Consider the following 447,267-nt stretch of genomic DNA (forward strand, 5'->3'; position numbering starts at 1 on the left):
GGCCGGGGAGCACGCCAAGCAGGCGGGCCGCGACGTCAAGGACGCCTTCAACAAGTGAGTACGCGAAACGGCGGGCCACCTCTTGCAGAGGTGGCCCGCCGTCGTGGGTCTGGCGGCCGAGGTCAGTCGTCGCGGTGCGCCAGCCACCAGGCCTGGCCGGCCTCGGGCAGCGTGTCGATCGGGTCGTAGTAGGCGTAGCGCTTGTTCAGCGCCTCCAGGTCGGCCGACTCGATCGAGGTGCGGTAGTTCTTCGTCCAGTACGAGATGCCGCGCTCACGGTCGTAGTCGGTGAGCATGTGCACCCAGCGCTTGCCGACGAACGGCACGTCGCAGACGATCCGCGGGGTGGCGTAGCCGGGCAGGTAGCCCATGATGTCGTGCTGGAGCTGCTGGGCGTGCCAGACCGGGACGCGCCAGTGCTCGGCGTTGGGGATCATGTCGCACATGTAGAAGTAGTACGGCAGGATGCCCGCCTCGCCCTGGAGCGCGAAGCAGAGGTCCAGCAGGTCGGCGCTGGTGGCGTTGACGCCGCGCATGAGCACGCCCTGGTTGCGGACGTCGCGGACGCCGACGTCGAGCGCGGTCTGTGCGGCCTTGGCGACCAGCGGGGTCAGCGACTGGGCGTGGTTGACGTGGGTGTGGATGGCCAGGTTGACGCCGCGGCGGGCGGCGGTGCGGGCGACGCGTTCGAGGCCCTCGACCACGTCGGGCTGGAGCCAGTGCTGGGGCAGGCCCATGAGTGCCTTGGTGGCGAGCCGGATGTCGCGGATCGTCTCGATCTCCAGCAGGCGCATCAGGTACGACTCGAGGTTGCGCCACGGCACGTTGGCGACGTCGCCGCCGGAGACGACAACGTCACGCACACCGGGGTGGGCCTTGAGGTAGGTGATGTGGGCGTCGTAGCGGTCGACCGGCTTGAGGGTGAGCTTGAGCTTGTCGACGGCGGGGGTGGAGTTGCCGACGAGGTCCATGCGGGTGCAGTGGCCGCAGTACTGCGGACAGGTGGAGAGCAGCTCGGCGAGGACCTTTGTGGGGTAGCGGTGGGTGAGACCCTCGGCGACCCACATGTCGTGCTCGTGGAGGCTGTCGCGGCTGGCGTACGGGTGGGACGGCCAGTCGGTGCGCCGGTCGGAGGCGACCGGGATCATGTAGCGGCGGATCGGGTCGGCGAGCAGCGCCTCGGTGCTCATCGGCTCAAACGGCACCATGGTGTTGAGCATCTGCGGCGGCACCAGCATGGACATGGTGGCCAGCGCCTTCTGGTCGGCCTCCAGGTCGGCGTAGAAGGTCTCGTCGACGGTGTCGCCGAGGACGGCGCGCAACTGCTTGATGTTCTTGACGCAGTTGACCCGTTGCCACTGGGCGCTCTCCCACTGTTCGCGGGTGATGTGGCGCCAGCCGGGGAAGCGGGTCCAGTCGGGTTCGACGAGGGGCGCGCGGCGGTATTCGTAGGGCTGTCCGGCGGTCGGGACGGCGACCGGCGCGGGGCGGGGCGTCGGGATGGTCTCCACCGGTTGGGTCTGGGTCACGGCCCCTCCTCGTCAGCGTGCGGGTTGATCAACGGATGCGTAGGCTACTGGAAAATCTGCGGTGAAGAAATTAGTCTGCCGGAAGTTTTCCCGCGACGCGACCCCTGGCCGGGGGTTCGGGCGGCTGGACATAGGGGGTCGGCGTGACGTCACCGGTGGGTCTGCACCGAGTCGTGGAACCGGTGGGTGTGCTCCCGCAGGCGGCCTGGCGGCTGGACCCGGACCCGCGGATCGCGGCGAACGAGGTGCGGATCCGGGTCGAGCGGCTGAACCTGGACGCGGCGAGTTTCCGGCAGTTGGCGGAGAAGCACGGCGGCGACGGGGAGAAGGTCCGCGCCGAGGTGCTGGAGATCGTGTCGGCCCGGGGGAAGATGCAGAACCCGGTGACCGGTTCCGGCGGCATGCTGATCGGCACCGTCGAGGAGGCGGGCCGCCGCTCGCCGCTGGGGCTGAAGGCGGGTGACCGGGTGGCGACGCTCGTGTCGCTGACGCTGACGCCGCTGACGATCACCGACGGGCTGGCCCGCTGGGACGGGCGCAGCGAGCAGGTGCCGTGCGACGGGTACGCGATCCTGTTCGCCCGGTCGATCGCGGCGGTGCTGCCGCCGGACCTGCACCCCGAGCTGTCCCTGGCGGTGCTGGACGTGTGCGGGGCGCCGGCGTTGACGGCGCGGGTGGTGGCCGAGCAGGTGGCGCGGCGCTCGCGTGAGGGTGATCCGCGTCCGGTGTCGGTGGCGGTGATCGGTGGGGCCGGCAAGAGCGGGTCGTTGTCTCTCGCGGCGGCGCGGCGGGCGGGTGCCGCCCGTACCGTCGGGGTGGTTCCGGTGGACTCGGAGCGGGACGCGCTGACGGCGGTCGGGCTGGCCGACGTGGTGGCGCTGGCGGACGCGCGGGATCCGGTGGGGCTGTCGACGGCGGTGACGACGGCGCTGGGTGTGCCGGCAGACGTGACTGTGGTGTGCGTGGACGTGCCGGGGTGTGAGCACGGCGCGGTGCTGGCCACGGCGGACGGCGGTACGGTGATCTTCTTCTCGATGGCGACGAGCTTCGCGGCGGCGGCGCTTGGTGCGGAGGGCCTGGCGGCGGACGTGACGATGCTGGTGGGCAACGGGTACGTGCCGGGACACGCGGCGCTGGCGCTGGATCTGTTGCGGGCCGAGCCGGGGGTGCGCGGCCTGTTCGAGGCGCGTCTGACGGCAGACTGAGACCATGACGAACCCCTCGACGCTGTATCGCGGCGGAGTGCTGCACTGTCCGGCCGACCCGAGCGCGACGGCGCTGCTGGTACGGGACGGGCGGATCGCCTGGTTGGGAACCGACGCGGAGGCGCCGCGGGCGGACCGGGTGGTGGAGCTGGGCGGTGCGTTGGTGACGCCGGCGTTCGTTGACGCGCACGTGCACGCGACCGACACCGGGTTGGCGTTGTCGGGGCTGGATCTGTCGGCGGTGCGGTCGGCGGATGGGCTGCTGGAGGCGGTGTCGGCGTTCGCGGCGGGCCTGCCGGGTGACGCGGTGGTGCTGGGGCACGGCTGGGACGAGTCGGGCTGGGCGGACGCGACGTTGCCGGACGCCGCGGCGCTGGACCGGGCGGCCGGTGGGCGGCGGGTGTATCTGTCGCAGGCGTCGATCCATTCGGCGCTGGTGTCGGCGGCGCTGCTGGCTGCGTGCCCGCAGGTGGTGTCGGCGGCCGGGTACGAGGCGTCGGGGTGGCTGCGGCGCGACGCGCATCACGTGGTGCGGGCGGCGGCGTTCGCGTCGGTGACGCGGGCGCAGCGGGTGGCGGCGCAGCGGCGGGCCCTGGAGCACGCGGCGTCGCTGGGTATCGCGGCGGTGCACGAGTGCGGTGGTCCGGACATCTCCGACGAGGAGGACTTCACCGGGCTGCTGGCGATCTCGGGGGCGGGGGTGCCGGAGGTGTACGGGTACTGGGGTGAGCTACTGGGTGCGGCGAAGGCCCGGGAGTTGGGCGCGGTGGGCGCGGGTGGTGACCTGTTCGCCGACGGGGCGCTGGGGTCGCGGACGGCGCACGTGTCGGCGGCGTACCTGGACGGTGAGGCGGGGGCGTGCGGGCACGGGTACGTGTCGGCGGAGCAGGTGCGTGATCATCTGCTTGATTGTGCGGCGCACGGGTTGCAGGGCGGGTTCCACGCGATCGGGGACGCGGCGATCGGGACGGTGCTCGCGGGGTTCGGTCTGGCGGCGCGGTCGCTGGGTGTGGACCGGTTGCGGGCGGCCCGGCACCGGGTGGAGCACGCGGAGATCATGAGCAAGGCGTTGATCGCCGGGTTCGTGGAGTACGGGATCGTGGCGTCGATGCAGCCGGCGTTCGACAGGTTGTGGGGCGGCGCGGGCCGGATGTACGAGTCGCGGCTGGGGTTGGCGCGGTCGCTGGAGTCGAATCCGATGGGTGCGATGCACGGCGTCGGGGTGGCGCTTGCGTTCGGGTCGGATGCGCCGGTGACGCCGCTGGATCCGTGGGGGTCGGTGCGGGCGGCGGCGGCGCATCACAACCCGGCGCAGCGGATGAGTGTGCGGGCGGCGTTCGCGGCGCACACGCGCGGCGGGTGGCGGGCGGTGCACCTGGACAACGAGGGTGTGCTGGCGTTGGGGGCGCCGGCGACGTTCGCGGTGTGGGACACCCCGGCGGGCGTGGAGCGGGGGCTGCCGGTGGTGCTGGCCGAGGATCCGGAGTTGCGGGGCGCGGACGATCCGACGCCGCTGCCGGTGTGCCGGGCCACTGTGTTGCGCGGTGACGTGATCTATCAGGAAGGGTCTTCGTGACAGGGAAGCTTGGGCTGGATCCGGCGCTGGTGGCGCGGGCGCGGGAGTTGGCGCGCCGCGCCGGGCAGCCGGTGGTGGATCTGGCGCGTAGTCACACCACGGTGTCGGTGGAGCGGGCGGTGCTGCGGCTGGCCGGGGTGACCGGCGCGGACCCGGACGGTATTCCGTGGGTGAACCGGCTCGTGGACGCGGTGGTCGCGGACGTGGGGCTGGGGCACGGGGTGGCGGCGCCGGTGTTCGACGCGCTGGCGCGTGAGGGCATCACGGATGTGACGTTGCTGGCGCAGAAGGCGGCGGCCGGGTCGGTGCGGTTCGCGCAGCCGTCGGGGAAGGCGGCGACGGCTGCGCGGCGGGCGTCGCGTAAGGCGGTCGCGGCGGGGATCCGCAGTATCGACCGGCGGCGCGCGGAGCGGGACCGCCTCGTCAAGCGGTTCGGGGATCCGGCGCGGCGGCCGTGGATCTACCTGATCGTGGCGACGGGTGACATCTATGAGGACATTCCGCAGGCGCAGGCGGCGGCGCGGGCCGGCGCGGACGTGATCGCGGTGATCCGGTCGACGGGGCAGTCGCTGCTGGACTACGTGCCGGAGGGGGCGACCCGGGAGGGGTTCGCCGGCACGTACGCGACGCAGGAGAACTTCCGGTTGATGCGGGCGGCGCTGGACGAGTCGTCGCGGGAACTGGGCCGGTACGTGCGGCTGACGAACTACGCGTCGGGTCTGTGCATGCCGGAGATGGCGACGCTGGCCGGGTTGGAGCGTCTGGACATGATGCTCAACGACTCGATGTACGGGATCCTGTTCCGTGACATCAACCCGATCCGTACGTTCGTGGACCAGCGGTTCTCGCGGCAGGTGCACGCGCGGGCGGGGATCATCATCAACACCGGTGAGGACAACTACCTGACCACCGCTGATGCGGTGGACGAGGCGCACACGGTGACGGTGTCGCAGTTGCTGAACGAGTTCTTCGCGCACGAGGCGGGGCTGGCGGACTGGCAGCTGGGGCTGGGGCACGCGTTCGAGATCAACCCGGATGTGCCGGAGTCGTTCCGGTTGGAGCTGGCGCACGCGTTGCTGGCGCGGGAGTTGTTCCCGGACGCGCCGTTGAAGTGGATGCCGCCGACGAAGCACATGACCGGGGACGTGTTCCGGGGCAACCTGCTGGACGGGTTCTTCAACCTGGTGGGCACGATGACCGGGCAGGGGATTCTGCTGGTGGGGATGATGACCGAGGCGGTGGTGACGCCGTGGTTGTCGGACCGGGACATCGCCCTGCAGAACGTGCGGTACGTGCTGGGCGCGGCGGGCGGGTTGCACGAGGACTTCGTGCCGGCGCCGGGCGGGTTCATCCAGGAGCGGGCGCACCGGGTGCTCGGTGAGGCGGTGGACCTGCTGGAGCGCATCGGGGACCAGTCGTTGCTGACGGCGATCGCCGAGGGCACGTTCGGGATCATGAAGCGGCCGGCGGACCGCGGGAAGGGCCTGTCCGGGGTGGCGCGGCACGAGGCGGACTACTACAACCCGGCCACGGAGATCCTGGAGCAACCCTCATGAGCGAGAAGACGGTCGTGCGGCCGTACGGGGACACCACCGGTGACGGCATGGTGCAGGTGTCGTTCACGTTGCCGGTGCCGCACGACAAGCGGGCCGAGGGCGCGGCGGTGCAGCTGGCAAACAAGATGGGCATGGACCCGGCGATGCTGGTGCACGCCAAGCCGATCGGTGACGGGTTCACGTTCTTCGTGGTGTACGGGCGGGTGAACCACCTGGTGGACCTGGCGAAGGTGCAGGTGGTGGAGCGCGACTATCCGCTGCTGTCGGCCAAGGAGGTCAACGCGGTGGTGAAGCGGCAGTTGCGCCGCAAGCTGTCGGTGGTGGGCGCCTGCATCGGCACCGACGCGCACACCGTGGGCATCGACGCGATCCTCAACGTCAAGGGCATCGCCGGCGAGAAGGGCCTGGAGTACTACCGGGAGCTGAAGGTCACGAATCTGGGCGCGCAGGTGAGCGTGCCGGAGCTGGTCGAGGCGGCCCGGCGGGAACGCGCCGACGCGGTGCTCGTGTCGCAGGTGGTGACGCAGCGCGACGCGCACCTGCACAACACGCGGGAGATGTCGGCGGCGTTCCGGGAGGCGATGCCGGCCGGGCGGCGGCCGCTGCTGATCGTCGGCGGGCCGCGGTTCGACGAGACGATGACCGGTGAGCTGGGCGTGGACCGGATCTTCGGCCGTGGCACCACCCCGGGTGAGGTCGCCAGTTACCTCGTCCACGCTTTGATCACCTCCAGGAAGGCGAACGTCGCATGAGCGATCCGCGTGTCGGTCTGACAGTCACCCACCGCCGGTATGTGCCGTACTCCCACGCCCACTACGCGGGCAACCTGGTCGACGGGGCGTACGCGCTGGGGTTGTTCGGGGACGTGGCGACCGAGGTGTGCATCCGCACCGACGGCGACGAGGGGTTGTTCGCCTCGTACGCCGACGTGCAGTTCCGGGCGCCGATGAGGGCCGGTGACGTGCTGGAGGTGACGGCGACGGTGACCCGGGTGGGCACCCGCAGCCGCACCATCGACTTCGCCGCGACCGTGGTGTGCCGGGGCCGCCCGGACAGGGGCGAGTCGGCCGCCGAGGTGCTCGACGAGCCGATCGTGGCGGTCACCGCGACCGGCACGGTGGTCGTACCCCAGCAACCGTGAGCGCCGTCGTCTGCGCGGACGTCGGGTCGACGTACACGAAGGCCGCGGTGGTGGACCTCGACGGCGGGCGGCTGGTCGCGGCGGCGTCGGCGCCCACCACGGTGGGCACTGACGTCCTGCACGGCCTGGACGCCGCGGTCGGCGCGGCCACCGCGTCGGCCGGGGTCGCTGAGGTTCCCTGGTACGTGTGTTCGTCGGCCGGGGGTGGGCTGCGCCTGGCGGTGGTGGGTTACGAGCCGCTCGTGACCGCTCAGGCGGGCCGGCGGGTCGGTCTGTCGGCGGGCGCGAACGTGGTGCACGTGGCCGCGGGTCGGCTCGCCGGGGCGGACGTGGCGGCGTTGCGGGCGGCCCGCCCGGACGTGGTGCTGCTGGTGGGCGGCACCGACGGCGGCGACGCCGAGACGGTGACGCACAACGCGATGCGGCTGGGGAAGGCCCGCTTGCGGGTGCCGGTGGTCCTGGCGGGCAACGCCGACGTGCGCGACGAGCTGCACGCGCTGCTGGCCGGTGCGGGGGTGCCGGTGACGGTGGCGGACAACGTGCTGCCCCGCATCGGGGTGCTGGAGCCGACGTCGGCGCGGGCGGCGATCCGGGAGGTGTTCCTGCGGCACGTCATCGGCGGCAAGAAGCTGTCCCGGGGTACCCGGTTCGCGCGGCTGGTCCGCGCCGCCACCCCCGACGCGGTGCTCACCGGCGTGGAGGTCCTCGCCGGCACGCTCGGCGGTGACCTCGCGGTGGTGGACGTGGGTGGGGCGACCACCGACGTGTACTCGGTGCTCACGCCCGACGAGCGGGACAGCGGCCCCAGTCAGGAGGTCGCCGGGACGCTGTGGCGGGCCCGCACCGTCGAGGGGGATCTGGGCATGCGGTGGAGCGCGCCGGGTGTGGTGCGCGCCGCGGCCGAGGAGCGGCTGCTGGACGCGGCCGAGGAGGCGCAGCTGACGGTCGCGGCGGCGGTACGGGCCGCCGACCCGGGGTTCCTGCCCGCCGGTGACGGTGAGCGGGCCGTGGACCGGCGCATCGCGGCCCTCGCCGCGACTGTGGCGTTGCGGCGGCACGCGCGTGGTGCGGCGACGGGGGAGCGGGCCGGGCGGGACCTGCGGGAGGTGAAGCTGCTCGTCGGTTCCGGCGGGGTGCTGCGGCACGCCGACCCGGGCGACGCGGCGGCGGTGCTCGACGCGGTGCTCACCGACCACGCCGGCGGGTGGGCGTTGCCGCGGGCGGCCCGCCCGGTCGTCGACGTGGACTACGTGCTGGCCGCCGCGGGGCTGCTCGCCGACGACCATCCGGGTGCGGCGGCGGCCATGCTGCGGCACCACCTCGGCGCCTGAACCGGCCTCACGAATCGAGACGCGCCGACGCGACACGCCGTGTCGCAACACACGACAGGCCCGGGTGGGTTGACAGCGGCGGGGGTCTACGCCGTACCGTCTTTGAGTCCTACCACGGGAAGCGGCTGTTGTTCGCTTCGTCCCTTCGTCCGCTGGCCGAGCGACCGGAAGGTTGCGGCGGCCAGGTCCAGCGGGCGGGGGTCGGCGGGGCGGCGCGAACCGGCCGCGGTTACCGGTGTACGGGCAGGATGAGAGGCACGGCCAGTAGACAACGGCCAGGCGGGGGCAGCCAGTCCACGTCGGGTCGGTCCGAAGGTCGGCGCCGATCGTCTTCGCCCCACCGGCCGGGAAGGGCCTGGGAGCATCGGGGCGCGGCTTCGGCCGCGCCCCGATTTCATCCCCCCGATGGTCCCCGTGTCAGCGGCCCAGCCGCCGGTAGCGGCGCACCGCCGCGGGGGCGGCCACCGCGATCAGCGCCAGCGGCCAGGCGATCGCCAGTTCCAGCGCGTGCCGGGCCGGCCATGAGTCGCCGCTCAGGCCCGGGTTGCCGAACAGGTCCCGGGCCGCCGCCACCGTGGCCGACAGCGGGTTCCAGGCGGCGATCGCGCCCAACCAGTCCGGCATCAGCTCCGGCGCGACGAACACGTTGGACAGGGCGGTCAGCGGGAACGCCAGCGGGAACACCACCACCGCTACCGTGTCCGGGTTCGGCACGAGCAGCCCGAACAGGATGCCCACCCAGGTCATCGCGACGCGCAGCAGCAGGATCAGCGCCACCGCGGCCAGTGCCGGGCCGGCGCCCTCGCGCCACTGCCAGCCGACCAGCAGCCCGCACACCACCAGCGTGGTCATCTCCAGGCAGGCCCGTACCAGGTCGGCGCCGGCGCGGCCGGACAGCAGCGCCGAACGGGCCATCGGCAGGGACCGGAACCGGTCCACCACGCCCCGGCCGGCGTCGGCCGCGATCGCCGACGCGGTCGCGCCGAGCCCGTACAGCATCGTCATGACGAACACGCCCGGCAGCAGGAACTCCCGGTAGCTGCCGTCGCCCGGCACGGACATGCCGCTGCCGAACACGTAGCCGAACACCAGCACGAACATGATCGGCAGGCTGAAGTAGATGATGATCTCCTCGGGGGCGCGGACCACGTGCCGCATGTTCCGCCCGGCCATCAGCCACCCGTCGGTCAGCGCCCTCACGACGCCACCCCCACCCGCTGTGCGTCTGCGTGGCCGCCGGTGAGCCGCAGGAACGCCTCGTCCAGTGTGGGACGGCGGACCAGGACGTCGTCCACGGCGATCCCGGCGTCGTCGAGGGCCCGCAGCACGGCGGTGAGCACGGCGATCCGGTCGGCCACCGGCGCGTCCACGCGCCGCAGCTCGACGTCAACAGTCGCGGTCGTGCCGGTGGCGCGTTCCACGACGGCTGCCGCCGCGGGCAGGTCCGCCGCGTCGCGGACCACCAGTTCCAGCCGGTCGGCGCCGATGCGGGCCTTCAGCCGCTCCGGGGTGCCCTCGGCCACGACCCGGCCGGAGTCGATGACGCACACCCGGTCGGCGAGATGGTCGGCCTCCTGCAGGTACTGGGTGGTCAGCAGCACGGTGGTGCCGTCGTCGACCAGTTCCCGCACCGCCGTCCACAGGCCGTTGCGGCTGCGCGGGTCCAGGCCGGTGGTCGGCTCGTCGAGGAACAGCACCCGCGGCGGCACCACCAGGCTGGCCGCCAGGTCCAGGCGGCGGCGCATCCCACCGGAGTAGCCGCCGGCCGACCGGTCGGCGGCCTCGGTCAGGCCGAACCGGTCCAGCAGCTCGTCGGCGCGGCCGCGGGCCCGGCGCGCGGACAGCCGGCGCAGCCGCCCGAACAGCACCAGGTTCTGCCGTCCGCTGAGCACCTCGTCGACCGCCGCGTACTGCCCGGTCAGGCTGATCGCCTCACGAACCCGGTCCGGTTCGGCGGCGACGTCATGCCCGGCCACCCGGGCCCGGCCGGCGTCGAAACGCAGCAGCGTGGTGAGGATCCGCACCGCCGTGGTCTTGCCCGCCCCGTTCGGGCCGAGCACGCCGTACACGGTGCCGGCCGGCACGGCCAGGTCGAAGCCGTCCAGCGCGGTGGTGCGTCCGTACGTTTTTCGTATCCCGTCGGCCAGTACGGCCGTCGCGTCGTCGGTCATGGCGGTCAGCGTCACCGGCGGCGCTGACCGGGCGCGTACCGCGCGCGCACCGGGCGGCGCCGCGCCGGTCAGCGCCCGTCGACCAGTGCCAGCGCCCGCTGCCGGGGCAGGTCCGCACCCCGGGCGTACGCGGTGGCGAACGCCGCCTCACCCAGGTGTTCCCGCAGCTCGGCGGCGGTGGGTGTGCCGGCCGGGGCGTCGGCCGCGCCGGTGCCGGCCAGCAGCGCCGCCGCCGCGCCCAGCAGCCGGGCCGCCGACTCGGGATCGCCGTCGCGCAGCAGCGGCCCGGCCAGCCCGTCCGCGGCGGCGGCCACCACCGGCACGTCCCACACCCCGACACCGGCGGTGAGGACCTGCCGGTAGTGGGCGCGGGCCCCGGCCGGGTCGCCGGTGGCGTCGGCGAGCTGCCCGAGCGTCACCAGCGCCGCGAGCCGCACCACATCGGCGCCGAACCAGCCCGACGGGCACTCCGCGACCGCCCGCTCGCACAACGTCCGTGCCCGCTGCGGGTCGCCGTCACGGCGGGCGATCTCGCCGAGCCCCAGGTACGCGGCGGCGACCAGCTCCGGCGCGCCGGCCGGCCCGGCGATGCGCCGCACCCGCCGGAAGTCCTCGGCCGCGCCGGTCAGGTCACCGGCGGCGAGCCGCCCGTCGGCGCGGGTCCGCAGCAGTTCCGCCAGGTCCAGCGTGGAGCCGAGCTGCTCGGCCAGCTCCAGCGCCTCCGCCATCGGCGCGGCCGCCGACGCGACGTCACCGGTGCGGTAGGCGGCCTCGGCGTGGGTGGACAGCGTCACGATCATGCCCCAGCGGTCGTCGAGGGCCCGGAAACCGGCGAGCGCGCCGTCCAGGTCGGCGTGGGCCTGGGCGTGACGGCCGTGCAGCAGACTGACCATCGCGGTGCCCAGGCGGCCCAGCGCCCGGCTCCACGGGTCGGTGCCGAGCAGCCGGTCCCGGACGGCCTGCTCGTGCAGCGCCGCCGCGTCCTGCGGCGACGGCGGGCCGCTGGCCATGCCGGACAGGTAGAGCAGGAACGGATGCCGGGGCGGCCGGGCCAGGGTCCACAGGATCCGCGACGCGGCGTCCACGTCGCCGCGCTCGCCGCCGCCGGCGAGCGTGGCGACCAGCAGGGCCAGCGCGTACTCCTCGGCCAGGCCGTCGGGCGGGCCGCCGAGCCGGTCGACCAGCCGCCGGGCCAGCGCCGCGCCCTCCCCGCGCAGGCCCCGCAGCCACCAGTAGAACGCCAGCGCCGCGACCAGCCGCAACCCGGTCGCGGTGTCCGCGTGTCGCAGCGCCGCGTGCAGGTCGTCGCGGGCGGCGTCGAGGCGGCGCAGCCACCGCTCCTGACCACCGCCGCGCAGCGCCGCGTCGCCGGCCTGTGCCAGATCCAGGAAGTACGCGGCATGCGCGTCGCGTACCCGCCCGGTGTCGCCGTGCTCGGCCAGCCGGGCCGCCGCGAACTCGCGGATCGTCTCCAGCATCCGGTAGCGCCCGCCGGTGGCCTCCACCAGCGACTTGTCCACCAGGCCGGTCAGCACGTCCAGGACGTCACCGGCGTCCGGCGCGCACACCGCCTGCACGGCGGCCAGGTCGGCGGCGCCGGCGAACACGCTCATCCGGGCGGCCAGCCGCCGCTCCGGCTCGTCGAGCAGGTCCCAGCTCCACCCGACGACCGCCTCCAGTGTGCGGTGGCGGGGCGCCGCGGTGCGGTCGCCTCGGCGCAGCAGCCGGAACCGGTCGTCGAGCCGGGCCGCGACCTGCGTCACCGGCAGGGCCCGCAGCCGCGCCGCGGCCAGTTCCAGGGCCAGCGGCAGCCCGTCGAGGGTACGGCAGATCCGCAGCACCGCCGGGGTGGTGGCGTCGTCGAGGGTGAACCCGGGCGACACGTCGGCGGCGCGGTCGGTGAACAGCCGCACCGCCGGGTACGCGGCAGCCGCCTGCGGCGCGGCCGGCCCGTCCGGGGCGGGCAGCCCACCGACCGGGCACAACGCCTCGCCGGTGAGGCCCAGCGGTTCCCGGCTGGTGGCGAGCACCCGCAGTCCGGGCGCGGCGGCGAGCAGCCGGCCGGCCAGCCGGGCCGCGTCGTCGATCACGTGCTCGCAGTTGTCCAGCACCAGCAGCAGCCGCCGGTCGGCCAGCGCCGCCACCAGCCGGCCGGTCAGGTCGGCGGGGCCGCCGGGGGTGCGCAGGGCGGCGTCGCGCAGGTCCAGCGCGGCCAGCACCGCGGGCGCGACCGGCGCGCCGGTGGCCACGGCGGCCAGCTCCACCAGGCACACCGGCCCGTCGCGGCCGGACGCGACGGTGGTGGCCAGGCGGGTCTTGCCGGCGCCGCCCGGGCCGTGCAGGGTGACCAGCCGCGCCGCGCCGAGCAGTTCGTGCACCCGCCGTAGCTCCGGTTCCCGGCCGACGAAGCTGGTGAGCGGGCTGGGCAGCCGGACGGCCGGCGCGGGCTCGTCGCGCAGCAGCGCCGTGTGCAGGGCGGCCAGTTCCGCCGACGGGTCGGTGCCCAGTTCCTCGGCCAGCACCCGGCGGGCATCGGCGTAGACGGCGAGTGCCTCGGCGCGGCGGCCGGCACCGTGCAGGGCCCGCATCAGCTGCCCGTACAGCCGTTCCCGCAGCGGATGCGCCGCCACCAGGTCCCGCAGCTCGGCGATCAGCGGCGCCCCGGCCGGCGCCAGCGCCAGCTCCGCCTCCACGCGGTCCTCGACCGCGGCCAGCCGCGCCTGCCGCAGCCGGGCCGCCTCGGCGTCGGCGAACGGCGCGCCGGTCACGTCCGCGAGGGGTTCGCCGCGCCACAGCCCGAGCGCGTCACGCAGCAGAGCCGCCGCGCCGGCCGGATCACCGGCGGCGAGCGCCGCCCGCCCGGCCGCGGCCAGCCCGGTGAACCGGTGCACGTCGACGCGCTGCGGGTCGACCGCCAGCCGGTAGCCGGCCGGACCGAACTCGATGTGCGCGTCCGGCAGCAGCCGCCGCAGCCGCGACACCTGCGACTGGAGGGCGTTCGCGGCCTGTTCGGGCGGCCGGTCGCCGTACACGCCGTCGACGAGGCGCTGCGGCGCCACGGTGCGGTCCGCGTCGAGCAGCAGCAGCACCAGCAGCGCGCGCAGCCGCCCACCGGCGACGGGCAGCACGCTGCCGTCGGCCGCGTACGCCTGGGTCGCGCCGAGCACACCGAACCGCATGCGCCCGATTGTCGCCTGTTCCCGCCGCGCCGGTGGCACGCCCCACACCGGTTCGGCCGCCCGCCGGTACGGGCGGGTAGCCTTCGGCCCGTGATCGTGGGGAGAAGCCGGTGACGACGCTGGAGCAGGAGCAGTCGCGCACCATCGCCGAGGGGGCGCGTCCCCTGCCGCTGACGCTCGCCGTGCCGGCCGCCGTGCTGGCCGGGCTGGCGCTGCTGCTGGCGTTCCCACCGTACGGGATGTGGCCGCTCGCGCCGGTCGGGGTGGCGTTGCTGGCCGCCGCGGCGCACCGGCGCCGGCTGCGCGCCGGCGCGGGACTGGGCTTCCTGACCGGGGTGGCGCTGTTCGCGCCGCTGCTGGAGTGGACGAACCTGCACACCGGCTACCTGCCGTGGGCTCTGCTGTCGCTGCTGCAGGCCGCCTATCTGGCGCTGCTGGGCGCCGCCACCGCCTGGGTGTCGCCGCTGGCCGACCGGCACCGGGCGTCGTGGCCGCTGCTCACCGGTGTGCTGTGGGTGGGGCAGGAGGCGCTGCGTGACCGCACCCCGTTCGGCGGGTTCCCGTGGGGCCGGCTCGCGTTCAGCCAGGACACGTCGCCGCTGCTGAAACTCGCCGCGCTCGGCGGCGCTCCGCTGGTCACGTTCGCCGTCGCGGTCGCCGGTGGGCTGCTGGTCACCGCCGCGTGGCGGGACTGGCGGCGTGCGCCCGGGCAGTGGCGGCCGGTCGCCGGGCTCACCGCCGCGCTGGTGGCGCTGCTCGCCGCCGGCACGGCCGTGCCGACCGGGGTACGCGGCGCGGGCGACACCGTCACCGTCGCGATCGTGCAGGGCAACGTGCCGCGCCTCGGGCTGGACTTCAACGCCCAGCGGCAGGCGGTGCTGAACAACCACGTCGACGCGACGCTGGAGCTGGCGCGGCGGGTCGCCGAGGGCGGCCAGGACCGTCCGGACGTGGTGGTGTGGCCGGAGAACTCCAGCGACATCGACCCGCTGCGCAACCCGGGCGCGGGGGAGCGGATCTCCCAGGCCGCCGACGCGATCGGCGCGCCGATCCTGGTCGGCGCGGTGCTGGTCGGGCCCGGGCCGGGTGAGGTGCGCAACGCGGGGCTGCTGTGGCGGCCGGGCACCGGCCCGGATCTGGACCAGGTGTACACGAAGCGGCATCCGGTGCCGTTCGCCGAGTACGTGCCGCTGCGCTCCATCGCCCGCAAGGTCAGCTCCCAGGTCGACCGGGTCCGGTCCGATTTCGTAGCCGGTGACCGTCCCGGCGTGCTGAACACCGGCCCGGCCGTGCTCGGCGACGTGATCTGCTTCGAGGTCGCCTACGACGGCATCGTCCGGGACACCGTCACCGGCGGCGCGCAGCTGCTGGTGGTGCAGACGAACAACGCCACGTTCGACGTGGCCGAGGCCCGCCAGCAGCTGGCGATGGTGCGGCTGCGGGCCGTGGAGCACGGCCGGGCCGCGTTGATGGCATCCACTGTCGGTGTGTCCGGGTTCGTTTCCCCGGACGGGCGGGTAGACGGTGCGACCGGGTTCAACACCGCCGCGGTGGTGGTGCGGCAGATGGAACTCGGTGACGGGCGTACCCCGGCGACCACGGCCGGGGTGTGGCCGGAGGTGGCGCTGACGGCGCTGGCGGTCGCGGCCCTGGCCGGCGCGGCCGTGCTGCGCCGCCGCCGGGAGGTCGCTCCCGGCTGAGCCGACGAGAGGCGGTGCGACGGTGGGCGTGGCAGCCGACAGGCGGACGGTCGGCCATCCCGGGGTGGGGCGGGTCCTGGTGGTCATCCCCACCTACAACGAGGCCGACAACGTCGGGCGCATCGTCGCCCGGGTACGCGAGGCGGCACCGGCGGTGGACGTCCTCGTCGCCGACGACAACAGCCCCGACGGCACCGGCGCGATCGCCGACACGATCGCCGACGGCGACCCCGGGGTGCACGTGCTGCACCGGGCCGGCAAGGAAGGACTCGGCGCGGCCTACCTGGCCGGGTTCGCCTGGGCGCGCTCCCGCGGCTACGACGCGGTGGTGGAGATGGACGCCGACGGCTCGCACGCCCCGGAGGATCTGCCGGCGCTGCTGCACGCCGCCCGCGACGCCGACGTGGTGATCGGCTCCCGGTGGACGCGCGGCGCGCGGGTGCTGAACTGGCCGTGGCGGCGGCTGCTGCTGTCCCGGGTCGGCAACCTGTACGCGCGGCTGGCGCTGGGCATGCCGGTCAGCGACGCCACCGGCGGCTACCGGGTGTACCGGTCCAGTGCGCTGGACGCGATCGACCTGGATTCGGTGCGGTCTCAGGGGTACGCGTTCCAGGTGGAGCTGTCGCGGCTGGCGCACCGCGCCGGGGTCCGGATCGTGGAGGTGCCGATCACGTTCGCCGAGCGGGAACACGGCGACAGCAAGATGAGCCCGCTGATCGTGGCGGAGGCGTTGTGGCGGGTCACCCGCTGGGGGGTGCGGGACCGCCTGGCGACCGCTCCTGCCCGCCCGGACGCGCTCGCGCGCTGGCCTTGAGCGAGGGCGTGTCATGCTTGAGGGGCGTGATGACCCCGGGCTGATGAGGTGAGATGCGCCGAGGACTGAAGTACGTACCACCGGCCCTGCTGCTGTTCGCGCTGCTGGAGCTGACCGTTTTCGTGCTGGTCGGCCGGGCCGTCGGGTTCGGCGCGGCGGTGCTGCTGGTGTTCGGGGCGTCCCTGCTGGGGCTGGTGCTGCTGCGCCGCGAGGGCATGCGGGCGTGGCGCGGTTTCCGCGCGGCGGCGCAGGCCGGCCGGCCGCCGGGTGCCGAGGTGACAGACGGCCTCGTCGGTCTGCTGGGTGCGCTGCTGCTGGCTATGCCGGGCCTGGTCAGCGGCGTGGTGGGCCTGCTGTTGCTGGTCCCGCCGCTGCGCCGGCTGGCCGGTGGCGGGGTGCGCCGGGCCACCGAGCGGCGGGTGTCGTCGATGGTCGCCGGTGACCTGTTCGGGCCGCGCCGGGTGCGTGTGTACCGGGGTGCGCCGCAGCCGACCCCGGAGCCCGCTCCGGCCCCGTCGCCTGGTCCCGTGCCGTCGCCGCAGCCGGTCACCGACCCGGGCAAGGCCATCGAGGGCGAGATCGTCGACCGCTGACGCCCGCCCCGCCACGCCGCTCGCTTGATCGACACCAGTTCGGGGAGGTGGCGGCATCAGAGCGCGTGCGATACCGCCACCTCCCCGAACTGGCGGGGCTTCGCCCGGGCAACGACAACGCCCCCGGGTGATCCCGGGGGCGTTTCGGCGCGTTACGGACGGTCAGGCACGACCGCGGCGGGTCCGGACCTCCTGGAGCCGCTCGGCGAGGATGTCCTCCAGCTCGGCGATCGAGCGCCGCTCCAGCAGCATGTCCCAGTGGGTACGCGGCGGCTTGGCCTTCTTCTGCTCCGGCTCGGTGCCGTCGACCAGGCGGGCGACGCTGCCGTCGAACTTGCACTCCCAGGTCGTCGGGACCTCGGCGTCGACGGCGAACGGCACCTCGAACTGGTGGCCCTTGGCGCAGAGGTACTCGCGGGTCTGGCGCGGCGCGAGCTCCGTGTTGCGGTCGGACTCGTAGCTGACCGCTCCCAGCCGGCTACCGCGCAGCATGCGCTCGCCCATGATCGACTTCCCCTCGTTCGTGGTGCTGGTCTTCAGGTGTAACGGCCGGTCACCGCTCGCCCATTCCCGGCCCACGCGGCAGGGCCGTACGCGGGTCGGGAGTGTCAAGGGTAACCGGCCATGACAGCTGCCCGGCGGGGTCGTCCCCGGCCGGGCCGAATCGGTGGAGTGTTTCGCCTGTCAACGGGGATGTTACCCACCTGTTTGCGTGCCGGAGGTGACGATGAGCAGTGACGCGCCGGTCGGGGCCCGACCACCAGCCGGGAAGACCTTCTTCGGTCACCCCCGCGCGCTGTCCACGCTCTTCCTCACCGAGATGTGGGAGCGGTTCAGCTTCTACGGCATGCGGGCGATCCTCGTGCTGTACCTGACCGCTGCGGTCGCCGACGGCGGACTGGACCTCGGCGAGTCCAGCGCCAACGCGGTGTACGGCACCTACAACGCCATGGTCTACCTGATGGCGCTGCCCGGCGGCTGGGTCGCCGACCGGCTGATCGGCGCGCGGCGCAGCGTGCTGTGGGGCGGCGTGGTGATCGCCGCCGGTCACTACGTGATGGCGATCCCTGCCGGGTGGAGCGTGTTCGCCGGCATGGCGCTGATCGTGCTCGGCACCGGCCTGCTCAAACCGAACATCTCCACCATGGTCGGTGACCTGTACGAACGGGACTCGCCGCGCCGCGACGCCGGGTTCTCCATCTTCTACATGGGCATCAACCTGGGCGCGTTCATCGCGCCACTGATCACCGGCTTCCTCGGCGAGAAGATCAACTGGCATCTGGGGTTCGGCGCCGCCGCGGTCGGCATGACCTTCGGCGTGCTCCAGTACGTGCTGGGCCGCCGCAACCTCGGTGACGCCGGCGCGCGTCCGGCGGACCCGCTGCTGGGCGCCGACCGGCGGCGCGCGCTGACCCGCATCGGCGTGGCATCGGTGGTGGTGCTCGCCGTCCTGCTGGTGCTGCTGGTGGCCGGCTGGTTCACCGTCGACACGGTGGTCAACCTGCTCACAGTGGTGACGGTGCTGGTCACCGTCGGCTACTTCGCGCGGATCCTCACCGACCGGGAGATCAGCGACACCGAACGCAGCCGGATGAAGGCGTACGTGTGGCTGTTCCTGTTCGCCGCCTCGTTCTGGCTCATCTACGACCAGGCCGGGTCGGTGCTGAACATCTTCGCCGCCGACCAGACCGACAGGTCGGTGGGCGGGTTCACGTTCCCGGCGTCCTGGTTGCAGTCGGTGAATCCGATCCTCATCATCATCGGCGCGCCGCTGGCCGCCGCGCTGTGGCTCAAACTCGGCCACCGGGTGTCCACGCCCACGAAGTTCGCCGTCGGCCTGGTACTCAACGGCCTGTCGTTCGTACTGATGGCCGCCGCCGCGCAGGCCGCCGTCGGCGGCGACCTGGTCTCACCGCTGTGGCTCGTCGCGGTGTACGCGGTCCAGGTCGCCGGTGAGCTGTCCCTGAGCCCGGTCGGCCTGTCCGCCACCACGAAACTCGCCCCGGTGAAGTACGCGAGCCAGATGCTGGGCCTGTGGTTCCTCGCCACCGCCGTCGGCGACGCCATCGGCGGCCAGGTGGCCCGGCTGGCCGGCACGTGGTCCCAGCCGGTGTACTTCCTGACCTTCGGGCTGGCCTCGGTGGTGCTGGGCCTGGCCGCGGTGATGTTCACCCGCCAGATCCGGCACCTGATGGCCGGCATCCACTGACCGCGCTCAGCCCGCCGGGGTCGGCGGCAGCGGCAGCGGCAGGCCGGGCAGCCCGTCGATGCTGGTGGCGACGTGGTCCTTGCCGGCGAAGTATGCGCTCAGCGACGCGTCGTCCTCCCGGGAGAACCGCCGTTCGTGCAGGTCACGGTCGGCGTCGTAGGTCATGAACGGCACCGCGTAGCCGCAGGTGTCGCGGACCAGCTCGGCGCGCACCACGATGATGGCCCGCAGGCCGTGCGGGCCCGGGTCGATGTCCGGGAAGCGGGTCAGCAGGCCGGGCCAGCGCGGGTCGTCGCGGAACACCGGCTCGCCTCGGCCGTGCACCCGCACGATGTTCGGCGGGCCGGCGAACGCGCACCACATCAGCGTGATCCGGCCGTTCTCCCGCAGGTGGGCGATGGTCTCGGCGTTGCTGCCGGCGAAGTCGAGGTACGCCACGGTGTGCTCGTCGAGCACCGCGAAGCAGCCGCGCAGCCCCTTCGGGGACAGGTTGACGGTGCCGTCACCGGACAGCGGGGCGGTGGCCACGAAGAACATCGGCTGCGCCTCGATGAAGTCCCGCAGCCGGCCGTCGATGCGCTCGTACGTCTTTCCCATGCCCCGATCCTCGCCGCCGGCCCGGGTGTGGCGCTGCCCCGTTCCCAGCCCGTGGCGGCATCAGCCGGTACGCGTACCGAGTCGCGCCAGCGCCGTCGCCAGATCGCTGACCTGGTCGGCGAGTTGCCCGGCCCGGCGCTGCGCGGCGTCCCGGTCGGCCTCGATCACCGCCGTCCGCGCGGCCAGGTCGGCCGCCCGGGCCTCCGCGGCGCTCGCCGCCCGCCGCGCGTCGGCCAGCTCCGCGGCCAGCGCGTCCCGTTCGGCGGTACGGGCGGCAGCCTGCTCGACGGCGGCGGCCACGTCGGCACGGGCGCGCTCGACGGAACCGGCAGCCTCGGCGTGGGCTCGTTCCAGTGCCGCCTCGGCGTCGGCGCGTGCCGCGTCGGCGCGGTCCCGCTCGGCGACTGCTTGCCGCGCGGCGGCGGCCTCGGCGTCGGCACGTTCGGCGGCGGCCCGGGCCGCGCGTTCCGCCTCGCCGGCCCGGGCCTGGGCGGCCTGCGCCTCGGCGCGGGACTGTTCGGCCCGGTCCAGGGCCTCGGTGGCGGAGCGGGTGGCCCGCTCGGCGTCGGCCCGGGCGGCGTCCCGTTCGGCGGTCAGCTCGGCCGCGCGGCGGCGTTCGGCGTCGCGTTCGGTGCGTACCGTGCGCAATTCGTGCCGGGCGGCGTCGCGGTCGCGTTCGGCCTGCACCCGCAGCGCCTGCGCGGCACCCGCCTCGGCGCGCGCGGCGTCGCGGGCTTCCTCCGCGGCGGCGGCCCGCTCGGCGGCGGCGGACGCGGTGGCCTGCGCCCGTTCGGCGCGGTCGGCGGCGGCGTCGCGGTCGGCGTATGCGGCGTGGGTCTGCTGCCGGTCGCGGGCCGCCGCGGCGGTCGCGTCCTCGGCCTCACGGCGGGCCTCGTCGCGTTCGGCGTGCGCGGCGGCGACCTGCGCGGCGGTCTCCGCGCGCAGGTCGGCGAGCTGCCGCTCCACACCGGCAGGGGACAGTTCGGCGTGCAGCGCCTCGGTGAGCGTCTCCACGATCTGGTCGAGCCGGTCCACCGCCTCCCAGGTGCGCGCCACCTGCCCGGGCAGGCCGGGGGAGTTGCGGTGACGCATCCGCGAGTTGCGGGCGGCCCGCTGGCAGGCGCCGTCGTTGTCCCGGCAGTAGCGGAACGGGCGGCCCGCGCCGACGCGCTGCGGGACGTCGCGTCCGCAGTGGGCGCAGGGTCGGGTGTCGGTGGCGGGCTCGGCGTCCATCGGGGGCGAAGTCTAGTGGGCCGCGTCCGCGCGGGCCGCGCCGTCGAGGGTGTAGCGGCGTTGCAGCAGCACCGCGACCACCATCACGGCGGCGGGCAGCAACCCGAAGCCGTAGCGCAGCGCGTCCAGCGCGGCCGGGGACTGGGTCACGCTCTGCCCGGCGGTCGAGGCCACGAACCCGCCGGCGGCGAGGCACAGCGCGTACGCGTAGGGACCCAGCGCCGCACCGGTGGCCTCGGTGGCGGTCCACACCCCGGTGTACGTGCCGGCCCGCTCGGTGCCGCCGGCCGCGCGGATCACGTCGGGCAGCATCGAGAATGGCAGCAGTTGCATGCCGGCGAACGCCACCCCGAGCACCGCCACGGCGGCCACCAGCACCGGCAGCCCGGCGGGGCGGCCGATCGCCAGCACCAGCGACCCGGCGGCGAACGCGGCCTGCGCGGCGAGCAGGGCGCGTTGCTTGCCGATCCGCCGCGCCACCGCCAGCCAGCCCGGCGTGACGAGCAGCGCCGGTGCGACGAACCCGGCCACCAGCACCGTCGTGAGCCCGGGGCGGCCCAGCTCGTACTCGGCGTAGTAGGGCACCCCGGCGAGCACCAGGTGGGTGGTGGTGGACATGGCCAGGTACGCGCCGACCAGCCAGCGGAACTGCCGGTCCCGCAGGCTCGCCGCCAGCGCCCGCCACCCGCCCGGGCCGTGCGGCGGGGCCGTGTCGGCGGCGGTACGGCGCAACCGGCCGATCCCGGCGACGCCGACCAGCATCGCGGCGAGCATCCCGGCCGCCAGCACCACGCCCATCCGCAGGTAACCGTCGCGTGTGGCGTCGTCGCCGCCGGCCAGCAGCGGCGCGAGCAGTCCGGAGACCAGGATGCCGAGCGTCAGCACCACCATCCGGAACGCCATCAGCCGGGTCCGCTCGTGGTAGCCGATCCGCAGGTCCGCCGGGGTCGCCAGGTAGGGCACCTGGTACGCGGCGAACAGCAGGTTGCCGGCGACGAAGAACACCGCCACCCAGCCGGCCGCGGCGGCGCCGGTGAGGCCGCCGGGCACCGCGAACAGCGCGGCGAACGCCAGCGGCAGCACACATCCGGCCAGCAGCAGCCGGCGGCGGTGGCCCCGGCGGGCCTGCTCGACGTCGCAGCGGTGCCCGATCCACGGGTGCAGCAGCACGTCGGCGATCTTCGGCAGCAGCAGCGTGAGCCCGGCGAGCCACGGCGCGACGGCCAGCACGTCGGTCAGGAAGTAGAGCAGCAGCAGCCCCGGCACGGTGACCCAGACGCCCATGCCGAGCGAGCCGGTGGCGAACCCGACGAGCGGGCCGCGCGGCAGGGTGACCGCGTCGGAGCGCTGATCCAGCCCGGTCATGGCGGTCTCCTGTCCTCGGGGCACGCCGTCCCCAATCCAACGGTTGCTGGATTGTAGGGGGAACAATGGCCGGATGACCATGCCCCGCCGCCGGCCCGGTCGGCCCCGCCGCGACGACCAGCGGCCGACCCGTGACCTGGTGCTCGCCGCCGCCACCGCGTTGTTCGCCGAGCGGGGCTTCGACGCGGTGAGCGTCCGCGACGTCGCCGCCGCCGCGGGCGTGGACGCGGCCACCGTCGTGCACCACACCGGCACCAAGGCGCAGCTCTACGACGCCTGCTTCGCCCGGGTGTTCAGCGCCGAGCGGCAGGTCGTCGAGGCGGCGGGGGAACGCGCCCGGGCGGCCCTGGCGGCGGGCCCGCAGGACGCGCTGCGCGCGCTGCACGACCTGCTGGACGTGTTCGTCGACTTCCTGGAGGACCGGCCGGAGACGACAGCGCTGTGGCTGCGCCGCTGGCTGGAGCCGCAGCGGCACGGCGAACTGGACCGCCGCTACGCCGCCCCGCTGTACGGGCTGGTCGAGGAGCTGCTGGTGGCGGCGTCCGGAGCGGGCGCCCTGACCGAACCGACCCCGCACGTGACGGTGCGTTCCCTGGTCTGGGCGGTGCACGGGCACGTGGTGGCGCTCGCCGCCGGGACCGGCTCGGATGCGCGGGAGCGGCGGGAGTTCCGGGCGTTCGTGCACCGGTTCCTCGACGCGCTGTACGCCGGCGGCGCGGGAGGCACCCGCCCTTGACGCCGGCCCGCGCTCCGGGGATTATCCATCGGTCGTTGGATTAAGGAGGCGGGCATGGCCGCACCCAGGGTCGCTGTCGTCGGCGCCGGAGCCGCCGGCCTGGCCACACTCAAGGCGCTCGCCGACGCCGGTGTCCCGGCCGTCGCGTTCGAGACGGCCGACACGCTCGGCGGCCTCTGGGTGTACGGCGCACCCGGCTCGCCCGCGTACCGCACGCTGCACCTGAACACCAGCAGGGGACGCACCGAGTTCGCCGACCACCCGATGCCCGCCGACTGGCCGGACTACCCCGACCACACCCGGATCGCGGGCTACCTCGGCGACTACGCCGACCGGTTCGGGCTGCGCGAGGCGGTACGGCTGCGGCACACCGTCGACCGGGTCACCCGCACCGGCGACGGCTGGCGGGTGCGGGCCACCGGACCGGACGGCCCGGTCGCTGTCGACGTCGAGGCGGTGGTGGTCGCCAACGGGCACAACCGGGTGCCGAAGCGGCCCGAGCCGTACCCGGGCGAGTGCACCGCCGAGCAGATGCACAGCCACGACTACCGCGGCCCGGAACAGCTCGCCGGCCGCCGTGTCCTCGTGGTCGGCGGCGGCAACTCCGCCATGGACATCGCCGTCGACGCCTCGTACGCCGCCGCGCGGACGCTGCTGTCGCTGCGCCGCGGCGTCTGGGTGGTACCCAAGTACCTGCTCGGCCGCCCGTCGGACACGCTCAACGGCGCGCTGGCCCGCCGGCTGCCGTGGCGGCTGCGCCAGCGGATCAGCCAGACCATGATCACCACAGCGGTCGGGCCGCCCACCCGGTACGGGCTACCAGCACCGGCGCACGGCTTCCTCCAGGACCACCCGACGCTGTCCGACGCGCTGCTGTCCCGGCTCACCCACGGCGACATCCAGGCCCGGCCCGGCATCGCCCGCTTCGACGGCGACCGGGTCGAGTTCACCGACGGCCGCCACGACGACGTCGACCTGGTCGTCTGGTGCACCGGCTACCGGGTCGAGATGCCGTTCCTCGACCCGGCGCTGCTCGGCGACGGCGCCGACCGGCTGCCGCTGTACCGGCACGTGTTCCACCTGGACGCCCCTGGCCTGGCGTTCGTCGGGCTCATGCAGTCCACCGGCGCGGCGTTCCCCCTGGTCGAGGCGCAGGCCCGGCTGGTGGCCGCGCGCCTGGCCGGCACCTGGGCGCCACCGGACCCGGCCCGGCAGGCCGCCGCCTGCCGCGACGAGCTGCGCGCCGCCACCGCCCGGTGGGGGCAGCGCCGCCCGCACATGCGCGTCGACTTCGACGTCTACCTGGCCGAGCTAAGCCGCGAACTGGCCGCCGGTCGGCGCCGCGCGGGAGCGGGACGATGAGCGCGGCAGGCAAGGGGCGGGCCGGAGTGGACGCGTCGGTCCGTGGCAGCGGGCTGGCCGGACGGCGGGTGCTGGTCACCGGCGCCCGGGGCACGTTCGGGCAGCACCTGGGCGCGGCGCTGACCGCCGCCGGCGCGCAGGTGGTCGGGCTGGACCTGCACGCCGACCTCGACGCCACGCCGCCGGTGCTCGGCGTCGACCTGACCGACCCGGCCGCGACGCCACCGGCGGTGGCTGCAGCGGTCGACCGGCTCGGCGGGCTGGACCTGCTGATCAACAACGCCGGGGTGGGCGGGCCCGCGCCCGCCGAGCTGCCGCCGGACGAGGTGGTACGCCGCCAGATCGAGGTGAACCTGCTCGCCTCCTGGCGCACCACCGCCGCCGCGATGCCCGCCCTGGAGGCGGCCCGCGGCCGGGTGATCTTCGTGGCCAGCCGGATGGCGGTGCTGCCGCTGCCCCTCGCAGCCGCGTACGGCGTCAGCAAGCGGGCGCTCGTCGCGTACGCCGACGCGTTGCGCCACGAGGTAGGCACCCACGTCGGCGTCAGCGTCGTCTACCCGAGCATGGTCGCCTCCCCGATCCACGACAGCACGGTGGCGGCCGGACTGTCGCTGAGCGGGGTGTCCCGCCCGGAGCCGGTCGAGGGGGTGGTGGCGGCGATCCTGCGCGCCGCCACCGCCCGGCGCGCGCCACGGGACGTGGCCACCACCCGGCGCGGCCGGATCGAACTGGCGCTGGCCCGCCACGCTCCGGCCCTCGCGGACCGGATGGTGCGCCGTACCGTCGCCACCCGGCTGGCCGCCGGTGACCTGGACGGTGCGGCGCTGGCCGAGGGCATGGTCCGGCGGCACCGGCAGGACCGCCGGTAGCCTGCTCGGCATGGCCGTCTCGCCCTACATCGCCCGGCTGCGCCGCCACGTCGGCCACGACCTGCTCATGCTGTACGGCGTCAGCGGCGTGGTCACCGACGACGCGGGACGGGTGCTGCTGGCCCGCCGGGGCGACAACGGCCGCTGGTCCGTGCCGGCGGGCACCGTCGACCCGGGCGAGCAGCCGGCCGACGCGCTGGTGCGCGAGGTCCACGAGGAGACCGGCGTCAAGGTGGCGATCGACCGGCTCGCCGGCGTCGCCACCCACCCGGTGGTCTACCCCAACGGCGACGCCTGCGAATACCTGAACATCTGGTTCCGCTGCCGGGCGGTCGGCGGCGCGCCGACCGCCGACGGCGACGAGTCGCTGGCGGTGGCCTGGTTCGCCCCGGACGCACTGCCCGACCTGGACGACTGGGCACGGCTGCGGATCGGCACCGCGCTGACCGACGACGCCCCGCCCTGGTACGCCGCGCCGGGCCAGAGCCACCCGGCGCTGCACCAGCCCGACAACCTCTAGGCGAACAGCACCTCGTACGGCCGGTCCGGGGCCAGATCCACCGCACAGTGGCCGCCGGGCGCGTGCACCACCACGCGCTGCGCCACCGGCGACACCAGCCGCGCCCGGATCCGGCCCGGCGCCCAGGTCAGCTCCTCGACGGTGACCCGGCCCCGGCAGGTGATGCCGCGCAGCGTCCCGGCGGGCAGATCCGGCAGCGGCGCCGGCAGCAGCCGCAGCGTTCCCGGGCGCGACTGCACCAGCGACTCGATCAGCACCGCCGGCAGCGCGTGCGCGGCGTCGGCGTTGTACGTGGTCCGGCCCGGGTTGTGCGCGCTCATCAGCGACCGGAAGAACATGTCCGCGCCGACGATCTTGCGCAGGTTCGCCGCGACCAGGTCGCCGTCACGCAGCCGTGCCGCCGCCAGCGCCCGGTGCAGGCTGCCGTGCGCGGACCGGTTCTCGTCGCCGCGCAGCGTCAGTGCCCGGTGCGCGGCGACGGCCAGCTCCGGGGTGTCGTCCCTGTCGATCTCGTGCAGCGGCCACACCGGGTACAGGTGGCTGACGTGCCGGTGGTCCTCGTCGCCGGTGCTGCCGGGCCACGCCCACTCGGCGAGCGCGCCGCGCCCGTCCACCAGGTAGTCCGGCGGCCGTATCCCGGCCCACCGGTCGTCGCCTGTGACCTCGGCGGCCAGCCGCAGCGCGTGCCGGGCCGCCGCGACGTCCATCGTGGCGTTCACCGCGACCGGCGCGGTCCGGCCGGTGTCGTCGTACGGGCCGGTCTCCGGCGAGTACGACGGCACCAGCACCGGCCGCCCGTCCACAGCGGTCAGCACGTCCGCGAAGAAGTCCGCCACCTCGGCCAGCCAGCCGGCCACCTCGCCCAGCGGCTCACCGGTGACCAGCTGATGTTCGTGCAGCGGATGCAGCAGCCAGTCCGCGCCGGCCAGCCACGCGGTGAACGGCCAGTCCGGGTGGACGTGGAACAGGTGCCCGTGCTCACCGTCGGTGCGGCTGGGCGCCAGCAACCCGCGTGCCCCGTACACGGCCCGCGCGTTGGCACGCCAGTGGTCCACCTGGGCGACGACCAGCCGGGCGTGCGCGGCTGTCACCTCCGGCAGCGCGCCCACGTTCGCACCGGCCAGTTGCAGGTTGAGGTTCGCGTCGGTGGTGAAGTCGCCGGCCCACGCCGCGTCCCACGAGCCCAGCCACAGCCCGGTCAGCCGGGGCGGCAGCACCCCGCTGGCGCTGAACAGCAGGTACCGGCCGGCGTGGAACAACCGTTCCAGCAGCGCCGGGTCCAGCCGGTCCGGCGCGTCGGCCTGCCGGGCCAGCAGCTCACCCACTGGTAGCGCCCGGTCGGCATCCGGCACGCCGAGGTCCAGGCCGACCCGGGTGTACGGACCACGATGGCGCGGTACGTGCCGGGCCAGCAGCGTGCCGTAGTCCCCGGCCAGCGCGGCGAGCCGTCGCTCCGCAACCCGGGTCCGCCACGGCGGCGCGTCGGGCCGGTCCACGAGCGTGGTGAGCAGCGCCGGTCGGCGTACCCGCACCCGGTCGCCGTCGACGCTCACGTCGCCACGCAGCAACGTCAGTCCTTCGAACCCGTACGCGCCGCCGGCGTGCGGGTAGCGGGCGCGTATCCGCAGGAACACCAGCCCGTCGCGGCGGTACGCGGCGCGCTCGTAGACCACGTCGGCCGGTCGGCCGGGCAGCTCACCGGTCGCCCCCACCACGCAGTCGCCCTGGTCGAGGTGCAGCACCGCGACACCGTCGGCGCGGGAGGCGAAGCAGCGCCGCCGCCCGCCCGACCACTCGACGGTCACCTCGCCGGTGGTGAAGTCGGTGTCGCGCCGGTAGTCGCGCACCGGTCCGGGCGCGGCATCGACGGTGAGCGCGTACCCGGGGTGGAACGACTGGGTCCACTCCAGCTCACGGCCGCCGGTGAGCAGCCGGGCGGCCTCGGCACGGCGTCCGGCGAGCACCAGTGCGCGGATGTGCGGCATCCGGCCGGCCAGCTCCGGCGCACGCGCGTGCCGGGTGCCGTTGGGCAGGACGAGCCGGTGGTGGTTCACCACGATCCGTTCCGCGTGCGGCCGCCCGTGGACCATGAGTCCCAGCTCGCCGTTGCCGGTGAGGAAGGCGTCCGTCCAGTCGCCTGCCGGCGCGGTGTCGTGGATGCGGTGCGCAGTCACTGGCCGGCGCTGGTGTCCCGCACGGTGAGGTGCGGTTCCAGCAACGTCACCTCCGGCACTCCCTCGCCGCTCAACCGCCGCATCAGCAGCGCCACCGCCTGGCGGCCGACCTCCTCGGCGGGCACCGGTACGCAGGTGAGCCCGGACTGCTCGGCCAGCTCGTCCGGGCAGATCGCGACCACCGACACGTCGCGGGGCACCCGGCGGCCCAGCAGGGGCAGCGTGGCGAGCACCGGCCCGACCGCCGACTCGTTCTGCACGACCAGCCCGGTGACGTCCGGGTGGTCGGCGAGCAGCGCCTCCAGATTGCGGCGCACCGCGGCCGGTCCCTCCTCGCAGGGCCGGGTCACCGCGTCGACGCCGAGCCGCTCGGCGGCGGCGCGTACCCCGGCGCGGGTGCGGTGGGCGAACCCGGTGCCCCGGTCGTAGACCGCGGCGGGCGCGCCGAGCAGCGCGATGCGCCGGTGCCCGGCGGCGGCCAGGTGTTCCACGCACAGCTCACCGGCGCGCCGGAAGTCGAGGTCCACGCAGGCCAGTCCGGTGCTGTCGGCGGGGTGCCCGATCAGGACACCCGGCAGCGCCAGGTCCCGCAGCAGCGGCACCCGGGAGTCCTCCAGCTCCACGTCCATCAGCAGCACGCCGTCGACGAGTGCGCTGCCGGCGATGCGGTGCAGCCCGGCCGGTCCCTCGTCGGCGGTGACCAGCAGCACGTCGTGGTCGTAGCTGCGGGCGGTGGTGACCACTGCGGTGGCGAAACGCATCACCACCGGCACCTGCATGCCGGTACGCAGCGGCAGCACCAGCGCGATCACGTTCGCCTTACGGCTGGCCAGCGCGCGGGCCCCGGCGTGCGGGTGGTAGCCCAGCGCGCGGACACTGGCGAGCACCCGGCCGCGGGTGGTGGCCGAGATGGTGCGTTTGCCGCTGAGCACGTACGACACCGTGCTGGCGGCCACCCCGGCGTGCCGGGCCACGTCGGCGATGGTGACCTGCTCACCCGGGGTGCGCCCGCTCACCGGGCCGCTCCGATGCGGGAGTCCGCCGGCTCGGCCGTGGCGTCGCCGCCGGTAACGGTCAGCGTGCCGGCCAGCCGGATGTCGCGCGCGGACCGGCCGACGAGCACGGAGTGGACGGCGTCCTCCACCACCATCGCGGCGCGGGTCTCGTCCCACCAGGCCAGATCGGCGGTACGCAGCCGCAGCGTCACCCGGGCGGCGCAGCCCGGGTCGAGCGTGACGCGGGCGAAGTCGCGCAACTGCCGCAGCGGCTGCTTGACCCGGGAGCGCCGCTGCCGGGTGTAGAGCTGCACGACCTCGGTGCCCGGGCGGCGGCCCGTGTTGGTGACCTCGACGCTCACCTCCACCTCCTCGCCGGCACGCGCCGTGGCGGTGCTCAACCGGAGGTCAGCGTAGTCGAACGTGGCGTAGCTGAGCCCGTGCCCGAACGGGTACAGCGGCTCACCCCGGTGGTACAGGTAGGTGGCGTCGGCGCCGATGACGTCGTAGTCGAGCAGGTCGGGCAGTTCGGCGGCGTCGGCGTACCAGGTCTGGGTGAGCCGCCCGCCCGGGTCGGCCGCCCCGAGCAGCACGTCGGCGAGCCCGTTGCCGTGTTCCTGTCCACCGTGGGCGCTCCACAGCACCGCCGGCACGTGTTCCTGTGCCCAGCCCGCCGCGTACGGGTAGCTGCTGGTCAGCGCCAGCACGGTACGCGGGTTCGCGGCGTGCACGGCCCGCAGCAGTTCGGCCTGGCCGGTGGGCAGCGCCAGGTCGGCCCGGTCCTCGGTCTCCCGGCCGTTGACCATCGGGTGGTTGCCGAGCACCACCACGGCCACGTCGGCGGCGGCGGCGAGCGCGGCGGCAGCGGCAGCTCCGTCGACGAGCAGCGTCACGGTGAACACGGCCGGGTCGCCGGTGGCGACGCTCAGCCGCCCGTCAGGTGCGACGCCGACGTGCCGCCCGGTGGCCAGGTGGTGCAGCAGCGCGGTGCCGTCGGGCCGGTGGTGCAGGCGGAACGTCTCGCGTACCACCCAGCCGCCGGGCCCGTCGCGGTCGGCGACGAGCGCCCCGGTGTCGTCGGCGCCGACGTACCGGCCGGTGTCCGCGGCGCGCAGCGCCACCACGTCCTGCCCCCAGTCGACCACGTCGAACTCGGCCGGGCTGTCGCCGAGCGCCAGCGGGCCCTCGTCGTCGTGGCGTACCGCCCGGTCGCCGACGTGCAGGGTGATCCGGTCGGTGCCGGGGTGGGTGGTCACAGCGGGCAGCCGCCCGAGCAGCCCGCCGTACGGGCTGATCGCGTACGGCGGGGTGCCGCTGTACCAGTCGGTGAGCACGGTGTCGGCGAGCGGGCCGAGCACGGCGACCCGGGTGCCGGGGCGCAGCGGCAGCAGGCCGTCGTTGCGCAGCAGCACCACCGACTGGCGGGCGGCCTCGCGGGCGAGTTCCCGGTGGGCGAGGCTGTCGAGCGTGTCCGGCGGCACGTCGTCGTGCGGGTCCGGGGCCAGGTCGCCGAGCCGCGACCGGACGGACAGGATCCGCCGCACCGCCCGGTCCACGTGGGAGGGCTCGATCAGCCCGCGCGCCAGCGCCTCGGTGAGCCGTTCCACTGTGGGGGCGCTGTCCTCGTCGTCCTCGGTGAAACTGTCGATGCCGGCGCGCAGCGCAGCGGCGAAGCCGGCCACGTGGTCGGGCAGGTACTCCTGCACGCCGGCGATGTTGCCGACCGCCCCGGCGTCACCGACCACCATGATCTCGTCGTCGGCGTAGCCGCGCAGCTCACCCTCGATCAGTGGGCTCAGGTGCGCCGGTACGCCGTCGACCAGGTTGTACGACGCCATCACCGCCACCGCCGCGCCCGCCGCCAGGGGAGCGCGGAACGCGGGCAGCTCGTACTCGTGCAGCACCCGCGGCGGCAGGTCGCTGGAGGTGGTGGCCCGGTCGGTCTCGTTGTTGTAGCCGAGGAAGTGCTTGAGCGTCGGCGCGGTCCGCAGCCGGATCGGGTGGTCGCCGCGCAACCCCAGCGCGTACGCGGTGGCGAGCCGGCCGGTCAGCCACGGGTCCTCGGACCAGCCCTCCTCGTTGCGCCCCCACCGGGGGTCGCGCAGCGGGTTGACCACCGGCGCCCACACGTTGAGGCCGACGCGGTCCGGGTCGGCCCGGTGCTTGACCCGCACCTCGTCGCCGACGGCGGACCCGACCGCCCGGATCAGGTCCGGGTTCCAGCTCGCGGCGAGGCCGATCGCCTGCGGGAAGACGGTGGCGGTGCCGAGCCACGCGACGCCGTGCAGCGCCTCGGTGCCGGTGCGGAACGCGCGCAGGCCGAGCCGGGGCACCGGCGCCTGCCACTGGTGCAGCAGGCCGAGCTTCTCCGGCAGCGTGAGCCGGGCCAGCAGGTCGTCGAGACGGTGGGGGACGAGGTCGGTCATGTTGGGCGCCTCCGGTCGGCGTTCGGGCCGCCGCTCGTTCGTCGAAGCGCTTCGACGAACGAGCCGGTGATGCGGCGGCGCGTACGCGAGAAAGGGGTGGTGGGGGTCGGCGGCGTCGGCCCGGAGCGGTGGTGAAGCGCTTCGACAACCGCCGAAAAACACGCCGCTTCGCAGGTTGCCCCGGTCCCGGAACGCGGCGCTACCGAGGTTGACACCTTCCGGCGGGTGCGGTCAAGGGGTCATCCGGCGGGCAGGCGTCCCGCCTCCACGGTGGCCAGCGCGGCGGTGGCCCCACCCAGCGCGCCGGCCGCGGACCCGAGCGTGCTGACCTCCAGCCGTACGCCGGGCGGGACGGGTGTGCGGGCGGCGAGTTCGGCGTGGGCGGCCGGCAGCAGCCACGGCGCGAGCGCCGCCAGGTGGCCGCCGACCACCACCACCTCCGGGTCGAGCAGCCCGGACAGCACCGACACCGCCTGCCCGAGCAGCCGGCCGATCTCGGTGAGCCCGGTCCGTACCGGCTCGTCCCCGGCGCGGGCCAGGGCCTGGATCCGCTCGATCTCCGGCAGGTGGTCGGTGACCGGCCCGGCGTCCGGCAGCAGCCGGCCGATCACCGCGTCCACGCCGAGGAGCGCGGTGAGGCAGCCGCGCCGCCCGCAGTCGCAGGGCGGGCCGTCGGCGGCCAGCGGCAGGTGCCCGATGTCGCCGGCGAAGCCGCGGCCGCCGCGCAGCAGCCGGCCGCCGCTGATCAGGCCCGCGCCGATCGTCGGGCCGCCGGTGAGGTGCACCAGGTCGGTGGTGGCGGCGTACGGGCCGTGCCGCCGCTCGGCCAGCACGGCGAGGTTGGCCTCGGTGTCGACGGTGACGGGGAAGCCCCTGTCGCGCAGCGCGCGGCGCACCGACGCGGCAAGCGGCACACCGCGCCAGCCCAGCGCCGGGGCGGCCGGCACGTCGCCGTCCGGATCGACCAGCCCTGGTACGGCAACGGTCAGGCCGAGCACGGTGCGGTCGGCGCCGATGCGGGTGACGGCCCGCCGGACCAGGGCGGCGAGCGCCTTCACCGTCTCCTCCGGGCCGGCGGTGGCGGCGGGGAACGCGCGCCGCCAGGTGAGCACCGGGTCGCCGCCCAGCCCGGCGGCGACCGCCACCAGTTCGTCCGCGCCGACGCGCAGGCCGAGCCCGGCGTAGCGGGAGCCGTCGAGCACGAGCATGGTGGCCGGGCGGCCGACCCGGTTCTCGGTCAGCCCGGTCTCGCGCAGCAGGCCGTGCTCGATCAGTTCGGCGACCAGGCTGGAGACGGTGGCCTTGTTCAGCCCGGTGCGCGCGGCGACGTCGGCCCGGGAGCAGGGGGCGTGCCGGCGGACGTGCCGGAGCACCGCGGCCCGGTTGGTCACCCGCACGTCGCCGAGATCGGCCGTCGGCCGGTCGATGCTGATCACGTACTGCCCGCCTCCTGCGCCCGGCCCGAGTTCGGCTACAGCTTAAACTAAATGGGCGAGATTCCGGCCGGCCGGTCTCCGCCGCCGAACCACGGCGCGAACGGCGTCACCGGGACCGGCTCGCCGCCGAGCACCACCCGGCGCGGCGGATCCTCCCCGACCACGCTGACCCGCCGCACGTCCAGCGGCCCGTCCACGCGTACACGCAGCGTGTCCCCGTCGCGTGCGGCGGTGATCGTGGTGTCGCCGTCGGGGTCCCGCACCACGCCCACGCCGTCGCCGCCGCCCCAGGCCACCAGCGTGACGTCCCGGAACGGGCCGGTACCGACCGTCGCCGCGGGCGCCACCGTGGGGATCAGCGCGCCGTGCCGCACGTACAGCGGCAGCCGGTCGATGGGTACGCGCACCCGCAGGTGCCGGCCGCCGGGGTGCCGCTGCCCGGTGTACGCGTCCAGCCAGTCGTCGCCCGCCGGCAGGTACACGGCGCGTTCGCCGGACGGGTCGAGCACCGGCGCCACCAGCAGGTCGGGGCCGAGGCGGTACTGGAGGTCGGCGGTCCAGGCGGCCGGGTCGTCCGGGGTGTCGACGAGCAGCGCCCGCATCATCGGGCCGCCGGTACGGGCGCTCGCCACCGCCGCCGACCAGAGGTACGGCAGCAGCCGGTAGCGCAGCCGCAGCGCGTCCACCGCGTGCCGTTCCGCCTCGGGCGGGAACTCCCACGGCAGGCGGCTGGTGGTGCCGTGCAGCCGTACCAGCGGGGAGAGCGCGCCGAACTGGGTCCAGCGCACGTACAGGTCCGGTTCGGGGGTGCCGTGGAAGCCGCCGGTGTCGTGGCTCCAGAACGGCACGCCGGACAGCCCGTGGGACAGGCCGCCGCGCAGCGTGCTGGCCATGCCGGGCCAGGTGGCGTTGACGTCGCCGCTCCACTGGGCGCTGTGCCGCTGCCCGCCCAGGTACGACGAGCGCGCCCACACGGTACGGTGCCCGGCCACCTCCTCGGTGACGTCGGCGACCGCGTCGTTGAACAGCAGCGCGTAGACGTTGTGCAGTTCCACACCGGTCATGCCGTTGTGGGCGACCGCGTCGGCGGGTACGCCCTCGGCGAAGTCGGTCTTGAACACCGCGACGCCCTGCGCCAGCAGTGGCCGCAGCAGGCCCTGGAACCAGCGCACCGCGGCCGGGTTCGTGAGGTCCACGACGGCGCCAGCCGGGTAGCTGCCGTGCCAGGTGTCGGCGACGTACGTGCCGCCGTCGGGATGGCGCAGGAAGTACCCGGCGGCCTCGGCCTCGGCGTAGAGCGGGCTGCCGGTCATCAGGTACGGGTTCATCCACAGGCACACCCGGAAGCCCTGCTCGGTGAGGTCCTTGAGCATGCCGTCCGGGTCGGGGAAGGCGTCGGCGTCCCAGCGCAGGTCCGACCAGTGCCCGGCGACCTGCCAGTAGCAGTCCAGGTGCAGCACGTCGCAGGGGACGTCCCGCTCGCGGAGGCGCCGGGCCCGCTCCAGCACCCGCTGCTGGCTGTCCGGGAAGAAGCCGGACGAGATCCACGCGCCGAACGCCCACCGCGGCGGCAGGTACGGCCGCCCGGTCAGCGAGTCGAGCCGGTCGAGCACCCGCTCCGGGGTGGGCCCGGCCAGCACGTAGTAGTCGAGCAGGTCGTCCGGGACGAGGATCTGCACGCTGCTGTGGGTGCTCGCGCACACGTCGAACTGCACCGGCAGCCCGCTGTCGACGAGGACGCCGTAGCCGCGGTCGGACAGGTAGAACGGCACGTTCTTGTGCGAGCGGTCGGACTCGCCGCCGAAGGCGTCGAAGTTCCACATCAGCGGTCGCTGGCCGCGCTTGTCCAGCGGCGTGAACTTCTCGCCGAAGCCGACGAACCGTTCGTCGCCGGGTGCCACGAAGCTCTCGTGCCAGGCGACCGGCTCGCCGTCGACTGTGGAGCGGCCGAGCGGCAGCGTGCGGCGGCGGCCGCTGATGTCCCGCGTACCACCGTCGGAGGCCAGTAGCAGCCGCCCGTCGGAGGCGAGGAAGCGCAGCCCCCACGGGTCCAGGCGCACCTCGGCGACCACGCCGCCGGCGCCCACCCGGACGTGCCCGTCGGCCACGGTCACCGTCGCCGGGTGCGGCTGCGGGTGGACCAGCGTCAGCGCGGCCGCGGACCGGCTGCGGACGGAGAGGTCGTCGGCGAGGCGTACCCGGATGATCCCGTCTCCGGCGGCCTCGACGCGCGCGACCAGCGTGCGGCCGGACGCGCAGGTCGCGGTGAGCGTGACGCCGTGCGCGTCGGTCGCGGCGACCTCGGCCCGCAGCACGTCGTCGGCGCCCTCCTCGCCGGGGGCGCGGACCGGCAGGTCGGGCGGGTCGGCCACGAACGTCTCGTACGGGACCAGCGGCGGGCGGTACGGCATGGGCGTCTCCTCGCGGCGTCCACGGGCGGTCCCGCCAGTTTCTTTGGAAGCCCAACTAACTGTCAATGATCGACGGCATTGACTTTCCTTCTCACCTGTTCCTATTTTGGCCGGGATGCCAACTAAAACGCCGTGGGACGACGGCCGGCTCTGCTACGGCGGGGACTGGAACCCGGAACAGTGGCCGCCCGAGGTGTGGCGCGAGGACGTCGCCCTGATGCGCGCGGCCGGGGTCGACCTGGTCACCGTCGGCGTGTTCGCCTGGTCCCGGCTGGAACCCGAACCCGGCCGCTACACGCTCGGCTGGCTCGACGACGTCCTGGACCTGCTGCACGCGGCCGGCATCCGGGCCGCCCTGGCCACCCCCACCGCGTCGCCGCCACCCTGGTTCTCGCTGCGCCACCCGGACGCGCTGCCGGTCACCGCCGACGGCGTCCGCCTGACCCACGGCAGCCGGGACACCTACTGCGCCGCCGCGCCCGCGTACCGGCACGCCGCCCGCAGCATCGCCGAGGTGCTGGCCGCCCGCTACGCGCACCACCCGGCGCTCGCGCTGTGGCATGTGCACAACGAGTACGGCACCACCTGCCACTGCCCGCACATCGAGGCGGCGTTCCGCCGCTGGCTCACCACTCGCTACGGCGACCTCGACGCGCTGAACGACGCCTGGGTCACCAGCTTCTGGAGCCAGCACTACTCCGACTGGGCTCAGGTCGGCACACCCCGCGCCACCCAGTACCTCGCCAACCCCGGCCAGCTGCTCGACTTCCGCCGCTTCTGGTCCGACACGTTGCTGTCCGCGTACATCGAGCAGCGTGACCTGCTCCGCGTGGCCAACCCGGCGGTGCCTGTCACCACCAACTACGTGCTCGGCGACTGGGTGCCGGTCGACCACGCCCGCTGGGCGCGCGAGGTCGACCTGGTCGCGATCGACCACTACCCGTCCGCGACCGGCATGGGCGCCGAGGAGCAGACCGCGTTCGCCGCCGACGTGGCCCGCGGCTGGGCCCGTCACGGTGCCGGCCGTCCGGTGCCGTGGCTGCTGATGGAGAGCGCGCCCAACCAGATCCACACCGCCGGGCGGATGCACACCAAGGAACCCGGCCGGATGACCCGGCACAGCCTCGCCCACGTGGCACGCGGTTCCGCCGGGGTGATGTTCTTCCAGTGGCGGGCCCCGGCCGGCGGGGCGGAACGCTTCCACTCGGCTGTGGTGTCGCACGCCGGGGCGGATACCCGCGTGTTCCGCGAGGCCGCCGACCTGGGCGCCGCGCTGGGCCGCCTCGCCGGAACCGTGGCGGGCCGCGTCCGGGCGGCGGTGGCCATCGCGTACGACGCGGCGAGCGGCTGGGCGCTGCGGCACCCGGGGATGCCCCGCGACGCACTCGACCACCCCGGCGAGGCCGCCGCCGCGCACCGGGCCCTGTGGCACGCGGGCGTCACCGCCGACGTGGTGCCGCCCGGCACCCCGCTCGACGGTTGCCGGCTGCTCGTGCTACCCGCCCTCTACCTGGCCTCGGACGCCACAGTCGACTGGGTACGCCGGCACGTTCACGACGGTGGGCACCTGCTGGTGACCTGGCTCAGCGGCGTCGCCGACGAGCACGCCCGGGTACGCCTCGGCGGCTACCCGGGCGCGTACCGGGATCTGCTCGGCGTGCGGGTGGAGGAGTTCCACCCGCTCGCCGACGACGATCACGTGCCGCTGAGCGGGGGCGGGACCGGCCGGATCTGGTCGGAGACGGTGCACCCGGCCGGCGCGGAGACGGTGCGCGCCTACGCCGGGGGAGTGCTGGACGGGCGGCCCGCGATCACCCGGCACCGGGTCGGTGACGCGTACGCCTGGTACGTCTCCACCCGCCCCGACGACGACACCTACCGGCGGCTGCTCACCAAGGCAGCAGGGCTCGCCGGTGTGACCCCGGCCTGTCCCGGCGCGCCCGAGGGCGTCGAGGCGGTACGCCGCCACGACGGCCTGCTCTACCTGCTCAACCACACCGACCGGCCGCAGCGGGTGCCGACTGCCGGGTTCGAGCTGCTGACCGGCGCGACCGTCGACGGCGAGTTGACGGTGGCGCCCGGTGGCGTGGCGGTGGTACGCGAGGAGACCCCGTGACGCGCTCCGGCGGAGGGACTGCGGCGGGCGCTGACGCGCGTACCCCGGGTCAGGGGGTGGCGACGGCGGCGCGGGAGCGGTCGGCGGCGATCCGCACCGCGAGCGCCGCCAGCACCGTGCCCATCACCCACCGCTGCACGCGCGCCCAGCCCGGACGGCGGGTGAGGAACGCCGACACCGAGCCGGCGCTCAGCACGATGAGCGCGTTCACGGTCAGCGCCACGGCGATCTGGGTCAGGCCGAGCAGCAGACTCTGCACCGCCACGTGCCCCCGCGCCGGGTCGACGAACTGCGGCAGCAGCGACACGTACAGGATGGCGATCTTCGGGTTGAGCAGGTTGGTGACCAGGCCCATGATGAACAGGCGCCGGGGCCGGTCCGGCGGCAGCGGCGCCGGGGTGAACGCCGACGTGCCACCGGGGCGCAGCGTCCGCCAGGCCAGCCACAGCAGGTACGCCGCGCCGGCCAGCTTCACCGCCGTGTACAGCGGCGGGACCAGCACGAACACGGTGGCGATGCCGGCCACCGCGGCGGCCAGGTAGACCAGGAAGCCGACCGCCACGCCGAGCAGCGACACCAGCCCGGCCCGCCGCCCCTGCGTCACCGACCGGGACACCAGGTAGACCATGTTCGGCCCGGGCGTGAGCACCAGACCGAGCGCCACCAGGGCGATTCCCATGACCGCGCCGACAGTGACCACGTCGCCTCCCCGTTGCCGCCTACCCGGACCCTACGCCCACCCGCCGCCCCGCACTGTCCCCGCCCGCCCTCACTGCGTCGATCATGAAGTTGACTGCCGGCGGTGCCCGATTTGTCGCCGCCAACCTCATGATCGCCGGGGCGGGGGGCGGTGGTGCCGGTGCTGCGGCGGTGATACTTGCCGCATGTCGATCGTGCTGTCCGCACCGGCCACCCCGACCGCTCCCGCCCTGCTGCTGCGCCCGTGGCGCGACGGTGACGCCGACGCGCTGATCGAGGCGTACCGGGATCCGGTGCTGCGCGCCTGGACCAGGCATCCGGTGACCGGACCGGCGCAGGCGCAGGTGTTCCTGCGGCGCAGCCACCAGGGCTGGGCGGCCGGGCACCGGTTCATGTTCGCGGTGCTGGAGGAGGACCGGGTGGCGGCCTGCGTGGTGCTCAAGGACGTCCGTCCGGGACGCCCGTCCGCCGAGATCGGCTACTGGACCGCCGCGCCGGCACGCGGCCGCGGCGTCGCGCCACGGGCGGTCGAGGCGGTCACCGCATGGGCGTTCGCCCGGTTCGCCGCCGCCGGCCTGACCCACCTGGAGCTGCTGCACCAGGTCGACAACCCGGCCTCCTGCCGGGTGGCGGAGAAGAGCGGGTACGTCTTCACCGAGGTGCTGCCGGCCCGCGCGCCGTTCCCCCGGGACGGCCACCGCCACGTCCGCCGCCTGCCCTGACGGCGGCCCGGTCTCAGCGGCCGAGCAGGCGCAGCAGCAGCCTTGGCTCGCCCGGCCACGCGTCGAGCAGCACCTGCCGGGGCATCTGCCGGGCGGCGTAGCGCAACGCGAGCGCGACCACCACGATGTCGTCGAGCGGGCCGATCACCGGCAGGAACTCCGGGATCAGGTCGATCGGGCTGGCCACCCAGATTCCGGCGACCACGATCGCGACGCGGGCGCGGCGCGGCACCCGCGGGTCGCGGCGCAGCCGTCGTACCGCTGTCACGCAGTCGGGCACGAACGCGGCCAGATCACGCAGGATCCCCGGTGGCAGGCGCCGGGCCAGCAGCACCAGCACCGCCCAGCTCCCGACCAGGCAGGCCGCCGCCACCGCGAGTCCGATGAGCCAGTCGCGCACGCCGCCACCCCTTTCGGTACCCGGTGGCACGCTACGCGGCGGACCCGGCCGGCGCGCGGGAACAGCCCGGCCCCGCGCGACGCTGACTCTTGTCGGACGGTGGCGGTTACCGTGGGTACGGGAGGTGACGGCGGTGACGACAGGCTGGGAGGCCGCGGTCGAGGCGCAGATCCGCTCGGCCCAGGAGCGTGGCGAGTTCGACAACCTGCCGGGCGCGGGCAAGCCCATCCCGGGGCGCGACATGCCCTACGACGAGGGCTGGTGGATCCGCAGCTTCATGGAGCGCGAACAGATCCCGTCCGACCTGCTGCTGCCCACACCGCTGCAGCTGCGCCGCCGCATCGAACAGCTTCCGGCCGAGCTGCGCGACCTGCCCACCGAGGACGCCGTCCGCTCGTACGTGGCGGCGCTCAACACCGAGGTGGTGGCCTGGCTGCGTACCCCGACCGGGCCGCGCGTGGTGGTCCGCCCGGTGAACGTCGAGGAGGCGGTGCACCGCTGGCGCACTGATCGGGAACGTGCCGCGCCGGTCGTCGCGGCACCGGAGCCGCAGCACGCCACCTCGGCCCGCCCGCGCCGTCGGTGGCGCTGGTGGCGTCGCTGAGAGCGTTCAGGGACGTGCGGCCTGCCAGGTCCACGCGGTCCGCCGCGGCCTGCCGCCGAGCGGCGCGCGGCCGGTCAGCCACAGCAGCACCGGCGCCGGGTCGCCGTCCGGCGCGTCGGGGAACAACCGGCGCACCACCCGCGCGCACAGCCCGGCGGGCGGCGACCAGTTCAGGTCGAGCCCTCGGGTCAGGTCGTGCGTGTGCAGCAGGATCTCGGCCACGCCCATCGCGGCGAACCCAGCCGGATCGCACGGGCCGAAGTGCCATGCCCGGTCGTCCGGGCTCGCCTCGTCGATGGTGGCGGCGAGCATCCCGGCCGCGGCCGCCGCGACGGTGAGCACCTCGGCGGGCGCGGCGTCGGCGCGTACCCGCAGGTCGAAGGGGAGGTAGCCGCCGTCGGGCCGGCCGGACACCTGACCGGCGTACGCGACCAGGTCGTGCGCGATGTGCGCGGCCGTGGTCCAGCAGGACCAGTCCAGGTCGCCCGCGCGTACCGTCCAGTCCCGGTCGGCGGCGGGCCGCAGCACGGCGGTCATCGCGTCAGCGGCGGCGCGGACGTCGCCACCGTTCACCTGCGCCGTACCCGCAGTACGCAGGTGAGCATCGGCAGCGTGAACTCCCCGTCGGCCGTCTCCGGCCGGCTCGCCAGGTACGCGCGGATGCGGTCGAGCGTCTCGGTGCGTTCCCGTTCCGGCATGACGAGCATCCCGGCCCGGGTGGCGAGCGTCGCCACGAGCGAATCGGCGGTGCGGCGCTGCCCGTGCGGGAACTCCGCCTGCTCCGGCGAGCCGAACCGGGCCTCGCCGCTCTTCGGCAGGTGCATGGCCGCCGTCGCGGCGCGCCAGCTCGCGGGCGTGTCCCGGGGGCCGATGGCGGCGCTGCCGCTGACCGCCGCGAGCCCGGCGACCCAGTCGACCCGGTCGTCCACGACGTTCCACAGTCCGGCCAGGACACCGCCGGGGGAGAGGACGCGGGCGATCTCCGGCCCGGCCACGGACATGTCGAACCAGTGCATGGCGTTGCCGGCGACCACGGCGTCGACGGAGGCGTCCGGCAGCGGGATCGCCTCGGCGCTGCCGGACAGCGCACGTACGCCAGGCAGGGTGCGGCGGAGTTCGGCGAGCATCGCCGGGTCCGGCTCCACGGCCGCGACGTCGTCGCTCACCTCGGCCAGCGTGGCGGTGAGCTTGCCGGTGCCCGCGCCGAGGTCGAGAACCCGCGCACCGGGTGCGCCGTCGAGCGCCCACCGCAGGGCGGCCCGCGCGTAGTCAGGGCGGTGTTCGGCGTACGCGGTGGCCGCCGCGCCGAACGAGGTGGAGTGCCGAAGTCGTGCGTCTTCGTCCATCCGGTCACCCTAGCGACGGCCCGGACTCCTTGACGTGCGAACACCACTTCGTGAATACTGGATCGTAGTTCGAGGGGGAGTACCCGACGTACCACGCACCGCCGTCAGTACGGGCCCGGCCCATCCGGATCCCGGCGGTGCAGCCACCGCCGTCAGTGGCCCGGGGAGACCTTCGTCCAGCAGCGCCGGCACCCGCCGGCCCGGGCGAGAGGTCTCCTTCGGTATGTCCGTGTCCTGGTGGATCTGGGCAGTACTCATGCTGGCGATCGCGGCGATGCTCGCCGTGGACCTGTTCCTGCACCGCGACAACCACGTCATCGACTTCCGTGAGGCAGCGGTCTGGTCCGGTATCTGGATCGCGGCCGGCCTGCTCTTCGGCGTCGTCCTGTGGGTCTGGCAGGGCGGCGACGTGGCGGGCACCTACTACGCCGGCTACCTGATCGAGAAGGCGCTGTCGATCGACAACGTCTTCGTCTTCGCGCTGATCTTCACATCCTTCGCCGTGCCCGCCGCGTTCCAGCACAAGGTGCTGTTCTGGGGGGTCATCGGCGCCCTGGTGTTCCGGCTGGTGTTCATCTTCGTCGGTGCCGAGCTGCTGGAGACGTTCTTCTGGACCGCGTACGTGTTCGGCGCGTTCCTCGTCTACACCGGCTACAAGATGGCGTTCCGCCACGGCGAGCAGACCCCGCCGGACCGTAACCCGGTCGTCCGGCTGGTCCGCCGGATCGTTCCGACCGACCCGGCCTTCCACGGTGACAGGTTTTTCACCCGGGTCGACGGGAAGCGGGTCGCGACCCTGCTGTTCGTGGTCCTGATCGCGGTGGAGGCCACCGACCTGATCTTCGCCGTCGACAGTGTCGCCGCGATCCTGGCGATCACCACCAGCACGTTCATCGTCTGGACCGCAAACGCCTTCGCCATCCTCGGCCTGCGCAGCCTCTACTTCTGCCTCGCCGGGCTGCTGCGCCGCTTCGTGCACCTGCACTACGGCCTGGCCGTTCTGCTCGCCTTCGCCGGCGTGAAGTTGATCCTCTCGGAGACGCCCGTCGGCAAGCTGCCCATCCCGGTCACCCTCGGCGTGATCGTGGTGACGATCGCGGTGTCGATCGTGTGGAGCCTGCGCAGCACCCGCGGCACCGCGCCGGACGGCAGCTGACGCGAGGACGGGCGCACTACCATCTGCGCATGGGCTCGGGCGGGGCGTCTGTCGAAGCCGTCTTCTTCGGCACCTCGACCGTCCACGTGTCCGACGGCAGCTCCGGAATCCTGATCGACGGTTTCCTGAGCCGGCCCTCACTGCTGCGCGTCGCGCTGGGCCGCGTGGCCCCCGACCTCGGGCGGATCACCGCCGCGCTCTCCCGGGCCGGCGTGACTCGTGTCGACGCGCTCTTCGTCTCCCACTCCCACTACGACCACGTCATGGACGCCCCCGAGGTGGTGAAGCACCTCGGGGGACGTCTGTTCGGCTCCGAGTCCACTCTCAACGTGGGACGCGGCGCGGGCCTCGACGAGCAGTCGATGACGCGCATCGCCGACGGCGACGAGTACCCCGTCGGCGCGTTCACCGTGCGCGTGTTCGTCGGCGACCACAGCCCGGGCAACAGGTTCCCGGGTGTGATCGAGGCGCCGCTCGTCCCGCCGGTCAGGGCGAGCAGATACCGCGACGGCGGGTGCTTCTCGTTCCTCGTCACCCACCCCGGCGGTTCGCTGCTGATCCACCCGAGCGCCAACTACGTGCCGCACCGGTTCGACGGGCTCGACGTCGACGTCCTCTACCTCGCGATCGGCGCCCTGGGGGTGCAGCCGCAGCAGTTCCAGAGCGACTACTGGCGGCACGTGGTGGACGCGACCCGGCCCGGCCTGATCGTACCGATCCACTGGGACGACTTCTTCGTCTCCCTGGACCGCGGGCTGCGGCCGCTGCCGAGGTTCTTCGACAGGTTCGCCGTGGCCAGGGCGTTCCTCGACCGCAAGAGCCGGGAGAGTGGCATCGCCGTACGGTTCCCGAAGCCCTTCGAGGTCGTCAGGCCGTTCGTACGCTAGGTGCTCTCGTCGCACGCGGCGCCGATCGCGAGTCGCACCTCGACCTGCCGTCCGGGCGACTTGATCACCAGCGGTACGCACGCCGGGCCCGCCACCCACGTGCCGCCGGTGTAGACCGACCATGCGGTCGACGCGCTCGCGGCCGGGCACGCCTCGACCTGCACAGTGGTCGCCGGGACGGCGCCCGGGCCCCACCCGATGCGGGCGCGGTCCTCCCAGCCGGGCGCCACCCGCACCTCCACGGCCGCTCCGGCCCGTACGAGCAGGCCCCATTTGGCGAAGAGCCGCGTCGGCCCTCGGTCATCGGACGACCCGGTCGGTTGCACCACAGTCGACGACACCGCCACGGCGTCAGCCACGACGCGGTACCCCTCACCCGGTTCCGGTGTCGTGGCGATCGAATCGGCGCACCGCAGGCGCTGCCCGCCCTCGGGCAGTGGTGGCAGCGGCGCGGCCTGCGCGCCGGGAGAGGAGGGGTCCGGCGCGGCCGGTGCAGGTCGCTCCGCATCGTCCTCGCTCGTACAACCTGCGGCTGCGAGCAGCAGGCAGGTGGTCAGGGCGACGTGCCCCCATCTCCGGTTCGCGGCGCGCACGCCTCGATCCTCCCAAACCTCGCCTTCGAGGCAAGCCCACGCGGGGATCTGTTTAACGGATTACCGGTAACAGCAATCCGATAAATCATGTGGTCAAACAGGACGAATCGACACCGCACCATAATGACAGTTATGTGCGCGCGGGTTCAGGAGGCCGCTGTCGGCGTACGATCAGGCCACCGCAGCCGACCCCAGAAAGCAGGCGATGGTGTTCGACGCGACGCTGACCCGGATCAACGACGGCGTGCAGATGCACCACCAGCACGGCCGACGGGAGGACGCCCGCGACCTGTTCGCCCGGATCTGGGACGAGATCGGCGGGGAACAGGGCGACCCCCTGCACGTCTGCGTCCTCGCCCACGCGATGGCCGACGTGCAGGACGACGCACGTCAGGAGCTTGCCTGGGACCGGCGGGCGCTCGCGGCGGCCGACCTGCTCACCGATGCCCGGGTCGCACAGGCCGGGGTGCCGATGTCGGTCGCCGGGCTGTACCCGTCGCTGCATCTGAACCTGGCGGAGTGCCACCGCAAGCTCGGCGAACTCGACCAGGCCCGGGACCACCTCCAGCGGGCCCGGGAGGGGATCGGCGCGCTCGGCGACGACGGCTACGGAAAGCTGATAAGGGCTGGACTCGATCGGCTGTCGCAGGAACTGGCCGCCGGATAGGCCGCAGACGACTGGCTAGCCGCTGGTGCGCGCTGACGGGGTGACGGCGGCGACGACCAGGTCGACGATGCCGTCGGCGTAGTCGTCGGTCAGTGGGCCGTTGCGCAGCAGCCAGCGGTGGTAGAGCGGGCCGAACAGCAACTCCACCACCTGGTCCAGGGCGGCGTCGGGGCGCACCTGGCCGGCCTCGCGGGCGGCCTCCAGGCGGGCGCGGACCGCGTTCAGCTGGGGACGGAGCAGCCGGTCGCGCGCCTGGCCGCCCAGGTCCTCGTCGGCGAGTGTCTCGATGGTGACGGCGCGGGTGGTGGCGGACAGCCGTGGATCGGCGAACTCGGCGACGGTGGCCCGGAGCACCTGGCGCAGATCGGCCCGCAGGTCACCGGTGTCGGGAAGGGTGATGACCTCCGGCATGTCGTCGGCGAGCGCGTCCAGGATGACCGCGCCCTTGCCGCGCCACCAGCGGTAGATGGTCTGCTTGCCGACCCCGGCACGGGCGGCGATCGCCTCGACGGTCAGGGCCTGGTAGCCGGTCTCGGTCAGCAGCTCCAGCGCGGCGGCGAGGATCGCGCGGCGGGACTGCTCGTTGCGGCGGGTGGGCTGCGGGGTCACAGCGAGAGCCTACAACGAGACGAGACGTATCGTCTTGACGGCCACGTCGAGCTGTGCTCTGCTTTGGCAAGCGAGACGGGACGTCTCGTCTCAACAGAGATCAGGAGATCACGTGCCGCACATCGCAATGGTCAGCATTCCGTTCCACGGCCACGTCAACCCGAGCCTGGAGATCATCAGTACCCTCGCGCGGCGCGGTCACCGGGTCACCTACGCCAACGATCCCGCCTTCGCCGAGGTCATCCGGGCCACCGGCGCCGAGTTGAAGCCGTACACGTCGACGCTGCCCGCCGACGGCGGCGCCGGCATCGACGACCCGATCGCGCAGCTCACGCCCTTCCTCGACGATGCGATCGCCATGCTGCCGCAGCTGCGGGCCGCCTACGCCGACGACCGGCCGGACCTGTTCCTCTACGACATCGCCGGCGCGCCGGCCCGGCTGCTCGGCGAACAGTGGGGGATCCCGGCCGTCCAGCTCTCCTCGACGTTCGTCGCCTGGGACGGCTACGAACAGGAGATGGCGCCCGCCGTGGAGGCGATGCGGGCCGATCCGCGCGGCGCCGACTACTACCGGCGGTTCACTGAATGGCTGACCGCCGAGGGTTCCTCGGTCACCGACAGCATGGCGTTCCAGGGGCGGCCGGTGCGCAGTCTCGTCCTGCCACCGGAGGCGCTCCAGCCGAACGCCGACCGGGTGGACCGGTCGGTCTACAGCTTCGTCGGCCCGGTGCTGGGCGACCGCTCCGGCCAGGGTTCCTGGGTACGACCGGAGCGCGCCGAGAAGGTCCTGCTCGTCTCGCTCGGCTCTGCCTTCACCCGGCAGCCCGAGTTCTACCGCCGCTGTGTCGCCGCGTTCGGTGACCTGCCCGGCTGGCACACCGTTCTCCAGATCGGCAAGCACGTCGAACCCGCCGAACTCGGTCCCGTCCCGGACAGCGTCGAGGTGCACCGGTGGGTGCCGCAGCTGGCCGTACTGGAGCAGGCGGACGCCTTCGTCACCCACGCCGGCATGGGCGGCAGCAGCGAGGGTCTCTACTGCGGGACGCCGATGATCGCCGTACCGCAGGCGGCCGACCAGTTCGCGAACGCCGAGCAGCTGGCCGCGCTCGGCGTCGCCCGGGTCGCCGACTCGGCCGGCGTCACCGCCGCGGAACTGCGCGAGACGCTGCTCGCCCTCACCTCGGACCCCGTCGTGGCCGCCCGCAGCGCGGAACTCAAGCGGCAGGCCCGCGCCGCCGGCGGCGCCGACCGGGCCGCCGACCTGATCGAAGCCGAACTCGCCGCGGTACGGGGCGGCGCCGCGAGCGGCGGGTGAGGCGTGGTCGCGGCGGCACCCGGCCGCCGCGACCACGCCCCGGTCAGTCCTCCGCCAGCACCGTGAAGGTGAAGGCGGAGCTCGTCGGACGCTTCAGCGGAATGTCGCACTTGACCCGGCGCAGCACCTCGGACCGGGTGAGCCCGAACCGGCGGGCGATGAGCCGGTCCGGGCGTACCGGCACCGGGTCGGCGAAGGTGACGTCCACCTGGACGGGCCACCGGTCCAGCGGCACCGTGGGCGCATCGAGCGTCCACGCGTCCGTCCAGTCCAGGGTGAAGCGGCAGCGCCGGGCGAACGCCGGATCCAGCAGTGTGGCAGCCACCAGGGCGGGGTCGTTGAGCTGGTGGCCGTGCAGCTCGGTGGGATCGAACGAACTGACGGTCGCCCGCTCCCGGACGGTGAGCTTGACGGTGCGGTCGCAGGACACGCACCGGACGAGCAGCCACACGTCCAGCAGCTTGCCGTTGGCGTTGACGCGGAACCGGCCCTTGGCGGCGGTGGCCGACTCGGCCCGGCAGACGGCGCAGCGCAGCGACAGCAGCGGAAGGCGGGTCCGGCGCACGACCCAGGGCAGCACGATATGCGGTTGGGATGACATGGAGACCTGATCTCTGAAGACCTGACGCGAGGCCGATTACGCGCGGCCTCGGACGCTGTGGCCGGGCGCGCGAGGGCAGCCCGGGGAGCCGGCGCGCAACGGCCGGCTACAGGCGTGGGGAACGTGTCAGGTTCTAGAGAGCAGGAGGGGTCACGCGAAATCGTCCTTCTTCGCTGCGGCAGGAGTGCGGGAAACGTACGGGACGTCCGGAACCGCTCTCAACCCGTTTTCCGGCGCCGCTGCCATGCGGCGCCCGTCACTTCACTCACTAAAAGTTTGCACTGTCTGCAAGATCACTCGTAGAGTCGGCGCGTGACCCCGGATCAGAGCCGCCCCGGCCTGCGTGACCGCAAGAAGCGCCAGACCCGCGCCGCCCTCAGCGCCGCCGCGCTGCGCCTGGTCGCCGAACGCGGCCTGGACCAGGTGACGGTGGAGGAGATCAGCGAGGCCGCCGACGTGTCGGCCCGCACCTTCTTCAACTACTTCCCCAGCAAGGACGAGGCGCTGCTCGGCGACCAGCCGACCGACCGCGAGGTGCTTGCCGCCCGCATCGTCGCCGCCCCGCCGGAGCTGTCCGCGTTCGACGCGCTGCGGCAGGCCTTCGACGACGTGGTCGAGGCCATCGAGGCAGATCGGGACGTGTGGCTGCTGCGCCTGCGGGTGATCGCGGCGAACCCGTCGCTTCTTCCGCGCCTGATCAGCGGCAACGCCGAGACCGAGCAGGTGATCGTCGCGGCGGTGGCCACCCGGCTGGGGCTCGGCCCGTGCCACGGCCACCCGACGCTCGTCACCACAGTCGCCGGCGCGGTCTTCCGCACGGCCCTCATGCAGTGGGTCGAGCGACCCGGCACGGCGACGCTGCGCGAACTGACCGCCGAGGCGTTCGCCGCCGTCGCCGCCGGCCTGCCCGACCCGTACTGACCCCTCCCGCCCGCGCACGGCCGCTCGCCTGCGCACACGACAAGGAGTTCGATGACCACCGCCACTGTTCCGCCCGCCGAGACGGGTACGCGGATGTCGCGCCGGGAGGTCCTCCAGGCGTTGTCCGGCCTGATGGTCGGCATGTTCGTGGCGATCCTCGCCTCGACGGTGGTGGCGAACGCGCTGCCCCGGATCATCGCCGACCTCGACGGCAGTCAGACCGTCTACACCTGGATCGTCACCAGCGAGCTGCTGGCGATGACCGCGACGGTGCCGCTGTGGGGCAAGATGGCCGACCTCTACAGCAAGAAGCTGCTGATCCAGTTGTCTCTCGGCCTGTTCGTGGTCGGCTCGCTGGTCGCCGGCTTCACCCCGAACGTCGAGGTGCTGCTGTTCAGCCGGGTCATCCAGGGCATTGGCGCGGGCGGCATGACCGCGCTCGCCACGATCGTCATGGCGGCCATGATTCCGCCGCGTGAGCTGGGCCGGTACGCCGGAATCTTCGGCGCCGTCTTCGGTGTCGGCACCATCGCCGGCCCGCTGATCGGTGGCGTCCTGGTCGACACGTCCTGGCTCGGGTGGCGCTGGTGCTTCCTGATCGGCGTGCCGTTCAGCCTGCTGTCCATCGCGCTGCTGCAGAAGACGCTGCACCTGCCTGTGGTACGCCGCAAGGTCCGCATCGACTGGCTCGGCGCCCTGCTGATCACCTCGGGCGTGTCCACGCTGCTGATCTGGTCGTCGCTGGCCGGCAACAAGTTCGACTGGGCGTCCGGCTGGACCGCGCTGCTGGTCGGCGGCGGGCTGGCGCTGCTCGCGCTCGCCGTGTTCGTCGAGTCCCGCACCGAGGAGCCGATCATCCCGCTCGGCATCTTCCGCAACCGCACCGTCAGCCTCACCACGATCGCGAGCATCCTCGTGGGCGTGGCGATGTTCGGCGGCACCGTCTTCCTGTCGCAGTACTTCCAGACCTCGCTCGGCAAGTCGCCGACGGCGGCCGGCCTGATGAGCCTGCCGATGGTCCTTGGCCTGCTGGTCTCCTCGACGGTGGCCGGCCAGCTGATCACCAAGTACGGCCGATGGAAGATGTTCCTGGTCGCCGGCGCCGCGGTGATGACGGTCGGCATGCTGCTGCTGAGCACCATCGACGCGAACACGAGCGTGCCGATGCTGTCGGTGTACATGGCGGTGCTGGGTGTCGGCGTCGGCATGCTCCTGCAGAACCTGGTGCTGGCCGCGCAGAACGACGTACCGGCCGCGGAACTCGGCGCGGCCACCTCGGTGCTGACGTTCTTCCGCAGCATGGGCGGCGCGGTCGGCGTGAGCGCGCTCGGCGCGGTCCTGGCGAACCGGGTGACCTCGCTGACCGTCGAGCGGCTGGGCCCGATCGCGGCCGGCGGCGGATCGGCCGAGGTGCCGGACCTGTCCGCCCTGCCGGAACCGGTGCTGCGGATCGTGCAGGACGTCTACGGCATCGCCACGTCGGAGATGTTCCTCATCGGCGCGCCGTTCGCGCTGCTCGCCCTGATCGTCGTGCTGTTCATCAAGGAGAAGCCGCTGAACACGCTCAGCGGAGACGAGCGCCGGGCCCGCGAGGAGGCGGCAGCAGCCGGCATGCACTGACCACGTCCGGTCGAGCGTGACGGACCGCCCCCGGCCACACCGGGGGCGGCCCTTCCTCGCGTACGGTCAGCGTTCGGTGCGGTCGTTGATCTCGGTGCCGGACTCGCCGGGCATGGCGCCGATCGCCTCCTCGGCGGCCCGGCCGCCGGTGCTCTCGTCGCCCTGCGTCAGCGAGCTGCGGGGCAGCCCGGCCAGGTGCGCCGGGTCCTCGATCGGCTGGGGCGGCCACTGGTCCTGCGTACCGTTCGTCACCCCGGCGCGGCGTAGCGCCTCGACCAGTTGGTCCGGCGACAGGCGGTCGACCTCCTGTATGCCGGCCCCGCGCGCAATCGCCTGCAGTGTCTTCAGGTCTTCGCTCACGAATGTCTCGGCCATGCCCGAGCCTTCCCGGCCCCCAAGACAAGGAAACCGGCGGGCCCGCCCCGTCCGGATCGATCATGAAGTTGTACCGGACAAACCGGGCGCCGGACACCGTCAACCTCATGATCGACGCGAAATGGGGGGTTCGGTCAGCGGCGGGCGGGTTTGCGGTCGGGGCGAGGACGGTCCCGTTCCGGGTCGACGCCCACCTGCACGGCGAACGCCGGGTCCACCGCGAGCAGGGGACGGGGGCCGAACAGGGCCATTCCGGTGAGGAGCGTGTCGGTGTCCCGGCCCTGCCAGACCGGGCGGCGCTCGGGGTCGAGGTCGGCGTGCTCGCGGCGCAGCCGTCGCAGCAGCGCGCGGGCGGCGGCGCCGGTCTCCGGCACCTCGGTCAGCCACCAGCCACCGAGCGCGGTGGCCAGGCAGCACAACAGCAGCCCGGCGACCGACGCCGGACCGCCCGCCGAGCGCCCCTCGACAGCGCTGTCCACGAGCCGGGTCAAACCGACCGCGGCGACCGCGAACAGCGGCACCGTGCCCAGCGCGATCCGCCGTCGCTGCGCGCGGGTGAGCAGCCACCCGTCGCGGACCAGCCGCCCGACCGTACGGCGCAGCGCCCGGCCCACGGCCGGGTCGGCGAGCACCGCCGCCCAGGTCTGCGGGCGGCGCAGCGCGGTGTGCAGGGCCCGCACCAGCGCGGGCGAGCCGGACGGGGGCGGCCCCTGCGCGTGCAGGGTGGAGTTCGCCGACGTCGACCCCGCCCGCGCGGCGCAGCGTGGCCACCCCGACCTGGCAGGCCAGCAGCGCCCGGTCGGTCAGGTACGCCAGCTCGACCCGGTCGGGTGTCGCACCCCGGGTACGGCGGCCGGTCAGTTCCCGTACCGCCACGGCGATCACGACTGCTACGGCGACCGCGCCGAGGTAGTCGAGGAGGAAGACCGGCCCGCTGACTCCCCAGAGCATGGCGGCAAGTATCTCAGGAGCCGTGGCGTACCTCGGTGTCCCAGATCTGTGACCACGGACGCCGCAGTCCCCGCGCGACGAAGATCGGCTCGCCGTTCTCGTCGTTGTCGACGTCGACCCGCTGGTCGACCCGGCCCGCCTCGGTGACCTCGGTGAACCAGGCACGCAGCGGCTCCGGGCGGGACCAGCCGACGACGATCACCACGTCGGCGTCGTCGGGCGGCCGGCCGAACGTGGCCATGCTGTTGTGCCCGGAGTAGGCGTGGGGCAGTCCCCGGGCCGGCCCGTAGCGGGCCAGCGCGCCGGCCTCGCCGTAGTTGCCGGCCAGCACCACCGCCCGGTCGCGCTCGGCCGGGGGCAGTGCGCGGTGCACGGCGGCCACCGAGTCGGCGAACTCGGGCCAGCCGATGGTCTCGCCCGCGTCGTAGTTGGCCGCGACCACGAACCCGGGCAGCCGGTCGGCCGGCAGCGTGGGCAGCAGCAGCACCGCGCTGCTCGCGGCCATCAGCGCGACGGCGGCGACCAGCAGCGCCTGCCGGGCCCGGGCCGCACCGCGCCGCGCCCACTCGACGGCCGGTACCACGCCGGCGGCGGTGAGCACCAGCAGCAGCGGCGCGTCGTAGTAGCCCTTGCCGCCGGCCACCACCACGATCGCGACCACCACCAGCCACGCCCAGGCCAGCGACCGGTACGCCGCCCAGGCCGGCCGGCGCAGCAGCGCCACCAGCCCGGCGACCCACACCGGAACAGCGAACGGGCTGATGATCAGGAACTGGAGCACCACCGCGTCGATCCGGCCGCTGTAGGAGCTGTCCCCGTCGGCGATCGACGCGGCGACGTCGAGCTGCGGGAAGCCGTGCGCGGCCTGCCACGCCGCGTACGGCACGGCGAGCAGCGCGGCGACGCCCGCACCGGCGAGCACCCACCGGTCCCGCAGCAGCCCGCGCGGCCCGGCCATCAGCAACCCGGCGACCAGGCCGACGCCGAGCAGCGCGGGCAGCGGCTTGTTGAGCAGGCCGACACCGAGCGCGAGCCCGGCGCCGAGCGCCCACCGGGTGTCGCCGGTGCGCAGCATCCGTACCACGCACAGCGTGGCGGCCAGCCACACCAGCAGGTCGACGCTCGTGGTGCTGAGCAGATGGCCGCCGGCCAGCACGATGCCCGAGGCGGCGGCGAGCACCGACGCGGCCGTCCGGGCGGCGCGGCCGGCGCCGAACTGCCGGGCGGTCGCGGCGACCAGGACCACCGCCGCGCCGCCGATGAACGCCGACGGGGTACGCAGCACCACCAGGTTGCCCGGCGCGATCGTGTCGGCCAGCCGGGCCAGGGCCGGCACGAGGGGCCCCTGGTCGACGTAGCCCCAGTCGAGGTGCCGGCCGCACAGCAGGAAGTACAGCTCGTCGCGGTGGTAGCCGTAGCGGCCGGCCAGCGACAGCAGCACGACAGTGAGGACCGCGCCCACCACCAGGGACGCGGCGGTACGCGGACCGGCGGGCGGCGGGCCGCCGGGTGCGGCGGCCTCGCTCCGATCGATGTCGGCGACTGATTCGGCCACCCGTCCATGATGGCCCCGGCCGGTGGTCCGTCGATGCCCCGCCACCCTCGGCCGGGTGGACGGAAACCGGTGGCCGGACGGCCGGGGCGGCGGCTAGCGTGCGCGCCGATGCTGATTCGTGACTACACAGACGCCGACTGGGCCCCGGTCCGGCCGATCCTCGCCGACGTCATCACCGCCGCCGACACGTTCCCGTACGACCCGGACTGGCCGCCGGAGACGTTGCGGGAGGTGTGGGTGGAGCGCCCGCCGGGGCGTACCTCGGTCGCGGTGGACCACGACGGCGCGGTGTGCGGCACCGCGAAGATGGGCCCGAACCGGCCCGGGCCGGGGTCGCACGTGGCGACGGCGAGCTTCATGGTCGCGGCGGACGCCCGCGGCCGGGGTGTGGGCCGGGCGCTGTGCGAGGAGGCGCTGGACTGGGCCCGGCGGCAGGGTTTCGCCGCGATGCAGTTCAACGCCGTGGTGGAGACCAACGCGGCAGCCGTGGAGCTGTACCGGCGGCTCGGCTTCACCGTCATCGGCACCGTGCCGGAGGCGTTCGCGCACCCGACGCTGGGACGGGTCGGGCTGCACGTGATGCACCGGCGGCTGTGAGCCCGGCGGCCGGAAAACGCCTCGCCGGATCCGGCGGGTTGCTGACAGGCTGCCCGCCATGACCGCTCAAGCCCTCGCCGGGGCGCTCGCCGACGAGCGCCGCCGGACCGTGTTCGCCGCGATCGTGCTCGGCGCCCGGGACGTGCCGGCCGTGGTGGCCCGTACCGGCCTGCCCGCCCGCGACGCCGCAGTGGCCGTCCGCCGTCTCACCGACGCCGGGGTGCTCGCCGACGACGGCGGCCTGCGGGTCGACGCCGAGCGGCTGCGCGAGTTCGCGCGGGCCGGTGCGGCGGCTTCGGCGGCGCCGGCCGCGAACCCGCGCGAGACGATCCTGCGCACGTTCCTGCGCGACGGCGCGCTGACCCGGCTGCCGGCGCAGCGGGGGCGCCGCCGCGTGCTGCTGGAGCACATCACCGAACGCACCTTCGAACCCGGGCGGCGCTACCCGGAGCGGGAGGTGGACGACGCGCTGCGCCGGTGGTGCGAGGGCGGCGAGGCCGACCACGTGACGCTGCGCCGCTACCTGATCGACGACATGCTGCTCACCCGCGAGCAGGGCGTCTACTGGCGGACCGGCCCGTGACCGGCTGGAGCACGCGGGTCGTGCACCCGGACGAGCCGGACGCGGCGCTGCTGCTGCGCGAGTACATGGCGGAGATGGTGCGCCGCTGGTACGGCCGTCCGGAGCGGCCCGCTGAGGTGGACGCCGCGCTGGCCGAGGACCCGAGCGACGACCTGGTCCCGCCGGCCGGGCTGCTGGTGCTGGTCCGGCGCGACGGCCGCCTCGCCGGGTGCGCCGGGCTGCGATGGCAGCCGGACTGGGCCGAGCTGACCCGGGTGTACGTGCGCCCGGAGCACCGGGGTGCCGGGGGTGGGGCGGCGCTGATCGCCGCGATCGAGGCGTACGCGACCGCCGGCGGGGCGACGCGGATCCGGCTGGACACCCGCTCCGACCTGGTCGAGGCGCGTGCCCTGTATGCCCGGCACGGTTACCGGGAGATCCCCGCCTTCACCAGCGGACCGTACGCGCAGCACTGGTTCGAGAAGACGCTTGCGGGACGAGTTGACGAGGCGGCGCAGGCGCGCTAAAACAGAACCAGGAACTTGAGTCACTTAGACTCAACTTGAGACCTTGGGCCAGGAGAACCGAGGAGGCAAGAGCCATGTTGATGCGTACCGACCCGTTCCGCGAGATCGACCGGATCGCCGAGCAGTTCTTCGGCACCACCGCCCGGCCCGCCGTGATGCACCTCGACGCGTACCGCGACGGCGACCACTTCTACGCGGCGTTCGACCTGCCCGGTGTGGACCCGGACAGCATCGACTGCACCGTCGAGCGCAACGTGCTGACCGTCCGCGCCGAGCGCCGCCGTCCCACCGGCGAGAACGTCGAGCTGGTCGCCGCCGAGCGTCCGATGGGCACGTTCACCCGGCAGCTGTTCCTGGGCGACACGCTCGACACCGACCGGCTTGAGGCCGGCTACGACAACGGGGTGCTGACGCTGCGCATCCCGATCGCCGAGCGCGCCAAGCCGCGCCGGATCACGGTGAGCACGCCCGCCGAGAGCAACGGCCACCGTCAGCTCACCACCGCCTGAGCACGTCACGCCGACGCGGGGGAGGCCGGAGCACCGGCCGACCCCGCGTCGCCGTAGAGCCGGGCCAACGCATGCGCGGTCGCGATGAACCGTTCGCGCAGGTCGGCCGGGGTCAGCACCTCGACCTCCGCGCCGAGCTTCAGCAATTCGGCGTGGGCGTGCCGGACCGACTCGATCGGCACCGTGGTCTCCAGCCATCCGTCCGGGCCGGGCTCACCGGCCGCGGCCCGGGCGGCGCGGCTCATCTCCGGCGGGAACACGTACGGCATGAACTCCAGCGCCGCCACGGTGAGCCGGATGCGGGCCTGGTCGCGGTATACGTCGCGTTCGTAGCGGGCGGTCCACTCCCGCCAGTACGCGGCCAGGTCGAAGTCGTCGGACCGCGCGTACGGCTCGTCGGTGACCTCGACGTCGAGCACCGCACCGACCCGGTAGGTGCGTACCTGTTCCTCGCAGCGGCCCACCAGATACCAGCGGCCGGCCTTGAGCACCACGCCCAGCGGGGCGACGAGCCGGGTCACCTCCCGCGGCGCGCGCCAGCGCCGGTAGCGCAGCCGCACGAGCCGGTCCCGCCAGACCGCGCCGGCCAGCGCCTCCAGGTGCGGGGTGGCTTCGGGGTGCCGGAACCAGCCGGGTGCGTCCAGATGGAATCGTTGCCGGATCCGGCCGCTGCGGTCGGCCAGCTCACCGGGGAGCGCAGCGCGCACCTTCAACTCGGCGGCGGCCACCACCGACGCCAGTCCCAGTTCGGCGGCCGGGCCGGGCAGACCGGCGAGGAACAGCGCCTCGACCTCCGGGCCGGTCATCCCGGTGAGCCGGGTCCGGTAGCCCTCCAGCAGTCGGTATCCGCCGGCCGGCCCCCGATCGGCGTACACCGGCACACCGGCGGCGCCGAGCGACTCGACGTCGCGGTAGACGGTTCGCACCGACACCTCCAGGGCGTCGGCGAGTTCCGGGGCTGTCATCCGCCCCCGGGTCTGCAGGAGTAGCAGCAGGGAGACCAGCCGGCTGGCACGCACCCGGTGACGGTAACCCGGCCCGGGCGGCCGGGAACGGGCGCGCCTCGTCGCCAAACCCCCCACTTACTGAGAACCTTTCTCACATGCTTCGCCCCGAGGTGCTGCCCCGCGCCCGCCCCGCCGCCCTGCCCGCCGGCCCGGCCGACGTCACCGAGGCGTGGCTGCGCAACCGGCGGCTGTCCGAGCACACCCGCGACGCGTACCGCCGCGACGTCACCGGCTGGCTGAGCTGGTGCGCCGAACACGGCGTGGATCCGCTGCGGGCGACCTTCCTCGACGTCAACACCTACGGCCGCGAACTGGAGACCACACCCCGCGGCCGGGCCGGCCGCCCGCTCACCCCGGCCACCGTCGCGCGCCGGCTGTCCGCGCTGTCGAGCTGGTACGACTTCCTGGTCAAGCTGGGCGCGGTGCCGGCCAACCCGGTGTCGGCGGCGGATCGTCCGCGCGTGGACCGGGACCACTCCGCCACCGTCGGCCTGACCCCCGAGGAGGTCGACGCGCTGATCGCCGCCGCCGAGGCCGACACCGGCCCGGCCGCCGCCCGGAACCGGGCCGCCGTCGCACTGCTGGCCGACCTGGGCCTGCGGGTCGGGGAGTTGGTCGCGCTGGACGTGTCCGACCTGGGCACGGAGCGCGGTCACCGCAGCGTCCGCTTCGTCGGCAAGGGCGGCAAGGTACGCCGGCGCGCACTCACCCCCGGCACCGCGTACGCGGTCGACGCCTACCTGGCCGTGCGGGCCGCCGCGCAGGTTGTCACGGTGCCGGAGCTGACCGGTCCGCTGCTGGTCACCTCCACCGGCGGCCGGCTGGACCGGCACGCCGTGTTCCGGCTGGTGCGCCGCCTCGCACAACGTGCCGGGATCGCCGCGTGGGCGAAGCTGTCGCCGCACTCGCTGCGCCACGCGTTCGCCACCACGGCCCGCTCCGAGGGGGTTCCGCTGGAGGACGTGCAGGACGCGATGGGGCACGCCGACCCGCGTACCACCCGCCGCTACGACCGGGACCGGCACAACCTGGACCGCGATCCGGCGTACGCGATCTGGGCCGCGCGGGCCCGCCGGCGCGGCTGAGCCCGTCGTAGCCCCGCCGTAGGGTGCCGGCATGCGACACGGACTGGAGATCGCCTGCGGCGGGGCGGCACTGACGGTTACCGACCTGGTGGCCCTCGGTGAGCTGGCCGAGCGGGTCGGCTGGGACGGGATCTTCCTGGAGGACTACCTCGTCCACCACTCCGGCGACGACCCACCCACCTGGGATCCGTGGCTGGTGCTGGCCGCGATCGCCGGGCGCACCGAACGGGTACGGCTCGGCACCACTGTCACCGCGCTGCCGCGGCGCCGACCGGCCAAGCTGGCGCGCGAGGTGCTCACCCTCGACCACCTCTCCGGGGGCCGGGCCGGCGTCGCGGTCGGAGTCGGCGACCCCGCTGACCCGGGTCTGGCCGCGTTCGGCGAGCCCACCGACCCAAGACCCGCGCCGCGATGCTCGACGAGGGCCTCGACCTGCTGGTCGGGCTCCTCGGCGGCAAACCGGTCACGCACCGCGGCGTCCACTACCGGGCCGAGGGCGTGGCGTTGCGTCCGGCGCCGGTGCAGTCGCCCCGGGTGCCGGTCTGGGTGGGCGGCAGCACCCAGGCGAAGGCGGTGCTGCGGCGCGCCGCCCGGGCGGACGGGATCGTGCCCTACAAGCTGACCGACACCGAGGGGTGGTCCGACTTCACGCCCGACGAGGTGGCCGAACTGGTCGCCGCACTGCCGGCCCGCCGGGCGGACGGCCAGGCATTCGACGTGGCCCTCGGCGGCCGGCGGCGGCGTCCCGACGAGCGGGCCGAGCGGGCCTACCTGGCGCAGGTAACGCAGGCGGGCGCCACCTGGTGGCTGGAGTACGTCCCGGCCGCCGATCCGGCCGCGATGCGGGCCGCGGTGCTCCGCGGCCCGCTGCGCTGACCGGTCAGCCCTGCGGGCGGGGGCAGAGGCAGAACGGCTGGCCGATCGGGTCGAGCAGCACGGTCCACCGCTCACCGCCGGGCTGGAACCCGGGCCGGGTCGCGCCGGCCGCCACCAGGTCCTTCTCCGCGACCGTCACGTCGTCGACGTAGAGGTCGAGGTGGTACCGCTTGCCGCCGCTCTCGTCCGGCCAGGCCGGCGGCGCGTAGCCGGGCACCAGGCCGAAGCCGATCGACGTGCCGTCCTTGACGATCATCGCGTACTCGGCCTGACTGTGGGTGATCTCCCAACCGAGCGCGTGGGCGTAGAAGGCCGCGTGTGCGGCGGGGTCGGAGCTGTCCAGGTTGATCATGGCGATGTCTGCGTGAGTGGTCATACCGGGAGTCTGCCGCTCGTACCTGCCACCTGTTGTCAGGTACGAGCGCGAGGCCGGCTCGGCCGGAGCACCGCAAGTGCCTGCGCGCCGCTGCCCGGTTGCCTACCGTCGTCGGTGATGGGCAGGCAACGGGAGTGGCAGCACCCGGCCCGGCGTCGCCGCCCGCTACGCGCGGGCGTGCTGATCGCCGGTCTCGGCGTGGGCACCTGCCTGATCGGGGTGGCCGGTCTGGCGGCGTGGAACGCGCAGGTGGTGCTCCAGGCCGACGGGCCGGTGCGGGAGACCGCCGACGGGTTCTTCCGCGACGTCGCCTCCGGGGACACCGACGCGGCGTACGAGCGGCTGTGCGCCGAGGCCCGGGGCAAGTGGAGCAAGTCGGGCTTCGGCAGTTGGGTCCGTACGCCACCGCAGGTCAGCGGCTACGAGATCGTCGACGTGTCGGTGGCGACCCGGTCCGGCAAACCGACGGGGACGGTGATCGTGCGGATCAACCGCGACGGCGGCGGCAGCGAGGAGCGGGAGCTGCCCGTGGTGCCGGAGGGCGGCGGCTGGCGGGTGTGCGGAGACCCGTTCTGACGTTCAGCCGCGCGGGCCGAGGTCGCCGGAGCGGTAGTGGCGCCGGCACAGCACCTGGTAGCGCACGTCGGCGGTGTCGACGGTGTCGCCGATGACGACCTGCGCGCCCTCGCGCACCACCCGGCCGTCCACCACGCGGGCGTTGAGCAGCCCTTCCCGGCCGCACCAGCAGAGCACCTCGACCTGGATGCGGGCCACCTCGTCGGCCAGCTCGAACAGCCGCTGCGCGGCCGGGAACAGACAGGAGCGGAAGTCGGTGGCCAGGCCGAAGGCGTAGACATCGACGTCGAACCGGTCGACCAGCTCGGCCATCTGCTCGATGTGTTCGAGGTTGTAGAACGACGCCTCGTCGCAGATCAGGTAGTCCACGCGTACCCCCTCGGCCCACGCGTCGCGGACCAGGGCGCGCAGGTCGAGGTCATCGGTGACCTCGACCGCCTCGTGGGCCAGGCCGATGCGGGTGGTGACCTGCGGGCCCAGCGAGCGGTCGATACGGGTGGTGACCAGGCCGCGGCGGCCCTGCCGGGCGTGGTTGTGGTTCATCTGCAACGCCATGGTGGACTTGCCGCAGTCCATCGGCCCCCAGAAGAACTTCAGCGCGGCGGCGTGCAGCGGCCGGCCGTCGACGCCGCGGGCGGCGGCGCAGCCGGCGGCCCGGTCGTCGCCGGGCCCCGGCAGGGGGCGGGCCAGGCAGGTCTGGGCGGCGTCGTCGGTCACGTCGGGGCAGCCTAGTCCATCGACACCACCCGATCAGGCCCCCGATGATCGACGGGCACGGCGGGTCAGAGCACCCGGGGCGGGGTGTTGCCGGCGGCGATGATGGCCCGGCGCATCGGCACGGCGGCCAGCAGCGCGAAGCCGACCACGAAGAAGATCAGCAGAGACACCAGGCCCACCCGGTATGACGAGGTCAGCTGGAAGACCAGGCCGAACGCCAGCGGGCCGAGCCAGCTGGTGCCCTTGTCGCTGATCTCGTAGAAGCCGTAGTACTCGCCCTCCTTGCCGGCCGGGATGAGCTGACTGAACAGTGAGCGGCTCAGCGCCTGGCTGCCGCCGAGCACCAGGCCGATGCAGCCGCCGAGGATCATGAACGGCACCGGCGCCTCGGCGGGCAGCCGGAACGCGGCGATGATCACACCGGTCCAGAGCACCAGCGACAGCAGCACGGTCTTCCAGGCGCCGATGCGCTTGGCGAGCGAGCCGAGGGCGAGGGCGCCGCCGAAGGCGAGGAACTGCACCAGCAGGATGGTCACGATCAGGGTGCTCTGCTCCAGCCGCAGTTCCTCGGTGCCGTACTGGCTGGCGAGCGTGATGACGGTCTGGATGCCGTCGTTGAAGACCAGGAACGCGAGCAGGAAGAACAGCGTCAGCGGGTACGTCTTCAGTTCCCGCAGGGTGCGCCCGAGCTGCCGGAACCCGTCGGTGAGCACGTTGCCGCCCGCCTGCAGGGCTGCGGCGGTGGGGTGTTCGCGCAGCCAGCGCAGCGGGACCAGGGTGAACGCGGCCCACCACACGCCTGCCGACACGATCGACCAGCGGGCCAGGTCCAGCGTGCGCTGGGCGTTGCCCTCCTCGCTGAGCATCGTGACCGCGACCAGGTTCAGCGCGAGCAGCAGGCCGCCGCCGAGGTAGCCGATGGCCCAGCCGCGGCTGGAGATGCCGTCGCGTTCGTCCGGGCCGCCCAGTTGCGGCAGGAACGAGTTGTAGACGACCACGGCGGCGCCGAAGGAGATGTTCGCGATCAGGAACAGCGCGCCGCCGAGCAGGTAGCGCTCGCCGGTGACGAACGCGAACGCGATGGTCGCGCCGGCGCCGGTGAACGCCGCGGCGGCGAGCAGCCGCTTCTTGTGCGCCGACCGGTCGGCGATCGCGCCGATCACCGGCAGCACGAACACGGTGAGGAAGACCGACAGCGAGATCAGGTACGGGTAGAACGAGCCGGCGGCGACCTTGATGCCCAGCGGGTACACCGCGCCGTCGCAGCTGTCCGCGCCCAGTTCGCACCCGGCGGCGAGTTCGGTGACCGTGGTGAGGAACGGCCCGAGGAAGACCGTGATGACAGTGGTCTGGAACGCCGAGTTCGCCCAGTCGTAGAAGTACCAGCCGGTGCGCTCGCGGCGGGTGCTGCCCGGTCCGGCGGGGTCGGCGACGGCGGGGGTGACCGTATCGGCCATCGGGGGTCGTCCTCGGGGGCTCAGGCGGCCCAGTGGCCGCGACTGCGATAGACGTCACGGAGCACGCTGACGTGATCGGTCATGATGCCATCCACACCAAGATCAAGTAAGTGGTGCATCTGGGTGGGATCGTCGATCGTCCAGACGTGCACCTGCAACCCGAGCCGGTGGCAGTACGCGAGGAACCGCCGGTCGGCCACCGGCACCCGTCCGAAGGCGACCGGCACCTGCGCGGCCACCACCGACGGGGGCAGCCGTAGCGGCCGTCCGTGCAGCGAGGCCAGCCGCAGCCGGGCCACGCCGCGCATGCCGAGGCTGGTGGCGACCTTCGGCCCGGCCAGCGCCCGCAGCCGGGCCAGCCGGGCGTCACTGAACGAGGCGAGCAGCACCCGCTCACCGGCGCCGGTCCGGGTGACCGTGGCGACGGTGGGCGCCACGCCGCCGTCGGACTTCACGTCGATGTTGAAGCGCACCTGCGGCCAGGCGCCGAGCACCTCGTCCAGGCGTGGCACCAGGGCGGCACCGCCGACCCGTACCGAGGACAGGTCGGCCCAGCGCAGGTCCGCGATGCGGCCCGGCTCGCCCGTGACGCGGCGCAGCGTCGGGTCGTGGAACACCACCGGTACGCCGTCGGCGGTGGCGTGCACGTCGGTCTCCACGTACCGGTAGCCCAGGGCGACGGCACGGGCGAACGCGGTGGCGGTGTTCTCGTCGCCGTCGGCCGCGCCGCCGCGGTGGGCGAACGCCAGCGGCGCGGGCGCGTCGAGGTAGCCGTGACGGGGCTGCACGCGGGCAGTATGCCCGGCCCGGGTGACGCGCACATGGCCAGGCAGTGAAATTACCTATCGTTCCCTATCTTCGCTAATATAGGGTGCGATGAGTAACGACATGTATTCGGTGGAGCAGGTTGCTGACCTGCTCGGCCTGCACGTGCGCACGGTGCGCGGCTACATCCGCTCGGGCCGGCTGCGGGCCACGCGGATCGGCAAGCAGTACCGGATCGCCCGCGCGGACCTGGACGCGCTGACCGGCCGGCCCACGGCGGCTGCTCCGGCGCCGGGGGCGGAGGTGTCCAGCGTCGTTCGCCTCGACGGCGTCGACCGGGCCGCCGTCGACCGGCTCGCCACGCTGGTGCTGGCGGGCGTGAACACCCACCACGACCCGGACCGCCCGCTGCGCGTGCAGACGGTCCACGACGAGGAGCGGCACCGCATGACCATCGTGATCCTGGGCGATCTCACCGCCACCGCCGACCTGCTGCGCCTGCTCGACGGCGTGCTCGACGGCGGCAACGGCCTGCTCGGCGGGGAACGCCGCGATGGCTGACCTGATGCAGGAGCGCGCCGGCGTGCCGGTGCTGGTCTGCGGCCCGGACGGCCCGCCGATCGCCACCGAGGCCGACGCGCTGGACCTGATCGGCGCGGCGTTCCTCGGTGCGACCGTGGTGGCGGTGCCGGCCGAACGGCTCGACCCCGGCTTCTTCACGCTCGGCACCCGCTTCGCCGGTGAGGTGATGCAGAAGTTCGTCAACTACCGGCTGCGCCTGGCGATCGTCGGTGACATCTCCGCGCACCTGGAGCGCAGCGGCGCGCTGCGCGCGCTGGTGGCCGAGTCGAACCGGCACGACCAGGTGTGGTTCGTGCCCGACCTGACCGCCCTCGACGAACGTCTGCGCGCTACCCCCTGACCCACCCTGCCCACCCCCGCCTCGCCGATCCTGCACTTGCGGCCCTCGTCGAGGGCGGTTGGCCGGATTTGCCGGGGCGCCAACTGCAAGATCTGTGAAGGTTGCTGTCAAGTGGTGGCTTCGAGGGTGCGCCAGATTTGGCGGGCTATGTAGCGTTTGAGGCTGCGGGTGATCTCGGCTGGGGTGCGGCCTTCGGTGGTGCGGCGGTTGATGTAGTCCTTGGTGGGCTGGTGGCATCGTTGGCGGGTTTTGGCGATGGTGTGCAGGGCGGCGTTGAGGGTGCGGTCGCCGCCTCGGTTGAGGCGGTGGCGGGTGATGCGCCCTGAGCTGGCGGGGACGGGGCTGACGCCGGCGAGTGAGGCGAAGGCGGCTTCGTTGCGGAACCGGCCGGGGTGTGACCAGGCGGTCAGCGCGATCGCGGCGGTGACGGGGCCGATGCCGGGTTGGTCGAGCAGGGTGGGGCAGAGTTTGTCGACCAGGGTGCGGATTTCGGTGAGGTTGGCTTTCAGGAGCCGGTCGAGGGTCTGGATCTGCTCGGCGAGGGTTGCCAGGTGAGTGCGGCGCAGCCGGTCGAGACCGCTGCCGCTGGTGGTGGTGAGGGTGGTGGCGTGCTGGACCTGTCGCAGGGTGCTCAGTCCTCGCATCTGTGTGCGGAGGTCGTCGTCGGCGGTGAGGATCACCGATTTGAACAGGTTGATGGTGGCGGTGCGGGTGTCGCTGTAGTGGCGGCGGCAGACGTGCAGCAGGCGCAGGGCTTCCCGGTCGCCGTCGGTGCGGGGTGAGGCGACGTGGTCGGCGGCCAGGACGCCACGAGCGGCGTGCGCGGCGTCCAGCGCGTCGGACTTGCCGCCTCGACGGCAGCGCCCGGCAGCGGGTTTGGGTGCTTCCAGGACGTACTCACCCGCGGCGCGCAGGACGCGCAGCAGACCGACACCGTGACAACGAGCGCCGTCCAGGGCCCAGGCCCGCCGGCCCGTTCCCAGCACGGCCGTCTGCCGGCCGGCCCAGGCCAGCAGGACAGCGGCGCCGTCGTCGGTGGCCGGCACGGTGATCTCCGCCAGCACGGTGCCGACCGCGGTGAGCACCGCGGCGGTGTGCGTATCGGTATGGGTGTCCACACCGACGACCGCGTCGACACGCTCGGCCAGACGTTCTGCCAGGATGGGAAACACGGACGGTTCTCCCTTGCACGGGACGACGTTCGGACGGCGTCGGCCCGGGAGCGATCACCCAGCGGCACATCTGTGATGAGTCACGCGACACGGGCTGCACACCCCTTCGCGGACAGGCTTCTGATCAGGCCAACAAGGTGGGCCGGGCCGACGCCGGCAACCCACGAGGACAAGTCGACGCCACGGCACACCAACTGACAGCGGCCAGATCTTGCATGAGTCACCCATAGATCACCAACGTCGAACCCTACCGATACCAACCTCCCGGAACCGGCCCACCTATAGAAGCGTCGACCGCGGCGGACGCGGCCAGCCGGAGTGGGTAGGGGGCGTCGGGTCAGCCGGGCCGGCTGCTGGGGCCGGTGGCCGCGTTGCGGGTTCCGGGGGGCGGGTAGGGGCTCTCCGCGAGCAGCCGGGCCAGGTGGGCGCTGTTGAGCGCCAGCGCGGCGGTGGTGCGGCCGGTCGTGTCGGGCTTGGGGCGGGCGTCGATGTAGTCGGTCTTGTGCAGCGCCTCCCCGACCCAGTAGGTGGCCCCGGCGGCCGGGCAGGTGAACCCCACCTCGTTGAGGGCCTGCTGCACCTCGGCGATGGTGTGGTGCGCGCCGTCCTCGTTGCCGACCACTGCCACCCCGCCGACCTTGCCGTAGGTGCACAGGCGGCCCTGGTCGTCGGTCTCGGACAGCTCGGCGTCCAACCGTTCGAGGACCATCTTGGTCACCGACGAGGGCTGACCGAGCCAGATCGGCGTGGCGATGATCAGGATCTGGGCGGCGAGCAGCTTGGCGCGGATGGCGGGCCAGCCGTCGCCGTCGCCCTCGTCGACGGAGACCCCGAAGCGCACGTCGTGGTCGACCACCCGGACGATCTCGCCGTCGACGCCCTGCTCGGCCAGCGCGTCGAGCACCTCCTGGCCGAGCACCTGTGAACTGGACGTCGCCGGGGAGTGCTTCAGGGTGCAGTTGAGAACGAGTGCTCGAACAGCGGTCATGACCGGGTCCTCTCCGCGTACGGGATGCGCGGCTTGATACCCGCCACCGCGCCCACGATGCGTCAGCCGGTACGGCGGCGGTGCGCGCGGCTGTCGTCCACCGGGCGGCCGGGGTCGACGTGCCGGGGCCGATCGGGCTCGTCGGGACGCAGCGGCACGAGGTCCTCGGTGATCGCGTCGATGATCCGGTCGGTGGCCTGCCGGGCCGCGCCGGGGGAGCCCGGCCGCAGGTCGTCCAGCGGCACCGGGGCGCCGAAGTGCACCCGGATGGCCGGTCGGCGCACGATCGCCCGGGCCACCGCACGCAGCATCCCCTTGGGCGCCCGGTAGGGCAGCACCTCGTGCGAGCCCCATTGGGCCACCGGTACGACGGCGGCGCCGCTGGCGAACGCGAGGCGGGCCGCGCCGGTCTTGCCCCGCTCGGGCCACATGCCCGGGTCGAGCCCGATGCGTCCCTCCGGGTAGACGAGCACCACCGACCCGCCGGCCACGGCCTGGGCGGCGACCTCCAGCGAGCGGTGCACCGCGGCGGTGCCCCGGTCGACGCGGATGTGCCCGGCGTGGCGCATCAGCGAGCCGATCAGCGGGGCGCGGAACAGCCCGCCGGTGGCCATGATCCGGGGTGCGACGCGCCGGACCTGGCAGGCGGCGGCGAGCACCACGGGGTCGAACGGGCTGATGTGGTTGGCGGCCAGGATCAGCGGGCCGTGGCGCAGCGCGTCGGGCACGTCGCCGGTGACCTCCAGCCGGCCGACCAGCCCGACGACGGCGCGGGCGAGCGTCTGCGCGCCCCGCCACAGCAGCGGCGCACGCCAGGGGGTGCTGTTCATCAGTGCTGGATGGTCGCACGTGCGGGCACGGGCCGGGGAGCCGGTGGGGGTCCTCCGGCAGGGGTGATCCCGGGACCGCAGGTCCTCCGGCAAGGGTGATCAGGGTCATTGGTCCCGGGCCGGGTGGGGCCCTGCGGCCCTGCTGCTTTCGCTACGACGCCGAGTAGTATCTACTACGTCTCGTAGTATGCACAGCTGGGGGTTTTCTGGTGGACGCGTTGGACGTCGCCCGCTGGCAGTTCGGTGTCACCACCGTCTACCACTTCTTGTTCGTGCCGTTGACCATCGGCCTGTCCGTGCTGGTGGCGATCCTCCAGACCATGTGGCACCGCACCGGCAACGAGCGGTACCTCAAACTCACCAAGTTCTACGGCAAGCTCTTTCTGATCAACTTCGCGATGGGTGTGGTCACCGGCATCGTGCAGGAGTTCCAGTTCGGCATGAACTGGAGCGACTACTCCCGCTTCGTCGGTGACATCTTCGGGGCGCCGCTGGCCATCGAGGCCCTGGTGGCGTTCTTCCTGGAGTCCACGTTCATCGGCCTGTGGATCTTCGGCTGGGACCGGCTGCCCAAGCGCCTGCACCTGGCCTCGATCTGGGCCGCCGCGATCGGCACCAACCTGTCGGCGTACTTCATCCTCGCCGCGAACTCGTTCATGCAGAACCCGGTCGGCTTCCGGATCAACCCGGAGAGCGGCCGCGCCGAGCTGACCGATTTCGTCGCCGTGCTCACCAACAAGGTCGCCCTGGTGACCTTCCCGCACACCCTGGCCGGCGCGTTCCTGGTCGCCGGGTCGCTGATGGTGACCGTGGGCCTGTGGCACGTGATGCGCAACCGCGACAGCGCCGACACCGGCGCGTACCGCTTCGCCACCAAGCTCGGCTCCTGGACGGTCCTGGTCTCCTCGGCGCTGGTGATCCTCACCGGCGACATCCAGGGCAAGATCATGACCGAGGTGCAGCCGATGAAGATGGCGGCCGCGGAGGGCCTCTACACCACCGAGAGCCCCGCCTCGTTCTCCGTGCTCACCGTCGGCAGCCTGGACGGCAGCCGCGAGCTGTTCGCCGTCAAGATCCCGTACCTGCTGTCGTTCCTCGGCACCGGCGACCCCAACGGCACCGTGCAGGGCATCAACGACCTGCAGGCCCAGTACGCCAGCCAGTACGGCCCCGGCAACTACGCCCCGATCATCCCGGTCACCTACTGGAGCTTCCGGTTCATGATCGCCTTCGGGCTGGCCGCCGCCGCGATCGCGCTGCTGGTGCTGTGGAGCCAGCGCAAGGGCCGCACCCCCACCAGCAAGTGGCTGCTGCGCGCCGGCCTGGTCATGCCCGTGCTGCCACTGCTGGCCAACTCCTTCGGCTGGATCTTCACCGAGATGGGCCGTCAGCCGTGGATCGTCTTCGGCGAGATGCTCACCCGTGACGGTGTGTCCCGCAGCGTCTCCCTGACCGAGGTGCTCACCTCGTTCACCGCGTTCACCCTCATCTACGCCGTCCTCGCGGTGGTCGAGTTCAAACTGCTGGTCCGCTACGCCCGCGCCGGCGTACCGGACGTCACCCCGCAGACCGACGACGACGACACCGACGACGCCGAGCGCCCGCTGGCGTTCGCCTACTGACACCCCGGAGCCCAACCGTGGAACTGACGACCGTCTGGTTTCTCCTCGTAGCGGTGCTCTTCACCGGCTACTTCATCCTCGAAGGCTTCGACTTCGGCGTCGGGATGCTGCTGCCGGTGCTCGGCCGCGACGACAGGCAGCGCCGCGTCCTGATCAACACCATCGGCCCGGTCTGGGACGGCAACGAGGTGTGGCTGATCACCGCCGGCGGCGCCATGTTCGCCGCCTTCCCCGAGTGGTACGCCACCCTGTTCTCCGGGTTCTACCTGCCGCTGCTGCTGATCCTGCTGGCCCTGATCGCCCGCGGTGTCGCCTTCGAGTACCGCCACAAGCGGCCCGAGGCGTCCTGGAAGCGCCGCTGGGACCAGGCCATCTTCTGGGGCTCCGCGATCCCGGCGGTGCTGTGGGGCGTGGCGTTCGCGAACATCTTCCGCGGCGTGCCGCTGGACGCCGACCACGAGTACGTCGGCGGCCTGCTCGACCTGCTCAACCCGTACGCGCTGCTCGGCGGCCTGACCACGCTGGGGCTGTTCCTCACCCACGGCGCGGTGTTCCTGGCGCTCAAGACCACCGGTGACATCCGGGAGCGCGCCGGCGCCCTCGCCGTCAAGCTCGGTGTCGGCACCGCCGTGGCCGCCGTGGCGTTCCTGAGCTGGTCGCTGAGCATCCGCTCCAGCGCCGCCGCCGTCGTGCTCGCCGTCGGTGCCGCCCTCGCCCTGCTCGGCGGTCTGGCCGCGGCCAAGGTACGCCGGGAGGGCTGGGCGTTCACCGGTACGGCGGTGGCCATCGCCCTGGCCGTGGCGACGCTGTTCGCCGCGCTGTTCCCGAACGTCATGCCGTCCACCCTCGACGCGGCCGGCACGCTGACCGCCACCAACGCCGCGTCCACCCCGTACACCTTGAAGATCATGACCTGGGTCGCAGTGGTGTTCACGCCGATCGTGCTGGCGTACCAGGGTTGGACGTACTGGGTGTTCCGCCGCCGGATCGGGGTACAGAACATTCCGCAACACTGATCGACCTGTGGGCGCAGGGGCGCGGGGCCGGTGCGAGGGGGTCGCACCGGCCCCGCGGGGCGTTCCGGGGTCAGCGCGCCTCGCGCAGTTCCGCCAGCCGCGCCTCGATCTCGGCCAGCTCGGCGCGCAGCTTCTCCGCCTGCTGTTCGGCCTCGGCCCGCTCGGCGGCCAGGATCTGCTCCACCGCCTCCTGCACCCCCGGCACGTCGACAAGCGCCACCATCCGCAGCGCCTCGGCCGGCTTCACCACGTACGGCCGGGCCAGCGCCTTCGTGCCCTGCTGCGCGGCCACCGTCCACTCGCCCTCGGCGTACGCGAGGGTGACGGTCAGCCCCGGCGGCGTCTTCGGCTTCGCGGCCTTCACCGCCCGCTTCGCCGGCTTCGGCTCCGCCGCCGGCTGCTCGGCCTTCGGCTCCTCCCGCCGCGGCGCCGGCACCCGCGGCGTGTCCAGCACGAACTCCGGCTCCGGCGGGGCCGCCGGTGGCTGCTCCGGTTCCGGCTTCGCCTCGGCGGCCGGACGCCGCCCGGCGCCCTTGGGGGCGATCGCCACGTCGGCGGGGGAGAAGGGCAGCTCGTCGCGGCCGAACCGCACCACCACGAACTCCTCCGACGCCGCCGGGTCGGTCAGCTCCACCACCTGCCCGAGCTGCCCGGCCATCTGCCCGGCCGCCTCGGTGAACACCACCCGGGGCTTGCGGCCCGCCGCAAGGGCCTCCCGGATTCCCTGAACCTCGTCAGTGGACAAACCCTGACCCGCCATCACGCCCTCTTCCGTACACCTGTTTGACGCAGCCTTGATACCAGCCGGCTGCGACACCGCGATGATCAGCCCCCGAGGGCCCGCAACGCCGCGTCGGCGTGCTCGTTCATGTTCAGCTCGTTGTGCACCACGGCGAGGACCCGCCGGTCGGTGCCGATCACGAACGTCATCCGCCGGGTGCTCAGCGCGCCCAGCGGCAACCGCCGCCGCACCCCGAACGCCCGCGCCACCGTCCCGTCGGCGTCGGACAGCAGCGGATAGTCGAACCCGTGCCGGCGGGCGAACTCGGCCTGCCGCTGCACCGGATCCCGGCTGATCCCCACCCGAGACGCGCCCACCGCCGCGAACTCCGCCGCCAGGTCCCGGAAGTGGCAGCTCTGCGCCGTGCAGCCCCGCGTCATCGCCGCCGGATAGAAGAACAGCACCACCGGACCGGCGGCCAGGAACTCCGACAGCCGCCGTGGCGTACCCGTCTCGTCCGGCAGCGTGAAATCCTCGACCAGGTCACCGACACCAACCGCGTCACTCATGACGCGAGGATATGTAGACATCGGCGATCCCGCTCCGTCGTACCGGGCGAGCGGCGGGGAGGCACCGCCGCACGACGCGAAGGACCGACAGTGAAGTACGTGATCATGATCCACTCCAACCCGGAGCCGTGGGGCCACCCCACCTCCGAATACCTCGCCGCCCACCAGGAGCTTCCCGCCGAGGTACGCGACCGGCTCAACGCCGACTTCGAGCAGGTGATGACCGAGCTGCACGCCAACGGGGAACTGGTCGTCGGCGAGGCGCTCGCCGACCCCCGCACCGCCCGGCTCTACCGGTGGCGCGACGGCGCACCGCTGGCCACCGACGGCCCGTACTCCGAGGCCAAGGAACACCTCGCCGGTTTCTTCCTCATCGACGTCGAGGACCAGGCCCGCGCCGAGGCCGTCGCCGCGAAGTTCGCCGGCCCGGGCGAGACCGTCGAGCTGCGGCCCCTGATGTGGCCGGGCGGCTCCGATCAGTGACGCCACGCCCCTCGCGGACGTGTGGCGCCGGGAGGCGCCGCACGTCCGCGCCGCGCTGCTGCGCCGCTACGGGCACCCCGACGCCTGCGAGGACGCCCTCCAGGACGCGGCGGAAGCCGCAGCCGCGCGGTGGCCGCTCACCGGCGTCCCCGACGAACCCCGCGCCTGGCTCATCCAGGTCGCCTCGCGGCGGCTGATCGACCGGATGCGCGCCGAGGCGGCCCGAACCCGCCGCGAGCGGCTCGACGCGGGCCGGCAACCCGGCGCCGGCGTGGTACCGCCCGTCGACGACGACACGCCCGTGACCGGCGCCGACGACACGTTGCGGCTGCTGTTCCTGTGCTGCCACCCGGCGCTGAGCCGCCCCTCCCAGGTCGCGCTGACCCTGCGCGCCGTGGCGGGACTGCGGGTGGAGCAGATCGCCGCGGCCTACCTGGTTCCGGCCCGGACCATGACGCAGCGGCTGAGCCGCGCCCGCGCGACACTGCGCGAGGCCGGCGCCCGGTTCACCATGCCGCCACCGGACGCGCTGCCCGACCGGGTGGCCGCCGTGCTGGACGTGTGTCACCTGGTGTTCAGCGAGGGCTACACCCGCACCTCCGGCGACCAGCTCCTGGACGTCGAACTCGCCGAGGAGGCGATCCGGCTCACCCGGCAGGTCCACGCCGCCCTGCCCGGCCACCACGAGGTCACCGGCGCGCTGGCGCTGATGCTGCTCACCCACGCCCGGTCGGCGGCCCGTACCGACGCCGCCGGTGACCTCGTACCGCTGGCCGACCAGGACCGCTCCCGCTGGCGCGGCGACCTCATCGACGAGGGCGTAACGCTGCTCGGCCGGGCCCTGCCCCACGGCCCGGTGGGCCGCTACCAGCTCCAGGCGGCCATCGCCGCCGTGCACGCCGAGGCGCCGGCCTTCGGCGACACCGACTGGCTGCAGATCAGCGTCCTCTACGACATGCTGAGCCGGGTCGCCCCCAGCCCGTTCGTCACGCTCAACCAGGCCGTCGCGGTGGCCATGGCGCACGGCCCCGCCGTCGGGCTGGCCCTGCTCGACCCGCTGCTGGCCGACCCGGCGATGCGCGGCCACCACCGGCTGCACGCCGTGCGCGCGCACCTGCTGGAACTCCGCGGCGACCCGCAGGCCGCCGCCGAGCACTACCGGCTGGCCGCCCGGCTCACCGGCAGCCTGCCCGAACAGCGCTACCTCAACCGGCGGCTGGCGCGCCTGATCAGCGGCTCCTGATCGCGGTCACCGCCACACCCCGGCCACCTCGGCGGCCACCGCGTCGGCCTGCGCGAACCCGGCCCGCGCCGACGCCGCCCGCCGCGCCGGGTCCAGCACGTTACGGCCGATCGCCGTCCGCGCCGCCCGGTCCGGCGACACCACCGCCACCCGCGCCCCCGCCTCCCGCAACGCCGCCACCTGCGCCGCCAGCCGAGGCATCGGCCCCACCGCCGCGCGCGTCGGCGCCAGCACCACCACCCGATCGCACCCGGCCGCCAGATCCGCGTTCACCGGCGAGCGGACCCCACCGTCGACGTAGCGCCGGCCGCCGACAGTCACCGGCGGCCACACCCCCGGCACCGCGCAACTCGCGCCGACGGCGTCCACCAGCGGCACCCCGCCGTCCGCGTCGAACACCACGAACTCGCCGGAGGCCGCGTCCACGGCGGTGACCAGCAACCGCGCCGCCGGCCACTGCGGTGACGGCAACCGGGCCGCGATCACCGCCCGCCGCGACTGCTCCGACGGGGTACGCGCCGACAACGCCATCGCGCCGATACGCGCCCGGGCCCGCGCCGCGTCCCGGCCCCGCCCACCGGCCCACGCCCAGCGCAACAGCACGCCCGTCCCGAGCCGCGCCGGCACCTCCTCGCGGGGCGGCCGCAGCTGCGCCTCGTACAACTCCGCCAGAGGCGTACCCGAACGCACCTGCGCCCCGACCACCGACCCGGCCGACGTGCCCACCACCAGGTCCGCCTCGTCCAGCCGCAGGCCGTGCCCGGCGAGCCCGGCCAGCAGACCCAGCTCCCAGGCCACCCCGGTCACCCCGCCGCCACCCAGCACCAACGCGCGCCCCATGTGACAGTCCTCTCCACCCCGGATGGTCCCGCCCACGGTAACGTCGCCCCCACCGCACGACAGGGGAGAAGGGCATTGACCTCCGTCACCATCGTCACCGGGGGAGGACGCGGCATCGGCGCGGCCACCGCCCGCCGGCTCGCCACCGAGGGCCACGACCTGGTCATCGGCTACCGCGCTGACCACGCCGCCGCCGAATCCGTGGCCGCCGACGTGCGCGCCGCCGGCCGCCGCGCGGTCACCGTCGCCGCCGACACATGCGACCCCGACCAGGTACGCCGCATCTTCGACGCCGCCGACCGGCTCGGCCCGCTCACCGGCCTGGTCAACAACGCCGGCGTCACCAGCCCGATCGGCCCGTTCACCGACCTGCGCGTCGAGGACCTGCGCGAGGTCGTCGACGTCAACCTCATCGGGTACGTGCTGTGCGCCCAGCAGGCGGCCCGGCGGCTCACCCGCGGCGGCGCCATCGTCAACGTCTCCTCCGTCGCCGCCACGCTCGGCTCGCCCGGCGAGTACATCCACTACGCCGCAGTCAAGGCCGCCACCGACACCCTCACCGTCGGGCTCGCCAAGGAACTCGCGCCGCACGGCATCCGCGTCAACGCCGTCGCCCCCGGGATCATCCGCACCACGATCCACGCCCGCTCCGGCGTGCCCGACCGCCCGGACAGCGCCGCCGGGCGGATCCCGATGGGCCGCGCCGGCGAACCCGGGGAGGTCGCCGGCGCGATCGCGCACCTGCTCGGCCCGGACGCCTCGTACACCACGGGCGCGGTCCTGCGCGTCGGCGGCGGTCTCTGACCCGGCGGCGGCCCGGGGGTTTCCCGCCCCCAGGCCGCCGCGTCGCGTCTCCTACCGGGTGAACAGCTTCGCCGCCGTGATCAGCGTCTGCACCACCCCGTAGCCCAGCAGCACCGACACCACCAGCCACGACACCACCAGGCGGACCTGCTGCCCGCCTCCGCTGCGCTCGTTCACGATCCGCTCCTCTCCGTGGTCCCCTGCACCGTCTCGTCCCGCCCCGACGCGGGCTCGTGGTAGCGCTGCGGCACCGGCCGCACCAGCAGGTTCGCCACCAGACCCACCGCCAGCACCCCGACCATCGTGAACAGCGCCGGCCGGTACGCCGCCGCCGTCAGCGTGCCCGGCTCGCCCTGCGCGTCGAGGAACGCGTTGACGATCAGCGGCCCGGCCACGCCCGCCGCCGACCACGCGGTCAGCAGCCGGCCGTGGATCGCGCCGACCTCGAACGTGCCGAACATGTCCCGCAGGTACGCCGGAATGGTCGCGAACCCGCCACCGTAGAACGACAGGATCACGGCTGCCAGCAGCACGAACAACGCCGTCGAGGTCTGCCCCACCAGCGCCAGCAGCAGGTACAGCACCATGCCCACACCCAGGTACACCACGTAGATCGGCTTGCGGCCGATCAGATCCGACGTGGACGACCACACGAACCGGCCCGCCATGTTGAACAGCGACAGCACTCCCACGAACCCGCCGGCCGCCGCCACCGACACCGCCGAGGTCCCGTTGTCGCGGAAGAAGTCCTGGATCATCGGGCTGGCCTGCTCCAGGATGCCGATACCCGCCGTCACGTTGCAGAACAGCACCACCCACAGCAGCCAGAACGACCGCGTCCTCACCGCGTTGGCCGCCGACACGTTGGCGGTCGTCACCAGCGGCTTCTCCGCCACCGTCGCCGGGTCGAAACCGGCCGGCCGCCAGCCCGGCGCCGGGACCCGCACGTTGAACACCCCGAACATCATGATCACGAAGTAGCCGACGCCGAGCGTGACGAACAGCCACACCAGTGCCGAACCCGACGCCGTGGAACCGCTGTTCGACGGGTCGTAACCCGAGTCGAAGAACGACAGCAGCTGCCGGGACAGGGGAGAGGCCACCATCGCCCCACCACCGAATCCCATGATCGCGAGCCCGGTCGCCAGACCCGGCCGGTCCGGAAACCACTTGATCAACGTGGAGACGGGGGAGATGTACCCGATTCCCAGACCGATCCCGCCCAGCACCCCGTACCCCAGATACAGCAGCCACAGCTGCCCGGTCGCGATGCCCAGCGCCCCGACCAGGAACCCCGCCGCCCAGAAACACGCCGAGACGAACATCGCCTTACGCGGCCCGTTCGCCTCCACCCACGTACCGGCCACCGCGGCCGACAACCCCAGCATCACGATCGCGATGCTGAAGATCACCCCGATCGCCGTCTGACTCGTGTCGAAATGCGCAATCAGGGAGTTCTTGTACACGCTCGTCGCGTACACCTGCCCGATGCACAGATGGATCGCCAGCGCCGCCGGAGGTATCAGCCAGCGGCTGTACCCCGGCGGCGCGACGGTGTGCCGACGATCGAGTGCGGAAAGCATCAACGCTTCCTCCGTCCAGAAGGCGAGAACACCGGAGTTCATGCCCCCACCGCACGCTGCGCCCAAACCCGCCCCGCGCCCGGCGGTCGAAACCCTGAGCCGAACGGTCACCGCCGTCCCGGCCCGTCATCACCCCACCACCAGCGGTCACGCCCGTCCGGAGATGCGACGATGACCAGGTGAAGATCCTGTCCATCCAGTCGTCGGTCGCCTACGGCCACGTCGGCAACTCCGCCGCCGTGTTCCCACTGCAACGCCTCCGACACGAGGTCTGGCCGGTCCTGACCGTGCACTTCTCCAACCACACCGGCTACGGCGCCTGGCGCGGCCCCCTGCTCGCCCCCACCGACGTCGCCGACGTCATCGCCGGTATCGCCGACCGCGGCGTACTGGGCACCGCCGACGCCGTCCTCTCCGGCTACCAGGGCGACCCCGCCGTCGGCGCCGTCATCCTCGACGCCGTCGCCCAGGTCAAGGCCGCCAACCCGGCCGCCCTCTACTGCTGCGACCCGGTCATGGGCGACGTCGGCCGCGGCATGTTCGTCCGCCCCGGCATCCCCGAATACCTCCGCGACACCGTCGTCCCGCGCGCCGACATCGTCACCCCCAACCAGTTCGAGCTGGAGTTCCTCGCCGGCCGCACCACAGACACCATCGACGACCTGCTCGCCGCCGTCGACGCCGTCCGCGCCACCGGCCCCCGGCACGTCCTGGTCACCAGCGTCCTGCACGGCGACCTGCCCGCCGGCCACCTGGAAGTCGTCGCCGTCTCCGACGACGGCGCCTGGGCCGTCACCACCCCGCTGCTGCCGATCGCACCCAACGGCGGCGGCGACGTCACCGCCGCCCTCTACCTCGCCCACCTCGCCACCACCGGCTCACCACAGACCGCCCTGGAACGCACCACCAACTCGATCTACGCCGTACTCGAGGCCACACTCGAAGCCGGCACCCGCGAACTGCAGATCGTCGCCACCCAGGACGCCATCGCCGACCCACCCACCCGCTTCACCGCTCGCCGGCTGCGCTGACCGACAGCGCGGGTGCACCCGCCGCCCGGGTGCACCCCGGCGGCGACTCGCCGCTCGAACAGGTGGACGACCCCACCGCCCACCAGGCAGGATGCGGACGTGCCACCGCACCCGGCAACCGACGACCCCGCGTTCGCCCAGCGCCTGCGCGACCTCACCCGGCTACGCCGCGTCCGCGACCGCATCGACCGCGAATACGCCAAACCCCTCGACGTCGAAGCCCTCGCCCGCGGCGAACACATGTCCGCCGGCCACCTCAGCCGCCAGTTCCGCCAGACCTACGGCGAATCCCCGTACGCATACCTCATGACCCGCCGCATCGAACGCGCCATGGCCCTGCTGCGCCGCGGCGACCTCAGCGTCACCGACGTCTGCTTCGCCGTCGGCTGCCAGTCCCTGGGCACCTTCAGCACCCGCTTCACCGAACTCGTCGGCGAACCACCCAGCGCCTACCGCGCCCGCCACGCCCCCGACACCGCCGAACCACCACCCTGCCTCACCAAACAAGCCACCCGACCGATCAGGAATCGAGAAGCCCGCACCGGCCGACCACCACTAGCGTGACCACCATGACGATCACCATTCACTACGCATTCCTGCCCCACACCGACGCCGACACCGCCATCGCCTTCTACCGCGACACCCTCGGCTTCGAACTCCGCAACGACGTCGGCCAGGGCGACACCATGCGCTGGCTCACCGTCGGCCCACCCAACCAGCCCGAGACCGGCATCGTCCTGCACCCACCGGCCGTCGACCCCGGCATCAGCGACGACGAACGCCGCACCATCCTCGAACTCATCGCCAAGGGCAGCTACGGCGCACTCACCCTCGCCACCGACGACCTCGACGGCCTGTTCGACCGCCTCCAGGCAAGCGGCGCCGACGTCGTCCAGGAACCCACCGAACAGCCCTACGGCGTCCGCGACTGCGCCTTCCGCGACCCCACCGGCAACCTCATCCGCATCAACGAGCAGCGCTGACCCGTGACCGACGCGCCCCGCCCCCGCGCCCAGCGGCGCCACGACACCACCCACCGCCTCGACCACGACGTCGACTGCTGGGTCGCCACCGCCGGCCCCGACGGCACCCCGTACCTCGTGCCCCTGTCCTTCGACTGGGACGGCCACACCCTGCTCGTCGCCACCCCGGCCGACAGCCCCACCGGCCGCAACCTCGCCGGCGGCCACGCCCGCGTCGGCCTCGGCCCCACCCGCGACGTCACCATGATCGACGGCCACGTTGAAACCCTCACCATCGACGCCCTGCCCACCGACCGAGGTGACCGCTTCGCCACCCGAACCGGCTTCGACCCCCGTACCCTGACCACGCCCTACCACTGGTACCGCATCACCCCACACCGCATCCAGGCCTGGCGCGAAGCCGACGAACTACCCGGCCGCACCCTGATGCGCGACGGCCGCTGGCTCGACTGACACCCGCACCACCGGACGGAGAGCACAATGAGCAAGGCCACCACCGGCCTGCACCACGCCGACAGCCACGACATCATCCGCGTCCACGGCGCCCGCGAGAACAACCTGCGCAACGTCGACGTCGAGATACCCAAACGCCGCCTCACCGTCTTCACCGGCGTCTCCGGCTCCGGCAAGAGCTCACTGGTCTTCGGCACCATTGCCGCCGAGTCCCAGCGCCTCATCAACGAGACCTACAGCGCCTTCGTCCAGGGCTTCATGCCTACCCTGTCCCGCCCCGAAGTCGACGTCCTCGAAGGCCTCACCACCGCCATCATCGTCGACCAGGAACGCATGGGCGCCGACCCCCGCTCCACCGTCGGCACCGCCACCGACGTCAACGCCATGCTCCGCATCCTGTTCAGCCGCCTCGGCGACCCCCACATCGGCCCACCCAACGCCTACTCCTTCAACGTCCCCTCCGTCCGCGCCGCCGGCGCCATCACCGTCGACCGCGGCCCCGGCAGGACCCAGACCAAGAAGGGCACCTTCAACCGCCTCGGCGGCATGTGCCCCCGCTGCGAGGGCCGCGGCGCCGTCACCGACTTCGACCTCACCGTCCTCTACGACGAGAAGCTCTCCCTCAACGAGGGCGCCATCACCATCCCCGGCTACAGCATGGACGGCTGGTACGGCCGCATCTTCCGCTCCAGCGGCCTGTTCGACCCCGAAAAGCCCATCCGCGACTACACCAAACGCGAGCTGAGCGACCTGCTCCACAAGGAACCCACAAAGATCAAAGTCGACGGCATCAACGTCACCTACACCGGTCTCATCCCCGCCATCAGCAAGTCGATGCTCGCCAAGGACGTCGACGCCATGCAGCCGCACATCCGCGCCTTCGTCGAACGCGCCATCACGTTCACCACCTGCCCCGACTGCGACGGCACCCGCCTGGCCCCCGAAGCCCGCTCCTCGAAGATCAACGGCATCAACATCGCCGACGCCTGCGCCATGCAGATCAGCGACCTCGCCACCTGGGTACGCGACCTCCACGAACCCTCCGTCGGCCCGCTGCTCAAAGCACTGGGGGACACCCTCGACTCCTTCGTCGAGATCGGCCTCGGCTACCTCAGCCTCGACCGCCCCGCCGGCACCCTCTCCGGCGGCGAGGCCCAGCGCACCAAGATGATCCGCCACCTCGGCTCGTCCCTCACCGACGTCACCTACGTCTTCGACGAACCCACCATCGGCCTGCACCCGCACGACATCGCCCGCATGAACAACCTCCTGCTCCAACTCCGCGACAAGGGCAACACCGTCCTCGTCGTCGAACACAAACCCGAGACCATCGCCATCGCCGACCACGTCGTCGACCTCGGCCCCGGCGCCGGCACCGCCGGCGGCACCATCTGCTACGAAGGCACAGTCGCCGGCCTGCGCGAAAGCGGCACCACCACCGGCCGCCACCTCGACGACCGCGCCACCCTCAAGGACAAGCTGCGTACGCCCACCGGCGCCCTGCCGATCCGCGGCGCCCGCACCCACAACCTGCGCGACGTCGACGTCGACATCCCCCTCGGCGTCCTGGTCGTCGTCACCGGCGTCGCCGGCTCCGGCAAGAGCAGCCTCATCCACGGCTCACTGGCCAAACGCGAGGACGTCGTCAGCATCGACCAGACCGCCATCCGCGGCTCCCGCCGCAGCAACCCCGCCACCTACACCGGCCTGCTCGACCCCATCCGCAAAGCCTTCGCCAAGGCCAACGGCGTCAAACCCGCCCTGTTCAGCGCCAACTCCGAAGGCGCCTGTCCGACCTGCAACGGCGCCGGCGTCATCTACACCGACCTCGGCATGATGGCCGGCGTCGCCAGCACCTGCGAGGACTGCGAAGGCAAGCGCTTCCAGCCCGCCGTCCTCGACTACCACCTCGGCGGACGCGACATCAGCGAGGTCCTCGCCATGTCCGTCGACGAAGCCGAGACGTTCTTCAGCGACGGCGACGCCCGCACCCCGGCCGCACACACCATCCTCGACCGGCTCGCCGACGTCGGCCTCGGCTACCTCACGCTCGGTCAACCCCTGACCACGCTGTCCGGCGGCGAACGGCAACGCCTCAAGCTCGCCACCCGGATGGGGGACAAGGGCGGCGTGTACGTCCTGGACGAACCCACCACCGGCCTGCACCTGGCCGACGTCGCCCAACTGCTCGGCCTGCTCGACCGGCTCGTCGACGCCGGGAAGTCCGTCATCGTGATCGAGCACCACCAGGCCGTCATGGCACACGCCGACTGGATCATCGACCTCGGCCCGGGCGCCGGTCACGACGGCGGCCGGATCGTGTACGAGGGCACCCCGGCGGATCTCGTGGCGGCCCGGTCCACACTCACCGGCGAACACCTGGCCGACTACGTCGGCGCCTGACCGCCGTACCAGGAGCAGGGGAGAGGCACCGACAACCCTCAGCGGAGGACCCCACGACGAGGACGCGCGGGCACACCTCCGTTCAGGGCTCGAGCTGGATGTTCACCGGATCGACGAACTCGACCCGCAGCCGATCATCGGACAGGATGTCGACAACCCGCTGCCAGTGCGCGGCACGCCGGCTGCAGACCGCGCGCAGGTGCTCGACGCCCGGCCGGTCTCCTTCCGCATCGACCCGCCTCAAGGTCGCCAGGCCGAACTCTGCGGTGGCGGCGCTCAGCTTCGCGGTCACGCGGCCCACCTGCTGGACGACCTCGTCCACGTGCCGGGTCAGCTCATCCACCCGGGCTTCGACGGATTCGTCGCGTCGAGACAGCGACTCCAGGCCGTCCGGCTTCTCGATGACCAACTCGTCGAACACCGGCACGGGTGGCGGGAAGCGGAGATCCGCGACGTACACAAGCTCCACCGCCTCGGTGACGAGGCGACAGAACTCCGCCCGGTGCAGCCAGTACCAAGCGCGGTCCTCCGCCATCCTCGCCAGCAGGCGCCATGTCCGGTCGTCCACGTCGAGCCACTTGATCAGATCGTGGACATCCCCTGGCCACGGTGGCTCACAGCGCTGGTGCCAGTTTTGCTCCAGCAGCGCCGCCCCGTCGTGGAGCAGCTTCTTGACGTACGCCGCGATCCGGATACGGGTGACGTTCTCGGGGCGACGCAGGACCGATCGCATCGGCTGGTACAGGTCCAGTTGAAGGAACCGGAACTCGTCACTGCCGCGGAGGCGACCGAAGTCCGGGTCACTGCTGGCGATCCAACTGCGCAGCCGTGAGGCCACACCGGTCTGCGTGGTGGCCTGCAGCGAGACCTGCCCGGCTACCTTGCTTCCAGCGCTGGCCAGAGCGGCCTGGAGTTCGATCACCGCGTACTCGGTCAGCAGGTGCTGACGCCGGTCCTCGCCGAGATCGCCGGGAGGAATCGGAGCCACCTCCGCCTCCGGGCTCGGTGGGGGAACAGGGAGATAGCCGTACAGGCCGTAGGCATAGGCAGTCGCCGCCTGGTAGTAGTCCAGGTAGCCAAGCCGTCCCGGGCCGAGCCGATGACGACGCTGCGCGCGGGCGACTGCGTCGCGAAGCAACACCGGCTGGACGGGCCAACTCCCCACCATCGTCTCGACTCGCCGGTACAGGCGTCGTGGCCACCAGGGTCGCAGGTTCCGCATCGCGACCAGCCTCTGCTCGGCGAACCAGCCGACCTCGACACCCGCAACAGTGAGCTGGTCCTGGGCCAGATCATGTACGGCGCGGGCGAGCCGGAGCGGCGCCCACACGTCCCGCGCGAAGCGAAGCGCGCCCCTGGTCACCTCGGAGCGGGTACCGGGGACCAACCACGCCAGCAATGCGTCCTCGTGCAGCCGGTGAAACTCCTGGAGCGCGGCCAGGTTGAGCAGCACCCGAGCGGTGGCCGGAGTGCCCAGCATCTCCTTGACCTGCCGCTGCGCCTCGGCACGGTCCGCTGCATCGCGAAAGGAAGACAACAACGGCCAGTACCGACCCACGAAGGCCGCGATCAACCGATCCTTGATCTGGTCACGGAGAACCTTCCGCTCGCCGACGGCATCGGTGGCGAACCAGTCCTCCACGGTGCGTTCCGAGTACGCCAGAGTCTTCGCGTACTGATAGCTGTCGGCTCCGCCTGAAAACTGACCCCGTGGTTCCGGCTGAATTTTGACCCCTTCCGGAAGCATCGGGAGGTGCTGAGCGTGGAGGACTGGGCGGAGATCCGTCGGTTGTACCGGGCGGAGCGGATGGCGATCAAGGCCATCTGCCGTCGGCTGGGGGTCTCGCGGAACACGGTGCGTAAGGCTTTGGCCAGTCATGAGCCGCCTCGCTATCAGCGGGCGGCGAAGGGTTCGATCGTGGACGCGGTGGAGCCGCAGATCAGGGCGTTGTTGGCGGAGTTCCCGGACATGCCGACGACGGTGATCATGGAGCGGGTCGGGTGGACTCGCGGCAAGACGGTGTTCTCTGATCGGGTGCAGCAGCTGCGGCCGTTGTTCCGCCGGCCGGATCCGGCTCAGCGGACGGAGTATCTGCCGGGTGAGCTGGCGCAGTGTGATCTGTGGTTCCCGCCGGCGGACGTGCCGTTGGGCTTCGGGCAGGTCGGTCGGCCGCCGGTGCTGGTGATGGTGTCGGGGTATTCGCGGTGGCTGTCTGCGGTGATGATCCCGTCGCGGCAGTCGCCGGACCTGCTGGTCGGACACTGGACGCTGATCTCCGGCTGGGGGCGGGTGCCCAAGGCGTTGGTGTGGGACAACGAGTCCGCCGTCGGGCAGTGGCGGGCCGGCAGGCCGCAGCTGACCGAGGCGATGAACGCCTTCCGCGGCACCCTCGGCATCAAGGTGATCCAGTGCCGGCCGGCGGACCCGGAATCGAAGGGCCTGGTCGAACGGGCCAACGGCTATCTGGAGACCTCGTTCCTGCCCGGACGCCGGTTCGGTTCACCCGGCGACTTCAACGCTCAGCTGTCCGAGTGGTTGGTGCGGGCGAACAACCGCCAGCACCGGATGCTGGGCTGCCGCCCGGCGGAGCGGTGGGACGCCGACCGGCAGGTGATGCTGCCGCTGCCGCCGGTCGCGCCGGTGGTCGGGTGGCGGCAGGCCACCCGGCTGCCCCGCGATCACTACGTCCGCTTGGACGGCAACGACTACTCGGTGCACCCGTCAGTGGTCGGCCGGCGGGTCGAGGTCACCGCCGACTGCGACCACGTGACGGTGCTCTGCGACGGCCGACCGGTGGCCCGGCACGACCGTTGCTGGGCCAAGCATCAGAGCATCACCGACCCCGCCCACCGCCAAGCCGCCGCCGATCTGCGCATCGCCGCCCAACGCACCCCGACGGCCGCCGTCGACGCCCAAGTCGAACGCCGGCCGTTGAGCGACTACGACCGGATGTTCGGCCTGGACGAGGTGGCTGCGTGATGGCCGCCAAGACCAGCCGCAACGTCGCATCCGAGATCGCGTTCCTCACCCGTGCCCTGAAGGCGCCGTCCCTGGCCGCGTCGGTGGAGCGCCTGGCGGAGCGGGCCCGGGCAGAGTCGTGGACGCATGAGGAGTTCCTCGCCGCCTGCCTGCAACGCGAGGTCGCCGCCCGCGAAGCCCACGGCGGAGAAGGACGCATCCGGGCAGCCAGGTTTCCGGCCCGCAAGAGCCTGGAGGAGTTCGACTTCGACCACCAACGGTCGTTGAAGCGGGAGACCATCGCCCATCTGGGAACCCTCGACTTCATCACCGGCCGAGAGAACGTCGTCTTCCTGGGCCCGCCCGGCACCGGCAAAACCCACCTGTCCATCGGCCTCGGGATCCGGGCCTGCCAGGCAGGACACCGGGTCGCGTTCGCCACCGCCGCCCAGTGGGTGTCCCGCCTGGCTGATGCCCACCACGCCGGCCGCCTGCAAGACGAACTGGTCAAACTCGGCCGGATCCCGCTGCTGATCGTCGACGAGGTCGGCTACATCCCCTTCGAAGCCGAAGCCGCGAACCTGTTCTTCCAGCTCGTCTCCAACCGCTACGAACGAGCCACCCTGATCGTCACCAGCAACAAGCCCTTCGGCCGCTGGGGCGAAGTGTTCGGCGACGATGTCGTCGCCGCAGCCATGATCGACCGCCTCGTTCACCACGCCGAGGTGATCTCGATGAAGGGCGACAGCTACCGACTCAAAGACCGCGACCTCGGCCGCGTCCCCGCAGCCACCAAGACCAACGACTGAACATCAACAACCAACGAGGGGGTCAAAATTCGGCCGGAACAGAGGGGTCAAAGTTCAGCCGGCGTTGACAATAGCGCAGGCGAATGAGTTCCCGGCGCCGACGGATGGCCCACAGCATCGAGATGGGGTAGCGGAACGGGTGCCTCCACCGATCTCGTCTGCGGGTCCAGAGTGAGGCGGTGTAGCGGCTCTCCAACTCACCGAGGCAGAGCGCGCCGTGGTACGTGTCCAGGGCGGCGAGGAACAGACCCAGGTCCTCCTGAACGCTGGCCACCATCATGCGGATATCGGAGTTGAAGGGGTCCAGGCGAAGGGCTTCCCGATACCACCAGAGCGCGTCGTCGAGACGCCGCTCGTCGTGCCGCTTCTTGGCCTCGTTGTACGCCTCGAAGAGTCCGGTCGGCAGGTCCCGGAGCCGCCACGTCCGCCACGGCGCCTCATCAGCCAGGCGGGTCACTGGCAGGATCTTGGCCATCGTCCAGTAGGCCGCCTTACAGGTTGCGTCTTCCCATGTCATGCCCCACTCGGTAGTCGTCGCACTGCCTGTGGCACCCGCGAACGACGTGACCGTGACCGAGACGCCGCAACAGGGCTCCTGCTTCCGCTCCTGGAGAGTTGCCCTGATCATGTAACCCGTCCGAGGCCAGAGCCGTGCCATGAACTTGGGCAGGACCGCCAACGGGTTCGTCAACGTTCCCGGCTCCTCGCCGAGGACATCGAGGAAGTTCTGCGCAGGGAGAGTCGTCGGGCCCGCATATGGCGGGTAGATGCTGGTGGTGGCGAGCTGACGGCAGAACCGGCTCTTCAGGTACGCCGCCCGGCCGGTGTCTTTCGCGTCCGCGGCATTCTCGAAGTCACGCACGTCGACCGCCCCGGGGCGGTGTGCGAGCCACTCACGGCGAAAGTTGCGCCACGCGACGAAGGCCGCCAGGAACAGGATCAGGATCCCGAGCCGTTGCCACAGCTCAGTGGGCGGGTTGCCGAAGGCACGAGCCACGCCGATCAGAAGAAGGCGGAACGGCTCCAGGAACCCCCAACCACTGTGATCCGCCGGGACGGCAGCGGACCGCGCAAGGCCACCGAGTGCCAGAAGCAGCGTCACCGTGCTGAGAGTTCCGAGGACCAGCCAGGGCACTGGTTTCGGGATCGGCAGGGGCGAGGGCGCGACTCGGGCTTTGCTGAAGATCCGATGCGGGGACCGGACCTTCCAGGACTCGGGGCGTGGGTCCCGCTGCTCGGCGTCATCGTGCCGGTTGTCCATCGAAACGCTCCTGACGACCGCCCGGGACTGCGGTTTCAGGCTAAGTGGTCGGCTAGCGAGCAACTGGAATTCGGCGGGATCGGTGTCGTGCCCGAACCTGACCTCACTGTTCGATAATGCACATTATGTCAAGTACAGCTGAGGCGGGAGCTCCCCGAGCGCCCGCGCGAGGCAGGTGACCGCCTTTGCGGGCTTTCGGGGGCGCCGGAGTGTCACGCAGTCACCCCCTGTCGTGCCGCCGGGCCGCGTGCTCAATTTGGCGCGCGTTGGCAGCGGCAGCGAGCTCGCCGCGAGCCGGCTCACGCCTCCAGACACGATGTCGCCGCCGTTGCGTCCAGGCACCGGTCATCGGGCCGGCCCATCCACCGGCCGACCCGAGCGCCCCCGCCGAATCCCACCTCACTCCACCCGCCGTCCGCCGATCATGAAGCTAGCGGCGACACATCAGACAGCACTTCCGGTCAACCTCATGATCGCTGGCGCGGCGCCAGTTCGCCGATGTGGCTGCATCGGAGCACTGGGGTTACCGCCATCTCGGCGAGATGGAGTTGATCATGGCGTTGGTCGCCCCCGCTCCCCTGATGTGGACTCCTGGCGGGAACGCGAGAATCATGCATAATATCCCTTATGCATGACAAACCGGACGAAACGTTGGAGGCCCTGATCAAGGAGTTCCTGACCGCCCGGGCAACCCGTAAGCCCTCCCCCCACACCCTGTCCGCGTACCGCAGGGATCTGACCACGGTGGCCGAGCTGGTCGCCACCGACGGCGACACCTCTCCCCTGCACGTACCCGTCAGCGCCCTCTCCCCCAAGGTGATGCGCGCGGCGTTCGCGCGGTTCGCTGCTCCCCGGGCCGCCGCCTCGGTCCACCGTGCCTGGTCGACATGGAACAGCTTCTTCACGTTCCTGGTGGCCGAGGGTGTCGTACCGGGAAATCCGATGCCGGCGGTGGGGCGGCCCCGCACGCCGCTCCCCCGGCCCAAGCCGCTGCGCGGCGAGGACACCCCGGAGGAGCTGCTGTCGGCGGTGGCGCGCGCGGAGGGCCGGCAGCGCGATCCGTGGCCGGAGCGCGACCTGGCGGTGCTGGCGCTGGCGTTGTGCGCGGGATTGCGGCTGTCGGAGCTGCTGGCGCTGCGGGTGTCGTCGGTGGCCGGGCGCGACGGCGAGCGGCGGGTGGACGTGGCGGGTAAGGGTGGGCGGCCGCGTACGGTGCCGATCGAGGACGGCGTCGACCGGGTGCTCGCGGGTTACCTGGACAGCCGGCGGCTCCGGTTCGGGTCGCGCAGCGTGCGGCCGGATTCGCCGTTGCTGGTGGATCGTCAGGGTGAGGCGTTGCGGCGGGGCGGTCTGCAGTACCTGGTGGAGTCGTGTTACCGGCGGGCGGGCATCGGTGACCGGGTGCCGCGGGGTGCGCGGTTGCACGCGTTGCGGCACACGTTCGCGACGCGGTTGGCGGAGGACGGGGCGAGCGCGGCGGAGATCATGCGGTTGCTGGGGCATGCGTCGTTGGCGTCGTCGCAGACGTACATCGAGGTGACGGCGGGTCAGCAGCGGGCGGCGGTGGCGGCGAACCGTACCAACAGGGCGTTGTCGGGGTTGGTCAAGCGATAGCTGTCAGGCCGAGTTGGTCGGCGACGTACGACAGGTGGTGTGACGTTGCCCAGGCGATCCATTGGGTGGCGGTGCCGGGGCCGGCGTGGCGGGCGGCGCGCAGGGCGATCTGCTCGTCGCCCCAGGAGAAGTGACGCCCGGTGGGCGGCCAGTGGTCGGCGGATACGAGGGCCTGGCAGATGTCGTAGATGCCGGTGTTGCCGCTGTCCATGCCGTCGCTGGGCGCACGGTAGGTCCACCAGGTGTCCTGGTGGGTGTAGCGGATGTTGGGTGCTGGCCCTCGGCGTCCCGATCCGGCGCCGGGGTGAGTGACGCCGTAGTCGGCGAACTGGATGTCATGGTCCTTGAGCCGCTGCCAGAGGTCGAAGTCCCGCCTGCGGAGCGGGATGGCGGTGCCGGCTGGTACGTGGGAGATCGTGGCGGGCATGGCTCCGGCGGCGACGACGACCGCCTTCCAGGGGTGGCGTCCGGCCCACACGAGGTGTTTGCGAACGAGGGGTTCGGCTGTCGTGAGGTGCCGGTCGGATGCCACCTCGGCGACGTCGATGACGAGGGTGCAGTTCTCGGGTCGCAGTTCGGTGGCGGATAGGACTTGGCTCAGTCGTGCGTCGGTTTCGGCGTCGTCCGGTTCGGTGTGGTGGGCGGCGAGCCGGAGAACGCCACCGTAGGGCGCGGCGGCGTAACGGACGTCGGCCAGTTGTGCGGGGGTGTCGTTCAGGTGGGCGACGGGCAGCGCGGGGATCCCCCACGGGTGCAGGTCGTCGGCGATGTCGCGGAGTGGCCGGCGGGTGCCGGTGGTGGGTTCGGGGAGGTGGCGCACGTCGACGGCGATGGCCATGTCACGCGGGATGCTGTCCTGTGCGCGTTGACTGAAGGTGCATGCGTCGGTGATCGGACCGTGCTTGGAGGGTGGCAGGTCGAAGATCGGGAGGATGTGTGGTGCGAGTTCGTCGGGGACGTGGCTGACGGCCTGGAGTTCGGCTTGGCGTCCTTTGAGGATCGGGTGGTAGCCCGTCATTCGCATCGCCCCACACGATTTCGACGACAGTCACTTACGTCGATATTCCACGTTCTGTGCCCGATCGACAACCGTACGTATCCAGAATGGGGTCTGTCGGTGCGCTGCCGGGCTGGCAGGATCGGGCGGATGCGGGTGGATACGGCGCGTGCGGTGGCGGTCGAGTGGGTGCGGGAGCGGATGCGGGCGGATCCGTCGATCGAGGGGGCGTTGTTCAGCGGGTCGACTGTGGGGTTGCCGGACGACGCGGTGCTGCCTGTGTGGTCGGACGTGGACGTGTTGCTGGTGCGCCGGGAGCCCGGTGTGAAGGTGGGCAAGTTCGTGCACCGGGGGGTGTTGCTGGAGGTCAGCACTGTCACGTGGGCGGAGTTGGGTGGCCCGGAGAATGTGCTGGGGTCGTGGGTGTTCGCGCCGATGTTCCGTACCGATGGGGTGATCGCGGATCCGTCGGGGCGGCTGGCGGCGGTGCGGGAGCGGGTGGCGGCCGGGTTCGCGGATCCGGTGTGGGTGCGGGCGCGGTGCGCCGGGGTGCGGCGGCGGATCGAGGGCGGGCTGCGGGCGGTGGGCGGTTCGGCGCCGGCGCCGGTGGCGGAGCAGGTGCTGGCGTGGGTGTTTCCGACGTCGTTGCTGGCGGTGTGGCCGGCGGTGGCGGGGCTGGCGGATCCGACGGTGCGGCGGCGGTATGTGCGGGCGGAGCGGGTGTTGTCGCGGTTCGGGTTCGCGGATCGGTACGCGGGCCTGCTGGACACGCTCGACGGCGGCGGTGTGGACGCGTCGCGGGTGCGGGAGCATCTGGCCGGGTTGGCGGTGGTGTTCGACGAGGCGTCGCGGCTGCCGCGGGACGGGTTCGCGTTCGGGGCGGATCTGGGTCCGGCGGGTCGGCCGGTGGTGTTCGACGGTGCGGCTGAGCTGATCGAGGCGGGGCGGCATCGGGAGGCGATGTTCTGGGTGCTGGTGACGTACGCGCGGTGTCATGTGGTGTTGGGTGCGGTGGCGCCGGAGCGGGAGCGGGCGTTCGGGGCGGCGCTGGCGGATCTGGGGGTGGCGTCGGCGGCGGATCGGCGGCGGCGGGCGGACGGTCTGCTGGCGGCGTTGCCGGGGTGGCAGGCGGTGGTGGATGCGGTGGCGGCGGAGGCTGTGGCAGGCTGAGGGGAACGCGACTGGCGGCACGGGGATGGGTGAACCATCGGGGAGCTCGTCGCGGGGGTCGACCGCCTGGGCCTCCGCGGGCGAGGTGTCGTATGTCTTCTGCGCGGTTGCTGCCGGGTGCTCCGGTGGCGGAGCGGGTGTTGTCGGAGGTCGCCGCGTCGGTGGCGGAGCTGTGTGCGGCGGGGGTGACGCCGGCGCTGGCGACGGTGCTGGTGGGTGACGACGACGCGAGCGCGGGTTATATCCGGATCAAGCAGCGTCAGGCGGCGGAGCTGGGTTTCGTGTCGCCGCACGTGCATCTGCCGGCGTCGGCGTCGCAGGTGGATCTGCACGCGGTGCTGGCGGATTTCAACGCGGACAAGACGGTGCACGGGGTGCTGGTGCAGTATCCGATTCCGGGTCATCTGGACTACGACCGGGCGTTGGCGGAGCTGGATCCGGACAAGGACGTGGACGGGATGCATCCGGTGAACATGGGCCGGCTGGCGTTGGGGTTGCCGGGTCCGTTGCCGTGTACGCCGGCGGGGATCGAGGCGTTGCTGGCGTTCCACGGTGTGCCGGTGGCGGGCCGGGAGGTGGTGGTCCTGGGCCGGGGTGCGACGTTGGGGCGGCCGCTTGCGATGTTGCTGGCGCAGAAGCGGCCGACGGCGAACGCGGCGGTGACCGTGGTGCACACGGGTGTGGCGGACTGGCCGCGGTACGCGCGGCGGGCGGAGATCCTGATCGCGGCGGCGGGGGTGCCGGGGATCGTGCAGCCGGAGCATGTGCGGCCGGGCGCGGTGGTGGTCGGTGGTGGGGTGCGGTACGAGGGACGGCGGTTGCTGCCGGACGTGGACGAGTCGTGTGCCGCGGTGGCGGGTGCGATCACGCCGCGTGTGGGCGGGGTGGGTCCGACGACTGTGGCGATGTTGTTCCGTAACGCGGTGGACGCGGCGCGGCGGCAGAGTGGGCTGGGCTGAGCGTCAGCCGAGGTCGACGACGAGGGGCCGGTGGTCGGAGATGGTGGCCAGCGGTGTGTGGACGGCGGTGACGGGCGGGAGCCGGTCGAGGCCGTGGCGGTCGGCGAGGATGTGGTCGAGTTGGACGCGGGGTTGCCCGGCCGGGTAGGTGGGGCGCCTCGCGAGGGGCCGCCAGCGGGTGAGTGCGGCGGCGGGTCCGGCGGGCAGGTTGAGGTCGCCGAGCAGGACCCGGGGCGCGGGCAGGGTGCGCAGGACGCGGACGACGCGGCGTAGCTGCCAGACGTTCCAGCCGGGGACGAAGGACAGGTGGGTGGCGGCGACGGTGAGGGGGCCGTGGGGGGTGTCGAGGACGGCGGCGAGCACGACGCGGGGTTCGTCGCGGAGCAGGACGAGTCCGCCGCCGGGGCCGGGTGCGTAGATGGGTGAGCGGACGGGGGCGGCGCGCAGGCGGGTGACCTGCCAGGAGCGGACGGGGTGGCGGCTGATCAGGCCGATGCCGTAGAGGGGTTCGCCGTGGCCGTCGTCGTCGTGGGTGAGGGGACGGAACTGTTCGCCGGGGGTGCCGACGACGGCGGCGGCGAAGCGGTGGTGGTCGGCGTGCAGGGCGCGGGCGGCCACGGCGGTGAGGTCGAGTTTGCCGCTGCGCGTCTGGTCGCGGTCGACTTCCTGGAGGGCGAGGACGTCGGCGTCGAGGTCGGTGACGGCGGCGGTGAGCCGGTCGGGGTCGACGAGCCCGTCGGTGAGGGATCGGCCGTGCAGCAGGTTGAAGGTGGCCAGGCGCACCTGGACACCCTACGTCGTCGTGGGAGTCTTGCCGGGTGCTGAAACTGTTGTGCTGTTCGATGCTGGTGTTCGTGGCGGTGGGGTCGGTGGGGGTGTGGTTGCGGCGTCGCCGGGGGCGGTGAGGCTGGCCACAGGGGGCCTTGTCGCTGGTGGTGGCGTGGGCAGAATGCGGCGGTGGATGCGCTGTCGTTGACGACGTTGCTGACTGCTGCCCTGCTGGCCGGGTGGGTGGACGCGGTGGTGGGTGGCGGTGGTCTGTTGTTGTTGCCGGCGTTGCTGGTGGCGGCGCCGGGTGTGCCGGTGGCGACGGCGTTGGGCACGAACAAGCTGGCGGCGATCTTCGGTACGTCGACGGCGGCGGTGACGTATGCGCGGCGGACGAAGCTGGACTGGGCGGTGGCGGGTCCGGCGGCCGGGTTGGCGGTGCTGACGGCGGGGCTGGGTGCGGCGTTGGCGGGTGCGGTGCCGGGTAGCGCGTACCGGCCGGTGGTGCTCGTGGTGCTGGTGGCGGTGGCGGTGTTCGTGCTGGCGCGGCCGTCGCTGGGTGTGGTGGCGTCACCGCAGCGACGGACCCCTCGGCGGGTGGTGGTGGCGGTGGCGGTGGCCGGTGTGGGCATCGCCCTCTACGACGGGTTGATCGGGCCGGGTACGGGGACGTTCCTGGTGCTGGCGTTCACGGCGATTCTGGGTTCGGATTTCGTGCACGCCTCGGCGATGGCGAAGGTGGTGAACGCGGGCACGAATCTGGGTGCGCTCGTGGTGTTCGGGTTGACCGGGCACGTGTGGTGGGCGTTGGGTGCGGCGATGGCGGTGTGCAACGTGGTGGGGGCGGCGGTGGGCGCGCGGATGGCGTTGCGGCGGGGTGCCGGGTTCGTGCGGGTGGTGCTGCTGGTGGTGGTGCTGGCGCTGGTGGCCCGGCTGGGTTACGACCAGTGGATGGCGGGCTGATCGCGGTGGCGGTGCGGGCGGAGCACGACCGGGCGGTGCTGGCGGGTCTGCTGGGCCGGGATCCGGTGTTGCACGCGTACCAGTTGGGTGATCTGGACGATTTCTTCTGGCCGTACACGTCGTGGTTCCGGCGTGGCGACCAGGTGGTGTTGCTGTATCACGGGGTCGAGTTGCCGACGTTGCTGGCGTTCGCGGCGCCGGATCGGGTGCCGGACCTGGCGGGGTTGCTGGCGGAGGCGGCGCCGGTGTTGCCGGCGCGGATGTGGGCGCACCTGTCCCCCGGTCTGGAGGCGGTGGTGTCGCGCTGGTTCGTGGTGTCGGAGGCGGCGGCGCATCACCGGATGGCGTTGACGGATCCGGGCCGGCTGGCGGCGGTGCCGGCGGTGGGTGAGCCGTTGGGGCCGGCGGACGCGGCGGAGCTGGCCGGGTTGTACGCGGTGGCGTATCCGGGGAACTGGTTCGACGCGCGGATGCTGGAGACGGGCCAGTACGTGGGGGTTCGGGAGCGTGGCCGGCTGGTGGCGGTGGCGGGGGTGCACGTGTTCTCGCCGCGGTGGCGGGTGGCGGCGCTGGGGAACGTGACGACGCATCCGGACGTGCGGGGGCGGGGTCTGGGTGCGGGTGTGGTGGCGGCGTTGTGCGCCCGGCTGCGCGCGTCGGTGGATCACGTGACGTTGAACGTGCGGGCGGACAACGCGGCGGCGGTGCGGCTGTACGAGCGGCTGGGGTTCTCCCGGGTGGCCGGGTTCACCGAGTGCGCGTTGACGTCAGCGGCCGCGGCTGGGTGAGTCGAACCGGCCGGCGCGGATCTCGCGCAGGGCGCGGCGGCGGGTGTCGCCGCGCAGCGTGTCGACGTAGAGGCGTCCGCGCAGGTGGTCGGTCTCGTGTTGCAGGGCGCGGGCGAGGAAGCCGCTGCCGGTGACGGTGAGCGGTTCGCCGTGCTGGTCGTAGCCGTGTGCGGTGGCGTGCAGCGCGCGGGGGGTCGGGAAGTACAGGCCGGGGATGGACAGGCAGCCTTCCTCGTCGTCCTGGAGTTCGTCGGACACCTCCAGGGTGGGGTTGACCATGTGGCCGCGGTGGCCGTCGGCGTCGTAGACGAACACCTGGGCGTTGACGCCGATCTGGGGTGCGGCGACGCCGGCGCGGCCGGGTGCGCCGAGCAGCGTGTCCATGAGGTCGGTGACGAGGGCGCGCAGTTCGGCGTCGAAGCTGGTGACGGGTTCGCTGGGGGTGCGCAGCACGGGGTCGCCGATGATCCGGATCGGGCGCATAGTCATGTCCGGAAGGCTATCCGTTGCTTACCGTTCGCGGGTGTCCGGTGGGGTGTCCAGCAGCCCGGTGTCGGCGATGCGGTCGCGCAGGGGCCGGCGGCGCAGGGCGGCGAGGACCGCGTGCAGCTCGTCGGCGAGTGGTACCGGCAGTTCGGTGTCGAGGTGGCGTACGGCGGCGGTGGTGGCGGCCCATTCGGCTTCGACGGCCGGCAGCAGGGCGCGGGCGCGGTCGGTCAGGGTGACGATGCGGTGGCGGGCGTCGGCGCCGGGGCTCAGGTCGACGAGGCCGGCGCGGCGCATCTGGGCGACGGTCTGGCTGGCGGCGGAGTGGGTGACGCCGACGCGGGCGGCGAGGTCGCGGATGGACAGCGGGCCGTCGGCGACGAGCGCGCGGACGGCCGGCGAGTAGCGGGGCCGGTAGTCGGTGAGGCCGAGCCGCTGGTGGACGGCGGCGACGTCGCCGTCGAGGACGTCCAGGACGTGGCGCAGCAGGGTGCCGAGGGCGTCGCGGTCGGGGGCGGTCACGTCCACTAATGTAACAGCGCTGTTGTATCTGATCCGGGGAGGCCACTGATGTATCCACCGATCGAGCCGTACGCCCACGGCATGCTGGACGCCGGGGACGGGCAGCGCGTGTACTGGGAGACGTGCGGTAATCCGGACGGCCGGCCGGCGCTGGTGGTGCACGGCGGGCCGGGTTCGGGCGCGGGCGCGTCCTGGCGGCGGCTGTTCGACCCGGCCGCGTACCGGATCGTGCTGTTCGACCAGCGTGGCTGCGGGCGCAGCACTCCCCCGGCGTCGGATCCGTCCACCGACCTGTCGGTGAACACCACCGGGCATCTGCTGGCCGACATGGAGGCGCTGCGGGCGCACCTGGGGATCGACAGGTGGCTGCTGTGCGGCGCGTCGTGGGGGTCGTCCCTTGCCCTGGCGTACGCGCAGCGGCACCCGGGTCGGGTGAGCGCGCTGGTGCTGTTCAGCGTGGTCGCCAACACGAACCGGGAGATCGAGTGGGTGACCCGGGACATGGGGCGGGTGTTCCCGCAGGAGTGGGCGCGGTTCCGTGACGGGGTGCCGGAGGCCGACCGTGACGGTGACCTGTCGGCGGCGTACGCGCGGCTGGTGAACGACCCGGACCCGGCGGTGCGGGACAAGGCGGTGCGGGACTGGTGCGGCTGGGAGGACGTGCACGTGTCCCTCGCCGGCGGGTACGCGCCGAGTCCCCGGTTCGCCGACCCGGTGTTCCGGTACGGGTTCGCCCGGCTGGTGACGCACTACTTCGCGAACCGGGGTTTCCAGCCGGATGGGCAGGTGCTGCGCGACGCGGGCCGGCTGGCCGGCATTCCGGGGGTGCTGGTGCAGGGGCGGCTGGACGTCAGCGGCCCGCCGGACATCGCCTGGCAGCTGACCCAGGGCTGGCCGGACGCTCGGCTGGAGATCGTGGAGTCCGGCGGGCACGGTGGCGGGCACGGTATCGGCGAGCGGGTCGTCGCCGCCCTGGACGCGTTCGCCGCCGGCCAGAGCCCCGCCGACGGCTAGAGCCGCCGCCCGGGGCCGGGCAGCCGGGGCGGCGGACAGCCTGTCAGCCGGCGAGCAGGGCGCGGATCGGGGCGGCCTTGGCGGCGGCCTCGGCGACCTCGGCGGCGGGGTCGCTGTCCCAGGTGATGCCTCCCCCGGCCCACAGGTGCAGCAGGTTCCCGTCGGCGGCGGCGGTGCGGATGGTCAGGCCCAGGTCGAGGCAGTCGGGTCCGACCCAGCCGAGCGCGCCCATGCTCGCGCCGCGACCGACCGGCTCCAGCGCGGCGACCTGCGCCAGGGCGGCGTGTTTGGGTGCGCCGGTGACCGAGCCGCCGGGGCAGACGGCGCGCAGCAGGTCGGCCAGGCCGAGGCCGTCGGCGGGCGCCGCCGACACCGTGGACTCCGCCTGCCACAGGTCACACCAGCGGCGTACGGCGAACAGCTCGTCGACGCGCACCGACCCGGTGCGGGCGACGCGGGCCAGGTCGTTGCGTTCCAGGTCGACGATCATGACGTGTTCGGCGCGTTCCTTGGCCGAGGCGAGCAGGTCGCGGCGTCCGGCGGGGGTGGCGGGGCGGGTGCCCTTGATGGGGCGGGTGACCAGCCGGCCGTGCTCGACGGCGATGAGGGTCTCCGGGGAGGCGCAGCCGAGCGTCCAGCCGGGGCCGTGCAGGGTGCCGCCGTAGCGGGCGCCGGGCAGCGCGGCGAGGCGGGCCAGCGCGGGGCGCGGGTCGCCGGTGTAGCCGGCGGCGGCGTGGCCGACGATGTTGACCTGGTAGACGTCGCCGCGGGCGATGGCGGCGCGGACCGCGCCGACGGCGTCGGCGTGCGCGGCCTTGGTCCAGCTGTCGCGCCAGGGCCCGAGCCGCCACGGTGCCGGGGCCGGTGGCCGGGGTGCCGCCGGGCGGTCGGTGTGGTGGTAGACGACCACGACCAGGTCGGGCAGCGCCGGCGCGGGACTCGGCGCGCCGGGCGACACGCCGATGGCGTACGCGCCGGCGGCGGCGGACAAATACAGCGCGGCGCCGCACACCGCGGCGCCGGGGTCGTGCCGGCCGGGCCGGGCGAGGTCGCTGCGGTCGATGCCGTGTGCGGCGAGGAAGCGTTGTGCCAGGTCGGCGGGGTCGCCGCCGTCGCCGATCGACCAGTGCAGCCGGGCGGTCTCGACGAGCCAGCGGCGACATCCGGGCGGCGCGCCGGGTGCATCGACCTCCACCTGTGGGAGCGCTTCCACGACGTCCGGGCCGTTACGGGTCATCCGTTCAGCCCATTCTGGGTGAACAAGACGCATCCTTGCTCGTTGCCGCTCAGTTTTCCTTGGTACTGTGCGTCACTGGTCATGTGAACCATGACACAGTGCCCCCACAGTCCGGAGAACCCGATGTGTCAGCACCAGCCCACCTGCCCCTCCGCCGACGCAACCGACCGAGAGGCCGCCCGCGTCCTCGCCTGCTTCCCTGAGCAGGGCTGGAGCCTGCTCTGCAACGGTGTCATCGTCTTCGAGGACACCGGTGAGCTGCTCCCCGACGGGCGCACCATCGCCCCGCACCGGGGTCCGGCCCGCCACGCCCTCGTCGCCTGAGCGATCACGCAGCGTCAGTGAGCGTACGCGCCGGTCATGACCGGCGCGCGCACCGGCCGGGGCGGCGACAGCCCACCGCCCCGGCGTCAGCCGCTCAGTCCTCGAACGCCTCCGGCGCGGGGCACGAGCAGACCAGGTTCCGGTCGCCGTACGCGCCGTCGATGCGCCGCACCGGAGGCCAGTACCGGCCCGCCCGGTCCACACCCGCCGGGTAGGCGCCCACCGACCGCGGGTACGGGTGCGGCCACTCGTCGGCCGACACCATCGCCGCCGTGTGCGGCGCGTTTGACAGCGGGTTGTCCCCCGCCGGCCACTCCCCCGAGCCGACCTTGTCGATCTCCGCCCGGATCGCGATCATCGCGTCGCAGAAGCGGTCCAGCTCGGTCAGGTCCTCGCTCTCGGTCGGCTCCACCATCAGCGTCCCGGCCACCGGGAACGACATCGTCGGCGCGTGGAAGCCGTAGTCGATCAGCCGCTTCGCCACGTCGTCGACGCTCACGCCGGTGGCCTTGGTCAGCGGACGCAGATCCAGGATGCACTCGTGCGCGACCAGGCCCTTGTTGCCGGCGTACAGCACCGGGAAGTGGTTGCGCAGCCGCGCCGCCACGTAGTTCGCCGCCAGGACCGCCACGCCGGTGGCGCGGGCCAGCCCGTCGGCGCCCATCATCCGCAGGTACGCCCACGGGATCGGCAGGATCCCCGCCGACCCGTGGTTGGCCGCCGAGATCGCCGGCCGCCGGTCGGCGCGCGCACCGAGCGGGTCACCGGGCAGGAACGGCGCCAGGTGCGAACGCACCGCCACCGGCCCGACGCCGGGGCCACCGCCGCCGTGCGGAATGCAGAACGTCTTGTGCAGGTTCAGGTGCGACACGTCCGCCCCGAACCGGCCCGGCTTGGCGAACCCGACAAGCGCGTTGAGGTTCGCGCCGTCGACGTACACCTGACCGCCCGCGTCGTGGACCCTCGCGCACAGCTGGGCGATGCCGGTCTCGTACACGCCGTGCGTCGACGGGTACGTCACCATGATCGCGGCGAGCGCGTCCCGGTGCTTGTCGATCTTCGCGTCGAGGTCGACCAGGTCGACGTTGCCGTCGGCGTCGCAGCCGACCACCACGACCCGCATGCCGGCCATGACGGCGGACGCGGCGTTGGTGCCGTGCGCCGACGACGGGATCAGGCACACGTCCCGGTGGGCCTCGCCGCGCTCCCGGTGGTAGCCGCGGATCGCCAGCAGCCCGGCCAGCTCGCCCTGCGATCCGGCGTTGGGTTGCACGCTGACCGCGTCGTAGCCGGTGACCTCGGCCAGCCAGCCCTCCAGCTGCGCGATCAGCTCCCGGTACCCGGCGGTCTGCGCGTCCGGCGCGAACGGGTGCAGGTGCGCGAACTCCGGCCAGGTGATCGGTTCCATCTCGGTGGTGGCGTTGAGCTTCATCGTGCACGAACCCAGCGGGATCATGCCGCGGTCCAGCGCGTAGTCGAAGTCGGCCAGGCGGCGCAGGTAGCGCAGCATCGCCGTCTCCGAGTGGTGGCTGTGGAACACCGGGTGGGTGAGGAAGTCCGACGTGCGGGCCAGCCCGTCGGGCAGGGCCGCGTCCACCTCCCCGTCGAACCCGTCGACGCCGAACGCCGCCCACACCGCGGCGAGGTGCGCGGGCGTGGTGGTCTCGTCGCAGGAGATGCCGACCCGGTCGGCGTCGACCAGCCGCAGGTTCACGTTGCGCTCGGCGGCGGCGGCGACCACCTGCGCGGCCCGGCCCGGCACGGTCGCGGTGACGGTGTCGAAGAACGCGACGTCCGCGACCCGCACGCCCCCGGCGCGCAGCCCGGCCGCGAGCCGAGCCGCCGCCTCGTGGGTACGCCGGGCGATGGCGCGCAGCCCGTCCGGGCCGTGGTAGACGGCGTACATGCCGGCCATCACCGCGAGGAGCACCTGGGCGGTGCAGATGTTGCTGGTGGCCTTCTCCCGGCGGATGTGCTGCTCGCGGGTCTGCAACGCCAGCCGGTACGCCGGGTTGCCGTCGGCGTCGCGGGACACCCCGACCAGCCGGCCCGGCAGCATCCGCTCCAGGCCCGAGCGCACCGCCAGGTAACCGGCGTGCGGACCGCCGAAGCCCATCGGTACGCCGAAGCGCTGTGTGGTGCCGGCGGCGATGTCGGCGCCGATCTCGCCCGGCGGGCGCAGCAGCGTCAACGCCAGCAGGTCCGCCGCCACGGTCACCAGCGCGCCCACGCCGTGCGCCGCGTCGACCAGCGCACGGTGGTCGCGGACCGCCCCGGACGCGCCCGGGTACTGCAGGTGCAGGCCGAAGAACTCCGCCGGCAGGTCGTCGCGCTCCACGTCGACCACGCGCACCTCGATGCCGAGCGGCTCGGCGCGGCTGGCGATCACCGCGACGGTCTGCGGCAACGCGTCGGCGTCGACCACGTACACCGGGCTCTTGCTCTTGGACGCGCGGCGGGCGAGCGTCATCGCCTCGGCCGCGGCGGTGCCCTCGTCGAGCATCGACGCGTTCGCGACTGGTAGCGCAGTGAGGCCGGACACCATGCTTTGGAAGTTCAGCAGCGCCTCCAGCCGGCCCTGGCTGATCTCCGGCTGGTACGGCGTGTACGCGGTGTACCAGGCGGGGTTCTCCAGCACGTTGCGGCGGATCACCGCCGGGGTGTGCGTGCCGTGGTACCCGAGGCCGATCATGGACACGGCGACGGTGTTGCGCGACGCGAGGGCACGCAGCTCGGCGATGGCCTCCCGCTCACCGGCCGGGGCGGGCAGGTCGAGGGTGCCGTGCCAGCGGATCACCTCGGGGATCGCCGCGTCCATCAGCTCGTCGACGGAGCCGTAACCGACGGTGTCCAGCATCCGGCGTTCGTCGTCGCGGCCGGGACCGATGTGCCGGTCGGCGAACTGCTCTGCGGTCATGCGCTGCGCTCCTTGGTGGGGCGAGGTCGACGGGTCGGCCTCCCCCTGAGTCGCGCTGACGCGCTCCACAGCGCCTGCCCACGTGGTCCTTTTGCCTGAGAGGTTCCGGGGAGAATCTGCCCCTTCGGCGCCGTCGGGTCGACGGTCTCTCCCACGTGGGTGGTACCGGCACCCCCAACGCTACCAGCGGGCGTGTTTCCGGCTCATGTCCCGGGGTTGGTCACACCGGCGCCGGAGCCGCCGCCACCCGGTCGGCCAGCGCGCACAGGGTGGCGCCCAGCGGCGCGTCCAAACGCAGCGCCGCGTAGGGGTCGCCGCGGGTGACGCCCTGGTTGACGATCGCCACCGGGATGCCGTGGCGGGCCGCCCGCAGCACGAACCGCCGGCCCGACATCACCGTCAACGACGACCCGAGCACCAGCAGCGCCCGGGCCCGCTCGACCAGCGCGAAACAGTCCGCGACACGCGGCGCGGGGACCGTCTCGCCGAAGAACACCACGTCCGGTTTCAGCGTGCCGGTGCCGCACAGCGCGCAGTCGACGGTGCGGAACCCGGTCACCGCCTCGTCGGGCAGGTCCACGTCACCGTCGGGGTTGACACGCGCCACCCGGGCGTCGAAACCCGGATTCGCCTCCGACAGGCGCCGGTGCAGCTCGTCGCGGCCGGTGGCGTTGCCGCAGTCCAGGCACGTCACCTCGTCGAGGCGGCCGTGCAGCTCGATCACGCCGGTGGCGCCGGCGGCGGTGTGCAGCCCGTCGACGTTCTGCGTGATGATCCCGCCGAGCAGCCCGGCCGCCTGCAGCCGCGCCACCGCCCGGTGCCCGTCGTTGGGCGCCGCCCGGGCGATGGTCCGCCAGCCCAGATGGCTGCGCGCCCAGTACCGCCGCCGGGCCAGCGGATCCCGGGTGAACTCCTGGTACGTCATCGGGGTGTGCCGGCGCGCCGCGCCGCTGGGCCCCCGGTAGTCCGGGATGCCCGACTCGGTGGACAGGCCCGCACCGCTGAGCACCACCACGTCCCCGGCCGTCACCAGCCGCGCCAGTTCCTCGAACGCCTCACTCACCCGTCCATCGTCCCTCGCCGGCCCCGCACCTCCCACCCGCTCACCCGACCGATGCCGTCGATCATGAAGTTGGCGGTGGTCCGGCCCGGCGTGTCGCACCGCCAACCTCATGATCGACGAGGCCGGTCACCCGGCGGGGCCGCCGGGTCCGGGCTAGGTTGAGCCCATGCGCGTCGTCATCGCCGGAGGGCACGGAAAGATCGCCAAGCTGCTGGAGCGGGAACTGGCCGGACGCGGAGACACCGCGCTCGGGCTGATCCGCAACCCCGACCACGCCGCCGCGCTGCGCGCCGCCGGCGCCGAACCAGTCGTGTGCGACCTGGAACACACCGACGCCGGCACCCTCGCCGCCCACCTGGCCGGCGCCGACGCTGTCGTGTTCGCCGCCGGCGCCGGACCCGGCAGCGGCGCCGGCCGCAAGGACACCGTCGACCGGGGCGCCGCCGTGCTCCTCGCCGACGCCGCCACCCGCGCCGGCGTACGCCGCTACCTGCTGGTCTCCTCCATGGGCGTGGACGCCGCGCCGTCCGAGGGCACCGACGACGTGTGGGCGGCGTACCTGCGGGCCAAGAAGGCCGCCGAGGACGACGTCACCGCCCGGGACCTCGACGTGACGGTGCTGCGGCCCGGCCGCCTCACCGACGACGAACCCGAAGGCCGGATCACCCTGGCCCGGCACGTCGAAGCCGGCGCGATCAGCCGCGCCGACGTGGCCCGGGTCCTGCTCGCCCTGCTGTACGCCCCCGCCACCGCCGGGCACACCCTGGAACTCGTCGGCGGAGACACCCCCATCGCCGACGCGATCACCGCCGTCACCGCCTGACACCCGCCCGCGCGTCCCGGCCCGCGATCACGCGCGGGCCGGGACACCGCTCAACGCTGGTGCCGCGACAACGCCGGCTGCGGCGCTCCCCCGCCCTGCGGCAACTCCCGGGCGATCCGCTCCATCGTGCGCGACAACTGCTCACTGCCGTCGTCGAGGTGCCGGGCCGCCGCCTGCATGTGCGAGATCATCATCTCGCCGAAGATCCGCAACGCCTCACGCGTCGCCACCGAGTCGTCGAAGCCGCTCCCGGCCGCGCTGCGGTACTCCGTCACCGCCCGCTCGGCCTCCCGCTTCGCCTCCTCCGCCGCCGCCCGCATGTAACTCTCATACTGGGTACGGGCGTACTCGGCGACCCGGCGCGCGTAGTCGTGGGCCTGCGCGATGATCTGCTCGGCCTCCCGCTGCGCCGCCGACAACAGGTTGACCTCCTTCGCCGCCGGCGCCCCCGCCGCCTCCGTGCTCGGGATCACCCCGTGCCGGTGCAGCTCCAGATGATCGTTGAGCCGCTCGTTCTCCGCCCGCAGGTTCGCCACCTGCGCCGCCAGCAGATCCAGCTCGTCGGCCACCTGCAACCGGAAGCGGTCCACATCGGTCTGGTCGTAGCCGCGGCGGGTGAACGCCGCCGACCCGAACTCCCACCGCCGCACCCGGTCCGAGGTCAACCGCACCTGCACCGGACCGGACACCTGCTGCGCGTCGTAACTGCTGATCGGACCCGCGCTCACCGGCACACCTCCGTTCGCGACTGCGGGGCTCGCAACACCGGCTCACTCCTCGCGCTCACCGGCTCACCTCCGTCGTTCCCGGCCCGTCCGCGCCGGTCATCGTCCGCCACGCCGGGCCGTACCAGTGCTTGCCGTAACCCTCGTGATGCACCTGACCCGGCTGGAACCCGGCGCCGGTCAACGCCGCCACCGAATGACCCACCATCTCGTCCGAGCCGCACACGTACACGTGCCGCGACCGCCAGTCCCCGTCGGCCAGCGCCCGGTCGGCGATACGCACCGACTCACCCGGCCGGGCCGGATCCGCACCGGCCACGTACGACACCCGCAGCCACGGATGCGTCGCCGCCAGCTTGTCGATCGCCTCGCTGTCGTAGAACTCCGTCCGCGACCGGGCACCCACGTACAGGTCCACCCGCCGCCCCGAACCCTCCGCCGCGACCTGCTCCACCAGCGCCTTCACCGGCGCCCAGCCGGTACCACCGGCCAGCAGCAACAGATCCGACGCCCCGGCCTGCCACAACGTCAACCGGTCACCCACCGGCGACGCCAGGTGGATCTGGTCACCGGCCGCGCACCCGTAGACCAGACGCGACGACACCACACCACCCGGCGCGGCCCGCACGTGCAACTCCACCGTGCCGTCCGGACGGGGCGCGTTCGCCGGCGAGTAGTACCGCCACGACCGCACCGCCGGATGCGACACCCCGATCGACTGGCCGGGCGTGAACGGCAGCAGATACTGCGGACGTACGGTCAGCACCGCCACGTCGAACGTGCGCTGCTCATGTGTCAGCACCTCCGCCACCCACCACGGCGGCGACTTCGACTCCGCGGCCTGCGCGCCCTCGGTCATCACCTGCGCCACCAGCCCGTACGCGGCGGCCCAGTCGGCGGCCAGCTCCTCGGTCCACGCGTCGCCGCAGAAGTGCCGCAACGTCGCCAGCAGCGCCTCACCGACCGCCGGGTAGTGCTCGGCGCGCACCGCGAACTTCCGGTGATCCGCGCCGAGGTCCCGCAGGAACCCGACCAGCCGGTCCACCTGGTCCACGTGGGACACCACATGCCCCAGCGCGGCCACCAGACGGTCCCGCTGCCCGGCCATGTTCGTGGGGAACATCTGCCGGGTCTCCGGATGCGCCAGGAACAGCGTCGAATAGAAGTAGAGCGGCACCTGGTCGCCGTGCGCGGCGACCAGGGACCAGCTCTGCTTGAGCCGTGCGACGTCCACGCTCAGGCGTCCCCCGCCGACACGACCTGCTCCCGCACCTGCCCGAGCACGACCTGCACGTCGGCGATCACGTCCGCCGGCACACCCAGCTCCACCAGCGTCGCGGTCAGGTGCTCACCGACCTTCGCGTAGTGCTCACCGGTGATGTTCAGCGGCTGGTGCGCCTCGTCCAGCCCACGGCCCGCGTACTCGTTGGGGCCGCCGAGCACCACCGCCAGCATGAGCGCCAGGTGCCGCCGCTGCTCCACCATGTCCACGTCGGCGAAGTAGCCCGCCAGATCCGGATCGGCCAGCACCTTGTCGTAGAACAGCTCCACCGCGGCCTTCACCGCGGCCGCGCCGCCGATGCGCTCGTAGTGGGAGATCGGGGTGGTCTCGCTCGTCACCGTCATGCTCGGTCCTTCCACCAGGGGTCCGCGGGCAGCGCCGCGGCAGGGGCTCGCCGTCCGGCGCGGGCGTCACACAGCGTTCCACCGTGACGTCGACACGCCGACGACCGGAACGGACCATAGCGCGCCCGCCGGCACACTTCACGACCACCCTGTGCCGATCCCGAGAACTGTCAATCACGGACAGTGAACGACACCGCGCCAATCGATGGACGCACCGCAGCCAGGCGGACACGCAACGTCAACGTGGACGACACACCGTCCTTTTCGGACATCCCGCACGCACGGGCCGTGACCTGCGACGACTCACACCCGCCCCGGCCCGCGCCGTCCACCCGCCCCGGCACGCCAGAAAGGACCACACCCCGTCACCAAAACACGAATCGCGCCACACCCTTTTCGGGCGCGGCGCGATCCCGTCACCGAGACGCGACGCAGGTCACCCGGCCCGGCGCCGCGCCCGCCGCGCCGCCAGCTCGTCACCCACCGAGTCCGACTCCGGCTCCGCCGCCGGCACGGCCGGCTCCTGCCCACCCACCGGCTCCGCCGGCAGATGCGACAACGAACCCTGGATCTCCTTGAACGCACCACCGATCGCGATGCCGAACACGCCCTGGCCGCCCTGCAACAGGTCGACCACCTCCTCCGGCGACCGGCACTCGTACACAGTCGTCCCGTCGGAGATCAACGTGATGCCCGCCAGATCGTCCACCCCACGCGACCTCAACGCCTCGATCGCCTTACGGATGTTCTGCAACGACACCCCGGCGTCCAGCAGCCGCTTCACGACCTTCAACACCACCAGGTCGCGGAACGAGTACAACCGCGACGTCCCCGAACCCGACGCGTCACGCACACTCGGCACCACCAGCGCCGTACGCGCCCAGTAGTCGAGCTGCCGGTAACTGATCCCCACCGCCGAACACGCGGTCACACCCCGGTAGCCGACCTCGCCGTCACCAGCCGGATCGAGCCCCACACCCGCCTGCTGTTCCACACCCGGACCAGGATCCCGCGGCTCGTGCATCGGACCAACCTCCCCGCGCCCGTGGCGGTGCCGCGTCGATTCCCGTACGCGCACCACTCGACACGGCAACCCTAACGCCGCCCCCCGCACTTCACCCGCAGGAGACACCGCGACACGCCGCGCCACCACCCGGGCGGGACACCTCAACCCGCGAAGTCCTCCGGACGCACCTGCTCCAGGAACTCCCGGAACTTCTCGACCTCGTCCTCCTGCTCGTCCGGAATCACGATCCCCGCCTCGCTGAGGACCTGCTCCGCACAACGAATCGGAGCACCCACCCGCAACGCCAACGCGATGGAGTCACTCGGCCGCGCCGACACCCGCACACCGTCACCGAGGAGCAGATCCGCGTAGAACACGTTCTCCTTCAACTCGGTGATCTCCACCGCCCGCAACGGCGCCTGCAACGCCGTCAGCACATCCCGCAGAAGATCGTGCGTCAACGGCCGGGCCGGCTTGACCCCCTGCTGCTCGTAAGCGATCGCCGTCGCCTCGACCGCGCCGATCCAGATCGGCAGATAGCGGTCCCCCTCGACCTCCCGCAGCAGGACGATCGGCTGGTTGCTGGGCAACTCCACCCGAACTCCGACCACGCTCAGCTCGCGCACCGCCGCCTCCGTGTCGTCGTCACCTTGCACCGCGCCCTTCCCTGCACGGTACACGGACCAGGACACGGGAGTCCCACGCGCTACGTGCACCACGCCTCGCCGGACGGGCATACCCCGGCAAGCCTACGACACGCTCCGCGGACCAGATCTTTCCGCGCCCACACACGACGAAGGGCCGGGCGCACACCGCACCCGGCCCCTCGCACCGACCTCACCGGCCCAACGTCGACCGCAGCCCCACCCGCACCAACGCCGCGTGCAACCGCTGCGACAACGCCACCAACTCCCGCGCCGTCTCCGCCGCCCGAGCCCGCGCCGCCGGATCACTCTGCCGCGCCAGCGGCGCCACAAGCTGCGCGAACAACCCGACCTCACGATCCGCCGCCGACCGGTACGCCCGCAGATGCCGAGGCTCCAGCCCGTACGCCGCCAGACCCGCCACCGCACTCGCGATGATCAACGCATCCGCGTCGTACCACCCCGGCGGGTCCGACACCAGCACACCCAGCCGCTCCAACTCCGCGAGCGTCGACTCCTCCACACCACTACGGGCGATCAGACCCGCCCGGTCCAGCCGCACCTCCGACGACTCGACCGACTCCACCGGCTCCCGGCCCGGAACCTCACCGCCCGGACCCACAGCCACCAGATTCGGCCGCCCCCGCCCCGGCGACGGACCAGACCCGTCCCACTGGGCCAACTGCTCCCGGATCACCCGCAACGGCAGGTACTGATCCCGCTGCGCGGTCAACACGAACCGCAACCGCGCCACATCGTCCCAGCCGTACTTCCGATAACCCGCCGGCGTCCGCTGCGGCTCCACCAGGCCCTCGGCCTCCAGAAACCGCAACTTCGAGATCGTGACGTCCGGGAACTCCGGCCGCAACTGCGCCAGCACCTCGCCGATACTCATCAGCGCAGGCGCCCGCGCCGCCCCGGACGGCGTCGAAGCCGCAGGCTCGTTCACCCCCGGCCGGCCTCCTCCTCCGGGCGCGGACCGGCGATGAACACCACCCGGAACTTGCCGATCTGCACCTCGTCACCGTTGCTCAGCGTCGCCGCCTCGACCCGCTCACGATTCACGTACGTGCCGTTCAGGCTGCCCACATCCCGCACCGTGAACGTCCCGGCGTCACGGTGGAACTCCGCGTGCCGCCGCGACACCGTCACGTCGTCCAGGAAGATGTCACTGTCCGGGTGCCGCCCACTCGTCGTCACATCGTGGTCCAACAGGAACCGGGCACCCGCATTCGGACCCCGGCGAACCACCAGCAACGCCATACCCGGCGGCAACGAACCGGACATCCGGCTCGGCACCACATCGGTGTCCGGGCCCTCCAGCACTTCGTCGAGCGAGCCGAGATTGAGCGTCGAAGTGACGTCGAGCGGGGGGAACTCGTCGTCTGGGCGCGTCATGGGACCACCTCACGGATCTGTTCGGTCGGCGTCAGGGAATGGCGGGTCTGGCCGCCGGGCAACACCACACCCGGCGGCTGGCTCCCCGTGCCCGGGAAGGCGCATTCCGCAACGCTCAAACTATTGGTTCTCGGTCGACTGGGCGAGCCTAGCCAGCGCCGAAATGCAGGGCAACCGGACGCGCGGAACCTCGCCGCCGCCCGGACAAGCACGAACTCAGCTCTCGGTGAGCTCGCGGTACGCATCGGCGGTCAGCAGACCCTCGACCGCCGCCGGATCGTCCGGAGTGATCTCCACCAACCACCCCGCACCGTACGGATCCGTGTTGATCACCTCAGGGGTGTCGGCCAGCGCCTCGTTGCGCGCCGTCACCGTGCCACTCAGCGGCGCGTAGATCTCCGACACGCTCTTCGTCGACTCGATCTCGCCCAGCGACTCACCAGCCGCCACCACCGCACCGGCGTCCGGCAGCTGCACGAACACGATGTCACCCAGGGCGTCCTGCGCGAAGTGCGTGATACCGACGCGGACGACACCACCGTCACCACCGACCACCCACTCGTGCTCGGCGGTGTACCGCAGATCCTCAGGAATCACCAACTGCGTCCTTCGTCATCGGTGCACCGGAGAAACCGGCGCGGCCGCGACCGGTCACGAGACCGGCCGGGCGTGGTCCAGCTTGATCGGCGCGTGCAGCTGCGAAACCTCCACAACCTCACGATCCTCGGAGGTCACGTTACCGCCGGCCTTCCCCACCGATGCGACCACCCCGCCGGGAATGTTCAACGCCGTACGCATCGTCGCCGGGTCACCGATCACCATGATCGTGAACGGACCCGTCAACCGCCGCCCGTCCACCACCAGCGCACCGTCCGGCCCGTCCACGAAATACGTCGACGCGATGATCCGCGCCGCCGTACCGTCCGCACCCTGGATCTGCATCGCCTCCGCGCCCGCACCCCGCAGCTCCTGCACCGCATCCAGGATCCCGGCCGACGACACCGCCTCGGCCGGCCCCGAGAACCGCACCTCAAGACCCGGACCCACCGCCGGCAACGTCCCCGCCAGAATGCCCAGCTCGTCCGCCCGCCGCGTCGCCTCCTCCAGCGCCGCCTGCCGGCCCTGCTCACCCGACCGCAGCTGCCGCTGGCTCTCCTCCAGCAACTCGATCTCCTGGCGCAGTCGCCGCTCCCGCGAATCCAGATCCGACGAGATCCGCACCAGGTCCTCCTCCCGCGCTGCCGCGAGCGTCGGATCCGTCGACGTCGTCTTGAACTGCACCACAAGCGTGAAACCCAGCAACGCCAGCAACACCGCGATCATCGCGCCCGCCGACGAGAACCGCCGCGCCAACGACGGCGCACCCGCGGCCGCACCCGGCTCCGGCTCGGACTCCGGCACCGCCTCCCGCTCCGCGGGCTCCACCGCCTCGTCCGGCACCGGCTCCGCCGGCGCCAACGGGCTCAACTCGTCCGGATCGGGCGCATCCGGGCGCGGATCCGGCTCACCCGCCGGACCCGACGGCCGCGCCGGCTCCCCCGGCCGCGGCCACCCGGTACCCGTCTCCCTGTGTTCCTCGCTCATCGCCACAAACCTACGCCCGGAACAGGTGCCGGCGGATCGCCGCCACGTTTCCGAAGATGCGCACCCCGAGCACGACCACCACACCCGTGGACAACTGACCGCCCACGCCCAACTGGTCACCCAGATACACGATCAGACCCGCCACCAGCACGTTCGAGATGAACGACACCACGAACTGCTTGTCGTCGAAGATCCGGTCCAGCTTCGCCCGCACCCCACCGAACACCGCGTCCAACGCGGCCACCACAGCGATCGGCAGATACGGCTGCAACGCCGCCGGCACCGTGGGGTCCAGATACACCCCGAGCACCACACCGGCGAGCAACGCCAGCACCGCGATCATCGGCCACCTCCCGAAGGGCTGGAAGAACCACCCGGGCCGGACGACCCGGGACTCGACGAACCGGCGGCACCCGAACCCGACGGGCGCGCACCCGCACTCGCACTCGCACTCGCGCTCGGACCCGGGGTCGCCGGAGGCTCGGCGTAGCGTAGCCGCGGCTGCGGCGCCGCCGGCAGGGTGAGGTCACCGACCCGCTTCACCCCGAACGACAGACCCGTCTTCCGCGCCACCTCACGCATCAACGCAGCCGCCCGGCTCTCGTCGAACCGGTCCCGCATCGACCGCGGCCCGATCGCCTGCACCTCGTACGGACCCGTCACCGGCCGGTAGTCCACCAGGATCGCCTCACCCGCCGACCGGATCGTCGACGTCGCCGTCAACCGCTGGCCGTTCACCGCCACCGCCTCGGCACCCGCCGCCCACAACGCGTTCGCGACCTTCTGCAGATCCGAATACAGCACCCGTGACGGACCCGCGTCCCCGTTCGTCACACCGTCCTGGTCCGCCGCCGCGTCGGCCAGCCGCACCACCACGCCGTCCCCGCGCACCCGGGCCAGGCCGGTACCCGCCTCCAGCGTGCGCAGCCGGGACGCCTGCGAACCGCTCAACGTCGCGTCCCGCTGCCGGCTGACATCCTCGCGCAACTGCTCGGCCCGCTCGGTCAACCGGTCGGTCTCCGCCTCGCGCCCCTTGATCTCCGCGACCAGGCCCGCCCGCGCCGTCGCGCGGCTCGGCTCCTCCGCCATCGTCTCCCGGTACGCCACCGCGAACAGGAACCCGATCAGCGCCAGCACCAGCAGGCTCACCGGCCGGCCGAGCACCTCCCGCACCCGCGACATCGAGCCCGTCGCCCGACGCGCGGCCGCGTCCCCGTATCCCGGGTCCAGCGGATTGCGGAACAGCTCGGTCAGGAAGTCCGGCGCGTACACCCGGTTCGAGGGGTCGCGCTCGTTCTGAGCGTCCCGCGGCGGCGACGTGGTCATGCCGGTGCCTCCGTACGCCGAGCCCGCATGGCCCGCACGAGACGGCTCGCCTGCACCACGTACATCGCGCCGGCGACCCAGTAGAGGACCAGGCCCCACCAGGCCAGCCCCCAGCCGATCGCGCCGGCCGCGGTGCCGGCGTCCGGCACCGCGTCTGCGAGCAGCAGGATCGGGAACGCCGCGAGCAGCAGGAACGTCGCGGTCTTGCCGACGTAGTGCACCGGCGGCGGGCCGTAGCCGTAGCGGCGCAGCGCACCGAGGGACACCAGCAGCAGCAGTTCCCGGGCCAGCAGCGCCCCGGTGAACTGCCAGGGCACCACCTCGCGGGCGGTGAAGGCGAGCAGCGTGGCGAGGATGTAGAGGCGGTCGGCAAGCGGGTCGAGCAGCTCACCGAGCCGGCTCACCTGGCCCAGACGGCGGGCGATCCAGCCGTCCACCCAGTCGCTGGTGCCGCCCACGGCGAGCACCGCGATGGCGGCGACGTCGGCCCGGACCACGAGGAACAGGTAGAGGAAGATCGGCACGCCGACGAGCCGGACGAAGCTGATCAGGTTGGGCAGCGTGAGGACGCGGTCTCCCACGACCGTGGCGGTCCCGGAATCCGGTTCCTCCGCTGGAGCCGGCCGACGCGACACCGAACCCTCCCTTCGCAGCACGGTCCGGCAGCCGGATGAGCGGCCGCTGGAGGGACGTGCGCGTTGCCGGCCGGTCAGACGCCGGCGCCCTCTGTGATCCCGGGCTGGGACCTCCCCGACGCGGCCCGTCCTCGTGGTGATCACGGGCCGCCCAGTTGCGCTGCCACTATATCGGGCTCGCTGTTCTCGCCCGGATGCCCGCTGCGTGGTTGCTCAGTGGTGTCACGGTGTCGACCGTCACAACCGCTAAGGCATCCTAGGACACTAGTTGAGCAGTGGAAGGAAGGCCGGACGACGGTGCGAGTGGTCAGGCGGTACGGGCGGTCGAGTCCGAGCCGGCCTGCGGGGCGGTGGCCGTCGCAGCCTGGCTGAACGCCACCAGCGCCAGCAGCAGCTCGTGCTGCACCCGGTTCGGCATCCGGTCGAGCACGGCCTGCACCGCCCGGTGCCGTCTCTCCTGGAGGTCGCGCAGCAGCGTGTCGGCGGCAGCGGTCGGGATCAGCCGCACCTCCCGCCGGTCGCGCGGGTCGGCCACCCGGCGCAGCAGGCCGACCGCCTCCAGGCGGTCGCAGAGCCGGCTCGCCGACGACGGGACCACGTCCAGCAGCTCGGCCAGCCGGTTCACGTTGGTGTCCGGATGCGACACGATCAGCGACAGCACCCGCAACTGGGTGGGCGAAACGCTGACGGTGTGCCGGGAGGTCGCGGAGTCGAGCACACCGATGAGCGCCTCCGCAGCCGATTCGATGGCCGCGGCAAGATTCGGAGGTCGCTCCACTCGCTGTCCCCTGCGATCGTCCCGCTCGTGTCCGCTCCGCCGCCCCCGTCACTGCCCCGTCACGTCGTCGGACCGGCTGGAGCCGCGCCAGTCCAGGCAGACGACGACCGCGTCGTCACGGAGATCCGCGTCGGCATGGTACGCATGCAGTTCGCGCATCACCGTACCAACTGCCTCGGTCGCCGGCTGCAGCCGAGTCGACCGCATCGCGCGCGCCATCGCCCGGACACCGTACGGCTCCTGCTCGTCGGGCTCCGCCGCGTACACGCCGTCGCTGACCACGAAGAGGCGATCGCCCGGCTCCAGAGTGAACTCCTGCACGTCGTAGCGGGTCTCGGCGAACATGCCCAGCGGCAGTTGCTGCTCCAGCGCGATCGGTGTGACACGGCCCCCGCGCAGCCGCAGCAGTTGCGGCGACCCGGCGTCCACCGCGCGCATCACGCCCCGCCGGCTGTCCAGCTCCAGCAGCAGCGTGGCCACGTGCCGGCTCCCCCGGTGCTGGTAGTAGATGGTGTCCGAGGCCAGCTCCGCCTGTTCCACCAGGCTGCCGCCCGAACGCCGGGCGTTGCGCATGGCGTTCACCGTCATCGCCGTGAGCATCGACGCGGCCAGCCCGCTGCCGGTGCCGTTGAGCACGGTGAGGGTGAGGCGGTCGCCGTCCACCGACCAGTCGAAGTGGTCACCGCCCACGGTGTACGCCGGTTCGAGCTGCCCGGCGAGCAGCGCGTCACCGAGCCGTACGCTGCGCCCCGGCAACAGGTCCCACTGCATCTCGGCGGCCATGCTCAGCCGCTCCCGCCGCCGGGCGCGCCGGTAGCGGTCGGTCTCCCGGTCGGCCGCGCGGATCGCCACGGCCAGCTCACCGGCGGCGTCGCGGGCGGCCTCCACAGTGGCGGCGTCCGGGTCGCCGGGCAGCTCCACCATCAGCACGCCGAGCCGCTCCCCCCACACCGACAGCGGCAGGTAGGCGCGGCAGCGGCCCTCCTCGACGATGTCCAGCACCGGCTCCTGACTGCTGAAACAGCGCTGCGCGACGCTGTGGGCCAGCAGCGGGCCGCCGTCGGGCACGTCCGGGTCGAGCACCGGCCAGAGCCCGCTGGCGCGGTAGTCGGCGACGAACACCTCCGCCCGCGCGGCCCCGAGCGTCTGGCGCAGCACCGCGTCCGCGGTCTCCGCCAGCTGGTCGGGTGGCGCCGTGCGCAGGGCACGCGACACCGATCCGGACGCCTCCGGCATGCTCATCCTCCGATGACGACTATTGCTACAGGGCAAACATCATACGAAGGCCGCCCGACGGCGAACGCCCCGCCTCGGCCGGGCGTGACGGGGACCGGCTCAGCCGGCCGGGCGCACCGCCAGCGCACCGTGGAACGCGTCCGGCACCGGCTCGGGCTCACCGGCCGGCCGCCACCGCGCCACGGCCACGATGCCGTCGCCGGTCGGCTGCCAGCGGCCCAGCAGCGGCGCGAACCGCTCCGGCGCCCGCATCCGGAACGCCGGACCCATCATGGCCAGCGCCTCCGGGCGCCCGGCCAGTTCCTCGGTGTCGAAGTCGATCGCCAGCCGGCTGCCCGGCGCCACCGCCTGGTACAGCTCGTCGAGCGTACGGGCGAGCGTGTCGTCGTCAAGGAACGCCGCCAACCCGAGGAAGACCACCCCCACCGGCCGTCTCCCCCAGCCCGGCACGAACCGGTGCAGCAGCGCCCGGTCGACGGTCCCGATGTCGGTGGCGTCGCCGTAGCCGTACCCGGCCCGGTCGCTGCCGTCGAGCAGGCTCCGGCCCAGCCGGACCGTCTCCGGGTCCACGTCGGTGTAGAGCACGGTCGCCTCCGGCGCGACCTCGTGCACGTTGCCGCAGGTGGGCACGCCCGCGCCGAAGACCAGGAAGCCGTCGATCCCGTCGGCCGTCATGGCCCGCACGGTGCGGCCGAGGAATCCGCGCAGCGACCGGAAGATCGCCGCGCAGGGCCCGTACGCCGCCTCGAACGCGGCGGCCGCGGCGACGTCCACCGGGCGGTGGTGCCGGCCGCCGAGCCAGTAGTCGATCATGCGGGCGGTGCTCGGTCCGTCCGGCTGATCCATCGACGGGGCTCCCTCCCCTGGGCGCTGCACGCCAGCGTACCCACCGGGCGACCCCGGGCGGTATCGCCCCGGGCCGCCGTCCGGGCCGCGATACTGGCCGCGGGAGCGCCGCCACGAGGAGGTACTGGTGAACTCGGCGAACGGGGCCGCGGTGGTGGTCGGGGTGGACGGCTCCGAACCGGCCACCCGGGCGGTCCGCCTGGCGGCCCGGGAGGCGCGGCTGCGCAACCGCCCGCTGCGGGTCGTGCACGGGTTCATCTGGCCGCTGCTGCGCGTACCGGTCTCCGCGCCGGCCGGCTCACCACCCGGCGCCGGGCTGCGCAACCAGGCCGAGCAACTGGTCACCGACGCGGTGGCGGTGGCCGAGGCCGAGTCGCCGGGGCTGCGCATCACCGGCGAGATCATCGACGGGGAGGCGGCAGCGGTGCTGCTCGGCGAGTCCCCCACCGCCGCTCTGGTCGTGCTCGGCGATCGGGGCCTGGGTGGCTTCGCCGCGCTCGTGATCGGGTCGGTGGCGGTGCAGGTCGCCTCGTACGCCGACTGCCCGGTACTGATCGCGCGCGGCACCGCCCACGACGGCGGCCCGGTCGTGGCCGGCCTGGACGGCTCGACGCCGTCACGCGCCGCTGTCGAGTTCGCCGCCGAGACCGCGTCCGCGCGCGGCGCCGCGCTGCGCGCGGTGCACGCCCGCCCGCACGGCCGGGACGACGCCGAGGCGGAGCGGGTGCTCACCGAGGCGCTCGCCGGGATCGGCGAACGGTGGCCGGACCTGCCGGTGCACGCCGAGGCGGTACGCGCCAAACCGGTCGCGGCGCTGACCGCCGCGTCGGCCGAGGCCCAGCTGGTCGTGGTGGGCCGGCAGGGCCGGGGCGAGCTGGGCGGGCTGCTGCTCGGCTCGGTGAGCCAGGGGATCCTGCACCGCTCCGCCTGCCCGGTGGCTGTGGTCCGCGCGGCCGGCTGAGCGGCGGCCCGCGCGCCCCGGCTGAGCGGCGCCCGACCGCCCGACCGGCCTGGCGGGGATCCGCCCGGCAACGGTTGGTCCCGGCCCGGGCGGGTAGACGCCTACGGTCAGCCGACAGCGATCCGCAGGAGGCAGAGATGCCAGGACCACGGCCGGGCAGCAACGCGTACGACAAGCAGCGAGCACGCCTTCGCGACCTCGTCGAGCAGTCCGGACGGGCGTCCGACAAGGAGGCGAACCAGGTCGCCAACCGGATCCTCCAGGACGACAGGGGCCAACGCGGTGTGGTCCGGGGCGAACGGACCTACGGCCCCAAGGGGAACCGGGAACCGGGTGACCCGAAGTGAGGACGGCAGCGGTTGTCGACGGCGTCATCGCGGGCGCCGTCGGCAGCGCCGTCCTCAACGCGGTCTCGTACCTCGACATGGCGCTGCGGGCCCGGCCGGCCAGCAGCACCCCCGAATCGGTCGCCGGACGGCTGGCCGACGTCACGCACGTCGATCTGGGCCCCGGCGACGAGGCGGCGAACCGCCGCTCCGGTCTGGGGCCGTTGCTCGGCTACGCCACCGGCATCGCCGCGGGCGCAGCGTTCGGCCTGCTCGCCGCACGGCGGCGGATGCCGTTGCCGCTGGCCACGGTGCTGCTCGGCGGTGGGGTGATGGCCACCTCGGACGGCTCGATGACAGCGCTCGGCGTGACCGACCCACGCACCTGGCGGCGCAGCGACTGGATCTCGGACCTGATCCCGCACCTGGCGTACGGGCTGTCGGCCGCAGCCACCTGGCGGCGGCTGCGGCCGACGTCGGCTCGCGGTTAGCTCTCGTCGTCGGCCACCGGCTCACCGGCCGGGCCGTACGGCGACACCTGTCCCCTGGGGACCGGGCGTCCCGCGTCGGCGTTCGACGTGCCCCGGCTGCGCGAACGGCCGCCCGCCTGGGTGGCCGTCTTGCGGCTGTCCTGGCTGGTGGCACCGAGATCGTTCCGGCGCAGTTCCTCCTGCTGCGGCTTGACCACGGGTCTCTCCTTCCCGGTGGGGCGCACGGCCGTCGACCGCGCACCCGGCCCGCGTACCCGTCGCCGCCCGGCGCATTCCGGATCGGCTCGGGGGTCTGGCCCGGGCCGGGGCGGGTAACCCGGGTGGATGCCAGACGATCGCAACGTCGCACGGGCCCTGCTGGACCGGCAGTCCCGCACGTACGCGGAGGAGGCCGGCATCGCCCTCGCGGACCGGCCCGGCCCGCTCTACCAGCTGCTGGTGCTCACCACGCTGCTGAGCACCCGGATCCGGGCCTCGGTGGCGGTGGCCGCCGCCCGGGAGCTGTTCACGGCGGGCTACCGCACCCCGCAGGCGATGGAGGCGGCGACCTGGCAGGACCGGGTCGACGCGCTGGGCCGGGGCCACTACCGGCGCTACGACGAGCGGACCGCGACCATGCTCGGCACCGGCGCCCGGCTGTGCCTGGGCCGCTGGCACGGCGACCTGCGCCGGCTGCACAAGGAGGCCGGCGCGGACCGGGCCGTGCTGCGCCGGCTGCTCACCGAGTTCCCCGGCATCGGCCCCACCGGTGCGGACATCTTCCTGCGCGAGGCGCAGTCGGTGTGGCCGGACGTACGCCCGTACGCCGACCGGCGCACGCTCGCCGGGGCGAAACGGCTGGGCCTGCCCGCGAGCCCTGGTGAGCTGGTCGGGCTGGTCGGCGAGGCCGACTTCGGCCGGCTCGCGTCGGCGCTGGTGCGGGTCGCCCTGGGCGAGGAGTCGGCGGGCGAGGTGAGCCGCAGCGCCGCCACGGCCCACTGAGGGCTACTTGGCCGGGCCGGGTTTGGTCAGGTTCCAGGCCAGCAGCGAGGCGAGCAGCGCGAGCAGCACCACGCCGCCGGAGACGCCGCCCTCCCCGCCACTGTCGCGGCTTCCGGTGAAGCCGAAGTAGATCACGGCCAGCCCGGCGAGCACGGTGATGAACGTCCGCATTCCTCGGTCCTTCACGCCCGCACCGTACGATCGGCGGCCGGGCGCGGGACGGGGATCGGGCGGTTGTCCCCCGTCCGGGTGTCAGTCCGGGCTGCGGCCGACGGCGGGGCCGCGCAGCCGGACCCGGCGGATCGCCCGTCCGGCCACCTCGACCACCTCGACGGTGAGGCCGGGCAGCCGCACCCGCTCCCCCGGGCCCTCGGGCAGCCGGCCCAGCCCGGCCAGCACCAGCCCGGCCACCGTGGTGTACTCCCGCGACAGCGGGAACGTCACGCGGACGCCCACGTCGGGCAGGTCGTGCAGCGGGAAGTCGCCCGGCAGCAGCAGCGCGCCGTCCGGCTCCCGCACGGCGCGGCGCACGTCCCGGTCGGTCTCGTCGTACAGCTCGCCGACGACCTCCTCGAGCAGGTCCTCCATGGTGACCAGGCCGTCCACGCCGCCGTACTCGTCGACCACCAGCGCGAGCTGCTCGTGCCGCTGGCGCAGCTGCCGCATCGCGTCGGCCACCGGCAGCGTGCCCGGCAGGAGCACCGGCGGGCGGGCCCGGTCGCCGACGCGCGCCCCGTCGGCGTCCACCAGGTCGCGGATGTGCACGGTGCCGCGGACGTCGTCGAGCCCGCCGGGTCCGATCACCGGCGCCCGGGACCGGCCGGTGGCCGCGAGGCGGCGCATCGCCTCGGCCGCCGGCAGGTCGGCGGGCAGCGTGGTCACGTCGCGGCGCGCGACCAGGATCTCCCGCAGCGTACGGCCGGCGATGTCGAACGCCCCGGCGAGGATCTCCCGCTGCTGGGCGGACAGGCCACGCTGGCTGACCAGCATCTCCCGCAATTCCTCCTCGGTCACCTCCTCCCGGCTGGCGCGCGGGTCGCCGCCGGCGAGCCGGACCAGCAGGTCGGTGGAGCGGCCGAGCAGCCACACCGCCGGCCGGGACAGCCGGGCCAGCAGGTCCAGCGGCGCGGCGCTGATCAGCGCCCACCGTTCCGCCGTCTGCATGGCCAGCCGTTTGGGCGCCAGCTCGCCCACCACGAGCGTGAGGAACGTCAGCAGCAGCGTCACCAGGAACACCGCGACCGGGCGGGCGGCCCCGCCGAGGAAGCCCAGCGGGCCGACGAGCGGCTCGGCGAGCGTGACCGCGGCGGCGGCCGAGGCGAGGAACCCGGCGAGCGTGATGCCGAGCTGGATGGTGGCCAGGTAGCGGTTCGGTTCGCGGGTTAGGCGGCTCAGTCGCGCCCCGGCCCGCCCGGAGCGCGACAGCCGGCGCAGCTGCCCCTCCCGCAGGCTCACCAGCGCCATCTCGCTGCCGGACAGAGCGGCGTTCACGAGGATCAGCACCAGCACCAGCGCGACCTGGACACCCATCAGTCCGTCTCCAGGTCGTCCAGTGAGATCGCGTGGGTCATCAGCCAGCGGGCCAGCGCGGCCATCCCGAACAGCCACAACGGCGCCGACTCGGTGGGGCCGTTCGTGGCGTAGATGGCGAAACGCAGGTCCGGTGCCCGGTACGCCTCGATCCGCCACTTGTGGTTCTTGTCCCGCCAGACCGCGGAAGGGTCCATGGCGCCACGGTAGGTGACCGGGGCGGGCGGGCGACGCCTGTTGGCTCACCCGGGCGGGTGGACCACCTCGCGGGCGTCGCCGGGCAGCCGGCGGGTGGCGCCGCGCCGGTCCAGCAGCTCCAGCAGCGGCACCGCAACCCGGCGGGTGGTGCCGAGCGCCTGCCGGGCGGCGCTGAGCGTGAACGGCTGCGGCAGCCCGGCGAGTACGCGCACCGCGTCGTCCGGGGCGCCGGGCAGCAGCACCACGTTCTCGGCGAGCTTCAGCAGCGCGCCGGCGCGTACCGCGGCGCCGATCTCGCGGGGACCCAGCCCGAGGTCGGCCAGGTGGTGCGCCTCGGGGGCCTGGAACGGGCGGTCGCCGTACTCGGCCCGGACCCGGTCCACCGCCCGGGCCACCGGGTCCGGCAGCGTGCCCTGCGGGGCGGCGGTGACCAGGCCGTCGCGCAGCCGCAGCGGCGGGCGCAGCAGCGCCGTCACCAGGGCACGGTCGGGCAGGTCGAGCCGGTGCCGCAGCACGTCGACGGGTACGCCCGCGGCGAGCGGATGCTCGGCGGCGTACCGGGTCACCTCCTCGGTGAGGCGGCGGCCCAGGTCCCGCCAGTGCTCCGGGTCGGCAAGCCACTGCCCGGCCACCGGCGTCGCGACCGGCGCCACGCCCATCCGGGTCAGGTCCCCGGCCCGGATCAGCCGCCGTCGCCGCAGCTCGCCGGGCAGGTCCGGCCGCCCGTCCAGCCCGGCCAGCACCGCCGCGCGGGCGGCGGCCGCGCCCCGCCGGCGCAGCGGCGGCGGGTCCACGTCCAGCACCGTCACGCCGCCCGCGACGTGGTGCCGCCCGGGGTCGCGCAGCAGCGCCCGGTCGCCGATCAGCAGCGGCAGCGGACGGGCCAGGCGCAGCCGTACCGTGTCCGGGCCCAGCGGCCGGACCCGGGCGGGCACCGCCGCCGCGCCCACGTGCAGCGTGAGCGTGGCCGGCAGGTCGGCGGCCGGGTCGCCGGACAGCCGCACGTCGAGCAGGTCGGTACGCCCGAACCGGCCGGGGCTGAGCAGCGCGTCGCCGCGCCCGACCCGGTCCCGGGGCAGGCCGCGCAGGTTCACCGCGACCCGGGCCACCGCGTCGACCTCGGTATGCGCGACACCGAGGGAGTGCAGTCCGCGTACCCGCACCGCCTCGCCGGTGGCGGCCAGCTCCAGCTCGTCGCCCACACGCAGCCGGCCACCGCCGAGCGTGCCGGTGACCACCGTGCCGCTGCCGCGCACGGTGAACGCGCGGTCCACCCAGAGCCGCACCGGGGCGTCCCGGGCCGGGTCGGGCAGCCGGGCGGTCAGGCGATCGAGCGCGGCGCGCAGCTCGGGCAGCCCGGCCCCGGTGACCGCGGAGACCGGCACCGCCTCCACAGCGCCCAGCGATGTCGCTGCGATCTCCGTGCGGGCCCGCGCCGCCGCCGGCCCGGGATCGGCCAGGTCGGCGCGGGTCACCGCGAGCAGCCCGTACGACACGCCCAGCGCGTCCAGCGCGGCCAGATGCTCGGCGGACTGCGGCATCCAGCCCTCGTCGGCGGCCACCACGATCAGCGCGGCCGGGACCGGGCCGACCCCGGCGAGCATGTTCGGCACGAACCGCTCGTGCCCGGGTACGTCGACGAAGGCGATCGTGCCGCCGGACGGCAGTGTGGTCCAGGCGAAGCCGAGGTCGATGGTCATGCCGCGGCGGCGTTCCTCCGCCCACCGGTCCGGTTCCATCCCGGTCAGCGCCCGCACCAGCGTCGACTTGCCGTGGTCGACGTGCCCGGCGGTCGTCACCACCCACATGCCGGTCAGTCCTCCACGCTCAGCACAGCCGCGCGGACCTGGTCGTCGGCGCCGTCCGGCACGGCGCGCAGGTCCAGCAGCAGCCGGCCCTGCAGCACCCGCCCGAGGACCGCCGGCTCGCCGGTGCGCAGCGGCTCGGCGTACCGCTCGGGCAGGCTCAGCGCCCACGAGTCCAGCTCCACGCCGGGCGCCCCGCCGCCGCCGACCACCGCGGCGCTGGGCACCACCTCGGCCTTGCAGCCGTCCTCACCGAGCCGGTCCCGCAGCCGCTCCAGCCGCTCCCGCAGCCGGGCCGGGTCGGCGTGCAGCGCGTCGCGGGTGGGCGTGGACGGCGCGTACAGGGTGGCGGCGAGCGCGGCGAGGGTGAGCTTGTCGACCCGCAGCGCCCGGGCGAGGGGGTGCCGGCGCAGCCGCTGCACCAGGTCGGCGTCGCCGAGCAGCAGACCGGCCTGCGGGCCGCCGAGGAGCTTGTCGCCGCTGGCGGTGACGAGGTGCGCGCCCGCGCGCAGCGTGGTGGTCGCGTCCGGCTCGTCGGGCAGCAGCGGGTCCGGTGCGAGCAGCCCCGACCCGATGTCGGCCACCACCGGCACGCCGAGCGTGGCCAGCTCGGCCACCGGCACCGCCGAGGTGAAGCCGGTGACCACGAAGTTCGACGGGTGCACCTTGAGCACGAAGCCGGTGCGCTCGCCGATCGCCGCCTCGTAGTCGGCGCGCGTGGTGCGGTTGGTCGTGCCCACCTCGCGCAGCCGCGCGCCGGTGCTGGCCAGCAGGTCGGGCAGGCGGAACCCGTCACCGATCTCGACCAGCTCACCGCGGCTCACCACGATCTCCCGGCCGGCGGCCAGCGCGGTCGCGGCCAGCACCAGCGCCGCCGCGCCGTTGTTCACCACGTGCACCGCCCCCGCGTCGGGCACCGCAGCGGCGAGCGCGTCCAGCGCCTCCCGGCCGCGCCGCGCCCGCCGGCCGGTACGCAGGTCCAGCTCCACGTCGGTGTGCCCGGCGGCGGCGACCAGCGCGTCCACCGCGGACGGGGCGAGCGGGGCTCGCCCCAGGTTGGTGTGCAGCACGACGCCGGTGGCGTTGAGCACCGCGCGGGGCGTACGGCCGGGCAGGTCCGCCAGCGCCGCGTCGCGTACCTGATCGGGGGTCAGCTCGCCGCGCCGCGCGCGGTCCTGCGCGCGGACGATCGCGGCCTTGACCCGGTCGCGGCCGAGCGTCGCGGCGGCGGCGGCCAGCGCGGGATCGGCGAGCAGCGCGTCGGTGCGCGGCACCCGCCGTCGCGGGTCGACCTCACGCATCGGCGCACTCCCGGGAACGGTACTTGGCGGAGACGGACGGGAATCGAACCCGCCTGGCCCGGGTCCCGGACCACACCGGTTTTGAAGACCGGGAGGGGCACCAGCCGCCTGAACGCCTCCACGCAGCAGTCAACCACAGCGCGGCGCGGACCGCCCGGGGAGGTGTCAGACCTGGTCGGCGGCCCGCCGGTCGGCGCGTTCGCGCTGCGGCACGACCGTGTACCGCGGGTCGCGCGCCGACGCGACCCCACCGTGGAAGATCCCGAACCGGGTGCACACCGACGCGGCGATCAGCGCACCGCCGGACAGCGCGGACAGCATCCGGCTGCGCCGGCCGACCAGCGCGCCGACGACACCGGCGGCGGTAAGCGCCCGGCCCGCGCGCAACAGCTTGCCGGGCGTGCCCTGCGTGTAGGGCTCGCTGAGCAGGCCGAGCCGGTTCTCCACCCGGTGCGAACCCCACAGCTCCATCGCCGCGCCCGCGACCGCGAGACGCCGGGCCGGGCCGGCCTGCGCGCAGGGCGCGGCCACCAGCCCGACACCGGCGCCGCTGGCCAGGGCGCTGCCCGCGAAGATGGCGGGCAGTTCCGGGTACGCCTCGTGCCACGACGGCACCGCCGTGTCCGCCAGCAGCACCCCGGTGTACGTGGCCAGCGCCGGCGCGGTGACGGCGGCGACCACACCGGCGGCGTGCCCGGCCGGGGGTAGCAGCCGGCGGCCGAGCCCCAGCACGCCACGCTCGGGCAGCAGCGGGGCCACCTCGGCGACCGCGGCGGCCCCGGCGGCCGGGCCGAACACGCTGAGGATCCAGGTGCCCACCGACATCGGCGAGGTCACCTTCGCCACCCGCAGCATGTGGTGGAAGCGCGACGGCCGGCCCAGGTCGTTGATCAGGAAGTAGGTGCTCGCGCCGACCCCGGCCAGCGCGGCGACCCGGCCGCCGCGGCGCAGCGCCGGGCGGCCGGTGAGCTGCCCGCCCGCGGCCAGCAGCGACGAGCCGGCGGCGAGACCGCCGGTGAACAGGTACGCGGCGATGTCCCACCGCCACACCGGCGGCTTGAGGACGGGCCGGCCGTAGTAGGAGGTGAACTCGGCCGGCGGGACGTTGAGCTGCTCCCCGCCGCCCTTGCCGCCCCGGCGGCGGCGTGGTGCCGCGTCGCGGGGCGGGTGCGGGGCCAGGCCGGCGTCGCGGGAGCCCGCGTCGGTGCGGCCCACCCCGGGACCGGCCGCGGTGGCCCGGCTGCCGTTCTCGCGCTCGGCGGCGGTGCCGTTCTCGCGTTCCGCGGACAGGCGCTCGCGGAAGCGGCGGAACAGGTCACCGACCGGGCGGTCCGGGCTCACGACGATCCTCCGACGAACGCGGCGACGGCAGCCGCCGCCATGGCCAGGGCGGCGAACCCGGCCCGCTTCCACATCTTCGGCAGGTCCCGGGTGGTGACCACCGGGTCCGGCGGCAGCCCGTACACCTCGGGCTCGTCCAGCAGCAGGAAGAACGCGCCGTCGCCGCCCACCCCGTCGGTCGGGTCGTGGCCGTACAGGCGCGCCTCCGGCACGCCGCGCTCGTGCAGCGCGGCGACCCGCGTGGCGGCCCGTTCCCGCAGCTCGTCGAGCGGGCCGTACTGGATCGACTCGGTCGGGCACGCCTGCGCGCAGGCGGGCGTCATGCCCGCGCCGATCCGGTCGTAGCACAGCGTGCACTTCCACGCCCGGCCGTCGCCCTTGCGCTGGTCGATCACGCCGTACGGGCAGGCGGAGATGCAGTAGCCGCAGCCGTTGCAGATGTCCTCCTGCACCACCACCGTGCCGAACTCGGTGCGGAACAGCGAACCGGTCGGGCACACGTCCAGGCAGGCCGCGTGCGTGCAGTGCTTGCACACGTCGGACATCATCAGCCAGCGGAAGTCGGTGCGGGACTCCGGGCCGGTGGCCCGCCCGGGCGGCTGGGTGCCGGGCATGCCGAGGAACTCCGGACCGGCCGCCATCCGCGCCGCCGCCTCCGGCTGCCCCGGCGGCAGCCCTGGATTCGTACCCGTGTCGGGTGCCGTGCCCGCCCCGGCCGCCGCCGACGCCGGGCTGATCGCCGGGCCGGTCGGGTCGCCGGCGAACGGCGGCGTGCGGTGCCCGGCCGGGCGGGGCTGCTCGATGAACGCGACGTGCCGCCACGAGTTCGCGGTGAGCGCGCCGGTGTTGTCGTACGACATGCCGAGCAGGTCGAAACCCGAGTCCGGGACGCCGTTCCACTCCTTGCAGGCCACCTCGCACGCCTTGCAGCCGATGCAGACGCTGGTGTCGGTGAAGAAACCCATCCGGGGCGGCGCGTCGACCCAGCCCGCGTCCGGGGCCGGATCGAGCGGGCCGTACAGGCTGTTGGCGTCAGGCATCCCGATCCCCGTCCTGGTGCGCGGCGGCCGACTGCTCGTCGGTGCTGCCGGCGGCGTCGTCCCCGCCTACGGCGTCGGTGGTCACCACCGGGATCTTCCGATCCGGCGTCATCCCGGCCCGCCGCTGGTAGTCGCCGACCAGGTCCAGCAGCGGCGGACCGGTGGGACGACGGCCGGGCCGGATGTCGCAGGTGCCGACCTTGCTCTCCTGGATGAGCACGTTCGGGTCCAGCGTGATGCCGAACAGGTCGTTCGCCGAGTCGCCGGTGACCAGGCCCTCGGTGCCGAAGTGGTACGGCAACCAGACCTGGTGGATGATCCGGCCGTCCACCCGCAGCGGGGTGAGCCGGTCGGTGACCAGTACCCGCGCCTCGATCACCGCGCGGCCGCTGATCAGATGCGCCCAGCCCAGGTGGGCCAGCCCGAGCTCGCCAGCCAGCTCCGGGGACACCTCGACGAACATCTCCGGTTGCAGCTCCGCCAGGCGCGGCACGGTACGGCTCATCCCACCGGCCGTGTGGTGCTCGGTGAGGCGGCTGACCGTGAACACGTACGGGAAGACCTGGCTGTGCGGCTCCGGCGGACTCGGGTTCATCCGGTTGATCGGATGCTCGTAGATCTTGCGGGTCGGGTTGGCCTGCTGACCGTAGAGCGGGTTGCGCATCGGCGACTCGGCCGGCTCGTAGTGCGTCGGTAGCGGGCCGTCCAGGACGCCGCTCGGCGCGTACAGCCACGCCTTGCCGTCGCCCTGCATGACGAACGGGTCGTCACCGGCGAGCGCGGCCGGGCCGGAGGCGCCCTCGGGCGGCCGGTACGACGGCGGCTTCGTCTTCTCGAAGTCCGGCACGTCGTACCCGGTCCACTCGCCGGCGTCCGGATCCCACCAGACGTACTTCTTCCGCTCGCTCCACGGCCGGCCCTCCGGGTCGGCGGAGGCGCGGTTGTAGAGCGTGCGGCGGTTCGCCGGCCACGCCCAGCCCCACTCGGCGGCCACCCAGTCCTGCTCGTGGCGGGACCGGCGGCGGGCCGCCTGGTTCACGCCGTCGGCGTAGACGCCGGAGTAGATCCAGCAGCCGATCGCCGTGGAGCCGTCGTCGCGGGCCTCGCCGAACGCGTTCAGCAGGCGGCCGGTCGCCACCTCGTACCCGTTGATCTCCCTGAGCACCGCCTCGGCGCTCGGCTCCGCGTGCGGACCGTGCGTGGGGTAGTCCCAGGCCAGGTCCAGCAGCGCCCGGTCGCGGCGCGCGGTGGAACCGGCCAGCTTCTCCCGCAGCACCCGGCCGAGGTGGTAGAAGAACCACAGCTCGGAGCGGGCGTCGCCCGGCGGGTCGACGGCCTTCTCCCGCCACTGCAGCAGCCGCTGCGTCTGGGTAAAGGTGCCCTCCTTCTCCACGTGCGAGGCCGCCGGCAGGAAGAACACCTCGGTCCGGCACTCCTCCGGCACGATCTCGCCGGTGGCGACCTCCGGGCCGTTCTTCCAGAACGTGGCGCTCTCGATCATGAACAGGTCGCGGACGACGAGCCAGTCCAGGTTGGCCATGCCCAGACGCTGGGCCCGGCCGTGCGCGGAGCCGACAGCCGGGTTCTGGCCGAGCAGGAAGTAGCCCTTCACCTTGCCGTCGATCATGTTCAGGACCTGCTGGTACGTGCCGTGGTCGCCGGTCATCCGGGGCATGTACCCGTAGCAGAAGTCGTTCTCCGGCGTCGCCGCGTCACCCCAGTACGCCTTGAGCAGGCTCGCCGCGAACGCCCGCGAGTTGCCCCAGAAGCCCTTCTGGCCCGGGTGCCGGATGCTGTCCACCCACTTGTCGAACGTCGGGTGGTCGGCGTGGTGCGGCATCGGCAGGTAGCCGGGCAGCAGGTTGAACAGCGTCGGGATGTCGGTGGAGCCCTGGATGCTGGCGTGCCCGCGCAGCGCCAGGATGCCGCCGCCCGGGCGGCCCATGTTGCCCAGCAGCGTCTGGATGATCGAGCCGGTCCGGATGTACTGCACGCCCACGCTGTGCTGCGTCCAGCCGACCGAGTAGACGAGCGCGCCGGTGCGTTCCCGGCCCGAGTTCTCCGTCCAGGCGCGCGCCAGCTCGAGGAACTTCTCCTCCGGGATGCCGCACACGCGCGCCACCATCTCCGGGGTGTAGCGGGCGAAGTGCCGCTTCAGGATCTGGTAGACGCAGCGCGGGTGCTGCAACGTCTCGTCCCGCGGGGCCTGCGCCGGCACCGGCTCGCCGTGCGACTCGTGCTCCAGCCCGGAGGCCGAGTCACGTTCCTTGCCGGTGCCCCGGGCCTTGGCATTGTCCTCCTGGCCCTCGTACTGCCAGCTCGCGTGGTCGTACGAGCCGGTGTCCGGGTTGTAGCCGGAGAACAGGCCGTCCAGGTCCTCGGTGTCGGCGAACTGCTCGCTGACGATGTTCGCCGCGTTGGTGTACGCCAGCACGTACTCCCGGAAGTCCAGCTCGTTCTCCAGGATGTAGCGCACCACGCCGCCGAGCAGCGCGATGTCCGTGCCCGCGCGGATCGGCAGGTACGTGTCGGCGAGCGCGCTGGTACGTGTGAACCGCGGGTCGACGTGGAAGACCTTCGCGCCGCGCTTCTTCGCCTCCATCACCCACTGGAAGCCCACCGGGTGGGCCTCGGCCATGTTCGAGCCCTGGATGATGATGACGTCAGCGTTGGCGAGATCCTGCTGGAAGTCCGTCGCGCCGCCGCGACCGAAGCTGGTCCCCAGACCGGGGACGGTGGCGGAGTGTCAAATACGGGCCTGGTTCTCGATCTGGAGTGCCCCCATCGCGGTGAACAGCTTCTTGATGAGGTAGTTCTCCTCGTTGTCCAGCGTCGCGCCGCCGAGGCTGGAGATGCCCAGCGTCCGGTTCAGCGGGCGGCCCTCGTCGTCGACGTCCTCCCAGGTGTCCGCGCGGGCGGCGAGGATCCGGTCGGCGATCATGTCGAGCGCGACGTCGAGGTCCAGGTCTTCCCACTCGGTCGCGTACGGCCGGCGGTAGCGGACAGTGGTCTGGCGCAGCGGGCTGGTCACCAGGCTCTTGCTGGCCGAGCCCTTCGGGCAGAGCCGGCCGCGCGAGATCGGGCTGTCCGGGTCGCCCTCGATCTGGGTGACCTTGCCGCCGGAGTGGAAGACGCGCTGCCCGCAGCCGACCGCGCAGTACGGGCAGACCGAGCGGGCCATGCCGTCGGCGGTCTCGGTGCGAGGGCTCAGCTCCGCGGAGCGGGCCGACTGGGCGGCGGCGCCGCGACCGAGCGGGTCGGTGCCGGTGAGTTGCCGGTAGACCGGCCACCCCTGGATGAACGTCTTGAAACCCATCCGCGCACCCCCTCTCCGTCGAGAACGGCTCACCTCTGCCTGTAACCCTAGGCCAGCGACCAGGGGCGTGCGACTCGAGCCCACAGACAGAGCCGCCCCGGCCGGATGGCCGGGGCGGCTCTGGGCGTCGGTGTGCATGTCGCCTCTCGGCGAGTGGCGCGACGCGGCTCCAGCCGAACGGTATTCCGCGAAGGCAATTTAGGTGAGGCCCGGGGACACTGGACACACCGACGCTCTGCACAACGGTACCGGGGTCACGGTTCTTCCGCTCGCTCGTCGTGACCCCGGTCACCGCCGGGTCAGCTGTTCCAGTGCTGGGCGACCAGGTCGGCGGCCTGCTGTTCCCACTGGGCGTAGTGGTCGGGGTAGGCCGACACCTGGACGGTCTGGGCGGCGGCGGTCAGCGGCATGTCGCGCCAGCCGTCGACCTGCTTCAGACCCTTCAGGAAGGCGGTGGTGGAGTACTCGGGGTCGGTGATCTGCTCGACCGTGCCCCAACCACTGGAGGGGCGCTGCTGGAACAGGCCCTGCGAGTCGTGGTCGTTGCGGTCACCGAGGTGGCCGAGGTTCTCCAGCTTCGACTCCTGCAGGGCGGTGGCGATGGAGACGACCGCGGCACGCTCGTCCATGCCGGCCTTCTTCGTCGCCGCGATGATCGCCTTGACGTTGGCGGTCTGCTCGTCGTTCAGGTCGATGTGGGACTGGGCGCCCTGAACACCGTGCGGGATGAGCGCGGCGCTGTCCAGCTTGCCGGCGGCCTGCGTCGTGGTGACCGCGGCGTCCCGGGCGGTGGGGGTGCTGGTGTCGTGGTTGAGCGGGCCGGCGGCGAGGCCACCGGCGACGGTCAGACCGGCGATACCGAGGATGCTCTTACGCAGGATGCTGTTCATGGTGGGCTCCGTTCGGGGGTCGACGCACCCGGGGGTGGATGCGTGGGCACCGTCAGGCGCTCAAGGAAGTCTTCGGGGGGATCCGGCGCCTTGCTCTCACGCGGCCCGCGGACGCCGGGGGTGGCGTGCGGGGCGCACTGGTCGCGCCGGAGACATGTCCAACGACCGCCGGCCCGGGATCATTCCCGGACGCTGCCGCCCGCGTACTCGGGGTGCGGGGGCCGCTGCTGCGGTCGTTCACCAGGTATAACGCCCCGGCCCCGCCGCCGATTCCGCCGCCCGGGTGTCCCCGACCACCCCGAAACGGACACCGGACTCACCCCGGACACCGCCCTCGACCCGCCCGCTCCCCCACTCCGCCGACGCACACTCCCGCCGTCCGCCGCCTGCTCCCGCCCCCACTCACGTCGCGCCCGACCCCCCGCCCCGGCTCACGTTGCGCCCGTCCCCGCCCGCTAGCCGACTCGCGTCGCGCCCGCTCACGTCGCGCCCGCTCGGCCGCCCCTGCCGCGTCGATCATGAGGTTGGCGGCACATGATGTCCGATCTTGGAAGGAAACGGCCCTCATGGGGGCCGAAATCCTCCAAGATCTCCGGCGGAGAGCCGCGCGAGGTGAACAAGCTGAAGGCACGACGGGCGATCATGAAGTTGGCGGCACGAGCTGACCGGTTTGTCCGGTCCAACTTCATGATCGACGGGGCGAGGCGGGACAGGGCGGGGCGAGGCCGGGGGCGGCGGGGCGGCGTGGGGCGGGGCAGAGTGAGGCGGGCGGGGAGCGGGTGGCGGGCGGTCAGGCGGGGCGGGGCGGGTGCTGTGGGGGAGCTACGCGGGAACGATGGGGGGAAAGGGGCCGGGTTGGGGTTACCCTGATGCCATGTCGGTCACCGCGCACGCGTACCTCGCCCGCCCCGGGCGACCCGCCGTGGTGGCGCGCACCCTGGACGAGCTGACCGGCCCCACCACCGGCATCGTCGAGCTGCCGGTACGCCTGATGTGGAGCAGCGAACGCGCGTTCGACCTGGGCGACCCGGACGAGTTGCTCTGGATGTACGAGAACGTGCTGCGCGAGACGACCCGGGTGGAGGATCTGCGCGAGCTGATCCACGCGGGCACGTTGCGCCGGTTGTGGCCGCTGCTCAACCTGCCCCGGGGCGTACGCCTGGCCTGGGAGGGCCGGCACCGGAGCCTGCGCGCCGCGTGACCCATCCGCACGACTTCTACCGGCAGGTGGCCCGGGTGGCGCTTGCCGCGGCCGGCCCGCACCGTTTCGTGCTCGGCGGCGGCGTGGCGTGGGCCGTGCACGGCCTGGTCACCCGCCCCACCGAGGACGTCGACCTGTTCGCCGACGTGGAGGGCGCCGCCGCGGCGGCGGCCGACGGTGTACGTGCGGCGCTGGAACGGGCCGGTTACCGGGTGGCCGAGGTTGACCCGGGCGGGCTGGGTGAGGTGTTCGACGGCTTCGACCGGGACCTGCGCGACTTCGTGGTGAGCCGGGACGGCCGGCAGATCCGGCTCAGCCTGGCCCGCCTGGACCGGCACCGCAGCCCGGTGGTGATGGACCTCGGCCCGGTGATGGACGTACGGGACCTGATCGCCAACAAGACCGCCGCGCTGGTCAACCGGCGGGAGGTACGCGACTACATCGACGTCTCCGCCGCGCTGGACCGGTACACGGTCGCGGAGCTGCTGGAACTGGCCCGGCAGGTCGACCCGGCGCTTGATGACGAGGACGTGCGCGCGGCGGGCCGCTACCTCGACGGGCTGGCCGACCGCCGGTTCACCCGCTACGGCCTGGACGCGTCGCGGATCGCCGAGGTCCGCCGCCGGATGGCCACCTGGCCCCGCTGAGCAGCGGAACCAGGCGGCCGAGGGCGGGACCAGAAGGCCACGACGGCACCAGCCGGGGCGGCTCACTTCGTCGGGCGGCCACCCGTGACGCCGAGGATCTCGCCGGTGACGTAGCTGGACTCCTGGGAGGCGAAGTAGACGTACGCGGGCGCCAGCTCGGCCGGCTGGCCGGGACGGCCCAGCGGCGTGTCGGTACCGAACTGCTTCACCTTCTCCTCCGGCATGGTGGCCGGGATCAGCGGCGTCCAGATCGGGCCGGGCGCGACCGCGTTGACCCGGATGCCGCGCTCGGCGAGGTTCTGCGCGAGCGCCTTGGTGAAGTTGGCGATGGCGGCCTTTGTGGTGGCGTAGTCGAGCAGCTGCGGCGACGGGTCGAACGCCTGGATCGACGACGTGTTGATGATCGTCGAGCCTTCCTTCATGTGTGGCACCGCGAACTTGCAGAGCCAGAACATGGCGTACACGTTGGTCTTGAAGACCCGGTCGAACTGCTCGGTGGTGATGTCGAGCAGGCCGTTGTCCTGCGACATCTGGTACGCCGCGTTGTTGACCAGGATGTCGACGCCGCCGAGGTCGCGCAGCGCCTGGTCGACGAGGGCGCGGCAGTTGTCCTCCTCGCGCAGGTCGCACCGGACCGCGACGCCGGTGCGCCCGGCCTGCTCGATCAGGGCGACCGTCTCCCGGGCGTCCTTCTCCTCCTCGTCGGCGAGGTAGGTGACGAGCACGTCGGCGCCCTCGCGGGCGAAGGCGATCGCCACGGCCCGGCCGATGCCGGAGTCGCCGCCGGTGATGATCGCGCGCTTGCCGGTGAGCCGGTCGCTGCCCCGGTACGACTCCTCGCCGTGGTCGGGCTTCGGCCCCATCTCCTGCTCGTTGCCGGGCGGCGTCTGCTGTTGCGACGGCTGGCCGTCGCGCTGTCCGTACTGCTCGGCCGGGTGCTGCTGGGTGAACTGGTCCTCGCTCATGGATGCGCCCCTACCCCGGTGGCTGCCGGGAAAACAGCAGCGCGTGACCGGAAGGGAAACAATTCGGGCCGGTGTGGCGCACGCGACATGTGGTGGTTATGGTGCGCAACGGCGCCCACGAGGCGCGTACCCCCATTCGGAAAGGCACCTCATGACCTCCTCCTCCGGCGCCTCCCGGCGCCAGGTGCTGGCCGTCGCGGCCGCCGCCGCGACCGCTCCCCTGCTGGCCGGCGCGCCCGCCGAGGCGAAGCCGAAGCAGCCGAAGACCTGGGACCTGACGATCCTCGGCACGTCGGACACCCACGGCAACGTCTACAACTGGGACTACTACAAGGACGCCGAGTTCGACGACAGCAAGCACAACGACGTCGGCGTCGCGAAGCTCGCCACCCTGGTCAACCAGATCCGCGCCGAGCGCAAGGGCAGGGCCACGCTGGTCCTCGACGCCGGTGACACGATCCAGGGCACGCCGCTGGCCACGTACTACGCCAAGCAGGAGCCGATCACCAGCACCGGTGAGACGCACCCGATGGCCCGCGCCATGAACATCCTCAGGTACGACGCGGTGACGCTCGGCAACCACGAGTTCAACTACGGCCTGCCGCTGCTGGCCACCTGGATCGAGCAGCTCGGCTTCCCGGCCCTGGCCGCGAACGCGCTCAACGCGAAGACCGGCAAGCCGGCGTTCCTCCCGTACGTGATCAAGGAGGTCAAGCTCGGCGGGCACGGCGCGCCGAAGCTGCGCGTGGGCATCCTCGGCCTGACCAACCCCGGCGTGGCCATCTGGGACAAGGGCAACGTCGAGGGCCGCCTGGTCTTCGCCGACATGGTCGCCACCGCCACGAAGTGGGTGCCGGAGATGCGCCGCCGCGGCGCCGACCTGGTCGTCATCTCCGCCCACGGCGGGGACAGCGGCACCTCCAGCTACGGCCCGGAGCTGCCGAACGAGAACCCGACCGCGCTGATCGCCGAGCAGGTGCCCGGCATCGACGCGATCCTGTTCGGCCACGCGCACAACGAGGTGCCGGAGAAGTTCGTCACCAACCTCACCACCGGCGAGCGCGTCCTCACCTCGGAGCCGTCGAAGTGGGGCCAGCGGCTGACCCGGATGGACTTCACGCTGACCCGGGAGAAGGGCCGCTGGACGGTGACCGCCAAGTCGGCCACCACCCTGAACACCAACACCGTGGTCGAGGACCCGGCGGTGCTCGCGGCCGTGCGCGGCCAGCACGCCACGACCGTCGAGTACGTCAACCGGGTCGTCGCGCAGTCGAGCGTGGAGCTGTCGGCCGCCGAGTCGCGGTACAAGGACACGCCGATCCTCGACTTCATCAACCACGTCCAGACCGAGGTGGTCACCGAGGCACTCGCGGGCGGCGAGTACGCGGGCCTGCCGGTGCTGTCCATCGCCGCGCCGTTCAGCCGTACCGCGGTGTTCCCGCAGGGCGACGTGCGGATCCGCGACGTGGCGGGCCTCTACGTGTACGACAACACGCTGGAGGCGGTCGTGCTGACCGGCGCCGAGGTGAAGGCGTACCTGGAGTACTCGGCGAAGTACTTCGTCACGCTGCCGGCGGGCGCGCCGGTGAACCCGGAGACGATCAGCGATCCGGCGGTGCCGGACTACAACTACGACGTGTTCTCCGGCGTCGACTACGACATCGACATCGCCAGGCCGGTCGGGCAGCGGATCACCCGCCTGGTGCTGGCCGGCACGGACACGCCGGTGGCGGCGGACGCCCGCTTCGTGGTGGCGGTGAACAACTACCGGCGCAGCGGCGGCGGCAACTTCCCGGGCATCGTGAAGACCCAGGTCTACAACGCCCAGCAGGAGATCCGCCAGCTGCTCATCGACTGGGCACAGGCCAAGGGCGTCATCGACCCGGCCGACTTCTTCGTGCCCAACTGGAAGCTGGTCCGCGACGGCGTGCCGGTCTTCTGATCGTCCGGGCGGCGGGGTCCGGGCAGGTGCCCGGGCCCCGTCAGCCGCCCGCGCGCAGGTGCCACTCCGACTCCCCGCCGGCCGGGTCCGGCCGGTCCGGCGGGAACTCGGTCTCGGCGGCCTCGATCCGCTCCTCCGGGCGCACCCGGGCCGGCAGTTCGCCGAAGCGGACGTGCCGCAGGAACGCGTACTCCTCGTCGGTGAACGACTCGGCCGGCTCGCTCATGACCGCATTGTGCGCCCGCCCGTCCCGTCTCCGCATCAACCGCTACGGCAGGGGTATGCCGCCGCGACGACCGTGGGCGACGAGGTGGAGGAGACATGCGCGCAGTACGGATGACCGCACCCGGTGTGCTGGAGCACACCGAGGTGCCCACGCCGCAGGCCGGCCCGGGTGAGGTGCTGGTGCGCGTCGGCGCGGTCGGCGCCTGCCACTCCGACCTGCACATCCTCGACGCGCCGGCCGGGGTGTTCCCGATGCCGATGACGCTCGGGCACGAGATCGCCGGCACCGTCGACAGGGTCGGCGCCGGGGTGGACGGCTGGTCGCCCGGCGACCGGACCGCGGTCTACGGCATCATCGGCTGCGGCTACTGCCGGGCCTGCCTGCGAGGCGAGGAGAACCGGTGCCGGATCACCCCGGTCGGCGGTATCGGGCTCAGCCGCGACGGCGGGCTGGCCGATTACGTGGTGGTGCCCGCGTCCCGGCTGCTGCCGGTCGGCGACATGGACCTGACCCAGGCGGCGCCGCTGACCGACGCCGGGCTGACCCCGTACCACGCGGTGGACCTGGCGCGGCCCCGGCTGCGGCCCGGCACCACCTGCGTGGTGATCGGCATCGGCGGCCTGGGGCACATGGGGTTGCAGATCCTGCTCGCCACCACCGCGGTACGGATCATCGCGGTCGACACGAACACCGCCGCGCTGGACCTGGCCGGGCGCCTCGGCGCCCACCACACGGTGCAGGCCGGCCCGGACGCGGTGGACAGGATCCGCGAACTGGTCGGGCCGGCGCCGGACGGCGCGGACGTGGTGCTCGACTTCGTCGGCGCGCAACCCACGCTGGACACCGCCCGGCAGGTGGTCGCCACCGGCGGCCAGATCCTGCTGGTGGGCCTGGCCGGCGGCACGCTACCGGTGCGGCCGGTCGCCGACGAGCCGCCGCCGGTGCCGCTGGAGACCGGCGTGGTGGTGCCGTTCTGGGGCACCCGATCCGAACTGCACGAGGTGATCGCGCTGGCCCGCGACGGCCGGCTGCACGCCGACGTGCACACGTTCCCCCTCGCGGAGGCGCCGCAGGCGTACGAGGCGCTGCGCCGGGGCGAGGTACGGGGGCGGGCGGTCATCGTCCCCTGAGCGGGGGCAGCCGGTCGAGCAGCGCCAGACCGGCCCGTACCGGCCGCCGGTCGAGCACCTCGGCGAAGCTCGCCCGCCCCTGGCAGAACCGGACGAACATCCGCCAGCCGAGCGGGCTCGCCAGCATCGCGTGGAACACGTCGGGCCGCCGCTCGAACACCTCCAGCAGCCGGTGCCCGGCGCGCATCTCCGGCGTCAGCCGCCGGTCGACCTCCCGGGCGTACGCGTCGAGGTCACCGGCGGCCACCGCCTCACCGGCCAGCCGGCCCGAGCGCAGCGCGTAGCTGATCCCCTCCCGGCTCCACGGCTCCAGCAGCCCGGCGGCGTCCCCGGCGACCAGCACCCGGCCGTGCCGCAGCGGGGAGTCCCCGGTGCGGCAGCGGGTCAGGTGGCCGGAGTCGTGCTCCGGCCTCACCCCGGACAGGCCGAGCCGATCGGTGAAGTCGCGCAGGTAGGCGCGGGTCCGGTCGCCGTCGCCGCGGGCGGATATGACACCGACGGTGAGACGGTCGCCCTTGGGGAACACCCACGCGTACGAGCCGGGTAGCGGCCCCCAGTCGAGCAGCACCCGGCCACGCCAGCGGTCCCGCTCGGTGGCGTCCACCGGCAGTTCCAGTTCCAGGCCGAGATCGACCTGCCGGAAGCGCACCCCGACGTGGCGTGCCGTCACGCCGGAGGAGCCGTCCGCGCCGATGACGGTACGGGCGCGTACCGTCTCACCGCCGGCCAGGCGCAGGCGTACCTCGTCGGGGTCCTGCTCGATCGCGCGGACCGCGACGCCCTCGCGGACCTGCGCCCCGGCGGCTACGGCGGCGGCGCGCAGCCGGTCGTCGAACTCCTCCCGGCGGATCATGGTGACCAGCGGTGCGGGGTGCCGGCGGGTGAACGCGCGTCGCCCGTCCCGGGTGAACGTGATCCGGTCGACCCGGTCGTGGGCGGGCACCTCGAAACGCTCGGCGACCTCGGCGAGCGAGGTGCCGATCAGGCCGCCGCCGCACGTCTTGTACCGGGGGTGGGTGGCCCGTTCCACCACGAGCGTGCGGACGCCGGCCCGGGCCGCGGCGTGCGCGGCGGAGAGTCCGGCGGGCCCGCCGCCGACCACGACGAGATCCATGATCACGGGTGCAGCCTAGGGCACCGCCGTGCCGCGCCGCCCGGTACGACAGTCGAACGGGTGAGCATCATCGGGGCCCGTCCGGGTAAGCGCCGGTCGCCGGCCGTCCGCGGGTCGGGCGGTCCACGCCGAGGAGGGAAGCGATGCCTCAGGTCCAGCTGTCTGCGGTCGAGGAACGGGTCTACCAGGCGGTGTCCGCGCTGGAGGTGCAGGGACACGTCCCCTACCCGGACCTGATCGCCCAGGAGACCGGGATGACCGAGGAGGAGCTGCGCGAGCCGCTGCACTCGCTCACCGAGCGAGGGCTGCTGCACCGCGAGGACTCCCCGATGTCCGGCCTGGACTTCGGACCCCGGTGGTGCGCGCGCCAGATGGCGTGATCGAGTCGTTTGCCCCACCGGGCACCGGGTAGCGATCGGAGTCGGGTGATCGACGGTCAGCGGGGGGCACGATGAGCGAGGGCCGGTCGTCGACGCCGGTGCAGGACACCGGGTACGACGGCCGGCGTCGCTGGCGCGCGCTGAGCGTCGGCCTGATCGCGGCGTTCATGACGCTGCTGGACGTCAGCATCGTCAACGTCGCGGTGCCGTCGATCGATCGTGCGCTGCACGCCACGCCGAGCGACCTGCAGTGGGTGCTGTCCGGGTACGCGCTGACGTTCGGCCTGGTGCTGGTGCCGGCCGGGCGGTTCGGCGACGCGCGCGGGCGGCGTACCGCGTTCGTGGTCGGCGTCGGCCTGTTCACGCTGACCAGCGCGCTGGCCGGGCTGGCCCGCTCGCCGGAGTGGCTGGTCGTCGCCCGGCTCGTCCAGGGTGCCGCCGCCGGTGTGGTGAACCCCCAGGTCAGCGGCATGATTCAGGAGCTGTTCCGGGGCTCCGACCGGGGCCGGGCGTTCGGGCTTCTGGGCGCGACGATCGGTATCTCCACCGCCGTGGGTCCGCTGCTCGGCGGTCTGCTCATCCAGCTCGGCGGCGCCGAGCACGGCTGGCGGTGGGTGTTCTTCGTGAACATCCCGGTCGGGATCGTGGCGATGCTGCTCGGCTGGCGGCTGATGCCGTCCCGGCCGACGAATCCGGCCGGACGGGGCCGGCTCGATCCGCTCGGGGTCCTGCTGCTCGGCGCCGGGGTGACGGTGATCCTGCTGCCGCTGGTGCAGCGGGAGCAGTGGCGGGGCCCGGGCAAGTGGCTGCTGATCCCCGTCGGCCTGCTGCTGCTCGCCGGATTCGCGCTCTGGGAGCACCGGTACGGCCGGCGCGCCCAGCCGCTGTTCGACCTGCGGCTGTTCACGGTGCGCTCGTACACGCTCGGCGCGCTGATCGGCCTGATCTACTTCGCCGGGTTCACCGCGATCTTCTTCATCTTCACGCTCTACCTCCAGATGGGGCTCGGCTACAGCGCGCTCGTGGCCGGTCTGGCGATCACGCCGTTCGCGCTCGGTTCGGCGCTCGCCTCCGCGCTCGGCGGCCGGGTGGTCACCCGGTACGGCCGTCCGCTGGTGGCGATCGGGCTGGTGGCCGTGGTGGCCGGGCTGATCGCCACCGACCTGGTGCTGGCCGGCGGGCCGCACGAGAACGTGCCGCTGCGGACCGCGCTGCCGTTGCTCGTCGCCGGGCTGGGCAGCGGCCTGGTGATCGCGCCGAACCAGACGCTCACGCTGTCCGAGGTGCCGGTGCCGATGGCCGGCAGCGGCGCGGGCATGCTCCAGACCGGGCAGCGCATCGGGTCGGCCGCGGGCATCGCCGCGGTGGGCGCGCTGTTCTTCTCGACGCTGGCGCAGGACCGCGGCGACTGGGGTGCGGCGTTCCGCCACTCACTGCTGCTCGCCGCCGGGATAATCGTGCTGGCGCTCGGCGCCGCCGTGGCGGACATCGCGCTCGGTCACCGGCGCTCCGCGGGCCGCTCCTGATCGGCGGCGGGCAGCAGCACTGTGGTGAGCAGCCGCCGGGTGCGGCCGGGCCCGGGGCCGCGCGCCGCGTACTCGGCGAACAGTTCGCGGAACCGGGTGACGAACTCGGCGGTCTCGGCGTCGGTGGCGTGGAACGCGTTCTGCCGGTAGCCGGCCACGTCGCGGGCCAGGTCGGGGTCGCCGCGGTCGAGGTAGACGTCGAAGTCGGCGAGCAGGCCCGCGACGAAGGTGAGGAACGCCTGCCGGTGCCGTTGCGGGCTCATGGCCCGGGCCTCGTCCGGGTCCACCGACGCGGCTGCCTCGACAAGCCGGTAGCTGCGCTCGGTCGCGCCGCGGGCCCGCCGCTCCCCCACCGTGTGCAGCACGCCGTGGTCGGCGAGCGTGGCGACCTGCCGGTAGAGCGTGGCCGGTGGCACGTCGCTCAGCGCGGCGCGCAGGTCGGTGGTGGTGAGCGTTCGGCCGCCCAGGAACGCCTGGACGATGCGCAGCCGGACCGGGTGCAGCAGCAGCTCCACGGTGTCGAGTGCCACAGCGGCTCCCCTTTTTGTTATCGCCTCCGGTAATGTTCTCACTGACGATAACAGAAGCGAGGAGTCCGCCGATGGCCACCATCGACATCACCGCCGACCGCATCGACGTCCGGCTCACCACCGCCGAGAAGATCTGGGCCCTGCGCGGTGACCTGTCGTTCCCCCGATCCGCCGTCAGCGGCGCCGTCGTCGTACCGGACGGTGCCCGCGCCACCCGCGGCATCCGGGCGCCCGGCCTCGGCGTGCCCCGCACGCGCAACGTCGGCACCTGGCGCGGCAGGGCCGGCAAGGAGTTCGTCAGCGTCCGCGGCGGGCAGCCGGCCGTCCGCATCACCCTCACCGGCCAGGCGTACGACTCCCTGCTCATCGGCACCGACGACGCCGACGCCCTGGCCGCGGCGGTGCTGCCGTGACGATCGACAGTCCGCTCGCCGTCGAGTCGGCCGGGCAGCGGCTGTCCGGCACGCTCACGCTGCCCGACGGCGCCGGTCCGCACCCGGCGGCGCTGCTGCTGCCCGGCTCCGGGCCGATCAACCGCGACGGCGACCACCGCCGCCTGCCGCTCGGCATCCAGCGGCACCTGGCCGCCGCGCTGAGCGGGGCCGGGATCGCTGTCGCCCGGTACGACAGGCGGGGCGTCGGCGAGAGCAGCGGCGAGTTCCTGCGTACCGGCTTCCACGACAACGTCGACGACGCGGCAGCGGTGTTCGCGGCGCTGCGCGACGACCCGGCCGTGGACGCCGGGCGGATGTTCCTGGTCGGGCACAGCGAGGGCGCGCTCACCGCTGTCGCGCTCGCCGCGCGTGGCGTACCGGTGGCCGGTCTGGTCCTGCTCTCCGCGCCCGGGCGTACCGGCGCCGAGGTGCTGCGCCGGCAGGCCGGGCGGCTGCTGCCCACCCTGCCCGCGCCGGTACGCCTGGTGTTCCGGCTCACCCGCACCGACCTGGTGGCGAAGGTGGCCCGCAACCACGAGAAGATCCTCGCCACCGACAAGGACGTGGCGTGGGTCGGCGGGCAGCGGCTCAACGCCCGCTGGTTCCGGGAGTTCCTGCGCTACGACCCCCGCCCGGACCTGGCCCGGATCGACGCCCCGATCCTCGCGCTCACCGGCGACAAGGACCTCCAGACCGACCCGGCCGACCTGCCGGTCATCGCCGCCCACGCCGGCGGGCCGGTGCAGACCGGGGTCCTGCCGGACGTCACCCACGTGCTGCGCCGCCAACCAGGTCCGCCGTCGCTGCGGGCGTACCGGGAGGAGGCGAAGCAGCCGCTGGACCCGTCGGTGGTCGAGCCGGTGCTGTCGTGGCTCGCCGCGCACAGCGGCTGAGAGCACGCGAAAGGCCGGCACCCGGGTCGGGTACCGGCCTTTCGTCGGGTCTTACTTGTTCCAGTGCTCGGCGACGATCTCGGCGGCCTGCTTCTCCCACTGCGCGTACGCGTCGGGGTAGGCGCTGACCTGCACGGTCTGCGCGGCCTCGGTCAGCGGCATGTCCTGCCAGCCGTCGACCTGCTTGAGGCCCTTGAGGAACGCCAGCGTCGAGTACTCGGGGTCGGTGATCTGCTCCGGCGTACCCCAGCCGCTGGACGGCCGCTGCTGGAACAGGCCCAGCGAGTCGTGGTCGTTGCGGTCACCCAGGTGACCCAGGTTCTCCAGCTTCGACTCCTGCAGCGCGGTGGCGATCGAGACGACCGCGGCGCGCTCGGGCATGCCCGCCTTCTTGGTGGCCGCGATGATGGCCTTGGCGTTGGCGAGCTGCTCGTCGTTGAGGTCCACGTGCGACTGCTCGCCCTGCGGGCTCACGCCCCGGACCGCGACGGCGGCCGGCTTGGTGGTCTCCGCCGCGTGGGCGGCGACCGGGCCGGCGAACACGCCACCGGTGAAGGCGAGACCGGCGATACCGAGGATGCTCTTGCGCAGGATCGTGTTCATGGTGGGCTCCGTTCGGGGGTCGACGCATCCGGGGGCGGATGCGTGGGCACCGTCAGGCGCTCAAGGGGATCTCGGGGGTTCGGCAGCGCGGGGCGTGCCGGGTGCATCTGCAACGACCGGCCACCCGGGGTTGTTCCCCCGGGGGCGCTCGGCGGCGCCGCTGCGGTCGCGTACCGGGTTACAACGCCACCCACCCGCCCCCGATTCCGCACGCGCGGTGCCGCCCACCACACCCGAACCGGACACCGCCACCCACCGGCCCGCCCGCCCCGCCCTCGCCCCGGCTCTGCCCCCTCGATCTTGGAGTTGCGGCGCCCAGGATGTCCCGTATCCGAGGTATGCGAGGCACCACAACTCCAAGATCGGCGGGGAGGTCGTTCCCACGCGAGAACGGCCGGCCCCACGAAAGGGCCGGCCGTTCTTCTACGGGTGTCGGGTCACCAGACCTGCTGGACGATGTCCGCGGCCTGCTCCTCCCACTGCGCGTACGCGTACGGGTAGGCGGACACCTGGACGGTCTGCGCGGCGGTGGTCAGCGGCAGCTCGTGCCAGCCGCCGACGTTCTTCAGCGCGTTGAAGAACGCCTTGCTGGAGTACTCCGGGTCGGTGATCTGCTCGGACGTGCCCCAACCGGACGACGGGCGCTGCTGGAACAGGCCCTCCGAGTCGTGGTCGTTGTACGCGCCGAGGTGACCCAGGTTGTACAGCTTCGACTCCTGCAGCGAGGTCGCGACGCCGATCACGGCGCCCCGCTCCCCCACGCCGGTCTCCTTGGCCGCCTCGACGATGGCCTTGGCGTTGTCGAGCTGCGCGTCGTCGAGCGGGATGCGCGACTGCGCGCCCTCGACGCCGTGTGGCACGAGCTTCTCCTTGGCCGGCCGGTCGGCCCGGGTCGGCACCTTGTCCAGGCCGGTGGTCTGGCCGGGCTTGACCGCCTCGGTGGAGGTCTTCTTGCCGGTCGCCAGGTCGATGGCGGCCTTGGCGCCGGCGTGCGGCCCGCTGGTCACCGGCGCGGCCACTGCGACGGGGCCGACGGCCAGCCCGCCCAGAACTGCCACACCCGCCACGCTCAGCGCGGCACGGCGGTTACGGGTGACAGCGGCGGTCTTCGCGACGGCGGTCTTCGCGATGGCGGGGAGCCATCGAGTGAAGTGCTGCTTCACGATGGTTGCCCTTTCGATCGTTACGACGCGCTCCGGGGTGAGCGCCCCTCGAGGGACTACCGCCGGGTAGGTGTTTGGGTTCCGGCGGTACGGGGGACACAACGAGCCCGCCGTGTCGGTCATTCCGGAAATGCCGGGCACGGCGAAGGCTGCGGTCCACGTCACCCGCGATTCCGGACAAGCACGCCGTTCAGCAGGCAGAGCGGGATGATCAGGCCGGACCGCCGAACCGGACCAACACGTGCCAGAGCTGTTTCAGGTGCTGCAGCGTCACCGCGGCCGGTCCCCGGTCGGCCAAGCGCTGCGGCTCGCGTACCACCGAGGCTGCGGCCCGGCCGACGAGCGCCGCGTGCAGCGGCTCCCCCGGGCGGGCGAACTCGGCGTGCACGCGCGCGGCGAGCGGCGGGATGTCCGGGCCCCGGAACTCGGCGTCCACGGCGTCGACCGGCAGCACGAAGCCGGGGTGGAACCGCAGCGCCAGGCCGTGCCGAGCGGCGATCCCCGCCAGGCGCCGTCCGGAGTCGCTGCCCCGGAACGACGGGTCGACCACGAGCGCCTCGACGTCGCGGGCCAGGCTGATCTCGCCGTGCACCTGCGCCTCGATGTAGTCGTCGAGCGCCCGGCCGACCCGCCCGGACTCCCGTTCCCGGCGGCGCAGCAGCGTCCGCAGCAGTGTGCCGGTGTCCATGCCCGCCACGCCCAGGGCGACGCCGGTGCCGGCGGTGGCGGTCAGAAGCGCCGCGAACACCGGCTCGAAGACGTCGACGGTGCCGAACTCGGTGGGCTCGAGGTGGCTGTCACCGAAGCTGAACGTGGCCCGGGCCAGCACCTCCGGGCGCAGCCGCAGATGGCAGGACCCGAAGCGGGGGCACGCGCCGTCGGCGTGGTCGAGCAGGTTCAGGCCGCCGTACTTCGGGCGCTGCGCCGGCGGCACGCCGGGACGCTGGTACGCGCCGCCGAACATCGCCTGCTCCCACACGTCCCGGTCGCCACCCGGGTACGCGGTCAGGCCGCCGTTGGAGATGCCGGTCTCGAACTGGCTGCGGTAGACGCCCTCCTCCTCGAGGGCCTCGACCACTGTGCGGCCGTCGCGCAGGACCCGGTCGGGGTGGAAGTTCAGCGTCAGGCGCCCGTACCCGGTGATCGCGGCGACGACCTCCTCGTACCGGTAGGTGGTGCCGGAGGCGGCGAGGTGGCGGGCGATGACGGCGAGCGCGGCGGGGCGGTCGCGCAGCGCGACGTCGCGGACGTGGCGCAGCGCGGCGGACTGGGCGTCGGTGAGGGTGGCGACGGGCACGGGCCCGAGTATCACGGGTCGCGCCGCCGCGCGGCCACACGGTTTCCGGGCCGGGCCGGGACGCGCGAGCGGGCCCGGACCGGATCACTCCGGCCGGGCCCGCTCGGGCGTACGGTCCTCAGTGGCCCCGGGCGATCCACTCGTCCAGGTGCGGCGCCTCGGCCCCGATCGTGGTGTCGTCGCCGTGCCCGGTGTGCACCACCGTCTCCGGCGGCAGCGTGAGCAGCCGGGTACGGATCGACTCGACGATGGTGCCGAAGTCGCTGTACGACCGACCGGTGGCGCCCGGTCCCCCGGCGAACAGGGTGTCGCCGGTGAAGACCGCGCCCAGGTCGGGGGCGTGGAGGCTGCAAGCGCCGGGGCTGTGACCGGGCGTGTGCAGCACCCGCAGCGTGGTGCCTCCGACGCTGATCGTCTGCCCGTCGGTCAGCTCGCCGTCCGGTGCCGTGTCCGGGTGCACCATGTCCCACAGCACCCGGTCGGCCGGGTGCAGCAGCACCGGCGCGCCGGTGGCCCGGGCCAGCTCGGGCGCGACCCGGACGTGGTCGTCGTGGGCGTGGGTGGCCACGATCGCGACCACCCGCCGGTCGCCGATCACCTCACGGATGGCGGCCACGTCGTGCGGCGCGTCGAGGACGACGCACTCGGCGTCGTCACCGACCACCCAGACGTTGTTGTCCACGTCGAACGTCTGGCCGTCCAGCGAGAACGTGCCGGAGGTGACGGCGTGATCGACGCGGGCGGTCACGGGAAGACCACCACCGAGCGCAGCACGTCGCCGTGGTGCATCCGGGCGAATGCCTCCTCGACCTGGTCGAGGGCGATCTCCTCGGTGACGAACGCGTCCAGGTCCAGCCGGCCCTGCCGGTACAGCTCGGTCAGCATCGGGAAGTCGCGGCTGGGCAGGCAGTCGCCGTACCAGCTGGACTTGAGCGCGCCGCCGCGGCCGAAGACGTCCAGCAGCGGCAGGTCGACTGTCATCTCCGGGGTCGGCACGCCGACCAGCACGACGGTGCCGGCCAGGTCGCGCGCGTAGAACGCCTGCTTCCAGGTCTCCGGGCGGCCGACCGCGTCGATCACCACGTCGGCGCCGAAGCCGCCGGTGGCCGCGCGGATGGCCTCCACCGCGTCGTCCTCGGAGGCGTTGACGGTGTGGGTGGCGCCGAACTTGCGCGCCCAGTCGAGCTTGCGGGAGTCGGTGTCCACCGCGATGATCGTGGTCGCGCCGGCCAGGGCCGCGCCGGCCACCGCCGCGTCACCGACACCACCGCAGCCGATCACCGCGACCGAGTCGCCCCGGGTCACGTTGCCGGTGTTCATGGCCGCGCCGAGACCGGCCATCACGCCGCAGCCGAGCAGGCCGACCGCCGCCGGCCGGGCCGACGGGTCGACCTTCGTGCACTGCCCGGCGTGGACGAGCGTCTTCTCGGCGAAGGCGCCGATGCCGAGCGCCGGGGTCAGCTCGGTGCCGTCGGTGAGCGTCATCTTCTGCTTCGCGTTGTGGGTGGCGAAGCAGTACCACGGTCGGCCGCGCCGGCAGGCCCGGCACTGCCCGCAGACCGCGCGCCAGTTGAGCACCACGAAGTCGCCGGGCGCCACGTCGGTGACGCCGTCACCCACCTGCTCCACGATGCCGGCGGCCTCGTGGCCGAGCAGGAACGGGTAGTCGTCGTTGATGCCGCCCTCGCGGTAGTGCAGGTCGGTGTGGCAGACGCCGCACGACTGGATGCGGACCACCGCCTCGCCCGGCCCCGGGTCCGGCACCACGATGGTGGTGACCTCCACGGGCGCGCCCTTGCGCCGCGACACGACTCCCCGGACTTCCTGGCTCACAGTGCCTCCCTTGTTGCGTGCTTCTGCACCCCGAACCTACCGCTGATCATGACCCGCGAACCAATGAAGCCCGGCGGATTGTCCTGGTCATGACCGGGTACCCGGTGTGCCGGTTCTACCAGGTGGGACGGGAGTGATCATGAGGCTGTCGCATGCGCCGCTGCGGGTCGCCATCGGCGCGTACATCCTGAACTCCGGGCTGGGCAAGCGGGGCCTGGAGGGTGAGGCCGCCGCGGGCATGCACGGCATGGCGGCCGGCGCGATGCCGCAGTTGCGGCAGATCCCGCCGGACCGGTTCGCGGTGCTGCTGTCGCGGGGCGAGGTCGCGCTCGGCGCGGCGCTGCTCGCCCCGTTCGTGCCTTCGCTGCTGGCCGGGGCCGCGCTCACCGCGTTCGGCGCCGGCCTGGTGCAGCTCTACCTGAAGACGCCGGGTATGCGTGAGGGCAGCAGCCTCCGGCCGAGTCAGGAGGGCATCGGCCTGGCCAAGGACGTGTGGCTGGTCGGCGCGGGGCTGACCCTGGTGCTCGACTCGCTGGTGCGGCACCGGCCCTGAGCGGCCGCGCCGACGCCGCGCCCGGCTGCCCGCGTACTCAGGCCGCCGCCGGCACCGCGGCGGCGGCCCGCTCGTCGGCGAGCCGGCGACGGGCGGCGTTGCGGTAGCGCAGCACCTGCGCCGCGCCGAGCGCCCAGAGCAGGAACTGGACGGCGAACGCCCAGCGGAACGCGGACAGCGGCGGCGCGTCGTACCCAGCGGGGGTGGCCAAGTCGAGCACCACGCCGACGCCCAGGATCAGCACGATCGAGGCGACGAAACCGCCGACGTTGACGATGCCGGTGGCACTGCCGATGCGGTGCACCGGGTTGAACGACCGGGCGTAGTCGAACCCGATCATCGAACCGGGGCCGTTCACCGCCAGCACCACCACGAGCGCCACCAGCAGCCAGTGCGGCGCGCGGCCGGGCCAGGCGAGCACCACCGCCCACATCCCGGCGGTGGCGGCGGTGATCGCGAAGACCAGCACCGAGCGGTGGAACGGGTAGCGGCCGCACAGGTGCGCGAGCACCGGCCCGCACACGAGCGTCACCATCGTCATCACGGTGAGCAGCCCGGCCGCCGCGGTGGGCGAGAAGCCCTGTCCCTGCACCAGGAACGGGTAGCCCCACAGCAGCGCGAACACCGCGCCGGAGAACTGCGTGACGAAGTGCGTCCACAGGCCCAGCCGGGTGCCCGGCTCGGCCCAGGCCTCGGCGAGCCGGCGGCGTACGGTGGCCAGGTCGGGGGCGAGCGCGGTGGCGTGCTCGGCGTGCGGGGTGTCGCGGACCGCGACGAGGACCAGCAGCACCACCGTCGCGCCGAGCGCGGCGGCGGTCAGGAACGCCGGGGTCCAGCCCGCGCGGTGCAGCAGCAGCACCAGGGGTACCGCGCCGAGCACCGCACCGAGCTGGCCGACGGTGCCGGTGAGCTGCACCAGCAGCGGGTTGCGGCGGCCGGGGAACCAGAACGCGACGATGCGCAGCACGCTGATGAAGGTCATGGCGTCACCGAGGCCGACCAGCACCCGCGCGGCGACCGCGGCCGGTACGTCGGTGGCGACGGCGAACAGGAGCTGTCCGGCCACCATCAGCGCGCCGCCGGCCAGCAGCAGCCGGCGCGAGCCGTAGCGGTCCAGCAGCACGCCGACCGGCACCTGCATGGCGGCGTAGACGGCGAGCTGGGCGACGGAGAACGTGGCGAGCGCCGCGGCGTTGATGTGGAAGCGGTCCGCCGCGTCGACCCCCGTCACGCCGAGGGAGCTGCGGTGGAACACAGCCGTCAGATAGGCGGTGACGGCCACCGCGTACACCAGGGCGGCGGGGCGGCGACCCGCGTTCACCGCAGCGTCCCGAGCATCCGCGCGGCGGTGTCGATGTGCGCGGCGACCGCGTCGTGCCACGCCTGCGGGTCGTCGCCGTCGAGCGCGGCGAGCTGACCGGCGTGCTCGGCGAGGGCGACCTCGGCCCAGCCTGGCGAGAGCCGGAAGCTGGCCTCACCCATCCGCAGCTGCCTGTCGCGCAGCCGGTGGTACAGCTCCGCCAGGATCTCGTTGCCGGCCGCCTCGACCACCGCGGCGTGGAACGAGCGGTCGGCGGCCATCAGGGTGGTGATGTCACCGGCGGCGTGCGCGCGGCGCATCTCGTCCAGCCAGCGGGCCAGGTCGGCGCGCAGCTCGGCGCGGCGCGGCCAGACCCGGTCGGCGGCGTGCAGTTCGACCAGGCGGCGGGCCTCGATGACGTCGGCGATCTCCCGGGCCGACACCGGCCGGATCAGCGCGCCGCGTTTCGGGTAGAGCCGGACCAGCCCTTCGGTCTCCAGCCGCAGCAGCGCCTCCCGGACCGGGGTGCGGGACACCCCAGTCGCCTCGGCGATCTCGCCCTCGCTGACGAGCTGGCCACCCGGGTAGACCTGTTCGAGGATCGCCTGCTTGAGGTGCCGGTACGCCCGCTCGGCGGCGGACGGCGCGATCCGGCTGGGATGCGTCATGTATCTAAGCTTGCTCCCCGGGCTCCCCGGGCGGTCCGGCGCGGGCCGGGACAGTGGCGCGGGCCACGGTCAGGCCCACAGCTCCCGCAGCAGCGCCTCCACCTCGGCAGTCCGCTCGATCTGCGGCATGTGCCCGGTGTCGCGGAACAGGTGGCTGCGCGCGTGCGGCAGCCGGGTGCGGGCGTACGCCAGGTGCGCGGCGGGAAGGATGAGGTCGCGCTCGCCCCAGACGAGCAGGGTGGGCAAGTCGAGCGCGGCCACCGCGTCGAGCAGGTCGGTGCGCCACTGCGGGCGTACCCCACGCCAGGTGCCCAGGTCGCGGACCAGCTCCAGCATCACCCGGGCCGCGTGCGGCTGCCCGGCCACCGCGAGCGCGACGGCGAGCCGCTCCTCGGTGACGTACGCCGGGTCGTGGAAGATGGCCCGCTCGGTCCGTCGGATGATCCTCGGATCGGGGCGCAGCAGCAGCCGGGCCAGCGGGCGTACCGCCAGCAGCCGCAGCGCCACAGTCACCTCGCGGCCGAAGCCGGCGCTGTTGAGCAACGCCAGGCTGGCGACGCGCTGCGGCGCGTCGGCGGCCAGCCGCATCGCCACCGCCCCGCCGAGGGAGTTGCCGACCAGGTGCGCCGGGCCGGTCACCCCGGCTGAGTCCAGGAAGCCGGCCACCGCGGCGGCCAGCGCCGGAAGCGTGTGCGGGCCGTCCAGCGGCGCGGAGCCGCCGTGCCCGGGCAGGTCCACCGCGAGCACCAGGTGGTCGCGCGCCAGCGCCGTGTGCAGGGCGGTGAAGTCGTCGAGGGTACGGCCGATGCCGTGCAGCAGCACCACGGGCGGCCCGTCGCCGCTGATCCGGCAGCGCACGCGCCGGCCGTCGACGGTGCGCTCGCCGGCCGGGGGCAGGACGAGCGTCACGCCCGGCGTCCGGGCTCCGGCGCGGTCTCCTCGACGGTCCGGGGAGACGGAACCGGCACGGCGGCGTCGGGCGCCCCGGCGGCGGGCCGGGCCGGGACGGCGGGCGGCGTTTGGGGTGCGGCGCCGGGGCGGGCGGGGCGCTGCCGCATGCCCAGGGCCAGCACCCTGCCGTATCCGGCCGGCGCGACGCGGGCGAGCAGGTCGGGCAGCTTCGCCGACCAGCCGATCAGCACCCGGCCGCGGCGTCGCTGCGCGCCGCGCAGGATCACCTCGGCGGCGGTGGCCGGGTCGATGGTGAGCAGCTTCTCGAACTGCTTGCGCCCGGCCTCGTACTCCTCCCGGGAGACGCCGCTGCCCACGCGGGCGCTGGCCGCGATCCGGGTGCGGATGCCGCCCGGGTGCACCGAGGTGACACCGATGCCGTCGTCGACGAGTTCGTGCCGTAGCGCCTCGGTGAAGCCGCGTACGGCGAACTTGCTCGCCGCGTACGCGGCCTGCCCGGCGGGGGCGATCAGCCCGAACAGGCTGGACACGTTCACCAGGTGGGCGCCGGGTTCGGCCTTGAGCGCGGGCAGCAGCGCGTGGGTCAGGCGGACCACCGCCCGGAAGTTGATCTCGATGACCCAGAGGAACTCCTCCACTGTGACCTGGTCGAAGCGCCCGCCCAGCGCCACACCGGCGTTGTTGATCAGCAGCCGGATCCGGGGGTGCGCGCGGTGGATCTCGGCGGCGACCCGGTCGGTGGCGTCGGCGTCGGCCAGGTCGACCACGTGGGTCTCCACCCGCCGGTCCGGATACGCGGCCCGGATCGCGGCGACGGTGGCGGCCAGGCCGTCGGCGTCCCGGTCGAGCAGCACCAGGTCGGCGCCGCGCCGGGCCAGCCCGCGGGCCAGCGCCGCGCCGATGCCGCTCGCCGCGCCGGTGAGCACCGCCGTGCCGCCGGGGAGGACGAGGTCACGCATCGGTTCCTCCCGAGGTGGTGGCCGCGGTGGCGGGTACGCCGGCGCGGTCGAACCGGACGCCGTCGGTGAGCGGGCCGTGCCGCATCAGGCGTACGTCGCGGGGATAGTTCTGGTGCAGCCGCCACGGCGCCTGCGGTCCCTGCTTGGGCAGCTGGTCGACGGCGCGGAGCACGTAGCCGGACTGCAGGTCGATGATCGGCACCAGGTCGTCGGTGTCCGGGGCGAGCGGTGTGACGATCTGCCGGCCGGTGTCGTCGAGGTGGCGCAGCAGCCGGCAGACGTACGTGGCGACGAGGTCGGCCTTCAGCGTCCAGGAGGCGTTCGTGTAGCCGATGGTCATGGCGAAGTTCGGCACGCCGGACAGCATCATGCCCTTGTAGGCCACCGTCGAGGCGAGGTCGACCTCGGCGCCGTCCACGGCGAGGGTCATGCCGCCGAGCGCGAGCAGGTTGAGACCGGTGGCGGTGACCACCACGTCGGCGGGCAGTTCCTCGCCGGAGGCGAGCCGGATGCCCCGCTCGGTGAACGTGTCGATGGTGTCGGTGACCACCGACGCACGCCCGGCGCTCAGCGCGGCGAACAGGTCCCCGTCCGGCACCACGCAGAGCCGCTGGTCCCACGGGTTGTAGCGGGGTGAGAAGTGCCTGTCGACGTCGTACCCGGACGGGAGCCGGCCCTTCGCGGCCCGGCGCAGGAACCGCTTCACCACGCCGGGGGCGCGACGGCTGAGCTGGAAGTTCGCCACGCCGAGCGTGACGTTCTTCCACCGGGCCACCGCGTACGCGGCCTTCGGGGGCAGCCAGCGCCGCGCGGCGTCGGCGAACGGGTCGCGCGAGGGCAGCGCGATCACGTACGTGGGTGAGCGCTGGAGCATGGTGACGTGGGCGGCCCGCTCGGCCATGGCCGGGACCAGCGTGACAGCCGTGGCGCCGCTGCCGATCACCACGACCCGCTTGCCGGTGTAGTCCAGGTGCTCGGGCCAGTGCTGCGGGTGCACGAGCGTGCCGGCGTACTTCTCGATGCCGGGGAACCGCGGCGTGTAGCCGGAGTCGTAGCGGTAGTAGCCGGAGTTGGTGAACAGGAACCCGCAGGTGAGGGTGACGTCCTCGCCGGTGTCGTCGCGGTGGGCGTGCACCGTCCAGCGCGCGGTGGCGCTGTCCCACTCGGCGCGCACCGCCCGGTGGTGGAAGCGGATGTGCCGTTCCACGTCGTACTCCCGGGCGGTCTGGCGCACGTACGCCCGGATGGAGTCGCCGTCGGCGATGGCCTTCGGGTCGGTCCACGGCTTGAACGAGTAGCCGAGGGTGTACATGTCGGAGTCGGAGCGGATGCCCGGGTAGCGGAACAGGTCCCAGGTGCCGCCGATGGCGCCCCGGGCCTCCAGTACCGCGTAGGTCTTGCCGGGGCATTCGCGTCCGAGGTGGACGGCGGCGCCGATGCCGGACAGGCCGGCCCCGACGATGAGGACGTCGACGTGGTCTGCGGCCATCGGTTTCTCCCGTTCGCACCGGCGGTGGACCGGACACTATCCATCGCCGTCGACCGCAGTCAACACCGTGTCGAGTCGAATCGACACGGTGTCGAGCGGGTGTAGCATCTGCCGACATGACTACCGCCCGTACGCCGACCGGCGCCGCGCCGACGCGCGGGCGGCGGGCCGGCCGGTCCACCGGCGACGACCGGGAGACCGCGATCCTGGCCACGGCCGAGCGGTTGCTGGCCGAGCGTCCCTTCGCCGACATCTCCATCGACGACCTGGCGCGTGGCGCGGGGATCTCCCGGCCCACGTTCTACTTCTACTTCCCGTCCAAGGACGCGGTGCTGCTCACGCTGCTCGACCGGGTCACCGAAGAGGCCGACGCCGCCGCCGGTGGCGTGTTCGAGCGGCTCGCCGAGGATCCACGCGCCCACTGGCGGGAGCTGATCGCCCGGTTCCACGCCACGTTCGGCGGGCACCGTGACGTGGTGCTGGCCTGCGCCCAGGTGCGCGGCACCAACGCCGAGGTGCGGCGGCTCTGGGCCGAGGTGCTGGAACGCTGGGTCCGCGCGGTGCAGGCCGCGATCGAGACCGAACGCGCCCGCGGCGCGGCCCCGGACGGGCTGCCCGCCCGGGACCTCGCCATCGCGCTGAACTCGATGAACGAGCGCGTCTGGTACGCCACGTTCGCCGGGGACGGCCCGGCGGTGGCCGAGCGGGACGTGGTGGACGTGCTGCTCGACGTGTGGCTCACCGCGATCTACCGGACCACCACGCCGCCGGTCATGCCGTCCGGCGGAACTCCATGATCCAGTTGGTCTCCCAGGTGCGCTCCCCGTCGGTGGAGAACGCCTGTTCCCAGCGGCAGGAGCCGGCGGTGATCGCCGACCAGAGGAACCGGCAGCGCACCGGCCGCCCCTCGTCGGTGTCGTCGGCGTGGAACTCGCCGATGCCGTCGGTGAACCGGCCCACCACCGGCGGCTGCTCCAGCACGCCCCGCGCGCTGTGCATCCAGTAGATCGACCACAGCCCGGTCGACGGGTTCAGGATGCGTACCGAGGAGCCGGAGAAGCCCCGGCTGGGGCAGCGCATCTCGTCGAAGCTGCCGGCGCCGTCGAAGAACGAGTGGGCCTCGCTGACACCGGCGAACTCGTCCCAGTCGTCGCCGCCGACGTGGCGCTGCCGCAGGCGCCGGTTTGTCACGTCCCAGGTGCCGACGAGGAAGTCGAAGTCGCCCATCAGAATCCCACCGGCCCTTCGGGCCTGGCGTCGGCCAGGTAGCCGGCCAGGTCCGGCCGGTCCGGCGCGAGCACGTGCCGGATCCAGGCGGTGCGCTCGTGTTCCAGCACGCCCAGTTCCCAGACGCATCCGACGCCGGGGCGGGTCAGGTCGACGAAGTGCGCCGGGTCGTCGTCCGGGCAGTCCAGCGCGGGCTGCCCGGCGATCGCGATGCGGCACTCGACCACGTTGTCGAAGAACCAGCTGTACGCCAGCAGGTACGCGCCGCTGTCCGCGCCCCGGTGCAGCACCACCCAGCTCGCCGGCGGGGTGGCGCCGTCGGGACCGGGCAGCAGCTTGGGAAGGTACGCGTACGCGGCGTCGACCACCCGCGGTTCGAGGCGGCGGTCCGGCTGGTCCATGTGGTAGCGCTTGACGTGCCGGCCGGCCACCTCGACGGCCCCCGGCACTGTGAGCTCCTTGTCGTGAAAAGCCATGTGGGCACGCTAGGACCGCTCCCCTGACAGCTAGTGTCAGTGGAATGCGGGCCAGTCGACTTCTGTCCATCCTCCTGCTCCTCCAGGCGCACGGCCGGCTCACCGCCGCCGACCTGGCCGCCCGCCTCCAGGTGTCGGCGCGCACCGTCTACCGGGACGTCGAGGCGCTGCACGCCGCGGGCATCCCGCTGTACGGCGAGGCCGGACACGACGGCGGCTACCGGCTCGTGGAGGGCTGGCGGACCCGGCTGACCGGGCTGACCGCCGAGGAGGCCGACCGGCTGCTCTTCGCCGGGCTCCCCGGACCGGCGGCCGAGCTGGGCTACCAGTCGGTCGTCACCGCCGTCCAGCTCAAGCTGCGCGCCGCGCTACCAGCGCCGCTGGCCGACCGGGCGGCCCGGCTGGAGCAGCGGTTCCACCTGGACACGCCGGGCTGGTACTCCGACGGCGACCCGTCGCCGTACCTGGCCGAGGCCGCCGAGGCGGTGTGGCGGCAGCACCGGGTCCGGGTGCGCTACCGGGGCTGGCGGGGCGAGACGACCCGGGTCCTCGAACCGTACGGGCTGGTGCTCAAGGGCGGCCGCTGGTACCTGGTCGCCGCCCGGCCGGACCGCGCCGACCCGGCCACCTACCGGGTCAACCAGATCCTCGACCTGACCCCGCTGGACGAGCCGTTCGAGCGGCCCGAGTTCGACCTGCCGGCCTGGTGGCGGGCGCACGTGGTGGAGTTCCGGGCCGGGCTGCACCGCGACGAGGCGCGCATCCGGCTGTCGCCGCGCGGCTTCGCCCGGCTGCGCGAGGTCGGCAGCGACGTGGTGGTGGCCGCCGCCGAGGCGAGCGCCGGCCCGCCCGACGCCACCGGCTGGGTGCACGCGGTCATCCCGATCGAGTCGCTCACCCACGCACACGGCGACCTGCTCCGGCTCGGCGCCGACGTGGAGGTCCTCTCCCCCGCGCCGCTGCGCGCCCGCCTGGCCGAGACCGCCACCGTCCTGGCCACCCTCTACCACCCGCCCACCCCGCCCCTCCGTTGATGATCAAGGACTTCGTGTCCTTCGAGGAGATCGACTCGGACACGAACTCCTTGATCACCGGGGCGGGGTGAGGGTGCGGAGGGCCTCGGCCACCGTGGAGAGGGCTCGGTCGAGGTCGAAGGGCGGGGTCGCCGCGTAGCCGAGGACCAGGCCGGGTGGCTGCGGGCGCTGGCCGTGCCAGGACAGCGGGTGGACCTTCACGCCGCGGCGCAGCGCCGCCGCCGCGAGCGCCCGGTCGTCGACGTCGCCGGACAGGGTGACCATCAGGTGCAGCCCGGCCGCCGCGCCGTGCACCACCGCCCCGGGCAGGTACGCGCGAACCGCGCGGATCATCGCGTCCCGGCGGCGTACGTGCCGGTGCCGCAGCAGCCGCAGGTGCCGTTCCAGCGCCCCGGACTCCATCAGCTCGGCCAGCACGAGCTGCGCCAGCGCCGCGTTGCCGAGGTCGGCCGCCCGCTTCGCGGCCACCGTGTCGGCGTGCAGCGCGGGCGGCACCAGCAGCCACCCGATCCGCAGCGCCGGCGCGAGCAGCTTCGAGATGCTGCCGACGTAGCAGACCCGGTCCGGCGCCATGCCGCGCAGCGCCGGCACCGGCGGACGGTCGTAGCGGTGCTCGGCGTCGTAGTCGTCCTCCACCACCAGGCCGCCGTCGCGCGCCCACCGCAGCAGCCGCCGGCGCCGGTCGCCGTCGAGCACCACCCCGGTCGGGAACTGGTGCGCCGGGGTGAGCAGCACGGCGGGCGCGCCGGACCGCTCCAGCTCGTCGACGCGCAGGCCCCTGTCGTCCACCGGGACCGGCGGTGTCGCCAGCCCGGAATAGGCCAGGTGCTGCCGTACGCCGAGCGAGCCCGGGTCCTCCACCGCGACGGTGTGCGTACCCCGATCGCGCAGCACCCGCGCGAGCAGGCCGAGCGCCTGGGACACCCCGGCCACGATCACCACCTCGGCCGGGTCGGCGCGGACGCCCCGGCTGCGGGCCAGCCAGTTCGCCACCGCCGACCGCAGCGCGGGCGCGCCCGCCGGGTCGCCGTAGGCGAGCGCGGCGGGCGTCATCCGGTGCAGCACGGCCCGTTCGGCCCGCAGCCAGGCCGCGCGGGGAAAGGCCGCCAGATCGGGTACGCCGGGAGTCAGGTCCACCTCGGCGGGTACGGCGCGCAGCTCGTCGAAGGCGTCGAGTCCGGGCCGGCCGGCGAACACCTCCGCCGCTCTCCTGGGCCGGGGCGGCCGGGTGACCACGGCGGCCGGTGAGGCGACCACCACCGTGCCGGCCCGGCCGCGCCCGGCCACCTGCCCGTCCTCGGCCAGCCGCTGGTACGCCTCGGTCACCACGCCCCGGGAGACACCCAGCTCGGCGGCGAGCACCCGGCTGGCCGGCAGGCGGGTGCCCACCGGCGCCCGGCCGTCGGCGATGGCCGATCGCAGCCGGGCGGCCAGCCAGTCCGCGCGGCCGCCTGGGGGCGCCTCGCCGACGTCGAGCTGGAGGAAGTCCGCACCGGCCGTTTTGGACTTCTCGATGACGACAGCTTTGGCCCTGTCCATCGGACCATTATGGTCACAGGCTGGACCTTATGACAGTCGCCTTCCTGCTGACCTCGCTCGTCGTCGCGATCACGCCGGGCACCGGGGTGATGCACACGCTCGCCAACGCCGTGACCGGCGGACGCCGGGCCGGGCTGGCCGCTGCCGCCGGCGGCACGCTCAGCCTCGTCCCGCACGTGATCGCCGCGGTGACCGGCCTGGCCGCCCTGCTGCGCACCGGCACGCCCGCGTTCCGCGTGGTGACCTGGCTGGGTGTGGCGTACCTGCTCTGGATGGCCTGGTCGGCGCTGCGCGACCGGGGCACGCTCACCGTCGGCGGCGACCGGCCCCCACGTCCGACGTCAGCGGTGTTCCGGGACGGGGTGCTGCTGAACCTGCTGAACCCGAAGGTGACGGTGTTCTTCGTGGCGCTGCTGCCGCAGTTCGTACCGCCGGACGCGCCCGCCGCCACCGTGCGCATGCTCGCCTGCGGCCTGGTGTTCATGGCTGTCACGCTGCTGGTGTTCGCCGGGTACGCCCTCCTGGCCGGCGCGCTGCGCCGCCGGGTGCTGTCCCGGCCCCGGCTGACCGGGCTGCTGCGGCACGCCTTCGCCGGCAGCTTCCTCGTCCTGGGCCTCGGCCTCGCGTTCACCGCCTGACCCGTACTCGCTCGCCCGTAGAAGGAGTCTTTCCCGTGCGCTTCCGGCACTCCCCCGAGATCTGGTCGGCCTATCCGGAGCTGACCTGCGGCGTCCTGCACGCCGGCGGCGTCACGCCGGACGTCGACGTCACACCACTGTCCGCCGGGCATCTCGGCGCCGCCCGGGACCGGCTCGCCGCCGGGCCGGAGGGTGGCTTCCCGGAGATCCAGGCGTGGCGCCGCGCGTTCGCCCGGATGGGTTGCCCGCCGACCCGCTACCGCTGCGCGGCCGAGTCACTGCTGCGCCGGTTGCGGCGCGACGGCGACCTGCCCCGGCTGCACCCGCTCGTGGACCTCGGCAACGCGCTCTCGGTCCGGTACGCGGTCCCGGTCGCCGTGCTCGACCTGGCCGGGATCGACGGCGACCTGACCGTCCGCGCGGCCGACGGCACCGAGTCCTACCTGGGCCTCGGCGGGGAGTCCGAGCAGCCCGCGTCCGGCGAGGTGATCTTCGCCGACCAGGGCGGGAACGCGCACGCCCGGCGCTGGTGCCACCGGCAGAGCGGCACGTCGGCGGTACGGGCCGGCACCGCCGAGGTGCTTATCGTGGTCGAGGCGATGCACGACGGGGCGGCGCCGACCGTACGCCTGATGCTGGACGAGCTGGCGGCGGCCCTGGACGAGCTGTGGCGCGTGCCGTCGCGGACGGCGCTGCTCACCGCTGACGCGCCCGAGTTGGCCGTGCCGGTCCGGACGGGCTGACCCGCCCTCGTAAGCGACGGCCGGTCGCGCGGCGTGCCGCCGGTGCGCAGGTTCCGGGCGTCCGGCGACGACGCCGGCAGGTGCCCGGCTCGTCGTCAGGCGTCGGGGGCGTCGGTGCGGTCGCGCGCCATCAGCTCGTCGAACTCGGCCGGGGTGATCTCGCCGGTGCGCAGCCGCCGGGCGTTGGCGGCGAACCGGGCGATCGCCGCGCCGCGCGGATCCGGCTCGGTCAGCACACCGGCGTCGGCGGTCAGGGCGCTCGCGGCACCCGCCACGTCGTGCGGATCGGCCAGGTCGACCGGCTCGCCGTGCAGCTCGCGCAGCGCGTCGGCGAGGCGCGCGTCGGCGGCGTCGCCGGTGCCCCACCAACGCCGGGCGAGATCGGCGGTGCGGCCGAGCGAATCCTCGCCCACCCGTTCGGCGCCCATCTCGGCACGCATCATGCGCAGGAAGCGGACTGTCACGGCATCGGAGTCATCGGCGATCACGCCCGTACCCTAGCGAGCGGGTCCGACGAAACCGCCGGGTGAGCCGGGGTCGTCCGGCCGGTTGAGGTGGCCGCCCGCGGGTAGTGCGCGGACATGCCCGAACGATACGAGGACTACGACCGCGTCGCGATCGTCACCGGCGCGGACTCCGGCATCGGCAAGGCGTGCGCGGTGGCGCTCGCCGAGACCGGTTACGACATCGGCGTCACCTGGTACGGCGACGCCGCGGGCGCCGGCCGCACCGCCACCGAGGTGCGTGCCACCGGCCGCCGTTGCGAGACCGTCGAGCTGGACCTGACCCGGCTCCCCGAGGCGGCGGCGGTCGTCGACGAGCTGGCCGACCGGCTCGGCGGCCTGGGCGTGCTCGTCAACAACGCCGGTACCGGCCTGTCCGAGCCGTTCGTGGACGTGAGCTGGGCGAAGTGGCGCGAGGTGCTGGCGGTCGACCTGGACGGCCCGTTCCTGTGCTCGCAGCGGGCCGCCCGGCGCATGCGCGCGGCCGGACGGGGCGGCCGGATCATCAACATCACCAGCGTGCACGAGCACGCGCCCCGGGTCGGCTCGTCGGCGTACTGCGCGGCGAAGGGCGGGCTCGGCCTGCTCACGAAGGTGATGGCGCAGGAACTGGCGGCCGACGGGATCACCGTCAACGCGGTCGCGCCGGGTGAGATCGCCACGCCGATGACCGGGCAGGAGGACGTCGACCCGTTCACGCAGGACCGGCCCGGCGTGCCGGTGGGACGTCCCGGTGACGCCCGGGAGGTGGCGGCGGTGGTGGCGATGCTCGCCTCGCCGGCTGCGGCGTACGTGACGGGCGCGTCGTGGGCGGTGGACGGTGGGATGCTGGTGATGGGGCCGCAGGCGTCTGCGCTGCCTTCTGATTCGTGGCGTTCCGTCTAGGCGGTCAGCCCGGCGCGGGGGCAGCGGGCGGCCCGGCCCGTCACTACGGTGCGGAGGATGCAAAGTTCCGATCCGCTGGTGGCCGGCGTCGTGCACAAGGCGCCCGGCTCGACCGTACGACTGCGCCCGGTGGCCGAGGACGACCTGGCGATGCTGCGCCGTTTCGCTGTCGAACCCGGGCTGATCGGGCTCGACTGGGCCGGCTTCCGGGACGCCGCCGCTCCGGCCCGCCGCTTCGCCGAGGACGGCTATCTCGGCGAGCAGGTGGGCGGCCTGATCGTCCAGGTCGAGCCCCCCGACGTCGCGGCCGGATTCCTCAGCTATCGCCAGGGCCAGCACGGCGGGCGGGCACCGTACTGGGAGATCGGCATCGTGCTGCTGCCCGAATGGCGCGGCCGGGGTCTCGGCTGGCGGGCCCAGGCGCTGCTCTGCGACTACCTGTTCAGCCACACCCCGGCGCAGCGCATCCAGGCCGGCACCCACCCCGAGAACCTTGCCGAGCAGCGATCGCTGGAGAAGGCCGGCTTCCAACTGGAGGGGGTCTTGCGGGCCTGTGAGTTCCGGGCCGGCGCCTGGCGTGACGGGTGGCTCTACAGCCGGCTGCGCGACGACCCGTCACCGCTGTGACCGCTCGGCGTCCCCTGGCCAACGTGCGGGCTCGGCTCCCATGACCGCATCGAATGGCGTGTGCCTCTCCGGGTAGTGGCAGGCGGTGAGCTGCCCGCCGCCGTCCCGCGTGGTGAGTGCGGGTTCTTCGGTGGCGCAGTGGTCGGTGGCTTTCCAGCAGCGGGTCCGGAAGCGGCAGCCCGATGGTGGGTTGAGTGGGGTGGGCACGTCGCCGGTGAGGCGGATGCGGCCGGCGGGTCCGAGGGTGGTGACGTCGGGGATGGCGGACAGCAGTGCCCGGGTGTAGGGGTGTTGTGGGTGGGTGTAGATGGTGTCGCGGTCGCCGATCTCGACGATCTTGCCGAGGTACATGACGGCGACGCGGTGGCAGAAGTGCCGGACCACGGCCAGGTCGTGGGCGATGAACACGAACGCCAGGTCCAGGTCGCGTTGCAGGCTGCGCAGCAGGTTGATGACCTGCGCCTGGATCGACACGTCCAGCGCCGAGACGGGTTCGTCGGCCACGATCAGTTTCGGCTTCAACGCCAGAGCGCGGGCGATGCCGATGCGCTGGCGTTGCCCGCCGGAGAACTCGTGCGGATACCTGTTGTAGTGCTCCGGGTTCAACCCGACGAGTTCGAGGAGTTCCTGGACGCGGTGTTTGACGCCGCCGGGTGGGGTGATCCGATTGACCTGCAACGGCATCGCCACGATCCGCCCGACCGTGTGGCGCGGGTTCAGCGACGCGTACGGGTCCTGGAAGATGATCTGCAGGTCCTGCCGCAGCCCGCGCAACTCACCACGTTTCGCATGCGTGATGTCCCGCCCCGCGAACGCGATGCTGCCTGCGGTCGGCTCGAGCAGGCGGACCAGCATCCGCCCGGTCGTGGTCTTCCCACACCCCGACTCCCCCACCAGCCCGAGCGTCTCGCCCGGCCGCACGTCGAAGTCCAACCCGTCCACCGCCCGCACCGCACCCGTGCTGCGCAGGCCCTGCCGGACGGGGAAGTGCTTCGTCAGACCGCGCACCGACAGCAGCGGCTCGGCCGCGAGCCGGGCTGCGTCGCCCGGGCCGCTTACCGCCCCCGAGGCGCCCACCACCGGCGCCTGTCCGTTCGCCACCACGTTCATCGGGCCACCCCCACCTGTGCGACCTCGTCGCGGTAGATCCGCTCCCGCGCGGCGACCGGCAGGTGACACGCCACCAGATGCCCGGCCGTGCCCGCCGAGACCAGCTCGGGCACCTCGGTACGGGACCGGTCGCCGTTGACGTCGGCCCACCGGCACCGCGGATGAAACGCACACCCCGACGGCAGATTGATCAGACTGGGCGGGTTACCCGGGATCGGCACCAGGTCCGCATCCGCGTCACCGTGCAACGACGGCACACTCGACAACAACCCCCACGTGTACGGATGCTGCGGCGCCCGCAACACCCGCTCCACACTCCCGTGCTCCACCCCCCGACCCGCATACATCACCAACACGTCATCAGCCACCTGACTGACCACACCCAGATCGTGAGTGATCAACACGATCGCCGACCGGAACTCCTCCTGCAAATCCGCCAACAGATCCAGGATCTGCGCCTGCACCGTCACATCCAACGCCGTCGTCGGCTCATCCGCGATCAACAAATCCGGATCGTTCACCAGCGCCATCGCGATCATCGCCCGCTGCCGCATCCCACCCGAGAACTCATGCGGATACTGCTCGAACCGCTTCGCGGGCTGCGGGATACCGACCCGCCCCAGCATGTCCACCGCCCGGCTGCGGGCCTCCCGCTTCCCGGCCCTCGGATGATGCACCCGATACGCCTCCGCGATCTGCCTACCCACCGAGTAGTACGGATGCAACGCCGACAACGGATCCTGGAAGACCATCGCCATGTCCCGGCCCCGCAGCCGCCGCACCTCCTCCTCACCCAACCCCACCAGCTGCCGCCCACCCACCCAGATCTCCCCCGAAATGGCCGTGCGCTTCGCGTTGTGCAAACCGAGGATCGCCAGCGAGGTGACGCTCTTACCGGAACCGGACTCACCCACGATCCCCAACGTGCGACCCCGCTCCACAGCGAACGACACCCCGTCCACCGCCCGCACCACACCGTCCTCGGTGTCGAACCGCACCCGCAGATCCTCGACCCGCAGGTACGGGCCCTCGCCGCGACGCGGCGCCGGAAGCTCCACCATGTCCGTCTCCTCCTCCTCAGCCCAGCCGGACCCGTGGGTCGATCACCGCGTACAGCACGTCGACGACGATGTTGGCGACCACGATGAACACCGCCGCCAGCAGCACCGTCGCCATCACCACCGGCAGGTTGAGGAACTGCACCGCCTCCACAGTCGCCTTCCCGAGACCCTGGAGGCCGAAGATGGTCTCGGTGATGAACGTGCCGCCGAGGCTGGTGCCGATGTCCAGCCCGGCGATCGTGACGATCGGTGTGATCGCCGCCCGCAGCGCGTGCCGGGTGTGCACCGTCCGGGCGGGTAGGCCCTTCGCCCGGGCGGTACGGACGAAGTCCTCCGACAACGTCTCCAGCATCTGGGCCCGGGACAGCCGGGCGTACAGCGCGGAGTTGAGGAAACCGAGCGTCATCCAGGGCAGCAGCAGTCCGGCCGCCCAGCGCAGCGGACTCTCGGTCAGCGGCGTGTAGCTGGGGAACGGCAGCAGGCCGGTGGAGTAGACGAGCAGGTAGAGCAGGATCAGACCGAAGAAGTAGACCTGCATCGACGCCCCGGCCAGGGTGACGCCGATGGCGGCGCGGTCGAACGCCGTACCCCGGCGCAGTGCCGACACCATGCCCAGCGAGATACCGAGGCCGAGCCAGAGCACGGCGCCGCCGAGGACGATGCTGAACGTCACCGGGGCGCGCTGGGCGACGATCTCGGTGACCGGCTGGTTGTTGCGGAACGAGTAGCCGAGGCAGGGCGCCGGGCAGTCCTGCCGGAAGTCGCCCTCGCCGTAGGTCCGGCCGGCGAAGACGCCGCCGACGAAATCGGCGTACTGCCGGGGCAGCGGCTGGTCGATGCCGAGGCGGCGCTCGACCTGGGCGATGTCCTCGGCCGTGCAGTTCTTGCCACACATCACCTTCGCCGGGCTGCTCGGCACCGCGAAGAACAGGCCGAACGTGACAAGGCTGATGACGACCAGGGTCAGGGCGGCGACGAGCAGCCGCCGTACGACGAAACGGAGCACGGGAGCACCTCCCCCGGGGTGGGCGCGGGAGCGGCCGCCGTGACAGCCGCCCCCGCGCGGCTGTCACTTCTTCACGTAGATGCCGTTGAGCGAGATGATCCCGAACGCGTCGCTGAGGAAGGCGTTGCCGACCTTCGAGCCGTGCAGCTCGTAGGTGGCGTCGTAGTAGCAGGGCACTACAGGCGCGTACTTCTCCATGATCATGCGGTCGAGCGCCATCCAGCCGGCGTCCTGCTCGGCGGCCGGCAGGTCGCGGACCCGGTCGATCTCCGCGCTCACAGACGGTTCATTGAGGTACGACAGGTTCTGGTTGCCCTCGGCCACGATCTCCCGTCCGTCGTAGACCGGCGGGATGACAGTCGAGCCGGTGGGCCAGTCCGAGCCCCAGCCGGTGAGGTACATGTCGTACGGGTTGTCCTTGCGGCCGACCTCGTCGTAGTAGCTGCTGTTGTCGATCGGCTTCATCACGATGTCGAAGCCCATGTCGGTGAGGTTCTTGCGCAGTGCCTCGGCCTGCTGGGTGCGCAGCTCCAGGTTGGAGTGGGCGAGGACCAGCTTCGGCCGCTTGCCGGCGAGCAGCTCGGCGGTCTTGGCCTTGTCGCCGGTGACCGGGGCGTTGAACAGGTCGTAGGGGACGAAACCGGCGGTGGTGGGTGACATGAGCGTGGTCGCCGGCGAGCCGGCGGCCTGCCCGCCGAGCACCTTGAGCAGGGCGTCCTTGTCGACCGCGTAGTTCAGCGCCCGCCGTACGCTCAGGTCGGTGACCCGCTGGGTGTTGATGCTCAGCACCCAGTTGTACTGCGTCGGACCGCGCACCACCCGGTCGGCGACGCCGGATCCGGTGGTGCGGGGCAGCACCGACGGCGGCACGTCCGACCAGCTCAGCGCCGCCTGGTCGGCCGGCCCGTCGGCGACCAGGCGCTCGGCGATCTGGGCCTGCTCCAGGCCGAACGTCATCCGGATCGCGTCCGGGTACGCGTTGCGGATCGGGTCGGTCGCCGGATCCCAGTTCGGGTTGCGTTCCAGCTCCAGCGACACGTCGCGCTGGTAGGTCTTCACCCGGTACGGCCCGGACGAGAACGGCCGCAGGTCGTAGTTGGCGCGGGTGTCCTTCGCCGCGGGCACGGGCGCGCTGGTGGGCAGCGCCGCGGCGTACGGCAGGTCGCAGTGCGGCTGCGGGAAGGTGAACCGGATGGTCCGGTCGTCGGGGGTGGCGACGCCGTCGGGCACCGGCTTGCCACCGTCGTACGGTCCCTTGTAGGTCGCGTTGTACGCCCCGCCCGGGTAGAGCCACTGCTGGATGTAGTGCGGGCCCTCGTTGAGGTTCGCCGCGAACGACCTGGCGATGCCGTGGGCGACGTCCTTGCTGGACACGGGCGTGCCGTCCTCGTACTTCACGCCGTCGCGGAGGGTGAACTCCCAGACCTTGCAGTCGCCGTTGACGTCCTTGCCGGGGTTGGTGGCCAGGTCGCCGACGAGCAGCAGCTTGCCGGTGCCGTCCTCCTTGTAGCCGTTGAGCGAGCGGTAGAGCAGCCCACCGGCGACCTGCTGCACGTTGACGTAGTTGCGGGCCGGATCGAGGTGCTCGAAGTCGGCCGGCTGCATCACGGTGAGGGTGCCGCCGCGGGTCGCCCCGGCGACGTCCTTCGCCGGGCCCTGGTTGTCGGCGGCCTCGTACGAGATCGATCCGCTCTGGGTCTTGGTCTTCTGGTCGTCGCCGCCCCCGCCGTCGTCGGTGGTGGGGCTGCAGCCGGCGGCGGCCAGCGCCGCCGCGGCGAGGACACCTGTCAGTGTCCGGGTTCGTGCGCGCACGGTGTGCTCCTTCCTGCCCGGCGGCCCCCGCCGGCCGGGCACTGATGGCCGTGGGGACTACCGGGTGGAGCGGGGGTCCAGCGAGTCGCGCAGCGCGTCGCCGAGCAGGTTGAACGCCAGGACCAGCAGGAAGACCGTCAACCCGGGGAACAGGGTGTACCAGGGGTCGCTCGCGACGTAGCCGATGCTGTTGAAGATCATGCGGCCCAGGTCGGGCGTGGGTTCGGTGACGCCGATGTTGACGAACGCCAGCGCCGCCTCGATGGCGATGAACTGCGGCACCATCAGCGAGACGGTGACCAGGATCGGCGCCCAGATGTTCGGCAGCAGCTGCCGCAGCATGATGTGCGCGGTGCCGGCGCCGGCGGCCCGGGCCGCCTCGACGAACTCCCGCTCGCGCAGCGAGATCACCTGACCGCGGACCAGCCGCGCGGTGTACGTCCAGCTGAACAGGCCGAAGGTGGCGACGATCAGGGCCACCCGGAAGGCCGGCGACGGTGCCTCCCGGTCGGAGTAGAAGCGGTCCTGGAGGATCGGGATGACCGCGAGGGCGAAGATGAGGAACGGGAACGCCAGCGTGAGGTCGATCAGCCAGTTGACGACGCTGTCCAGCCAGCCTCTGGCCCACCCGGCCAGCACACCCACGGCGACACCGATGCCGGATGCCAGCAGCGCCGAGGCGAACGCGATGAACAGGGACGTCCGCAGGCCGTAGACCAGTTGCATCAGGATGTCCCGCCCGCTGCCCGGTTCGAGCCCGAGCCAATGGTCGGCGCTGATTCCACCGGCATACCCGATCGGCATTCCGAAATCGTTCAGGCGGTCGGCGAACTTGTCGGTCGGGTCGATTCCGGTGAGCCGTTCCAGCAGTGGCGCGCCGAGCGCGACAAGGGCGGCGACGGCGAGCGTGACGGCGCTGGCGCGGGCCGTACGGTCGCGTTTGAGCCGCAGCCAGGCGAGCCGGCCGGGTGACCGGCCGACGAATTCGCCGGGCCGGCCGGCAGGGCCAGGAACGGCCTCGACATCGGGGCCGGGAGCGGCCGGTGAGTACGACAGTTCGCTCATGAGCAGTCCTCCCGACGGGGACGAAAACGGCCTGCCACCCGACGGTAATGCGCTATGACGCACTGGAAAGAATCGTTCCGGTAACGGCCGTTCCGGTTGTCGTGCATTGACAACGATCCGGCGTACGGAATGCATCGGCGCAATAACGGCTCGATTCGGTTGTCAGCCTTTCAGGTGGCCGTTCCACGAATTCGGAATGCGTTGCCGCAAGGCACTCGGGCGGTTGTCAGCCGTTCGGGCATTCCCGTACGCCGATGTCACACCAGCCGGGCGGCAGCGTCGACCGGTGTAACACTTCGTGACTCTTCGCGTTCACACCGTCCACCTAGGGTTCTCGGCGGTCCGGTTCGCACGACGTGCCGGGCCGTCCACCGGCCCTCACCCGGGGCCCCGACGGAAGGACCACCCATGCCCTTCGCCCGACGTACCGCCGCTGCGGCCCTGGCCGCCGTGCTCGGCGGCCTCGCCGCGCCGGCCTCCCCCGCGCAGGCCGCGCCGCGCCCCGGCCCGGAGACCCCCTCGGTGCTGCTGCTCACCGTCGACGACGGCGCCGGCCCGCGCGCCACGGTGCTGACCTGCGGGCCCACCGGCGGCCTGCACCCCGACCCGATCACCGCCTGCCGGCTCGTCGCCCGCGTCGACGGCGACCTGGACGCGCTCGACGTGCACGGCGCGCCCTGCACGTCCCAGTACGCCCCGGTCGTCGCGCGTGCCGTGGGCATCTGGCAGACCCGCCCGATCTCCTACACCCGGACGTTCGGCAACGCCTGCCTGATGCAGCGCACCACCGCCTCCCTCTTCACCTTCTGACCCCCTCCTTGTCGCGTTGATCATGAGGTTGGCGGCGGTTCCGGTCCGATTTGTCGCCGTCAACCTCATGATCGACGGGGTGGGTCGGGAGGTGGGCCGGTGGAGTGGGGAGAATGGGTGCCGTGCCGGGAGGAGGACGGGTGGGTGACGGGCGGGAGTTGCGGGCGGACTGCTCGCGCTGCGCCGGAGTGTGCTGCGTCGCTCCCGCGTTCACCGCGTCGGCCGACTTCGCCATCGACAAGCCCGCCGGGCGGCCCTGCCCGAACCTGGGCGCCGACTTCCGCTGCGGCATCCACACCGAGCTGCGGCAACGCGGCTTCCCTGGATGCACCGTGTTCGACTGCTTCGGCGCCGGTCAGCACCTCACGCAGCACACGTTCGCCGGCCGCGACTGGCGCGCCGACCCGGCTACCGCACAGCGCATGTTCGGCAGCTTCGCCGTGCTGCGGCCGCTGCACGAGCTGCTGTGGTACCTGACCGAGGCGGTACGCCTGACCCCGCCCGGCCCGCTGCGCGACGAGCTGACCACCGCGCTCGACGAGACCGGCCGGCTCACCGACGGCACCCCCGACGACCTGCTCGCGCTCGACGTCGACGCGCACCGGGACCGGGCCAACCGGCTGCTGTCCCGTGCCGCCGAACAGGCCCGCGCCGGGAAGGCCGGGCCGGACCGCCGGGGCGCGATGCTGATCGGGGTGGACCTGCGCCGTACCCCGCTGGCCGGGGCGAACCTGCGCGGCGCCTGCCTGATCGGCGCCGACCTGCGGGGCGTACGCCTCGGCGCCGCCGACCTGACCGGCGCGGACCTGCGCGGAGCCGACCTGCGCGGCGCGGACCTGGGCGAGTGCCTGTTCACGCACCAGTCGCAGCTCGACGCCGCACGCGGCGACCACCGCACGGTCCTGCCGCCGGGCCTACGCCGCCCGTCCCACTGGTCCCTGACCCTGACCCCGACAAACCCCCAGCCCCGCCACCCCCACCCCCGCTCCCGACCCCGACCTCGGCGTTGATCAAGGAGTTCGTGTCCGGTTCGGGGCCGGATCGGAACACGAACTCCTCGATCACGGCGTGATGGGGCGGGGGCGGTTTGGTGGGGGTGGGGTGGGGAAGGCGGTGCGGACGAGTGTTGCCGACGGGAGGGGCCCCCGGTGGGATATCGGGCACGCGACGGTGAGGAGCCGGTCGACCCGGCGCACGCCGAGGACGAGGCCGGGCAGGTGCCCCTGGTGCAGACGGCCGCGGACACCGACGTGCCGGCGCCCGCTCCCGGTGCGCCGAAACCGGACGAGGTGACCGAGGACGACGGATCCGGAATGGCTGGCGGCGCCTCCGGCAGCAGCTCGGGCGGCTCCTCGATGCCGACCCACCCGGACGCGGCCCGCGGACGGGACGCCGCCCGCTGAACGTTTGCCGTCACCCGCTGCGGGCAGGAGTGCGACATGACCAGTGAAGAGTCCTTCGGCCGCGCGGCCGGCGACGAACCCGACGGCGCGACCGCGTACGAGGCGTCCCTGCGCCCACCGGGCGAATCCCTGCACACCACCGACGACACCGGTGACGACTTCGCCGATCTGCCCGCCGAGGACCGGCGCTCTGCACGCGAGGTCAGCCGGGCCGGTTACGACGTCGACGCGGTCTCCGGCACCGGCGACCCGTCCGAGGAGCCGGAGGAGATCGAGGAGGGCCGGCCGCTGCGCTGACGCGCACGCGGGGTGGCGGCCGGGCCGGCGCCCCGCGCCTCGGTCATGCCCCGGTTCGCCAGCGCGTCCGCGCGCTCGTTCTCCGGGTGCCCGTTGTGGCCCTTCACCCACAGCCACGTCACGTCGTGCCGGGCGCAGGCCGCCTCCAGCGCCTGCCACAGGTCGGCGTTCTTCACCGGCTGCTTCGCGGCGGTCAGCCAGCCGTTGCGCTTCCAGGCGTTCAGCCAGCCGGTGATGCCGTTGCGCACGTACGTGCTGTCGGTGTGCAGCCGTACCGTGACCGGGCGGGTCAGGCTCTCCAGCGCCCGGATCGCGGCGGTCAGCTCCATCCGGTTGTTGGTGGTCGGGGTGGCCTCGCCGCCGCACAGCTCCCGCTCGTGCCCGCCCCAGCGCAGCACCGCACCCCACCCGCCCGGCCCGGGATTGCCGCTGCACGCGCCGTCGGTCCAGATCTCCACGATCCGGCCGGTCTCCGCCTCCGCCATGCCCGGCAACCTACCGGGTGCGCGGGCGCGCGGGACCACCCGACCCGCCGCGCCCGGCTAGCGTGCGAGCATGACCACTCCCCCGGACTTCGCCACGCTCTGCAACTTCCGTGACCTCGGTGGCTGGCGGACCGGGGACGGCCGCGCCGTCGCCCGGGGCCGCCTATACCGCTCCGACTCGCTGGCCAAGCTCGCCGGTGCCGATCTGGAACGGTTCGCGGCGCTCGGCGTGCGCACCGTGATCGACCTGCGGTACCCGTGGGAGATCGCCGACCGCGGCCGGGCCCCGGAGAGCCTCGGCGTCACCTGGCACAACCTGAGCATCGAGCACCGGCCGTACGTGCAGGCCGACATCGACCCCGACGTGGACCCGTGGCGCTACCTGGCCGACCGGTACGCCGAGGTGGCCGAGGACGGCGTGGCCGAGCTACGGCAGGCGATCGAGGTGATCGCGGACGGCGAGCACCCGCTGGTGTTCCACTGCGCGTCCGGCAAGGACCGCACCGGGCTGCTCGCCGCGCTGGTGCTGTCAGTGCTCGGCGTGGACGACGACCAGATCGCTGCGGACTTCGCGCTCACCGAGCACGCCACCGACCGTCTGGTGGCCGAGTGGCGGGACCGCAACGGCGGCGCGACGCCGGGCTGGCCGGCGTACGGGCGGGCACCGGCCGAGATCATCCGGCTGGTGCTGGCCGAGCTGCGGGCCGCGCACGGTTCGGTGCACGGGTACGTGACCGGCCGGCTCGGTGTCGGCGAGGAGACGATCGACGCGCTGCGCGCCCGGCTGCTCACCGGTGACTCCATCCCGCTGCCCACCCAGGGCACCACCGGCAGTACGCCGACGCCGGCCGCCCGGTAGAGCACCTCCGGCCGCCGATACCGGGCGCCGTCGCCGTTCCCACGAAAAGCAGACGACGCCGCTGCCACGGTCTGGCACGCTGCGGGATCGTGGACACGCGGTGGGACGGCCTGCGGGCCGAGGTACGGGCGACGCTCGACGAGCTGGTCTCCTCCGGCCGGGAGACCGGTGTGCAGGTGGCCGCGTACCTGGGCGGGGTCGCGATCGTCGCCGAGCAGGCCGGGCTCGCCGACACCACCACCGGCCGGCCGATGACCGCCGACACGCCCGTGCACGCGGTCTCCACCGGCAAGGGCCTCACCGCCACAGTGGTGCACGTGCTGGCCGAGCGGGGACGGCTCGACTACGACCTGCCGCTGGCCGCCGTGTGGCCGGAGTTCGCCCGGCACGGCAAGGACGGCATCACGCTGCGGCACGTGCTCACCCACACCGCCGGCCTGCCAGCGCTGCCCGCCGACGTCACACCCGAGGACTTCACCGACTGGACGCGCATGTGCGACCTGCTCGCCGGCGCACGGCCGCTGTGGGCACCCGGCGAGCGGCTGGCGTACCACGCCTGGACGTGGGGCTGGCTGGTCGGCGAGGTGGTGCGGCGGGTCACCGGCGCCCCGGTGTCGCGGGTGCTCGCCGAGGAGGTGTCCGGGCCGCTCGGCGTGGACCGGGAACTGTTCCTCGGCGTACCGGAGGCGGACCTGCCCCGGCTGGCGCGGCTGGAGGACGCCGGCCTGTCCGCGCTGATGACCTGGGCCGGGGCCAACCTGCCGCACTTCGACGCGGTCGCGCCACCCGGCGTACGGCCGGACACCGTCATCGGCTCCCGCCCCGACGTGCTACGCGCCGACGTGCCGTCGGTCGGCACGATGAGCGCCCGCGCGGTGGCCCGGATGTACGCGGCACTGCTCGGCCCGGTCGACGGGGTCCGGCTGATCTCCGCCGGGCGGATGCGGGACGTGTCCGCCCCGGCGGTCCGCGCACCGGAGTGGGTGTTCGGGCAGGAGAGCACGTTCGGGCTCGGGTACGCGGTCGACGACGGATCGTTCGGCACCGCGGGTAGCGGCGGGAGCCTCGCGTTCGCGTACCCGAACCTGGGGTTGACGGTGGCGGCGGTGCGCAACCGGCTCGGCGCGGGCGACGGCGACCCGATGGAGAGGCTGCGGACGCTGGTACGCGACCGCGTCGCCGAGGCGACCGGCCACCGAGGCTAGCGGCGCAGGCGGGCCCGCAGCCGCCCGGCCGCGTCGCCGAGCACCGCGCCGGTCATCGGCAGCAGCGGGCTGGACCGCATCACCGCCAGGTCCTCGGCCGGGCTGGTCACGCCGTCGAGGAAGCGCAGCACCCGCTCCGGCGGGTTGCGGTCGAACAGCCGCTCGAAGAACTCCACCCCGCCGACGTGCCCCCGGTCCAGCGCGCGCAGCGCCACCGCGTCCATCCACAGGTGCCGTCCCGGGTACGCGGGCGCCGGCACCGGCGGGCGGCCGGCGGCGAGCGCCAGTGCCACCTGGTCGGCCTGGCGCAGCATCGCGGAGAACGTGAATCCGGTGGACGGGCGGGTCGCCCCACCCGCGGTGCCCAGCCGCGCCACTCGAGGGCTGGGACGGGACTCGAACGGTCCGTCGGTCATCGGGATCACACCGTCCTCGACCTCCCGCACCCGCAGCGCGGTCAGGTCCAGGCCGAGCAGGTCGGCGTACCCGCGCAGCGCCGCGTCGTAGCCCGCGTCGTCGAGCAGTTCCGGCCCGAACTCGGTGTACTCGACCAGCGCGAACCGGTCGTCGACAGGCAACACGTACCCGAAGGAGACGCCACGCTGCGGCTGCGGCGTGCGGAAGTCCATCAGCACTGCCCGCTGCGGATCGAACGTCGACCGGTCGGCGGCCAGCCACCAGCCCCGGAAGTGCTGCAACCAGCTGGTCCGCCCCGGCCGCCGGGGCCGCCGGGGCCGCGAGTCGAGCACCCACCCGGCCCGCACCAGGTCTCGCCCGTCCGGGTCACGGACCGTGACCCGCTCACCGTCGTCGTGCAACTCCCCCGCCGGGACGCTGATCCGGACCGCGTCCAGCCGCCGCTCGGCCCCGGCAGCCCGGTCGTAGACCGGGGCGGAGCGGAGCATGGCGTACCGCAGGGGGTCGAGCGTGAGGACGCGGCGGCCAGCCGGCGTGACCACGTCGACCCGCGACCAGCTCGCGCTCAGCAGTGGGTCGAGGTCGTCGCCGGGCAGACCCCAGAACGCCCAGGTGCGGTCCTGGCCGCGCTTGTGCACCGGGTCGACCACCGCGACCCGCAGCCCGGTCACGCCGTGGCGGTCCAGCGCGGCCAGGACCAGGGATGCGGCGCCGCCGCCGCCGACCAGCGCGAGGTCGACGTCGACCGGGAAGGAAGCGTGCATCCGGCCACGCTGCCACATCGGCGCATGCGGTCACCGGCCGACCCGCGCTCAGGCCACCGGCGCGGGCTTCTGCGGGGCCGGGTCGGCATAGGCGGCGGCCACCGTCGCCCGGTCGAAGACCCGCCACGTCGCGGCGATCACCGCGACCGCCACCGCGAAACCCACCCAGTACGGCGCGGTGATGCCGAACCGGGCCGCCACCACGCCACCGAGCAGCGCGCCGACACAGTTGCCACCAGCCGCGACGAACAACGTGGTGCTGCCGACCCGGCCCATCAGCTCCGGCGGGGTGAGCCGCTGCCGCAGCGAGTTCGCCACGATGTTCCACAACGCGCTGTGCGCCCCGAACGCGAACAACGCGAACCCGACCACGGCCGCACTGCGGGACGCGGCGAGCGCCAGGTGCAGTCCCGCCTCGACCAGCAGCCCGGTCCGCACCGTCCAGGTGGGCGTGATCGCGGCGATCAGCCGGTCCCCCACCAGCGAGCCGAGCACCCCGCCGACCGCCATGCAGGTGAACAACGCGCCGTAGCCGACCGAGCCGAGGCCCAGCCGCTCGGTGGCGAGCAGCACCAGCACCGCCACGGCGGCGGTGAGCGTGACGTTGAGCAGGCCGATCAGCACGGTCATGGTGCGCAGCAGCCGCTGCCGCCACAGCCAGCGGAACCCCTCCGCGACCTCCGCCCGCACCGACCGCCGCCCGTCCGGCGCCGGCCCGCCGCGGTACGTCCCGGCGAGCAGCCCGACCAGCACGGCGCTCAGCGCGTACGTGCCGGCGTTGAGGGCGAACGGCAGCGACGCCGCCAGCACGAACAGGAACCCGCCGAGTGGGCCGGCGATCATGTTCTGCATCACCTGGGTGCCGCCGCCCAGCCAGCCGTTCGCGCGTTCCAGCAGGGAGCGCGGCACCACCGCCGGCAGCACCGCCTGCGCGGCGGTCCGGAACACCACCTCACCGGTGTTAACCACGAACAGCACCGCGTAGAGCAGCGCGATCCCGGCCCGGTCGGCGAGCATCGCCGCGGCGAGCACCGCGAGCGCGCCGACGCGTACCCAGTCGATGAGCACCATCAGCCGCCGCCGGTCCACCCGGTCGGCCAGCACGCCACCGGGCAGCGCGAACAGCAGCCACGGCAGCCACGACACCGCCGCCCCGGCCGACACCACAAGCGGATCGTCGGTGATCGACGCCACGTACAACGGCGCCGCCACCGTCGCCGTCCCACTCCCCAGCGCGGACAGCGTGCTCGCCGTCCACAGTCGGGCGAAGCGCCCGCCGAGCCGTTCCCCCGTCACGGCGAGGCAACCTACCAGCGGCGATGAACCCTGCCGACCGGTTTTACGCCCGCCAGGCGAGCACCACCGGCGCGAGCGGGTCGGCCACGTCGAGCACCACGTCCGCGTGCCGCGCCGGGTTCGCCTCGGCCCGGTACCGCGCCTGCCCCAGCAGGTAGCGCGCCCGGTACCGGCGGCGCACCTCCTCGGCCGAGCCGAACACCTCCAGGTCGCGGATCAGTGCCCGGCGCAGCGTCTCGGCCGGCTCCACGTGCAGGTAGACCGTCACGTCCCAGTGCGACCGCAACTCCGGCCGGAGCAGGAACACCCCGTCGAGGAGCAGCACCGCGTCCGCCGGCGCGGTCACCCGCGCCGCGGGAACCGGCTTCTCGGCGCGCAGGTCGTACGCCACCCGCAGGTACCGCCGGTCACCGCCGGGTCCGAGCGGGCGCAGCACCCGCTCCACCAGCGTCTCGTGGTCGAACGCGTCCCGGTAGTAGCCCTCCGGCGACAGCGGCCCCCGCGCCCGGCGGACCGCGGCGGGCCGGTGGAAGCCGTCGACGCTCACCCGGAGCACCGGCCTCCGCTGCCCCAGCACCTCGGCCAGGTCATCGGCCAGCCGGGTCTTGCCCGCCGCATCAGGGCCGTCGACGGCCACCCGCAGCGGGTGCGGCGGACGGCGCGCGGCGAGGTCGTCGGCGAGCCGGGCCAGCACCCGCCCCCGCGTCCCGGTCATCCGTCGGCCCGCGCCGGGCGGCGGCTGTTGAGGCGGGCCGCCTGCCGGTTCAGGTGGTCGCGTTCGGCCAGGCTGGACGCCCGGCGGGCCGCCTCCGCGTACAGCGCGGCCGCCCGGTCCGGGTCGCCGTCGCGTTCGTGCAGGTAAGCGGCCACCGCCGTGTACCGGGGCAGCGTGTCGTCCAGCGCCGCGAGCGCCGCCAGCCCGGCGCGCGGGCCGTCCGCCTCGCCCACCGCCACCGCCCGGTTGAGCCGGGCGATCGGGCTGCCGGTCAGGCGGACCAGTTCGTCGTACCACTCGACGATCTGCACCCAGTCGGTCTCCGCCGCGGTGGGCGCGTCGGCGTGCAGCGCCGCGACGGCGGCCTGGGCCTGGAACTCGCCCAGCCGATCCCGGGACAGGGCGGTCTGGAGGATGCCCACACCCTCGGCGATCAGCGTCGTGTCCCACCGGCCGCGGTCCTGCTCGGCCAGCGGCACCAGGCTGCCGTCGGGCGCGGTCCGCCCGGCCCGGCGGGCGTGGTGCAGCAGCATGAGCGCGAGCAGCCCGGCCACCTCCGGATGGTCGATCGCGGCGGCGAGCTGCCGGGTGAGCCGGATCGCCTCGGCCGCCAGGTCCACGTCGCCGGAGTAGCCCTCGTTGAACACCAGGTACAGCACCCGCAGCACGGTGGCGACGTCACCGGGCTGGTCGAACCGGACCCCGGAGACGGTGCGCTTGGCGCGGCTGATCCGCTGCGCCGTGGTGGCCTCCGGCACCAGGTACGCCTGCGCGATCTGCCGGGTGGTGAGCCCGCCGACGGCACGCAGCGTCAACGCGACGGCCGACGACGGGCTCAGCGACGGATGCGCGCAGAGGAAGTAGAGCCGCAGCGTGTCGTCCACCGCCGGCACCGGGCCGGGTGGCGGCTCCTCGTCCACGAGGTCCTCACGCCGGCGCCGGGCGGCGTCGGCGCGGACCACGTCGAGGAACCGCCGCCACGCCACTGTGACCAGCCAGCCGCGCGGATCGCGGGGCGTGTCGGCCGGCCAGACGCGCAGCGCCTCGATCAGCGCGTCCTGCACGGCGTCCTCGGCCGCCGCGAAGTCGGCTCCGCGGCGGACGAGGACACCGAGCACGCCCGGGATGAGGCTGCGGAGCGCGACCTCGTCCATCGGACGGATCACTCGGTGATGGTCGGCGGCGCGGTCAGGAACGGGCGCAGCTCCAGCCACTCGTGGATCGGCTTGCCGCCCTGCCCCGGCGCGGCCGACAGCTCACCGGCCAGTTCGAGCGCGCGCTCGTAGCTGTCCACGTCGATCACCATCCAGCCGGCGATGAGGTCCTTCGTCTCGGCGAACGGGCCGTCGGTGACCGGCGGGCGTCCCTCGCCGTCGTAGCGGACGAACGTGCCCTCCGGGGCGAGCGCCTGGCCGTCGATGTACTCGCCGCTCTCCTGGAGCCGCGCCGCGAACTCCTGCATGTAGTTCACGTGCGCGGAGATCTCCTCCGGCGTCCACTTGTCGATCATCGGCATGTCGGTGACCGGAGTCGGGCCGCCGCGGTAGTGCTTCAGGAGCAGGTACTTCATGAGTGTCTCCTCGTGGAGTCGTGCGGCCCATTCTGGCCGCGTTCACTCCGGGGACGAAGCTGCCCGTCCGTTCTCGACATCGGTGGCGGAGGAATTTCGGGCGTCACCTCGTGTAGGGCATCCTAGGAGGCTGGTTCTGGTGGTCCGAGCCGCCCGCCCCCGTCGCGGCGGCCCGGACCCGTCAGCGGATCGCCCGGCCGTCAGCGGGCGGCGGTCCGGCGCAGGCCGGTGATCAGCACCGCGCCCGCGACCAGGTGCAGCGCCACCAGCGTCAGCGTCGCCGCGCCCCCCACTCCCCCGCCCAGCGGCCCGAGCAGCGACACCAGCAGCACCAGGCCCGCGACCACCGTCCAGGCCGTCCGGGCGCGGGCGGTGAGCCGCTCCAGCAGGGCCAGCAGCGCCCAGCCGGCCAGCCCGGCTAGCAGCGTGCTCACCACCACCGCCACCGGCGTCACCCGCTGGTCGGCGGAGCCGCTGCGCGTTATCAGCTCCACCCCGGCGACCGGTACCGCGACCACCCATCCCAGCAGCGCGGCGACGGTCGCCGCGAACACCGCGAGCAGACGGTCCCGGCGGCGGTTCGGGCGGGCGGCGACGGTCGGGATCGTGGTCTCCATCGGTGACTCCTCCACATCGGGACGACTGCCGGAAACGCTAGGTCCGGCCTGCCGCCGCGCGGATCGGGCCACGGAGCGGTTCCCGGCTCCGCCGCCGGACCGACCACCGGCCCGGATCTCCGTCCGGCGACCGATGAGAAGCGGTGGACCGGCGGCCTAGCATCCGGACATGAGGTGCGCGTCCCGGTCCCGGTTCCTGCTGCTGTTCGACGGCGGCATCGCCACCGCGAGCCTCGCCGTGTGCCTGCTCGCGCTACTGGCCTCCGACGCCGGCCCGGACACGCCCGGCGCGACCGCCGTCGCGGTCGGCCTCGCCGTCGCGCAGGCGAGTTGTCTGCTGTGGATCCGGCGCCACCCGGGGTACGCCGCCGGCGTCGCCGCGCTCGCGGGCGTCGGCCTGGAGGCGCTCTGCCCGCAGCTCGGCTGGCTCGGCCTGGTCGCCATCCCGATGGCGTACGTGGCCCGGCTGCGCCCGCCCCGGTACTCGCTCGTCGCACTCGGACTGCTGCTGGCGCCCACACCGTGGAAGCTGGTCACCGGCGGCTGGCGGGACCTGCTGCTGGCGGTGACCGCGCTGGCCCTGAGCTGGACGCTCGGCGAACTGCAACGGGGCCAGGCGCAACGGCGCTGCGCGTGGGAACGGCAGGTGCTGGCGGCCGAGCGGGAACGCATCTCCCGGGAACTGCACGACGTGGTGGCGCACCACGTCGCGGTCATCGCGGTGCAGGCCGGCGCCGCCGAGGACGTGTTCGACGAGCACCCGGCGCAGGCCCGGGCCGCGCTCGCCGCGATCGACACGGCGGCCCGGTCGGCGCTGACCGAACTACGGTCCATGCTGCACGCGCTCGCCGTCGACGACGGGTCCGAGCAGGGCGGGCCACAGCCGGGGCTGGCGCAGCTCGACGCGCTCGCCGACGCGGTACGGGCGGTCGGTCTGCCGGTGACGCTGCACCGGGAGGGCGACGGCGAGGCGCTACCCGGCGGGGTGCAGCTGTCGGCGTACCGGATCGTGCAGGAGTCACTGACGAACGCGCTGCGCCACGGGCACGCCACCCGCGCCGACGTGGACGTCCACTACCGCGACGGCGTACTGCGGCTGGAGGTCGTCAACGACGGCCCGGCGCCCGCCCGCCGGCCCGGTACGCCCACCGGGCGCGGCATCGTCGGCATGCGGGAGCGGGCCCGGCTGCTCGGCGGCACGCTGGACGCCGGCCCGCTGCCGGCCGGCGGGTTCCGGGTCCACGCGCGACTGCCGGTCGGAGCGGGCCGGTGACCGTGCGGGTGGTGGTCGCCGACGACCAGGAGCTGATCCGCGCCGGGCTGCGCACAGTCCTCGACGCGCGGCCCGACCTGAGCGTGGTCGGCGAGGCCGCCGACGGCGTCGAGGCGGTCGCGGTGGCGACGCGGACGAGGCCGGACGTGGTGCTGATGGACGTGCGGATGCCCCGGCGCGACGGCATCGCGGCCACCCGGGACCTGGTGGCCGCCGGCAACCCGGCCCGGGTGGTCATGCTGACCACGTTCGACCTGGACGAACACGTCTACGCCGCGCTGCGCGCCGGGGCGAGCGCGTTCCTGCTCAAGGACACCCGCCCGGCCGACCTCGTCGAGGCGGTACGCGTGGTGGCGCGCGGCGAGGCCCTGCTCGCGCCCACAGTGACCCGGCGGCTGCTGGACCGGTACGCCGAACGCCTGCCCGCGCCCGCGCCCACCGGCGACGTGCTCGCCGTGCTGACCGCGCGCGAGCGGGAGGTGCTGACGCTCACCGCGCGGGCACTGTCCAATGCGGAGATCGCCGCCCGGCTGCACCTGAGCACCGCCACCGTGAAGACCCACGTCTCGGCGATCCTCACCAAGCTGGGCCTGCGCGACCGGATCCAGGCGGTGGTGCTCGCGTACGACACCGGACTGGTCCGGCCGGAGCCGCCGGTCCGGTAGGCAACCGAACCGGACAGCGGACCCAGACGTACCGAACCGGGACGGCTCGCCGTCCGGCCTGGCCCGGCATGTCCGCCGTCTCGTGGCGGCAGGGAGCACACCGGACGGCAACGAAGATTTCTCAATTACCCCCAGTGACCGCCGCAACCCTCCTAGTGTTGGCCACACCGGTGCTCGTCACGGAGTTGGCCACCCGAACGACGTCCCACGCCTACAGCGGACGAAAAGTGAGGGAAGACGCGGATGAAGGCACAGTCATTTCTCGGATCGGCGGCGTTCGGCGTGGGCCTCGGCGCACTGCTGCTCCCGGCCGCCGCGCTGGCGGACACCAGAGTCTCACCCGCCACCACCCCGGTCGGCGGCACCGTCGTGCTGACCACCACGTGCAACCCGAACGCCGGTGACGCGATCTTCCGGGTCACCGGCCCGGACCGGGACCAGAACGTCCGGTCCACCACTGCGGCCGCGGGCGGTGGCCTGAGCGCCGAACTGTTCACCGCCGGGTTCACGCTCGGCACGTACACCGTGGCCACCACCTGCGGCGACGGCAGCGACGGCGGCAGCGCCACGTTCACCGTCACGCCGATCGGTGGTGCGCAGGCCGGTGGCGGCGGGCGCGACGGCGACACCGGAGTGCTGATCGCCGGTGGCGTGCTGGCCGCCGGGGCGCTCGCCGGTGGCGCGTACGCGGTCATCCGCCGGCGCCGCGCGGACGCCGTAGCCTGACCGGCTCGCCGGGCGGTCCGCCCGCGCCGGATGCTCCGGCGCGGGCGCCGCGTCCCCGTCGAACGGAGGTGGGATGCTGTCGGAGTCGCAGCGCCGGTCGCGCCTGCACACCGCCGTCCTGGTCACCGCCGTCACCGTCGCCGCCGCCACCGGCACCGGCCTGGTCTCGGCCGGGCTCGGCACCACATCGGCGTCACCACCGCAGCCCGGCGTCTCCGCCGCGCCCGCCACCGAACGGCCGGGTACGGCAGGTCCGGCGCTCCCCCGGTCCACGCCGGTCCGGGTCACCGTCCCGCGCATCGGCGTCGACGCCGAGATCGTCCCGGTCGCCACCGACGCGGACGGCGCGCTCGAGGTGCCACCGCTGGACCGCCCGGAGGTCACCGGCTGGTACCACCCCGGTCCCGCCCCCGGCCAGGCCGGCAACGCGGTGCTGGTCGGGCACGTCGACTCGCAGCACGGCCCGGCGGTCTTCTTCGACCTCGGGCGGCTGCGCGGCGGCGACACGATCCGGGTGCTGCGGGCCGACGGCCGGACCGCGACGTTCACTGTGGACGGCGTCGGGGCGTACCCGAAGGAGCGCTTCCCCACCGCGCGGGTCTACGGCGGCGACGCGGCGGCGCGGCTCCGGTTGATCACGTGCGGCGGGCGGTTCGACCCGCGCACCGGCAGCTACCCGGACAACATCGTCGTCTTCGCCACCGCGACCCGGTGACGCTCAGTCCGCCAGGTCGGCCAGCTCCGCGCCGAGGAGTTCCGCCAGCAGCTCCACCCGGCCCGGGTCGTTGTCGGCGGTGATGTTCCGGCTGGGCATCTCGACGGTCATCAGCAGGTAGAGGTAGAGCCGGTAGAGCCCGAGCCGCCGCCGCGCCCCGGCGTCGAGCGGGAACGGCGCCGCCGCCCGGTAGGCGCGCACCAGCGGGTCGTCCGGCTCGTCCTCGGCGCGGCGGAACAGCAGCGGCGACACCAGGTCCATCAGCGGGTCACCCCACAGGTACCGCTCGCCGTCGACCAGGCCGCTCAGGCGCGGCGTGCCGTCCGGCCCGTCGACGGCGAGCACGTTCCCGGCCCAGCCGTCGAAGTGCAGCAGCGCCGGGCGGTCGACCGCGTCGAGCACCGCCGCGTGCCGCGCCACCAGCTCCCGGATCCGGGAGGCGGGCACCGGCAGCGGCACCGCCCAATCCGCGGCATCGGCGAGCATGTCGTCCACCATCGCCGTGTACGCGTCCCGCCACGTCGCGCCGGAGGCCCGGTCGCCGTCGTAGCCGTACCGCTCGCCGGTGACCGTGTGCAGCGCGGCGAGCGCGCGGCCGAACTCGGCGCGCAGCGGACCGACGTCCGCGCCGGCCTGGCTCAGGTCCCAGAGGGTACGCCCCGGTAGCCGCGCCATGAGCAGCCAGTCGCCCAGCTCGGGGTCGGTTCCGTGCCGCAGCAGCGCCGGCGTCGGCACCCCCGGTGCGCGGTCGGCCACCAGGCGCAGGTAGTGCGCCTCCGCGCCGATCATGTCCCGCTCGTAGCGCAGCAACGGCACGTGCGGCGGCGGACCGACCTTGAGCACCACCTCGCGGCCGTCGGTGAGGCGTACCCACCAGACGGCGGCGAAGCCGCCACCGGTCAGCGGCCCGCAGTCGGCCACCTCGGCGCCGGATCCGAGCGAGGCGGTGAGGTAGCGGCGGACCTGCGCGGGGTCGAGAGCACGCTGAGTAGGACTCACGCTCATGGTCCGGGGAGCCTAGTGCGTCGAGGTGCCGGGAAGGGCCCCTGCTGGGCACCGCCCCGGCGCTTGGGAGAATCGTGGCATGGCGAAACGGGGTCAAAGTCCGGCGGTGTGCCCGTGCGGCACCGGCCGGCCGTACGCGGACTGCTGCGCCCCGGTCCACCGGGGCGAGGCGACGGCGGCGACCGCGGAGGCGCTGATGCGGTCCCGGTTCAGCGCGTTCGCGCTCGGCGACGCCGCGTACCTGCGGCACAGCTGGCACTCCAGCACCCGCCCCGAGCGGCTGGAGCTGGACCCGGGCACCCGCTGGACCCGGCTGGAGATCGTGGAGACCGGGCAGGGCGGCCTGTTCGACAGCGCCGGTACGGTCCGGTTCCGGGCGCACTACCGCGAGAGTGGCCGGGCGGGCGTGCTGGCCGAGCACAGCCGCTTCGCCCGCGAGGACGGCCGCTGGGTCTATCTGGACGCACTGCCCGAGTGACGGTCAGGCCGGGCGCGGTCAGGCCGGGCGGGGGGTGGGCTGGGCAAGCTCGGCGATCTCGCGGGGTAGCTGGGACAGCGCGCGGTTGAACTGGGCCGGCCCGATCACCCGGTGCAGCGCCTGCAACACCGCCCGCGCGCCGCGCTCGGCGTCGGACGGGGTCGCGCCGGAGCGCTCGGCGACCCGGCGCAGGAACTCGTCGTACCCGAAGACCTCCGGGTCCTCGACCCGGGCGCGGGCCAGCAGCGGACGCAGCTCGTGCGCGAGGTGCGCGGACAGGTCGTCGGCCTCGCCGCCGCTGATCCGTTCGGCGAGCGTGCGCAGCGTCGCCTCGGTCAGCGCGCGGGCCGTCTCGACCGGCACGCCGGCGCGGGCGGACACCCGCGCGTAGAACTCCGGTTCGGCCATCGTCCGTCCTCCCGTCGCAACGGCAGCGTGGCTACCCGCCGCCGGCCGCCGCAAACACCGCCGGCCCCGGCGAACAGGCGCTCAGGCCAGGGCCCGCGCCGCCGAGACGATCGCGCCGACGCCGATACCGGCCCGGTCGAACTGCTGGGCAGGGGTGCCGGAACCGGGCAGCCCGCGTACCGCCAGGTGGTTGACCCGGGCCGGTTCGCCCAGGTCGGCGAGCGCCTCCAGCACCGCGGAGCCCAACCCACCTTCCGGGTAGTGGTCCTCGACCACTACCAGCCGCCCGCCGGTCTCCACGACGGTCTCGGCCAGGCGTTGCCGGTCCACCGGCTTGATCGAGTACATGTCGATCACCCGGGCGTCGATGCCCTCGCGGGTCAGTTCGTCGGCGGCGGCGAGGCACAGGTGCACCGTCACGCCGGTGCCGAGCAGCGCCACGTCGCCGCCGTCGCGCACCATCCGGCTGCCGCCGATCGGGAACGGCTCGGCGTCGTCGTAGAGCACCGGGTACTTGCCACGCGTGGTGCGCAGGTAGGTGATGCCCGGGTGGTCGGGCATCTGGGCGACGAGGGCCGCGCAGGAGACCGCGTCGGCCGGGCAGAGCACCGTGGAGCCGGGCACGGCCCGCAGCGCGGCGATGTCCTCCAGCCCCATCTGGGACGGGCCGTCCGCGCCGATCTCCACCCCGGCGTGCGACCCGACCAGCGCGATGTCGGCCCGGGACACCCCGGCCATCCGGATGAAGTCGTAGGCCCGGGACCAGAACGCGGCGAACGTCGCCGCGAACGGCCGGTAGCCGCGCACCGCCAGGCCCACCGCCGCGGCGGTGAGCTGCTGTTCGGCGATGAACATCTGGAAGAACCGATCCGGGTACGCGGTGGCGAAGCGCTCCGCCCGGGTGGAGTCGCTGACCTCGCCGTCGAGCGCGACCACGTCGGGCCGGGCGGCGCCGAGGGCGCGCAGCGCGTCACCGTACGCGTCCCGCGTGGCGACCTTCGCGCCACGCTCGTATCGCGGCAGCTCCGGCTGCCCGTGCTCGGCCGGGGCGGTGCGCGGCGCGGCCGGTGGTTTCGGTCCGGCGACCCGGATGCGCCGGGGCCCGCCGAGCGCCCGGACGGCCCGATCGGCCAGCTCCGGGTCGAACGGCTTGCCGTGCCAGGACGGGTCGTTCTCCACCGCGGGTACGCCCTTGCCCTTGACCGTACGGGCCAGGACCACTGTCGGCCCGGTCGCGTCGCGGGCCTGCCCGTACGCCTCGTCGATCGCGCCCAGGTCGTGACCGTCGACGACTATCGCCTGGCAGCCGAACGCCTCGACGCGCCGCCGGTAGGTGTCCAGGTCCCACTCCAGTTCGGTGGGGCCGCGCTGGCCGAACCGGTTGACGTCCACGATCGTGGTGAGGTTGCGCAGACCGTAGTGGCCGGCCTTGTCCAGCGCCTCCCACACCGACCCTTCGGCGGTCTCGCTGTCGCCGCAGAGCACCCAGACGTGTGCTGGTGACCGGTCGAGGTACTGGGCGGCGAGCGCCACCCCGACGCCGACCGGCAGGCCCTGCCCGAGCGAGCCGGTGGCGACGTCCACCCAGGGCAGCACCGGCGTGGGGTGGCCCTGCAGGCGCGACCCGGATCGCCGGTACGTCTCCAGCAGCTCCTGCTCGCTGATCGCGCCGGTGGCGCGGAACACCGCGTACAACAGTGGGGAGGCGTGTCCCTTGGAGAAGATCAGGTGGTCGTTGCCGGGGTTGCCCGGGTAGGACCAGTCGTAGCGCAGGTGCCGGGCGACGAGCACGGCGAGCAGGTCGGCGGCGGACAGGCTGGACGTGGGATGCCCGGAGCCGGCCATCGTGCTGCACCTGATCGCGTCCACCCGTAGCTGGGCGGCCAGGTCCGCCAGCCCGGTCAGCTCCTCGTCGCGCAGCGTGCGCTCTGCTTCCAACGTCACCGCGATCGTCTCCCGGGGTCGCCGAATTCCCGGACCAACGCTAGGCCGCGCACGCGACCATTGGTCCCCTTTCTGGCGATTCATGCTCGACCGGTGAGCAGCCAGAGCGCCACCAGCAGGTACGGCAGCACCGCGACCGCGAAGGCAGCCGGGTTCCCCACCGCGCCGGCGAGCAGCCCGTACCCGGCGTAGAAGGCGACGATGGTCAGGTCGGTGGCCATTCCGGCGGCCGAGGTGACGGTGGTCCGGGCCGATCCGGTGATCCGGGCCTGGAGCCGCACGTCGGCGAGCACGGTGGCCAGTTGGAACGCGGCGAACGCCGCCGCCAGCAGCACGAACCCCGCCGGGTGCCGCAGCAGCGCCCCGGCAGCGGTCGCCGCGGCCGCGAACACCAGCAGACCGGCGTACCCGCGGTGGGACAGCCGCTCGCCCAGCGGCGCGAGCAGCCCGCCCACAGTCATCCCGGCCCACACCAGCAGGAGCAGCAGCGGTACGCCCACCTCGGCCATGCCGGTGTCGGCGGCCAGCAGGCCGGTGTACTCGTCGAGCCCGCCCCAGATCGCGGTGACCGCCGCGACCAGCAGCACGGCGGCGCGGACGCGGCGGTCGGCCCGCACCTCGCGCAGGCCCACGCGCAGGCTGTCCAGCCAGCCGGGCTCATCGTCGTCCACCGCCGGGACCGGAGCGGCCGGCGGCCGGCGGTGTTCCGGGAAGCGGGCCGCGACAGCAGCCGCCAGCAGGCACGCCGCCACGCTCGCCGCGCCGACGGCGAGGTAGCCGCCGAGCGCGAACACCGGCCCGGCGAGCACCCCCGAGCCGACCGCGCCGAGCACCTCGGCGGTGCGGGTCCGGCCGATCAGCCGGGCATACCTGTCGGCCGCGCCGAGGCGTTGCAGCTCGGTGAAGACGAGCGCCTCCAGCGCGCCGGAGCGCAGCGCGCCCCCGGCGCCCCAGAGCAGGAAGCCGGCGGCGAACGCCGGATAGGACGGCAGCAGCACCCAGAGTGCGAACCCGGCGGCGGCCAGCAGCGGCGCCAGGCAGAGCAGCAGGCGGCGCGACACCGCGTCGGCCCACACGCCGGAGGGCACCTCCAGCACGATGCCGGCGGCCGCCCAGAGCACGAACAGCGAGGAGATCTGCCCGACCGACAACCCGGTGTCGGCGAACAGCAGCACGTAGAGCGGGTAGAGCAGGACGAGGTCGGTGAGGAACGCGTACCCGTAGAGCGTCGCCGCCAGACGGCGGGTCGCGGGCACGCGGGCAGGAGCGACGAGCATGGAACCTTCCCACGGGACGTGACGGACACCGGTCGGAATGCACGGCGTCCGCGGCGGCCCGCGGCCTCGTCGCTCAGGAAGGCATCAACATCGCCAGGTCATGCCGGGATCCTATCCGCCGAGAGGCGGTCGGGTGGTCCCGGCGGGCACGCGATCGGGGCGGGACCGTGCGGTCCCGCCCCGATTCGTCGCCGCTGTCGGGTCAGCGGCGGAACTTGTCCACGTCGGCCTGCGGAATGACCATGGTGGCCTCGCTGTCCGCGGCCTGCTCGGCCGTCGGCTGGCGTGGCGTGGTCGGCTGGGTGCGCTCGGAGTCCGCGTACGCGGGGATGTGCTGCGTGGCCTCCACGCCCGCCTGCGACGGCACCGGCCCGGTGGCGTCCGCGGCGGCGGCCGACTGGGTGCCCGGGTACGCCGGGACCGGCTGGGTGCGGTCCGCCTCGGCGTCGCGGCTCACCGGCTGGGTCAGCTCGGAATCCGCGTACGGGCCGGTGGCGGCCAGGCGGGCCTCGACGTCACGCCGACCGGCCTGGTAGGCGCGGGCGTGCGTGGCGATGGTGCGCGACTCCTCCTCGGCCCGGGTCAGCCAGTTCTCCCAGCGGCTCTGCATCGGCCGGACCAGCCCGCCGCCGACACCGACGACCAGGATGCCGCCGACGGTGGCGAGCACCGCGATCAGCACCGGGGTGGTGACGGTGGTGGCGACGCCGATCTGGTTGAGCGCGGCGATGACACCGAGGCCCAGGATGAACACCGAGGCGAGGTTCGCCAGCACCCGGCCGTACGAGAGGCCGCCGAGCGCGCTGGAGATGATGTCCTTCACCGCGCGGGCGATGGCCGCGGCGACCACCACGATGACGATGGCGACGAACGCCCGGGGCAGCCAGGCGATCACGCCGGCGATCAGGTCGGAGATGGGGTTCGGGCCCCAGATGCCGAACGCGAGCTGGAGCGTGACCAGCAGAACGCCGTAGTAGGCCAGCTTCGCGACGATGTCGCTGGCGTCGTACTTCGAGCGGGCCAGCGCGGTCTTGATCCCGCCGCGCTCCACGGCCCGGTCGAAGTGGACCCGCTCCAGCACCTTGTCGACGAGCTTCAGCACGGCCTTGGCGATCAGCCAGCCGACGACCAGGATCGCGACGAACGCGACCGCCTTGGGCAGGAACAGCATCACCGAACGGAACGCGTCGCCCACCGCGTCCCCGAAGTTGTCTCTCATCGAAGGGCCTCCACGTGCGTGGTCCAGGTTTGTTCGGGTGGGGCTACCCCGACGCGCGTGCGGGGAAACGCGGTCAGCCTCCGGGGCAGCGGTAGACGACGCGCGTGCCGGCCTGCGCCGTCGTCGGTTCGATGATGTTGACGGTGGCGATGCCGGTGGTCGTCCCGACCCCGGTGAACGTCCACTTGAGGGTGAGGGCCGTGGTGTGCTGCCCGCTGCCGACCCGCTCGGTGAGAACGGCACCGGGTGGCGCGTCGGAGCGGAACCACTGGTACCTGATCGTCCCGCCGCGCCCGTTGGTGCGCACGGTGGCCACCACGTCGACTGTCACGTCGCAGGCGACACCCGCAGGCCGGGGCACCGCGACGGTGACCCCCTCGACCTCCAGCGGGCGCAGCCGCTGCCACAGATAGAGGCCGACAGTCAGCAGCAGCACCACGGTGAGCAGCGTGGACAGCACCGAGACGACGCGACGCCAGACCGGGCGCCGGCGGATCGGAGGCGCGGTGGGCCAGGGCGGCGCGGGCGGCGGCGTCGCCGGCACGCCCGGCCCGAAGCGCAGCTCACCGCCGGGGGCCGGCACGCCACTCGCCGCCCGCGTGTGGCCGCTCCGATCCGGGTACGCCCCGGCGCCCGTCGCCGCCGTCCCTGTGGTGTGACAGTGATGCGGTACGCCGGTGGGCTGCCAGGAGGCGGTGGGCTGCCACGCTGCGGTCGGTTCCGCGCCGGGGCGCTGGGCCGTTTCCGCGCTCGGACGCGGGTAGACGGTGGCCTGCCCCGCCCCGCTGTCCGAAGCGGCCGGAAGATGAACGGTCGCCTCGCCCGCGTCGTCTGCCCGGCCTGGGCGCAGGTGCACAGTCGGTTCGGCATCCGGCGGTGTCGGCGTGGCCGAGGCGGCGAGGTCTGCGGTGCGGTCGTCCCCGCCGGGGATCGCGGCCAGGTGGACCGTGGGTTCGGCGGCGTCCGCCTCGCCGGTGATCGGCAGGGCGCGGGTGGGCAGCGCCTCGGTGGGCTCGTCGGGGCGGGTCACGCCGACCGTCCCCGGGACGGGCTGCGGTGCGGGGCAGCGGGCACTGTCGTACTCCTAGCCGGGGGTGCAGTCGTGGTAGAGCGTCACGTACACCGGTGACGTCGAGGTGGTCGTGTTGCCGGCGGCGTCGGCGGCGGTGACCCGGACGGGGATGCGGGCGCTGCGCTTGGGCGTGGACAGCGGGCCGAGCGTGCCGGTGAACAGCCCACGCCCGGTGGCGGCCATCCGGATCGTGCCGGTGGCGCCATCGACTGTGTAGCCGAAGGTGACTGTGAGCGCGGCCGGGCCGCTGCGGTCGTCGGTGACGGTGGCGGTGACGGTGCTGCTCTTGGCGCCGTAGGGGCAGCCCTTCGGGTCCAGCTCGCCCGGGTCGGCGCTGACGCCGTCCACGACCGGCGCGGTCACGTCCGGTGGCGGCGGGCTGGTGGTGCGTGACGCGCTGGGGGTGGGTGTGCCGGTGCGGGTCGGCGTGCCGGTCGGGTCGGGGGTGGCCGACGGCGCGGGTGGTGGCGGCGCGGCGGACACGGTGGACGGGCCGGGTGTCGGTGACGGGCTGGGCGTCTCGGCGCCGGTCGGGTCCGGTACGGGTGCGCCGGTGGTGACGGGGGCGGCGCTCGCGGAGCCGGTCGGACCCGCGGCGGACGTGTCGTCGTGGGCGGCGTAGCTGTAGCCGGCGCCCCCGGCCAGGACGGCGGCGACCAGGGCGCCCGCCGCCAGGGCGGTACGGGTGCGGCCCTTGCGGAACCGTCCGCCCCGGCCGGTGGTGGTCGTGCCGAGTTCGGTGTGCGCGACGGCGGTGCCGCCCTCGGCCCGCTCCGGGAACGGCCACAGCGCGGCCAGCAGCACTGCCCGCCGGGCCAGCTCGCGCAGCCCGCGTTCCTCCCATTCCGGGCCGTAGCCGGTGCCGGCGACCCGTTCCAGCAGTTCCAAGAACGCCTCGGCGGACGGCGGGCGCTCGTCGGGGCGTTTGGCCATGCCGTGGCGCAGCAGTTCGTGCACCGGCGGGGGTGCCGCCTCGGCGGGGATCGGCGCGCTGGCGTGCTGGTCGCGCAGGGAGAGCAGGTCCGGTCCCTGGTACGGGGGACGGCCGGTGAGGCACTCGAAGAACGTGGCGGTGGCGGCGTAGACGTCGCACGCGGGGCTTGCCGGGGCACCGGTCCACTGCTCGGGGGCCATGTAGCGGGGCGTGCCGGACACCGTGGTGTCGGAGCCCTGGCCGATCGGCATGGCGATGCCGAAGTCGGCGAGCTTGCTCAGCCCGGCACCGGTGACCAGCACGTTCTCCGGTTTGTAGTCGCGGTGCACGACACCGTGGCCGTGCGCGGCGGCCAGGCCGGCGAGTGAGCCCTTGAGGACGCAGAGCGCGGCCTCGGGTGTGGTCGGGCCGTGTTCGCGCAGCATCTGGCGCAGTGAGACACCGTCGACCAGTTCCATCACGATGGCCGCGCCGTGCGGGCTCTCCACGTACTCGTAGAGGCGGCTGACGTGCGGGTCGTCGATCTCGCCGAGGAGCCGGGCCTCGGTGCGGAACGCGCTCCGGAACGCCGAGTCCTCGCCCAGGTCGCGGATCAGGTACTTGATCGCGACGGGGGTGCCGGTCGCGTCGTGGGTGGCGAGCACGACGCTGCCCGACGCGCCGGCGCCGAGCCGGCGGACCGGGGTGTATCCGGACAGTTCCCAGCCGCTCATGCGACAGACTCCACGGCGTCCCACGGGCGGATGTCGGACGCCGCCTCGCTCGTCATTCTCACCGTGGCGCAGCCACGGGCCATCGCCGCAACGGCTGCTTCCGGGCGCCGTCCGGCGCCCGGGCGCTCGGGCGGCACGGCGCGGCACGACAGGTGGTCGGTATCGGACACACCGCCACGACTACCAGACCCCGGCAACCACAGTCAGCTCGTCGATCATGAAGTTGACAGGAACAAAAAGGACAGACATCGCCGCCAACTTCATGATCGGCGGAGAGGTAGCGGGGCGCGGGTCAGCGGCGGCGGGGTGGGGGGATTCCTGCGGGTGGAGGGGTGCGGAGCAGCCAGAGCGGGTTGCTCGCGCCGACGATCTCGCCGTCGCGGTCGCGGACCTGGGTGCGGACGTACGTGCCGGCGCCGACGCGCACCGGCAGGTCGTACCAGCCCTGCCGCAACTGCCGCCAGGGCACCTGATCGACCCGGACCGCCGGTGTCGGGTCCGCGACACCGGCCCGGTCGACCTCACCGGTGACCGTCTCCAGCGTGGCCCCGGCGGGCAGGTCGGTGGCGCGCAGCCGCACCGTGACGGTGTCCTCGGTGAGCACGGCGAGCGCGCCCATCGCGCTGCGGCCGCCCAGTTCCAGGTCCAGCGCGCCCCGGTAGCCGGCCAGGTCGGCGAACCACGCCTGCCCGGCGCGCAGCGCCGCGACCAGGTCGTCCCGGCCGGTCGAGGCCGCCCACACCGACGTGACGTTGCGGTCCCGGCCGGCCCGCCAGTCGGTGCCGTCGTGGTCGTCGGTGACCCCCACGGCGGTGAGCGGGATCGCGTTGCGGGCCGCCACGTCGTACGCCCAGAGGTGGTCCTCGACCGGCCGGCGTCCGATCTCGATCAGGTCGACGCCGAGCGCGTCGCGGCTGACCAGCAGGCGGGCCAGGGACTCGCGCCGCTCCACGTCCAGCGGGTGGTTCCAGCACACCACGCCGCCGTGCGCGTGCAGGAACTCCACCATCCGCTCGGTGGCGTCGACGTCGTTGTCCCGGTACGGCGGGGACGGGAAGCGCGGCAGCGTGCCGTCGCCGCCGAACCAGTTGAGGTGCCGCACCATCGACACCTCGTACGCCCGGTGGTGGGTGACGCCGGGGTACGCGCCGTCGTAGCCGCGCAGCACCTCGGCGCGCATCTCCTCGCCCGCCTGGCCGGCGCGGCGGGCGCGGTCGAAGACGAGCCGGTCCACCAGGTAGGCGCCGCGCCCGCCACCGGCCACCGTCACGCCGAGGCGCAGTCCGCGCAGCGAGTTGTCCCCGGCGACGATGTCGGGCCAGAGCCGCCGTACGTCGGCGAGCAGGCCGAACGTGTGCCGCCGCCACGCGCCGGGCGGGGCGGGCAGCTCGACGGTGCCGTGCCGGCCGTCCACCGTGTGCCGGACCATGTCGACGCCACCGAGGCGGTAGCGCAGCACGAGCTGCCCGGCGGGCCGCCCGGGTCCGGCCGGGTGGTGCGACAGTGCGAGTTCCACGGTGAGCGTGGCGTCCCGGCCGGCGGCTTCGGGGCGTACGTCGAGGTGCAGTGTGGTGTCGGAGATGTTTGAGGTGTGCGTCCAGTTCCACGCCTTGCCCGCGTACCAGTGGGTGCCGGAACCGGCGGCGGTCAGGCGCAGCGCGCGGCCCGGGCCGTCGGGGGCGTCCGGCGCGTCCACGAAGTCGGCGGCCGAGCCGGTCAGCCGTCCCTCGGTGGCGGGCTGCCAGGTCCAGGCCAGGCCGCCCTCGCGTTCCTCCGGGCCGTCGAAGTGGACGACCCGGCGGTGGTCGTGGGCGGCGACCCGGAAGTCGTGGTCGGTCCACCACAGCACGTCGACGCCGTTGCGCCGGGCCTGGTCGAGGTGGGCGGCGTAGCTGGCCACGCCCTCGCTGAACGAGGCGTGCAGGTGCATCGCCATGCTGACCGGCCGCCGGCCGCGCGGCGGGGGCGGCGGCCTGTCGTTCGTGGCGGCCAGCCCGACCGGCACGCCGATCCCGGCGACCACCAGCCCGCCCGCGGCGACGAGCACGCTGCGCCGGTCCAGCCGCCCGCGACCCGCCATGCCACTCCCCCCGTCCGCCCGGGGCCAGCGTACGGGCGGAACCTCAGCGCGGGGGCACCGCCACCCGGGCGGCGAGCGGGCGCCCGGCCAGCCGCCGGATCGTCAGGTACGCCTCGCAGCCGAGGCAGAGCCCGAACGCGGCGTTGAGGAACGCGGCGGCCAGCGCCGCGCCGGTGGCGGCCAGGCCGAGCGCGGGCAGCCCGGCGAACCAGCCGGCCGCGCCGACGACACTGAAGGCCAGGCCGACGACCTGGGCGAAGCGAACCGGCGCGACCGGCTCCAGCTCCGCCGGCGGGTCCAGCCGGGGCGCCACCAGGGCGCGGAACAGCAGGCCGTACGGGCCGACGCGCGGGTTGACGGCGGTGAGCGCGAACACCAGGGCCTGGGCGAGCAGGAGCAGCCCGGAGCCGGTGACGAGGACGATCGCGAGGACGACTGTGGTGAGGACGGCGGCGAAGCGCGGTCCCCGGGGGTCGAGCAGCATGGGATGGGTCCGTTCGTGCGGGGCGGGTCGGTCAGGCGGGATGCGCCGCCGCACAGAGGCTCGTGGCGAGCCGGCCGTGGTCCACCACCCGGCGGCGGGTCAGCCGTACGCCGGTCATCGCGCCGCCCCGGCCGTGAGCGCGGCGATCAGGTCGTCGCGGTCGGGCACGCCGGCGGCCCGGCGCACCACGCGACCGGCGGCGTCCACCACCAGCACCGTCGGGGTACGCCACACGTCCAGTTCCCGGGCCGCGTCGAGGTGTTCGTCCACGCCCACCTCCCGCACCGCGACCCCGTCGAGGCGGGCGGCGACCTCGGCGAGCACCCGGCGGGCGGCCCGGCAGGGCGCGCAGACCGGTGCGGAGAACTGCACCAGCGTGACCTCGCCGGGGCGTACCCCGAGGGCGGTGAGGGTGGCGAGGTGCGGCGCGTCGGCGGCCGATGGGCGCTTCCGGACGGCGCGCAGCCGCCCGTCGTGGCGGCGGCGCCACCAGCCGAACGCGGTGGCGGCCGCGAGCACCGCGACGAGCACGAGGATCCCGGTCGGGCTGGGCGACTGCACCGGCCCAGGCTGCCACGGCGGGTCGCGGAAGACGATGGTCCGTCCCGGTCAGCGGACGTGAGATCGCCTACTCCGGCGGTAGGAGCAACCGGCTCACCGGCCGGCGAACGTCGCTTTTGTCCTCTGGCGCGCCGCGCGAGCTTGGCAATATTCTCCACCACGCGCGCAGTCGTTGCAGTTCCTTTACATCGCCCGGCGCCGGCCGGGCCATCGAGGAGGCGAGATGCACTTCGACCACCCCGAGCTGGACCGCCGTACGCTGCTGCGGGCCGGCCTCGGCGCCGCAGCGGTCGCGGTCGTCGGCAGTGAGCTCGCCCGGCCGGCCGCCGCGCAGGCCGCGCCGGGCGCGGACCTCGACTGGATCATCAGCTGTGACGAGTGGGCCGCCCGCCCGCCGGCCGACCCGCTGTCGGTGAGCGCGATCCCGACCAACAAGATCATCGTGCACCACATGGCGTTCCCGAACGTCACGGACTACTCCGAGGAGCACGCCAAGCAGCTCGCCCGCGACTGCCAGGACCTGCACATGGACGGCAACGGCTGGTCCGACACCGGGCAGCACTTCACGGTGAGCCGCGGCGGTCACGTCCTGGAGGGACGCCACGGCAGCCTGGACCGGCTGCGGGCCGGCGACCGGCAGATGATCGCCGCGCACTGCCCGGGCGAGAACGGGCGGGCCATCGGCATCGAGAACGAGGGCACCTACGTCACCGAGACGCCGCCGGAGGAGCTGCTCGACTCCCTCGCCCGGCTGTGCACCGCGATCTGCCGGCAGTACGGGCTGCACGCGCACGACATCTTCGGTCACTGGGACTTCCGCGCCACGCTCTGCCCCGGCGCGATGTTCTACCGGGAGTTCCCGGCGCTGCGCCGCGCGGTCTTCCAGAAGCTGGGCACGAAGCTGGGCGACGTGCCGGCCCGTCGCTGGCCGGACATCTGGCGTTTCGTCGGCGGCCCGGTGGTCCAGGTCGCGCAGTACCTGCTCACGTTCCGCGGCTACGCCGTGCCGGTGAACGGCGTGTTCGACGCGGCCACGGTCGCCGCGGTGCAGGACTGGCAGGCGCGCAACGGCATCCCGGTCGACGTCGACGCCACGCTCACGGCGCCGACCTGGGAGACCCTGGCCCCGGAGCTGGACCAGAAGTCGTCGGGCGTCCCGGTGGTGGCCGCGCAGTCCATGCTCGCCTCCAAGGGCTACGCCGAGGTCACCCCGACCGGCGAGTACGACCACGCGACCCGCACGGCGGTGAAGGACCTCCAGCGCCTGCACGGACTACCGCCCAACGGCAAGATCAGCACCACTACCTGGTGCGCGCTGGTGGGGGGTGTGGTGCGCCAGTCGTTCCACAAGCACTGACGGCGCACCGGCGGGGAGAGCGGTGGGGGTGGCAACGGCGCCACCCCCACCGCGTCGTTGCGGGACGGATCGCGGCGAAACGTCGGCATTGACGACTGGTGAACGACGGCTATCCCGGACGGCTGTGGTGCGCCGATCATTGCCCGCAGATAGATATGAGTCATTCTCACCTCCGGGCAGAACGCCCGGGCACGGAGGCCGAGACGCCGTCAGCCGGGCGTACCGAACGGCCCTACTCCGCGTCCCCGGAGGATCGCCATGCCATTACCCGCCATCCGTGCCCGCCTCGCGGCGCTCACCGCCGCCGCCCTCACCGCGAGCGTCCTGACGGTCATCCCGCCGTCACCGGCGCTCGCCGCCACCACGTTCACCCCCGACGACTACTGCCTCGGTCAGTGCGCCGACATCCTGCCCCCCGGGCAGAACGGCAACGCCACGCTGGCCGGCATCCTGGCCCACCAGGCGCTCGGCACCCGCCCCGCGCACTCAAGCGACCAGCTCGACGAGTACGCCAACCTGGTCTACAACTACGCCGGGTTGACCGACGAGCAGATCGCCCACTTCTACAACGACGCCTCGTTCGGCGTCCCCGATGCGCAGGTCGAGAGCAGGATCTCGCCGCGTTCGGACGTCACCATCGTGCGGGACAAGGCCACCGGCGTCCCGCACGTCACCGGCACCACCCGCTCCGGCACCATGTTCGGCGCCGGGTACGCCGGAGCCCAGGACCGGCTCTGGGTGATGGACCTGCTGCGGCACGTCGGCCGCGGCAACGTCAGCTCGTTCGCCGGCGGCGCGCCGGGCAACCGCGAGCTGGAGCAGAGCGTCTGGGCCAACTCGCCCTACACCGAGGCGGACCTCCAGGCCCAGGTGGACGCGCTGCGCCTCAAGGGCACCCGGGGCCAGCAGCTCTACACCGACGTCGTCGACTACATCGCCGGCATCAACGCCTACATCGACAAGTCGATCGCCGACGACAACTACCCCGGCGAGTACGTGCTCACCGGCGCCGGGAAGCCGAAGCACTTCACCATGACCGACCTGATCGCCACCGCCGGTGTCATCGGCGGGCTGTTCGGCGGGGGCGGCGGCAGCGAGGTGCAGTCCGCGCTGGTGCGGGTGGCCGCCCGGGCCAAGTACGGCCCGACCGAGGGCGACCGGGTCTGGGCGGCGTTCCGCTCCCAGAACGACCCGGAGACCGTGCTGACGCTGCACGACGGGCAGAGCTTCCCGTACGGCGCGACACCGCCCGGTGCCACCAGCGCGGTGCTGCCCGACGCCGGCACCGTGGTCGCCGAGCCGCTCGCGTACGACGCCACCGGCGGGGCCGCCGCCCGCACCGGCACCAGCGCCGCCACCAAGGACCTGGTCGGCGGCCTGTCCAACCTGCGGGCGCACGGCATGTCCAACGCCGTGGTGGTCTCCGGCCGGCACACCACCACCGGCAACCCGGTGGCCGTGTTCGGCCCGCAGACCGGCTACTTCGCTCCGCAGCTGCTCATGCTCCAGGAACTCCAGGGGCCGGGGATCAGCGCCCGCGGCGCGGCGTTCGCCGGGCTGAACCTCTACGTGCTGCTCGGCCGCGGCCAGGACTACGCGTGGAGCGCCACCTCCGCCTCGCAGGACCTGACCGACACGTACGCGGTGCCGCTGTGCACCACCGACGGCAGCGCGCCGACGCTGCGCTCCAACCGCTACCTCTTCCGCGGCCAGTGCGTCGCGATGGAGGTGCTGGAGAAGCGCAACTCCTGGTCTCCGACGCTCGCCGACTCCACCCCGGCCGGCGCGTACACGCTGCGCGCGCTGCGCACCAAGTACGGACTGGTGTCCTACCGGGGCCTGGTGAACGGGCAGCCCACCGCGTTCACCAAGCTGCGCTCCACCTACCGGCACGAGGCCGACTCGGCGATCGGCTTCCAGGCGTACAACGACCCGGCGGCGATGGGCAGCGCGGCGGCGTTCCAGGCGTCCGCGGCCAGCGTCGGGTACGCGTTCAACTGGTTCTACGTCAACTCGACCGAGGCGGCGTACTACAACTCCGGCTCGAACCCGGTGCGCTCCTCCACCTCCGACCCGAACCTGCCGATGAAGGCGGAGCCGGCGTACGAGTGGGCCGGCTGGAACCCGGACACCAACGACGCCACGTACGCCCCGGCGTCGGCCCACCCGCAGTCGGTCAACCAGGACTACTACGTCAGCTGGAACAACAAGCAGGCGCGTGACTTCGGCGCGGCCGACGGCAACTTCAGCTACGGCGCGGTGCACCGGGGTCAGCTGCTCGACGGTCCGGTGAAGGCGGCCATCGCCCAGCGCAAGGTAGGCCGCGCCGACATCGTGCGGATCACCGCCGAGGCGGCGGTGACCGACCTGCGCGGCCAGCAGGTGCTCGGCGAACTGCTACGGGTGCTCGACAGCACGCCGGTCACCGACCCGACACTGGCCGCCGCGGTGACAAAGCTGCGGGCCTGGCAGCAGGCCGGGTCGCGGCGGGTGGAGACGTCACCCGGGTCGAAGGTCTACCAGCACGCCGAGGCGATCCGGATCTTCGACGCCTGGTGGCCGCTGCTCGCCGCGGCGCAGTTCCGCCCCGGCCTCGGCCCCGACCTGTACGGCGCGCTCGTCGGCGCCCTCCAGGTCAACGAGGCGCCCTCGGGCGGCCAGAACGGCGCCCGCGACGGCACCGTGAGCTGGGCGGCGCAGGGCCAGGCGCACAAGGGCTCGGCGTTCCAGTACGGCTGGTGGGGTTACGTCGACAAGGACCTGCGGGCCGTGCTCGGCGACCCGGTGGCCGGCGGCCTCGGGCGCACGTACTGCGGCAACGGCAACCTGGGCGCGTGCCGGCAGGCGCTGCTCGACACGCTCGGCCAGGCCGCGGCGGCGCCGGCGACCACCGTCTACCCGGGCGACTCGTCGTGCGGTGCCGGCGACCAGTGGTGCGCCGACTCGATCGCCCAGTCCGGGCTCGGCGGCATCACCCACCCGCTGATCGCCTGGCAGAACCGGCCCACATACCAGCAGGTCGTCTCGTTCCCGGCGCGCCGGGGCGACGCGGTGACCAACCTGGCGCAGGGCCGTACCGCCACCGCGTCCAGCACGCAGTTCCTGACCAGCAACACCCCGGCGAAGGCGGTCGACGGCAGCCTCGGCACCCGGTGGGCCAGCAGCTACAACGACAACCAGTGGCTGCGGGTGGACCTCGGCTCGGCCCGGACGATCAGCCGGGCGGTGCTGCGGTGGGAGGCCGCGTACGCCACCGGCTACCGGATCGAGGTCTCCGCCGACGGCAACTCCTGGCAGCCGGTGTTCAGCACCACCACCGGCAACGGCGGCGTCGACAACGTGACGTTCGCCCCGGTCAGCGCACGATACGTGCGGATGTACGGCGTCACCCGGGCCACCTCGTACGGCTTCTCGCTCTACGAGTTCGAGGTCTACGGACGGTGAGGCGCACGCGACCGGCCGGCGGGTGCTCCCGTCGGCCGGTCGCGTGTATCCAGGCAGGTCAGCCGCGCTCATTCGAACATGTGTGCGAGTATGGCGGGGTGTCGAGCGAGGCCACCATCCTGCACGCCGACCTGGACGCGTTCTACGCCTCGGTCGAGCAGCGCGACGACCCCCGGCTGCGCGGCCGGCCGGTGATCGTCGGCGGCGGCGTGGTGCTCGCGTGCAGCTACGAGGCCAAGGCCCGGGGCGTGCGCAGCGCGATGGGCGGCCGGCAGGCGCGGCGGCTCTGCCCGGACGCCGTCGTGGTGCCGCCCCGGATGGCCGCGTACACGGCCGCCAGCCGGGCGGTGTTCGAGATCTTCCGGCACACCACCCCGCTCGTCGAAGGGCTCAGCATCGACGAGGCGTTCCTCGACGTGGGTGGGCTGCGGCGGCTCGCCGGAACGCCGGCCGCCGTCGCGGCCACGCTGCGGGAGCGGGTACGCCGAGAGGTCGGCCTGCCGATCACCGTCGGCGTGGCCCGGACGAAGTTCCTGGCGAAGGTCGCAAGCGGCGTGGCGAAGCCGGACGGGCTGCTGGTCGTGGAGCCGGACCGGGAACTGGCGTTCCTGCACCCGCTGCCTGTCGAACGGCTGTGGGGCGTCGGCCCGGTCACCGCCGCGCGGCTGCGCGACCGCGGCATCCGTACCGTCGGGCAGGTGGCCCGGCTGGACGAGCCGGCGCTGGTGTCGCTGCTCGGCGCGGGCGCCGGCCGGCACCTGCACGCGCTGGCCCACAACCGCGACCCACGGGCGGTTCAGGTGGGCCGCCGCCGCTCCTCGATGGGCGCGCAGCACGCGCTGGGACGCGGCCCGCACTCCCCCGCCGACCTGGACGCGGTGCTGGCCGGGCTGGTCGACCGGGTCACCGGCCGGATGCGCGCCGCCCGCCGCACCGGCCGCACGGTGACGCTGCGGCTGCGCTTCGCCGACTACACCCGCGCCACCCGGTCGCACACGCTCGACGAGCCGACCGCGCAGACCGGGCCGCTGCGGGCCGCCGCCCGTGACCTGCTGCGCGCCGCGCTGCCGCAGATCGCGGAGCGGGGCGTCACGCTGCTCGGCGTCTCGGTGGGCAACCTCGGTGCCGGGCACACGCAGCTCACCCTGCCGTTCACCGCCGAACCCGGCCCGGCGCTGGACGCCGCCGTCGACGCGGTGCGGGACCGCTTCGGCTCGCGGGCGCTGACCCGCGGGGTGCTGCTCGGCCGCGACCCGGGCGTCGAGATGCCCCGGCTGCCGGACTGACCGTCCGGCCTCCTCCCCGGGTAGGAGACGCCCTCCGACCCGTGGCCGCGAACGCGGCCTGCGGGCGGGCGCGATCGGCCCGGTCCGTCACGAGCATCTAGAGGCATGACTACCGTACGGAACCGGGCGGCCGGATGGCACCGCCCCCTGATGCTCCTCGTGTCCGCGATGGCGGTGCTCACCGTCGTCGCCGCGGTCGGCGTCGTGGCCGACCCGCGCGTGTTGACCGGCGCGCCGATCTGGCTCAAGCCGCTGAAGTTCGCGATCTCGTTCGTCCTCTACGGCGTCACGCTGGCCTGGATGCTGTCCCTGCTGCCCCGCCGCAGCCGGGCGGCCGAGCGGGCCGCCACCGTGATCGTGGCCATGTCCGTGGTGGAGATGGTCGTCATCGTGGGTCAGGTGCTCCGGGGCACCACCAGTCACTACAACGAAACCACCACGCTGGACGCGGCGCTGTTCAGCGTCATGGGCGCAGCGATCACCGTCCTGTTCGCCGCCCAGCTCGTGCTGGCGGTCGTGCTGTCCCGCCGGTCCCTCGCCGACCGGGCCGGCGGCTACGCGGTCCGGCTCGGCCTCGCCGTGTCCCTGCTCGGCATGCTCGTCGCGTTCCCGATGGTGGCGCAGCAGCCGGCCGGCGCGCCCGCCGGGATCAGCGGAGCGCACAGCGTCGGTGTACCGGACGGCGGCCCGGGGCTACCGCTGGTCGGCTGGAGCACCACCGGCGGCGACCTGCGCGTCGGGCACTTCGTCGGCATGCACGCGTTGCAGGCGCTGCCGCTGCTGGCGATCCTGCTCGACCGGTTCCTCGGCAGGCGGCTGGACGAGCTGACCCGGGCCCGGCTGGTGCTCGTCGGCGGGGCCGCGTACGCGGCACTGACGCTGCTGGTGACCGCCCAGGCCCTGCGCGGGCAGCCGCTGCTCGCGCCGGACGGGCTCACGCTCGCCGCGGCGGCCGCGCTGGTCGTGGCCACGGCGGCGGCCACCGCGCTGGTGCTGGCCCGCCGGGCCCGCCGTACCGAGGTGGTGCTGGTCGGATGAGCACCGCGCTGTTCAGTCTGACGTTCGCGCTCGCGGCCCCGTTCTGGGCGCTGATGATCCTGGTGCCGCGCTGGTCCTGGACCGGCCGGATCGTCGGCTCGCCGCTGATCGTGGCGCCGGTGCTGCTCGTCTACGCGGCCCTGGTGCTCCCCGCGCTCGGCACGGTGCTGCCGGTGGTGACCGCGCCCACGCTCGACGGCCTGCGGGACCTGCTCGGCACCGCCGACGGCGCGGCGGCAGCCTGGGCCCACATGATCGCCTTCGACCTGTTCGTCGGCAGGTGGATCTGGCAGGACGCGCGGGAGCGAGGGCTGCCGGCCCTGCTCACCGCCCCGGTGCTGCTGCTCACCGTCCTGCTCGGCCCGATCGGGCTGGCCGTCCACCTCGGACTGCGCTCCGCGTGGCGGCGGCCGGCGAACGCGGTGGCTGCGGCCGCACCGGTTGCCTAGGCTGACGCGGTGAGCTGGGCCGGTCGGTTGTTCGACGCGCGGGACACGTTCGCGCGTGTCCTGCTGCTGGATCTCAGCGGCATCGGCTACCTGGTCTTCGGTCCGCACGGGAACTCGGCCGCCACCGGTACGCAGTGGGCGCTGGCGGTCCCGGCGTTCCTGCTGGCCCTGCTGTGCCACCGCCGGCCGCTGCTCAACCTGCTGCTCCAGTCGGCGCTGCTGGTCGCCGCGCTCGTGCTGGTCGACGACGTGGTGATCAACCAGGTCGGTGCGAGCTGGGCGCTGCTGGAGCTGACCATGCGGGCCACCCGGCCACGCACGATCTGGCTCGGCGCCGGGCTGCTCGCCGCCGTCGACCTTACCGACCTGATCGGGCTACCGGTCCGCGCGGCGTTCACCGGCCTGTTCGGGCTGGCCGTCACCGTCGGCCTGCCGCTGCTGCTCGGACTGGTCGTGCGGACCACCCGGGAACTCGGGCGGCAGGCCGAGGAGCGGGCCGAGGCGGAGCGGCGCCGGCGCGAGTCGGAGAGCCGGGCGGCCCGCGCCGACGAGCGCGGCGCCATCGCCCGCGAGCTGCACGACGTGCTCGCGCACCACGTCGCGTCGATGGTGCTGCGGGTCGGGGTGGCCCGGCACGTCCTGCCCGACCTGGATCCCCGGGTCGGCGAGGTGTTCGACGACGTGCACGCCACCGGCACGGCCGCGCTGACCGACCTGCGGCGGCTGGTGGCGGTGCTGCGCGACCCGGACGGCGTCCGCGGCGACGCCGCGCTGACCGCGATCGAGCCGTCGGCGCTGCCAGCCGCGCTCGGCGCGGCGGTCGACCGGGCCCGGCAGGCCGGCGTCGTCGTCGAGGCCGACATCGACCCGGCCGTCGGCACCCTCGACGCGGTACGCGGCCAGGCGGTGCTGCGACTGACCCAGGAGGCGTTGACGAACGTGGCGAAGCACGCCGGCGCGGCGGCCCGCGCACACCTGAGCGTGTCGGTCGAGGACGACGCGGTGCACTGGGCGGTCACCGACGACGGCCGGGGCGCCGCGCCGGCCGGGGTGCCCGCAGGCGGCGGCCACGGCATCGTCGGCATGCGGGAACGGGTCGAGGTGCTCGGCGGGCGGCTGGAGGCCGGGCCCACCGGGTCCGGCTGGCGGGTCCGTACCGTGCTGCCGGCGGCCGGGCCCGCCCGCCAGGCGCCCCGGCCCCGCGCGGGCACGCCGGAGCCGGCGTGATCCGGGTGCTGCTGGTCGACGACCAGCACCTCATCCGGGCCGGCCTGCGGATGCTCTGCGACGCCCAGCCCGACCTCGAGGTGGTCGGTGAGGCCGACAACGGCCGGGACGCGGTCGCCCTGGCCGCCCGGCTACGCCCCGACGTGGTGGTGATGGACCTGCGGATGCCCGGCGTCGACGGGATCACCGCGACCAGCCGGATCCTCGCCGACCGGCCCGTCACCCGGATCATGGTGCTCACCACGTTCGGCGACGACGACCACCTCTATCCCGCGCTGACCGCCGGCGCCTGCGGGTTCCTGCTCAAGGACGCGCCCCCGGCCGACCTGCTCGACGGCGTCCGCCGCGCCGCCGCCGGCGACAGCCCGTTCAGCCCGGACGTGCTGCGCCGGCTGGTCGACCGCGCGGTGCACGCCCGCGCCGGCGCGCCCCGGCGGACGGCCGACCTGACCGCCCGCGAGCGGGACGTGCTGGACCTGGTCGCCGACGGCCTGTCGAACACCGAGATCGCCGAACGGCTGCACATCGGGGTGACCACAGTGAAGACGCACATCACCAGCCTGATGACCAAGACCGGCAGCGCCAACCGGGTACGCCTGGCGCTGTGGGCGCGCGGCGGCTGACCGGGTCACTCCTCGATCGCGCCGCCCACCGCCCGCAGGTGCGCCCGGAACGTCAGCGCCGGATCCGCCTCCCGGGCCGCCAGGTAGGCGGCGAAGCCGACCTGCGACCGCAGCGACTCGCCGGCCCGGATCCGGTCCGCCTGCCGCCGCTCGGTGTCCCGGATGGACTCGGCCAGGTCGAACAGCTCCCCGGCCCGGTCGGCGGGTACGAACAGCACACCGTCGTCGTCGGCCAGCGCCAGATCCCCCGGGCCGACGGTGAACGGCCCGACCCGGGCGTGCGCCAGCGCCCCGTCCGGGCGCGGGTCCAGCTCCAACGGCCCGCTCGGGGTGGCGCCGAGGCTGAACACCGGCAGCCCGACCGCGACCAGGTCCGCGGTGTCCCGGTGCGCGCCCCACACCACCAGCCCGGCCAGGCCGGCGGCCCGCGCCTCCAGCACCACCAGGTCGCCGACGCAGGCCCGATCGGTGCGCCCGCCGTCGTCGACGACGAGCACGTCCCCCTCGGCGGCCTGCTCGATCGCCTCCAGGAAGACGTCCACGCTGCCGACGTGCCGGGCCGGGCGCACCCGGCCGGCCAGGCGCCGCCCGGGCAGCACCGGGACGACGGCGGCCGGGGCGCAGCGGACGGGGACACCGGCGCGCAGGCAGGCGTCGGCGACGTGGGCGGTGCTCAGCGCGGCGAAGCGCGCGGCCGGCGCGTCGTGACGGATGTCCATACGCCGACGCTAGCCAGCCGGACCGGCCCGGGCAGGTGCCAGTTGACGCCCGGTGGCCTTCGGCCGGTGCCGGACGCCGGACCGGCGCGGGACCGGCCGGCTCATCCGGGCGCGGGCCGGCGGGCGCGCCTCCGACTCCCCCGCGCCGGCGGCCCGGCGCACACTGCCGTTTGCGTCCTCGGGCCGGCAGCCGGTGGCCCGCAGCAGCTCGCTCTGCGCGGTCCGCAGGTCGCTGATCATCGCCTCGCCGAACGCGCGAACGCCCTGCGACCAGGCTCGCCCGGCCAGCTCGGCGCCGGACCGGACCAGTTCCCGGGTGCGTTCCAGGTTCGCACCGGACTTGCAGGCCCGCTTCATCTCCCGTACCGCCTGGCCGAGGCGGGCCACCGCGTCGGGCAGCGCGGGCGGAACCGGCTCGTCATACTGCAGCGCGGTGGCGGAGCGGCGGGCGATCGAGCGGGCGTACAGCACCAGGCGTTCGAGGTGCCGGGTCGCTTCGGCGTACCTGTGGAACTGGGCGCGGCGGTGCCAGCGGGCCGGCGCGATGGTGACCACCTCCTCGGCCCCGCTGAGCGCGTCGTTGAGCCGCCCGATGTCCGGTTCGATCCCGCGCAGGTCCTCCAGGGCGCGCTGGGCCGCGTCGGCGTCGCGGCGGGTCAGCGCGTGGGCGACGGCGTCGAGCCGCTCGGTGAGCCGGGCGACCACCGGTTCCACCGCCCGGTCCAGCACCCGGATCGGGTTGACCGGCAGCAGCAGCGCCACCACGAACAGGCCGACCAGGCCGCCGACCAGCGCGTCGAAGATACGGGGCAGCTCCAGGCCGGGCTGCACCGGCGCGAGCGTGGCGATCAGCACCGCCGTACCGCCGGCCTGGCCGACGAGCGCGCCGCCGCGCCCGGCCACCAGCAGCGCGGTGGCGATGGCCAGCGTGACCACCAGGCCGGTCTGCCAGGATCCGCTGCCCAGCAGCGCGCGCAGCAGGTCACCGACCAGGATGCCGAGGCCGACGCCGATGAGCAGCTCGAACGTGCGCCGGGCACGCTGGCCGATGGCGGTGGCGATGGTGCCGACCGCGGCCGCGGGGGCGAAGACGTGCGCGCCGGAGCCGAGCAGCTCGTCGGCGAGCAGCGCGGCGAGCGCCGCGGCCAGCCCGGCCTGCACGGAGATCACCACGGTGATCTCCAACTGGCGCAGCCGGTTGCGGCCGGCCGCGCCACTCTCGGCCCGGGCCCGGGACAGCGCGAGACCGCCCCGCTCGACCGCCCGGTCCAGGGGCGAGCGGACGGTGTCGGCGCGGCGGTCGGCCATGACGGCGGTTACCCGCCTCCGGGCCGGTGAATCGTCCGCCGTGCTCCCGCGCGCCTTGTGCGGGTCAGCTGCGGAACGTGCGGTCGAGCAGGTCGAACAGCGCCGTCCAGTGCCGCTTCGTGGCCTGCTCGTCGTACATCGGGGTGTCCGACTGGGTGTAGCCGTGGCGGGCACCGGCGTACACCTCGGAGCGGTACGTCACCCCGGCCGCGTCGAGCGTCTTCTCCAGCGTGGCGATCTGCTCGGCGGTCATCGACGGGTCGGCGTCGGCGTGCCCGAAGTAGAGCTCACCGGTCACCGCGCCGAGCGCCAGGTGCGGGCTGTCCGGGGCGTCGGTGACCACCCGGCCGGCGTGGAACGCTGCTACCGCGGCGATCCGGTCCGGCAGCGCCTCGATCGCGCGCAGCGCGTTCGTGCCGCCCATGCAGTAGCCGGTGATCACCGCCGGTCCCGGCGCGACGTCCGGCCGGGCGGCCAGGAAGTCCAGGTAGGCAGCGGTGTCGCGGGCCACCGCGTCCGGCGTCAACGCGGCCATCATCGGCCCGATGCTCTCGAACAGGGCGCCGCGGCGGCTGTCGTCGGCGAGCGCGCCGAGGTCGATCAGCGGGGCCCGGCCGGCGCGGTGGAACAGGTTGGGGGCGAGCACCACGTACCCGCGCTCGGCGATCGTGGCGGCCATCTCCGCGACCCGGGGCCGCAGCCCGAACGCGTCCATGAACAGCAGGACGGCCGGGAAGGGCCCGCCGGCCTCCGGCACGGCCAGGTAGGCGTCAGCGGTTCCGTCGGGGGTGGGCACGTCCACGGTCGTCGGCTGCACTGTCGGGGCCTCCTCGCTGCGGGTTCCGCGCTGCAGGCTACCCCCCGGCCCGGCGGCCGTTTGCGGAGGTCCAGCGTGGGAATCCGGCGATCCCGGCGGAGGAAGGCGGCGAGATGGACCAGGATCAGTTCATCGGCGCGGTGGCCCAGCGGTGCGGCGCGTCCGCGGAGCAGGCCACCGCGATCACCCGGGCGACCTTGACCACGCTGGCCGAGCGGATCGACGGCGGGGAGGCCCGTGACCTCGCCGATCGGCTGCCGGAGGCGCTGCGGGCGTACGCGTTCGGCCCGGCCGAGGACGCCGAACCGTTCGGGCTCGACGTGTTCGTGGAGCGGGTGAGCGGACGCGCCGACGTCGACGTGGACGCCGCCCGGGACGGCATCACCGCCGTGTTCGACGTGCTGCGCGACGCCGTCGATCCGGCCGCCTACGCTCAGGTCGTCACGCAGCTCCCGGCCGAGTACGGCGAGGTGGCCGACCAGAGCGCGCCGTACGTGCGGCGTACGGCGTGACGGGCGCGCGATGAGCGAGGACGCGCTGCGCCGGCCGCCCGCGGCCGACGCGCAGGAGCAGCGGCAGGACGAGACGCTCGTCGGCCCACCCGACACGGTCGACGCGGCGGTGCCCGAGGCGAGCGAGGCGGACCTGGCCGAGCAGGGTGTGCTGCGCGCGCCGAGCGACCGGGCGGGCCTGGGCGAGTCGGTGCGCGACGACCTCACCGCCGCCGACGCGGTGGAGCAGAACACGGAGATCCCGCTGCCCGACGAGGAGCACTGGGCCTGACCGCCTCAGTGGTCCGGGCTGTCGGAGCGGGCCATCAGCCGCAACGCGTTCGGATCCAGGCCGATGCGGACCGGCGTCTGCCCGTACGGCTCGCCGTCGACCTCGATGCGGGCCGGCCGGTCGGTGTCCAGCCACAGCTGACGGACCGCCAGGAACGGCTCGTCGCCGAGGGTGCGGCGGTGGCCGGCCGCCGCGTTGCGCGCCGTCTCGCGCAGCAGCCCGCGCCGGGTCGGCCCACCCACCGGGTACGCCACCAGCAGCCGGTCGTCGGCGGTGGCGTCGGCGGTGATCGGCCGGCCGGCGTGGAAACCGCCGTTCGCCACGTACACCTGGTGCGTGGTGAACGTGTGCTCGCGGCCCTCGGCGCGGACCGTCACGGCCAGCGGCCGGTGCCGGGCCAGCAGCCCCAGCCCGGTCATCGGGTACGCGAGCCGCCCGACGACCCGCTTCAGCCCCGGCGGAGCGGCCTGCATGATGTCGGCGGACAGCCCGATCCCGACGTGGTTGGTGAACCGGGTGTCACCGATCAGGCCCAGGTCGACGTCGATCACCTTGCCGCCGGTGAGCACCGCGATCGCGGCGTCGAGATCGAGCGGGACGCCGACCGTACGGGCGAAGTTGTTAGTGGTGCCCAGCGGCAGCAGGCCCATCGCGATGTCCCGGTGGGCTAGCAGCCGGGCCGCCGCGCCGACGGTGCCGTCACCGCCGCCGGTCACCAGCAGGTCCGGGCCCAGGTCGGCGGCCTCGGCGAGCACCCGGTCCAGCTCGCCGGGCCGGTCGACCGGGTACGCGCCGAGCAGCACGAAACCGGCCGCCCGCAGGCGTTCGTGGACGGTGTCGTAGAGCCGCCGGCCCCGGCGGGAGTGGGCGTTGACCACCAGCGCCGCGCGCCGTCGTTCCCGGATCGCCGTCGACAGCTCCTGCTTGGTCCGCACGGTTGCGACCCTATCCGGCGGCGCCGGGTCGCCGGTCGGCCGCCGCGCGCTGGTGGACGGCATCGGTTATCGTCGCGACGGCCGTGATCGTCGATCTTCGAGGGTGGATGTCCCGATGAACCAGCCGGCCGCGCCGCAGGTGACAGCGTCAGTGCCCCCGCTCACGCCGCCGACCCGTCCGGGGAGGGCCCTGGTCGGGCTGGCGCTGATCGTCCCGGCGGTGATCGTCTGGGTCTGGTCGTACGTCCTGCCCACGCTGTCCACTGTGTCCCGCAGCTTCCAGGCCGACGGGCCGCGCCGCTCGGGTGAGTCGGCCGGTACGGCGAACTACGAGGCCGCCTTCACCTCCGGGTTCGCCGGGCAGGTCGGGTTCGCGGTGCTGCTCGCCCTGATCCCGCTGGCGGTGGCGCTGCTCGCCGCGCCGCTGCTCGCGGTCCTCGCCGACCGGGCCGGCCGGGTCACCCGCCTGGTCACCCGGGGCGTGCTCGCGCTGCCGCTGGCCGCGTACGCACCGGTCGCGGTGTACCTCGGCCGGCGCGCCGAGGGCATCGAGAACGGCACTCTCACCCAGGATCTGCAGTCCCCCCGGGCGTTCCTCGTCTCGGCGCTGGCCCAGGTGACGTTCGGACTGGTCGTCGCGGTGGCCGCGACGCTGTACCTGAGCGCCCTGCGCCGCCGCGAGCCCGACCAGCGGCCCGCGCCCGCGATGCTGGCTGCCGGCGGGCTGCTCGGCCTGGGCGTCCTCGCCGCCGGCCTGCAGAACTACACCGCCCCGTCCATCCTGACCGGCGGCGGGCCGCGCGGCGACTACACGGCGACGCCGGTGTTCACCGCCGTGCAGACCTCGTTCCGGACGTTGCGCCTGGGCGTCGGATCGGCCACGTCGACGCTGCTGCTGGTGCTGCTCGGGCTGCTCGGGCTGGCCGCGGTGGCGCTCATCCTGGCCACCCGGCTGCGCATCGAGTTCGACGGCTGGCGGGACGGCCCGGCCGCCCGGGAGGCGGAGTCCTTCACCGGCCGCCGGCCGCTGCTCGTCGGGTCGACCGTCGCCGCGCTCGTCGTGGTCGTCGGCGTGACCGTCTGGGCGTCGCTGCCGTGGCTGCGGAACTTCTCCGCCGACACCGGGCCCCTGCCGCGGGGGGTCGAGACCTCGAACCTGTTCGCCAACACCTGGGTGCCGCCGCTGCTGTCCACACTCGTCGCGGTGACGCTCGCCGCGCTGGCCGGATTCGGGATCGGCGCGCTGCGGCCGCTCGGACGCTGGAGCGAACTGCTGCTGGTGCCGTTCGCGCCGTGGTTGTTCGTCGGTGCCGGCCCGCTGGCCATCGCCAATTTCGAACGCACGATGGAACGCGAACAGCTGGGCCTGTTCCTCGGCCTGGTGCCGCCCACCTGGCTGTCGGTGCCCGCGCTGTTCGCGTTCACGCTGCTGTTCCGGGGCCAGCACGAGCGGTGGCGCTCCGGCGGCGGCATCGGCCGTACGCTGCTGCTGCCGGCGCTGCCGATGCTGGCCGTGACCGCGTTGCCGACCTGGCTGGCACACGCCCAGTCGCCACTGTGGGCCACGCTGGTGGGCCGGGGCCCGGACAGCCTCACCGCGCCCGCGCTGGTGACGATGATCGCGAACCGTGCTTTCGGCGGCGGCGGTGAGCTTCCGCTGGGCCTGATCCTGCCGCTGCCGATGCTGATCCTGTTCGTGGTGCTGTTCGTCGCGCTCCTGGTCGGCTACGTGGAGCGGCTCGCCATCCGGGTGGGACGGCGCAGCGGCACGGACGCGCCGCCCGCCGGGGCGGACGAGCCGGTTCGCAAGGTCATCGCATAGGGAAACCCCCGATTACGCGCGGTGACGACGCGCCTAGCGTCAGGGGCATGGCATCTGACGCGCTCACACCGGTCCGGACCGCCCGTTCCCGCCGCGACGGCGGGCTCCCGCTGGGGCTGATCCTGCCCCTGCTCCTGCTCGCCCTGCTCGCGCCGGCCGGGTGCGACTCCGGCGGCGGCGGGATCGTCGACGCCGGGTCGGCCGACACCGCGGCGGACGGGGACGGCGGCGACCCGGACGCGGGCGCGGTGGACGACGTGCGGCCGCCGTGCCCGTTCACCGCCGCCCAGGTCTCCGAACTGGTCGACCGGAAGCTGCGCGACGAGGGCAACTGCTCGTTCGGCGACGGCGTCGCCCAGCTGGCGGTCACCACCGCCTCGGCGACCGCCGGCAAGGCCACCTACGACTACCAGTACGACCAGGCCGGCCAGCAGTACGAGAAGGTCGTCGACCTGGACCGGGGCGAGCGGGGCTACCTCGCGGTCAAGGACGTGCGCGGCGAGGCGGTGCTGATCGACGGCAAGGGCACGTACACGGTGACCATCAGCAGCTTCGAAGGCGGCACCGCAGGTAACGAGCAGATCCTGCGCCGCACGCTCGACGCGATCCCGGCCTGAGCGGGGGCCGGCATGCGAACCCGCCGACTGGTCGCGCTCGCGCTCGCGCTGGCCGCGGCCCTGCTCACCGCGTCCGCCGGTTGCGGCGGCGACGAACCGCCCGCCGCCGGTGGCGCCGTACCCGGTGCGGGCACGCCGGTCGCGGACCCGACCGGGGAGGCGCCGGCCGAGCCGAGCGCCGGACCGGTGGACGACGCCGCCGATGCGCCGCAGGCGTGCACGCTGGTGTCGAAGGACGACGCCGAGCGCCTCGCCGGCACGCCGCTGGAGGAACCGGTGGCGGCCGGGCAGTCCTGCACCTACACCGGCCCGGTGAGCGGGCCGACCGCCCAGGTCGAGGTGTTCGTGGGTGACGGCGCCAAGAAGTACCTCGACATCGAGCGGCAGCTCGGGCACGAGATCCGGGAGCTGACCGGCACGGCAGACGAGGCCCTGCTCACCTACGAGGCGTTCTTCCTGCGCAAGGGCGAGCTGTGGGTCGCGGTGCGGCTGATGCGGCTCAACGACCCGCAGGAGAACCGGGCGCCGCTGGAACGGCTCGCCCGTACCGTCGCCGGCCGGATGTGAGGCGGCCGGTGCGCGGCCGGCGGCTGCTCACGGCCGGCTTGGTGGTGCTGCTCGTGGTGACCGGCTGCGGCGGCCCCAGACCAGGCCCGGCCGACGCGGGCGACGGGGAGCCCCGGTACGGGCAGGCGCCGGTCCCGGGCAAGGACGTCACGCTGCAACCGGACGTGGTGCTCGTCGGCGGGGGCAGCCGCACCGTGCGGTCGGTGAGCCCGGACGGGCTGATCTGGCGGCTCGACCCCGGTGCCCGCGACGCCGACCGGCTCGCGCCCGGCCGGGTCATGTTCCTCACCGGACGCGGCGTGGGACGCGTGCTCGACCTGGCCGAGGAAGGCGGCGACCTTGTCGTCACGATCGGCCCGGTCACGCTCACCGAGGTGATCCGTGACGGCACGTTCGGCGGGGACGACGTCACGCTCGACCGCCCGACCGTCTACGTGGCCGGCGAGCCGTCGTGGACCCGGGACGCCGCGGCGGCCGGCGGCACGCTCGGCCGGGCCCGCCCGCTCGCCGTCGCGCCCGCGCAGCCGCCACCCGCGCCGGGCGGGCAGGCCGCCGCGAGCGCCCACGGCTACCGGGTCCGGACGTTCTGCTGCGCCGGTGGCGTCGGCACGCACTTCACGTACGACGACGGCGGCCTCCGGCTGGCCGGCACCGTGACGCTGACCGTGGGCCGACCGGCCGCGTCGTTCCACCTGGCCATCGGCGCCGGCAAGGTGACCCGGGCCGAACTGGAGATCGGTGGCGGCTTCGGCATCAAGGTGGACTTCACCGCCGGGATCGACGGCGGGCAGAACCACCGCCGGACGTTCCCGGTCCCGGTCGACATCGCGTTCCCGATCGGGCTGGTCGCCGGCCTGCCGCTGTCGTTCACGGTGAGCCAGACGCTTGAGGTGGCCACCGCGTTCGGCGCGAAACTGGGCACGTTCCGCGGCTCCGGCGAGTACGCCCTCGCCGGCAAGCTCGGGTTCGGCTACGCGGGCGGCCAGGTGGGCTCGCGCGTGACCGAGGGCTTCGCCCGCCGGGTGAGCCTGCTCGACTCGCTCACCGGTGTGCCGGTCGGCGTGATGGGGCTTGTCGTCCGGCACGGCGTGCGGTTCACCTTGGGCATCAGCGCGTTCCTGTTCACCGCCGGGATCTGGTTCGAGCTGGTCACCTCGTACGGCGCCACCATCGGGTCCGCGCTCGGCGCTCCGTACGCGCTGTGCCGGGGCGTCGGGCTCGGCGTGCGGGCGCGGTTCGGGATCGGCTACCGGATCCTGGAACCCGTCGTCCAGGTGATCAACAAGTTCCTCAGCCTGCTCAGCCCGTCCCGGGCCCCGCGGATACCGCCGATCGTGGCGTCCGCCGGACCGAGCTGGAGCGCCGACGTCTACCGCAACCAGGAGGTGATCCCGCCCGTCTCGATATGCGGACAGGTTCCCGGCTAGGCCGCGCCGACGCTGGGTCCACGGGCGCCGCTGTGCCACCATCCCGCCATGGACGCCGCACTGGTCGGCCGCGACGCGGTCGTCGAGCGGGTGTGGCGTGCCCTGACCGCCGGTGCGCCGGTGCTCCTCGACGGCCCGAGCGGCATCGGCAAGACCGCGCTCTGGCGGGCGGTGGTCGCCCACGCCGGGCGGACCGGCTGGCGGGTGCTGTCCGCCGCACCCACCGAGGCCGAGAGCGCGCTGCCGTACGCGGCACTCGCCGACGTGCTGCGCCCGCTCGCGGACGCGCTGCCGGGGCTGCCCGCACCGCAGCGGGCCGCGGCCGACATGGTGCTGCTGACCGGTGAGCACGACGGCGCGGTGGACGAACGGGCGGTGGGCGCGGCCACATACACGCTGCTCGACGCGGCGGTCACCGGCGCGCCCCGGGTCCTGCTCGCGGTCGACGATCCGCAGTGGCTGGACCCGCCGAGCGCCCGGGCACTGCGGTTCGCGCTGCGCCGGCTGAACCGGTGGCCCGCCGTCCTGGCCACGCACCGCACCGGGGACGACCCGCCGTTTCCGGTGCCGCTCGGGCTGGACGACGACCCGGCCGGACGGCACCGGCTGCTACGCGCCGACGTACCGCCGCTGGCCCCGGCGGACCTGCACCGCGTCCTGGCGGCCCGGCTCGGCGGCACGCTCAGCCGGCCGCTCACCGACCGGCTGGCCCGCGACGCCGACGGCAACCCGCTGCTCGCCATCGAGCTGGCCCGGGCGGTGCTGCGGCTGCCCCGCCCGCCCGCGCACGACGAGGACCTGCCCGTACCGTCGTCGCTGCGCCTGCTGCTCGCCGAGACGCTGCGGGCGCTGCCCGGCCCGAGCCGCGACGCGGTGCGGCTGGCCGCGCTGCTGACCGTGCCGACGGTGCGCGACCTGGCGTCGGCGGACGTGCCGGCCGGGGCGCTGGACGCGGCCGAGGACGCCGGGCTGGTCGCGGTCACGGCGAGCCGGATCGATTTCGCGCACCCCCGGTACGCGGCGGCGGTGCGCGAGAGCATCCCGCCGGGAGCCCGGCGGCGGCTGCACGCGCTGCTCGCCGGCGCGGTCGCCGACCCGGACGAGCGGGCCCGGCACCTGTCCCGGTGCACCGTCGCGCCGGACGCCGCCGTCGCGGCCGACCTGGCCGCGGCGGCGGCCCGGCAGCGGATGCGCGGCGCGTCCGCGCTCGCCGCCGACTGGTACGCCCGGGCCGCCGAGCTGACCCCGCCGTCGGCTGCCGCCGAGCGGAACCGGCGCCGCCTCGACGCGGTGCAGTGCCGCATCGACAGCGGCGACTACGCGGCGGCCGGGCGGGCTGCCGAGGTGGCGGCGGGTGAGCTGACCGGCGCCGAGCGGGGCGAGGCGCTGCTGTTGCGCGCGCTCGTCGCCTGGTGCGCCGACGACCTGGTCACCGCCGTCCGCGTCGCCGAGCAGGCGCTCGCCGCCGCCGGGCCGGACGGCGACCTGGCCGGGCGGATCCACACCCACCTGACCATGTTCCACGACCAGCCGGAGCCCGCCCGCCGGCACGCGCGGGCCGCGATCGCCCGCCTGTCCGACCGCGACGAGCACCGCCCGCTGCTCACCGCCGCGCTGCTGCTGCTGTTCTTCCACGAGGTACGCGCCGGCGGCCCGGCGTCCACCGAGCTGCTGGACCGGGCGCTGGCGCTGGAGGGCGGTGAACCGTCCTTCCTGGCCGGTTCGGTACCGGCGATCTGGTGGAAGTCGGTCGACGACCACGACCGGGCGCGGGCCCGGCTGCACCTGATGCTGGACCTGGCGGTGGCGCGCGGCGACGATCCGCTGCGGCACGAGGTGCTCACCCACCTCGGCGAGACGGAACTGCTGGCGGGACGCTTCGCCGAGGCCGGGACGCACATCGCCGCGGCCCGTGACCTGGGTGAGCAGCTGGGCACCGGGCTGGTGGGCGAGAGCTGGCTGGGCGGCGTGCTCGACGCGCACCGGGGACGGCTGGCTCAGGCCGGCGCGGCAGCGGCCGGGCTGCGCCGCGACGACGACCTCGGCGACGCCTGGAGCCGCCGGCTGCACCACCAGCTCACCGGGCTGGTGGCGCTTGCGTCCGGGGAGTGGGCCGCCGCCGCGGCGGCGTACGGCGCGCTCGCCGCCGACCTGGACGGATCGGGCATCGCCGAACCGCTGGGGCAGCGCTTCGAGCCGGACTGGATCGAAGCGTGCGTGGGCGCCGGTGACCTGGACACCGCGCACGCCGCGCTGGACCGGCTGGCCCGGCGCCACAGCCGGCTGCCGCGTCCGTGGACGACGCTGGGTCTGGCCCGCAGCCGGGTGCTGCTGGCCGGGGCCACCGGGACGGATCCGGGCACGGCGCTGGACGCGCTGACGCAGGCCCGGGCCGCGGTGCCGGAGGCGGTGCTGCCGCTGGACCGGGCCCGCTGCCTCCTCGCCGCCGGGCGCGCGTACCGGCGGGTGCGGCGACGCCGGGAGGCGCGGGAGGCGCTGGACGCGGCAGTGGCCGAGTTCGACGCGCTCGGCGCGTCCGCGTTCGCCGACCGGGCGCGGGCGGAGCTGGGCCGCATCGGCGCCCGCACCCCGGCGCCGACGACGCTCACCGCGACCGAGGAGCGGGTGGCCCGGCTCGCCGCGCGGGGGCAGACGAACCGGCTCATCGCCGACGCGCTCTACATCAGCCCGAAGACGGTCGAGGCCAACCTGGCCCGGGTCTACCGCAAGCTGGGCATCACCAGCCGCGCCGAGCTGGGCGCGGCGATGGGCCGGCCGCCCGGCGACTGAGACGGTCAGGACGCGGCGAGCGCGTCCAGGTGCGCGCCGAGCAGTTCCCGGGCGCGCCGGGGCGGCATCCGGTCGGGGTGCAGCAGCGCGTGCAGCGCGAGCCCGTCGAGCACCGCGTGCAGCCCCGCGACCGCCTCGGGGTCGGCGGCCGGTTCCCCGGTGAGCAGCGTGACGGCGAACTCGACGGCGCGTCGGATGCCGTCGTCCGCCTCGGCCGTCCGGGCGCGGGCGGCCGGGTCGGTCGGGGCGCGCGCGGCGAGCAGCAGCCACACCTCGGCCTCGCGGACGCGCTGGCGGTCGAGCGGCAGCAGTTGTTCCAGGATCCGCTGGGCGACCTCGCGCGGGCTGCCGCTGCGGTCGCCTCCGGTGATCCGCGAGGCCGCCTCGGCCTGCACGTGCTCCATGGCGAACACCAGCAGCTCGGTCTGGGTGGCGAAGTAGTGCCGCAGTGCGCTCGGTGACCAGCCCGCCTCGGCCGCGATGCTGCGGACGGTGGCGGCGCCGACGCCGTCGCGGTAGACGACCCGCCACATCGCCCGCGCCAGTTCGGCACGTCGCGCGTCGTGGTCGACGATCTTGGGCACGGGCCCCTCCGGAACCTGGTCGACGAGCGCTGTTACGGTTATCGCACAGCGTACTAAAAAAGGAGACCGCATGCTCGTGGCAGTGATCGTCGGATGCGAGGTGGCGTTCTGGGTGGTGCTGCTCGCCGGACTGATCGCCCGGTACCCGCTGCGCCGGCCCCGCCTCGGCGCCGCACTGCTGATCGCCGTGCCGGTCGTCGACCTGGTGCTGCTGGCCGCCACGATGATCGACCTGCGCCGGGGCGCGACAGCCACGTTCGCCCACGGCCTCGCCGCCGCGTACCTCGGGTTCTCGGTGGCGTTCGGGCACAGCATGGTGCGCTGGGCCGACCAGCGGTTCGCGCACCGGTTCGCCGGCGGTCCTCCCCCGAGCCGGGCGCCCCGGTACGGAATGGCACGGGCCCGGCACGAGTGGCGCGAGTGGGGCAAGGGCATGCTCGGCTGGGCCGTCGCCTGCGGCGTGCTGCTCGCCGGCATCGCCGTGGTGGGCGACGGCGAGCGCACCGCCGAGCTGTGGGCGTGGACCGGACGGCTCAGCGTGGTGATGGCGGGCTGGCTGGTGTTCTGGCCGGTCGCGTACACCGTCTTCCCGAAACGGGCGCCGCGCGACGCGTGAGGCTCACCCCTTGCGCCCGCCCGTCGCAATCCCCTCCACGAAGTGCCGCTGGGCCAGGAAGAACAGGACGATCATCGGTACGGTGGCGATCACGCTGGCGGCGAGGACGACCTCCCACTGCTGCTCGCCGCCGTAGCCGAACCGGTCCAGGATCACCTTCAGCCCCCGGGGCAGCGTGTAGAGCTGCTCGTTGCGCAGATAGATCAGCGGCTTCACCAGGTCCGTCCAGCTCGCCTTGAACTCGAACACGAACGCCACCAGCAGGGCCGGACGGACCAGCGGGAACGCCATCCGCCAGAACAGCTGCGGATAGCTGGCCCCGTCGACCCGGGCCGCCTCGAAGTACTCCCGGGGCAGCGACAGGAAGAACTGGCGCAGCAGGAAGATGTAGAACGCCGAGCCGAACAGGTTGCCGGCCCAGAGCGGCACCTGTGTGTCGACCAGGCCGAGCCGGTTCCAGATCAGGTACGTCGGGATCATGGTGACCGCGAACGGCAGCATCATGGTGGCCAGCACCAGCCCGAACAGCACGTTGCGGCCGGGGAACCGGAAGTACGCGAACCCGAACGCGACCCAGGCGCTGGACAACGTAGCCGCGGCCGCCGCCGCCACGCCCACCACGACGCTGTTGAACAGCCAGGTGAACAGCGGCATCGCGTCCCACGCCCGGGCGTAGTTGTCCGGCGCGAACGGCGTGGGCAGCAGGCCGGGCGCGAAGACGTACTCCCGGGGTCGCAGCGACGCGCCGACCAGCCAGACGAACGGCAGCAGGAAGACCACGGCGGCGGCCACCAGGGCGAGCACGAACAGCACGCGCTGCCAGCGGGGCCGGCGGCCGTCGTCGGCCTGCCGCACCGGTCCGGGTACGGTCACCGGCGCCACCACGGCGCCGGCAGCCGGCGGCTGACTCGTGGTGGTCACCGGTCCTCCCCCTCGTAGTAGACGAACCGGTTGCCGAGCTTCACCTGTACCAGCGTGATCACCAGGATGATCAGGAAGAGCAGCCAGGCCATCGCCGAGGCGAAGCCCATGTGCAGGAACTGGAACGCCTCCCGGAACAGGTGGATCACGTAGAACGACGCCGCGTCGCTGCTGAACGAGCCCGCGGTCTGCCGGTTGCCGAAGTACATGGTGTAGACCTCGGTGAACATCTGCAGCGACGCGATGGTGTTGACGATCAGCGTGAAGAACAGCGCGCCGGAGATCATCGGCAGCGTGACGTGCCGGAACCGCGCCCAGGCCCCGGCACCGTCGAGCTGGGCCGCCTCGTACAGGTCGCGGGGCACGCCCTGCAACGCGGCCAGGTAGATGATCACGGTGGAGCCGAGGCTCCACAGGCTCATCAGCACGATGCCCGGCATCACCCAGTCCGGGTCCGTGGTCCAGCTCGGACCGTCGATCCCGACCAGCGCCAGGCCGCGGTTGATCAGGCCGTCCTGCGTGTTGAGCAGCAGCAGGAACAGGATGCCGACCGCCACCGCCGGGGTCATCACCGGCAGGTAGAACACGGTACGGAAGAAGCCGGAGAGCCGGCCGACGCGCTTGAGCAGCAGGGCCAGCCCGAGCGAGATCGCCATCACCAGCGGCACGTGCAGCGCGGTGTAGTAGACGGTGTTGCCGAGGCTGCGCGCCACCTGCGGGTCCGACATCAGCTGCCGGTAGTTGTCCAGCCCGGTGAAGCGCGGTGGGTTGATCACGTCGTACTCGGTGAAGCTGAGCCACAGGCTGGCGAGCATCGGCCCGGCGGTGAACGCCAGGAACCCGACGATCCACGGCGCCAGGAACAGGTACGCCCAACGAGCCTCCCGCCGGGCCAGCGACGTGCGGCGCCGCCGGCCCGGTACGGCAGGGGTGACGGTGGTGGTGGCCATGGCGGGCTAGTCCGCGGCCTTGTCCAGCGCGGCGGTCGCCTCCCGCTGCGCCCGGTCGAGCGCCTGCGCGGGCTGCTCCTGACCGGACAGCACCCGGTTGACCGCGTCCGTCCACGCCTTGTCGAACTCGGCGCCGGCGGGCGAGGCGGGCATCGCGAACGCGGCGTCCTGCGCCTGGCGGATGGTCTGCACCGCGTCGTCGAAGCGCTTGTTGCCGGTGGGCTTGTACACCTCGTCGAAGATCTTCTTGTCGGCTGTCGTGTTGCCGGTCCAGAGGCCGGTGAAGGGCAGGTTGGCGGCCTTGCGCGCCTCGGCGCGGGCCTGGGCGGCGGCCAGCCAGGTGTCGGTGGCGGTCATCTGCTTGACGAACGCGCAGGCGGCCTCCGGGTTCTTCGCCCCCTTGGTGATCACCCACGCCTGCCCGGAGGCCAGGCTCAGCGGCTTGCCCTGCCGGTCGACGAACGGCTTGACCACCAGCTCGGCGTCCGGGCTGTTCTTCGCGGCCTGGTTGAGGAACCACTCCTCCATCGGCCACGCGGCGATCTGGTTCTTCGCGAGCGGGTTCTGCGCGCCGAAGAAGTCGAACGTGTCCCGGAACGACTTGAACTTCCCCCAGCCGCCCTGGGCCCGGATGAGCCCGACGCCGGTGGTGAGCGCCTCGACCACCTTCGGGTCGGTGAGGTTGGCCCGGGTGCCGTCGGCGGAGATCATGTCGGCGCCGTTGGCCTTGGCCCACATCGGCAGGAACTCGGGGATCTTCGGGTCGATGCCGATGCGGCTGAGCCGGCCCCCGGAGACGGCGGCGAGCCTGGCGTTGAGCGCGGGCAGGCCCGCCCAGTCGGCCAGGTTCACGTCGTCGGCGCCCAGCCCGGCCCGTTTGAGCAGCGCCTCGTTCAGGTAGAGCACACGGACCTGGGAGAACTCGGGAATGCCGTACACCGTGCCGCCGAGCGTCACCTGTTCCCGCGCGGACTGCCGGTACTGCGCCATGTCGATCCGCTGCTTCTCGACGCAGTCGGTGAGCGGCTGGATCGAGCCGCGCTCGGCGTACGTGCCGATGAGCTTGCGGTCCATGTAGACCAGGTCCGGTGGGTTGCCCGAGGCAACCGCCGACAGGAACTGCTGCTCGTCGAACGCGCCCTCGGTGATCGTCAGCCGGACGTCGCCGTGGTCACGCTTGAACGCGTCCACCCGGGTGGTGGCGATCTCGTCGGACAGGCTGAAGCCCATGGTGCTCAGCGCGCCGCTGCCCTCGGCGCCACCGCCGCCGGAGTCCCCTCCCCCGCCGACGCCGCCGCAGCCGCTGATCGCCAGGGTCAGCACCCCGGCCAACGCGGTCGCCCGCAGTTTCCGTGACATCGCCACCTCCCGTGATCGCGCCGGCCACTCTGCCGGGCGCGACCTGCACTTCTCCGGTGGGTGCGGCTTTCAAACCGGTTGATGCGCATCGGTTACCGTCGACCGCCCGGCGGCGGACGGCTCACCGCGCCGATCGACGGCGATCGCGACCAGCAGCAGCCCGGCCAGCGCCGCCAGCGCCAGCGCCGGCGGCAGTACCGTCCCGAGCGCGGCCAGCGGCAACGCCGCACCGGCGACGGCCAGCCGGGCCGCACCCACCGGCTGACCGGTCAACCGCCGGAACAGCAGCCGTCCGGCCAGGTAGACGGCCGCGCCGCCGAACAGCGCCACCGCCGCCGAGCCGTTCAGCCGGGGCCCGGCCTGCGGATCGGCGACGTGCTCCAGCACCTGTTCGACGCCGAGCGCCAGGAAGATGATGCCGGCGACGAGCAGCAGATGGGTCTGGCTGTAGGCGTCCGCGGCCATCCGGTCCCGCTGCGCCGCCGGTGCGGCGGCGAGCGTCCGGGCCGCCGCCGGGGACGTGCGGCGGAAGTAGAGCCACCAGAGGCAGACGGTCACCACGAAGGCGACGAGCGCCGCGGCGAGGACCGGCGGCTCGGTGACCGCCGAGGCCGCGCCCACCCCCGCGGCCACCAGCGACTCCCCCAGCGAGATGATCAGCACCAGGCCGTACCGCTCGGCGAAGTGCGTCGGGCTGCGCAGCGGCCAGGCGCCCCGGCGGGCGTACGACAGTCGTTGGCCGGCCACCTCGACGGCGAAGCCCAGCACCCACAGCGCCGCGTGCGCGGCACCGTCCATCAGCGCGCCGAGCAGCAGCGGCACCCAGCCGACGGCGCTGACGAACGCGAAGAACCGGATCCGGGCGCGCAGTTCCGGGTCACCCGCCGCGGCCCAGTGGAACAGCGTCAGGTGCACCACGCGCAGCACCACGTAGGCCAGCACGACGATCAACGGCCCGTCCAGCCCCGGACCGGACGTCCACGCCTCCGGCATGGCGAGCGCGGCCAGGAACAACGCGGCCATCGCGACCAGGAACCCGCCGCGCACCACCCCGACGTCGGCGGGCGTGTGGTTGCCCAACCAGGTGTACGACAGCCACGCCACCCAGAGCAGCACGAGCAGGAGCAGCCCCTTGGCCATCCCGGCCGGGGTCGGGTGCGGCTCGATCAGCGCCATGATCCGGGTGAGCGCGAAGACGAAGACCAGGTCGAAGAAGATCTCGAAGGGGGTGACCCGGCGCTGGTCCGGCCCCGGCCGGGGCGCGCGCAGCCGCCCTCGCACCCGTTCGCGTCCCACGTCCGCCGCCCTCCGCCGGTCCACCTCCTGCGCCGACGGTAGGCGGCCCCGGACGGTTGAATCGGGTGATTCCCGCGATCACGCCCGGCTCGGTCTGCCGACCGGTGCCCGCCCGGCGGTACGACGAGGCGGCGGCGCCGGGCTGTCCCGCCGGTCGGTGGCCGCAGCTCAGCCGGCGTCGGCGTCCGGCCAGGCGGCGCAGACCAACGCGGGCAGCACCTCGCCGGCCGGGCCACGCAGGTTCACCGCGCAGATCGCGTCCAGCGGCGTCGGCACCGGGTTCACCTGCACCACGGGCGCGCCGAGGCGGGCCGCCACGAGCGGGATCTCGGCGGCCGGGTGCACGAGCGCCGAGGTGCCCACCGTCAGCAGCAGGTCGCAGCCGGAGGCCGCCTCGACCGCCGCGTCGAGCGCGGCCGACGGCAGCGTCTCGCCGAACCACACCACTCCGGGCCGCACGGGCGCGCCGCATCCGGCGCAGGCGGGCGGGGTCAGCGGCCCGTCCTGCGATTCCGCCGCATGCGACACCGGCCCGCCGGGCGGTTCCGCCTCGTCATGCGCCTCCCGCCCGCCGAGCGGTTCCGCCTCGTCGTGCGCCTCCGGGCCGCCGGGCGGCACCGGCGCGCCGGAGGGTGGCGGCAGGTCGGGCGGCAGCGGCGCGGGCCGGGCGCAGGCCGAGCAGCGGGGCGCGAACAGGCTGCCGTGCAGGCGTACCGGGGCGGGCACACCGCCGCGCTCGTGCAGGTCGTCGACGTTCTGCGTGATCACCACGGTGTCCGGCAGCCGGGCCGCGATCGCCGCCACCGCCCGGTGACCCGCGTTCGGGAGCGCCCGGCGCACCCCGCGGCGGCGTGCCTCGTACCAGCCCCAGACCAGCGCCGGGTCGGCCCGGAACGCCGCCGGGGTCGCCAGCTCCTGCGGGTCGTACCGCTGCCAGAGCCCGGTCTGCGCGTCGCGGAACGTCGGCACGCCGCTCTCGGCCGACATGCCGGCCCCGGTGAACACCACCGGCCGCCGCGCGGCGGCGAGCAGCCGGCCCGCCTCGGCCAGCTCCGGCCCGGTCACACGTCCACCGTCAGCCGCACGTCGACCCGGTCACCCAGCTCGATCCCCTCCGCCCGGCGCGCCGCGACCCGCAGCGGCACCACGTACCGGCCGTCCTTGGGCCACAGCGACGTCCGCCAGCCGGTGTCACCGATGCGGACCGTCACCGGGATCATGCCCCAGCCGTAGGTGACCGACGCCGAGGCGGCCTCGATCGCCGCGCTCTGCTCGTCGGGCACCGTGACGAAGTGGTACGGCGCCGGGCCGCGCCAGAACCACACCTCGCCGCTGAACGCCAGCTCCATCCGGTCAGGATAGGGGCCGGGACCGACGCGACGGCAGCAGCCGCAGCCCGGCCACCGTCACCCAGGCGAACAGCGGGAACACGGCGACGCGTTCCATGCCGCCCACGCCGATGCCGGCGTCCACCCGGGACAGGAACAGCACGGTGCCGGCCAGGCCGAGCAGGCCCAGGAACGCGCTGACGATCCGCAGCTCACGCAGCAGCGGCGACCGGCCGAGCGCGGCGGCCAGCAGCGCCGCGTTGCCGAGCGCGAAGACCAGCAGCGCGCCGAGCACGTGCAGGTTCTCGTCCACGTCGGCCGGGTGGAGACCGGCCAGCACGTACCCGGACCCGGCGGCCACCGCCGACGCCACGGTGACGGTCGCGGCGCGGCCCGGGCGCAGCGCCCGGTGTGCGAGCAGCGCGCCGACCGCGAGCAGCAGCCCGGCGCCGACGAGCACCGTGTTCATGGCCGGGTGCCACGGCGAGCAGACCGGACGCGGGCGGCTGCTGTCCCACACGCCGCAGGTCACGTTGCCGAGGTCGCTGATGTTGTGTTCGGCCCAGCTGAACCGGGGCTGGTCCCAGACCAGGCCGACGACCACGTTGGCGGCCAGGAACGACACGGCGGCGAGCAGCCAGCAGGCGCCCGCGAGGCGGTTTCTCATCCGCCGAGTGCACCGTCGGCGGGCGCCCCGGCGCACGGGGCGTGGCGGGCCGGTTCGGGGTAGGGCCAGACCTACCCGGGAAGCGGGGTCCAGCCGGCTGGGAAGCACGGTGTGGCCTGGCTAGCGTCGGGCCATGACCGTTGATCACGGGTTGGCCGGCGCGTTGCGCCGCCGCCGCTACCTGCTGTCCGCGTGGCCGTGGCGGGCCCTGGCGTACGCCGTCACGACGCTGCCCCTGGCCGGCGCGGCGGCGCTCGGCGCGGCGGTGGTCGCCGCGCCGCTGCTGCTGGTGGCCGGCGCGCTGCGGCGGGGCCGCCCGGTCGACGCCCGGGCGCTGGCGGTGCTGGCCGTGCTGGCGCTCGTGGTGGTGGCGCTCGCGCCGCTGGCCGGCGCGCCGGTGGCGGCGGTCGAGCGGTGGCGCCTCGGCCTGGTCGACGACCGACCGGTGACCGCGCCGCGGTGGCGCGGGATCACCGCCCGCCTCACCACCGCCGCCGGGTGGCGGGAGGCCGCGTACCTGGCCGTGCTGGGCGTGGCGGTGCCGCTGGCGTACGGGATGGTCGGTCTGCTCGTGCTGCTGGACGCGGTGCTGGTCGCCGGTCCGTGGCTGGCCGGCGGCGAGGACCGGATCGTGCTGATCTGGGCCACTGTCGACTCCCCGGCCGAGGCGGTGCCGTACGCGCTCGCCGCTCTGCTGGCGGTCCCCGCGCTGGTCTATCTGGCCGGCCTGCTCGTAGCGGTCCAGGCGACGGCGGCCCGCCTGCTGCTCAACGACGCACCCGCCGGGACGGCGCTGCGCGAGGTGACCCGTTCCCGGGCCCGCCTGATGAGCGCCTACGAGGCCGAGCGCCGCCGCATCGAGCGGGACGTGCACGACGGCGTGCAGCCGCGCCTGACCAGCCTCACCCTCCAGCTCGGGCTGGCCCGCCTCGACGTGCCGGACGGCTCCCCGGCGGCGGGGCCGCTCGCGTCCGCACACGAGCAGGCCAAGGAGCTGATGGTGACGTTGCGCGGGATCGTCCACGGCATCCGCCCGGCGCAGCTCACCGAACTCGGCCTGGCCGCCGCCGTCGGTGACCTGGCCGCCCGGTCGGTCGTCCCGGTCGCCGTGCACGCCGACCTGACCCGCCCGGTGCCGGAGCTGGTGGAGACCACCGCCTGGTACGTGGTCTCGGAGACGCTCGGCAACGTGGCCCGGCACTCCGGGGCCACCCGGGCCGAGGTGCGGCTGATCCGCGACGAACGGCTGCTGGTGGTGGAGGTACGCGACGACGGCCGGGGAGGCGCCGACCCGGCGCGCGGCACCGGCCTGACCGGGCTCGCGGACCGGGTGGCCGCGGCGGACGGGCGGCTGCTGCTGTCCAGCCCGCCCGGTGGGCCTACCCTCGTGCGGGTGGAGCTGCCGTGCCGTCCGTGACCCGGGTCGTCCTGGCCGAGGACGAGGTCCTGCTCCGGGAGGGCCTGGTGGGCCTGCTGACCCGGTTCGGCTTCGTGGTGGACGCCGCCGTGGGTTCCGCCCCGGAGCTGCTCGACGCGGTCCGCACGCACCGCCCCGACCTGCTGGTGACCGACATCCGGATGCCGCCGCAGCACCGCGACGACGGCCTGCGGGCGGCGGTCGCGTTGCGCGCCGAACGTCCGGACCTGGCCGTGGTGGTGCTCAGCCAGCACGTGCAGAGCGCGTACGCGGCTGCGCTGCTCGACAGCGGCGACGGCAACCGGGTCGGCTACCTGCTCAAGGACCGGGTGGCAGACGTCGCCGAGTTCGCCGCCACGCTGCGCCGGGTGGCGGCCGGCGGCACCGCCGTCGACCCGGACGTGGTGCGGCACCTGCTGCGCCGCCCCCGCGACCCGCTCGGCGCGCTGTCTCCCCGGGAGCGGGAGGTGCTGGGCCTGATCGCCGAGGGACACTCCAACAGCGCGATCGCGGCGCGGCTGCACGTCACCGAGGCGGCGGTGGGCAAGCACGTGGGCAACATCCTGGCCAAGCTCGGTCTGCCGCCGGACGAGGACACCAACCGGCGGGTGCTGGCAGTGCTGGCCTGGCTGCGCGCGGCGGGCTGACCGGGGCCCTACAGGTTCATCGGCACGGGGTCGGTGGCCAGCGCCCGGAACCGCTCGCGCGGGTCGGACACCAGCCGCCGCTCGGTGAGGTCGAGCAGGCCACCCACCCCGGTCACCGAGGCCACCGGGATGCCGTCGGCGCGGGTGAACTCCTGGCCGATCCGGAACGTCTTGCCCTCGCCCCAGTGGAACTCGCAGGTCACGTCCACCTCGTCGCCGCCGCGCAGCTCCCGCAGGTAGCGCACCGTCACCTCCAGCGCGACCGGCCCGACGCCGCCGGCGAGCAGCCGGTCCTGGCCGATGCCGGAGGCGCGCAGGCACTCCCAGCGGGCGTGCTCGGCGTACTGGAGGTAGACCGCCTGGTTGAGGTGTCCCTGCGTGTCGAGTTCGTAGCCGCGCACGGTGACGCGTACCCGGAACGGATCTGCCATGCCGGCAGCCTAACCAGGGGCGCAGCGGTAATCGGCGTGCGGTCCGGGCCGTGTGGTCCTAGCCTCCCCGGCGTGACCCTGGAGATCGTGACACTGGCGCAGCGGCCCGGCCTGGCGCCGCTGCTGGACACCGACTTCGACGGCGCCTGGCCGCCGTTCATGCTCTGGGATCCGATGGGCGCCCTCTACTACGGCGTCGCGCACGAGCTGTACCCCGAGTTCGTCTTCGCCGCCGTCGACCCGGCCGAGCCGGGCCGGGCCGTCGCCCGCGGGTATGCGGTGCCGCTGCGCTGGACCGAGGACGAACTGCCCGACGGCGGCTGGGACCGGGTGATCCAGCGGGCCACGCTCGGCCGCCTCACCGGGTCCACCCCCAACCTGGTGTCCGCGCTGGAGATCTGCGTGCGCCCGGACCGGCGCGGCGGCGGGGTGTCCGGGCTGATGCTCGCGGTCATGCGTGCGGCGGTGGCCCGCGCGGGCTTCGACACGCTGGTGGCGCCGGTGCGCCCGAGCGGCAAGGCCGCCGTCCCGGACGTGCCGATGGCCGAGTACGCGGCCCGGCGCCGCCCCGACGGACTGCCGGCCGACCCGTGGCTGCGGGTGCACGTCCGCGCGGGCGGGGTGATCGAGCGGGTCGCGCCCCGGTCGATGACGGTGACCGGCACCCTCGCCGACTGGCGGCGCTGGACCGGGCTGCCGTTCGACACCTCCGGCCCGGTACGCGTGCCCGGCGCGCTGACGCCGGTGCTCGTCGACGCCGGCCACGACCACGCCGCGTACGTCGAACCGAACGTGTGGGTGCGGCACCGGCTCTGAGCGGGCCCGCCGGTCAGGCCGGCCAGGCGTGACCGATCCCGTCGAGCAGCAGCACCACGCCCTCGGTGGCCGCCTCCCGGTCGCGGGAGATCTCCCGGTACTCCGGTGAGGTGGACCAGCGCTCGAAGTCCTCCCGGCTGTCGAACGACAACAGCACCGCCTTCTGGTGCGGCCACTCCCCCTCGACCACGCGGGGGGCGGTGTCGGCAGCGAGCAGCTTCCCGCCGTAACGGGCCAGCACCGGCGGGAAGGCGGCGGCATACCTGTCGTAGCGCGCCCGGTCGTGGATGGTGAGCTGTGCGAGGGCGTAGACGGTCACCGGCCCAGGCTACCGACGTCCGACGGCTGCGGCCTCGTCCGTCGGGCCGGATCCCGCGCCGCCGCGAGCCGGGCCGACTGTCCGGTGTGCTCTAGCCATTATGGCTCTGACCTGCGAATACTGGTAGCAGGACCGCGCGGCGTGGGGAAAGAGGTGGGGCACGATGATCGAGCAGGAGACCCAGCCGGAGGCCATACCGGAACCCCGGAACGCGCCGGAGGGCGCGCCGTCCCGGCCCGCGACGCCGGTTCCCGGCGCGGTGTGGCAGGTCCGCGTACGGACCAAGCTCGACGACCTGTACCAGCAGCTCGCGGTGCTGTCCCCGCGCGACCCCGAGCGGGCCGAGGCGCTGCGCGCGCAGCTGTCCCGGGTGGAGGTGGTGCTCGGGCGCAGCGGCGTGGTCGAGTGGTTGCGCGGCGGCAACCTGGAGTACGCGTGGCAGACGATCCACTCGGTGGAGCGGGCCACGGTGGCGCTGCGCTCCGCGGACGAGCTGACCGGGCTGCTGCCCGCGTACCGCAGCGCGGCGGCGCAGGTGCTGCCGGCCGACGACAAGGTGCTCACCGACCTCGACACCGTGACCGGCGGGGTGCCCGCGGACCTGCTGCGCGCCCGGGTGCAGGCGTTGCTGCTGCGCTACCACTCCGCGTCCGACGAGTTCCACGAGTCGGCGCGCCGGCTGCGCAACCGGATGCTGGGGCTGTCGGTGTTCGCGCTGGTGGCGGAGGTCCTCGTGGTGCTGGTGCAGTGGCTCAGCCGCGACGTCCGGCTGCTGGAGGCGCCGACCGACGCCGGTGGCGTACCGGCCTGGCGGCTGCTGTTCTTCGTGCTGATCGCCGGGGCCCTCGGGGCGTTCCTCAGCGCGCTGCCGTCGATGATCACCTCACGGTCCGGCGGGCTGCCCTACAAGCTGCCGTTCCAGCAGGGGCTGCTGAAGCTCGCCGTCGGCCCGCTGGTCGCGGTGGTCGGCATCATGCTGGTCATCGGCGGCCTGGTGGAGACCAGCGTGAGCAGCACGGCCGCGCTGCTGGGCCTGGCGATCGTGTTCGGCGCCGGGCAGCAGGCGGTCACCGCGTTCGCCGACCGGCGGGCCGCCGAACTGCTCGGGCCGGGGGCCAAGAGCTGATGCCGGACGGCGGCCACCCGGCCTGGGTAGCCTGATCCCATGATCTTCATTACCGCGAAGTTCCGGGTCCGTCCGGAGGACGCCGACAACTGGCCGCAGATCGCCGCCGACTTCACCGCCGCGACCCGGGCCGAGCCCGGCTGCCTGTGGTTCGACTGGTCCCGCAGCCTGGACGACCCGACCGAGTACGTGCTGGTCGAGGCGTTCCGGGACGACGAGGCGGGCGCGGCGCACGTGCAGTCGGAGCACTTCCGGACCGCCCAGCGCACGCTGCCGCCGCACCTGGCCGAGACGCCCCGGATCGTCAACGTGACGGTGCCGCAGCAGGACTGGTCGCGCTTGGGCGAGATGGCGGTGCCCGGCGACGCCGCGAGCTGAAGATTTCCCACGGTTTACCGCTCAGGGATTGAAGCTTGTTTTCAGCTCCCGCTACCCTCGGCGGAAAGATCCACCATCCACCGTGGAGGAGCTGAAGCATGCGCAAGCTGATGGCGGCGCTCGGCGCCGGGGCGATGACGGCCGCGGGCCTGCTCGCGGTCGCGACACCGGCCCAGGCCGCGGCCTGCACCCTGGTGCAGTCGGAGATCTACAACGGGGCGAACCTGATCGCCTGGTCGCGCGGCCTGGACGGCTGCTCGGGCGACGTCTACTGGGAGATCCAGTCCGGTGACGGCGGCACGTGGCAGGTGACCGACAGCGGCACCACGCACTACGACGACCAGGTGGTCAGCTACTACGGCGACGTGGACCTGCCGTGCTACCTGCGGGTGTACGCGGCGTACGGGGACCAGGAGCGGCTGACCCGGCCGGTGCGCAACAACAACTGCGCGGGCTGACCACTGGCCGGGGCGCGTCGGGCGCCCCGGCCGCACCGCCGGTCAGGGGATGGTCAGGCCGTACGCGGCGAGGATCTCCAGGATCGGCTGGTAGTAGCTGGTGCCGCCGCTCGTGCAGTTGCCGCTGCCGCCGGACAGGACGCCGATGACGGTGCCGGTCGCCGCCACGTAGAGCGGGCCGCCGCTGTCGCCCGGCTCGGCGCAGATGTTCGTGCGGATGAGCCCGGTGACGCTGCCCTCGGCGTAGTTGACTGTGGCGTTCAGCCCGGTGACGGTGCCGCACCGCACGCCGGTGGTGGCGCCGCTGCGGCAGACCGCCTGTCCGACGTACGCGCTGCCGGCGGCGGTGACGGTGATCTGCCCCGGGTAGGTGTGGATCGCGCTCGGGTGGGCGACGGTGCCGGTGTAGCGGACCACGCCGTAGTCGTTGCCGGGGAAGCTGCTGCCGGTCCGGCTGCCCAGCACCGTGGTGCCGGCGCTGTCGGCGTACCAGGTGGCGGCCAGGCGGGTGCAGTGCCCGGCGGTCACGAAGTACCAGGTGGTGCCGCGGCGCACGTTCGCGCCCAGCGAGCAGCGCCCGCCGCCGCCGTAGATCGCCTGACCGCCGGCGATCAGCGTGCGCAGGCGCCCGGGTTCGTGGCGCAGCACCGCGCCGGCCCGGTCGGCGGTCCGGCGTACCGCCGCCAGCTCGCGCCCGCGTACCGTGTCGTCGGCGGTGACCGTGAGCCGGCCGGTGGCCGGGTCGTGCTCCCAGGCGGTGCCGGGCGTGCGGATCCCGGCGAGCGCGGCGGGGTCGGGCGGCGGTGCGGCGGCGCCGGCGCGGGCGACCGCCGGGGCGCCGGCGAGCAGGGCGGCGAGGACGAGTACGACGAGCGCGGGTCGGCGCATGCTCCGGCACCTCTTCCATCGTCTACGGTCGATTCACCAAGCATCGGTCCGCAGGCTCGATCGACTCAACCGGCAGAACTGGCGACCCCCGAAACTTCCGGAGCCACGGCGGGCGGCACGGGCGCGCCCGCAGGCCGCGCCCACACGCGGATCCCGCCCGCCCACCCGGCACCGCGTGCCACGATGTCGACATATCGAGGTGATTAAGTTTTCGGAACGCTTCCGGTAGGCTCCGGGCAGAGATTCGCTTCGATCACCCACGATGTGCCGGGGAGTCCCTCCCCCACCTGGCGCGGCCACCGGGCGGCCGCGCGGAGCCGACATCGTGGCGGGCGGTGGCCGAGGCGAGCCGATCCCATTGACAGGCTAGAGAGGCGTTCAGATGGACAAGGTGCTCGCCCGCGGCAGCGGGAGCGCGGCAGCCCGGTCACGCCCGCGGACCGCAGTGGTCGCGATGGTGGCGGGGGCCGCGGTGGTCGCCGCCACGATTGCGGTGGCGACAAGCGCCAGCGCCGGCACGACGCTCGGCGCGTCGGCGGCGGAACAGGGCCGGTACTTCGGCACGGCGGTGGCGGTGAACAAGTTGTCCGACAGCACGTACGTCGGAATCCTGAACCGCGAGTTCAACATGGTCACCGCCGAGAACGAGATGAAGTGGGACGCCACCGAGCCGTCCCGGAACCAGTTCAACTTCAGCGCCGGCGACCGGCTCGTCGCGCACGCTCAGGCAAACGGCATGCGGGTACGCGGCCACGCGCTGCTCTGGCACCAGCAGCAGCCCGGCTGGACGGGAAGCCTGTCCGGCAGCGCGCTGCGCGACGCGATGATCAATCACGTCACCCAGGTCGCCACCCACTACCGGGGCAAGATCCACTCCTGGGACGTGGTGAACGAGGCGTTCGACGACGGCAACAGCGGCGCCCGCCGCAACTCGAACCTCCAGCAGACCGGCAACGACTGGATCGAGGCCGCGTTCCGTGCCGCGCGCGCCGCCGACCCCGGCGCCAAGCTCTGCTACAACGACTACAACACGGACAACTGGAACTGGGCCAAGACCCAGGGCGTCTACAACATGGTGCGGGACTTCAAGTCCCGGGGCGTGCCGATCGACTGCGTCGGTTTCCAGTCGCACTTCAACAGCGGCTCGCCGTACCCGAGCAACTACCGCACCACGCTGCAGAACTTCGCCGCGCTCGGCGTCGACGTGCAGATCACCGAGCTGGACATCGAGGGCTCGGGCAGCAGCCAGGCCACCACGTACGGCAACGTGACCCGAGACTGCCTGGCCGTGCCGCGCTGCAACGGCATCACGGTCTGGGGCATCCGCGACACCGACTCGTGGCGGGCCAGCGGCACCCCGCTGCTGTTCGACGGCAGCGGGAACAAGAAGCAGGCGTACACCGCAGTGCTGAACGCGCTCAACGAGGGCGGCACCCCGCCGCCCACGACCGCGCCGCCGACCAGCACCCCGCCCACGTCGACGCCGCCGACCAGCACGCCGCCGACCAGCGAGCCGCCGACGACTCCCCCGCCGACCGGCGCCTGCACCGCCACGATCACCACCAACCAGTGGCCGGGCGGCTTCGTGACAAACGTGCGGATCACCGCGGGCTCCAGCGGGCTCAACGGGTGGGCCGTGTCGCTCACCGTGCCGTCGGGCTCGGCGGTCACGAACACCTGGAGCGCCCAGGCCAGCGGCACCAGCGGTGCGGTGACCTTCCGCAACGTCGACTACAACCGCCAGGTCGGTGCCGGTGGCACCACCGAGTTCGGATTCCAGGGCACGGGTACCGCGCCCTCCGGCACGCCGACCTGCGCGGCCGGCTGACCGTCGGCGCGACCCGGCACGGGACCACCGTGCCGGGTCGCGTCCCCGGCGGGCTCCGCGCGCCGACCGTACAGTGGGGCAGGTCCTGTTCCACCGTTTCGCCCGGAAGGACCACAGTGAACCGACGCATCAGGACCACCCTCGGCGTCGCCCTGGCCGCCACCCTCGTCACCACCGCCGCGCCGGCCCCCGCCGCCGCTGCCCACGACCGACGTCCCACGGTCATCGCGCTGCCGGACGGCTTCCAGCCGGAGGGCGTCGCCACCGCCGGCCGGTACGCCTGGTTCGGGTCGCGGGCCACCGGTGAGATCTACCGCGCCGACCTGATCACCGGGGCGGGCAAGCAGGTCAGCCCCGCCACCGGCACCCCGTCGCTCGGCCTGAAGGTCGACCCACGGGGCCGGCTCTTCGTCGCCGGCGGCACCGCCGGTGACGCCCGGGTCATCGACACCCGTACCGGCGCCGTGCTCGCGAGCTACCGGTTCGCCGAGGCGCCGACGTTCGTCAACGACGTGACGCTCACCCGCGACGCCGCCTGGTTCACCGACTCGAACCGGCCGGTGCTCTACCGCCTGCCGCTGGGACGCGGCGGCACGCTGCCGCCCGCCGGCGGCTTCACCACGCTCCCGCTGACCGGCGACTTCCAGCAGAGCGGCACCGGCGTCAACCTCAACGGCATCGTGCCCACCCCGGACGGGCGGGCGCTGATAGTCGTGCAGTCGAACACCGGCACGCTGTTCCGGGTGGACCCGGCCACCGGCGTCACCACCGCCGTCGACGTGCCGGGCACCACGTTCGTCAACGGTGACGGCCTGCTGCTGCTCGGCCGCACGCTGTACGTGGTGCAGAATTTCCTCAACCAGGTCGCCGTGGTCGACCTGAACCGCTCCGGCACGGCCGGCGTCGCGCGCGGCGTCATCACCGACCCGGGCTTCGACGTGCCGACCACGGTGGCCGCCGCGCTCGGCCGGCTCTACCTGCCGAACGGCCGGTTCACCACCCCGCCGACGCCGACCACCCCGTACACGGTCGTCGCTGTCGACGCGCGCTGAGCCACGCCGGCCGCCACCCGTCCGGGTGGCGGCCGGCCCGGTTCACTCCTCCATCTCCGGCCCGAGCAGCCGGATCTCCTCGATGTCGATGGCCGCCTGGAGCTGCCGCAGCACCGCGTCGTCGATCTGCCTGGTGTTGCGCAGCCGGGTGATCTCCTGCCGCTTGTGGTCGAGCACCCGCAGCCGCAGCCGCCGGGCCATCTCCCGCTCCGCCTCCGCGTCATCACCGCCCGGGTCGCGGGCGTCGGCCAGGTGCTCCTCGTAGTCGGCGCGCAGCCGGTCCACCGTGTCCTGCGTGGCGCCCACGTCGTCGGCGGCCCGGGGCAGCGCCTCCAGGGCGGCCTCGGTGGCCCGGATCCGGGCCCAGCGCACCTCGTCGTCGCGTTCCCGATCGCCGGTCAGGCCGGCCCAGCTCACGACAGCGGGCAGGGTGGTGCCCTGCACCAGCATGATCAGCACGATCACCACCACGGTCACGAAGATGATCAGGTCGCGTTCGCGCACGGCGCTGCCGTCGTGCATGGTGACCGGCACGGCGAGCGCGGCGGCGAGCGAGACGGCGCCGCGGAACCCGGCCCAGCCCACCGCGGTACGCATCCGGCCGTCGAAGTGCCGCGCGCGGCTCGACTCCCGCCGGTCCACCCGTTGCAGCGCCGACACCGACAGGTGCACCCAGACCAGCCGGATCACCACCACGACCAGGGCGACGAGCGCCGCGATGCCGAGCGACGCGGCCGGCGAGTGGCTGGTGATGCTGCGCAGCGAACGCGGCACCTGCGTGCCGAGCAGCACGAACAGGCCACCGTTGACCATGAAGGTGGAGAGGTCCCAGAACGCGAACGCGGTGACCCGGGAACGGGCCCGGATCACCCGGGGCGCGGCGTACGACAGCAGCAGCCCGGACACCACCACCGCGAGCACGCCGCTGGCGTGCACCGCGTCGGCGAGCAGGAAAGCGACGAACGGGGTGAGGATGCTCAGCCCGCCCTCGCGCATCGGATCGTCGACGTGTTTGCGGATCAGCACCACGACCGTGCCGACGAGCAGGCCGGCGGCCACCCCACCGGCCGACTTACCGACGAACTCGCCGGTGAGCGTCAGCGCTCCGGGCACCGTCCCGCCCGCGACAACGCCGGCCGCCACGGCGAACAGCACGAGCGCCGTACCGTCGTTGACCAGGCTCTCCGCGCGCAGTGTGGTGAGGATGCCACGCGGCATCCGCTTGGCCAGGCCGGCCACGGCTGCTGCGTCGGTCGGCGCCAGGACCGCGCCGAGCACCCACGCGGCGGCCGGCTGCACGCCGAGGGCCTGCGCGGTGAACGCGACGGCGGCCATCGTGACGATCACCAGCACGACGGCGAGGCCGATGATCACCACCAGGTTGGCCCGGATCTCGCGGAGGCTGATGACCAGGCTCTCCCGGTAGAGGATCGCCGGGAGGAACAGCACCAGCACGACCTCGGGTTCGAGGATCAGGTCGTCGAACGGCGGCAGCAGGCCGATCAGCGCGCCCATGGCGATCAGCAGGACCGGGGGCGCGACGCTGTAGCGACCGCCGATCGTGGTGCCGACGAGCACGGTGGCGCCCAGCACCGTGATCAGCACGAGTGCTTCCACGCCGTACCCCCGTCACCGTCCGCCGGGAATCACGGTGCCGTACGGCGGCGGCCGGGCGGGACGGAATCGGTGATCGCTACTCGAAGCGGGACGGATCTCCGGCGCCGTGGCGCAGGATCTCCGGCTCCGGGCCGGACAGGTCGACCACGGTCGTCGGCTCCAGCCCGCAGTCCCCGGCGTCGACCACCGCGTCGACGAGGTGGTCCAGCCGTTCCTTGATCTCCCAGCCCTGGGTCATCGGCTCGTCCTCGCCGGGCAGCAGCAGCGTGCTGGTCAGCAGCGGCTCGCCGAGTTCGGCGAGCAGCGCCTGGGTCACCGTGTGCCGGGGTACGCGCGCGCCGACCACCCGCCGCCGCGGGTCCTGCAACCGGCGCGGCACCTCGGCGGTGGCCGGGAGCAGGAACGTGTAGCTGCCCGGGATGACGGACTTCACCTGCCGGAAGACCGCGTTGCTGAGCTTGACGAACTGGCCGAGCTGGGCGAAGTCGGCGCACATCAGCGTGAACGGATGGCGGTCGTCGAGCCGCCGGATCTCCCGGATCCGCTCCACGCCGTCGCGGTTGCCGATCCGGCAGCCGAGCGCGTAGCAGGAGTCGGTCGGGTAGGCGATCACTCCGTCGGCGCGCAGCAGGTCCACCACCTGCCGGATCACGCGGGGCTGGGGGTTGTCCGGATGCAGGTCGTAGTACCTCGCCACGCCGGTCAGCCTATGTCCGCGCCCGGGCGGGCGCAGGTTTGGCCCGGGCGGTTTCCGGAAACAGGTGGGGGCCGTTCACGACAGGGGGACCGAATCATGTCCGAAGCCAGCACAGACCGCGTCGCCGACCGCCCCGCGGAGGTGACCGATCCGCTGCTGTGGGACCTGGCCGCCGCGGTGGCCGACGCGCACCAGCCGGACGACGAGCGCGTCTGCGCCAGCCCGAGCTGCGCCGGGGCGGCGTGGCCGTGCGCGGCCTGGAACAACGCGCAGGCGGGGCTGAGCGCCGCCCGGACGCCCCGGCAGTCCGCCGGCTCGCCGCAGTCCGCCTCGCGGCCGATCGCCGGGCAGCCGGGGACCGGCCGGGCCGGTGCCGCCGGCGAGCCGGGCACGGCCGCGGTACGCACCGACGCGCGGAGCCTCGCCGCCACCGCGGCCTGACTCAGCGTAGGCGCACACGTCCTCGCGCCGCCTCCGGTCGCCTCGGCCGGAGGCGGCGCTCGTGCGCGCCGTCGACGCTGGTCAGCGCGCTTCGCGAGGTGACCGGTGGAAGTTCCTCGCGCTTGGGAGAGCGCTCTCTTTGGTAACAAGACATTGACGGATCCGTAACCCGAACCTTACTGTCCCTTCTCAAGAGAGCGCTCTCACAACTGCCGGACCACCACTCCGTACCCCGCCTTCTCCTCGTGAAGGGGACCTCCATGACCCTCCTGCGGGACTTCTCCCCCGACCCCGTACCCCCGGCCCCGCCCGTCCCGTCCCCGGCCCGCCGGCGCGGCCTGCGGGCGACCGCCCTCGTCGCCGCGTCGGTGCTCGCCGCCGGCCTGCTCGGAGTCGTGGTCGGCGGTGGCGGCACCGCCACCGCCGGCGCCGTCGGCGCGGGCAGTTACACCGAGACCCGGCCGCCCGGCACCCTGCTGCCGAAGGGCTGCGGCGCGATCAGCACCGACCCGAGGACGTTCGTCACCGCCGACGCGCCGTCCGGCGCGATCCCCACGAACGACTGGTGGTCGTCGCTGATCTGGAAGCGCAACAACTGCACCGGCAGCGAGATCCTGCACGCGCACCCACTGGCCTTCAAGGCCGAGAACAACGGGCTCGGCCTGTCGTACACCACCACGCCGGCGATCAGCGGCACCGCTACCGGCGTCGGCGAGTTCCACTACCCGTACGGCGAGGACGTCCGCGTCGGGATGCCCGGGCTGTCCGCACCCGTGGTGAAGGCCGCCGGCTGGAGCGACTGGACGGTCACCGCCGACTGGAGCGACGGCAGCCGCACCATGCGCGCCACCATCGGCCACGGCCTGCCGTTCAGCTACTACACGGTCAGCGGCGGCACCGCGCAGCTCACCGCCACCGCGACGCCCACCGTGTGGCGCAACTCCGGCGCCACCATCGGCTTCACGGTCAACGGCCACGACTACGTCGCGTACGCCCCGGCCGGCGCGACCTGGACCGTCAACGGCGCCGGCATCAGCTCGACGCTGGCCGGCAAGGGGTACTTCTCGGTCGCGGTGCTGCCCGGCGGTGGCGACCGGGCGGCACTGGCCGACACGTACGCCCGGTACGCCCACGCCCACGTCACCGGCACCCGGATGAGCTACGCCTACGACCCGTCCGCCGGCACCGTGCGCACCACGTACGCGTTCACCACCACGCCCCGCGAGGGCAGCGAGACGAAGACAGTGGTGGCGCTCTACCCGCACCAGTGGCGCAGCCTCACCGGCGCCACCCCGATCAGCCCGACCTACGTCTCGGCGCGCGGCGCCATGCGGGTGCTCACCGGCGTGCCGTCGTTCACCACGTCCATGCGCTTCACCGGTGTGCTGCCCGAGGTGCCCGCCGTGGGCGACTCCAGCGGCGCGGACCTGTCCACGGTCACCGGCTACCTCAACGCCGAGCAGGGCAACCCGGAGGGCGTCAGCGGCACCGACACCTACTGGGCCGGCAAGGGACTCGGCCGGGCCGCCCGGATCGCCGAGATCGCCGACCAGCTCGGGCAGACCTCGGTCCGCGACGCGGCGCTGACCGCGATGCGGAACCGGCTGACCAACTGGCTCACCGCCGGCTCCGGCGAGACCGGGCAGCTTTTCTACTACGACCGCAACTGGGGCACGCTGATCGGCTACCCGGCCTCGTACGGCTCCGACGAGGACCTCAACGACCATCACTTCCACTACGGCTACTTCATCGCGGCCGCCGCCACGCTCGCGAAGTTCGACCCGGGCTGGGCCGACGACAGCCGCTACGGCGGCATGGTCGACCTGCTGATCCGCGACGCCAACAACTACGACCGCGCCGACAGCCGCTTCCCCTACCTGCGGGACTTCGACATCTACGCCGGGCACGACTGGGCCTCCGGGCTGGCGCCGTTCTTCGCCGGCAACAACCAGGAGTCCTCGTCGGAGGGGATGAACTTCGCCAACGCGCTGATCCAGTGGGGCCAGGCCACCGGCGACACCGCCGTCCGCGACGCCGGTGTCTACCTGTGGACCACCCAGTCCGCAGCGATCTCCGAATACTGGTTCGACGTGTACGACCAGAACTTCCCGGCCGCGTTCGGGCACAAGACGGTCGGCATGGTCTGGGGCGACGGCGGGGCCTACTCGACCTGGTTCTCCGCCGCGCCGGAGATGATCCAGGGCATCAACATGCTGCCGATCACCGGCGGTCACCTCTACCTGGGTGACTTCCCGGAGTACGTCAAGGCCAACTACGCCGAGCTGGTCACCAACAAGGGCGGCCCGCCGACCGTGTGGCAGGACATCGTCTGGGAGTTCCTGGCCCTCGGCGACGGCGAGCAGGCGCTGCGCAACTTCCGCGCCAACAGCGGGTTCACCAGCGAGGAGGGCGAGAGCAAGGCACACACGTTCCACTGGATCCGCAACCTGGCCGCGCTCGGCACCGTGGACACCACAGTCACGGCGAACCACCCGCTGGCGAAGGTGTTCGTCAAGAACGGCGTCCGCACCTACGTCGCCTCGAACATCACCGCCCGGCCGCTGACCGTCACGTTCTCCAACGGCACGACGCTCGCGGTGCCGGCCGGGAAGACCGCGACGTCCGGGGCGTACACGTGGAGCGGTGGCAACGCCACCGGCGGCGGCACCGTGCCGACCGGTCCCCCGCCGACCACGACGCCCACCCCGACCCCGACGGCGACCACCGCGAGTCCCACGCCGACCACCGCGAGTCCCAGCCCGACGGGTACGGGCAGCCCGCTGAAGCCGGTCCGGTACCTGCGGTCCGGCGGCGGGCTGGACGGCACCGCAGGCACCGCCGGCACGGTGAACGTGGCGGCGGCGACCGGCAACTCCGACGGCACGCCGACCAACCCGCAGGTGTTCACCGCCACCGGGCTGACCGGCACGTACACCGGCGGGGCGACCGCCTTCGACCTGGCCGTCGACGCGGGCACCGCGGTCGGCAACGGCGTCCAGATCCGGGTGTCCTACGACCTGACCGGCAACGGCAGCGTCGAGCGGGTGGAGACCTACAGGTACTTCGCCACCGACCCGATCCCGGGTGCGGAGCGGTACCGGCAGACCCAGGGCCTGCTCTCGTCCACCGGCACGCTGGGCAACCTGGCCGGCGGCACGGTACGCGTCGAGGTGTGGAACGCCATCGGTGGCGCACCCACGATCGTCGGCGTCGGCAACGCCTCGACGGTCACGCTGCCGTACGGCTCCTGACCCACGGTTCCGGCGCCCCGGCCCTCGCGGCCGGGGCGCCGGCGGCGGCAGCCCGGCGAGGTCAGGCGGTCACGTGGGCGCTGTCGCCCGCCGTCGCGGCGAACGACGTGCCGCTGACCATCCGCGCGGCGTCGGAGGCGAGGAACACGACGAGTGGCGCGACGTCCTCCGGTTCCACCCACGGCACGCCCAGCGGCGTCTTCGACCGCAGCGCCTGAATCGCGGCGTGTTCCACCTCGGCGAGGTCACCGGGGGCCGGCTTCCCCGCCTCGACCAGCGCCTGCACGTACCGGTCCCGATGCCGGGTCAGCGCGGTGTCGACCAGCCCCGGGATGACCGCGTTCACCGTCACGCCGTGCGGCCCGAGTTCCAGCGCGGCGGACTTGACCAGCCCGATCAGCCCCCACTTCGACGCCGAGTACGCGGACCCGTTCGTGGTGCCGTGCTGCCCCTGGGTGGACGACGTGACCACGATCCGGCCGCCGCCGCGGCGTACCAGCAGCGGCGCGAAGACCCGCAGCACGTTCGCCGCGCCCGTGAGGTTGACGTCGATCTGGTCGTGCCAATGCCGGTCGGTCATCTCCAGCAGCGGCGCGAACGCCTGGATACCGGCGTTGGCGAACAACACGTCCACGCCGCCGTGTTCGCGTTCCACCGCCTCGGCCACAGCGCGTACCGCGCCGATGTCGCGCTGGTCGGCCACGTGCGCGGACCAGCGGGCACCGGCCGCCGTCACCCGCCGGCCGGTCTCGGTCAGGTCCTCCGGGCCGGCGGGCGGCAGGTCCAGGATCGGGCTGACCGGCCCCGCGATGTCCATCCCGGCCACGTCCGCGCCCGCCTCGGCCAGCGCGACCGCCGCGGCCCGGCCGATCCCCCGCGCCGCGCCGGTGACCACAGCGACCCGTCCCGACAACATCCCGGCCGCCACCGCGTCACCCCTCCCGTGGACTCCCCTCTCGCACCGTAAGCCCTGCCGCCCCCGCCCCGCCCGCAATCGAGACCCCGGTACGCCCGCCCAGCTCACGGCGCCCGCTCCCCTCATCACCGACGCCTCCCTCAACCGGCACACCGCCCCACCGGCGGCGGCATCCCTTGGACGAAGCCAGCCGCCCCGCCCGACCTGGTGTCGATCACGCAACCACGCGCGCCCGGCCCGGCCAAGGTCAACACCATTACGGGGATGTGGTGCCATCCAACCCACCTGGACCCCGCCACCACCCCGAACTGGTGTCGATCATGAACCCCAGGGCGCACCCGGCCACGCGAAGATCAACACCATTGCGGGGAGGTGACCGCGTCCACCCCGCCCGGACCCCACCACTCCCCCGATCTGGCGTCGATCACGCGAGCAGTCGGCACCCACTCGACCACGGCCAAGGTCAAGGCCACCACGGGGAAGTGGCGGTGTTGGCCCCGCGCGAACCAGACCACCTCCCGGACTGGTGTCGATCACGCGAGCAAACGGCACCCGGTCGAGGCCAAGGTCAACACCAGTACGGGGAAGTGGTGCCATCCAACCCACCCGGACCCCGCCACCAGCCCGAACTGGTGTTGATCACGCGAAAAGCCGGCACTCCGCGGACGTCGCTACGGCGAGGTGGCCTCGGCCAGCAACTCCAGCAGGTGCCGGTACGGCTGCCCGGTGGCCCGCGCCAGCCCGATCTCGCAGGTCCGGTTCACCGAGGCGTACCCGTCGAAGGGGCGTGCCGTGACGGCGGCGGCCTCGGCCCGGGTGGCCGACGCGGTCAGCTCCGGATGCAGCAGCCCCCGGTCCCCGGCGAAGCCGCAGCACTGCCAGCCCTCCGGGACCACCACCTCGTCGGCGACCGCGCGGGCCACTGTGAGCAGCGCGTCGTCCAGGCCGAGCCGGACCGACGAGCAGGTCGGGTGCAGCGCGAGCGAGCCGATCCGGCGGCGCACCGTCAGCCGGGGCAGCAGCGTGCCGGCGGTGTACGCGACCGCGTCCACGACCCGCACGTCCCCGGCGCCGTCGAGCAGCCGTTCGAAGCCCTCGGTGCAGGACGCGGCGTCGCTGACCACCGGCAGCGCACCGTCCCGGCTGGCCGCGCGCAGCACCGGCGGTACGCGGTCGCGCACCGCCCGGTAGCCCTCGGTGAGTCCCTTCGACGACCAGGGGGTGCCGCAGCACAGGTCACCGATGCCGTCGGGCACGAGCAGCCGTACGCCGGCCCGCTCGGCGAGCGTGAGCAGCGCGGCTGCCACGCCGGTGCCGCCCCGCTCCGGGGCGAACAGGGTGCCCAGGCAGGACGGGACGAACACCGCGTCCGGGTCGTCGGCCCGGTGCGGGCGGCGCGGGGTGCCGCCGCGCGGCAGGTCCCGTTGCCACCGCGGTACCCGGTCGGCGCCGAGCACCGCGCGGGCGGCCCGGGTGGCGGTCTCGGGCAGCGCGGGTGGCAGCGCCCCGGCCAGGTCGAGTCCCCGGGCCATGCCCCGGGTGGTGGCGCCCCAGCGGCGGGCGGCGCCGCGCCAGGCGGTCCCCGCCGCCCGGCCGTGCTCCTGCGCGCGCAGCCGCTTCACCAGGTCACCGGTGTTGATCAGCACCGGGCAGGCGGTGGCGCACATGCCGTCGACGGCGCAGGTCTGCACCGCGTCGTAGTCGTAGGCGTCGGTCAGTTCCCGGGCCAGCGCGGTGTCGCCGGCGGCCCGCGCGGCGGCGATCTCCCGGCGCAGCACGATGCGCTGCCGGGGCGTGGTGGTGAGGTCGCGGCTGGGGCAGACCGGCTCGCAGTAGCCGCACTCGACGCAGCGGTCCACCTCTTCCTCCACCGTCGGCACGGTCTTGAGGTGCCGCATGTGGATCTCCGGGCCGTCGCTGAGCAGCACGCCCGGGTTGAGGACGCCCTCCGGGTCGCAGAGCGCCTTCAGCTCCCGCATCACCTCGTACAGCTCGTCACCGAACTGGCGGCGCACGTACGGGGCCATCACCCGGCCGGTGCCGTGCTCGGCCTTGAGCGTCCCGCCGTGGCCGAGCACCAGGTCGACCATCTCCTCGGTGAAGTCGGCGTAGCGCGCCGGGGCCTCACCGCCGTCGAACCGCTCGTTGAGCATGAAGTGCAGGTTGCCGTCCTTGGCGTGGCCGAAGATGACGCTGTCGGCGTACAGGTGCCGGTCGAACAGCTCGGCCAGCGACGCGCACGTGCCGGCGAGCGCCTCGACCGGGACGGCGATGTCCTCCAGCAGCGCCGTGGTGCCGGACGGGCGGGCGCCGGCCACGGCCGCGTACAGGCCCTTGCGGATGTGCCACAGCGCGGCGCGGGCAGCGGGCTCGCCGCTGAGCCGGGCCGGTGCGCTCAGCGGCAGGCCGGCGAGCACCGGTTCGGCGCCGGCGACCCGGTCGGCGAGCGCCGCCGGGTCGGACTCCTGCCACTCGGCGAGCAGCGCGGCGTGCCCGCGCACGGCCAGGCCGCGCAGCGTGGCGTCCGCCTTCGGGTCGCGCTGGGCCACCCGCAGGGCGGCGGCGTCGAGCAGTTCGATCGCCGCCGGGCCGGCGGCCACCAGCGCCGGCATGGCGGCCATCGCCGCGCCCAGGGAGTCGAAGACCAGCAGGCCGGTCGCGGCGTGCCGGTGCACGGGTACGGTCCGGAACGTCGCCGAGGCGACGAACGCGAGCGTGCCCTCGCTGCCCACCACGAGCCGGGTGAGCAGGTCGGCCGGGTCGTCGTGGTCGAGGAACGCGTTCACGCCGTACCCCATGGTGTTCTTCATGGCGTACTGGGCGCGGATGCGGCGCACCGAGTCGGGGTTGCCGCGTACCCGGTCGCGCAGCCGCAGCAGCCCGGCGTGCAGTGCCGGTTCGGCGGCGCGCAGCCGGGCGTCGGCGTCCGGGGCGCCGGTGTCCAGCACGGTGCCGCTGGGCAGCGCGAGGACCAGCGACTCCAGCGTCCGGTACGTGTTGAACTCGGTCCCGCAGGTCATGCCGCTGGAGTTGTTGGCGACCACGCCGCCGACCGTGCACGCGGACTCGCTGGCCGGGTCGGGGCCGAGCTTGCGGCCGTACGGCGCGAGGCGCGCGTTCACCTGCCGCAGTACCACCCCGGGCTGCACCCGTACCCGCCGCCCGTCGTCGAGGACCGTCAGGTCGCGGAAGTGCCGCCGCACGTCGACGAGCAGCCGGTCGGTGACGGCCTGGCCGCTGAGGCTGGTACCGCCGGAGCGGAACGTCAGCGGGGTTCCGGTGCGGGCGCCGTACGCCAGCAGCGCGGCCACCTGACCGGCGTCGACCGGCGTGATCACCGCGCCGGGGTGCAGCAGGTAGTGCGAGGCGTCGTGGGCCATCCGCAGCCGGTCCGCGGCCCGGGTCGCCACGCCACCGGGCACCACCGACTCCAGTCCGGCCCGCGTGGACGCGCTCAGCTCCGTCATGATCACCGCACCTCCCCCGGCTCACAGTAGTCACGCGCGGCGGGGCTCACCGCGCGGTGATCCGGTCCAGCACCCGCCGCTGGAACGCGCGGGCGCCCGGGCCGGACGGCGGCGTGCCGCCGCCGCGTGCCTCGATCGAGGCGCGGATCAGCGCGGCGTCCGGGTCGTCGGCGGCGACCCGGAGCCCGGCGTCGACCTTGCCCAGCCAGACGCCGTCGCGGATGCGCACCAGCGCCCGGCAGGCGCCGAGCACCGCGTCCTCCGCGCCGGGGGCGGGTTCGTCGCCGGATGGCGTGGGCAGCGCCAGCCACCAGCGCAGCGCGTCGGCAAGCAGTGCCCGCAGCGCCTGCGGGGACGGGTCGGCGAACACGTCGGCGGCGGGCGGGCCGAGCAGCGTCAGGCCGGACTGGCGCAGGATGCTGCGGTCCAGCGCGTACCAGAACCGCCCGTCGGCGGCCGGCCGGTCGGCCGGGTCGTAGGTGGCGCGGAACGGCATGGTGGCGCCGGTGTTCAGCTCGACCTCGAAGCCCGGCTCCGCGGTGCCGGAGGCGGCCACGTCGCGGCGGTAGACGACCAGTTCCAGGCCGCGTGCCGGGCAGGGCAGCGACCCGTGCCGCAGCCGGTCCACGAGCAGGCGCTTGTCCGGCTCCGGCATCGGCCCGGCGGCCACCAGCGCCACGTCCACGTCGCTGCGGCCCGGCTGGTACGCGCCCAGCCCGACCGACCCGGCGGCGTACGCGCCGACCAGGTCGTCACCGAGCACGTCCCGGGAGCGGCGGACCACTTCGGCCAGGTAGTCGCGGATGTCGTCGCGCATTCCGGCATCCTGCCCCGGCCCGGGCGCGGTCAGTCCGCCGGGTCGGGACAGCACACGGTCAGCGCGCCCGGCACCACCTTCACCTTGAGGCGTTTCGCCTTGCCCCGGGCGCCGCCGTCCAGCTCGTACGTCTTCGGCGCGTCGAACCGCACCCTGATCTTGCGACCCCGGGTGATCCGCACGAACGGCGACTCCTCGGAGCGCCCGGCGGCCATCCGGCCCAGCGTGCGCGCCCAGTCCACCGCGCCGCTGGCGGTGGACACGCCGATCTCCAGCGCCCCGTCGTCCGGGCGGGCGTCGTCGAAGGCCGGGATGCCGCCGGTGATGGTGCCGACGTTGCCGAACAGCACGCAGCTCGCCTCGTCGTCGAACCAGTCGGCGCCGTCGACCCGGATCCGGGTCCGTACGCACTCGCCGCGCACGTGCCGCAGCCCGGTCCAGACGTACGCGATCCGGCCGAACCGGCCCTTGAGCTGCCGGTCGGCGTCCCGGATCAGGTCGCCGTCGAACCCGGCGCCGGCCATCACCGCGAAGTGCTCGCCGTTGATCCGGCCCAGGTCCAGCTCGCGCCGGCGGCCGTGCAGCGCGATGCGTACCGCCTCCGGCAGGTCGACCGGGATGCCCAGGTTCACCGCGAACAGGTTGGCCGTGCCGGCCGGCAGGATGCCCATCGGCACGCCGCTGCCGGCGAGCGCGTCGGCGCACCGCTGCACCATGCCGTCGCCGCCCCATACCAGCACCAGCTCGGCGCCCTCGTCCAATGCCGCGCGGACCCGCCTGGGTGCCTTCCGGCTCTTCGGCACCTCGTACCAGAGCAGCCGCCCGACCCCGGCGGCGACGAGCCGGGAGCGCAGCTCGTCGAGCCCTCCCCCGAACGTCTTCTTCCGGTGGGCGACGACAGCGACCACACCGGCCGGGGGCGCGGCGGGTGCGGGGGTGGTGTCCGGGCGTTCGGCCGTGCGCGTGTCCATGACCCGGCTGGTACCCGGACGCCGCGGATCCCACGCCTGCGCGCGACGCGCCCGACACCCGTCGGCGGCGTACTGTGCCCGGGCCGCCACGTTCGGTACAGTGCGGGACGTCGATCCGTGCCGCCGGGTGCGGGCGCGAAAGGTGTGGAATGTCGGGACAGGCCGGGCGGGTGGCGCGCTGCACGCTGCGCCTCGGTCTGCTGCTCGGCGGCGTGGCAGTGGTCTGGGGCGCCCACGAGGCCGCCTTCGGCTCGGCCGCCCACGCCGCCGAACGTCCGTCCGGCCCGCTCACCGCCACCGTCGGGGTGCTCACCCACACGCTCGGGACGGTGCTCGGCCTGCCCACGTCCGAACCCGGCGAGGCGCCCACCGCCGGTTCCGGCGGCGCCACGGCGGAACCGGCGACGCCAGCCGCGTCCGCACCTGCGCCCGCACCCGACGCGACCACGCCGAAGCCGGACACACCCGCGTCCGGCACGCCCGCGTCCGGCACCGGTCGGCCGAAGGCGCCGCCGGCCCCCGCGACCCCGGTCACCGGCCGGGTGGTCGAGGCGGTGGTGACGCCGGTACGCGACCGCGTGCTCGCGCCGGTCGCCGAGGGCCTGAGCCCGGTCACCGATCCGGTGCAGGCAGGCGTGCTCGACCCGGTGGCGGACCTGCTGTCGCCGGTCGTGGAGCCGCTGCGCCCGATCCTCGGCCCGGTCTGGCGGGGCCTGGAACCGGTACTCGACCCGCTGGCACCGGTGCTCGACCCGCTCAGCCCGGTGACCGATCTGCTCGACCCGCCGTCCGCGCCGGACCCCGGATCGCCTCCGGCACCCGGCGAGCCCGGGCCGGTCGAGCCGGGCCCACCGGCCGAGCCCGTTCATCCGGCCGACCCGGCCGCGACGCCCGCGCCCGCCGCCGAGCGTGCGCACGACAGACCGTCCCGCCTCGGCGGTCCGGTCCTCGCCGCCCCGGCGGCGCGCACCCTGACCGTCGTCGGCACCCGGTGGGCCGACCCGGCACAGAGCCGGGCACCGGCGGCTGTCGGCCCGGCGGTGCACGTCACGACCACGCCCGCCGTACCGCTGCCACCGCACGGCCTGAGCCACGGCGGCGGCGCGGTGCACAGCGAGGCGGCCGACGCGGACACGAACCGCTGGCGGCTGCCGACCCTGGCCCACCGTTACGCGCGGCCGACGGCCGATCCGCTGCCGCCGTCGCGTACGTCGCGCCCCGGCACCAGACCCGCCTGAGCGGACCCCACAGGCACCACCTCCGATCCGGAGCACGGGCGTGTCCCGCCCGTCTGCCGCATGCCGCGGCGGCGCCGTCGTCCGGCGCCCGCAACCGACCCGATCACGCCTGGACAACAGGAGTTCGTTCATGAGCACAGCCCTGCCCGTCGTCCGCGCCCGGTGGTGCGACATCGGCCGCATCGCCGATCTCGTCGCCGAGGCCCTCGCGCCCACCGCGCTGGCCGCCTGGCTCGTCCCCGACACCTCCCGCCGCCTGCCGGTCCTCGCCGCCGTGGCGCGGATCTGGACCGAACACGCGTTGCTGTTCGGCGACGCGTTCCTGCTGCCCGACGGCAGCGCCGCCACCGTGTGGTTCCACCGCTACCGCCCGATCCCCGCCCCCCACCGGTACGCCGACCGGCTCGCCGGCGCCGCCGGGCCGGACGAGGACCGGTTCCGCCGCCTCGGCGCGGAGCTGGCGGCACGCCGTCCGGCCGAGCCGCACAACCATCTGGCGCTGCTGGCCGCGCCCCGGGGCGGCGCGACGCAGGCGCTGTCCTCGGCGCAGCGCCGGATGGACACGTTGAGCCTGCCCACGTACGCGCATCCGTGCGCCGGTGAGCAGACGGAGGAGCTGCTGCGGCGGCACGGCTACGCCGAGCGGGAGACGTTCGCCGCCCCCGACGGCACGCCGGTGCGGTCCTTGTGGCGGTCGGCGCCGTTCCACGCCGGCGGCAACGACAGGTGGCGGACCCGCCGGGCCGCCCGCCGGGAACGCGACGGCCGCGCCGCCGGACGGGCGGCGCGCTGACCGGGTGAGCCCTCCGGGCCGGGGCGGCGCCCGTGCGCCCCGGCCGGAGCACGCCACACCATGCGGGTTCTTCGGCCGGTGCCGTCGGCGCTGCTCGGTTAGCCTGCGAGCCGGGCACGACTCAGCCGAGCAGTCGGAGGTAACGCATGCGGAACAGCGGATCCACAGCGGCACCGGGCGGCGCGGCACCGGTGCGCCCGAAACGCAAGCGGCGGCGTCTGCTCGTCGTCCTCGCGGTCTGCACGCTGCTGGCCGGCTGCGGGCTGGTCGCCGGCGGCTACTACTTCGACAGCGTGCCGACGCCCAGCGACCTGAAGCTGCCCGAGTCCACCACCGTCTACTACGCCGACGGCCGCACGCCGATGGCCAAGCTGGGCGCGCAGAACCGCACCATCGTGCCGTACGACGAGATGAACGACTCGGCCAAGCAGGCGATCGTGGCGGCCGAGGACCGCACGTTCTGGACGAACCAGGGCATCGACGTCAAGGGTGTGCTGCGGGCGGCCTGGGCCAACATCAGCGGCGGGCAGCGGCAGGGCGCGTCCACCCTCACCCAGCAGTACGCGCGCATCGCCGCGGACCTGCGCGGGGTCACCTACTCCCGCAAGCTGCGCGAGGCGGTGATCGCGTGGAAGCTCGACGACGCGTACTCCAAGGAGGAGATCCTCGGTTTCTACCTGAACACGGTGCCGTTCGGGCGGGGCGCGTACGGCATCGAGGCGGCCGCGCAGACGTACTTCGGCAAGACGGTACGCCGGGACGCGCCCGCCGCGCGGCAGCTCACGCCGGCCGAGGCGATGGTGCTCTGTGCGATGGTGAAGCAGCCGGAGGCGGACCCGGCCGACCCGGAGGGCTCGCCCGGCTACGACCCGCGCCGCAACGCGCTGGCCCGGCAGAACTCGATCGACAGGTGGAACTACATCCGCGACGGCATGGTCAAGCTCGGCTACCTGACGCCGCAGCAGGCGGCGGATCTCGCGTACCCGGACACGGTCCGGCCGATCGACAAGGACGCGGGCCGGTCCGACCTGGACCGGCCGACCGGCCTGGTGGTCAACCACGTGCTCGCCGAGCTGCGCGAGACCGAGCCGTTCCGCGGCAAGCCCGACGAGGTGATCCGCGACGGCGGCTACCGGATCGTCACCACCATCGACAAGCGGGTGCAGGACGCGGCCGAGGCGGCGGCGGACATCCGCCGCGACACCGCGCCGCAGGCGGTACGCGGCCAGCCGCGCAACTGGCAGGCGGCGCTGGTGGCGGTGGAGCCGGGCACCGGCCGGGTGCTCGGCTACTACGGCGGCGACAAGGGCTCGGGCGCGGACTACGCGGGGTGGTACTACGACGAGAACGGCGAGACCCGCGGGTTCGGCCAGCATCCGCCGGGGTCGTCGTTCAAGGTGTACGACCTGGCGGCGGCCGTCCGCGACGGGATCTCGGTGAAGCAGCGGTTCGACTCGCCGGACACCAAGGAGTTCCCCGCCTCGGGGCGCACCAAGGGCAGCGCGGCGGGGCCGATCCGCAACGCCGAGCGTGCGCCCTGCCAGCCGGACTGCGCGCTCTGGGAGGCGACCGTCGCCTCGCTGAACGTGACCTACTTCGAGCTGACCGAGAAGCTGGGCACCGACAAGGTGATCGAGATGGCCCGGCAGGCGGGCGTGGAGTCGATGTGGGAGACGGTCCGGGGCAATCCCCGGCCGCAGCGCGTCGACCTGCGCAGCGACCCGGCCGACGAGGTGGCGAAGCGGTTCTCCACCGAGGTCGGGATCGGGCAGTACGGCATCACCGTGCAGGACCACGCGAACGGCATGGCCACGTTCGCCGCAGGCGGCAAGCGTGCCGACGCGCACTTCGTCCGGTCGGTCGGCAAGGACGACGAGGACGTGTGGACCGAGCAGCTCCGTACGACGGATCTGGGCCTGGACCGGGAGGCGATCGACCAGCTCGACTGGACGCTGCGCCGGGTGCGGTCCGCCGAGCTGGGCAACGGCTGGGACTCCGCCGGCAAGACCGGCACCTGGCAGGCCGGGCAGAGCACCACGCAGAACGTGCACACCTGGATGGTGGGCTGGACCGGCGCGCTCGCCTCGGCCGTCTGGCTGGGCACCACCGACGGCAAGCCGCTGCGGACCAGGGGCGGCAGCTACGAGGTGTACGGCTCGACCGGTGCCGCGCCGATCTGGCGGCAGTTCATGACCCGGGCCACCGCGGCGATGAAGCTCGACCCGGACAAGTACCGCTTCGGTCAGCCGGCGTTCCCCGGCGAGACCCCGGAGCCGACGCGGTCGGCGCCGCCGCCGACCACCGCCGCGCCGACACCGTCGGAGTCGCCGAGCCCCAGCCCGTCCTCGTCGAGCCCGAGCCCGGATCCGACCGGGCGGCCGACCTCGCGGCCGACATCGACGCCGTCGCTGCCACCGCTGCCCACCGTGTCGCCGACGCGGACCCGCGGCCCGCGCTGACCCGCCCGGGCGCAGGGCGGCGGCCTCGCGTCTATGCGCGCCATTCGCACACAGCGGCAACGTCCGCAATTTGCACCGGCACCCATCCACCGTCGGCGATATTCGCCCTGATCAGGGCCTATTGAAGATCATGGTTGCCTGAATCGACGCGCGCGGCGACACGCCCGACTGTCAGTCGTTGCCCAGGTCACTTATTGCTCCGGCCTCGCACGGCGTGTGATTGTGCACCAGCGAGCCGCCGACCCCCGGCGAATCGCGACGGTCGATCTGTCGACCCGGAGCCACGCCGGCAGCTCCGGTGACCGGCCGTCACCCTGCCTCGCACCACCGCGCCGCCCGTCCCCACCGGGCTCCGTGCGGCGCACCTGTAGAACAGGAGCAAACCCCCGTGAAACTCTCACCTCGCCTCGCCGCGCTCACCGGCGCGGCCGCGGCCGGCCTGCTCGCCGCAGGAACCGCCGCCGCCGTGCAGGCCGCGCCACCCGGGCCCGCCGCCCCGAACCCGGCGCAGGCCCGCGCGACCGCCGCCGACTCCGCCCGCGCCCTGGTCGCGAACCGCCCCGCCTACCTGCAGGCCGGCTCCGACGACGCGTTCGTCCAGAAGCCGGTCATCTCCTCCGAGGGCACCCAGTACGTGCCCTACGAGCGCACCTACAAGGGCCTTCCGGTGGTCGGCGGCGACTTCGTGCTCGCCACGGACTCGGCCGGCAACCTGAAGTACGCCTCGGTCGCCCAGCAGCGGCCCATCGGCGCCCTCGCCACCACGCCCGCGCTGACCCCGGCCGCCGCCGCGAGGACGGCGCGCGCACAGCTCAAGACCGTCGACGCGGTCGAGGGCACCACGCTCGTGGTCTACACGCTAGGCGCCGCACCGGCGCTGGCCTGGGAGAGCACTGTGCGCGGCACCGGCGCGGACGGCCCCAGCCGCCTCACCGTCGACGTCGACGCCCGCACCGGCGCGGTCCTGCGCAAGCAGGAGCACGTCGTGCGCGGCACCGGCACCGGCGCCTGGAACGGGCCCAGCCCGCTCACCCTCAACACCACCCAGTCGGGCTCCACGTACACCATGAAGGACCCGACCGTCACCAACCTGAGCTGCCAGGACGCGGCGAACAACACCACGTTCAGCGGCTCCGACGACGTGTGGGGCAACGGCACCGCCACCAACAAGGAGACCGGCTGCGTGGACGCGTTGTTCTCCGCGCAGACCGAGCACAAGATGCTCGCCCAGTGGCTGGGCCGCAACGGCGCCAACGGCAACGGCGGCTACTGGCCGATCCGGGTGGGCCTCAACGACCAGAACGCCTACTACGACGGCAGCCAGGTGCAGATCGGCAAGAACACCGCCGGCCAGTGGATCGGCTCGCTGGACGTGGTGGCGCACGAGATCGGCCACGGCATCGACGACAACACCCCCGGCGGCATCTCCGGCGGCGGCACGCAGGAGTTCGTGGCTGACACGTTCGGCGCGGCCACCGAGTGGTTCGCCAACGAGCCGTCCAGCTACGACGCGCCGGACTTCCTGGTCGGCGAGAAGATCAACCTGGTCGGCTCCGGCCCGATCCGCAACATGTACAACCCGTCCGCGCTCGGCGACCCGAACTGCTACTCCAGCAGCATCCCGTCGACCGAGGTGCACGCCGCGGCCGGCCCGGGCAACCACTGGTTCTACCTGCTCGCCAACGGCAGCAGCCCGACCAACGGGCAGCCGTCCAGCTCGACCTGCAACGGCAGCAGCGTGACCGGCCTGGGCATCCAGAAGGCCATGAAGATCATGTACAACGGCATGCTGCTGAAGACGTCGTCCTCGTCGTACCTGAAGTACCGCACCTGGACGCTGCAGGCGGCGAAGAACCTCTACCCGGGCAGCTGCGCGGAGTTCAACACGGTCAAGGCGGCCTGGGACGCGGTGAGCGTGCCGGCCCAGTCCGGCGACCCGACCTGTGCCGGCGGCACCCCGACGCCCACGCCGAGCACCACGACCACCCCGCCGTCGGGCGGCTGCTCCGGCAACAAGCTCGCCAACCCGGGCTTCGAGTCGGGCAACGTGAACTGGAGCGCCTCGTCCGGCGTCATCACCACCGACAGCGGCCAGGCCGCGCACGGCGGCTCGTACAAGGCGTGGCTGGACGGGTACGGCTCGTCGCACACCGACACGCTCAGTCAGTCGGTGACGATCCCGGCCGGATGCCGGGCGACGTTGAGCTTCTGGCTGCACATCGACAGCGCGGAGTCGACCACCAGCACCGCGTACGACAAGCTCACCGTCAAGGCGGGCAGCACCACGCTGGCCACCTACTCCAACCTGAACAAGGCCACCGGCTACGTGCAGCGGTCCTTCGACATCTCTTCGCTGGCGGGCACCACGGTGACCATCTCGTTCACCGGCGTGGAGGACAGCTCGTTGCAGACGTCCTTCGTCGTCGACGACACCGCGGTCACCCTGAGCTGACAGTGGCGTAGCGCGGCCGGTCGTCGTCCTCCCGGCGGCCGGCCGCCTCGTCGTGCCGGGGCGTGTGCGGTCGGGTCAGACCGCGCGCCCGGCCCGGGACCCGGCACCGCGGTCGCGGTGGATCCGCGCGGCCGCCTCGTGCATCGCGCGGCCGAACAGCTCGGCCTGGTCGCCCATGTTGCCGAGGCGGGCGGCGAGCGCGTCGGCGTCGGCCCGGGCCGACGCGCTGACCCGGTCGTCCAGCTCGGACAGCGCGGCGTTGGCGGCGGTGACGAGGTGTCCGCAGAGGACGTCGAGGGGCTCGCCGGCCAGCTCCGGGTCGATCGTCACGGACTCGAGCCGGCCACCCTGGACGGCGACCGCGCGAACCCGGCCGCCGGCTGCGGTGCCCTCGGCGAACAGCAGCTCACCCGGCTCGCCGTCGGCATGCGCCGAGGCCCGGGAGCGCATCGCGGTGAGCGCCTGCTGCGTGCGGGTCAGCAGCTCGTCGATGCTCGCGGCCGCCGAGAACGGGTCGTTGGTCATATCCGCGCTTTCTTCACGTCTTAGCCGAGCATGCGTGACCCTAGCAACCGGCTCCGACGAATCGCGGTCACCGGCCGGTCCGGGTCGCGTCCCGGCCCCGCGAGCAGGCCGGACACCGGCCACGCGGCGTGTCGCGGACGGCCGAGCGCCCGGCCGGGGCGAACCGGCCGGGCGCTCGGACGAGGTCAGCGCAGGCGCAGCTGCTGACCGGGGAAGATCAGGCCCGGGTCGTCGCCGACCACTGCCCGGTTGCGCTCGTGCAGGGCACGCCAGCCGCCGTCGACGCGCTGCGCCACGGCGATCTCCGACAGCGTGTCCCCGCGCCGGACCACGTACGTCCCGGCAGCGGAGGACGGCCGCGGCACCGCCTTCGTCGTGGCGCGTTCCGGCGCGGCCTTCGTCGCGGCGGCCCGCTTCGGCGCCGCCTTCTTCGGTGCCGCCTTCGTGGTCGCCCGCTCGGACCGGGTCGCCGCGCTCGCCGAGCCGCCCTTCTTGCCGCAGACCGGCCACGCGCCGATGCCCTGGCCGCGCAGCACCTTCTCCGCCACGGCGATCTGCTCGGACCGGCTGGCCAGGTCGGCGCGCGCGGCGTACTTCTGGCCGCCGTAGCCGTTCCAGGTGGCGCGGGAGAACTGGAGCCCGCCGTAGTAGCCGTTACCGGTGTTGATCTTCCAGTTGCCGCCGGACTCGCAGCGCGCGACCGCGTCCCAGTTGACGCCCGCGCTGGCCGGAGCGGCCGGGCCGAAGAGGGTCGCGGCGCCGACGGCGGCGCCGGTCAGGACCGCCCCGAGAGCGGTACGGCGGCTTCGGGCTGAGTATTCAGTTGCCATGTGGATTCCTCCACGCCGACGAGGTGAGCTGTCGGGTTCGGGCCGAGGAGCCCGGCCGCCGGTGGCGGCTTCACCCCGAGGTGACGATGCACCGTGGAACGTGTGGTTCCCCCGCTCCCGCACGAGGTTCGGTTACCGGGGCCGGCGGCGGGATTTGGCGTTTCCGGCACTCGGTGTCCGCGTCTGCGAACGAAACCGACGCTAGGAGCGATTTGCGACGATCGTCCACTTCTTGTGACGCTCTTCACCCGGCCGGGCGACCGGCGGCGGCGCTACGGTGGCAGGGCCAGGCAAGATCACGGGAGGGCTTGACGGATGACCGATCACGGACACGAGCTGACCTTCGGCGGCTTCATCACCCCCGCCGCCGCGCAGCCCGACCAGGTGGTGGCGCTGGCCCGGCTCTGCGAGCAGGTCGGGCTGGACCTGGTCACGTTCCAGGACCACCCCTACCAGCCGGGCTTCCTGGACACCTGGACGCTGATGTCCTACGTGGCCGCCGCGACCGAACGTGTCCGCCTGGCCGGAAACGTCCTCAACCTGCCGTTGCGCCAGCCGGTGGTGCTGGCCCGCAGCGTCGCCAGCCTGGACCTGCTCACCGGCGGCCGGGTCGAGCTCGGGCTCGGCGCGGGCGCGTTCTGGGACGCGATCGAGGCGGCCGGCGGGCGACGCCTGTCCCCCGGCGCCGCCGTCGAGGCCCTCGACGAGGCGATCCGGGTGATCCGCGAGGTCTGGGACACCGACCGTCGCGGCATGATCCGCGTCGACGGCGAGCACTACCGGGTGGTCGGCGCCAAGCGTGGCCCGGCGCCCGCGCACCCGGTGGGCATCTGGGTCGGCGCGTACAAGCCGCGCATGCTGCGCCTGGTCGGCCGCGCCGCGGACGGCTGGCTGCCGTCCCTGTCGTACCTGCCGAAGGGCCCCGACGAGCTGCCCGCCCTCAACGCGCTGGTCGACGAGGGCGCGGCGGCCGCGGGACGCGACCCGGCCGCGATCCGCCGCATGCTCAACGTGACCGGCACGTTCGCCCGCTCGTCGGCCGGTTTCCTGGCCGGGCCGCCGGAGCAGTGGGTGGAGGAGCTGGCCGGGCTCACCCTGGAGCACGGCATCACCACGTTCATCCTCGGCAGCGACGAGCCGCGCGCGATCCAGATCTTCGGCCAGGAGGTCGCGCCCGCCGTGCGGGAGCTGGTCGCCGCCGAGCGCGCCGCGCCCGCCGGCGGAACCCGCACGGCCGCCGACGAGCAGACCTCCGCCGGCGGCCCGAGCACGCTCGGCGTCACCCCCACCCCCGACCCGGGGGTACGCCTGAGCGCGCGCCGCCCCTGGGACGAGTCCACCCGCCCGAGCGCCCCGCCGCCGCCGGCCGGGCACGTCTACCCGGCCCGCGGACAGGCCGCCGGCCAGCACCTGGTGGACGTGCACGACCACCTGCGCCAGGAGCTGGCCCAGGTGCGCGACCTGCTGGAACAGGTCAAGCAGGGCTCTGTCACGCCGGGCCGGGCGCGGGCCGCGCTGAACGAGATGACCATGCGGCAGAACAACTGGACGCTCGGGGCGTACTGCGCGGCGTACTGCACGATGGTCACCCAGCACCACGGGCTGGAGGACGCCTCGATCTTCCCGCACCTGCGCCGCTCCGAGGCCGGGCTGGCGGCGGTGCTGGACCGCCTGGAGGAGGAGCACGTGGTGATCCACGGCGTGGTGGAGAGCGTCGACCGGGCGCTCGTGGAGCTGGTCCGCCGGCCCGGCGACTTCACCGGACTCCAGGAGGCGGTGGACCTGCTCACCGACACGCTGCTGTCGCACCTGTCGTACGAGGAGCACCAGATCGTCGAGCCGCTGGCCCGGCACGGATTCTTCCCCGGCCAGCTGTGATGTAGCTGACTTTTGCTTTCCTAAGTCAGGTGGGTACCGTCGACGCCATGACGGACCTCCTCGCGCAGCGTGACTCCTGGTCTACCGCCAACTGCTCGATCGCCCGGGCGCTGGAGGTGGTCGGCAACCGCACCACGCTGCTCCTGCTGCGGGAGGCGTCGTTCGGCACCCGCCGCTTCGACGACTTCGCCCGGCGGGTCGGCGTCAGCGAGCCGGTGGCCGCCGCTCGCCTCAAGCAGCTCGTCGCCGACGGGCTGCTCGACCGGCGTCCCTACCGCGAGCCCGGGCAGCGCACCCGCGACGAGTACGTGCTCACCGCCAAGGGCAGCGACCTGATCCCGGTGCTGGTCGCGCTGCGGCAGTGGGGCGACACGTACGCCGCCGACGAGGCGGGCCCGGCGGTCCGGGTGGCCCACGACGAGTGTGGCGCCCCGGTGCACGCCCGGCTGCGCTGCGACGCCGGGCACGACGTACCGCCCGGTGAGCTCGCCGTCCTGCCCGGTCCGGGCCTGCTGTCCGCCTGACTCCCTCCCTCACCACACCTCGGAGCGACACATGAAGATCGCTGGAAGCACCGCCCTGGTCACCGGCGCCAACCGCGGCTTCGGCCGGCACCTGGCCGCCGAACTCGCCGCGCGCGGCGCCACCGTCTGGGCCGCCGCCCGCAACCCGGACACCGTGGACCTGCCCGGCGTTACCCCGGTGCGCCTGGACGTCACCGACCCCGCGTCGGTCGCCGCCGCCGCGGAGCGGGCCGGTGACGTGACGCTGCTCGTCAACAACGCGGGCGTGAGCACCGGCACCGACCTGCTCGACGGCGACCTCGACAAGATCCGGCTGGAGCTGGAGACGCACTACCTCGGCACACTGTCGGTGGTACGGGCGTTCGCGCCCCGGATCGCCGCGAACGGCGGCGGCACGATCCTGAACGTGCTGTCCGCGCTGTCCTGGTTCACGTTCCCCGGCGTCGGCGCGTACGGCGCGGCCAAGGCCGCCGAGTGGTCGATGACGAACGCCCTGCGCCTGGAGCTGGCCGGCCGGGGCGTCCGCGTCGCCGGCCTGCACGTGGGCTACATGGACACCGAGATGGCCGCCGCCGTCCCCGGCCCGAAGGCGCACCCGGCCGACGTCGCCCGGCTCGCCGCCGACGGCATCGAGTCCGACAGCTACGAGATCCTGGCCGACGATATCGCCCGCCGGGTCCAGGCCGGACTGTCCGGCGGAGTGGCCGCGCTCTACCCAGCGCTCCCCTGAGCCGACCCGTCGTCGCCGAGGTGGCGGCGCCACCTCGGCAAGACAGTTCCGCTGCCACAACTACCGCCCGAGGTCCCTCCATCTGGGACCAGCCTCCCCCACTTTAGGACACCCCAGCGTCATCGACACCAGCTCGCCGAGGTGGCCGGGTCAGAGCCCGTGGGATGCCGCCACTTCGGCGCAGTGGTGTCGATCAAGCGGCTGCCACGACTACCGCCCGGGCACAGTCGATCAACAGCGGCGCTCCGCCATCCACCCCGACCCACACCTGTGCACCGGGGCAGCCCTGCCGATGCGGGCGGAAGCCCTCACCGCCCCGGGCATCCCTCCAGGTGGGATCGATCTTCCCCAGTCTGGGATACCCACCGTGATCATCACCAGTACGGCGAAATGGCGGGGTCAGAGCTCGTCCGATACCACCACTTCGGCGAGCTGGAGTGGATCATCAGCTGACCCGACACCCGCCCGACCATCGACTTTCCGAGCGGGGTCGACACCGGCTCGGCGAGGTGGCGGTATCGGAGGCATGCCGATACCGCCACCTCGGCGTCATGGAGTCGATCACGCCGGCCCGCCGGGGTTGGTCGGGCGAACCGGGTCGGGGTGGGGCTACAGGCCGCGGGCCAGGCGGTCGGCGAGGATGCGGGTGAACCGGGCCGGGTCGGCCAGCTCGCCGCCCTCGGCCAGCAACGCCATGCCGTACAGCAGCTCGGCGGTCTCGGTCAGCGCGGCCGTGTCGCCGCCCTCGCCGTGCGCCTTGCGCAGCCCGGTGACCAGCGGGTGGGCCGGGTTCAGCTCCAGGATCCGCTTGACCTGCGGCACCTCCTGGCCCATCGCCCGGTACATCTTCTCCAGCGTCGGCGTCATGTCGTGCGCGTCGCCCACCACGCAGGCCGGCGAGGTGGTCAGCCGGGTGGACAGCCGCACCTCCTTGACGCTGTCGGCCAGCGCGCCGCCGAGGAACGTGAGCAGGTCGGCGTACTCCTGCCGCTCGGCCTCGGCCTTCTCCTTCTCCTCCTCGGTCTCCAGGTCCACCTGCCCCTTGGCGACCGAGCGCAGGGTCTTCCCGTCGTACGCGCCGACGCGCTCGACCCACACCTCGTCCACCGGGTCGGTGAGGATCAGCACCTCGTAGCCCTTGGCGCGGAACGCCTCCAGGTGCGGCGAGTTCTCGATGGTGGCCCGGTTCTCGCCGGTGGCGTAGTAGATCTCGCTCTGGCCGTCCTTCATCCGCTCCACGTAGTCGCGCAGCGTGGTCGGCTCGGCCGGGTCATGGGTGCTGGCGGCCCGGACCAGCTCCAGCAGCGTCTCGGTGTTGTCCGGGTCCTCCAGCAGACCCTCCTTGACCACCGCGCCGAACTCGGTCCAGAACGTGCGGTACGACTCGGCGGACATGTCCTTGAGCGTGGCGAGGACCTTCTTGACCAGCCGGCGGCGCACCGCGCGGATCTGCCGGTCCTGCTGGAGGATCTCCCGGGAGATGTTCAGCGACAGGTCGTGCGCGTCCACCACGCCCTTGACGAAGCGCAGGTAGTTGGGCATCAGCGCGTCGCAGTCGTCCATGATGAACACGCGCTTGACGTAGAGCTGCACACCGCGGCGGCCCTGCGGGGAGAACAGGTCGAGCGGGGCGTGCGAGGGCAGGAACAGCAGCGCCTCGTACTCGAAGGTGCCCTCGCCGCGCATGTGGATCGTCTCGAGGGGGTCGGCCCAGTCGTGCGCGACGTGCCGGTAGAACTCCTTGTACTCGGCCTCGTCGACCTCGTCCCGCGAGCGCGCCCAGAGCGCCTTCATCGAGTTGAGCGTCTGCTCCTCGCGGGTGGTGGCGCCGTCCTCGCCGGGCTTGTCGACTGTCATCCGGATCGGCCACGAGATGAAGTCGGAGTAGCGCTTGACGATCTCGCGGATCGTCCACTCGGCGGTGTAGTCGTGCAGGTTGTCCTCGGTGTCGACGGGCTTGAGGTGCAGCGTGACCGAGGTGCCCTGGGGGGCGTCCTCGACCTCCTCGATCGAGTACGTGCCCTCGCCCGCGGACTCCCAGCGGGTGCCGCCGGACTGCCCGGCGCGGCGGGTCAGCAGCGTCACCTTGTCGGCGACCATGAACGTGGCGTAGAAACCGACGCCGAACTGGCCGATCAGCTCCTGGGACGCGGCGGCGTCGGCGGACTCGCGCACCTTGCGCAGCAGCTCGGCGGTGCCCGACTTGGCGATCGTGCCGATCAGGCCGACCACCTCGTCGCGGGTCATGCCGATGCCGTTGTCCCGCACGGTGAGCGTACGGGCGTCCTTGTCGACCTCGATCTCGATGTGCAGGTCGGACGTGTCGGCCGGCAGCTCCTTGTCGACGAGCGACTCCAGCCGCAGCTTGTCCAGCGCGTCGGACGCGTTCGAGATCAGTTCGCGCAGGAAGACGTCCTTGTTCGAGTAGATCGAGTGCACCATCAGCTGCAACAGCTGACGAGCTTCGGCCTGGAACTCCAACGTCTCGACCCGGTCGCTCACACCGACTCCCTTCCCTCTGGCGGGCCTACGGCGCAAAGGATACGAGGGGTGACCAAGGAGGCACGCACCGGCCGTCCTCGAAATCGACTGGTACAACCAGTTGACGGGTTGATGTGTTCGGGGCCACACTGCTGCACATGACCTTCGATCCCGCTCCCCGTGTCTCGGTCTCCGACCACGTCTTCGGGCGGCTGCGCGACGCGATCGTGTCCGGTCGCTACGCGCCGGACGAGACGCTGCCCGGCGAGCGGGAGCTGGCCGGGGCGTTCGCGGTCAACCGGCACGCCGTCCGGGAGGCGCTGCGCCGCCTGCAACAACTCGGCCTGGTCCGGGTCAGCCAGGGCGACGCGACCCGGGTGCTGGACTGGCGGGTCCACGCCGGACTGGACCTCGCGCTGTCCCTGGCCCGCTCCGGCGACGTACTCCCGGTCGAGACGCTGGTGCGCGACATGCTGGAGATGCGGGCGTGCGTCGGGATCGACGCGGCCCGGCTCTGCGCCGAGCGCGCGGACGCGGCGGTCGTCGCCGCCCTGGTCCGGGCCGCCGAGGAGTACGGCGACCTGGCCCCCGACCTGGACCTGATGAACGAGGCGAACATCGCCGTCTGGCGGCTGATCGTGCGCGGCAGCGGCAACACCGCCTACCAGCTCGCCTTCAACAGCCTGGTGGCCGGCACGTTCGCGGTCGGTGACGTCCCCCCGGACGCCCGAGCGGCCGAACTGCTCGACGTGGCCGGGCACCGCCGTCTCGCCGCGTCGATCGCCTCCGGTCAGGGTGCGGCGGCGGCCCGGCACGCCCGGGAGCTGCTGACCGCGCCGGTCACCACCCCCACCACCCCCGTCCCCGGAAGGGAAGCGCGCGCATGATCCCCGCCGTGCTGTACGCCGTCCCGGCGTTCCTGCTCCTGATCGTCATCGAGGCGGTCTCCTACCGCTTCCTGCCCGACGACGACGAACGCGGCTACGAGCTGCGCGACACCACCACCAGCCTGTCGATGGGGCTGGGCAGCCAGATCATCGGCTTCCCGTGGAAGCTGCTCACCGTCGGTGCGTTCGCCGCGCTGTGGACCGTGGCGCCGGTGCACCTGTCCCCCGGCGACTGGTGGACCTGGGTGATCCTGTTCTTCGCCGACGACCTGGCCTACTACTGGTTCCACCGCTCGCACCACGAGGTACGCGTGCTCTGGGCCAGCCACGTCGTGCACCACTCCAGCGTCTACTACAACTTCTCGACCGCGTTGCGGCAGAGCTGGACGCCGATGACCTCGCTGCCGTTCTGGCTGGCGCTGGCGCTGCTCGGCATCCCGCCGTGGATGATCTTCCTCCAGCAGTCGGTCAGCCTGCTGTACCAGTTCTTCCTGCACACCGAGCGGATCAGGGTGCTGCCCCGGCCGATCGAGTGGATCTTCAACACGCCGTCGCACCACCGCGTGCACCACGGCTCGAACACCGAGTACCTGGACCGCAACTACGGCGGCATCCTGATCATCTGGGACCGGCTGTTCGGCACGTTCGAGCCGGAGCGGGCCACCGCGCGCTACGGCCTGACCAAGAACATCGGCACCTACAACCCGCTGCGGGTGGCCACCCACGAGTTCACCGCGATCTGGTCCGACGTACGCCGGGCCGACTGCTGGCGGCACCGGCTGGGCTACCTGTTCGGCCGTCCCGGCTGGCAGCCGGCCCGATGAGGCGCTCCTGGCTGCTGCCCCTGTTCGGGCTGGTCGCGGCCGTCGAACTGGTCGGCGTCGCGCTCGACTCGGCAGCGCTCCAGTGGGTGGCCAAGCCGCTGCTGGCGCCGGTGCTGCTGGCGTACCTCTTGACGCACCGGCGCCGCGTCGACGCGGTGGCGGTCGGCCTGGTCGCCGCCACCGCAGGCGACGTCGCACTCCTCGTGGAGGGCGACACCGCGTTCCTGGCCGGGATGGGCTTCTTCCTGGTCACCCAGATCGCGTTCATCACCGCCTTCATCCGGCACCGGCGCGCGCCGGTCGTGGCCTGGGCCGGTTACCTGGTCGCCTGGGCCGGCGCGAACGCGCTGCTCTGGAGCATGCTCGGGCCGCTTCGGCTGCCGGTGCTCGGCTACAGCCTGGCCCTGTGCCTGATGGCCGCCGCCGCGACCGGGGTGTCGGCGCCTGTCGCCGCGGGCGGGGCGCTCTTCCTCGTCTCCGACCTGCTCATCGGCGTGGGCGCGGCCGGCGTGGACCTGCCTGGGCGAGGGCTGCTGGTGATGGTCACCTACTGCGCCGCGCTGCTGCTCATCACCACCGGCTGGGTGGCCGCGACGCGCCCGGCGACCGGCCCGCAACCGCCGCCTGCGGGTACCCTGCTCGCGTGGCCAGGGAGAACGGGCGCAAGCTGATCGCCTCGAACAAGAAGGCGCGGCACGACTACGACATCCTCAAGACGTACGAGGCGGGCATCGTGCTGGCCGGCACCGAGGTCAAGTCGCTGCGCGAGGGGCGGGTGTCGCTTGTCGACGCGTTCGCCCAGGAGCGCGACGGCGAGATCATGCTGTACGGCCTGCACATCGCCGAGTACGGCTTCGGCACCTGGACCAACCACGCGCCCCGGCGCACCCGCAAGCTGCTGCTGCACCGGGTGGAGATCGCCCGGATCCTGGAGAAGCTGCGCGACGGCGGCGTCACGCTGGTGCCGCTGTCGATGTACTTCGCCGACGGCTGGGCCAAGGTGGAGCTGGGCCTGGCCCGGGGCCGCCGGTCGTACGACAAGCGCCAGGCGCTGGCCGAGCGGGACGCGAAGAAGGAGATCGCCCGGGAGATGGGCCGCCGCCTCAAGGGCCGGACGGCGGCGCGGCGGGGCTGAGCGGGCCGTTTTCTGTCCCAGGGCGGTGGCACGCTGAGGCGCATGACCGATCTGACCTGGAACCCGCTGCTCCGCGAGCAGCTCACCTGGCACTGGACGTACCAGTTGCGCGATCGCCTCGCCGGGCTCACCGACGCCGAATACCTCTGGGAGCCGGTCCCCGGCTGCTGGAGCGTGCGGCCGCGCGGCGACGACGGCACCCCGGCGATCGACTTCGCGATGCCGCAGCCGGACCCGCCGCCGTTCACCACCATCGCCTGGCGGCTCGCCCACGTCGTCGTCGGCGAGCTGGCCATGCGCAACGCGTCGCACTTCGGCCGCGCGCCCGCCGACTACGCCTCGTTCCCCTACTCCCCGACCGCGGCCGGCGCGCTGGCCCAACTCGACGAGGAGTACGCCGCCTGGACGGCGGGGGTCGAGGCGCTCGGCGAGGAGGGCCTGGCCCGCCCCTGCGGCCCGGCGGAGGGGCCGTTCGCCGATGTCCCGATGGCCACGCTCGTGCTGCACATCAACCGGGAGGTGATCCACCACCTGTCCGAGGTGTGCCTGCTGCGCGACCTGTACCGCCACACGCCGGAGCCGACGCGATAAATACAAGACTCCTTGTACATCGTGTCTTGTAGGTCTAGCCTGGCGTCATGACTGACGGAACCGGCAACCGGCGCGTGAGCGACCCGCGAGCCATGCGGGCGCTGGCCCACCCCACCCGGCTGCGGCTGCTCGGCGAGCTGCGCCTGCGCGGCCCGCAGACGGTCGGCATGCTGAGCGAGCGGACCGGGGAGGCGATCGGGTCGGTCAGCTACCACGTCGGCAAGCTGGCCGAGCACGGCTTCGTGGCCGAGGCGCCCGAGCTGGCCCGGGACCGGCGCGAGCGGTGGTGGCGAGCCGCGCACGCCACCACCGACTGGGATCCCCTCGAACTGCTCGACGACCCGGAGCGCCGGCTCGCCGGCAACCTGCTGCGCCAGGCCGCCATGCAGCGCTACGTGGCCCGCTACCAGGCGTACCTGGACTCCGAGGCGAGCCTCGACCCGGCCTGGGTACGCGGCACCACCAGCAGCGACATCGTGCTGCGCCTGACGCCGGAGGAACTGGTCGAACTGCGCGACGAGTTGTCCGCACTGGGCCGGCGCTGGCAGGAGCGCGGCGCGCCCGGCCGGCCCGGCGCCGAGATGGTCACGCTCATCTGGCAGGCGTACCGGGGGCCGCAGTGACCCGCGACCGCCGGCCCCTGGCCGGACTGCTGATCGGGCACGCCGTCTCGCTGACCGGCAACGTGCTCACGCTCATCGCACTGCCGCTCTACGTGCTGGCCGAGACCGGCTCACCCGCCGCCACCGGGCTCGCCGGGGCGTTCGCCACCGCGCCGGTGGTGCTCGGCGGCGCGTTCGGCGGCGTCCTCGTCGACCGGATCGGCTACCGGCGCTCCAGCGTGCTCGCCGACGTGATCTCCGGCGTGACGATCGCCGCCGTACCCCTGTTGCACGCCACCGTCGGCCTGCCGTTCCCGGCGCTGCTTGCCCTGGTCTTCGCCAGCGGCCTGCTCGACACGCCGGGGCAGACCGCGCGCACGGCGTTGCTGCCGGAGGCCGCGGCGGCGGCCGGGGTGCCCATCGAGCGGGCGGTCGGCTGGGCGGAGGCGACCTCGCGCGGCGCCCGGATGATCGGCGCGCCGGTGGCCGGCCTGCTGGTCGGCGTGTTCGGCGCGCTGCCGGTGCTGGCGGTGGACGCGGTGACGTTCGCCGTGTCGGCGCTCGTGGTGGCGCTGCTGGTGCCGCGCGGCCTGAGCCCGTCCGGCGAGGAGAGCGAGCCGGAGACCGGCGGCTACTGGCGGCAGTTCGCCGCCGGGCTGCGCTTCCTGGTCCGCGAGCCGCTGCTGCGCGCGATGGTCCTGCTGGTGCTGGTGACCAACCTGTTCGACGCGGCCAAGAGCCAGGTGCTGCTGCCGGTGGTCGCCGACCGGGAACTCGGCGGACCGGCCGCGTTCGGCCTGCTGGTGGGTGTCATGGGCGGCGGGGCGCTGGTGGGCTCGCTGGTGTTCAGCGCGATCGGGCACCGGCTGCCCCGCCGGGCCACGTTCGTCACCGCGTACGTACTGTGCGGCGCACCCCCACTGTGGGCGCTCGCCGCCGCGCCGCCGCTGCCGGTGGTGGTAGCCGTGGTCGCGGTGGCCGGGCTGGCCGCCGGCTCGCTCAATCCGCTGATGGGCGCCGTCGAACTGGAGCGCGTGCCGCCCGCCATGCGGGCCCGGGTGTACGGGGTGATCGGCGCGGGCGCGTGGGCGGCGATGCCGGCCGGCGCGGTCGGCGCGGGATTCGCCGCGGACCGGTTCGGCCCCACGTCCACGCTCGTCGTGATGGGCGCCTGCTATCTGCTGGTGGTGCTGACGCCGCTGCTGGGCGGCCCGTGGCGGGACATGCGCCGGCCCACTGTGGTGCGGCAACGCGACCCGGAGCCCACATCGGAGCGACAGCGGGAAACGCTCTCTTGACATCGACCGACTTCGTTCATACCTTCATCGAAGTCTATCTGTATGGTTTGTTAACCGTTGGGCGGGGCCGGCCGCCGTGACGGGGAACGGCCACCGCCCCCGCAGGAGGCGCCCCGTGCGCACCATCCGTACCCTCGCCGCCCTGACGGTGACAGCGGTCGGTCTCACCGCCGCCCTCGCCGCCGTCCCCAGCACCCCGGCCGCCGCCGCCCCCGGCGCGGTCACCTGGTCCGACGACTTCAACGGCCCAGCCGGCGCCGCCCCCGACGCGAGCAAGTGGCGCTACGACATCGGTGGCGGCGGCTGGGGCAACAACGAGCTGCAGTACTACACCAACAGCACCCGCAACGCCGCGCTCGACGGCAACGGCAACCTGGTCATCACCGCCCGCAAGGAGAACCCGTCCGGCTACTCGTGCTGGTACGGAAGCTGCCAGTACACCTCGGCCCGGCTGCTCACAAACGGCACGTTCGCCCAGGCGTACGGGCGGTTCGAGGCGCGCATCAAGGTCCCGCGTGGTCAGGGGCTGTGGCCGGCGTTCTGGATGCTCGGCAACGACATCGGCACGAACCCGTGGCCCGGCAGCGGCGAGATCGACATCATGGAGAACGTCGGCTACGCGCCGTCGACCGTCTGGGGCACGCTGCACGGTCCCGGCTACTCCGGCGGCAGCGGCGTCGGCGCGTCCACCTCGCTACCAGGCGGCCAGGCGCTCGCCGACGCCTTCCACACGTTCGCGGTGGACTGGGCGCCGGACTCGATCACCTGGTACCTCGACGGCGTGGCGTACTCGCGCAAGACGCCCGCCGACATCGGCGGCAACCGCTGGGTCTTCGACCACCCGTTCTTCATGATCATGAACGTGGCGGTCGGCGGTAACTGGCCCGGATCGCCGGACGGCAGCACCACGTTCCCGCAGACCATGACCATCGACTACGTCCGGGTGCAGGCGTGGGACAACGGTGGCGGGGGCACCGGCGGGCAGATCGCCGGGTACGGGAACAAGTGCGTCGACGTGGCGAGCGCCGGCACCGCGAACGGCACAGCGGTGCAGCTGTGGACCTGCAACGGCACCGCCGCCCAGCGCTGGACCTGGAACGCCGACGGCTCGGTACGCGCGCTCGGCAAGTGCCTCGACGTGGCCGCCGGATCGACGGCGAGCGGCGCCAAGGTGCAGCTCTACGACTGCAACGGCACCGGCGCGCAGAAGTGGGTGTTCAGCGCGGCCGGGGACATCGTGAACCCCCAGGCGAACAAGTGCCTGGACGCCACCGGTCCCAGCTCGGCCGACGGCACCCGGCTGCAGATCTGGGACTGCACCGGCGCCGCCAACCAGAAATGGCGCCGCTGACCGGCGTCCCGCCCCGCCACCCCTCCCCCGCGATCTTGCACTTTCGGCCCGAGCGGTGACGCGAATGTCCCATTCGCCCGGGCACAAACTGCAAGATCGCGAGGGCTGACCGCCTCGCCGGGGGCACGAATGGCGTTGCGGGCTGGGATACCGTGAGGTCCGTTTCGCTCCCGCGAGACCAGGTCATCGATCCCCTGGGAAGCGCCATCATGGATGAACCGACCGGCGCGCTGCCGTCGACGAGCGGGTTCACGCCGGAGCCGATCTCCACCGCACGGCTGGACCTGCTGCCCCTGGCCGTCGAGCACGCCCGGGAGATGGCCGCCGCCCTCGCCGACCCGGCGCTGCACACGTTCATCGGCGGCGAGCCCGCTTCCCCCGCGGCGCTGCGGGCCCGCTACGAACGGCTGGTCGCCGGCTCCCCCGACCCGGCCGAGTCGTGGTGCAACTGGGTGATCCGGCTCCGGGACGACGGCCGGCTGGCCGGCTTCGTCCAGGCCACGGTCACCGGGCCACACGAGCCGGTGACGGACGCCGCCACGGCGGGCGCGCGGGCAGTCGGGCACCGGCACCTCGACGAGGCGACACCGGCCACCGCGGGACCGGTCGCGGAGATCGCATGGGTGGTGGGAACACAGTGGCAGGGCCGCGGGATCGCCACCGAGGCCGCCCGTGGGATGGCCGGCTGGCTGGGCCGGCGCGGTGTGCGTACCCTCGTGGCCCACGTCCATCCCGACCACCGCGCGTCGGCGGCGGTGGCCACGGCCTGCGGCCTGGCTCCCACCGACGTGTGGCAGGACGGCGAGGTCCGCTGGACCGGACCGGCTGCCCCGCCTCCCCCGCCTGCCCGGGGTTGACCAAGGGGTTCGTGTCGGAGACGGCGGGGATCAGAAGGGGGCGTCCACCGACAGGCGGCGGACCTGGGTCAGGTAGGGGTCCAGTTCGCCCACCTCGAAGCGGCACGTGCCGATGACGTGCCAGAACTGGCCGCCCGGGTCGCCGTCCAGCTTGTACCGGCCGTCCGGGCTGACCGCCGCCCACCCGTCGGGCAGGCCGATGAGCGTGGCCCGCAACTGGGCGTGTTCCGGGTCGGCCACGTCCCACAGCCGTACCGTGCCGTCGTCTCCGGCGCTGGCGAGCAGGCTGCTGTCCGGGCTGAAGTGCACCGACCAGACGCGCCGGGTGTGTGCCGCAAGGGTGCCGTGCAGCCGGCCGGTGACCGGATCCCACAGCCGGATCACCAGGTCGTCGCCGGCGGTGGCGAGCAGGTTGCCGTCCGGGCTGAACGCGCAGGACCAGAGCCGCCCGTCGTGTTCGGTGAGCACGAGGCGGCGCTCGCCGGTGACCGCGTCCCAGACCACCGCCGTGCCGTCGTTGCCGGCGCTGGCGAGCAGCGTGCCCTCGCTGTTGAAGCCGACCGAGTAGACCCGGTCGGTATGGTGTTCGAGGGTGAGCCGGCAGGTGGCGGTGGCGGCGTCCCAGAGCCGTACCGTCTGGTCGTCGCAGCCGGTGGCGATGGTCTCGCCGTCGGGGCTGAACGCGACGGTGCGCACGCGCCCCCGGTGCGGGGTGAGCGTGGCGAAGTGGCGGCCGGTACGGCGGTACCAGAGGCGCACCGTGTCGTCGTCGTTCGCGGTGGCGAGGGCGTCGCCGTCGGGGCTGAACGCGACCGCCCACACGTGGTCGGTGTCCACGTTGAGTTCGCGCTCGTCGGCGCCCGTGTCGGTGTTCCACAGATGCACGCCGCCGTCGCCGCTGGGCGTGGCCACCAGCGGCTCGTCGGGGCAGAACACCACCGACAGCAGCCGGTCGGCCGGGCTGGCGAGCTGCCGCAGCAGGCGGCCGGTACGCGGCTCCCAGAGGCGGATGACGCCGTCGTTGCCGCAGGCGGCCAGCACCTCGCCGTCGTCGCGGAAGGACAGCGCGGTGACCTTGCGGCCGTGCCCGCGCAGCGTGTGCTGGAGCTGCCCGCTGCGGACGTCCCACAGCCGGGTGGTGCCGTCGTTGCTGCTGGTCGCCACCTGGTTCTGGTCCGGCCGCCAGACCACCGGCCACACCGAGCCGCGGTGCCGGGTCAGCTCGTGCCGCACCTGCCCGTCGTCGGTGTCCCAGAGCTGGATCGCGCCGTCGCTGGCGGCGGTGGCGAGCAGGCTGCCGTCGCCGTTGAACCGGACGCTGTAGATCGCGCCGCGCTGCCGGCCGAGCACCCGCACCGGCCGGCCCGTCTCGGTCTCCCACAGCCGCAGCGCGCCGTGCGTGTCGCCGGTCGCCATCAGCGTGCCGTCGGGGTGGATGTCGAGGGCGTACACGTCGGCCTCGTGGCCGCGCGGCGCGCGCAGCAGCTCACCGTCGGTGGCCCGGCGGATCCAGATGCGGCCGTGCTGCCCGACGGCGGCCAGCAGCCGGCCGTCCGGTGAGTGCACGACCCGGTAGACCACCTCGGGCTCCTGCACCTCGAACGCCAGCTTGCCGGTCGGGATGTCCCACCCACGGACCGTGCCGGCGCTGTCGGCCACCACCACGCGCCGTCCGTCCGGGCTGAACGAGGTGCCCCAGATCGGCGCGGAGTGGCCGGGCCACTCGTGGCGCAGCCGGGCGCCGCGGGTGTCGTAGAGCCGCACCACGCCCGCGGCGTCGCCGACCACCAGGCGGCCGCGGCGGCCGTCGGTGAGCAGCGGCCACACCCAGCCGGTGAACACGTCCTCGATGACGTGCCGCACGTCGCCGTGGTCGGCGTCCCACAGCCGTACGGTGAGGTCGGCCGAGCCGGTGACGAGCTGGTGGGACGCGGCGTCGTAGCGGACCGCGTACACCCGGGACCGATGTCCCTGGAGCGTGCGTACCGGCAGCCCGGTGGCGGTGTCGCAGAGCAGCACACCGCCGTCGTCGCTGCCGACGGCGAGCACCGCGCCGTCCGGGCTGTACGCCACCGGCACCGGCAGCCGGCCCACCTCGAAGCCGTACCCGACGCCCACGGCGGGCGGGGCGAGGCCCGGCGCGACCGGCCGGCCCGGTGCGACGACGGCGCCGCGCAGTTCCGGGGCGCGCAGCAGCGCCGGGTCGGCGCTGACGTCGATCAGCGCGGTGCGGTGCCAGCTGCTGCCGGCCACGCGCGCGCCCCGCAGGTCGGTCCGGAACAGCCGGGCACCGGCCATCTCCGCGTCGCGCAGGTCCGCCCCGGCGAGGCGGGCCTGGTCCAGCCGGGCGCCGCGCAGCCGGGCGTGCTCCAGCCGCGCCTCGGTCAGGTTGGTGGCGATCAGCCGCGCGTCGGTCAGGTCGGCGCCGGTCAGGTCGGCGCCGGCGAGTTCGCGGTGCGACAGGTCCTCGCCGCGCAGCACCGCGCCGCGCAGGTCGGCCCGGTCCGGCAGGCGCAGCCGGGCGGACAGCCGCAGCGCGTTGGCGCGCAGCGTCTCCCCCGCCGACTCGTCACCGAGCACCCGCGCGGTCCACGCGGTGCAGCGGGCCGGGTCGGCGAGGTCGCCGAGGAACTCCACCGCGAGCGCGGACAGCGACCGTACCGCCAGCGCGCCCGGCTCCTCGCCCCTGTTGATCTGCTCGGCCACCCCCTCGGCGACGAGCCACTCCATCACCGAGGTGTGGATGAACCCGAACAGCCCGTCGTCGGTACGGACGAGCAGGCTGCCCGCGCCGACCGCGTGCGCCGCCTGCGGGCCGGACAGCCGCGAGTCGGCCCGGCCGGCGAGCCGGCCGGTGGACTCGGCCAGCTCGGCCAGGCGCAGGTACGCCTCGCCGCTCTCCCACAGCTGGAACGCCAGCCGGCTCACCGCCTGCCACAGCTCGGGCCGGCGCAGGCTCACCGGCGCGCCCGGGATGCCCTGGGTGCGGCGCTCCTCGAAGTCCAGCCAGGACTCCAGGATCTCCCGGTACAGCGCGGCGGCGCTGAACGTGCCGCCCGCCCCGGCCACGGCGGCGAGCCGCCCCTCGTCCAGGTTGGCGATGAAGCCGAGCATGCGGGGGTTGCGGGAGAGCCCGAGCAGGTCCTTCACGCCGGCGAGCAGGTCCATCCGCTCGCGGGCGGCCCGCTCGTCGCCGCCGTACCGGTTGCGCAGGAACGCCTCGATCTGCCCGGGGGTGAAGTCCTCCACGGCGAGTACGCGGCGGTGCGGCAGCAGGCCGACCCGCTCGCCGAGCGCGGTCAGCACCTGCGAGTTGGTCTTGAAGTGCTGGGTCCGGCTGCTCACCACGATCTTCGCGTTGCCCTCGGCGGCTTGGAGCAGCGTCTCCAGGTGGTCGGCCGCCCGGTCGTAGGTCACCCGGGCCACCAGCTCGTCGAAGCCGTCGAACAACAGCACGATGCGGCCCTGGCGCAGCATGTAGCGGAACGCCTTGAGGTCGATGACCTGCTCGCCGTGGTTGGCCAGGTGCGCGGCGACCAGGCCGTCCACGGAGTGCGCCTTGTCCAGCGCCCGCAGCTCGACCAGGATCGGGATCAGGTCCGGCGCGGCGGTGGGCAGCCGCCGGGCCACCTCCCGCAACGCGAACGTCTTGCCCCGGCCGAAGTCACCGAGCACCAGCACGAACCGGCCGTCCGGCGCGGACACGGTCTCCAGCAGCTCGTCCACCACGTCGTCGCGGACGCGCTGGTCGGCGCCGACGAGGTGGCGGTAGCGCTGCGGCACGTACTGCCCGGGCGGGTAGAGCCGGTCGGCCTGGAGCCGGGCGGTCTGCGCGGCGACGTACTCGCGCAGGTCGAGCAGGCCCTGGAACTCGGTCAGGTGCAGCACGCGTACGCCCCGGCGCTGCGCCTCCTCGGCCAGCCCGCGCGGCACCCGGTCGCCGTCGTAGACCAGCTCGGAGGCGATGTCCGGGTCGGTGGCGTGCACCCGCCGGGCGAAGACGTCCACGTCGGCGGCGGTGGGGGTGCCCACGTGCGCGCCGACGCGCTGCTGGCGGACCACCCCGTCGGAGCGGTAGCTGATGTACAGGTGCGGCGGGTCGGTGCCGACGCGGCGTACCACCACCCGGTCGTAGCGGGCCTCGCAGACCTCGGCTAGCCGGTCCAGCAGCCGCTGCACCGGGGCGACCGGCGCGGCGGCCACCGCCGCGCCCTGGGTGGCCCCCTCGACGGCGGCCGGGCGGCGCGGGTCGGGCACCTGCGCCGGGCCGGACGCGCCGAAGGTGGCCTCCGCGTGCGGCCAGGACACGGCGGTGACAGTGCCGCCGTCGAGCCGGTCGTCGCGGCCGAGCACCCAGCGGGTCATCCCGTCGCCGCCGAGCCGCAGCACCTGCGCCCGGCCGTCGCGGGGCGCGGCGGCCAGCGGCACCACCGGGTCGACCCGGGCCGACGGCGCGGCGTCGGAGAGCAGCAGGTTGAGCATCGGGCCGACCAGCCGGTTGACCGAGCCGCGGTCGCGCAGCGACACCGGGTCCGGGGGCACCTCGTCGGCGTACGGGCTGCGCGCCCCCGGCGCGTGCGCCATCGCGCCCAGCCGCAGCCAGCCGGACTGCTGGTAGTGGCGCAGCCGCTGGGCGAACCAGCTGGACTGCGCCTCGCCGAGGAAGCCGTACCGGTCCTCCTCGCGGTGGGTGATGGCGATGGTGGAGTTCAGCCCGGCCACCACCACCCGCAGGTCGGGTACCGGGAACAGTGTCCAGGGCTGCTCGCTGTCGAAGATCCGGTCGTCGAGCCCCTGGTAGAGGTCGTCGAACAGGCGCGCGTAGTGCCGCCACTTCGGCCAGTACGGCGGCTGCGGGTCGACGTCGTCGGCCTCACAGGTGGCGAAGTACGCGCGGCACGCGGCCATCGTCACGTCGCGCGGGCCGGGCACCACGACGAGGCGGTGCGGTTCCAGCCCGAGCAGCACCCGCAGGCCGGTGAGGAAGCTCAGCGCGTCGGAGAACTCGCGCGGGCTGCCCGACTCGGTGAGGTTGCCGGCGACGACGAGCAGGTCCGGCCGGGGCACGCCGTCGTTCATCAGCAGCGTGAGGTCGCCCATCAGGTGTTCCTGCACCTCACCCGGGGTGACCGGCGCGCCGGGGGTGATCACGCCCCGGCCGAAGCGCGGCCCGGCGACCTGGAGCACGGTGACGGTGTCCCGGGTGGTCGGTGGCGCCACCGCGGCGGGCGGGAACGGCGGCGGGTTGATCGGGGTACGCCGGGCGCGGCGGGGCGCGGGCGCGCCGGCGGCCGGCGCGGCGAGCACCCCGTGCGGGTCGGCCGGGTGGTGCGGGAACGCCGGCTGCCGCATCGGCTTGGCGCGGCCGTCGAGCGCCTCCCGGATCCGGTCGAGCACCCGGTTGCGGGCCTGCACCGGGTCGTCCACGCCGACCAGGTCCACATAGGTGATGGTGGCGAGGAGGCCGTCGATCGGGCAGTCCTCGACTCGTACCGTGACGAGCTTGTTGCCGGTGCCGTCCGGGTCGGCGCGCAGCGCGGCCTGCCACTCCAGCTTGCCGTACGTGGAGTGCAGGTAGCGTTCGGACAGCACCGCCACGACCACCTCGGCCTCGCGGACGCCGCGGTCCATGAAGTCGATGAAGTTGGTGCCGGCGACGAAGTCCCACGCCTGCAGCAGCGTGCGATAGCCGGCCGCCTCGAACTCCCACGCCAGCCACGTGGCCCAGCGTTCGTCGGCCGGTGAGTAGCTGATGAAGAAATCGATGGGTCGGTCGGACCGGGTGGGGTGCGCGCCTACAACCACATGGTCATTATGGCCACCGACGGTCAACAGATCGACACCCTCGGCAGCCCGGTTCGCGACCGCGTCGGGCTCCTGCCTCCGCACCGGCGTGTGGGAGGATCATCCCTCGTGGAGACCCCCGGCGATCCGCCGAACGCCGTGCCCGACCGCTCCCGCTGGGGCCGCCTGCACGTGCTGGACTGGATCGCGATCGGGCTCGCAGTGCTCGGCGTGGTGTTCGTGCTCACCGGGCTGCTGCCCCGCGCCGACGCCGAGGGCACGATGCGCCGGATCATCCCGATCCTGATCTTCCTCGGCACGGTCGTGGTGCTGGCCGAGCTGACCGCCGTGGCCGGGGTGTTCGACGCGCTCGCGACCCGGGTGGCGGTGACCGCGCGGGGCAGTTTCCGGGCCCTGTTCTGGCTCTGCGTCGGCTTCGCCTCGGTGACCACCATCGCGCTCAACCTGGACACCACGGCGGTGCTGCTCACGCCGGTGATGATCGCGCTGGCCCGGGCGCTGAACGTGCCGCCGACGCCGCTGGCGATGACCACCGTGTGGCTGGCGAACACGGCGAGCCTGCTGCTGCCGGTGTCCAACCTGACGAACATCCTGGCCAGCGACCGGGTCGACCTGGACCCGGTGCCGTGGGCGGCCCGGATGTGGTGGCCGCAGCTGGTGGCCGTGGCGGTGACCGCGCTGCTGCTCTGGTGGTGGTACTGGCGTCCGGCGCGCGCCGGGGCCGACCCGTTCGTCCCGCCGCCGTCGTACGTGCCGCCGGACCGGGTGCTCTACCGCACCGCGCTCGCCGCCTGCCTGCTGTTCGTCGCCGGGATCCTCGCCGGGGTGGAGATCGGCATCGCCTCGGGGGTGGCCGCCGCGATCCTGGTCGCCGGCTTCGCGGTGCGGGCCCGGCACCGGCTGCGGCTCGCGCTGGTGCCGTGGCGGCTGCTGGTCTTCGTGACCGGGCTGTTCCTGGTGGTGCAGACCATCGGCCGGCACGGCCTGGACACGGTGATGGGCACGCTCATCGGCACCGACCCGGGCGCGGAGGGGGCGCTGCGGGCGGGCGCGGTCGGCGCGCTGTTCAGCAACGTGGTGAACAACCTGCCCGCGTACCTGGCCGGCGAGGCGGTGATCGCGGCCGACCGGCACACCCAGTTGCTGGCGCTGCTGATCGGCACGAACGTGGGCCCGCTGGCCACGCCGTGGGCGTCGCTGGCCACACTGATCTGGTACGAGCGCTGCCGGGCCGCCGGGGTGGCCGTACCGCTGGGCCGGTTCGTGGCCACCAGCGCCGCGCTCGCCGTGCTCGCCACCGCCGCCACCGTGACGGCGCTTCTTGTCGGTCCCGGTGCCTAGCATCGCGACCATGAGCAACGCACCCGAGATCGTCCGCCGCTACTTCGCGCTCGCCGGCCAGGCCGACAAGGAGCCCTACATCGCGCTGTTCGCCGACGACGCGGTGGTCGAGGACGAGGGACGCACCCACCGCGGCATCGACGAGATCCGCGCCTGGCGCAGCGGCACGCCGCTGGCGTCGTACGAGATCACCGACGTGGAGCAGACGCCGGCCGGGACCGTGGTGACGGCCACGATCAGCGGCGACTTCCCCGGCAGCCCGTTCGCCGGGCTGCGGTTCCGGTTCGAGGAGTACGACGACACCCGCATCCGCCGGCTGCGCATCGCCCCCTGAGCCGGGGCGGGAAAACCGGTACGGCCCGATCCCGGCCGGTGGCTACCGTGCCCACATGACCGCCGCGCCCACGCTGCACTTCTGCACCGACCCGGGCGAGTTCCTCGACGCCGCCGAGGCGTACCTGGCCGCCGACCCGGTGATCAACACGGTCGTCGCCAGCGTGACGCGCCGGATGGCGGCCCGCCGCGCCGAGGGCGTCGCGCTGCCCGAGGACGACTGGTGGCTGGTGGTGCGGGACGGCTCCGGGGCGGTGGTGGGCGCCGCGATGCGTACCGCGCCGTCCCCACCGCGACCGCCGTTCCTGCTGCCGATGCCACGGGAAGCAGCCGTGGCGCTGGCCCGGGCGTGGCACCGGCGCGGCGAGCGGGTCCGCGCGGTGAACGGCGCGCTCCCCGCCGCGCGCGCCTGCGCCGACGAGGTCGCACGCCTCGAGGGCGGGCGGGTCGCTGTGGCCCAGCACACCCGGCTGCACCTGCTCGGCCACCTGACGCCGCCCGCACCGGTGCCCGGCGCGCTGCGGAGCGCCACCGTCGACGACGCCGACCTGGTCGCCGCGTGGTTCGGCGCGTTCATGGCCGATGCCGACGAGCAGGCGGGCCGTCCGCGCGGGACGAGCGCCCACGAGGCGCCCGACCACGCCGAACTGCTGCACCGGATCCGGGACGGGCGGGTCTGGTTCTGGACCGACGGGTCGGGTGCTCCGGTACACCTGACCGCCGCCAACCCGACGTCGTTCGGCGTGGCCCGCGTCGGCCCGGTCTACACGCCACCCGAGCAGCGCGGGCGCGGCTGGGCCGGAAACGCCGTCGCCGAGGTCAGCCGGCTGCTCACCGCCGAGGGCGCACGGGTGTGCCTGTTCACCGACCAGGCCAACCCGGTGTCGAACCGGCTCTACGCCCGGCTCGGTTTCCGGCCGGTGGTCGACATGGCCAACCTGGTCGTCGCCGGCTGATCCGGGCGCCTCACGCCCCGGCCCGCTGGAGCGTCCGGCGCGTCGAGCGTCGCGGACGCCAGCAGCGCCAGCTTCTCGGCGTCGCCGGACCCGGCCTCCGGGTGGAAGACCACGAGCATCAGCGTCTCGGCGCCGCCGATGGCCAGCCGCTCCCGGTTGAGGGTCAGCTCCCCGAGCTGCGGGTGCCGCATCCGGATCGGCCCGCCGCTCTGTCCGCGTACCTCGTGCCGGGCCCAGAGCTGGCGGAACCGGGCGCTGGCGAGCGCCAGCTCCCCGGTGAGCTCGATGAACCGGGGGTCGTCCACGTCGGTGCCGACCGCCTGCCGCAGGTTCGCGACGAGGCATTCGGTGAGGTCCTGCCAGTCCGGGTAGCGGGCCTGCTCGGCCGGGTCCAGGAACATGTCCCGGAGCTGGTTGCCTCCGACGGCGAGCCGGGGCGACAGCGCGCGGGCGAGCGCGTTCGAGGCCAGGATGTCGAAGTACCGCCCCTCGATGTACGCGGGCTGGGCGAGTGAGTCCAGGAGCTTGAGCGCGCCCGGCGGCGGTGTCTCCCTCGGCGACCGGCGGCGCCGCCGGGGCTGCTCCGCGACGAGCGTCAGCAGGTGGGCGAGGTGGTCGTCGTCGAGGCGCAGCACCCGGGCGATCGACTCCAGCACCTGCACCGACGGGCGGCGGTCCCGGCCCCGCTCCAGCCGCAGGTAGTAGTCGGCGCTGATGCCGGCCAGCATGGCGACCTCCTCGCGCCGCAACCCGGGCACCCGCCGCACTCCCCCGTCCGGGATGCCCGCCTGCCGCGGGGTCACCAGTTCCCGCCGCGCCCGCAGGTACGCGCCGAGCGCGTTCGTCGTCTCGCTCACCGGACCACCGTACGGCGCGGCGACGCCCTCAGAGGGGGCCCTGTCAGGACCCCGGTCCGACAGGGCTCTGGCCGGTGCGGACGGCCGTTCGTAGCGTTCCCCGCGGCCAGTCCGGCCCACGTACCGCGAGGAGAGACATGACCGTCACACTGATCACCGGCGCCAACAGGGGCATCGGTTTCGAGACCGCCCGGCAGCTGCTCGACCTGGGCCACGTCGTGTACGTCGGCGCCCGGGACGTCGAACGGGGCGAGACGGCCGCGGCGACGCTCGGCGCGCGCTTCGTGCAGCTCGACGTGACCGACGACGCCTCGGTCACCGCCGCGCTGGCCGCGATCGACGCGGCCGAGGGCCGGCTCGACGTGCTCGTGCACAACGCGGGAGTGCTCGACGAGGCCGTCAGCGGCCCGACCGCCCTGCGTGTCTTCGACACCAACGCGGTGGGCGTCGTCCGGGTCACCGAGGCGGCGCTGCCCCTGCTGCGCCGGTCGCCGAACCCCACAGTGGTCACGGTGTCCAGCAGCGCCGGGTCCTTCTGGGCGACGACCAACCCGCAGCGCCCGGAGTACGGCATGCCGGCCCTGCTCTACGCCTCGTCCAAGGCGGCGGCCACCATGCTGACCCTCCAGTACGCCAAGGCGAACCCGGGCATCCGGTTCAACGCGGTCGAGCCCGGCTTCACCGACACCGACATGACCGCCGCGATGGCCGGCGGCCGGTCGCCGCGGGACAGCGCCCGGGTGATCGTACGGCTGGCGACGCCGGACGCGGACGGCCCGACCGGGACGTTGCAGGACGAGCACGGCGAGCTGCCCTGGTAGGACGCGGCTCAGCCGGCGAGGCCCAGCGCGGCCAGCCGGTGCGGGTCGGCGATCACGTCCACCGCCGCGATCCGGCCGCCGGTGACGGTGAACGCCATCACCGACAGCGGGCGGTCCCCGGCGCTCACCAGCACCCCGGCGGCGCCGTTGACGAGCACCGGCCGGGCGTGCGGGAAGAGCCGGCCGAACGTGGTCGCCTGCGCCGCCACGGTCGTCGCGCCGGTGAGCACGACCGTGTGGCGGGCGCGGGCGGTCCCGGCGTCGGAGCGCAGCACCACATCCGGGTGCAGCACCGCGATCAGCGCGTCGAGGTCGCCGTCGCGGGCGGCGGCGAGGAAGGCGTCCACCACCGCCCGCTGCCGGGTCAGGTCGGGATCGGGGGTGGGCGCCTGTCCGCGTACCCGGCGGCGGGCCCGGCTGGCGAGTTGCCGGGCCGCCGCCGGTGAGCGGTCGACGAGCGGGCCGATCTCGTCGAACGGCACGCCGAACATGTCGTGCAGCACGAACGCGAGCCGCTCGGCCGGGGTCAGCGTGTCCAGCACCACCAGCAGCGCCAGGCCCACCGAGTCGGCGAGCACCGCGGCGTGCGCCGGGTCGTCGGCGCCGGTCTCCACCACCGGGTCGGGCAGGCGTACGTCGAGGGGGTCCTCCCGGCGGGCGGCGCGGGACCGCAGCGTGTTGAGGCTGACCCGGGTGACCACAGTGGTGAGCCAGGCGTCCAGGTTGTCCACCGAGGCCGCGTCGGTACGGGACAACCGCAGCCAGGTCTCCTGCACCGCGTCCTCGGCGTCGGTGAGCGACCCGAGCAGCCGGTACGCCACCGCGCGCAACCGCTGCCGCTCCCGCTCGAACCGTTCCGCCAGCCCGGTGTCCATCACCTGAGCCTCCCCTCCCACACGCCGTCTCGACCCGCACCGGGTCACCGATGTGACCAGACGTGACGGCTGTCACATCCGTCACGTCGGCGGGCCGGCGCGGGTCGACGTGACAGCGCAGGCGACGGAAGGCGACACGATGAACAAACAGATCCTGGTCACCGGCGGCACCGGCACGATCGGCCGGCACGTCGTACCGCTGCTGCGCGCCTCCGGGCACCCCGTGCGGGTGCTCAGCCGGCGCGGCGGGCGGTCCGGCGACGGCGTCACCCATGTGACCGCCGACCTGCTCGGCGGCGCCGACCTCGGCCCCGCCCTGCGCGGGGTGTCCACGGTGCTGCACCTGGCCGGCGGCGCGAAGGGCGACGACCGCGCCACCGTACACCTGGCCCGCGCCGCGCACCGGGCCGGTGTGGCGCACCTGGTGCACATCTCGGTGACCGGCGCCGACCGGGTGCCGCTGGCCTGGATCCGGTCCAAGCTCGACGCCGAGCGCGCGGTGACGGACTCCGGCGTCCCGTGGACGGTGTTGCGCGCAGCGCAGGTGCACGACCTGGTGCTGACCATGCTGACGGCGATGGCCCGGCTGCCCGTGGTGCCGGTGCCGGGCGGGCTGCGGTTGCAGCCTGTCGACGCCGCCGAGGTGGCGGCCCGGCTGGCCGAGTTGACGCTGGGCGCACCGGCCGGGCTGGTGCCGGACCTGGCCGGGCCGGGCACCCACGGCATCGGCGAGCTGCTGACCGGCTACCTGACCGTCACCGGGAAGCGCCGGGCCCGGCTGCCGGTACGCATCCCCGGGCGAGCCGGCCGCGCGTACCGGGACGGCGCGAACCTCGCCCGGCCCGGTGCGGCGAGAGGCGTGCGGACCTGGGCCGACTTCCTGGCCGAGCGGGCGCCGTCGCGGCCGGTCAGCTGACGCGCTGCGGCAATTCAGGCGTCGGCGGCACGCGTGACGGGATGGAACTGCTCGAACATGACCTCGTAGCCGTCCGGGTCGAGCCCGTAGAAGATCCGCGCCCAGCCCACGTCCTCCGGCTCCAGCGTCACCGGCAGCCCTTCGTCGCGCCACAGCGCGTACGTGGCGTCCAGGTCGGCGGTGGGCACGGTGAGCACGACACCGAGCCCCGGCGGCCCGGCCTTGACCTCGCGTTCCCGCTCCGCGTTGTGGTGCCCGTGGCGGTGCAGGTCGGACAGGATCAGCCAGGTGTGGCCGAACGTGAGGTAGCGCAGGTTCGGCTGATCCGCGTTCGGGATCTCCTTGAAGCCGAGTCGCAGGTAGAGCCGGTGGGAACGGTCCAGGTCACGGACCCGGAGCCCGAGCTTGAGCTGTCTGGCGGCCATCCGGCCGAGGCTAGCCGACCCGGGTCACCAGCCCACCGAACCGAGGCCGACCGGGGTGAGGCGGCGCACCTGCGGCTCGATCCACTGTGCCGCGGTGACCAGCTTGACCAGCCGGTCGATGGTCTCCGGCGGCCCGGCCACGAAGCTGCGCCGGTCCGCCGGGCAGCCGTACCTGTCGTCGAACGTGCCGCCGTCGAGCGCGCGTACCGCCATGCCGGCCTCGACGGCGAGCAGCATCCCGGCGGGCAGATCGACCGCCTCGGGGCGGTAGCCGACGATGCCGTCGATGTCGCCGCGGGCCAGCATCACCCAGGACAGCAGCGGCGCCCACAGTTGCAGCACCCGGCGTGCGCTGGTGTCCAGCACCACCTTCAGCGCCCGGGCGGTGCTGTCGTCCCGGCGTACCTCGTGCCCCTGGGTCCAGGCCAGCACGGGCGCGGACGGGACCGGACGCTGCGCGGCGCGCAGCGGCCGCGCGGCCGGGCCGGACGCGTGCACGAACGCGCCCCGGCCGCGCACCGCCGACCAGGTACGGCCGGCGACCGGGTCGTGCACCACGCCGAGCACCGGCGAGCCGTTGTCGCACAGGGCGATCCCGACCACGTACGCGGGCAGCCCGATCGCCACGTTGTTCGTGCCGTCGAGCGGGTCGACGAGCCACGCCCAGGCGGTGTCCGGGGCGTACTCGCCGCCCTCCTCGGCGATCACGCCGTGCTCCGGCCAGCGGGCCCGGATCCGGTCGACGATCAGCCGCTCGGCGGCCAGGTCGAGGTCGGTCACCAGGTCACCGGTGTCGTTCTTGGCCCGGGCGTGCACCTCCCCCCGGGTGCCCCGGCGCAGCAGTCGGCCCGCCGCCTGCGCGGCCTCCACCGCGAACCGGTGCGCGTCGCGCAGGTCGGGCCCGCCTCTGCTCGGCTCCACGTCCATGGCTCCTCCAGCCAGTCAGCCCCGTGCCACAAGTCGCGCGATCTGCCGCGCCATCCGCGCGGTCTCCGCCGCGTCGCAGCGGTCCCGGCGAACCCGGTGGCTGCGCCCGTCCACCGCGCCGAGGCTCAGGTCGCACGCGCCGGGAGTGGTCCGGCCGAGCGCCACAGTCACCGCCGGCTCACCGGCGTCGACCTCCGAGGTGTGGAAACCGCCGGCGCGCAGCGCGTACGAGTCGCCTGCGGAGTGCGTCTCCACCGTCGCGGTCATCGCGGTCACCAGCCGGTCGGTGGCGGCCATCTCGTCCACCTCGCCGAGGCTGTGCACCTCGTAGATCCGCCAGGCCGGGTCGGCCGGCGCGTCGTCGACCTCGATCAGCTCGTTGCGGACGGTGCCGTGCAGCACGTGGCTGAGCAGGTCCCAGCTGTGCGAGTGCATGGTGGACGTGGTCGGGCGCACCGGCGGCGGGTCGGCCGGCCAGGCGTGCACGCAGATGCCGTCCGGGCCGTCGCGTTCCACCGGCAGGCAGGTGAAGCCGAGCGGATGCCGGACCGCGCGCAGCGGCCGACGCCCTTCGGCGACGTCGCCGAGCACGTCCAGCACCCAGCCGCGCAGCATCTCCGGCCGGGTGCCCCGGTCGATCTCCCGTTCGAGGTCGGCGTAACTGGTCATGAGTAGGGGTTCCTCGCCTGGACGGCCTTGCCGATGATGTCGGCGACCTCACGGTCGCCGAAGGACCGGGGCAGCGTCAGGCCGAGGGCGGTGAACAACCGCCGTACCTGCTCGACCGACGGCTCGTCGTCGAGCTTGACCTGGGCCGCCGCCTCGATCGGCACGCGCCGGCTCTGCCGGCGGCTGTAGTCCAGCTCGATGTTGAAACGGTTGTAGTAGACCTCGCCGCGGTCGATGCGCAGCGCGGGCGTCTGCGGGTTCTCCTGGGTGATGACGACGCAGGACGAGGAGAGGTCGTAGCGGAACGTGGTCATCTGCGCGGAGAGCCGGACGTCGACGGTGAGCAGGCCGGACCGCTGCAGGTGCCAGCAGGCGGCCAGCACCGTCGCGTACGACTCCTTGCGGGTGCGGTCGACGGTCCACGGTTCGCCCGGCGCGTCCGGGTCGAGGCTGCGCCGGAACCGCGCGTACCGTTCGCAGACCTCCTCGTCGGTCGGATCGATGATCTCGATCGCGACGGTGAGCGTGGCGTTGCGCCGCCGGGCGTGTTCCAGGCAGTCCGGCAGCGTGACCGCGCGCAGGAAGGTGCCGGTGCCGCCCTTGAAGCTCCACTGGTCGGTGTGCCGCCGCGCCTCGGCCAGCGCCTGCCCGACCTCGCTGCCGTGCAGCACGCGCACCATCGAGACACTGTCGATGGCCTCGCGGGCCCGGTTCAGCGCGCCTTCCGGCCCAGTGATCTCCTGCATCTGCGGGACCAGGTCGGTCAGCCGGTCACGGGTGTCCGAGATGACCTGACGGACCTCCCGCTCGGTGGTGCGCCGGCGCAGCCGGTCGCGCAGCATCGCCTGCGCGAGCAGGCCCAGGACCAGCAGGATCGCGCTGTTGACGACCTCCTGGTCGACCGCGTTGGTGAGGCCGAGCACGGACACCGTGAGCGCCAGGACGAGGCCGATGAACGCGTCGAGATTGGTCACGACCCAGGCGAGCAGGCGCGTCATGACATCCCCCGGTCGACGACGGAACCTCCATGATAGCCCGCTGTCAATGTCGCCATCACACCCTGTTTCGGGCCGGTGGCGGTCCGCCCTGCCGGCGGGCGGCGCAGATCAGCGAACCGCCCAGGCCGGGCGCGGCGCGGGCCAGCCGGCGCGAGGTCACCCACCGGCCGCCCGGCAGCCGCCAGCCGACCTCGTTCGAGCGCAGCGCCACCGGCGTGAACCCGGCCCGGCGCAGCGTCCGGCGCAGCAGCGAGGCGGTGAACGGGCGGATGTGCAGCCACAGGTACGGATGCAGCGGGTCGACCTGGCGCGGCGCCCGGCCGGCGAGAAACGCCAGCCGGTCCTGCACCGGCGCCAGGTTCGGGGTGGTGAGCACCAGCAGGCCGCCGGGCGCCAGCACCCGGTGGCACTCCCGCAGCAGCGCCAGCGGGTCGTACACGTGCTCGATCAGCTCCCCGGCGAGCAGCCCGGCGAAGCTGCCCGCCCGGAACGGCAGCCCACGGGTGGCGTCCAGGCAGACCGGCAGCGCCCGTCCGCAGGCCGCCGCGCGAGCAGTGCGCAGCGCCGTCTCGGCCGTGTCGGCGAGCACCACCGGGCCGGGCAGCGCAGCCGGCTCGAGCATGCCGCGCGGCCCGCAGCCCAGTTCCAGCACCGGCCCGCGGCCGGTCACCCCCTCGGCCATCAGCCGGGCCGCGACCGCGCGGCGCACCCGGTGGTACGGGTCGTCGACGTACCCGTCGACCTCGGCGCCGTCGTGGTAGCGGCGGTGGTTGGCGTGCCTGCCGTGCGCCTGCGCGCGGTGCGACGACGTCCCGGTCGGCGGCTCGGCCATCACCCCTCCACAGCGGACGCCGGCCCCGTCGGCGGCGTCCGCTCCAAGCCTCGCACCGGTCGCGCCCGGCGGCGCGCACATCCGTCGCCGGATGTGCGCGCGGCGGTACGTCAGATCGCCCGCGCCCAGTCCAGCCGGGTGCTGTCGTCGTACTCGTCGCCGGGGATCCACCACTGCTCGCCGAAGCCACTGGTGGACACGATGATGTTGCCGCCGTCCGGGTACTCGTTCTCCGGCGGGATCGACAGCGCGGCGCAGTAGCGGCCGTCCGGGGAGAACACCGGCGACAGGTAGAACCGGGGCTCGTCGGTGAGCTTCTTCAGCCCGGTGCCGCCGATGCGCACCGACGCCAGCGACTGGTTGTAGACCTCCCGGTCCAGGTGCCAGCGGTTGGTGCAGAAGACGACGCGCCCGGAGTCGGGCATGAAGACCGGCGAGATGAACATCTCGCCCGCCACCGGCGTGTAGACGGGCCGCACCGTGCCGGTCGCGAGTTCCAGCACCCGCAGTTGCCAGCCCTGCGAACGGCTACGCCACTTCACGACGATCATCGAGCCGTCCCGGGACCAGTCCGGGTCCCTCATGGAATGCCCCTCGACCAGCACGCGGGTGGCGCCGGTGACCACGTCCACAGCGATCAGCCGGTCGTTGTCCTGCCCGGTGACGAGCGCGATCTCGGAGCCGTCCGGTGACCAGGTCGGCGCGCCGTAGCGGACACCGAACGGGTCGGCGAGCAGAGTGCGCTTCTGGCCGGTGACCCGGTCGTACACGGCCACGAACGGCTCGAGCGTGCCGTCGCCCGAGCGCGCCGTGTTGACCCAGGCCACGTACCGGCCGTCCGGCGAAGCCTTCGCGTGGTCCCCGTTGGGCAGCAGCTCCCGCGGCGTGGTCCGGCCCGGGTCGACCTGGAGCACACCCCAGCCGACGCTGACCAGCCACGACCCGTTCACCGCGTCGGCGGCGGACACCGGTGCGGCGGACGCGGCGGAGGGCGCGGCTGCCAGCCCGGTCGCGGCGGCGAGCCCGGTCAGCGCGGCGGTACGCAGCAGGGCACGACGATTCAGTGCGGTCATTCGACAACCCCCGTGAGAGACGTGGCCCCAACCCTCCCGAGTGGATCGACGCACCGGAATCGGACGAGCGGCCGCTTCACGTTCGGCTGCTCGTCCATCACCGCCGGTGAGCCCGGAGCGGCCCGGTACGCTCGCCCCGATGACCTCCGACGCGCTGCACCGCGCCCTCACCGAGGCGGGCGACCCGCCGCTGCTCCCGCTCCCGGGCGTGGCGGTCGAGCTGCTGGCCGCGCTGGCCGCCCCGCCGCGCCTGGGCGCGCACCTGCGGCTGGTGCACGACGTCGCCTGGCACCTGACCGCCGCGTTCGCCGACCGGTTCGCCGCGGTGCCGTTCGACAGGCAGGCGGTGCTGTTCGGGGCCGCCGTGCACGACCTGGGCAAGGTCGAGCATCCCGGCGAGCTGACCGGCCCTGGATCGGCGCACGAGGAGGCGGGCTACCAGTTGCTGCTGCGCTTCGGCGTACCGGAGGAGCGGGCCCGTTTCGCCGTCACCCACGCCGCCTGGCACTCCCCCGGCGTGCAGCTGGAGGACCTGATGGTCAGCCTCGCCGACAAGGTGTGGAAGGGCCGCCGCGTCACCGACCTGGAGCAACTCGTGGTCGACCGGCTCGCCGGCATCACCGGCCAGGAGCGCTGGCAGACGTTCCTGGACCTCGACGACGTGCTCGCCGAGCTGGCCGCCGGCGCGGACCGCCGGCTGGCGTTCCAGGCCGAACATCCGGTGTACGGCTGACGCCGGACCGACGGCGGCGATGAGTCCGGCACCGGCCGGTGGTCTGCCCTGAGTCGGTGTTCTCCGATCTCCGGGAGGAAACATGAGCACAAGCGAAGCGCGGGGCCGGGTACGGGCGTTCGTCACCGTGTCCCTGGACGGCTACGTCACCGGTCCGGACGACCACGCCGGCCAGGGGCTCGGTGTCGGCGGCGAGCGGCTGCACCACTGGGTGATGGGTGGGCCGTGGACCTACGACACGCCACGCGAACCCGGCACCGGCATGACCGGTGCGGACCGCGCGTACTTCGACGAGCTGCTGGCGGGCGTCGGCGCCGCGCTGTGCGGCCGAGGCATGTACGACGCCGCCGGCGCGTGGGGCGGCCGCAACCCGTTCGAGGCGCCCCTGGTCGTGCTCACCCACCGCACCGCCGACCAGCCCGACCCGGACGCCGGCTTCCTCATGGTCGACGGGTTCGACGCGGCGCTGGCGGCGGCCCGGCGCACGGCCGGTGACGGCGCGGTGGTCATCGGCGGGGGCGCCGACGTGATCCGGCAGGCGCTCGCGGCCGGCGTGGTCGACGAGCTGGGCCTGTCCACCGCGCCGGTGATCCTCGGCCGCGGGAAGCGGCTGTTCGAGGGCTTCGACCGGGACGTCGACCTGGAGATCCGCGCCGTGCACCATTCGCGCCACGCCGTGCACGTCCGCTACGCCGTCGGCCGCCACGCGAGCGATACCGATTGACTTTCGATAGGTTCCGCGCGATAGTCGATGCATGCTTACGGCGCAACGCGCGGTCACACCACTCCGCGCCTTCCTGGTCCTGCTGTTCGCGATCCTGGTGCTGTTCCAGACCATGTCGCTGCCCGGGCAGTTCGCGCACATGGCGCGCGAGAACCCGGACATGGCGTACCTGCGGTGGCCCGCCACCGCGGTGACGATCTTCTGGGTGCTGTGCGTGCAGGTGGTGATCGTCTGCACCTGGCACCTGCTCACCCTGGTCAAACGCGACCGCATCTTCACCGAGGCGTCCCTGGGCTGGGTCGACGGGATCGTCTGGGCGGTCGCCGCCGCCTGGGTGGTGCTGGTCGGTGTGTTCCTCTACGTCGGCTTCAACGCCGACGACCCGGGCCTGCCGCTGCTGCTGTTCCTGCTGGTCACCGGCGTCAGCGTGCTGGGGCTGCTGATGGTCGTGCTGCGCGCGCTGCTGCGCCAGGCCACCACGCTGCGCACCGACATGGAAGCGGTGATCTGATGCCGATCGTCGTGCGCATCGACGTCGAACTGGCCAAGCGCAAGATGAGTGTCGGCGAGTTCGCCGAACGCGTCGGGCTCACCCCGGCCAACGTCGCCGTGCTCAAGAACGGCCGCGCCAAGGCCGTCCGGTTCAGCACCCTGGAGGCCATGTGCCGGGTGCTCGACTGCCAGCCCGGCGACCTGCTCGAATGGGTCGCCGACGAGGAGGAGCGATGAGATACCTGGCCGCCGTCGTCGCCCTGCTCGCCGTCGCGCTCGGCGTCGCCGGCTTCGTGTACGGAGAGGCCGACGACTCCCCCGGCCTGCAGCTCCTGTCCGCGCTGCTCGTCATCGGCGCGGTCGCCATCGGCGTACGCGTCGCCCGGCGTACCCGATAGGGCCGGCGCCCCCTCGACGCCGGCCCTGCCACTCAGCCCTTCACGCAGACGACCTGCTTGAGGTGGGCGACCACCTCGACCAGGTCGTCCTGCTGGGCCATCACCTCGGTGATGTCCTTGTACGCGCCGGGGATCTCGTCGACCACACCGGCGTCCTTGCGGCACTCCACCCCGGCGGTCTGCGCGGCCAGGTCCGCCGTGCTGTACGTCCGCTTCGCCTGCCCCCGCGACATCCGCCGCCCGGCGCCGTGCGACGCCGAGCAGTACGCGTCCAGGTTCCCCTTGCCGCGCACGATGTACGAGCCGGTGCCCATCGAGCCGGGGATGATGCCCAGGTCCCCCTTGCCGGCCCGGATCGCGCCCTTGCGGGTCACCAGCACGTCCACCCCGTCGTAGCTCTCCTCCGCCACGTAGTTGTGGTGGCAGGAGATCGGCTCGTCGTAGCCGACGTGTGGGAACGCCTCCCGGACCACCTGGCTCAGCAGCGCGAGCATGACCGCCCGGTTGCGGCGGGCGTACTCCTGCGCCCACCACAGGTCCCGCCGGTACGCCTCCATCTCCGGCGTGCCGGCGAGGAACACCGCGAGGTCCCGGTCCGGCAGGTCGGTGTTGTGCGGCAGCCCTCGAGCCACCGCCATGTGCCGCTCGGCCAGTTCCTTGCCGATGTTGCGGGAGCCGGAGTGCAGCATCAGCCAGACCCGGCCGTCGTCCGGGCCGCCCTGCTCCAGGCAGACCTCGATGAAGTGGTTGCCGCCGCCGAGCGTTCCGAGCTGACGCTGCGCCCGCGTCTGGAGCTGGGCCACCTTCCGGTCCAGCGTGCCGAACCGCCGCCAGAAGTCGTCCCAGCCCGCCTGCTCCAGGCCCCGGATCCGGCGCGGATCGACAGCGTCGTCGCGCATCGCGAAGCCGACCGGGATCGCCGCCTCGATCGCCGACCGCAGCGGCGCGAGGTCGTCGGGCAGGTCGGCGGCGGTCAGCGAGGTGCGCACCGCGGACATGCCGCAGCCGATGTCCACGCCGACCGCGGCCGGCGACACGGCCTGCCGCATCGCGATCACCGAGCCGACAGTGGCGCCCTTGCCGAAGTGCACGTCCGGCATCACCGCGACGCCCTGCACCCACGGCAGTGCGCCGATGTTGCGCAGCTGCCGGGCCGCCTGCGCCTCGATCGCGTACGGGTCGGTCCAGACCCGGACCGGTGCCCGGGTACCAGCCAGCGGGGTGAAACCCATCGTCGTCTCCTTGTTCGTGTCCGTCCTGGACAGGTGCCCCGGACACGGAGAACCGCCCGGCTCCGGTGTCGGGGCGGGCGGTTCGCGCGGATCGTCGCGCCGGCGCTAGACGCGCCACCACCCGGGTTGCCACTGCCGTCGCCGGCCCGTGCCCGATTCGGACAGCAGGACACCGGCGCGCGGCGCTTGCCGCTCGGCGCGGGTGCGGTTCTGCTGCGACACGGCAGGCTCCCTGGTGGATCGGATCGACGTTGCCCGTTCACCGTACGGGCGCCGCACACGGGCAGCAACGCGATATTCCTTCGCGCACGGATGAGCGGCGCAGGCGCGACGTGATGAGCGCCGGGCGGGTCCGGCGGCTAGCCGGCGTGCGCCACCGGGTGGCGGCGCATCTCCTCCATGAACGGGTAGCGCGCGGTCAGCTCGGCGAGCGTGATGCCGGCCCGCCACGCGGCGGCGACCTGCGCGACCTGGAGCAGGTCGGTGGCGTCACCCCGGGCCTGGACGTCGCCGTCCACCCGCAGGTCGATCATGAAGTAGCGGGCCTGGGAGCCGAGGCTGACGCAGACGACGCCCCGGGGGGAGGCCATCTCGGCGCAGGTGAACCGGCTGCGTCCCTGCTCGGGCGCGGTCACCTCGCCGACGTCGAGCTGGTTCGCGGCGGCGGTCGCCACGAGCGCGGGGGCGAGACCGCCGGGCTCGACCAGATCCGGGTAGAGGCGCACACCCAGTGCGGCGGACACGTCGCTCATGCCTGACTCCCACTTCCTCGTGACAGAGACCAGCAGCGCGCAGGTTACGAGTGTGTTTCCGGCACGCACGGCCATCCTTTCCCGTACGACCGTCCCGGGGCAATAGGAACGCCCTCATCGAACCCCTCCGAGGTACGCTGCCGCCTCATGGCGCTGATCCGGTGTGACTTCTTCTCCGAGGCGTTGGGCATGGGCACGTCGATGACGGTGCTGCTGCCCGATCGCGGCGCGGCCGGGATCGGCGTGCCGGGCGCGGCCGCCGACGGCGATCCGCCGGTGCTCTACCTGTTGCACGGCCTGACCGACGACGACACGGTGTGGACCCGGCGTACCGCGATCGAGCGGTACGTGGCGCCGCTGGGGCTGGCCGTGGTGATGCCGCAGGTGCAGCGGAGCTTCTACTGCGACGAGGCGCACGGCAACCGGTACTGGACGTTCCTCAGCGAGGAGCTGCCCGAGGTGTGCCGGTCGTTCTTCCGGCTGTCCGACCGGCGGGAGGACACGTTCGTCGCGGGCCTGTCGATGGGCGGCTACGGGGCGATGAAGTGGGCGCTGCGCCGCCCGGAGCGGTTCGCGGCGGCGGCGAGCCTGTCCGGCGCGCTGGACGTGACGCGCCGCCGCCACCATGCGACGCATCCGGTCGACCCGGCGGTCTGGCGCACCGTCTGGGGTGACGGCCCGGTGCCCGCCGACGACGACACGGTGGGGCTGCTGGAGCGCTCCGGCGAGGACCGGCCGGCACTCTACGTCGCCTGCGGCACGGAGGACTTCCTGTACGAGGACAGCATGCGGTTCCTGGACGTGGCCCGGAAGCGTGACGTGCCGGTCACCGTCGACTTCGGTCCGGGTGACCACGACTGGGCGTACTGGGACGCGCGGATCCAGGATGTGCTGGCCTGGCTGCCGCTGCGCACGCGCTGACCGGTGTGCGCGGGCGTCCGAGCGGGCTCAGACGCCCACGGTGCCGTCGATCGCCTCGCGGATAAGGTCGGCGTGCCCGTTGTGGCGGGCGTACTCGTGCAGCATGTGCAGCATGACCAGGCGCAGCGAGACGTCCTCGCCCCAGCGGGCCTGGTGACCTGTCACGTCGAGCGACTCGGCCTCCCGTTCGATGCGCCGGGCGTGCTCGATCTCGCGCCGCCACGCCTCGAACGCCTCCGCCACGTCGGCGTCGCGGGCGTCGTACGCCTGCTGGAAGTCGCCGCTGTCCGACCACACCAGCGGCACGTCCTCGGCGGCGATGACCCGGCGGAACCAGGTGCGCTCCACCTCGGCCATGTGCCGGACCAGGCCGAGCAGGGACAGCGCGGACGGCGGTGACGCCGCCCGGCGTAACTGCTCGTCGGTCAGGCCCTCGCACTTGAGGGCCAGCGTGGCCCGGTGGAAGTCGAGGAAGGCGCGCAGCGACTCCCGCTCGCCGGCGAGCAGCGGCGGGCCGATCCGTTCGGTCTCCATGAGCGCCGAGCCTAGCCGCGATCGATCTTGGTGGAACGACCGCGTCACCGCAGTGACGAACCGGCCACCGGGAAGTCGAACCAGGTGTCCGGGTACGGCTCGTCGACGTACCGGTAGTGCCACCACTCCAGCGGATAGTTCTCGAAGCCCTGCGCGGACATCAGCCGGCGCAGCAGGTCCCTGTTGTTCCGGGCGGTGTCGCTGATCCGCGCGTCGGCGGTGTGGGCGCGCGGGTCGAAGCAGTCGAACCCGGTGCCCATGTCGATCGAGTCGTCGGCGAAGCGGCGCCCGGCCGGTTCGGTGCAGGGCACGAGCGCCTGACCGGGCGTGTACGCCGGCTGCGGGGGCCCGGAGACCGGGACCAGGGTCAGGTCGACGGTGCTGCCCCGGCTGTGCGCGGTGGGGGCGCCGATGTAGCCGTCGGCGAACAGCCGGTCCTTGGGCACGCCGGGATAGAACTCGCCCTTCATCCGCTGCTCGCCGGGGAGTTTCGCCCAGGCGACGAAGTCGTCGGCGGCGCGCTGCGGGCGGTAGCAGTCGTACACCTTGAGGCTGTGCCCGCCGGCGAGCGCGGCGGTCTGCACCCGGTGCAGCGCCTGCGCCGCCGGGCGGGTGAGCAGGCAGCGCGGCTCGGCGTACCCGTCGATCGGGCGGCCGACGAAGTTGTGCGGACCCGCGTACCGGATGTCGGTGCGGACGGTGGGGTCGACGGCGGTGAGGTCCACGATGTCCGCCGGGGCCCGCGGGCCGGTCGGGGTTGGTGACGGCTGCGCGGACGGCGACGGCGACGGCGCGGGCCGCTGGCAGGCGGTGGCGATCAGCGCGGCCGCGACGGCCAGGACCGCCGTCGCGCGCATGCCGGTGCCCATCCGCCGTGTCTACCAGCCCTCGCGGGCCGGCGTCGGCGGAACGGTGGTCAGCCGCCCAGCACGGTACGCAGGAAGTCGACAGCGGCGGCGTCGTCGTCGATCGCGCCCGCCTCGTGGCCGTTGAACCGCCACACCGTCAGGTCCTTGTCGCCCCGGTAGTCGTGGTAGGCGGCGTAGACCGTCGACGGCGGCACGATGTCGTCCATCAGCGCGACGGAGAAGCGGACCGGCACCGTGGCGCGGCGGGCGAACGCGACGCCGTCGACGTAGCCGAGCGTGCGCAGCACCTGCTCCTCGCGGTCGCGGTGCACGGCGAGGTAGTCGCGGATCTCCCGGAACGGCGTGGTGTCGGTGATTGTGATCGCGCGCGGGATGTCGCAGAGGAACGGCACGAGCGCCACCGCCGCCCGCACCTTCGGCGCCAGGGCGGCGGCGGCGAGCGCGGCCGCGCCGCCCTGGCTGTGCCCGAGTACGGCGATCCGGTCCGGGTCGACGCCCGGCAGCTCGCACGCGGCGTCCACGGCGCGGACCGCGTCGGTGAGGAAGCGCCGGTAGTAGTACCGGTTCGGGTCCTCGATGCCGCGGGTGGCCATGCCCGGCGCCTGCGGTCCGGCGGCGGCGATGTCCGGCGTGTCGCCCCGGCTCCACCCCGAGCCCTGACCGCGCGTGTCCATCTGGAGGTGGGCGAAGCCGGCGGCGGACCAGAGCAGGTTCTCCAGCGCGTGGCCGCGCCCGCCGCCGTACCCGACGTACTGCACGATCGTGGGCAGCGGCTCCGTCGCGCCGCGCGGCACCCGCAGCCAGGCGCGGATCGGCTGTCCGGCGAAGCCCGGGAAGGTCACGTCGAAGACGTCGACACCGGTCAGCGGCGTGGACAGCGGGGTCGCGGACACGGGGTCGCCGCAGGAGCGCGCCTGTGCGAGAGTGTCAGCCCAGAAGGCGTCGAAGTCCGGCGGTTCGTGCAGGTCGCTGCGGTAGGTGCGGAGTTCGGCCTCGGTCAGGTCGGTGAACACGCCTCGGTTTTCCTCGTCGTTCGTCGGGGGTGGACGGCGACTCGCCGGAAGATGACTGGCGCATTTCCGGAACGTTTCCGCAACTCGTGCGAACGCTAGGGCCGGTCCGGCCTGTCGTCAAGCCCTCGCCGTACGGCAAGATGTGCGTGGGGCGGGACGGTCTACCGGTCGGTTCCGGCAGCCGGCGAAGGGAACACGGGTGAGCGCGGACGACGAGCGCAGGGTGACCATCACCGCGATCGCACGGGAGGCCGGCGTCTCGGTCCCGACCGTGTCGCGCGTGCTGAACGGGCGTTCCGACGTCGCACCGGACACCCGGGAGCGCGTCGAGGAACTGCTGCGTCACCACGGCTACCGGCGCCGCGGCAGCCGTACGGTGCGCCGGGCGGACCTGGTCGACCTGGTCTTCAACGACCTGGACAGCCCGTGGGCCGTGGAGATCATCCGCGGCGTGGAGGACGTCAGCCACGCCGCCGGGGTGGGCACCGTCGTCTCGGCGATCCACCGCGAGTCCAGCTCCACCCGGCAGTGGCTGCACAACCTGCGCGCCCGCGCGTCCGACGGCGTGATCGTGGTGACCTCGCACCTGAGCCCGGCCGTGCAGGCCCAGCTGCGGCGCCTCAACGTGCCGGTGGTGGTGGTCGACCCGGCCGCCGGCGTGGCCGCCACGGACGTGCCGGCCATCGGCGCCACCAACTGGACCGGCGGCCTGGCCGCCACCGAGCACCTGCTCAAGCTCGGCCACCGCCGGATCGGGTTCGTGGCCGGCCCGCCGCACCTGCTGTGCAGCCGGGCCCGGCTGGACGGCTACCGGGCCGCGCTGGCCGCCGCCGGTGTGGCCGCCGACGACCGGCTGGTGCAGCCCGGCGACTTCTACCACGCCTCCGGGTTCACCGCCGGTGGCGCGCTGCTCGACCTGGACGACCCGCCGACCGCCATCTTCGCCGCCAGCGACCAGATGGCCTTCGGCGTGTACGAGGCGGTACGCCGCCGCGGACTGCGGGTCTGCGACGACGTGAGCGTGGTCGGCTTCGACGACCTGCCCGAGGCGCGCTGGGCCTCCCCGCCGCTGACCACTGTGCGCCAGCCGCTGGTCGAGATGGGCCGGCTGGCCGCACGTACCGTGCTGCGGCTGGCCCAGGGCGAGGAGATCGACTCGCCCCGGGTCGAACTGGCCACCGAACTGGTGGTGCGGGACAGCACCGCAGGACCCGCCTCCCGCTGATCCGGGCCCCCTGCTTTCACTCCTGTTCCGGAATTTCCGGCTCCCGCAGCGCCGACCCGGTCGACATGGCTACCACGGCGGCGTGGCGGCGCCGCCGGGCCAGCAGCAGCGCTCCCCCGGCCGTCAGCACCGCGCCCACCGCCACCGTCACCCCCGCGCCGGGCCGCGGCCCGGGCGCCGCCCCGCCGCCGCGCAGATCGGCGTGCCCGGCCAGCGCAGAGGCCGCCCCGCCCGCCGGTGGCGCCGAGCGCTCCAGTTCCCCCGGCTCGACGAGCCGGCCGACCTGCGCGTCGCGGGGCTGCGCGAACCCCCAGTCGAGCAGCGCCGCGCCCTGCTGCCAGCCCCGCTGGGTCGTCACCTCGGCACCGAGCAGCGTGACCACGAGGCGTCGGCCGCCGCGCTCGGCCGCGCCGACATAGGTGTGCCGGGCCAGGTCGGTGAAGCCGGTCTTGCCGCCGAGCGCGCCCGGATAGTGCTCCAGCAGCATGTTGTCGTTGGAGATGGCGAACCCCTTCGCCCGCTGCGCCGGCTGGGCCGGGATCTGCGCGACCCGGGTGGCGGCGTATTCGCGGAACGCCGGGTCGGCGAAGCACGCCCGCGCGATCAGCGCCATGTCGTACGCGCTGGTGAACTGCCCCGGTCCGTCCAGCCCGGACGGGGTGACCGCGTGCGTCTGCCGGGCCCCGAGCCGGTGCGCCTCCTCGTTCATCGCCCGCACCCCGCCGGCCAGCCCGTCCGGGCCGCCGCCGAGGCGGGCCAGCGCGTTCGCCGCCTCGTTGCCGGAACGCAGCAGCAGGCCGAGCCAGATCGTCTCGATCCGGTAGTGCCCGCCCTCGACCAGCCCCACCGCCGAGCTGCCCGGTTCCACGGCCAGGTCCCCCGCGGTCACAGTGACCTCCCGGTGCGGATCCAGCCGGGGCAGCATCGTGGCGGCGAGCAGCAGCTTCTGCACGCTCGCGGGCACGCCGTACTCGTGCGGGCCGCAGCCGCCGAGCACCGCGCCGCTGTCCAGGTCGGCGACCACCCAGGAGGTGGCGGTCACCGCCGGCGGCGCGCTGGACGCGGGCGGGACGACTAGGCCGGCGGTGTCGAGCGCGGCGCCACCGACGGCGCGCGCGGCCGGGTCGGGCGCGGGCGGCGGCTGCGGCGGCCGGGTCGCCGGGGCCGGCACGTTCGGGCAGGGCGGCGCAGCCGGCAGCCGGCGTACCGGCGCGCGGGCGGCGGCCGCCGCCGGTGTCACGGAGGCCGGCAGCAGCAGGGCGGCGGCCAGCGCCACGAAGGGTCCCCAGGTCCTCATGACCCGGACGCTAGCCACGCCGACCCGAACGGGTCACCGGCTCCGGGATTCGGGCCCCGGCACCGAGGTAAGGCGGTAGGCTCCGCGGCTCGCTCGCGGCTCAGCGCGCGCGGAGCCCGTGCCCGGCGAGCGGGCCGACCTGCCATCCACGGCGGCGGCACTCGGCCAGCACACGCGGGAGCGCGGCGAGACCGGCCCGCCAGGCGCCCGGCGCGGCGGTACGGGAGGAGTCGTGCAGCAGGATCGTCCCGCCTGCGTCCAGTCCGGCCAGCACGGTGCGCGCGACGGTGTCCGCGGTGGCGGTGGCGGTCCAGTCCCGGCCCCAGCAGCTCCACAGCACCGGCCGCAGCCGCAGCCGCCGGGCGGCCACCAGCGCGGCGGTGGTGAGCACGCCGTACGGCGGTCGCATGAACCCGGGCGGACGGCCGGTCACGTCGGTGACCAGGTCGTAGGCGCGGGTCAGGTCGCTGACGGTGCGGGCCGGGCCGCTCAGCAGCAGGTTGTCGTGCGTCCAGCCGTGCACGGCGATCTCGTGGCCCTCGCCGGCCGCCCGGCGGCCCAGCGCGGGGTGGCGCCGCAGCATCGCGCCGAGCACGAAGAACGTGGCGCGGACCCGGTGCGCCGCCAGCACGTCCAGGACGTGCCCGGTGGACTCCGGGTCCGGGCCGTCGTCGAAGGTCAGCGCGACCCGGCCGGGCGTCCCGAGCCCGTGCAGCCCGGGCAGCAGCCGTCGCCGCAGCGCGGGCAGCGCCGTCACCGCCGGTGCCGCGTGCAGCACCGGCAGCGCGAGCGCGGCGGCCCCCGCCAGGGTGACCGCTCTCATCGCAGGCCGCCGGTGGACTGCAGCAGCGCGGCGAGCACGGCGACGGCGTCTCCGACCGGGTCCAGCAGCGGGCGGCGCTTACCGGCCGGTCCGGCCGGCGGTGCCCGGCGCGCGGCCTCGGCGACCAGGCCCGCCGGGTCGCGGTACACGTCGTCGCGGAACGGGCTCACCGGTCCGGTCCCGATCACGGCCGCGAGGACCGGCCCGAGCTGCTGCGGTGTGGCCGCCCACCGACTCAGGCCGGCCCGGGCCAGGATCGCGGCGTTGGCGCGCCCGTGCCCGGCGATGGGCCGGTACGTGACCACCGGCAGCCCGGCCGCCAGCGCCTCCTGGCAGGTCAGCCCGCCGGCGTTCTCCACCATGACGTCGACCGCGCGCATCAGCGCCGGCATGTCGTCGACCCAGCCCAGCACGTGCCGACCGGCGCCGCGCAGCCGGTGACGCAGCGCCGCGTTGTGCCCGCACACCACCACCGGCCGGACGCCCGCGGCGGCGACCTCGGCCACCGTGGCCGCCACCTCGCCGGCGCCCCAGGAACCCGCGACGACCAGCGCGAGCACCCCGTCGGCCGGTAGGCCGAACCGCTGCCGGGCCCGCCGGCGGTCCTCCGGGGCGGGCCGGGCGAAGGCGCGGGACACCAGCGGCTGCACGGCGGTGACGTCGGCGGCGCCGGCCCGGTGCGTCTCGGCGTGGCGGACCGCGCAGTACACGTCCACGCCCGGCGCGAGCCAGGTCGGGTGCACCACGAAGTCGGTCACATAGGTGATCACCGGGACACGGAGCCGCCCGCGCCGCCGCAGCGGACCGAGGAGCTGGTTGGCGAACGGATAGGTGGTGACCACGGCCCGGGTGTCGGGCGGGATGCGGCGGCGCAGGCGGCGGCGGAACGGCCGCATCAGCGCGCGGATCGCGCGTACGGCGGTCCGCGAGTTGCCGGTCAGCCGGAACAGCGCGTGGTAGCCCCAGGGGAGCCGGTGCAGCACCCCCCGGTACGTCTCGCGTACCGCCCGGTGCACCGGGCTGGGCAGCAGGTGCAGGAGGTTCAGCCGGTCCACCGCGAAGCCCCGCGCACGCAGCCGGTGCGCCAGCTCGTCGGCGGCCCGGTCGTGTCCGGCGCCGATGTCCGCCGAGACCACCACGATCCGGCCCGGGTGCTCCATGCCCGGCGCATACCCACGGAATCGGTGTCCACGCGATCCGCCGGGACGCCGGGTTCAGGCGCGGCGGCGTCCGCGACGGCGTGACCGGCTCCGGCGGGCGGCGAGCACCGCCGCCACCCCGCCGACGGTCAGTGCCAGCAGACCGGCGAGCGGCACGATCATCCGCCAGTCCCCGTCGCCGACGCGGCGCAGCGCGGTCCCGGCCGGTCCCCGCCAGGGCGGGGATGCGGTACGGCTCGGCTCCGCGGCCGCCGCCTGCTTGGGCTCCGCCGCCTCGGCGTCCCGTTCGCCCGGTTCGACCAGCCGGCCGACCGAAGCGTCCCGGGGCTGCCGGAAGCCCCAGTCGAGCAGCTGGGCGCCCTGCTGCCAGCCGCGTACCGGGCGGGCCTCGGCGCCGAGCAGCGTCACCACGAGGCGGCGTCCGTCGCGCTGGGCGGCGCCGACGTAGCTGTGCCGGGCCAGCTCGGTGAAGCCGGTCTTGCCGCCGAGCGCGCCGGGATAGCGGTAGATGAGCTGGTTCTCGTTCTGGATCTGGAACCCGCCCTTCTTCAGCGCGGGCTGGGCCGGGATCTGCGTGCGCTCGGTGCGCGCGTACCGGCGGAACGCGGCGTCGGCGAAGCAGGCCCGCGCGATGAGTGCCAGGTCGTACGCGCTGGTGAACTGGCCGGGGCCGTCGAGGCCGGACGGGGTGACCGCGTGCGTCTGGCCGGCGCCGAGCCGGCGGGCCTGCGCGTTCATCTCGGCGACGCCGGCCTGGGAGCTGCCGGCGCCGAGACGGGCCAGCATGTTCGCGGCGTCGTTACCGGACTGGAGCAGCAGGCCCAGCCACAGCGTCTCCACGCTGTAGCGGCCGCCGACGAGCAGGCCGACGGCCGAGCTGCCCGGCTCGATGTCCAGGTCGGCGCGGGTGGCGACGGCGACCTGCCTGGGGTCCAGTCGGCTCAGCATGGTGGCGGCCAGCAGCAGTTTCTGGGTGCTGGCCGGGGTGCCGGGGACGTGTGGGCCGCACGCGCCGAGGACCGCGCCGGTGTCCAGGTCCGCCACGAGCCAGGTGGCGGCGGTGACCGCCGGGGGCGCGGGGCTGCCGGGTGGCGTGACCAGCCCGGTACCGGCCAGCGCCTCGCCGCCCACCGCCGCCTGTTCGGGCGTCGTGGCCGGCGGCGTCGGGCGGGGCGGCCGGCTGACCTTCGGCGCGGGCAGGCGCGGGCAGGGCACGGGTGCGGCGGCCGGAGCGGCGGGTGCCGCGGCCGGCGCAGCCGCGGGCGTGCCGGCCGGGGCGCCTGTGGCCGGGGCCGGAACGCCGGTGGTGAGCAGGGTGACGGCGGTGGCGGCGGCCAGGACCCGGGCTCTCATGAGATGGCACCCTACCGAGCCGGATGATCAGGTCCGGACGGCTCACCGGTGTCGTGACACGGTGCCGATCACGCGGTCCCGGTCGGTGACCGATTGGCGCGTCAGCGCACGCCGCGCAGCCACCACCGCTGCCACGGCGTCTCGACCGCGCGCCTGTGGTAGCCGGACCGCACCCAGGCCACCGCCCGCGCGGGGGGCAGCCCGTCCAGCACGGCGAGGGCGGCCAGCGCGGTGCCGGTGCGCCCGACTCCGCCGTGACAGGCCACCTCGACCCGCTCCCCCGCGTACGCGCGCCGCCGCGCCTCCCGGAGCGCGTCCAGGGCATCGGCCCGGTCGGCCGGGATCCAGAAGTCGGGCCAGCGGACCCGCCGGGCCGGCCACTCCGGCTCGGGACCGGGCGCCAGCAGCAGGGCGAAGTCAGCCGGTGACGCGGGCCCGGCGACCCGGCGACCGCGCACGGTGGCGCCCCCGGGGAGCGTGAGCAGGCCGGTCCGGTCGGTCCACGGTGTCGCGTCCATCGGGTCATTGTGTCCCGGCGTCCGGACACGTGAGTGCCCGCCGGACGAGGTCCGGCGGGCACTCACGATCGAGCCGGGTCGTCCCCGGCGCACCCCGGATCAGCCGAGGCGACGGCGACGCCAGGCCATCGAGGCCAGAAGCAGCACCGCACCGGCGGCGGCGAGGCCCCCACCGAGCTTCAGCGGCGTGCCGATGCTGTCACCGGTGACCGGCAGCCCGCCGTGGTGCGGCGACTTGGTCGGCCGCGGCGGCAGGACGGTGCCGGTCGCGCTCGCGATCCGCCCGGACGTCAGGCCGGTGGCGGTGAACGTGTACCGGCCCGGCCGGGTCGGCCGGTAGGTGACGGTGAAGTTGCCGCTGGCGTCGGCCGTCACGGTGAACGTGGTCGGCGCGGGCTGCGGCTGGGCGCGGTTGGGCGTGTAGGCGACCGGCGCCATCGCCACCGTGCTGCCGTCGCTGCGCCGCGCGGTCCCCTCGGCCGGGGCGGCCGCGGGCAGACCCGAGATCGCCACGTCGATCCGCACCGACTCGTTCGGCGCGAAGTTCGAACCCCGCAGGGTGAACGTCTCGCCGAGCCGGATGGTCGTCGGTGAGACGGTCAGCGACGCGACCTCGGGCGGGTAGACCGGGGGCTGCGGCTGCGCCGCCCCGGCCGCGGTCGGCACGGCCGCTACGGCCAGGCCCACCGTGAGCGCCATGATGATGCGGGATAGCCGCATGATGGATTCCCTCCTACTGTTCACAGCTTGGTGCGTTGACTACTTGGGTGGTCCATGGGGTGACGGTGGGCGTGTGCACCAGCTCGGCGGTCCCGGCGCCGGTCTGGCCGGTGAGCACCGTGACGTCGAGCGTCCGGGTCTGCCCCGGGCGGGTCTCCACGTTCGCCACCGCCACCTGGCGGCGGCCGTCGGTGCCGCTGCCCATCGCGGTGTCCCGTCCGTCCAGCCGGCCGGTGAGCACGGCGCCGCCGGTGGGCGTGTGCACGGAGACGAAGGTGCGTGCGGTGTACTTGTCGCCGGCCAGGGCCAGCCCGGTGACCGACTTGCTCAGGCCCGACTTCGGGGCGGTGGAGTGCACCGTGACCCGCAGCCGCAGCTCGCGGCGCCCGTCCGGATGGCATTCACCGACCGTCACGGTGGCCGAGAACCTGAGGTAGTAGCCGAGCTTCGCGCCGCTGCCGTCGTTGAGGAACACGCCGACCGTCGGCACGGTGTCCTTCTCCGGGAGTTGACCGGCCAGCCGGCTGCCGGCCAGTGCGCGTTGCTCCTCAGATCGGACACTCCAGAACAATATCCGACGTTCATTGATTGAACGGGTAAAAACGGTCAAAAGCGCCCTCGGGTCTACCGTCTTGGTGAACAGCGTGTCGAAGACGCCCGACGCGGATCTGCTGAAGAACTCGTCCTGGTCCTTCGTCTCCAGATCCCGGTACGAGTCACTGAGCAGCGTCCGTACCGCGGTGGCGGCGGCCAGCGACGGCCCGTCCGGCACGGGCACCGGACCCACCACGCCGAGCAGGTACGACAGGACCACCGGGTCCACCGCCAGCACCCCGTCCACAGTGGTGCCGGTCCGTCGGCGCACCATGTCCCGGTAGAGCGCGGCGGCGGCCGGGAAGTCCGGCGTGAGGTTCACGTCCGCCGGATAGATGCCCGGCAGCTCACCCCAGAGCCGTTTCGCCTCCGCGCCGACCTTCAGCGGCGGGTCGAAGAGCCGCAGGTCGGACGAGCTGCCCTGCTTCACCAGGCGAATCCCTCCACCCTCGGCGCGCAGCACGGCGTACGCACCGAACATGCCGCCGGTGGCGCGCAGCTCGGCCGGGTTCTGCGAGACCAGCAGGTAGGTGCGCGGCCCGTCCGCGCCGAGCAGCGGCGGCAGCAGCCGGGCGCCCCGGTCGGCGGCCGAGGTCAGCTCGCCGAGCTGGTCCAGCTCGGTGCGCAACGCGACGACCGCGTCGCGTACCTGCGTCACGAGGTCGCCGGTGGGCACCTGCCGCAGCCGGTCGGCGGTGCGGCGCACGGCCTGGTCGGCGGCGGACACCTCGGCCGAGACGGCGCGCAGGCGGGCGAGATCCAGCTTGCCCTGCTTCGGCACCAGCGAGGCGAGGTCGACGCGCAGCAGCGTGGGGAACGCGAGCCGGGCCAGGTCGTCCACCGCCACCGAGATCTGCCGGACCGCGGCCAGGTTGTCCCCCGCGTACGGCGTCTGCTGGCCCACCCACCACACCGGATCGCCGGTCTCGCCGCGCGCGGCGGCGGCCTGCTCCTGCAACGCGGCGAGCGTGCGCTGGGCGCGGGCCACGTCGCCGTCGAGCACCTGGGCGCTGAGCTCCCGGGCCAGCCCGGCGGCGTTCACCAGGTGGGCGCGGGCCTGCCAGCCCCGGAACGCGACCCAGCCGCCGGCGCTGAGCAGCACCGACACGACGACCAGCCCGGTCAGCAGGATCCGGCGGACCCGGGCGCGCCGGCGCCGTCGCGAACGGCGCCGCCGGCCGGGCGTGGCACCAGGTCCGGTCACGGATTTCCCCCTACGTGTCGGTCGAATCGGACACAATTCGCGATCGAGTGCTTTTTAGCACGAGAAAGTCCCTGTTCGAGGCGTTATTCGACACTCTGCCGACTTATCGGCTGGGTGCGAGCTTCGTTCGGTTCGAGGACCGCTCGGCCGCCTCGTGCAGCAGCGCCTCGATCCGGTCCACCCCGGCTCGCAACGACATGTCCCGCAGGTACGCGTCGCGGCCCCGCCTGCCCATGTCGAGCCGGGCGGCCGGCGGAATGGCGGCGGCCAGCCAGAAGCGGTCGGCCAGCGCCGCCCAGTCCTCCGGCGGGCAGGACAGGCCGGCGCGGGCCCGCTCCACCAGCTCCGCCGTCTCCCCCGCCGCGGAGGCGACCACCGGTGCGGCGCAGGAGAGCGCGGCCTGCAGCTTGCCGGGCACCCGGCCCCGCAGCTCCGGCAGGTCGCGCTGGGCCACGAGCTGGTAGTCGGCGGCGGCGTACAGCTGCGGCATGTCCACCGCGGACCGTCGCTCCAGGAACCTGACGTTGTCCGCGCCGAGATCGGCGGCGAGCCCCCGCACCCGCCGCTCCTGCGGACCGGAACCGACGAGCACCAGATCCATCCGGTCGCCGAGCGCCGCAGCCGCCCGGACCGCCGTCTCCAGATCCTGGTGCGCGCCGATCGTCCCGGCGTGCATCACCACGCAGCGGTCGTCCCGGCGGACCAGCCGCCGCACCGCCGGACCGGCCTGGGTGGGGCGGAAGATGCGCTCGTCGGTCCAGTTCGGCACCGTGCGCACCCGGCCCGGGGCGGCCCCACCGGCGCGGACCAGATCCGCCATCGACGGCGAACCGACGGCCACCACCGCCGCCTCCCGGTAGAGGCGGCGGGAGGCGGACTCCAGCCGCGCCGACCAGCCGCCGTCCGGCGCCGCACGACCGTCCCGCTCCGTCCACACGTCCTGCACGTGCAGGACCGTCGGCGTACGGCCGAGCAGCCGCAGCAGCCCGGTGGCGGCGAACGTGACCGCCGGGTGCCCGTAGACGTAGAGCACATCGACGTCGCGCAGCAGGCCCCGTCCGGCGAGCGCGGCGCTGCCGGCGAAGGAGAGCCAGCTCGCGGTACGGGCACGGGCGGAGCCGTCGCCCGCGGCGTAGCGGGGCACCCGGCGCACGGTCAGCCGCTCGCTGTGCGTCTGGTGCCGCCAGCGCTGCCGCCAGCCGGGATAGACGTGACCGCCCGGGTAGTCCGGGAAGCCGGTGAGCACCCGTACCTCGTGACCCCGGGCCACCAGCTCCTCGGCCAGGCTGCCCGGGACGAACGCCGGCTCCGGCGGGAAGTGGTAGGTGAGGATGCCGACCCTCATGACCGCGCTCCCGGCGCGGCTTTCCGGACGGCCGGGCGCCGCACCGCGTACCATTCCCGCATCCCCTCTGCGTCCGGCCGCGACCGCCGGAAGAACGCCGTCGCGGCACCCTCCGTCGCGACCCTGCCGACGAGAGGGGTGCAGATGGTCGACGAGGTGCTCTTCGTCTGCCACGCGAACATGTGCCGGTCACCGATGGCGGAGTTCATCGCCCGCCGCATGCTGGCCGGCCTGCCGCTGACGGTGGCCAGCGCGGGAACCGACGCGATCGACGGGGCGGTCATGCACCCGTACGCGGTCGAGGTGACCGCGGCCACCGGCGCGGACCCGGCGGCCTTCCGGACCCGCCGGCTGCGCGCCGAGCACCTGACCGGTGCGGCGCTGGTGCTGACCGCGACCCGCCGGCAACGCTCGGCCTGTACCTCGCTGGCGCCGGCCGCGCTGACCCGGACGTTCACGCTGCGGCAGTTCGCCCGGCTGGCCGCGGAGGCCCGCCCTGCCGAGGCGGAGGCGGACGCGGGCACGCCGTTGCGCGCGACGGTGTCGGCCGCGGTCCGCGCCCGGGGGCGGCTGCAACCCGCCGCCCCCGACGCGGAGGACCTGCACGACCCGATCGGCGGCTCGCCCGCCGACTTCCGGCGGTGTGCCGAGGAGATCGAGCGGTCGATCCGGCCCGTGCTCGCACTCATCGCGAAAGCCGGGTGAGTTCCTGCGTCCGGTCGCCCACGGCCTTCGCGCCCCGCCGGGTGCCGGCCCGGTCGGCCGGTACGGAGGGCGCCGCGGGTGGCACGACCACCTTGTACGCCTCGTACTGGTAGGCGTCCGCCTTGGCCACCTTGGCCATGTTGAGCACGCAGCCGAGCAGGCGCACCGACACCGAGCTGAGCGCGTGCGCCGCCGCGGCGACCTGGCTGCGGGAGGTACGCCCCTGCTGGGTCACCAGCAGCGCGCCGTCGGCCTGCACGGCCACCACCACACCGTCGGTGACCGCCAGCAGCGGCGCGGTGTCGATGACCACGATGTCCGCCGAGTCCCGCAGCGCGACCAGCAGGTCCGCCATGGACTTGGAGCCGAGCAGCTCGCTCGGGTTGGGCGGGGTGGCGCCGCTGGGCAGCACCAGCAGGGACTTCTCGCCCCAGCGCTGCACCACGTCACCGACCTGGACGTCACCGACGAGCACGTCGGTGAGGCCGACACCGCCGTCGAGCCCGAGGTAGTCGGCGACCTTGGGGCGGCGCAGGTCGGCGTCGATCAGCAGCACCCGCCAGCCCGCCTCGGCCAGCGCGATGGCGGTGTTGCAGGCCATCGTGGTCTTGCCCTCGCCCTGCAGCGCGCTGGTCACCGCGATGACCCGGGCCGGCTCGTGCACGTCCACGAAGCGCAGGTTGGTACGCAGCTTGCGGACCGCCTCGGCCCGGGCGGAGGTGGCCGCGTCGCCGACGATCAGCGGCGCCGACCGCGCGCCGGTCTCGTACGGGATCTCGCCGAGCAGCGGGCTGCCGGTCACCCGTTGCAGCCCGGCGCCGTCGCGCATCCGGACGTCGGCCACCCCGCGCAGCACTGCGAGGCCGGCGCCGAGCAGCAGGCCGAGCAGACCGCCCAGGACCAGGTTGCGGGTGGGCTGGGGCGAGACCGGGTCGGAGGTGACCCGGGGACCGCTGACCACCTCGATCTTGATGGGCGGGGCCTTGCCGTCAGGCGGCGTCTCGACCTTGCGGACCAGCTCGGTGAACTTGGTCGCGAGCATCTCGGTGGTCTTCAGCGCCCGGGTCTGGTCGGTGTCGGTGATCGTCGCATGGAGCAGGACCGTGCCGGTCGTGGCGGTGGTGTGGATCCGGCTGCGCACCTGGTCGGCGGTCAGGCCGAGCGGCGCGTCGGCCACCACGCTCTGCGCCAGCCGGTCGCTGGTGAGCAGGTCACCGTAGGACTTCACCCGCTGCTGGAGGAATAGGCCGCCCTGGTAGGCGTCGGTGACCCCCTGGCTGGGCGTGGTGACGAAGAAGGTCACCGAGGCCTCGTACCGAGGCGCCGTCCGGACCGTCACCAGCGCGGCGGCGCCCAGACCGAGCATCACCGTCACCAGCACGATCCACCAGTGGCGTCGGACCAGGCGCAGGTAGCCGAGAACGTCCATCACGCTCCCCCTCGCGACACGCCGGTCTGCCGATGAAACTGCACGAAAGCCCCCTAAAAACCCCAGTTGCCGTGCCAGGATCGAATCGCCTATTCACGACGTTACGTGACTGGACGACAGTAAACGACCGAACAGGCACAGACGGTCTAATCCTTTCAATACGGATAGGACGTAGAGGGCAGCTCATGGATCGTGATGCGATCACAGCCGTTCGACCCCCCGGCCGGATCACCCACCGCGCCGCCACCCTTTCCCTGTTAACGCTGGACACGGCCGCGTGGTGCGGCGGTTTTCTCGGTGCCGCCTGGACGCGGTACGAGTTCGACCTCACCGCCGCCGCCAGCGCCCGTACGCTCGGCGTGGCGCTGGCCTGCGCCGCGCTGTACGCCGCGCTCACGCTGCTGCGGTCCCGGCTCTACGGCCGGTATCCGATCGGCAGCGCCGGCGACGCGCAGGGCCTGGCCACCACCGTCGCGCTCGTCGCGGCCGTCGGCTTCGTCGCCCTGCTGCCGTGGACGGAGCACCCGGTGCCGGCCAGCACGCCGCTGGTCGGCGGCGCGGTGGCGCTCGTGGTGATGGCGACCGCTCGCGGGCTCTGGCGGGCCCACGCCGACCGCCGGCCACCCGCCGCGGGACACGCCGAGCGCTGCCTGATCTACGGGGTGGACGCGGCGAGCGAGCGGCTCGTCCGGGCGCTGCTGCACGACCCGGACAGCAGCTACCGGCCGGTGGGTCTGCTCGACGACGCACCCGACAGCCGCGGCCTGCGGCTGGAGCGGCTGCGCGTGCTCGGCGGCCGGGAGCAGATCGGCATCGCCGTCCGGGCCACCCGGGCGAGCACCGTCATCTTCTCGATGAGCGGCTCCGACCCGCAGCTGCTGCGCGACGTGCGCACCCGCACGCTGGAGGCCGGGGCGGCGTTCAAGGTCCTGCCGCCGGTACGCGAGGTCCTCGACCGTCCGGTGGCCGCCACCGACGTACGCGACCTTCAGCTCACCGACCTGCTGGGCCGCGCGCACCGGGTGGCCGAGCTGAGCGTCGAGCGCGGCGGGCTGGCCGGACGCCGGGTGCTCGTCACCGGCGCCGGTGGCTCGATCGGCTCGGAACTGTGCCGGCAGATCGCCCGCTGCGAGCCGGACGAGCTGATGATGCTCGACCGGGACGAGTCCGCGCTGCACGCCCTGCAGATGTCCCTGCACGGGCGCGCGCTGCTGGACGGGCCGGAGCTGATCCTGGCCGACATCCGCGACGCCGAGGGCATCGCCCGGGTGATCGCCGACCGGCAGCCCGACGTGGTGTTCCACGCCGCGGCGCTGAAGCACCTCACGCTACTCCAGCGCCACCCCGGGGAAGCGATCAAGACCAACATCCTGGGTACGCTGAACGTGCTGGAGGCGTGCCGGGACGTCGCCGAGTTCGTGAACATCTCCACCGACAAGGCGGCCAACCCGGCGAGCGTCCTCGGCTACTCCAAGCGGATCACCGAGCGGCTCACGGCGTACCACGCGCAGCGGCTCGGCGGCCGGTACCTGAGCGTCCGGTTCGGCAACGTGCTCAGCAGCCGCGGCTCGGTGCTCACCGCGTTCCAGGCGCAGATCCGCGCCGGGGTGCCGATCACCGTCACCCACCCCGACGTGACGCGGTACTTCATGACCGTGCAGGAGGCGGTGCACCTGGTGCTCCAGGCCGCGATGATCGGCCGGGGCGGCGAGGCGCTGGTGCTCGACATGGGCGAGCCGGTCCGGATCGCCGACGTGGCCCGCCGGCTCGCCGCCGAGGCGGACCGCCCGGTGGAGATCGTCTTCACCGGTCTGCGGCCGGGCGAGAAGCTGCACGAGCACCTGTTCGGCGCCGACGAGGTGGACACCCGGCCGCTGCACCCGCTGATCTCCCACGTACCGGTGCCCGAGCTGGACCCGGACGAGGTGCGCGGGCTCGACCCCTACGCCGACGCGGACGAGCTGATGAAGTGGATGGCCGCGTTCTGCGACCCGGTCGGGGCGTCCCTGCCGGCTCTGCCCGGGCAACGCTGACCCGCCGGCCGATGGGACGCTCCGCCCGAGTGGTGAGACGGGCGTCCCATCGGCCGGCTCGGCTCGCCGCGGGTGGCGGCGCCCGTTAGGGTTGATCCCGGTGTGCCGGGAAGCCTGGTCGGCGATGGTTCCGCCGACCCCAGCTCCCGAACGGACGCCACATGCCCCAGCACACCCCGCACCGCTCGCGCCTGCTGTCCCGCCGCTCCTGGCCGGAGGCCCGCTTCCTGGCCGACGTACTGCGCACCGAGACCGTCGGCGGCGGCCTGCTGCTGCTCGGCGCGGTCCTCGCCCTGATCTGGGCCAACTCGCCGTGGCGCGCCGCGTACGCCGAACTGAGCCACTGGGTGCCCTGGCCCGGCGGCGCCGGGCTGCACCTCGACCTCGACCTGCGCACCTGGGCCGCCGACGGGCTGCTGGCGATCTTCTTCTTCGTGGTCGGCCTGGAGCTCAAGCGCGAGTTCGTCGCCGGTGACCTGCGCGACCCCCGGCGGGCCGCGTTGCCGGTGGTCGCCGCGCTCGGCGGCATGATCGCGCCGGCGTTGATCTACCTGGCCGTGACGCTCAGCGCCGGCGGCGCCGGCCTGCGCGGATGGGCCATCCCCACCGCCACCGACATCGCTTTCGCGCTCGCCGTGCTCGCCGTGATCAGCTCCCACCTGCCGCAGGGGCTGCGCGCGTTCCTGCTGACCCTCGCCGTGGTCGACGACCTCTTCGCGATCACCATCATCGCGGTCTTCTACACCGACGCGTTCCACCCGCTGCCGCTGCTCGCCGCGCTGCTGCCGATCGCCGCGTTCGGGCTGCTGGTGCAGCGGCGGCGGACCTGGTGGTGGGCGCTGATCCCGCTCGCGGTGGCCGCCTGGACGCTCGTGCACGCCTCCGGCGTGCACGCCACGGTGGCGGGCGTGCTGCTCGGTTTCACAGTGCCGGTGCTGCGCAGCCGCGACGGCGCGCCCGGCCTGGCCGAGCGGCTCGAGCACCGCTGGCGGCCGGTCTCCGCCGGCCTGGCCGTGCCGGTCTTCGCCTTCTTCGCCGCCGGGGTGACGCTGGTCGGCGTGGACGTGGGCGGCGTGCTCACCAACCCGGTGGTGATCGCGGTGGCCGCCGGGCTGGTGCTCGGCAAGGTGATCGGCGTCTTCGGGTCGACGTACCTGCTCGCCCGGTTCACCCGGGCCGAACTGGACGAGGAGATCACCTGGGCCGACCTGCTCGGGCTGGCGTTGCTGGCCGGCATCGGCTTCACCGTGTCGCTGCTCATCGGCGAACTGGCGTTCGGTGCCGGCAGCCCGGAGGAGGACGGCGTCAAGGTGGCCGTGCTGCTCGGCTCGTTGATCTCCGCCCTGCTGGCCTCGGTGGTGCTGGTGCGCCGCAACCGGGTCTACCGGCGGATCAGCGAGCGGGAGAGCCGGGACGCCGACGGTGACGGCGTACCGGACGTGTACCAGGAGGGCCCGGCCTGAACCGGCACGGCGGGCGCGACCATCCGGTCACGCCCGCCGCCACCCTCGACGCGGTACGCCTCAGCGACGGCGCTCGGCCGGCCGCGGCTCGCGCTTGCGCTCCGGTTCCTCGAGCGCCTCGGCGGCCGGCCCGGTGAGGTCGTCACCGGGCACTGCCACCTGCTCGGCGCGGTCCTGCTCGTCCTCGCGCCCGCCCGGCGGCGGCTCCGGCGCGGTGGCGCCTCCGGCGAAGCCGTACTCGTTGGGCTCGTCGTGCCTGCTCATGGGCGGAACCTCCCGGTCGTGCCGATTCGTCCTCCGCCGGGCGGTCACCGCCACGGCGCTCACCCGGGCTGCTTACCCACCGGAGCGCTCTCCGATCATCGGGCGCCGCCGCACCACTCACGTCAGGTCAGCTCGGAGACCGCCTCGAAGATCAGCCAGAGGCCGCAGATGGCGAACAGCACCGCCGCGCCGTAGCGGATGGTCCGCTCCGGGAGGTGCCGGCCGAGCATCCGGCCCACCAGGATCGCCAGCGCGTCCGCCGCCACCATGCCGAGCGTCGAGCCGAGCCAGGTGCCGAACCAGCCGTACTTGGTGGCCAGCGTGATGGTGGCGAGCATGGTCTTGTCGCCCAGCTCGGCCAGGAAGAACGCCACACCGACGGCGATGACCGCGGACCGGCCGCCGCGCTCGGCCTTGCGCTTCTCCTCCTCGGTCAGCTTGTCGCCGCGCAGCGTCCAGGCACCGAAGCCGAGGAACGCCAGACCGGCGATGAGCGAGATCCAGTCGGTGGGCAGGGCCGCGTTCAGGCCGTACCCGATGGCCACCGAGGCCAGGTGGACGACGGCGGTGGCGACAGTGATGCCGATGAGCACCGGCACCGGCTTGAACCGCGTGGCGAACGTCAGAGCCATGAGCTGGGACTTGTCGCCCAGCTCGGCGACGAAGATGACGCCGAAGCTGACCACCAGCGCGACGAGGAAACCCTCCATGTGAACCTTCCCGATCAAGCCGGGAGGAGGAACGGGGGCGCCCTCGACCCGGCTGCGACAGCCTGAGTCGAAGGTCTCGCCCGCCCCGGAGACCGGGGCCGCGTGGCCGGATGCGGAACGCACCAGTGTGTCGACCACGACATTGGGGGCTACTCCCCTTCGCGCCGCCAGCCTAACCGATCACCCGCCGCCCCGGTCACCGGGTGTGGCCGGGGCCACTGCGGCCCTCAGTCGGCGCGGGCCAGGTTCACCCCGAACAGCCCGTCCGGATCGGTCCAGAACGCCCGCCTGTCGAACCCGGCGGCGGTCAGCTCGGCCGCGATCCCCTCCGGCCGGAACTTGGCCGACACCTCGGTCCGCAGCTCCTCACCGGCGGCGAACACCACGTCGGTGTCCAGCACCCGCACCCGGGTCGGGTGCTCGGCGCGCAACCGCATCTCGATCCACTCCCGCTCGGGATCCCAGACCGCCACGTGCCGGAACGCGTCGACGTCGAAGTCCGCGCCCAGCTCGCGGTTGATCACCCGCAGCACGTTGCGGTTGAACTCGGCGGTCACGCCCGCCGCGTCGTCGTAGGCGGGCACGATCACGCCCGGGTCCTTGACCAGGTCGGTGCCGACCAGCAGCCAGTCGCCGGTCTCCAGCGCCGCGCGCATCGCGGTGAGGAACTCGGCCCGCTCCATCGGCAGCAGGTTGCCGATCGTGCCGCCGAGGAACGCCACCAGGCGCCGGCCGCCGGTGGGCAGCCGGTCCAGGTGGCGGGTGAAGTCGCCGACGATCCCCCGCACCCGCAGCCCCGGGTACGCGGCGGCGATCTGCTCGGTGGACGACCGCAGCGCGCTCACCGACACGTCCAGCGGCACGAACGTGCCCAGGTCGCCGTGGCGGGTGAACGCGTCGAGCAGCAGCCGGGTCTTCTCCGACGAGCCCGAACCCAGCTCGATCAGCGTCTTCGCGCCGGTCATGGTGGCGACGTCGTCGGCGTGCGCGGCCAGCACCGCCCGCTCGGCCCGGGTCGGGTAGTACTCCGGCAGGCGGGTGATCTCCTCGAACAGCTCGCTGCCCCGGGCGTCGTAGAACCACTTCGGCGGCAGCCACTTCGGCGCCGCGGCCAGCCCGACCCGTACGTCCTCCCGCAACCCACGGTCGAGGTCCTGCTGCTCCAGGTGGATCTCCAGCGGCTCCGCGCTCATCGAGTGTCCTCTCTTGCGGTGGGTACTGATCGTCAGGCGGCGGTCGTCTCCCGCACGTCGAGCCCGCCCGTGGTCGCCACCACGAGCCGGCCGTCCGGCACGGCCCGCCAGGCCGGGTCGTCGTCGAACGGTTCGGACGCCAGCAGCACCGAGTCCGCGCCGCGGCGCACCGACAGCGCGTGCCCGGCCGTGCTCGCCACCACCGTCGTACCGTCGGTGAGCAGCAGGTTCAGCCGCGAGCCGGGAGCGGCCGCGGTCACCGCCGCGACGGTGTCCGCCACCGCCTCGTCCGGCGGCACGCCGGCCCGCAGCCGGTGCCGGACCAGCGCCCACAGCAGCGCCGAGTCGGTCGGCACGTCCAGGGTGATCAGGTCGCGGACGGGCAGGCCGGCGGCGAGCGGGACCAGGCTGTCCGGCCAGCCCCGCACCACGCCGTTGTGGCTGAACAGCCACCGCCCCTCGGCGAAGGGGGCGGCGGCGGTCTCGTGCAGCGGCATGCCGACGGTGGCCGAGCGGACCGCGGCCAGCACCGCCCGCACCCGCGTCACGGCGGCCAGTTCCGGCAGCGTGGTGTCGCTCCACATCGGCTGGGCCCGCCGGTAGCGGACCGGGTCGCCGTCACCGGGATACCAGGCGACACCGAAGCCGTCGGCGTTGATGGTGCCGCCGCCGCGCATGTCACGCGGCGCCCACGACTGGCGCAGCAGCCCGTACGGCGGGTCGAACAGCAGGCTGGACAGCAGCACGGGTGGACCGAGGTACGCGAGGTGACGGCACATCGGGCCGGCTCACTCCTCCGGGCCGGCGTCACGGGCGCAGCGGAAACCGCTGAAGATCTGCCGCCGGATCGGGTAGTCCCAGTTGCGGAACGTGCCCCGGCAGGCGGATCGGTCGGTGCCGAACGAACCGCCCCGCAGCACCCGGTGGTCGTCGCCGAAGAAGACCTCCGAGTACTCCCGGTACGGGAACGCGGTGAAGCCCGGGTGACCCCGGAACGGCGAGGAGGTCCACTCCCACACGTCGCCGACGAGCTGGTGCACGCCCAGCGGCGAGGCGCCCGCCGGGTACGCGCCCACCGGCGCCGGCCACAGGTGACGCTGCCCCAGGTTGGCGTGCTCGGTGCCCGGATCCTCGTCCCCCCACGGGTAGCGCCGGGACCGGCCGGACGCCGGATCCCAGCGGGCCGCCTTCTCCCACTCCGCTTCAGTGGGCAGCCGCTTGCCGGCCCACGCCGCGTACGCCTGCGCCTCGTGCCAGCAGACGTGCACCACCGGCTCGTCGTCGCGTACCGGCGACCAGCGGCCGAACCGGCGGTACGCCCACCCGTCCCCGTCGCGCCGCCAGTGCATCGGCGCGCTCAGGTCCGCCTCGACGCGGTGCCGCCAGCCCGCCTCGCTCCACCAGCGCGGCTCGTCGTACCCGCCGTCGGCGATGAACGCCCGGTACTGACCGTTCGTCACCGGCGCGGCGTCGATGACGTACGCGGGCAGGTCGACGGTGTGCGCCGGGCGCTCGTTGTCCAGCGCCCACGGGTCGGTGGAGGTGCCCATGGTGAACGGCCCGGCCGGCACCCGTACCTCGCCGCCGACCCGGGCCCGGGGCTCCGGCGGGGGCGGCGCGTCCAGCACCGGGGCGCCCGCGCGTAGCTGGTGGGTGGCGAGCATGGTCTCGTCGTGCTGCTGCTCGTGCTGCACGATCATGCCGAACGCGAACCCGTCGGCGACGAGCGGACGCTCGGTGAAGCGGATGCCGTCGAGCAGGTCGAACACCTTGTCGCGGACCGTACGCACGTAGGCGCGGGCCTCGGCCGGCGGCAGCAGCGGCAGCGCCGGGCGGTCCTTGCGGGGCTGCTTGAACGCGTCGTACAGGTCGTCGATGTCGTGGCGCACCGGTTCGCGGCCGCCGACGTCGCGGACCAGCCACAGCTCCTCCTGGTTGCCGACGTGCGCCAGGTCCCAGACCAGCGGCGACATCAGCGTGGAGTGCTGCCGCACCAGGTCGTCGTCGTCCACCGCGTCGGTCAGCAGCGCGGTACGGGCCCGGGTCCGCTCCAGTTCCGCGGCGATCCGGTCGCGTAGTCGCTCGATGGTGGTCACCGGTGTCCCCTCTCCGCGGCGGCGCGGTGCCGCCGGATCGCTCGATCGGTCTCGTCGTGGATGCCCTCCGGCAGGCCGAGCCTCGGCAGGGCCGTCAGGGCCAGGTCGAACAGCGCCGCCGCGGCGCTCGCCAGCGGACGCTCGGCCAGCCCGCACCGGGCCGCCGCGCGCCACCGGTCGGCGACCGGGCCGGCCGCCGCCAGCGCGTCCCGGGTGGTGGCCGGGTCGGTGAAGAGCGACGTGAGCACGGCCAGCGGCACCGTCCACTCCGGGCCGGGCTGGGTGTCCAGGTAGCGCAGCTCCAGGTAGCCGCGCGGGCGGACCGGCGGGAACAGCGTGCTGAGGTGGTATTCCAGGTCGCCGGTGGTGGGCGGGCGGGGCAGTGCCCCGGCCAGCCAGTCGGCGAACGTGACACCGGGCGGCGCGGTCCAGTCCGGGCCGTCGCCACGTACGCACAGCAGCGGCGCGGCGAGCGCGTACCGGGTCCAGGTCGCCACCGGGTCCTCGTCGGCGCGCTCGGGCGACCAGACCGGACGGGTGCGGGCCGGGTCGATGGCCAGCCAGGTGGCCATCCGGGCGGAGGCCCAGCCGGTGCGGCGGCCCGCGTGCCGGTCGGCGGTGGCGAAGGCGGCGAGCAGCGGCGGGCCGACGGCGTGCGCGGCGGCCCAGCGCTGCGCCAGGTGCTCCGGCTCGCCCGCGTCCAGGCAGACCTGGAGCCCGGCGGTGCTGTACATCATCGCCCGTCCCGCCGGGCCACGCCGGTCGAAGGCGCAGCGCATGGCGCGGTACCGGGGGGTCTCCACGACGGGCCGGGGAAGGCGCCACGGGTCGATGCCGCTGCGGCCGAGCACCAGGCCGGCGGCGTCGAGCCGGGCCCGCAGCTCGGCGACGTCGGCCTCGGTGGCCAGGATGAGGGCGCCGACCGACGATCGCGGCGTCGCGGAGATCTCCACCTGCCCGCCGGGCTCCACGGTCACGGCGCCGCCGTGCCGGAGCTCGTCGGCCGGGCTGGTGGGGTCGAGGGTCACCGGGCTGTGCCGCCCCAGCGCCTCGCGTAGTCGCTCGCGGTCGACCGGCCGGGCCGGGTCCGCGGCGTCGTGCACGGTCCATTCCAGTTCGACGCCGACGAGTGCGGGTGGGCCGGTCTTGAAGCAGATCCGGGCGAGGTGGCCCCGGGCCGCCTCCTCGTCCCCCAGGACGACTGCGCGGTCCAGGTCCGGCGACATCACCACGGGACGGCTCCTCCTCGGCGATGGGCGACGACGTCGTCGCGACGCGCCGGCCGGGACGGCACGGCACGCCGCCCCACCATCCTCTGTCTAGCAGACGAGATCCGCTTGCCCGGAGAGATGAATTTTTGTCCGGAATCTGATTGCGCCGCGCCGCTCAGTCGTCCGCTTCCCGGCCCGGGCGCTCGGGCTCCGGCGCGTCGTCCGGGCTCTCCGGCGACGCGCCCACGAGGTTGCGGCAGTAGCTCTCCACCTGCTCGGGGCCGCCGGCGGCGGCCACCAGGTCGGCGAAGCCCGGCTTGGTGAGCGCCTTCTCCCGCTGTCGTTCCGGCTTGGCCAGGTAGGCGCGGCAGTGGCCGGCCAGGCTCGCCCCACCGTCCGGGGGCGCGGATGGCCGGCCCTTGGCGCTCGGCGTGCCGGACGGGGCCGGCACCGGCGGGGACTCCGCGCCGGACGCGTCACCGGCCGGCGTGCTCGGTGCCGGCCGGGACGGCCCGGTGACGGCGGGGCCGGTCCCCGTCGGTCCGGCGCCGGTGGGGGCGGCCGTCGTCGCGGGCGGCACCACCGGCTCCGGGTCGTGGTCCAGGCGCACGGCGGCGAACGCCACCCCGGCGACGGCGGTGGCGGCGAGACCGGCCAGCGCGGCGGCGATCCGCAGGCGCCGGCGCGGGCGCGGCGCGATCACCGGCGCCGGCGCGGTCCCGGCGCGGGCCGCCCGGAAGGCGGCGAGCGCCTGCTCCTCCCCGGCGACCTCGTCCGGGCCGGCCGGTCCGGCCGCAGCGGACAGCAGCCGGGTCAGCGGGTCGGCGTCGGCGCCCGGCGGCGTGCCGGCGCGAGCGGCGTCGAGCAGCCGGTCGGATTCCGCCCGGTCGGCGGGCCCGACGGACCGGCGAGCGTGCATGCCGTCGTCTCCCCTCACGTCAGCCCTCCGCCGGTTCGGCCTCGGGCGCGTGCGGCACCTGGCGCTCGGTCCGGGGACGCGGCGCGACGGCGTCCCGGGTGTCCGCCGGCGCGGCCTGCGCCGCCGAGCGCTCCAGCAGCGCGGCGAGCCGGCGCAGGCCGCGGTGCGCGGCGGTGCGCACCGCGCCGGCCCGCCGGCCCAGCACCCGCCCGGCGGTCTCCGCGTCCAGGCCGATGACGGCCCGCAGCATCACCGCCTCGGCCTCGGCCGGCGGCAGCGTACGGATCAGCGCGAGCGCGCTCTCGGTAGCGATGGCCTCACCGGCCCGGTCGGCGGTGTCGACGTCGGCGACCAGGTCGTTGAGGGCCTGCACCGGCACCGGCACGGAGGGCCGCCGCCGCTGCCGGCGCAGATGGTCCATGGCCCGGTTGCGGGCGATGGTGACCACCCAGGCGCGGAACTCGCCACCGGTGAACGACGGCAGGTCGCGGGAGATCTGGAGCCACGCCTCCGAGGCCACGTCCTCGGCGTCGGCGCCGACGAGGGCGGTCAGGTAGCGCAGCAGCGCGGGTTGCAGGCTGCGGTAGAGGAACCGGAACGCCTCCTCGTCCCCCGCCTGCGCCGCGGCGACCGCCTCGTTCAGTTCGGCCGTCACGCGCGCCGCCCCGGCCGGATGACGACCCGGAGCCGGGCGTCAACGGGTGCCAGTGACCACACCGCCATCCGCACTCGGCCCCCCGGTGAGCTGAATCAGGCACCCGCACGAGGGTGCGGTGCGCCGTGGACACTGCCGCGCGGCACGGGCGTCGGCGGGACATACCGTACCGGCGTCCGGGTGCGGCCGGGAGTCGGGCCGACGCCGGGGCGGGCGGGTCGCGTCGGCAAGCCTCCGCACGGCGGAGAAACAGAGAGAAATGTCTACCTGCATCACCGGCGTGTCGGGGTAACACCGACGGCGGTCGCGACGCTCCCCGGATCGGAACCCCGCCGGGGGCGGCGGGCCGCGAGCGCGGGGGCGCGTCACTTTCTGGCCGATCGTACCGGGTCGATCACGATCAGCCGATCGGCGTCCCGGGTGCCGGACACCCGGCCGAACGGCCGGCCGGACCGGCCACGGATATCGCGGGAAATACTTCGCGCCTGCTGTGGGTACGGTATGGGGGTGCTGTCCTCAGACGTCGTACTCAGCGGTCGGTACCGCCTCGATGACCGTGTCGCCACCGGCGGCATGGGCGACGTCTGGCGTGCCACCGACCTTGTCCTCGGTCGCCCGGTCGCGGTGAAGGTGCTGCTTCCCGCCCTGGTGTCCGACCCCGACTTCATCGCCCGGTTCCGTTCCGAGGCCCGGATCATGGCCTCGCTGCGCCACCCCGGCGTGGTCCAGGTCTTCGACTGCGGCGAGGACGACCTGCCCGGCGGCGGCCGGGCCGACTACCTGGTGATGGAGTTCGTCGCCGGTGAGCCGCTGTCGCGGCGGATCGAAACCGCCGGACAGCTCGAGGTCGCCGAGACCATGTCGATCGTGGCGCAGGTGGCGCAGGCGCTGCACGCGGCGCACGGCCGCGGCATCGTGCACCGGGACGTGAAGCCGAGCAACCTGCTCGTGCAGGACGACGGCACCGTGGTCCTGGTCGACTTCGGCGTGGCCCGGTCGACGAACGTCACGAGCATCACCAGCACGAACGCGGTGCCGGGCACCGCCCTCTACATGGCGCCGGAGCAGGCCGCCGGCCGGCCCGTCTCGGGCGCCACCGACGTGTACGCGCTCGGCGCCGTCGCGTACTGCTGCCTCACCGGCAGCCCGCCGTTCACCGGCGACAATCCGCTCCAGGTGGCCGTACGCCATCTCGACGACGAACCGCCGGAGCTGCCGGCGGAGATCCCGGCGTCGGTGCGGGAGCTGGTCTCCCGCGCGCTGGCCAAGGATCCGGCCGACCGTTACCTGAGCGCCGCGGCGATGGCCGACGCGGCGCGGGCCGCGCGTACCGACTCGCCGACCGCGACGGTGGCGCTGCGCGGCGCGGCGGGCTCGGCGCGGTCCCGCGACGACCAGCCGGCGGTCCGCCCGGGCGCCGCGGTGGCGACGTCGCGGCGGCGGGGCCGGCGTGGCACGCTCGTCGGCGCGCTGGGCGCGGTGCTGGTGGCGATGGGCGCGCTGGGCGCGCTCGTGGCCGCCGCCAACGACACCGCCGAACCGGCCACGAAGATCGACAAGACGGCGCCCGCGGTGGCGCCGAGCGACCCGGTCGCGGAGCCGGTCGCCGACGAGCCGTCGGCCGACGACGAGTACACCTACCGGCCGGTCGGCCCGGGTGGCCGGCCGTCGGCCACGCCCTCGGTGACGCCGAGCACCTCGGCGACCCCGTCGGCGCAGCCGAGCGTGACCGACGAGCCCGCCCCGTCGGCCGAGCCGAGCAGCACGCCGTCGAGCGCGCCGACGACGACGGCACCCACCACGGCGCCGGCACCGGACCCGACCACCGCCGACCCGGGCACCGGCACGGGCGGCGGTGGTGACACCGGCGGCCAGCCGGCCACCCAGCCCTGACTCACCACGAGCCGGCCCCGCACACGGCGGAGCCGGCTCGTCCGTGTCCGGGCGGCGGTGCTCAGTCCGCGCCGAGCGACGCCACCACCGGCCGGGACAGCGCCCGGCGGGCCGGCAGGACCGAGGCGAGCAGCGCGGCCACCACCGCCACCGCGACGATCAGTCCGATCCGTCCCCAGGGCAGCACCAGCGTGAAGTCGCCGCCGATGCGGGCCACCACTGCCATCGCCCCGGCCGCCGCTCCGGTGCCGAGCGCGATGCCGAGCAGCGTGCCGACGAGCGCGGTGAGCACCGCCTCGACCGCCAGCACGCCCCGCATCCCGGCCCGGCTCAGTCCGACCGCGCGCAGCACCGCGGTCTCCCGGGTGCGTTCCACCACCGACAGGCTGAGCGTGTTGGCGACCCCGACCAGCGAGATCACCACGGCCAGGCCGAGCAGCGCGGTGACGAACCCCAGCACCATGTCGACGGTGCCGGTGAGCATCTTCTTGTACGCGGCCTGGTCCATCACGTTCACCGTCGGATAGCGGGCCAGCACCGACTCGACGGCGGTCCGGGCGGCGTCGACACCCACCCCGGGGGCCGGGTCCACCTCGGCCAGGTAGCCGCGCTCGCTGGGGAACATGGCGGTGAAGTCGGTGTCCAGCACGTCCACCAGGTGACCGGCGGGCACCGGGCTGCCGGCCAGGACCGGCTCCTCGTCGGCCACCACCGCGACGACCCGGAACGGGCGGCCGGCGAGCGTGATCGCGGAGCCCGCCGTCCAGCCCCGCGCCGCAGCCAGCTCGCGGTGCACCAGCACCGAACCCGGCCCCAGGTCCGCCGGGTCACCGGCGTCCACCGCCGACAGCGTGCGCCGGACCAGCGCCGGATGCGCGGCGCGCAGCTGCACGTCGCCGACCACCCGGCTGCGCTGCTCGTGCACCACACCCAGCTCCGGGCGGGCGGCCAGATCGTCGGCGACGGTGGCCGGCAGGTCGCCCCCGATGCCGGTGACCAGGAAGTCCACCCCGATCCGGGCGTCCACCGCGCGTTCGATGCCGGACTTGACGCTCGCCGCGCCGACGACGAACGCGGAGACCAGCCCGATGCCGATCACCATGGCCGTCGCGGTGGCGGCGACCCGGCGCGGGTTGCGCACCGCGTTCGACACGGCCAGCCCGCCGGTGGCACCGAACGCCGCGCGGAACGGCCCGCCGAGCACCCGTACCAGGGCCGGCACCAGCACCGGGCCGAACGCCACGATGCCGCCGAAGGCCAGCAACGCGCCGGCCGCGACCAGCACCACCTGGCCGGTGGCACCCGCGCCGGCCAGCGCCGCCACACCGGCGGCGAGCGCCAGCGCGCCGACCGCCAGCCGGACCCGCCCGGCCGGGCGTACCGGGTTGATCGCCGCGTCGGTGAGCGCGGCAACCGGGGCGACGCGGGTGCCCTGCCAGGCCGGCAGCGCGGCCGACGCCACGGTGAGCAGCGTCCCCAGCCCCAGCGAGAGCAGCAGCGTCCGCGGGGTCAGGGTGAGCCCGCTGCCGAGCGGCGCGCCGGTGCCGGCGAGCAGGACGCCGAGACCGCCGGCCACCGCCGCGCCGGCCAGCACCCCGGCCGCGGAGGCGAGCAGGCCGGTCACCGCCGCCTCGGACAGCGTGGCCCGGTAGATCTGCTCCCGGGTGGCGCCGACCAGGCGCAGCAGCGCGGTACGCCGGGAGCGCTGGGCGAGCACGATGGCGAAGGTGTTGGCGATCACGAAGCCGGCCACCACCACCGCCACCGCCGCGAACGTGCCCAGCAGCATGCCGAACTGCCGCAGGTCGCGGACCGCGTCGTCGACTGCCGCGTCGAGGATGGCGTCGCGGTCCCGGACCGTCACGTCCGGTCCCAGCACGGCACGGATCCGGTCGGCCAGCGCGGCCGTGTCCACCCCGGGCCGCGCCGCCACCATGATCCGGCCGTAGCCCTTCTCGCCGCTGACGGTGAGCGCGTCCGGTCCGATCAGCCCGATGTACGGGCCGCCGACGTCGCGGGAGCTGCCGTCCACGTCGACGGTGCCGACCAGGGTGTACGGGCGGGCCGCGCCGTCCTGCCCGCCGATCGACACCGGCCCGCCGACGGTGAAGCGCTGCTCGGCGACGGTCTCGTCGTCGAGCACCACCTCGCCGGGGCGCTGCGGCAGCCGCCCGGCGACCACGTCGTAGGACTGCAGGTCCGTCTCGGTGGGGATCGCGGCGAGGACCGCGTACCCGAGCACGGGACGGCCGTCGCGGCCGACCACCCCGGCGGAGCCGGTCAGTTCGCCCGCGGCGGCGGCCACCCCGTCGACGGCGCGCACCCGGTCCACGAGCGCCGGGGGCAGCGGGCTGGTCTCGGCGTACGCGGCCAGGTCGGTGTGCCTGTCGAACTCACCGGCCCGCTCGTACGCCCCGGCGCGCATGCCGTCGATGAACATCAGCGTGCCGGCGACGAACGCGACGCCGAGCACGATCGCCAGCGAGGACAGCAGCAGGCGCAGGCCGTCGGCGCGGACCTGGCGCAGGGTCAGGCGCAGCATCCCGGTCACCGCCCCGCCGGGGTCACGGCCGGGTCGAGCCGGCTGAGCGCGTCCCGGACCGCGCCGACCGTCGGCGCGTGCAGTTCGTCGACCAGCCGGCCGTCGGCGAGGAAGACCACCCGGTCGGCGTACGCGGCGGCGGCCGGGTCGTGGGTGACCATGACGACGGTCTGGCCGAGCGTGTCGACCGCCTCGCGCAGCAGCCGCAGCACCTCCGCGCCGGAGCGCGAGTCGAGGTTGCCGGTCGGCTCGTCGGCGAAGATCACCCACGGCCGGGTGATCAGGGCGCGGGCCACCGCGACGCGCTGCTGCTGGCCGCCGGACAGCTCCGCCGGGCGGTGCCCGAGGCGATCGGTCAGGCCCACCGCGGCCACCACCTGACGCAGCCAGGTCGCATCCGGCCGGCGGCCGGCGATGGCCAGCGGGAGGACGACGTTCTCCTCGGCGGTGAGCGTGGGCAGCAGATTGAACTTCTGGAAGACGAAGCCGATCCGGTCCCGGCGCAGCCGGGTGAGCCGCCGGTCGTCCAGGCCCGTCAGGTCGGCGTCGCCGATGTGGACCGCCCCGGCGGTCGGCCGGTCGAGGCCGGCGAGGCAGTGCAGCAGTGTGGACTTGCCGGAGCCGGACGGGCCCATCACGGCGGTGAACCGGGCGGCGGCCAAATCGAGGTCGACGCCGTCGAGCGCGACGACGCGGGACTGGCCGGCGCCGTACTCCTTGCGCAGCGCGCGGGCGGCGAGGGCGACGCCTGTGGTCGGTGGTGCGGACACTGTGGTGCTCCTGTCGGACACGGTCTGAAGACAGTTCCGACGCTAGGCCCGGCACCGCTGAGTCGATCTCCACCTGCGCGCTCGACCTCGGTGCGACCACGGTCGTCCCCCACCGGGGGAACCCGTACGACCTGAGACGTACGGCCGGTCAGCCGCCGGGCGTGACCAGGCCGCTCTCGTACGCCAGCACCACCGCCTGGACCCGGTCGCGGAGCTGGAGCTTGGCCAGGATGCGGCCCACGTGGGTCTTCACCGTCGCCTCCGCGACGTGCACCCGGGCGGCGATCTCGGCGTTGGAGAGCCCCTGCGCCACCAGCAGCAGCACCTCTCGCTCCCGCTCGGTGAGCTGGGCCAGCCGGGGGTCGGTGGCCGGCGCGGGACCGAGCTGCCCGGCGAACCGGTCGAGCAGCCGCCGGGTGATCGACGGTGCCACCACCGAGTCGCCCTGTGCCACCACCCGGATCGCCGCCATGAGTTCCTCCGGCGGCACGTTCTTGAGCAGGAACCCGCTCGCCCCGGCACGCAGCGCGGCGAACGCGTCGGCCTCGGTGTCGAACGTGGTGAGCACCAGCACGCGCGGGCCCCCGGCCGGCCGGGCGCAGATCCGCCGGGTCGCCTCCACCCCGTCCATGGTCGGCATCCGCAGGTCCATCACCACCACGTCGGCCTCGATCCGGTCCAGCACCCGCAGCGCGTCCGCGCCGTCGATGGCCTCGCCGACCACCTCCAGGTCCGGCTGGGAGTCGAGCACCATCCGGAACCCGGCCCGCACCAGCATCTGGTCGTCGACGATCATCACTCGCACGGTCACGCCGCCGCGCTCCCTTCCTCGGTGCCGGCGCCCGCCGGCAGTGGCAGCCGCGCCTGTACCCGCCAGCCACCGGCGAGTGTGGGTCCGGCGGCGAGGCTGCCGTCGTACACTCCGACCCGTTCCCGCATGCCGACCAGGCCGTGCCCGCCGGACGGCGCCGGCCGGACCACCGGAGCGCCGCCGCCGTCGTCGACCGCCCGGACCACGACGGCGTCGGCGGCCCAGTCCAGCGTCAGCTCCACCGACGCGCCGACGCCGGCGTGCTTGAGCGCGTTGGTCAGGCTCTCCTGCACCACCCGGTAGAGGGTCAGCTCCAGGCCGGGCGGCAGCGCCCGCGGTGTGCCGGCGCCGCCGCAGGTGATCCGCAGCCCGGCGGCGCGGAACCGGTCGAGCAACGCGGGCAGCTCCACCAGCGCGGGCCGCCGGTGCGCCGGTTCGGCGGCCGGCTGGTCCGCCGGCGCCGGCTCCGGGCGGTCCGGTTCCCGGAGTACGCCGACCAGCCGCCGCATCTCCTCCAGCGCCGCCCGGCCGGTGTCGGCGACCACCTTGGCCGCCTCCCGGGCGGTGGCCGGATCGCGGTCGAGCGTGAACCGCACCCCGTCGGCCTGCACGATCATCACGGCCATGCTGTGGGCGACCATGTCGTGCAGCTCACGGGCGATGCGAGTGCGTTCCTCGGCGACGGCGGCGCGCGCCTCGGCCTCCCGTTCCCGTTCCAGCGTGGCGGCGCGTTCCTCCAGGCTGAGCACGTAGAGCCGGCGGGTCCGCAGGTTCAGCCCGGCCAGGAAGACCGCGCCGACGATCAGGGTGTAGAAGACCGCGCCCATCCACCAGGGACCGGTGCCGGGCGTCTGGAGCGCGGCGAGCACCCCGCCGATCAGGGCGACGATCCCGGCGGCGATGCCGTCGCGGAGCCGGTCGGCGTACTTGACCACGCTGTAGAGGGCGATCAGCACGGCGATGTCGTAGCTGAGCGGGCCCCAGCCGGCGATCACCTGGACCAGCGCGAGCGCGGCCACCAGGGCGCCGACCGCCGACGGGTGGGTACGCCGGAGGAACAGCACCGCTGCCATCGCCAGGCCGACAGCGGTCGCCGGGATCCCGGTGTGCCCGGCGACGAAGCCGGACAGCGCGAAGAACGCGACGAGGCCGCAGACTGCCGCGTCGAACGCGACACCCCGCAGCGGTCGACCGAGGATCAGGCGGTTCACGACCTCCCAGCCTAGGCCCGCCCTTCGCCCCTCCCCCGCCCGCTCCCAGGTCAGCGGGTCAGGAGGGCCTGCATGCGGCTGATCTCGGCGGACTGCTCGACGGCCACCGAGGTGGCGAACTCCTGCATCGGCTGGTCGACGCCGACCTTCAGCAGGTCGGTGGACATAACGATCGCGCCCCGGTGGTGGTCGGACATCATCTGCACGAACAGCTTGTCGAACGCCGTGCCGCGGGCGTCGGCGAGCCGCCGCATCGCCTCCGGGGACTGCATCCCGCGCATGCTGCCGTGGTCGTGCCCGGGTACGTCGGCGGGCAGGTCGCGCGTGCTGAGCCAGGCCCGCAGCAGGCCGACCTCCGGCCCCTGCGCGGCACGGATCCGGTCGGCGACGGCGCGCACCCGTGCGTCGGCGGCGCGCCCGGGCGCGAGGGCGGCCATCTCCAGGGCCTGCTCATGGTGCGGGATCATCATCCGGACGTACCAGACGTCGAGGCTGTTCCAGCGCGGCGTGGTGGCGCCCCGGACCTGTTCGGCCGGGCGGGTCGCGGCGGGCTCCCCCGGGCGCCCCGGCACCACCACGGGCGGCGCCGACCCGGCGGCGCTCGCGCTCGGCGCGGCCGGCGCGGCGGTTCCGGCCGCCTCCGGGGTACGGGTGTCCTCGCGCCCGGTCAGCGCCAGTGCGCCGACCACCAGGAGGGTCACCAGTGCTGTGACGCCCACCCACACACGCGCCTGCCGGCTGGTCATACGACGCCTCCTCCGGTCAAGGTGAAAGCGATCCTATCCATAGACGAAAGTTCCCAAGTGTGACCCAGCTCACATTGATGACCGTCTCAAATAGGTAAGGTGTGGCGAATCATGACCCCCTTTCGAAGGGCGTTGCCGATGATCAGCCTCCGCACGTCCCGAATCCGGACCGTCAGCCTGGCCGCCGCCGGCCTGCTGCTCGCCGGTGTGTTCACCGCGCCCCCGAGCAGCGCGCAGGAGATCCCCCGCGCCCAGGCCGCGCCGGCCACCGTGGACAACGCCGTCCCCGGTGTCGACGAGATCTCCAGCAGCCCCAACCTGCGCCAGGTGGCGAACCTGCCGAAGCAGGCGCCGTTCGACACCACTGCCGCCCTCGGCACCGACATCGCCTTCCAGGGGCGGTACGCGTTCGTCGGCAACTACGACGGGTTCGTCGTCTACGACGTCTCCCGCCCGAACCGCCCGGCGATCGTGTCCCAGGTGCTCTGCCCCGGCTCGCAGAACGACATCTCGGTCCACGGCGACCTGCTGTTCCTGTCGACCGACTCCTCCCGCAGCGACGACTCCTGCGCCAGCACCACCCAGCCGGCGTCGGTGAAGGAGTCCTGGGAGGGCATCAAGATCTTCGACATCCGGGACAAGCGCAACCCGCGCTACATCAAGTCGGTGGAGACGGCGTGCGGCTCGCACACCCACACCCTGGTGCCCGGCAGGGACAAGCGGAACGTCTACCTGTACGTCTCCTCGTACAGCCCGCGGGCCGAGTTCCCGGACTGCCAGCCGCCGCACGACTCCATCTCCATCGTCAAGGTGCCGGTGAAGAACCCGACCACCGCCTCCGTGGTCGCCACGCCGAACCTGTTCCCGGACGGCGGCTACCCGGGCATCCCGGGTCAGTCGTCGGCCACCACCGGCTGCCACGACATCACCGCGTACCCGTCGAAGGACCTGGCCGCGGGCGCCTGCATGGGTGACGGCATCCTGCTGGACATCAAGAACCGTGAGGCGCCCCGGGTGATCGAGCGGGTCACCGACGCGGAGAACTTCGCGTTCTGGCACTCGGCCACGTTCAACAACGCCGGCACCAAGGTCGTCTTCACCGACGAGCTGGGCGGCGGCGGCGCGGCCACCTGCAACGAGGTGGTCGGCCCGAACCGCGGCGCGGACGCCATCTACGACATCACCGGCCGCGGCGACGCCCGCAAACTGGAGTTCCGCAGCTACTACAAGATCCCCCGGGTCAACGCCGACACGGAGAACTGCGTGGCCCACAACGGCTCGCTGATCCCGGTGCCCGGCCGCGACATCATGGTCCAGGCCTGGTACCAGGGCGGCATCTCGGTGTGGGACTTCACCGACTCGCGCAAGCCCAAGGAGATCGCCTACTGGGAGCGCGGGCCGCTGGACGCCTCGCAGCTGCGTACCGGCGGGTCGTGGTCAGCCTACTGGTACAACGGCCACATCTACTCCAGCGACATCCAGAAGGGACTGGACGTGCTGGAGCTGCGTGACCCGCGCACCTGGCTGGCGCAGTTCCTGCTGGTGCCCGAGCTGAACGTGCAGACCCAGGCCGGTTACCTGAGCTGGTGACCCGCTGACCCGTCCCGGGCCCGGCGCTCCCCTCGCGGGACGCCGGGCCCGGTGCGTGCGGCGGCCCGGAAACCCCTGGCCGCGCCGCCCGGCGCGGGCAATGCTGTCCGCGTGAAGCGGTACGTGAGCGACCCGCTCGACGGCGCCGCCGTCGTGCTCGTCGGGCTCTTTCCGGCCAAGGACAAGGACTACGAGGCCCGCCTCGACCGGCTCGCCGCCGTGGCCGAGGAACGCGGCGCCCGGGTGGTGGACCGGTTCGCGCAACGCCGAGGCGTCTCCGATCGGTGGCACGCGCGTCCCGGCGGGGCTGCCCGGATGTCCCGGCCCTTCTCCCGCCGGACACTGCTCACGCACGGCCGGATCCGCGAGATCGCCGACGCGTGCCGGGAGGCTGGCGTCGACGCCGCCATCTTCGTGAACACCCTGACGCCGGTCCAGCGGACCGTGCTCGCCGACCTGCTGGGCTGCCTCGTGATCAGCGGCGACGACCTGGGCCGGAGAGGCCGGGTCAGCTCATCGGCAGCCGGTAGTCGCGGGTGCCGCCGCCGGCCGTGACCACGCGCACCTCGCCGCTGCGCAGCCCGTACGTCACCGACCAGCGGGTGTGCGACTGACGTACCGCGTTCAGCAGCCGCAGCGCACCGGCGGCGTCGACCACCCCGCCGGTGCGGTCCAGCTCCTTCGCCAGCACCCCGTACCTGCGGTCCTGGCGCAGTTCCCGGTCCGGCACACCGACGGCCGGCACGTTCGTCAGCGCCTGCCACGGGCCGCTGCGCCGGTCCACCGTCATCTTCCCGTCGACGAACTCCACCACCGCGGACGCGCCGGTGGCGTCGGCCAGCAGGTAGTGCAGCGGCGGCCCGCCGTCGAAGTCCAGGTTGTAGCGCTTGAACACGGCGACCGCCTCGTCCACGGTCGCGGCCGAGTCGAGCACCAGGCGCAGGATGCGCACCGAGCCGACAGTCGGCAGGCCGGGCACCGGCTCGGCGCGGGCCCCGTCGTCGGCGGCCAGCCCGACCGCGAGACCGCGCTCGTTCATGCCGTCGAACGGCAGCAGCGGCGCGTCCAGCAGCCGCCGGTCCCCGGTCGGGTCGGCGGACACGCCCAGGTACGAGATGTCGACGAGGGAGATCGAGGCGTACCCGTCCGGCGGGTCGGTGCGCAGCACCAGCGCGGGATTCGGCTCCCAGTCGAAGTTGCGGGCGAACAGCGGGCGCTCCCGGTCGGCGAGCGCGGCGAACAGCGAGCAGCCGAACGGGCTCGGCGGCGTGGACCCGGCCAGCCCGGCGGTCGGGTCGTAGTCGCCGTCGTACGTCATCTCGTACATCGGCAGATCGTCGATCTTGCGGAGGCTGGCCAGCGTCCGTTCGACCTGGCCCGGGTCCTGCCGCGAGGAGGTCGGCGAGCCGGCCGCGGTCGGTGGGTCGGACCGGCGGCTCTCCCCGCAGGCCGTGGCGAGCAGGAGCAGCGCGAGCCCGCCGGCGATGAGGGTCCTCCGCATGACAGCGACGCTAGAAGAGGCGTGCGCCGATGTCCATCGGGGACCCGGTCAGCTCCGCACGACAGCGAACATCCAGCAGCCGTACACCACGTTGCGGCTGTGCAGCTGGTCCACCGCCGGGTCGGCGAACAGCTCCGCGATCACCGCCTCCGGATCGCCGCCGTCGTGTCGCCGTCCGCCCACGATGCGGCCCCGGCTGTCGTACGCGCGCAGCACCTGCTCCCGTCCGCGCCACCGCGACGGGTACGTCGTCACGTCGTCCGGGCCGGCGCAGCCGGCGGCGTGCGCGAACACCGGCCCCACCTCGCGGTACGGGCCGGGTGGCAGCGGCGGGGCGTACCCGAACAACAGCAGCGCCTCGTCCGGCCGGGCGTCGCGCAGGCAGCAGCGCAGCGGCTCGCCGCCGGTGGCGCGCCGGTGCTCGGGCGGCTGGCCGGTGGCGTCGCGGCCGGTGCGTCGCAGCTCGGCGAGCGTGCCGGCGGGCAGCGGGCGGATTCCGAACGCGGTACGGGTGGTCGTCACGGTCCCAGCCTGGCGCGGCCCCGGCCGCGGCGCTGGCGGCGATCGGACCTGGCGCTCGGGCGCCGCGAGATTGCGCGCCGAGCGGGCACCCGCCGGCCGCGTCCCACGCCGACAATGGCCGGATGGACGTCGACGACTACCGGACCCACTCGCCGTACAGCGATCCCCGTCACCACGCGGCGCTGCTCGACGCCGTGCCCGCCGACCTGCCGACCGTCGCGGCGACCGCCCGCAACGTGATCGTCCACTACCGCGCCGGCGGCGTGGAGCTGCCGGACGTCCGCCAGGCCGAGGTGAACCTGCGCTGGATGGACCGCATCCTCGACACCGACCAGTCTCGGTTCCCGCTGCCGCTGACCGCCGAGCGCCCGGCCGCCGAGCGGGTCGCCGGCTGCTGCCGGGACCACACGCTGTTCACCGTCGCGGCGCTGCGCGGGCACGGGATCCCGGCGCGCAGCCGGGTCGGGTTCGTGAGCTACTTCGCCCCGGACTGGCACCACGACCACGTGCTGGCGGAGTGGTGGAACGGCGAGCGCTGGGTCTGGTCCGACCCGGAGCTGGACCCGGCCGGCGAGCAGCCGTTCGACGGCTACGACATCGACCCGGAGGCGGGGCACTTCGAGTCGGCGGCCCGGGTGTGGCTGGCGTACCGGGCGGGCCGGATCGACCCGGACACCTATGGCGTCGACCCGTCGCTGCCGAGCCGGGGCGACTGGCTCGTCCACGCCTATGTGCTGCTGGAGCTGGCCCACCGGCACAAGGACGAGGTGCTGCTCTGGGACGGGTTCGGGGCGATGACCGAGGACCTGACCGGCGTCGATCTCACCCTCGTCGACGAGGTCGCCACGCTGCTGGTGGCCGCCGACCGCGGCGACGCCGCCGCCGGGCGTGAGCTGGCCCGGCGGTACGCCTCGGACGCCCGGTTGCGTCCGGGCCCGACGGTGCACTGCATGGACCCGGTCTCCGGGGTGGCCGCCGACGTGGACCTGCGACGCTGACCGGGCTCACCCGGGCAGGGGCGCCTCGTCGCCTCGGGTGCGGCGCGGGTTGACCAGCCGGCGGACCATCGGCGCGGCGTTCCACCGGGCAGCGCCGACCAGGTCCCGGGCGTGTTCCAGCACTGTGTAGTCGGGCCGGGCGATGCCCTCGGCGATGGCCCGGTCGAGGTCGTTGCCGCAGCGGGTGAGCACGCTGTCGAAGTCCCGGCGGACCGGTTCGAGCAGGTCGTAGCCGAAGGAGCGGTGCAGCCGGGCGAACAGCGGCTTGTAGAGGCGGGCGCGTTCGTGCAGTCCGGACGAGTACGACATCGGGTTCTTCGGCCGCTGCCGCACGTAGGAGGGCAGCAGGTCGGCGAAGGCCCGCCGGACGATCCACTTCTCCTGCCCGTCGCGCAGTTTCAGGTCCAGCGGCAGCCGCATGGCCAGTTCGACGACGCTGAGGTCGAGGAACGGCACCCGGGCCTCCACGCCGTGCGCCATGCTGGCCCGGTCCACCCGCTGCAGCTCGGTCCGGCACAGGTTGCGGATCTTGTGCAGGAACAGCCGTCGGGACCGCTCCGGCCCGACCTGGTGGTACATCGGGTACCCACCGAACAACTCGTCGGAACCGTCGCCGGTGAGCACCACCCGGACGCCCAGCTCGCGCAGCCGCCGGAAGATCGGCACCGAGACGACGGCGTTGATGATGTCGCCGTACTCGGTCAGCTCGGAGATCCGGATCGCCTCGCGGACGTCGGCGAGCCGGATGTCACGCGGCCGCAGCTCGATCACCTCGTGCGGGACGCCGAGGTCGGCAGCGAGCCGCCGGGCGTACGCGACGTCCGGGCTCTCCGGCACGCCGATGGTGACCGCCACGCAGTCCGGGTGCAGTTCCCGGGCGTGCAGCAGCGCCAGCGAGCTGTCCAGGCCGCCGGAGAGCACCACGCCGACGGTGAGGTCGGTGTCCAGCCGGGCGCGCATCGCGTCGGTCAGCGCGACGCGGACCAGCAGGGCCGCCTCGTCCGGGTCGTCGATCACCGGCAGGCCGTCGCCGAGGGTGAGCAGGTCGACGTGCGGGCCCAACCGGACCGGCCGGCCGGGCTCGACCCAGCCGTGGTGCCCGGGCGCCACCTCGCCGATCGGCGCGCCGTGCCCGACGAGCGCCTTGACCTCGGAGGCGAGGTGCAGGCAGCCGGGCAGGCGGGACCAGTACAGCGGCTTGACGCCGAGCGGGTCGCGGGCCAGGTACGCCCGGCCGGTGTCGCGCTCGACGATGACGAACGCGTACTCGCCGCGCAGCCGGCGTACCGCGTTCTCGCCCCACTGGCGGAACGCGGCGAGCACCACCTCGGTGTCGCCCGCGGTCCTGAACCGGTGCCCGAGGCGGGTCAGCTCGGCGCGCAGCTCGTGGTGGTTGAAGACCTCGCCGTTGAAGCAGAGCAGGTGCCGCTCGTCCGGCGACATCCACGGCTGGACGGACCGTTCCCGGTCCACGATCCTCAGCCGCCGTACGCCGGCGAGGAGGCCGTGTTCCTGCCGGGTCTCGGTGACCTCACCGCGCGGTGCTAGCGCGGCGAGCATCCGCCGGAATGTTGCCGGGTCCGCCTCGGGGCCGATGCTCAGCGCGATGCCGCACACCGGGTCACACCCCCATCTCGGCCTCGTACGCCCGCCGGTAGCGGCGGCGGACGGCCGGGGCGAGACACACGTGCCAGGCCTGTCCCTCGTCGACCACGTTCACCTCGCCCGCGTCCTGGCGGGCCAGCAGCAGCCCGGCCAGCGCCGGGCGGGCACCGAAGCGGTCGTACCACTCCAGTTCGACGTCGGCGGCCCAGCCGAGGCAGTGCCCGCTGGGCACCATCGCCGCGTACCCCAGGCGGCGCAGCCGGTACTGGTGCTCGGCGCTGCGGGCCAGGCTGGTCACCCAGAGCGGTGGCGTGCCGGCCGGCGCGGTCGCGGTGAACTCGCGGGCCAGGTCGTTGAGGAACGCGATCATCTCGCGGCGGGCCCGGCGGAACAGCAGTCCGGCGGTACGCGGGGTGGCGTCCGGGCGCAGCCGCCGCCGGACCGCCCGCAGCCCGCGTCCCACCACTGTGGCGGGCTGTTCCTGGTATCGGAACTCGACCAGGCCGCGGCGGCGCAGCCATTCCAGGTCGACCAGTTCGGTGCTGGTGCGGACCTGGTCGTCGGTAAGGAACGTCGGGCTGTCCCGCCACCAGAGCACGTCGACGCGGGAGAGCAGGTAGATGCGGACCAGCGCGGTGAGGTCCTGCGCCGAGCTGCGCGCGTTGGGCTGGTAGCGGGCCATCTCCAGCAGCAACGTCTCCCGGGCGCCGATCAGGCCCTGCGGCGTGGCGTCGAGGACGGCGGCGACGGCCGGTTCACGCAGGCGCTGGTCGAGCAGCACCTGGCGGGCGGTGGTGGACGGCGCGTCGGCGAGCGCGCCCACCTCGACCAGGAGTTCCGCCACCGCCGCCCGGTACGCGGACAGGTCCGGCTCGGCGCCGGCGCGCCGGCCGCCGGGCACCCGCCGGGCGGGAGCGGTGGACGTGACGGCGGGACCGGGCTGGCGACCTGGGCTGCGGCTGGGCACTCGCATGGTCTCCGTCCCCTCTCGTTCAGGACACGGCGTGATTGGGCCTGCACACACCGTAAAGACCGGAGAAGGCGCGATTCCTCCCATCTCCCCCGAAGTGCCCGATCAGGTGGCGGACGGCGACACCAGGGCCTGCACCTCCTCGTATCCGGGCGGCGCCGGCAGGCCCGCGTCGCGCCCGGCGCCGATCGCGTCGGTCAGGTGCAGCGCGGCACCGAGCGCGGCCCGGAACAGCAGCGAGCCGGTGCTGACCCGGGCCACGCCGAGCCGTCCGAGGGCGGCGAGGTCCGGGCCGCCCGGCCGGTACAGCACGTTCAGCGGCAACCCCGCCTCGGCGGCGAGCAGGCCGACCAGGTCGTCGGGGGCGCCGGGCACGAACAGGCAGTCGGCCCCGGCGGCCCGGAACGCCGCCGCCCGCCGCCGTGCCTCGTCCAGCGGCGCCGGCACGCCCAGCCACCAGGCGTCGGTGCGGGCGTTGACGACCATCCGCGGCACTGCCGCGCGGACGGCCGCGATCACGGCGGCGACGTGCTCGGCCGGGGCCAGTCGCCCGTCCGGGCGCCCGTCCTCCAGGTTCACGCCGACCACGCCGAGCGCGGCCAGCTCGCCCACGAACCCGGCGACCTCCGCCGGGTCGTCGTGGAAGCCGTCCTCGATGTCCACCGTGAGCAGCGTCGGCAGGCCCCGCAGCCGGTACGCCAGATCCAGCGTCTGCGCGCGGGTCGCCCGGACGGCATCCGGCTGCCCGGCGGCCGCCGCCACGCCCAGGCTGGTAGTGCCGATCGCCTGATGGCCCCGGGCAGCGAGCGCCGCGGCGGAGGCGTGGTCCCAGGCGTTCGGCAGGAGCAGCGGTTCACCGGGCCGGTGCAGGTCACGGAATGCGCGGTACCTGTCGGTCATCGGAGGATCACCTCGAGTGGGATCGGCGGGACGTCAGGGGTAGGGCCGGCGGGACGGCAGCGGCGGCGCAGCACGCCGACCACGCCGGCGGCCAGGGCGAGCGCGTGCCGCTGCCCGGGGCAGCCGCGGGGGCCGGTGCCGAACGTCAGCGCGGCGTTCGCCCGGCCGGCGCGGAAACGGTCCGGCTCCGGAAAGACCGCCGGGTCGCGGTTGGCGGCGTCGAACCGCAGCAGCAGCCGCTCCCCCGCGCGTACCACCTGGCCGCCCAGGCTCAGCGGGTCGGCGGCGACCCGGCGGGTGACCCGTACCGGCGGGTCGAGGCGCAGCACCTCGGCCAGCAGCGCGTCGGTCCCGAGCCCGTCCGGCGCGTCGAGCCCGTGCCGGACGGCGGCCACGATCAGCCCGGCGGTGGCGTCGGCGGCCTGCACCAGCAGCCCGAGCCGGTTCGCTGTCACCTCGGCCGGAGCGGGCGGCGACATGGCCAGCAGCGCCGGCACCGCCCGGTCCGCCCGCCGCACCGCCGCCGGGCCGGCGCCCGGGTGGTAGGCGGCGGCCACGGCCGTCACCTCCGCGACGGCCGCCGCCGGGTCGGCCAGGCCGAGCCGCTCCGCCAGCACCACAAGGGGTACGCGCCGAGCCAGGTCACCGGTCACGTCCACCCGGTCGCCGCCGTTGTCCGCGGTCGCGGCGCGGTCGAGGGTTCGCCCGGTCAGCCGTTCCGCGGCCACGCGCAGTTCCCGTGGGTCGAGCGTGTCGAGCGCCGCCACCCCGACGGCTCGCCGCGCGGCATGCCGGTCCGGCGGGCTGAATCGGCTCACCGAAGCGCGCAGCCATGCCAGGCCACCCTCCGGCGCCTCCTCGGCGGGCGGCACCACGCAGCGTGGATCGGTCAGGACGGAGACGACGTCCGCGTACCGGGTGACCACCCAGCCGCCGTCGCCCGAGGTCGGCGGCCCGCAGGGCGGTGTGCCCGGAGCAGCCGTGATCGTCGGTGAATCCATCGCCCGACCGTAGGGCGCCGACAGTTCGGCCCGGACCGAACGGTCCGGCCGGGCACACCCGGCGGTCAGTCGCGGGCGGGACCGGTGCCGCGGGGCACGGGCGGGTCAGGCGCGCGCCGGGCCGGTGTCGCGGGTGGCGGGCGGGGCCAGCAGCGCCGGGTCGAGCCCGAGTGCCTCGGCCAGCGCGTCCCGCCCCGCCGGGGTGACCCGTACCGCCCGGCCGTTGCCGCGCGCGGTCCAGCCGAGGTCGAGGAAGCGCCCGCACAGCGCCGCCCCGACCGCGCCGGCCAGGTGCGGGCGCCGTTCGGTCCAGTCCAGGCAGTCGCGGACGAGCGGTCGCCGGGTGCCGCGCAGTGGTTCGACGGGTACGCCGAGACGGTCCAGCCAGCCCATGCCGGTCTCGGTCAGCGCGAGGCCGCCGGTGCGGTCGAGCACGCCACGCTCGAGCAGGGCGTCGTGCAGCAGCACGCCGAGCCGCCCGGCCAGGTGGTCGTAGCAGGTGCGCGCGTACGCCAGGGCGGCGCCGGCCGACGCGGCGCGCAAAGTGCGGGGCGGGGTGACCGGTGCGGGCGCCCGCGCGGCCAGGTCCTCGACGAGCTGGGCGACGCCCGGGTCGGCGAGGCGGACGTACCGGTGGCGGCCCTGCCGCTCCTCGACCAGCAGACCGCCCGCCACCAGACGGGTGAGGTGGCCGCTCGCGGTGGACGCGGCCACCCCGGCGGCGCGGGCCAGCTCCCCGGCGGTCCAGGCGCGGCCGTCGAGCAGGGCCAGGCAGAAGCCGGCCCGGGTGGGGTCGGCGAGCAGCGCGGCGAACCCGGCGAGTCCGCGGCCGTCGGCACCGGTGGTCATCGACCCATGCTGACACGTGACCGGCGCGGCCACCGCCGGGCTGCGGCTGGGTGGCGTGGGCGTCCGCGCCGGGCGCGGCCGGCTGAGCGCCGGCGCCGTGTCCACCGCGCTGCCCGCCAGCCCCGACCTGCGCGACCGGCACGATCTCGCGATCGAGGTACGCGGGCGGCGTCGCCACGCTCGGCCCGTCCCGCCTCGGCGGCCCGGTCGCCCAGGTGTCGCTGCGGCTGCCGCGCCCCGCGACGGGTGAGCTGTCAGTGCGCGGCACCGGTGGTGACGGCCGAGTTCGACTACCTGCGCTTCCACCGCTGATCCGCACGGTACCCACAGCGGTTGCGGCCCTCGCCCCATACCGGGGGCGAGGGCCGCAGCGCGGCGGCTGCCAGCACAAGAGCCGAGATCGTAAGCGTCTGTGAGCAGGACCCAACAACGGCTCCACGCAGTTCAGGGTCGTCGCAAAGACCTCCGCGCGGACTCCATCGCATCAAGCCTTTGATTCAGTGCAGGCGGGAGCGCGTTGCGGCATTTCATGGCGATCTGCTCAACAGCTGTCGCAGCCACGATCAGGCGTCCGGTGTCAGATCCGTCTACCACCGGATCACCCAAGACCGACAGCGCCGGTCCGAGGTTCTCCTGGACCTCGTCGGGCATGGAGTCGAAAAGCTTCATGTCGTCCGTGAACATCAGATCAACGACCGCCTGTGCTGCTTCGCGAAACCTACGCTCATCGCTCACGATCACCTCCCTGCTCCTCGAACCTTCGCCGTTCACACCCAACAGCCTCTCCACGAGGTCATCGCTCGACCGGCAGCTCACCGCATCCGCCACCGCTTCAGCAGGCACCACCTCGGCTATCGGTGCGGGAACGCCGCCTCCCCACGTATCCCACCCCTCGACGAAAACGTGATCATCGAGAAACGCGCCGAGCACGCCCCGCACGCCCCACTTCCATCTCGAGTTCTCCGAGCACCCGTCGGAGAGACTTCGCCGTTATCGCTTTCCCGGCGCCGATGCTCCAGCAGCCGAGCCAGCCACTTCCGGCCACCGGATCCTCCGGTGCCACGCACACCCAGAACCGGGTGGCGACAGCGGCGTCACCAGCGACGACTACAGCGATCAACCGCTGCTCGACGTGGAGCAAGACCTTGTACGTCGCCACGCTCAGCCGCCGGAACGCGGGCAGGCGGTGGTCAGCTCGCTGACGGTGCGGGTGTCGCCGTCGTAGCTGCGCGCCGCCACGAACGCCCCGGCCGGCGGGTGCGCACCGGCGACCGCCCGGGCCCGGCGCCGGTCGGCCGCGCCGAACCGCAGCGCCAGGCTCAGGTGCGGCACCCACCGGCCGGGCTGGTGCCACGAGTGCCCGCCGGACGCCTCGGCGAGCACGTCCCAGACCGCGCCGTGCAGCGCGACGAGCTGCGGTGTCGGGCGGACCAGCCACACCAGCGGCGCGCTGCCGTCGAGCACCGTCACCCGGCCCAGCCGCACCGGCAGCGGGAGCGCCGCGTCGCAGAGGTCGGCCAGGCGCTGCTCGGCGCCGGGCGGGAACTCCTCCACCGAGGCGAGCGTGAGGTGCGGCCGGTTCGTCTGGTGCGTGTTGCGGGCCAGGCTGGGCAGCCCGGCGGCGGCGAGCCGGTCCCAGGCAGCGCGAACCGCCGCTTCCAGTTCGGGAGAGCAGAGCAGTTCGACCGTCCGCACGTGATCAGGCTAGTCGCCGACGACCGCCCGCGACGCCCCGTACGTCAGAGCCAGCCGGCCTCCCGCGCCCGCCGGACCGCCTCGGCCCGGTCGGCGGCGCCGAGCTTCTGCACACAGGCGCTCAGGTGGTTGCGGACCGTGCCGGCGGCCAGGTGGGTCCGCCGGGCGATCACCGCGACCGGCGTACCCAGCTCGGCCAGCCGCAGCGTCTCCAGCTCACGCGGCGTGAGCGGGCACTCCGGCAGGGTGAGCGCATCGGCCGCCAGCGCGGGATCGACGTAACGCGCCCCGGAGTGCACCCGGCGGATCACGTCGGCCAGCGCGCCGCCCGGGGCGCCCTTGGCGAGGAACCCGCGTACCCCGGCGGTGAGCGCCGGGCGGAGCTGGGCGGGCCGGCCGTGTCCGGTGAGGATCACCGGCGCGCAGCCGGGCAACGCGCGGGTCAGCTCGGCGGCGACCTCGACGCCGCCGGGCGGCGGCATCTCCAGGTCGAGCACGGCGACGTCCGGGCGGTGGGCGAGCGCCGCGTCCAGGGCGCTGCGCCCGTCGCGGGCGTGCGCGACCACCTCGATGTCCGGTTCCAGGTCGAGCAGCGCGGCCAGGGCGAGCCGGATCAGCTCCTCGTCGTCGGCCAGCAGCACCCGGATCACGGCGTCACCGGCACTGTCGCCACCAGGCTGAACACGCCGTCGGCGGCCTCGGCCCGGACCCGTCCGCCGACCGGGGCGAGCCGGTCGGCCAGGCCGCGCAGGCCGCCGCTGAGCCGGTCCGGTCCGGCGTCGTCGCGGACACCGTCGTTGCGTACGGTCAGCGTCACCACGCCGTCCTCCCGGGTGATCTCGATCCGGCACCAGCCGGCCCGGCTGTGCCGCAGCACGTTGGTTCCGGCCTCACGCAGTACGGCGGCCAGGTCGGCGGCGACCGGCGCGGGCACCTCAGCGGCGGGCGGGACCACTGTCGTGCGGACGCCGCTGGAGCGCAGCACCTCCCCCACCGCAGCGGCCTGTTCGGCCAGGTCGACGGCGCGGTAGCCGTGCACCGCCGCCCGGACCCGGGTCAGCGCCGAGCCGGCCAGCCGCCGCGCCTCGGCCGCCTCGCGGGCGGCCCGGCCGGCGTCACGCGGCGCCAGCCGCTCCGCCAGCTCGGCCTTGAGCGCGATCACCGTGAGGTCGTGGCCGAGCAGATCGTGGACGTCGCGGGCGAAGCGCAACCGTTCCTCGGCGGCGGCGAGCCGCGCCTGGGCGGCCTGCCCCTGCCGGGCCTCGACGAGCAGGTCCCAGAACCAGACCTGGACCCAGGTGAGCGCGCCGATCCCGGCACCGACCAGGCCGGTGACCAGCAGCGCCGTGGTCACCGGCCCACCCGTCGCCCCGGTGACGGCGGCGGACACCGCGAGGACGCCGGCCGCCGCCACCGCCGCGACGGCGGGCCGGAACAGCAGCGGTGTCATGCCGACCAGTGAGGCGCCGAGCCACGCCCAGGTGGGCCAGGAGCCGGCCGCGACCGGGCCGAGCAGCGGCAGGCTGAGCAGCGCCGCCACGGTGAGCGCGGCGTGCCGGCGGCGGCGGGCCGGTACGGGCAGCCACGGCGTGACGGCCGCGTGCAGCACCGCGATCTGGGCGACGGTGAACGCGAGGAGCCCGGCGGCGCCGAGTGCGACGCGTCCCGGGTCGGGTTCGCGGGCCAGGCCGACGGCGGGCAGCAGCACCGTGGTCCACACGTTGGTGGCCAGCGACAGCAGGGTGACCCGCCGGGCCCGGCGCAGCCGGTGGTCGGCGGAATCGACTGTCATGCCCGCCGATCCTAGGGCGTGCGCCGGCCCGCCCGCCCCTGCGAGATGTCACGGCCCGGTCGTGCGTTCCGCACGGTTTCCCGGTGACGGACGCGCCTTCTCCGGTGCGCCGGACGGCGGCAGGGTCGGGGCATGACGGAGATGACTGTGGTCGTACCCCGGCGGTGGGCCGGGTGGGCGCGGACCCGGCACCTGGCCGGGATGGTGGTGGCGATGCTGGCCGGGATGGTGCTGCTCGGGCCGCTGTGGCAGGTGGGCGGGAGCCTGCTGGGCGGCGCGGCGGTGCTGGCGCGGCCGGACGTGGGCGCGCTGGTGATGGCGACGAACATGGCGGCGGGCATGGCCGCGTGGATGTGGTACCGGGGGGACGGCCGGGCCGCCACCGCCGAGATGTCGGCGGCCATGTACGTGCCGTTCCTGCTGCTGCTCCCGCCCTGGTGGGCCGGGTGGGTCGGGGACGACACGCTGCTGCTCGGCGGCCACCTGCTGATGGTGCCGGCGATGCTGCTGGTGGCGCTGCGGCACCGGCACACGCCCGCGGCGCCGCCGCGCCGGCACCCGGTCGCCGCGGCCCTGGCGCGCGGGTGGCCGGCCGGGCTGGCGCTGCTCATGACCGTGGACATGTGGTTCGCGCCCACCGTCTTCGCGCCGTGGACGCTGCTGGTCCTGCCGGCCGGCTACCTGCTGATCGGCACCTGGCGGCGGCAGTGGGGCGACCGGCGCGCGCTGGCCGCGCAGCTCGCCGGGGCGGCCGTGTGGGGCGGCCTGGCGGTCGTGGCGATGATCGCGTCCGCCGACGTCGCCGGGGTTCTCGTCGGGGTGGGCTGGCTCGTCCACGCCGCCTGGGACGCCTGGTACCACCGCACCGGCGCGGTGGTGCCGCGCGGCTACGCGCTGTGGTGCGCGGTGTTCGACGTCGGTGTGGGCCTCACCACGCTCCTGGCCGTCCTGTCCCGGTGATCCGCTGCCCTGTCCGGGTGATCCGGCGAGGGCACGGGGCCGCGCCGGATCACCCGGAGGGGACGGCACCCGGGTGGCGCGGCGAACGTTTGCCCCGGTCGCCGCGACCGCCGCGCGGCGGTGATGAAAAACTTGTCGCATGACCGCCGCACCGACCCCGACCGACCCCGCCGTTCCCGACGACGCCGAGGACGCCATCGCCTTCGCCGATCTCGGGCTGCGCACCGAGTTGCTGGGCGCGCTGTCCGCGCTCGGGTACGAGGAACCGACGCCGATCCAGCGGGAGGCCATCCCTCCCTTGCTGGCCGGGCAGGATCTGCTGGGGCAGGCGGCGACCGGTACGGGCAAGACCGCCGCGTTCGCGCTGCCGCTGTTGCAGCGGATGCCGGTCGGCCGGGCCGAGGGCGACCCGGTGTCACTGGTGCTGGTGCCGACCCGTGAGCTGGCCGTGCAGGTCTCCGAGGCGTTCCACCGCTACGGCAAGGACCTGGGCGCCCGGGTGCTGCCGATCTACGGCGGGCAGCCGATCGGCCGGCAGTTGCGCGCGCTCGACCACGGGGTGGACGTGGTGGTGGCGACGCCGGGCCGGGCCCTGGACCACATCGCCCGGGGCACGCTGCGGCTCGGCGCGCTGAGCACGGTGGTGCTGGACGAGGCGGACGAGATGCTCGACATGGGCTTCGCCGAGGACATCGAGGCGATCCTGGAGCACGCCCCGGCCGGCCGGCAGACGGTGCTGTTCTCGGCCACCATGCCGGCCCGCATCGACGGGCTGGCCCGGCAGCACCTGACCGACCCGGTGCGCATCCGGATCGAGCGGGAGCGGCCGGTCGCCGGAGAGGCGCCCCGGGTGCGCCAGAGCGCGTACATCGTGGCCCGGGGGCACAAGCCGGCCGCGCTGGGCCGGGTGCTGGACGTGGAGTCGCCGACCGCGGCGATCGTGTTCTGCCGCAGCCGCGAGGAGGTGGACCGGCTCACCGAGACGATGAACGGCCGGGGCTACCGGGCGGAGGCGCTGCACGGCGGGATGAGCCAGGAGCAGCGGGACCGGGTGATGGGCCGGCTGCGCGCCGGCACGGCGGACCTGCTGGTCGCCACCGACGTGGCCGCCCGAGGGCTGGACGTCGAGCAGCTCACCCACGTGGTCAACTACGACGTGCCGTCGGCCCCCGAGTCGTACGTGCACCGGATCGGGCGGGTCGGCCGGGCCGGACGGGAGGGTGTGGCGATCACGCTCGCCGAGCCGCGTGAGCACCGGATGCTCAAGACCATCGAGCGGGTCACCGGGCAGCGGATCGCCATCGACAAGATCCCCACTGTCGCCGACATGCGGACCCGGCGGCTGGAACTGACCCAGGCCGCGCTGCGGGAGAGCCTGCTGGAGGACGACCTCGACCCGTACCGGGCGATCGTGGAGTCGCTCACCGACGAGTTCGACCTGGTCGAGGTGGCGCTGGCGGCGGTGAAGCTGGCGCACGAGGCGACGTCACCGGGCTCGGACGACGAGGAGGAGATCCCGCAGGTTCCGGTCCGCGGCCCGCGCGAGGGCCGGCCGGAGACCGGCGGGCGGGGCGAGCGCCGGGGGCCGGGCCGTCCGCGTACCGGCGGGACCACCCAGGTCTTCATCGGGCTGGGCCGGCGGGCCGGGGTGCGGCCGCAGGACCTGGTCGGCGCGATCACCGGGGAGACCCGGATCAACGGCCGGGACATCGGCTCGATCGAGATCGCCGACCGGTTCTCCCTGGTCGAGGTGCCGCAGGCGGTGGCCGACGAGATCATCGCGGGGCTGCGCGGCACCACCATCAAGGGCCGCAAGGCGACGGTACGCCGGGACCGGGACGGCGGCGAGTCCGACGGCCGGGAGCGTCCCTTCGACGCCGGCCGCCGCGGCCGCCGCTGAGGCGTCCACCGCCGGCGGGTGCCCGCCACCGCCGGCGGTGACGGTCACCGGCCGTTCCCACCCGCCATGCGGTTCGTCAGCCGCCCGACGACGGTACGCGACCACGGACGGTACCTGGTGTTCTGGAACGCGGTCACGAGCCAGTCGTCCCCCTGGTGGACGAGGACGAACGTGACCGCCGAGAGCCGCTTCGCCGACGGCTCGGTACGGCCGCGCTGCCAGCGCATGATGATCCCGCCCAGCGCCCACACCACGGCGACGTCGGTGGCGACGTGCCGGATGCGCGGCTCTCGGACGGTCATGCGCGAGCCGCGCATGACGCCCCCGAACAGCGCCCGGTGACCGTCGGCGATTGCGCGCCGACCCGCCATCCGGGTGCCGTCGTAGGCCGTGTAGTCCGCGTCCTCGCTGAAGAGGGCCGCGTACCGGTCCGGGTCGCCCTCACCCCAGGCGTCGGCGACCCGGGCCAGGGCGCGGCGGACGCCGGCTTCCGTAGATTGATTCAGCATGCTAAACATTTTAGCGCACTGAAATGTTTTTGTCAGGCCCTGTCAGTCGAGGAGTCGGAGACACGGGAGGTCTGCTCCTGGAGGATGACCACCACGTTGCGGACGAAGTGCTCGACGGTGGCGAGCTGCGCCTCGGTGTACCCGCGGGTCAGCTCCCTGATCGCCGCACCCAGCGGCGCGAAGACCGGGCCCATCTCGGCGTCGAGCCGCTCCACGTCGGCGACGACGAACGTCTTGCGCCGGTCCGTCGCGTCCGGGCTGCGCCGTGCGTACCCGGCGCGGGAAAGCCGGTCCACCAGCCCGGTGACCGCTCCCGGCGTGAGCCCGAGCTGACGGGCGAGATCACCGGAGGTGAGCGGGCCACGCCGGGCCAGCAGATCGAGCGCCTTGTTCTCCGTGGCCGTCAGGCCACGCCGGGCGGCGACCGCCTCGTGGAACATCACCACGGCGGTGCTCAACTCCCGGCCCAGAAGATCGCCGAGGTCCGGAGTTCCGCTTCCCGGCGGATCCCCGTCAGTTGCTCTGCGCGCCACCTGACCAGCCCTCTCCGTGCGGCGTCCGTCGGTCCTGGCCGCACGCCGGCCAGTATGCCGGGCCGGGAACGGCTGTCGACGCTCCGGCCGGCCGGGGTGCCGGACGGACCATCCGGTCGCGCCGTGGAGCGGGGGTCCGGCTGTCACCGGACCCCCGCCCCCGCTCAGGCCGCGGCGAGCGTTCCCGCCTCGATCTCCGCCGGGCGCAGCGCCAGCGCGAGCACGTCCGCCACGTCGGACAGCGTGTGCACGGTCAGCGCCTCCCGCACCTGCGCCGGCAGGTCGTCCAGGTCCGGCTCGTTGCGCTTCGGGATGATCACCTCGGTGAGGCCGGCCCGGTGCGCGGCGAGCAGCTTCTGCTTCACCCCGCCGATCGGCAGCACCCGGCCGGAGAGCGTCACCTCGCCGGTCATCCCGAACTCGGGCCGCACCGGACGCCCGGTCACCAGTGAGGCCAGCGCGGTCACCATGGTGATGCCGGCGCTCGGGCCGTCCTTCGGCACCGCGCCCGCCGGGACGTGCAGGTGGATCCGCCGCCCGGCCAGCGCGTTCGGGTCCAGCCCGTAGCGCCGTCCGTTCGACCGCAGGTACGACCACGCGATGTGCGCGGACTCCTTCATCACGTCGCCGAGCTGGCCGGTCAGCGTCAGTCCCGGCTCACCCTCCATCGTGGTGGCCTCGATGAACAGCACGTCGCCACCGGCGCCGGTGACGGCCAGGCCGGTCGCCACGCCGGGCACGGCGGTGCGTTCGGCCGACTCCGGGGTGAACTTCGGCCGGCCCAGGTAGCGGGCCAGGTTCCCGGCGTCCACGTGCACCGGCGCGGCGTCAGTGGCGAGCGCGACGGCGACCTTGCGCAGGATCTTCGCCAGGGCCCGTTCGAGCTGCCGGACGCCGGCCTCCCGGGTGTACTCGCCCGCGATCAGGGCCAGCGCCTCGTCGGCGACGGTGACCTCCTCGGCGGTCAGCCCGGCCCGTTCCCGCTGCCGGGGCAGCAGGTGGTCGCGGGCGATGGCGACCTTCTCGTCCTCGGTGTAGCCGTCCAGCGCGACCAGCTCCATCCGGTCCAGCAGCGGGCCGGGGATCGCCTCGACCACGTTGGCGGTGGCGAGGAACAGCACGTCGGACAGGTCGAGATCGACCTCCAGGTAGTGGTCGCGGAACGTGTGGTTCTGCGCCGGGTCGAGCACCTCGAGCAGGGCCGCGGCCGGGTCGCCGGAGTAGCCGGCGGCCAGCTTGTCGACCTCGTCGAGCAGCACGACCGGGTTCATCGAGCCGGCCTCGCGCAGCGCACGCACGATCCGGCCGGGCAGCGCGCCGACGTAGGTGCGCCGGTGGCCGCGGATCTCCGCCTCGTCCCGGACGCCGCCGAGGGAGACGCGGACGAAGTTGCGGCCCAGCGCCCGGGCGACCGACTCGCCGAGGCTGGTCTTGCCGACACCGGGCGGGCCGGCCAGGGCCAGCACCGCGCCGGAGCCGCGTCCGCCGACGACGCCGAGGTTGCGCTCCGCGCGCCGGTTGCGCACCGCGAGGTACTCCAGGATTCGGTCCTTCACGTCGGCCAGGCCGGCGTGGTCGGCGTCGAGCACGGCCCGGGCCGCGGCCAGGTCGGTGTTGTCCTGGGTACGCGTGCTCCACGGCATCTCCAGGACGGTGTCCAGCCAGGTACGGATCCAGCCCGCCTCGGGTGAGGCGTCACTGGCCCGCTCCAGCTTGCCGACCTCGCGCAGCGCCGCCTCGCGTACCTTCTCCGGCAGGTCGGCGGACTCCACCCGGGAGCGGTAGTCGGCGGAGCCGTCCGGCTCGTCCTCGCCGAGTTCCTTGCGGATCGCGGCGAGCTGCTGGCGCAGCAGGAACTCCCGCTGGGACTTCTCCAGCCCCTCGCGGACGTCGCTGTTGATCTGCTCGGTGACCTCCTGCTCGGCCAGGTGTTCCTTGACCCAGCCGACGAGCAGGTCCAGCCGGGCGGTGACGTCCGGCGCGGCGAGCAGTTCGGTCTTCTGGGTCAGGCTGAGCCAGGGCGCGTAACCGGCCGAGTCGGCCAGCTCGGACAGGTCGGTCATCCGCTCCATCGCGTCGATCACCTGCCAGGCGCCGCGCTGCTGCAGGACCGAGGTCATGAGCGCGCGGTACTCGCGGGCGAGTTCCCGGGCGCGGCCGGCCGGGGCGGGTTCGTCGAGTGTGGTCGCCTCGACCCAGAGCGCGGCGCCGGGACCGGGCACGCCGGAGCCGATGCGGGCACGGGCGAGACCGCGGACGACCGCCGCCGGTTCGCCGCTGGGCAGCCGGCCCACCTTCTCGATCGTGGCGACCACGCCGACGGAACCGTACTCGCCGTCGATGCGGGGCACGGCCAGGAGTTCCTTGTCGCCGGTGGCGCGGGCCGCGTCGACGGCGGCCTGGGTGGTCGGGTCGAGGGTCACCGGGACGACCATCCCGGGCAGCAGGACGGCGTCGGTCAGTGGGAGTACCGGAAGAGTTGCCATCGAACACCTGCCATCACGTTGGTTGAGCGTGTCTGGCTCAAGTAACAAAAGATGCCCCTTGTTCCTGGTTGTGACCCACGCCACGCCGAGCGCTCCCGTTCCGGCGCTCCGCGCCCAATGGCGGCACCGTTTACCGCGACCCGCCGAATGGAAACAGTCGGCTATTGTTGCGGGATTACCGCGCGGTAGGTCAAACTCTTAGCCACACCCCGCCCGACACAGGGAGTAATGGCGATGGCAAGGAAAGTAATCACCGTTCTGACCGACGACCTCGACGGCGGAAAGGCCGATCGGACCGTCGAGTTCAGCCTGGACGGCGTGGCGTACACGATCGACGTCTCCGACGAGAACGCGGGCGTCCTGCGCAAGGCCCTGGATCCGTACATCAGCGCTGGCAGGCGAATCGGCCGGGGAGCCGCCGAGATCACCCGCGGCGCCCGTCGCACGACCCGGCCGAGCACCTCGGGAATGGACCGCGAGCAGAACCGCGCCATCCGGGAATGGGCCGCCAAGAACGGGTTCGAGATTTCCGAGCGCGGGCGCATCCCGGTGTCGGTGGTCGAGGCGTACAAGAACCGCTGACCGTCACCGGTTCACCGTCGGGCATCCCGGGGTCACGCTGAGAAATCGGCGTGGCCCCGATCGGCATTCTCCGCACGGCGCTTTTCGTCCGGCGGATACCCACGGCACGAGATTTCCTCCGGGATCGCCTCCCACCGTTCCCGTACGCGGAAAGGCCGCGGCCGCCCGGAGGAGTCCCCCGGACGGCCGCGGCCGTCGCGTCGCTCAGTTGACCCGGATGCGCACCACGTCGATCGCGGGGGTCTGGTTCGCCCGCTCCATCATCGGGATGCGGTGCGAGCCGTCACCGGCCCAGACCGCGCACTGCGCCACGCCCGACTGCGCCAGGCCCGGGATCTGGATCAGCACGTCGTCCGGCTGGTTGCCACCCCGGCCGTCCTCGGTGGCGACGAAGAACGCCGGCACGTCCTGCGGGTTCGGGGGCTGCCGGGTGCTGCCGAGCATCCGGCAGGCGGTGTGGAAGTGACCGCGTACCAGGCCCTGGCCGTTGAGCAGCGAGCTCTCCAGGTAGTAGCCGCCCTGACCGGCGGCGAGGAAGCGGTCCCGCACCAGGTTCTTGGTGGTGACCCGGAGCGTGAACGGCTGGTTGCGCCGCACCTGGTTCGGGAACTGCGTGATCAGCAGCGACGGGTTGTTCGCCGCGGCACCCACCTCACCGAATGCGGTGCTCACACACCGGTTGCCGTTCTGGAAACCGTCGTGCGCCTGGAGCTGGCTGCCGGAGCAGTCCTTGGCGAGCACGTTCAGGCCGTTGTTGCCGCCGTTGTTCTGGCCGCCGCCGTTGTTGTTCCCGCCGCCGTTGTTCCCGCCGTTGTTCCCGCCGTTCTGGCCTCCGTTGTTGCCGCCGTTCTGACCGCCACCGTTCTGACCGCCGCTCTGCGGCGTGTCGCTCACCGCGCACCGGGCGAACTGGTCCAGGCCCTGCGGGCGCTGCGCGAACCGGCCGATGGCGGTGGCGATCCGGTTGAGCGCCGCGGTCCGCTTGTCCGCGAGCGGACCGAGGATCGCGTTGTCTATGAACTCACCGCCGTTGCGGCCCTCCGCCGCGAGCCGCCGGTTCGCCTCGGCGATCTGGCTCTCCAGCAGCGCCAGCGTGCGGTCCACCTCGGCACGGGCCCGGCCGGGCACCTGCGGCAGCCGGCCGCGGACGTCCGGGCAGGCCACCGTCGGGGTGCCGGCGCCGGCACCACCCGCGTTGGTCTGCTGGCACTCGGCCGGCGACATCTGACCGTCGCCCCAGTGGTTGCGGACCCAGCGGCCGTTCTGCCAGGTACGGGTGGTGCTGCCCTGGCCGTCCGGGGCGGTCGCCCCCGGGCTCGCGGGCACGCAGGACGCCGAGGCCGCGCGGGTGGTCGTCCGCCGGTCCTGGGCGGACGAGATCTGGGTGACGGCGACGATGCCGCCGAAGACCGCGAGCGTGCCGACCACTGCCAGCATCCGCTTGCTCCGCGCGTTACCGGATGACCGGCGCGCCCGTGTGGACCTGCGCATCGAATTGCTCTCCTTCTCGATCCGGTAGTTGACTGGTGATCCCGGCGGACCGACGAATTCGGGGTGTGAGATCACTGCGACGCTCAGTCGCGCGCCAATGGCCGACGGTGCCCTTTCCGCACCGTCTCCGCGCCGTCCGGGCGCGGCGGGGAAGATCTGCGTCCATTCCCGATGAGGTACGGAGCGCCGTCGGCGAAGGTTCAACCGGAGATCGGAAAAAAATCGAAAAGTCGCCGTCCGCTCCGGCGAGGACGGTTCAGTCGGCGCAGAGGTGGTCGAAGGCGAAGCCGCCGTCGAAGGAGTCCCGCCGGGCGGCGAGCGCACGGACCTGCCCGAGAAGCTCGTCCCGGTCCAGCAGGGACGGCACGGCGCCGTCGAGGCCTCGCAGCCGCTCCCCCAGCGCCACCACGGCCAGATCCTCGGCGAGCCGCCCCGCGTCGACCCCGCAGGCGAAGCCGCGCGAGGTCAGCCGGACCCGCTCCAGCAGGCAGCGGCCGGGCCGCACCTCGGCCCAGGCCCAGCCCTCCGCCGGCCCGTCGGTCCAGCGCACGTGCAGTCCGCGCACGATCGGGTCGGCGATCCGGCCCGCCACGTACGCCTCGACCGCCTCGACCCGGGCCAGCGCGCCGAGGTCGTTCACCGGTCCGCGCCGGCCGTCCGGCAGCCGGCCGATGATGTCCCGGAACCCGACCGCGTCGTCGGCGTCCGGGTCGGTGCCGTCGGCGTAGGCCCGCGCGTCCAGCACGTACCCGGCGAACCGAAGGACCTGCTCCGCGCCGCCCAGCGCCGGCGACTCGACGCGCACCAGCGGCAGGCCGACGGCGGCGCAGACCGCGTCGGTGAGCCGTTCCTCCCGCCGGGCCGGCGACCCGTCCGGAGCGGGCGTGGTGAACCGCACCGCGAAGCGCGGCAGCTCGGTGTCGGCGGCGCAGACCACCAGGTCGAGCGACGCCCGCCCGGCGGTGCTCCACTGACTGCCGGTGACCCCCGGCGGGCGGCCCTGCACCAGGTCACCGAGCCGCCGGCCGGCGTGACCGAGGTGGCCGGCCCGGACCAGGGACGGCGCGACGCCGGGCGGGACCGGCCGCAGCCAGGAGGCGGTCACGCTGCCTGTGCTCGTCATCTCGCCCCGATCCCCCTCGTCCGGTCGACCCCCGAGTCTAGGCGGTGCGGCGCAGTCGGTACGGCCGCCCGGTGCGCTACCGCGTCCGTCCCTCTAGGCTCTGCCCGTGCCCAGCGGACGGACCCCGGAACAGTTCACCAAACGCAGTCTCGTCGCCGTCTCCCACGCCATCGAACGCGCCGCGCTCGCCGAGGCCGAGGACGGCCCGCTCGTCGTGCTCGCGCTGTTCCAGCGGCTGCCGTACTTCGCCCGGGAGCGCGAGGTCTACCGGCGCATCGCCGGCCGTGCCGCCGTGACGGTGGTGGCGATGGTCGGCGGACCGCCGCCCGACCTGCCCGAAGGGGCGTACGGCGTGACCCTGGACGAGGCGGAGGCGCTGGCCCGGGAGTGGACGGTGGTCGCGCTGAGCCCGCGTTTCGGCGCCACACTCGTCGCGCACGACCGGGCCGAGGTGGCGCCCGCGCCGACGCTGGAGGCCGGCCGGCTGTTCGAGGGCCGCTGGGGTTTCCGCCGCGACGAGGCGCTGCACGAGGTGATCCGGCTGCGCGAGCAGCTCGCCGAGCGGCTGCCCGCCGCGGCGCGCACCGCGCTGGACGAGGCGATCGCCCGGGTGCGGGACATCCCGGCCGGGCCGGGCGAGCCGCGCGCCGAGGCGGCGCTGCGGATGCTGGCCCGCCGCGGCGACCGGAACCACCAGCCGGTCGAGCCGGCCGAGACCATGCTGGACGAATCAGGCCTGGCCCGGTGGTCCGGCGCGGACGGGGTGACCGCCTCCGGCACGCTGCCGGTGGCGCTGGTCGGCCTGCGGGTCGAGGCGCCGCCCGGCTCGCCGGAACGCTTCGGCCGGCGCGGTGTCGCCCGCGAGGGGCACGCCGTGCTCACCGCGATCACCGCCGTGCTGCGGCCGGTCGACCGCGCGGTGCGCGTCACCGAGAACGAGTTCCAGCTCGTCCTGCCCGGACTCGACGAACCGGCCGCGCTGGACGTGGTACGCCGGTTGCACGACGCGATCGGCGCGCTGGCCCGGTCGTACCCGTTCATGGCGTACATCGTGCACGCGGCGGTCGGGGTGACCACCCGGCGGCCGCTGCCCACCGCGGACCTGCGCGCCGCCGTCGACTGGGCGGTACGCAAGGGCCTGCCCGTGGCGGGCCTGCCGCCGGAGAACGCCGACGCCGTGCCCGCGCCGGCCCGCTGACCGGCCGGTCCAGTTCGAGGAGAGGGAGACGCGGTGCGGGTGGTGTCGCTGGTGCCGTCGCTGACCGAGGCGGTCGCGGCCACCCGCCCGGAGGTGCTGGTCGGTGCGACCGACTGGTGCACCCATCCGGCCGGGCTGGACGTCGCCCGGGTCGGTGGGACGAAGTACCCGGACCTGGAGCGGGTGCTCACGCTCGAGCCGGATCTGGTGCTGCTCAACGAGGAGGAGAACCGGCTGGCCGACGCCGAGGCGCTGCGCGCGGCCGGGGTGCCGGTCCGGGTCACCTTCCCGCGTACCGTGCCGGAGGCCCTCGACCAGCTGGGTGAGCTGGTCGTCGCGCTCGGCGTGCCGGCCGAGCCGCCGTGGTTGCGCGAGGCCCGCCACGCCTGGGCCGCGCTGCCCTCGCCGGGACACGTCCGCACCGCCGTGGTGCCGGTGTGGCGGCGCCCGTGGGTGGTGCTGGGACGGGACACGTTCGCCGGGGACGTGCTGGCCCGGCTGGGTGTGCGCAACGGCTGGGCCGGGGACGCGGAACGCTATCCCCGGCCCGGCCTGGACGAGCTGCGCGCCCGCGCGCCGGAGCTGGTGGTGCTGCCCGACGAGCCGTACCGGTTCACCGCCGACGACGGGCCGGAGGCGTTCCCCGGCGTGCCCGCGGCGCTGGTCTCCGGCCGGCACCTCACCTGGTACGGCCCCTCGCTGGCCGAGGCCCCGGCGCTGCTGGCCGCCCAGCTCGCCGCCGCGGGCCCCACCTGACCGGTGAGGCCCGGGTGACGGCGCTCAGGCGACCGGGGTGGCGTGCACCGGGTCCAGCTCCATCAGCGTGGTGTCGTCCACGTCGTACCCGATCGCGTTGTGCACCGCGACCACACCCGCGACCTGCGCGGCGAGGCGGCCGGCCAGCTCGACGGCGCTGCGCCGGTCCAGCCGCCCGTCCATGGTGACCTCGCCGCCGCGGACCTGGACCGTGACCAGGCCGTCGCGCACGGACAGCACGCGGCGCAGCACCTCGTGCACGACCTCCTCGCGGATCTCCGCGTCGGTACGCAGGTGCACGCGCAGCAGGTCACCGCGGGTGACGATGCCGGCGAGCCGGCCCAGGTCGTCCAGCACCGGGAGCCGCTTGACGGCCTCGTGGTCCATCAGCCGGGCGGTCGCCGCGAGCGACGCCCGCTCGTGGGTGGTGACCGCGGGCCCGGTCATCAGGTCCCGGGCGACGAGCGCGCCCGCCTTCTCCCGCGCGGTACGGCGGCGCCGTCCCTCGAAGACCCGCCGCTCGTCCGGGTGACCGGACCGCTCCACCTTGTGCAGCAGGTCCGCCTCGGAGATCACCCCGAGCACCCGGCGGAACGAGTCCACCACCGGCACACCGCTGATCCGCTGCCGCACCAGCACGTCGACGACCTCGCGGTACGGGGTCTCCTCCGTCACCGTGGCGACGTCCCTGGTCATCACGTCGGTAACCTGCCACGCCCTCATCACGACCTCCTCGTACCGGGTCTCCACCTACGACGGTAGGCCGCAGGCGTACGGCCTGGTCAGGGGCGGCGGACCGGCTGCGAGGGGCCGACCGGACCGGGTACGGACGGGACCAAGGACCCGGTCACGAGGGCACCTCTCGGCCCTGCTCCCGGACGCCGCGCGGCGGTGGAATGAATGTGCCACCGGGAAGCGCGGTGCGAGGCACAGGAAGGGACGTGGACACCATGACCGCGACAATCGAGCGGACCCCCGCCGTCAAGCGGACCCCCGCCGCCACCATCGCTCCGGCGGCGCACATCGAGACCACCCGGCAGAAGGCCACCCGGTACGTGTGGGCCGGTCTGCGGCTCGCGCTGGGCTGGATCTTCCTCTGGGCCTTCCTCGACAAGATGTTCGGCCTCGGCCACGAGACCCCGGCGAAGAACGCCTGGACCAACGGCGGCAGCCCGACCAAGGGCTTCCTGGGCAACGCGGTCGAGGGCCCGTTCGCGGACCTCTACCGGAACATCGCCGGCGCGGCCTGGGCGGACACCCTGTTCATGGTCGGTCTGCTCGGCATCGGTGTCGCCCTGATGCTCGGCATCGGCATCCGGATCGCCGCCGTGGCCGGCGGACTGCTCCTGGTCCTGATGTGGACGGCCGTGCTGCCCCCGGCGAACAACCCCTTCATGGACGACCACCTCATCTACGCGGGCCTGCTGGCCGGTCTGGCCCTGGTGGGCGCCGGCAACACCCTCGGCCTCGGCCGGATCTGGGCGAGGCTCCCCCTGGTCCAGCGTCTCCCCTGGCTGAAGTGACCAGCTCGCCCCGGGGCGGGCGTCGCCGACAGGCGACGCCCGCCTCTTTCGTGTCCCCGCCACGCCGGTGTGCGGGGACCGGCGCGTATCGGCCGGTCGCGATCCGGCAGGATCGACTGTGACCACACCGTCAGCACCGAGGAGACCCGCTCATGGACAAGCCCCAGATCGGCCCGATCGAGGGCGCGCCGCCCGCCGATCTGGTCGTCGAGGACATCACCGTCGGCGACGGCCCGGAGGCCCGCGCGGGCCAGCTGGTGAGCGTGCACTACGTGGGCGTGGCCCACTCGAACGGCCGCGAGTTCGACGCCTCGTGGAACCGGGGTGAGACGTTCGAGTTCCCGCTCGGCGGCGGCCAGGTCATCGCCGGCTGGGACCAGGGCGTCGTGGGCATGAAGGTCGGCGGCCGGCGCAAGCTCACCATCCCGCCGCACCTGGGCTACGGCGCCCGGGGCGCGGGCGGCGTCATCAAGCCGAACGAGACGCTCGTCTTCGTGGTGGACCTGCTCGGCGTGCGCTGAGCGCAACGCCGTCCACGTCGGGCCGTCGGCACTCGCGCCGGCGGCCCGACGCGTGCCCGGCCGACGCGCGGCGGCCCGGCTCGTGCTCGGGGCGCCCGGCGGCTCCGCTCGGGCTCCGGCCGCCCGGCGCCCCGCTGGGGCTCAGGCCGCGCAGGCTCCGGCCGCCCGAGCGCTCCGCTCGGGCTCAGGCCGCGCAGGCCACCAGCTCGCGAGCGCGGCCGGGCAGGTCCGGCGCGCGGTCGGGCAGGTTCTGGGCGCGGTCGGAGCAGCGCACCGGGAGCACCCGGTGCAGGCCGGTCACCCGCAGCACCCGGGCCACCACCGGGTCGGGGTCGGTGAGCACCAGCTCGCCGCCGCGGGAACGGACCCGCAGGTGGGTGGCGACCAGCGCGCGGACCCCGGCGGCGGAGAGCAGCCGCACACCGGACAGGTCGACCCGCAGCACCGGCCGGGCCGGCGCCGCCCAGAGCGCGGCCCGGAACGCCGTCACGGAGGCGATGTCGATCTCGCCGACCGGGCGCAGCTCGACCACGTGGTCGTGCACGTCCATCGCCACGTGGAAGCGCTCAACGCTGTGTACCATGCGGCCAAACCTACCCGGCCCCACCGACATTTCCGGGCCTCCCGGCGGGGGTTCCGGGTACTGTCCGGGACCCGACCCCGAGCCGCCTCAGGGTCATCCCGCAGCCGCCACGCCACGCCGCGCGGAACGCCGCGAAACGCCGTCGGGGACTGCCCGGCGCGACGCCGCCGGGCCACAATGAGCCGATGGTCGTCCCCCGCCCGCGCGCCCCACTGCTGATCCGGCCGGTCCGCGAGCCGGCGACGGTACCGCCGCCGCTCACCGGCCCCTGGTCGCCCGCAGACACCCGGCTCGACCGGGCCGACCTGCTGCCGCTGCCGGCCGGCGGGCACGGCCCGGAGGACGTCGTGGTCGACGGCGACGGCCGGGTGGTCAGCGGCGACGAGGACGGCCGGCTCTGGTGGTGGCCGGCCGACTCCCCGCCCGGCACGCCGCCGACCCTGCTGGCCGAGACCGGCGGCCGGCCGCTGGGCATCGAACGCGATCCGGTCGACGGCGGGTTGCTGGTCTGCGACGCGTACCGGGGGCTGCTGCGGGTCGACCCGGCCGGCCGGGTGCACGAGCTGACCGGGACCGCGCCGCCGGTGCACCTGGCCGACAACGCGGCGGTGGCGCGCGACGGCACCGTCTACTTCACCGACTCGTCCGACCGGTTCCCGCTCTCGCACTGGAAACGCGACCTGCTGGAGCACCGGCCCAACGGGCGGGTCCTCGCGTACGACAGGCGCACCGGGCGCACCGACGTGGTCGCGGACGGGCTCTACTTCCCCAACGGGCTCGCGCTCACCCCGGACGAGTCGGCGCTGATGCTCGCCGAGACCGCCACCCATCGGCTGCTCCGCCTCGACCTGCCGAGCGGGCGGGCCACGGTGCTCACCGACCTGCCCGCGTATCCGGACAACGTCTCGGGGGTCGGCGACGGCACGTACTGGGTCGCGCTGCCCAGCCCTCGGCTGCGGGCGATGGAACGGCTGCTGCCGCATCCCCGGGTCCGGCAGATCGTGGCCCTGCTGCCCGGCGCGGTGCAGCCGCAGCCGCGCCGCTACGGGCTGGTCGCGCTGGTCGACGGCGACGGCCGGGTGCTGCGCACGCTGCACGGCCCGAGCGGGGCGTACCCGATGGTCACCGGCGTGCGGCAGCACGGCCGCCACCTCTGGCTGGGCAGCCTGACCGCGGCCGGGGTGGCCCGCGTCGGCCTGGACTGAGACGACGCGGGGCCGGCCCGCGCGGACGCGGGCCGGCCCCGTGGCCGTTCCTCCCCAGGTTCAGCCGCCGCTGTTGCTCCGCGAGGGGGCCGGGGCCGGTGACGACCCGCCGGCCACCGCGCCCGGGTGCGGCGTGGCGCTCTGTGTGGGCTTCAGGCCCGCCGGTACGGGCAGCGCGCTGCCCTTGGCGAACTCGTCCCAGCTGACGTTCCAGGCGGTGAAGCCGTTGCCCTGGTCCAGCTTCACCTCGGTGCCCTTGACCGTCACCAGGTCACCGACCTGCGTGAAGCCCATCAGCCAGTCCGCGGCGGTGGCCGAGACGTTGGTGCAGCCGTGCGAGACGTTGGTGCTCCCCTGGTCGCCCTCCGACCACGGCGCCGAGTGGATGAACTCGCCGCCCCAGGTCAGCCGCTGGGCGTCGTCCACGTCGACCACGTAGCCGCCGTTCGGCTCACCCCGGGTGTCGAACGTGGTGTGCTCGTGCTTCTCCATGATCACCATGGTGCCGCTGGACGTCGGCGTGCTCTCCTTGCCGAGGCTGACCGGGATCTTCTTGAGCACCTTGCCGTCCTCGTAGACGGTCATCTGCTTCGTCCCGTTGTCGATGTCCAGGGTCACCTGCCGGCCGACCTTGGCGCTCGCGACCCGGTCGGAATCGCCGACCGCCTCCTTGCCGATGGGCAGCCCCTGCAGCGCGCTGCGCACGCTGATCTTCGTGCCCGGCTTCCAGCGGTCCGGCGCGCGGTACTCGGCCTGCTTGCCGTCGGCCACCCAGGACCAGGTGCCCGGCTGCGGCGGGTCGGTCTTCACGAACAGCCGGCGCTGCACGTCCGCGCGGGCCTCCTTCGGAATCGGCGGGTCGAATCCGAGCACGACCGGCATCGCCGTCCCGTACGTCTGATTCGGCCGGAAATACAATTCGCTGGTGACTGCCGGTTTGGTGGATTTGGCCATCGTCGTGAACGTCGTCTTCTGCGTGGCGGTCTTGCCGGAATCGCCGGTCGCGGTCACCTCCGCGGTGTACGTCCGGGAATTGGCGAGCGGCCGGTCCGGCACCCAGCCGGAACCGTCCTCCCGCGGCTGGGCCGGCACCGCGTTGCCCTTGTCGTCGGTCAGCTTGACGGCTGTCACCTTGCCGTTGCTCACCTTCGTGCCCACCTCCGCGCTGATCGGCACGTCCCGGGTACTGTCGGCCGGCGTCACGGAGACCGACGGCGGCGCCGCCTCGGCCCGCTTCGCCACCGACTTCGGGCCGGCGGTGCACGCGCCGACCGCCAGCGGCGCGGCTGCGACGGTCATCGCGAAAAGCGTCAGTCGGCGCCTCGCAAACATATTTCGCCCCCCATTTCCGAACCCTCTCGCCCACATTCTGTAGGCCCGGGATCGCGCCGTGGCACCTTCGGCGGAATTGCTCGGAAACGGTTGCGGAGAATCATGCCGGACAGGTAATTCCCGTCCCCGCTTGCGCCCCACGCGCCCTCCGCCCGGTTCGCCACCCCCTCGCTCGCCTCCCAGCACGCCCCGGCCCGTCGATCATGAAGTTGACGGCACACGGCGTCCGTTTTGTCCCCGCCAACCTCATGATCGACGGGACGGAGGCGATCCCACGCACCGGCACAACGGTCTCGCAAAGCGGGCAGCGCTGGAGGTGATCACCCCACGCCGCCCGCGTCATCGCCGCGATCTTGCAGTTGCAGCCCCGGACAAGAGTGCGAATCGGGCATATCGTGGACCGAAAGTGCAAGATCGCGGGCGGGCTGCGGGGACGGGCGCGGCCCCGGCCCTCCCACGGAGAGCCGGGGCCGGGAGCCGGACCGGTCAGACGTTGGCTACCAGGAGGGCCGGCTGCTCGACGCAGTCCGCCACGTGGCGCAGGAAGCCGCCGGCCACGCCGCCGTCGCAGACGCGGTGGTCGAAGGTGAGGCTGATCTGGGTCACCTTGCGGACGGCGAGCTGCCCGTCCACCACCCACGGCTTGTCCACGATCCGGCCGACGCCGAGCAGCGCCGCCTCCGGGTGGTTGATGATCGGCGTGGAACCGTCCACGCCGAACACGCCGTAGTTGTTGAGCGTGAACGTCCCGCCGGTCAGCCGCGCCGGCGGCAGCGTACCGGCCCGGGCCGCCGCAGTGGTCTCGGCGAGCGCGGCGGCCAGCTCCCGGGTGGTCAGCCGCTGCGCGTCGCGCAGCACCGGCACGACCAGGCCCCGGTCGGTCTGCGCGGCGATGCCCAGGTGCACGCCCCCGGACTGGACGATCCGCTGGCCCTCAGTGTCGACGTGCGCGTTGAGCTGCGGGTACCTCCGCAGGCCGCTGAGGCAGATCCGGGCCAGCAGCGCCAGGATGCTCACCGGCGAGTCCGGGTTGGCCGCGTTTATCGCGGCGCGCGTCTCCAGCAGGCCGGTGGCGTCCACGTCGACCCAGATGGTCACCTCGGGGATCTCCCGCCGGCTGCGGGAGAGCTTGTCGGCGATCACCTTGCGGATGCCGGTGAGCGGGATGACCGTGTCCCCGTCGCCCGCCGGGGCGAGCCCGACGTGGGCGGCCGGGGCGTCCGGCACCGCTGCGGGCCGGGTCGCCGGAGCGGGGGCGGTCACGGCGGCGTCCAGGTCGGCCCGGCGGATCACGCCGCCCGGCCCGGTGCCGCGCAGCGACGCCAGGTCGATGCCGTGCTCCTTGGCCAGGCGCCGCACGATCGGCGAGATGACCAGCGGCGCCGAAGCCGGAGAGCCAGTCGCCGGACCGGACGCGGGGCCCGTCGAGGCGGACGTGGCGGGCTCGGGGGCCAGCGCCAGCCGCGGCCGGCGCCGCCGCCGGCCCGATCCGCCGTGGCCGGTGCCGTAGCCGATCAGGACGTTGCCGGACCCGGCCCGCTCCTCCTCGCGGTAGGTGGCGTGCGGGTCGGGGGCGTCGTCGAGCGGGGCGATGGTGATCAGCGGCTGGCCGACCGGGCGTACCTCACCCGCGGCGCCGTGCAGGGCCACGACCCGTCCGGCGTACGGGCACGGCACGTCGACGACGGCCTTGGCGGTCTCCACCTCGACCACCGTCTGGTCCACGGTAACGACGTCGCCGACGGCGACCCGCCACTCGACGATCTCCGCCTCGCTCAGCCCTTCCCCGAGGTCCGGCAGGAGGAAGTCGCGGGTCCCAAGAGCCGTGCTCATGCCGTTCCGGCCGGGCATGCCCTCACGGCCCTCGCTCCGCTCGGTGCGTTCGGTCAGGCTGTGCTGACCGGGCATGCCCTCACGGCCCTCGCTCCGCTCGGTGCGTTCGGTCATGCCGCCACCCACCTCGTGTCGGGCTGGTCGTCCCACTGGAGCCGCGCCACGGCGTCCAGCACCCGGTCGACCGAGGGCAGGTGGGTGTGCTCCAGCATGGGCGCCGGGTACGGGATGTCCAGCCCGGACACCCGCAGCACCGGCGCGTGCAGCGCGTGGAAGCAGCGCTCCTGCACCCGGGCGGCGATCTCCGCCCCGACACCGGCGAAGCCCTGCGCCTCCTGGATCACCACGCATCGGCCGGTACGGCGGACCGAGGCGGTGACGGTGGCGTCGTCGAACGGCACGATGCTGCGGACGTCGACGACCTCCAGGTCCCAGCCCTCCTCGCGGGCGGCCTCGGCGGCGGCGAGCGCGACCGGCACCGCCGGGCCGTACGCGATCAGCGTGGCGTCGGTGCCGGGGCGGCGCACGACGGCGCTGCCGATCGGCGCGGTACGGGCCGGCAGTTCCGCTTCGGCGCTGGTGAAGTAGAGCTTCTTGGGCTCCAGGAACACCACCGGGTCGGGGTCGTCGATGGCGGCGCGCAGCAGCGAGTACGCGTCGTCCACAGTCGCGGGCGTGACCACCTTCAGGCCGGGCGTGTGCGCGTAGTACGCCTCGGACGAGTCGCAGTGGTGCTCCACGCCGCCGATGCCGCCGGCGTAGGGCACCCGGATGACGATCGGCACGCTCAACGCGCCACGGGTGCGGTTGCGCAGCTTCGCCACGTGCGAGGCGATCTGCTCGAACGCCGGGTACGCGAACGCGTCGAACTGCATCTCCACGACCGGCCGCAGCCCGGACATGGCGAGGCCGACGGCGAACCCGACGATGCCGGCCTCGGCGAGCGGGGTGTCGAAGCAGCGCTTGTCGCCGAACCGGGCCTGAAGCCCGTCGGTGATCCGGAAGACGCCGCCGAGCTGGCCGACGTCCTCACCAAAGACGAGCACGCGCTCGTCGTCGAGCATCGCGTCGGCGAGCGCCGCGTTGAGCGCCTTCGCCATGGTCATGGTGGCCATCAGGCGCTCCCCTCCGCGTCGGCGGCCAGCTCGGCCCGGACCATCTCGCGCTGCTCGACGAGTTGCGGCGTCGGCTCGGCGTACACGTGGTCGAACAGACTCAGCGGGTCCACGCTCGGCTGGGAGTCCATCCGGCGACGCAGCGTCGCGGCGTACTCCTCGGCCTCCTCGGCGACCGCCGCGACGGCGGCGTCGTCGAGCACGCCCTTGGCCCGCAGGTACGCCTCGAGCCGGGCGACCGGGTCGCGGTCGCGCCACGCCTCGACCTCGTCGGCGTCGCGGTAGCGGGTCTGGTCGTCGGCGTTCGTGTGCGGTTCCATCCGGTACGTGTGCGCCTCGACCAGGTAGGGGCCCTTGCCGGCGCGGGCGTGCGCGACGGCGCGCTCCAGCACCGCCAGGACGGCCACCGGGTCGTTGCCGTCGACCTGCTCGCTGGGTACGCCGTAGCCGACGCCCTTGTACGCGAGGCTGGGCGCGGCGGTCTGCCGGGACAGCGGCACGCTGATCGCGTACTTGTTGTTCTGCACGAGGTAGACGACGGGCGCCTTGAACACGGCGGCGAAGTTGATGCCCTCGTGGAAGTCGCCCTCGCTGGTGGCGCCGTCGCCGATGAACGCCAGCGCCACGGTGTCGCGACCCTGGTACGACTCGCCATAGGCCAGCCCGGCGGCGTGCACGCACTGGGTGGCGAGCGGGGTGCACTGCGGCGCGGTGTGCATGGCGGCCGGGTCGTACCCGCAGTGCCAGTCGCCGCGCAGCAGCGTGAGCACCTCGACCGGGTCGAGGCCGCGCGCGGTCAGCGCCATCGACTCGCGGTAGGTGGGGAACACCCAGTCGGTGTCGCGCAGCGCGAGGACGCCGCCGATCTGGCACGCCTCCTGGCCGCGCGCGGACGGGTAGACGGCGAGGCGGCCCTGCTTGGTGAGCGCGGTGGCCTGCACGTCGAAGCGGCGGCCGACGACCATCCGCCGGTACATCTCGCGCAGCGTCTCGACCGGCGGCTCCGGGTAGTCGTCGCGGGCCGGCAGCGGGGTCCCGTCGGGTTCGAGCAGCCGGACCGGTTCCCGCTGCGGCATGAAGCCGGCCGACGGGTCGGGTGCGGCCGGGGTGGTCTTCCGGCGGGTGCGCGGGGATGCCCTGCGGACCGCCTGGGGTGTGGTCGTCACGGCGGGGACCTCCTGGACGTGTGGTGGCCCTATGCTCCCGGTCGTGGATGATTGACTCAACATGCGGGATGAACGCGGGACGAATGGCACAGGAGGGCGGCTGAGATGAGCCAGGAGACCGGCGCCACACCGGGCGCGGCGGGCGGAACGGGACGTTCGGCCGGGCCGCTGGACGAGGTGGACCGGCGGATCCTCCGCGAACTGGTCCGCGACGCCCGCACGTCCATCCGTACGCTCGCCGAACGGGTGCACGTCTCCCGCACCAACGCGTACGCCCGGGTGGAGCGGCTGCTGCGCGACGGCGTGCTGACCGGGTTCACCGCGCGGGTCGCACCGGAGCCGGCCGGGCTGGGCACGTCGGCGTACATCGCGCTGACCATCGAGCAGAACACCTGGCGGGAGGTCTCCGCCGAGCTGGCCCGGGTGCGCTACATCGAGCACGCGGCGCTGCTCAGCGGCGAGCACGACGTCCTCGCCCTGGTCCGGGCACCCGACAACGCGACGTTGCGGGACGTGGTGCTGGACCGGGTGCAGAGCATCGCCGGCGTGCTGTCCACACGTACCTGGCTGGTGTTCGAGGAGTTCGACGGCACGCAGAGCCCCTGGGACTGACCGGTCAGCGCTCCGGCGGCGACTCCAGCCCTTCGGCGTCGGCCCGCTCCAGCAGCGCGTCCAGCGAGTACCGCCGCCCGTCCAGCCCGGCGTGCGGGTCGCCCCGCCCGGCGAACCGCTCGGGCATGCTGAGCACGTCGAAGTCCTCCGGCCGGGCGTCGTCCAGCTCGGCCCACTCCAGCGGCGCCGAGACCAGCGCCGCCGGGGTCGGCCGGATCGAGTACGCCGAGGTCATGGTGTGGTCGCGGGCCATCTGGTTGTAGTCGACGAAGACCGGCCGGTCCCGCTGGTCGCGCCACCACGTGGTGGTGACCAGGTCGGGCAGGCGGCGCTGCATCTCCCGGCCCAGCGCCAGCACCGCCCGCCGGCACTCGCCGAAGCTCCAGCGCGGCTCGATCGAGACGTAGACGTGGATGCCGCGCCCGCCGGTGGTCTTCGGGAAGCCCTCCAGGCCCAGCTCGGACAGGAACGCGCGTACCTCGTGCGCCACCGGCACCACCTGCGCGAAGTCGACACCGGGCATCGGGTCGAGGTCGATGCGCAGCTGGTCGGGGTGCTCCACGTCGTCCTTCGACACCGGCCACGGATGGAACCGCAGCGTGCCCAGGTTCGCCGCCCAGATCACCACGGCCAGCTCGCTCGGGGCGACCTCGTCGGCGGTACGCCCACTGGGGAACGTGATGTGCGCGGTACGGACCCAGTCGGGCGCGCCGGCCGGGAGCCGCTTCTGGTAGAACGCGTCACCCTTGTTCGTCTGCCGGGTGGCCACCTTGGCGCCCTCGAACACGCCGCGCGGCCAGCGTTCCAGCATGGTCGGCCGGTCCCGCAGCGCGCGCAGGATGCCGTCGCCGACGGACAGGAAGTAGCTGATCACGTCCAGCTTGGTCAGCCCGCGCTCCGGGAAGTAGGGCTTGTCGGGGCTGGAGACGCGGACCAGCCGCTTCCCCACCTGGATCTCCTGCGCCGCCGTGGTCGCCACCGTCACACCGTAGCGACCCGGCGCGGCCGTGGGGACCGGCTCACCGGGACTCCGCCGTCACCGACAGCCGGATCCAGGCGTCCACCCAGGCCCGTACCGCCGGTTCGCCCGGGTCGGCGCCGAGCGCACCGGCCAGGCCCGCCACTGCCGCGCCGCAGCGATCCAGGCCGACTGCGGCGAGCCCGGCCGCCGTCGCGCGCAGCCGCTCCGGGAAGCCGGCCGGCAGGTGCCGCAGGCCGGTGTGCGCCGCCTGCGCGAGCAGCGCCGACGCCGCACCCAGCGCCGCGGCGACCGGGTCGGGCCGGGCGTCGACCGCGCCGGCCAGCCGGCCGTCGCCCACCCCGGGTGCCAGATCGGGTACGACCACCGCGTCGGCGACCACCGCCAGCGGCTCGACGACGAGTCCGTCGGCGCCCCGGCGCACCGTCCCACTGACGTAGCGCGGCGGCCCGTGTGTGCCGTCCAGCGCCGCCGCGAGCGCGTCGAGTGCACCAGGGGCGGCGGCGTGGTGGGTGGCGGTGATCGTCGCCGTGCCGCCGTCGGCCCCGGTCACCGTGGCGTGCAGGCGCTGCTCGCCGGCCGCGTACCCGATGGCGCGCACCTCGCCGAGCGCGAGGACCCGCACCGACTCGGCGGCGGTGCGGGGACGCAGCAGCCGGGGTGGCCGCCCGGCCAGCTCGGCGGCGAGCGCGTCCGGGTCGCGGGTGAGCAGGCCGGGCGGCAGGCCGGACCACTCCCCCGCGCCGGGGGTGACAGTGGTGTGGGCCAGCCGGCCTGCGGCGATCCGGAGCCGGTGCGCGGCGCTGCGCACCGCCGACTCGGAGACCACGTTGCCGGTGGCCAGCGCGCCGAGCGTGGCGCCGGTGACGCGCCGTCCGGCCAGCTCGTGGCCGGTGGGCGGGCCGTCGTCGCCGGCGGGATAGGCGCGGTGCAGCACCAGCACGGAGACGGCCGCCGGGTGGGCGAGCACCACGTCCACGCCCACCTCGCCGCTGCTTTCGCGGACGCGGGCGCCGAGGCCGGTCAGCCGCACCCGCCGCAGCGGCGTCTCCGCCGGTTCGTGGGTGCCCAGCACCCGCTCCGGTGGCGTGGCGCCGGCGTTGACCACCGCGCGCCGCCGGGCGGGCAACTCGGCGAGCAGGTCGGCGAGGGTCTCCGGCCGGTACCGGGCGCCGCGCGCGGCGTACGCCTCCAGCTGCCCGGTCAGGTCGTCCACCGCCAGCAGCGGCCAGCGCAGACCGGCCGCGTCGAGGTCACGCCGGACCGCCGCGAGCCGGGCGTCCACGCCGGAGCCCAGGTGCGCGGCCCCGGTCAGCAGCACGTCGGCTGCCAGCGCCACCGCCGCGTCCAGCGCCGGATGCTCCGCCACGGTGGCGGTTCCGCCGACTCGTACCTGCGCCTCGGGCCGGTCCGGCTGCTCCCGGTCGGCCGTCCGGCACGCCCACACGGCGAGGGCGATCGCCTCGCCGCCGTCGTCGGCCGCGTCGCCGCGCGCGTACCCGATCTGGCGCGGCACCAGGAAGCGCACAGTGCCGGTGGGCAGCTCCACGCGCGGCACCGGGTCGGCGGCGTCCGGCCGGTGGACCACGGCGGCGTAGCCGCGCCGCAGCCGCCGCCGCGCGGCGGTGAGCGCCGGCGCGCCGATCGCAGCGGCCAGTTCCTCGTCGGTGACGTCGCCCGGCGACCACCGCCACGGCTCGCCATCGGCCTCGGCGTCCTCCCGGCCCGGCGCTGCGTCCCGGCCCGGCGCGGCCTCGCGGTCCGGGGCGGCGGCGTGCGTGCGCTGGTAGGTCAGCACGACGGCGAGCAGGTGCCGGCACACGCCGGGCGCCGGGCAGGAGCAGATCCCGGCCGCGAGGCCGCCGCCCCCGGGCAGCGTCACAGTCACCCCGTCCGGGTACGCGGCACACACCGCACCGTCGGCGTCCTCGGTGAGCATCGGCCGCTCACCGGCGTCGACCTCCTTCGTGGCGCGCTTCACCAGGCCCCTGTTGCTCAGCGCGGCCAGCACGTCCGGGGTGAGCGCGATCAGGTCGTCACGGGTCATCCGGTCCCCCTACCGGCCCACGTGCTCGGCCACGAAGGCGGCCAGCTCGCCCGGCGTCATCGCGCCTACCGCAGCGCCCACGTCGGCCAGCCGCTGGGCGGTGGCCCGGTCGTACGCCGGGTCGGCCTCCTCGTCCAGCGCGGCCAGCGCGAGCACGTGCGTGCCCTGCTCCACGAGCTGCTTCACCGACCGGACCAGACGTCCGGCGTCGCCGCCCTCGTAGAAGTCGGACACCAGCGCGACGATCGTCCGGCGCGGGTTCTCCACGAGCTGCGCGCCGTACGCGACCGCGCGGGCGATGTCGGTGCCGCCGCCGAGCTGCACCTTCATCAGCAGCTCCACCGGGTCGTCCACGTCGGAGGTCAGGTCGACCACGTCGGTGTCGAAGGCGACCAGGTGGGTGCGTACGCCCGGCAGCCCCCACAGGCAGGCGGCGGTCACCGCGGCGTGGATCACCGAGCCGAGCATCGAGCCGGAGCACGATGGTCTGGCCGCTGCGGCGCAGGTCGTCGAGCAGGCGCCGGACGTCCTCACCGGACGCGGTGTCCAGCGCGCCGGTCGGCTCGTCGGCCAGCAGGAGCGTGGGCCGGTTGACCAGGGCGCGGGCGACGGCGACGCGCTGGCGCTCACCCCCGGAGAGGCGTCCCGGGTACGCGTGCGCGTACCGGGCGATGCCGAGCGAGTCCAGCAGGGAGGCCGCGTGTTCGCGCGCCGCGCGGGCCGGCGCGCCGGCCAGTTGGGCGGGCAGCAGGACGTTGTCCAGCACGGTCAGGTCGTCGAGCAGGTTGAAGAACTGGAAGACCAGTCCCACGTGCGCGCGCCGGAACCGGGCCGACGCGGCCTCGCCGAGCTTGTCCAGCCGGGTGCCCGCGACGGTCACCGTGCCGGCGTCCGGCCGGTCGAGCGCGGCGAGCAGGTTGAGCAGTGTGGACTTCCCGCTGCCGGAGGGGCCGAGTACCGCCACGCACTCGCCGGGCCGGACGGTCAGCGACACGTCGTGCAGCGCGGGCGGTCCTTCGCCGTAGCGGCGGGTCACCCCGCGTACGTCGATCACCGGATCGGTCATGTGTCGCCCCTTGCGGTCGGGTCGGGCCGGTCTACTGGACGCCGTGACGTTAGGGGCGGATCCGGGGGCCGGGCATCGGTCCGGCGACGCATCGCCGTACCGCCGGAGGTGGATCTTCGCCCGGGGTCATCCCTGCGATGTAGTCGCACTGCACACCGGGGCCGATGCCCCGGCCGGGCACCGGCGGCGAGAATGGACGCGTGAGAGGCATCGTGGCGACCGGGCCGCTGCCGCGGCCGGGCTGGCGCGCGCTGCTGCTCGACGCGGCGCTGGCGGGGGTGCTCGGGCTGGTGTGCTTCCAGGCCGCCACCGACGACGTCGGCGTCCCGCCCCCGCCGTTGCCGCCGCCACTGCCGCTGCCGCCGTTGGCGGTCCCGCCGGAGACGCAGCCGGCGCAGCCCGGGTCGACGCTCGGGGCACTGCTGCTGGTCTTCGTCATGTGCGCGCCGCTGGTGCTGCGCCGCCGGTATCCGCTCGCGGTGCTCTGGGCGACGACGGCCGCCGCGTCACTGGTGCTGGTGACCGACGGGGAGCGGCAGCCGGCCCTGTACCCGTGCGTGGTGCTGACCTGCCTCGTCGCCGTCTACAGCGCGGCGGCGCACAGCCCGTACCGGCTGCCGGTGCTGGCATCGGTCCCGGCGGTGGCGCTGCTCGCCCTGGGGCTGCGGGAGCTGATGCCGGTCACGGTGCCCGCGGCCAACCTGCCGTTCGTCGTGCTGGCCCCGCTGGTGGCCGCCGCGGGCGGCCACCACGTGTGGCGGCGACGGGCGGGTGAGGACCGGCGGCGGCTCACCGCCGAGGCCCGCGCCCACGAGCAGGCGCTGCGCGACGCGGTCGCCGGTGAACGGGCCCGCATCGCCCGGGAACTGCACGACGTCGTGACGCACCACGTCAGCGTGATGGTCATCCAGGCCGGCGCCGCCCGGACGGTGCTCGCCGCCGCCCCGGATCAGGCGCGGGAGGCGCTGCTCGCCGTCGAGTCGACCGGCCGGTCCGCGCTCACCGAGCTGCGGCACGTCATGGGCCTGCTGGCGGATTCCGAACCGGACGACCCGGAGGACCCGCAGCCCGGGATCGAGGGCCTGCCCGAGCTGATCGAACGCGTGCGTGACGCCGGCGTGCCGGTACGGCTGACCATCTCCGGCGAGCGCCGGCCGGTCATCTCCGGTGTCGGGCTGACCGCCTACCGCGTGGTGCAGGAGGCGCTGACGAACATGGTCCGGCACGCGCCCGGCGCCGCGGGCACCGTCGTCGTCGAGTACTCGCCGGATAGCCTGCGGATCGAGGTCGGCAACACCGAGCCCGGCGTCCCGGCCGCCATCGGGGTCTCGGGCGGGCGCGGCCTGATCGGGCTGCGGGAGCGCCTCGCCGTCTACGGTGGGACGTTGCGCGCCGGCGCCCGGCCGGGCGCCGGCTACCACGTCGAGGCACTGATCCCGTGGGAGGCGCCATGACGGTACGAGTGGTGGTCGCCGACGACCAGGCACTGGTCCGTACCGGGTTCCGCATGATCCTCACGGCCGGTGGGGTGGACGTGGTGGCCGAGGCGGCGACGGGCGCGGAGGCGGTGGACGCGGTCCGCCGTACCCGGCCCGACGTGGTGCTCATGGACGTGCGCATGCCCGAGCTCGACGGTCTCGAGGCCACCCGCCGCATCCTCACCGGGGCCGTCGCGACGCCCCGGATCATCATCCTCACCACGTTCGACCTGGATCAGTACGTCTACGCCGCGCTCGCCGCCGGGGCGAGCGGCTTCCTGCTCAAGGACGTGACGCGGAACACCTGGTCGCGGCCGTACGCATGGTGCAGGACGGTGACGCGCTGCTCGCGCCGGCCATCACCCGCCGGCTGGTGCGGCGCTTCGCCCGCCGCGACCCGGAGACGGCGGCGGTGCACCGCGACCTGGCCACGCTGACCCGTCGCGAGACGGAGGTCCTGCGCCTGCTGGCCGGCGGCCTGAGCAACGCCGAGCTGGCGGCGGCGCTGCACCTGTCCGAGGCGACGGTGAAGACCCACGTCGCCCGCATCCTCGCCAAGCTCCGTCTGCGCGACCGGGTCCAGGCGGTGGTGGTCGCCTACGAGACGGGCCTCGTGAATCCCGGTTCGCCGGGGGACTGATCGGTCCGGCGACGGCCGTCACGTGCTCAGGTGATCAGCAGCGCACCGACGACGATCAGCGGCACCGAGACGAACAGGAAGATGCCGACGCCGGTGAGCACCCGCCCGCCGCCGCCGTCCTCCCGCTCGGGCGCCAGACCGAAGGTCGAACGGGCCGGCAGCATGCCGATGCGGCTCAGCGTGAGGTCGCCGGTCATCCCGATCACGGCGCCGACGATCATGAACGCCACGCCCAGCCGGTGCGTGAAGTCGCCGCCGCCGACCGCCACCCAGATGCCGACCGCCGCCGCGATCACCACGGCGGCGATCAGGAAGAGCACCAGCGCCTCCCGCAGACCCCGCACCACAGTCGCCATGTGCGCCTCCCTCGGACCCGAGCCGTCCGTCCCGCGTCGTGGGACATTGTGCCGGGTCGATGCACGGCGGCGTAGTCCCGCGCCGGGCCGGTCCGGCACGGTTATCCCCGGTCGAGCCCGGGTACCGGGAGCCGCATGGCGGAGTTGGGATCGCTCTGGATCGTCCGGCACGGCGAGAGCACGGCGAACGTGGCGGCCACGGCGGCCGAGACGTCCGGCGCCGAGCTGATCGACCTCAGCCACCGGGACGCGGACGTGCCGCTGTCGCCGACCGGCGAGGAGCAGGCGCGGGCGACCGCCCGCTGGCTGGCCGGGCTGCCGGAGTCGAGGCGGCCGGACGTGGCGGTGGTGTCGCCGTACCTGCGTGCGGTGCGCACGGCCGAGCTGGCGCTCGACGGCACCGGGATCCCGGCGAGCGTCGACGAGCGGCTGCGCGACCGGGAGCTGGGCGTCCTCGACGGGCTCACCGGCCACGGCGTGACCCGGCGCTACCCGGAGGAGGCGCAGCGGCGTACCCGCCTCGGCAAGTTCTACTACCGCCCGCCCGGCGGCGAGTCCTGGACCGATGTGGCGCTGCGGCTGCGGGCGCTGCTCGGCGACCTGCGCCGCGACCACGAGGGGGGCCGGGTGCTGCTGTTCGGCCACGACGCGCTGGTCTTCCTGCTGCGCTACCTGGTGGAGGGGCTCACCGAAGCGGAGCTGATGGCGCTGACCCGCGAGCACGTGATCGCCAACTGCTCGGTCACCGCCTGGCACGCCGACGACGCCGGCCGGCTCGTGCCGGAGGTGTTCAACGACGTCGCCCACCTGCACCGGCAGGGGGCGAAGCCCACCAGGGAGGACGAGGTCAATGCCGAGCCGGTCTGACGTGATCACCCCCGCGCTGCTGCGGGACTGGGCGCTGCCGGTGCCCACCGGCGGCAAGGAGGCGCGCGGCACCGTGCTGGTGGTCGGCGGCTCCCGGTTCACCCCCGGCGCGGTGCTGCTGGCCGGGGTGGCAGCGCTGCGGGCCGGCGCCGGCGTGCTCCAGCTCGCCGCGGCCGAGTCGACTGCGGCGTCGCTGAGCATCCAGGTGCCCGAGGCGCTCGTGATCGGCCTGCCGGAGACCGGCGACGGCGCGGTCCGCGGCGACCCGGGCGACCTGCTCCGCGGCCTGGTCACCGAGGCCGACGTGGTGGCGGTCGGACCCGGCCTGACGGACATCGAGGCCACCGGGGAGCTGCTGCGCCTGGTCCTGGACGCGGCCGGCCGGGAGACCGCGCTGGTGCTCGACGCGTACGCGCTCGGCGCGCTCAGCCACGCGCCGGATTTGCTGGCCGGGTCCGGCCGCAAGGCGGTGCTCACTCCCAACCTGACCGAGGCGCGGCACCTGCTGGGCCGCGATCCGGGCGACGACCTGGACGCCGAGGCGGTGGAACTGGCCGGCCGGTACGACGCGGTCGTCTCGCTGTACGGGCACATCGCGACGCCGGACGGCCGAGCCTGGCGGGAGGAGAGCGGAGACGCCGGACTGGGCACCTCGGGCAGTGGCGACGTGCGGGCCGGACTGCTCGCGGGTCTGCTCTCCCGGGGCGCCGACCCGGCGCAGGCGGCCTGCTGGGCGGCGTTCGCGCACGCGGTGAGCGGGCAACGGCTGGTCCCCCGGTACGGGCGGATCGGCTTCCTCGCCCGGGAACTGCTCGACGAGATCCCCTGCACGATCGCCACCGTCTGACGATCCACTTCACCGGGCTCCCACCACGTGTAACACCCCGGGAGGCGGTGGCGCTGGTCCGGGCGAGGCCGGTACTTCGCCGTGCCTCCGCCCGGACCGCAGCCCGCTCAGGGGTGCGGTCCACCCGCACGAACCCCTGGGAGTCTGTGTGAACAACCTCCGTCGCAAGACACTCGCCGCGGCGTCGGCAGTGACGCTCGGCGCCGGGCTCGCCCTCGTCGGCGCCACGGCACCGGCCGCGGCCGTCGGACCGGAAACCTCTTACATCGTGCTCGCCCCGCAGGGCAACAGCACCGCCAAGGCCGCCGCCCGCGTGGCGGCCGCCGACGGCACCGTGGTGGCCGCGTACGACAAGATCGGTGTGCTGGTCGTGCGCTCGTCCGCCCCGGACTTCGCCACCCGGGTGGCGGGCGCCGGCGTCGAGTCGGTCGCCTCCACCGCCGGCCTGGGCACCGCCCTGGACGAGGGCGAGACGGTCGAGGTGCCGGCCGCCGCCGTCGCCGCGGCCACCGGCGACCCGACCGCCGAGCCGCTCTACAACCTGCAGTGGGACATGCCCCAGATCCGCGTCCCGCAGGCGCACGCCGTGACCGGCGGCAGCCCGTCGGTCGTGGTGGGTGTGCTGGACAGCGGCATCTCCAGCAGCCACCCGGACCTGGCGACCCAGATCGCCAAGGACAAGAGCGCCTCCTGTGTGGGCGGCGTCCCGAACACCGCCGAGGCCGCGTGGAACCCCACCACCAGCGACCACGGCACGCACGTGGCCGGCACCATCGCCGCCGCCGTCAACGGCGTCGGTGTCACCGGTGTCGCGCCGGGCGTGAAGGTCGCCGCCGTCAAGGTGGTGAACGACGACGGCTACATCTTCCCGGAGGCCGCGGTCTGCGGGTTCATGTGGGCCGCCGAGCACGGCATGCAGCTGACCAACAACAGCTACTACATCGACCCGTGGGAGCTGAACTGCCGCAACGACGCGCGTCAGCGCCCGGTGTGGAAGGCCGTGCAGCGGGCCCTGCGCTACTCGCAGTCCCAGGGCGTGCTGCACGTCGCGTCGGCCGGTAACTCGAACTACGACCTCGCCCACAAGATCACCGACACCGGCAGCCCGAACAACGGCACGCCGGAGGAGCGCGAGAACCTCACCAACGCCTGCCTCGACCTGCCGGCCGAGGCGCCGGGCGTGGTGACCGTCGCGGCCGTCGGCCCGACCGGGGAGAAGAGCTACTACTCCTCGTACGGCCAGGGCGTGATCGACGTGACCGCGCCGGGTGGCGACACCCGGTTCCGGACCCAGGGCGCCCGCTCGACGTCCGCCGACGGCATCCTGTCCACCACCTTCAACACCGCCACCCGCACCAACGGGTGGGGCTACAAGCAGGGCACCTCGATGTCCAGCCCGCACGCCACCGGCGTCGCGGCGCTGGCGCTGTCCGCGCACCCGGGCATGACGCCGGGCCAGCTGGCCTCGTTCCTGGAGCGCACGGCGGTCGCGAAGTCCTGCCCGTCGGGCGTCTACAACCCCGTTCCGCTGATCCCGGCGGGCCCGAACGCGTACGACGCGACCTGCTCCGGCGGGAACCGCAACGGGTTCTACGGCGCCGGCGTCGTGGACGCGTACAACGCGGTGAAGTAACCGGTATCCGCGTGGACCGGGCCCGGCGATCACGCCGGGCCCGGCCTGTTTGTCCTGGTGGGGCGCCGGGTAGGGGGGCACCGTCAGCCGACTTAGGAGGTAACCGGTGTCCACCGATGCGATCGTCCTGCTCAAGGAGGACCACAAGGAGATCCGCCGCCTGTTCAAGGCCTTCCAGGAGGCCGAGGAGGGACCGGCGAGCAAGCGCGGGAAGATCGTCGGGCAGATCCTCGAAGCCCTCACGGTGCACACCTACCTCGAGAACGAGGTGATGTACCCGGAGGTCCGCGAACTGGTGCCCGACGTCGAGGACGACGTCCTGGAGTCGTACGAGGAGCACCACGTCGCGGACGTGCTCTGCTTCGAGCTGTTCACGATGGACGCCGGCGACGAGCGGTACAACGCCAAGACGACGGTGCTGATCGAGAACGTGCTGCACCACATCGAGGAGGAGGAGCAGGAGTGGTTCCCGAAGGTCCGCGAGGCGCTCGGCCGTAACCGGCTCCAGGAGATCGGCCGGCGGATGCTCGACCTGCGCCCGAAGGCGCCGAAGACGCCGACCGCCCCGAAGGCGCTGAAGAAGTCGCTGGACGCCGTGGTCGCCTGACACCGGCCGCGTTACGCGAGCGGGACCGCCCCTCGGCGAAGGGGCGGTCCCGCTCGCATGGTGGGGTCAGTCGCCGGAGCCGGGCTCGGCCATCTTGCGGTGCTGCTCGGCCTTCAGCCGATCCGGAACGATCTTCCCGGCCGCCACCTGGATCTTGTTGACCAACGAGCCGGCCGCGACCTTGTGCTCCCCCTTCATCAGCGCCTCGAACGCGTCCTCGGCCACCTTCCGGGGGTCGTCCTTGGGCCCCTGGCCGACCCGGGTGTCGGTCATGTCGGCACGGTCGAAGAACTCGGTGTCGGTCGGGCCCGGCATCAGCGAGGTGACCGTGACGCCGGTGTCCTTCAGCTCGTTGCGCACCCCCTCGGCGAAGGACTGCACGAACGACTTCGAGGCGTTGTAGACCGCCTGGTACGCCCCGGGCATGGTGGCGGCGATGGACGAGGTGAACAGCACCCGCCCGGCGCCCCGGCGGACCATGTCCGGCAGCAGCAGCTTCGCCAGGTGCACGGTCGATCGGACGTTCAGGTCGATCACGGTGAGCTCGTCGGCCAGGTCGGTGCCGCCGACGAAGTCGCCGCCCTCGCCGCGCCCGGCGTTGAGCGCCAGCGCGTCGACCGGCCGGCCCAGGCCGGTCACCTCGCCGGCCAGCCGGGTGATGCCCTCGGGCGTAGCCAGGTCCACCCGGACCGGGTACACCTCCGGGCCGCCGTCGCGCCGCAGGTCACCGGCCGCGCGCTCGATCGCCGCGTCCTCGGCGGCGACCACCACGTCGTAGCCGTGCTCGACGAACTGGACCGCAAGCTCGTACCCGATGCCGCTGGACGCGCCGGTCACCACGGCGAGCGGCCGTCCGGTGCTCGGTGTGGTCATGGTCGTGCCTCCTCTCCCCCGGGCCGGGTCGGGGCCGGCCCTCCCCCACGGTGTGCCCCGGGACGGGCGGCCCAACCCCGCAGGTCCCGGCCGGGCCGGTAGGATCGGCACGGGCCGTGACTGGCGCGTGGAGATGGAGCACCATCGGGGAGCGGCCTCGTCATGAGGACGCATGCCGAGCGCCTGGGCCTTCCGCACGTCACCTGGAGGTCGCATGTCGCGCAACGCCGAGTCCACCGCCTTCCGCAGCGCGCTGGAGGTCGTCCGCGGCGTCGAGCCGCGCGTGGCCGACGCCATCGCCGCGGAACTGGCCGACCAGCGCGAGTCGCTCAAGCTCATCGCCAGCGAGAACTACGCGTCGCCGGCGACGCTGCTGGCGATGGGCAACTGGTTCAGCGACAAGTACGCCGAGGGCACGGTCGGGCGCCGGTTCTACGCCGGCTGCCAGAACGTCGACACCGTCGAGGCGCTCGCCGCCGAGCACGCCCGGGAGCTGTTCGGCGCGTCGCACGCGTACGTGCAGCCGCACTCGGGCATCGACGCCAACCTGGTCGCGTTCTGGGCGATCCTGGCCGACCGGGTCGAGTCCCCCGCGCTCCGCAAGGCGCAGGCGCGGCAGGTCAACGACCTGACCGAGGCGGACTGGTTCGCGCTGCGCCGTGAGCTGGGCAACCAGCGGATGCTCGGCATGTCGCTCGACGCCGGCGGGCACCTCACCCACGGTTTCCGGCCGAACATCTCCGGCAAGATGTTCGACCAGCGCAGCTACGGCACCGACCCGGCCACCGGCCTGATCGACTACGACCGGGTGGCCGAGGCGGCCCGCGAGTTCAAGCCGCTGATCCTGGTCGCCGGTTACTCCGCGTACCCGCGGAAGGTCAACTTCCGGATCATGCGGGAGATCGCCGACTCGGTCGGCGCCACCTTCATGGTCGACATGGCCCACTTCGCCGGGCTGGTCGCCGGCAAGGTCTTCACCGGCGACTTCGACCCGGTGCCGCACGCCCACATCGTCACCACCACCACGCACAAGTCGCTGCGCGGCCCGCGCGGCGGCATGGTCCTCTGCGGGCCGGAGCTGGCCGACCAGGTCGACCGGGGCTGCCCGATGGTGCTCGGCGGGCCGCTGCCGCACGTGATGGCCGCCAAGGCGGTCGCGCTGGCCGAGGCGCGCCGCCCCGACTTCGCCGACTACGCCCAGCGGATCGTGGACAACGCGCAGGCGCTCGCCGACGGGTTGCTGCGCCGGGGCGCGACGCTTGTCACCGGCGGCACCGACAACCACCTGGTGCTCATCGACGTGTCCGGGTACGGCCTGACCGGCCGGCAGGCCGAGCAGGCGCTGCTGGACTCGGGCATCGTCACCAACCGCAACTCGGTGCCGCAGGACCCGAACGGCGCGTGGTACACCTCCGGCATCCGCATCGGCACCCCGGCGCTCACCACCCGGGGCCTCGGCGCCACGGAGATGGACGCCACCGCCGAGCTGATCCACACCGTGCTCAGCCAGACCACGCCCGGCACCGGCCCGGACGGCGCACCGTCGAAGGCGAAGTACGTGCTGGACCCGGCCGTCGCCGAGTCCGTCGGCAAGCAGGCCGCCGACCTGCTCACGCCGTTCCCGCTCTACCCCGCCGTGGACCTGGGCTGAGCCCGGCCGACACGACGGCGGCGCCCCGGGAGAACGAGTCTCCCGGGGCGCCGGTGTGAACGGGGTCAGCGCAGCGGGCGCTTCAGGTGGTAGCGGTGGACCTCGGTGCTGCCCTGCACGTTGTTCACGTCCTCGGCGGCGGAGACCAGCTCCCAGCCCTCCCGGCCGACCCGGTTGAGGTGCGCGATCGCGGTGTCGCCGTACGCGGTCACGTCGGTGCGTGACCCGTCCGGGCCGTACCACACGAACGAGACGTGGAAATTGCGACCCTGACCCTGATACCGACGAACGAGCAACGCGTACTCCCAGGCAACCATTCGTCCATTATCAACAGACGAACGGCATCAGGAAACACGCACTGTGCCGGAACCCTGACACTCCGGCGTCGCATCGCCGTTCATGGTGTCCGTGACCAGCGCGGCCAGCCGGTCCAGGCCGACATCGATCGACTCCGGTGTGACGGCGCTCACCGACAGCCGTAGCGCGTTGACCGGTGTGCCCGCGTCGTAGAAGTGCGCCATCGGCGTCCAGAGCACGCCGTACTCGCGGGCCGAACGGTGCAGCAGCGCGTCGTCGACAGCGAACGGCACGCTCACCACCACGAAGAATCCGCCCGCCGGCACCGTCCAGGTGACCGGCCCGCCGGCCGGGAAGCGCCGGGCCAGGCCGTCGGCCAGATGGCGCAGGTTGCGGGCGTACGCGGCCCGCTCCCGCACGTTCGCGGCCACCAGCGAGCAGTCGTGCGCCAGCAGCGCGCCGCCGATCACCGCCTGGCTGATCGGCGACGTGTTCACGGTGACCATGCTCTTGATCTTCGCGAGATGGTCGGCGAACGGGACCACGGTGCCGTCCGCCTCCCCCACCCGTTGGTCGGCGACCACGTAGCCGACCCGGGCGCCTGGCAGCACGGTCTTGGCAAACGACCCGAGGTAGACCACCCGCCGCGCGGTGTCGAGCGCCTTCAGGGTGGGCCGCCGCTCGGTGCCGTCGGCCGGGAACAGGCCGTACGGGTTGTCCTCGATCAGCAGCAGGTCCTCCTCGGCGGCCAGCTCCAGCAGCCGCCGCCGCTGCGCGGTGTCCATGCTGACGCCGGACGGGTTGGCGAAGTCGGGCATCACGTAGCAGCCCCGGGGCCGCAGCCCCTCCGCGCGGGCCCGGCGCACCCCGGCGCGCAGGTCGGCCAGGTCGACGCCGCCGGGTCCGCCGCCCACCGGGCGCACCGGCAGGTCGACCAGGCGGGCCGCGCCGGTGAGCCCGACGTACGTGGGCGCCACCGCGAACAGCACGTCGGCCGGACCGGTCCGCAGGGCGCGCAGCACCAGGAACATCGCCTCCTGGCAGCCGACCGTCACCACCATCGACTCCGGGTCGACGGCGAGGCCCTCGTCCACGGCGAGGTGCCGGGCGATCAGGTGGTGCACGATCCCCTTGGTGCGCCCGTACTGCAACAGCGTCCGGTCCACGCCGGCCCGGTCCAGCCCGACGTCCTCGGCGAGGTGGCGGCGGAAGCGGTCCAGGTGCGTGTGCAGCAGCGCGGAGTCGAAGAACTCCTCGTACGGCCGCCCGGCCGCCAGCGACACCGCGTCCGGGTAGTGCTGGGCCACCTCGTTGAGGAAGTTCATCGAGTTCAGCGCCGGGTCGCCGACGCTGCCGTGCAGCGCCGAGACGGCCAGGTCGACGGGTTCCACGTCAGCCTCCGATCCGGGTACGCAGCCGCCGGGCCGAGGCCGGGTCGGGGCAGCCGCTGAGGATGAGGGCGTCACGCAGCTCCGCCGCGAGCAGCGCCAGTGCCGCCTCGGCGCCGGCCCGGCCGCCCGCCGCGAGCGCCCAGAGCAGTGGCCGGCCCAGCAGCACGCCGTCCGCGCCGAGCGCCAGCGCGCGCAGCACGTCGACGCCGCCGCGGACGCCGCTGTCCAGCAGCACCTCGCACCGCTCGTCGACCGCCTCGACCACCTCGGGCAGCACTGCCGCGCTGGCCGGGGCGGCGTCGAGCTGCCGTCCGCCGTGGTTGGAAACCACCACGGCGTCGACGCCGGCGTCCGCCGCGCGGACCGCGTCGCGCGGGTCCAGGATGCCCTTGACGAGCAACGGCACCCGGGTACGCTCCCGCAACCACTCCAGGTCCGCCCAGCTCAGCGCCGGGGCGAACACCGCGCCGGTGTGCACCGCCACCGCCGAGACGCCGGGGGTGCCCTGGTGCGCCAGGTCGTCCCGGCCGCCGGGCAGGTTCGCGGCGGTGACGTGCGGCGGCAGCGCGAACCCGTTGCGGGCGTCGCGCAGGCGCCGCCCGAGCACCGGCACGTCCACAGTCACCATCACCGCCGCGCAGCCGGCCGCCTCCGCCCGGTCGAGCAGGTCGGCCACCAGCGCCCGGTCGCGCAGCCAGTAGAGCTGGAACCACACCGTCGCGCCGGTCGCCGCGATCTCCTCGATCGGCGTGCTGGACAGCGTGCTCGCCACGTACGGCACGCCCGCCGTCCGGGCCGCCGCCGCGAGCGCCGGCTCGCCGTCGGGGTGCAGCAGCCGCTGGTACGCCATCGGTGCGACAGCCACCGGCAACGCGGCCCGGCCGCCGGGCAGCACCGCCTCGGTGGACGGGTCGTCCACCCCGGCCAGCATCCGGGGCAGCACCGCCACCCGGTCCAGCGCGGCCCGGTTCGCCGCCAGGGCGGTCTCGGTGCCGCTGCCGCCGTCGACGAAGTCCCACACGTCGGCCGGCAGGACCGCCCGGGCGAGCGCGGCGAACTCGGCCAGGCTGGCCGGCGACACGAACCCGTCCGCCGGGTCAGCCATGATCGGCACCCGTCGCCACGTGCGCCGGGTCGAGCCCGAACACGCGGCGCAGGAAGGCGGCGGCCCGCTCCTGGGCCTGCCGTCCGGCGCCGAACACGCCGGGCATGGCGAAGAACCCGTGCACCATGCCCGGGTAGTCGTCCGTCTCGGTGGGCACACCGGACTCGCGCAGCCGCTCGGCGTACCGCAGGCCCTCGTCGCGTAGCGGATCGTGCCCGGCGGTGACCACGAACGCCGGGGGCAGGCCGGACAGGTCCTCGGCGAGCAGCGGCGACGCGAGCGGGTGGGCGGCGTCGCCGGGGTCGACGAGGTAGTGGCCGCGGTACCAGCCGACCGAGTGCCTGTTGAACAGCATCGGGTCCTCGTCGTCGCCCGGCCGGTGCCCGGGCCGCTGGTCGGTGTTCGGGTAGACGAGCAGCTGGGCGGCGAGCCGGGGACCGCCGTCGGCGCGCGCCAGCAGCGTCACCGCGGCGGCCAGGTTCCCGCCCGCGCTGTCCCCGCCCACCGCCAGCCGGTCGGCGTCGACACGGAACTCGGCGGCATGCGCGGCGAGGTGCCGCAGCGCGGCGTGGCAGTCCTCCACCGCCGCCGGGAACGGGTGCTCCGGGGCGAGCCGGTAGCCGACGGTCACGGTCTGGACGGTGGCCAGGTTGACCAGCCGCCGGCAGATCCCGTCGGCCGTGTCGACACTGCCGAGCGTCCAGCCGCCACCGAAGAAGTAGACGAGCGTGGGCAGCGGACCGTCACCGTCCGGCCGGTGGATCCGCACCGGCAGCGGCCCGGCCGGGCCGGGCACCGTCGTGTCGCGTACCTCGGCGACCGGCTCGACCGCGCCGGACCCGGCGCGGATCGCGGCGAGGTCGGCGGCGCGGGCCTCGGCCAGGGTCTGGGTGTAGAGCGGCACGGTGCCGGCGGCGGCGCGCGCGGCCCGCCACGCGACCACCTGCGGATCGAGTGTCATCCGGCCTCCCCGGTGGTGACGAAGAGTTTGTCGATTCCACGCAGGAACAGGCTCCCGCTGTACGTGTAGGGCTGGGTGACGGCGAGCCGGGGAAAACGCGCGAACAGGCGCGGCAGCGCCAGGCGGCCCTCCAGCCGGGACACCGCCGAGCCGAGGCAGAAGTGCAGCCCGACGCCGAAGGCCAGCGACGGCGGGCCGGCGCGGTGCGGATCGAAGCGGTCCGGGTCGGGGAACCGGGCCGGGTCGCGATTGGCGGCGGCGATGAGCAGCAGCACGTTGTCGTCGCGGCTGATCGGCACGCCGCCGAGGTCGACGCCGGCCGGCGCGGAGCGGGCCAGGAAGTGCACCGGACTCTCCATCCGCAGCACCTCCTCCACGCAGCCGCGCGCCAGCTCGTCGTCGCCTGGCAGCGCGGCGGTGACGTCCGGGTGGTCAAGCAGCAGCGGCAGACCGTTGCTGAACATGTAGACGGTGGTGACGAAGCTGGCGTTGAACAGCACGATCAGGTTGCTGATCAACTCCTCCTCGGTGAGGTCGACGCCACCCGCGTCGAGCACCTCGACCAGCCCGCTGATCAGGTCGTGGCCGGGCGTGCGGCGGCGGTGGGCGATCAGGTCCCGGTAGTAGACGCGCAGTTCCTCGGCGGCCTGGTTGGCCCGAGCCAGCCGCTCCGGCGTCTTGCCGGACACGTCCATGTACTCGTCGATCCAGTCGACCCGCTGCCGGTACCAGGTCAGGTCGGCCGCGGGCAGGCCGATGAACTCGGCCATCACCAGCGCCGGGACCGGGTACGCGAAGTCGGCCACGAAGTCCACCTCGTGCCCGCCCGCGCCCGCCTCGGCCAGGTGGTCCAGGCGTTCGGCGACGATCCGCTCGATCACCGGCTCCAGCGCGCCGAGGCGGCGCGGGGTGAACGTCTTGGCGAACACCGCGCGCATCCGGGTGTGGTCCGGCGGGTTGACGAACATCATCGAGGTGAGGAACGTGCGCAGGATCTCCTGCTCCTCCCAGCCGGGCGGGAAGCCCTTGTACCAGCCGGGATCGCGCAGGATCTGGTCCACCACGTCGTACCCGCCGGCGACCGCGCTCACGGTGCTGTGCTCGGCCCGGGCCGGCACGGCGTTTATCGGCCCGTGCTCGTGCAGGGCCGCGTAGAAGGGATAGGGGTTCTGCCGGCCCTGCTCGCTGTACAGGCCGGTCAGGATCTCGCTGACGTCCACTGTCTCTTCCTCCCCAGGAAAACGGTGGCGGGGGCGGCGTCGTGTCGACCGCCGCCCCCGCCCGGTGTCACAGTCCGAGCAGCTTCAGTGGTACGGCGTTGGCCATGACCGCGGCGCCCGTGTCGTTCGGGTGGATGTGGTCACCCGAGTCGTACGCCGGCAGCAGCCGACTCGGCTGGGCCGGATCCCGCATCACCGCGTCGAAGTCGACGATGCCGTCGAACTCGGCCCGGCCGGGCCCGCGCAGCCAGGTGTTCACCGCCTGGCGGGTGGCGTCCTTCTCCGGGGTCCACACGCCCGGCCCGCCGTTGCCCTCGTACGGCATGAGCGTGCCGGCGATGCTGGTCAGGCCCCGCGCCTGGACCTGCCGGTTGAGCTGGCGCAGCGCGGCGATGATCGCCTCGGGGCTGTCGCCGTTCATCCAGATGTCGTTGATGCCCAGGTGGGTGATGACGGTCCGCACCCCGGTCTGCGGGAACACGTCCTCGTTGAGCCGGGCCAGCGCGTTCGGGCCCAGCTCGTAGTAGCCGGGGAAGTTGTCCGCGCCGGGCTCGGTGCCCTCGTGGTTGAGCCGGTTGCCGGCCAGGCTGAGGTTGAGCACACCCGGCGTACGCGGCTCCGGGCGGGCGTCGATCAGCCGCTTGGCCAGCAGGTCGGACCAGCGCTGGTCGGCGTTGACGGTGCTGCCGTTGCCGTCGCTGATGGAGTCACCCAGCACCACCACCGAGCCGGGCGTGGCCTTGCGTTCCACGTCGATGCCGGACAGGAACATCCAGCAGCAGTTGGGCCGGATGGTGAAGCCGGTGCCCTCGGCCGCCGAGGTGAGGTCGGTGGCGCCGATGAAGTTGGTGACCCGGGACTGGCCGTGGAACGTGACCGGCCCGGTGAGCACCGGGAAGTACAGGGTGACGACCAGGTCCTCCTGCTCGGCCACCGGGAAGGCCACCGGGTCGCTGAGCAGTTCGGCGCCCTTGTTGATGGTCGCCGAGCCGGCGCCGGAGAACGTCAGCTGGCGGACGCTCGACCCGACGATGTCGGACAGGTCGTCCGGGGTGGCGGTGTTCGGCCGGGCGATGGTGGCGCGGCCGACCTGGACGGCCTGCTCGCCGTACAGGTTGGTCAGCCGCACCCGCAGGCGCGGGCCGCCCACCGAGGTCTGCACGGTCATCCGGATGCTCTGGTTGTTCAGGCCGGTGTTGGTCAGGCCCACTGTGTTCCCGCGGGTCACCGCGGCGGCCCAGGTCCCGGCCCACTCGGCGCGCCCGTGCCCGGCGCGGTCGTTCCCGGTCGGGCCGGCGCTCGCCGTGACCGCCGGGGTGGCGGCGATCAGCAGCGTGACGGCGGAAGCTATGACGTGCCATCTCTTCGGGGTCGGCATCGATCCTCCATGGTCGGCAGCCCCGGGCGTGACGCGGTCGGCGGCACCGGCCCGGGCGATGGACCGGAAACTAGCTTCCGGCTGTGACGAGCGTCAATCAACCTGATCGACATGATCAAATGCCCGCGGGACGGGACGCAGCGACGATCGGCTCTGTCCGCCGTGGACCGCGGCTGCCTAGGCTCGGGGCTGGCGGCGGTGCGGTCGCCGACCCTGGCACCTGCCGTCTTGTCCCGGCCCTGACCTGGCCGGACGCCGCTCGCGGACCATGATGGGGGCTGCCCGATGACCGACCGGCCGAACTATGTGCACGAGGCGCTGGAGCTGTTCGCCGGGTTCGGCGACCGGGAGGCGCTCGTCGGCGGCGGACGCCGCCTCACCTACCCCCAGGTCGCCGCCGAGGTACGCGGCCTGGCCGCCGCGTTGCACCACCACGGGGTACGCCCCGGCGCCGCGGTGCTGGTGATGCTCGGCAACACGGTCGAGGGGCCGCTGCTGCAACTGGCCCTGCACCTGCTCGGCTGCCGGAGCATGTGGGTCGCCCCGGTGACCTCGCGGCGGGAGGTCGACGAGTTCGTCGCGCTGTCCGCGCCGGAGGCGTTCGTCCACGACCCACGTGACGCGCAGGCGGTGGAGATCGCGGCGGGCCTGTCCGGCGTACCGGTGCTCTGCCTCGGTCCCGGCGGCGCCGGACCGGACCTGACCGCCCGGGCCGCCGGGCCGGTCGCGGAACCGCCCGCCGGGGTGCCCGCGCCGGAATCGTTCCTGCAGACCAGCGGCACCACCGGCACGCCGAAGCTGGTGCACCACCGGGAGAGCTTCTACCGGCAGGTGCTCGCCCTGGCCGCCGACTTCCGGGGCGCCGGGTACCCGCTGCTGCGGCACCTGTCGCACTCCCCGATGTGGCTGGCCAGCGGCCAGATCACCACACTGTTCAACCTGTTCACCGGCGGCGTGCTGTTCCTGCGCGAGCAGTGGGATCCGGCCGCCTTCATCGCCACCGTGGACGCCGAGCGGCTCACCTCCACCTTCGTCACCCCGCCGATGCTCTACGAGGTGCTCGACCACCCCGACCTGCCGGGCGCCGACTTCTCCGCCATGTTCATGTTCAACGTGGGCGCCGGGCCCGCCGCGCCGGCCCGGCTGCGCCAGGCCATCGCCCGCTTCGGCCCGTGCCTGCGCATCGTGTACGGGCTCAGCGAGGCGGTGGTCATCTGTGCGCTGCCGGGGCTCACCGAGGACCCGGAGCACCCGGAGCGGCTGCGGTCCTGCGGCCGCCCGTACGGCGACGTGACGGTGGAGATCCGCGACGCCGACGGCCGGGCGCTGCCCGCCGGTTCCGACGGCGAGGTGTGGGTACGCACCAAGCTGAGCTTCGCCGGCTACCACGGCCGGCCGGAGCTGACCGCCGAGACGCTCGTCGACGGGTGGGTCCGCACCCGCGACATCGGGCACCTCGACGCCGACGGCTACCTCTACCTGGTCGACCGGTTACAGGACCGCATCCTCACCCGGCAGCGCAGCTGGCCGATCTACTCCCGCCCGATCGAGGACGCGCTCGCCGGCCACCCCGAGGTACGCGCCGCCGCCGTCATCGGCGTACCGGACCCGGTGGCCGGGGAACTGCCGCACGCGTACGTGGTGCCCGCGCCGGACGCGTCGGTGACCGGCGAGGAACTGATCGCACTCGTGGTCCGGGAACTGAGCGAGACGTGGGCGCCCGGCGCCGTCGAGTTCGTCGACGCGCTGCCGCTGAACCGGTCCGCGAAGGTGGACAAGCGCGCCTTGCGTGCCCGGTACGCCGCCGGTCATCCGGCCGGCGCCGACCCGATCGGCAGTCCGGCGTGAACCCGCGCCGGGAGTTGTACACCCTGGTCGGCGCCGACCTGCTGTCCAACCTCGGCACCCGGATCTCGGTGGTCGCCATCCCCTGGCTCGTGCTGGAGACCACCGGCAGCCCCACCAAGATGGGGCTCGTCGCCGCGGCGGAGACGCTTCCGTACATGCTCTCCAGCGCGCTCGCGACCCCGTGGGCGGACCGGTTCGGGGTACGCCGTACCTCGGTGTTCGTGGACGCGGCGAGCGCCGTCGCGATGGCCGTGGTGGCGCTGGCGCCCTGGCTCGGCTTCGGCACGCTGCTGGTGCTGGTGGCGATCGCCGGCGGGCTGCGCGGCATCGGCGACCGGGTCAAGCACGTGCTGTTCAAACCGGCGGCCGAGCGGGCCGGCGTGCCGCTGATCCGGCTCACCAGCGCCTACGACGGCCTGGCCCGGGGCATGACGCTGTTCGGCGCGGTGCTCGGCGGGCTGCTCATCGACTGGGTGGGGCTGACCCGGGCCATCTGGATCGACGCGGCCACGTTCGCGGTCTGCGCGCTGCTGATCGGCGTGCTGGTCCGGCCACCGGCACCGGCGCAACCGGCGCCCCGGGAGCCCTACCTGCGGGCGCTGCGCGGCGGCTTCGCGTACCTGCGCACCGACCGGACGCTGATGATCATGCTGATCGTGGTCTCGGTGTCGAACATGTTCGCCAACGCCAGCGTCGCGGTCTGGATCCCGCTCTGGGTCAACCAGGTGCTCGGCGACCCGGCCGGATTCGGTCTGCTGCTCGGCGTCTTCTCGGCCGGCGCGCTGCTGGGCAACCTGCTGTTCACGATGTTCGGCACCCGGCTGCCGGCCGGGACGACGTTCGCGCTCGGGCTGACGCTCAGCGGCGCACCCCGGCTGCTCGCACTGGCACTCAGCGACGACCTGGTCGTGGTGCTCGTCGTGACGTTCCTGTCCGGCATCGGCATCGCGGCGGTCAACCCGCTGCTCGGCGCCGCCCTGTACCAGCGGGTGCCGGGCGAACTCCAGACCCGGGTGCTGGGCATCTCCGGCTCGGTGGCGTTCCTCGGCCTGCCCGTCGGCGCGCTGCTCGGCGGCTGGTCGGTGGCGCTGCTCGACCTGACCCCGGCGCTGCTGGTGATGTCGGTGGTCTGCCTGGTGCTGACCGTCGGACCGCTGCTGCTGAATCGCGCGTCCCGCCGCCCAGCTGCGGAACCGGCCACGCCCACCCCGGTCTGAGCCCGCCGGGTCCGAGCCTGCCGGTCCGCTCTGAGCCTGCCGGTCCGGGCCGCGGTGTCGGGGGGCGGCGGTAGGGTCGGGGCCATGGCGACCTGGGACGACGTGCGGCGCATCGCGCTGGCGCTGCCGGAGACCACCGAACGACCCACGTACGACCAGGCGCCGGCCTGGCGCGTGCGCGACAAGTCGTTCGTCTGGGAACGGCCGCTGCGGCGCGGCGAACTCGAGTCGCTCGGCGACGCCGCGCCGGACGGCCCGATCCTCGGCGCGCGGGTGCCCGACCTGGGCGCCAAGGAGGCGCTGATCGCCGACGACCCGGCGGTCTACTTCACCACGCCGCACTTCGACGGCTACCCGGCAGTGCTGGTCCGGCTCGACCGCATCGGCGTGGACGAGCTGACCGAGCTGGTCACCGAGGCGTGGTACGCGCGTGCCCCGAAGCGGCTCGCCACCGCCCACCGGGCGGAGACCGCGTGACCGGCCCGGTGGAGGCGATCGTCTTCGACATGGACGGCACGCTCGTCGAGTCGCACGCGGTCGTGCCGGCGGCGTACCGGGCGGCGGTGCGGGCCGGCGGCGGCCCGTCGTACACCGACGCCGAGGTCATCGCCGGCTACTCGATCGGCTCCCCGGCGGACCTGCTGACGCACCTGCTGCGGCGGCCGGCCTCCGGCGACGACCTGGATCGCTACCACGCCGAGCTGGATGCGCTCGCCGGGCGGGTACGCGTCTACCCCGGCGTCGCGGACGCGCTCGCCGAGATCGCCGCCCGGGTGCCGGTCGGCGTGTTCACCGGCGCGAGCCACCGGGCCGCCGAGATCCTGCTCGACCGGGCGGGCCTGCTCGGCCACTTCCAGGTCGTCCTCGGCGGCGACCAGGTCGACCGCCCGAAACCGGCGCCCGACGGCGTGGAGGCGGCCTGCCGGCACCTCGGCGTGCCACCCGGCCGCGCCGCGTACGTGGGTGACTCACCACTGGACGTACGCGCCGCCCGGCACAGCGGCGCGGTCGCGGTGGCCGCCGCGTGGGGCCACCAGTACGACCCCGACGAGCCGGCCGACCTCAGCCTGTCCCGGCCCGGGGAGCTGCTGGCCCTGCTGCCCTGAGCCTCTTTCCCGGCGCGGGACGCTCGGCTAGCCTGCCGGTCATGCCATCGACGTTGACCGAGGCGACCGACCCGTGGTGCCTGCGTCCGGGAGAGGCCGCCGACCTGCTGCGCGGGCACCCGTGGCGCCGGTTCGTGGTGCTGGGCGACAGCGTCGCGGAAGGGCTGTGCGAGCCGGCCGACGGCTACCCCGACCTCCAGTGGGCCGACCGGATCGCGGCCGAGCTGCGCGCGGTCCGGCCGGAGCTGGCCTACCTCAACCTGGGCCGGCGCGGACTGCGCGCGCACGAGGTCCGGGCCACCCAGCTCGCCGACGCGCTGGCCTTCGAACCGGACCTGGCCCTGGTGGTGTGCGGCGGCAACGACGCGTTCCGGTCCGCCTACGACGCCGAAGCGGTCGACGCCGAGCTGACCGCCATCATCACCGCGCTACGGGAGGCGGGGGCGGACGTCATCACCGTGGGCATGTTCGACGTGTCGCACAGCCCGGCGGTGCCGGAGACGCTGCGCGCGGCGCTCGGCGAGCGGATGCGCCGGCTGTCCCGGCACACCCGGGGCGTGGCCGAACGGCTGGGCACGCTGCACGTCCACCTGACCGACCATCCGCTGGTGGCCGACCCGTCGCTGTACAGCAGCGACGGCCGCCACGGAAGTGCCCGCAGCGACGCCATAGCCACCGCCGAAACCCTGAAGGTCCTCGCCACCCACCTCCCCCACCCCTGACCCGCCCTCCCCCTGCCCGGCCCGGCCCAACCCAATCCGCCGATCATGAAGTTGGCGGCGCTGAGCGTCCGATTTGTTCCCGCCAACTTCATGATCAGCGGGGCCGGGGGCAAGGGTCGAGCGCCCGACCCCGGATCCACGTTGTTGACCAAGGAGTTCGGGTCGCTGACGCCTCCCCGTGAGGACAGAAACTCCTTGATCAACGCTGGGAGGGAGGGGGACGGGGGTGGACGGGGAAGGACCGGGGTCAGTCCGTCAGGAGGATGCCGGTCAGGAGGACGCCTCTCGCCAGGTTGAGCACCTCGTCGCAACCCGGGTAACCGACCCGCGCGAGCGCGCCGGACCCGGTGCGGTCGAACAGGTACGGAGCGAGGCTGTACGGGACGTCGGCGGTGACCGTCTCACCGGTCTCGATCTGCACGAAGTCCATCGCCACCCGGTCCGCCTCGTGGTAGCGCTGCAGGATGTTGCCGCCCTCGTCGATCGCCGCGCGTACCCCGTCCGCCCACGCCACAGGTGTCATCTCCCGGCCGATCAGCACGCCATGCCCGGCCGAGCCACCCGCCGGCTTGGCTACCAGGTCGGCCTGTTCGGCGAGCGCCCGGTCGAGCTGGTCGGCGGTGAGCGCTACGGTGTGCGGCACGTACCGGCGGATCAGCGTCCGGTCGTCCGCCGGCAGCAGGTCCAGGTCGTCCCAGAGCCAGGCGTAGTTCAGCTTGTTGCTGAGAAGCCAGGCGGCGCTGCTGACGAACATCGGCAGCGTGCCCGCGGCGAGCGCACCGGCCACCGCGTCCAGCCCGGCGCTCGGCGTGACCCGGTTGGGCACGAACAGCCGGAACAGGGCGTCCACCGGCGCGCCGCCGACGACCAGCCGGCTCTGCGCCTCCAGGGTGGCGGTTGCGACCGGGGCGATGACCAGGTCGATGCCGAACGGGCGGGCCTGGTCGATCAGCGGGGACAGGATCCGGATGAACGTCTCCGGGTCGTCCAGTCCCGGGTAGTCGGCGTCGAAGTCCATCAGCAGCGCCACCCGGGCGCCGTCGGGCAGGCCGAGCGTGTCCCGGATGGCCACGAACCGCTGGTCCAGCAGTGAGGGCGCGGGCCGGGTGCCGTCGAGCAGGTCATGGGTACGGTACAGCTCGGCGTACCGCTGGATCACCGTGTCGGCGTCGAAGCCGCCGCCGAGGCTGCTGTCGATGTTGTACTCCACGATGCACGGCACGCCGCCGGAGAACAGCACGTCCGGCCGGTACGCGGCGAGCAGCCCCTCGTGCAGTTCCTCGTCCGGATCGAGCAGCCGGGTCTCGCCGTCCGGCACGTCGAGCAGCAGGCGCAGCTCACCGGCGGTGCGGGCACGGCGCCGGCAGGCCTCCAGGATGAGCTGCGCGATGCGGTCGCAGACCTCGTTCAGCTCGCGGAACGCGTCGGCGGTGAACACCGGCGGGCGGGCCAGCCGCCACTGCTTGTTGTACGTGGCCCGGCCGTGGAAGATCTTCTCCCACGCCGCGGCACCGGTGGTCACCATCGCGGTACGGGTGGACTCGGGCAGGTCGGTCCACGCCTGGCCGAGCGGCGGCCACGTGTAGTTCGGGTCCATCGTTCATCCGTCCTTGAGGGTCAGTTGGATGGCGGCGGTGAGCTGTTCGCGGCCGGGTTGCACGGCCCGGTCGAGGGCGGGCGCGAAGGGCAGCACCGCGCCGTCGGGGCGGGTCACCCGGCGGGGCGGCGCGGCCAGCCGGACCCGCTCGACCACCGTGGCGATGATCTCCCCGGCGATGCCGCAGGAGCGGTTGCCGTCGTCGACGACGACGAGCCGCCCGGTGCGGCTCACCGACTCGACGAGACCGTCCCAGTCGAACGGGTAGAGCGTGCGGGGATCGAAGACCTCCACCGAGGCCTGTCCGGCGAGTTCCTCGGCGACGGCGAGCGCGTCGTGCACCAGGTGCCCGACGGCCACCACCGTCACGTCGGTACCGGCGCGGCGGACGATCCCGCGACCCAGCGGCACCGGCGCCGGGTCGGTGACGTCGGCGCGCAGGTCCAGGGCGCCGGCCGGGGCGAAGACCACCACCGGGTCGTCGCAGCGGATCGCGGAGACCAGCAGCCCGTACGCGTCGGCCGGGGTGGCCGGTACGACTGTGGTCACGCCGACGTGGGCGAACAACGCGTACGGGTGGTCGGAGTGCTGCCCGGCCCAGCCGGTGCGGGAGCCGGAGCCGGGCACCACGTAGGTCACCGGCACCGCACACTGGCCGCCGGTCATCAGCGGGAACTTGTGCGCGTGGTTGACGATCTGCTCGAAGACCAGGAACAACAGCGACGGGATCTGGAACTCCACCACCGGGCGGGCCCCGGCCAGCGCCGCGCCGGTGGCGAAGCTGGTGAACGCCTGCTCGGACAGGGGTGTGTCGCGGACCCGTTCCGGGCCGAACTTCTTCAGCAGGCCGGTGGTGACGTTCGCGGCGGCCACCCGGATGTCCTCGCCGAGCACCACGACCGACTCGTCGCGGGCCATCTCGTCGGACAGCGCCCGGGTGAGCGCCCTGCGGTAGGAGAGCCGGGGCATTCAGCCACCTCCGGTCCGGGCGGTGAGCCCGCTGGCGTACAGGTGGTCCAGGGCGGTGGCCGGGTCGGGGTGCGGCCCGGCGAGCGCGTAGGCGACGGCGGCGTCCAGTTCCGCCTCGACGGCGGCGTCCACCTCGGCGCGTGCCGCCGGGTCGAGTCGTGCGCCGGCGATGTCGACGGGATCGCGGGACCGTCCCTCGGCCACCTCCTCCGGCGGCCGGTAGTCGAGGCGTACCTGATGTTCGAAGGTGTGGTGGGCGTCGAAGCGGTAGGTGCGGGCCTCAACCAGCTCGGGGCCGCCGCCGGCGCGCATCCGCGCGACGGCGGCGGCGGTGACCTCGCGTACCGCCTCCGGGTCCTGCCCGTCGACGACGGCGGCCGGCATGCCGAAGGCGGCGGCCCGCCCGGCGATGGTGCCGGCGACCGCGCCGTCGACCGGCATGGTGGTGGCGTAGCCGTTGTTCTCGCAGACGAACAGCACCGGTATTCGCCAGAGCGCGGCCAGGTTGAACGCCTCCAGCAGCATGCCCTCGTTGACCGCGCCGTCGCCGAAGAAGGTGGCGCCGACGATGTCGGCGCCGCGCCGCCGGCGCTCCCACACCGCTCCGGTGAGGATCGCGCCGGCGGCTCCGACGATGGCGTTGGCGCCGAGGACGCCGACGCCGAAGTCGGCGGCGTGCATCGACCCGCCCCGGCCCCGGTTGAGCCCGGTGACCCGGCCGCACAGTTCGGCCAGCATCCGGGCCGGGTCGGCGCCCTTCGCGAGCACGTGCCCGTGCCCGCGGTGGGTGCCGGTCACCAGGTCCTCGGCGCCCAGCGCCGCGCAGACGCCGGCGGCGATCCCCTCCTGGCCGAGGTACGGGTGGATGCCGCCGACGATCTCGCCGGCGCGGACCAGCTCGATCGCGCGTTCCTCGAAGCGGCGGATCAGCCGGACCGTCCGGTAGAGCCGGAGCGGGTCGGAGCCGGTCACGCCGGACGGCCCTCCTTGACGGCGGCGAGGATGTCGTCCCAGAGGCGGGCGCGGGCGGCCAGCGCGGCGTTCACCGTGTCGGCGCACTCCTGCCACTTGGTGTCGTCGTCGCCGCACAGGTCGGCCAGCATCTGCATGGCCATCGGGGTGTGCTGCTCGCCGTCGACCTCGATGTGCCGCTCCAGGTAGTCGACGAACTTGTTCAGCCGGTTGCTGCGTTCGTTGACGGCGACGACCTGGGTGAACATCTCCGGGATGAGGTCCTCGCGGCCGAACGCGAACGCCGCGGCCTGGCAGTGCACCGGGGTGGTCTCGATGATCCGCCAGGTGGTGCCGGCGAACGCGGCGGACGCCGCGGGGACGCCTGCGGCGCCGAGCGCCTCGGTGACCGGGGTGCCGTCGCGCAGCAGGTCGACCAGCTTGTCGACGGCTGTGGTGTCGGCGCCGGCCTCGGTCATGCCCTGCACGTACAGCTCGAAGTGGCTGATGTAGCCGTCGCCGAGTTCGTCGCTCTCCTCGACCATGACGATGTCGTTGATCAGGCGGCGGCTGCCGGTCGGCCCGGTCGGGATCCACGGCACCGTGACGCAGGTGAGCTGCCGCTGCAGCGACTTCAGCAGGGACATGAAGTCCCAGACGGCGAAGACGTGGTGCTCCATGAACGTGACGAGCGCGTCGTGGGTGTCGAGGTTGGCGTAGAGGGGGTGCTTGACCACCACGTCGCGGCGCTCGGTCACCGCCCGCTCCAGCCGCTCGATGCCCGGGTGCGTCTTACCCCAGTCGTACCGTGACATTGTCAGCCTCCCTGCTGGGCGCGGTCGCGCCAGATGACCGGGCAGTAATCGGGGTCCGCGTAGTCCGGCCGGCCCTCGTGGGTGCGGCGGACCAGCACGTCGTGGTTGTACGCGGCGAGCGTGCCGTCGGAGAGCGGATACTCCCGCCAGGCGTTGTCGCCGTCCTGCAGGTGCAGCGAGATGGCCCGGCGGGGCCGTCCGCTGACGTTCGCACCGCTGCCGTGGTAGGTGCGGCAGTGGTGGAAACTCATGTGTCCCTTGGGGATCACCATGGGGATCTTGCGGATCTGCGCGCCGTTGTACGCCGCGTTCTCGGCGAGCATCGCCTCGAGCTGGTCGCGGTCGCGGTCGGCGAAGTGCCGCACCACCGTGTCGTCGGCGCCGATCTCCCGCCAGCGGTGGGAGCCGTCGACCATCGTGATCGTGCCCATCTCCTCGCCGCAGTCGTGGAACGGGATGAACGCGGTGAGCATGTTCTCCGACGACGAGGACGCCCAGTAGTGCTTGTCGAAGTGCCAGGGCACGATGTTCGACGGCTCACCGGCGATCGGCGGCTTCCAGATCAGCGTGGACTGGAAGATGCGAATCTCGGCGGCGCGGGCCAGCCGGGCGGCGACCGCTCCGATCAGCGGCTTGCGCAGGATGCGGGCGATGCCGTCGTGCTCGTGGTGGACGTAGTCGTTGTGCCGCTGCACGTCGCCCTTGGAGGGCTCCCAGTAGGCCAGCTTCGGCGGGCGTACCGGCAGGCGGCGGTCGCGTTCCCCGGCGTAATAGCCGTCGGTGGCGGCGACCAGCTCGTCCACCTCGTCGTCGGTGAGCAGCTTCTTCGACAGGTACCAGCCGTGCTCGGCGTAGTGCCGGACGTCCTCGTCGGAGGGAAGCAGCGCCTCCTCCTCGGCGGTCAGCCCGGGATCGATGGTGGTCATGCCGTAACCCCTTCCGCCGCGGCCAGCTCGCGTTCCTTCGCTTCGTAGAGCGCCTTGATGTTGCCGCTGCCGAAGGTGCGCGCCCCGCGCCGCTCGATGAGTTCGAGGAAGAGGGTGCGGCGCACGTGCATCGACTCGGTGAAGATCTGCAGCAGCTGCCCGTCGTGGTCGGAGTCGACCAGGATGCTCAGCTCACGCAGCCGGTCCACCGGCGCGTCCAGCCGGCCGACCCGCTGCTCCAGGCCGTCGTAGTAGGCGCCGGGTGTGCTGGCGAAGCGCACCCCGCGCCCGGCGAGCGCGCCGACGGCGGTGACGATGTCGTCGGTACGCAGACCCAGGTGCTGCACCCCGGCGCCGGCGTGCCAGCGCAGGAAGTCCTCGATCTGCCCCGGCCGGGCGCCGGTGTCCGGCTCCAGCAGCACGAACGTGACGGTCCCGGAGGGGCTCTGCACCACCTTGGAGTTCATCGCCTGACCGGCGACCTCGATGTGCTCGGTGAAGATGTCGGCGAAGCCGAACACCTTCTCGTAGTGCGCGACGGTCTCGTCGAGCTGCCCCGGCGGCACGCAGATCGCCAGGTGGTCCACCTCGGCGAGCAGTGTGTCCGTGCCGTCCGGCGCGGTCACCGGCTCGATCGCGCCGGGCAGGAACACATTCGGGTCGCCGCGCCGCTCGACGAGGCGGTGCACCACGTCGCCGAAGCCGCCGACCTCGGCCACCACCACCTCGGCGTCCGCGCCGGTGAAGGTGCGCGGCGGGCTCAGCGCCGTCGCGCCACGGTCCACCAGTTCCGCGTACGCCCCGGCGGCGTCGTCCACGGCGAGGGCCACCACGGCGATGCCGTCGCCGTGCCGGTGCACGTACGTGGCCGCCGGGTGCTCGGCGGACAGTCCGGTGGTCAGCAGCAGCCGGATGCCGGCCTGGGCCAGCAGCAGCGACCGCTGCCCGTCCAGCCCGGTCTCCGGACCGCCCTGCCCGCACAGCCGGAAACCGACGGCGTTGTCGAAGTAGAAGGCCGCCTGCCGGGCGTCCCCCACGTACAGTTCGAGATGATCTATCCCGTTGATGGTCATATGGGCTTCCCCTGTTCCCCCCGTGATCGCGACCCGGACGGACGCCCGGGACTGGAGTCCGGTCAGCCCGCGGCCGGGGTGGCGGCCCGGCGGGCCGGCCCGGAGAGCCGGCGCAGGAGCAGACTGACGTTCTGGCCGCCGAACCCGAACGAGTTCGTCAGCGCGTGGCCGGCCCGGGTGGGCCGGGGCACGGCGCGGACGTGGTCCGCCTCGCACTCCGGGTCCGGGTCGTCCAGGTGGTAGGTGGGTGGCAGCAGGCCACTGTCGAGCGCCAGCGCGGTGGCGGCGGCCTCCAGCACCCCCGATGCGCCGAGCAAATGCCCGGTGAGCGCCTTTGTAGAGCTGACCGGCACGCCACCGGTGCCGAACACCCCGGCCAGCGCGACCGTCTCGGCGACGTCACCGAGCTTCGTGCCGGTGCCGTGCGCGTTGACGTACCCGACGTCGGCGGGCACGACCCCGCCTGCCGCGAGGGCCCGGCGCATGCACGCCGCCGCACCGGCGCCGTCCGGCCGTGGCGCGGTCGGGTGGTACGCGTCGGTGTTCGCCCCGAAGCCGGCGACCTCGGCGTAGCCGCGCACACCCCGGCCGTCGGCGTGACCGGCGCGCTCCAGCACCAGCAGTGCCGCTCCCTCGGCCAGTACGAACCCGTTGCGCCGCTTGTCGAACGGGCGGCTCGCCTCGGTGGGCTCGTCCCAGCCCCGGGCCAGCGCCCGGGCGTTGCCGAACGTGTCGGCGAACGTGCCGAACAGCGGCGCCTCGCTCGCCCCGCACACCACCACGTCGGCCTCGCCGGCGCGGATGAGGCGTACCCCGTCGGCGACGGCCTGGGCGCCGGAGGCGCAGGCCGTGCCGACCGACGAGCTGTAGCCGCGGATGCCGTGCGCGATGGCGATCCGCGCCGACGGCATGTTCGGCAGGATGCCCGTGAGCAGGTACGGGCTGACCGCCGCCCGGCCCCGTGCGGCCCGGGCGAGCACCTGGCCCTCCAGCGTGGACATTCCGCCGACACCGCCGACGATCACCGCGACGCGCTCCGGGTCGACGTCGCGGCCCACCTCGATGCCGGCGTCGGCGAGCGCCTCGGCGGCGGTGATCAGGGCGAGCAGCACCACCCGGTCGAGCACCTTCGTCTCCGGTCCGGAGGCGACGCTGCGCGGGTCGATGTCCGGCAGCACCCCGGCCACCTCCAGGCTGCCCGCCGCCGGGTGTCCCTCGGGCGGGCGGCGCAGCCCGGACCGGCCGGTGAGCAGGGCGTCGAACGTGTCCGCCGCGCCGCGCCCGGCCGGGGTGAACAGGCCCATACCGGTGATGACGGCGGTCACGACGGCGCCTCGGTCAGGTAGCGCTCGCGCAGCGCCACCTTGCGCACCTTGCCGGTGACGGTGACCGGGATGTCGTCGGCGCGTACCGGCACGATCCGGCGCAGCGTGGCGGCCACGTCCGGGCCGAGCGCGGTACGGATGCGCTCGGTGCGGTCCGCGTCGGGGTCGGCACCGGCGGCCAGTTCCAGCAGCACGTCGGTGGTGACGGTGCCGTCGTCCGCCTTGACGATCACCACTGTGCAGTCGGTGACGTCGGGGCTGGCGGCGAGGATGCGTTCCTCGGACAGCGCGGTGAAGAACCGCTTCCCGTCGCCGGTCTCGACCGAGTCGACCGCCCGGTCCAGGTGGTAGTAGCGGCCGTCGTCGTCGGCGTACACCAGGTCGCCGGTGAGGTACCAGCCGCGCAGCCGGAACCGGTACGTGGTGACCGAGTCGTTCCAGTAGCCGCGGAACAGCGACGGCGAGTCGATGCCGAGCCAGCCCACCTGCCCGGGCGGCAGTTCGTTGCCGTCGGCGTCGAGCACGGCGACCCTGGTGAACCGGTACGGGCGGCCGACGCAGCGGCCGTACCTGCCGGTGTCGGTGGTGTGGGTGATGTGGAACATCGAGTGGCCCATCTCGCTGGAGCCGAGGCCGTCGATGAACACCGACCCGGGTACCCGGGTGACGCCCTGACGGGTCACCACGTCCCGGGAGCCGACGGCGACCAGCCGCCGTACGTGCGGCTCGTGCGAGCAGTCGCCGGTGTTGAACCACAGCCGCACCGAGTCCAGGTCGTAACCGGACAGGTCGAAGCGGGCCAGCTCGGCCCAGGTGACCGAGAAGCCGAACACGCCGTCCGGGCGCCACCGCTGGATCGCGTCGAGCACCCGTTCGCCGCCCTGCTCGGAGAGCAGGAACATCTCCGCCCGGTTGCCGAGCGCCTGGTTGACCATGAGCACCGTGGCGGTGTGCGGTGCGGGCAGGGCGTTGAGGATGCGCGTGGTCCCCTGCGCCTGCGGCATGGACAGCAGGTGGCGGGTGGCGGCGAACAGGCTGGCGTGCGAGTGCAGCACCGCCTTCGGCACGCCCGTGGTGCCGGAGGTGTGGGTGATGACGATCGGGTCGTCCGGGTGGTGCCGGTAGTGCGCCGGTGCCGCGTCCGGGTCGCCGGTGCCCGCCTGCGCGGGTTCGCCGATCATCGGGGCGCCCAGGTCGTGCCCGGCCAGCGCCTGGGCGTGCGCGGCGTCGGCGAGCACCCCGGCGGCGCGTAGCCGGCGGATGTACTCGGCGGCGATCTCGGGGCGCAGCCTGCCGTTCATCAGCGCCGGGATGGCACCCAGGCGGGTCAGCGCCAGGAACGACAGCACCATGTCGGCGGCCGTACCGGCCCAGACGGCGATCGGGTCACGGGGTTTCACCCCGCGTTCGTGCAGCCAGGCCGCCCGGGCGGCGACCATCCGGTCGAGACGGCCCAGGGTCAGCGGGGTCTCGGCCGGGTGGCCGTCGATCTCGGTGTCGAACGTGAGCCCCGGCCCGTCCGGGTCGGCGCCGTGCGCCAGCACCCGGGCGAGCACGTTGCCCGCGCCCAGTTCCGCGTCGGCCGCGAGCGCGCCGCGCAGTCCCTTCGTCCTCATTGACGTGTTCCCTCCCCCAGCAGCACCGCGGTCGCCTCGCCCGGCGTACCGTCCGGTGCCAGTTCGATCAGGATCAGCAACGCCTGTGCGGCGTCGCCGTCGTACAGCAGCAGGTCCGCCTCGGCCTCCCCGTCGGCCCGCGGGTCGCCGGTCGGGCTCAGGCACACCACCGGCCCGTCCAGTCCCCAGCGCGCCGCGACGTGCCCGGCCACGCTGTTCGGCACCGACTGGAAGAAGAACAGCGGCCCGATCCGCCCGCCCGCGTCCACAGTGGCGCGGACGTGCGCCGCCCCGGCGGTGTCCCCGCCCGCGCTGACCAGCACCACAGCGATGCGGTTGCCCGGCGGCAACGGCCCGTCGCCGTACCGCCGCGCGAGGCACCGCTCGGCGACCGCGACCACGAGAGGCGCGAACGGCGAGTGCACGAACCCCGGCACCCCCGCCGGCCCTGCACCCTCATCCCCCGCCTCGGGCCACCGCGCCTCCGCGAGCGCCACCACCCCTGCGCGCGATCTTGCGGTTGGTGCCCCCTCGGCGGGCGTTGTGCCCGTTTCGCCGGGGCCGGAAGTGCAAGATCGCGGAGGGCTGGGCACGGAGGCGGTCATGGGACGCTCACCAGGAGTGCGGTGTTGGCGCCGCCGAAGGCGGCGTTGAGGGTCAGGGCGTGTCCGGTGCGCGCCGGGCGCGGGGCGTCGCGGATGACGTCCAGCGGGCACTGCGGGTCGGGGCCGAGCCAGCCGGCGGTGACCGGCAGCTTGCCGTGCCGCAGGGCCAGCACGGTGACGAGCAGCTCCAGCAGCCCGGACGCCTCCAGCGCGTGCCCGTGGACCGACTTCGTGGAGCTGACCGGCAGCCGCCCGGCGTCCTCGCCGAACACCCGGACCAGCGCCGCCGCCTCGGAGGCGTCGCTGAACGGGGTGCCGGTGGCGTTGGCGTTGACGTAGCCGATCGCGTCCGGGGGCAGCCCGCTGCGGCGCAGCGCCGCCTCGACCGCCCGGGCCAGCCCGAGCCCGTCCGGGTGCGGCTGGCACGGGTGGTACGCGTCCCCCGCCCGGCCCCACCCGGCCACGCTCGCCAGCGTCTCGGCGCCCCGCCGGGCGGCGGCACTCGCCGACTCCAGCACCACGGCGGCCACCCCGTCGCCCAGCAGCAGGCCCTTGCGGCCGGCGCTGAACGGGCGTACCGCGCCGTCGGCGGCGAGCGCCCGCCCGGCGTCGAACAGCGCGTACTGGTCCGGTTCGACCAGGTAGCCGGCCGCGACCACGACCCGCTCCAGGTCGCCCCGGCGGATCAGCGCCGCCGCGTCGGCGACCGCGCTGCTCGCCGACACGCAGGCGGTGGTGTAGATCCGGGTCCGCCCGCCCAGGCCGCACCGCGCAACCAGGTGACCGGCCAGCGCCGGCACGGTCGGCTCCTCCCATCCCTGCGGTACGGGCAGCGAGTACGGCCCGCCGTGGGTGGCCAGGAACAGCGCCGACTCCGCCCGCCCGGCCCGGTCCAGCCCGGCGGCCCGGGCGGCGGCGTCGATCGCCTCGGTCAGCTCGCCGGCGAGCGTGCCGACGTCGGGCACTGTGGCCGCCACCGTCACCCGGCGGCCGGTGGTGTCGAAACGGCGCACCGGCGCGAACGCCGGGGTACCGGTGAGCACCCCGGCCAGCAGCGCGTCGGCGCCCCTGCCGAGGGCGCTGAGCGCGTACGTGCCGGTGATCCGTACGGTCTCCCGCTCAGCCATCTGCGGGAGCGGTCAGAGAGCCACGGAACACCGCGAGCGCGTCGTCGACGGTGCGGATGCCGGCGAGTTCGTCGTCGCCCAGGTCCAGCCGGCGGTCGTACCGCTGCTCGACCATGTGCACGAGCCAGGCCAGCTCCATCGAGCCGAGCCGGTCCGGCACCTGGTCGGCGGGTTTCGCGGTCAGTTCGGCGAGCATGCTCACCAGGTCAGCTCGCCCCAGGTCGGGCTGACCGGACATCAGGACTTGTCGCTGTTCGCGGCCACCCGGTCGGCGACCATCGTGGTGAACTCGCCGACCGTCATCAGCGCCAGTTTCTCCGACTCGTCGTCGGCGAACTTCAGGCCGTACCGGTCCTCGACGCGGACCGCCAGGTCGGCCAGGGCCAGCGACTCCAGGTCGACGCCGGAGGGGCCGAGCGTGGTGTCGTCGTCGAGCTCCTCCACGTCGTAGTTCATGTCGGCGAGCTGTTCGACGACGAAGGTGCGGACCTCGTCTCGCATGGGTTCAGACCTCTTCTCCGTGTACCGGCTGACGGTGCCCGGTCGGGACACCGTGTGCGTGGGAACCGGCGGGGTCGGGCGCGCGGGTGGCGCGTTGCCCGGCCGGTCCGGGGCGGGAATCGGGGTGCACGGGACGCCCGGCGGGCGTCCGGTGGGTGTACGGCTCGTACAGCGGGCCGGTCACGACGCCGCGTCCCGCAGCGCCGGTACGGACCGGACCAGCTTCCCGGTGGTGGTGCGGGGCATCTGGTCGAGCAGCCGCAGGGTGCGGGGACGTTTGAAGCCGGCCAGCCGCTCGGCGATCAGCTTGTCCAGCGTGTCCTCGGTCAGTGAGCCGTCCGTCTGGACGTACGCGGTGATGCCGTCGTCCCAGACCACCACCGCGGCGGTGACGCCGGGCAGCCCGGCGACAGTGGCCTCCACCTCGGTCAGGTCGACCTTCAGGCCGCCCACCGACACCTGCGAGTCCAGCCGGCCCTTGATGGTGACCAGACCGGTGCCCGGGTCGACCACGCCGGCGTCGCGGGTGTGCAGCCAGCCGTCGGCCCACCGGGTCGGGTCGGCCAGTCCGACGTACGGGTTGTCCGGGCAGCTCACCCACAGCTCGCCGGCGCGCTCCCGCACCTCGATGCCGAGGGCGGGCGCGATGGCGGGACGATGCCGCCCGTACAGGTCGGTGCCGATGACGCCGACCTCGGTCATCCCGTACATGTTGCCCAGCGGCACGCCGTAGCGGTCGGTGAACGCGTTCGCCACGGCGGCGGACACCAGCTCGCCGCCGGTGGTCATGCGCTTGAGCTGCGGCAGCGGCCCGGCGGGTGTGGTGGAGGCGAGCAGCCCGATGTGGAACGGGACGCCGAGCACGGTGGCCGGGGTGTCCTGGGCGGCGACGGCGGCGAGGATCGCGTCGCCGCTGAGCCGCTCCGGCGGGCACAGCTCGACGCCGGCGTGCAGCCCGTAAAGCAGGCCGCCGACCAGGCCGAGCACGTGCACCATGCTGGGGAGCAGGATGATCCGCTCACCGGGCAGCGCGACGCCGTCGATACGGGTGTAGCGGTGCACCTCGGCGACCAGGTCGGCGGCGGTGCGGCCGATCACCTTGGACGGACCGGTGGAGCCGGAGCTGAGCTGGATCACCGCGTGCGGGCTGCCCGCCGGGCGGTCGGAGTACGCGCTGACCCCGGCGGTGACGTCGACGAAGATCCGCAGCGCGCCGCCGCCGGAGCGGACCGGTGCGACCACCACCTGCGGGCTGAGCCGGCGCAGCGCCTGGTCGACCTCGTGGTCGGTGAGCCGGTGGTCGAGCAGCACCGCCTGGGCGCCGGTACGCCAGGTGGCGAGCAGGTACGCCACGTACGCCAGCGAGGGCGGCAGGCGCAGCGCGGCCGCGCCTCCGGCACGGAGCCCGGCCCCGGCGAGCCGGTCCTGCGCCTCGCCGACGAGCCTGCGCAGCGTGCCCTTGTCGACCGGTTCGGGCAGGCGCAGGCAGACGTCGGTGTCGCGGCCGGTGAACAGGATGTCGTCCACCCAGTTCACCGTCGTCGAGGCAGGATCTTCCGCCACGGGATGTGCAGTCACGACCAGCCACCGTTCCACTGAGGAACTGGGCGGATCCGCCCAGCGGGTACGTCGTTCGGGGTATGGCGGAACCCTACGACGGCCCTCTTCTGCATCGCCAGATGCAAATGGCTAGATCCAAAACAGCGGCTGGGTGGATTGCTCAGGCTCGATCGGACAGGCAGGATCGAGGCCACGCCGGCAAGGTAGTCCGCCGGCCGCCGGATGCTGTGCGCGCGGGCTCCTGCGCGGACGGCCGGCGACTACGCTCCCGGTATGTTCCGTACCGCCCGGCCCGACGGCTTCCCGCAGCTCATCCGCCTCTACCGGCAGCTGAACCCGGACGACCCGCACCTGAGCGACGGCTCCGACGAACGGGCCTTCTCGCGGATCCTGTCCACCGAAGGGCTGCACCTGTTCGTGCTCGACCTGGACGGCACGGTCGTCGCCACCACGTACCTCAACGTGATCCCCAACCTGAGCCGGTCGGCGTCGCCGTACGCGGTCGTCGAGAACGTGGTGGTCGACGAGTCGCGGCGCGGCACCGGCCTGGGCAGGCAGATCATGGCCGGCACGCTGCGGGCCGCCTGGGACGCGGGCTGCTACAAGGCGATGCTCATGACCGGGTCGCGCTCGCCCGCGACCCACGCCTTCTATCTGGCCTGTGGGTTCTCCGGCGACGCGAAGACCGCGTACCTGGCCCGGCCGTCGTGACGGTCAGCGTTCGCCGGCCGGTGGGGGCGCGGCGCCGCGCAGCACCAGCGCGCTGTTGAACCCGTCGAAGCCGCGCGCCCCGACCAGCGCGATCCGGCTGCGCGGCGGGCGGGGCCGCCGCAGGAACGTCAGCTCGCAGCCAGGCGCCGGCTCGTCCGGGCCGGCCGAGGCGGGCAGCATCCCGTGGCGGAACGCCAGCAGCGCGGTGGCCGCGTCCAGCGCGGACCCGCCCTGGTGCGCCCGGCCGGTCAGCGGCTTCTGCGTGGTCACCGGCGGGGTCCGGTCGCCGAACACGGTGTGCAGTGCCGCCGCCTCGGCCCGGTCGTACGCGGGCACGCCGAGCGCGTCCGGCCAGATCACGTCCACGTCGTGCGGCCGTACCCCGGCGCGCTCCAGCGCCAGCCGCAGCGCGCGGGCGTAGTGGGCCGGGTCCGGGCCGACCGCCGGGTCGGTGGGCGCGGCGTCGTGGGTGGCGGCCCAGCCGGTGACCTCCCCGTAGACGCGGGCACCCCGGGACAGCGCGTGGCCCAGTTCCTCCACCACGAAGACCGCACCGCCCTCGGCCGGCACGTACCCGCTCGCCGCGACGTCGAAGGGCCGGTACGCCCGCTCCGGGTCGGACACGTCGCTGAGCAGGCCGGAACGGAGCTGGCAGGCCAGCGCGTACGGGCTCAGCGGGCACTCGGTCGCCCCGGCGATCACCACGGGTGTGCCCCGGCGGATGGTGCGCACCGCGTGCGCCAGGCTGTCCAGCCCGCCGGCGGACTCGGACACGGTCACCCCGGACGGCCCCTTGAACTGGTGGCGGATCGACAGCTGCCCCACGCTCGCCGCGTAGAACCAGGCGATCGACTGGTACGCCCCGACGGTGCGGCTCGGCCCGCCCCAGAGCCGTTGCAGCTCCCGCTGCCCGAACAGGTTGCCGCCCGACGAGCTGGCGAGCGTGACCGCCCACTTGTACGGGTCGGGCGACACCTCGGGCAGCCCGGCGTCGGCGAGCGCCAGCTTGGTGGCGGCGAAGCCGAGGTGCGTCCACCTGTCCGTCTGCACCCGCTGCCGGGTGTCGCTGAACCCGGCCGGGTCGAAGCCGGCCACCTCCCCGGCCACCCGGGTCGGGTACCGCTCCGGGTCGAACAGCGTGATCGGCCCGGTGCGCCGGGTGCCCGCGAGCACGGTGTTCCAGTGCGCCTCGGCGCCGACGCCGCTGGGCGCGACCACGCCGATGCCGGTCACCACCGCACGCGCGGTCATGTCGGCACCGCCGCCAGCCGGCGGAACACCATCGCCGACTGGAAGCCGCCGAACCCGCTGCCCACCGACAACGCCACATCCACCGGCACCTCCCGGGCCTCGTTCGGCACGTAGTCCAGGTCGCACTCCGGGTCGCGGGTGGTCCAGTTCGCGGTGGGCGGCACCACGCCGTACTCGATGGCGAGCGCGCAGGCAGCCATCTCGATCGAGCCGATGGCGCCGAGCGAGTGGCCGACCATCGACTTGATCGAGCTGATCGGCACCCGGTACGCCGTCTCCCCCAGCGCCCGCTTGAACGCCGCAGTCTCGTGCCTGTCGTTCTGCCGGGTGCCGGAGCCGTGCGCGCTGACGTACGACACGGCCGTCGGGGCCAGCCGGGCCTGCCGCAGCGCGTCGCTGATAGCCACCGCCATCTCCGCGCCGTCCGGGCGCAGCCCGGTCATGTGGAAGCCGTTGCTGCGGCTGGCGTACCCGGCGACCTCGCAGTAGACGTGCGCGCCCCGGCGGCGGGCGTGCTCGGCCTCCTCCAGCACCAGCACCGCGGCGCCCTCGGCGAGGACGAACCCGTGCCGGTCGGCGTCGAACGGCCGGGAGGCGTGCTCCGGGTCGTCGTTGTCCGGACTGGTCGCGCCGATCGCGTCGAACGAGGCGACGGTGACCGGGGAGATCGGCGAGTCGGCCGCGCCGGCCAGTACCACGTCGGCCTCGCCGTCGGCGACGAGCTGGTGGGCATACCCGATGGCGTCGATGCCGGAGGTACAACCGGTGGAGATCACCTGCGCCGGGCCGTGCAGGCCGTGCCGGCAGGCCACGTCGGCGGCCAGGCTGCTGGGCACCAGCGCCTGGTAGAGGTACGGCCCGCCGAGCGCGTGGTCGACCAGCCAGTGCCGGCCGGAGTCGCTGACCCGCACGTACTCCTGCTCCAGCGCCATGGTCCCGCCGACGGCGGTGCCGAGCACCACACCGGCGCGTTCCCGTTGCGCGTCGCTGAGGGCGAGGCCGCTGTCCGCGAGCGCCTCGGCGGAGCAGGCGAGCGCGAACTGCACGTACCGGTCGGCGCGCTGCCGTTCGGCGAGCGTGATCCCGGCGGCGTCCGGGTCGAAGTCGCACTCGGCGGCGATCTGCGACCGGAACGGCGACGGGTCGAAGAAGCTGATCCGTCGGGTCGCGGTACGTCCCTCGGTGATCGTCTTCCAGAAGCGGTCCCGGGTGGCTCCGCCGGGTGCGACGACGCCGATGCCGGTGACCACGGTACGGCGGCCGGTCACGACGGCTCCCGTGGCGGCGGTGCGGCGCTCTCGGTGTCGACGTGGCCGAGTTCCGGGCGGGGGGCGAGCGGTCCGAGGTGGAACACCACCTCGGCGGGCTCGTCGCCGGTGTTGCGCAGCCGGTGCCGCACGTCCTTCGGCACGTAGAGCGCCTCCCCGGCGGCGACCGGCACCGGCGTGTCGTCCAGGTCGACGGTGATCGCGCCGCGGGCGACGTAGAGGAACTCCTCGCTGTACGGGTGGTAGTGCTCGGCGATCCGCTCCCCCGGCGCGAGCGTGGCGACGCCCATGAATCCGGAGGTGCTGCCGACCGTCTTCGGGCCGAGCAGCACCCGCAGTTCCCCGCCCCGGCGGCGGTCGGCGGGTACGTCGTGGACGGAGACCCGGGCGGTGGTGGTGTCGGTCATCGCGCGCCTCCCGCGTGCGCCCGCTCGATCTTCTCCTTGATCACGGCGAGCTGGATCGTGCTGTTGGTGTTGATCCGGTCGGTCATGCCGGCGTTGTCGATGGGCGCGTCGGGCTTCATCGCGAAGTCCTGCGTCCAGGTCATCCGGGTGCCGCCGGGCGTCTCGTCGTAGCGCCAGTGGATGCGCATGTACTCGAACGGGCCGGTCTCGACGCGCCGGGCGTGCACCTCGCGGGTGGCCGGGTCGGCGGTGCGTTCGCTGACCCAGCTCCACGCCACGCCGTTGGAGTCCGGGTGCATGGTGAGCCGGAAGCGCACGGTGGCGCCGTCGCGGTGCAGGATCTCCGCGGTCGCGTACTCGGTGAACAGGTCCGGCCACCGGGCCACGTCGTTGGTGATCTCCCAGACCAGCGGCAGCGGCGCGGCGATCTCCACGGCGTTCTCGGTGTGCCCGGGCGGGTCCGCCTTGCGGGCCACCAGGTCGGCGACGCCGGCGATGCTGAGCTGCCCGGCCTGTTCGGGGATCTTCACCCGCCACCTGTCGGCCACCACCGCTGACAGTTCGAGCAGCGCCAGCGAGTCCATGCCCAGCTCCTCCAGGCTCGCGGCGGGCGCGCCGGCGGCGGCGTCCGGGTCCAGGCCGCAGTGCGTGACCAGGATGTCGGTGATCTCACGGGCGAGCGGGCGGTCGGGGGCGACGGTCATCGGTTCCTCCAGGTGGTCGGGCCGGCGGCGGGCACGGCGCTGACGGGGGTACGGCTGCCCGGCTCGGCCGCAGCGCGCGGGTCGGGCACGACGGCCCGCGCCGGGGGCGCCCCGGCCGCGTCGTCGGCGGGCGGGGCGAGCAGGCGTTCCACCAGGGCGGTGGTGTGCCGGGCGGCGCGGAACGCCGGGTCGCGCAGCACCCGCCGGGCGAACGGGATGGTGGTACGCACGCCGGGACCGGCCACGTCGAACTCGGCCAGCGCCCGGTCGAGCCGGTCCAGTGCGGCGTCGCGGTCCGGCGCCCACACCGCCACCTTCGCCAGCAGCGAGTCGTAGTGCGGGCTGACCAGGTAGCCGACGTGCCCGTGGGTGTCGACCCGGGTGAACGGGCCGCCCGGCGGGCGGAACCGGTCCAGCCGGCCCGGTGCGGGCGCGAAGTCGCGGTCCGGGTCCTCCACGTTGACCCGGCACTCGATCGCCACGCCGTCCAGCCGTACGTCGGACTGGCGCAGCCGCAGCGGCGTGCCGTACGCCACGTGCAACTGTTCCTGCACGAGGTCGATGCCGGTGACCATCTCGGTGACCGGGTGTTCCACCTGGATCCGGCAGTTGATCTCCAGGAAGTGGCAGCGTTCGGCCTCGTCGACCAGGAACTCCACCGTCCCGGCGCCGGTGAAGCCGACCGACAGCGCGCCGCGCAGCGCCACCTCGGCGACGGTGTCCAGGGTGGCCTGCCGCAGCGCGGGCGCGGGCGCCTCCTCGATCAGCTTCTGGTGCCGGCGCTGCACCGAGCAGTCCCGGGTGCCCAGGTGCACACCGTTGCCGTGGCCGTCGCAGAGCACCTGCACCTCGACGTGGCGCGCGTCGGCGAGATACCGCTCGACGTACACACGGTCGTCGCCGAACGCGACCTGCGCGGCCGCGCGGGTGCGGGCGTACGCGCGGGGCAGCTCGGCGGCCGAACGCACCACTGTCATGCCGCGCCCGCCACCGCCCGCCGCGGCCTTCACGATCACCGGGTAGCCCACCTCGGCGGCCACCTCCTGCGCCTCGCCGACGCTGGGCAGTGTCCGGACGCTTCCCGGCGGCAGCGGCAGCCCGGCTGCGCTCATCAGCGCGCGGGCGGTCGACTTGTCCGCCAGTGCGGCCATCACCTGCGGCGGCGGGCCGACGAAGACCAGCCCGTTCTCGGCGCAGATCTCGGCGAAGTCGGCGTCCTCGGACAGGAAGCCGTAGCCGGGGTGGACCGCCTGCGCGCCGGTCTGCCGGGCGGCCTCCACGATCGCCGCCGCGTTGAGGTAGCTGCGCCGGCTGGCCGCCGGGCCGATCCGTACCGCCTCGTCGGCGAGCCGTACCGGCAGCGAGTCGGCGTCGGCGCTGGAGTGCACCACCACCGTGCGCACGCCGAGTTCCCGGCAGGCGCGCAGCACTCGCAGCGCGATCTCGCCCCGGTTGGCGATCAGCACCTTGTCGAACATCAGGAGTCCTGTCCGGTGACCGGTTCCAGGGCGATCAGCGGCTGGTCGTACTCGACGGGCTTGCCGTCGTCGACAAGCACCTCGACCACCCGTCCGGCCTGGCCGGCGGTCACCTCGTTCATCAGCTTCATGGCCTCGACGATGCCGACCACCTGGCCCGGGCGGACCATGTCGCCGACCGCGACGAACGGCATCGCGCCGGGTTCGGGAGCGCGGTAGAACGTGCCGACCACCGGTGAGCGAACGACCGGCCGGTCGGTCGACGGCGCCGCACGCGCGGCGGGTTCGGCGGCCCGTGCCGGCAGCGCCCCGGCCGGTTCGGCGGCGCGCTGCGCCGGTGCCGCCGGGTCGTGCCACTCGACCTCCAGCACCGACTCGCCGGTGCGCAGCCGCACCCGGCGCACCGGCCCGGCCAGGTCGGCGACGAGCTTGCGGGCCTGCCGGCGCAGCCCGTCGAGCACCTGCTCGGCCTCGGCGTCCGCCATCACGCCACCTCCGCCCGGCCACCGGCCGGGGAGGCAGCCGGGGACGGTCCGGCCGCGCGGGCCGCGCCGAAGCGGCGGAAGCGCTGCCGGCGGCGGCGGACCAGCGTGGCCGGAGGGACGGTGAGCAGCGGGGCGAGGTTCGCCGCCACGGCCCGGCGCAGCAGCTCGGCCGCGCCGCCCGGGTCGGCGTGGGCGGCCGGGCGCGGCTCCGGCACCAGCTCGTCGACGACGCCGAGGCGGCACAGGTCGGCGCCGGTGAGCCGCAGCGCGCGGGCCGCCTGCGGGGCGGCCGAGCTGTCCGGCCAGAGGATCGCGGCGCAGCCCTCCGGGCTGATCACCGAGTAGACGGCGTGTTCCAGCATGAGCACCCGGTCGGCGACCGCGAGCGCGAGCGCGCCGCCGCTGCCGCCCTCCCCGGTGACCACCGCCACCACCGGCGTGGGCAGCACGGTGAGCGCGAGGATGTTCTCCGCGATCGCCGCCGCCTGGCCCTGCTGCTCGGCGCTCACCCCCGGGTCCGCGCCGGGCGTGTCCACGAGCGTCACCACCGGCAGCCGCAGCCGCGCCGCGAGACGCATCAGCCGCAGCGCCTTGCGGTGACCGGCGGGGCTGGCCATGCCGAAGTTGCGGGTCACCAGCTCGGCTGTGGTGTGCCCCTTCTGGTGGCCGATCACCATCACCGGCCGTCCGTCCAGGCGGGCGATGCCGCCGACGACAGCCGGGCAGTCCGCGCCGAGCCGGTCGCCGTGCAGCTCCACGAAACCGTCGAACGCGGTCTCCAGGTAGTCCAGTGTGGTCGGCCGGCCCGGGTGCCGCGCCGTGCGTACCGTCTCCCAGGGGTCGCGGTCCGGCCGCGTGGTCGCTGTGGGCGCGGTGGCCGGCGGGCGCGGGGCGGGCGCGGTCTCCGGGGCGCGGCGGCCCGCCTCGGCGGCGGCGAGCAGCGCCGCGAGCCGGCCCCGCAGCGCGTGCCGGGGCACCACCATGTCCACCTGGCCGTGCCGCAGCAGGTATTCCGCGGTCTGGAAGCCCTCCGGCAGCTTCGCGCCGGTGACCTGGCGGATCACTCGAGGGCCGGCGAAGCCCAGCCGGGCGCCGCTCTCGGCCAGCACCAGGTCGGTGTTCGTGGCGAAGGAGGCGGCCACCCCGCCGTACGTGGGATCGGTGACCACGCTGACAGTGAGCAGGCCCGCCTCCCGCATCCCGGCGAGGGCCTGGCTGACGGTGGCCATCTGCATCAGCGACAGCGCGCCCTCCTGCATCCGCGCCCCGCCCGACGCGGTCACCAGCACCAGCGGGATGCCGTCGGCGAGCGCCCGCTCGGCGGTCCGGGTGATCAGCTCACCGACCGCGCAGCCGAGGCTGCCGCCGAGGAAGCGGAAGTCCATCACCGCCAGCGCGACCGGGTGCCCGCCCAGCCGGGCGGTGCCGCAGAGCACCGCCTCGTCCAGGCCGGTCGCCGCGCGGGCCGCGCCGAGCCGGTGCGGGTACGGCAACTCGTCGACGAACTCGATCGGGTCGACGCGTACCGCCCGGTCCGGCAGCGGGACGAACGAGTCCGGGTCGGCCAGCTGCGCCACCCGGTCCGGCGCGTCCAGCCGCGCGTGCGAGCCGCACTCCGGGCAGACGTCCAGGTTCCGGCGCAGCCGCTTGCGGTAGAGCAGCGACGCGCATCCGTCGCACCTCGACCAGAGCTGCTCGTCGCGCGGGGCGGTCGTGGTCACAGTGGCCGCCCGGCGGTGTCGTACCGGTGGGCCGGCGCGTCGTAGCGGTAGAAGCAGTGCGCCATCGCGTCGCGCGGCGACCGCCAGGTCGGCAGGTACGGCGAGATGTACGGCCGCAGCCGCTCGCTGATCCGGATGAACTCCGGATGCCCGCGGTTGTCCTCCACCGCGCCCTGCGCGGGCGTCTCCGTCTCCAGCAGATGGACGTAGAGGTCGTGCAGCCGGTACAGCGAACGGTGCCGGACCCCGACCAGGCCGGGCAGCTCGGTCGCGTCGGACTCGGCGAAGATCTCGGCCACCCGGTCCTCGGCCGTCGGCACCACCTTGGCGACGATGAGCGAACGGTCCATTCGCGCCTCCTGGACGTCCCGGTGCGCGGCGAACCGGTCGCGCCGCACGGATTGCCACACGGTCGCGCCGACGGCGTCTACCGGGCGTCAACCGGGCCCCATCGGGCCACAAACATGGTGACGCTGCGTTGACGCAAGCTGTGCGCGAGCTATGGGAAGATCGCTTTCCGGCCCCCGGGTGACGACACTTCTTCGCAGATCACGGGCGTATTACCGAGCCCACTACGGATAGTCAGGTGACCGACCGACCGTTGACTGAGAGTAACAGGCGTTGATATTCTGCGTCTCGGTCAGCCCGGCCACGGTGGAGCTTCCGGCCGTGGCGGAGGCGTTCCGACACCGGCGTCGCGGGCGGCGGTCCGGGCAACGCGAAACGGTCGGGACGAGGGTTCCGGTGCTGGGGGGTGCGCCGTGTCGGGTGGATCGAGAATGCCGACGGCGGGCGAACCCGCCCCACGGGTGTCACTGCATCTGCTGGGCGGCTTCCAGCTGCTGCACGACGACACGCCCGTGGTCGTACCCCGGGGGTTGCAACGCGTCATCGCGCTGATCGGCCTGCGCCCGGCCGCGACCCGCAGCCACCTCGCCGGGCTGCTGTGGCCCGAGACGCCTGAAGAGCGGGCGCTGTCGTCGCTGCGCACCGCGCTGTGGCGGCTGCGGCAGGATCCGTGCTGCCCGCTGCGCACCGACGGCGACACCGTCCGCCTCGGACCGACCGTCCGCCTCGACGTGGACGACCTGGTGGAGACCGCGGCGCTGGTCCGCGAGGGCGCCGTCCCGCGCGGCGCCGCCGGCGCCGGACGCCACGACCTGCTCCCCGGCTGGTACGACGACTGGGTGCTGCTGGAACGCGAACGGCTGCGCCAGCTGCGCCTGCACATGCTGGAGGAACTCGCCGGCAACCACCTCACCGCCGGACGGCACGGCGAGGCGCTGGAGGCGGCGCTGGAGGCGATGGCCGCCGAACCGCTGCGGGAGACCCCGCACCGCCTGGTGGTCCGCATCCACCTGGCCGAGGGCAACGCGTTCGAGGCGGTCCACTCCTTCTACGTCTACCGGGACCTGCTGCTGCGCGAGCTGCGCCTGGAGCCGTCCCCGGCGATGACCGCGCTGCTCGACGACACCCTCGCGCCGATCCGCCGGGCCAGCCGCCCGGAGCCGCCGCCGCGCCGCACGGACCGGACCGCCAAGCCGGCGCCGCGCGCCCCCGCCTCACCATCGCCACCACCATCAATGCCCCGGGGTACGCGGTGACGGCGAGGTGACAGCGCGACCGGCACGGTGAAGCCAGCACCGCGGCGGCGAGAGGGGTCACTATGAGTCGACTGTTGGTGGTCAGCCGGATCGTGCCGGGCGCACAGGGACGGGTGGCGCAGATCTTCGCCGAGGCCGACGCCACCGAACTGCCGCACCTCACCGGCGTCCGGCACCGGTCGCTGTACTACCTGCACGACCTGTGCGTCCATCTGATGGAGACCGTCGACGTCGCCCCCGGCCTGACCGCGGAACTGCGCGACAACCCGCTCTACGAACAGGTGAACAAGCGGCTGTCCGCGCACACCTCCCCGTACCTGCCGACCTGGCACTCGCCCCGCGACGCCGTAGCCGGCTGCTTCTACAGCTGGGACTGTGCCGACACCCCTGCGCCCGACCGGATCCACTGACCGGCCACGGGCGACGGACGGGACGCCCCGGAACCACGCACGGCACCCAGGTTCCGGGGCGTCTCCCCGTTCTCCGAGCCGTTCGACCCGCCTTCCGGCACACGCTCGGTCATCCTCCGGGCACCGGCCGACACCGCCGGTCCCACCGCTGCGGCCCGACCCCGGGCTGCCTGTCGTGCGCCGCGCGCGTGTGCGAAGCTGCCCCGAGTCTTTCGCCACCGTCGTGCACGTACATAGAAGGAGGTTGGCCATGCCGTCGAGCTTCGGGCAGTGGCTGTTCGTCATCCTGGCCCTGCTCATCGGATTCGGCGTCGGCTGGTTCTTCGTCGGCCGCCGCCGGTCCGGCACTCCGGCGACGCCCACGGTGGAGACCGCCCCCGCGGTGACCGCCACCGTCGACGAGCCGCGTCCGGTCGCTGTGGTCGACGGGCCCCCGGCCGCAGCCACCGTGTCCGAGCCCGCCCCCGCCGAGTCCCCGACCGCCGAGCCGGCCGTCGCCACCGCCGCCCGTTCCGACGACGAGCCGGCCGCGTCCTCCCCCGCCGCCTCCGACGCGGCCGTCTCCGAGCCCGTAGTGTCCGAGCCCGTAGTATCGGAGCCGGTCGTGTCCGAGCCGGTCGTGTCCGAGCCGGTCGTGTCCGAGCCGGTCGTGTCCGAGCCGGTCGTGTCCGAGCCGATGTCGGCGACGTCCGAGACCGAGCCGGTGTCCACCGAACCGGTTGCCGCGCCCGTGGCCGACGCCGAGCCGGTGACGGCTCCGGCCACCGCCGACGTGGACGAGCCGGTCGAGGAGAAGCAGCCCGCGATCGGCGCAACCATCGACGCGCCGGCCACCGAGGCCGCGCCGGTCGAGGCCACCGAGCCGGTCGCCGTGCCCGCCCCGCGTACCTCGGTCGAAAACGACGTACCCGCCGCGGCGGACACCGACGCGCCGGACGACTTCCGGCGGATCCAGGGCATCGGGCCGAAGCTGGCAACCGCCCTGCAGGACGCCGGGATCCGCACCTACCGGCAGCTCGCCGAGCTGGACGAGGCCTCGCTGCGGCAGACGGTGAAGGCCGCCGGCCTGCGCTCCGCGCCGGGTCTGGCCACCTGGCCGCAGCAGGCAAAGGTGCTGGCGGGTGCCGGCGCGGACGCCGACCGGGTGCTCCCGGCCGGCGCCGAGTAGACGCTCCCCCGTGTTCCAGGCCGGTGGTGACGATGGTCGCCACCGGCCTGGCGCGTTTCCCACCCGCCAGTACCGGACCGGCTACATCATCACCCCACCGACCCCGCCACCTCCCCGAACTGACACACCGCCCACCAGAACCCGAAGTGGTGACACCACCACCCACCCCATCACCCCACGCCTGACCGGTATGCCGGAAAGCCGACCGTGCGGGGACGGGCGTCGCTACCGTCGGTGAAGGGCCGGGACGGCCCGCCGCGCGTACCGCCACCCGCAGGAGCATCTCGTGCCCACCGCAGCGCCGGAGCCCGCCGACCGGCGACCGCCGGTCCGCGATCCGGAGGCGCCGCGCCGGGTGACGCTGCTCGAACTCTTCTTCGACCTGGTCTACGTGGTGGCGCTGGCGTTGATCTCGCGCAACCTGGTCGGGTCGGTCACCTGGGAGCGGGCCGCCGAGTCGCTGGTCATGCTGATGGCGATCTGGTGGACGTGGGCGATCACCACGCTGGTCACCGACATCTACGACCCGCGGCGCACCGAGATCAAGCTGCTGATCGTGGCGGTGATGTTCGGCGCCCTGCTGATGACCACCGCCATCCCGGAGGCGTTCGGCGCCCGAGGGCTGGTGTTCGCCGGCACGTACGTGGCGATCCATCTCGGACGCGGCCTGTTCCTCATGCCCGCCGTCCGGCGGCACCCGCAGAGCAACCGCCGGGCACTGCGTATCTTCGTCTGGTTCGCCGTGTCGGCGGTGCCCTGGCTGGTCGGCGCGCTGGCCGCGCACGGCACCGCCCGCCTGTGGTTCTGGGCCGCCGCCCTGGCCATCGACTACCTGGGGTTCCGTCTGGCGTACCCGGTGCCCGGTCTGGGCGCGGTGCCGGAGGCCCAGCGCAACGTGACCGCCGAGCACCTGTCCGAGCGGTACCAGCAGTTCTTCATCATCGCGCTGGGCGACGCCGTGCTGGTCGCCGGCACCGTGTTCAGCCTGCACCACTCCGAGCTGGAGAACCTGGCCGCCTTCACCATCGCGTTCGCCACCACGCTGCTGCTCTGGCGCGTCTACGTACACAAGTCCGGTGAGCTGCTGCCGCACGCCATCGCCCGGGCCGCCCAGCCGAGCCGGTTTCTCAACACCGCGCCGTACACCCATCTGCTGATGGTGGCCGGGGTGGTGACCACCGCGGCGGGGTTCGACCTGGTCCTGCTGGAGCCGACCGGCCACACGCCGCCGGCCTGGCTGGCGGTGATCCTCGGCGGGCCGGCGCTGTTCCTGGCCGGGCGGGCCGCCTTCGAGTACGAGGTGTTCAGCCGGGTCTCGCCGTCGCGGCCGGGCGGGGTGCTGGCGCTGCTGTCGATCGCGCCGGCCGGGTTGTTCCTCGCGCCGGTCTACGCCTCGGCCGGGGCGATGCTGGTCCTGGCCGGAGTGGCGTTCGCCGACTACCGCCGCAGCCGGGGCCGCCCGCCGGAGGAGCCGATGCCGCCGCACTGAGGTAATCGGAATCGGCCGTGCCGGCACCTGCGCGCCGTTTGGCGGATCACCCGGACGGGGTACAAGGCCTCCACCTCGAATCCACCACGACCCCAGTGGAGGCAACTGATGCGCGGCACCTCGATAGTCGGCGTCCTGGTCGTCATCTGGCTCATCATCGGCGCCATCGCCGCCGGTCAGCGCGGCTACTACGGCAACGACGAAACCAACTGTGCGGAGGCGGGCACGATCCTGGTCACCATCGTGGCCGGCCCGCTGAACTACATCGGCGCCAACCCGAAGGTGGACTGCAAGCTCCCCGAGCCGTCGAAGTAGGCCGCCGCTCCCGTACTCCCCTCCCGGCCCGCGCCCGCCCGTCGAGCGCGGGCCGTTTCGTGTCCGCGGCGCGGACCGTCACCACTCCTACGGCGTCCTAGGAGGCTGGGTTCCGCCTGGTTTGCCGCCGGAACCGGTGGGAACGGCAGCGGTTCCGCGACGACGGAACGGAGAACCGGGCATGCGCATCGGCTACAAGCTCGCCTCGGAGGCGTTCGGGCCCCAGGAACTCATCCGGCAGGCGATCCGGGCCGAGGAGGCCGGCTTCGACTTCGTCGAGATGAGCGACCACTACCACCCCTGGCTGGAGGCGCAGGGGCACTCCTGCTTCACCTGGAGCGCGCTCGGCGCGATCGCCGCCCGCACCACCACCCTCGGCCTCGCCACCGGCGTCACCTGTCCATCGGTCCGCTACCACCCGGCGATCGTCGCGCAGGCCGCCGCCACCATGGCGCTGATCTCCGACGGGCGGTTCACGCTCGGGGTGGGCGCCGGGGAACGACTCAACGAACACGTCGTCGGGCAGGGGTTCCCCAGCGTACGGGGGCGGCACGAGCGGCTGCGCGAGGCGCTGGAGATCATCCGGCTGCTCTGGCAGGGCGGCTACCGCTCGTACGGCGGCCGGCACCTGCAACTGGAGGACGCCCGCATCTGGGACCTGCCCGAGCAGCCGCCGGTGATCGCCGTGGCGGCGAGCGGCCGGGAGTCGGCAGGTCTCGCGGCCGAGCTGGGCACCGGCCTGTTCGCCACCGAGCCGAAGTCGTCGATCGTCGACCAGTACCGCAACGCCGGCGGCCAGGGCCCGCGCTACGCCGAGGTGCCGATGGCCTGGGCCACCGACGAGGAGACGGCGGTGCGCGCGGCACGGGAGACCAGCCGCTGGGCGATCACCGGCTGGAAGGTGATGAGCGAGCTGCCCAACCCGGTGAACTTCGACGCCGCCACCACCTGGGTCGAGGACCACCACATCCGGCAGCAGTTCTCCGTCGGCCCGGACGTGGCGCCGCACGTGGAGAAGGCGCGGACGTACGTGGAGGCCGGCTTCGACCACATCGTGCTGCAGAACGCCGGGCCGGACCCGGACGGCTTCCTGGACTTCTGCGCCAGCGACCTGCTCGCCCGGGTCCGCGCGCTCGGCTAGTCCCGCTGCTCGCCGGTCACTCGCGCGTCAGCCGCCGACGTGGATGCCGGGGCGGCGGGTCGGGTCCGGCTCGGACTTGCGGATGATCTCCCGCACCACCGGCGGGGTGTCGCCCCGGCCGAGGATGAGGTAGCGCAGCAGGTGCGCGATCGGGTTCCCCTCCGACCACTCGAAGTGGCAGTGCGGGCGCACCCCCGTCGCGTCCCGCAACGCGAGCAGGATCGCGGCTATCGCGTTCGGTGCCGCCGGGCTGCTGGTACGCAGGATCCGGTAGCCGCCGGACTCCACGCCGTGCACCCGCAGTACCTGACTGAACTGGGACGGATCGCTCACGTCGATCTCCAGGAACAGCACGTCGGCGGCGCCCGGCACCGGGTTCATCGACCGCTGCGCCCGTTCCTTGACCCGGTACTCCTTGACCGACCCGCGCTGCCGCTTGTTGGCGATCAGGTGCAACCGCCCGTCCCGGGCCACCGACTCGTCGACGAAGCGGCGGGCCGCCTCGTCGAACTCGATCCGCTCGGCGCGCAGCTCGGTGGTCCGGGTGACCCGGGAGATCAGCGACACCGCGACGATCCCGGCGATGAAGAACCCGGAGATGGTGATGCCGTCGGGCTTCTCCACCACGTTCTCCACCAGCGCGTACAGCAGCACGGCGGTGAGCAGCGCGAACCCGGCCCCGGCGGCGCGGCTGCGGGCGCGCACCGCCGCGATGGTCACCGCTATCGCGCCGGAGACCATCATCGCGAGGATGCCCGTGGCGTACGCGCCGGCCTGGGCGTTCACGTCGGCGGAGAAGGCGATCGTGATGGCGATGCTGATCGCGGTGTAGACCAGCACCACCGGGCGCACCGCCCGCCCCCACTCCGGGGCCATGCCGTACGACGGCAGGTAGCGGGGCACGATGTTGATCAGCCCGGCCATCGCCGAGGCGCCGGCGAACCAGAGGATGAGCACGCTGCTGATGTCGTAGACGGTGCCGAACGCCTCGCCGAGGTGCTCGTGGGCGAGGAAGGCCAGCGCCCGGCCGTTCGCCGGACCGCCCGGGTCGAACGCCTCGGGCGGGATCAGCACTGTGGTCACGAACGTGGTGGCGATCAGGTAGACCGACATGATCAGCGCGGCGGCGGTGAGCAGGCGGCGGGTGTTGCGGATCCGGGCGTCCAGCCGCCGCTGCGCGTCCTCCCCTTCGCCCCGCACCAGCGGCATCATGCTCACCCCGGTCTCGAACCCGGACAGGCCGAGCACCAGCAGCGGGAACGCGAGCACGCTGGTGACCAGGACGTCGCCGGGCCCGCCGGCGTCGGTCAGCCGGCCCGTCCAGTCACCGAGCAGGCCCGGATCGGCGACGACCTCGGCCACCCCGGCGACCACCACCACCGCGTTCAACGCCAGGAACACGGCCACCAGCGGAATGGCGACCTGCACGGCCTCGCTGAACCCGAGCAGGAACACGCCGCCGAGCACGAGCAGCAGCGCCACGGTGACCAGCACCGCCGCGGTGCCGCCGTGCGGGAACGACCCCGGCAGCACCGGGTTCTCCAGCAGGTGCACGCTGGCGTCGGCGGCGGACAGCGTGATCGTGATGATCCACGAGGTGGCGACGAAGCCGAGCAGCACCAGCACGAAGATCTTGCCGCGCCAGAACGGCAGCAGCCGCTCCAGCATGGCCACCGAACCCTGCCCGTGCGGGCTCTCCCGGGCCACCCGGCGGTACATCGGCAGCATCCCGAGCAGCGTCAGCGCCACGATCAGCAGCGTGGCCAGCGGGCTGAGCGCGCCGGCCGCGACGGCGGCGATGCCGGGCAGGTAGGACAGCGTGGAGAAGTAGTCGACGCCGGTCAGGCACATCACCTGCCACCACGGGTGGGACCGGGTCTGGTGCTCGCGGACCTCCGGGCCGACCGGCTCGACCCGGTGGGCGAACAACCACCGGTGCAGGCGGCCCGCCGGTGCCGCCGGCCGCGTCGGGGCCGCCACCCGTTCCGGCAGCTCCGGCACGGTACGGCCGGCCCGCTCGGCGTGGTCGCCGTGCCGACCGGCCCGGGCCGCGGCGGCAGCGTGCGCCTCCCGGCGCCGCTCCCGCGTACGCCGGGGCTGTTCCGGCTCCCCCGCCTGCCCCATCTGCTCCCCTTCGTCCCTATGAAGACGGTAGGGGTTGTCCCGGGCGCGGCCCGGCCGAACCGGTCAAAGATCCGGTCCGCGGGTCAGCGCGGCGCGCACCGCCGCAGGGTCGGCCACCGTCACGGTGACCGCCGGGTGCCGCACCCAGGGGCCGGGGGCCAGCGCCGGCACCGGCTCGGCGAAGCGCAGGCAGAGCCCGCCGGCCACGCTGGTGCCGAAGGTCACCCCGCCGTCGGCCGCCGACAGGTGCGGGCCGATCGCCCGCCACCAGCGGTACGGCCCGCTCACCTCGGCTCCGGTCACGTTGCCCGGCGTGGTGCGCAGCAGCCACGGCCCGAACCGGACGACGAACGCGTCCGGGCCCCAGTCGAGCCAGGCCGTGGCGGGCCGGACGCCGAGCAGTGCCAGCGGCAGCCGGAACGCCGGGTCGAAGCGGAACGGGAAGCGGCGGGCCGGGCCCGGCGGGAACGCCCCGGGGCCGGCCGGTTCGTCTGGTGGCACGGCGCCGAGGTACCCGGTGCGGCGGGCTCGACACCCCCGGGCGGCGTTCCCGCGTCCCGCGCCCGGACGGCGGGACGCGGGAACCCCCCGTCCCGGCTACTGCAGGAACGCCCCGAGGGGCGACAGCAGCAGCCGGCCGAGCAGCGCGGCGTTGTCGTCCAGCCGCGTCCGCTCACACTCGCGGGCGTCCGGGTCGTGCCGGCAGCGCCAGATCTTCTGCGCGTTGCGCCAGGCCACGTTCCGGGTGTACTCCACCAGTTCGCCCTGGTACCAGTCGTCGATCTCGCCGTTCACCATGTCGATCATGAGCTGCCAGTTGTCCAGGTAGCCACGGCGCAGGTCCGGGATCCGCTCGGCGAAGATCTTGTTGATCTCCAGGTAGTCGCGGTGCTGGTCGCTGCCGTCGATCGGCTCGGACTCCAGGCTGTCGAACGTGGTCACCAGCGCGAACGGCAGGTCGTAGTTGATGTGCGCGTTGACGCCCGCGGCGGCCGACGGCAGCGGTCGGGCGTCCGGGCCGCGCATCCGCTTGAACAGGCACGACCACGCCTTCGGGGTGCTCGGGCTGGAGTCGGTCCAGAACCGCAGCGCCTCGAAGTAGCGGGCCGCGAACTCCACGTCCAGCCGGGCCAGGAACGCCGGGTCGCAGAACCGGTCGTCGTACAGGCCGTCGAGCACGGTGCTGGTGATGACCAGGTAGAGCTTGTTGAAGTCGGCGAGCGGGCAGCTCTCCTCCAGCGGCGGCAGCCGGACCAGCAGGTCCTGCAGCTTGGTCAGATGGTCCACGACCGCCGGCACGTCGGCGGGGTGGTCGGCGAGCAACCCGACGATGTCCTGGTGCACAGGACCCCAGACCGGTTCGGTCATCTCTCCTCCACCGCGCCCCCGGCGCCCCCACGACGCCACCACCCCTGTTCCGCGGGACAGCCTGCCAGGCGCCGTCCACCCGGCGGATCCGTCGAACGACGTATTGGCGACGTACGCCTACTCCACGCCGTTGCGCAGGAAGATGGCGCTGGCCTGCACCCGCGTGCGTACCTGGAGCTTGTCGAAGATGTGCGAGACGTGGACGCCGATGGTCCGCTCGCTGATGAACAACCGCTGGCCGATCTCCCGGTTGGTCAGCCCCTCGGCGACCGCGGCGAGCACCTCCCGCTCCCGGGCGGTGAGCGTCGCCAGCTCGTCCACCGCCGGTCCGGCGGGCGCCGCCGCCCGCTGCCGGGGCACCGGCGCGGGATCCGGCGCGGCGTCCAGGGGCACCCGGGCCCGCGAGGCGATGGTACGGATCTCCGCGGTCAGCGGCACCGCGCCGAGCGACTGGGCCATTGCGTACGCCCGGTGCAGCAGCTTGCCGGCGGTGGCCACCCGGCTGCGGCGGGCCAGCAGCGCCTCGGCCTGCCGCAACCGCGAGTACGCCGCCGGGTAGGGGTGGTTGCGCCGGTCCCATTCGAGCGCGGAACGCTCCCACAGCGCCGGGTCGCCACGGCCGTCGTCGAGCCGGCTCAGTTCGGCGTCGCAGAGCGCGAGGAACCCCTCGGCGACGTACCGCACCGGCGCGCCCGCCTTGGCGCTCTTGCCGGTCACCCGGTCGACCACCTCGCGCAGCCGGCGTACCGCGTTGGGGTCCACCTCGATCGTCCGGCCGGCCGCCGCCTCGGCCTCCGCGCGCAGCCCGTGCCAGGCCAGCGTGGCCAGCACGATCACGTCGTCGGAGCGGCTCTCGGTCAGGCCCCGCTGCACCGCCTGCCGGGCCAGGTCGTGCCGGCCCTGCCACATGGCCAGGCCGGCGCGCAGGATGAGCATCGGCAGCACGTGCCGGGCGCCGCCGCCGGCCAGCACCGTCGCCACCGCCTCCAGATCGCGGTCGGACGCCTCGACGTCGCCGTACCCGACGGAGAGCCGGCACCGGGCCAGCAGCAGCTCGACCGCGTCGGCCCCGGAGGGACGGTGCCGCAGCGCGGCGGCGACCACCTTCTCCGCCTCGGCCCACTGCCCCACCCGGAACAGCCCGTTCGTCGCCACCGCCAGCAGCCGGGTCTCCCAGGTGCGGCCGAGCCCCAGCTCGGCGACCCGGTCGGCGCCCCGGCGGGCCACCACCACCCCCTCCTCGAGGATGTTCAGCGGGCCGGTGAGCAGCTCGGCCAGGTGCAGATACGCGCAGGCCACGTCCTCCGGCCGGCCGGACCGTTCGGCGGTGTCCAGCGCCCGGCGCATCACCGCCAGCCCGGCGGCCGGATCCTCCAGGAACGCCTCGCTGAACCCGAGCGCGGCGCTGGCCATCACCACCTCGGAGGTGGTACCGGGCACGTCGGCGGCGAGCGTGAGGGCCTCCCGGGCCTGGTCACCGGCCTCGGCGTAGCGGCCCAGGTGCAGCAGCAGCTCGGCCAGCCGGGCGGCGGCCGTGCACCGCTCCCGCGGCGTGCAGTCGGGCGAGTCCAGCACCTGCCGGTACTCCTGCTCGGCGGGGGCGGACCGGCCGGCCGCGGCCAGGTAGCGGGCCCGGCGGATACGCAGCGCGCAGACCGGCGGGCCGGACGGGTCGTCGGCCAGCTCCTCCAGCAGCGTCAGGGCGCGGGCGTGCTCACCGCTGTGGTGCGCGGCCTCGGCGGCGTGGCTGAGCAGCTCGGCCCGGTCCACCTCGACCGGCTCGGGCCGCGCCCCGTCGGGCAGCACGGCGGCCGGCTCGGTGGCCAGGGTCAGCGCGGCGGACCAGTGGCGGTGCGCCTCGGCGTACCCGTGCAGCCGTTCCGCCTCGCGGGCCGCGGCCATCGCGGCGGGCAGCGCCCGGCCCGGCTCCCCCGCGTGCCGCCAGTGGTGGGCCAGCCGGGCCTGGTGCAGCTCGGCCGGTACGGCGGTGAGCGCCTCGGCGTAACGGCGGTGCAGCGCGGCCCGCTCGGCGGGCAGCAGTTCGTGGGCCAGGACCTCGGCGACCAGCCGGTGCCGTAGCCGGTAGCCGTCGTCGGCGCCGACCAGCAGCCGGTGCGCGACCGCCTCCCGGACCGCGTCGAGCAGCTCGTCCTCGGGCAGCCGCACCACCTGGGCCAGCAGCCAGTGTTCGACCGGCTCGACGCCGACCGCCACCGCGTGCACCACCGCGTGCGCCGGCTGCGGCAGCGCGTCGACCCGGTCGAGGAACACCTCGCGCAGCGTGTCGGAGAGACCGTCGCGGCCGTCGCGCCGGTCGCGGGCCAGTTCCTCCACCACGAACGGGTTGCCGCCGCTGCGCTGCCAGAGCTGGTCGGCGGCCTCCGGCGGCAGCGGCGCGCCGACCACGGCGGCGGCCAGCTCGTCGGTGGCGGACCGGTCCAGCGGCAGCAGGTCGATCACCCGTACCGAGCGCAGCCGGCGGAGCTCGGTGAGCACCCGGCGCAGTGGATGCGCGCCGCGCAGCGACTCCGCCCGGATCGCCGCCAGCACGGAGAGCTGGAGGTCGCCGAGGCCGGCCAGCAGGTAGAGCAGGAGCTGGCGGGTGCTGCGGTCGACCCACTGCAGATCGTCGAGGACGAGCACCAGCGGCCGTCCGCCGGCCACCACGTGCAGGCCCTGCGCGACGCGTTCCAGCAGCGCACCGGCCCCGTCCGGGCCGGGGGTCTCCTCGTCGAAGACCTGCAACACCCCGCGGATCGCCGAGGTGGTGCGCGCCTCGGACTGCTCGGCCTCGAGCCGGCGCAGCGCCTGCCGTACCGGATGCAACGGCGAGGCGTCTCCGATGTCGAGGCAGGTGCCGGTGAGCACCAGCGCGCCGGTCTGCCGCAGCTGCTCGCCGACCTCGGTCAGCAGGCGGGTCTTGCCCACTCCGCTCTCTCCGGTGAGGAACACCGCGCCGGTCTGCCCGGGCCGCAGGTCGTCGTAGAGCGCCGACCGCAGCGTCGCCATCGTCCCGGTACGGCCGACGAGCGGTGCCGTGTCCACGTCGCTGGCCATGGAACGCAGCCTAGTCACAGGTCCCCGCACCGTTCTACGGCCTCCGGGCCGGACTCGTACCTCTCGCGTCGACTACACGACTAATGGTTGCGGGTGCCCGACATACGTCGTCCTACAGATCCCCCGAGAACCCGGTGGTGAAAGTCTGCGGAGGTCGTCGGGCACCGCTATCGGGAAAGGGTGGGTGCGATGTTGATCACCACGCCCGTGGGGAGTCGGGAAGCCGTCATCGCGGCGTGCCGGCCGGTGCCCGAGGAACGACGGATCGTGACCGTCCTCTTCGTCGACATCGTGGGCTCGACCCGGCTGGTCGAGCAGCTCGACCCGGAGGACGTGCGCGCCTTGCAGCGCGCCTACTTCGGCACCGTCGCCTCGGTGCTGCGCCGCTGGCGGGGCGTGGTGGAGAAGTACGTCGGCGACGCGGTGATGGCGCTGTTCGGCGCGTCCGGTTCGGATGGTCTCGACGCGTACCGGGCGGTGCGGGCCGGGTTGGACATCCAGGCCGCGCTGGCGCGGCGGCGCCCGGCCGGCGTCCGGCTGAGCGTGCGGGTCGGCGTGGCGACCGGTGAGGTGCTGCTGGACCTGGCCGGGGTCCGCGACGGCGGCCACGGCGCGGCCAGCGGCGCGGTGATCACCACGGCGGCCCGCCTCCAGGAGCACGCGCCGCCCGGCGGGGTCGTGGTCTGCCCGGCCACCCGGGACGCGGTGGCGGGGCTGGTCGAGCAGCGTCCACTCGCCACCCTGACGCTCGCCGGCAAGACGCTTCCGCTCGACGTGTGGCGGGTGACCGGGCCGGCCGGGAGCCGGCCGGCCCGGCACCGCGTCCCGCTCGTGGGCCGCCGCCGGGAGCTGGCGAGCGCGGCCGACGAGGTGACCCGGGCGCTCCGCGAGCGGCGTCCCCGCTGGATCTCACTGGTCGGCCCGCCGGGCAGTGGCCGCAGCCGGCTGCTGCACGAGGTGACCCGCGCCGTGTCGAGCGTGGACGGCGTGCCGGTGCGCCGGCGGGTGACGGCCTGCCCGCCGTACCCGTGCGGGGAGCTGGCGCCCCTGGCCGGCCTGGTGCGGCCCCGGCCGGACGCGACGGGCGTGGACGGCCCGGGCGACGTGCTGGCGGCGTTCCTGGCCACGCCGGACGACGACACGGTGGCGCAACGCGCCGTGGTCGCCTGCCGCGAGGCGCTGCTCGGCCTGGCCGCCGAGGCGCCGGTGGTGGTCGCGGTGGACGACCTGGACCGGGCCGCCCCGGCGCTGCGCCTGTTCCTGCAGCAGCTCCACGTGGCGGCCGGTGAGCGGGGACTGCCGCTGGCGGTGATCACCACCTGCGGATCCGGCTCGGCCGACCCGCTGCCCGCGCCGGCGCGGCGGATCCCGCTGGAGCCGCTGGGCCCGCTGGACACCGGGCGGCTGCTGCGGCACCTGCTCGACCGGGCCGGGCGGCCGGCCGCGCTCGCCGCGCGGCTGGTGACGCTCGTCGGCGGCAACCCGGCGGTCGCGGCTGCGTACGCGGGCGCGGAACCGTCCGGCGTACCCGCCGCCGCGCGCCGCCTGGTGGACGCCCGGCTGGACCGGCTCCACGGTACGCACCGGGCGGTGCTGCTGGCCGCTGCCGCTCACGGCGGTCCGGCCGGGGCCCCCGCGGTGGAGGCGATGCTCGGCTGGCCCGCCGGCCGGGCCGAGCCGGTGCTGCGGGAGCTGGCCGCGGCGGGGCTCCTGTACCCGGTCGCGGCGGGCGGCTGGGCGGTCGACGCGCTGGTGGCGCGAGTGACCGCGCTGCGGCTGTCCCGTGCGGTACGGGCGGACTTCGCCCGCCGCCTGCGTGCCGCGAAGGACACCGCTGCCGGCCGTGTGCCGGGAGCGGCGACCGGCGTCCCGTCCCGGGGCGCCGGCGAGCGGGAGGTCTGCCCGCTCGGGGCGGGGCGGTCGCGCCGGTCGGGTGGAGGGGCCCGACCGGCGCCCGTCCCGCCGGACCGGACCGATGCCTGCGACACGGCGCCCGGGCAGCCGGGCCGGGCCGGCGGACTCCCGGCGGAGCCCGGACGGGCGGGCCAGCCGGTGCGTGCCGGACCGGCCGCCGCCGCGACACGGATCGTCCCGGGTGTCAGGGCGTGGCCGGGGTCGTCGTCCACGGTCGCGGCGCGGCCCGGGCGGTCCGATCCGGCACCTGTGGTCACGGCGTGGCGGGAACGGCGGACCGGTCCGCCCGGGCGGGTGGGCCGGAACCGGCGAAGAACCGAGCCCGGCGGGCACGCGCTCGGGCTGGCGGCATGACGTCCGGGTCGGAGCGGGCACGGGGCCACTCCGGCCCGGACGTCACTCGGCGGGCAGGTCGGCCGGGCGGGCCGGACGGATCAGTCGCGGGCGATGGTGCGGCTGCGGCCCCGGAACTCGGCCACCACCTCGTCGCCGCGCCGTACCGTCACGTCGTAGATGCCGCTGCGGCCGTGCCGGACCCGCTCGGTGGCGTACGCCTCCAGGAGGTCGCCCTCGCGTACCGGGCGCAGGAAGCTGATCTCGCCGCCGGCCGCCACCGTCGCCGGGCCGTGGCTGTTGCACGCCAGCGCGAACGCGGTGTCGGCGAGCAGGAAAACGAAGCCGCCGTGCCCGATCGCGTGCCCGTTGAGCATCGACGGGGTGACCCGCATCCGGGCCACCGCCGCGCCGTCGCCGGCCGAGACGAGCTCGATGCCGAGCCCCTTGGACGCCACGTCGGCGTCGAACATGTCGTGCGCCGCGGTACGGCCGCCGTCACCGCTCATCTCAGGACTCCCGCCGCTGGTCGACGATGCGGCGCATCTTGCCCATCGAGCGTTCCACCCCGTCCGGCTCGACCACCCGTACCGCCACCGACACTCCGATCGTGTTCTTGACCTGCTCGACCAGCGTCGCGCCGGCCCGCTCGGCCTCGTCGGCGGCGGCGCCCGCCCGCCGCTCCACGTGCACGGTGAGCGTGTCGAGCCGGCCCCGCCGGTCGAGCACGCACTGGAAGTGCGGCGACAGGGCCGGGGTACGCAGGATCAGCTCCTCGATCTGGGTCGGGAAGACGTTCACCCCCCGGACGATCATCATGTCGTCGGTACGTCCGGTGATCTTCTCGATCCGGCGCATCGGGCGGGCGGTGCCGGGCAGCAGCCGGGTCAGGTCGCGGGTGCGGTAGCGGACCACCGGCATGGCCTCCTTGGTCAGCGACGTCAGCACCAGCTCGCCCCGCTCCCCGTCGGGCAGCACCTGGCCGGTCATCGGGTCGATGATCTCCGGGTAGAAGTGGTCCTCCCAGAGGTGCAGGCCGTCCTTGGTCTCCACGCACTCGACCGCCACGCCGGGGCCCATCACCTCGGACAGGCCGTAGATGTCCAGCGCGTGCATGTCGAGGCGCTGCTCCAGCTCGCGGCGCATGTCCTCGGTCCACGGCTCGGCGCCGAAGACACCCACCCGCAGCGAGGTGGTGCGCGGGTCGACGCCCTGGCGTTCCATCTCGTCGACGATGGCGAGCATGTAGCTCGGGGTCACCATGATGACCTCCGGCTCGAGGTCGCGGATCAGCATCACCTGGCGCTCGGTCATGCCGCCGGACACCGGGACGACGGTGCAGCCCAGTTCCTCGGCGCCGTAGTGCGCGCCGAGGCCACCGGTGAACAGCCCGTAGCCGTACGCGACGTGCACCCGGTCGCCGTGTCGGCCCCCGGCGGCGCGGATCGAACGGGCCATGAGCGTCGCCCAGGTGGCCAGGTCGGCGCGGGTGTAGCCGACCACTGTGGGACGGCCGGTCGTGCCGGAGGAGGCGTGCAGCCGGGCGACCCGCTCGCGGGGCACCGCGAACATGCCGAACGGGTAGTTCTCCCGCAGCTCCGCCTTCGTGGTGAACGGGAAGCGGGCCAGGTCGGCCAGTTCACGCAGGTCATCGGGGTGCGCGCCGAGGGCGTCGAAGGCGCGCCGGTAGTGGGGCACGTTGTCGTACGCGTGCCGCAGCGAGTGCCGCAGCCGGTCCAGTTGCAGCGCGCGCAGCTCGTCGACGCCGATCCGCTCGACGGGATCCAGCTCGTCCGGACGGGGCGTGCGCTCCTCCACGGTGACCTCCTGGCACGACGGGCCCCGGACGCCGCGCGCCGGGCGCTGCGCCCACCGTACGCCCGCCACCCCGTCCCCCACCCCCCTCCCCCGCGATCTTGCACTTGCCGCCCCTCGGGTGCCCCCCTTCGCACCCTTTGCCGGGGCCGAAACCGCAAGATCGCCGGGAGCGGGGCGAGGGGCGGGAGGGCGGGGTTATGCTCTCGGGTGCTGGTGGGAGGTGTCGTGTCGGATCCCCGGGTCGATCCGGATGTCGACCTGCGCGTACCGGCGGACCGGTCGGAACTGTCCGCGCACCCGGCGGCCGTGCTCGGCGTGATCGCCGGCGGTGGCGTGCTCGGTGCGCTGGCCCGGGCCGGCGCGCAGGCCGCGGTGCCGCAGCAGCCCGGCGAGTTCCCGTGGGCCACGTTCGCCGTCAACGTCGCCGGGTGCCTGCTCATCGGCGTGCTGACGGCGGTGCTCGCCGCCCGCCCGGCCCACCCGCTGACCCGGCCGTTCCTCGGGGTCGGCGTGCTCGGCGGGTTCACCACGTTCTCCGCGTACGCGGTCGACGCGCAGCGGCTGCTGACCGACGGCGCGGCCGGTACGGCGGGCGTCTACCTGGCCGCGACGATGCTCGGCGCGCTGGCGGCGGTCGTCGCCGGGGACACGGTGACCACCCGGCTGCTGCCCGCCCGGGACGGGGGCCGACGGTGACCGTTCTGCTGATCGCGCTCGGCGCCGCGATCGGCGCGCCGCTGCGCTACCTGACCGACCGGGCGGTGCAGGCCCGGCACGGCTCGCCGTTCCCGTGGGGCACGCTCACCGTCAACGTGGCCGGGTCGCTGCTGCTCGGCGGCCTGCTCGCGGCACCCGTCGACCCGGGCGTGACAGCGCTGGCCGGCACGGGCTTCTGCGGCGCGCTGACCACCTGGTCCACGCTCAGCTACGAGACGCTGCGCCTGGCCCGCACCGGGAAGCGCCACCTCGCGTACGCGAACGTGGCGCTCAGTGTGGCCGCCGGCCTGGGCGCGGCGTTCCTCGGCTACGCCGTCGTCACCGCGCTGACCGGCTGACCGCGCCGGTCAGCGGGCCCGCCGTTCCGGGTGGGCCCGGTTCCATGCCCGCATCCGCTCCGGGTAGCCGGTGCGGGCCGCCTCGTACAGCGGCACCGCGTGCTTCTGGGCGATCCGCCCGGCGACGCGGGGCGAGCCGGTACGGCGGCGGATCCACTCGCCGTCGTGCGCGATGGCGACGACTGTGGTGTCGGTGGCGGTGGTCTCCGGTTCCAGGTAGAACTCGACCCCGCGCCGGCTGGTGACGAACGCCTCCAGCTGCGCCAGGTCCTCCTTGGTCGCCTCGCGGTCGAGCTTCGTGGGCGTCGTCGGGTCGGCGGCCCGGCGGCTGAACCAGCCCATGCCCGCCTCCTCTCCTCGGCGTTCGCTCCAGTGCAGCACGCCCGCCTGGCAGGCGGCTGGGAGCACGGTGGGAGTCGGCTGGAGCGGCTCAGCCGACCTTCGCCGCCGGGGTGCCGGCCTGCGCGTCCGGCGCGGCGGGGCGTTCCCGCAGCACCGGCACCAGCGCGAGCGTGGGCAGCAGGAGCAGCGGCACCACGACGAGCGCGGACAGCACGCCGAAGTGGTCGCCGAGGAAGCCGAGCAGCGGCGGCCCGGCCAGGAAGGCGGTGTAGCCGATCACCGCGACCACGCTCACCCGGGCCGGGGCCTTGTCCTCGTCGTCGGCGACGGCGCTCATCCCGACCGGGAAGCCGAGCGAGGCACCGAGTCCCCACAGCGCGACGCCGGCCACCGCGAGGGGGCCGTTCCCGGCCAGTACGGCGAGCGCCGCGCCGGCGGACGCCATCGCGATGGTGGTGAACAGCACCGGCACCCGGCCCCACCTGTCGATGGCGACGGTGCCGACGGTGCGGCCGATCGTCATGCCCACCACGAACACGCCGAACACTGCGGCGCCGACCGCCTCGTCGACCCCGTACCCGTCCACGAACGCCACCGCGAGCCAGTCGTTGGCACTGCCCTCGGTGAACGCCATGACCAGCACGAGCAGCCCGATCAGCAGCGTGCGGGGCTCGCGCCAGGCGGCCAGCAGCGCCTGCCGCCGGGCCGCCGGCTCCCCGGCCCCGGCCGCCTCGGCGGTAGCCGCGAGGAACGCCCGGGCGCCGACCAGCGTGCCGGCCAGGATCAGCACGGACAGGACCGGCAGGTGTACGCCGACGGGTACGCCGAAGTGCGCGGCGCCGGCGCCGAGCCCGGCCCCGGCCACCGAGCCGAGGCTCCAGGCGGCGTGAAACCGGGGCAGGATGGTGCGACCGAGGCGCTTCTCCACCGCGGCGCCCTCGACGTTCATGGCCACGTCGCACAGGCCGGAGCCGAAGCCGAACGCGGCGAGCCCCAGCCCGACGCCGGCGGCCCATCCGGCCAGGCTGGCGGCGAGACCGGCCACGGTCAGGCCGAGCGCGACGAGCACGACCGAGACGGCCACCGTGCGCGCCGGCCCGAGCCGTTGGGTGACCAGGCCCGCGGTCGGCATCGCCAGCAGGGAGCCCGCCGAGGCGCAGAGCAGCAGCAGGCCGAGCCCGCCCGGGTTGAGGTCGAGCGCGTCCTGAGCCGCCGGAACCCGGGAGAACCAGCTCGCCACCGCGAGCCCGTTGAGGGCGAAGACGGCGGCGACGCCGTTACGGGCGGTCAGCACCGCCCGGGGCGCCGGTGGCCGCTTGCCGGCCGGTGCGTCGATGGTGCTGCTCACGGTGCGGTGGTCCCTTCCCCCGTCTGGTTCCCGACGACAATCGCACACCTGAGAGCGCTTCCACCACAAGCGCCGTTAAGGCTTCGCCCATCCACGCCGGAGCAGGCATGATGCGGACATGGGTACGCCGACCGCACGTCCCGCCACGCTCGAAGACGTCGCCCGCGACGCCGGGGTGTCCCGGGCCACCGCCTCCCGGGTGCTCGGCGGCTACGGGTTCGCCTCGGCGGACGCCCGCGCCCGGGTGCGGGCCGCCGCCGAGCGCCTCGACTACGTGCCGGATCTCGCGGCCCGGTCGCTGGTGCGCGGGGCCGGGGTACGCCTGGTGGTGGCCGTGGTGGGCCGCGACGACACCGTGCTGGACGACCCGTACGTGCATCGGGTGGTGGGCGCGGCGTCGCGGGTGGGCGCGCCGCACGGCGTCGGGGTGGCGCTGGAGTGGCTGCCGCTGGCCGACCCGTCGGGGCTGGCGCGGCTCGGCGCGGACCGGGGCGTTTGCGGGGTCATCCTGGTCAACACGACCCAGGCCGCGCTGGACGCGGTGCCGCCGAGGCTGCGCGGCCGGGTCGTCTCGATCGGTCAGGGCTCGCCGGCGGTGCCCTCGTTCGACGTCGACAACGCCGGCGGCGCGGGCGAGGTGCTGCGTCACCTGTACGCCACCGGCCGCCGCCGCATCGTCATGGTCACCGGGCCGCGCTGGCTGAGCTGCGCGGAGCGCTCGGTGACCATGTACCGGGAACTGATGCGGGAGTCGGGGGCGCCGGAGCGGCTGGTCACCGGCGACTTCACCACGGCGCGGGGCGGCCGGGCGGCGCTGGAGGCGCTGCGCCGGTGGCCGGACGCCGACGCGGTCTACGCGGCCAGCGACGCCACCGCGTTCGGCGTGATCGCCGCGCTGCGCGGGCGCGGCGTGCGGGTGCCGCACGACGTGGCGGTGGCCGGGTTCGACGACCTGCCGTACGCGGCGATCAGCAGCCCGCCGCTGACCACCGCGACCCACCCGGTGGACCGGATCGCGGCCGCCGCGGCCACTGCCGTGCTGACGCGCGAGCCGGCCGCCCCGAGCACCGCGTTCCCATCGACGCTTGTCGCCCGGGAGAGCGCCTGAGCGCCGGTCGGTGCCCGGCGGCCGCGGCGTCGACCCGGTCGGGGATCGTGTCGTCGTCGCCGGCGTCCACGGCGCGCAGCAGGTGGACGGCGGTGTCCCGGACCTGACCGGTCACCATCGCCAGGGGCAGCGTGGCGTCGCCGGTGAACAGCCGCCCGGCGCTCCGGACGGCGTCCAGGCGTCGCCCGCCGCGCGGACGGCCCGGCCGAGGGTACGAAGCGCATCACCCATCTCGGCCTGGACGGGCGTACCGCCACTCAGGGGCGTCCGGTGGCGGGCGGTTCACGCTGCGGTGACGCGTTACGGGCCGGTCGGCCCTGGCCGCCGCCGGGCGGACGTCCGTCAATGGGTACGGGAGAAGGAGAGGTCCGATGGGCGGGGTCATGACGTGGATGTACCGGGGCGGCCGGCCGAACCGGCTGGCCCGGATGATGAACGCGCTGTCGGCCTGGCAGTACGGCGCCGGCCTCGCCCCGCGGCACTGGGTGACGATGGAGGTGCCGGGCCGCCGGACCGGCCGGACCGTCTCGGTGCCGATAGTGGTCGCCGACCTCGACGGCGAGCGGTACGTGGTGTCGATGCTGGGCGCGGGTGCCAACTGGGTGGCGAACGTGCGTGCCGCGGACGGGCGGGTGGTGCTGCGGCGCCGCCGCCGCGAGCCGGTGCGGCTGGTCGAGGTGCCGGTGGCGCAGCGGCCGGCGATCCTGCGGCGGCACCTGGCGCTGGCCCCCGGTGCCCGGGCGCATGTGCCGGTGGACCGGCACGCTCCGCTCGCCGAGTTCGCCCGCGTCGCCGCGGACATCCCGGTGTTCCGGGTCGTGGCGGGCACCGGATGAGAACATCCGGACACAACATTCCAGAATATCGAGCGCGACGGTTTCCCGGGGTCGGCCGAATGGGAGAGACGGCCGGTAAGATCGGCGACACGAAGGCGGCTGATCGCTGACTGTCGCGCCCGCCGCGGGCGCTCACACTTGCCGCATGAATACGAGACTCCGCCGCAGCCGGGCATTCGGCCTCGCGGTGTGTCTCGCCCTCGTGGCGATAATGAGCGGCTGCATGCAGCTCAATCTCGGGCTGACCGTGAACGACGACGACACCGTCTCCGGCCAGCTCCTGCTCACCGCACCGAAGTCCGTGCTCAAGCAGCGGAACCCGGATCCGGCGGTGGCGTTCGCCGAACTCCGGCCGAACATTCCCTCACTTCCGCCCGGGGCGGAGACCCGGTACGAGGACGCCACCTCGTACGGCATTCAGATCACGTACCGGAAAACGCCACTGGCACAATTCACGAGCGAAAGTGTGAATCTCGCCCGGGACGAGGATCTCATTCGCTTCTCGCTCCCGCTGGACCCGAAGAAATACGGCGGCAAGTTCGGGCAGCAGGATCCGCGCCAGCAACAGGCGTTCATGACCTTGATGGCGTTCGAGATCTCGGTGACGTTCCCCGGCCGGGTGCTCGACACCAACGGCACGGTCACCGGACGCTCGGTCAGCTGGAAGGTGATCGCCAACCAGCCCAAGCCGGCCGAGTTGCGCGCCGTCGCCCAGGCGCCCCCGCCGCCCGCCACCAGCCCGGCCGCCGTGGTGACCGGGAGCGGTTCCTTCCCCTGGGTGCCGGTCGTCGGCGGCGTGGTCGTCCTGCTGCTGGCCGTCGCCGCGGTGGTCGTGCTCCTGCTGCGCCGCCGGGGCTCCCGCGGCGGCCCGGACGCGACGGCGACCGCCGGCCCGGGTGCACCCGCCGGCCCCGCGCCTGCCGCCACCACGGGCCCGGCCGCACCGGTACCACCCGGCGGTCCGCCGGTCTGAGACCCACCGACCACCGACGGCGCCCGCGCCGGCGGCCCACCAGCACACCGGGCGGAACCCGGGTCCAGTGAATCCGGTCGCCGCCGCACCACTCCACCCCGACCGCACCACCGCACCATCGAAAAGAGGGGGATCGCCGTGAACGATCTCTTCACCTGGGCCGCCCTGGGCAGCCTCACCGGCGCCAGCGCCGCCACCCTGCTCGCCACGAACGTCATCGGCGGGCTGATCGGACCGAGCGGCGACAAGGCGCGCAAGTGGATCGCGCTGGGCTTCGCGCTCCTGCTGTCCTACCTGACCGCCGCGTTCGCCACCGACGCCGGCCCGGAGAAGTGGATCATCGCGTTCTTCAACGGTCTGGTGATCTTCTCCGCCGCGCTCGGCATCAACCAGCTCCCCCCTGGCAACCGGCAGCCCACGCAGGCGTCGCCGAGCCAGCTCGCCCAGGGGCGCGAGCCCCGCTACGTCCGCTCCTGGGTCTGAGAGAGGTGACCCCATGATCTTCGGCATCCTCAGCGCCGCCGTCCAGGTCGTCTTCGGCGCCCTGCTCGGGCAACTCGCCGCCGGCACCGTCGGGCTGCTGGTCGGCGCGGTCGTCGGACTGCTCCTCGGCGCGCCCTTCGGCTGGGCGTCCGCCTCCGCCGGGACGTACGGCGCCGACCCGAAGGGGATCTTCCTCTTCGTCGTCGACCACACCTGGAGCCTGCTCAACACGTTCGCCGGGGCGCTCTTCCTGGCCCTGCACCTGGTCTTCGGCCACCAGCTCGACCGGATCGTCTCGGCCGGCAGCGGCCGGGTCAACGTCGTCGAGGGCGTCTCCCCCCGGTACGCCACCACCATCGGCACCGTCTGCGCCGGGTCCAGCCCGGGCATCCAGCGGCACGAGGACGTGCACGTGTTCCAGGCCCGGCTGCTCGGCCCGTTCTACCTGCCGCTGGTGGCGCTCAACTACGTGCTGTTCACCGTCGCTCCGGTGTGGCTGCTCTGGCACGACCACACCAACGCGCCGATCAACCGGTTCACCCGCTACTTCGAGATCGGCGTCTACCCGCACGTGTGGAACGAGGCCATCGCGTACCGCATCCAGGGGACGCCACCGCGATGACCGGCGCGATCGAGGCGGCCGTCGCGGACGTCGCGAGCTGGCTGGCCGGGGCCGCGGGTGAACCCGTACCGGTCGGTCCGCCGCGCGACGACCCCGGCGGCGGTCTCACGGTCTGGCCGCTGGAACTGCGACCGGCCCGGCAGACCGCGACCGGCGGCGCGACCCGCGAGCCGTACCGGTTCGTGGTCCGCCTGCTTGTGGCGGGTGGCGGGCCGGCGGCGCTGGCGGCGCTGGACCGGGTGCTCGCCGCCGCCACCACGGCGGGCCGGCCCGAGCTGGTGCTGGCCGCCGGCGACCCGGCGTTGTGGCGGGCGCTCGGCGTGGCGCCCCGGCCCGCGCTGCTGCTGGACGCGCCGGCCCGGGTGGAGCGGCCGGTCCCGGTCGCGCCGCCGGTACGGCAGCCGCTGCGGTTGCGGCAGCTCGGCATGCGCACGCTGCACGGACGGGTGGTCGGGCCGCAGGACCAGCCGCTCGCCGCCGTCCGGGTGGAACTGGTGGGCGCCGCCCAGGCCACCGAGACCGACGCCGCCGGCCGGTTCCGGCTGGCCGGCGTGCCGCACGACCCCGACGCCCCGGACGCCCCGGTGCGGATCCGGCTGGTCGGCGCGGGACGCGTCCACACCGCCGAACTCGATCCGGACGGCGACGGGCTGATCGTCGTCCGCGCGCCCGACTGACGTCCGAGGAGGACCGATGCCCACCTACTTCTCCCCCGGCATCTACGTCGAGGAGGTGCCCAGCGGGGCCCGCCCGATCGGGCCGGTCGGCATGAGCACCGCCGCGTTCGTCGGGGTCGCACCCGACCGCGGCGCCCACGTCGGCGAGGCGCTGGCGGTGAACAGCTGGACCGAGTTCCTGCGGCTGTACGCCGACGGCGAGCACCTGGAGAGCACCCCGCTGGCCCGCGCCGTGTTCGGCTTCCTGGACAACGGCGGCACCCGCTGCTGGGTCGTCAACGTCGGCGAGGGCGGCCGGCTCACCGGCACCGGCGGGCGGCGCGGCGGCCTGGAACTGCTGGAGGCGATCGACGAGATCTCCATCCTGGCTGCGCCCGGCTACCACGATCCGGTCTCGCACGAGGCCCTGATCAGCATGGCCGAGCGGCTGCGCACCATGGTGGCGATCTGCGACCCGCCGCCGGAGGTCACCGACGTCTCGCGACTCACCCGCGTCGCCACGCCGGGCCGGCCGCCCAAGCCCGCGTCGTCCGGGTCGTCCGACAAACCCGCCGAGGGTACGCCGGGCGACGCCGACGACGAACCGCCCGGCGCCGGCGGCGACCGGCCCCGGCAGTCGGACTTCGCCACCTTCTACTTCCCGTGGATCCGGGTCCGCGACCCGCTCAGCGGCGACCTCGTGCTCACCCCGCCGAGCGGGCACGTCGCCGGCATCTGGGCCCGCACCGACGCGCTGCGCGGCGTGCACAAGGCGCCCGCCAACGAGCCGGTACGCGGCGCCGTCGACCTCGCGTACCGGGTGACCCGGCCGGAGCACGACGTGCTCAACCCCAAGGGCGTCAACGTGATCCGGTTCTTCGCCGGGGAGGGCATCCGGCTGTGGGGCGCCCGTACGCTCGCCGCCGAGGCAAGCGAGTGGCGCTACCTGAACGTGCGGCGGCTGTCCATCTCCATCGAGCAGGCCATCGCGGGCGGCACCCGGTGGATGGTGTTCGAGCCGAACGACTTCACGCTGTGGCGCTCGATCCGCCGCGACATCGGCGCGTTCCTCACCCGGGTGTGGCGCGACGGCGCGCTGCTCGGCCGTACGCCCGAGGAGGCGTTCTTCGTCAAGTGCGACGAGGAGACCAACCCGGCCGACGTCCGCGACGCCGGAATGGTGGTGGCGCACATCGGCATCGCCGTGGTCAAGCCCGCGGAGTTCGTGGTGTTCAAGCTGAGCCAGTGGGCCGGCGGCACCGAGACCGAGACGATCGGAGGCTGACATGCCCACCACTGCGACGCCGCAGCCGGGCGCACCCGTCGACCCGTACCGGGCGTACCACTTCAAGCTGCTCATCAACGGCATCACCAATGGGCACTTCACCGAGGTCAGCGGCTTCGAGGTGGCGATTCCGGCGCTGTCGTACCGGGAGGCGGGCAACGAGCGCATCCGGGCCGTGCCGGGCCAGGTCGAGTACGCCCCGGTCACCCTCCACTTCGGCCTGACCAGCTCGCGGGAGCTGTGGGACTGGGTGAACGCGGCGGCGAAGGGCACCGTCAACCGGCGCAACGTGTCGGTGGTGCTGCTCGACCCGGCCGGCACCGCCGAGGTGCTGCGCTGGAACATGATCAACGCGTGGCCGACCCGGTGGCGGGGCGCGCATCTGAACACCCTGTCGCAGGAGATCGCCATCGAGGCGCTGACCCTGGCGTACGAGAGCCTGGAGCTGGAGGCCGGCGGTGCCGCCGCCCCGGCGACCGCGTGACCGGCTGGCCCGCGTCCTGCGGGCCACCGCGGATCGCCTGTCCGGACCGGCCCCGGCCGAGGACGCGCCATCCTCCCCCGGACAGCCGCCCGAGCACTGGCGGCTGCTGGTGGCGGCGCACGCCCCCGGCCTGCTGCGCGACCTTCCGCCCTCCGCTCCTCCCCCGCGCTCCGACGATCGGCGCCAGAGGAGCCGGTGGCGCTGGATGGCACGTTTGATCAACGGACTCGCCGCTTTCCGCAACAGCCCGCCGAGATCTTGGTACGAAAGGGCCCCTATGGGGGCCGCTTCCTACCAAGATCTTCCGGAGGTCCTGGGAGGCGGGACGGGGATCTCGGGAAGCGGGAACTCGGGGCCGGGGCACGGTGCGCGGTCGCCGGGAGCGACGAGTGCCGTGTGGGAAGTGAGCGGGGCGACGCCTTCCACGCCGACGCCGGGCGCCCGGTCCCGCTCGGACGGGGCCTCGCGGTCGTGGGACAACGGGGCGTCTGCGGGTGAACCCGCGAACCGGTTCGTGACGGAGCAAATCGGCGTGGCCGGGGCACCGGAGAGGACGAGAGCGGCGCGTATGTCGGACCGGACCGGATCACCGAACGCCGTCGGTCCGACCGGTACCACAAGCACCACGGAAGCCATCGGTGGCGCGTCCCCGGCACGATGGCCGGCGGTGACTCGCGCCCTCAGGCCGGCCCTCACCGGCACGAGGAGCGCGAGCAGCGACGGCACCGAGAGCACCCGCACCGGTCGGTCCACCGACCCGGGCGTGCCCGCTGGCACCGCCGGGCCCGTACACCCCGCCGGCAGCCGGGACACGATCGGATCGCCGGGTCGCGTGAGATCCGGCGAATCGGACCGGCCGTCACCGTCCGAGCGGAGGCCCGACCCCGATCGGGTGGACCCGCTCCGGAACCTCCCACAGGTCGACCGGGGCCGGCCGACGCGCAGGGACGACATCGCCGGAGCGGACGTGCCGTCCGATCGAGGGGACATGCCGCCGCTCGCCTTCGCGGCTGCGCCATCGTCGTTGCCGCGCGGGCCGGCCGCACGCACCAAGGGCGGTCGAACCGGATCAGCGAACGGTCGCGACGGGACAAGGGACGGATCCGTCGCCCAGTACCCGGGGCGCGCCGCCGCTTTGCCGTACCCGGGCGGACGCGACCCGGCGTCCGGCGGCGAGTCCGGGGAGAGGCAGGGGCGGTGGCCCGCGCGTCCCACGTACAGCGGCCCGTGGCCGACCCTGCCGGACGGTTCCGACCCGATCCGCGCGACGGGTCAGGTGGCGACCGGGATGGCCGAGGGCGGCGGGACGCAGGCGGACCCGTGGCCGATGCTCCCGGCCGAACCGGCGTGGCTACCGGCACGGACGACGCCTTGGAGCGACACGGCCCGGCTGGACCGGGAACAGGCGGGTGACTGATGGAACGCGTCGCCTTCCTCGTGGACGAGTCCGGCACCCGGGTCGACTGCCTGCTCAACCCGGAGACCGTGCAGGTGACCCGGCTGGCCGGGGTACGCCCGCGCGGCGGACCGGACGGATCGCTCACCGGTGCCGGGCTGGCCGACGACCCCCTCGTCTTCACCGGCGGCGGGCGTACCGAACTGGTCCTGGACCTGCTCTTCGACGTCGACTTCGTGGAGTCGCCGGCCCGGCCGGAGGACGTACGCGCGCTGACCCGGCCGCTGTGGATGCTCGCGGAGAACTCGGCGGTCGAGCACGGCTGGCTGCGCCCGCCGCTGGTCCGCCTGGTGTGGGGCAAGACCTGGAACGTCCCCGGCGTGATCACCGCGATCGCGGAACGCTTCGACGCGTTCACCCTCACCGGTACGCCCCGGCGGTCCTGGCTGCGGTTGAAGCTGGTCCGCGTCGCGGAGGGCGCGGAGGCGGCGCGCGCCGGATTCGAGGAGGAGCTGGCCGCCGCGAGCACACCCGCTGTCGCGCCCGGGTCGGCGGTGGTCGCCGCCGCCGACGGCGCGGCCGAGCCGGGCTGGTCCGGAGTGCGCTTCGACCTGCTCGCCCACGACGCGCTGGGTTCGCCGCTGCGGTGGCGGCTGCTCGCCGAGCACAACCGGATCACCGACCCGCTCACCGTGCCCGCCGGCACCGCGCTCGCCGTCCCGCCGGTCGGCGCCGCCACCGTCGCGCCGGACGCCGTCACCACGGGAGGCACGCCGTGACCCGCCACGCGACCAGTCCGGCGCGGCGAGCGGCCGCCGGGGGCAGGCCGTGAGCCGGGCCGCCCTGGTCACAGTCGACGGTCGGCCGCTGGCCGACCCGGCCCGGCTGCGCGGCATCCGCGTCGCCGCCCGGCTGGACCGGCCCGCGCAGTGCGAGCTGACGCTCACCGCCGCCCCCGGTGCGGGCCCGCTCGACCCGCCGGTACGCCCCGGCGCCGCCCTCGACGTGCGCCTCGACGGGCAGGCGGAGGCGCTGTTCACCGGCGAGGTGACGGCAGTCGAGCGGGAGTACGCCGGTGACGGCGCCGCGCTGACCCGGATCCGGGCGTACGACCCGCTGCACCGGCTGCGCAAGCGGCAGGAGCTGCGGGTGTTCGAGTCGGTGACGGCCGCCGAGCTGGCCGCCGACCTGTGCGCCGGGCTGGGGTTGAGTGTGGATGCCGAGGACGACGGGCCGCGCCTGGACCGGCTGCTCCAGCACCGGCACACCGACCTGGACCTGCTGTGCGAGGTGGCCGGGCGGGCCGGGCTGCACCTGGGCGTCGACGGTGACCGGTTGCGGCTGTTCACGCTGGACGGGTACGGGGAGCCGCTGCCGTTGACGCTCGGCGAGACGGTGCACGCGTTGCGGGTCACCGAGAACCTGGACCGGGCGGGCGCGGAGTGCGCCGTGCTCGGCTGGCATCCGCAACGCGCGGAGCCGCTGGGCCAGCGGGCGGGCGAGGCGCGCAGCGGGCGGCGCATCCCGCTGCGCCCGGACCCGGGCGACGTGGGCGCGGACGGTGTGCGTACCGCCGTGGACCAGCCCGGCCGCAGCGACGACGAGCTGGCCGCGCTGGCCCAGGCCGGGCTGGACGCCCGGGTAGCGGCGCTGGTCACCGCCGAGGGCACCGCGGAGGGCGACCCGGCGCTGCGGCCGGGCCGGCGGATCGCCCTGGCCGGCGTCCCGGAGCCGGTGGCCGGGGTGTACGTGCTCACCGAGGTGGTGCACACGGTGGACGCGGACGGGCACCTGAGCCGGTTCTCCACGGCGCCGCCCGGCCCGCCGCCGTCGGCCGCGCCCCTGGCGGCCACTGTCACGCTCGGCACCGTCACCGACATCGACGACCCGGACGGGCTGGGGCGGGCCCGGGTGACGCTCCCGGCGTACGGCGATCTGGACGCCGGCTGGCTCGCGGTGCTCTGCCCGGGCGCGGGCCGGGGCAAGGGCATCGTCGCGCTGCCCGACCCGGACGACACCGTGCTGGTGGCGCTGCCCGGCGGCGAGCCGGCCTCGGGCGTGGTGCTCGGCTCGCTGTTCGGCGCGGTCGAGCCGTACGACGCGGGGATCGTCTCCGGACGCTCACGCCGCTGGTCGATGCGGACCGGCACCGGGCAGTCCATCGTGATCGACGACGACGGGCGGACGCTGCGCCTGGCCACCGACGCGGGCAGCTTCGTCGAGCTGCGTCCCGAGCTGACCACCGTGCACGCCGCCGGTGACCTGGTGCTCTCCGCGCCCGGCCGGGCCGTCGTGGTGCGCGGCCGCACCGTCGACTTCCTGCACGCCCCGGCGGCCGAGGACGCCGAGACCGCCGCCGCGCAGGCCCGTACGCTCGCCCGTTCCGCCGGAGGTGGCTGATGCGCTGGATCCACCGCGACTCGCTGATCACCTGCGGACACGACGGGCGGGTGACCAACCGCCCGTCCCAGCACTGGGTGACGGTCCAGGCCGTGCCGGTGCTGGTACGACCCGACCCGGAGGGACGTGACATCACCGCCTGCCCGAACTACGGCCCGACGATCAAACCGTGCCTGCACACGCTGACCGTGACTGTGGGTTACAGCACGTGGGTGCGGGTGGACCGGCAGCCGGTGGTGCTGTCGCACCTGGACGGCCTGACCGACGGCACCCCGCCGGGCACCGTGCACCACCAGGTCCGCGACGTGCGGCAGGGTTTCCTGGGTGCGGACGCATGAGGGCCTTCCGCTTCGTCGGCGCCGGCTTCGACGCCGGCCGCGCCGGTGGTCTCGCGCTCACCGCCGCAGGCTCGCTCGCCATGACCGACGGCGACGAGACGGTACGCCAGGCGCTGTACCTGCTGCTGTCCACCACACCCGGGGAACGGCTGATGCGCCCCGGGTACGGGTCGCGGCTGCACCGGCTCGTCTTCGCGCCGAACGACGACACCACCGCCGGGTTGGCGATCCACTACGTGCGGCAGGCGATCCGGCGCTGGGAGCCGCGGGTCGAGGTGCTCGACGTGGACGCCGGTCCCGACCCGGACGACAGGTGGCGCCTGGTGATCCGGCTGGACTACCGGGTGCGGGCCAGCCTCTCTCCCGGCCACCTGGTGTTCTCCGTGGACCTGCTGCCCGCCGACGAGGAGACCGGAGACGAGGAGGGCACGCCATGACGCTGCCGGTGCCGCACCTGGACGACCGCGCCTTCCTCGACCTGGTCACCGAGGCGCGGGAACGCATCGCCCGGTCCTGCCCGGACTGGACCGACCTGTCCGCGCACGACCCCGGCATGGCGCTGGTGGAGGCGTTCGCCTACCTGACCGAGGTGATGATCTACCGGCTGAACCAGTTGCCGGAGAAGGCGTACGTCGCGTTCCTGAACCTGCTCGGCGTCACCCGGCACCCACCGGCGGCGGCCTGGGCGGACGTGCGCCTGACCCGTACCGGCCCGGACCGCGGCCCGGTGCGGGTGCCGGCCGGCACCCGCGTCGCCGCGGCCCGCGGCGCGGACCCCCGGCCGGTCGTCTTCGTGACCACCGAACCGGCGGTGCTGCCCGCCGGGGAGACCACGACGACGGTACGTGTGCACCACTGCGAGCCGGTCGAGGCGGAGCTGCTGGGCACCGGCACCGGGCAGCCCGGTCAGGTGTTGCGGGCCGCCCGCGCGCCGTTGACCCGTACCACCGAGGCGCTGGACCTGCTGCTCGGAGTGGAGGTGCCGGCGGGCTCGGTGGAGCTGGGCGCCGCCGCCCGCGAGCACGAGGGGCGCACGTACGAGATCTGGCGGCCGGTGGACAGCTTCGCCGGTGTCGGGGCGCAGGCGAAGGTCTACCTGGTCGACCGGGCCTCCGGGGTGGTCACGTTCGCCCCGGCGCTGGACCTGCGCCCGGACGTGAGCGCCCCGGCCGTCGAGGGGGCGGCCGGGGCGACCACGGTGGCGGCGGTGCCGCCGGCCGGGCGGCAGGTACGGCTCTGGTACCGCTGCGGCGGCGGACCGGCCGGCAACGTGGCGGCGGGCGTGCTGACCAGCCTGCGTGATCCGCTGCCGGGGGTGAAGGTCGACAACCCGGAGCCGGCCACCGGCGGCCGGGACCTGGAGTCGCTGGAGTCGGTGCTGGCGCGCGGGCCGTACGAGTTCTTCGCCCAGCAGCGCGCGGTGACCGCCCGGGACTTCGAGATCCTCGCCACCGGCTCCGGCGCGGTGGCGCGGGCGCGAGCGTTCACCAGGGCCTCCGTCTACAGCTTCGCCCGGCCCGGCGAGGTCGAGGTGGTGCTGGTGCCGTACGTGCCGGAGGCGGCCCGCCCCGGCGGGCGGCTGCCGGTGGCGGTGCTGCGTGAGCACGAGGTGGAGGAGGCCCGCCGCCGGGTCGAGGCCGACCTGGAGCGGCGCCGCGCCCTGGGTACGGCGGTGCGCGCGGGCTGGGCCCGGTACAAGGCGGTGTCCATCCAGGCGCGGGTGGTGGTGCGCCGCGAGGAGGACGTGGACGCGGTGCGCCGCCGCATCCACGACCGGCTGCACCAGACGCTCAGCCCGCTGCCCACGCCGCTGAACCCGGCCGGCTGGGCGTTCGGCGAGCCGCTACGCGCCTCCAACGTGTACCGGATGCTGGAGCACGCCGAGCCGGGCGTGCGCTACGTCGAGTCGGTGCGGTTCGTGGTCGACGAGGCGCCCGACGCGCAGGTGCGCACCGTGGCGGTGGACCAGTACCAGGCCGACACCTGGTACGCCGGCGGCGGCCCGGTGCTGTTCCGCTCCACCAACGCGGGGGCGGGCTGGGAACCGGCCGGCCGGTTCGACGACGAGACGGTGGTGCGGGTGGTCCCCGCGCCCGCCCCGGTACGCCCCGGCGTGGTCCCCCGGGCCGGTTCGGTGGCGGTGGTGACCACCCGCGACGCCGGTGGCTCCCGGGTCCGGCTGAGCACCGACCTGGGCGAGACGTGGACGCTGCTGACCGACCTCGACTCCGGCGTCCGCGACCTGGCCTGGATCGACCGGGACGGCACCGGTGCGCTGCTGCTGGCCACCGACACCGGCCTGTACGAGGTGCCGCTGCTACCAGGCGCGGTGCCGCTGCAGATCCTTGTCGACCCGGCCGACGCCGACCGGGGCTTCTACGCGGTCCGCGCGTTCGTCTCCGAGCGCGGCGCACCAGGGGTGGCGGTGGCCGCGCAGGCCGGATTCGGGGTCTACCTGTCCACCGCTGCCGGACGGCCCGGCACGTTCGCCCACGTCGGCCTCGCCAACGTGGACAACCGGGTCCTCGCCGTGCAGTACGACGGCCCGGCCACGCTGCTGTGGTGCGGAGCGGGCGAACCGGACCCGAAGAAACCCGGCCAGGGCTGCCACCGCACCCGGCTGTTCGAGTCGGACGTGAAGTGGCAGTCGATGGCGTCCGGCTGGATCGGCGGCACCTGCCGGGACCTGACGTTCAGCGGCCCGCTCGCGCTGGCCGCGACGCAGAGCGGCGGCGTGGTCCGGCTCGACACGCTCGCCGGGCAGCCGCAGTGGTCGCCCGTCATGGTCAACTGCGGCCTGCCGCTGCGGGACCGGACCCGGTTCGTCCCGGTCGACGCCATCGCCGCCACCGCGCCCACCGGCACCTCCGGCACCGGGCGGCTGGTGCTGGCCGGCGGCGAGCGCGGCGTGTTCCGCAGCGGCGACGGCGAGGACTGGACGCCCAGCGCCAACCAGGCCACCGCCGACGTGGTCACCGTCCCCGGCACCTGGCTGCTCTGCTCCGGCGAGCACGACATCGAGGTGGTGCGGCAGGATGCGCCGAGCGGCGATTGAGCGGCTGCTGCCGGCCGCGTACCAGCGGGCCGCCGGCCCGGGCAGCGTGCTGGGCGCGCTGCTGGACGTGATGGAGGCGCTGCACGCCCCGGACGAGGCCGTGCTCGCCGACGTCGACGCGCTGTTCGGGCCGTACCGGACGCCGGACGGGTTCGTGGCGTACCTGACCCGCTGGGTGGCGATGGACCACGTCGTCGCCGCGCCCCGCGCCGACGCGCCGCTGCCGTTGCCGGTGGGCCGGCTGCGGGACCTGGTGGCGCACGGCGCGCTGCTGGCCCGGTGGCGCGGCACCCCGTACGGGATGCGGACCGCGCTGGAGCTGGCCACCGGCGTGACCGGCTTCGTGCTGGACGAGCCGCCGGAGCGGCCGTTCCACCTGGTGGTGCGGGTGCCGCCGGCCGCCGCCGACCGGCTGGCACTGGTCACCCGCATCGTCGAGGCGGAGAAACCGGCGGCGGTCACCGTCGAGGTCGTCGCCGCCCCGGCCGACCGGCCCTCCGACCCGACGCCGGCCGAGCCAGGCCCGTCCGGCACAGGGCCGTCCGAAGCGTCGCCGTCCGACCCGGTGCCGCCCGAGCCGGACGCCCCCGAGCCCGCCGCCGGGGTCGCGACGGTACGCGCGGTCGGCCGGGCGCACGTACCCGCACCCCCGCCCCACGATCCGCCCGAGGAGCCGTCATGACCACCGAATGGACAGTCGTCGCCGCCGCCGAACAGTTCACAGTGGACGCCCGCAACAGCGGTGAGCTGACGTTCACCGTGTCGAACCCGGGTACCGCGCCGGACACCGTCGTCTTCGACGTCGCGCCCGGCGAGGGCAGCCAGCGGGCCTGGTTCACCGTGGCCGAGCCGCAGCGGGTGGTGCCCGGGCAGGGCTCGGTGTCGTTCCTGGTACGCCTCGCCGTGCCGCCCGGCACGCCGCCCCGGCGCTACGACATGACCGGGTTCGCGTACTCGGCCAACACCGCACCGGAGGAGAGTTCCCGCTCCAGCGGCCGGGTCACGTACGACGTGCGGGCCGTCGTACCTCCGAAGCGCGCGCCGTGGCCGTGGATCGCCGCCGCCGCGGCGCTGGTGCTGGTCGTGGGCGGGGTGGTGGCCTGGCTGGTGACCCGCGGCCCGGACACCCCGGCCCCGCCGCGCGCGGACGCGGTGACGGTGGAGGCGGAGACACTCGTCTCCGGTGCCGCGGTGCAGTCCACCACCGGCGCGAAGGCGGAGGTGGTGGCGCAGGAGAACTGCTGCGACGTGGTGTGGTCCGGCGACGCGCAGCTGTTCTTCCTGGGCCGGGGCGTGGGCGACCGGGTGACGGTGCAGGTGGACGTGCCGTCCGACGGCACCTGGCGGTTCTCCACAGTGCGCACCACCTCGTTCGACTACGCGAACACGATCTGGCTGGTCGACGGCCGGCAGGTCGGCGACACGTTCTTCGGGTTCAGCCCGACGGTGGTCCGCACCGACGAGGTGGACGTGGGCACGGTGGAGCTGACCCGCGGGCCGCACAAGCTGACGCTCGTGGCGGTGAGCAAGACCCAGGGCACCGACAGGTACTTCGCCGGGGTGGACGAGATCCGCTTCACGCCCGTCGTCCGGCCATGAGTACGAAGCAGAAGGTGCTGCTGGTGGCGGTGGCCGTGCTGCTGGTGGCGCTGTACGTGGTGGCGGTGGCCGGGCGCTCCGGCGACAGGGGCGACCCGGCGGCCGGGCCGGGCGCGCTGGCCCGGCTGGGACGCGGATCCGGGACCGTGGACCCGGCGACGGTGGCCGTGACCTGCCTGCCGCCGGCCGCCCAGCCGGCCACCACCGCCGACGGGGTGACGCTCGCCTTCGGCACCGTGTGCCGGCTGCGGGTGGCCGACCCGGGCGCGCTGCGCACGCTCGTGCTGCGCGGGGCGACGCCGTTCGAGGTGACAGCCCGCGCACCCGGCGACGCGGACGTCACGGTCACCGACGAGGTCGCCCCGGACGCGGACGGCCCGGCGGTGGCGAAGGTTGCTGTGGACCGGGAGACCGAGGTGCTCCTGCGGTGTCCGGGAGGTGGCGGATGTTCGGTCACGCTGGCCCGGTCCTGACCGGGACGGAGACGCGGCATGGGTGAGTTGCGCAAGCCGTTCCTGCTGCTGGCCCTGCTCGCGGTGGCGCTCGTGGTCGGCGTGGAGCTGGGCGCGGCGGCCCTGACCGGCGGTGGCGACGCGAGCGGCGCGCTGCGGGACAACGCCGGCCGGCTCGGCGTCGAGCTGGGCGACGTCGGCGCGGTGTCCGAGCCGTCCGGCCGGGGCATCGGCTACCTGGCGCTGATCGACGTGGTGGCGCTCTGGACGACCGGACTGTTCTGCCTGAGCCTGGTGCTGCCGGACCGGATGCAGGGCCGGGTGCAGGGCGTGGCCACGCTCGTCTTCTCGATCGTGCTGCTGCTGGTGTCGCTGGTCCTGCTGATCGTCGCGTTCGTCGAGCTGACGGTGATGGTCTCGCTGTTCCTGGCCCCGCCGTTCGGCACGCTGGCGTACCTCGCGGTGTGGGGGTTCTTCCCGGTCGACGACGCGGCGGTGCTGCTCGGGCTGACGCTGCTGCTCAAACTGGTCTGGGTCGCGCTGCTGCTCGCCGCCCAGCCCCGGTTCCTGCGCAACAAGGGCCTCGTCGCGCTGGCGCTGACCACGCTGCTGTGCACAGTGGTGCTGCAGTTCCTGCACGGCCTGGTGCCGGTGATCCTGGTCAGCATCCTGGACGACGTTGGCGCCGTGGTGTTCGCCGTGGTGGCGCTGATCTGGGCGCTGGTGCTGCTGATCGGGTCGATCCCGGCGATCGTGAAGGCGATCCGGACCACCGCCACCACGTCCGGCCGTACCGTCACCTGACCGCGCCGCCGGCGGCGAGCGTGGCCAGGCGTGGCAGCTGCTCGGGGTCGGTGAGTGCCGACCCGACGGCCACCACGCGCGCCCCGGCGGCGAGGAAGTCACCCGCGTTGCCGGCGTCGACGCCGCCGGTGGCCACGAAGCGGGCCTCCGGCAGCGGCCCGGCCACCGCCCGGAACCAGGCCGGGCCGAGGCTGACCGCCGGGAACGCCTTGAGCCACACCAGGCCGTGGTCGAGGGCGCGCTGCGCCTCGGTCGGCGTGGCCACACCGGGCAGATGCGGCACGCCGAGACCGGCCGCCGCGTCGGCCACCGCCAGGTCCAGGCCGGGCGCCACTGTGAACGCCGCCCCGGCGGCCACCGCGTCGTGCACCTGCGCCGGGGTACGCACAGTACCCGCGCCCACGATCCGGTCCCGCCGCCGCCCGGCCGTCACGGCGGCGCGCAGCGCCGGCACCGCGTCCGGGGTACGGATGGGCACCTCCACCACGGCGATACCGAGATCCCAGGCCAGCTCCGCCAGCCGGACCGTCTCGTCGGCGGGCAGGTCGCGCAGGATCACCATCACCCGCGCGTCGCCGAACAGGGCCTCGAAGTCGTGCCCGCTCATCTGTCGCTCCCTCCCCTGACCGGCGCTCGCGCATCCTCGGGCCACGCCTCGTCCGGCAGCGCCAGTGCCCGCGCGATCGTCTCCGCGTCCGGTGGCGGCGCGGTGTCGCCCGGCACGGCCAGCACCGGCGCGGCGGTCAGGTGCCCCAGCCGCAGGCAGGCTCGCAGGTCGAGGTCGCGCAGCAGCCCGGAGAGGAACCCGGCGGCGAACGCGTCACCCGCGCCGACCGGCTCCACCACGTCCACCGGCAGCGCCGGCACGACCACCGCCGGCCCGGTACGCGGCAGCGCCGTCGCGCCGACCGGCCCGTCCTTCACCACCACCAGTTCCGGGCCCGGCAGCAGCGCACGGACGGCGGCCGGATCGCCCGCCGACCAGAGCACTGCCGCCTCGTCCCGCCCGACCAGCACCACGTCGGCGCGGTCGGCCAGGTCACGCAGGACCGGTCCGGCCCGGTCGGCGGGCCAGAGCGCCGGGCGGTGGTTCACGTCGAAGCTGACCCGGGCGCCGGGCAGCGCGCGCCCGTCCAGCGCTGACACGAGCAGGTCACGGCAGGTGCCGGAGAGCGCGGCGGTGATCCCGGACAGGTGCAGCAGGCGTGCCCCGGCCAGCCCGGGACACGCGAGGTCGGCGGTGCCGAGGCGGCTCGCGGCCGACCCGGCGCGGTGGTAGTGCACGCGGGTGCCGTCCGGCCCCGGATCCTTCAGGTAGAGCCCCGTCGGCGCGTCCGGATCCACTGTGACCAGGCTGACGTCCACGCCCGCGGCGGCGACATCGGCCACCACCCGCCGCCCGAACGGGTCGTCGCCGACCCGGCTGACCCACGCCGCGCGGTGCCCGAGCCGGGCCAGCCCGGCCGCCACGTTTGACTCCGCGCCGCCCACGCCCACCCTGAGCCGCGCCACGCGCTCCAGCGACCCGCCGTCGTCAGGGGCGAGAACCACCATCGTCTCGCCCACGCACACCACCTCCGGCCCGCCCGTCGGGCTCATGGCGTCACTCCCAGGCGGGCCGACACGTCGGCCGGGTCGAGGTCGCCGTCGGCGACGAGCACGCGGTGCCGGTTGTGCCGCAGCTGCCCGGCCGCGACCACCGCCGGGGCGTCGAACGCGTACGCGACGCAGACGCCCGGGTACATGGCGGTGCGTACGAACCACCTGTCACCAGGCCCCAGACCGGTGAACACCAGCGTGTACGCGCCCCCACCGGGAGCGGTGGCCGACAACGCCAGCCAGGGCGCGGCCGAGCCGTTCACGTCGCCCTCACCGATGGCGTCGGCGGTGCGGACGCGCGGTTCGTCGTCGGCCACGGCACGCCAGAAGAAGCCGCCGTAACCGGCGCCGCCCGGGCGGCCGTTCGTGGCCGGGCTGCCCAGGTGCACGTCGGCGCCGGTGGCGGAGGTGAGCGTGGCGGACAGGTCCAGCCACCACGCGTCCTCCCCGGCCGGCGCGGCGGTGATCCGCCGGTGCTCGCGCAGCAGCACCCGGCCGTGCCGGTCCCGCCACTCCAGATCGTGGTCGAGCCGGTCGGCGGCCCGCTCCCGCCAGCCGGTGTGCGCGATGACGCCGTGGTCGTCGCGCCAGGTGTAGCCGGTGCCGCGCACGTACGTCCGGCCGCCCCACAGGTTGACGCCGTCCACGTCCTGCACCGCAAGTGACGCCCCGAGGTGCCAGACGTGGTCGGCCGGGAGCGCGTCGGTGACCGGGGTGCCGGCCCGGGTGCGCACCGGATGCAGGTACGGCCGAGGGCCGTGGCGGGGATCCAGGTCCGGCCGGACCAGGTACCGGGCCACCTCGACGCCGCCCACTACCAGCCGGGGTTCGGCGGTCACGACGGCTCCGGGGCGGGGACCGGGCGGCGGGCGTCGAGCGCGTGCAGCGCCGCGAGGGTGTACCCGCCGAGGATCGGTACCGCGACCGGCGTGACCAGCACACCCAGCACCACGGCGAGCGCGCAGACGCCGGAGGCGGCGGCCCACACGCCGGGGCGCTGCGGGCAGGTGCGGGACACCTCACGGGCGGCCGTCCGCCAGCCCCGGCCGCCGGTGCGCCCGACGGCGACGGCGACCAGGCCCGCGTACCCGAGCAGGACCGCCACCACGACGGCGGTGAGCGCGAGCGCGGGCCCGCCGCCTGGTACCCGGCCGGTGGTGAGCGCGGACAGGTCGGCGGCGAGCAGCGCGGCGGCGGCCAGGGCGACGGCGCTCACCGCCAGCCCGGCGGGCAACGCGCGGCCGAACCGGGTCAGGCTGGTCCGCGCGTCGGGCCAGGCGCCGGTGACCGACCTGTCGTGCAGCGCGGCACTGGCGGTGGCGACCGCCGGGGCGAGCGTGAGCACCGGCAGCGCGGCGAGGGCCACGGCGAAGCCGAGCAGCGCCAGGTCGGTCGCCTCGCGCAGCGTGTCCCGCCAGTCGGCACGGGCCGGCGCGGGGTGGGCGGATACGGCGTCGGTGGGTACAGGCACGGCGGTCATCCCTTCAGCCCGCTGGTGTTGATGCCCTCGACGAGCATCCGCTGGAAGGCGAGGAAGAACAGGAACACCGGCAGCAGCGACAGCACCGACATGGCGAACATCGGGCCGACGGCGCTCTGGCTGGTCGAGTCGATGAACAGGGTCAGCGCCACCGGGACCGTGTAGTCCTCCAGGCTGGACAGGAACACCAGTTGGCGGAAGAAGTCGTTCCAGGTCCAGATGAACGAGAAGATCGCCGTGGTGACCAGGGCCGGGCGGCTCAGCGGCAGGATGACGTGCCGGAACACGCCGTACGGGGACGCGCCGTCGATGGTGGCCGCCTCGTCCAGTTCGCGCGGGATGCCGCGCATGAACTGCACCATGAGGAAGACGAAGAACGCCTCGGTGGCCAGGAACTGCGGCACCAGCAGCGGCAGGTACGGCCAGTCGCCGCCGACCAGGCCGAGGCTGCGGAACAGGATGTACTGCGGCACGATCAGCACGTGCCCTGGTAGCAGCAGCGTCCCGATCATCACGGTGAACCACAGCTTGCGCAGCCGGAACCGCAGCCGGCCCAGCGCGTACGCGGCGAGCAGGCAGGACAGCGCGTTGCCGACGACGGTGAGTGCGCTGACCACTGCGCTGTTGAGGAAGAACCGGCCGAAGCTGATGTCGAAGTTGGTCCAGCCGTCGAGGTAGTTGCCGGGGGTGAACTCCTCCGGCAGCAGGCCGACGTTGTTGACGATCTCGGCCTGCGACTTGACCGACGTGCCGAGCATCCAGAACAGCGGGTAGAGCACCACCGCGACGATCACCACGAGCACGACGAGCCGCAGGACGTTCCGGCCGCTGCCCGGCCGGCGGCGAGCGACAGTGAGCGCGGTCATGAGTCGTCTCCGTCCGAGTAGTGCACCCAGAACCGGCCGGTGCTGAAGAAGACGGCGGTGACCACGCCGATCGCCACCAGGAACACCCACGCCATCGCCGACGCGTAGCCCATCTCCAGGTCGGTGAAGCCGGAGATGTAGAGCTTCAGCGTGTACATCAGGGTGGAGTCGACAGGGCCGCCGGTGCCGTTGCTGAGCACGAACGCGGCGGTGAAGCCCTGGAAGCCGTTGATGGTCTCCAGCACCAGGTTGAAGAAGATCACCGGGGAGAGCATGGGCAGGGTTACCGCGCGGAAGCGCCGCCACGCCCCGGCGCCGTCCACGGCCGCCGCCTCGTACAGCTCGGTGGGCACCTGCTTGAGCCCGGCCAGGAAGATCACCATCGGCGCGCCGAACTGCCAGATCGCCAGCACCATCAGCGTCTCCAGCGCCCAGTCCGGGTCGCTGACCCAGGGCAGCCCCTCGACGCCGAACAGGGCGAGGAACGAGTTGAACGCGCCGTCCCGGTTGAACATGTTTACCCAGACGATGGCCAGCGCGACGCTGCCGCCGAGCAGCGACGGCAGGTAGAACAGGCTGCGGAACAGCCCGACGCCGCGCCAGGCCCGGTTGAGCAGCAGCGCCACGCCGAGGGCGGCGGCCAGCTTCAGCGGTACGGCGACCAGCGCGAACGTCAGCGTGACCCGCACCGCGTGCCAGTACGACGGGTCGGCGGTGAACATCCGCTCGTAGTTGGCCAGCCCCACCCACCGCACCTCGGACAGCGGGGTGAGGATGTCGTAGTCGGTGAAGCTCAGCCAGAGCGACAGCAGCATCGGGATCGCCGTGACGCCCATCAGTCCGATGAGCCAGGGCGAGAGGAAGACGTACCCCGCCAGGCCCTCGCCGAGCCGGGCCCGGCCGGCCCGACGCCGCGTGGGGCGAGGGCCGGCCGGTCCGGTGCGCGGGGTCCGGCCGGGCGCCGTGGTGAGAGCCACGGGACCGGTCCTTTCGTGGGGTCAGGCGATCGCGGACTTGCAGGCGGTGACGAACTGCTCCGCCGCCTGGGCCGGGGTGGCGCGGCCGTACTGGGCGTTCTCGGCGGCCTTCACGAGCTCGGACTTGACCTTGCTGTGGCCCTTGATCGGCACCTGGGGCGAGGCGCCGAACTTCTGCGCCAGGTCGGACTCGACCTGGATGGACTGCTTCATGGCCGGGTCGGTGGCGGTCTCGCTGACCTTGGCGCGCAGGTCCATGTTCGACGGCAGACCGCGGTCGGTGCCGAGCAGCGCCACCGCCTCCGGGTCGTTGTTGAGGAAGTTGATCACGTCGACGGCGACGTCCTTGTGCTTGCTGCCCTTGAACACCGACCAGTACATCGAGGCCCGAGCCCACTGGGCGCTCGGGTCACCCGGGTAGGCGATCACGCCCAGTTCGTCCTTCGTGTTCTTCTTCAGGTCCGGCATCTGGTTGACCCAGACCCAGGAGGTGGCCGACTTGCCGGTGACCACGAGTTGCTTGGTGATGTCGCTGGAGTTGCCCTCGTGGATGACGTCCGGCGTCGGGGTGGCGCCCCGGTCCCGCGCGCCCTTCCACAGCTCGAACCACTTCGTCACGTCCTCGGCGGTGAAGCCGAGCTCCTTGCCCTGGTACAGGTCCTTGCCCTGCTGGCGCAGCCACACCCAGAGCGCCTTGTAGTCGGCGCTCGGGTCCTGGGTGCCGGGAACCTTCGTCTTCTTCGCCACCTGCTCGGCCCAGGCGATGTGCTCCTCCCAGCTCATCCCGGTGGTCGGCTCGGGCAGCCCGTTCTTCGTCAGCAGGGTCTTGTTGTAGACCAGGCCCTGGGTGTTCTCCCCGGCGGCCACCCCGGCGAGCTTGCCGTCGACCACGCCGTACTCCAGCAGGCTCTTGGGGAACTTCGACACGTCGAGCTTGCCGGAGTCGCGGTAGCTGCCCAGGTCGAGCGTGGTGCTGCGGCCGGCGTACTCGGCCAGGTAGTTGTCGTCGATCTGGAACAGGTCCGGCGGGTTGCCGCCGGCGGTCAGCGTGGCGAGCTTGTCGAAGTAGCCCTGGTTGGCCTGCCAGGTCTTCTCGAACGTCACCTCGGGGTGCTTCTTGGTGTAGAGGGCCAGGGCGTCCTCGGTGAGCTTCGCCCGGGCCTCACCGCCCCACCAGAAGACGGAGAGTTTGACCGGGCCGCCGTCGCCGCCGGCGTCGTCGTCGCCGCAGCCGGCCGCGCCCAGGGCGAGCGGCACGGCGAGCGCGACGGCGGCCAGGCCGCGCACGAGTCGGCGTCGGGTCAGGGGGGTACGGTGATCCCGCCCGGCGGGTACGCCGGCGGTGGGGGACGTTGCGGGGTGCATCTGCGCTCACTCCTCGGCTGTGGGAGGCGACGACGTCACCGGCGGCCGTCCACGGGCCGCCCGGGTCCGCAGTGCTGTGCGGGCCCGGGCCACCTGCTCAGGCTCCGGTGCCGTCCCGGCCGGGCGCGGGGACGGGCCCGGTCGAGTCGCGGACGACCAGTTCGGTCTGGAGCATTACCTGTGCGGTGGTGCGACGGTCGCCGGCCGCCGCGCCCCGGCCCCGGGCGCCACGCGGCGCGTCGGAGTCGAGTTGCAGCAGCATGTCGACGGCCGTCCGGCCGGCGGCCGCGGTCGGCGTGGCCACCGTCGTCAACTTGGGGCGGGTGAGCCGGCTCAGCGCGATGTCGTCGACGCCGACGACGCTCACGTCGTGCGGCACCCGCGCCCCGATCGCGTCCAGCCCCTCGATCAGGCCGATCGCCATCAGGTCGTTGTAGGCGAGCACGGCGGTGACGCTGCTGCGGCGTACCTGTTCGGCGAGCGCGCCGCCGCCGGTCTCGGTGGGCTGGTTGGGTCCGAGGACCGTCAGTTCCGCTCCCCCGCCCCGGGCGGCGGCGGTCGCGGCGCGGCGCATCTCCCGGGCGGTCCAGGAGCCGCGCGGGCCGCCGAGCAACGCGATCCGGCGGTGACCGAGCCCGAGCAGGTGCTCGATCGCGGCCCGGGCGCCCTGCCCGACGTCCATCATCACGCAGGGCAGGCCGGCGACCTGGCGGTTTATCACCACCACCGGGACCTCGCGGCTGACCTGCTCGATCAGGCTGTTGCTCATCCGGGGGCTGCACAGCAGCACGCCGTCGACCTGCTTGGCCAGGGCGTGGACCAGATCCTCCTCGGCGACCGGGTCCTCGTTGGTGTCGGCCACGAACACGTGGTAGTCGCGGTGCCGGGCCTGCCCCTCCGCCGCCTTGATCAGCGGCGGGAAGAACGGGTTGGCGATGTCGGCCACGATCAGGCCGATGTTGTGCGTACGGCCGGTGATGAGGGCCCGGGCCGCCCGGTTGGGCCGGTAGCCGAGGTCCTCCGCGCAGGCCAGCACCCGGACCCGGGTCTCCGGGTTGACCAGGTGCGGGGCCGAGAACGTCCGGGAGACGGTGGAGATGTGCACACCGGAGGCGCGGGCGACGTCCCGGATGGTGGCTGGCACGGCGGGCTCCCTCGTCCGATGTGGTGGGCGTCACGGGTGCCGCCCATTAATGCAAACGGTTGCGCCCGTGTCAACGGTCCATTGTTGCGGCTCGATTGCGGCGACGGTCCCGGTGGGCGCGCGAAACCTCATCAATGCGGATGGATAGGGCGGCTTGGCCGCCATCCGTTGACGACGCATCCACCGTCGTGGTTTCTTCGGCTGCAAACCTTTGCAACCGACTGCCAGGGAGGCCGACGTCATGTCACCACCGGCCCGGGAACGGGTCCGCCACGCCCTGGTGGGTGCCGGAGCACGCGCCGAGATGTTCGTCCGCGCGCTGGCCCTCGACCACGCCGACACCGCCGAGCTGGTCGCGCTCGCCGACGTCAACCAGCGGAGGATGGACGCGCACAACCGCTGGCTGGCCGAGCTGGGCCACCGGCCGGTGCCCACGTACGCCGCCGGTGACTTCGCGGCCATGCTCGCCAAGGAGCGGGTCGACGTGGTGCTGGTGACCAGCGTGGACGCCACCCACGACGAGTACGTGACGGCGGCGCTGCGCGCCGGCTGCGACGTGGTCGTGGAGAAGCCGATGACCGTGGACGCGCAACGGTGCCGCCGCATCCTCGACGCGGTCGCCGAGACCGGCCGGCGCGTCACCGTCGCGTTCAACTACCGCTACAACCCGCTGCACGAACAGGTCCGCCGGCTGCTCGCCGACGGCGCGGTGGGCGAGATCGGGTCGGTGCACTTCGAGTGGCTGCTCGACGTGCGCCACGGCGCCGACTACTTCCGCCGCTGGCACCGGGACAAGTCCGTCTCCGGCGGGCTGCTCGTGCACAAGTCCGGCCACCACTTCGACCTGGTCAACTGGTGGCTGGACGCCCGCCCGGTCGAGGTGCACGCGTACGGCCGGTTGTTCTTCTACGGCGCGGACGGCCGCCGGCACGGCTACGCCCGCGACTACGACCGGGCGCACGGCTCCCCTGCCGCCGACGGGGACCCGTTCGCGCTGCGCCTGGCCGACCACCCGCGCCTGCGCGAGCTGTACCTCGACGCCGAGGCCGAGGACGGCTACCACCGCGACCGCAACGTGTTCGCCCCCGGCGTGACCATCGAGGACGACCTCGCGGTGCTGGCCCGCTACGACACCGGCGCGACCATGACCTACCACCTGACCGCGTACGCCCCCTGGGAGGGCTACCGGGTCATGGTCAACGGCAGCCGGGGCCGTCTCGAACTGGAGGTGACCGAGAGCGACCACGTCAGCCCGTCCGTCGCCGGTGCGCTCAAGGGCGCTGCGCTGCACGGCGACGAGGCGGCGGTGGAGCAGGGCACGGCCCGGCTCACGCTGCGCCCGTTCTGGGCGCCGCCGCAGGAGATCCCGGTCGAGGGCTGGACCCGGCGCGGGCACGGCGGCGCTGATGCCCGGATGACCCGGGTGCTGCTCGGCGGCGAACCCGACCCGCTCGGCCGGGCCGCCACCGCCCGGGACGGCGCGCTCGCCCTGCTCACCGGCCTGGCCGCCAACCGCTCGCTGGAGACCGGCGCACCCGTCCGGGTCGCCGACCTGCTCACCCTGCCCTGACCGAGGAGCCCGCACCCGTGCCGATCATCTCCCCCAGCGATCTGCTGCTGCCCGCCGAGCCCGGCCTGCGCGCCCTGGCCCGAGAGCTGTACGCGCTCGCCGCCGAGCAGCCGCTCATCTCCCCGCACGGGCACGTCGACCCCGGGCTGCTGGCCGAGGACCAGCCCTTCCCCGACCCGGCCCGGCTGCTCGTCGTACCCGACCACTACCTGACCCGGATGCTGCTCAGCCAGGGCGTACCCCCGGCCGACCTGGGTGTGCCGAGCGTGGACGGCAGCCCGGTGGAGACCGACGGGCGGACCATCTGGCGGCGCTTCGCCGCGCACTGGCACCTGTTCCGCGGCACCCCGTCGCGACTGTGGCTGGAGCAGACGTTCCGGAACGTGTTCGGCGTCGACACGCCGCTGAGCCCGGACACCGCCGACACCGTCTACGACGCGCTCGCCGCGCGCCTGGCCGAACCGGGGTTCCGGCCCCGGGCGCTGTTCGAACGCTTCGGCATCGAGGTGCTCGCCACCACCGAGTCGCCGCTGGACGACCTGGGCCGGCACGCCAAGCTCGCCGCCGACGGCTGGGGCGGGCCGGGCGGCCGGGTGGTCACCACGTTCCGGCCCGACGACGTGGTGGACATGGAGTTCGGCAACTGGTCGGCCAACGTGGACCGGCTCGCCGAGGTCTCCGGCGAGGACACCGGCACGTACGCCGGCTACCTGGCCGCGCTGCGGGCCCGGCGGGAGGCGTTCGCCGCCGCCGGCGCCACCTCCACCGACCACGGGCACCCGACCGCCCGTACCCTCGATCTCAGTCCGGCGCAGGCCGCGGCCCTGTTCGACAGGGGCCGGCGCGGCCTGGCCGACGCCGCCGACGCGGAGGCGTTCCGGGCCCACATGCTGCTGGAGTTCGCCCGGATGTCGCTCGACGACGGCCTGGTCATGCAGCTGCACCCCGGCGCGGTGCGCAACCACAACCGGTGGCTGCACGCCCGGCACGGCCGCGACGTCGGCGGGGACGTGCCGCAGGCCACCGAGTACGTGCACGGCCTCGCCCCGCTGCTCGACGCGCACGGCAACGACCCCCGGCTCACAGTGGTGCTCTACACGCTCGACGAGGACACGTTCACCCGGGAACTCGCCCCCCTGGCCGGCGGCTACGCGGCGCTGCGCCTCGGCGCGCCCTGGTGGTTCCTGGACTCCCCCGAGGTGCTGCGCCGGTTCCGCGAGGCGGTCACCGAGACGGCCGGCTTCTACAACACCGCCGGGTTCGTCGACGACACCCGCGCGTTCTGCTCCATCCCGGTACGCCACGACGTGGCCCGCCGGGTCGACGCCGGTTTCCTCGCCCGCCTCGTCGCCGAGCACCGGATGACCGCGGACGACGCCGCCGAGACGATCGTCGACCTGGCGTACCGGCTGCCGAAGCAGGTCTTCAAGTTCGGAGGTGGGCCTTCATGACCACGATCGTCGACGTCGAGGTGCACGACGTGCGCTTCCCCACCGCCGCCAGCGGCGACGGCTCGGACGCGATAAACAGGGGCGACTACTCGGCCACGTACGTGGAGCTGACCACCGACGGCGGGCCCACCGGCACCGGGTTCACGTTCACCAACGGCCGGGGCAACGAGATCACCTGCGCGGCGGTCCGCGCGCTCGCCCACCACGTCCGCGGACGCACCGTCGCCGAGATAGCCGCCGGACCCGTCGCGTTCTGGCGCTCCCTGGCCGCCGACGTGCAACTGCGCTGGCTCGGGCCGGAGAAGGGCGTGATCCACATGGCCACCGGCGCGCTCGTCAACGCGGTCTGGGACCTGCGCGCCAAGCTCGCCGGCAAGCCGATGTGGCGCCTCCTCGCCGAGATGCCCACCGACGAGCTGGTCGCGACAGTCGACTTCCACCACATCACCGACGCGCTCACCCCCGACGAGGCGGCGGCCATCCTCGACAAGGGACGAGACGGCCTGGCCGACCGGCTGGCCGCGCTGGAACGCGACGGGTTCCCCTCGTACACCACGTCGGTGGGCTGGCTCGGCTACCCGGACGAGCAGGTGCGCGCGCTGACCCGCGACGCGTACGCGCAGGGGTGGCGCGCGATGAAGATGAAGGTCGGCGGGCGGATCGAGGACGACCTGCGGCGGGCCCGGATCATCCGGGCCGAGATCGGCCCGGACGCGCTGCTCATGATGGACGCCAACCAGGTGTGGGACGTGGACGAGGCGATCGCCGCGATGGGCGTGCTCGCCGAAGTCGACCCGTACTGGATCGAGGAGCCCACGCACGCCGACGACGTGCTCGGGCACGCCCGGATCGCCCGCGCGGTGACCGAGCTGACCGGCGGCCGCTGCCGGGTCGCCACCGGCGAGGTCGCCGCCAACAAGGTCATCTTCAAACAGCTGCTCCAGGCCGAGGCGATCGGCGTGATGCAGGTCGACGCGTGCCGCGTCGGCGGCGTGGACGAGGTGCTCGCCGAGCTGCTGCTGGCGGCGAAGTTCGGCGTGCCGGTCTGCCCGCACGCCGGCGGCGTGGGCCTGTGCGAGTACGTGCAGCACCTCGCGATCTTCGACCACGTGCGGGTCGGCACGAGCCTGGACGGCCGCATGGTCGAGTACGTCGACCACCTGCACGAGCACTTCACCGACCCGGTCCGCACCCGGGGCGGGCGCTACCTGCTGCCCACCGCGCCCGGCTACAGCGCCACCATGCGCCAGGAGTCGATCGCGCGGTACCGGTTCCCGGACGGCCCGGCATGGCGCTGACCCCCGACCGGCTCGGCCTGGCCACGCTGCGCCACCTGCCGCCGGAGTCCCGGCCGCTGCTGCGCCCCGGCACCGTACCGGCCGGCATCGTCCACCTCGGCCTCGGCGCGTTCCACCGCGCCCACCAGGCCGTGCACACCGAGGCGGCGGTCGGCGCGGCCGGCGGCGACTGGGGCATCGTCGGCGTCGCGCCGCGCAGCACCGACGTGGTCGACGCCCTGGCCGCGCAGGACTGCCTGTTCAGCGTCACCACGCTCGCCCCCGACGCCGCGACGACCCGGGTGGTCGGTGCGCTCGCCGGGGTACGGCACGCCGCGAGCGACCCGGACGCGGTGGCCGCCCTGCTCGCCGACCCGGCGATCCGGGTGGTCACGCTGACGGTGACCGAGAAGGCGTACCGGCTCGATCCGGTGACCGCCGCGCTGACAGTGGACGCGGACCTGACCGCCGACCTCACCAGCGGCCGTCCCCCGCGTACCGTGCCCGGTCTGCTGGTGCGTGGGCTGCTCGCCCGCGCCGCCGCCGACGCCGGGCCGATCGCGCTGGTGAGCTGCGACAACCTGCCCGCGAACGGGCGCCGCCTGCGCGGCCTGGTGGAGCAGTGCCTCGCGCTGGCCCGGGTGCCGGACGCGACAGCCGAACGGGTGCTCACGGCGGTGACCTGCCCCGGCACCATGGTCGACCGGATCGTGCCGGCCAGCACCGACGAGACCCGGGACACCGCCCGGCGGGCGCTGGGCGTGACCGATCTGGCGGCGGTCGCCGCCGAACCGTGGTCGCAGTGGGTGATCGAGGACGACTTCCCCGGCGGCCGCCCGGCCTGGGAACGCTCCGGCGCGATCCTCACCGGCGACGCCGGCCCGTGGGAGCGGCTGAAACTGCGGGCACTCAACGGCGTGCACTCCGCCACCGCGTACCTCGGTGCGCTGGCCGGCGCGGAGACGGTGGCCGAGGCGCTGACGCTGCCGCACCTGGACGCGGTGCTGCGGCGGCTGCTCGCCGAGGAGATCGCGCCGAGCTTCACCCCGCCGCCCGGCGCCGACGTGGCCGGCTACGGCGAGCAGGTGCTCGCCCGGTTCGGCAACCCGGCGATCCGGTACCGGACGACGCAGGTCGCCATGGACGGCTCGCAGAAGCTGCCGCAGCGGGTGCTGCAGACAGTCGCCGACCTGCGGGCCGCCGGCCGATCGGCGCGGTGGAGCGCGCTCGTGGTGGCCGCCTGGCTGCGGTTCCTGCTCGGGTACGCCGACGACGGCCGGCCGCTGCCGCTGGACGACCCGCTCGCCGACCGGCTGCGCACCGCCCTCGCGGCCGGAGCGCACACCCCGGCCGGGGTGGTGGACGCGGTCTTCGCGCTCCGCGAGGTGTTCCCGGCCGACCTGGCCGACGACGACGAGTTCCGTGCCGACGTGACCGGCTGGCTCACCGCGCTGGAACGCCACGGCGTCCGGGCGACCCTGGCGGACGCCCGGTGACCGGCGGCGCGCCGCGACCGGCGGGGTTTAGCCGGTGAGTGGCAACGACCCGCCGCGGGTGGCGCTGATCGGGGCGAACGGGCACGGCCGCTGGCACCGCCGGACCATCGCGGAGCTGCACGCCGCCGGGCGTGCACGCCTGGTCGCGCTGGTCGACGTGCGGCCGCTGGAGGCCGAACCGGAGGCGCCCGTCCCACCGGAGGCGGCCGTCCTCACCGACCACCGGGACATGCTCGCCGCGTGCCGCCCGGACGTGGTGGTGATCTGCACGCCACCGCACACCCACCTGCCGATCGCGCTCGACGTACTGGCCGCCGGGGCGGACCTGCTGCTGGAGAAGCCGCCGGTGCTCGACCTCGCCGAACACCTGATGCTCACCGAGGCCGCGCACGCCGCCGGCCGGGCCGTGCAGGTCAACTTCCAGGCGCTCGGCTCGGCCGCGCTGACCGAACTGACCGGCGCGCTCGGCCGGCTCGGCCCGGTCACCGGCATCGCCACGCTCGCCGCCTGGCAACGCCCGGACGCCTACTACGCCCGCTCCCCCTGGGCCGGACGGCGAACCGTCGACGGCCGCCCGGCGCTGGACGGCGCGCTCGCCAACCCGCTCGCGCACGCGCTCATGCAGTGCCTCGCCGTCGCCGAATCGGTCACCGGCGCACCGGTACGCCCGGCCCGGATCGCTGTGGAGCGCTACCGGGTCCGCCCGATCGAGGTGGACGACACCACAGTGCTGCGGCTGACCCCGCACGCCGGGCCGCCGGTGCTGGCCGCGCTCACCCTCGCCGCCGAGGAACACGTCCCCGGGGAGGTACTCGTCACCGGCGAGCGTGGACGGGCGCTGCTGGAGTACCCGACCGACCGGCTGCGGCTACCAGGCGACGACGCGCCGCGCCCGGTGCCCGGCCGCCGGGGGCTGCTGGCGAACCTGCTCGACCACCGCGCGGACGGCACGCCGCTGATCGCGCCGCTGGCGCGTACCGAGCCGTTCACCGCGGTGCTGGACGCGCTGCGGGACGCACCCGTTCCGACGCTGCTCGACGGGGACCTGGTAGGCGAGGCGGGCGACGGCCCGCAGCGGGTGCGGATGGTGCGGGGCGTCGGCGCGGTGCTGCGGGCCGCCGCGCAGACCGGCGCGCTGCCGTCCGAGGCGGGCGTGCCGTGGGCGGTCAAGCCCCATGTGGTGGACCTGCCAGTGCAGTGAATGTCCCTCCAGGAGAACGGAACGAGTCATGCGTACCCGAACCGCAGTCGTCGCGGCGCTGACCGCCGCGCTCGTCCTCACCACCGCCGCGCCCGCACCGGCCGCACCCGGTGAGCCGTCCCGGGCCGCCGAGCTGATCGGCCGCCAGGCCCTCGCCGCGAACGACGGCTGGGCCGCCGCCGGCACCGGCACCACCGGCGGATCGGCCGCCACGCCGGACCGGGTACGCGTCGTGCATACCCGCGCCGAGCTGGTCGCCGCGCTCGGCGGCGACAACGCCACGAACGCCGCCGACGGCACCGCCAAGATCGTGTACGTGGCCGGGACAATCGACGGCTTCGAAGGCCCGGACGGCACGCCGCTGGACTGCGCCGACCTGGCCGACCCGGAGTACTCGCTGGCCGCCTACCTGGCCGCGTACGACCCGGCGACCTGGGGCCGGACGAACCCGAGCGGGCCGCTGGAGGCCGCCCGGGTGCGGTCGGTGGCCGCCCAGACCCGGCAGACCCAGATCAACGTCGGCTCCAACACCACGATCATCGGTTTGCGCGGCGCCCGGCTCACCGGCCTGACGCTGATGATCGACCGGGTGGACAACGTGATCGTGCGCAACATCGAGTTCACCGACGCCCGGGACTGCTTCCCCGCCTGGTCCCCCACCGACGGCGACACCGGCAACTGGAACTCCCAGTACGACCAGATCTCGGTGCGGCGCAGCGAGCACGTCTGGATCGACCACAACACGTTCACCGACGGCGACAACCCGGACAGCGCCCAGCCCGTCTACTTCGGCCGGCCCTGGCAGGTACACGACGGCTCGGTGGACGTCACGCACACGGCCAGCCTGGTCACCGTCTCCTGGAACCGGTTCACCGGCCGGGACAAGGTGATGCTGATCGGCTCGTCGAACACCGTCGGCCCCGACGTGGGCCGGCTCGACGTCACCGTGCGGCACAACCTGTTCGACGGCACGCTGCAACGCCTGCCCCGGGTGCGGTTCGGCCGGGTCGACGTGCACGAGAACCACTACCGGCTCGGCGGGCCCGGCTTCGCGTACGCCATCGGCGTCGGCGTGCAGTCCGCCCTGTACGCGGAGAACAACTTCTTCACCCTCACCGGCGACACCGCCCCGGCCGACCTGCTCTACGACTGGGGCGGCACCGCCCTCACCGAGCGCGGCAGCTGGGTCCGGCAGGGTGACCGCCTGCCCCGGCCGGTTGACCTGCTCGCCGCGTACAACGCCGTCCACGACCCGGACCTCGGCGGCGACGCCGGGTGGGCGCCCACGCTGCGGGCCGCCCGGCCGCTGCCGACCCCGCTGGTCCCGTTCGTCGTGGACGCCTTCGCCGGGGCCGGCAGACTGCCGCTCTGACCTGCTCCGGAGCCCACCCGGCGACCGGGCCGGCGTCCCTGCGGGGATGCCGGCCCGGCGTCGTCATCGGCCCGCCGGCTGACACGCCGCCGCCGATGCGCGATGATCACGTTGACGGACATCGCCGCCGGGGGAATGAATCGGCGGCCACCGGGGACAACAGGGTGAGAATCAGGCGGTGAGAGCGCGAGTGGGCGCCCAGGCCCGGGGACGGGCACGGGACGGAGGGCCGGACGTGACGGGTGGGACATCCGGCGACGTCGGCCCGGTCCTCACCATCGACCTACCGGCCGACCCGGCCCGGCTCGCCGCCACCCGGGAACGGTTGCGCGGCTGGCTGCACGCCCAAGGCGTGAGCGAGTGGGACGTCGACACCGTCCTCATCGCCACCGGCGAGGCGTGCGCAAACGCGATCGAGCACGGGTACCGCTTCGCGCCGGAGGGGATCACCACGCTGCGGGCCGAGCTGCGCGGCGACCGGTTGGAGATCGAGGTACGCGACCAGGGCGGCTGGCGGGCAGCCGACGGCGACGACAGCGGCGACCGGGGGCGCGGGCGGCTGATCATGGCGCGGGTGATGGACGAGGCCACCATCGTCGGCACGCCGGAGGGCACCTGCGTACGCCTGGTCAAGCGCCTCACCGGCGACGTGAGCGGCCCGGCGGGCACCGGATCTAGCGAAGATCAGCTATAAGGGACGCATGGAGTTCCCCGCGTACCTCGCCACCATGCCGATGCACGCGATCACCGAGATCCACGGCGAGCCCGGCCTGCTGGCCCGGTTCCGGCTGGAGATCGAGGCGTTCGACGAGACCGCCCGCGACCGGCTGA

Annotated in this window: 437 protein-coding genes, 1 tRNA gene, 5 pseudogenes and 3 riboswitches (2 of these 446 cut by a window edge); of the genes and pseudogenes, 201 read left to right on the forward strand and 242 right to left on the reverse strand. The window is 74.0% G+C overall.

Features of this window, described 5'->3' with window-relative positions:
* Window positions 1-58 carry the final stretch of a CsbD family protein gene (locus O7546_RS14135; RefSeq protein WP_073829538.1) on the forward strand. 137 nt of this gene lie to the left of the window's left edge, so 58 of the gene's 195 nt are visible here — the last part of the coding sequence; its start codon lies off the left edge, out of view; the stop codon is at window positions 56-58.
* A 64-nt stretch (window positions 59-122) separates the two neighbouring features.
* Here the strand turns inward: O7546_RS14135 and O7546_RS14140 are convergent, their stop codons facing one another.
* The gene (locus O7546_RS14140) at window positions 123-1,529 is read right to left on the reverse strand and encodes a lysine 2,3-aminomutase (RefSeq protein WP_194802508.1); all 1,407 of its coding nucleotides are present in this window, start codon (window positions 1,527-1,529) and stop codon (window positions 123-125) included.
* A gap of 143 nt (window positions 1,530-1,672) precedes the next feature.
* Here O7546_RS14140 and O7546_RS14145 point away from each other — a divergent pair, with 143 nt between their 5' ends.
* Genes O7546_RS14145 through O7546_RS14170 form a run of 6 tightly spaced genes read left to right on the forward strand, consistent with a single transcriptional unit; the run spans window position 1,673 to window position 8,338 of the window.
* The gene (locus O7546_RS14145) at window positions 1,673-2,734 is read left to right on the forward strand and encodes a zinc-binding alcohol dehydrogenase (protein WP_269696961.1); all 1,062 of its coding nucleotides are present in this window, start codon (window positions 1,673-1,675) and stop codon (window positions 2,732-2,734) included.
* A 4-nt stretch (window positions 2,735-2,738) separates the two neighbouring features.
* Window positions 2,739-4,310 carry an amidohydrolase family protein gene (locus O7546_RS14150; protein ID WP_194802509.1) on the forward strand — a complete coding sequence of 524 codons (1,572 nt, stop codon included), beginning with the start codon at window positions 2,739-2,741 and terminating at the stop codon, window positions 4,308-4,310.
* Window positions 4,307-5,866, forward strand: coding sequence for a lysine 5,6-aminomutase subunit alpha (locus O7546_RS14155; protein WP_269696963.1), 1,560 nt, complete (start codon window positions 4,307-4,309; stop codon window positions 5,864-5,866). Before O7546_RS14150 ends, O7546_RS14155 begins: the two co-directional genes overlap by 4 nt.
* Window positions 5,863-6,618 (forward strand): OAM dimerization domain-containing protein, encoded by a 756-nt coding sequence (locus O7546_RS14160; protein ID WP_030502414.1) that lies wholly within the window; start codon window positions 5,863-5,865, stop codon window positions 6,616-6,618. Before O7546_RS14155 ends, O7546_RS14160 begins: the two co-directional genes overlap by 4 nt.
* Complete coding sequence (locus O7546_RS14165; protein WP_281601062.1) at window positions 6,615-7,007, forward strand: hotdog domain-containing protein; 393 nt, start codon at window positions 6,615-6,617, stop codon at window positions 7,005-7,007. Before O7546_RS14160 ends, O7546_RS14165 begins: the two co-directional genes overlap by 4 nt.
* Entirely contained in the window at window positions 7,004-8,338 is a 1,335-nt protein-coding gene (locus O7546_RS14170; RefSeq protein ID WP_281601063.1) for a glutamate mutase L, read from the forward strand. The genes O7546_RS14165 and O7546_RS14170 overlap by 4 nt, the downstream gene beginning before the upstream one ends.
* A gap of 417 nt (window positions 8,339-8,755) precedes the next feature.
* On the opposite strand, the gene O7546_RS14175 is transcribed toward O7546_RS14170, so the two are convergent.
* The 3 genes from O7546_RS14175 to O7546_RS14185 form a co-directional block, all read right to left on the reverse strand.
* Window positions 8,756-9,538: an ABC transporter permease gene (locus O7546_RS14175; RefSeq protein WP_194802513.1), complete on the reverse strand. Its 783-nt coding sequence runs from the start codon at window positions 9,536-9,538 to the stop codon at window positions 8,756-8,758.
* Window positions 9,535-10,509: an ATP-binding cassette domain-containing protein gene (locus tag O7546_RS14180; protein WP_194802514.1), complete on the reverse strand. Its 975-nt coding sequence runs from the start codon at window positions 10,507-10,509 to the stop codon at window positions 9,535-9,537. The genes O7546_RS14175 and O7546_RS14180 overlap by 4 nt, the downstream gene beginning before the upstream one ends.
* A gap of 68 nt (window positions 10,510-10,577) precedes the next feature.
* Entirely contained in the window at window positions 10,578-13,688 is a 3,111-nt protein-coding gene (locus O7546_RS14185) for a BTAD domain-containing putative transcriptional regulator (RefSeq protein WP_281601064.1), read from the reverse strand.
* Between the two features lie 15 nt (window positions 13,689-13,703).
* On the opposite strand from O7546_RS14185, the pseudogene lnt reads away from it, so the two are divergent.
* The 3 genes and pseudogenes from lnt (at window position 13,704) to O7546_RS14200 (ending at window position 16,795) form a co-directional block, all read left to right on the forward strand.
* Window positions 13,704-15,388 (forward strand): annotated as a pseudogene (lnt, locus tag O7546_RS14190) (apolipoprotein N-acyltransferase).
* A 22-nt stretch (window positions 15,389-15,410) separates the two neighbouring features.
* Window positions 15,411-16,202: a polyprenol monophosphomannose synthase gene (locus O7546_RS14195; RefSeq protein WP_194802518.1), complete on the forward strand. Its 792-nt coding sequence runs from the start codon at window positions 15,411-15,413 to the stop codon at window positions 16,200-16,202.
* 53 nt (window positions 16,203-16,255) lie between these two features.
* Window positions 16,256-16,795, forward strand: a complete 540-nt coding sequence (locus O7546_RS14200) for an FxsA family protein (RefSeq protein ID WP_194802519.1) — start codon at window positions 16,256-16,258, stop codon at window positions 16,793-16,795.
* Between the two features lie 162 nt (window positions 16,796-16,957).
* On the opposite strand, the gene O7546_RS14205 is transcribed toward O7546_RS14200, so the two are convergent.
* On the reverse strand, window positions 16,958-17,299 hold the full coding sequence (locus O7546_RS14205; protein ID WP_007070998.1) for an RNA polymerase-binding protein RbpA: 342 nt from the start codon (window positions 17,297-17,299) through the stop codon (window positions 16,958-16,960).
* 223 nt (window positions 17,300-17,522) lie between these two features.
* Between O7546_RS14205 and O7546_RS14210 the strand changes: the two genes are divergently transcribed.
* Window positions 17,523-19,004, forward strand: a complete 1,482-nt coding sequence (locus tag O7546_RS14210; protein ID WP_194802520.1) for a peptide MFS transporter — start codon at window positions 17,523-17,525, stop codon at window positions 19,002-19,004.
* Window positions 19,005-19,010: 6 nt separating this feature from the next.
* Here the strand turns inward: O7546_RS14210 and O7546_RS14215 are convergent, their stop codons facing one another.
* From O7546_RS14215 to O7546_RS14225, 3 genes are read right to left on the reverse strand one after another with little or no spacing between them, the layout of a single operon-like run.
* Entirely contained in the window at window positions 19,011-19,601 is a 591-nt protein-coding gene (locus O7546_RS14215; protein WP_194802521.1) for a pyridoxamine 5'-phosphate oxidase family protein, read from the reverse strand.
* A 60-nt stretch (window positions 19,602-19,661) separates the two neighbouring features.
* Window positions 19,662-20,834, reverse strand: a complete 1,173-nt coding sequence (locus O7546_RS14220) for a hypothetical protein (RefSeq protein ID WP_194802522.1) — start codon at window positions 20,832-20,834, stop codon at window positions 19,662-19,664.
* Between the two features lie 12 nt (window positions 20,835-20,846).
* Window positions 20,847-22,199, reverse strand: coding sequence for an MFS transporter (locus tag O7546_RS14225; protein WP_194802523.1), 1,353 nt, complete (start codon window positions 22,197-22,199; stop codon window positions 20,847-20,849).
* A gap of 79 nt (window positions 22,200-22,278) precedes the next feature.
* Here O7546_RS14225 and O7546_RS14230 point away from each other — a divergent pair, with 79 nt between their 5' ends.
* The 4 genes from O7546_RS14230 to O7546_RS14245 are packed head-to-tail and all read left to right on the forward strand — an operon-like array spanning window position 22,279 to window position 25,686.
* Window positions 22,279-22,935 carry a TetR/AcrR family transcriptional regulator gene (locus O7546_RS14230; RefSeq protein WP_194802566.1) on the forward strand — a complete coding sequence of 219 codons (657 nt, stop codon included), beginning with the start codon at window positions 22,279-22,281 and terminating at the stop codon, window positions 22,933-22,935.
* A 54-nt stretch (window positions 22,936-22,989) separates the two neighbouring features.
* The gene (locus tag O7546_RS14235; RefSeq protein ID WP_281601065.1) at window positions 22,990-24,297 is read left to right on the forward strand and encodes an NAD(P)-binding domain-containing protein; all 1,308 of its coding nucleotides are present in this window, start codon (window positions 22,990-22,992) and stop codon (window positions 24,295-24,297) included.
* Complete coding sequence (locus O7546_RS14240) at window positions 24,294-25,166, forward strand: SDR family oxidoreductase (RefSeq protein ID WP_194802525.1); 873 nt, start codon at window positions 24,294-24,296, stop codon at window positions 25,164-25,166. Before O7546_RS14235 ends, O7546_RS14240 begins: the two co-directional genes overlap by 4 nt.
* Before the next feature lie 10 nt (window positions 25,167-25,176).
* Window positions 25,177-25,686, forward strand: a complete 510-nt coding sequence (locus O7546_RS14245; protein WP_281601066.1) for an NUDIX domain-containing protein — start codon at window positions 25,177-25,179, stop codon at window positions 25,684-25,686.
* Here the strand turns inward: O7546_RS14245 and O7546_RS14250 are convergent.
* From O7546_RS14250 to O7546_RS14270, 5 genes are all read right to left on the reverse strand, one after another.
* On the reverse strand, window positions 25,683-27,860 hold the full coding sequence (locus O7546_RS14250; protein WP_281601067.1) for a glycoside hydrolase family 95 protein: 2,178 nt from the start codon (window positions 27,858-27,860) through the stop codon (window positions 25,683-25,685). The genes O7546_RS14245 and O7546_RS14250 overlap by 4 nt on opposite strands.
* Complete coding sequence (locus O7546_RS14255) at window positions 27,857-28,876, reverse strand: LacI family DNA-binding transcriptional regulator (protein WP_281601068.1); 1,020 nt, start codon at window positions 28,874-28,876, stop codon at window positions 27,857-27,859. The genes O7546_RS14250 and O7546_RS14255 overlap by 4 nt, the downstream gene beginning before the upstream one ends.
* Entirely contained in the window at window positions 28,873-31,281 is a 2,409-nt protein-coding gene (locus O7546_RS14260) for a glycoside hydrolase family 3 C-terminal domain-containing protein (protein ID WP_281601069.1), read from the reverse strand. Before O7546_RS14260 ends, O7546_RS14255 begins: the two co-directional genes overlap by 4 nt.
* 239 nt (window positions 31,282-31,520) lie before the next feature.
* Window positions 31,521-32,717: an ROK family transcriptional regulator gene (locus O7546_RS14265; RefSeq protein ID WP_194802530.1), complete on the reverse strand. Its 1,197-nt coding sequence runs from the start codon at window positions 32,715-32,717 to the stop codon at window positions 31,521-31,523.
* A gap of 47 nt (window positions 32,718-32,764) precedes the next feature.
* Window positions 32,765-35,128, reverse strand: coding sequence for a TIM-barrel domain-containing protein (locus tag O7546_RS14270; RefSeq protein ID WP_281601070.1), 2,364 nt, complete (start codon window positions 35,126-35,128; stop codon window positions 32,765-32,767).
* 115 nt (window positions 35,129-35,243) lie between these two features.
* On the opposite strand from O7546_RS14270, the gene O7546_RS14275 reads away from it, so the two are divergent.
* The gene (locus tag O7546_RS14275) at window positions 35,244-37,244 is read left to right on the forward strand and encodes a beta-galactosidase (RefSeq protein WP_281601071.1); all 2,001 of its coding nucleotides are present in this window, start codon (window positions 35,244-35,246) and stop codon (window positions 37,242-37,244) included.
* A 49-nt stretch (window positions 37,245-37,293) separates the two neighbouring features.
* On the opposite strand, the gene O7546_RS14280 is transcribed toward O7546_RS14275, so the two are convergent.
* Window positions 37,294-37,944 (reverse strand): LysE family translocator, encoded by a 651-nt coding sequence (locus tag O7546_RS14280; protein WP_194802533.1) that lies wholly within the window; start codon window positions 37,942-37,944, stop codon window positions 37,294-37,296.
* A 184-nt stretch (window positions 37,945-38,128) separates the two neighbouring features.
* Here O7546_RS14280 and O7546_RS14285 point away from each other — a divergent pair, with 184 nt between their 5' ends.
* Window positions 38,129-38,665 (forward strand): GNAT family N-acetyltransferase, encoded by a 537-nt coding sequence (locus O7546_RS14285; protein WP_194802534.1) that lies wholly within the window; start codon window positions 38,129-38,131, stop codon window positions 38,663-38,665.
* A 13-nt stretch (window positions 38,666-38,678) separates the two neighbouring features.
* On the opposite strand, the gene O7546_RS14290 is transcribed toward O7546_RS14285, so the two are convergent.
* On the reverse strand, window positions 38,679-39,065 hold the full coding sequence (locus O7546_RS14290; RefSeq protein ID WP_135240145.1) for a DUF1232 domain-containing protein: 387 nt from the start codon (window positions 39,063-39,065) through the stop codon (window positions 38,679-38,681).
* 133 nt (window positions 39,066-39,198) lie between these two features.
* Between O7546_RS14290 and O7546_RS14295 the strand changes: the two genes are divergently transcribed.
* A complete protein-coding gene (locus O7546_RS14295; RefSeq protein ID WP_194802535.1) occupies window positions 39,199-39,669 on the forward strand; it encodes a DUF1992 domain-containing protein in 471 nt (156 codons plus the stop codon).
* Between the two features lie 6 nt (window positions 39,670-39,675).
* Here the strand turns inward: O7546_RS14295 and O7546_RS14300 are convergent, their stop codons facing one another.
* Together O7546_RS14300 and O7546_RS14305 are read right to left on the reverse strand one after the other, a co-directional pair.
* On the reverse strand, window positions 39,676-40,242 hold the full coding sequence (locus O7546_RS14300) for a maleylpyruvate isomerase N-terminal domain-containing protein (protein WP_269696976.1): 567 nt from the start codon (window positions 40,240-40,242) through the stop codon (window positions 39,676-39,678).
* Window positions 40,239-41,015, reverse strand: coding sequence for a class I SAM-dependent methyltransferase (locus tag O7546_RS14305; RefSeq protein WP_194802537.1), 777 nt, complete (start codon window positions 41,013-41,015; stop codon window positions 40,239-40,241). Before O7546_RS14305 ends, O7546_RS14300 begins: the two co-directional genes overlap by 4 nt.
* Window positions 41,016-41,238: 223 nt before the next feature.
* Between O7546_RS14305 and O7546_RS14310 the strand changes: the two genes are divergently transcribed.
* The gene (locus O7546_RS14310) at window positions 41,239-42,171 is read left to right on the forward strand and encodes a TerC family protein (protein ID WP_194802538.1); all 933 of its coding nucleotides are present in this window, start codon (window positions 41,239-41,241) and stop codon (window positions 42,169-42,171) included.
* 29 nt (window positions 42,172-42,200) lie between these two features.
* Window positions 42,201-43,058, forward strand: coding sequence for an MBL fold metallo-hydrolase (locus O7546_RS14315; protein WP_194802539.1), 858 nt, complete (start codon window positions 42,201-42,203; stop codon window positions 43,056-43,058).
* Here the strand turns inward: O7546_RS14315 and O7546_RS14320 are convergent.
* Complete coding sequence (locus O7546_RS14320; protein ID WP_281601072.1) at window positions 43,055-43,651, reverse strand: hypothetical protein; 597 nt, start codon at window positions 43,649-43,651, stop codon at window positions 43,055-43,057. The two genes, O7546_RS14315 and O7546_RS14320, sit on opposite strands and share 4 nt — an antisense overlap.
* Window positions 43,652-43,856: 205 nt before the next feature.
* On the opposite strand from O7546_RS14320, the gene O7546_RS14325 reads away from it, so the two are divergent.
* Window positions 43,857-44,318 (forward strand): tetratricopeptide repeat protein, encoded by a 462-nt coding sequence (locus O7546_RS14325; RefSeq protein ID WP_194802540.1) that lies wholly within the window; start codon window positions 43,857-43,859, stop codon window positions 44,316-44,318.
* A 15-nt stretch (window positions 44,319-44,333) separates the two neighbouring features.
* Here O7546_RS14325 and O7546_RS14330 read toward each other — a convergent pair whose 3' ends face one another.
* Complete coding sequence (locus tag O7546_RS14330) at window positions 44,334-44,927, reverse strand: TetR/AcrR family transcriptional regulator (protein WP_194802541.1); 594 nt, start codon at window positions 44,925-44,927, stop codon at window positions 44,334-44,336.
* Window positions 44,928-45,039: 112 nt separating this feature from the next.
* On the opposite strand from O7546_RS14330, the gene O7546_RS14335 reads away from it, so the two are divergent.
* Window positions 45,040-46,242 (forward strand): macrolide family glycosyltransferase, encoded by a 1,203-nt coding sequence (locus tag O7546_RS14335; protein WP_281601073.1) that lies wholly within the window; start codon window positions 45,040-45,042, stop codon window positions 46,240-46,242.
* A gap of 43 nt (window positions 46,243-46,285) precedes the next feature.
* Here O7546_RS14335 and O7546_RS14340 read toward each other — a convergent pair whose 3' ends face one another.
* Window positions 46,286-46,822, reverse strand: a complete 537-nt coding sequence (locus O7546_RS14340) for a DUF1062 domain-containing protein (protein WP_281601074.1) — start codon at window positions 46,820-46,822, stop codon at window positions 46,286-46,288.
* A 333-nt stretch (window positions 46,823-47,155) separates the two neighbouring features.
* On the opposite strand from O7546_RS14340, the gene O7546_RS14345 reads away from it, so the two are divergent.
* A complete protein-coding gene (locus O7546_RS14345) occupies window positions 47,156-47,764 on the forward strand; it encodes a TetR family transcriptional regulator (RefSeq protein ID WP_194802544.1) in 609 nt (202 codons plus the stop codon).
* Window positions 47,765-47,815: 51 nt separating this feature from the next.
* On the forward strand, window positions 47,816-49,384 hold the full coding sequence (locus tag O7546_RS14350) for an MDR family MFS transporter (RefSeq protein ID WP_281601075.1): 1,569 nt from the start codon (window positions 47,816-47,818) through the stop codon (window positions 49,382-49,384).
* Between the two features lie 66 nt (window positions 49,385-49,450).
* On the opposite strand, the gene O7546_RS14355 is transcribed toward O7546_RS14350, so the two are convergent.
* The 3 genes from O7546_RS14355 to O7546_RS14365 all read right to left on the reverse strand — a co-directional run bounded on the left by O7546_RS14355 (window position 49,451) and on the right by O7546_RS14365 (window position 52,265).
* A complete protein-coding gene (locus tag O7546_RS14355) occupies window positions 49,451-49,759 on the reverse strand; it encodes a hypothetical protein (RefSeq protein ID WP_194802546.1) in 309 nt (102 codons plus the stop codon).
* A gap of 134 nt (window positions 49,760-49,893) precedes the next feature.
* Window positions 49,894-50,439 (reverse strand): TIGR04222 domain-containing membrane protein, encoded by a 546-nt coding sequence (locus O7546_RS14360; RefSeq protein WP_281601076.1) that lies wholly within the window; start codon window positions 50,437-50,439, stop codon window positions 49,894-49,896.
* A 284-nt stretch (window positions 50,440-50,723) separates the two neighbouring features.
* Window positions 50,724-52,265, reverse strand: a complete 1,542-nt coding sequence (locus O7546_RS14365; RefSeq protein WP_281601077.1) for a glycosyltransferase family 39 protein — start codon at window positions 52,263-52,265, stop codon at window positions 50,724-50,726.
* A gap of 108 nt (window positions 52,266-52,373) precedes the next feature.
* On the opposite strand from O7546_RS14365, the gene O7546_RS14370 reads away from it, so the two are divergent.
* The 4 genes from O7546_RS14370 to O7546_RS14385 all read left to right on the forward strand — a co-directional run bounded on the left by O7546_RS14370 (window position 52,374) and on the right by O7546_RS14385 (window position 54,460).
* Entirely contained in the window at window positions 52,374-52,862 is a 489-nt protein-coding gene (locus O7546_RS14370) for a GNAT family N-acetyltransferase (protein WP_194802549.1), read from the forward strand.
* Between the two features lie 58 nt (window positions 52,863-52,920).
* On the forward strand, window positions 52,921-53,445 hold the full coding sequence (locus O7546_RS14375) for a DUF2087 domain-containing protein (RefSeq protein WP_194802550.1): 525 nt from the start codon (window positions 52,921-52,923) through the stop codon (window positions 53,443-53,445).
* Window positions 53,442-53,951: a GNAT family N-acetyltransferase gene (locus tag O7546_RS14380; protein WP_281601078.1), complete on the forward strand. Its 510-nt coding sequence runs from the start codon at window positions 53,442-53,444 to the stop codon at window positions 53,949-53,951. Before O7546_RS14375 ends, O7546_RS14380 begins: the two co-directional genes overlap by 4 nt.
* A 74-nt stretch (window positions 53,952-54,025) precedes the next feature.
* Window positions 54,026-54,460, forward strand: coding sequence for an Hsp20/alpha crystallin family protein (locus O7546_RS14385; RefSeq protein WP_013286325.1), 435 nt, complete (start codon window positions 54,026-54,028; stop codon window positions 54,458-54,460).
* A gap of 5 nt (window positions 54,461-54,465) precedes the next feature.
* Here O7546_RS14385 and O7546_RS14390 read toward each other — a convergent pair whose 3' ends face one another.
* Entirely contained in the window at window positions 54,466-55,479 is a 1,014-nt protein-coding gene (locus O7546_RS14390; RefSeq protein ID WP_194802551.1) for a YafY family protein, read from the reverse strand.
* An 83-nt stretch (window positions 55,480-55,562) separates the two neighbouring features.
* On the opposite strand from O7546_RS14390, the gene O7546_RS14395 reads away from it, so the two are divergent.
* From O7546_RS14395 to O7546_RS14405, 3 genes and pseudogenes are all read left to right on the forward strand, one after another.
* Window positions 55,563-56,552, forward strand: coding sequence for a tyrosine-type recombinase/integrase (locus O7546_RS14395; protein WP_194802552.1), 990 nt, complete (start codon window positions 55,563-55,565; stop codon window positions 56,550-56,552).
* A gap of 31 nt (window positions 56,553-56,583) precedes the next feature.
* Window positions 56,584-56,877: pseudogene (locus tag O7546_RS14400) on the forward strand (LLM class flavin-dependent oxidoreductase); the annotation flags it as partial.
* Between the two features lie 86 nt (window positions 56,878-56,963).
* Window positions 56,964-57,428 carry an LLM class flavin-dependent oxidoreductase gene (locus O7546_RS14405; protein ID WP_281601079.1) on the forward strand — a complete coding sequence of 155 codons (465 nt, stop codon included), beginning with the start codon at window positions 56,964-56,966 and terminating at the stop codon, window positions 57,426-57,428.
* Between the two features lie 4 nt (window positions 57,429-57,432).
* On the opposite strand, the gene O7546_RS14410 is transcribed toward O7546_RS14405, so the two are convergent.
* On the reverse strand, window positions 57,433-57,804 hold the full coding sequence (locus O7546_RS14410) for a VOC family protein (protein ID WP_194802554.1): 372 nt from the start codon (window positions 57,802-57,804) through the stop codon (window positions 57,433-57,435).
* A 117-nt stretch (window positions 57,805-57,921) separates the two neighbouring features.
* On the opposite strand from O7546_RS14410, the gene O7546_RS14415 reads away from it, so the two are divergent.
* Window positions 57,922-58,380 (forward strand): hypothetical protein, encoded by a 459-nt coding sequence (locus tag O7546_RS14415; protein ID WP_194802555.1) that lies wholly within the window; start codon window positions 57,922-57,924, stop codon window positions 58,378-58,380.
* Between the two features lie 3 nt (window positions 58,381-58,383).
* Here O7546_RS14415 and O7546_RS14420 read toward each other — a convergent pair whose 3' ends face one another.
* From O7546_RS14420 to O7546_RS14430, 3 genes are all read right to left on the reverse strand, one after another.
* A complete protein-coding gene (locus O7546_RS14420) occupies window positions 58,384-59,058 on the reverse strand; it encodes a thymidine kinase (RefSeq protein WP_228532739.1) in 675 nt (224 codons plus the stop codon).
* Between the two features lie 104 nt (window positions 59,059-59,162).
* Window positions 59,163-60,554 carry an MFS transporter gene (locus O7546_RS14425; RefSeq protein WP_194802556.1) on the reverse strand — a complete coding sequence of 464 codons (1,392 nt, stop codon included), beginning with the start codon at window positions 60,552-60,554 and terminating at the stop codon, window positions 59,163-59,165.
* Window positions 60,555-60,574: 20 nt separating this feature from the next.
* A complete protein-coding gene (locus O7546_RS14430) occupies window positions 60,575-61,342 on the reverse strand; it encodes a glycerophosphodiester phosphodiesterase family protein (protein ID WP_194802557.1) in 768 nt (255 codons plus the stop codon).
* Between the two features lie 88 nt (window positions 61,343-61,430).
* Here O7546_RS14430 and O7546_RS14435 point away from each other — a divergent pair, with 88 nt between their 5' ends.
* Complete coding sequence (locus tag O7546_RS14435) at window positions 61,431-61,880, forward strand: helix-turn-helix domain-containing protein (RefSeq protein WP_228532690.1); 450 nt, start codon at window positions 61,431-61,433, stop codon at window positions 61,878-61,880.
* Entirely contained in the window at window positions 61,873-62,241 is a 369-nt protein-coding gene (locus tag O7546_RS14440) for a DUF4180 domain-containing protein (RefSeq protein WP_194802558.1), read from the forward strand. The genes O7546_RS14435 and O7546_RS14440 overlap by 8 nt, the downstream gene beginning before the upstream one ends.
* 107 nt (window positions 62,242-62,348) lie before the next feature.
* On the opposite strand, the gene O7546_RS14445 is transcribed toward O7546_RS14440, so the two are convergent.
* The 3 genes from O7546_RS14445 to O7546_RS14455 all read right to left on the reverse strand — a co-directional run bounded on the left by O7546_RS14445 (window position 62,349) and on the right by O7546_RS14455 (window position 65,231).
* Window positions 62,349-63,413 carry an IS110 family transposase gene (locus O7546_RS14445; protein WP_194803564.1) on the reverse strand — a complete coding sequence of 355 codons (1,065 nt, stop codon included), beginning with the start codon at window positions 63,411-63,413 and terminating at the stop codon, window positions 62,349-62,351.
* Between the two features lie 337 nt (window positions 63,414-63,750).
* Complete coding sequence (locus O7546_RS14450) at window positions 63,751-64,401, reverse strand: NAD(P)H-dependent oxidoreductase (protein WP_269696984.1); 651 nt, start codon at window positions 64,399-64,401, stop codon at window positions 63,751-63,753.
* Between the two features lie 62 nt (window positions 64,402-64,463).
* Entirely contained in the window at window positions 64,464-65,231 is a 768-nt protein-coding gene (locus tag O7546_RS14455; RefSeq protein WP_269696985.1) for a lysophospholipid acyltransferase family protein, read from the reverse strand.
* A gap of 209 nt (window positions 65,232-65,440) precedes the next feature.
* Here O7546_RS14455 and O7546_RS14460 point away from each other — a divergent pair, with 209 nt between their 5' ends.
* Together O7546_RS14460 and cydB are read left to right on the forward strand one after the other, a co-directional pair.
* Window positions 65,441-66,853: a cytochrome ubiquinol oxidase subunit I gene (locus O7546_RS14460; protein WP_194803384.1), complete on the forward strand. Its 1,413-nt coding sequence runs from the start codon at window positions 65,441-65,443 to the stop codon at window positions 66,851-66,853.
* A gap of 17 nt (window positions 66,854-66,870) precedes the next feature.
* The gene (gene cydB, locus O7546_RS14465; protein ID WP_013286337.1) at window positions 66,871-67,869 is read left to right on the forward strand and encodes a cytochrome d ubiquinol oxidase subunit II; all 999 of its coding nucleotides are present in this window, start codon (window positions 66,871-66,873) and stop codon (window positions 67,867-67,869) included.
* Window positions 67,870-67,939: 70 nt separating this feature from the next.
* On the opposite strand, the gene O7546_RS14470 is transcribed toward cydB, so the two are convergent.
* Window positions 67,940-68,629, reverse strand: a complete 690-nt coding sequence (locus tag O7546_RS14470; protein WP_194803383.1) for a hypothetical protein — start codon at window positions 68,627-68,629, stop codon at window positions 67,940-67,942.
* Between the two features lie 65 nt (window positions 68,630-68,694).
* Window positions 68,695-69,159, reverse strand: coding sequence for a peroxiredoxin (locus O7546_RS14475; protein ID WP_194803382.1), 465 nt, complete (start codon window positions 69,157-69,159; stop codon window positions 68,695-68,697).
* A gap of 90 nt (window positions 69,160-69,249) precedes the next feature.
* On the opposite strand from O7546_RS14475, the gene O7546_RS14480 reads away from it, so the two are divergent.
* Together O7546_RS14480 and O7546_RS14485 are read left to right on the forward strand one after the other, a co-directional pair.
* Window positions 69,250-69,642, forward strand: coding sequence for a YciI family protein (locus tag O7546_RS14480; protein ID WP_194803381.1), 393 nt, complete (start codon window positions 69,250-69,252; stop codon window positions 69,640-69,642).
* A gap of 19 nt (window positions 69,643-69,661) precedes the next feature.
* A complete protein-coding gene (locus tag O7546_RS14485) occupies window positions 69,662-70,885 on the forward strand; it encodes a DUF6596 domain-containing protein (RefSeq protein WP_269696986.1) in 1,224 nt (407 codons plus the stop codon).
* A 6-nt stretch (window positions 70,886-70,891) separates the two neighbouring features.
* Here O7546_RS14485 and O7546_RS14490 read toward each other — a convergent pair whose 3' ends face one another.
* Window positions 70,892-71,725: a patatin-like phospholipase family protein gene (locus tag O7546_RS14490; protein ID WP_194803379.1), complete on the reverse strand. Its 834-nt coding sequence runs from the start codon at window positions 71,723-71,725 to the stop codon at window positions 70,892-70,894.
* A 75-nt stretch (window positions 71,726-71,800) separates the two neighbouring features.
* Here O7546_RS14490 and O7546_RS14495 point away from each other — a divergent pair, with 75 nt between their 5' ends.
* Window positions 71,801-72,529, forward strand: coding sequence for an SDR family oxidoreductase (locus O7546_RS14495; RefSeq protein ID WP_269696987.1), 729 nt, complete (start codon window positions 71,801-71,803; stop codon window positions 72,527-72,529).
* 51 nt (window positions 72,530-72,580) lie between these two features.
* On the opposite strand, the gene O7546_RS14500 is transcribed toward O7546_RS14495, so the two are convergent.
* Together O7546_RS14500 and O7546_RS14505 are read right to left on the reverse strand one after the other, a co-directional pair.
* A complete protein-coding gene (locus tag O7546_RS14500; RefSeq protein WP_255533244.1) occupies window positions 72,581-72,706 on the reverse strand; it encodes a hypothetical protein in 126 nt (41 codons plus the stop codon).
* Entirely contained in the window at window positions 72,703-74,112 is a 1,410-nt protein-coding gene (locus tag O7546_RS14505) for an OFA family MFS transporter (protein WP_269696988.1), read from the reverse strand. Before O7546_RS14505 ends, O7546_RS14500 begins: the two co-directional genes overlap by 4 nt.
* Window positions 74,113-74,291: 179 nt before the next feature.
* Here O7546_RS14505 and pdxY point away from each other — a divergent pair, with 179 nt between their 5' ends.
* The 5 genes from pdxY to O7546_RS14530 all read left to right on the forward strand — a co-directional run bounded on the left by pdxY (window position 74,292) and on the right by O7546_RS14530 (window position 78,982).
* The gene (gene pdxY, locus O7546_RS14510; RefSeq protein ID WP_194803377.1) at window positions 74,292-75,143 is read left to right on the forward strand and encodes a pyridoxal kinase PdxY; all 852 of its coding nucleotides are present in this window, start codon (window positions 74,292-74,294) and stop codon (window positions 75,141-75,143) included.
* Between the two features lie 99 nt (window positions 75,144-75,242).
* The gene (locus O7546_RS14515) at window positions 75,243-75,707 is read left to right on the forward strand and encodes a helix-turn-helix transcriptional regulator (RefSeq protein ID WP_013286348.1); all 465 of its coding nucleotides are present in this window, start codon (window positions 75,243-75,245) and stop codon (window positions 75,705-75,707) included.
* A gap of 5 nt (window positions 75,708-75,712) precedes the next feature.
* On the forward strand, window positions 75,713-76,126 hold the full coding sequence (locus O7546_RS14520) for a VOC family protein (protein ID WP_194803376.1): 414 nt from the start codon (window positions 75,713-75,715) through the stop codon (window positions 76,124-76,126).
* Between the two features lie 3 nt (window positions 76,127-76,129).
* Window positions 76,130-76,579: a pyridoxamine 5'-phosphate oxidase family protein gene (locus O7546_RS14525; RefSeq protein ID WP_281601080.1), complete on the forward strand. Its 450-nt coding sequence runs from the start codon at window positions 76,130-76,132 to the stop codon at window positions 76,577-76,579.
* Between the two features lie 27 nt (window positions 76,580-76,606).
* Entirely contained in the window at window positions 76,607-78,982 is a 2,376-nt protein-coding gene (locus tag O7546_RS14530) for an excinuclease ABC subunit UvrA (RefSeq protein WP_281601081.1), read from the forward strand.
* A gap of 82 nt (window positions 78,983-79,064) precedes the next feature.
* On the opposite strand, the gene O7546_RS14535 is transcribed toward O7546_RS14530, so the two are convergent.
* The gene (locus O7546_RS14535) at window positions 79,065-80,624 is read right to left on the reverse strand and encodes a hypothetical protein (protein WP_281601082.1); all 1,560 of its coding nucleotides are present in this window, start codon (window positions 80,622-80,624) and stop codon (window positions 79,065-79,067) included.
* 111 nt (window positions 80,625-80,735) lie between these two features.
* On the opposite strand from O7546_RS14535, the gene istA reads away from it, so the two are divergent.
* Complete coding sequence (gene istA, locus O7546_RS14540; RefSeq protein ID WP_281600164.1) at window positions 80,736-81,962, forward strand: IS21 family transposase; 1,227 nt, start codon at window positions 80,736-80,738, stop codon at window positions 81,960-81,962.
* Window positions 81,962-82,750, forward strand: coding sequence for an IS21-like element helper ATPase IstB (gene istB, locus O7546_RS14545; RefSeq protein WP_281600163.1), 789 nt, complete (start codon window positions 81,962-81,964; stop codon window positions 82,748-82,750). The genes istA and istB overlap by 1 nt, the downstream gene beginning before the upstream one ends.
* Window positions 82,751-82,772: 22 nt before the next feature.
* Here the strand turns inward: istB and O7546_RS14550 are convergent, their stop codons facing one another.
* Window positions 82,773-84,011 carry a hypothetical protein gene (locus tag O7546_RS14550; protein ID WP_281601083.1) on the reverse strand — a complete coding sequence of 413 codons (1,239 nt, stop codon included), beginning with the start codon at window positions 84,009-84,011 and terminating at the stop codon, window positions 82,773-82,775.
* A 627-nt stretch (window positions 84,012-84,638) separates the two neighbouring features.
* Between O7546_RS14550 and O7546_RS14555 the strand changes: the two genes are divergently transcribed.
* A complete protein-coding gene (locus tag O7546_RS14555) occupies window positions 84,639-85,625 on the forward strand; it encodes a tyrosine-type recombinase/integrase (protein ID WP_281601084.1) in 987 nt (328 codons plus the stop codon).
* Here O7546_RS14555 and O7546_RS14560 read toward each other — a convergent pair.
* Window positions 85,615-86,643 (reverse strand): beta family protein, encoded by a 1,029-nt coding sequence (locus tag O7546_RS14560; protein ID WP_281601085.1) that lies wholly within the window; start codon window positions 86,641-86,643, stop codon window positions 85,615-85,617. The two genes, O7546_RS14555 and O7546_RS14560, sit on opposite strands and share 11 nt — an antisense overlap.
* A gap of 129 nt (window positions 86,644-86,772) precedes the next feature.
* Between O7546_RS14560 and O7546_RS14565 the strand changes: the two genes are divergently transcribed.
* The gene (locus tag O7546_RS14565; RefSeq protein ID WP_281601086.1) at window positions 86,773-87,792 is read left to right on the forward strand and encodes a hypothetical protein; all 1,020 of its coding nucleotides are present in this window, start codon (window positions 86,773-86,775) and stop codon (window positions 87,790-87,792) included.
* Between the two features lie 92 nt (window positions 87,793-87,884).
* Window positions 87,885-88,751 carry a tetrahydrofolate dehydrogenase/cyclohydrolase catalytic domain-containing protein gene (locus tag O7546_RS14570; RefSeq protein ID WP_281601087.1) on the forward strand — a complete coding sequence of 289 codons (867 nt, stop codon included), beginning with the start codon at window positions 87,885-87,887 and terminating at the stop codon, window positions 88,749-88,751.
* A 3-nt stretch (window positions 88,752-88,754) separates the two neighbouring features.
* On the opposite strand, the gene O7546_RS14575 is transcribed toward O7546_RS14570, so the two are convergent.
* A complete protein-coding gene (locus O7546_RS14575; protein WP_194803367.1) occupies window positions 88,755-89,534 on the reverse strand; it encodes an endonuclease/exonuclease/phosphatase family protein in 780 nt (259 codons plus the stop codon).
* 228 nt (window positions 89,535-89,762) lie between these two features.
* On the opposite strand from O7546_RS14575, the gene O7546_RS14580 reads away from it, so the two are divergent.
* Together O7546_RS14580 and O7546_RS14585 are read left to right on the forward strand one after the other, a co-directional pair.
* Window positions 89,763-90,482: a TSUP family transporter gene (locus O7546_RS14580; RefSeq protein WP_281601160.1), complete on the forward strand. Its 720-nt coding sequence runs from the start codon at window positions 89,763-89,765 to the stop codon at window positions 90,480-90,482.
* Window positions 90,467-91,270: a GNAT family N-acetyltransferase gene (locus O7546_RS14585; RefSeq protein ID WP_281601088.1), complete on the forward strand. Its 804-nt coding sequence runs from the start codon at window positions 90,467-90,469 to the stop codon at window positions 91,268-91,270. The genes O7546_RS14580 and O7546_RS14585 overlap by 16 nt, the downstream gene beginning before the upstream one ends.
* Here O7546_RS14585 and def read toward each other — a convergent pair.
* Both def and O7546_RS14595 read right to left on the reverse strand, forming a co-directional pair.
* Window positions 91,250-91,759 carry a peptide deformylase gene (def, locus tag O7546_RS14590; RefSeq protein WP_269696996.1) on the reverse strand — a complete coding sequence of 170 codons (510 nt, stop codon included), beginning with the start codon at window positions 91,757-91,759 and terminating at the stop codon, window positions 91,250-91,252. The genes O7546_RS14585 and def overlap by 21 nt on opposite strands.
* Before the next feature lie 21 nt (window positions 91,760-91,780).
* On the reverse strand, window positions 91,781-92,278 hold the full coding sequence (locus O7546_RS14595) for a MarR family transcriptional regulator (protein ID WP_194803363.1): 498 nt from the start codon (window positions 92,276-92,278) through the stop codon (window positions 91,781-91,783).
* A 48-nt stretch (window positions 92,279-92,326) separates the two neighbouring features.
* On the opposite strand from O7546_RS14595, the gene pip reads away from it, so the two are divergent.
* Window positions 92,327-93,292, forward strand: a complete 966-nt coding sequence (gene pip, locus O7546_RS14600; RefSeq protein WP_281601089.1) for a prolyl aminopeptidase — start codon at window positions 92,327-92,329, stop codon at window positions 93,290-93,292.
* Window positions 93,293-93,335: 43 nt separating this feature from the next.
* On the opposite strand, the gene O7546_RS14605 is transcribed toward pip, so the two are convergent.
* The gene (locus O7546_RS14605; RefSeq protein WP_194803361.1) at window positions 93,336-94,529 is read right to left on the reverse strand and encodes a chorismate-binding protein; all 1,194 of its coding nucleotides are present in this window, start codon (window positions 94,527-94,529) and stop codon (window positions 93,336-93,338) included.
* A 123-nt stretch (window positions 94,530-94,652) separates the two neighbouring features.
* Between O7546_RS14605 and O7546_RS14610 the strand changes: the two genes are divergently transcribed.
* A complete protein-coding gene (locus O7546_RS14610; RefSeq protein WP_013286363.1) occupies window positions 94,653-94,853 on the forward strand; it encodes a DUF5999 family protein in 201 nt (66 codons plus the stop codon).
* 94 nt (window positions 94,854-94,947) lie between these two features.
* On the opposite strand, the gene gcvP is transcribed toward O7546_RS14610, so the two are convergent.
* Window positions 94,948-97,770 carry an aminomethyl-transferring glycine dehydrogenase gene (gene gcvP / locus O7546_RS14615; RefSeq protein WP_194803360.1) on the reverse strand — a complete coding sequence of 941 codons (2,823 nt, stop codon included), beginning with the start codon at window positions 97,768-97,770 and terminating at the stop codon, window positions 94,948-94,950.
* Between the two features lie 73 nt (window positions 97,771-97,843).
* Window positions 97,844-97,934: riboswitch (glycine riboswitch) on the reverse strand.
* Between the two features lie 56 nt (window positions 97,935-97,990).
* A complete protein-coding gene (locus O7546_RS14620; RefSeq protein ID WP_269697000.1) occupies window positions 97,991-98,833 on the reverse strand; it encodes an NAD-dependent protein deacetylase in 843 nt (280 codons plus the stop codon).
* 166 nt (window positions 98,834-98,999) lie between these two features.
* Here O7546_RS14620 and O7546_RS14625 point away from each other — a divergent pair, with 166 nt between their 5' ends.
* Window positions 99,000-99,656 carry an SDR family oxidoreductase gene (locus tag O7546_RS14625; protein WP_194803358.1) on the forward strand — a complete coding sequence of 219 codons (657 nt, stop codon included), beginning with the start codon at window positions 99,000-99,002 and terminating at the stop codon, window positions 99,654-99,656.
* A gap of 50 nt (window positions 99,657-99,706) precedes the next feature.
* Here O7546_RS14625 and O7546_RS14630 read toward each other — a convergent pair whose 3' ends face one another.
* The 15 genes from O7546_RS14630 to O7546_RS14700 all read right to left on the reverse strand — a co-directional run bounded on the left by O7546_RS14630 (window position 99,707) and on the right by O7546_RS14700 (window position 111,460).
* The gene (locus O7546_RS14630) at window positions 99,707-100,384 is read right to left on the reverse strand and encodes a DivIVA domain-containing protein (RefSeq protein ID WP_269697001.1); all 678 of its coding nucleotides are present in this window, start codon (window positions 100,382-100,384) and stop codon (window positions 99,707-99,709) included.
* Window positions 100,385-100,439: 55 nt separating this feature from the next.
* On the reverse strand, window positions 100,440-101,615 hold the full coding sequence (locus tag O7546_RS14635) for a globin domain-containing protein (RefSeq protein WP_269697002.1): 1,176 nt from the start codon (window positions 101,613-101,615) through the stop codon (window positions 100,440-100,442).
* Window positions 101,616-101,617: 2 nt separating this feature from the next.
* The gene (locus O7546_RS14640; RefSeq protein ID WP_194803355.1) at window positions 101,618-102,007 is read right to left on the reverse strand and encodes a group 1 truncated hemoglobin; all 390 of its coding nucleotides are present in this window, start codon (window positions 102,005-102,007) and stop codon (window positions 101,618-101,620) included.
* A gap of 436 nt (window positions 102,008-102,443) precedes the next feature.
* A complete protein-coding gene (locus tag O7546_RS14645; protein ID WP_194803354.1) occupies window positions 102,444-103,031 on the reverse strand; it encodes a MerR family transcriptional regulator in 588 nt (195 codons plus the stop codon).
* Window positions 103,032-103,174: 143 nt separating this feature from the next.
* On the reverse strand, window positions 103,175-103,639 hold the full coding sequence (locus tag O7546_RS14650) for a bifunctional nuclease family protein (protein ID WP_036311069.1): 465 nt from the start codon (window positions 103,637-103,639) through the stop codon (window positions 103,175-103,177).
* Between the two features lie 211 nt (window positions 103,640-103,850).
* A complete protein-coding gene (locus O7546_RS14655) occupies window positions 103,851-104,552 on the reverse strand; it encodes a MerR family transcriptional regulator (RefSeq protein ID WP_194803353.1) in 702 nt (233 codons plus the stop codon).
* A gap of 50 nt (window positions 104,553-104,602) precedes the next feature.
* Complete coding sequence (locus tag O7546_RS14660) at window positions 104,603-105,055, reverse strand: FHA domain-containing protein (RefSeq protein ID WP_107076656.1); 453 nt, start codon at window positions 105,053-105,055, stop codon at window positions 104,603-104,605.
* A 216-nt stretch (window positions 105,056-105,271) separates the two neighbouring features.
* The gene (gene gcvH, locus O7546_RS14665; protein WP_135240202.1) at window positions 105,272-105,652 is read right to left on the reverse strand and encodes a glycine cleavage system protein GcvH; all 381 of its coding nucleotides are present in this window, start codon (window positions 105,650-105,652) and stop codon (window positions 105,272-105,274) included.
* Between the two features lie 54 nt (window positions 105,653-105,706).
* Window positions 105,707-106,639: a DUF881 domain-containing protein gene (locus O7546_RS14670; RefSeq protein ID WP_194803352.1), complete on the reverse strand. Its 933-nt coding sequence runs from the start codon at window positions 106,637-106,639 to the stop codon at window positions 105,707-105,709.
* A gap of 10 nt (window positions 106,640-106,649) precedes the next feature.
* A complete protein-coding gene (locus tag O7546_RS14675) occupies window positions 106,650-106,982 on the reverse strand; it encodes a small basic family protein (RefSeq protein ID WP_007071104.1) in 333 nt (110 codons plus the stop codon).
* Entirely contained in the window at window positions 106,979-107,965 is a 987-nt protein-coding gene (locus O7546_RS14680; protein ID WP_194803351.1) for a DUF881 domain-containing protein, read from the reverse strand. Before O7546_RS14680 ends, O7546_RS14675 begins: the two co-directional genes overlap by 4 nt.
* Window positions 107,962-108,546, reverse strand: a complete 585-nt coding sequence (locus O7546_RS14685; RefSeq protein WP_269697004.1) for a CDP-alcohol phosphatidyltransferase family protein — start codon at window positions 108,544-108,546, stop codon at window positions 107,962-107,964. Before O7546_RS14685 ends, O7546_RS14680 begins: the two co-directional genes overlap by 4 nt.
* Window positions 108,547-108,907: 361 nt before the next feature.
* Complete coding sequence (locus O7546_RS14690) at window positions 108,908-109,378, reverse strand: MarR family transcriptional regulator (protein ID WP_194803349.1); 471 nt, start codon at window positions 109,376-109,378, stop codon at window positions 108,908-108,910.
* Between the two features lie 48 nt (window positions 109,379-109,426).
* Entirely contained in the window at window positions 109,427-110,614 is a 1,188-nt protein-coding gene (locus O7546_RS14695; protein WP_194803348.1) for a GAF domain-containing SpoIIE family protein phosphatase, read from the reverse strand.
* A 99-nt stretch (window positions 110,615-110,713) separates the two neighbouring features.
* Window positions 110,714-111,460 carry an SAM-dependent methyltransferase gene (locus O7546_RS14700; protein WP_281601090.1) on the reverse strand — a complete coding sequence of 249 codons (747 nt, stop codon included), beginning with the start codon at window positions 111,458-111,460 and terminating at the stop codon, window positions 110,714-110,716.
* Between the two features lie 127 nt (window positions 111,461-111,587).
* Between O7546_RS14700 and O7546_RS14705 the strand changes: the two genes are divergently transcribed.
* The 3 genes from O7546_RS14705 (at window position 111,588) to O7546_RS14715 (ending at window position 113,238) form a co-directional block, all read left to right on the forward strand.
* A complete protein-coding gene (locus tag O7546_RS14705; RefSeq protein WP_281601091.1) occupies window positions 111,588-112,421 on the forward strand; it encodes a universal stress protein in 834 nt (277 codons plus the stop codon).
* Window positions 112,422-112,558: 137 nt separating this feature from the next.
* Window positions 112,559-112,768 carry a hypothetical protein gene (locus O7546_RS14710; protein WP_013286381.1) on the forward strand — a complete coding sequence of 70 codons (210 nt, stop codon included), beginning with the start codon at window positions 112,559-112,561 and terminating at the stop codon, window positions 112,766-112,768.
* Window positions 112,765-113,238, forward strand: coding sequence for a hypothetical protein (locus O7546_RS14715; RefSeq protein WP_269697005.1), 474 nt, complete (start codon window positions 112,765-112,767; stop codon window positions 113,236-113,238). Before O7546_RS14710 ends, O7546_RS14715 begins: the two co-directional genes overlap by 4 nt.
* Here O7546_RS14715 and O7546_RS14720 read toward each other — a convergent pair.
* Window positions 113,235-113,435 (reverse strand): hypothetical protein, encoded by a 201-nt coding sequence (locus O7546_RS14720; RefSeq protein WP_269697006.1) that lies wholly within the window; start codon window positions 113,433-113,435, stop codon window positions 113,235-113,237. The genes O7546_RS14715 and O7546_RS14720 overlap by 4 nt on opposite strands.
* Before the next feature lie 127 nt (window positions 113,436-113,562).
* Between O7546_RS14720 and O7546_RS14725 the strand changes: the two genes are divergently transcribed.
* Window positions 113,563-114,219, forward strand: a complete 657-nt coding sequence (locus O7546_RS14725) for a hypothetical protein (protein ID WP_281601092.1) — start codon at window positions 113,563-113,565, stop codon at window positions 114,217-114,219.
* 3 nt (window positions 114,220-114,222) lie between these two features.
* On the opposite strand, the gene O7546_RS14730 is transcribed toward O7546_RS14725, so the two are convergent.
* From O7546_RS14730 to O7546_RS14775, 10 genes are all read right to left on the reverse strand, one after another.
* Window positions 114,223-114,405: a hypothetical protein gene (locus O7546_RS14730; RefSeq protein ID WP_194803387.1), complete on the reverse strand. Its 183-nt coding sequence runs from the start codon at window positions 114,403-114,405 to the stop codon at window positions 114,223-114,225.
* Window positions 114,406-114,471: 66 nt separating this feature from the next.
* Window positions 114,472-115,749, reverse strand: a complete 1,278-nt coding sequence (locus O7546_RS14735; RefSeq protein ID WP_194803342.1) for a hemolysin family protein — start codon at window positions 115,747-115,749, stop codon at window positions 114,472-114,474.
* Window positions 115,749-115,946: a hypothetical protein gene (locus O7546_RS14740; RefSeq protein WP_030503909.1), complete on the reverse strand. Its 198-nt coding sequence runs from the start codon at window positions 115,944-115,946 to the stop codon at window positions 115,749-115,751. The genes O7546_RS14735 and O7546_RS14740 overlap by 1 nt, the downstream gene beginning before the upstream one ends.
* A gap of 45 nt (window positions 115,947-115,991) precedes the next feature.
* Window positions 115,992-117,755 carry a selenocysteine-specific translation elongation factor gene (gene selB / locus O7546_RS14745; RefSeq protein ID WP_281601093.1) on the reverse strand — a complete coding sequence of 588 codons (1,764 nt, stop codon included), beginning with the start codon at window positions 117,753-117,755 and terminating at the stop codon, window positions 115,992-115,994.
* Between the two features lie 5 nt (window positions 117,756-117,760).
* Complete coding sequence (gene selA, locus O7546_RS14750; RefSeq protein ID WP_281601094.1) at window positions 117,761-119,053, reverse strand: L-seryl-tRNA(Sec) selenium transferase; 1,293 nt, start codon at window positions 119,051-119,053, stop codon at window positions 117,761-117,763.
* Window positions 119,054-119,077: 24 nt separating this feature from the next.
* Window positions 119,078-119,173: transfer RNA gene (locus O7546_RS14755), tRNA-Sec, on the reverse strand.
* 45 nt (window positions 119,174-119,218) lie between these two features.
* Window positions 119,219-120,394 carry an NrfD/PsrC family molybdoenzyme membrane anchor subunit gene (gene nrfD, locus O7546_RS14760; RefSeq protein WP_281601095.1) on the reverse strand — a complete coding sequence of 392 codons (1,176 nt, stop codon included), beginning with the start codon at window positions 120,392-120,394 and terminating at the stop codon, window positions 119,219-119,221.
* Entirely contained in the window at window positions 120,391-121,434 is a 1,044-nt protein-coding gene (locus O7546_RS14765) for a 4Fe-4S dicluster domain-containing protein (RefSeq protein WP_281601096.1), read from the reverse strand. Before O7546_RS14765 ends, nrfD begins: the two co-directional genes overlap by 4 nt.
* Window positions 121,427-124,750: a formate dehydrogenase gene (fdh, locus tag O7546_RS14770; RefSeq protein WP_228533040.1), complete on the reverse strand. Its 3,324-nt coding sequence runs from the start codon at window positions 124,748-124,750 to the stop codon at window positions 121,427-121,429. The genes O7546_RS14765 and fdh overlap by 8 nt, the downstream gene beginning before the upstream one ends.
* Before the next feature lie 299 nt (window positions 124,751-125,049).
* Entirely contained in the window at window positions 125,050-125,640 is a 591-nt protein-coding gene (locus O7546_RS14775; protein ID WP_194803335.1) for a hypothetical protein, read from the reverse strand.
* An 874-nt stretch (window positions 125,641-126,514) separates the two neighbouring features.
* Here O7546_RS14775 and O7546_RS14780 point away from each other — a divergent pair.
* Together O7546_RS14780 and O7546_RS14785 are read left to right on the forward strand one after the other, a co-directional pair.
* A complete protein-coding gene (locus O7546_RS14780; RefSeq protein ID WP_135240221.1) occupies window positions 126,515-126,841 on the forward strand; it encodes a hypothetical protein in 327 nt (108 codons plus the stop codon).
* Entirely contained in the window at window positions 126,838-127,488 is a 651-nt protein-coding gene (locus O7546_RS14785) for a nucleotidyl transferase AbiEii/AbiGii toxin family protein (RefSeq protein WP_194803490.1), read from the forward strand. The genes O7546_RS14780 and O7546_RS14785 overlap by 4 nt, the downstream gene beginning before the upstream one ends.
* Before the next feature lie 62 nt (window positions 127,489-127,550).
* On the opposite strand, the gene O7546_RS14790 is transcribed toward O7546_RS14785, so the two are convergent.
* The gene (locus tag O7546_RS14790; protein ID WP_194803489.1) at window positions 127,551-128,453 is read right to left on the reverse strand and encodes an SDR family oxidoreductase; all 903 of its coding nucleotides are present in this window, start codon (window positions 128,451-128,453) and stop codon (window positions 127,551-127,553) included.
* Window positions 128,454-128,604: 151 nt separating this feature from the next.
* On the opposite strand from O7546_RS14790, the gene O7546_RS14795 reads away from it, so the two are divergent.
* Complete coding sequence (locus O7546_RS14795) at window positions 128,605-130,395, forward strand: 5'-nucleotidase C-terminal domain-containing protein (protein ID WP_194803488.1); 1,791 nt, start codon at window positions 128,605-128,607, stop codon at window positions 130,393-130,395.
* A 40-nt stretch (window positions 130,396-130,435) separates the two neighbouring features.
* On the opposite strand, the gene O7546_RS14800 is transcribed toward O7546_RS14795, so the two are convergent.
* Complete coding sequence (locus O7546_RS14800) at window positions 130,436-130,621, reverse strand: hypothetical protein (RefSeq protein WP_228533086.1); 186 nt, start codon at window positions 130,619-130,621, stop codon at window positions 130,436-130,438.
* A 95-nt stretch (window positions 130,622-130,716) separates the two neighbouring features.
* On the opposite strand from O7546_RS14800, the gene O7546_RS14805 reads away from it, so the two are divergent.
* Complete coding sequence (locus O7546_RS14805) at window positions 130,717-131,751, forward strand: NAD(P)-dependent alcohol dehydrogenase (protein ID WP_281601097.1); 1,035 nt, start codon at window positions 130,717-130,719, stop codon at window positions 131,749-131,751.
* On the opposite strand, the gene O7546_RS14810 is transcribed toward O7546_RS14805, so the two are convergent.
* The gene (locus O7546_RS14810; RefSeq protein ID WP_281601161.1) at window positions 131,738-132,865 is read right to left on the reverse strand and encodes a geranylgeranyl reductase family protein; all 1,128 of its coding nucleotides are present in this window, start codon (window positions 132,863-132,865) and stop codon (window positions 131,738-131,740) included. The two genes, O7546_RS14805 and O7546_RS14810, sit on opposite strands and share 14 nt — an antisense overlap.
* A gap of 143 nt (window positions 132,866-133,008) precedes the next feature.
* Between O7546_RS14810 and O7546_RS14815 the strand changes: the two genes are divergently transcribed.
* Window positions 133,009-133,245, forward strand: a complete 237-nt coding sequence (locus O7546_RS14815) for a hypothetical protein (protein WP_013286401.1) — start codon at window positions 133,009-133,011, stop codon at window positions 133,243-133,245.
* A gap of 71 nt (window positions 133,246-133,316) precedes the next feature.
* On the forward strand, window positions 133,317-134,771 hold the full coding sequence (locus O7546_RS14820) for an MFS transporter (RefSeq protein WP_194803485.1): 1,455 nt from the start codon (window positions 133,317-133,319) through the stop codon (window positions 134,769-134,771).
* Here the strand turns inward: O7546_RS14820 and O7546_RS14825 are convergent.
* Entirely contained in the window at window positions 134,744-135,301 is a 558-nt protein-coding gene (locus O7546_RS14825; RefSeq protein ID WP_194803484.1) for a helix-turn-helix domain-containing protein, read from the reverse strand. The genes O7546_RS14820 and O7546_RS14825 overlap by 28 nt on opposite strands.
* Window positions 135,302-135,372: 71 nt before the next feature.
* On the opposite strand from O7546_RS14825, the gene O7546_RS14830 reads away from it, so the two are divergent.
* Together O7546_RS14830 and O7546_RS14835 are read left to right on the forward strand one after the other, a co-directional pair.
* Window positions 135,373-135,714: a hypothetical protein gene (locus O7546_RS14830; protein WP_194803483.1), complete on the forward strand. Its 342-nt coding sequence runs from the start codon at window positions 135,373-135,375 to the stop codon at window positions 135,712-135,714.
* Window positions 135,711-136,628 carry an alpha/beta fold hydrolase gene (locus tag O7546_RS14835; protein WP_194803482.1) on the forward strand — a complete coding sequence of 306 codons (918 nt, stop codon included), beginning with the start codon at window positions 135,711-135,713 and terminating at the stop codon, window positions 136,626-136,628. Before O7546_RS14830 ends, O7546_RS14835 begins: the two co-directional genes overlap by 4 nt.
* Window positions 136,629-136,679: 51 nt before the next feature.
* Here O7546_RS14835 and O7546_RS14840 read toward each other — a convergent pair whose 3' ends face one another.
* The 5 genes from O7546_RS14840 to O7546_RS14860 form a co-directional block, all read right to left on the reverse strand.
* A complete protein-coding gene (locus O7546_RS14840; protein WP_194803481.1) occupies window positions 136,680-137,231 on the reverse strand; it encodes a hypothetical protein in 552 nt (183 codons plus the stop codon).
* A gap of 437 nt (window positions 137,232-137,668) precedes the next feature.
* Window positions 137,669-138,394 (reverse strand): hypothetical protein, encoded by a 726-nt coding sequence (locus tag O7546_RS14845; protein WP_030275023.1) that lies wholly within the window; start codon window positions 138,392-138,394, stop codon window positions 137,669-137,671.
* 211 nt (window positions 138,395-138,605) lie between these two features.
* Window positions 138,606-139,706: a DUF3626 domain-containing protein gene (locus tag O7546_RS14850; protein WP_281601098.1), complete on the reverse strand. Its 1,101-nt coding sequence runs from the start codon at window positions 139,704-139,706 to the stop codon at window positions 138,606-138,608.
* 103 nt (window positions 139,707-139,809) lie between these two features.
* The gene (locus tag O7546_RS14855; RefSeq protein ID WP_194803479.1) at window positions 139,810-140,439 is read right to left on the reverse strand and encodes an MBL fold metallo-hydrolase; all 630 of its coding nucleotides are present in this window, start codon (window positions 140,437-140,439) and stop codon (window positions 139,810-139,812) included.
* Window positions 140,436-141,524, reverse strand: coding sequence for an S-(hydroxymethyl)mycothiol dehydrogenase (locus tag O7546_RS14860; RefSeq protein ID WP_194803478.1), 1,089 nt, complete (start codon window positions 141,522-141,524; stop codon window positions 140,436-140,438). The genes O7546_RS14855 and O7546_RS14860 overlap by 4 nt, the downstream gene beginning before the upstream one ends.
* A 139-nt stretch (window positions 141,525-141,663) precedes the next feature.
* On the opposite strand from O7546_RS14860, the gene O7546_RS14865 reads away from it, so the two are divergent.
* The gene (locus O7546_RS14865; protein WP_013476735.1) at window positions 141,664-142,077 is read left to right on the forward strand and encodes a hypothetical protein; all 414 of its coding nucleotides are present in this window, start codon (window positions 141,664-141,666) and stop codon (window positions 142,075-142,077) included.
* Window positions 142,078-142,114: 37 nt separating this feature from the next.
* On the opposite strand, the gene O7546_RS14870 is transcribed toward O7546_RS14865, so the two are convergent.
* From O7546_RS14870 to O7546_RS14890, 5 genes are all read right to left on the reverse strand, one after another.
* A complete protein-coding gene (locus tag O7546_RS14870; RefSeq protein ID WP_194803477.1) occupies window positions 142,115-143,398 on the reverse strand; it encodes an MFS transporter in 1,284 nt (427 codons plus the stop codon).
* Complete coding sequence (locus tag O7546_RS14875) at window positions 143,395-144,045, reverse strand: GntR family transcriptional regulator (protein WP_281601099.1); 651 nt, start codon at window positions 144,043-144,045, stop codon at window positions 143,395-143,397. The genes O7546_RS14870 and O7546_RS14875 overlap by 4 nt, the downstream gene beginning before the upstream one ends.
* A 69-nt stretch (window positions 144,046-144,114) precedes the next feature.
* The gene (locus O7546_RS14880; protein WP_281601100.1) at window positions 144,115-144,954 is read right to left on the reverse strand and encodes an alpha/beta fold hydrolase; all 840 of its coding nucleotides are present in this window, start codon (window positions 144,952-144,954) and stop codon (window positions 144,115-144,117) included.
* A complete protein-coding gene (locus O7546_RS14885) occupies window positions 144,951-145,916 on the reverse strand; it encodes an SDR family NAD(P)-dependent oxidoreductase (RefSeq protein WP_269697021.1) in 966 nt (321 codons plus the stop codon). Before O7546_RS14885 ends, O7546_RS14880 begins: the two co-directional genes overlap by 4 nt.
* Complete coding sequence (locus O7546_RS14890; RefSeq protein ID WP_281601101.1) at window positions 145,909-147,405, reverse strand: NAD(P)/FAD-dependent oxidoreductase; 1,497 nt, start codon at window positions 147,403-147,405, stop codon at window positions 145,909-145,911. The genes O7546_RS14885 and O7546_RS14890 overlap by 8 nt, the downstream gene beginning before the upstream one ends.
* A gap of 116 nt (window positions 147,406-147,521) precedes the next feature.
* Between O7546_RS14890 and O7546_RS14895 the strand changes: the two genes are divergently transcribed.
* Window positions 147,522-148,202, forward strand: a complete 681-nt coding sequence (locus O7546_RS14895) for a TetR/AcrR family transcriptional regulator (RefSeq protein WP_194803472.1) — start codon at window positions 147,522-147,524, stop codon at window positions 148,200-148,202.
* Here the strand turns inward: O7546_RS14895 and O7546_RS14900 are convergent.
* Both O7546_RS14900 and O7546_RS14905 read right to left on the reverse strand, forming a co-directional pair.
* On the reverse strand, window positions 148,177-148,632 hold the full coding sequence (locus O7546_RS14900) for a hypothetical protein (protein ID WP_269697023.1): 456 nt from the start codon (window positions 148,630-148,632) through the stop codon (window positions 148,177-148,179). The genes O7546_RS14895 and O7546_RS14900 overlap by 26 nt on opposite strands.
* Window positions 148,632-149,108 carry a hypothetical protein gene (locus tag O7546_RS14905; RefSeq protein WP_269697024.1) on the reverse strand — a complete coding sequence of 159 codons (477 nt, stop codon included), beginning with the start codon at window positions 149,106-149,108 and terminating at the stop codon, window positions 148,632-148,634. Before O7546_RS14905 ends, O7546_RS14900 begins: the two co-directional genes overlap by 1 nt.
* A 44-nt stretch (window positions 149,109-149,152) precedes the next feature.
* On the opposite strand from O7546_RS14905, the gene O7546_RS14910 reads away from it, so the two are divergent.
* Window positions 149,153-150,142, forward strand: coding sequence for a transcriptional regulator (locus tag O7546_RS14910; RefSeq protein ID WP_281601102.1), 990 nt, complete (start codon window positions 149,153-149,155; stop codon window positions 150,140-150,142).
* A gap of 54 nt (window positions 150,143-150,196) precedes the next feature.
* On the opposite strand, the gene O7546_RS14915 is transcribed toward O7546_RS14910, so the two are convergent.
* Window positions 150,197-151,681 (reverse strand): PLP-dependent aminotransferase family protein, encoded by a 1,485-nt coding sequence (locus O7546_RS14915; protein WP_194803468.1) that lies wholly within the window; start codon window positions 151,679-151,681, stop codon window positions 150,197-150,199.
* A gap of 29 nt (window positions 151,682-151,710) precedes the next feature.
* Here O7546_RS14915 and O7546_RS14920 point away from each other — a divergent pair, with 29 nt between their 5' ends.
* Together O7546_RS14920 and O7546_RS14925 are read left to right on the forward strand one after the other, a co-directional pair.
* Window positions 151,711-152,319, forward strand: coding sequence for a LysE family translocator (locus O7546_RS14920; RefSeq protein ID WP_281601103.1), 609 nt, complete (start codon window positions 151,711-151,713; stop codon window positions 152,317-152,319).
* A 35-nt stretch (window positions 152,320-152,354) separates the two neighbouring features.
* On the forward strand, window positions 152,355-153,062 hold the full coding sequence (locus tag O7546_RS14925; RefSeq protein WP_269697026.1) for a phenylalanine--tRNA ligase beta subunit-related protein: 708 nt from the start codon (window positions 152,355-152,357) through the stop codon (window positions 153,060-153,062).
* A gap of 95 nt (window positions 153,063-153,157) precedes the next feature.
* On the opposite strand, the gene O7546_RS14930 is transcribed toward O7546_RS14925, so the two are convergent.
* The gene (locus O7546_RS14930; RefSeq protein WP_269697027.1) at window positions 153,158-153,550 is read right to left on the reverse strand and encodes a hypothetical protein; all 393 of its coding nucleotides are present in this window, start codon (window positions 153,548-153,550) and stop codon (window positions 153,158-153,160) included.
* A 93-nt stretch (window positions 153,551-153,643) separates the two neighbouring features.
* On the opposite strand from O7546_RS14930, the gene O7546_RS14935 reads away from it, so the two are divergent.
* Together O7546_RS14935 and O7546_RS14940 are read left to right on the forward strand one after the other, a co-directional pair.
* The gene (locus O7546_RS14935; RefSeq protein WP_269697028.1) at window positions 153,644-154,450 is read left to right on the forward strand and encodes an SDR family oxidoreductase; all 807 of its coding nucleotides are present in this window, start codon (window positions 153,644-153,646) and stop codon (window positions 154,448-154,450) included.
* 57 nt (window positions 154,451-154,507) lie between these two features.
* Entirely contained in the window at window positions 154,508-155,077 is a 570-nt protein-coding gene (locus O7546_RS14940) for a GNAT family protein (RefSeq protein WP_194803463.1), read from the forward strand.
* On the opposite strand, the gene O7546_RS14945 is transcribed toward O7546_RS14940, so the two are convergent.
* From O7546_RS14945 to O7546_RS14965, 5 genes are all read right to left on the reverse strand, one after another.
* Window positions 155,066-156,187, reverse strand: coding sequence for a dipeptide ABC transporter ATP-binding protein (locus tag O7546_RS14945; protein ID WP_281601104.1), 1,122 nt, complete (start codon window positions 156,185-156,187; stop codon window positions 155,066-155,068). The genes O7546_RS14940 and O7546_RS14945 overlap by 12 nt on opposite strands.
* Window positions 156,184-157,248: an ABC transporter ATP-binding protein gene (locus O7546_RS14950; protein WP_281601105.1), complete on the reverse strand. Its 1,065-nt coding sequence runs from the start codon at window positions 157,246-157,248 to the stop codon at window positions 156,184-156,186. The genes O7546_RS14945 and O7546_RS14950 overlap by 4 nt, the downstream gene beginning before the upstream one ends.
* 16 nt (window positions 157,249-157,264) lie before the next feature.
* Entirely contained in the window at window positions 157,265-158,254 is a 990-nt protein-coding gene (locus O7546_RS14955) for an ABC transporter permease (protein ID WP_269697031.1), read from the reverse strand.
* A 63-nt stretch (window positions 158,255-158,317) separates the two neighbouring features.
* Window positions 158,318-160,066, reverse strand: a complete 1,749-nt coding sequence (locus O7546_RS14960) for an ABC transporter substrate-binding protein (protein ID WP_281601106.1) — start codon at window positions 160,064-160,066, stop codon at window positions 158,318-158,320.
* Window positions 160,067-160,123: 57 nt separating this feature from the next.
* Window positions 160,124-161,131: an ABC transporter permease gene (locus O7546_RS14965; protein ID WP_269697033.1), complete on the reverse strand. Its 1,008-nt coding sequence runs from the start codon at window positions 161,129-161,131 to the stop codon at window positions 160,124-160,126.
* 408 nt (window positions 161,132-161,539) lie between these two features.
* On the opposite strand from O7546_RS14965, the gene O7546_RS14970 reads away from it, so the two are divergent.
* From O7546_RS14970 to O7546_RS14985, 4 genes are all read left to right on the forward strand, one after another.
* Window positions 161,540-161,941 (forward strand): SSI family serine proteinase inhibitor, encoded by a 402-nt coding sequence (locus O7546_RS14970; protein WP_194799429.1) that lies wholly within the window; start codon window positions 161,540-161,542, stop codon window positions 161,939-161,941.
* Window positions 161,942-162,054: 113 nt separating this feature from the next.
* On the forward strand, window positions 162,055-162,951 hold the full coding sequence (locus O7546_RS14975; protein ID WP_281601107.1) for a pentapeptide repeat-containing protein: 897 nt from the start codon (window positions 162,055-162,057) through the stop codon (window positions 162,949-162,951).
* A 138-nt stretch (window positions 162,952-163,089) separates the two neighbouring features.
* Window positions 163,090-163,344 (forward strand): hypothetical protein, encoded by a 255-nt coding sequence (locus tag O7546_RS14980; RefSeq protein ID WP_013286432.1) that lies wholly within the window; start codon window positions 163,090-163,092, stop codon window positions 163,342-163,344.
* Window positions 163,345-163,380: 36 nt separating this feature from the next.
* A complete protein-coding gene (locus O7546_RS14985) occupies window positions 163,381-163,641 on the forward strand; it encodes a hypothetical protein (RefSeq protein WP_013286433.1) in 261 nt (86 codons plus the stop codon).
* On the opposite strand, the gene rnhA is transcribed toward O7546_RS14985, so the two are convergent.
* A complete protein-coding gene (gene rnhA, locus O7546_RS14990) occupies window positions 163,560-164,126 on the reverse strand; it encodes a ribonuclease HI (protein WP_194799427.1) in 567 nt (188 codons plus the stop codon). The genes O7546_RS14985 and rnhA overlap by 82 nt on opposite strands.
* 70 nt (window positions 164,127-164,196) lie before the next feature.
* On the opposite strand from rnhA, the gene O7546_RS14995 reads away from it, so the two are divergent.
* Window positions 164,197-164,985: a tyrosine-protein phosphatase gene (locus O7546_RS14995; RefSeq protein WP_194799426.1), complete on the forward strand. Its 789-nt coding sequence runs from the start codon at window positions 164,197-164,199 to the stop codon at window positions 164,983-164,985.
* Window positions 164,986-165,074: 89 nt separating this feature from the next.
* A complete protein-coding gene (locus O7546_RS15000; protein ID WP_281601108.1) occupies window positions 165,075-166,190 on the forward strand; it encodes a serine hydrolase domain-containing protein in 1,116 nt (371 codons plus the stop codon).
* Here O7546_RS15000 and O7546_RS15005 read toward each other — a convergent pair.
* From O7546_RS15005 to O7546_RS15030, 6 genes are all read right to left on the reverse strand, one after another.
* Entirely contained in the window at window positions 166,187-167,371 is a 1,185-nt protein-coding gene (locus O7546_RS15005; RefSeq protein ID WP_281601109.1) for a lycopene cyclase family protein, read from the reverse strand. The genes O7546_RS15000 and O7546_RS15005 overlap by 4 nt on opposite strands.
* 48 nt (window positions 167,372-167,419) lie before the next feature.
* On the reverse strand, window positions 167,420-168,667 hold the full coding sequence (locus tag O7546_RS15010) for an MFS transporter (RefSeq protein WP_269697036.1): 1,248 nt from the start codon (window positions 168,665-168,667) through the stop codon (window positions 167,420-167,422).
* Window positions 168,668-168,710: 43 nt separating this feature from the next.
* Window positions 168,711-169,382: a uridylate kinase gene (locus tag O7546_RS15015; protein ID WP_281601110.1), complete on the reverse strand. Its 672-nt coding sequence runs from the start codon at window positions 169,380-169,382 to the stop codon at window positions 168,711-168,713.
* Window positions 169,379-170,536, reverse strand: a complete 1,158-nt coding sequence (locus O7546_RS15020) for a DUF6596 domain-containing protein (RefSeq protein ID WP_194799459.1) — start codon at window positions 170,534-170,536, stop codon at window positions 169,379-169,381. Before O7546_RS15020 ends, O7546_RS15015 begins: the two co-directional genes overlap by 4 nt.
* Before the next feature lie 8 nt (window positions 170,537-170,544).
* Window positions 170,545-170,952: a YciI family protein gene (locus O7546_RS15025; RefSeq protein WP_281601111.1), complete on the reverse strand. Its 408-nt coding sequence runs from the start codon at window positions 170,950-170,952 to the stop codon at window positions 170,545-170,547.
* Window positions 170,953-171,152: 200 nt separating this feature from the next.
* Window positions 171,153-171,569, reverse strand: coding sequence for a DUF6069 family protein (locus tag O7546_RS15030; protein ID WP_194799421.1), 417 nt, complete (start codon window positions 171,567-171,569; stop codon window positions 171,153-171,155).
* 169 nt (window positions 171,570-171,738) lie between these two features.
* Here O7546_RS15030 and O7546_RS15035 point away from each other — a divergent pair, with 169 nt between their 5' ends.
* The 4 genes from O7546_RS15035 to O7546_RS15050 all read left to right on the forward strand — a co-directional run bounded on the left by O7546_RS15035 (window position 171,739) and on the right by O7546_RS15050 (window position 174,948).
* A complete protein-coding gene (locus tag O7546_RS15035) occupies window positions 171,739-172,842 on the forward strand; it encodes a sensor histidine kinase (RefSeq protein WP_281601112.1) in 1,104 nt (367 codons plus the stop codon).
* Window positions 172,839-173,507, forward strand: a complete 669-nt coding sequence (locus O7546_RS15040; protein WP_281601113.1) for a response regulator transcription factor — start codon at window positions 172,839-172,841, stop codon at window positions 173,505-173,507. The genes O7546_RS15035 and O7546_RS15040 overlap by 4 nt, the downstream gene beginning before the upstream one ends.
* A 243-nt stretch (window positions 173,508-173,750) precedes the next feature.
* Window positions 173,751-174,233: a hypothetical protein gene (locus O7546_RS15045; protein ID WP_194799418.1), complete on the forward strand. Its 483-nt coding sequence runs from the start codon at window positions 173,751-173,753 to the stop codon at window positions 174,231-174,233.
* Between the two features lie 73 nt (window positions 174,234-174,306).
* The gene (locus O7546_RS15050; protein WP_194799417.1) at window positions 174,307-174,948 is read left to right on the forward strand and encodes a class F sortase; all 642 of its coding nucleotides are present in this window, start codon (window positions 174,307-174,309) and stop codon (window positions 174,946-174,948) included.
* 3 nt (window positions 174,949-174,951) lie between these two features.
* On the opposite strand, the gene O7546_RS15055 is transcribed toward O7546_RS15050, so the two are convergent.
* Complete coding sequence (locus tag O7546_RS15055; RefSeq protein ID WP_194799416.1) at window positions 174,952-175,953, reverse strand: aminoglycoside phosphotransferase family protein; 1,002 nt, start codon at window positions 175,951-175,953, stop codon at window positions 174,952-174,954.
* 79 nt (window positions 175,954-176,032) lie between these two features.
* Here O7546_RS15055 and O7546_RS15060 point away from each other — a divergent pair, with 79 nt between their 5' ends.
* A complete protein-coding gene (locus tag O7546_RS15060; protein WP_194799415.1) occupies window positions 176,033-176,431 on the forward strand; it encodes a YchJ family metal-binding protein in 399 nt (132 codons plus the stop codon).
* A gap of 18 nt (window positions 176,432-176,449) precedes the next feature.
* Here the strand turns inward: O7546_RS15060 and O7546_RS15065 are convergent, their stop codons facing one another.
* The 9 genes from O7546_RS15065 to O7546_RS15105 form a co-directional block, all read right to left on the reverse strand.
* On the reverse strand, window positions 176,450-176,839 hold the full coding sequence (locus tag O7546_RS15065) for a DUF2267 domain-containing protein (RefSeq protein ID WP_194799414.1): 390 nt from the start codon (window positions 176,837-176,839) through the stop codon (window positions 176,450-176,452).
* Window positions 176,840-176,920: 81 nt separating this feature from the next.
* A complete protein-coding gene (locus O7546_RS15070; protein ID WP_281601114.1) occupies window positions 176,921-178,783 on the reverse strand; it encodes a transketolase in 1,863 nt (620 codons plus the stop codon).
* Between the two features lie 80 nt (window positions 178,784-178,863).
* Window positions 178,864-180,060: an MFS transporter gene (locus O7546_RS15075; RefSeq protein WP_281601115.1), complete on the reverse strand. Its 1,197-nt coding sequence runs from the start codon at window positions 180,058-180,060 to the stop codon at window positions 178,864-178,866.
* A 202-nt stretch (window positions 180,061-180,262) separates the two neighbouring features.
* Window positions 180,263-181,279, reverse strand: a complete 1,017-nt coding sequence (locus tag O7546_RS15080; protein ID WP_194799411.1) for a hypothetical protein — start codon at window positions 181,277-181,279, stop codon at window positions 180,263-180,265.
* A 73-nt stretch (window positions 181,280-181,352) separates the two neighbouring features.
* Window positions 181,353-182,309 (reverse strand): hypothetical protein, encoded by a 957-nt coding sequence (locus O7546_RS15085; protein WP_281601116.1) that lies wholly within the window; start codon window positions 182,307-182,309, stop codon window positions 181,353-181,355.
* 54 nt (window positions 182,310-182,363) lie between these two features.
* A complete protein-coding gene (locus tag O7546_RS15090) occupies window positions 182,364-183,998 on the reverse strand; it encodes a serine/threonine-protein kinase (protein ID WP_269697044.1) in 1,635 nt (544 codons plus the stop codon).
* Between the two features lie 292 nt (window positions 183,999-184,290).
* Window positions 184,291-186,078 carry a hypothetical protein gene (locus O7546_RS15095; RefSeq protein ID WP_281601117.1) on the reverse strand — a complete coding sequence of 596 codons (1,788 nt, stop codon included), beginning with the start codon at window positions 186,076-186,078 and terminating at the stop codon, window positions 184,291-184,293.
* A gap of 43 nt (window positions 186,079-186,121) precedes the next feature.
* A complete protein-coding gene (locus tag O7546_RS15100) occupies window positions 186,122-186,562 on the reverse strand; it encodes a DUF4395 domain-containing protein (RefSeq protein WP_194799407.1) in 441 nt (146 codons plus the stop codon).
* Window positions 186,563-186,676: 114 nt separating this feature from the next.
* The gene (locus tag O7546_RS15105; RefSeq protein WP_269697047.1) at window positions 186,677-187,123 is read right to left on the reverse strand and encodes a thioredoxin family protein; all 447 of its coding nucleotides are present in this window, start codon (window positions 187,121-187,123) and stop codon (window positions 186,677-186,679) included.
* Between the two features lie 223 nt (window positions 187,124-187,346).
* Between O7546_RS15105 and O7546_RS15110 the strand changes: the two genes are divergently transcribed.
* The 7 genes from O7546_RS15110 to O7546_RS15140 all read left to right on the forward strand — a co-directional run bounded on the left by O7546_RS15110 (window position 187,347) and on the right by O7546_RS15140 (window position 196,547).
* Window positions 187,347-188,480, forward strand: a complete 1,134-nt coding sequence (locus O7546_RS15110) for an N-acetylmuramoyl-L-alanine amidase (protein ID WP_194799406.1) — start codon at window positions 187,347-187,349, stop codon at window positions 188,478-188,480.
* A 258-nt stretch (window positions 188,481-188,738) separates the two neighbouring features.
* Window positions 188,739-191,924 carry a penicillin acylase family protein gene (locus O7546_RS15115; protein WP_194799405.1) on the forward strand — a complete coding sequence of 1,062 codons (3,186 nt, stop codon included), beginning with the start codon at window positions 188,739-188,741 and terminating at the stop codon, window positions 191,922-191,924.
* Between the two features lie 98 nt (window positions 191,925-192,022).
* A complete protein-coding gene (gene dinB, locus O7546_RS15120; protein WP_194799404.1) occupies window positions 192,023-193,210 on the forward strand; it encodes a DNA polymerase IV in 1,188 nt (395 codons plus the stop codon).
* Between the two features lie 105 nt (window positions 193,211-193,315).
* Entirely contained in the window at window positions 193,316-194,248 is a 933-nt protein-coding gene (locus tag O7546_RS15125) for a hypothetical protein (RefSeq protein ID WP_281601118.1), read from the forward strand.
* On the forward strand, window positions 194,245-194,697 hold the full coding sequence (locus O7546_RS15130) for an ABA4-like family protein (protein WP_194799402.1): 453 nt from the start codon (window positions 194,245-194,247) through the stop codon (window positions 194,695-194,697). Before O7546_RS15125 ends, O7546_RS15130 begins: the two co-directional genes overlap by 4 nt.
* A gap of 9 nt (window positions 194,698-194,706) precedes the next feature.
* Window positions 194,707-195,924, forward strand: a complete 1,218-nt coding sequence (locus tag O7546_RS15135; RefSeq protein ID WP_269697050.1) for a histidine kinase — start codon at window positions 194,707-194,709, stop codon at window positions 195,922-195,924.
* Window positions 195,921-196,547 carry a response regulator transcription factor gene (locus O7546_RS15140; RefSeq protein WP_194799400.1) on the forward strand — a complete coding sequence of 209 codons (627 nt, stop codon included), beginning with the start codon at window positions 195,921-195,923 and terminating at the stop codon, window positions 196,545-196,547. The genes O7546_RS15135 and O7546_RS15140 overlap by 4 nt, the downstream gene beginning before the upstream one ends.
* A gap of 5 nt (window positions 196,548-196,552) precedes the next feature.
* Here the strand turns inward: O7546_RS15140 and O7546_RS15145 are convergent, their stop codons facing one another.
* From O7546_RS15145 to O7546_RS15155, 3 genes are all read right to left on the reverse strand, one after another.
* Window positions 196,553-197,266, reverse strand: a complete 714-nt coding sequence (locus O7546_RS15145) for an RraA family protein (protein WP_281601119.1) — start codon at window positions 197,264-197,266, stop codon at window positions 196,553-196,555.
* 9 nt (window positions 197,267-197,275) lie between these two features.
* The gene (locus O7546_RS15150) at window positions 197,276-198,574 is read right to left on the reverse strand and encodes an FUSC family protein (RefSeq protein ID WP_281601120.1); all 1,299 of its coding nucleotides are present in this window, start codon (window positions 198,572-198,574) and stop codon (window positions 197,276-197,278) included.
* A gap of 64 nt (window positions 198,575-198,638) precedes the next feature.
* Window positions 198,639-199,391, reverse strand: coding sequence for a dienelactone hydrolase family protein (locus O7546_RS15155; RefSeq protein WP_269697051.1), 753 nt, complete (start codon window positions 199,389-199,391; stop codon window positions 198,639-198,641).
* Between the two features lie 113 nt (window positions 199,392-199,504).
* Between O7546_RS15155 and O7546_RS15160 the strand changes: the two genes are divergently transcribed.
* Entirely contained in the window at window positions 199,505-199,903 is a 399-nt protein-coding gene (locus O7546_RS15160) for a DUF2267 domain-containing protein (protein WP_135240288.1), read from the forward strand.
* Window positions 199,904-199,913: 10 nt separating this feature from the next.
* A complete protein-coding gene (locus O7546_RS15165; protein WP_194799396.1) occupies window positions 199,914-200,174 on the forward strand; it encodes a hypothetical protein in 261 nt (86 codons plus the stop codon).
* Window positions 200,175-200,179: 5 nt separating this feature from the next.
* On the opposite strand, the gene O7546_RS15170 is transcribed toward O7546_RS15165, so the two are convergent.
* Window positions 200,180-201,109: a diacylglycerol kinase family protein gene (locus O7546_RS15170; RefSeq protein ID WP_194799395.1), complete on the reverse strand. Its 930-nt coding sequence runs from the start codon at window positions 201,107-201,109 to the stop codon at window positions 200,180-200,182.
* 115 nt (window positions 201,110-201,224) lie between these two features.
* Between O7546_RS15170 and O7546_RS15175 the strand changes: the two genes are divergently transcribed.
* From O7546_RS15175 to O7546_RS15195, 5 genes are read left to right on the forward strand one after another with little or no spacing between them, the layout of a single operon-like run.
* Window positions 201,225-202,931, forward strand: a complete 1,707-nt coding sequence (locus O7546_RS15175) for a sugar ABC transporter permease (protein ID WP_281601121.1) — start codon at window positions 201,225-201,227, stop codon at window positions 202,929-202,931.
* Window positions 202,932-202,978: 47 nt separating this feature from the next.
* The gene (locus O7546_RS15180) at window positions 202,979-203,548 is read left to right on the forward strand and encodes a hypothetical protein (RefSeq protein WP_269697053.1); all 570 of its coding nucleotides are present in this window, start codon (window positions 202,979-202,981) and stop codon (window positions 203,546-203,548) included.
* Window positions 203,549-203,560: 12 nt separating this feature from the next.
* Window positions 203,561-204,115 (forward strand): hypothetical protein, encoded by a 555-nt coding sequence (locus O7546_RS15185; RefSeq protein ID WP_194799392.1) that lies wholly within the window; start codon window positions 203,561-203,563, stop codon window positions 204,113-204,115.
* A gap of 8 nt (window positions 204,116-204,123) precedes the next feature.
* Window positions 204,124-205,542 carry a hypothetical protein gene (locus tag O7546_RS15190; RefSeq protein WP_194799457.1) on the forward strand — a complete coding sequence of 473 codons (1,419 nt, stop codon included), beginning with the start codon at window positions 204,124-204,126 and terminating at the stop codon, window positions 205,540-205,542.
* Between the two features lie 48 nt (window positions 205,543-205,590).
* Window positions 205,591-208,332 carry a LuxR family transcriptional regulator gene (locus tag O7546_RS15195; protein WP_281601122.1) on the forward strand — a complete coding sequence of 914 codons (2,742 nt, stop codon included), beginning with the start codon at window positions 205,591-205,593 and terminating at the stop codon, window positions 208,330-208,332.
* 5 nt (window positions 208,333-208,337) lie between these two features.
* Here O7546_RS15195 and O7546_RS15200 read toward each other — a convergent pair whose 3' ends face one another.
* On the reverse strand, window positions 208,338-208,916 hold the full coding sequence (locus O7546_RS15200) for a TetR family transcriptional regulator C-terminal domain-containing protein (protein WP_194799390.1): 579 nt from the start codon (window positions 208,914-208,916) through the stop codon (window positions 208,338-208,340).
* A 70-nt stretch (window positions 208,917-208,986) separates the two neighbouring features.
* Here O7546_RS15200 and O7546_RS15205 point away from each other — a divergent pair, with 70 nt between their 5' ends.
* Entirely contained in the window at window positions 208,987-209,532 is a 546-nt protein-coding gene (locus O7546_RS15205) for a hypothetical protein (RefSeq protein WP_194799389.1), read from the forward strand.
* 3 nt (window positions 209,533-209,535) lie between these two features.
* Here O7546_RS15205 and O7546_RS15210 read toward each other — a convergent pair whose 3' ends face one another.
* From O7546_RS15210 to O7546_RS15240, 7 genes are all read right to left on the reverse strand, one after another.
* Entirely contained in the window at window positions 209,536-210,453 is a 918-nt protein-coding gene (locus O7546_RS15210) for a carbohydrate ABC transporter permease (protein ID WP_194799388.1), read from the reverse strand.
* On the reverse strand, window positions 210,450-211,403 hold the full coding sequence (locus O7546_RS15215) for a sugar ABC transporter permease (RefSeq protein WP_194799387.1): 954 nt from the start codon (window positions 211,401-211,403) through the stop codon (window positions 210,450-210,452). The genes O7546_RS15210 and O7546_RS15215 overlap by 4 nt, the downstream gene beginning before the upstream one ends.
* 6 nt (window positions 211,404-211,409) lie before the next feature.
* On the reverse strand, window positions 211,410-212,762 hold the full coding sequence (locus tag O7546_RS15220; protein WP_194799386.1) for an extracellular solute-binding protein: 1,353 nt from the start codon (window positions 212,760-212,762) through the stop codon (window positions 211,410-211,412).
* 69 nt (window positions 212,763-212,831) lie between these two features.
* Window positions 212,832-214,058, reverse strand: a complete 1,227-nt coding sequence (locus O7546_RS15225; protein ID WP_281601123.1) for a low temperature requirement protein A — start codon at window positions 214,056-214,058, stop codon at window positions 212,832-212,834.
* A 168-nt stretch (window positions 214,059-214,226) separates the two neighbouring features.
* A complete protein-coding gene (locus O7546_RS15230; protein ID WP_269697060.1) occupies window positions 214,227-215,123 on the reverse strand; it encodes a Sir2 family NAD-dependent protein deacetylase in 897 nt (298 codons plus the stop codon).
* Entirely contained in the window at window positions 215,120-215,407 is a 288-nt protein-coding gene (locus tag O7546_RS15235) for a DUF1905 domain-containing protein (RefSeq protein WP_013476678.1), read from the reverse strand. The genes O7546_RS15230 and O7546_RS15235 overlap by 4 nt, the downstream gene beginning before the upstream one ends.
* Window positions 215,408-215,411: 4 nt before the next feature.
* The gene (locus O7546_RS15240; RefSeq protein WP_194799383.1) at window positions 215,412-216,053 is read right to left on the reverse strand and encodes a DUF998 domain-containing protein; all 642 of its coding nucleotides are present in this window, start codon (window positions 216,051-216,053) and stop codon (window positions 215,412-215,414) included.
* 133 nt (window positions 216,054-216,186) lie between these two features.
* Between O7546_RS15240 and O7546_RS15245 the strand changes: the two genes are divergently transcribed.
* Both O7546_RS15245 and O7546_RS15250 read left to right on the forward strand, forming a co-directional pair.
* A complete protein-coding gene (locus tag O7546_RS15245) occupies window positions 216,187-217,470 on the forward strand; it encodes a histidine kinase (RefSeq protein WP_281601124.1) in 1,284 nt (427 codons plus the stop codon).
* Window positions 217,458-218,117 carry a response regulator transcription factor gene (locus tag O7546_RS15250; protein ID WP_269697062.1) on the forward strand — a complete coding sequence of 220 codons (660 nt, stop codon included), beginning with the start codon at window positions 217,458-217,460 and terminating at the stop codon, window positions 218,115-218,117. Before O7546_RS15245 ends, O7546_RS15250 begins: the two co-directional genes overlap by 13 nt.
* A gap of 8 nt (window positions 218,118-218,125) precedes the next feature.
* Here O7546_RS15250 and O7546_RS15255 read toward each other — a convergent pair whose 3' ends face one another.
* A complete protein-coding gene (locus tag O7546_RS15255; protein WP_194799380.1) occupies window positions 218,126-218,548 on the reverse strand; it encodes an acyl-CoA thioesterase in 423 nt (140 codons plus the stop codon).
* A 72-nt stretch (window positions 218,549-218,620) separates the two neighbouring features.
* Here O7546_RS15255 and O7546_RS15260 point away from each other — a divergent pair, with 72 nt between their 5' ends.
* Window positions 218,621-219,364, forward strand: a complete 744-nt coding sequence (locus O7546_RS15260) for an N-acetyltransferase (RefSeq protein ID WP_281601125.1) — start codon at window positions 218,621-218,623, stop codon at window positions 219,362-219,364.
* A 13-nt stretch (window positions 219,365-219,377) separates the two neighbouring features.
* Here the strand turns inward: O7546_RS15260 and O7546_RS15265 are convergent, their stop codons facing one another.
* A complete protein-coding gene (locus O7546_RS15265) occupies window positions 219,378-219,683 on the reverse strand; it encodes a DUF1330 domain-containing protein (protein ID WP_013286485.1) in 306 nt (101 codons plus the stop codon).
* Window positions 219,684-219,846: 163 nt separating this feature from the next.
* Here O7546_RS15265 and O7546_RS15270 point away from each other — a divergent pair, with 163 nt between their 5' ends.
* The 3 genes from O7546_RS15270 to O7546_RS15280 all read left to right on the forward strand — a co-directional run bounded on the left by O7546_RS15270 (window position 219,847) and on the right by O7546_RS15280 (window position 221,645).
* Window positions 219,847-220,809, forward strand: a complete 963-nt coding sequence (locus O7546_RS15270) for a hypothetical protein (protein WP_269697064.1) — start codon at window positions 219,847-219,849, stop codon at window positions 220,807-220,809.
* A 39-nt stretch (window positions 220,810-220,848) separates the two neighbouring features.
* A complete protein-coding gene (locus O7546_RS15275; RefSeq protein ID WP_194799377.1) occupies window positions 220,849-221,187 on the forward strand; it encodes a putative quinol monooxygenase in 339 nt (112 codons plus the stop codon).
* A 98-nt stretch (window positions 221,188-221,285) separates the two neighbouring features.
* Window positions 221,286-221,645 carry a hypothetical protein gene (locus tag O7546_RS15280; protein ID WP_194799376.1) on the forward strand — a complete coding sequence of 120 codons (360 nt, stop codon included), beginning with the start codon at window positions 221,286-221,288 and terminating at the stop codon, window positions 221,643-221,645.
* A gap of 42 nt (window positions 221,646-221,687) precedes the next feature.
* Here the strand turns inward: O7546_RS15280 and O7546_RS15285 are convergent, their stop codons facing one another.
* Window positions 221,688-222,533 (reverse strand): S1 family peptidase, encoded by an 846-nt coding sequence (locus O7546_RS15285; protein ID WP_194799375.1) that lies wholly within the window; start codon window positions 222,531-222,533, stop codon window positions 221,688-221,690.
* Between the two features lie 382 nt (window positions 222,534-222,915).
* Here O7546_RS15285 and O7546_RS15290 point away from each other — a divergent pair, with 382 nt between their 5' ends.
* Window positions 222,916-224,361, forward strand: coding sequence for an endo-1,4-beta-xylanase (locus O7546_RS15290; RefSeq protein WP_194799374.1), 1,446 nt, complete (start codon window positions 222,916-222,918; stop codon window positions 224,359-224,361).
* A gap of 116 nt (window positions 224,362-224,477) precedes the next feature.
* A complete protein-coding gene (locus O7546_RS15295) occupies window positions 224,478-225,413 on the forward strand; it encodes a superoxide dismutase (RefSeq protein WP_269697066.1) in 936 nt (311 codons plus the stop codon).
* Window positions 225,414-225,455: 42 nt separating this feature from the next.
* On the opposite strand, the gene O7546_RS15300 is transcribed toward O7546_RS15295, so the two are convergent.
* Together O7546_RS15300 and O7546_RS15305 are read right to left on the reverse strand one after the other, a co-directional pair.
* Window positions 225,456-227,030: a Na+/H+ antiporter gene (locus O7546_RS15300; protein WP_269697067.1), complete on the reverse strand. Its 1,575-nt coding sequence runs from the start codon at window positions 227,028-227,030 to the stop codon at window positions 225,456-225,458.
* 76 nt (window positions 227,031-227,106) lie between these two features.
* Window positions 227,107-227,727 (reverse strand): L-threonylcarbamoyladenylate synthase, encoded by a 621-nt coding sequence (locus O7546_RS15305; RefSeq protein ID WP_194799371.1) that lies wholly within the window; start codon window positions 227,725-227,727, stop codon window positions 227,107-227,109.
* Window positions 227,728-227,823: 96 nt separating this feature from the next.
* Between O7546_RS15305 and O7546_RS15310 the strand changes: the two genes are divergently transcribed.
* Window positions 227,824-228,168 (forward strand): hypothetical protein, encoded by a 345-nt coding sequence (locus O7546_RS15310; protein WP_194799370.1) that lies wholly within the window; start codon window positions 227,824-227,826, stop codon window positions 228,166-228,168.
* Between the two features lie 260 nt (window positions 228,169-228,428).
* Entirely contained in the window at window positions 228,429-231,419 is a 2,991-nt protein-coding gene (locus O7546_RS15315) for a glycosyl hydrolase (RefSeq protein WP_281601126.1), read from the forward strand.
* 61 nt (window positions 231,420-231,480) lie between these two features.
* Here the strand turns inward: O7546_RS15315 and O7546_RS15320 are convergent, their stop codons facing one another.
* The 4 genes from O7546_RS15320 to O7546_RS15335 all read right to left on the reverse strand — a co-directional run bounded on the left by O7546_RS15320 (window position 231,481) and on the right by O7546_RS15335 (window position 237,590).
* The gene (locus tag O7546_RS15320; RefSeq protein WP_281601127.1) at window positions 231,481-232,335 is read right to left on the reverse strand and encodes an SDR family NAD(P)-dependent oxidoreductase; all 855 of its coding nucleotides are present in this window, start codon (window positions 232,333-232,335) and stop codon (window positions 231,481-231,483) included.
* A 671-nt stretch (window positions 232,336-233,006) separates the two neighbouring features.
* Window positions 233,007-235,802 carry an FAD-binding and (Fe-S)-binding domain-containing protein gene (locus O7546_RS15325; protein ID WP_281601128.1) on the reverse strand — a complete coding sequence of 932 codons (2,796 nt, stop codon included), beginning with the start codon at window positions 235,800-235,802 and terminating at the stop codon, window positions 233,007-233,009.
* Window positions 235,803-235,848: 46 nt separating this feature from the next.
* Entirely contained in the window at window positions 235,849-236,619 is a 771-nt protein-coding gene (locus O7546_RS15330) for a nucleotidyltransferase domain-containing protein (RefSeq protein WP_194799367.1), read from the reverse strand.
* A 29-nt stretch (window positions 236,620-236,648) separates the two neighbouring features.
* Complete coding sequence (locus O7546_RS15335) at window positions 236,649-237,590, reverse strand: diacylglycerol kinase family protein (RefSeq protein ID WP_194799366.1); 942 nt, start codon at window positions 237,588-237,590, stop codon at window positions 236,649-236,651.
* Between the two features lie 149 nt (window positions 237,591-237,739).
* Here O7546_RS15335 and O7546_RS15340 point away from each other — a divergent pair, with 149 nt between their 5' ends.
* The 4 genes from O7546_RS15340 to O7546_RS15355 all read left to right on the forward strand — a co-directional run bounded on the left by O7546_RS15340 (window position 237,740) and on the right by O7546_RS15355 (window position 244,532).
* Window positions 237,740-238,828, forward strand: a complete 1,089-nt coding sequence (locus O7546_RS15340; protein ID WP_228531461.1) for a hypothetical protein — start codon at window positions 237,740-237,742, stop codon at window positions 238,826-238,828.
* A gap of 130 nt (window positions 238,829-238,958) precedes the next feature.
* Entirely contained in the window at window positions 238,959-239,621 is a 663-nt protein-coding gene (locus tag O7546_RS15345) for a hypothetical protein (RefSeq protein ID WP_194799365.1), read from the forward strand.
* A 146-nt stretch (window positions 239,622-239,767) separates the two neighbouring features.
* A complete protein-coding gene (locus tag O7546_RS15350; RefSeq protein ID WP_194799364.1) occupies window positions 239,768-242,080 on the forward strand; it encodes a transglycosylase domain-containing protein in 2,313 nt (770 codons plus the stop codon).
* Between the two features lie 388 nt (window positions 242,081-242,468).
* Window positions 242,469-244,532 carry a M4 family metallopeptidase gene (locus O7546_RS15355; protein ID WP_194799363.1) on the forward strand — a complete coding sequence of 688 codons (2,064 nt, stop codon included), beginning with the start codon at window positions 242,469-242,471 and terminating at the stop codon, window positions 244,530-244,532.
* A gap of 75 nt (window positions 244,533-244,607) precedes the next feature.
* Here the strand turns inward: O7546_RS15355 and O7546_RS15360 are convergent, their stop codons facing one another.
* A complete protein-coding gene (locus tag O7546_RS15360) occupies window positions 244,608-245,057 on the reverse strand; it encodes a YbaB/EbfC family nucleoid-associated protein (protein WP_194799362.1) in 450 nt (149 codons plus the stop codon).
* Between the two features lie 185 nt (window positions 245,058-245,242).
* On the reverse strand, window positions 245,243-245,887 hold the full coding sequence (locus O7546_RS15365; RefSeq protein WP_281599072.1) for a transglycosylase family protein: 645 nt from the start codon (window positions 245,885-245,887) through the stop codon (window positions 245,243-245,245).
* Window positions 245,886-246,031: riboswitch (cyclic di-AMP (ydaO/yuaA leader) on the reverse strand. It overlaps the preceding gene by 2 nt.
* A 171-nt stretch (window positions 246,032-246,202) precedes the next feature.
* Between O7546_RS15365 and O7546_RS15370 the strand changes: the two genes are divergently transcribed.
* From O7546_RS15370 to O7546_RS15380, 3 genes are read left to right on the forward strand one after another with little or no spacing between them, the layout of a single operon-like run.
* Window positions 246,203-247,765: an LLM class flavin-dependent oxidoreductase gene (locus tag O7546_RS15370; protein WP_194799360.1), complete on the forward strand. Its 1,563-nt coding sequence runs from the start codon at window positions 246,203-246,205 to the stop codon at window positions 247,763-247,765.
* A 47-nt stretch (window positions 247,766-247,812) separates the two neighbouring features.
* Window positions 247,813-248,289 carry a helix-turn-helix domain-containing protein gene (locus O7546_RS15375; RefSeq protein ID WP_194799359.1) on the forward strand — a complete coding sequence of 159 codons (477 nt, stop codon included), beginning with the start codon at window positions 247,813-247,815 and terminating at the stop codon, window positions 248,287-248,289.
* Between the two features lie 31 nt (window positions 248,290-248,320).
* A complete protein-coding gene (locus O7546_RS15380) occupies window positions 248,321-249,019 on the forward strand; it encodes an SDR family oxidoreductase (protein WP_269697073.1) in 699 nt (232 codons plus the stop codon).
* A gap of 609 nt (window positions 249,020-249,628) precedes the next feature.
* Here the strand turns inward: O7546_RS15380 and htpG are convergent.
* On the reverse strand, window positions 249,629-251,461 hold the full coding sequence (gene htpG / locus O7546_RS15385) for a molecular chaperone HtpG (RefSeq protein ID WP_281601162.1): 1,833 nt from the start codon (window positions 251,459-251,461) through the stop codon (window positions 249,629-249,631).
* A gap of 197 nt (window positions 251,462-251,658) precedes the next feature.
* Here htpG and O7546_RS15390 point away from each other — a divergent pair, with 197 nt between their 5' ends.
* From O7546_RS15390 to O7546_RS15430, 9 genes are all read left to right on the forward strand, one after another.
* Window positions 251,659-252,387, forward strand: coding sequence for a GntR family transcriptional regulator (locus tag O7546_RS15390; protein WP_194799356.1), 729 nt, complete (start codon window positions 251,659-251,661; stop codon window positions 252,385-252,387).
* A gap of 8 nt (window positions 252,388-252,395) precedes the next feature.
* Entirely contained in the window at window positions 252,396-253,211 is an 816-nt protein-coding gene (locus tag O7546_RS15395; RefSeq protein WP_281599077.1) for a sterol desaturase family protein, read from the forward strand.
* Complete coding sequence (locus O7546_RS15400) at window positions 253,208-253,882, forward strand: lysoplasmalogenase (protein ID WP_194799354.1); 675 nt, start codon at window positions 253,208-253,210, stop codon at window positions 253,880-253,882. Before O7546_RS15395 ends, O7546_RS15400 begins: the two co-directional genes overlap by 4 nt.
* Entirely contained in the window at window positions 253,855-254,346 is a 492-nt protein-coding gene (gene smpB / locus O7546_RS15405; protein ID WP_194799353.1) for an SsrA-binding protein SmpB, read from the forward strand. The genes O7546_RS15400 and smpB overlap by 28 nt, the downstream gene beginning before the upstream one ends.
* Before the next feature lie 42 nt (window positions 254,347-254,388).
* A complete protein-coding gene (locus O7546_RS15410) occupies window positions 254,389-254,937 on the forward strand; it encodes a DinB family protein (protein ID WP_281599080.1) in 549 nt (182 codons plus the stop codon).
* 47 nt (window positions 254,938-254,984) lie between these two features.
* Window positions 254,985-255,560, forward strand: coding sequence for a helix-turn-helix transcriptional regulator (locus O7546_RS15415; RefSeq protein ID WP_194799351.1), 576 nt, complete (start codon window positions 254,985-254,987; stop codon window positions 255,558-255,560).
* Window positions 255,557-256,837 (forward strand): MFS transporter, encoded by a 1,281-nt coding sequence (locus O7546_RS15420; RefSeq protein WP_194799350.1) that lies wholly within the window; start codon window positions 255,557-255,559, stop codon window positions 256,835-256,837. Before O7546_RS15415 ends, O7546_RS15420 begins: the two co-directional genes overlap by 4 nt.
* Window positions 256,838-256,952: 115 nt before the next feature.
* Window positions 256,953-258,188, forward strand: coding sequence for a family 16 glycosylhydrolase (locus O7546_RS15425; protein WP_194799349.1), 1,236 nt, complete (start codon window positions 256,953-256,955; stop codon window positions 258,186-258,188).
* 209 nt (window positions 258,189-258,397) lie between these two features.
* Window positions 258,398-259,045 carry a GNAT family N-acetyltransferase gene (locus O7546_RS15430; RefSeq protein WP_194799348.1) on the forward strand — a complete coding sequence of 216 codons (648 nt, stop codon included), beginning with the start codon at window positions 258,398-258,400 and terminating at the stop codon, window positions 259,043-259,045.
* 30 nt (window positions 259,046-259,075) lie between these two features.
* Here O7546_RS15430 and O7546_RS15435 read toward each other — a convergent pair whose 3' ends face one another.
* Window positions 259,076-264,850: a TIR domain-containing protein gene (locus O7546_RS15435; RefSeq protein WP_281599085.1), complete on the reverse strand. Its 5,775-nt coding sequence runs from the start codon at window positions 264,848-264,850 to the stop codon at window positions 259,076-259,078.
* A 108-nt stretch (window positions 264,851-264,958) separates the two neighbouring features.
* On the opposite strand from O7546_RS15435, the gene O7546_RS15440 reads away from it, so the two are divergent.
* Genes O7546_RS15440 through O7546_RS15450 form a run of 3 tightly spaced genes read left to right on the forward strand, consistent with a single transcriptional unit; the run spans window position 264,959 to window position 267,480 of the window.
* Entirely contained in the window at window positions 264,959-266,191 is a 1,233-nt protein-coding gene (locus tag O7546_RS15440) for an SLC13 family permease (protein WP_269697076.1), read from the forward strand.
* 10 nt (window positions 266,192-266,201) lie between these two features.
* Complete coding sequence (locus O7546_RS15445) at window positions 266,202-266,525, forward strand: nuclear transport factor 2 family protein (protein ID WP_281599087.1); 324 nt, start codon at window positions 266,202-266,204, stop codon at window positions 266,523-266,525.
* Window positions 266,526-266,580: 55 nt separating this feature from the next.
* Window positions 266,581-267,480: a GNAT family N-acetyltransferase gene (locus O7546_RS15450; RefSeq protein WP_194799344.1), complete on the forward strand. Its 900-nt coding sequence runs from the start codon at window positions 266,581-266,583 to the stop codon at window positions 267,478-267,480.
* On the opposite strand, the gene O7546_RS15455 is transcribed toward O7546_RS15450, so the two are convergent.
* A complete protein-coding gene (locus O7546_RS15455; RefSeq protein WP_269697077.1) occupies window positions 267,420-268,337 on the reverse strand; it encodes a helix-turn-helix transcriptional regulator in 918 nt (305 codons plus the stop codon). The two genes, O7546_RS15450 and O7546_RS15455, sit on opposite strands and share 61 nt — an antisense overlap.
* Window positions 268,338-268,474: 137 nt before the next feature.
* Here O7546_RS15455 and O7546_RS15460 point away from each other — a divergent pair, with 137 nt between their 5' ends.
* A complete protein-coding gene (locus tag O7546_RS15460; RefSeq protein WP_194799342.1) occupies window positions 268,475-269,158 on the forward strand; it encodes an SDR family NAD(P)-dependent oxidoreductase in 684 nt (227 codons plus the stop codon).
* A gap of 8 nt (window positions 269,159-269,166) precedes the next feature.
* On the opposite strand, the gene sigJ is transcribed toward O7546_RS15460, so the two are convergent.
* Entirely contained in the window at window positions 269,167-270,033 is an 867-nt protein-coding gene (sigJ, locus tag O7546_RS15465) for an RNA polymerase sigma factor SigJ (RefSeq protein ID WP_194799341.1), read from the reverse strand.
* A 139-nt stretch (window positions 270,034-270,172) separates the two neighbouring features.
* Between sigJ and O7546_RS15470 the strand changes: the two genes are divergently transcribed.
* Window positions 270,173-270,949, forward strand: coding sequence for an SDR family oxidoreductase (locus tag O7546_RS15470; RefSeq protein ID WP_194799340.1), 777 nt, complete (start codon window positions 270,173-270,175; stop codon window positions 270,947-270,949).
* 14 nt (window positions 270,950-270,963) lie between these two features.
* Here the strand turns inward: O7546_RS15470 and O7546_RS15475 are convergent, their stop codons facing one another.
* The 6 genes from O7546_RS15475 to O7546_RS15500 form a co-directional block, all read right to left on the reverse strand.
* Complete coding sequence (locus O7546_RS15475) at window positions 270,964-271,374, reverse strand: VOC family protein (RefSeq protein WP_194799339.1); 411 nt, start codon at window positions 271,372-271,374, stop codon at window positions 270,964-270,966.
* Window positions 271,375-271,398: 24 nt separating this feature from the next.
* Complete coding sequence (locus tag O7546_RS15480; RefSeq protein ID WP_013286528.1) at window positions 271,399-272,301, reverse strand: inositol monophosphatase family protein; 903 nt, start codon at window positions 272,299-272,301, stop codon at window positions 271,399-271,401.
* 15 nt (window positions 272,302-272,316) lie between these two features.
* Window positions 272,317-272,970 (reverse strand): hypothetical protein, encoded by a 654-nt coding sequence (locus O7546_RS15485; RefSeq protein ID WP_194799338.1) that lies wholly within the window; start codon window positions 272,968-272,970, stop codon window positions 272,317-272,319.
* On the reverse strand, window positions 272,967-273,968 hold the full coding sequence (locus tag O7546_RS15490; protein ID WP_091418084.1) for a hypothetical protein: 1,002 nt from the start codon (window positions 273,966-273,968) through the stop codon (window positions 272,967-272,969). The genes O7546_RS15485 and O7546_RS15490 overlap by 4 nt, the downstream gene beginning before the upstream one ends.
* Before the next feature lie 55 nt (window positions 273,969-274,023).
* Window positions 274,024-274,800 carry a class I SAM-dependent methyltransferase gene (locus tag O7546_RS15495; protein ID WP_281599095.1) on the reverse strand — a complete coding sequence of 259 codons (777 nt, stop codon included), beginning with the start codon at window positions 274,798-274,800 and terminating at the stop codon, window positions 274,024-274,026.
* 110 nt (window positions 274,801-274,910) lie between these two features.
* The gene (locus O7546_RS15500) at window positions 274,911-275,873 is read right to left on the reverse strand and encodes an LpqB family beta-propeller domain-containing protein (protein WP_194799336.1); all 963 of its coding nucleotides are present in this window, start codon (window positions 275,871-275,873) and stop codon (window positions 274,911-274,913) included.
* Between the two features lie 139 nt (window positions 275,874-276,012).
* On the opposite strand from O7546_RS15500, the gene O7546_RS15505 reads away from it, so the two are divergent.
* From O7546_RS15505 to O7546_RS15525, 5 genes are all read left to right on the forward strand, one after another.
* Window positions 276,013-276,606 (forward strand): HD domain-containing protein, encoded by a 594-nt coding sequence (locus O7546_RS15505; protein WP_135240342.1) that lies wholly within the window; start codon window positions 276,013-276,015, stop codon window positions 276,604-276,606.
* Window positions 276,607-276,688: 82 nt separating this feature from the next.
* Window positions 276,689-277,330: a dihydrofolate reductase family protein gene (locus tag O7546_RS15510; protein WP_194799335.1), complete on the forward strand. Its 642-nt coding sequence runs from the start codon at window positions 276,689-276,691 to the stop codon at window positions 277,328-277,330.
* A 31-nt stretch (window positions 277,331-277,361) separates the two neighbouring features.
* A complete protein-coding gene (locus O7546_RS15515; protein WP_135240344.1) occupies window positions 277,362-277,841 on the forward strand; it encodes a DUF2975 domain-containing protein in 480 nt (159 codons plus the stop codon).
* Entirely contained in the window at window positions 277,841-278,059 is a 219-nt protein-coding gene (locus tag O7546_RS15520; protein ID WP_013476639.1) for a helix-turn-helix transcriptional regulator, read from the forward strand. Before O7546_RS15515 ends, O7546_RS15520 begins: the two co-directional genes overlap by 1 nt.
* A complete protein-coding gene (locus tag O7546_RS15525) occupies window positions 278,056-278,220 on the forward strand; it encodes a hypothetical protein (RefSeq protein ID WP_269697081.1) in 165 nt (54 codons plus the stop codon). The genes O7546_RS15520 and O7546_RS15525 overlap by 4 nt, the downstream gene beginning before the upstream one ends.
* 32 nt (window positions 278,221-278,252) lie before the next feature.
* On the opposite strand, the gene O7546_RS15530 is transcribed toward O7546_RS15525, so the two are convergent.
* Together O7546_RS15530 and O7546_RS15535 are read right to left on the reverse strand one after the other, a co-directional pair.
* Window positions 278,253-279,452 (reverse strand): RtcB family protein, encoded by a 1,200-nt coding sequence (locus O7546_RS15530; protein WP_269697082.1) that lies wholly within the window; start codon window positions 279,450-279,452, stop codon window positions 278,253-278,255.
* 359 nt (window positions 279,453-279,811) lie between these two features.
* Window positions 279,812-280,204 carry a hypothetical protein gene (locus O7546_RS15535; RefSeq protein ID WP_194799332.1) on the reverse strand — a complete coding sequence of 131 codons (393 nt, stop codon included), beginning with the start codon at window positions 280,202-280,204 and terminating at the stop codon, window positions 279,812-279,814.
* Between the two features lie 147 nt (window positions 280,205-280,351).
* Between O7546_RS15535 and O7546_RS15540 the strand changes: the two genes are divergently transcribed.
* Window positions 280,352-281,125 carry an alpha/beta hydrolase family protein gene (locus O7546_RS15540; protein WP_194799331.1) on the forward strand — a complete coding sequence of 258 codons (774 nt, stop codon included), beginning with the start codon at window positions 280,352-280,354 and terminating at the stop codon, window positions 281,123-281,125.
* Window positions 281,126-281,152: 27 nt separating this feature from the next.
* Here O7546_RS15540 and O7546_RS15545 read toward each other — a convergent pair whose 3' ends face one another.
* Genes O7546_RS15545 through O7546_RS15555 form a run of 3 tightly spaced genes read right to left on the reverse strand, consistent with a single transcriptional unit; the run spans window position 281,153 to window position 283,541 of the window.
* Window positions 281,153-281,659, reverse strand: a complete 507-nt coding sequence (locus O7546_RS15545; RefSeq protein WP_194799330.1) for a DinB family protein — start codon at window positions 281,657-281,659, stop codon at window positions 281,153-281,155.
* Window positions 281,660-281,703: 44 nt separating this feature from the next.
* Window positions 281,704-282,516 (reverse strand): M15 family metallopeptidase, encoded by an 813-nt coding sequence (locus O7546_RS15550; protein ID WP_194799454.1) that lies wholly within the window; start codon window positions 282,514-282,516, stop codon window positions 281,704-281,706.
* 59 nt (window positions 282,517-282,575) lie between these two features.
* Window positions 282,576-283,541, reverse strand: a complete 966-nt coding sequence (locus tag O7546_RS15555) for an acetylxylan esterase (RefSeq protein ID WP_194799329.1) — start codon at window positions 283,539-283,541, stop codon at window positions 282,576-282,578.
* A 199-nt stretch (window positions 283,542-283,740) separates the two neighbouring features.
* Between O7546_RS15555 and O7546_RS15560 the strand changes: the two genes are divergently transcribed.
* Window positions 283,741-284,766 (forward strand): substrate-binding domain-containing protein, encoded by a 1,026-nt coding sequence (locus O7546_RS15560; RefSeq protein ID WP_194799328.1) that lies wholly within the window; start codon window positions 283,741-283,743, stop codon window positions 284,764-284,766.
* A gap of 16 nt (window positions 284,767-284,782) precedes the next feature.
* Here O7546_RS15560 and O7546_RS15565 read toward each other — a convergent pair whose 3' ends face one another.
* The 8 genes from O7546_RS15565 to O7546_RS15600 all read right to left on the reverse strand — a co-directional run bounded on the left by O7546_RS15565 (window position 284,783) and on the right by O7546_RS15600 (window position 293,780).
* Window positions 284,783-286,063 carry a serine hydrolase gene (locus tag O7546_RS15565; protein ID WP_194799327.1) on the reverse strand — a complete coding sequence of 427 codons (1,281 nt, stop codon included), beginning with the start codon at window positions 286,061-286,063 and terminating at the stop codon, window positions 284,783-284,785.
* Between the two features lie 100 nt (window positions 286,064-286,163).
* Entirely contained in the window at window positions 286,164-286,886 is a 723-nt protein-coding gene (locus tag O7546_RS15570) for a polysaccharide deacetylase family protein (RefSeq protein ID WP_194799326.1), read from the reverse strand.
* Window positions 286,883-288,046, reverse strand: a complete 1,164-nt coding sequence (locus tag O7546_RS15575) for a glycosyltransferase (protein WP_281599106.1) — start codon at window positions 288,044-288,046, stop codon at window positions 286,883-286,885. The genes O7546_RS15570 and O7546_RS15575 overlap by 4 nt, the downstream gene beginning before the upstream one ends.
* Window positions 288,047-288,100: 54 nt before the next feature.
* Window positions 288,101-289,399, reverse strand: coding sequence for a serine hydrolase (locus O7546_RS15580; protein WP_194799324.1), 1,299 nt, complete (start codon window positions 289,397-289,399; stop codon window positions 288,101-288,103).
* A 101-nt stretch (window positions 289,400-289,500) separates the two neighbouring features.
* On the reverse strand, window positions 289,501-289,917 hold the full coding sequence (locus tag O7546_RS15585; RefSeq protein WP_194799323.1) for a protein-tyrosine phosphatase family protein: 417 nt from the start codon (window positions 289,915-289,917) through the stop codon (window positions 289,501-289,503).
* A gap of 99 nt (window positions 289,918-290,016) precedes the next feature.
* Window positions 290,017-290,637 carry a hypothetical protein gene (locus O7546_RS15590; protein ID WP_128138550.1) on the reverse strand — a complete coding sequence of 207 codons (621 nt, stop codon included), beginning with the start codon at window positions 290,635-290,637 and terminating at the stop codon, window positions 290,017-290,019.
* Window positions 290,638-290,650: 13 nt separating this feature from the next.
* On the reverse strand, window positions 290,651-292,435 hold the full coding sequence (locus O7546_RS15595; protein ID WP_194799322.1) for a DUF4012 domain-containing protein: 1,785 nt from the start codon (window positions 292,433-292,435) through the stop codon (window positions 290,651-290,653).
* Window positions 292,436-292,538: 103 nt separating this feature from the next.
* Window positions 292,539-293,780 (reverse strand): glycosyltransferase family 4 protein, encoded by a 1,242-nt coding sequence (locus O7546_RS15600; protein ID WP_194799321.1) that lies wholly within the window; start codon window positions 293,778-293,780, stop codon window positions 292,539-292,541.
* 144 nt (window positions 293,781-293,924) lie between these two features.
* Between O7546_RS15600 and O7546_RS15605 the strand changes: the two genes are divergently transcribed.
* Window positions 293,925-294,485, forward strand: coding sequence for a low molecular weight phosphatase family protein (locus O7546_RS15605; protein WP_281599112.1), 561 nt, complete (start codon window positions 293,925-293,927; stop codon window positions 294,483-294,485).
* On the opposite strand, the gene O7546_RS15610 is transcribed toward O7546_RS15605, so the two are convergent.
* Window positions 294,466-295,914, reverse strand: coding sequence for a polysaccharide biosynthesis tyrosine autokinase (locus tag O7546_RS15610; RefSeq protein ID WP_281599114.1), 1,449 nt, complete (start codon window positions 295,912-295,914; stop codon window positions 294,466-294,468). The genes O7546_RS15605 and O7546_RS15610 overlap by 20 nt on opposite strands.
* Window positions 295,915-296,099: 185 nt before the next feature.
* Between O7546_RS15610 and O7546_RS15615 the strand changes: the two genes are divergently transcribed.
* Window positions 296,100-297,947, forward strand: a complete 1,848-nt coding sequence (locus O7546_RS15615) for a nucleoside-diphosphate sugar epimerase/dehydratase (RefSeq protein WP_269697085.1) — start codon at window positions 296,100-296,102, stop codon at window positions 297,945-297,947.
* A gap of 161 nt (window positions 297,948-298,108) precedes the next feature.
* Window positions 298,109-299,410, forward strand: a complete 1,302-nt coding sequence (gene nhaA, locus O7546_RS15620) for a Na+/H+ antiporter NhaA (protein WP_194799317.1) — start codon at window positions 298,109-298,111, stop codon at window positions 299,408-299,410.
* 60 nt (window positions 299,411-299,470) lie between these two features.
* On the opposite strand, the gene O7546_RS15625 is transcribed toward nhaA, so the two are convergent.
* From O7546_RS15625 to O7546_RS15660, 8 genes are all read right to left on the reverse strand, one after another.
* Window positions 299,471-299,674, reverse strand: a complete 204-nt coding sequence (locus O7546_RS15625; protein WP_194799316.1) for a hypothetical protein — start codon at window positions 299,672-299,674, stop codon at window positions 299,471-299,473.
* Window positions 299,675-299,796: 122 nt separating this feature from the next.
* Window positions 299,797-300,384, reverse strand: a complete 588-nt coding sequence (locus O7546_RS15630; RefSeq protein WP_194799315.1) for a TMEM165/GDT1 family protein — start codon at window positions 300,382-300,384, stop codon at window positions 299,797-299,799.
* 227 nt (window positions 300,385-300,611) lie between these two features.
* Complete coding sequence (egtD, locus tag O7546_RS15635) at window positions 300,612-301,577, reverse strand: L-histidine N(alpha)-methyltransferase (RefSeq protein WP_281599118.1); 966 nt, start codon at window positions 301,575-301,577, stop codon at window positions 300,612-300,614.
* A 32-nt stretch (window positions 301,578-301,609) separates the two neighbouring features.
* On the reverse strand, window positions 301,610-302,356 hold the full coding sequence (egtC, locus tag O7546_RS15640; protein ID WP_194799313.1) for an ergothioneine biosynthesis protein EgtC: 747 nt from the start codon (window positions 302,354-302,356) through the stop codon (window positions 301,610-301,612).
* 9 nt (window positions 302,357-302,365) lie between these two features.
* A complete protein-coding gene (gene egtB, locus O7546_RS15645) occupies window positions 302,366-303,673 on the reverse strand; it encodes an ergothioneine biosynthesis protein EgtB (RefSeq protein ID WP_194799312.1) in 1,308 nt (435 codons plus the stop codon).
* The gene (egtA, locus tag O7546_RS15650) at window positions 303,670-304,905 is read right to left on the reverse strand and encodes an ergothioneine biosynthesis glutamate--cysteine ligase EgtA (protein WP_194799311.1); all 1,236 of its coding nucleotides are present in this window, start codon (window positions 304,903-304,905) and stop codon (window positions 303,670-303,672) included. The genes egtB and egtA overlap by 4 nt, the downstream gene beginning before the upstream one ends.
* Window positions 304,906-305,059: 154 nt before the next feature.
* Entirely contained in the window at window positions 305,060-305,821 is a 762-nt protein-coding gene (locus tag O7546_RS15655; protein ID WP_194799310.1) for a hypothetical protein, read from the reverse strand.
* A gap of 1 nt (window position 305,822) precedes the next feature.
* On the reverse strand, window positions 305,823-306,458 hold the full coding sequence (locus O7546_RS15660) for an RNA polymerase sigma factor (RefSeq protein WP_194799309.1): 636 nt from the start codon (window positions 306,456-306,458) through the stop codon (window positions 305,823-305,825).
* 507 nt (window positions 306,459-306,965) lie between these two features.
* Between O7546_RS15660 and O7546_RS15665 the strand changes: the two genes are divergently transcribed.
* Window positions 306,966-308,351, forward strand: a complete 1,386-nt coding sequence (locus O7546_RS15665; RefSeq protein ID WP_281599123.1) for a serine/threonine-protein kinase — start codon at window positions 306,966-306,968, stop codon at window positions 308,349-308,351.
* A 61-nt stretch (window positions 308,352-308,412) separates the two neighbouring features.
* Here O7546_RS15665 and O7546_RS15670 read toward each other — a convergent pair whose 3' ends face one another.
* The 5 genes from O7546_RS15670 to O7546_RS15690 all read right to left on the reverse strand — a co-directional run bounded on the left by O7546_RS15670 (window position 308,413) and on the right by O7546_RS15690 (window position 314,431).
* Window positions 308,413-310,893 carry an ABC transporter permease gene (locus tag O7546_RS15670; protein WP_281599124.1) on the reverse strand — a complete coding sequence of 827 codons (2,481 nt, stop codon included), beginning with the start codon at window positions 310,891-310,893 and terminating at the stop codon, window positions 308,413-308,415.
* Window positions 310,894-310,898: 5 nt separating this feature from the next.
* Window positions 310,899-311,663, reverse strand: a complete 765-nt coding sequence (locus O7546_RS15675; protein ID WP_194799306.1) for an ABC transporter ATP-binding protein — start codon at window positions 311,661-311,663, stop codon at window positions 310,899-310,901.
* Window positions 311,664-311,811: 148 nt separating this feature from the next.
* The gene (locus O7546_RS15680) at window positions 311,812-312,474 is read right to left on the reverse strand and encodes a response regulator transcription factor (protein ID WP_194799305.1); all 663 of its coding nucleotides are present in this window, start codon (window positions 312,472-312,474) and stop codon (window positions 311,812-311,814) included.
* A complete protein-coding gene (locus O7546_RS15685; protein WP_281599128.1) occupies window positions 312,471-313,685 on the reverse strand; it encodes a histidine kinase in 1,215 nt (404 codons plus the stop codon). The genes O7546_RS15680 and O7546_RS15685 overlap by 4 nt, the downstream gene beginning before the upstream one ends.
* 50 nt (window positions 313,686-313,735) lie before the next feature.
* Complete coding sequence (locus O7546_RS15690; protein ID WP_194799304.1) at window positions 313,736-314,431, reverse strand: DUF305 domain-containing protein; 696 nt, start codon at window positions 314,429-314,431, stop codon at window positions 313,736-313,738.
* A 138-nt stretch (window positions 314,432-314,569) separates the two neighbouring features.
* Between O7546_RS15690 and O7546_RS15695 the strand changes: the two genes are divergently transcribed.
* Window positions 314,570-316,021, forward strand: a complete 1,452-nt coding sequence (locus O7546_RS15695) for a hypothetical protein (RefSeq protein ID WP_281599130.1) — start codon at window positions 314,570-314,572, stop codon at window positions 316,019-316,021.
* A 111-nt stretch (window positions 316,022-316,132) separates the two neighbouring features.
* A complete protein-coding gene (locus O7546_RS15700) occupies window positions 316,133-316,576 on the forward strand; it encodes a hypothetical protein (protein ID WP_269697090.1) in 444 nt (147 codons plus the stop codon).
* Here the strand turns inward: O7546_RS15700 and O7546_RS15705 are convergent.
* Window positions 316,530-317,522, reverse strand: a complete 993-nt coding sequence (locus O7546_RS15705) for a carcinine hydrolase/isopenicillin-N N-acyltransferase family protein (RefSeq protein WP_194799302.1) — start codon at window positions 317,520-317,522, stop codon at window positions 316,530-316,532. The genes O7546_RS15700 and O7546_RS15705 overlap by 47 nt on opposite strands.
* A gap of 48 nt (window positions 317,523-317,570) precedes the next feature.
* Window positions 317,571-318,044 carry a DUF1203 domain-containing protein gene (locus tag O7546_RS15710; RefSeq protein ID WP_194799301.1) on the reverse strand — a complete coding sequence of 158 codons (474 nt, stop codon included), beginning with the start codon at window positions 318,042-318,044 and terminating at the stop codon, window positions 317,571-317,573.
* A 122-nt stretch (window positions 318,045-318,166) separates the two neighbouring features.
* Between O7546_RS15710 and O7546_RS15715 the strand changes: the two genes are divergently transcribed.
* On the forward strand, window positions 318,167-319,042 hold the full coding sequence (locus O7546_RS15715; RefSeq protein ID WP_194799300.1) for a transglutaminase domain-containing protein: 876 nt from the start codon (window positions 318,167-318,169) through the stop codon (window positions 319,040-319,042).
* Between the two features lie 6 nt (window positions 319,043-319,048).
* Here O7546_RS15715 and O7546_RS15720 read toward each other — a convergent pair whose 3' ends face one another.
* From O7546_RS15720 to O7546_RS15740, 5 genes are all read right to left on the reverse strand, one after another.
* Window positions 319,049-320,659 carry an asparagine synthase-related protein gene (locus tag O7546_RS15720; RefSeq protein ID WP_194799299.1) on the reverse strand — a complete coding sequence of 537 codons (1,611 nt, stop codon included), beginning with the start codon at window positions 320,657-320,659 and terminating at the stop codon, window positions 319,049-319,051.
* A 4-nt stretch (window positions 320,660-320,663) separates the two neighbouring features.
* The gene (locus O7546_RS15725; RefSeq protein ID WP_269697092.1) at window positions 320,664-321,620 is read right to left on the reverse strand and encodes a hypothetical protein; all 957 of its coding nucleotides are present in this window, start codon (window positions 321,618-321,620) and stop codon (window positions 320,664-320,666) included.
* A 102-nt stretch (window positions 321,621-321,722) separates the two neighbouring features.
* Complete coding sequence (locus O7546_RS15730; protein ID WP_194799297.1) at window positions 321,723-322,517, reverse strand: isocitrate lyase/phosphoenolpyruvate mutase family protein; 795 nt, start codon at window positions 322,515-322,517, stop codon at window positions 321,723-321,725.
* Window positions 322,514-323,518, reverse strand: a complete 1,005-nt coding sequence (locus tag O7546_RS15735) for a cytochrome P450 (RefSeq protein ID WP_281599137.1) — start codon at window positions 323,516-323,518, stop codon at window positions 322,514-322,516. Before O7546_RS15735 ends, O7546_RS15730 begins: the two co-directional genes overlap by 4 nt.
* A gap of 105 nt (window positions 323,519-323,623) precedes the next feature.
* Window positions 323,624-324,367: a winged helix-turn-helix domain-containing protein gene (locus tag O7546_RS15740; protein ID WP_269697094.1), complete on the reverse strand. Its 744-nt coding sequence runs from the start codon at window positions 324,365-324,367 to the stop codon at window positions 323,624-323,626.
* A 16-nt stretch (window positions 324,368-324,383) separates the two neighbouring features.
* On the opposite strand from O7546_RS15740, the gene O7546_RS15745 reads away from it, so the two are divergent.
* Window positions 324,384-324,617 (forward strand): hypothetical protein, encoded by a 234-nt coding sequence (locus O7546_RS15745; protein ID WP_269697095.1) that lies wholly within the window; start codon window positions 324,384-324,386, stop codon window positions 324,615-324,617.
* A 194-nt stretch (window positions 324,618-324,811) separates the two neighbouring features.
* On the opposite strand, the gene O7546_RS15750 is transcribed toward O7546_RS15745, so the two are convergent.
* The 4 genes from O7546_RS15750 to O7546_RS15765 form a co-directional block, all read right to left on the reverse strand.
* Window positions 324,812-325,306, reverse strand: a complete 495-nt coding sequence (locus O7546_RS15750; protein WP_269697096.1) for a hypothetical protein — start codon at window positions 325,304-325,306, stop codon at window positions 324,812-324,814.
* Between the two features lie 222 nt (window positions 325,307-325,528).
* Window positions 325,529-326,062 (reverse strand): 2'-5' RNA ligase family protein, encoded by a 534-nt coding sequence (locus O7546_RS15755; protein ID WP_194799295.1) that lies wholly within the window; start codon window positions 326,060-326,062, stop codon window positions 325,529-325,531.
* A gap of 44 nt (window positions 326,063-326,106) precedes the next feature.
* Entirely contained in the window at window positions 326,107-326,712 is a 606-nt protein-coding gene (locus O7546_RS15760) for a response regulator transcription factor (protein WP_013286580.1), read from the reverse strand.
* Window positions 326,709-327,854, reverse strand: a complete 1,146-nt coding sequence (locus O7546_RS15765; RefSeq protein ID WP_269697097.1) for a histidine kinase — start codon at window positions 327,852-327,854, stop codon at window positions 326,709-326,711. Before O7546_RS15765 ends, O7546_RS15760 begins: the two co-directional genes overlap by 4 nt.
* Window positions 327,855-327,986: 132 nt before the next feature.
* On the opposite strand from O7546_RS15765, the gene O7546_RS15770 reads away from it, so the two are divergent.
* The gene (locus O7546_RS15770; protein WP_194799293.1) at window positions 327,987-328,814 is read left to right on the forward strand and encodes a hypothetical protein; all 828 of its coding nucleotides are present in this window, start codon (window positions 327,987-327,989) and stop codon (window positions 328,812-328,814) included.
* A gap of 139 nt (window positions 328,815-328,953) precedes the next feature.
* Window positions 328,954-330,714, forward strand: a complete 1,761-nt coding sequence (locus tag O7546_RS15775; RefSeq protein WP_269697099.1) for a DEAD/DEAH box helicase — start codon at window positions 328,954-328,956, stop codon at window positions 330,712-330,714.
* 44 nt (window positions 330,715-330,758) lie between these two features.
* Here the strand turns inward: O7546_RS15775 and O7546_RS15780 are convergent, their stop codons facing one another.
* The 3 genes from O7546_RS15780 to lon form a co-directional block, all read right to left on the reverse strand.
* Complete coding sequence (locus tag O7546_RS15780; RefSeq protein WP_262011696.1) at window positions 330,759-331,223, reverse strand: SgcJ/EcaC family oxidoreductase; 465 nt, start codon at window positions 331,221-331,223, stop codon at window positions 330,759-330,761.
* Window positions 331,224-331,255: 32 nt separating this feature from the next.
* On the reverse strand, window positions 331,256-331,681 hold the full coding sequence (locus O7546_RS15785) for a MarR family transcriptional regulator (protein ID WP_228531456.1): 426 nt from the start codon (window positions 331,679-331,681) through the stop codon (window positions 331,256-331,258).
* Between the two features lie 239 nt (window positions 331,682-331,920).
* A complete protein-coding gene (lon, locus tag O7546_RS15790; protein WP_281599147.1) occupies window positions 331,921-334,242 on the reverse strand; it encodes an endopeptidase La in 2,322 nt (773 codons plus the stop codon).
* Between the two features lie 234 nt (window positions 334,243-334,476).
* Between lon and O7546_RS15795 the strand changes: the two genes are divergently transcribed.
* The gene (locus O7546_RS15795) at window positions 334,477-334,824 is read left to right on the forward strand and encodes an Lsr2 family protein (RefSeq protein WP_194799289.1); all 348 of its coding nucleotides are present in this window, start codon (window positions 334,477-334,479) and stop codon (window positions 334,822-334,824) included.
* Between the two features lie 204 nt (window positions 334,825-335,028).
* Here O7546_RS15795 and O7546_RS15800 read toward each other — a convergent pair whose 3' ends face one another.
* Window positions 335,029-336,261, reverse strand: coding sequence for a hypothetical protein (locus O7546_RS15800; RefSeq protein ID WP_194799288.1), 1,233 nt, complete (start codon window positions 336,259-336,261; stop codon window positions 335,029-335,031).
* 310 nt (window positions 336,262-336,571) lie between these two features.
* Window positions 336,572-337,438, reverse strand: coding sequence for a DUF2726 domain-containing protein (locus O7546_RS15805; RefSeq protein ID WP_194799287.1), 867 nt, complete (start codon window positions 337,436-337,438; stop codon window positions 336,572-336,574).
* Window positions 337,439-337,544: 106 nt separating this feature from the next.
* Here O7546_RS15805 and O7546_RS15810 point away from each other — a divergent pair, with 106 nt between their 5' ends.
* Both O7546_RS15810 and O7546_RS15815 read left to right on the forward strand, forming a co-directional pair.
* Complete coding sequence (locus tag O7546_RS15810) at window positions 337,545-338,636, forward strand: DICT sensory domain-containing protein (protein WP_194799286.1); 1,092 nt, start codon at window positions 337,545-337,547, stop codon at window positions 338,634-338,636.
* A 33-nt stretch (window positions 338,637-338,669) separates the two neighbouring features.
* Window positions 338,670-339,392, forward strand: coding sequence for a helical backbone metal receptor (locus O7546_RS15815; RefSeq protein ID WP_194799285.1), 723 nt, complete (start codon window positions 338,670-338,672; stop codon window positions 339,390-339,392).
* A 24-nt stretch (window positions 339,393-339,416) separates the two neighbouring features.
* Here the strand turns inward: O7546_RS15815 and O7546_RS15820 are convergent, their stop codons facing one another.
* On the reverse strand, window positions 339,417-340,115 hold the full coding sequence (locus O7546_RS15820; RefSeq protein ID WP_194799284.1) for a CBS domain-containing protein: 699 nt from the start codon (window positions 340,113-340,115) through the stop codon (window positions 339,417-339,419).
* Between the two features lie 227 nt (window positions 340,116-340,342).
* Here O7546_RS15820 and O7546_RS15825 point away from each other — a divergent pair, with 227 nt between their 5' ends.
* Both O7546_RS15825 and O7546_RS15830 read left to right on the forward strand, forming a co-directional pair.
* Window positions 340,343-340,915 carry a hypothetical protein gene (locus O7546_RS15825; RefSeq protein WP_281599151.1) on the forward strand — a complete coding sequence of 191 codons (573 nt, stop codon included), beginning with the start codon at window positions 340,343-340,345 and terminating at the stop codon, window positions 340,913-340,915.
* A gap of 152 nt (window positions 340,916-341,067) precedes the next feature.
* On the forward strand, window positions 341,068-341,436 hold the full coding sequence (locus tag O7546_RS15830) for an FKBP-type peptidyl-prolyl cis-trans isomerase (protein ID WP_013286592.1): 369 nt from the start codon (window positions 341,068-341,070) through the stop codon (window positions 341,434-341,436).
* Between the two features lie 184 nt (window positions 341,437-341,620).
* On the opposite strand, the gene O7546_RS15835 is transcribed toward O7546_RS15830, so the two are convergent.
* On the reverse strand, window positions 341,621-342,019 hold the full coding sequence (locus O7546_RS15835; RefSeq protein ID WP_228531455.1) for an STAS domain-containing protein: 399 nt from the start codon (window positions 342,017-342,019) through the stop codon (window positions 341,621-341,623).
* Between the two features lie 185 nt (window positions 342,020-342,204).
* On the opposite strand from O7546_RS15835, the gene O7546_RS15840 reads away from it, so the two are divergent.
* A complete protein-coding gene (locus O7546_RS15840; protein ID WP_194799281.1) occupies window positions 342,205-343,224 on the forward strand; it encodes an SMP-30/gluconolactonase/LRE family protein in 1,020 nt (339 codons plus the stop codon).
* Window positions 343,225-343,284: 60 nt separating this feature from the next.
* Here the strand turns inward: O7546_RS15840 and O7546_RS15845 are convergent, their stop codons facing one another.
* The 4 genes from O7546_RS15845 to pdhA form a co-directional block, all read right to left on the reverse strand.
* Window positions 343,285-344,556, reverse strand: coding sequence for an Ig-like domain-containing protein (locus tag O7546_RS15845; protein ID WP_194799280.1), 1,272 nt, complete (start codon window positions 344,554-344,556; stop codon window positions 343,285-343,287).
* A gap of 486 nt (window positions 344,557-345,042) precedes the next feature.
* Window positions 345,043-346,389, reverse strand: a complete 1,347-nt coding sequence (locus tag O7546_RS15850) for a dihydrolipoamide acetyltransferase family protein (RefSeq protein ID WP_194799448.1) — start codon at window positions 346,387-346,389, stop codon at window positions 345,043-345,045.
* A gap of 110 nt (window positions 346,390-346,499) precedes the next feature.
* The gene (locus tag O7546_RS15855) at window positions 346,500-347,504 is read right to left on the reverse strand and encodes an alpha-ketoacid dehydrogenase subunit beta (RefSeq protein ID WP_194799279.1); all 1,005 of its coding nucleotides are present in this window, start codon (window positions 347,502-347,504) and stop codon (window positions 346,500-346,502) included.
* Complete coding sequence (pdhA, locus tag O7546_RS15860; protein ID WP_194799447.1) at window positions 347,504-348,703, reverse strand: pyruvate dehydrogenase (acetyl-transferring) E1 component subunit alpha; 1,200 nt, start codon at window positions 348,701-348,703, stop codon at window positions 347,504-347,506. Before pdhA ends, O7546_RS15855 begins: the two co-directional genes overlap by 1 nt.
* Before the next feature lie 72 nt (window positions 348,704-348,775).
* Here pdhA and O7546_RS15865 point away from each other — a divergent pair, with 72 nt between their 5' ends.
* Window positions 348,776-349,282, forward strand: coding sequence for an Lrp/AsnC family transcriptional regulator (locus O7546_RS15865; protein WP_013286599.1), 507 nt, complete (start codon window positions 348,776-348,778; stop codon window positions 349,280-349,282).
* A gap of 4 nt (window positions 349,283-349,286) precedes the next feature.
* Here O7546_RS15865 and O7546_RS15870 read toward each other — a convergent pair whose 3' ends face one another.
* The 4 genes and pseudogenes from O7546_RS15870 to O7546_RS15885 form a co-directional block, all read right to left on the reverse strand.
* Window positions 349,287-350,267: a DNA primase small subunit domain-containing protein gene (locus O7546_RS15870; protein WP_194799278.1), complete on the reverse strand. Its 981-nt coding sequence runs from the start codon at window positions 350,265-350,267 to the stop codon at window positions 349,287-349,289.
* A gap of 34 nt (window positions 350,268-350,301) precedes the next feature.
* Window positions 350,302-352,308: a hypothetical protein gene (locus tag O7546_RS15875; protein WP_281599159.1), complete on the reverse strand. Its 2,007-nt coding sequence runs from the start codon at window positions 352,306-352,308 to the stop codon at window positions 350,302-350,304.
* A 9-nt stretch (window positions 352,309-352,317) separates the two neighbouring features.
* A pseudogene (locus tag O7546_RS15880) lies at window positions 352,318-352,785 on the reverse strand (VWA domain-containing protein); the annotation flags it as partial.
* A pseudogene (locus O7546_RS15885) lies at window positions 352,784-353,374 on the reverse strand (ABC transporter ATP-binding protein); the annotation flags it as partial. The pseudogenes O7546_RS15880 and O7546_RS15885, both read right to left, overlap by 2 nt.
* Window positions 353,375-353,574: 200 nt before the next feature.
* On the opposite strand from O7546_RS15885, the gene O7546_RS15890 reads away from it, so the two are divergent.
* Together O7546_RS15890 and O7546_RS15895 are read left to right on the forward strand one after the other, a co-directional pair.
* Entirely contained in the window at window positions 353,575-354,828 is a 1,254-nt protein-coding gene (locus tag O7546_RS15890) for a histidine kinase (protein WP_281599161.1), read from the forward strand.
* Window positions 354,825-355,492: pseudogene (locus O7546_RS15895) on the forward strand (response regulator transcription factor). The gene O7546_RS15890 and the pseudogene O7546_RS15895 overlap by 4 nt, the downstream one beginning before the upstream one ends.
* Before the next feature lie 26 nt (window positions 355,493-355,518).
* On the opposite strand, the gene O7546_RS15900 reads toward O7546_RS15895, so the two are convergent.
* Complete coding sequence (locus O7546_RS15900) at window positions 355,519-355,848, reverse strand: hypothetical protein (RefSeq protein ID WP_135240406.1); 330 nt, start codon at window positions 355,846-355,848, stop codon at window positions 355,519-355,521.
* Between the two features lie 135 nt (window positions 355,849-355,983).
* On the opposite strand from O7546_RS15900, the gene O7546_RS15905 reads away from it, so the two are divergent.
* From O7546_RS15905 to O7546_RS15920, 4 genes are all read left to right on the forward strand, one after another.
* Window positions 355,984-356,715, forward strand: a complete 732-nt coding sequence (locus O7546_RS15905) for a histidine phosphatase family protein (protein WP_194799276.1) — start codon at window positions 355,984-355,986, stop codon at window positions 356,713-356,715.
* Window positions 356,699-357,562, forward strand: coding sequence for an NAD(P)H-hydrate dehydratase (locus O7546_RS15910; RefSeq protein ID WP_194799275.1), 864 nt, complete (start codon window positions 356,699-356,701; stop codon window positions 357,560-357,562). The genes O7546_RS15905 and O7546_RS15910 overlap by 17 nt, the downstream gene beginning before the upstream one ends.
* Window positions 357,563-357,710: 148 nt before the next feature.
* Window positions 357,711-359,195 (forward strand): S8 family serine peptidase, encoded by a 1,485-nt coding sequence (locus O7546_RS15915; RefSeq protein WP_269697105.1) that lies wholly within the window; start codon window positions 357,711-357,713, stop codon window positions 359,193-359,195.
* Window positions 359,196-359,301: 106 nt separating this feature from the next.
* Entirely contained in the window at window positions 359,302-359,802 is a 501-nt protein-coding gene (locus O7546_RS15920; protein ID WP_194799273.1) for a hemerythrin domain-containing protein, read from the forward strand.
* A gap of 66 nt (window positions 359,803-359,868) precedes the next feature.
* On the opposite strand, the gene O7546_RS15925 is transcribed toward O7546_RS15920, so the two are convergent.
* Entirely contained in the window at window positions 359,869-360,675 is an 807-nt protein-coding gene (locus tag O7546_RS15925) for an SDR family NAD(P)-dependent oxidoreductase (protein ID WP_281599167.1), read from the reverse strand.
* Between the two features lie 106 nt (window positions 360,676-360,781).
* Window positions 360,782-360,871: riboswitch (ZMP/ZTP riboswitch) on the forward strand.
* A gap of 18 nt (window positions 360,872-360,889) precedes the next feature.
* On the opposite strand from O7546_RS15925, the gene O7546_RS15930 reads away from it, so the two are divergent.
* Entirely contained in the window at window positions 360,890-362,326 is a 1,437-nt protein-coding gene (locus O7546_RS15930) for a glycine hydroxymethyltransferase (RefSeq protein WP_194799271.1), read from the forward strand.
* A 65-nt stretch (window positions 362,327-362,391) separates the two neighbouring features.
* Here the strand turns inward: O7546_RS15930 and O7546_RS15935 are convergent, their stop codons facing one another.
* From O7546_RS15935 to O7546_RS15960, 6 genes are all read right to left on the reverse strand, one after another.
* Window positions 362,392-362,643 carry a hypothetical protein gene (locus O7546_RS15935; protein WP_013286617.1) on the reverse strand — a complete coding sequence of 84 codons (252 nt, stop codon included), beginning with the start codon at window positions 362,641-362,643 and terminating at the stop codon, window positions 362,392-362,394.
* A 27-nt stretch (window positions 362,644-362,670) separates the two neighbouring features.
* Window positions 362,671-364,014 (reverse strand): PLP-dependent aminotransferase family protein, encoded by a 1,344-nt coding sequence (locus O7546_RS15940; RefSeq protein ID WP_194799270.1) that lies wholly within the window; start codon window positions 364,012-364,014, stop codon window positions 362,671-362,673.
* Window position 364,015: 1 nt separating this feature from the next.
* Window positions 364,016-365,119 carry an alpha-hydroxy acid oxidase gene (locus O7546_RS15945; RefSeq protein WP_194799269.1) on the reverse strand — a complete coding sequence of 368 codons (1,104 nt, stop codon included), beginning with the start codon at window positions 365,117-365,119 and terminating at the stop codon, window positions 364,016-364,018.
* The gene (locus tag O7546_RS15950) at window positions 365,112-366,080 is read right to left on the reverse strand and encodes an alpha/beta hydrolase (RefSeq protein WP_194799268.1); all 969 of its coding nucleotides are present in this window, start codon (window positions 366,078-366,080) and stop codon (window positions 365,112-365,114) included. The genes O7546_RS15945 and O7546_RS15950 overlap by 8 nt, the downstream gene beginning before the upstream one ends.
* On the reverse strand, window positions 366,077-367,300 hold the full coding sequence (locus tag O7546_RS15955; protein WP_194799267.1) for a cytochrome P450: 1,224 nt from the start codon (window positions 367,298-367,300) through the stop codon (window positions 366,077-366,079). The genes O7546_RS15950 and O7546_RS15955 overlap by 4 nt, the downstream gene beginning before the upstream one ends.
* Window positions 367,301-367,367: 67 nt before the next feature.
* Window positions 367,368-368,651, reverse strand: a complete 1,284-nt coding sequence (locus O7546_RS15960; RefSeq protein ID WP_281601163.1) for an SGNH/GDSL hydrolase family protein — start codon at window positions 368,649-368,651, stop codon at window positions 367,368-367,370.
* A gap of 312 nt (window positions 368,652-368,963) precedes the next feature.
* Here O7546_RS15960 and O7546_RS15965 point away from each other — a divergent pair, with 312 nt between their 5' ends.
* The 5 genes from O7546_RS15965 (at window position 368,964) to O7546_RS15985 (ending at window position 373,571) form a co-directional block, all read left to right on the forward strand.
* The gene (locus tag O7546_RS15965) at window positions 368,964-370,526 is read left to right on the forward strand and encodes an AMP-binding protein (RefSeq protein ID WP_269697106.1); all 1,563 of its coding nucleotides are present in this window, start codon (window positions 368,964-368,966) and stop codon (window positions 370,524-370,526) included.
* The gene (locus O7546_RS15970; RefSeq protein ID WP_194799265.1) at window positions 370,523-371,743 is read left to right on the forward strand and encodes an MFS transporter; all 1,221 of its coding nucleotides are present in this window, start codon (window positions 370,523-370,525) and stop codon (window positions 371,741-371,743) included. The genes O7546_RS15965 and O7546_RS15970 overlap by 4 nt, the downstream gene beginning before the upstream one ends.
* 84 nt (window positions 371,744-371,827) lie before the next feature.
* Complete coding sequence (locus tag O7546_RS15975; RefSeq protein ID WP_194799264.1) at window positions 371,828-372,220, forward strand: MmcQ/YjbR family DNA-binding protein; 393 nt, start codon at window positions 371,828-371,830, stop codon at window positions 372,218-372,220.
* Entirely contained in the window at window positions 372,217-372,849 is a 633-nt protein-coding gene (locus O7546_RS15980) for an HAD family hydrolase (RefSeq protein ID WP_269697107.1), read from the forward strand. The genes O7546_RS15975 and O7546_RS15980 overlap by 4 nt, the downstream gene beginning before the upstream one ends.
* Window positions 372,850-372,890: 41 nt before the next feature.
* The gene (locus O7546_RS15985) at window positions 372,891-373,571 is read left to right on the forward strand and encodes an SGNH/GDSL hydrolase family protein (RefSeq protein WP_194799262.1); all 681 of its coding nucleotides are present in this window, start codon (window positions 372,891-372,893) and stop codon (window positions 373,569-373,571) included.
* A gap of 247 nt (window positions 373,572-373,818) precedes the next feature.
* On the opposite strand, the gene O7546_RS15990 is transcribed toward O7546_RS15985, so the two are convergent.
* The 13 genes from O7546_RS15990 to O7546_RS16050 form a co-directional block, all read right to left on the reverse strand.
* The gene (locus O7546_RS15990; protein WP_281599177.1) at window positions 373,819-375,168 is read right to left on the reverse strand and encodes a hypothetical protein; all 1,350 of its coding nucleotides are present in this window, start codon (window positions 375,166-375,168) and stop codon (window positions 373,819-373,821) included.
* 3 nt (window positions 375,169-375,171) lie between these two features.
* The gene (locus O7546_RS15995) at window positions 375,172-376,137 is read right to left on the reverse strand and encodes a transketolase C-terminal domain-containing protein (protein WP_194799260.1); all 966 of its coding nucleotides are present in this window, start codon (window positions 376,135-376,137) and stop codon (window positions 375,172-375,174) included.
* Window positions 376,138-377,109, reverse strand: a complete 972-nt coding sequence (locus tag O7546_RS16000) for a thiamine pyrophosphate-dependent dehydrogenase E1 component subunit alpha (RefSeq protein ID WP_194799259.1) — start codon at window positions 377,107-377,109, stop codon at window positions 376,138-376,140.
* Window positions 377,106-377,903 carry a DUF3050 domain-containing protein gene (locus O7546_RS16005; protein WP_194799258.1) on the reverse strand — a complete coding sequence of 266 codons (798 nt, stop codon included), beginning with the start codon at window positions 377,901-377,903 and terminating at the stop codon, window positions 377,106-377,108. Before O7546_RS16005 ends, O7546_RS16000 begins: the two co-directional genes overlap by 4 nt.
* A gap of 2 nt (window positions 377,904-377,905) precedes the next feature.
* Complete coding sequence (locus tag O7546_RS16010; RefSeq protein WP_194799257.1) at window positions 377,906-378,829, reverse strand: phytanoyl-CoA dioxygenase family protein; 924 nt, start codon at window positions 378,827-378,829, stop codon at window positions 377,906-377,908.
* A complete protein-coding gene (gene hppD / locus O7546_RS16015) occupies window positions 378,826-379,902 on the reverse strand; it encodes a 4-hydroxyphenylpyruvate dioxygenase (protein WP_194799256.1) in 1,077 nt (358 codons plus the stop codon). The genes O7546_RS16010 and hppD overlap by 4 nt, the downstream gene beginning before the upstream one ends.
* 62 nt (window positions 379,903-379,964) lie before the next feature.
* Window positions 379,965-381,227 carry a beta-ketoacyl-[acyl-carrier-protein] synthase family protein gene (locus O7546_RS16020; RefSeq protein WP_194799255.1) on the reverse strand — a complete coding sequence of 421 codons (1,263 nt, stop codon included), beginning with the start codon at window positions 381,225-381,227 and terminating at the stop codon, window positions 379,965-379,967.
* On the reverse strand, window positions 381,224-382,843 hold the full coding sequence (locus O7546_RS16025) for a class I adenylate-forming enzyme family protein (RefSeq protein WP_194799254.1): 1,620 nt from the start codon (window positions 382,841-382,843) through the stop codon (window positions 381,224-381,226). Before O7546_RS16025 ends, O7546_RS16020 begins: the two co-directional genes overlap by 4 nt.
* Window positions 382,840-383,340, reverse strand: coding sequence for a hypothetical protein (locus O7546_RS16030; RefSeq protein WP_194799253.1), 501 nt, complete (start codon window positions 383,338-383,340; stop codon window positions 382,840-382,842). The genes O7546_RS16025 and O7546_RS16030 overlap by 4 nt, the downstream gene beginning before the upstream one ends.
* Before the next feature lie 104 nt (window positions 383,341-383,444).
* Window positions 383,445-384,575: a beta-ketoacyl synthase N-terminal-like domain-containing protein gene (locus O7546_RS16035; protein WP_194799252.1), complete on the reverse strand. Its 1,131-nt coding sequence runs from the start codon at window positions 384,573-384,575 to the stop codon at window positions 383,445-383,447.
* On the reverse strand, window positions 384,568-384,813 hold the full coding sequence (locus tag O7546_RS16040; protein ID WP_194799251.1) for an acyl carrier protein: 246 nt from the start codon (window positions 384,811-384,813) through the stop codon (window positions 384,568-384,570). The genes O7546_RS16035 and O7546_RS16040 overlap by 8 nt, the downstream gene beginning before the upstream one ends.
* A complete protein-coding gene (locus O7546_RS16045; protein WP_018784085.1) occupies window positions 384,813-385,076 on the reverse strand; it encodes an acyl carrier protein in 264 nt (87 codons plus the stop codon). The genes O7546_RS16040 and O7546_RS16045 overlap by 1 nt, the downstream gene beginning before the upstream one ends.
* A gap of 180 nt (window positions 385,077-385,256) precedes the next feature.
* Entirely contained in the window at window positions 385,257-386,654 is a 1,398-nt protein-coding gene (locus O7546_RS16050) for a fatty acid--CoA ligase family protein (RefSeq protein ID WP_281599186.1), read from the reverse strand.
* 255 nt (window positions 386,655-386,909) lie between these two features.
* Between O7546_RS16050 and O7546_RS16055 the strand changes: the two genes are divergently transcribed.
* Complete coding sequence (locus O7546_RS16055; RefSeq protein ID WP_281599188.1) at window positions 386,910-387,347, forward strand: GNAT family N-acetyltransferase; 438 nt, start codon at window positions 386,910-386,912, stop codon at window positions 387,345-387,347.
* Window positions 387,348-387,350: 3 nt separating this feature from the next.
* On the opposite strand, the gene O7546_RS16060 is transcribed toward O7546_RS16055, so the two are convergent.
* From O7546_RS16060 to O7546_RS16095, 8 genes are read right to left on the reverse strand one after another with little or no spacing between them, the layout of a single operon-like run.
* Window positions 387,351-388,598: a beta-ketoacyl synthase N-terminal-like domain-containing protein gene (locus O7546_RS16060; RefSeq protein WP_194799248.1), complete on the reverse strand. Its 1,248-nt coding sequence runs from the start codon at window positions 388,596-388,598 to the stop codon at window positions 387,351-387,353.
* Window positions 388,595-389,866, reverse strand: a complete 1,272-nt coding sequence (locus tag O7546_RS16065; RefSeq protein WP_194799247.1) for a beta-ketoacyl-[acyl-carrier-protein] synthase family protein — start codon at window positions 389,864-389,866, stop codon at window positions 388,595-388,597. Before O7546_RS16065 ends, O7546_RS16060 begins: the two co-directional genes overlap by 4 nt.
* Window positions 389,863-390,273: a cupin domain-containing protein gene (locus tag O7546_RS16070; protein ID WP_013286648.1), complete on the reverse strand. Its 411-nt coding sequence runs from the start codon at window positions 390,271-390,273 to the stop codon at window positions 389,863-389,865. The genes O7546_RS16065 and O7546_RS16070 overlap by 4 nt, the downstream gene beginning before the upstream one ends.
* A complete protein-coding gene (locus O7546_RS16075; RefSeq protein WP_269697112.1) occupies window positions 390,270-390,977 on the reverse strand; it encodes an SRPBCC family protein in 708 nt (235 codons plus the stop codon). Before O7546_RS16075 ends, O7546_RS16070 begins: the two co-directional genes overlap by 4 nt.
* Window positions 390,974-392,455 carry an acetyl-CoA carboxylase biotin carboxylase subunit gene (locus tag O7546_RS16080; protein WP_194799245.1) on the reverse strand — a complete coding sequence of 494 codons (1,482 nt, stop codon included), beginning with the start codon at window positions 392,453-392,455 and terminating at the stop codon, window positions 390,974-390,976. Before O7546_RS16080 ends, O7546_RS16075 begins: the two co-directional genes overlap by 4 nt.
* Window positions 392,455-392,940 carry an acetyl-CoA carboxylase biotin carboxyl carrier protein gene (accB, locus tag O7546_RS16085; protein WP_194799244.1) on the reverse strand — a complete coding sequence of 162 codons (486 nt, stop codon included), beginning with the start codon at window positions 392,938-392,940 and terminating at the stop codon, window positions 392,455-392,457. The genes O7546_RS16080 and accB overlap by 1 nt, the downstream gene beginning before the upstream one ends.
* Window positions 392,940-394,661, reverse strand: coding sequence for an acetyl-CoA carboxylase carboxyltransferase subunit alpha (locus O7546_RS16090; protein ID WP_194799243.1), 1,722 nt, complete (start codon window positions 394,659-394,661; stop codon window positions 392,940-392,942). The genes accB and O7546_RS16090 overlap by 1 nt, the downstream gene beginning before the upstream one ends.
* Window positions 394,658-395,011: a TcmI family type II polyketide cyclase gene (locus O7546_RS16095; RefSeq protein WP_194799242.1), complete on the reverse strand. Its 354-nt coding sequence runs from the start codon at window positions 395,009-395,011 to the stop codon at window positions 394,658-394,660. The genes O7546_RS16090 and O7546_RS16095 overlap by 4 nt, the downstream gene beginning before the upstream one ends.
* Window positions 395,012-395,422: 411 nt before the next feature.
* Here O7546_RS16095 and O7546_RS16100 point away from each other — a divergent pair, with 411 nt between their 5' ends.
* From O7546_RS16100 to O7546_RS16125, 6 genes are all read left to right on the forward strand, one after another.
* Window positions 395,423-396,265, forward strand: a complete 843-nt coding sequence (locus tag O7546_RS16100; protein WP_281599194.1) for a BTAD domain-containing putative transcriptional regulator — start codon at window positions 395,423-395,425, stop codon at window positions 396,263-396,265.
* Window positions 396,266-396,327: 62 nt separating this feature from the next.
* Window positions 396,328-396,675 carry a TcmI family type II polyketide cyclase gene (locus O7546_RS16105; RefSeq protein WP_269697114.1) on the forward strand — a complete coding sequence of 116 codons (348 nt, stop codon included), beginning with the start codon at window positions 396,328-396,330 and terminating at the stop codon, window positions 396,673-396,675.
* A 250-nt stretch (window positions 396,676-396,925) separates the two neighbouring features.
* Entirely contained in the window at window positions 396,926-397,843 is a 918-nt protein-coding gene (locus tag O7546_RS16110) for a helix-hairpin-helix domain-containing protein (protein WP_281599197.1), read from the forward strand.
* 286 nt (window positions 397,844-398,129) lie between these two features.
* Window positions 398,130-399,332: a low temperature requirement protein A gene (locus O7546_RS16115; RefSeq protein WP_281599199.1), complete on the forward strand. Its 1,203-nt coding sequence runs from the start codon at window positions 398,130-398,132 to the stop codon at window positions 399,330-399,332.
* 108 nt (window positions 399,333-399,440) lie between these two features.
* Window positions 399,441-399,647 carry a hypothetical protein gene (locus tag O7546_RS16120; protein WP_013286658.1) on the forward strand — a complete coding sequence of 69 codons (207 nt, stop codon included), beginning with the start codon at window positions 399,441-399,443 and terminating at the stop codon, window positions 399,645-399,647.
* A gap of 181 nt (window positions 399,648-399,828) precedes the next feature.
* On the forward strand, window positions 399,829-400,788 hold the full coding sequence (locus O7546_RS16125) for a TIGR03557 family F420-dependent LLM class oxidoreductase (RefSeq protein ID WP_269697116.1): 960 nt from the start codon (window positions 399,829-399,831) through the stop codon (window positions 400,786-400,788).
* 27 nt (window positions 400,789-400,815) lie between these two features.
* Here the strand turns inward: O7546_RS16125 and O7546_RS16130 are convergent, their stop codons facing one another.
* The 4 genes from O7546_RS16130 to O7546_RS16145 form a co-directional block, all read right to left on the reverse strand.
* The gene (locus O7546_RS16130) at window positions 400,816-402,912 is read right to left on the reverse strand and encodes an amino acid transporter (RefSeq protein WP_269697117.1); all 2,097 of its coding nucleotides are present in this window, start codon (window positions 402,910-402,912) and stop codon (window positions 400,816-400,818) included.
* A 63-nt stretch (window positions 402,913-402,975) separates the two neighbouring features.
* Window positions 402,976-403,413: a hypothetical protein gene (locus O7546_RS16135; RefSeq protein ID WP_194799236.1), complete on the reverse strand. Its 438-nt coding sequence runs from the start codon at window positions 403,411-403,413 to the stop codon at window positions 402,976-402,978.
* 96 nt (window positions 403,414-403,509) lie between these two features.
* Window positions 403,510-404,280 (reverse strand): DUF5995 family protein, encoded by a 771-nt coding sequence (locus O7546_RS16140; protein WP_194799235.1) that lies wholly within the window; start codon window positions 404,278-404,280, stop codon window positions 403,510-403,512.
* A gap of 117 nt (window positions 404,281-404,397) precedes the next feature.
* A complete protein-coding gene (locus O7546_RS16145) occupies window positions 404,398-407,337 on the reverse strand; it encodes a helix-turn-helix transcriptional regulator (protein WP_194799234.1) in 2,940 nt (979 codons plus the stop codon).
* A 267-nt stretch (window positions 407,338-407,604) separates the two neighbouring features.
* On the opposite strand from O7546_RS16145, the gene O7546_RS16150 reads away from it, so the two are divergent.
* A complete protein-coding gene (locus O7546_RS16150) occupies window positions 407,605-409,605 on the forward strand; it encodes an adenylate/guanylate cyclase domain-containing protein (RefSeq protein ID WP_281599203.1) in 2,001 nt (666 codons plus the stop codon).
* An 80-nt stretch (window positions 409,606-409,685) separates the two neighbouring features.
* Here O7546_RS16150 and paaI read toward each other — a convergent pair whose 3' ends face one another.
* Both paaI and paaK read right to left on the reverse strand, forming a co-directional pair.
* Entirely contained in the window at window positions 409,686-410,093 is a 408-nt protein-coding gene (gene paaI / locus O7546_RS16155; RefSeq protein WP_194799232.1) for a hydroxyphenylacetyl-CoA thioesterase PaaI, read from the reverse strand.
* Between the two features lies 1 nt (window position 410,094).
* Entirely contained in the window at window positions 410,095-411,402 is a 1,308-nt protein-coding gene (gene paaK, locus O7546_RS16160) for a phenylacetate--CoA ligase PaaK (RefSeq protein ID WP_269697121.1), read from the reverse strand.
* A gap of 213 nt (window positions 411,403-411,615) precedes the next feature.
* Here paaK and O7546_RS16165 point away from each other — a divergent pair, with 213 nt between their 5' ends.
* Both O7546_RS16165 and O7546_RS16170 read left to right on the forward strand, forming a co-directional pair.
* Window positions 411,616-412,098 (forward strand): CrcB family protein, encoded by a 483-nt coding sequence (locus O7546_RS16165; protein ID WP_194799230.1) that lies wholly within the window; start codon window positions 411,616-411,618, stop codon window positions 412,096-412,098.
* Window positions 412,095-412,457, forward strand: a complete 363-nt coding sequence (locus tag O7546_RS16170; RefSeq protein ID WP_269697122.1) for a CrcB family protein — start codon at window positions 412,095-412,097, stop codon at window positions 412,455-412,457. Before O7546_RS16165 ends, O7546_RS16170 begins: the two co-directional genes overlap by 4 nt.
* Window positions 412,458-412,466: 9 nt before the next feature.
* Here O7546_RS16170 and O7546_RS16175 read toward each other — a convergent pair whose 3' ends face one another.
* Both O7546_RS16175 and O7546_RS16180 read right to left on the reverse strand, forming a co-directional pair.
* A complete protein-coding gene (locus O7546_RS16175; RefSeq protein WP_120569611.1) occupies window positions 412,467-412,799 on the reverse strand; it encodes a hypothetical protein in 333 nt (110 codons plus the stop codon).
* A gap of 88 nt (window positions 412,800-412,887) precedes the next feature.
* On the reverse strand, window positions 412,888-414,147 hold the full coding sequence (locus tag O7546_RS16180; RefSeq protein ID WP_194799228.1) for an MFS transporter: 1,260 nt from the start codon (window positions 414,145-414,147) through the stop codon (window positions 412,888-412,890).
* Window positions 414,148-414,265: 118 nt separating this feature from the next.
* Between O7546_RS16180 and O7546_RS16185 the strand changes: the two genes are divergently transcribed.
* The 17 genes from O7546_RS16185 (at window position 414,266) to O7546_RS16265 (ending at window position 430,638) form a co-directional block, all read left to right on the forward strand.
* A complete protein-coding gene (locus tag O7546_RS16185; protein WP_194799227.1) occupies window positions 414,266-415,255 on the forward strand; it encodes a LacI family DNA-binding transcriptional regulator in 990 nt (329 codons plus the stop codon).
* 371 nt (window positions 415,256-415,626) lie between these two features.
* Window positions 415,627-416,091, forward strand: a complete 465-nt coding sequence (locus O7546_RS16190) for a nitroreductase family deazaflavin-dependent oxidoreductase (RefSeq protein WP_281599211.1) — start codon at window positions 415,627-415,629, stop codon at window positions 416,089-416,091.
* A gap of 145 nt (window positions 416,092-416,236) precedes the next feature.
* Window positions 416,237-417,064 (forward strand): DUF3153 domain-containing protein, encoded by an 828-nt coding sequence (locus O7546_RS16195; RefSeq protein WP_281599213.1) that lies wholly within the window; start codon window positions 416,237-416,239, stop codon window positions 417,062-417,064.
* Window positions 417,065-417,202: 138 nt separating this feature from the next.
* The gene (locus O7546_RS16200; protein WP_194799225.1) at window positions 417,203-417,547 is read left to right on the forward strand and encodes a hypothetical protein; all 345 of its coding nucleotides are present in this window, start codon (window positions 417,203-417,205) and stop codon (window positions 417,545-417,547) included.
* A 13-nt stretch (window positions 417,548-417,560) separates the two neighbouring features.
* Window positions 417,561-418,169 carry a glycine zipper family protein gene (locus tag O7546_RS16205; RefSeq protein WP_194799224.1) on the forward strand — a complete coding sequence of 203 codons (609 nt, stop codon included), beginning with the start codon at window positions 417,561-417,563 and terminating at the stop codon, window positions 418,167-418,169.
* On the forward strand, window positions 418,166-418,846 hold the full coding sequence (locus O7546_RS16210) for a carboxypeptidase-like regulatory domain-containing protein (RefSeq protein WP_194799223.1): 681 nt from the start codon (window positions 418,166-418,168) through the stop codon (window positions 418,844-418,846). Before O7546_RS16205 ends, O7546_RS16210 begins: the two co-directional genes overlap by 4 nt.
* A 16-nt stretch (window positions 418,847-418,862) precedes the next feature.
* Entirely contained in the window at window positions 418,863-420,110 is a 1,248-nt protein-coding gene (locus O7546_RS16215) for a phage tail sheath subtilisin-like domain-containing protein (protein ID WP_281599216.1), read from the forward strand.
* A 1-nt stretch (window position 420,111) separates the two neighbouring features.
* Window positions 420,112-420,594 carry a phage tail protein gene (locus tag O7546_RS16220; RefSeq protein WP_281599218.1) on the forward strand — a complete coding sequence of 161 codons (483 nt, stop codon included), beginning with the start codon at window positions 420,112-420,114 and terminating at the stop codon, window positions 420,592-420,594.
* A 1,416-nt stretch (window positions 420,595-422,010) separates the two neighbouring features.
* On the forward strand, window positions 422,011-422,769 hold the full coding sequence (locus O7546_RS16225; protein WP_269697126.1) for a hypothetical protein: 759 nt from the start codon (window positions 422,011-422,013) through the stop codon (window positions 422,767-422,769).
* A 49-nt stretch (window positions 422,770-422,818) separates the two neighbouring features.
* On the forward strand, window positions 422,819-424,390 hold the full coding sequence (locus O7546_RS16230; RefSeq protein ID WP_281599221.1) for a phage baseplate assembly protein V: 1,572 nt from the start codon (window positions 422,819-422,821) through the stop codon (window positions 424,388-424,390).
* Window positions 424,390-424,728: a hypothetical protein gene (locus O7546_RS16235; protein ID WP_194799219.1), complete on the forward strand. Its 339-nt coding sequence runs from the start codon at window positions 424,390-424,392 to the stop codon at window positions 424,726-424,728. The genes O7546_RS16230 and O7546_RS16235 overlap by 1 nt, the downstream gene beginning before the upstream one ends.
* Window positions 424,725-425,165 carry a GPW/gp25 family protein gene (locus O7546_RS16240; RefSeq protein WP_281599223.1) on the forward strand — a complete coding sequence of 147 codons (441 nt, stop codon included), beginning with the start codon at window positions 424,725-424,727 and terminating at the stop codon, window positions 425,163-425,165. The genes O7546_RS16235 and O7546_RS16240 overlap by 4 nt, the downstream gene beginning before the upstream one ends.
* Window positions 425,162-427,783 carry a putative baseplate assembly protein gene (locus O7546_RS16245; protein WP_281599225.1) on the forward strand — a complete coding sequence of 874 codons (2,622 nt, stop codon included), beginning with the start codon at window positions 425,162-425,164 and terminating at the stop codon, window positions 427,781-427,783. Before O7546_RS16240 ends, O7546_RS16245 begins: the two co-directional genes overlap by 4 nt.
* Window positions 427,764-428,465 carry a phage tail protein gene (locus tag O7546_RS16250; protein WP_269697131.1) on the forward strand — a complete coding sequence of 234 codons (702 nt, stop codon included), beginning with the start codon at window positions 427,764-427,766 and terminating at the stop codon, window positions 428,463-428,465. Before O7546_RS16245 ends, O7546_RS16250 begins: the two co-directional genes overlap by 20 nt.
* Entirely contained in the window at window positions 428,462-429,382 is a 921-nt protein-coding gene (locus O7546_RS16255) for a hypothetical protein (protein ID WP_269697132.1), read from the forward strand. Before O7546_RS16250 ends, O7546_RS16255 begins: the two co-directional genes overlap by 4 nt.
* Window positions 429,379-429,855 carry a hypothetical protein gene (locus O7546_RS16260; protein ID WP_269697133.1) on the forward strand — a complete coding sequence of 159 codons (477 nt, stop codon included), beginning with the start codon at window positions 429,379-429,381 and terminating at the stop codon, window positions 429,853-429,855. The genes O7546_RS16255 and O7546_RS16260 overlap by 4 nt, the downstream gene beginning before the upstream one ends.
* 18 nt (window positions 429,856-429,873) lie before the next feature.
* On the forward strand, window positions 429,874-430,638 hold the full coding sequence (locus O7546_RS16265) for a hypothetical protein (protein WP_194799213.1): 765 nt from the start codon (window positions 429,874-429,876) through the stop codon (window positions 430,636-430,638).
* Here the strand turns inward: O7546_RS16265 and O7546_RS16270 are convergent.
* The 8 genes from O7546_RS16270 to O7546_RS16305 all read right to left on the reverse strand — a co-directional run bounded on the left by O7546_RS16270 (window position 430,631) and on the right by O7546_RS16305 (window position 438,069).
* Window positions 430,631-431,245 carry a bifunctional 4-hydroxy-2-oxoglutarate aldolase/2-dehydro-3-deoxy-phosphogluconate aldolase gene (locus O7546_RS16270; protein ID WP_194799212.1) on the reverse strand — a complete coding sequence of 205 codons (615 nt, stop codon included), beginning with the start codon at window positions 431,243-431,245 and terminating at the stop codon, window positions 430,631-430,633. The two genes, O7546_RS16265 and O7546_RS16270, sit on opposite strands and share 8 nt — an antisense overlap.
* Window positions 431,242-432,237, reverse strand: a complete 996-nt coding sequence (locus O7546_RS16275) for a sugar kinase (RefSeq protein ID WP_194799211.1) — start codon at window positions 432,235-432,237, stop codon at window positions 431,242-431,244. The genes O7546_RS16270 and O7546_RS16275 overlap by 4 nt, the downstream gene beginning before the upstream one ends.
* Window positions 432,234-433,076: a PmoA family protein gene (locus O7546_RS16280; RefSeq protein ID WP_269697134.1), complete on the reverse strand. Its 843-nt coding sequence runs from the start codon at window positions 433,074-433,076 to the stop codon at window positions 432,234-432,236. Before O7546_RS16280 ends, O7546_RS16275 begins: the two co-directional genes overlap by 4 nt.
* Window positions 433,073-433,717: a hypothetical protein gene (locus O7546_RS16285; RefSeq protein WP_194799209.1), complete on the reverse strand. Its 645-nt coding sequence runs from the start codon at window positions 433,715-433,717 to the stop codon at window positions 433,073-433,075. The genes O7546_RS16280 and O7546_RS16285 overlap by 4 nt, the downstream gene beginning before the upstream one ends.
* A complete protein-coding gene (locus O7546_RS16290) occupies window positions 433,714-434,583 on the reverse strand; it encodes a carbohydrate ABC transporter permease (RefSeq protein ID WP_194799208.1) in 870 nt (289 codons plus the stop codon). Before O7546_RS16290 ends, O7546_RS16285 begins: the two co-directional genes overlap by 4 nt.
* On the reverse strand, window positions 434,580-435,560 hold the full coding sequence (locus tag O7546_RS16295; protein ID WP_194799207.1) for a sugar ABC transporter permease: 981 nt from the start codon (window positions 435,558-435,560) through the stop codon (window positions 434,580-434,582). Before O7546_RS16295 ends, O7546_RS16290 begins: the two co-directional genes overlap by 4 nt.
* A gap of 21 nt (window positions 435,561-435,581) precedes the next feature.
* Window positions 435,582-436,925 carry an extracellular solute-binding protein gene (locus tag O7546_RS16300; RefSeq protein ID WP_194799206.1) on the reverse strand — a complete coding sequence of 448 codons (1,344 nt, stop codon included), beginning with the start codon at window positions 436,923-436,925 and terminating at the stop codon, window positions 435,582-435,584.
* A 97-nt stretch (window positions 436,926-437,022) separates the two neighbouring features.
* Window positions 437,023-438,069 carry a LacI family DNA-binding transcriptional regulator gene (locus O7546_RS16305; protein ID WP_194799205.1) on the reverse strand — a complete coding sequence of 349 codons (1,047 nt, stop codon included), beginning with the start codon at window positions 438,067-438,069 and terminating at the stop codon, window positions 437,023-437,025.
* Between the two features lie 241 nt (window positions 438,070-438,310).
* Here O7546_RS16305 and O7546_RS16310 point away from each other — a divergent pair, with 241 nt between their 5' ends.
* The 8 genes from O7546_RS16310 to O7546_RS16345 form a co-directional block, all read left to right on the forward strand.
* Window positions 438,311-439,639, forward strand: a complete 1,329-nt coding sequence (locus O7546_RS16310; protein ID WP_281599233.1) for a Gfo/Idh/MocA family oxidoreductase — start codon at window positions 438,311-438,313, stop codon at window positions 439,637-439,639.
* Window positions 439,640-439,656: 17 nt separating this feature from the next.
* Complete coding sequence (uxaC, locus tag O7546_RS16315) at window positions 439,657-441,090, forward strand: glucuronate isomerase (protein ID WP_281599235.1); 1,434 nt, start codon at window positions 439,657-439,659, stop codon at window positions 441,088-441,090.
* Complete coding sequence (locus O7546_RS16320) at window positions 441,087-442,388, forward strand: enolase C-terminal domain-like protein (protein ID WP_269697136.1); 1,302 nt, start codon at window positions 441,087-441,089, stop codon at window positions 442,386-442,388. Before uxaC ends, O7546_RS16320 begins: the two co-directional genes overlap by 4 nt.
* Window positions 442,379-443,863 carry a mannitol dehydrogenase family protein gene (locus O7546_RS16325; RefSeq protein WP_194799201.1) on the forward strand — a complete coding sequence of 495 codons (1,485 nt, stop codon included), beginning with the start codon at window positions 442,379-442,381 and terminating at the stop codon, window positions 443,861-443,863. Before O7546_RS16320 ends, O7546_RS16325 begins: the two co-directional genes overlap by 10 nt.
* Window positions 443,864-443,897: 34 nt before the next feature.
* Window positions 443,898-445,064 (forward strand): Gfo/Idh/MocA family oxidoreductase, encoded by a 1,167-nt coding sequence (locus tag O7546_RS16330; RefSeq protein ID WP_269697137.1) that lies wholly within the window; start codon window positions 443,898-443,900, stop codon window positions 445,062-445,064.
* Window positions 445,065-445,092: 28 nt separating this feature from the next.
* A complete protein-coding gene (locus tag O7546_RS16335) occupies window positions 445,093-446,436 on the forward strand; it encodes a polysaccharide lyase family 1 protein (protein ID WP_194799199.1) in 1,344 nt (447 codons plus the stop codon).
* Between the two features lie 235 nt (window positions 446,437-446,671).
* Complete coding sequence (locus O7546_RS16340) at window positions 446,672-447,130, forward strand: ATP-binding protein (protein WP_194799198.1); 459 nt, start codon at window positions 446,672-446,674, stop codon at window positions 447,128-447,130.
* Between the two features lie 7 nt (window positions 447,131-447,137).
* Window positions 447,138-447,267, forward strand: the 5' portion of a protein-coding gene (locus tag O7546_RS16345; protein ID WP_194799197.1) for an HD domain-containing protein. It continues 599 nt past the right edge of the window; 130 of the gene's 729 nt are visible here — the first part of the coding sequence; it begins with the start codon at window positions 447,138-447,140; its stop codon lies beyond the right edge, outside the window.

It is taken from the genome of Micromonospora sp. WMMA1976, from assembly GCF_027497335.1.
Lineage (GTDB): Bacteria > Actinomycetota > Actinomycetes > Mycobacteriales > Micromonosporaceae > Micromonospora > Micromonospora aurantiaca.

Excerpts from the sequence above, each read along its gene's own strand:
- O7546_RS14150 (WP_194802509.1), top strand. The coding sequence starts at position 2,739 with ATGACGAACCCCTCGACGCTGTATCGCGGCGGAGTGCTGCACTGTCCG.
- O7546_RS14160 (WP_030502414.1), top strand. The coding sequence starts at position 5,863 with ATGAGCGAGAAGACGGTCGTGCGGCCGTACGGGGACACCACCGGTGAC.
- O7546_RS14165 (WP_281601062.1), top strand. The coding sequence starts at position 6,615 with ATGAGCGATCCGCGTGTCGGTCTGACAGTCACCCACCGCCGGTATGTG.
- O7546_RS14180 (WP_194802514.1), bottom strand. The coding sequence starts at position 10,509 with ATGACCGACGACGCGACGGCCGTACTGGCCGACGGGATACGAAAAACG.
- O7546_RS14185 (WP_281601064.1), bottom strand. The coding sequence starts at position 13,688 with ATGCGGTTCGGTGTGCTCGGCGCGACCCAGGCGTACGCGGCCGACGGC.
- O7546_RS14200 (WP_194802519.1), top strand. The coding sequence starts at position 16,256 with ATGCGCCGAGGACTGAAGTACGTACCACCGGCCCTGCTGCTGTTCGCG.
- O7546_RS14205 (WP_007070998.1), bottom strand. The coding sequence starts at position 17,299 with ATGGGCGAGCGCATGCTGCGCGGTAGCCGGCTGGGAGCGGTCAGCTAC.
- O7546_RS14210 (WP_194802520.1), top strand. The coding sequence starts at position 17,523 with ATGAGCAGTGACGCGCCGGTCGGGGCCCGACCACCAGCCGGGAAGACC.
- O7546_RS14215 (WP_194802521.1), bottom strand. The coding sequence starts at position 19,601 with ATGGGAAAGACGTACGAGCGCATCGACGGCCGGCTGCGGGACTTCATC.
- O7546_RS14220 (WP_194802522.1), bottom strand. The coding sequence starts at position 20,834 with ATGGACGCCGAGCCCGCCACCGACACCCGACCCTGCGCCCACTGCGGA.
- O7546_RS14225 (WP_194802523.1), bottom strand. The coding sequence starts at position 22,199 with ATGACCGGGCTGGATCAGCGCTCCGACGCGGTCACCCTGCCGCGCGGC.
- O7546_RS14230 (WP_194802566.1), top strand. The coding sequence starts at position 22,279 with ATGCCCCGCCGCCGGCCCGGTCGGCCCCGCCGCGACGACCAGCGGCCG.
- O7546_RS14235 (WP_281601065.1), top strand. The coding sequence starts at position 22,990 with ATGGCCGCACCCAGGGTCGCTGTCGTCGGCGCCGGAGCCGCCGGCCTG.
- O7546_RS14240 (WP_194802525.1), top strand. The coding sequence starts at position 24,294 with ATGAGCGCGGCAGGCAAGGGGCGGGCCGGAGTGGACGCGTCGGTCCGT.
- O7546_RS14245 (WP_281601066.1), top strand. The coding sequence starts at position 25,177 with ATGGCCGTCTCGCCCTACATCGCCCGGCTGCGCCGCCACGTCGGCCAC.
- O7546_RS14260 (WP_281601069.1), bottom strand. The coding sequence starts at position 31,281 with ATGACCGACCTCGTCCCCCACCGTCTCGACGACCTGCTGGCCCGGCTC.
- O7546_RS14270 (WP_281601070.1), bottom strand. The coding sequence starts at position 35,128 with ATGCCGTACCGCCCGCCGCTGGTCCCGTACGAGACGTTCGTGGCCGAC.
- O7546_RS14275 (WP_281601071.1), top strand. The coding sequence starts at position 35,244 with ATGCCAACTAAAACGCCGTGGGACGACGGCCGGCTCTGCTACGGCGGG.
- O7546_RS14285 (WP_194802534.1), top strand. The coding sequence starts at position 38,129 with ATGTCGATCGTGCTGTCCGCACCGGCCACCCCGACCGCTCCCGCCCTG.
- O7546_RS14305 (WP_194802537.1), bottom strand. The coding sequence starts at position 41,015 with ATGGACGAAGACGCACGACTTCGGCACTCCACCTCGTTCGGCGCGGCG.
- O7546_RS14310 (WP_194802538.1), top strand. The coding sequence starts at position 41,239 with ATGTCCGTGTCCTGGTGGATCTGGGCAGTACTCATGCTGGCGATCGCG.
- O7546_RS14315 (WP_194802539.1), top strand. The coding sequence starts at position 42,201 with ATGGGCTCGGGCGGGGCGTCTGTCGAAGCCGTCTTCTTCGGCACCTCG.
- O7546_RS14325 (WP_194802540.1), top strand. The coding sequence starts at position 43,857 with ATGGTGTTCGACGCGACGCTGACCCGGATCAACGACGGCGTGCAGATG.
- O7546_RS14350 (WP_281601075.1), top strand. The coding sequence starts at position 47,816 with ATGACCACCGCCACTGTTCCGCCCGCCGAGACGGGTACGCGGATGTCG.
- O7546_RS14355 (WP_194802546.1), bottom strand. The coding sequence starts at position 49,759 with ATGGCCGAGACATTCGTGAGCGAAGACCTGAAGACACTGCAGGCGATT.
- O7546_RS14370 (WP_194802549.1), top strand. The coding sequence starts at position 52,374 with ATGCTGATTCGTGACTACACAGACGCCGACTGGGCCCCGGTCCGGCCG.
- O7546_RS14375 (WP_194802550.1), top strand. The coding sequence starts at position 52,921 with ATGACCGCTCAAGCCCTCGCCGGGGCGCTCGCCGACGAGCGCCGCCGG.
- O7546_RS14385 (WP_013286325.1), top strand. The coding sequence starts at position 54,026 with ATGTTGATGCGTACCGACCCGTTCCGCGAGATCGACCGGATCGCCGAG.
- O7546_RS14395 (WP_194802552.1), top strand. The coding sequence starts at position 55,563 with ATGCTTCGCCCCGAGGTGCTGCCCCGCGCCCGCCCCGCCGCCCTGCCC.
- O7546_RS14405 (WP_281601079.1), top strand. The coding sequence starts at position 56,964 with ATGCTCGACGAGGGCCTCGACCTGCTGGTCGGGCTCCTCGGCGGCAAA.
- O7546_RS14410 (WP_194802554.1), bottom strand. The coding sequence starts at position 57,804 with ATGACCACTCACGCAGACATCGCCATGATCAACCTGGACAGCTCCGAC.
- O7546_RS14415 (WP_194802555.1), top strand. The coding sequence starts at position 57,922 with ATGGGCAGGCAACGGGAGTGGCAGCACCCGGCCCGGCGTCGCCGCCCG.
- O7546_RS14425 (WP_194802556.1), bottom strand. The coding sequence starts at position 60,554 with ATGGCCGATACGGTCACCCCCGCCGTCGCCGACCCCGCCGGACCGGGC.
- O7546_RS14435 (WP_228532690.1), top strand. The coding sequence starts at position 61,431 with ATGAGTAACGACATGTATTCGGTGGAGCAGGTTGCTGACCTGCTCGGC.
- O7546_RS14440 (WP_194802558.1), top strand. The coding sequence starts at position 61,873 with ATGGCTGACCTGATGCAGGAGCGCGCCGGCGTGCCGGTGCTGGTCTGC.
- O7546_RS14450 (WP_269696984.1), bottom strand. The coding sequence starts at position 64,401 with ATGACCGCTGTTCGAGCACTCGTTCTCAACTGCACCCTGAAGCACTCC.
- O7546_RS14455 (WP_269696985.1), bottom strand. The coding sequence starts at position 65,231 with ATGAACAGCACCCCCTGGCGTGCGCCGCTGCTGTGGCGGGGCGCGCAG.
- O7546_RS14470 (WP_194803383.1), bottom strand. The coding sequence starts at position 68,629 with ATGGCGGGTCAGGGTTTGTCCACTGACGAGGTTCAGGGAATCCGGGAG.
- O7546_RS14475 (WP_194803382.1), bottom strand. The coding sequence starts at position 69,159 with ATGAGTGACGCGGTTGGTGTCGGTGACCTGGTCGAGGATTTCACGCTG.
- O7546_RS14490 (WP_194803379.1), bottom strand. The coding sequence starts at position 71,725 with ATGGGGCGCGCGTTGGTGCTGGGTGGCGGCGGGGTGACCGGGGTGGCC.
- O7546_RS14505 (WP_269696988.1), bottom strand. The coding sequence starts at position 74,112 with ATGCTTTCCGCACTCGATCGTCGGCACACCGTCGCGCCGCCGGGGTAC.
- O7546_RS14520 (WP_194803376.1), top strand. The coding sequence starts at position 75,713 with ATGACGATCACCATTCACTACGCATTCCTGCCCCACACCGACGCCGAC.
- O7546_RS14530 (WP_281601081.1), top strand. The coding sequence starts at position 76,607 with ATGAGCAAGGCCACCACCGGCCTGCACCACGCCGACAGCCACGACATC.
- istB (WP_281600163.1), top strand. The coding sequence starts at position 81,962 with ATGGCCGCCAAGACCAGCCGCAACGTCGCATCCGAGATCGCGTTCCTC.
- O7546_RS14550 (WP_281601083.1), bottom strand. The coding sequence starts at position 84,011 with ATGGACAACCGGCACGATGACGCCGAGCAGCGGGACCCACGCCCCGAG.
- O7546_RS14555 (WP_281601084.1), top strand. The coding sequence starts at position 84,639 with ATGCATGACAAACCGGACGAAACGTTGGAGGCCCTGATCAAGGAGTTC.
- O7546_RS14560 (WP_281601085.1), bottom strand. The coding sequence starts at position 86,643 with ATGACGGGCTACCACCCGATCCTCAAAGGACGCCAAGCCGAACTCCAG.
- O7546_RS14565 (WP_281601086.1), top strand. The coding sequence starts at position 86,773 with ATGCGGGTGGATACGGCGCGTGCGGTGGCGGTCGAGTGGGTGCGGGAG.
- O7546_RS14570 (WP_281601087.1), top strand. The coding sequence starts at position 87,885 with ATGTCTTCTGCGCGGTTGCTGCCGGGTGCTCCGGTGGCGGAGCGGGTG.
- def (WP_269696996.1), bottom strand. The coding sequence starts at position 91,759 with ATGACTATGCGCCCGATCCGGATCATCGGCGACCCCGTGCTGCGCACC.
- pip (WP_281601089.1), top strand. The coding sequence starts at position 92,327 with ATGTATCCACCGATCGAGCCGTACGCCCACGGCATGCTGGACGCCGGG.
- O7546_RS14605 (WP_194803361.1), bottom strand. The coding sequence starts at position 94,529 with ATGACCCGTAACGGCCCGGACGTCGTGGAAGCGCTCCCACAGGTGGAG.
- O7546_RS14610 (WP_013286363.1), top strand. The coding sequence starts at position 94,653 with ATGTGTCAGCACCAGCCCACCTGCCCCTCCGCCGACGCAACCGACCGA.
- gcvP (WP_194803360.1), bottom strand. The coding sequence starts at position 97,770 with ATGACCGCAGAGCAGTTCGCCGACCGGCACATCGGTCCCGGCCGCGAC.
- O7546_RS14625 (WP_194803358.1), top strand. The coding sequence starts at position 99,000 with ATGCGCGTCGTCATCGCCGGAGGGCACGGAAAGATCGCCAAGCTGCTG.
- O7546_RS14640 (WP_194803355.1), bottom strand. The coding sequence starts at position 102,007 with ATGACGGTGACGAGCGAGACCACCCCGATCTCCCACTACGAGCGCATC.
- O7546_RS14645 (WP_194803354.1), bottom strand. The coding sequence starts at position 103,031 with ATGCACGAGCCGCGGGATCCTGGTCCGGGTGTGGAACAGCAGGCGGGT.
- O7546_RS14655 (WP_194803353.1), bottom strand. The coding sequence starts at position 104,552 with ATGAGTATCGGCGAGGTGCTGGCGCAGTTGCGGCCGGAGTTCCCGGAC.
- O7546_RS14660 (WP_107076656.1), bottom strand. The coding sequence starts at position 105,055 with ATGACGCGCCCAGACGACGAGTTCCCCCCGCTCGACGTCACTTCGACG.
- O7546_RS14670 (WP_194803352.1), bottom strand. The coding sequence starts at position 106,639 with ATGAGCGAGGAACACAGGGAGACGGGTACCGGGTGGCCGCGGCCGGGG.
- O7546_RS14675 (WP_007071104.1), bottom strand. The coding sequence starts at position 106,982 with ATGATCGCGGTGCTGGCGTTGCTCGCCGGTGTGGTGCTCGGGGTGTAT.
- O7546_RS14680 (WP_194803351.1), bottom strand. The coding sequence starts at position 107,965 with ATGACCACGTCGCCGCCGCGGGACGCTCAGAACGAGCGCGACCCCTCG.
- O7546_RS14695 (WP_194803348.1), bottom strand. The coding sequence starts at position 110,614 with ATGCCGGAGGCGTCCGGATCGGTGTCGCGTGCCCTGCGCACGGCGCCA.
- O7546_RS14700 (WP_281601090.1), bottom strand. The coding sequence starts at position 111,460 with ATGGATCAGCCGGACGGACCGAGCACCGCCCGCATGATCGACTACTGG.
- O7546_RS14710 (WP_013286381.1), top strand. The coding sequence starts at position 112,559 with ATGCCAGGACCACGGCCGGGCAGCAACGCGTACGACAAGCAGCGAGCA.
- O7546_RS14725 (WP_281601092.1), top strand. The coding sequence starts at position 113,563 with ATGCCAGACGATCGCAACGTCGCACGGGCCCTGCTGGACCGGCAGTCC.
- O7546_RS14735 (WP_194803342.1), bottom strand. The coding sequence starts at position 115,749 with ATGGGTGTCCAGGTCGCGCTGGTGCTGGTGCTGATCCTCGTGAACGCC.
- O7546_RS14740 (WP_030503909.1), bottom strand. The coding sequence starts at position 115,946 with ATGGACCCTTCCGCGGTCTGGCGGGACAAGAACCACAAGTGGCGGATC.
- selB (WP_281601093.1), bottom strand. The coding sequence starts at position 117,755 with ATGTGGGTGGTGACGACCGCCGGGCACGTCGACCACGGCAAGTCGACG.
- selA (WP_281601094.1), bottom strand. The coding sequence starts at position 119,053 with ATGCGTGAGGTCGACCCGCGACGGCGGGTGCCGCGCACCGACGCGCTG.
- O7546_RS14765 (WP_281601096.1), bottom strand. The coding sequence starts at position 121,434 with ATGCCTGACGCCAACAGCCTGTACGGCCCGCTCGATCCGGCCCCGGAC.
- O7546_RS14775 (WP_194803335.1), bottom strand. The coding sequence starts at position 125,640 with ATGAACAGCATCCTGCGTAAGAGCATCCTCGGTATCGCCGGTCTGACC.
- O7546_RS14780 (WP_135240221.1), top strand. The coding sequence starts at position 126,515 with ATGTCGGTCACCGCGCACGCGTACCTCGCCCGCCCCGGGCGACCCGCC.
- O7546_RS14790 (WP_194803489.1), bottom strand. The coding sequence starts at position 128,453 with ATGAGCGAGGACCAGTTCACCCAGCAGCACCCGGCCGAGCAGTACGGA.
- O7546_RS14795 (WP_194803488.1), top strand. The coding sequence starts at position 128,605 with ATGACCTCCTCCTCCGGCGCCTCCCGGCGCCAGGTGCTGGCCGTCGCG.
- O7546_RS14800 (WP_228533086.1), bottom strand. The coding sequence starts at position 130,621 with ATGAGCGAGCCGGCCGAGTCGTTCACCGACGAGGAGTACGCGTTCCTG.
- O7546_RS14805 (WP_281601097.1), top strand. The coding sequence starts at position 130,717 with ATGCGCGCAGTACGGATGACCGCACCCGGTGTGCTGGAGCACACCGAG.
- O7546_RS14810 (WP_281601161.1), bottom strand. The coding sequence starts at position 132,865 with ATGGATCTCGTCGTGGTCGGCGGCGGGCCCGCCGGACTCTCCGCCGCG.
- O7546_RS14815 (WP_013286401.1), top strand. The coding sequence starts at position 133,009 with ATGCCTCAGGTCCAGCTGTCTGCGGTCGAGGAACGGGTCTACCAGGCG.
- O7546_RS14820 (WP_194803485.1), top strand. The coding sequence starts at position 133,317 with ATGAGCGAGGGCCGGTCGTCGACGCCGGTGCAGGACACCGGGTACGAC.
- O7546_RS14830 (WP_194803483.1), top strand. The coding sequence starts at position 135,373 with ATGGCCACCATCGACATCACCGCCGACCGCATCGACGTCCGGCTCACC.
- O7546_RS14840 (WP_194803481.1), bottom strand. The coding sequence starts at position 137,231 with ATGAACACGATCCTGCGCAAGAGCATCCTCGGTATCGCCGGTCTCGCC.
- O7546_RS14865 (WP_013476735.1), top strand. The coding sequence starts at position 141,664 with ATGAGGCTGTCGCATGCGCCGCTGCGGGTCGCCATCGGCGCGTACATC.
- O7546_RS14875 (WP_281601099.1), bottom strand. The coding sequence starts at position 144,045 with ATGACGCATCCCAGCCGGATCGCGCCGTCCGCCGCCGAGCGGGCGTAC.
- O7546_RS14885 (WP_269697021.1), bottom strand. The coding sequence starts at position 145,916 with ATGCGTGACCTCGTCCTCCCCGGCGGCACGGCGGTGCTCACCGGCGCG.
- O7546_RS14890 (WP_281601101.1), bottom strand. The coding sequence starts at position 147,405 with ATGGCCGCAGACCACGTCGACGTCCTCATCGTCGGGGCCGGCCTGTCC.
- O7546_RS14895 (WP_194803472.1), top strand. The coding sequence starts at position 147,522 with ATGACTACCGCCCGTACGCCGACCGGCGCCGCGCCGACGCGCGGGCGG.
- O7546_RS14900 (WP_269697023.1), bottom strand. The coding sequence starts at position 148,632 with ATGGGCGACTTCGACTTCCTCGTCGGCACCTGGGACGTGACAAACCGG.
- O7546_RS14905 (WP_269697024.1), bottom strand. The coding sequence starts at position 149,108 with ATGGCTTTTCACGACAAGGAGCTCACAGTGCCGGGGGCCGTCGAGGTG.
- O7546_RS14910 (WP_281601102.1), top strand. The coding sequence starts at position 149,153 with ATGCGGGCCAGTCGACTTCTGTCCATCCTCCTGCTCCTCCAGGCGCAC.
- O7546_RS14915 (WP_194803468.1), bottom strand. The coding sequence starts at position 151,681 with ATGGACAGGGCCAAAGCTGTCGTCATCGAGAAGTCCAAAACGGCCGGT.
- O7546_RS14920 (WP_281601103.1), top strand. The coding sequence starts at position 151,711 with ATGACAGTCGCCTTCCTGCTGACCTCGCTCGTCGTCGCGATCACGCCG.
- O7546_RS14935 (WP_269697028.1), top strand. The coding sequence starts at position 153,644 with ATGCCCGAACGATACGAGGACTACGACCGCGTCGCGATCGTCACCGGC.
- O7546_RS14940 (WP_194803463.1), top strand. The coding sequence starts at position 154,508 with ATGCAAAGTTCCGATCCGCTGGTGGCCGGCGTCGTGCACAAGGCGCCC.
- O7546_RS14945 (WP_281601104.1), bottom strand. The coding sequence starts at position 156,187 with ATGAACGTGGTGGCGAACGGACAGGCGCCGGTGGTGGGCGCCTCGGGG.
- O7546_RS14950 (WP_281601105.1), bottom strand. The coding sequence starts at position 157,248 with ATGGTGGAGCTTCCGGCGCCGCGTCGCGGCGAGGGCCCGTACCTGCGG.
- O7546_RS14965 (WP_269697033.1), bottom strand. The coding sequence starts at position 161,131 with ATGAGCGAACTGTCGTACTCACCGGCCGCTCCCGGCCCCGATGTCGAG.
- O7546_RS14970 (WP_194799429.1), top strand. The coding sequence starts at position 161,540 with ATGCCCTTCGCCCGACGTACCGCCGCTGCGGCCCTGGCCGCCGTGCTC.
- O7546_RS14975 (WP_281601107.1), top strand. The coding sequence starts at position 162,055 with ATGGGTGCCGTGCCGGGAGGAGGACGGGTGGGTGACGGGCGGGAGTTG.
- O7546_RS14985 (WP_013286433.1), top strand. The coding sequence starts at position 163,381 with ATGACCAGTGAAGAGTCCTTCGGCCGCGCGGCCGGCGACGAACCCGAC.
- rnhA (WP_194799427.1), bottom strand. The coding sequence starts at position 164,126 with ATGGCGGAGGCGGAGACCGGCCGGATCGTGGAGATCTGGACCGACGGC.
- O7546_RS14995 (WP_194799426.1), top strand. The coding sequence starts at position 164,197 with ATGACCACTCCCCCGGACTTCGCCACGCTCTGCAACTTCCGTGACCTC.
- O7546_RS15005 (WP_281601109.1), bottom strand. The coding sequence starts at position 167,371 with ATGCACGCTTCCTTCCCGGTCGACGTCGACCTCGCGCTGGTCGGCGGC.
- O7546_RS15015 (WP_281601110.1), bottom strand. The coding sequence starts at position 169,382 with ATGACCGGGACGCGGGGGCGGGTGCTGGCCCGGCTCGCCGACGACCTC.
- O7546_RS15020 (WP_194799459.1), bottom strand. The coding sequence starts at position 170,536 with ATGGACGAGGTCGCGCTCCGCAGCCTCATCCCGGGCGTGCTCGGTGTC.
- O7546_RS15025 (WP_281601111.1), bottom strand. The coding sequence starts at position 170,952 with ATGAAGTACCTGCTCCTGAAGCACTACCGCGGCGGCCCGACTCCGGTC.
- O7546_RS15030 (WP_194799421.1), bottom strand. The coding sequence starts at position 171,569 with ATGGAGACCACGATCCCGACCGTCGCCGCCCGCCCGAACCGCCGCCGG.
- O7546_RS15035 (WP_281601112.1), top strand. The coding sequence starts at position 171,739 with ATGAGGTGCGCGTCCCGGTCCCGGTTCCTGCTGCTGTTCGACGGCGGC.
- O7546_RS15045 (WP_194799418.1), top strand. The coding sequence starts at position 173,751 with ATGAAGGCACAGTCATTTCTCGGATCGGCGGCGTTCGGCGTGGGCCTC.
- O7546_RS15050 (WP_194799417.1), top strand. The coding sequence starts at position 174,307 with ATGCTGTCGGAGTCGCAGCGCCGGTCGCGCCTGCACACCGCCGTCCTG.
- O7546_RS15055 (WP_194799416.1), bottom strand. The coding sequence starts at position 175,953 with ATGAGCGTGAGTCCTACTCAGCGTGCTCTCGACCCCGCGCAGGTCCGC.
- O7546_RS15060 (WP_194799415.1), top strand. The coding sequence starts at position 176,033 with ATGGCGAAACGGGGTCAAAGTCCGGCGGTGTGCCCGTGCGGCACCGGC.
- O7546_RS15065 (WP_194799414.1), bottom strand. The coding sequence starts at position 176,839 with ATGGCCGAACCGGAGTTCTACGCGCGGGTGTCCGCCCGCGCCGGCGTG.
- O7546_RS15075 (WP_281601115.1), bottom strand. The coding sequence starts at position 180,060 with ATGCTCGTCGCTCCTGCCCGCGTGCCCGCGACCCGCCGTCTGGCGGCG.
- O7546_RS15080 (WP_194799411.1), bottom strand. The coding sequence starts at position 181,279 with ATGAGAGACAACTTCGGGGACGCGGTGGGCGACGCGTTCCGTTCGGTG.
- O7546_RS15090 (WP_269697044.1), bottom strand. The coding sequence starts at position 183,998 with ATGAGCGGCTGGGAACTGTCCGGATACACCCCGGTCCGCCGGCTCGGC.
- O7546_RS15095 (WP_281601117.1), bottom strand. The coding sequence starts at position 186,078 with ATGGCGGGTCGCGGGCGGCTGGACCGGCGCAGCGTGCTCGTCGCCGCG.
- O7546_RS15100 (WP_194799407.1), bottom strand. The coding sequence starts at position 186,562 with ATGCTGCTCGACCCCCGGGGACCGCGCTTCGCCGCCGTCCTCACCACA.
- O7546_RS15110 (WP_194799406.1), top strand. The coding sequence starts at position 187,347 with ATGCACTTCGACCACCCCGAGCTGGACCGCCGTACGCTGCTGCGGGCC.
- O7546_RS15115 (WP_194799405.1), top strand. The coding sequence starts at position 188,739 with ATGCCATTACCCGCCATCCGTGCCCGCCTCGCGGCGCTCACCGCCGCC.
- O7546_RS15125 (WP_281601118.1), top strand. The coding sequence starts at position 193,316 with ATGACTACCGTACGGAACCGGGCGGCCGGATGGCACCGCCCCCTGATG.
- O7546_RS15130 (WP_194799402.1), top strand. The coding sequence starts at position 194,245 with ATGAGCACCGCGCTGTTCAGTCTGACGTTCGCGCTCGCGGCCCCGTTC.
- O7546_RS15145 (WP_281601119.1), bottom strand. The coding sequence starts at position 197,266 with ATGGACATCCGTCACGACGCGCCGGCCGCGCGCTTCGCCGCGCTGAGC.
- O7546_RS15150 (WP_281601120.1), bottom strand. The coding sequence starts at position 198,574 with ATGGCCGACCGCCGCGCCGACACCGTCCGCTCGCCCCTGGACCGGGCG.
- O7546_RS15160 (WP_135240288.1), top strand. The coding sequence starts at position 199,505 with ATGGACCAGGATCAGTTCATCGGCGCGGTGGCCCAGCGGTGCGGCGCG.
- O7546_RS15165 (WP_194799396.1), top strand. The coding sequence starts at position 199,914 with ATGAGCGAGGACGCGCTGCGCCGGCCGCCCGCGGCCGACGCGCAGGAG.
- O7546_RS15175 (WP_281601121.1), top strand. The coding sequence starts at position 201,225 with ATGAACCAGCCGGCCGCGCCGCAGGTGACAGCGTCAGTGCCCCCGCTC.
- O7546_RS15180 (WP_269697053.1), top strand. The coding sequence starts at position 202,979 with ATGGCATCTGACGCGCTCACACCGGTCCGGACCGCCCGTTCCCGCCGC.
- O7546_RS15185 (WP_194799392.1), top strand. The coding sequence starts at position 203,561 with ATGCGAACCCGCCGACTGGTCGCGCTCGCGCTCGCGCTGGCCGCGGCC.
- O7546_RS15195 (WP_281601122.1), top strand. The coding sequence starts at position 205,591 with ATGGACGCCGCACTGGTCGGCCGCGACGCGGTCGTCGAGCGGGTGTGG.
- O7546_RS15205 (WP_194799389.1), top strand. The coding sequence starts at position 208,987 with ATGCTCGTGGCAGTGATCGTCGGATGCGAGGTGGCGTTCTGGGTGGTG.
- O7546_RS15215 (WP_194799387.1), bottom strand. The coding sequence starts at position 211,403 with ATGGCCACCACCACCGTCACCCCTGCCGTACCGGGCCGGCGGCGCCGC.
- O7546_RS15220 (WP_194799386.1), bottom strand. The coding sequence starts at position 212,762 with ATGTCACGGAAACTGCGGGCGACCGCGTTGGCCGGGGTGCTGACCCTG.
- O7546_RS15235 (WP_013476678.1), bottom strand. The coding sequence starts at position 215,407 with ATGGAGCTGGCGTTCAGCGGCGAGGTGTGGTTCTGGCGCGGCCCGGCG.
- O7546_RS15240 (WP_194799383.1), bottom strand. The coding sequence starts at position 216,053 with ATGAGAAACCGCCTCGCGGGCGCCTGCTGGCTGCTCGCCGCCGTGTCG.
- O7546_RS15245 (WP_281601124.1), top strand. The coding sequence starts at position 216,187 with ATGACCGTTGATCACGGGTTGGCCGGCGCGTTGCGCCGCCGCCGCTAC.
- O7546_RS15255 (WP_194799380.1), bottom strand. The coding sequence starts at position 218,548 with ATGGCAGATCCGTTCCGGGTACGCGTCACCGTGCGCGGCTACGAACTC.
- O7546_RS15270 (WP_269697064.1), top strand. The coding sequence starts at position 219,847 with ATGATCGAGCAGGAGACCCAGCCGGAGGCCATACCGGAACCCCGGAAC.
- O7546_RS15275 (WP_194799377.1), top strand. The coding sequence starts at position 220,849 with ATGATCTTCATTACCGCGAAGTTCCGGGTCCGTCCGGAGGACGCCGAC.
- O7546_RS15280 (WP_194799376.1), top strand. The coding sequence starts at position 221,286 with ATGCGCAAGCTGATGGCGGCGCTCGGCGCCGGGGCGATGACGGCCGCG.
- O7546_RS15285 (WP_194799375.1), bottom strand. The coding sequence starts at position 222,533 with ATGCGCCGACCCGCGCTCGTCGTACTCGTCCTCGCCGCCCTGCTCGCC.
- O7546_RS15290 (WP_194799374.1), top strand. The coding sequence starts at position 222,916 with ATGGACAAGGTGCTCGCCCGCGGCAGCGGGAGCGCGGCAGCCCGGTCA.
- O7546_RS15310 (WP_194799370.1), top strand. The coding sequence starts at position 227,824 with ATGTCCGAAGCCAGCACAGACCGCGTCGCCGACCGCCCCGCGGAGGTG.
- O7546_RS15315 (WP_281601126.1), top strand. The coding sequence starts at position 228,429 with ATGACCCTCCTGCGGGACTTCTCCCCCGACCCCGTACCCCCGGCCCCG.
- O7546_RS15320 (WP_281601127.1), bottom strand. The coding sequence starts at position 232,335 with ATGTTGTCGGGACGGGTCGCTGTGGTCACCGGCGCGGCGCGGGGGATC.
- O7546_RS15325 (WP_281601128.1), bottom strand. The coding sequence starts at position 235,802 with ATGACGGAGCTGAGCGCGTCCACGCGGGCCGGACTGGAGTCGGTGGTG.
- O7546_RS15330 (WP_194799367.1), bottom strand. The coding sequence starts at position 236,619 with ATGCGCGACGACATCCGCGACTACCTGGCCGAAGTGGTCCGCCGCTCC.
- O7546_RS15335 (WP_194799366.1), bottom strand. The coding sequence starts at position 237,590 with ATGGACACGCGCACGGCCGAACGCCCGGACACCACCCCCGCACCCGCC.
- O7546_RS15340 (WP_228531461.1), top strand. The coding sequence starts at position 237,740 with ATGTCGGGACAGGCCGGGCGGGTGGCGCGCTGCACGCTGCGCCTCGGT.
- O7546_RS15345 (WP_194799365.1), top strand. The coding sequence starts at position 238,959 with ATGAGCACAGCCCTGCCCGTCGTCCGCGCCCGGTGGTGCGACATCGGC.
- O7546_RS15350 (WP_194799364.1), top strand. The coding sequence starts at position 239,768 with ATGCGGAACAGCGGATCCACAGCGGCACCGGGCGGCGCGGCACCGGTG.
- O7546_RS15360 (WP_194799362.1), bottom strand. The coding sequence starts at position 245,057 with ATGACCAACGACCCGTTCTCGGCGGCCGCGAGCATCGACGAGCTGCTG.
- O7546_RS15365 (WP_281599072.1), bottom strand. The coding sequence starts at position 245,887 with ATGGCAACTGAATACTCAGCCCGAAGCCGCCGTACCGCTCTCGGGGCG.
- O7546_RS15370 (WP_194799360.1), top strand. The coding sequence starts at position 246,203 with ATGACCGATCACGGACACGAGCTGACCTTCGGCGGCTTCATCACCCCC.
- O7546_RS15375 (WP_194799359.1), top strand. The coding sequence starts at position 247,813 with ATGACGGACCTCCTCGCGCAGCGTGACTCCTGGTCTACCGCCAACTGC.
- O7546_RS15380 (WP_269697073.1), top strand. The coding sequence starts at position 248,321 with ATGAAGATCGCTGGAAGCACCGCCCTGGTCACCGGCGCCAACCGCGGC.
- htpG (WP_281601162.1), bottom strand. The coding sequence starts at position 251,461 with ATGGTGCACTCGATCTACTCGAACAAGGACGTCTTCCTGCGCGAACTG.
- O7546_RS15390 (WP_194799356.1), top strand. The coding sequence starts at position 251,659 with ATGACCTTCGATCCCGCTCCCCGTGTCTCGGTCTCCGACCACGTCTTC.
- O7546_RS15400 (WP_194799354.1), top strand. The coding sequence starts at position 253,208 with ATGAGGCGCTCCTGGCTGCTGCCCCTGTTCGGGCTGGTCGCGGCCGTC.
- O7546_RS15410 (WP_281599080.1), top strand. The coding sequence starts at position 254,389 with ATGACCGATCTGACCTGGAACCCGCTGCTCCGCGAGCAGCTCACCTGG.
- O7546_RS15415 (WP_194799351.1), top strand. The coding sequence starts at position 254,985 with ATGACTGACGGAACCGGCAACCGGCGCGTGAGCGACCCGCGAGCCATG.
- O7546_RS15430 (WP_194799348.1), top strand. The coding sequence starts at position 258,398 with ATGGATGAACCGACCGGCGCGCTGCCGTCGACGAGCGGGTTCACGCCG.
- O7546_RS15445 (WP_281599087.1), top strand. The coding sequence starts at position 266,202 with ATGAGCAACGCACCCGAGATCGTCCGCCGCTACTTCGCGCTCGCCGGC.
- O7546_RS15450 (WP_194799344.1), top strand. The coding sequence starts at position 266,581 with ATGACCGCCGCGCCCACGCTGCACTTCTGCACCGACCCGGGCGAGTTC.
- O7546_RS15460 (WP_194799342.1), top strand. The coding sequence starts at position 268,475 with ATGACCGTCACACTGATCACCGGCGCCAACAGGGGCATCGGTTTCGAG.
- sigJ (WP_194799341.1), bottom strand. The coding sequence starts at position 270,033 with ATGGACACCGGGCTGGCGGAACGGTTCGAGCGGGAGCGGCAGCGGTTG.
- O7546_RS15470 (WP_194799340.1), top strand. The coding sequence starts at position 270,173 with ATGAACAAACAGATCCTGGTCACCGGCGGCACCGGCACGATCGGCCGG.
- O7546_RS15475 (WP_194799339.1), bottom strand. The coding sequence starts at position 271,374 with ATGGCCGCCAGACAGCTCAAGCTCGGGCTCCGGGTCCGTGACCTGGAC.
- O7546_RS15480 (WP_013286528.1), bottom strand. The coding sequence starts at position 272,301 with ATGGACGTGGAGCCGAGCAGAGGCGGGCCCGACCTGCGCGACGCGCAC.
- O7546_RS15485 (WP_194799338.1), bottom strand. The coding sequence starts at position 272,970 with ATGACCAGTTACGCCGACCTCGAACGGGAGATCGACCGGGGCACCCGG.
- O7546_RS15490 (WP_091418084.1), bottom strand. The coding sequence starts at position 273,968 with ATGACGCGCCTGCTCGCCTGGGTCGTGACCAATCTCGACGCGTTCATC.
- O7546_RS15495 (WP_281599095.1), bottom strand. The coding sequence starts at position 274,800 with ATGGCCGAGCCGCCGACCGGGACGTCGTCGCACCGCGCGCAGGCGCAC.
- O7546_RS15500 (WP_194799336.1), bottom strand. The coding sequence starts at position 275,873 with ATGACCGCACTGAATCGTCGTGCCCTGCTGCGTACCGCCGCGCTGACC.
- O7546_RS15505 (WP_135240342.1), top strand. The coding sequence starts at position 276,013 with ATGACCTCCGACGCGCTGCACCGCGCCCTCACCGAGGCGGGCGACCCG.
- O7546_RS15510 (WP_194799335.1), top strand. The coding sequence starts at position 276,689 with ATGAGCACAAGCGAAGCGCGGGGCCGGGTACGGGCGTTCGTCACCGTG.
- O7546_RS15515 (WP_135240344.1), top strand. The coding sequence starts at position 277,362 with ATGCTTACGGCGCAACGCGCGGTCACACCACTCCGCGCCTTCCTGGTC.
- O7546_RS15520 (WP_013476639.1), top strand. The coding sequence starts at position 277,841 with ATGCCGATCGTCGTGCGCATCGACGTCGAACTGGCCAAGCGCAAGATG.
- O7546_RS15525 (WP_269697081.1), top strand. The coding sequence starts at position 278,056 with ATGAGATACCTGGCCGCCGTCGTCGCCCTGCTCGCCGTCGCGCTCGGC.
- O7546_RS15530 (WP_269697082.1), bottom strand. The coding sequence starts at position 279,452 with ATGGGTTTCACCCCGCTGGCTGGTACCCGGGCACCGGTCCGGGTCTGG.
- O7546_RS15535 (WP_194799332.1), bottom strand. The coding sequence starts at position 280,204 with ATGAGCGACGTGTCCGCCGCACTGGGTGTGCGCCTCTACCCGGATCTG.
- O7546_RS15540 (WP_194799331.1), top strand. The coding sequence starts at position 280,352 with ATGGCGCTGATCCGGTGTGACTTCTTCTCCGAGGCGTTGGGCATGGGC.
- O7546_RS15545 (WP_194799330.1), bottom strand. The coding sequence starts at position 281,659 with ATGGAGACCGAACGGATCGGCCCGCCGCTGCTCGCCGGCGAGCGGGAG.
- O7546_RS15550 (WP_194799454.1), bottom strand. The coding sequence starts at position 282,516 with ATGCGCGCGACGGCGGTCCTGGCCGTCGCGGCCGCGCTGATCGCCACC.
- O7546_RS15565 (WP_194799327.1), bottom strand. The coding sequence starts at position 286,063 with ATGAGGACCTGGGGACCCTTCGTGGCGCTGGCCGCCGCCCTGCTGCTG.
- O7546_RS15570 (WP_194799326.1), bottom strand. The coding sequence starts at position 286,886 with ATGAGAGCGGTCACCCTGGCGGGGGCCGCCGCGCTCGCGCTGCCGGTG.
- O7546_RS15575 (WP_281599106.1), bottom strand. The coding sequence starts at position 288,046 with ATGGAGCACCCGGGCCGGATCGTGGTGGTCTCGGCGGACATCGGCGCC.
- O7546_RS15580 (WP_194799324.1), bottom strand. The coding sequence starts at position 289,399 with ATGAGAGCCCGGGTCCTGGCCGCCGCCACCGCCGTCACCCTGCTCACC.
- O7546_RS15585 (WP_194799323.1), bottom strand. The coding sequence starts at position 289,917 with ATGGACGCGACACCGTGGACCGACCGGACCGGCCTGCTCACGCTCCCC.
- O7546_RS15590 (WP_128138550.1), bottom strand. The coding sequence starts at position 290,637 with ATGCGGCTATCCCGCATCATCATGGCGCTCACGGTGGGCCTGGCCGTA.
- O7546_RS15600 (WP_194799321.1), bottom strand. The coding sequence starts at position 293,780 with ATGAGGGTCGGCATCCTCACCTACCACTTCCCGCCGGAGCCGGCGTTC.
- O7546_RS15605 (WP_281599112.1), top strand. The coding sequence starts at position 293,925 with ATGGTCGACGAGGTGCTCTTCGTCTGCCACGCGAACATGTGCCGGTCA.
- O7546_RS15610 (WP_281599114.1), bottom strand. The coding sequence starts at position 295,914 with ATGGACGTTCTCGGCTACCTGCGCCTGGTCCGACGCCACTGGTGGATC.
- O7546_RS15615 (WP_269697085.1), top strand. The coding sequence starts at position 296,100 with ATGGATCGTGATGCGATCACAGCCGTTCGACCCCCCGGCCGGATCACC.
- nhaA (WP_194799317.1), top strand. The coding sequence starts at position 298,109 with ATGCCCCAGCACACCCCGCACCGCTCGCGCCTGCTGTCCCGCCGCTCC.
- O7546_RS15625 (WP_194799316.1), bottom strand. The coding sequence starts at position 299,674 with ATGAGCAGGCACGACGAGCCCAACGAGTACGGCTTCGCCGGAGGCGCC.
- O7546_RS15630 (WP_194799315.1), bottom strand. The coding sequence starts at position 300,384 with ATGGAGGGTTTCCTCGTCGCGCTGGTGGTCAGCTTCGGCGTCATCTTC.
- egtD (WP_281599118.1), bottom strand. The coding sequence starts at position 301,577 with ATGAGCGCGGAGCCGCTGGAGATCCACCTGGAGCAGCAGGACCTCGAC.
- egtC (WP_194799313.1), bottom strand. The coding sequence starts at position 302,356 with ATGTGCCGTCACCTCGCGTACCTCGGTCCACCCGTGCTGCTGTCCAGC.
- O7546_RS15670 (WP_281599124.1), bottom strand. The coding sequence starts at position 310,893 with ATGCTGCGCCTGACCCTGCGCCAGGTCCGCGCCGACGGCCTGCGCCTG.
- O7546_RS15690 (WP_194799304.1), bottom strand. The coding sequence starts at position 314,431 with ATGACCAGCCGGCAGGCGCGTGTGTGGGTGGGCGTCACAGCACTGGTG.
- O7546_RS15695 (WP_281599130.1), top strand. The coding sequence starts at position 314,570 with ATGATCAGCCTCCGCACGTCCCGAATCCGGACCGTCAGCCTGGCCGCC.
- O7546_RS15705 (WP_194799302.1), bottom strand. The coding sequence starts at position 317,522 with ATGCGGAGGACCCTCATCGCCGGCGGGCTCGCGCTGCTCCTGCTCGCC.
- O7546_RS15715 (WP_194799300.1), top strand. The coding sequence starts at position 318,167 with ATGGACGTCGACGACTACCGGACCCACTCGCCGTACAGCGATCCCCGT.
- O7546_RS15725 (WP_269697092.1), bottom strand. The coding sequence starts at position 321,620 with ATGCGAGTGCCCAGCCGCAGCCCAGGTCGCCAGCCCGGTCCCGCCGTC.
- O7546_RS15730 (WP_194799297.1), bottom strand. The coding sequence starts at position 322,517 with ATGACCGACAGGTACCGCGCATTCCGTGACCTGCACCGGCCCGGTGAA.
- O7546_RS15735 (WP_281599137.1), bottom strand. The coding sequence starts at position 323,518 with ATGGATTCACCGACGATCACGGCTGCTCCGGGCACACCGCCCTGCGGG.
- O7546_RS15740 (WP_269697094.1), bottom strand. The coding sequence starts at position 324,367 with ATGACCACCGGTGCCGACGGCCGCGGACTCGCCGGGTTCGCCGCGCTG.
- O7546_RS15765 (WP_269697097.1), bottom strand. The coding sequence starts at position 327,854 with ATGACAGTCGATTCCGCCGACCACCGGCTGCGCCGGGCCCGGCGGGTC.
- O7546_RS15770 (WP_194799293.1), top strand. The coding sequence starts at position 327,987 with ATGACGGAGATGACTGTGGTCGTACCCCGGCGGTGGGCCGGGTGGGCG.
- O7546_RS15775 (WP_269697099.1), top strand. The coding sequence starts at position 328,954 with ATGACCGCCGCACCGACCCCGACCGACCCCGCCGTTCCCGACGACGCC.
- O7546_RS15780 (WP_262011696.1), bottom strand. The coding sequence starts at position 331,223 with ATGCTGAATCAATCTACGGAAGCCGGCGTCCGCCGCGCCCTGGCCCGG.
- lon (WP_281599147.1), bottom strand. The coding sequence starts at position 334,242 with ATGGCAACTCTTCCGGTACTCCCACTGACCGACGCCGTCCTGCTGCCC.
- O7546_RS15795 (WP_194799289.1), top strand. The coding sequence starts at position 334,477 with ATGGCAAGGAAAGTAATCACCGTTCTGACCGACGACCTCGACGGCGGA.
- O7546_RS15800 (WP_194799288.1), bottom strand. The coding sequence starts at position 336,261 with ATGCTGGCAGTGGTCGGCACGCTCGCGGTCTTCGGCGGCATCGTCGCC.
- O7546_RS15805 (WP_194799287.1), bottom strand. The coding sequence starts at position 337,438 with ATGACGAGCACAGGCAGCGTGACCGCCTCCTGGCTGCGGCCGGTCCCG.
- O7546_RS15820 (WP_194799284.1), bottom strand. The coding sequence starts at position 340,115 with ATGAGGGCGTGGCAGGTTACCGACGTGATGACCAGGGACGTCGCCACG.
- O7546_RS15825 (WP_281599151.1), top strand. The coding sequence starts at position 340,343 with ATGACCGCGACAATCGAGCGGACCCCCGCCGTCAAGCGGACCCCCGCC.
- O7546_RS15830 (WP_013286592.1), top strand. The coding sequence starts at position 341,068 with ATGGACAAGCCCCAGATCGGCCCGATCGAGGGCGCGCCGCCCGCCGAT.
- O7546_RS15835 (WP_228531455.1), bottom strand. The coding sequence starts at position 342,019 with ATGGTACACAGCGTTGAGCGCTTCCACGTGGCGATGGACGTGCACGAC.
- O7546_RS15840 (WP_194799281.1), top strand. The coding sequence starts at position 342,205 with ATGGTCGTCCCCCGCCCGCGCGCCCCACTGCTGATCCGGCCGGTCCGC.
- O7546_RS15845 (WP_194799280.1), bottom strand. The coding sequence starts at position 344,556 with ATGTTTGCGAGGCGCCGACTGACGCTTTTCGCGATGACCGTCGCAGCC.
- O7546_RS15850 (WP_194799448.1), bottom strand. The coding sequence starts at position 346,389 with ATGAGCACGGCTCTTGGGACCCGCGACTTCCTCCTGCCGGACCTCGGG.
- O7546_RS15855 (WP_194799279.1), bottom strand. The coding sequence starts at position 347,504 with ATGGCCACCATGACCATGGCGAAGGCGCTCAACGCGGCGCTCGCCGAC.
- O7546_RS15865 (WP_013286599.1), top strand. The coding sequence starts at position 348,776 with ATGAGCCAGGAGACCGGCGCCACACCGGGCGCGGCGGGCGGAACGGGA.
- O7546_RS15875 (WP_281599159.1), bottom strand. The coding sequence starts at position 352,308 with ATGACCCGTGACGACCTGATCGCGCTCACCCCGGACGTGCTGGCCGCG.
- O7546_RS15900 (WP_135240406.1), bottom strand. The coding sequence starts at position 355,848 with ATGGCGACTGTGGTGCGGGGTCTGCGGGAGGCGCTGGTGCTCTTCCTG.
- O7546_RS15905 (WP_194799276.1), top strand. The coding sequence starts at position 355,984 with ATGGCGGAGTTGGGATCGCTCTGGATCGTCCGGCACGGCGAGAGCACG.
- O7546_RS15910 (WP_194799275.1), top strand. The coding sequence starts at position 356,699 with ATGCCGAGCCGGTCTGACGTGATCACCCCCGCGCTGCTGCGGGACTGG.
- O7546_RS15925 (WP_281599167.1), bottom strand. The coding sequence starts at position 360,675 with ATGACCACACCGAGCACCGGACGGCCGCTCGCCGTGGTGACCGGCGCG.
- O7546_RS15930 (WP_194799271.1), top strand. The coding sequence starts at position 360,890 with ATGTCGCGCAACGCCGAGTCCACCGCCTTCCGCAGCGCGCTGGAGGTC.
- O7546_RS15935 (WP_013286617.1), bottom strand. The coding sequence starts at position 362,643 with ATGGTTGCCTGGGAGTACGCGTTGCTCGTTCGTCGGTATCAGGGTCAG.
- O7546_RS15945 (WP_194799269.1), bottom strand. The coding sequence starts at position 365,119 with ATGGCTGACCCGGCGGACGGGTTCGTGTCGCCGGCCAGCCTGGCCGAG.
- O7546_RS15950 (WP_194799268.1), bottom strand. The coding sequence starts at position 366,080 with ATGACACTCGATCCGCAGGTGGTCGCGTGGCGGGCCGCGCGCGCCGCC.
- O7546_RS15965 (WP_269697106.1), top strand. The coding sequence starts at position 368,964 with ATGACCGACCGGCCGAACTATGTGCACGAGGCGCTGGAGCTGTTCGCC.
- O7546_RS15975 (WP_194799264.1), top strand. The coding sequence starts at position 371,828 with ATGGCGACCTGGGACGACGTGCGGCGCATCGCGCTGGCGCTGCCGGAG.
- O7546_RS15985 (WP_194799262.1), top strand. The coding sequence starts at position 372,891 with ATGCCATCGACGTTGACCGAGGCGACCGACCCGTGGTGCCTGCGTCCG.
- O7546_RS15990 (WP_281599177.1), bottom strand. The coding sequence starts at position 375,168 with ATGGACCCGAACTACACGTGGCCGCCGCTCGGCCAGGCGTGGACCGAC.
- O7546_RS15995 (WP_194799260.1), bottom strand. The coding sequence starts at position 376,137 with ATGCCCCGGCTCTCCTACCGCAGGGCGCTCACCCGGGCGCTGTCCGAC.
- O7546_RS16005 (WP_194799258.1), bottom strand. The coding sequence starts at position 377,903 with ATGTCACGGTACGACTGGGGTAAGACGCACCCGGGCATCGAGCGGCTG.
- O7546_RS16010 (WP_194799257.1), bottom strand. The coding sequence starts at position 378,829 with ATGACCACCATCGATCCCGGGCTGACCGCCGAGGAGGAGGCGCTGCTT.
- hppD (WP_194799256.1), bottom strand. The coding sequence starts at position 379,902 with ATGACCATCAACGGGATAGATCATCTCGAACTGTACGTGGGGGACGCC.
- O7546_RS16025 (WP_194799254.1), bottom strand. The coding sequence starts at position 382,843 with ATGAGGACGAAGGGACTGCGCGGCGCGCTCGCGGCCGACGCGGAACTG.
- O7546_RS16035 (WP_194799252.1), bottom strand. The coding sequence starts at position 384,575 with ATGGCTGAGCGGGAGACCGTACGGATCACCGGCACGTACGCGCTCAGC.
- O7546_RS16040 (WP_194799251.1), bottom strand. The coding sequence starts at position 384,813 with ATGTCCGGTCAGCCCGACCTGGGGCGAGCTGACCTGGTGAGCATGCTC.
- O7546_RS16045 (WP_018784085.1), bottom strand. The coding sequence starts at position 385,076 with ATGCGAGACGAGGTCCGCACCTTCGTCGTCGAACAGCTCGCCGACATG.
- O7546_RS16055 (WP_281599188.1), top strand. The coding sequence starts at position 386,910 with ATGTTCCGTACCGCCCGGCCCGACGGCTTCCCGCAGCTCATCCGCCTC.
- O7546_RS16060 (WP_194799248.1), bottom strand. The coding sequence starts at position 388,598 with ATGACCGCGCGTGCGGTGGTGACCGGCATCGGCGTGGTCGCGCCCAGC.
- O7546_RS16070 (WP_013286648.1), bottom strand. The coding sequence starts at position 390,273 with ATGACCGACACCACCACCGCCCGGGTCTCCGTCCACGACGTACCCGCC.
- O7546_RS16075 (WP_269697112.1), bottom strand. The coding sequence starts at position 390,977 with ATGACCGTCGCCCCCGACCGCCCGCTCGCCCGTGAGATCACCGACATC.
- O7546_RS16080 (WP_194799245.1), bottom strand. The coding sequence starts at position 392,455 with ATGTTCGACAAGGTGCTGATCGCCAACCGGGGCGAGATCGCGCTGCGA.
- accB (WP_194799244.1), bottom strand. The coding sequence starts at position 392,940 with ATGGCGGACGCCGAGGCCGAGCAGGTGCTCGACGGGCTGCGCCGGCAG.
- O7546_RS16095 (WP_194799242.1), bottom strand. The coding sequence starts at position 395,011 with ATGGACCGTTCGCTCATCGTCGCCAAGGTGGTGCCGACGGCCGAGGAC.
- O7546_RS16105 (WP_269697114.1), top strand. The coding sequence starts at position 396,328 with ATGAGTCGACTGTTGGTGGTCAGCCGGATCGTGCCGGGCGCACAGGGA.
- O7546_RS16110 (WP_281599197.1), top strand. The coding sequence starts at position 396,926 with ATGCCGTCGAGCTTCGGGCAGTGGCTGTTCGTCATCCTGGCCCTGCTC.
- O7546_RS16120 (WP_013286658.1), top strand. The coding sequence starts at position 399,441 with ATGCGCGGCACCTCGATAGTCGGCGTCCTGGTCGTCATCTGGCTCATC.
- O7546_RS16125 (WP_269697116.1), top strand. The coding sequence starts at position 399,829 with ATGCGCATCGGCTACAAGCTCGCCTCGGAGGCGTTCGGGCCCCAGGAA.
- O7546_RS16130 (WP_269697117.1), bottom strand. The coding sequence starts at position 402,912 with ATGGGGCAGGCGGGGGAGCCGGAACAGCCCCGGCGTACGCGGGAGCGG.
- O7546_RS16140 (WP_194799235.1), bottom strand. The coding sequence starts at position 404,280 with ATGACCGAACCGGTCTGGGGTCCTGTGCACCAGGACATCGTCGGGTTG.
- O7546_RS16145 (WP_194799234.1), bottom strand. The coding sequence starts at position 407,337 with ATGGCCAGCGACGTGGACACGGCACCGCTCGTCGGCCGTACCGGGACG.
- paaI (WP_194799232.1), bottom strand. The coding sequence starts at position 410,093 with ATGAGCGGTGACGGCGGCCGTACCGCGGCGCACGACATGTTCGACGCC.
- O7546_RS16175 (WP_120569611.1), bottom strand. The coding sequence starts at position 412,799 with ATGGGCTGGTTCAGCCGCCGGGCCGCCGACCCGACGACGCCCACGAAG.
- O7546_RS16185 (WP_194799227.1), top strand. The coding sequence starts at position 414,266 with ATGGGTACGCCGACCGCACGTCCCGCCACGCTCGAAGACGTCGCCCGC.
- O7546_RS16190 (WP_281599211.1), top strand. The coding sequence starts at position 415,627 with ATGGGCGGGGTCATGACGTGGATGTACCGGGGCGGCCGGCCGAACCGG.
- O7546_RS16195 (WP_281599213.1), top strand. The coding sequence starts at position 416,237 with ATGAATACGAGACTCCGCCGCAGCCGGGCATTCGGCCTCGCGGTGTGT.
- O7546_RS16205 (WP_194799224.1), top strand. The coding sequence starts at position 417,561 with ATGATCTTCGGCATCCTCAGCGCCGCCGTCCAGGTCGTCTTCGGCGCC.
- O7546_RS16210 (WP_194799223.1), top strand. The coding sequence starts at position 418,166 with ATGACCGGCGCGATCGAGGCGGCCGTCGCGGACGTCGCGAGCTGGCTG.
- O7546_RS16215 (WP_281599216.1), top strand. The coding sequence starts at position 418,863 with ATGCCCACCTACTTCTCCCCCGGCATCTACGTCGAGGAGGTGCCCAGC.
- O7546_RS16220 (WP_281599218.1), top strand. The coding sequence starts at position 420,112 with ATGCCCACCACTGCGACGCCGCAGCCGGGCGCACCCGTCGACCCGTAC.
- O7546_RS16225 (WP_269697126.1), top strand. The coding sequence starts at position 422,011 with ATGGAACGCGTCGCCTTCCTCGTGGACGAGTCCGGCACCCGGGTCGAC.
- O7546_RS16235 (WP_194799219.1), top strand. The coding sequence starts at position 424,390 with ATGCGCTGGATCCACCGCGACTCGCTGATCACCTGCGGACACGACGGG.
- O7546_RS16240 (WP_281599223.1), top strand. The coding sequence starts at position 424,725 with ATGAGGGCCTTCCGCTTCGTCGGCGCCGGCTTCGACGCCGGCCGCGCC.
- O7546_RS16245 (WP_281599225.1), top strand. The coding sequence starts at position 425,162 with ATGACGCTGCCGGTGCCGCACCTGGACGACCGCGCCTTCCTCGACCTG.
- O7546_RS16250 (WP_269697131.1), top strand. The coding sequence starts at position 427,764 with ATGCGCCGAGCGGCGATTGAGCGGCTGCTGCCGGCCGCGTACCAGCGG.
- O7546_RS16255 (WP_269697132.1), top strand. The coding sequence starts at position 428,462 with ATGACCACCGAATGGACAGTCGTCGCCGCCGCCGAACAGTTCACAGTG.
- O7546_RS16260 (WP_269697133.1), top strand. The coding sequence starts at position 429,379 with ATGAGTACGAAGCAGAAGGTGCTGCTGGTGGCGGTGGCCGTGCTGCTG.
- O7546_RS16265 (WP_194799213.1), top strand. The coding sequence starts at position 429,874 with ATGGGTGAGTTGCGCAAGCCGTTCCTGCTGCTGGCCCTGCTCGCGGTG.
- O7546_RS16270 (WP_194799212.1), bottom strand. The coding sequence starts at position 431,245 with ATGAGCGGGCACGACTTCGAGGCCCTGTTCGGCGACGCGCGGGTGATG.
- O7546_RS16275 (WP_194799211.1), bottom strand. The coding sequence starts at position 432,237 with ATGAGCCCGACGGGCGGGCCGGAGGTGGTGTGCGTGGGCGAGACGATG.
- O7546_RS16285 (WP_194799209.1), bottom strand. The coding sequence starts at position 433,717 with ATGACCGCCGTGCCTGTACCCACCGACGCCGTATCCGCCCACCCCGCG.
- O7546_RS16290 (WP_194799208.1), bottom strand. The coding sequence starts at position 434,583 with ATGACCGCGCTCACTGTCGCTCGCCGCCGGCCGGGCAGCGGCCGGAAC.
- O7546_RS16300 (WP_194799206.1), bottom strand. The coding sequence starts at position 436,925 with ATGCACCCCGCAACGTCCCCCACCGCCGGCGTACCCGCCGGGCGGGAT.
- O7546_RS16310 (WP_281599233.1), top strand. The coding sequence starts at position 438,311 with ATGTCACCACCGGCCCGGGAACGGGTCCGCCACGCCCTGGTGGGTGCC.
- O7546_RS16320 (WP_269697136.1), top strand. The coding sequence starts at position 441,087 with ATGACCACGATCGTCGACGTCGAGGTGCACGACGTGCGCTTCCCCACC.
- O7546_RS16325 (WP_194799201.1), top strand. The coding sequence starts at position 442,379 with ATGGCGCTGACCCCCGACCGGCTCGGCCTGGCCACGCTGCGCCACCTG.
- O7546_RS16335 (WP_194799199.1), top strand. The coding sequence starts at position 445,093 with ATGCGTACCCGAACCGCAGTCGTCGCGGCGCTGACCGCCGCGCTCGTC.